The sequence below is a fragment of the Streptomyces sp. S186 genome (assembly GCF_051603415.1).
GTDB lineage: Bacteria > Actinomycetota > Actinomycetes > Streptomycetales > Streptomycetaceae > Streptomyces.
This window is the reverse complement of record NZ_CP193932.1, coordinates 3,821,138-4,274,548: the sequence shown is the minus strand read 5'-3', so window position 1 is coordinate 4,274,548 and position 453,411 is coordinate 3,821,138. Positions and strand designations below refer to the sequence as shown.

The following is a 453,411-nucleotide window of genomic DNA, read 5'->3' as shown; positions in this document are numbered from 1 at the left end:
CCGCCGTGGACCAGCAGGGTCTCGCCGGGCCGCAGGTGCGCGATCATGAAGACGTTCGACCAGACGGTGCAGGCCACTTCGGGGAGCGCGGCGGCGGTGACGAGGTCGATGCCGGGCGGCAGCGGCAGCACCTGGCCGGCCGGCACGGCGACCTTCTCGGCGTACCCGCCGCCCGACAGCAGCGCACACACCTCGTCGCCGACCGCCCAGCCGTGCACGCCCGGGCCGACCGCGGCGATCCGCCCCGCGCACTCCAGACCGGGGTACGGGGAGGCGCCGGGCGGCGGATCGTAGAAGCCCTGGCGCTGGAGCAGGTCGGCGCGGTTCACGGCGCTGGCCGCGACCTCGATCAGGACCTCGCCCTCGGCGGGCTGCGGATCGGGCACTTCGGCCCAGACGAGGGCTTCGGGGCCACCGGGCTCGGGGATGGTGATCGCTCGCATGGGCGCGAGGCTACTCGCCGACCGGCCACGGAGCGAAAGGGCGGGGCATGCCTCTACTGCCGGTCACGGCCCGCCGCGTCCGGTCGCCGGCGCCCCGCCCGACCGCCCGTCAGTCGTCCGCCGGGCGCATGGGGGAGACCGCGGTGCCGGGCAACGTCGGCCTGGCGGACGGCTTTCCGGAGGCGGCGGGCTCTTCCGCCGGGGCGGCGCGGACGATGGTGATCAGACGGTCCGCGGCCTGCAGCGGGCTCGCCTCGGGATGGTCGTAGCCCAGCAGCCGGTGGCCGCGCAGGACGGAGACGACCAGGTCGTCGGTCTCCCGGACGGACTTGCCGACCTCGGCCTTGACCACCGGCCGTTCCACCAGGTCCAGTCCGCTGCCCTGCTGGATCAGGTCCTCCATGACGGCGCCCGCGCTCGGGCTGTGCACCGAGAGGCCCAGCAGCCGGCCGGCCGCGCTGGCCGAGGTGATCACCGCGTCGGCACCGGACTGCCGCAGCAGCGGCGCGTTCTCCTCCTCCCGCACCGCGGCGACGATGTTGGCGCGCTTGTTGAGCTGACGCGCGGTCAAGGAGACGAGGACGGCGGTGTCGTCGCGCTGGGTGGCGATGACGACCTGGTGCGCGCGCTGGATCTCGGCCCGCAGCAGCACATCGCTGCGGGTCGCGTCGCCGACCACGCCGGCGAAGCCCTCGGACACCGCGGACTCGACGACCTTGGTGCTGGGATCGACGACGACGATGCGGTCCCGCGGCAGGCCGGTGGCCCGCAGGGTCTGCGCGGCGGACCGGCCCTTGGTTCCGTAGCCGACGATGACGGTGTGATCGCGCAAGGCGTTTCTCCAGCGTGTCAGTTTCCACTGCTCGCGGGTGCGCTCGGTCAGGACCTCCAGCGTGGTGCCGACCAGGATGATCAGGAACAGCACGCGCAGCGGCGTGACCAGCAGGATGTTCAGCAGCCGGGCGCCGGGGCTGTGGGGGACGATGTCGCCGTAGCCCGTGGTGGAGAGCGTGACGGTGGCGTAGTAGACGCAGTCGAGCAGGTCGAGGGGGCCACCGGCGTTGTCGTGGTAGCCGTCGCGGTCGATCCAGACGATGAGGACCGTCGCGACGAGGACCAACAGGGCCATCATCAGCCGCCGGGCGACCTGCCGTATCGGTGCCTTCGGGGTGCGGCGGGGCAGTATCACCCGGTGGGAGCGGTCCTCGGCGACCTCGCGTGCCGCGGCGTCGTGGGACGGGAGCTTCACTCAGCGCCTCCGGAGGAAGCCGCCGGGTCGTAGGAGGTGTCCGGGGGCGGCCAGCCCGCCGACCAGCCCGCCGGCCAGGGCAGTTCGAGGAGTTCGACCTCGGTGCCGCGCTCCGCGCCGCCGGGCGGGACGACGGCCATCGCGTCGGCGGCGGCGATCCCGCGCAGCATGGCGGGCCCGTGGAAGTGCAGCGGCGAGGCCACCAGCCCGTGCCGGTCATCGTCGCGGTACGCCACCGGGACGAGCCGGGTGTCCTGCGGATGCCCCACGGCCGCGGCGGCCAGCGGCACCCGGTACGGCGCGGCGGGGCGGCGGGCGGCGAGCGTGCGGAGCAGCGGTTCGGCGAGGGTGAGCAGGCCGGACACCGCGGCCAGCGGGTTGCCCGGGAGGCCGACGAGGTGCCGGCGCGGGGCGAGGCGGGCCAGCAGCATGGGGTGGCCGGGGCGCACCGCCACACCGTCCACCAGGAGCTCCGCGCCGAGCCGCCGGAGGGTGGGGTGCACGTGGTCGACCGGCCCGGAGGCGGTGCCGCCGGTGGTGACGACCAGGTCGGCGGTGGAGACGGCCAGGGCGTCGTGGAGCGCGTCGGCATCGTCGCCGAGGTGGCGCGGGGCGGCCGTCTCGGCGCCCAGGGCCCGCAGCCAGGGCACCAGCATCGGGCCGAGCGCGTCGCGGATCCGGCCGCCCTCGGGAAGTCCGCTGCGCAGTAGCTCGTCGCCGAGGACGAACACCTCGACGCGGGGCCGAGGGTGGACGGAGAGCTCGTCGTAGCCGGCCGCGGCGGCCAGGCCGAGGACCGCGGGGGTCACCGGCGTGCCGGCGGGCAGCAGGTGGTCGCCGCAGCGGCACTCCTGGCCGCGCGGGCGGATGTCCTGGCCCGGCGGCACCGGCCGTGGCGCGTACAACCGGGCCCGGCCGTCGGGGAGTTCGAGGATCTCGCCGTGTTCGCTGCGGAGCACGGCGGTGGCGCCGGCCGGGATACGGGCTCCGGTGGCGATGGGGAGCGCATGGCCGTCGGGGAGTGCCGCGGGGGTGTCGCGACCGGCGAGGATGCCGGTCTCCGGGCCGCTTCCGGCGTCGTCCGGCGCGCGGTCGATGCGCCAGGGGCCGGGGCCGGCGACCGCCCAGCCGTCCATCGCCGAGGTGTCGAACGACGGCAGGTCGGTGAGGGCCACCAGGGGAGCGGCGAGGGTGCGGCCGAGGGCGTCGGCGAGCTCGGCCGGGCCGGGGCCGGGCGGCTCGTGCAGCGCGTGTTCGGCGCGCTCGCGGGCCGTGCGCCACGAGATGGCCTGGTGGCCGGCGGAGCGACTGCCGGTGCCGGCGGGGCGGCCCGGATCGGCGCCGGCGCCCGCTTCGCCACCGGAGCGAGGCGCTCCGCCGTGGTCGGCGGAGTGGGCACCGGTCGCGGCGGCGCCCGGCGGCTGGTCGGCGGGCCCGGGTCGGCGGGGGCCGGGTGCGACGCCGTTGGCCAGGGCGAGTGCGTCGGCGAAGTCGTCGCCGAACGGGTCGCCGCGCTCCCTGTCGGTCATTCCGCGGGCCGCGCTTCGTCCGCCGGGCCACCGGAACCGGCCGCCCGCGCCGCGGCGGCCTCCTCGGCGGCGGCTTCGGCCGCCCAGCGCTCGGCCAGCGCGCCGATCTGCCGCGACAGCTCCGCCACGTCGCGGTCCTGCCGGCCCGCCGCGTAGCCGATCAGAAAGGTCGTCAGCGGCGCGGCCGGGCGGGCCACGCCGTGCGCCGCGTCCCGCGCGAGGTCGAGAAGTGCCGCCGTGTCGACATCGAGGTCGATGCCGAGTTCGGCCTTGACTGCGGTGATCCATTCGTCCAGCACGTGTCCATGCTCCCTGATCCGGGCGCGCGCCGTGCCGAGGTCCTCCCAGGTGTCGCAGTCGAAGGACGCCGTGGACGTGGGATCGGGGACGCGGACGAGCGCCAGCGCGGACAGCAGGGGGCGCAGCGGCAGGCCGGTCAGGGTGCCGTGGGCGGTCCGCAGCCGGTCCAGTGCGCGGCGCAGCGGCGCCGAGCGGTAGGCGGCCACCAGCGGCTGGTCCCGCCCTTCGGCGTCGCGCAACAGCGCCCCGTCCCGGGACGGGTCACCGCCGGCGGCCGCCGCCTCCAGGAGGGCACGCACCGTGCCGGCCGTCAGGAACGGCAGATCGGCGGAGAGGACCAGCACCGTGGGGGCGGTGGTGTGCCGCAGTCCGGCGTCGAGCGCGGCGAGCGGGCCGCCGCCGGGTGGGTCTTCGAGAGCCTGGACCACGGGGCGCACGGTCGGGCGGGCGGGGCCGACGACGACGCTGACCGCCGCGCCGGGACAGGCGGCCAGGACGCGGTCCAGCAGGGCGCGGCCGCCGACCGGAAGGGCGGGTTTGTCCGCCCCGCCGAGCCGTCGGGCCGCGCCACCGGCCAACACGATGGCGTCGTGGTCGGTGTGGTCGTTCACCCCTTGAGTATGGCCGGGGCGGCGCGCTCACACCGCCGGCGGGCGCCTTCGTTTCACGTGAAACCCGTCCGCCGTCGTTTCACGTGAAACGACGTCACAGCGAGCGCAGCAGCAGCGCGGGCCGCTCCACGCAGTCGGCCACAAACCGCAGGAAGCCGCCCGCCGTACCGCCGTCGCACACCCGGTGGTCGAAGGTGAACGAGAGCTGGACCACCTGCCGGACCGCCAACTCCCCTTCGTGCACCCAGGGTTTGGCGGCGATCCGGCCGACGCCGAGCATTGCCGCCTCGGGGTGGTTGAGGATCGGCGTGGAGCCGTCGACCCCGAAGACGCCGTAGTTGTTGAGGGTGAACGTGCCGTGCGACAGATCGGCGGGGGAGAGCCTGCCGGCCCGCGCGGCCTCGGTGAGCCGGGCCATCTCGGCGGACAGCTGCTCGGCCGTGCGGTCCTGGGCGTCCCGGACGACCGGCACCACCAGGCCGCGGTCGGTCTGCGCCGCGAAACCCAGATGGACCGCGGACAGCCGGACGATCTCCTGGGCGGCGGTGTCGACGGTGGCGTTGAGCTCGGGGAAGCGGGCGAGCGCGGCCGTGCAGATCCGGGCCAGCAGCGCCAGCAGCGACACCTTGGGGGCGCCGGGTGCGTTCATCGCCCGGCGGGCGGCGAGGAGTTCGGTGGCGTCGGCGTCCACCCAGCAGGTGGCGTCCGGGATCTCGCGGCGGCTGCGGCTGAACTTCTCGGCCGCCGCGCCGCGCAGGCCCTTGAGCGGGATCCGCTCCTCGCCGACAACGGGCGCGGTCGCCGCGGCGGCGGCAATGGGGCCGCCCGCGTCCCGGGCCCGGATCGCGGATTCGACGTCCGTGCGCAGGATGAGGCCGTCCCGCCCGGAGCCCCGTACCTCCCGCAGATCCAGGTCGTGTTCGCGGGCGATGCGGCGCACCAGCGGGGAGATGACGGCCACCGTGCGGGTGCCGTCGGCCGCCGCGGTGGCAGGGGCGGCCCCGCCGGCGGTGGCGCGGGGCGCGGGCTCGGCCGGCCGGGGCGCGGAGCCCTCCGCCGCACCCGGCAGGATCCTGCGCCGCCGGGCCGTGGCGGCGCTGGTGCCGTAGCCGACCAGGACGTTCCCCGAGCCGGCGTCCGTCGCCGCCTCTTCGGCGCCGGGAGCCGGGGGCGCCGGGGGCGGCGCCACGGCGGGGCCGGGACCGGCCGTTCCGTCTCCGGCGGGAGCGTCCGGCGCCGCGCCGACCGCGACCGTCACCAGGGGCGCCCCCACCGGGACCTCCACCCCCTCCGCACCGAAGCGGGCGGTGACCACCCCGCCGTACGGGCACGGCACCTCGACCATCGCCTTGGCGGTCTCGACCTCCACCACCGGCTGGTCGACGGCCACCACCTCGCCGACCTCGACCAGCCACCGCACGATCACCGCCTCGGTGAGGCCCTCCCCCAGGTCGGGCAGGGTGAACTCGCGCACCACGGCCATCACGCATCACGTCCTTCGGTCCAGCGCGACTCCCACTGGAGGCGGGCGACGGTGTCCAGGACCCGGTCCACACCGGGGAGGTGGTGCCGCTCCAGCATGGGCGGCGGATAGGGGATGTCGAAGCCGGCGACGCGCAGCACCGGCGCCTCCAGGTAGTGGAAGCAGCGCTCGGTGATCCGCGCGGCGATCTCGCCGCCGGGGCCGCCGAAGCCGGTGGACTCGTGGACGACGACGGCCCGGCCGGTGCGCCGCACGGACGCGCAGACCGTCTCGTCGTCGAACGGCACCAGGGTGCGCAGGTCGACGACCTCCAGATCCCAGCCCTCGGTACGGGCGGCCTCGGCGGCCTCCAGGCAGACGGGCAGCGACGGGCCGTAGGTGACGAGCGTGGCGCCGCTGCCGCGGCGGCGGATCTCGGCGCGGCCCAGGGGGGCGACGGGGGTGGGCGCGTCCGGGGACCAGTCGGACCTGGTCCAGTAGAGGCGCTTGGGTTCGAGGAAGACGACCGGGTCGTCGGAGGCGATGGCGGCGCGCAGCAGGCCGTAGGCGTCCTCGACGGTGGCGGGGGTGACGACCTGGAGGCCGGGAGTGGCGAGGTAGTACGCCTCGGAGGAGTCGCTGTGGTGCTCGACGCCGCCGATGCCCCCGCCGTAGGGGATGCGGATGGTCAGCGGCATGGGGACCGCGCCGCGGGTGCGGTTGCGCATCCGGGCGACATGGCTGACCAGCTGCTCGAACGCCGGGTAGGCGAAGGCGTCGAACTGCATCTCCACGACCGGCCGCAGCCCGTACATCGCCATCCCGACGGCGGTGCCCAGGATGCCGGCCTCGGCGAGCGGGGTGTCGCTGCAGCGGTCCTCGCCGAACTCCGCGGCCAGGCCGTCGGTGACCCGGAAGACGCCGCCCAGGGTGCCGACGTCCTCGCCCATGACATGGACGGCGGGGTCCTCGGCCATGGCGTCGCGCAGCGCACGGGTGAGCGCCTGCGCCATGGTGGCCGGTTTGCGCGCGGTGGGCGCGGTGGTGGTCGTCATGGCCTGGCCTCCTGGGCGGGGGTCGCGGTGCCCGTGGTGGTCTCGGGGTGTGCTTCGGCCTCGGCGGCCAGCTCGGCGCGCAACTGGGCGGCCTGGGCACGGAGTTGATCGGACTGCTCGGCGAAGACGTGATCGAAGAGGGCCATCGGGTCCAGCGGCGGGTCGGTGTGCATCCGCTCCCGGAGGTCGGCCGCGAGGCGTTCGGCCTCCTCCCGGGCGGCGCCGGCGAGTTCCTCGTCGAGCAGGCCGCGCGCGGTCAGCTCGCGCTCCAGGAGGGCTATCGGGTCGTGCGCCCGCCATGCCTCGACCTCGGCGTCGGTGCGGTAGCGGGTGGCGTCGTCGGCGTTGGTGTGGGCCTCGACGCGGTAGGTGACGGCCTCGACGAGGGTGGGGCCGCCGCCCTCGCGGGCCCGCCGCACGGCGTCGGTGAGGACCTCGTGCACCGCGGGGGCGTCGTTGCCGTCCACCAGGCGGCCGGGCATGCCGTAGCCGACCGCCTTGTGGGCCAGGCTCGGGGCGGCGGTCTGCTTGGCGAGCGGTACGGAGATCGCGAAGCCGTTGTTCTGCACGAGGAAGACGACCGGCGCCTGCCAGACGGCGGCGAAGTTGAGCGCCTCGTGGAAGTCGCCCTCGCTGGTGCCGCCGTCGCCGACCAGCGCCAGGGCGACCACGTCGTCGCCCTTGAGGCGGGCGGCGTGGGCCAGGCCCACGGCGTGCGGGAGCTGGGTGGCGAGCGGGGTGCACAGGGGGGCGACGCGGTGCTCGCGGGGGTCGTAGCCGGTGTGCCAGTCGCCGCGCAGGAGGGTCAGGGCCTGGACGGGGTCGAGGCCGCGGGCGACGGCGGCGAGGGTGTCGCGGTAGCTGGGGAAGAGCCAGTCCTGCTCTTCGAGGGCGAGCGCCGCGGCGACCTGGCAGGCTTCCTGGCCGGTGGACGAGGGATAGACCGCCAGGCGGCCCTGACGGGTCAGGGCGGTGGCCTGGGCGTTGTACCGACGGCCGCGCACCAGCTCGGTGTAGAGCCGCTTCAGCAGTCCGGCGTCGAGCCGGCGGGCGGCGTCCGTGCCCAGGAGGCGATACGGCTCGGCATCCGGCAGGAGGGGCGCGGGATCGACGCGCGGCCGCCAGGCGGGCGGCGGGCCGGCCGGACCACTGGTGTGCCTGCTGCTGCCGGGCTGCTCCAGGACCGTCATGACGGGCACCTCCTCGTCATCGAAGGGGTGGCGCGATGCGCCTCATGGGGTGGTGGGCGAGCTGGGTGCCGCCTCCCGGCGGTCGCCGGGAGGACGGGCGGGACGCGAACGCTCGGGGCGGGTGAGCCCTTCCCTACCGATTGTTCGGTCGCTGATGCATTTTGGCTACAGGCGGGTTCAGCCTGTGGACAAACGGTTCTCCACAGCTTGTGATGAAGGCAGGGAGTCCACAAAGGGGAGGCGGGAGCACATGCCGGAGGAACAGATGGCCAATCCGGGCGGGCAGCCGTCGGCGGCGCCCGCCCCGTCCGCTCCGGCCGCCCGGCCGCTGGACGCCGTCGACCGCGCCATCCTGCGCCTGCTGCGGACCGACGGCCGGGCCTCGATACGCTCCGTCGCCGAGCAGGTGCACGTCTCCCGCGCCAACGCCTACGCGCGGATCAACCGGCTGCTCGACGACGGCGTCATCCGCGGTTTCAGCGCCCTGATCGACCAGGAAAGGGCAGGTCAGGGCGCGTCCGCCTACATCACGCTGAAGATCGTGCAGAACTCCTGGCGGACCGTGCGCAAGCAGCTCACCGCGCTGCCCGGAACCGCCCACATCGCACTGGTCAGCGGGGACTTCGACGTGCTGCTGCTGGTGCACACCAAGGACAACCGCGAGCTGCGGGAGCTGGTACTGACCCGGATCCAGTCCATACCGGAGGTGCTGAGCACCCGCACCCTGCTGGTCTTCGAGGAGACGGACCTGGGACCTGAGGAAGAAGAGGGGTGCGGGGACTGAGGGGGCTGAGGGGGACCAAGGGACGCGGGAGGGACGAGAGGGGCGCGGGAGCGGCGCGGCGGGTTCGGGGCCGGTTCGGGCGAGCGGGAGCGGCGCCCGCGCCACCCCGGCCGGAATCCGCGTCACACGGCCGGCGCCCACGCCCCAGGCCGGTGCCGCACCCCGTTCAGGCCCTGTTCAGGCCCCTTCAGGCCCTGCGCAGCCCGTCGAACGCCGTCCGCACCACGGCCTCCGCGACCTCCTCGCGGCTCGCCGCGTCGCCGCGCCCGGGCCGGTACCACTCCACGATCGAGTTGATCATGCCGAAGAGCAGACGGGTGGCCAGCCGGACGTCCACGTCGTCCCGGAGGTCGCCCTCGGCGGCGGCCTCCTTCAGCAGATCGGCGACCCGGTGGTCGAACTCGCGGCGGCGCTCCATGGCCCACCGCTCGGTATCGGTGTTCCCGCGCACCCGCAACAGCAGCGTCACATAGGGCAGTTCGTCCATCAGGACCTCGGCCACGCGCCGGGTGACGTGTTCCAGCCGCCCGATCGCCCGCCCCTCCTGGGCGCCCCGTTCCTCCAGCACGCCGAAGAGCCCGTCCAGGGCGCGGCTTATCGCGCGGCGGAGCAGCTCTTCCTTGCTGCGCACGTGGTGGTAGATCGACGACTTCGAGATGCCGGCGGCCTTGGAGAGGTGCTCCATGGACGTGCCGTCGTAGCCGCGCTCGATGAACACCTCGACGGAGACCGCGAGCAGGGAATCGGGCGTGTAGGCGTCGCGCTTGGCCATGGTCATGATTAGAGCACTCATTCCTCGAGGTCCGCACGGCGCCGCAGCGCCCAGGACGGTACGTAGCGTCCCCCGGCATTCTGGTGGTGCAGGGAGTCCAGCAGCGTCCGGACCCAGGGAGCGCCGAGCCGGTCGGCCCATTCCATGGGGCCGCCGGGGTAGTTCACGCCGAGCCGCATGGCGGTGTCGATGTCCTCGGGGGTGGCGACGCCCCGGGCCGCGGCGTCCACGGCGAAGTCGACGATCATGGCGACCGTGCGGGCGACGATCATGCCGGGGACGTCGTCGATCACGCTGACCTGTTTGCCGAGCGCCTGGAAGAGGCCGACGGCCTCGGCGACGTCCGCCCCGGAGACTGTCGCCGAGGGGGCCAGGGCGATCCGGGTCGCGGCCCGGTAGTCGAGCGAGAGGTCGAAACGGAGGGCGGGGCCGCGGTCCCGGCGGGTGGCCGGACGGCCGTCGGTGAGGGCGAGAGCGGCGCCGCCGGGGAGCCGGACGAAGCCCTCGGACTCCCCCGGTGCGGCGTCGCGGGTGACCTTGATGCCGGCGTTCCCGATCAGCTCGGGCAGTACGGCGGCGGGGCCGGGCAGTTCGCCGTGCAGGGCGACCGAGGCCGGGGCGGGGCGGGGTGCGGCGGTCGCCGGTTCCGGTCGGGGGGCGCCCTCGGCGTAGTCGAACCAGCCGCGTCCCGTCTTGCGGCCGTGCAGGCCGGCCTCCACCAGGCGGCGCTGCGCCAGGGACGGCGTGAACTTCGGGTCCTGGAAGAAGGCCGTCCACACCGAGTGGGTGACCGCCTCGTTCACGTCCTGCCCGATGAGGTCGGTGAGTTCGAACGGGCCCATCCGGAAGCCGCTGCCCTCGCGCAGGACGGCGTCGATGGTGGCGGGGTCGGCGGCCCGCTCCTCGTGGAGGCGCAGGGCCTCGGCGTAGAAGGGGCGGGCGATGCGGTTGACGATGAAGCCGGGGGTGTCGGCGCAGCGCACGGGTGTCTTGCCCCAGGCCGCGGCGGTGTCGTGGGCGGTGGCCGCGGCGGTCCCGTCGGTCGCGAAGCCGCTGACGATCTCGACCAGGGGGAGCAGCGGCGCGGGGTTGAAGAAGTGCATGCCGACGCAGCGGCCGGGGTGCCTGAGCCCGCCCGCGACCGCGGTGACGGAGAGGGAGGAGGTGTTGGTGGCCAGGAGGCAGTCCGCCGGGACGATGTCCTCCAGGGCGCGGAACAGCTCCTGTTTGGCGGGGAGTTGCTCCATGATCGCCTCGACGACCAGTGCGGCACCGGCGAGTTCGGCGAGCGCGCCGGCGGGGGAGAGGCGGGCGCGGGCGGCGTCCCGTTCGGCGGTCGGGATCCGGCCTTTCTCGACGAGCCGGTCCAGCCGCCGGACGATGGCCTCGGCGGCCTGCGCGGCGCGGCCGGGAACGCTGTCGTAGAGCCGGACGGGGTGGCCGGCGACCAGCGCCACCTGCGCGATTCCCTGCCCCATGGTGCCGGTGCCCACCACCGCCACGGTGGTGTCGGTCCCGATTGCCGTCATCGCAGCTGATCCTCCCCGGCCGGGTTTTCCACAGGTTGGCCGGGCCCTCTTGCCCCGACCGATCGTTCGGTTACTCTAACTCTGTTGCCGCGTCACTCCCAGTCCCTATCCGCCTTCCGCTTTCCGCGCAGTCGACGAGGAGTTGGTCATCGATGGCCGCCGAAATGACCGCAGCGCAGTTGATCGAGAAGCACCGCCCGACCCTCGACAAGGCGCTGGAAGCCATCCGCACCCGGGCGTACTGGTCCCCGCACCCCGAGCACCCCAAGGCGTACGGCGAGAACGCCGCGCAGGAGGGCCTGGCCGCGTTCGAGGCGCTGCGGGGCAACCGCTTCGCGCTCGACCAGCCCGGTACCGACGACTGGACGGGTGAGGAAGTATCGCCCTACGGACCGGAGTTGGGCATCACCTATCCGCATCCGGACGTCTCGGTGCTGCTGCCGGCCATGCGGGCCGCGCTCCCCGTGTGGCGGGGCGCCGGACCGGAGGCGCGCGCCGCGGTGTGCCTGGAGATCCTGGCCCGGATCAGCGCGCGCACCCATGAGTTCGCGCAGGCCGTGATGCACACCAGCGGCCAGGCGTTCATGATGGCGTTCCAGGCGGGCGGTCCGCACGCCCAGGACCGCGGCCTGGAAGCCGTGGCGTACGCCTACGAGGAGCAGACCCGCACTCCCGAGAGGGCGGCGTGGACCAAGGCGCAGGGCAAGCGGGACCCGCTGGAGCTCACCAAGACGTTCACGGCCGTGCCGCGCGGTGTCGCCCTGGTGATCGGCTGCAACACCTTCCCGACGTGGAACGGCTATCCGGGCCTGTTCGCCTCGCTGGCGACCGGCAATCCGGTGCTGGTCAAGCCGCATCCGCGCGCCGTGCTGCCGCTGGCCCTGACGGTCAGGGTGGCCCGGGAGGTGCTCGCCGAGGCCGGATTCCCCGCCGACCTGGTGTGCCTGGCGGTGGACAGGCCGGGCGAGGGCCTGGCCAGGACGCTGGCGGTGCGGCCCGAGGTCCGGATCATCGACTACACCGGCTCGACCGCCTTCGGCGACTGGCTGGAGGCGAACGCCCGCCAGGCCCAGGTGTACACCGAGAAGGCCGGCGTCAACACCGTGCTCGTCGAGTCCACGGACGACTACAAGGGCATGCTCGCCAACCTCGCCTTCTCGCTGTCGCTCTACAGCGGCCAGATGTGCACCACGCCGCAGAATCTGCTGATCCCGCGGGACGGCATCGACACCGACGCCGGCCCGAAGTCGTACGACGAGGTCGTCAGCGATCTGGCGGGCGCGGTCAGCGGCCTGCTGGGCGATGACGCGCGGGCCAACGCCCTGCTCGGCGCGATCGTCAATCCGCAGGTCAAGGAGCGGATCGACGAGGCGACCGGGCTGGGCGAGGTGGCGCTGGCCTCCCGCGAGGTGGCGAACCCGGAGTTCCCGGGTGCCACGGTCCGCACGCCGGTGATCGTCAAGCTGGACGGCGCCAAGCCGGAGTCCGAGGCGGCGTATCTCTCGGAGTGCTTCGGCCCGGTCTCCTTCGCGGTGGCGGTCGACTCGGCGGCCGACGCGGTGGCGCTGCTGCGCCGCACGGTCCGGGAGAAGGGCGCCATGACGGTCGGCGCGTACACCACCTCGACCGAGGTGGAGCGGCTGGTGGAGGACGCCTGTCTGGAGGAGTGCGCCCAGCTGTCGCTGAATCTGACCGGTGGGGTGTATGTGAACCAGACGGCGGCGTTCTCCGACTTCCACGGCTCGGGCGGCAATCCGGCGGCCAACGCGGCGCTGTGCGACGGCGCGTTCGTGGCCAACCGGTTCCGGACGGTGGAGGTGCGGCGGGAGCCGTAAGCTCCCGGGCCCCGGCCTCGTAAGCCGGGCGGCCGGCGGGTCAGGCCCTCGGATCAGACGCCGACGTCAGGCGTCCGGGATCTGCGCGTGGCGGCTGATCCAGGCGTGCATGGCGATGGCCGCGGCGGCCCCGGCGTTGATCGAGCGGGTCGAGCCGAACTGCGCGATCGAGCAGACCGTCGAGGCGTGCGCGCGGGCCTCCTCGGTCAGCCCCGGTCCCTCCTGGCCGAAGAGCAGGACGCAGCGGCGCGGCAGCGCGGTGGTCTCCAGCGGCACGGAGCCGGGAAGGTTGTCGATCCCGATGATCGGCAGCTCTTCGGCGGCGGCCCAGGCGGTCAGTTCCGCGGTGCCCGGGTGGTGGCGGACGTGCTGGTAGCGGTCGGTGACCATCGCACCGCGGCGGTTCCAGCGGCGCTGCCCGACGATGTGGATCTCCTTCGCCAGGAAGGCGTTGGCGGTCCGGACGACCGAGCCGATGTTGAAGTCGTGGCTCCAGTTCTCCACGGCGACATGGAAGTCGTGGCGGCGGGTGTCGAGGTCGGCGACGATCGCCTCGCGCGTCCAGTAGCGGTAGCGGTCGACGACGTTGCGGCGGTCGCCGTGGGCGAGCAGCTCGGGGTCGTAGCGGCCGTCCTGCGGCCAGGGCTGCGGGTGCGGGCCGACGCCGATCGTCGGCCCGTATCCCTCGTCGTACTGGAGGGGCTCGGCGGGGGCGGTGGTTTCGCTGCTCACCCCATGAGCGTATGGCCATCGCCGCCGGAGCGGGCGGCGGCCTCCGGCGCACGGCCGCCGGGGACCGCGCGGTCGCCGGGGCCGCCGTTGCCCGGGAGCAGCCGGCGGCGCAGACGGGAGAGCCGGCCGCCGAGCCCGGTCAGGAAGGCCGTCGGCAGGAAGACGGCGTCGGCGGTGATCATCGCCAGGGAGAAGAACGGCAGCCCCAGCAGGACCGCGATCGAGAGGTGCTCGCAGATCATGGCGACCAGCAGCACGTTCTTCAGGCGCCGGTTGAAGAGGGTGAACGGGAAGGCGACCTGCACGATCACGGTCCCGTAGGTGATCAGCATGACCATCAGGCCGTTGCTGCCGAGCAGCTGGGAGAGTCCCGGCCAGGGGGAGAAGTAGTCCAGGTGCATCGGGTAGTAGACGGCGGTGCCGTCCTGCCAGCGCGAGCCCTGGATCTTGTACCAGCCGGCGGTGGCGTAGACGAGGCAGACCTCGACCATGATCACCAGCAGGACGCCGTTGTGCGCCAGCTTGGCGAGGGTGTCGAGGACGATGCGGGGCTCCCCGGGGGCGTACCGCCGCACCGCCCACCACAGGCCGTGCGCCGCCCACAGCCCCCACAGGGCCAGGCTCCAGCCGAAGTGCGGGAACGGCCCGTGCCCGAACCACGTGAGCCCGGGGGCGCCGGCCAGCTGGGCCGTGGCGAGGGCGAGGCCGAGCACCGCCCACAGGACGATGCCGGTCAGGTCGCGGGGCGCGGCCGCGGCATCTCCCCCGGAGCCGGCGGCGGCCGCCGTCCGCCGGGCGCGGCGGGCGTCCAGCGACCACACCTGACCGCACCGGGTCAGCACGAGGTACATCGACATCAGATGGATGACGTTGTCGCCGCCGTCCCCGATGAAGACGCTGCGGTTCTGCAGCGACAGCACGCCGATCATGAACAGCACCGACATGGTGCGGGTGCGCCAGCCCAGCATCAGCAGCGCGCCGGCCACGACGGCCAGGGCGTAGACGCACTCGAACCAGCCGCCGCTGTCGGACCAGACCAGGACGGAGAAGCCCTGGTTGCCCTCCAGCAGCCGGCGCGCCATGCCGAAGTCCCAGGGGCCGCCGGGGCCGTAGAGCTGCGCGCGGTGGGGCCACTCCCGCAACAGGAACAGCAGCCAGGTGCCGGCGAAGCCGATCCGGATGACGGCGGTCTGGTACGGGGCCCGGGCCCGGGCGGTGACCCAGCCGAAGCCGCGGCCCACGGCGCGTTCGAGGCGGGTCTCCTCGTAGGCGCCGGGGGTGCCCTCGGGAGCCGCCGCGGGGGCTTCGGGGGCGGGCGGGGCGGTGTGCGGCTGCTGCGGCGTCGGTGACGTCACTGGGTGGTCGCCCCCTCGGGCAGGTCGTTCGCGGTGACCTGCCACCAGGGCAGTACGCGGTAGGCGGGCTTGTCGCTGATCTTCTCGCTGCTCCACGGCGGCGGGAGCACCGGGGTGGTCCGCGAGCGGACCTGGATCTGCTCGATCTTCTCGCCGCCCCTGGTCCACTCGCCGGACATCCGGAGCATCACGATCCGGCGGATGTAGCGGGCGAAGTTCTCGCCGCGCTCGCCGGTCGGGCGGTTCTGTGCGTCGAGGGTGCTGGACAGCAGCTCCCAGCCGCGGCGCAGCTGGTTCTGCTGGGTGTGGCTGGGCAGCGGGTTGTGGAGGACGGCCCGGCCGTCGCGGGCGGTCAGGTCGGTCCAGCCGGTGGTCCGCGTGGTGCCGTCCTGGGTGCGCAGCCGCGCGCGGACCTGGACGTCGGTGTTCTGCTGGAGCGGGTTGGGGGCGAACAGCTTCCAGTTCTGCTCGTACTCGGGATAGACGTAGTCGCTGATCAGCCCGGCCTGCTGCTTGCTGAGCGTGTTCGACGGCGCGACGTGCAGGAACATCATCGCGAGATGGATCAGGACGGCGACCGCGATACCGCTGGCCGCCACGCCTATGACGATCCGCGAGGGCAGCGACAGCGCGGACAGTGGCCGCGATTCGTCCCCGTATGACTGCATTCCCGCCCCGTTCCCCGTCCTCATCCGGCTGACTCCGCTCCGGAACGGTACCTACGCGGCCCGCCCGCGCACACCTTCCCCTGGTTATCCACAGGCTTGACACCCGCGGTCCACCCACTCACCATTGAACCGAACGATCGGTCGGTCGGGAGGAGGGGGCACCACATGACGACGATCGCGCCGGAGGACACAGGCCACGAGGCCCTGTTCGACGCCACCATCGCCGCGGACGAGCGGATCGAACCACGCGACTGGATGCCGGACGGCTACCGCGCCTCGCTGGTACGCCAGATCGCCCAGCACGCCCACTCCGAGATCATCGGCATGCAGCCGGAAGCCAACTGGATCACCAGAGCACCGTCCCTGCGCCGCAAGGCGATCCTCATCGCCAAGGTGCAGGACGAAGCCGGACACGGCCTGTACCTCTACAGCGCCGCCGAAACCCTCGGCACCGGCCGCGACGAACTCCTCGACAAGCTCCACACCGGCCGCCAGAAATACTCCTCGATCTTCAACTACCCCACCCTGACCTGGGCCGACGTCGGCGCCATCGGCTGGCTCGTGGACGGCGCCGCCATCACCAACCAAGTACCGCTCTGCCGCTGCTCCTACGGCCCCTACGCCCGCGCCATGGTCCGCATCTGCAAGGAGGAGTCCTTCCACCAGCGCCAGGGATACGAGCTCCTGCTCACCCTCAGCCGCGGCACCGAGGCCCAGCACGCCATGGCCCAGGACGCCGTCGACCGCTGGTGGTGGCCCTCGCTGATGATGTTCGGCCCGCCCGACGACGAATCCCCCCACTCCGCCCAGTCCATGGCCTGGAAGATCAAGCGCCACTCCAACGACGAGCTCCGCCAGCGCTTCGTGGACATCTGCGTCCCCCAGGCCGAGGCCCTCGGCCTCACCCTCCCCGACCCCGACCTCCGGTGGAACGACGCACGGGGCCACTGGGACTTCGGCCCCATCGACTGGACCGAATTCCGCGAGGTCCTCAAGGGCAACGGCCCCTGCAACGACGAACGGATCGCCCGCCGCCGCCGCGCCCATGAAGAAGGCGCCTGGGTACGCGAAGCCGCCGCCGTACACGCCGCCAGACACCCCGCCCGCAGCCCGCACAGCGGCACCGACCAGAAGGAGGCGGCCCGATGACGGCACCACGCCCCGCGCACGTCCCGCCCCCGCCCGCCACAACGGCGCAGCCCCGGGCCGCCGCAGACCCCACGGCCACCACCGGCCCCGCCGACTGGCCCCTGTGGGAGGTCTTCGTCCGCAGCCGCCGCGGCCTGTCCCACACCCACGCCGGCAGCCTCCACGCCCCCGACGCCCAGATGGCCCTGCGCAACGCCCGCGACCTCTACACCCGCCGCTCCGAAGGCGTCTCCCTCTGGGTGGTCCCCTCCGCCGAGATCACCGCCTCCTCCCCGGACGAGAAGGACGCCTTCTTCGAGCCGGCCGGCGACAAGCCCTACCGCCACCCCACCTTCTACGAGATCCCCGAGGGGGTGCACCACCTGTGACGCCCCGCACCGCCACCCCCGCACTGCCCCTCGGCGACGACGCCCTGATCCTCTCCCACCGCCTCGGCGAATGGGCGGGCAACGCCCCCGTCCTCGAAGAGGAGGTCGCCCTCGCCAACATCGCCCTGGACCTCCTCGGCCAGGCGAGAATCCTGCTCTCCCTCGCCGGCGACGAGGACCAACTCGCCTACCTCCGCGAGGAACGCCAGTTCCGCAACGTCCAGCTCGTCGAGCAGCCCAACGGCGACTTCGCCCACACGATCGCCCGCCAGCTCTACTTCTCCACCTACCAAGAACTGCTCCACGACCACCTCGCCACCACCGACAGCGAGTTGGCGCCGCTCGCCGGAAAAGCCGTCAAGGAAACCGCCTACCACCGCGACCACGCCGAACAGTGGACCCTGCGCCTCGGCGACGGCACCGACGAGAGCCACACCCGGATGCAGCGCGCCCTGGACGCCCTCTGGCGCTACACCGGCGAACTCTTCGACCCCGTCGAGGGATTGGACGACGTCCCCTGGCAGTCCCTCCACGACACCTGGACCACCCGCATCACCGCCACCGTCGAACGCGCCACCCTCACCGTCCCCACCGGCCCCCGGCACGGCGCCTGGACCGCCGGCGGCGGCCGCCGGGGAATCCACACCGAACCCTTCGGCCGGCTGCTCGCCGAAATGCAGCACCTCCACCGCAGCCACCCGGGGGCGACATGGTGACCCCCGCCCCCACCACCCTCGAAGCGGAGCTCCGCGCGCTCGCCGGCTCCGTCCCCGACCCCGAGCTGCCCGTCCTCACCCTCGCCGAACTCGGCGTCCTGCGCGGCGTCCGGCTCACCGCCCCCGACCGCGTCGAGGTCTCCCTCACCCCCACCTACACCGGCTGCCCCGCCATCGAGGCGATGTCCGCCGACATAGAACGCGTCCTGCACGACCACGGCATACCCACGGTCGAGGTCCGCACCGTCCTCGACCCGCCGTGGACGACCGACGCGATCACCGACGAGGGCCGCCGGAAACTCGCCGCGTTCGGCATCGCCCCGCCCCGCCCCACCGCGCCGGCCCGAGGACCGGTCCCCCTCGACCTCACCATCCGCTGCCCGCACTGCGGATCGACCGACACCACCCTGCTCAGCCGGTTCTCCTCCACGGCCTGCAAGGCGCTGCGCCGCTGCGAGTCCTGCCGCGAACCCTTCGACCACTTCAAGGAGTTGTGATGTTCCACCCGCTCCAGGTGCGGGAGATCGAGCGGCTCACGGACGACGCGGTGGCCGTCACCTTCACGGTCCCGCCCGAACTCCGAGCCTCCTTCCGGCACACCCCCGGGCAGCACATCGCACTGCGCAGAACGGTCGACGGCCGGGAGATCCGCCGCACCTACTCCATCTGCACCCCCGCCACCGACGACCCCGTACTGCGGATCGGCATCCGCCTGGTGGAGGACGGCGCCTTCTCCACCTACGCCCTCAAGGAACTCGCCGTCGGCGACACCGTCGACGTCATGGCCCCGGCGGGCCGCTTCACCCTCGTCCCCCGCCCCGGCCGGTTCGCGGGCATCGTCGGCGGCAGCGGCATCACCCCGGTGCTCTCCATCGCCGGCACCCTGCTCGCCCGTCAGCCCGACGCCCACTTCTGCCTGATCCGCAGCGACCGCACCACGGCCTCCGCGATGTTCCTGGAGGAGGTCGCCGACCTCAAGGACCGCTACCCCGAACGGTTCCAGCTGGTGCATGTGCTCTCCCGCGAGGAACGGCAGACCGGCCTGCCCTCCGGCCGCCTCGACCAGGAACGCCTGCGCACCCTGCTGCCCGCGCTGCTGCGGACCGACGCCGTCGACGGCTGGTTCCTGTGCGGCCCCTACGGCCTCGTCCAGAGCGCCGAACAGGCCCTGCGCGCGCTCGGCGTACCGCGCACCCGCATCCACGAAGAGATCTTCCACCTCGACAACGGCGCCGCGGCCCCCGCACCCGCCACCACCGTTCCGGCGCACAGCACGGTCACCGCCACCCTCGACGGCCGCTCCGGCACCTGGCCCGTCCACGACGGCGAATCGCTCCTGGAAGCCGTGCTCCGCAACCGCCCCGACGCCCCCTACGCCTGCAAGGGCGGCGTCTGCGGCACCTGCCGCGCCTTCCTCGTCTCCGGCGAGATCCGGATGGACCGCAACTTCGCCCTGGAATCCGAGGAGGTCGACGCCGGATACGTGCTGGCCTGCCAGTCCCACCCCGCCACGGAGAAGGTCGAGCTGGACTTCGACCGCTGAGAGCCGCCCGCCGCCGTCCGCGCCATTCCCAATTCCTGCAACATGTTCTAACTTGACGCCTCGTCAGGTAACACTCGCCGGACCGGCGACGGCACGCGGGAGGACGGACCAGTGGACTTCACCTTCACCGAGGAACAACAGGCAGCCGCCGAAGCGGCACAGGCCGTCTTCTCGGACGTCACCCCCGACGGCGTCCCCAGCCCGGCCCTCACCCACGGTCCCGTCGCCGACGACTTCGACCGCCCCCTGTGGCGCACCCTCGCCGACGCCGACCTCCTCGGCCTCCCCGTCGCGGCCGTTCACGGCGGCGCCGGCCTCGACCCGATCGCCCTCTGCCTCGTCCTGCGTGAATCCGCCAAGGTCCTCGCCCGCGTCCCCCTCCTGGAGACCTACGCCGCCGCGCACACCCTCCAGCACCACGCGACCGACGACCTGCGCGCCGACGTCCTGCCACAGCTCGCCACCGGCCACCTCGTCCTCACCGCCGCCACCGGCGGCCGCACCGGCCACGACCCCGCCGAACTCGCGGTCACCGCACAACAAGACGGCACCACCTGGACCCTCGACGGCACCCACACCGCCGTCCCCTGGGCCCACACCGCCGACCGCATCCTGCTCCCCGCCCACACCGCCGACGGCCGCACCGTCCTCGCCCTCGTCCCCCGCGACCGCCCCGGCCTCACCCTCGGCGACCAGATATCCACCACCGGCGAGCGCCACGCCGAGATCCGCCTCGACTCCGTACGCGCCGACGCCCGGGAAATCCTCACCGACCCGGCCGCCTGGGACACCCTGCGCGACCTGCTCACCACCGGCACCTGCGCCCTCGCCCTCGGCCTCGGGGAACGCGTCCTGGCCATGACCAGCGACTACACCGCACAGCGCGAACAGTTCGGCTTCCCCCTGGCCACCTTCCAGGCCGTCGCCGTCCAGGCCGCCGACCGCTTCATCGACCTGCGCGCCATGGAAGCCACCCTCTGGCAGGCGGCCTGGCGCCTCACCACCGGGGCAGCGGGACCGCTACCGCCCGCCGGCGACATCGCGGTCGCCAAGATCTGGGCCTCCGACGGCGTCCGACGCGTCGTCCAGACCGCCCAGCACCTGCACGGCGGCTTCGGCGCCGACACCGACTACCCGCTGCACCGCTACCACGCCTGGGCCAAACAACTCGAACTCTCCCTCGGCCCGGCCGCCGCCCACGAGGAGGCACTCGGCGAACTCCTCGCCGCGCACCCTCTCAGCTGACCGCCGCGCACGCCTCAGCCGACGACGGACGTCAACGGCCGGGACGCGCGCGACGGAGAACCGCCCCGGGGCCCCACCCCGGCATCGCCAACGGGGAAGCCACCTCAGGAGCCCCGCCAGGAGCGACGTCCTAGACGATCGTCCCCACGCCGCCCTTGCCGTCCGACACCGGACGCCCGGCCGCCTCCCACGCCTGCATGCCGCCCGCGACATTCACCGCGTCGAGTCCCTGCCCGATCAGATACTGCACCACCTGGGCCGACCGACCGCCGACCCGGCACAGCACAAAGATCCTGCCGCCCTCGGGCGCCTTCTCCGTCAACTCCCCGTAACGGGCGACGAATTCGCTCATCGGGATGTGCAGCGCGCCCTCGGCGTGGCCGGCCGCCCACTCGTCGTCCTCACGGACATCCAGCAGGAAGTCCTCGGGCGTGAGGGCATCGACACCGACCGTGGGCACAGAACCAAATTGCATGCTCCCGACGCTACCCGACCAGCTGCAGGAGATACGCCTCGCGTTCCCGGACATCGGCCAGCAGCTTCTCGGCGATCTCCTCCAGCAGGGCGTCCGGATCGTCCGGCGCCATCCTGATCATCGAGCCGATCGCGCTGGCCTCCAGCTCCGCGACGGCGGAGGCCAGCAGCTCCTTGCGCTCGGCCAGCCACTCCAGCCGGGCGTAGAGCTCCTCGCTCTCGCTCAGCCGCCGCTCGGCGGGCGCCGGACCGGCCTCCCACTCCCGCACCAGCTCCCGCAGCAACGCCACGTCGCCCCGCCCGTACGCGGCGTTGACCCGCGCAATGAAACCGTCCCGCCTGGCCCGCTCCGCGTCGTCCCGCGCCAGGTCCGGATGCGCCCGCCGCACCAGATCGCGGTAGATCCTGCGGGCCTCCTCGCCCGGCCGCACCTTCGGCGGCGGCTGGACGGGCTGGTCCGTCAGCATCGCGTGCGCCTCGGGGAACAGCCCCTCCGACCCGAGCCAGCCGTGGAACAACTCCTCCACCTGCGGCATCGGCAGCACCGACGCGCGTGCCTCGCGCGCCTTGCGGATGTCCTCGGGGTCGTTGGTACGCGCCGCCACGGCCTCCGCGATCTGCGCGTCCAGCTCGTCCAACCGCGCGTACAGGGGGCCGAGCCGCTGGTGGTGCAGCCGGGAGAAGTTCTCCACCTCCACCCGGAAGGTCTCCACCGCGATCTCGAACTCGATCAGAGCCTGCTCGGCCGCCCGCACCGCCTTCGCCAACCGCCGGGTCCCCTCGTCCCGGGGATCCGCGTCGCCCCCCGCCCCCTCCGGGTCCACCCCGGCAGCGGTGGCATCCGGATCGTTCGGCTCCGCGTCCGGCACCGCACCGCGGGCATCCGCCGCCCGCGGTGCGGCCGGGTCGCCGAGTGCCCCCGGTACGTCCGGTCGGTCCTGGCCGTCCTGCGCGTTCTCCGCGTGCGAGTTCGTCACCCGGTCAGCGTACGGCCCAGGGGGAGGGGGCGCGTGGTGCCGTCCCGAGGGGGAGGAGGGATGGGGGAGAGATGAGGGTGGGGTGTGAGAGGTGGGAGGGCGGGAGGCGGTGTTGGGGCCAGGCAGCAATGCTCGCCCGCCGGGGCCCCTCCCCCCCCCCGCCCCCCCACCACCCGCACTCACCCCTCCCCTCCCTCGCCCGCTCGCAAAGCGCCCCTCCCCTCACACCCCGCTTTCCGCGGCGATGCGGCCGTTGCGTATCGCCGCGACCAGGTCCGCGTGATCCGCTTCCGTGCGCTCCGCATAGGACACCGCGAAGGCCGCTATCGCCTCGTCGAGTGACTCGCCCTTGCCGCAGTAGCCGGCCACTGTGCGCGGGTCGGCGCTGTGGGCATGGGCGCGGGCCAGGAGCGCGCCGGTCATCCGGGCGTAGTCGTCGAGCTGCTCGCCGGACAGCTGGGAGGGGTCCACGCTGCCCTTGCGGTTCCGGAACTGCCGTACCTGGAAAGGCAGTCCCGTGCCCGGCGCACCCGCTCCACCCGACCGTTCCTCCCCCGCTATGGCGGCAACACCGGATATGCCACGCATCCCGCGTATACCGTCCGCCGTGTCGTCCGCGGCGTTCGCCATGTACGCCATGTCCGTCAAACCCGCCGTATCAGCTATATCCACCGACTCCGCTGTGTTCGCAGCATCCGCCGCGTCCCCTGCATTCACCGTGTCTGCTGCATCCGCCGCGCCCTCCCCCACCGTCGTCCACCCCAGCAGTAGGTCGCTGACCACCTGCATCCGTCGCTGTCCGAGCACCACGCGCCGCCCCTCGTGCTCCGACGGGGGTGACGGGAAACCGACCTTTGTCACGTAAGGCGCCAGTACCGAGCGGCGGGCCTCCTTCACCTGGAGGACCAGGGGCTCGCCGCGGTGGTCCAGCAGCAGCACCACATACGACCGCAGTCCGACACTGCCGGTCCCGACTATGCGGAAGGCGACGTCGTGCACCGCGTACCGGGCCAGCAGCGGCAGCCGGTCCTCGGGGAGCGTCGCCAGATAGGTGGCGAGCGACGAGGCAACCGCCGCGGCCTCCGCGTCCGGCACCCGGCGCAGCACCGGCGGCGCGTCGACGAACCGCAGGCCGCCGTCCGGTCCGCGCTCGGTGGATTTCGCCGCGAACCGCGCGCTGGTGTTCTTGCGCGCCTTGGCCTCGACCCGTTCCAGCGTGCCCAGCAGGTCCCGGGCGTCGGTGTGCGAGACCAGTTCCTCGTCGGCGATGGCGTTCCACGCGTCCGTCACCGGGAGCTTGGCCAGCAGCCGCATGGTGCGGCGGTAGGCGCCGGCGGCGTCCTGGGCCGCGGCCCGGCAGCCGTCCTCGCTCACGCCGGCCTCCCGGCCGGCGAGGACTATCGACGTCGCCAGCCGTTTGACGTCCCATTCCCAGGGGCCGTGGACGGTCTCGTCGAAGTCGTTGAGGTCGATGACCAGGCCGCCGCGGGCGTCGGCGTAGACGCCGAAGTTCGCGGCGTGCGCGTCTCCGCAGATCTGGGCCCCGATGCCGGTGACGGGGCCTTCGGCCAGGTCGTGGGCCATGAGTCCGGCAGAGCCGCGGAGGAAGGCGAAGGGGCCGGCGGCCATCCGCCCGACCCTTATCGGCGTCAGCTCGGGCAGCCGGCCTGCATTGGATTCCTCGACCGACGCCACCGCGTCCGGTCGCCCGGCCGTGATCCGCAGGACGGCCTGCTCGCCGCGCGGCAGTCGCTCCCGCAGCGCCCGGCCCACCGCTTTGGCCGACGGCCCCTCCTCGTCCACCCTTGCGAACCCCGGTACGTATGGCACGCGCGTCATGGCGGCCCCTCCCCTTCACGCCCTGGTGTCGCGCGGCATCCCGCGTGTGCCCGGCACACGTGACATCCCCGCGTCCGTCCGATGCGGCGGCCGGTTCCGGCCCGCCGGTCACCGACGTTACCGATGTTCGTCCGGCGACCGGCGGGGCTGTGGATAACTCTCGGAGCCGGTCCGGAGCGGCCCGATCCCGCGCCGCTAGACGCCCACGGCCTCCTCCAACTCCTCCTCCGCCTCGGCCCGTTCCGCGGAAGGACCCGGGGCGCGTTCCGGCATCGTGGCCGCCACCGCGGCCGCGGCCACCGCTCCGGCGTTGGCCACCGCTTCGGCCTCGGCCGCGCGCCGCCGCTTCTCGGCGAGCGCCGCCACGCCGATCATCAGCAGTCCGACGAGCAGCCACCCCACGAGGGTCCAGACGTGTCCGGCGAGGCCGTGGCCGTCGAAGTAGACGTGGCCGCGGGTGCCCTCCACGAAGGCGGCGCCGTTCCAGAAGGAGTGCAGGGCGGCGAAGAAGCCGTTCTGCATCTCGGGGCGGAAGACACCGCCGGCGGAGGTGAAGTTGAGCATCACGAACAGCACCATCACGCCGAGCGTGGTCCAGCGCTTGAGGAAGGTGTGCAGGCCGGTGCCGATGAGCAGGATGCCGGCGGAGTACAGCCAGGCCATGCCCCACAGCCCCCACAGGCCGTGGTCGACGAGGTGGAAGACGGGCCCGGCGAAGAGGGTCCCGAGGATGCTGACCACGAAGGAGGTGCCGGTCGCCAGGGCGGCGCGGAACCGCATCGGGAGGACGGCGCCGGCGCCGCCGATGACGGCGACGGAGGCGTAGGAGCCGATGCTGAGAGCGACGAGCAGGAAGAAGATGCCTTGTCCGGTCGGGTCGTGCGCGGCGGGCGGTGCGACGTCGGTGACCTTCAGCGGGGCGCCCTGTTGGGCGGCCAGCGGGGTGAAGACCTTCTGGACGACGGTGGCGCTGGTGTCGGATCCGGCGGTGGCCACCAGGAGTTCGGGGCCACGCTGCGGGGCGCCGCCACCGGGGGAGACGGTGGCCCGGCCGATGGCGTTCGCACCGTGGGCCTGGTTGCCGCCCGCCAGATAGGCGCCGAAGATCTCCTGGTCCTTCAACTGGTCGACGGCGGTGGCCCGGTCGGGGACGGTGCGCGCTTCGAGTTCGCCGTGGGCCTTGTCGTTGATCGTCTGGGCGAGCACCTGGGCGTGGGTACCCGTTCCGACGACGGCGACGGGCAGGTGGTGCGGCGACGGGTCGGCGAACGCACCGAGGTAGGCGAGGCCCATACCGACGCACATCAGCAGCGGGGTGATCAGGTGGGTCACCACATGGCGCAGGTCGCCGGCCCGGACGGTGCGCCGGTCACCGCGGTGTTCACCGTGCCGGTCGGCCCGGTGATGACTGCGGGGCTCAAGCCGGTGGCCGAGCCGGTGCTCGTTCCGCTCGTCGTTCCACTCGTGGTTCGGCTGGTCGCTTCGGTGGTCGGGACGTCGTCGGTCCGCGGTCATGGGCAAGCCTTCTCGGTAGTCGTCCGGGCCGGGTGCCTGAGGGCCCGGTCGTCGTCGTGCAGCTGCGGTCAGGGGCGGGATCCGGGATCCGGGATCCGGGGTCCAGCGGCCGGAGGCGGATGGACGGACGGCCGCCCCAGGACGACCGCCCCAGCTAGTTGGTAATTGCAACTCTAACCTCACGTTGTACTGTACAACTAGTTCTCCGAAAGGCAACTCCGTGACCCCTCGTGACGACTCCGTCGAGACCATCCAGCAGGAGATGACCGCGTTCGCCCGGCGCGCCCGCGCGACCGCCGCCCGGATGCACCCCGAGCTCTCCCTGGTCTCCTACACCCTGCTCGCACACCTCGACGACCAGCAGGGATGCCGCGCCACCGACCTCGCGGCCCACTACTACCTGGACAAGTCCACGGTCAGCCGGCAGATCGCCGCACTGGAGAAGCTCGGCTTCGTCGAGCGGCGCATCGATCCGGACGACCACCGCGTCCAGGTGCTGCACCCCACCGAGGAGGGCGCCCAGGTGCTCGCCAACGTGACCGCCAGCCGCCGCCAGTCGTTCCGCGAGCGGCTCGCGGACTGGAACGAGGAGGACCTCGACCGCTTCGCCTCGTATCTGGTGCGCTACAACGCCGCCCAGGAGCGGCTCGACTGACACATCGGGAACCATGACGCGCACCCGCCCGGCGCGACGGCCAGGCGACGGCCGGACGCCGCGGCGCCCACCACCCGACGTCGTCCGACATCACCCCACGCCGCCCGGTACCGCCCGCGGCACTACTTCCGGAAGCGCTCCGGACACTGGCCCCCGTCGGCAAGGTAGGTCTCGGCCCAGCGGCCCAGCTCCTTGAGGGCGGGCTCCATGGCGAGGCCGGCCTCGGTGAGCCGGTAGGAGACGCGCAGCGGCGGTCCGGCGTCGACCTCGCGGACGACCAGGCCGGTGCCGGCCAGCTCCATCAGGCGGTCGGAGAGCATCCGCTCACTGATACCGGGGATGGCCCGCCGCAGGTCGGCGAAGTGCACGGGGCCGGGCATGAGGGTGGCCACGATCAGGCCCGTCCAGCGCTTCCCGAACAGCTCGAAGACGCGCGTCATCCGGCCGTCGACCTGTCTGCACATCGCCTCACCGTGGTCCGCCATACACCCAGGGTACCGCCCTCCCGTTGGCTACTGCAGAAAAGTAAGCTCCTGTGCTATAAATAGTGACGTACGGAATTCAACCAGCGGTCGGTCGCATCCGTCCGCCCGGCGAAGGACGCTCACCATGGCCACGCTCCTGCTCATCGACTCCTCCGTCTTCCCGGAGAACGGCTCCGCCTCCCGTGCGGTGACCGCGGCGTTCCGCAAGACCTGGGAGGAGCAGCACCCCGACGGCACCGTCATCCACCGCGACCTGGCCGCCGACCCGCTGCCGCACCTGGACGGCGTCGCCGCCTCCGCCGGTTTCGCCGACCCGGCCACCCACACCCCGGAGCAGCGGGCCGCCTTCGCCCTGCGCACCGAGCTGGCCGAGGAGCTGGAGCAGGCCGACGCCATCGTCATAGGCGCGCCCATGTACAACTGGACGATCCCGTCGACCCTGAAGGCGTGGCTCGACCAGACGATCATCATGGGCCGCACCGCCGGCGAGAACCCGTCGGCGAAGGGCAAGCCGGTCGTCGTGGTGGCCAGCCGCGGCGGCTCCTACGCGCCGGGCACGCCGCGCGAGTCCTTCGAGTACGTGCAGAACTACCTGGAGGCCGTGCTGAACGGCGCCTTCGGCCTGGAGGTGGAGTTCATCGTGCCGGAGCTGACGATGGCCCCGAGCAACCCGGCGATGGCCGAGCTGGTGCCGCTGTTCGAGGCTTCCCGCGCCAAGGCCCACGAGCAGGCGGAGGCCAGGGCCAAGGAGCTGATCGCGCGCTTCGCCGCCTGAGCGGGCGATGCACCGCTGACGGGAGGCCCGCCCGGACCGCACCGGTCCGATTCCGCGGGCCCCGCCTCCCGGCCCCTCCCGGCCCCGGGGACGGGCCGTCGCCCGCCCGCCCCGAGGCGCGCGGGCAGGGGCCCGGCACGGTGTCCCGTCCCGGGGTCCACGGGCAGGGGCCCGGCCGGTGTTCCGCGCGCCGGAGCCCGTGCCCCGTCCACCTCACCCCGCGGACGCCGCTCCCCTGGCCGGGCCCCTGCCCAGCGCCACGGCCAGCAGCGCCCCCACCGCGAGCGCCCCGCCCAGCGCGATCACGCCACCGGTCCCCCAGCCGTCCGCGGCCCGCCCGCCGGCCAGCGCGCCGGCCGCGATGGCCCCGTTGAACACCGCCACGAACAGCGCCGAGGCCGCCTCCCGGGCGTCCGGCGCGGCCGCCATCAGCCACGTCTGCGTACTGACCGACACACCCCCGTAGGCCAGGCCCCACACGGCCACCAGGGCCGCGGCGCCCAGGACACCGGCCGCGCGCCCCATCGGGGGCACCAGCAGCACCGCGGCGGCCAGCACCGCGCAGATCCCCAGCAGCGTGGCCCGCGGGGAACGCGCCGCACCGGTGCCGGAGACGAAGTTCCCCGCCAGTCCGGCGACCCCGAAGACCAGCAGCACGGTGCCGATCTGTCCGGGCCGCGCGCCGGCCACCTCCTCCAGGACCGGCCGCACATAGGTGTACGCGGCGAAGTGCCCCGTCACCAGGAGCGCGACCACCAGCAGTCCGGTGCGCACCGCGGGCCGGCGCAGCAGCCCCAGCACCCCGCCCAGCCGCACGGCGCCGGCCGCCGGCAGCGGCGGCAGCAGCACCCCCAGCGCGACGCCGACGGCCGCGCAGACTCCGGCCATCACCATGAACGACGCGCGCCAGCCGGCCAGTTCGCCCACCAGCGCGCCGGCCGGCACGCCCAGGACGGACGCCGCCGCGACCCCGCTGAATATCAGGGACGTCGCCGCCGCCACCCGCCGCTCGGGCACCAGCCGTATCGCCAGCCCCGACGCGATCGCCCACACCCCGCCCATCCCGAGCCCCACCAGCACCCGGGCGGCCAGCAGCACCAGCACGTTCGGGGCGTAGGCGGCCAGCAGGTTCGCCACGGTCAACGTGCCCATCAGGGCGGCCAGTACGGCGCGCCGGTCGCGGCGGCCGATCAGCAGCGTCAGCACCGGGGCGGCGACCGCGGCGACCAGTCCGGTGACGGTCACCGTCAGCCCGGCCGTCCCGTCCGAGACCCCCAGGTCCCGGCCGATCGGCGTCAGCAGCCCCACCGGCAGCATCTCCGACGTCACCACCGTGAACGTCCCCGCCGCCAGCGCCCCGACCGCCGGCCACCCGCCACCCCGCGAGCGCCTCAACTTCCCTTCTGCCGACTTGTATTGGGGTTCTCCTGCCCTACCCGGAGCAACCGGGTCGCCCACCGCACTCTCGCTCTTCGCCATGGCACCCACCCTTCCCGCGCCGCCGCGGGGGAACAACGGCGAACTCCTCACCCTTCTATGAGCAGGGCTCATCGATCGACCGCACCCGGGGAGGGACGCATGAGCGGTCCGCCCGCGCCCGCCGGCGCCGTCGGCGCGCCCGGACTCGAACTCCGCGAGCTGGAGTGCTTCCTGGTCCTGTCCGAGGAGCTGCACTTCGGCCGCACCGGCGAGCGGCTCCACGTCTCGCAGAGCCGGGTCAGCCAGCTGCTGCGCTCCCTGGAGTCCCGGATCGGGGCACGGCTGGTGGACCGCACCAGCCGCCGGGTCCGTCTCACGCCGCTGGGCGAGGAGTTCCGCGCGTCGCTGCGCCCGGCCTACGACGCGCTGCGCGCCACGGTGGACAGCGCCCGCACGGCCGCCCGCGGCATCGAGGGCCGGCTCACCATCGGCTTCCAGGGGACCGCGGACGACCGGATCATGCGGGCCATCGACACCTTCCACGCCCGGCATCCGCGGTGCGTCACGCGGATCGTCGAGGTCCCGCTCTGCGACCCGTTCGGCGCGCTGCGGAGCGGTGCGGTGGACGTGGCGGTGACGCTGCTCCCGGTTGCCGAGCCCGATCTCGTTCTGGGACCGGTGTTCTCGGCTCAGCAGCAGACGGTGGCGCTGTCCGTGCGGCACCCGCTGGCGTCCCGCGCCTCACTGACCGCCGAGGAGCTGGCGGGGCTGCCCCTGATCTCCCCGGACGGTCCGGCCCCGGTGTACTGGCGTACCGCCCAGGCGCCCACCGTCACCCCCGGGGGCCGCCCCATACCGGCCGGCCCCCGGGTGAGCACGCTCCAGGAGGGGCTGACGCTGACCGCGGCGGGCCGGGGCGCGATGCTGCTGTGCCGGCCGACGTCGGAGTACCACGGGCGACGTGACGTCGTCTTCGTCCTCGTCACCGGACTGCCGCACTCGGTGCTGGGGTTGGTGCACCACGCGGCCCGGGAGACCGCCCGGGTCCGTGCCTTCGCCACCACCGTACGGGATGTGACGGCAGTCACTTCGGCGCCGCCCGGAGGTGTGAACGGCCAGGAGCGGCACGGGATGTGACGCAGGACTCACGTCGCACGGGTCACGTGGCCGCCCTCACAGCGGGCGCGACGTCAGGGGTGTCCCCGGGAACGAAACGAGGCCCCTGGTCTCCGGATTTCTCCGGAGACCAGGGGCCTCATCTGTGCGCGAGGGGGGAGTTGAACCCCCACGCCCTTTCGGGCACTGGAACCTGAATCCAGCGCGTCTGCCTATTCCGCCACCCGCGCATGGGTGCTGTCGGTTTATTCTCTCACGCGATCCGGGCCGTTCGGTCCGGGTCTTGCGGGAGCGCCTTCCGACACCGAGAACATTAGCACGGTGTCCGGGGTGCCTTCACACGCCTTTCCCCCGGTCCCGGGCCTGCGGGGGCGCGGGGGCACTCCGGGGCACCGCCGCGCGTTGTCCGGAGGAGCTCCGTGGACACCGGCCGGAGTCGGCCCCGGGCCCCGGGCCGGGTCGGCGGTTGCGGGACACTGTTAACGGGGCACATCTACGATCGCAGTGCACAGCAAGCGGCGTGAGGAGAGTGGCGGGAAGGACGGCGGCCACCCGGGCAACCCTGTGGTGGGCGACACTCGTCCTCCAGGCAGGAAAGGGGAACCAGCCGATTTCCCGGCGCGTGGATACGATCAGTAAGCAGTATCAGGACGACCCTGAGGAAGACTGAGGAAGGAGGTGCCCCGTGGGAGTACTGAAGCGCTTCGAGCAGCGTCTCGAAGGTCTCGTCAACGGCACCTTCGCCAAGGTGTTCAAGTCCGAAGTGCAGCCCGTCGAGATCGCCGGCGCCCTGCAGCGCGAGTGCGACAACAACGCCAGCATCTGGAACCGCGACCGCACGGTCGTCCCCAATGACTTCATCGTCGAGCTGAGCACCCCGGACTACGACCGGCTGAGCCCGTACAGCGGCCAGCTCGGCGACGAGCTGTCGGGCATGGTCCGCGACTACGCCAAGCAGCAGCGGTACACCTTCATGGGCCCGATCAAGGTCCATCTTGAGAAGGCCGAGGATCTCGACACCGGTCTGTACCGCGTCCGCAGCCGCACCCTCGCCTCCAGCACGTCCCAGGACCGGCCCGGAGGCCAGGCCGCGGCGGCCCGCTCCACCGGGGGCCCGCCCCTGGCGGGCGGCCATGTGGCCCCGCCCATGCCGTCGTCCCCGCCGCCCGGCGCGGCGCCCGCGCCCCGTACGGGAGCGCCCGGTGCCGGGCCGCAGCCCTACGCGCAGACCCGGCGCTGGATCGAGATCAACGGCACCCGCCACCAGATCTCGCGCCCGACCCTCGTGCTGGGCCGCAGCACCGACGCCGATGTGCGGATCGACGACCCGGGAGTCTCCCGGCGGCACTGCGAGATCCGGGTCGGCACGCCTCCCACCGTCCAGGATCTCGGTTCCACCAACGGGATCGTGGTGGACGGGCAGCACACCACCCGCGCTAGTCTCCGCGACGGCTCGCGGATCGTCGTGGGCAGTACCACCATCGTTTACCGGCAAGCCGAAGGGTGAAGCGGGGGCAATGTCAGAGCTGACCCTCACGGTCATGCGGTTGGGTTTCCTCGCCGTACTGTGGCTGTTCGTCATCGTGGCCGTCCAGGTCATCCGCAGCGATCTGTTCGGCACGCGCGTCACACAGCGCGGTGCCGCCCGGCGCGGCGGCCCGGAGCCGCGCACCCAGCGGCAGGCCGCCGCCCCCCAGCAGCAGCGCCGCCAGGAGTCCGGCGGCCGCGGCGGGGGCCGGCAGCGGCGCGGGTCCCCCACCAAGCTGGTGGTCTCCGAAGGCACCCTGGCCGGCACGACCGTCGCCCTGCAGGGCCAGACGATCACGCTGGGGCGGGCGCACGACTCCACCATCGTGCTGGACGACGACTACGCGTCCAGCCGGCATGCCAGGATCTACCCGGACCGTGACGGCCAGTGGATCGTCGAGGACCTCGGTTCCACGAACGGCACGTACCTTGACCGGACCCGACTGACGACCGCGACTCCGATTCCCCTGGGAGCCCCGATCCGCATCGGCAAGACCGTCATCGAGCTGCGGAAGTAGTACGACATGAGCGAGCGGAGCGAGCGAGCCGTAACGGTCCACTCGACGGACCCGGGCGTGCTCCCGACCGGAGGGTGGGCAGTGTGGCTCGACGAGACCGGCTGTACCCCGAGCCGACGGGTGAGGTGCGCATGAGTCTGTCGCTGCGCTTCGCCGCCGGATCGCACAAGGGCATGATCCGCGAGGGCAACGAGGACTCCGGCTACGCCGGGCCGCGGCTGCTCGCCATCGCGGACGGCATGGGCGGCCAGGCCGCCGGCGAGGTCGCCTCCTCCGAGGTGATCTCCACGCTCGTCCAGCTCGACGACGACGTCCCCGGCTCGGACATCCTCACCTCGCTGGGCACCGCCGTGCAGCGCGCCAACGACCAGCTGCGGGTGATGGTCGAGGAGGACCCCCAGCTGGAGGGCATGGGGACGACCCTGACCGCGCTGCTGTGGACGGGCCAGCGGCTCGGCCTGGTGCACGTCGGCGACTCCCGGGCGTATCTGCTGCGGGACGGGGTGCTGACCCAGATCACGCAGGACCACACCTGGGTGCAGCGGCTGGTCGACGAGGGCCGGATCACCGAGGAGGAGGCCACCACCCATCCGCAGCGGTCGCTGCTGATGCGGGCGCTGGGCAGCGGCGACCACGTCGAGCCGGACCTGTCGATCCGCGAGGTGCGGGCCGGGGACCGGTATCTGATCTGCTCGGACGGGCTGTCCGGGGTGGTCAGCCACCAGACGCTGGAAGACACCCTGGCCGGCTACCAGGGGCCGCACGAGACGGTGCAGGAGCTGATCCAGCTCGCGCTGCGCGGTGGCGGCCCGGACAACATCACCTGCATCGTCGCCGACGTCCTGGACGTGGACGGCAACGAGGCGGCGGCCGGGCAGTTCGTCGACACCCCGGTCGTGGTCGGCGCGGTCGCCGAGAACCAGCACCAGCTGAACGACCCCAGCACGCTCCAGACGCCGGCCGCGCGCGCCGCCGAGCTGGGCCGCCGGGACGCCCGGCCCGCTCCGGGGGGCGCCTTCGGGCCGCCCGGGAGCGGGGGCCCGGAGGTCGGCGGGATGCCGCAGGGCTCGTTCGGGGCGTTCACCGACGAGGACTTCCTCAAGCCGCGGCGGCGCGGCAGGTGGCTGAAGGCGTCGCTGATCACGGTGCTGGCGCTGGGGGTGATCGGCGGCGGGCTGTACGCGGGCTACCAGTGGACGCAGACGCAGTACTTCGTCGGCGCCAAGGACGACCATGTCGCGCTGTACCGCGGCATCAGCCAGGACCTGGCCTGGATCAAGCTGAACTCGGTCGACGAGGACCACCCCGAGATCGAACTCAAGTACCTGCCGGTGTACCAGCGCAACCAGGTCAAGGAGACCATCGCGGTCGACAACCGCAACCAGGCCGGCGAGAAGGTCACCGAGCTCGGCAAGCAGGCGCACGCCTGCCAGGCCAAGGAGCAGCGGGAGGCCGCCGAGCGGGCGGCCGCGGCCGCCAAGGGCAAGGGCGGCCAGGCCGGCAAGCCCGGTACGCCCACCGCCGGTGCCAAGCCCGGCACGGCCGACGGCAGCGGCGTGGCCGGCGCGCTGTCCACGGCGGCCGGCCCCACCCCCACGCCCACCCCCAGCCAGACTCCGTCCGAGGAGCAGCAGAAGCTGGAGAAGAATTGCAGCACCCAGCAGTGAGGGCGTAGGGGGCCGGAGGTTTCATGAGCAGTACGACGACCACGACGACCGTGGGTACGTTCGCCGCGCCGAGCCGCCGTAACACCGAGCTGGCCCTGCTGGTCTTCGCGGTGCTGGTCCCGGTGTTCGCCTATGTCAACGTCGGTCTGGCGAAGGACGGTTCGGTGCCCGCGGGGGCGCTGGGCTACGCGCTGGGGCTGGCGTTGCTGGCGGGGGTCACGCACCTCGTGGTGCGCAAGTGGGCGCCGTACGCGGACCCGTTGATGCTGCCCATCGCGACGCTGCTGAACGGTCTGGGGCTGGTGTTCATCTGGCGGCTCGACCAGGAGCCGAAGATCAGCACCCCGCAGTTGGGCGGTGCCATGGCGCCGGGCCAGCTGATGTGGTCGACGCTGGGTGTCGCGCTCTTCCTGGGTGTGCTGGTCTTCCTCAAGGACCACCGTGTGCTGCAGCGCTACACCTACATCTCGATGGTGGTGGCGCTGGTCCTGCTGATCGCCCCGATCTTCTTCCCGGCCCGTTTCGGCGCGCGCATCTGGATCACGATCCCCGGTGTCGGTTCGCTGCAGCCCGGTGAGTTCGCGAAGATCATCATCGCGATCTTCTTCGCGGGCTATCTGATGGTGAAGCGGGACGCGCTGGCGCTGGCCAGCCGCCGCTTCATGGGGCTGTACCTCCCGCGTGGCCGGGACCTCGGCCCGATCCTGGTGATCTGGGCGCTGAGCCTGATGATCCTGGTCTTCGAGACCGACCTGGGCACCTCGCTGCTCTTCTTCGGCCTCTTCGTGATCATGCTGTACGTCGCCACCGAGCGCACCAGCTGGATCGTCTTCGGTCTGCTGCTGAGCGCCGGCGGCGCGGTCGCGGTGGCCACCTTCGAGTCCCACGTCCAGGTGCGCGTCCACAACTGGCTCAACCCGCTGGAGCTGCAGAACGGCGGTGTGACGGAGACCGCGCAGTCGATGTACTCCTTCGGCTCCGGCGGCATCATGGGCTCCGGCCTGGGGCAGGGCTACTCGCGGCTGATCGGCGGTATCGCCCCGAAGAGCGACTACATCCTCGCCACCGTCGGCGAGGAGATCGGCCTGGCCGGCCTGATGGCGATCCTGCTGCTGTACGGCCTGCTGATCGAGCGCGGTATCCGTACGGCGCTGGCCGCCCGCGACCCGTTCGGCAAGCTGCTGGCGGTCGGTCTCTCCGGCGCCTTCGCGCTGCAGGTCTTCGTCGTCGCCGGCGGCGTGACGGGCCTCATCCCGCTGACCGGTATGACGATGCCGTTCCTGGCGCAGGGTGGTTCGTCCGTGATCGCCAACTGGGCGCTGGTGGGCATCCTGCTCCGGATCAGTGACACCGCGCGCCGTCCCGCCCCTGCTCCCGCCCCGTCCACCGACGCCGAGATGACCCAGGTGGTCCGACCGTGAACAAGCCACTGCGACGGGTCGCGGTCTTCTGCGGCCTGCTCGTCCTCGCCCTGCTCGTCCGCGTGAACTGGGTGCAGTTCGTCGAGAGCGACCAGCTCAAGAACGATCCGCACAACCGCCGGGTGGCGATCGAGCGCTACAGCACGCCGCGCGGCAACATCATCGTCGCCGGCAAGGCCGTCACCGGCTCGGTGACCACCGACACCGGTGACTTCAAGTACAAGCGCACGTACAAGAACGGCAAGATGTGGGCGCCGGTGACGGGCTACGCGTCGCAGGCGTTCGACTCCAACCAGCTGGAGAAGCTGAACGACGCGATCCTGACCGGCAGCGACGACCGGCTCTTCTTCAGCCGCACGGTGGACATGTTCACCGGCGGCAAGCAGAAGGGCGGGAACGTGGTGACCACCCTGGACCCCAAGGCGCAGAAGGCGGCGTTCGACGGGCTCGGGGACAAGAAGGGCGCGGTGGTGGCGCTCAACCCGGAGACCGGGGCGATCCTGGCGCTGGCCAGCACGCCGTCGTACGACCCGTCGACGTTCGCGGGGATGACGGACAAGGACGCCCAGGCGTACAACGCGCTGCAGAAGAAGAACGACCCGGACGACCCGATGCTGAACCGGGCACTGCGGCAGACCTACCCGCCCGGCTCCACGTTCAAGGTGGTGACGGCCGCCGCGGCGCTGGAGAACGGCCTGTACACCGACCCGGACGCCAAGACCAACTCGCCGGTGCCGTACATCCTGCCGGACACCGCGCACCAGCCGCTGAACAACGAGGGCAGCATCGCCTGCGAGAACGTGTCGCTGCGGGAGGCCCTGCGGCTCTCCTGCAACACCGTCTTCGGCAAGGTCAGCGCGGATCTCGGCAACGCGAAGATGAAGGCCGAGGCGGAGAAGTTCGGCTTCAACAACGGGCGGATCGACACTCCGGTGCGGGCCGCGGAGAGCGTCTTCCCCAAGGACAACCGGCCGCAGAACGCGATGGCGGGCATTGGGCAGGCGTCGAACCGTGCCACGCCGCTGCAGATGGCGATGGTCGCGTCGGCGGTCGCCAACGGCGGCAAGCTGATGAAGCCGTACATGGTCGAGCAGCTGGTGGCGCCGAACCTCAACGTGGTGCAGCAGCACACCCCGCAGGAGATGAGCCGGCCGCTGAGCCCGCAGAACGCCCAGAAGCTCCAGAGCATGATGGAGACCGTGGTCAAGGAGGGCACGGGCACCAGCGCGCAGATCGACGGGGTCACCGTGGGTGGCAAGACCGGTACCGCGCAGCACGGCGAGAACAACAAGGACAATCCGTACGCCTGGTTCATCTCGTACGCGAAGACCGGCAAGGGCACCCCGGTCGCGGTGGCCGTCGTGATCGAGGGGTCGGACACCCTGCGCGACGACATCGCCGGCGGCAAGCTCGCCGCTCCGATCGCGAAGAACGTGATGCAGGCGGTCATCGAAGGCCAGAAGTGACGCGGGTCATGGCGATACCGGTCACATATCAGGTTGCGGCTCCGGTCCGGTGCGGTACGGCGTGCCGGGTACGGTATGCCCGGACAGCACACCGCCGGACCACACACGGGTGCGGTCGGGACTGACGGAGAGGGCTGGAGAAGCTTATGGAAGAGCCGCGTCGCCTCGGCGGCCGGTACGAGCTGGGCTCGGTGCTCGGCCGTGGTGGCATGGCGGAGGTCTACCTCGCGCATGACACCCGCCTGGGCCGCACCGTGGCGGTGAAGACGCTGCGGGCGGACCTCGCCCGCGATCCGTCCTTCCAGGCCCGGTTCCGCCGTGAGGCCCAGTCGGCCGCCTCGCTGAACCACCCGTCGATCGTCGCGGTCTACGACACCGGCGAGGACTACGTCGACGGGGTGTCGATCCCGTACATCGTCATGGAGTACGTGGACGGGTCCACGCTCCGTGAGCTGCTGCACTCCGGGCGGAAGCTGCTGCCGGAGCGGTCGCTGGAGATGACGATCGGGGTGCTCCAGGCCCTGGAGTACTCGCACCGCGCCGGGATCGTGCACCGCGACATCAAGCCGGCCAACGTGATGCTGACCCGTACCGGCCAGGTCAAGGTGATGGACTTCGGCATCGCCCGGGCCATGGGCGACGCCGGCATGACGATGACGCAGACCGCGGCGGTCATCGGCACCGCGCAGTATCTCTCCCCCGAGCAGGCCAAGGGCGAGCAGGTCGATGCCCGTTCCGACCTGTATTCGACGGGCTGCCTGCTGTATGAGCTGCTGACGGTGCGGCCGCCGTTCGTCGGGGACTCCCCGGTCGCGGTGGCCTACCAGCATGTGCGGGAGGAGCCGCAGCCGCCGAGCACCTTCGATCCGGAGATCTCCCCGGAGATGGACGCGATCGTTCTCAAGGCGCTGGTCAAGGACCCGGACTACCGCTATCAGTCGGCGGACGAGATGCGGGCCGACATCGAGGCGGCGCTGGACGGCCAGCCGGTCGCGGCGACCGCCGCGCTGGGCGCGGTCGGCTACGGCGAGCAGGACCAGCCGACGACGATGCTGCGGGCGCAGCAGGACCCGGGCGGCCCGAAGACGGCGATGCTGCCGCCGATGAACCCCGACGACGGGTCCTTCGGCTACGAGGACCGCGGCGAGCGGCGGCGGGGCGGCGGCCAGAAGAAGAGCAACCTCTCGACGATCCTGCTGGTGCTGGCGGCGATCCTGGTCCTGGTCGGTGCGATCTTCATCGGCAAGGCGATGTTCAGCGACGGCAACAAGAGCAACTCCGTCACGGTGCCCAACCTCGTCGGCAAGACGCTGGAGGAGGCGAAGTCCTACGGCGAGAACAGCTCCTTCAAGGTCGTCAGGAACGGCAGCAAGCAGTGTGACAACGCCAAGAAGGGGCAGATCACCGAGCAGGACCCGGCGGACGGCGGGAAGCTCGACAAGGGCGGCACGGTCAAGGTGACGATGTGCTCGGGTGCGGTGACGGTGGCCGTGCCGGACGTGCAGGGCATGCAGTTCGAGGCCGCGCAGAAGGAGCTCAACAACAAGGGCTTCACGAACGTCACCAAGGAGGAAAAGGAGTCCGACCGGACGCCGGGCGTCGTCATGGGGCAGGACCCCAAGGCAGAGTCCCAGGCAAGCAAGGACGCCCAGATCACGCTGACGGTGGCCAAGGCCGCGCCGAAGGCGACCGTTCCGGACGTCAAGGGCCAGGACTTCGCAGCGGCGCAGAAGCAGTTGCAGGACCAGGGCTTCAAGGTCCAGCGCGGGCCCGACCAGAACGTGACCGACCCGGCGCAGAACGGCAAGGTCGTCGGGGAGAGCCCGGATGGTAACCAGCAGGTGGCCCAGGGCTCGACGATCACGCTGACGGTCGGCAAGGCCGCGCAGGCGCAGGTGCCGATGGTGATGGGCAAGAAGGTGAAGGAGGCCAAGCAGATCCTGCAGCAGGCCGGCTTCACCAAAATCCAGTTCGCGGGCGGCAGTTCGCAGGACGACAACGCCATGGTCATGAACCAGGACCCGCAGGCGGGCACCCAGGGCGACCCCGCGTCGACCACCGTGAACCTCACCACCGTGGGTGGCGACAACGGCGACAACAGCGGCGGCATCTTCGGCGGGCCGTTCGGCTGGGGGAAGAAGCACTAGCGCGGGCGCGGCCCCGTACGACGGAGCCCCGGCGGCCCTTGGAGGGCGGCCGGGGCTCCGTCGTGTGTGCGGGCGTCAGCGGAGTTCCGCGGGCGGCGTGCGGTCCGCGTCGACCTTCTGGGTGCGGACCAGTTCGCCCCAGACGACGTAGCGGTACTCCGAGGTGAAGACCGGGGTGCAGGTGGTGAGGGTGATGTAGCGGCCGGCCTTGTGCTTGCCGGATTCGGCCGGGATCTTGTCGAGGACCTTGACGTTGTACTTCGAGGTCTGCGGCAGCGTCGCGTAGACCTTGTAGACGTACCAGGTGTCCTTGGTCTCGAAGACGATCGGGTCGCCGGTCTTGAGCTTGTCGATGTTGTGGAACTTCGCGCCGTGGCCGTCGCGGTGGGCGGCGAGGGTGAAGTTGCCCTGCGGGTCCTGCGGCAGGCCGGACTTGACGGGCTTGGTGTAGTAGCCGGCCACGCCCTCGTTGAGGATGTCGCTGTCGGTGCCCTTCTTGACGAGCACCTCGCCGTTGTTCATCGCCGGGACGTGCAGGAAGCCGATGCCGTCCTTGGTGTCCAGCTCCCCCGGCCCCTTGGGTCCCGGTGGTGTCGCCGCCCAGTGCTTGCGGATCTGGTCGCCCTGCTTGTGCGACTCGCGGTCGGCGAGGACGTTGGTCCACCACAGCGAGTAGACGACGAACAGGCCCATGATCAGGCCGGCGGTGATGAGGAGTTCACCGATGACGCTGACGACGGAGGCGAAGGTGCGCCACCCCCGGCGCGGCTCCGGTGACATCGCGGGCCGGTCGAGTTCCTCGTCGATTCCGCTGGCAGTCACCGCGTAGCTCCCCTTCAGTCGTCCGCTCAGCCGGCGAGCGCTTCCGGTTTGCCCTTGCTCCGCGGCCGCTCGTCGACCATCTTGCCCCAGACGATCAGCCGATAGGTACTGGTGAACTCGGGGGTGCAGGTGGTCAGGGTGAGGTAGCGTCCCGGGCCGGTGAATCCCGAGCCGGGCGGGACCGGGCCGATCACGCTGGTGTTGCCGGGAGAGGTCTGCGGGAGGGCGCTCTCCATCTCGTAGGTGTAGTACGCGCTCTGCGTCTCGACGACGATCTTGTCGCCCTTGGTGAGGCGGTTGATGTAGCGGAACGGCTCGCCGTGGGTGTTGCGGTGCGCGGCGACGGCGAAGTTGCCGGTCCTGTCCCAGGGCAGCGCGGTCTTGATGCCGCTGGCGGCGCCGTAGTGGCCGATCATGCCGTGGTCGAGGACGGAGTGCTTGTCGATGCCTTCGGCGATCGGGGCCTTCACATCTAGCTTGGGGATGTACATGATGCCGAAGCGCTCGCCCTCCGCGAGATTCTTCTTCTCGCCGCCGCCCTGGTCCCACTGCTGCTGGAGGTTCTTGGTGGCGCCGCCGGCCTCCTCGTCGGCCATGACGTTGGTCCACCACAGCTGGTAGGTGACGAAGAGCAGCATCAACACGCCGAGGGTGATGAACACTTCGCCCAGCGCACGGCTGGCGATCAGGCCGGGGCTGTCCTTGGCGGCGCGCTGGGCCCGGCGGGCCTCGACGCGGGTCATGGGGGCCTTGGGCGTCTCGGCCGACCCGGCGGAGGCCGGGGGCGAGGCGGCGCGGGAGCCGTGGCGGCCATGGCGGCCACCGCGTTTGGCGGCGGCCTGGGCGGCCTTGCGGCGGGCCGCCCGGCCGCCCGTCGCCGGAAGCGTCGTGGTTTCACGTGAAACGGCGGTGGCGGCGTCGGTTTCACGTGAAACGGTGCCGCTGGTTTCACGTGAAACGGTGTCCCCGCCGTGCTGTTCGGCCTGGCGCAGCGCCATGGTCTCGTTGTCCGGCCGCGACGGAGTCTCGGCCGGCACGGGCCGGGCGGGCCGAACGGACCGCGGCGGAAGCAGGGGCTGGATCGTGGGGAGGGGCGCGGTGAGAGCCTCCGAGACGCCGTGCGGGCCGGGTATGCGTGCGGCGGGCGGGGCGTAACTGCCGTGGCTGAGGCCGCCGTTCACCTGGCTGTAGGCGTCGGATTCGGGGGCGTGGGGGCGGGCGGGCCGGGGCGGGGGCACCGCGTCGCCGGGGCCGGGCTTGCGGTGCCGTGCCGGGCTCCGCGGCGGGGTGTTGTACGGCGCGGGGCGGGGGGACGCCGAGGGGGCCTGGCGGGGCCGGAACCACGGCGAGCCCTCGGCCGCGACTCCCCCGCCGGTGCGGGCGGTCGGCGTTTCCTGCGGAGGGGAGCCCGGGTGGTGCCCGGGGGCGCGGCCGGGCAGGGGGTCGTTCAGCGGGTCGTCGAGCCGCTCCACCGCCGTCTCCCACGCGTCGGACTGCCCGTACGGGGTGCCCGGCGCGTACGGCTCACGCGGGGCGTACGGCTGGTCCTCGTACGGCTCGTGGGGCCGTCCGTCGCGCTCGGGGCGCAGCGCGGTCACGCGCCGGCCTTGCCGACCACCGGGGCAAGCCCCGCCGAACGCTCCACCGCCTCCTTGTCGCCGCACTCCACCAGCCAGTTGGCCAGCATCCGGTGTCCCCATTCCGTCAGGACCGACTCGGGGTGGAACTGCACGCCCTCGACGGGGAGTTCGCGGTGCCGCAGGCCCATGATGATCCGGCCGCCGGGGGCGTCGTCAGCCTCTGTCCAGGCGGTGACGGCCAGTTCGTCGGGGACGGTGTCCGGCTCGACGGCCAGGGAGTGGTAGCGGGTGGCGGTGAACGGCGAGGGCAGTCCGGCGAAGACGCCGGCGCCTTCGTGGAGGACGGGCGAGGTCTTGCCGTGCAGCAGCTCGGGGGCCCGGTCCACCACCCCGCCGTAGGCGACCGCCATCGACTGCAGGCCCAGGCAGACGCCGAAGACCGGGACGCCGGTGGCGGCGCAGTGCCGGACCATGTCGACGCAGACACCGGCCTGCTCGGGCGTACCGGGGCCCGGGGAGAGCAGCACGCCGTCGAAATCGTCCTGCGCGTGGCGGGGGGCGACCTCGTCGTTGCGCAGCACCTCGCAGCTGGCACCGAGCTGGTAGAGGTACTGGACGAGGTTGAAGACGAAGCTGTCGTAGTTGTCGACGACGAGAATCCGTGCGGTCATCGGGTGGCTGCCATCCCTTGGTCGACAGTGACGTCATTGAAGGGGAGCAGGGGCTCCGCCCACGGAAAGACCCACTGGAAGAGCACGAAGACCACCGCCAGGACGAGCACCACGGAAATCAGCGCCTTCACCCACGTGTTGCCCGGCAGATGCCGCCAGATCCAGCCGTACATGCTGTCGCTGTCCCCTTGCCGATGCCGTTGACGATGTCGATTGCGACACCAGAGTAAGGGGAGAGGCTGTGGGCAGGTGGGTCAGCCGGGCAAAGCCGGGGGCCTTCCTTGTGTGACGGGTTGGGTGGAATCGAGGTGGGCCCAGGCGATCAGCCGGTGGCTGTGGCCCCACTCCGGTTCGCAGGTGGTCAGGGTGAGATAGCGGCCGGGGCCGGTGAAGCCGGACTCCCGGGGTACGGGGTCGATCACGCCGATGTCGGTGGGGAGCGTGGTGAAGGGCCGGTTGTCGATGCGGTAGGTGAACCACGTCGTGCCGTCGGTGAGGACCACGGCGTCCCCGGGGCGCAGGCGGGGGAAGTCCTTGAAGGGGTTGCCGTAGGTGCGGCGGTGGCCGGCCACCGCGAAGTTGCCGGTCGCGCCGAGCCGGGCGGTGCGGTCGTAATGGCCCAGGCCGCGCTGGAGGACGTCGGTGCCGGTGCCCTCCAGGACGGGCTTGGCCCAGTCCGGTCCGAGGCGGGGGATGTACATCACGGCGAAGGAGCGGCCCGGCTCGTAGCGGTGGGGCGGGGCGATGGGTGCCGGGGCGGGGGTGCCGTGGGCCTCGGTGCCGACCGCGGCGGCCGGGCCGGCGGCCCACTGGTGCTGGAGCCGGTCGATCTCGCCGTCCATTGCGCTGTCCGCCCGGACGCCGGTCCAGTAGAGAAGGTAGGCCACGAAGAGGACGATCAGGGTGCCGGCCGTGAGGCAGATCTCGCTGGCCGTCCGCACGATCCACCGCACCGTCATCGGGCCGCCCCTCCCCGCCGGCCCGCGGGTGCGGGCTACGGCTTCACAGGCTGTGCGTAGTGGAGATCCACTGTGCCGGAGTAGCCGGGAAGAGTCACCGCCTCGTGCTGGTCGACTTTCCAGCCGAGGCCGTAGGCGTTGACGTACTGGAGGTAGTTCTGGAGGGCGGGGGAGGCGGTGAGCGCGCGGTTGAGCGCGTCGCGGTCACCGACCGCGGTGATCTTGTACGGCGGGGAATAGACCTGGCCCTGGAGGATCAGGGTGTTGCCGACGCAGCGGACCGCGCTGGTGGAGATCAGCCGCTGGTCCATGACCTTGATGCCCTTGGCGCCGCCGTTCCACAGGGCGTTCACCACGGCCTGGAGGTCCTGCTGGTGGATGACGAGGTCGTTGGGCTGGGGTTCGGGGATGCCGGGGATCTTGGCGGTGGCGTTCGGCGGGGCGTCGGTGAGCGTGACCGTCAGACCGGGGCCGGACAGCGGCTTGGTGCCGGCGTTCTGCTCCAGTGCCCTGAGCCTGGCCTGCTCCGCTCCGGAGGGGCTGGTGTCGCGGCGGGCCAGGGCGTCGACCTCCGCGCGCAGGCCGGCCATCCGCTCGTCCTGGACGCCGTTCTTGTGGCTGCGTTCCTGGATGAGGTCGGACAGGCGCAGCATCGAGTCGTCGGAGCGGAGGTTGGTGCCGCGGGCGGTGTCGAAGCTCAGCCAGAACATCAGGCCGGCGAGGGCGAAGACGAGGAGGGTGAGCAGCCGGACGGGCCGCAGCCGGAGGCGGGAGGGGCGCCCGGGGGAGCCGGCGGAAGTGCTCAACGTACCCTTACTCCTTACGACGCCGCGGAAGCACTACGCTAACGGACGCCCGGGAAGGAAAACCGTTCCCCTCGTGTCCGTACCCTGGCTCCCGTCCCGTATCGCCCCGCGCGGCGGGGGAAACCGCCCGCTCGCCGTGGAGAGCGGGGGAGCAGCACATCGACAGGAGAGTTCCTCGTGCCGAAGTCACGGATCCGTAAGAAGGACGACTTCACGCCGCCGCCGGCGAAGACCACCAACCTGAAGATGACCTCGGGTCGTGGCTGGGTCGCGCCGCTGATGCTGGCGATGTTCGTGATCGGACTGGCGTGGATCGTGCTGTTCTATGTGTCCGAGGGCGATCTGCCGATCAAGGCGATGGGCAACTGGAACATCGTGTGCGGCTTCGGCTTCATCGCGGTGGGGTTCGGCGTCTCCACACAGTGGAAGTAGCGCGGGGCACGCTCCCGGGGTCGGCGCAAGCCCTGCCCAAGGCCATCCACACAGTTATCCACAGCCGGGGAAAACTTCAGAAGATCTGTGGATAACCCTCGGGAGGTTGACGCCGGTGTGACTGGCGGCACCTCCCGGCACAGGCCCTCCGCCCCGGTCTCTTCCTGCGGAAACGCCGTTCCACGAAACGCCGGGGCGGACGTCCGCACAGCATGCACAAGATCCTTCACGGACTGTGGACAACGGGCGCGCCGAGCGCCTCAGCCGGTCAGCTGAAGGGTCCGTACCCACACCGTCGCGACGATCGCCAACAGGACCAGCGCACACGTCCCGGCGTGCACCAGCGTCCGGCGGTCGCGCGGCGCGTGCACCATCCCGAACGCCACCGCGGCGCCCACGATCAGCCCGCCGACGTGCGCCTGCCAGGCGATATTCGGCCACAGGAACGTGAAGGCCAGGTTGAGGCCGAGCAGGATCAGCACCGGCTTCATGTCGTAGCGCAGCCGGCGCATCAGCACCGCCGTGGCGCCCATCAGCCCGAAGATCGCGCCGGACGCGCCGAGCGAGGGCTGGTTCTGCGCGGCGAGGAGGTAGGTCAGGGCGCTGCCGCCCAGGCCGGAGAGCAGATAGAGCGCGGTGAAGCGGAGCCGGCCGAGCGCCGCCTCCACGGGCGGGCCCAGCCACCACAGCGAGAGCAGGTTGAAGCCGATGTGCGCGATCTCCTGGTGCACGAAGACCGCGGTCAGCAGGCGGTACCACTCGCCGTGGGCGACCCCGACAAGCTCGTAGCGGGCGGGATCGACGGCCAGGCCGATCATGTCGAGCCGGTTGACCAGCTCGCTGCTGGTCGCGTAGACGGCGATGAAGACGGCGATGTTGAGGCCCAGCAGGATCTTGGTGATCAGCCGGGGGTCGGTGGCGAGGGTGCCGCCCGCTATCGTGCGCGGCGCACTCGCCTGCGGGGCCGGGACGCTGCCGCCGCCCGTGCGGACGCAGTCCGGGCACTGGAAGCCGACCGAGGCGCTGATCATGCACTCCGGGCAGATCGGCCGGTCGCAGCGGGTGCAGCGAACGCCGGTCGGGCGGTCCGGGTGGCTTGGGCAGGTGGGCAGGCCGTCATGGCCGTGCGCCTGCTGCGGCTCCTGCGGGCTGCCTGGCTGGTCCATCGGTCCCCTAAAAAGTCCTCGTACTCACCGGCCACCACCCCACGACGAAGCTTCGCGCCCCGCCCGCCCGTAGACCCGCCACGAGCTTCGCGCCCCGCCCACCCGTCACCCGACCACCACCCCTCAACGAGCTTCGCGCCCCGTCTCTATCCTCTACGACCGGACGGGGCGCGATGTTCCCCGGAGCGGGCCGGGGAACGCGGCCCGGGTCAGCGGGTCTCGATCACCACGGACTCGATGACGACGTCCTGGACCGGACGGTCGGTGCGCGGGTTGGTCTGGGTCTCCGCGATGGCGTCCACAACCTTCTTGCTGGCCTCGTTGGTGACCTCACCGAAGATGGTGTGCTTGCCGGTCAGCCAGGCCGTCGGGGCGACGGTGATGAAGAACTGCGAGCCGTTGGTGCCCGGGCCGGCGTTGGCCATGGCCAGCAGGTACGGCTTGTTGAACGCCAGGTCCGGGTGGAACTCGTCGCCGAACTGGTAGCCGGGGCCGCCGGTGCCGTTGCCCAGCGGGTCACCGCCCTGCAGCATGAAACCGCTGATCACGCGGTGGAAGATGGTGCCGTTGTAGAGGGGGGCCTGCGTCGGCTGCCCGGTCTTCGGGTCGGTCCACTCCCGCTCGCCCTTGGCGAGCTCGACGAAGTTCTTGACCGTCTTGGGGGCGTGGTTCGGCAGAAGCCGGAGTTCGATGTCGCCCTGGTTGGTCTTCAGGGTGGCGTAGAGCTGCTCAGCCACGATCTACCTTCCATAAGTCTTCACTGACGGTCCCCGATCCTCGCATGAAGCGGCCACCGGGCGTGGGCCGCCACCTCTTCTTGCGGTTCGTACTGGTTTCCCGCGCGGGACGCGGCCTCGCGTGGCATGGTCGTCACAGGACTCCGGAAAGTCCCCAATGACCCGGATGCCCGCTCGCACATGCCGTGCGGACAGGGAGCGGGCATGCTCGTCAATCGGGTGGACAGGCGACACAGCAGAGGCGGGGGAGCAGCCCCCAGACCCGGACCCCACCGAGGAGGAGGATCCCCGTGACCCGCAAGGACAGCGTGCGCGCCGCGACCCATTCCGCCAAGGACGGCGTGCGGCACGCAGCGGAGGTGGTGGCTCCCTACGCCGGTACGGCCAAGGACACCGCTGTCCACTACTCCCACGAGGCGCGTGCCCGGCTGGCCCCCAAGGTCGCCGAGGCCGCCCACCAGGCCCGCGCCCAGTACGACGCCCGTCTTCACCCGCGGATCGAGCACGCCCGCGGCGCGCTGCCGCCCAAGGTGGACGCGGTGGCGACCCGAGCCGCCCACCGCACCCGCAAGGCCGCCCGGCAGGCCGCCGACTACACCGCCCCGCGGCTGGAGCACGCGGTGGTCAGCGCCCGGGCGGCGGCCGAGCCGGTGCGCGAGGAGGCGCTGGCCCGGGGCGCCGCGGCGCTGGCGGCGCTGCGCGGGCAGGTGACGGCCGAGGAGATCGAGAAACTGCACAAGAAGCAGTGCCGCCGGGCGGCGTGCGGCAAGGCCGCCAAGCGGCTGGCGCTGCTGGGCGTCCTGGTGGCCGGCGCGGTCGCCGCCTGGAAGTGGTGGGACAAGCAGGCCAACCCGGACTGGCTGGTCGAGCCGCCGGCGCCCACCGAGGTCGGCGACCGCGGCCACCTGAGCGCCGTCGACGGCAGCCAGGGCACCCCGCTCGACCCCGAGGTCCAGGCCAAGCAGGCCGAGGCCGACTCCGACAAGCGGCGCGGCGGTGGCAACAGCGCCTGACCCCGCTGACGTACCGCCGACGGGCCGCGCACCGCATGGGGGCGCGGCCCCGACCGTACGGGGCCCAAGGGGCCGTGGGCGGCCGGGAGCACCGTGGAGGTCCCGGCGCCCGGTCAGGACACCTCGGTCCGGCTCTCCTCCCCGGCCAGCGGGTCGGCGCGCCGGGCCAGTTCGAGGAGGGCGTGCAGGGACCGTTCGGCGAGGCCGAGACGGGGGCGCCACTGGGCGACGATGCTGACCGGACGGATCGGTTCGGCGAGCCGGAGGGTGACGAGGTCACCCTGCTCCAGCTCCCGGGCGACCGCCAGCCACGGCAGCAGCGTGACGCCGTGTCCGTGCGCGGTCAGCCGGAGCAGCGCGGACAGCGAGCCGGTGACCTGCGCCGTGTGCGCACCGGCGAGCAGGTCGCGGCCCAGCTGGTCCACCAGCATCTGGGAGGTGCAGCCCCGTTCGGCGACCAGGAACACGCAGTCCAGGAGCCGCTCCGGCGTCACCCGTTCCTCTCTGGCCAGCGGGTGGCCAGGGCCCGCCACCAGGACCGTGCGGTCCCGGCCGACGACGGTGTGCGGGCCGAGCGCCCGCGACCCGTTGTCGTACTGGAACGCCACATCCAACTCGCCCGCGCCGAAGGCCCGTTGCACGAGGGCACGGTTGCCGACCGTCAGCTCGACCTCGCTGCTGGTGCCGGGCCCGGCGGCGCCGTACTCCAGGGCCGCCAACACCTCCGGCATCCAGCCGTGCGCCAGCGACTCCTGGGCGCCGATCCGCAGCCGGGGGCGGTCGCCACGGGCGGCCCGCCGCATCCGCTCCTCCAGCTCCAGGGCCTCGCGGGCGTGCGGCAGCAGCCGGCGGCCGGCGTCGGTGAGGGTGGCGCCGGTGCCGGCGCGCACCAGGACCGCCGTGTCCAGCTCCGCCTCCAGCCGCTTGAGCTGGGCGCTCACGCTGGACTGGGCATAGCCCAACTCGTGGGCGGCGGCGGAGATTCCGCCGTGGTCGGCGACGGCGACGAAGGCGCGAAGGTAGCGGGAGTCCACGCGCCAAGGATGCCACCGGGCATCGGAGTTTCCGATGGGGATATCGGAAGTGCGGCGTCGCCGACGGGGCCGCTTCCGGGCGACCGTGCCGCCATGACCACCGACACCGTCGCGCCGGCCGCCGGCGCCACCTCGCCGGCACCCGCCCGGTCCCGGCTCGCGTTCGCCGGGATCGCCGCCGGCAACCTGCTCGTCCTCCTCGACACCACCATCCTCAACGTCGCCCTGCCCGACCTGCGGCGTTCCCTGCACCCGGGCGCCGCCGCGCTGCCCTGGGCGGTCGACGCCTACACCGTCGTCTTCGCCGGACTGCTGCTCGCCGCCGGCGTGTTCGCCGACCGGTGGGGCGCCCGCCGGATGTACACCTGGTCGCTGGCCGGCTTCGCGGTGCTGTCCGTGCTCTGCGCCGCGGCGCCCGGCGCCGGCCCGCTGATCGCCGGGCGGGCGCTGCTGGGGGCGGCCGGCGCCGGCCTGGTGCCCGCCTCCCTGGCGCTGCTCATCGCCCTCTACCCCGACCCCGCGCGGCGCACCCGGGCGATCGGCGCCTGGGCCGCGCTGAGCGGGCTGGGCGCGGCGGCCGGCCCGGTGCTGGGCGGCGCTCTGGTCGAACTCGGCGGCTGGCGGCTGGTGTTCCTGGTGAACCCGCCGATCGCGCTGGCCGCGCTGCTGCTCGCCCGCCGGCTCCCGGCGCCGCCCGCGCGCGCCGCCGGCGACGCGCCGCGCGCCCTGGACCGGGCCGGGCTGCTGCTGTCCACCGGCGCGCTCGGCGCCCTCACCTTCGGCCTGGTCGAGGCGGGCATCGAGGGCTGGTCCGCGCCGTCCGCCTGGGCGCCGGTCGCGGCCGCGGTGCTCGCCCTCGGGGCGCTGGCCGCCGTGGAGCGCCGGGCCGCGGCGCCCGTACTGCCGCCGGCGCTGCTCGCCCTCCCCCGGGTCCGGGCCGCCCTGCTGGCCGCCGCGGTGTCCTGCTTCGCCTACTTCGGCGGGATGTACCTGCTCGCCCTGTGGCTGCAGCGCACCTACGCACTGGCGCCGTTCGCCGCCGGGCTGGCCTCGCTGCCGCTCACCTTCCCGGTGTGCGTGATGCCGTTCTTCACCGGGCGGCTGGTGGCCCGGCACGGCGCCCGCCCGGTGCTGCTGGCCGGGATGACGGCCACCGCGCTGGCCGGGGCGCTGCTGCTGTTCGCCGGCGGCCGGCCGGCGCTGCCCCTGCTCCTGGTGGCCGAGCTGGCGCTGGCCGCCGCGGGCACCCTGTCCATCCCCGGTGCGGCCGCCGCGATGGCCGTCGCCGCTCCGCCGGAGCTGGCCGCCACCGCACAGGGCGCCCTCAACGGGATCCGGCAGGCCGGCGCGGCACTCGGCGTCGCCGTACTGGGCACCCTGGGCGGACTGCCGCCCGCGGGCGGGGTGCTCCTCGCCGCCGGGCTCATCGCCGTCGCGCTGATCTTCCGCGCGGGCACCACGGACCGCGGGTGACGGCGGCGGCCGGCGCGGCCCCGGCCCGCGAGGCGCCGTCCCGACCCGCACGCGACAGCACCTGCAAGATTCATCTCGCCGGTGAGGGCGGACGCCGCTCTCTGGCCCTGCTGATCACTCCGGGCCAGTGGGGCGACGCCTCGCAGCTCATCCCGGTCATGGAACGCATCCGCGTCAGTCGCCTGGGCGGCGGGCATCCGCGCATCCGACCCGACCACCTCGGCGGCGATAAGGCGTACTCGTCCCGCTGCATCCGTCGTTACCTGCGACGACGCCAGATCAAGCACACCATCCCCGAACCGAAGAATCAGCGGGGCAACCGCCAACGGCGGGGCAGCAGGGGCGGCCGGCCCGCCGGCTTCGACAAGACGATCCACAAGCGCAGGAACGAAGTTGAGCGGACGATCGACGCGTTGAAGCACTTCCGGGCGGTGGCCACGAGGTTCGACAAGAGGGCCTACATCTTTCACAGCACCGTGACCGTCACAGCCATTCGGCTGTGGCTGGGCTCCTAAACCCGCCGAAGAGCCTGTGAGTACCCAGCATCACCGGACGAGTCCGATGGCCTCAATCTCGATCATCCACTCAGGATTGGCGAGTGAGGAGACCTCTACGAACGACTCCGCGAGGTGAGGCTTGTCCGGGAAGTGTTCCGCGCGCAACTTCGCGAAGAGGTCCTGCTCCGCGATGTCCGTGACGAACACGGTCGCCTTGACTACGTCGGCGAGACTGGAACCCGCGTTTGTGAGGACCGTCGACAGATTCGCGAGCGCCTGACGGGCTTGTGTCTCGAAGTCCCCGGCGCCGACCGTGGCTCCCTGGGCATCAATCGGCGCCTGCCCCGATGTGAAGACCAGGTTCCCGACCCGGACGCCGAGCGATATACCGGCCGACTCGTACCAGTCGGGTTCCGCGGAGACGCGCACGCGCTCGGCGGCAGTCTGCGTAACGGACATATTGGTGACACTCCCCCAAACCTGCACAAACGGAGCCGGGTAGCTGTGATCACCCCCGACTTGATCGACAGCCGCGAGATCCTGAGATCTATTCCCGCGGGCTTGCAAGTTCACCTCGGTACAGCTCGGGTGACAGTCGCCCACATACGCGAGCGTGCCGCGGCCCAGGCATGATCCGCCGGACAGGCCCTAGGCGGATTTGGCCGTCGCCCGGACACCGAAGTGGACGTACCGGCTGCCGTCGGCGAGGGCGTAGAACACCACAGGTATCCAGGCGTCCTTCTCGTTGCGGCGGCCGGCGAACACCGTCTTCGCCGGCGTGTGCGAGACCGGGGTCAGGTGCCAGACCAGCGGGTCGAAGGTGCCCGCCAGGCCGTCCGCGCCCTCGTAGCTCAGCCGCAGGGTTCCCGGGCCGCCGTCGCCGTCGGCGATGGTCATGAGGAAGCCCTCACGCTTGTAGCTGCCGAGAAACGGCTCCGTGCCCACGGCCAGGGGTTCGGCGGCCGGCGCGAACCCGGGCATGGTGACCCCGGCGAGTTCGGCGCACAGCTCGCGGCAGAGCGCCTCGAAAACCTTGGGCGCGGCGCCGCCGCCGTTGGTCAGCAGGACGATGGCGAGGCCCTTCTCAGGGATGGCACGCAGGTAGGCGAGTTGGCCGAAGGTGCTGCCGTCGTGGCCGAAGCCGCGCGCGCCGTCCCACTCGAACAGGCCCCAGCCCAGGCCCCAGTGGGCGCCGAGGAACCACTGGTCGGGCATCTCGACCTCGCGGGTCAGCATCGCGTCGACCACGGCGGCCGGGAGCACCCGGGTGCCGTCCGGCGCGACGCCACCGTCCACGAAGGCCCGCGCGAACCGGGCCACGTCGGCGGCGGTCGCGCTGATCCCGCCGTACGGGCCGGCCGAGCGCGGCATCATGTTCCAGAGCGGGGTGGGGACGGGGGTCTCGCCCGGCTCGCCCATGTGCCCCATGGCGGCGCGGAAGCGCAGCACCTCCTCGGGCAGGGTCATGGTGTGCTCCAGCCCGAGCGGGGCGAGGAGCAGTTCCTTGAGCGCCTCGTCCCAGGTCTGGCCGGTGACCACCTCGACGATCCGGCCCAGGACGTTGTAGGCGGTGCTGGAGTACGACATGGTGGCGCCGGGCGGGTTGGTCAGGCCGACGGTCCGCGCGCCCTCGATGTAGCGGGCCAGGCAGTCGTCGCCCCGGCCGGTGTCGTTGACGTAGTCGCCCTCGATGCCGCTGGTGTGGTTGAGCAGTTGGCGCGGCGTGATCGTCCCGGTGGCTCCGGCGTCGGCGATCGCGAAGTCCGGCAGGACGGCCGCGACCGGCGCGTCGAGGTCCAACTTCCCGGCGTCGGCGAGCAGGACCACCATGGCGGCGGTGTAGCCCTTGCTGACGGAGCCGATCTGGAACACGGAGTCCGGGGTCACCGTGACGCCGGTGCCGGTGTGCAGGATGCCGGCGGCCACCTCGTGGATCTCGCCGTCGGCGAGCACGGCGAGGGCGGCGCCGGGGATGTGGTGGGCGGCGAGGAGCTCGCCGAGCCGGGTCTGCCAGCGGGCGGTGTCGAACGCCGGGGCGCCGTCGCTCACGGCCAGCGCGCGGTTGACCGTGCGGGCCACGTCGCGGTCGGTCCGTTCCAGGATCTTGGCCACCTCCTGGTCGACGATCTTCGACACTTCCCGGCGCAGGTTTTCCGACATGCTGTCTCCCTCATGGTCACGGTGGATAGGGCGCGGGTGGGGCGGGGGCCTGCCGGCTAGCCGGCGCTGCGGGACCGTCGGCCGATGAGCCCGGTCAGCGAGGCGACCGTCGTGCGCGGCGGCTGCCGGAGGTCGCGGTCCGGGTGCAGGACGGTGCGGAATGCCGCCCAGGCGAGTGCGCCGAGGGCGAAGCCGTAGCAGGAGACCAGCCCGTGCCCGTTCTCCTGCGCGAACCACATCGCCAGCCCGAGCACCGGCACGCCGAGCGCGAGCAGCCGGTTCTTGCGGACGGCCTTGCCGTGGCTCGCGCCTTCGCCGTGGGAGCCCTGCTCGGCGCCCTGGCCGGCGGCCTTGCCGGAGTTCTCGTCGGCGCCGCGCAGCAGCAGGGCCGCGGCCAGCGTCGCGCCCAGGAAGTAGGTGGCGCCGGAGCTGCCGGCGAAGTTGCGGGGGTCGGTGCTGTGGGAGGTCTGGCCCCACAGTTTGTCGATCTGCTCCGGCAGCAGGATGCCCGCGGCGAACAGGCCGAGCGTCAGCGGCGCACCCCAGAACCAGTCGGCGAAGGCCGCGACGGCGGCGAGGGTGACGATGTTCCAGGCCGCCCCGCCGAAGCCGCCGTTCTGCAGGAAGACCGAGGTGACCACGCGCCACCAGCCGGACTTCGACGGGTCCGCGTCGAGCGCGCCCATCGCCCCCGACCAGCAGAGCTGGAGGGCCACCCCGGCGAGCGCGAGCCCGGTCAGGCCGACGGCCGCCCAGGGGATCCGCCGCCGGCCCAGTGTGCTCTGGCCGACCAGGGCCAGACCGCTGTTGAACATCAGCACCATCAGTGCCGCCGTGGTCACGTTGAACAGCAGGATGTCCATCGTCACCACCCCCCTCCAAGCCGTGTTCGATTTCGCTGATCGCGACATTAGCGTGACCCGGAGCTTTTTCAAACAGTGTTTGAAAGCTGGGCGCGGCTGGCTAGACTGCGACCGTGAAGCTGACCGCAGACCTGATCATCGACGCGGGGATGGCGGTGTTCGCCCAGACCGGCTACCACGGCTTCTCCGTGCGCCAAGTCGCGGACCGCCTCAACGTGCACGCCGGCAGCCTCTACTACCACGTGCCCAGCAAGGCCGCACTGCTCCAGCTGATGGCCGACCGGGTGGTCCGGCAGGCGTACGAGGCCGGCACCGCCGCCCTGGCCGGACTGCCCGCGCAGGCAGGCTGGCCGGCGCGGATCACGGCGCAGGCCGTCGCCCTGCGGCAGAGCATCCGGCAGCACCCCGGAGGGGCGATCATGCTCGCCGGCAGCCCGAAGATCCTCAGCCCCGGCGCGCTCTCGCTGATGGAACGGCTGCTCGCCACCCTCGCCGAGGCCGGCGTGCCCCCGGAGCACTGCGGCACCGCCGCCGACACCGTGCTCAGCCACGTCACCGGCTACGTGCTCCAGGAACAGAGCGATCCACCCGCGATGCCGGTCACCGCCGAGGACGTCGCCGCCCTCCACCGGAGCTTCCCCCGGACGGCGGCCGCCGCGACCGCGCACGGGCCGGACGAGAAGTTCACCCGCAGCCTGGACCTGCTCTGCGCCGGTATCGGGACGCTGATCCGGCCGCCGTCCGAGGGGGCGCCGTCCGAAGAACCGGACGGGAGGAGCTAGTACTCCAGCAGGATTTCGCTGTCTGAGCTGCCGGGTTCGCTGGGTGGCTGGAGCGTGGCGGGCCGGCGGGTGAGGGGTGGTCTCGCGGAGGCCGCCCCTCGAACGTGTGCCACCGCCGCTGGTGGTGGCAGCGGCGTGCACCGCATCGACGTCCTCTTCGCCGCACTCCGCGACGGGACGTTCTTCGAACCTCACCACGTCCCCCAAGCAGCTTGACCGACTACCACCGAACGAGCCCCCACCACTTGACGAAAGAGACAGGCACCCCCGGCATCACGCCACCTTCGGCGCCGCCCGCATCCCGATGTAGCAGCACTCCGTGCCGTCGCCCAGCGTCGAGAACACCACCGGCATGTAGCCCTCGCTGAACGACGGGCCCGCGCCCGTCCCCGCGAAGACGGACTCCGTCACGGCGTACAGCTCCACGTCCAGCGGCGGAGAGAAGTCCTTCATACCGTCCACGAACTCGTAGACCAGGTGGGGCGCGCCATCGCGCTCGGAGACGGTGATGACGACACCGGCGCGCTTGTACGTCCCTACGTAGCGCGAGAAGTCCACCACCGGTGCCTGCGCGGGCGGTTCGAAGGCGTCCGGCATCCGTACGCCCGCCAGGTCGCCGAGCAGCTCACGGAAGAGCGCCGCGTAGAGTTCGCGCGCGCCACCGCCGTTGGTGAGCAGTGCGACGGCCACACCCGCCTGCGGGACCACGCGGAGGTAGCCGTACTGGCCGATCGCGGCGCCGTCGTGGCCGTACCCCGCGATGCCGTCCCAGTCGTAGAGGGTCCAGCCGAGTCCCCAACCGTCCGCACTGACCGTCCACTTGTCGGGCACCTCGGTCACGCGGCGCTGCATCAGTTCGACGGTCTCGACGCCGAGCAGCCGCGTCCCGTCGGGCGCCACGCCGCCGTCGAGGTGCATCTTGGCCAGGCGCACCACGTCACCCGCCGAGACCAGGACCCTGCCGGCCGGGCCTGCCGAGCGCGGCATCAAGTCCCAGGCGGGTGCCGGGTCCGGGTACTGGCCCGGCTCCCCGAGGTGGCTCATCGCGACGCGGTACGAGAGCGCTTCCTCGGGCAGCGTCATGGAACGTTCGAGGCCGAGCGGGGTGAAGAGGCGGTCCTTCAGGGCCTCGTCCCAGGTCTGGCCCGTCAGGACCTCGATGATGCGGCCGAGGACGATGTAGCCGATGCCGCTGTAGGAGACGGCGGTGCCGGGGCGACAGTCCAGGGCGACGTCCTTGGCGGCCTCGACGTACCGGGCGAGACATTCGTCGCCGCGCCCGGCGTCGTAGTTGAAGTCACAGGTCAACCCGCTGGTGTGGGAGAGAAGTTGGCGGGTGGTGATGGTCCGCGTGGCCTCCTCGTCGACCGTCCCGAACTCGGGGACGATGTCCTTCACCGGCGCGTCCAGGTCCAGTTCGCCCGAGTCGACGAGGCGCATGATCAGCGTCGAGGTGTAGACCTTGGCTATCGAACCGGACTGGAACACCGAGTCCGTCGTCACCTCCACCCCGGTCCCCCGGTGCAGCACACCGCTCGCCAGCTCGTGGACCTCCCCGTCGACGAGCACCGCGAGCGCGGCCCCCGGCACGTGGTGGGCGGCGCGCAGCTCATCGAACCGGGTCTGCCAGTGCGCGAGGTCGAAGCCGGGGTCGAACTTCTTCTCCGACATGAGGTCTCCTTCGGTGCGGCGCGTACATCGTTCTCTCAATGCGCACACTGTACGCACGGAAGATCGACGTGCGCAAGATGCGTACGCCGTGCGCTACCTTGATGGGGGCGCCGGCCGCATGGCGCCGGACACACCAGGAGGCCCCATGCCCGCCGACGAGAAGCCGATCGCCTCGGTTTGGACCCGCCCGCGTCGCCAACGCGAGCAGCTCAGCCGTGAGCAGATCGTCACGGAAGCCGTTCAGCTCCTCGACACGGACGGCCTGGAGTCCCTCAGCATGCGCAAGCTCGGCACCCGGCTGGACGCGGGCGCCACCTCGCTCTACCGCCACGTGGCCAGCAAGGACGAGCTCATCGAGCTGGTCGTCGACGAGGTCTACGGCGAGCTTGAGGTCCCTGCCGCGGACGCCGCGGACTGGCGGACCCCTGCCGCCCGCAGCGCCTACAGCCTGCGGGCGATGATCCTCCGCCACCCCTGGGTCGCCTCCGTACTCGGCCAGGTCGGCCTCATCCATCTCGGTCCGAACGTGACGAAGATGTCGGAGCGCATGGCCGCCGTGTACAGGGCGGCCGGTTTCCCCTCGGACGAGACCGGGCACGCCATGAAAACGGTCATCTCGTACGTCATCGGAATGGCGACCAGCGAGGCCGCGTACCTGTCGCTGATCGCCCGAAGCGGCAAAAGCGAGCGGGAGTTCATCGAGAGCCTGCGGTCCGGCGGCGAGGAGGATCCGCGGGCCGAGGACCCCGAAAAGGCCCGCAACGAGACGTTCGACTACGGGCTCCGGCGCGTACTCGACGGCCTGCAGGTGCGGCTCGGCGAGATCCCCGGCGACGCCGCAGAATGATCCCCCGTGGGCCATCGGGTCGCCCGATGCTCCCCCTTCCCCGCGGCGTAACGGGCACACTCCATTACAGCCCTTTGAATGCGGGTTGCCGTCATGGTCTGGCTCGGACGAGTCCTGTTCCAGCAAGGCAGCCATCGAGTACGTCGCCGCGGTACTGCAGTCGGCGTAAGCCTGGTCGGACGGCGGTGGTCAGGTCCTCGGGATCCACGAAGGCGCGGTTGGCCAGTGTGGTGCGCCGCAGGATGGACCAGATGCCTTCGACCAGGTTGAGGTCGGGCGAGTACGGCGGCAGCTGGTAGGCGGTCAGCCAGTCCCGCTCGGCGATGAACTTCCTCATTCCGACGGTGAGATGGGTGTTGAGATTGTCCCAGGCAAGCACGGTGGGGCCACCAAGTTGCCGGCGGGCGGCCTGGATCAGGTCGCGGTAATCGGTCCGGGCAAAGCTCTTGCGGCCGTCGCGGCGGGTGTCGGCGCGGAGCCGCATGGGCGTCCTTGCGTAGCTCCACCCGGATGTCATACTCACCCCACGCGACCAGAGCTGGTCACACAGAAACGAGGCGGACTCTTTCGCCGCAGAGCTTGGCCATGTCGTCGATGTCCGAGGTCAGCATGACCACAGGCCGCTGCTGCCGAAGCGCCCTCTCGGCCACGGCGGCGTCGAGGGCGTACTTGTGGCCGCGCAGCCCTGCCCCCATCAGCAGTGCTGAGGCCGCCTTTGCCTCCTCATCCCCCACCGGGATCACGCGAAGCCCGAACAACAGCCAGCCCAGCCGCGCCTTGTCAGTGCGGGAACACCTGCCTCGCCCGCTGCCGCGCCTGCCCGGAGACCGGCCCGTTGCGGCTCTCGAAGTCGGCCAGGTACTCGTCCAGCACCTGCCCCCTCAGCTCCCGCTCGACGGCCGCGGCAATGAACGCGGAGAACTCCCGCTTACCGACCCGCGCCCGGATCGCCTCCGCGGTCCCCTCAGGCAGAGACAGGCTGACCCGAGTCGCCGGCCCCTCACCGATGCTGTACGTCGCCTCAGACATGCCCGCACTGTGTCAAACGAGTAGGAAACCAGAAAGCCCTTCGCTCCCAGGGGATCATGCGGGGGAGCGAAGGCCACCCCAAGCCCTGTAACCACAGGCCACTGCGGGCTTGCTTCGGCACGGAAAATGGGGACAAAAAGACCCCCCTGGTAGCGTTTCCGCAGGCCAGAGGGGTCATACAGGGTGGAGCCTAGGGGAGTCGAACCCCTGACATCTGCCATGCAAAGACAGCGCTCTACCAACTGAGCTAAGGCCCCTTCGCCGAACAGGGTACCCGGTGTCGGGGTGCTTTCCCGACCGGGTATCGCCGCGCACCGTCGCTCTCCGTAGGATGCTCCGCGAGATTCGCGGCAGCGAAGCGCGATCGGGGATACAGGGGAGACGGCATGGATGCAGCACAGCAGGAAGCCACCGCGCGGGCCCGGGAGCTCCAGCGCAGCTGGTACGGAGAACCTCTGGGCGCGCTGTTCCGCCGGCTCATCGACGACCTCGGGCTGAACCAGGCCCGGCTGGCCGCGGTGCTCGGTCTGTCCGCGCCGATGCTGTCCCAGCTGATGAGCGGGCAGCGCGCGAAGATAGGCAACCCGGCCGTGGTGCAGCGGGTGCAGGCCCTCCAGGAGCTGGCAGGTCAGGTCGCGGACGGCAGGGTCAGCGCCGGCGAGGCCACCGACCGGATGGAGGAGATCAAGAAGACGGCGGGCGGTTCGGTGCTGAACAACACGGCCCAGACCACGTCGTCGACGGGCGCCACCACCGTGCGCCGGGTGGTGCGGGAGATCCAGTCGCTGCTGCGGTCGGTCTCCGACGCCGGCGAGATCATCGACGCGGCGAACAGCCTCTCCGCCACCCATCCCGAACTGGCCGAGTTCCTCCGGGTCTACGGTGCCGGCCGTACCGCCGACGCGGTCGCCCACTACGAGGCACACCAGGGCTAGCTGAGTGAGTCCGTCGACCGGGCAAGCGCGGGCGGCCGCCGGGGAGTTGGCCGCGGGAGTCGGGATCCAGCAGCGGACGGGGCGCAATGGGTGAGATCTTCGCCGGCCGGTACGAGCTCGTGGACCCGATCGGCCGGGGCGGGGTGGGCGCCGTCTGGCGCGCCTGGGACCAGCGGCGCCGCCGCTATGTGGCGGCCAAGGTGCTCCAGCAGAGCGACGCGCACACCCTGTTGCGCTTCGTCCGGGAGCAGGCGCTGCGGATCGACCATCCGCACGTCCTGGCCCCGGCGAGCTGGGCCGCGGACGACGACAAGGTGCTGTTCACCATGGACCTGGTGCACGGCGGTTCGCTGGCCCATCTGATCGGCGACTACGGCCCGTTGCCGCCGCGGATGGTGTGCACGCTGATGGACCAGCTGCTGGCCGGGCTGACCGCGGTGCACGCCGAGGGCGTGGTGCACCGGGACATCAAACCGGCGAACCTCCTGCTGGAGGCCACCGGTACCGGCCGTCCGCACCTGCGGCTGTCCGACTTCGGCATCGCGATGCGCAAGGGCGAGCCGCGGCTGACCGAGGCCAACTACGTGGTGGGGACGCCGGGTTACTTCGCGCCGGAGCAGATGCTGGGCGCCGAACCCGACTTCCCGGCGGACCTGTTCGCGGCCGGGCTGGTCGCGCTCTGCCTGCTCACCGGCGCCAAGCCGGACACCGAGGCGCTGGTGCGGCGGTTCATGGACAGCGGCGGCATCCCGAACGCGCCCGAGGACGTGCCGGATCCGCTGTGGCAGGTGCTGGCGTCGCTGCTGCACCCGGATCCGGACGCCCGCTTCAGGACCGCGACGGGGGCGCGGAAGGCGTTGCTGGCGGCGGCCGAGCTGCTGCCGGAGACGACGCTCGAGGACGAGGTCATCGAGGTCTTCGACCACATCGGGCCGCTGCCGACCGGGTTCGGGCCGGACGGGCCGCTGCGCCCCGCGCCGGGCGGGGACACCACCGGCGGCACCACGGTGACCGGCCCCGGGCCCGGGAGGAGCGGTGGCGCGTCCCCGTCGGCCACCGGAAGCTTCCACCTCGCGCCGCCGGAGCCGTCCGTCCCGCCGCCGCCGAGCACCCCGCCGCCGCCTCCGGCTCCGCCGGCCGCCGCGCCGCCGCCGGCCACTCCGCCGCGCGGCACCGTCCCGGCCCCGCCGACCACCCCGCCCCGCACCCCGCCGCCGGCGCCGGCCGCCGCCCCCTCCCCCGCGCCGGTGCCGCGCTACGAGCCGACGGCGGCGGCCCGGCCGGAGGCGTCCGCGACCCGTCCGTACACCACCGGGCAGCCGCCGCTGACCGGACAGCGCCCGGCCGGCGGGGCCGGGGTACCGGCGGTGCCGCCCCCGGCCGCGGCCGTACGGAGGCCCGGCCCGCCCCCGAAGGTCGCCGTTCCGGTTCTCGTCGTGGCGCTGGTGTGCATCGCGATCGGGGTGTGGGCGCTGTTCGCCGGCTGACCCGGCGCTCCCGGGCGGCCGCCCCGCGCGCTCACCCCGCGCCGCTCCCGCCGCCCGCACGGCCCGGCCGCGGCCGCCGCCGGGGCAGGACGTACGCCATGCCCAGCCCGGCCAGCAGCAGAACGCCCACCACGCCCACGGAGACCCCGGTGACCCGGAGCCCGGACCAGTGTCCGCTGCCCGCCGCACCGGTGGCGTCGGGGCCCGAACCGCCGCCCGGCGCCTGGCCCTTGGCGACCGCGGCCCCGGCCTCCGGGCCGGCCTTCGCCCGGCCCAGGACGGCGACCCTCAGCACCACACCGATCCGCGGGCTCTGCGCGATCTGGGCGGCGCGGGCGCCGAGCGAGACCGCGAGGTAGAAGTCGCCGTTGACGTGGACGGGGATGACGTTGGGGTGGGTCTCGTAGCGGTTGGCCCAGGAGACCGGCACCGTTCCCATGCTCAGCTTGGCCGACCGCCCGGTGTAGGGCACCTGGGGGTTGAAGACGCCGGTGCCGCTGCCGACCGGTGCCCGGTACGGCGTGTAGACCTGGGTGCTGCCGAACGAGACGGGGGAGGCGCCGTGCGCGCGCGGTTCGTCGGCGAACTCCACGTCGTAGCGGAGCTGTTGGCCCCAGCCGACCGGCACCTTGTACCAGAGCGTCTGCGCGGGGAGGATCTGGTCGCGCCAGACGCCCGGGCCCAGCGGACTGGCATCGTTGAAGCCGGTGCCGCCGGTGACGGCCTTGGGCGGGGTGCTGGGAAGCGTGGCGTCCTTGCCGCCGGCGCCGTACTGCGGCGACGGCTGCGCGGGGGTGACGCCCTTCGCCAGCGGATGTTCCACGTGAAACGTCAGCTCCACCGGCCAGCGCGCGGCGTCCGAGCCGGTGTCCGCGTGGCGCTCGACGACCAGCCAGTACCGGCCCGCCTTGTCGCAGGTCCCGGTGCCGTTCCGGGTCGGGATGCGGCTGACGCCCGAGGTCAGCGGTGTGGCGCCCTCGCGCTGGCCGAACAGCGCGGTGGACGAGGCGCAGCTGCTGTCCGTGCCGTACGCGATCTGGGTGCGCAGGGTGTCGCGGTAGTCGACGGGCGTGCCGGACGGCGGCACCACGGTTGCCGAGAAGTCGCCCACCGACTCCGCGTCGAGATCGACGGCGTAGTACCGCTTCTCGTTGGGCCCGATGCTGTCGAGGTACTGCCCGGGGGTGACGACCGGGGCGCCCTGGCGGCCGTCGGTGCCGTGGACGGGTGTGCCCCGGAACCGGTAGCCGTTCGCGGAGAGTTGGCCGGCGCGCTGCAGCTGGCGGGCGAGCGACCCGGCGTCCGGGGCGTCGTAGTACTGGCCGTTGCCGGACTTGGCCACGCACTCCAGCTGGGAGCGGGCGCTGCCGGCCGCCTGGAAGCCGACGACGTCGATGTGCAGATCGGTGTCGGACGCGGCGAGTTGGGAGGCGACCTGGCAGCTCTGCGGCGTCCGGCAGGTGTCCTCGCCGTCGGAGACGAGCACGATGGTGCGCTTGCCGGCGCCGCCGGCCGCCGGCTTGGGGAGGTCCTGGGCGGCCTTGGTCAGGGAGAGCCCGATGGGGGTGTCGCCCTTGGGGCGCACGCCCGCGACGGCCCGCTTCAGGCCGTCCCGGTCCAGCGGGGCGACGGGCCGGGCGAGCCGGGTGTCGTCGCAGCCCTTGGGCTTGTCCGCGCCGTAGACCCGCAGGCCGGTGGGATAGCCCTCGGGCAGGGCGTCGACGAGGGAGCCGACGGCCCTGCGGGCGGCGGCGATCCGCGTGCCGCCGGACCCGTCGCTCCCGGCCATCGAGGCGGAGGAGTCGAGGACCGTCACCAGTCCGCTGCCCCCGGTGGCCGGTGCCGCCCGCGGCGCCGCCACGGCCGGGAGCGCCGCGGCGACCGGGAGCACCGCCGCGGCCAGGGCCGCCAACGCCCTTCCCCCTGCTCTCCACGCTCTCCACGCCGTCCGAGCGGGGCGTTTCCCCAGCGCCACCGTCCCCGTGCGTGGTGGTCGTGCCATGTCTCGTCCCCCTCGCGTCCGCGGGTCACGCCCGGGCATCGACTTCACGGCCAGCAGCTTTGCCACTGCAACCCATCAATGTGCGATAGCAAACCCAGGGGGCCGCTTTCCCGCCCCCGGTACGTACGAAACCCCGGCCGCCCTTGGGCAACCGGGGTCCATACGAACTGTGCTGTGCGTGTGGTCTCACACACCCGAACCTGCGGGCACGGAGTCGGTCGCCTCCGTCCACAGATCCTGCTCGGCGCGATCCGCCTGGATCTGGCGGTACACGAGGAGCCCGCCGATGGCGGCCAGTGCGACCAGGAGAAGCTTCTTCACCGCGCGACCTCGTCTTTCGTTGACGTAGGGGACCCTATGTCGGCCGATGATACACACCGGCCGATACCGATCGGTTATCTAGCCCGTACTCGGCAACACCCCGTCCGGAGGTGCCCGAAGGCCCCAACTCCCGCCCCTTCACAACGAATCACGACCGGCGGCGGTTCCCCGTCCTTGGAAAGTCCTCGGAGCGGCGGCAAAAACATCGGCCCGGCCGGAGAATTCTCCGGCCGGGCCGACTGTGCGGTGCGGCTACCAGGACTTGAACCTGGGGCCTCTTCCTTATCAGGGAAGCGCTCTAACCGTCTGAGCTATAGCCGCTCGTTCGCTGCACCGAAAGATTAGCGCACTTCAGAGGCGTTCCCAAAATCGGTTCCCGGAGCTCTGGGAACGCCCCTGCCGCCGCCCCTCACGGAGCGCTCACTCGTCCTCCGCGAGGGTCAGCTCCACACCGCCGACGAAGCCCGCCGACAGGTTGTAGATGAAGGAGCCGAGGGTGGCCAGCGCGGTCGCCAGCACCACGTCGATCACCGCGATGACCGAGGTGAACAGCAGCACCCGCGGCAGCGAGAGGAACGACTGCAGATCGAAGCCGCCGCCCTCGGCGGAGCCGGTCGCCTCGCTGATGGTCTTGCCGACGGTGGAGAACACGCCCATCGCGTCCATCACCATCCACAGCACCGCCACCGCCACCACCGTGCAGATGCCCAGCGCGATGGACAACAGGAAGCTCACCTTCATCACCGACCACGGATCGGTGCGCGCCACCCGCAGCCGGGCCTTGCGCGTCCGGGGGGCCGTGCTCGCGCCCGTACGCGGCTTGCGCACGGCCTGGGCGGCCGCCGGCCCCGCACCGTCCGTGCGGTACGCCCGGGGCGGCTGGTAGGGCTGCTGTGCGCCTCCCTGCGGCTGGGGCTGGGGTTGCGGCTGTCGGGTGTTGCTCACGGTTCCCCCCTCATGGGCGCCCTCGTCCCGGGTGCCGTCGGACGCGACGGAGCCACGGGCGCTGCGTTCCTTCTCGGTGACGGGTTCCGCCGGGGAGTCCTGATCGACCCCCGCGTCGCCCGTCGCAGCGCCCGTGGCTCCACTCACGACCTACTCCTCGTGCTACTCCGCCGCGGGCTGCTCACCCTCGGCTGCGGTGGCTCCGGACTCCTCGGCCGCGCCGGTCTCCTCGGGCACGTCGGGCCCGTCGACCTCCTCGGCCTCGCGGCCGGCCTCGGCGTTCCGCGCGATGCCGACGACGGCATCCCGCTTGCCCAGGTTGATCAGTTGGACGCCCATGGTGTCACGGCCGGTCTCCCGGACCTCGTTGACCCGCGTACGGATCACGCCACCGCCGAGCGTGATCGCGAGGATCTCGTCGGTCTCCTCGACGATCAGCGCGCCGACCAGCGAACCCCGGTCCTCGACGATCTTGGCGGCCTTGATGCCGAGGCCGCCGCGGCCCTGGACGCGGTACTCGTCGACCGCGGTGCGCTTGGCGTAGCCGCCGTCGGTCGCGGTGAAGACGTAGGTGTCCGCCCGGACGACGTTCAGCGAGAGGAGTTCGTCGCCCTCGCGGAAGCTCATGCCCTTCACACCGGAGGTGGCCCGGCCCATCGGGCGCAGCGCCTCGTCGGTCGCGGTGAAGCGGATCGACTGCGCCTTCCTGCTGATCAGCAGCAGGTCGTCGGTCTCCGAGACCAGCTCGGCGCCGATCAGCTCGTCGTCGGAACCGTCCTGCTGCTCGCGCAGGTTGATCGCGATCACGCCGCCGGAGCGGGGCGAGTCGTAGTCCTTGAGCGGGGTCTTCTTGACCAGGCCGGCCTTGGTGGCGAGGACCAGATACGGCGCCGCCTCGTAGTCGCGGATCGCCAGGATCTGCGCGATCTGCTCGTCCGGCTGGAAGGCCAGGAGGTTGGCCACGTGCTGGCCGCGGGCGTCGCGTCCGGCGTCGGGGAGCTCGTACGCCTTGGCGCGGTAGACCCGGCCCTTGTTGGTGAAGAACAGCAGCCAGTGGTGGGTGGTGGAGACGAAGAAGTGGTCGACGATGTCGTCTTCCTTGAGCTTGGCGCCCCGCACGCCCTTGCCGCCGCGCTTCTGGGCGCGGTAGTCGTCCGTCTTCGTGCGCTTGATGTAGCCGCCGCGGGTGACGGTGACGACGATGTCCTCCTCGGCGATCAGGTCCTCGATGGACATGTCGCCCTCGAAGGGCACCAGCTGGGTGCGGCGGTCGTCGCCGTACTTCTCGACGATCGCGGCCAGTTCCTCGCTGATGATCTGGCGCTGGCGCTCCGGGGAGGCCAGGATCGCGTTGTACTCGTCGATCTTGCGCTGGAGCTCGTCGTGCTCGGCGGTGATCTTCTGGCGCTCCAGGGCGGCCAGCCGGCGGAGCTGCATCTCCAGGATCGCGTTGGCCTGGATCTCGTCGATCCGCAGCAGGCCCATCAGGCCCTCGCGGGCCACCTCGACCGTCTCGCTGCGCCGGATCAGCGCGATGACCTCGTCGATCGCGTCCAGGGCCTTGAGCAGACCGCGCAGGATGTGGGCGCGCTCCTCGGCCTTGCGCAGCCGGAACTTCGTCCGGCGGACGATGACCTCGACCTGGTGCGTGACCCAGTTGCGGATGAAGGCGTCGAGGGAGAGGGTGCGCGGCACGCCGTCGACCAGCGCGAGCATGTTCGCGCCGAAGTTGGTCTGCAGATCGGTGTGCTTGTAGAGGTTGTTGAGGACGACCTTGGCGACCGCGTCCCGCTTGAGGACGATGACCAGCCGCTGGCCGGTGCGCGAGGAGGTCTCGTCGCGGACGTCCGCGATGCCGCCGATCTTGCCGTCCTTGACCAGGTCGGCGATCTTCTGCGCGAGGTTGTCCGGGTTGACCTGGTAGGGGAGTTCGGTGACCACCAGGCACTGGCGGTTCTGGATCTCCTCGACCTCGACGACCGCGCGCATCGTGATGGAGCCGCGGCCGGTGCGGTATGCCTCCTCGATGCCCTTGCGGCCCACCACCAGCGCGCCGGTGGGGAAGTCGGGGCCCTTGATCCGCTCGACCAGCGCGTCCAGCAGCTCCTCGCTGGACGCCTCGGGGTGCGCCAGCGCCCACTGCGCGCCCTCGGCGACCTCGCGGAGGTTGTGCGGCGGGATGTTGGTGGCCATGCCGACCGCGATGCCGGCCGAGCCGTTGATCAGCAGGTTGGGGAAGCGGGCCGGCAGGACCGTCGGCTCCTGGTTGCGGCCGTCGTAGTTGTCCTGGAAGTCGACGGTCTCCTCGTCGATGTCCCGGAGCATCTCCATCGACAGCGGCGCCATCTTGCACTCGGTGTACCGCATGGCCGCCGCCGGGTCGTTGCCCGGGGAGCCGAAGTTGCCGTTGGAGTCGACCAGCGGCATCCGCATCGACCACGGCTGGGCCAGGCGGACCAGCGCGTCGTAGATGGAGGTGTCACCGTGCGGGTGGTACGTGCCCATGACGTCGCCGACGACGCGGGCGCACTTGTAGAAGCCCTTCTCGGGGCGGTAGCCGCCGTCGTACATCGCGTAGAGCACACGGCGGTGCACCGGCTTGAGGCCGTCGCGGACGTCGGGCAGCGCACGCGAGACGATGACGGACATCGCGTAGTCGAGGTAGGAGCGCTGCATCTCCGTTTCGAGCCCGACGGGCTCGACGCGCATGCCGACGCCTTCGATGGCGGCGGGCGCGCCCTCGGCGGTCACGCCGTCCGGGGTCACAGGGGGGTTCTCGTCGGCCATGGTGGTTCAAAGTCCTTTCGAGCTGCGGCTGTTGTGCGGGCCGACAGGGCTCAGATGTCGAGGAAGCGGACGTCCTTGGCGTTGCGCTGGATGAACGAGCGGCGCGCCTCGACGTCCTCGCCCATGAGGACGGAGAACAGGTCGTCCGCGCGGGCCGCGTCGTCCAGCGAGACCTGGCCGAGCACCCGGTGGTCGGTGTCCATGGTCGTCACGCGCAGCTCCTCGGCGTTCATCTCGCCGAGACCCTTGAACCGCTGGATGGAGTCCTCGCGGATCCGCTTGCCGTTCTGCTTGCCGCGCTCGATCAGCGCGTCCCGCTCCGGGTCGGAGTAGGCGTACTCGAAGTCGTCCCGGCCCCACTTGATCTTGTACAGCGGGGGGCGGGAGAGGTAGACGTGGCCGGCCTCGACCAGCGGGCGCATGAAGCGGAAGAGGAAGGTCAGCAGCAGGGTGTTGATGTGCTGGCCGTCGACGTCGGCGTCCGCCATCAAGATGATCTTGTGGTAGCGGAGCTTCTCGATGTCGAAGTCCTCGTGCACACCGGTGCCGAAGGCCGAGATCAACGCCTGGACCTCGTTGTTCTGCAGGATCTTGTCGACCCGGGCCTTCTCGACGTTGAGGATCTTGCCGCGGATCGGGAGGATCGCCTGGTACTCCGGGTTACGGCCGGACTTGGCCGAGCCGCCGGCGGAGTCACCCTCGACGATGAAGATCTCGCACTTGGTGGGGTCGTTGGACTGGCAGTCGCTCAGCTTGCCGGGCAGCGACGCCGTCTCCAGCAGGCCCTTGCGGCGGGTCAGGTCGCGCGCCTTGCGGGCCGCGACCCGGGCGGTGGCCGCCTGGATGCCCTTGCGGACGATGTCCGCGGCCTCGTTGGGGTTGCGGTCCAGCCAGTCGTTGAGGTGCTCGTGGACGACCTTCTGGACGAAGGTCTTGACCTCGGTGTTGCCCAGCTTGGTCTTGGTCTGGCCCTCGAACTGCGGCTCGGAGAGCTTGACCGAGATGATCGCAGTCAGACCCTCGCGGATGTCCTCGCCGGTGAGGTTGTCGTCCTTCTCGCGCAGCAGCTTCTTCTCGCGGGCGTAACGGTTGATCAGGCCCGTCAGCGCGGCGCGGAAGCCCTCCTCGTGGGTGCCGCCCTCGTGGGTGTGGATGATGTTCGCGAAGCTGTAGACACCCTCGCTGTACTGGGTGTTCCACTGCATCGCGAGGTCGAGGGAGAGCAGCCGCTCCTTGTCCTCGGCCTCGACCGAGACGACCGTCGGGTGGACCAGCTCCCCCTTGCGGGAGTTGAGGTACTTCACGAAGTCGACGATGCCGCCCTCGTAGTGGTACCGCACCGAGAGCGGCTGCCCGTCCTCGTCGACGTGGTCCGGGCGCTCGTCCTTGAGCGAGATGGTCAGCCCCTTGTTGAGGAACGCCATCTCCTGGAAGCGCCGGGACAGCGTCTCGAAGCTGTAGGTGGTGGTCTCGAAGATCTCGGGGTCGGCCCAGAAGGTGACCGAGGTGCCGGACTCGTCGGTGGCCTCGTGCTTGGCCAGCGGGGCGGTCGGCACGCCCTGCTTGTACTCCTGGGTCCAGCGGTAGCCGTCCGTGCGGATCTCCACCGCGACCCGGGTCGACAGCGCGTTCACCACGGAGACACCGACGCCGTGCAGACCACCGGAGACCGCGTACCCGCCGCCGCCGAACTTGCCGCCGGCGTGCAGCACCGTCAGCACGACCTCGACGGCCGGCTTGTTCTCGGACGGGACGATGCCGACGGGGATACCGCGGCCGTTGTCCACGACCCGGACCCCGCCGTCGGCGAGGATCGTCACCTCGATGGTGTCGGCGTGCCCGGCGAGCGCCTCGTCGACGGAGTTGTCGACGACCTCCTGCACCAGGTGGTGCAGACCGCGCTCGCCCGTGGAGCCGATGTACATACCAGGGCGCTTACGGACCGCGTCCAGGCCCTCGAGGACGGTGATCGCGCTGGCGTCGTACGACTTCTCCGCCGAGGAGTCGCCCACGGCGCCGGCCGAACCCCCCTCTTCGGTAGAAGCCATGTTGTTCTCGTTGAGGTCGCCGGAGTCGGCCACGAAGCGCCCTTTCTGGCACAGCACGAGCCCTTCCGCACCTGTTGCGATCTCCCCGCGAAGGACAGGTGGGAGCGGCTCGTCGTTCGACTTGTTCCGCGAGTGGGCGGGATTGCCACCAGTCTACCGGTAGCGCCGACACTCATGGGGGTTTGCAGGCGCCTGAGTCGTCATGTGCCGCCCTGAACTGACGTCCGCCGACTCCCCATATGTGAGACGGGGCCTCAGGACGCTCAAACGGGCACTCAGCGCTTCGGGATGTCAACCGGCGGCGACCATGAGCGGAGTCTCATACGTCACACGGGTTTACAGGGTCCGTACAAGCGTGCGCTGTTTCACGTGAAACGACCCGTGACCGGCCACGACAGCGCGATGGGGGCGGTGTTTCACGTGAAACACCGCCCCCATCGGAGGAGTTGATCAGCCGCGCGCCGCGCTCAGCCGTAGGTGTCGCCGGGGCCCTTGCTGCCCGGTGCGCGCAGCTGGCCGTACCGGCGGCTCGGACCGCCCGGCCCCAGCACCTTGATCATCTTGACCGTGCCATGGCCCAGATCCGCGTTGAGGCGGGCCACCAGCTGCGGGGCCAGCAGCCGCAGCTGCGTTGCCCAGGCCGTCGAGTCGCACTGGACCGTCAGCACGCGGGCGTCCTCGTCGTACCGCTGCGGCTCGCAGTGCTGGGCCACCTCGGCTCCGACCATCTGCGGCCAGCGGCCCATCACCCCGCCGACCGCCGCCGGCGTCTCCCAGCCGCGCTCGGTGATCAGACGGTTGATCGCGGCGCCCAGCGGCAGCGGGTCCCGGCCGTCGGCCCGGGCGCCCGAGCGCAGCCCTCCGCGCCGGGCCTGCTTCTTCTGCTGCGCGGCGGCGCCCCGGGCGCGGGCCTGCTCCTTGGCGGCCACCAGCGCCTGTCGGGCCAGGTCCACGCCGGACAGCTCCGGGGGCCTGGGCCGCTCCGGCTGCGGTTCGGTCACCGCTCCACCCTCTCCACCGTGCCGCCGGAGACCGCGTACCGCGCTCCGGCCAGAACTCCCGGCACATCGTCGTCCACGGCCGCCGTCACCAGGACCTGCTCGCCCGGCGCCACCAGCTCCGCCAGCCGCTCCCGGCGCCGGCTGTCCAGCTCCGCGAAGACGTCGTCGAGGACCAGCACCGGCTCGTTGCCCTCCGCCCGCAGCAGCTCGTACGAGGCCAGCCGCAGCGCCAGCGCGTACGACCAGGACTCGCCGTGGCTGGCGTAGCCCTTCGCCGGCAGCTGACCGAGCTTCAGCAGCAGATCGTCCCGGTGCGGCCCGACCAGCGTCACCCCGCGCTCGATCTCGTTCCGGCGGGCCTCGCCCAGCGCCGCCAGCAGCACGCCGTACAGCTCCTCGCGGTTCCCGGCGGCCGGCGCCTCGCCCGCGGAGCCGCGGTACTCCAGCCCCAGCGGCCCGCCGCCGGGCGCCAGCTGCTCGTACGCCTTGTCCGCCAGCGGCCGCAGCACGGCGATCAGGTCGAGCCGCTGGGCGAGGAGTTCGGCTCCGGCGCGGGCCAGATGCTGGTCCCACACGTCCAGCGTCGACAGATCCGCCCCCACGCTCGCATCCGCTCCCGCGGGAGGTGCCCCCCTCCGCCCACCGTGCCGGCGGGCCAGCGCCGCCGTCTTCAGCAGGGTGTTGCGCTGCTTGAGGACGCGGTCGTAGTCCGAGCGGACCCCGGCCATCCGGGGCGAGCGGGCGGTGATCAGCTCGTCGAGGAAGCGCCGTCGCTCGCCGGGGTCGCCCTTGACCAGCGCCAGGTCCTCCGGCGCGAACAGCACCGTCCGCACGATCCCCAGCACGTCACGCGGTCTGACCTGCGACGATCTGTTGATCCTGGCGCGGTTCGCCTTGCCGGGATTGAGCTCCAGCTCCACCAGCTGCTGCCGCTCGCCCTGGACGACGGCGGCCCGGACGATCGCGCGGTCCGCGCCCATCCGCACCAGCGGCGCGTCCGAGGAGACCCGGTGGCTGCCGAGCGTGGCGAGATACCCCACCGCCTCGACCAGATTCGTCTTGCCCTGCCCGTTGGGCCCCACGAACGCCGTGACGCCCGGGTCGAGCGGGACCTCGACCCGGGCGTACGAGCGGAAGTCGGCAAGCGACAGGTGCGATACGTGCATGGCTACGCGCCGACCTCCCCCGGCTGCTCCAGCTGGTTGTGCTTACTTCTTGCTCTCGACCGCGTGGCCACCGAACTGGTTGCGCAGCGCGGCGATCATCTTCATCTGCGGGGAGTCGTCCTGGCGGGACGCGAAGCGGGCGAAGAGCGACGCCGTGATCGCCGGCAGCGGCACGGCGTTGTCGATCGCGGCCTCGACCGTCCAGCGGCCCTCGCCGGAGTCCTGGGCGTACCCGCGCAGCTTGTCCAGGTGCTCGTCCTCGTCGAGGGCGTTGACCGCGAGGTCCAGCAGCCAGGAACGGATGACCGTGCCCTCCTGCCAGGACCGGAAGACCTCGCGCACGTCGGTGACGGAGTCGACCTTCTCCAGCAGCTCCCAGCCCTCGGCGTACGCCTGCATCATCGCGTACTCGATGCCGTTGTGGACCATCTTCGCGAAGTGGCCCGCGCCCACCTTGCCGGCGTGCACGGAGCCGAACTCGCCCTCGGGCTTGAGGGCGTCGAAGATCGGCTGCACCTTGGCGACGTTCTCCTTGTCGCCGCCGTACATCAGCGCGTAGCCGTTCTCCAGGCCCCAGACGCCGCCGGAGACGCCGCAGTCCACGAAGCCGATGCCCTTGGCGGCCAGCTCCTCGGCGTGCTTCTCGTCCTCGGTCCAGCGGGAGTTGCCGCCGTCCACGACGAGGTCGCCGGGCGAGAGCAGCTCGGCCAGCTCGTCGATCGTCGACTGGGTGGCGGCGCCGGCCGGGACCATGACCCAGACCACCCGCGGGCCTTCGAGCCTGTCCACAAGCTCCTTGAGGCTGCCCACATCGGCCAGGTCGGGGTTGCGGTCGTATCCGATGACGGTGTGGCCGGCGCGGCGAATGCGCTCGCGCATGTTGCCGCCCATCTTGCCGAGACCGACGAGACCGAGCTCCATCAGAGACCCTCTTTGCACGTAGTCGTTGCTGTCGTACCTGAGTCCGAGCCTACGCCCGGGGGCCCGTGCACAGCTGTGGGCTCAGCCGCTCATCGGGGCCCGTCAGCCGGTCGCCGCAAGGGCCCCGGCGACGGCCGGGGCCCGGTCCGTACGACAGCCGTCCGCCGGCGTCAGCCCGACAGGCGCACGGGCATGATCAGGTACTTGTAGGCGTCGTCGGCCTCGGCGTCCTTGGCCGGGCGGCCGCTGAGCAGCGCGGGCTTCGTCGACGTCGTGAACGACAGCTGGGCAACCGGGGAGTCGATCGCCGACAGGCCCTCCAGCAGGAAGCCGGGGTTGAAGGCGATCGAGATGTCGTCGCCCTCCAGGTCGGCGTCGACCCTCTCCACAGCCTGTGCATCGTCGCTGGAGCCGGCCTCCAGGATCAGCACGCCCTGCTCGAAGCTCAGCCGCACCGGGGTGTTCCGCTCGGCGACCAGTGCCACACGCTTGACGGCCTCGACGAACGGGGCGGTCTCGATCACGGCGACGGAGTTGAACTCGGTGGGGAAGAGCGTCCGGTACTTCGGCAGGTCGCCCTCGAGCAGACGGGTCGTGGTCCGTCGGCCGGCGCCCTCGAAACCGATCAGGCCCTCGCCCTGGCCGGAGCCGGACAGCGCCAGGGTGACGGTGTCGCCGCTGCTCAGGGACTTGGCGGTGTCCAGCAGCGTCTTGGCGGGGACCAGGGCGACGGCGGAGGCGTCCGGGCTCTCCGGCTTCCACAGGAACTCGCGGACCGCGAAGCGGTAGCGGTCGGTCGAGGCCAGGGTGACGGTGTCGCCCTCGATCTCGATCCGCACACCGGTGAGCACCGGGAGCGTGTCGTCACGGCCGGCGGCGATGGCCACCTGGGCGGCGGCCGCGGCGAAGACCTCGGCGGAGACGGTACCGGTGGCGGTGGGCATCGCCGGCAGGGACGGGTACTCCTCCACAGGCAGGGTGTGGAGGGTGAAGCGGGAGGAGCCGCACACCACCGTGACGCGTACACCGTCGGTGGAAATCTCCACCGGGCGGTTGGGGAGGGCCCGGCAGATGTCGGCGAGCAGACGGCCGGAGACGAGGACGGTGCCCTCCTCCTCCACCTCCGCGTCCACCGAGACCCGCGCGGAGACCTCGTAGTCGAAGCCGGAGAGGCTCAGTGCGCCGTCGTCGGCCTTCAGCAGCAGGCCCGCGAGGACGGGCACCGGCGGACGGGCCGGGAGGCTCTTGGCCGCCCACGCCACTGCCTCCGCGAGTACATCGCGCTCCACCCGGATCTTCACCGGAAACCGCCTCCTGCTGTTGCTGGCTCTCGCCCTGCTGGCTCTTCGTCGTCGGCTGAGTTGCCGGAGACCAGTCTGACGCACGCCACCGACAGTCGGTGCGGCTCGGGGTCAAGTCGGGCCGACCGGAGCGGCGCGCTCCGGAGCCCGGTTGTGCACAGGGCCCGATTCCGAGCGAGTTCCCCGGTAGATATCCGTGGTCGTAGTAGTAGGCCCTGTGGAAACCGTGGACAACTGACTTTGCGCAGGTCAGCGCCGATTTTTTGTCCACCGCGCCTGTGGGTGGCAGCCGTGGATAAGCGGGCTCGGCTGTGGACCGGGCGAAGTTCTGCACACCCCATGCACAGGGCGGAGGCACTTCTCCCCAGTGCCGTCCCCAGGTTTACCCACGTTCCCCACAGCCCAACCCACCACCTTGGTGTGACTGCTTTCACTCGGCGCGGTGAGGGGCGGTGTCGCGTTGCCGAACAGTGGACAGCGGTGTGGAGAAGCCGGCGATCACTGGGGACAACGGCCCCCAGCCTGTGGGCGGCCGGTGGACAAGTCGTCGGCGCGCCTGTGGACGAATTCCTTGTCCACAGGCTGTGGATTGCGGTTGGCCACAATTCCACACGCGGTTGACCTCGTCCGATGACCCGTCAGCACACCGGCCTGTGGATCTCACAGGGATAACTTTCCCCTCCCCAGGTTGTGGACGGAAGATTCTTGCCCAATCTGTGGAGAGAGGCCGTGACCTCGCCGGGAATCGAACAGAGTCGACGCTCTCCACAGGTTCGGGATGACGGTGGACGGTGCTCATGACCCCCGCGACCGGCTGCCGCACCGGCTCGGAAAGACCCTCCGCTCGGCCTGCGCGAACCCCGTCGACGTGCCGCACGGCGGTTCCGGGTGCGCTCCGCGGCCGGGAACGACGAAGGGCGCCCCGGGAGCGGGTCCCGGAGCGCCCTGATGGCGTGGCGGCCGGCGGCGGGGCGCCTCAGCCGTTCTTGATGCGGTTGGTCAGCTCGGTGACCTGGTTGTAGATGGAGCGCCGCTCGGCCATCAGCGCGCGGATCTTGCGGTCGGCGTGCATCACGGTCGTGTGGTCGCGGCCGCCGAACTGCGCGCCGATCTTCGGCAGCGAGAGATCGGTGAGCTCCCGGCACAGGTACATCGCGATCTGGCGGGCCGTCACCAGCACCCGGCTGCGCGAGGAGCCGCACAGGTCGTCCACGGTCAGCCCGAAGTAGTCGGCGGTCGAGGCCATGATCGCGGTCGCGGTGATCTCCGGCGCGGTGTCCTCACCACCGGGGATCAGGTCCTTCAGCACGATCTCGGTGAGCCCGAGGTCCACCGGCTGCCGGTTGAGCGAGGCGAACGCGGTGACCCGGATCAGCGCGCCCTCCAGCTCGCGGATGTTGCGCGAGATCCGGGAAGCGATGAACTCCAGCACCTCCGGCGGCGCGTTCAGCTGCTCCTGCACCGCCTTCTTGCGGAGGATCGCGATCCGGGTCTCCAGCTCCGGCGGCTGGACGTCCGTGATCAGCCCCCACTCGAAGCGGTTGCGCAGCCGGTCCTCCAGGGTGACCAGCTGCTTGGGCGGCCGGTCACTGGAGAGCACGATCTGCTTGTTGGCGTTGTGCAGGGTGTTGAAGGTGTGGAAGAACTCCTCCTGCGTCGATTCCTTGCTCGCGAGGAACTGGATGTCGTCGACGAGCAGGATGTCCATGTCCCGATAGCGCTTGCGGAACGCGTCCGCCTTGCCGTCGCGGATCGAGTTGATGAACTCGTTGGTGAACTCCTCCGAGCTCACGTACCGCACCCGGGTGCCGGGATAGAGGCTGCGGGCGTAGTGCCCGATGGCATGCAGCAGGTGGGTCTTGCCCAGGCCCGACTCCCCGTAGATGAACAGCGGGTTGTACGCCTTGGCCGGCGCCTCGGCGACCGCCACCGCCGCGGCGTGCGCGAAGCGGTTGGAGGCACCGATGACGAAGGTGTCGAAGAGGTACTTCGGGTTCAGCCGCGCGGTCGGTTCACCGGGGCCGGTCGCCGGCGCGGGCTGCGCGGCGAGCGGGCCGGGGGCGCCGCTGGGCGGTGGCGGCGGCGCACCGTGGCCGCCCGGCCGGCCGCCGGGGCCGGGGGGCGGCAGGTCCGGGAGCTCGCGGCGCTGCTGCTCATAAGGGGAGCGCGGGCCGTCCGAGGGGCGCGGCCCGCTGCGGTCGGGCCCCTGCGCCCGGTAGTCGTTCTGGTGCTGCTGGAGATGCGGGGGCGGAGAGGAGCCGTAGGGCTCGCGCCACTGCTCCGTGGACGTCTCGCGGTCGGGGTAGCCGCCGAGCTGCTGTTGCTGCCAGCCGCCGTACTCCTCGCGCGGGCCGACCGCGTCGGTGCGGGAGTGCTGCGGCCAGGCGCCGGGCTCGTGGCGCGGTTGCGGGTAGTCGGGGTAGGCGGGGCGGACGCTGGGCAGGTCGTCGCCCTGGTGCCCGTAACCCTGGCGGGAGTCGTGCCGCCCGTCGTAGCCGTCGTACGCGTCGTGCTGCGGCTGGTGCTGGGGGGGCTGGGGGTGCTGTTGCGGGGGCGCGGGCGGCTGGGCCGCGGGCTCCTCGGAGGAGTCGTCGACGGTGATCGCGATCCGGATCGGCCGTCCGCACTCATGGCTGAGCGCCTCGCCGATCAGCGGCGCGAGCCGGCCCTCGAGCACGCCCTTGGCGAACTCGTTGGGGACGGCGAGCAGCGCGGTGTCCGCGACCAGCGCCAGGGGCTGGGTGCGCTTGAGCCAGTCCTGGTCCTTGGGCTTGAGGCCGTCGGCGTCGGCCCGCAAGAGGTGATCGAGTACACGTGGCCACACTGCGGCAAGATCGGCAGGTACATCAGCCACAGGGCACGCTCTCTCACAGTCCCACGAATGTGTGATTCTCAGGACGGGCGGGAAGGAAATGGAGTTCAGCCACGGTAGTCAGGGCGGGCCTGGGGATTCAAGTTGTTGTCCACAGGCTGTGCATAGTGTGTGTCCTGGCAAGGGCTCTCCGCACAGTTCGGGAGCTGGTTTGACCGGATGGCGTAGCCCCGCGTACCGTGACCAGGTCGAGTTGTCGATGGCTGCTGCCGCCTGCCTCCGATGGGCAAAGATCGCGCTCTCGTGGTCGTGTAGCGGTGCACTCGGGCGTGGCGAGCTACTCGTGGGCGCACGGTGACAGCCAGTCGACGCCCCACACATCTGTCTCTCCGAGACAACAAGATTTCTGGAGCCCCCGAGTGAGCAAGCGCACCTTCCAGCCGAACAACCGCCGTCGCGCGAAGACCCACGGTTTCCGTCTGCGCATGCGGACCCGTGCCGGCCGCGCGATCCTCGCGTCGCGCCGCAGCAAGGGTCGCGCCCGCCTGTCGGCCTGACCAGCCCGACTAGGTCCATGACGTGCTGCCTAGCGAAAATCGGCTGAGGCGGCGCGAGGACTTCGCGACCGCGGTACGCCGGGGACGCAGGGCCGGTCGCCCGCTCCTTGTCGTGCACTGTCGTAGCGGTGCAACGGACCCGCACGCAGCGGGGGAAAGTGTTCCCCCGGCGCGTGCGGGTTTCGTCGTGAGCAAGGCCGTTGGCGCCGCGGTCGTCCGCAACAAGGTCAAGCGGAGGCTCCGCCACCTCGTGCGCGATCGGCTGGACCGGCTGCCCGCCGGTAGCCTGGTTGTCGTACGGGCCCTGCCCGGCGCGGGCACGGCGGAGTACGACCAGCTGGCCCGCGACCTGGACGCCGCCCTGGCGCGGCTGCTGGGAGGGGCGCCGAAAGGCTGCAATCCCACCGGGGCGGTGACCGACGGCGGGTGCGCCGCCGGCCCCGGGAAACCCGGACGGGACCCGGGAGGGAGCGCACAGTGAAGTACCCGCTGCTGCTTTTGATCAAGATCTACCAGTGGACCATCAGCCCCTTGCTGGGCCCGGTCTGCAAGTACTACCCGTCGTGTTCGCACTATGGCTACACGGCCATCGACCGGCACGGCGCGGTGAAGGGGACTGCGCTTACCGCCTGGCGCATCCTGCGGTGCAATCCGTGGTCGCTCGGTGGCGTCGACCACGTCCCTCCCCGGAAGCGTCCGGTTTGGCATCAGCGGCTGAGGAGCCGCCTGGGCGGGCCCACCGTCCCTGAGCCTGTCGCCCAGCCCGAGACTCAGCCCAACGCCCAAGGAGCCTGATTCGTGGACACGATCCTCAGTCCCCTTTATTACGCAGTGTCCTGGATCATCGTCCAGTTCCACTCGTTCTTCAGCCTGATCTTCAATCCGAACAGTGGCGCGGCGTGGGGCCTGGCCATCGTCTCGCTGGTGGTGCTGATCCGCATCTGCCTGATCCCGCTCTTCGTGAAGCAGATCAAGGCGACGCGGAACATGCAGGCGCTCCAGCCGAAGATGAAGGCGATCCAGGAGCGCTACAAGAACGACAAGCAGCGCCAGTCCGAAGAGATGATGAAGCTCTACAAGGAGTCGGGCACCAACCCGCTCTCGAGCTGTCTCCCGATCCTGGCGCAGTCCCCGTTCTTCATCTCCCTGTACCAGGTCCTCAGCCACATCGCGCAGAACAAGACCGTCGGCTTCATCGACCCGACGCTGCTGGCGAGCGCGCAGAAGGCGCACATCTTCGGTGCGCCGCTCGCGGCGAAGTTCATGGACACCGCGGCGAAGATCCAGAGCCTGGGCGCTTCGGTGACCGATGTCCGTGTGGTCACGGTCATCATGATCGTCCTGATGTCGGCGTCGCAGTTCTACACCCAGCGCCAGCTGATGACGAAGAACGTCGACCTGACGGTGAAGACGCCGTTCATGCAGCAGCAGAAGATGCTGATGTACGTCTTCCCGGTCATGTTCGCCGTCTTCGGCATCAACTTCCCCGTCGGTGTCCTCGTGTACTGGCTGACCACCAACGTGTGGACCATGGGCCAGCAGATGTACGTGATCCGCCGTAACCCCACCCCGGGCAGCAAGGCGTACACCGAGCGTCAGGAGCGGCTGCGCGCCCAGGGCAAGATCGTCGAGAGCCCCGCCGAGATCGCGACGAAGAAGGCCGCCGAGGAGGCGCGCCAGAACCGCCAGCAGCCGAAGCGGCAGACAAAGGCCCAGCGTCAGGGGGCCGCCCCCGCGCCGGCCGGGACCGCGCAGAACCGCACGCGGGCGAGTTCCTCGGCCTCGAAGAGCACCGGCGAGCAGGATGCCAAGGGCAAGGGTGGTACGTCCGCCAAGGACGGCGCCGCCTCCGGATCCCGTAACACCAAGTCCGGGCAGCGCAAGGGCCAGCAGCGCCCCAAGCACCCGTCCAAGAAGTAAGAAGGAGTCCTTACGTGACGGACACGACCCCTGGCACCAAGGGCGCCGACACCCTGACCCGCCTGGAGCAGGAAGGCGAGATCGCGGCCGACTACCTCGAAGGTCTGCTGGACATCGCGGACCTCGACGGTGACATCGACATGGACGTCGAGGCGGACCGTGCCTCGGTGTCGATCATCGGTGAGTCGACCAGCCGTGATCTGCAGAAGCTGGTCGGCCGGGACGGTGAGGTGCTGGAGGCGCTCCAGGAGCTGACGCGGCTGGCGGTGCACCGCGAGACCGGTGACCGCAGCCGTCTGATGCTGGACATCGCCGGCTTCCGGGCGCAGAAGCGCGAGGAGCTCGCGAAGGTCGGCGCGAGCGCAGCGGAGGAAGCCAAGAGCACCGGTCAGCCGGTGAAGCTCGACCCGATGACCCCGTTCGAGCGCAAGGTCGTGCACGACGCGGTGGCCGCGGCCGGGCTCCGGAGCGAGTCCGAGGGCGAGGAGCCGCAGCGCCGCGTGGTGGTCCTCCCGGCCTGACGCTTCGCGCGCAGTTCTTCTTTGGCCCCGTCTGCTCGCAGGCGGGGCCAAAACTTGTCAGCCTTCTGTGTTATCCCCGGTCGTAACACCGGGTTCCCGGCAGGAAAAGCAGTCCAGAGGAAGGGCGGTTCCCGTGACGGAGGCATCAGCGGAGCTCCCTCCCGCGCCGAAAGTGGCGCAGGAGGTTTTCGGCGAGCGCTTTGCGGAGGCCGTGCGGTACGGCGAACTGCTCGCCGACGCGGGCGTGAAGCGCGGGCTGATCGGGCCGCGCGAGGTGCCGCGGCTGTGGGAGCGGCACCTGCTGAACTGCGCGGTGCTCTCCGAAGTGGTCCCGGAGGGCGTCTCGGTGTGCGACGTGGGGTCGGGCGCCGGGCTGCCCGGTATCCCGCTGGCGCTGGTGCGCCCAGATCTCAAGATCACGCTGCTGGAGCCGCTGCTGCGGCGGACGAACTTCCTCCAGGAGGTCGTCGAGCTGCTCGGGCTGGATCACGTCACGGTCGTGCGGGGGCGCGCGGAAGAGGTCATGGGCAAGCTTCCGCAGGTGCATGTGGTGACCGCGCGGGCCGTCGCGCCGCTCGACCGGTTGGCCGGCTGGGGGGTGCCGCTGCTGCGTCCCTACGGAGAGATGCTGGCGCTCAAGGGCGACACCGCGGAGGAGGAGCTCAAGGCGGCCCGTGCCGCGCTGAGCAAGCTCGGCGTGGTGGATACGTCGGTCCTGCATGTTGGCGAGGGCGTGGTGGATCCGCTGTCGACCGTGGTGCGTGTCGAGGTCGGTGAGAGCCCCGGTGGGGTGCGCTTTGCGGCAAAGCGGGCGAAGGCGGCGCGCACCAGTCGGCCGTCGAGGGGGCGCCGACGCTGAGCGCCCTGCGGGAGAAATCCGTGCTGTTTCTCCATGGCGGGCAAAACAGTCCGCTGAAGAGCGGATAGGGCGAATTCCGCAAGCGCTACAAAAAGCCATAAGACGGAGTGTCGCGGCTTAATCGGACGCGGCGCTGGCATCGTGTTTCACGTGAAACGTCGTTCTCTGCTGCAAGGGATCATCAGCCGCGGTCGTGCGGCTGCCGAGCCGCACGACAGGAAACCCACACGGGTCACGAAAGTATCCACAGAAGCGGGTTCATCCACAGGAGAACGGACCTCACTGGTTCGCGACGCCGAAAGCATGGCAGGCTCTCACCATTGTGAGCCTGATGTCGAGGAGAGTGAATCCTTGCGGTCCGACGCCAACATCGCGGGACCGATGACCGATCCGGTCCCCGGTCCCCGCAACGAGTCGTTCGGGGACGACGTTTCACGTGAAACGCCGCCCCTGATGGACAACACACCGGTAGGTCGCGCAGCGCAGCTGGCGGTAGGCGCGATGGGCCGCGCAGGCGAGGGGCTGCCCCGCCCTGAAGAGACCAGGGTCATCGTGGTCGCCAATCAGAAGGGCGGGGTCGGTAAGACCACCACCACCGTGAACCTTGCGGCTTCGCTGGCCCTGCACGGAGCCCGGGTGCTGGTGATCGACCTCGACCCGCAGGGCAATGCGTCGACGGCCCTGGGGATCGACCATCACGCCGAAGTGCCGTCGATCTATGACGTGCTGGTCGAGAGCAAGCCACTCTCCGACGTCGTGCAGCCGGTGGTCGAGGTGGAGGGGCTTTTCTGTGCCCCCGCCACCATTGACCTGGCCGGTGCCGAGATCGAGCTGGTCTCGCTGGTGGCACGCGAAAGCCGGCTGGACCGCGCCATCCAGGCGTATGAACAGCCGCTGGACTACATCCTCATCGACTGTCCGCCCTCGCTCGGTCTGCTGACTGTCAATGCGCTGGTCGCCGGCGCCGAGGTGCTGATTCCGATCCAGTGCGAGTACTACGCGCTGGAGGGCCTGGGGCAGTTGCTGCGGAACGTCGAGCTGGTGCGGGGGCATCTCAACCCCAAGCTCCATGTCTCGACGATCCTGCTCACCATGTACGACGGACGTACCCGCCTGGCCTCGCAGGTCGCCGATGAGGTGCGCAGCCACTTCGGCAAGGAAGTGCTCCGGACGAGCATCCCCCGCTCGGTACGCATCTCGGAGGCACCCAGCTATGGGCAGACGGTGCTGACTTATGACCCGGGATCCAGTGGCGCGCTCTCGTATCTCGAAGCGGCCAGAGAGATTGCGCTGCGGGGGGTTTCGCAGACCGGGGAGCAGGGCCTGAGTGTGAACTACCAAGCACAGCACAGCATCTCGGAGGGGAATCAGTGAGTGAACGACGTAGAGGGCTGGGCCGCGGGCTCGGTGCGCTGATCCCCGCGGCACCGCAGGGCACGGATCCGTCCGCGCCGGCGGTGGGAAGGGGGTCGACGTCGCCGTCGTCCGTACCGGTTCTGGCTCCGGACCGAGGAGTGGCGGCTGCCAAGGTGGCTTCGTTGCCGACGCCCGGTGTTTCACGTGAAACATCGGGCGAGGCGGAGAGCACGAGTGGTGTCCCGGCAGAGGTGGCCGGTGCGCACTTCGCCGAGGTTCCGCTGGACGCGGTCAGGCCGAATCCGCGGCAGCCGCGAGAGGTTTTCGACGAGGATGCCCTCGCCGAGCTGGTCACCTCCATCAAGGAGGTGGGCCTGCTCCAGCCGGTGGTGGTCCGCCAGACGGCGCCGGAGCGCTATGAGCTCATCATGGGTGAGCGGCGCTGGCGGGCCTGCCGTGAAGCCGGCCTGGAGAGGATCCCCGCGATTGTGCGGGCCACGGAAGACGAGCGACTGCTGCTCGACGCGCTTCTGGAGAATCTGCATCGGGCTCAGCTGAACCCGCTGGAAGAGGCCGCTGCCTACGACCAGTTGCTGCAGGACTTCAAGTGCACGCACGACGAGCTGGCCGACCGCATCGGGCGTTCGCGTCCTCAGGTCACCAACACACTGCGGCTGCTGAAGCTCTCACCGTCCGTACAGAAGCGGGTCGCGGCGGGGGTGCTCTCCGCTGGGCACGCCCGGGCGCTGCTCTCTGTGGAAGACCATGAGGAGCAGGACAATCTGGCGCGCCGGATCGTGGCGGAGGGGCTGTCGGTCCGTTCGGTCGAAGAGATCGTGACGCTCATGGGGGCCGGCCCCAAGAGTGCCGGCACGGCGAAGAAGCCCCGGGCGGGCGCTCGGGTCTCCCCCGCGCTCACCGGTCTCGCCTCCCGGCTGTCCGACCGTTTCGAAACGCGGGTGAAGGTCGATCTTGGCCAGAAGAAGGGAAAGATCGTCGTCGAGTTCGCCTCGATGGAAGACCTGGAGCGCATTCTGGGAACCCTGGCTCCGGGTGAGGGCCCCGTCCTGGGAAACACGCCCCACGTGGACGGCGACGAAGAACACTGAGCTGACGTTTTCGGCTCGTGGGCGAGGCGTGTTCCGGAACTGATACCGGAACACGCCTCGCCCTTTGCTGTCCGGCAGTACCCCCGCCCGTAACGGGTGGATACGATGCGATCGGGTATGGCACGCATCCACGTGGAGACCTCATATCGAGGAGAGGGCCATGCGATCAGTGAGCCGCACCGGACTGCTGGCAGCGGGCTTCGGGCTCGCAGCCCTCGGAGGGTTCGTTGGTGGTCTGCTCAGGGAGCAGGCGGCGCTGAGAGCGCTGCGTGGTGCGGCAGGCGAGGGAAGCGAGGACCTGGTTCCATGGGCCGTCGGCTCGTACCGCTCACGCTGGACAACCTTCCGGATCTCCCCAAGCGCTGCCGCTCCTGCGTGTTCTGGGAGCTCGACCCCGTCAGCGGCGAAGCCGCGGTAAAGGCGGGGCGTCCCGAGCTGGAGAAGGAAGCCTGGATTTCTGCGGTCCTGCTGGAGTGGGGATCCTGTGGGCGCGTCGTCTATGTCGACGATGTGCCGGCCGGCTTCGTCATGTACGCCCCGCCGGCGTATGTCCCGCGCTCGACAGCCTTTCCCACCAGCCCGGTGTCGCCGGATGCGGTGCAGTTGCTGACGGCGTGGCTGACTCCCGGTTTTCAGGGGCAGGGGCTGGGCCGGGTGATGGTCCAGACGGTGGCGAAGGATCTCATCCAGCGCGGCTTCAAGGCCATTGAGGCGTTCGGTGATGCTCGCTGGACCGAGCCGGCGTGTGTGCTGCCCGCCGAGCACCTTCTGGCGGTGGGCTTCAAGACCGTCCGCCCGCATCCACGTTTTCCGCGGCTGCGGCTGGAACTGCGGACCACGATCTCGTGGAAGGAAGATGTGGAGCTTGCGCTGGACCGTCTGCTCGGAGCCGTGCAGAAGGAGCCCGCGCTTCGGCCGTTGTGAGACGCATCGTCGCCATGTTTCACGTGAAACATGGCCGAGTGTTTCACGTGAAACTGGCCCGCCCCCACGAAGGGAGCGGGCCATGTTTCACGTGAAACGTGACGGCGTGCCTCAGGCGAGGAAGTCCGAGAGGTCCCTCTCGATGGCGGCCTTCGGCTTGGCACCGACGATGGTCTTCACGACCTCGCCGCCCTTGTAGACGTTCATGGTCGGAATCGACATGACGCCGTACTTGGCGGTGGTCGCAGGGTTTTCGTCGGTGTTCAGCTTCGCAATGACGATCTCGTCGTGCTCGGCGGCAATGGCCTCCAGGGACGGGGCAATCTGACGGCACGGGCCGCACCAGGTGGCCCAGAAGTCCACGAGGACGGGCTTGTCGCTGTTGAGGACGACCTCTTCGAAGTTGGCGTCCGTGACGGTCACCGTGGCGCCGGCCATGGCAATCTCCTTACTGGGGTGGGTCGGGGTGGGAAAGCTCGGGTGTGCGGGTCAGGCGGAAGGGGTCTTCTCCGGCTCGGCCGTGGCCTCGCCGTCCGAGAGAGCCGCGAGGAACCGCTCGGCGTCGAGGGCGGCGGAGCAGCCCGTGCCGGCGGCGGTGATCGCCTGACGGTAGGTGTGGTCGACGACGTCGCCGGCGGCGAAGACGCCCGACAGGTTCGTCCGGGTGCTGGGCGCATCGACCTTGAGGTAGCCCTCGTCGTCGAGGTTCAGCTGACCCTTGAACAACTCGGTCCGCGGGTCGTGGCCGATCGCGATGAAGAGGCCGGTGACCGGAAGCTCGGAGGTCTCGCCCGTCTTGACGTTGCGCAGCGTCAGGCCGGAGAGCTTGTTCTCGCCGTGGATCTCGGCGACCTCGCTGTCCCACACGAACTTGATCTTCGGGTCGGCGAAGGCACGCTCCTGCATCGCCTTGCTGGCGCGCAGGGTGTCGCGGCGGTGGACGACCGTGACGGACTTGGCGAAGCGCGAGAGGAAGGTGGCCTCTTCCATCGCGGTGTCGCCGCCGCCGATCACGGCGATGTCCTGGTCCTTGAAGAAGAATCCGTCACAGGTCGCGCACCACGAGACGCCACGTCCGGACAGCTCGTCCTCGCGCGGCAGGCCGAGCTTGCGGTGCTGTGAGCCGGTGGCCACGATGACCGCCTTGGCGCGGTGCACGGTGCCCGTGGTGTCGGTGACGGTCTTGATCTCCTCGCTGAGGTCGACCGAGACGATGTCGTCCGGCACCAGCTCGGCGCCGAAGCGCTCGGCCTGGGCGCGCATGTTGTCCATCAGGTCCGGACCCATGATGCCGTCGCGGAAGCCGGGGAAGTTCTCCACGTCGGTGGTGTTCATCAGCGCACCGCCGGCGGTGACGGCGCCTTCGAAGACGAGGGGCTTCAGGGACGCGCGGGCGGTGTAGAGCGCTGCGGTGTAGCCCGCGGGCCCGGAGCCGATGATGATCACGTTGCGGACGTCGCTCACGGGTGTCTTCCTTGTCTCTGCCGACGGCTGGCTGGGGTCTCGGAACTCTCACCCCACCCAACGGATCCTAAGGGGCGAGCATTCCCGGAGTGCCACAGCGCACATGCCGCCGTTCAGTCTCGCCGATACGAGTGCGTCAGCAGAACCTTCCCGGGAGCGGGCGGAGCTGCCGAGACGCACGAGGCGGTGACGACATAGGCGGAGACGCTCTTCGGATCGGACGGGTGCGGCAGCACGACCAGGAATGTGTCCTTGCCCTCATACGTGCGGCGGCTGGAAGCCAGTGGCGTCTCGGTGCGGCCGATGCCCTGACGCACGCACGACGGGACGGCGTCGGGCTCGCCCCGCATCGGTGTCTCGGTTGAGCTACGTGCGCCGATCTCCGGATGGTGCTGTGCCTTCTTCGTAGCGAGCAGCTTGTGGACGTCTGCTCCGAGCGACGCGGTCGTCAGGCTTGAGGAAGAGCTCCCGCTCGCGGAAGAGCCGCTCTCCGGCTTGTTTGCCTGGACGCCGCTGGTGCCGGCGTTCTGGAGAAGCAGACTGCCCACTCCGAGCACCGCCGCAGTGGCCGCGGTGCCCAGCAGAACCCGGGGCCACCGGCGGGACCGGGACGATCGGCCTCCCGGCGTTTGGCGCCCCGGCCCGGAAGTGCCACGGGCCCGCCCTGCCGGAGGGGCGGAGGTTGCTCGCTGAGGCGGCTGGACGCTGGTTTCACGTGAAACAGAGGCTGGCATGGGCGATGTTTCACGTGAAACCGAGCCAAGCGACGATCCGTGCGGGAGCGATGTTTCACGTGAAACGAGTGGTTCGCCGTCTGTTGTGGTGGAGTCCAGCAGGGCCTCGGCGGCAAGAGCCGCATCGATGCGCTCGGCGACATCGGCAGGCATCCGCGTCGGGCCGGGGAGCGTACCGAGGAGCCCACGGATCTCCTCCAGCGACGCATGGACGTCCTCGCACAGCACGCAGCCGGCGAGATGATCCCGTAGATCCGCGGTACGTGAGGGGGAGAGCAGCCCGTCCGTGAGATCGGAGATCTCGGAAACCTCCGGGTGCTCGCCGGCGCCGGTCGTCGACGTCACGCTCGCCCACCTCCGCCCTTCACGGCACCTGTGCCCTTCGGTCCTGCCGTCGGTGGGACGGATGTCCCCTGCGCCCGGTTCCTTCCCCCGCTCGCGGGATTGCTACCCCCGTTGCCGTCGCGCAGATGGGTGACCAACGGCAGGAGACGAGCCCGCCCGCGTGAGCACCGGCTTTTCACCGTGCCCGTCGGGACGTCGAGGATGTCTGCGGCCTCCGCGACGGAGTATCCCTGCATGTCGACGAGCACGAGGGCGGCCCGCTGCTCCTCGGGCAGGGTGCGCAGCGCACGGAGCAGCTCACGGTGGAGATCCTCGCGTTCGGCGGGGAGCGCGGCGGACTCCTCGGGCTCCAGAAGTTGCTCCAGGCGCTCGGTTTCGGCAATGGGAGAGGTACGCCGGGAGGTGGCCTTCCGCGCCCGGTCCAGACAGGCATTGACTGTGATCCGGTGCAGCCAGGTCGTCACGGCGGACTGGCCGCGGAAAGTGTGGGCCGCGCGATAGGCGGAGACGAGCGCGTCCTGCACAGCATCGGCGGCTTCTTCACGATCACCGAGGGTGCGCAAGGCTACGGCCCACAGCCGGTCACGGTGGCGTCGGACGAGTTCCCCGAACGCGTCGGGATCGCCCTTCACATGTAGGGCGAGGAGATCAGCGTCGGTTGGTGTCGAAGCCTTGTCGCTGTCGGTGGACACGGGCCCCCCGGCCGTAGCTGCCTGATCTCGGTCCCATTGAAGCCCGCCGGGTGGCGAAAGTAAATGCTGGGAAAGGCACCTTGCCAACCGGAAACGGCCTCGATGGACCGAGGGGCGAGGGTGCGGGAGCCGACCCGAAACCCGGTCGCTCTCGCACCCCCGTCCCTTCCGGACAGCGTGCCTGCTCAGCTGGTGAAGGAGACCTCGGTCACGCCCTGCTTGAAGCCGGCGCGGCTGTAGGTGTCCGCGGGCGAGTCGGGCATCGCGGTGATCCACACGACGACATAGCGTGCCTTCGCCGGTGTCTTCAGCGTGACCTTGGCGGTGTTGCCCGAGGTCTTGGTCGTACCGAGCTCGCGCATGGAGCTGAGCGGCTCGGATGGGGAGAAGGAATCGGCGGCGTAGAGCGTCAGCGTCGTGTGGCTACCGGTGTAGTGCAGCCCGATGGAAGCACTGCTTAGCTGCTGCTCGGAGCCGAGGTCGTAGATCAGCCCGACGCCTTTCTTGAAGGCCGGGTTGAGATCGGGACCCTCGCGGTAGCTCTTGCTTTGCCAGTACGTCGAGGGGTCTCCGTCGTAGGTGGCCCTCGCCTGGTTGGGGTGCTGCGGCTGGCCGTCGGGGTAGTACTCGGCGCCGTCCACGATCTTGATCGGCTTGCTGTCGGGCTTCTTGGCGCTTCCGCCGGCGGTCTGCGAGTTCTGCGACGTGTCGTGGTCGTTCTCCCACTTCAGCAGCGTGTCCGCCAGCTGCCAGCTGCCCAGGCCCAGTGCCGCGATCAGCAGCGCGGAGACGGACCACTTCAGCGCCTTTCCGGTGCGGCTCTGGAGCGGGGGCGGCGGCGCGGGAACGGGCTGCGTCGCCTTGACCGACTGGGCGTAGGAGCCCTGCTGGAAACCCGTCCGCTGATACGGCGGCGGGGTGGAGAACGCCGTCTCCGGCGGACGGATGCGCGGCATGGCGGCGACCGCCTTGGCCAGCTCCTCCGGCGTGGTGCACGGCGGCTCCTGGCGGGAGGCGGTGGCGCCGTCGTTGACCAGGGCTCGCATGGCGAGCTCGGACAGGCCGCGATGCACGCCCGCGCGGACCTGGTCGGGGGCGATCAGGCCGACGCCCTTGGGTAGGCCGGTGAGGCCGTAGGCGTCGTTCTCGTACGGCCAGCGCTGGGTGAGGGCGGCGTACAGCAGCGCGCCGATCGCCTCGGTGTCCGTGCGCTGCGGGTGATCGCAGGTGATGCCGCGGAGCGCCGCCATGACCGCGAGGCCGCGGATGCGGTACTGACCGGACTCCGTGCGCAGCACCGAGCCGGGGGTGAGCCGCAGATGGGACAGGCCCTCGCGGTGGGCGGCGGCCATGGCCTGGGAGATCTGGCTGACGAGCTGGTAGGCGTCGTGGGGCTCCAGCGGACCGTTGGCGAGGACCGTGGCCAGCTCGGTGGCGTCCGGCAGCCATTCGTGGACGACGTAGACCAGGTCGTTGTCCTCGACGGCGTCGAGGACCTGGACGAAGCGGGGATCGCCGAGGAGCGCCGAGGAGCGGGCGGCCGAGAGCACCGGGCGGGCACGGGGGTGGTCCGCGGGCAGGACATGGACGCCGACGGCCCGGCGGAGCTTTTCGTCGACCGCGCGCCAGCTGCTGAATCCGTCCAGACGGGTGACGCACTCCTCGAGTCGGTAACGTCTGGCGAGCTTGTGGCCGCTGTGGAGTTCCGGAGGCTTGGGGTCGGTTGCCTCGGCACCCTTGCCTTCGGTGCGTGCGGCGTCCTTGTCCTTGCCGGATACCTTCTCGGCCTCCGCACCGTCGTCCGTGGCCCGCCCCGCCTGGGCGGTCAGCGGCTCCTCGCCGCTCGTGTCGGCCACGTCGACGGCAGCCGTGCTCCGTTCCGCCACCGTCGTTCCTGCCTCCCCATCCGTTGCAGGCTCAATGAGCCAAGACAATTGTGCCCACAGTCCGCCACTATGCACGACACACGGTGGCAGTCGATGGTTGTGCCCGATCAGCGTCCCAGCTTGGACCTGACCATGCCGACCAGCGCGTTCAGTTCCTCGATCCGCATCTTTCGGGCGGCGAGGTAGAAGACGGCCAGAAGTGCGGCGGCGCCGCCGATGAGTGCCGCGAGCGAGCCGACGAACCCGGTGCCGAGAGCCCGCATCAGGACGTACACCAGGATGCCGGAGATGATCGTGGCCGGGATGCTGGCGCCGGCCAGGCGCGCGTAGGTCCGCACCACGTGCGCGGTGTCCAGGTCGCCGCCCATCCGCTTGCTCAGCCGGCGCCAGGCGACGCCGACGCCGATGACGTAGGCGAGGCCGTAGGACGCCGCCATGCCCACCACGGCCCACTGGGCGGGCAGGACGAGGAAGCAGAGGGCGGAGGCAGCGGCGTTGACGCCGGCGACGATCACCGTGTTGTAGAAGGGGGTGCGGGTGTCCTCGTACGCGTAGAAGGCGCGCAGGACGACGTACTGCACCGAGAACGGGATCAGGCCCACGCCGAAGGCCATCAGCATGTAGCCCATGGGGACCCCGGCACCGGACGAACCGTAGACCAGTGTGCACAGCGGGATGCCGAGGGAGAGGAACCCGAACGAGATCGGGACGATGGCCACGGCCGAGGTGCGCAGGCCCTGGGACATGTCGTCCCGGACGGCCCCGGTGTCGCCGTCGTGCGCGGAGCGGGACAGCCGCGGCAGTAGTGCGGCCATGACCGAGACGGTGATGATCGCCTGCGGCATGTTCCAGATCAGCTGGGCGCTGGCGTAGGAGATGAAGCCGGTGCCCGGGTGGCCCTGCCGGTCGGCGGTGTTTCCGGCCCAGGTGGAGAGCTGGGTGACGACCAGGACGCCCGCCTGGTTGGCGAGGACGAACAGCACCGTCCACTTGGCGAGCTTGGCGGCCTTGCCCAGGCCGTGGCCGCGCCAGTCGAACCGGAGCCGCAGCTTGAAGTCGGCGTCGCGCAGATACGGGATCATCGCCAGCGCCTGGACCACCAGGCCCAGGAGGGTGCCGATGCCGAGCAGCCGGATGCCCTCGTCGGGGATCGTGGTGACGCCGATGTGGGAGGTCTTCGCCGTGCCGTAGACCCAGATGAACAGGGCGAAGGTGGAGATCATGACGATGTTGTTGAGGACCGGGGTCCACATCATCGCGCCGAAGCGGCCACGGGCGTTGAGGATCTGGCCCATGACGACGTGCAGGCCCATGAAGAAGATCGTGGGCACGCAGTAGCGGGTGAAGGCGACCGCGACCTCGTTGGCCGCCGGATTGCGGGAGATGTCGAACGAGACCAGCTTCACCAGCAGGGGCGCGGCGAACACCGCGAGTATCGTCAGGGCGCCCAGGACGACGATGACGAGGGTGAGCAGCCGGTTGGCGTATGCCTCGCCGCCGTCGTCGTCCTCCTTCATGGCGCGGACGAGCTGCGGGACGAAGACGGAGTTCAGGCCGCCGCCGATGGTCAGGATGAAGATCATCGTCGGCAGCTGGTAGGCCACCTGCCAGGAGTCACCGAGGACGGCGCCGCCGAGCGCCGCGACGATCAGCGCCGAGCGGACGAAGCCGGTGAGCCGGGAGACCATCGTGCCGGCGGCCATCACCGCGCTGGACTTCAGCAGCCCGGAGGCGCGGCCGCCGGACTGCTTGCCTGCCGCCGCCACGGGCGCGGCCTCGGCCTCCGGCTCGGGCTCCTCGGTGAGCTGCTGTGCCACCGGCTCGGGGCCGGTCGTGGCCGCGGGCGCCGGCGCGCTCGCGGGCTCCGGCTCGGGGTGCGGCGGCTGGTAGGGCTGCTGCTGGTCCCGGTAGAGGTGGGCGAACGCGTCGCGCTCGGGGTGTTCGCCGGCGCCCTGGGCCCTCAGCGCGTCGCCGCCGGCGAACTGCACCGTCGCGTCGGGGTCGCCGTATGACAGATCGTGGGCCGGTGCCTGCGGCTCCGCCGGTGCGGACGCGGGCCACTGCTGGGTGCCGGGCGGCTGCTGGTAGAGCGGATGTGCGGGCCGCCCCGGGGACGGCGGGGGCGCGGCACGGTCGTAGCCGGTCTCGGCGGCCGGGCTCTCGGCCGTGGGGGCCGATGCCTGGTGCGGATCGTTGCGGTAGGCGTCCTGGACGTAGGGCTCCTGGTCCGTGGGCAACGGCGGCGTCGGAGGGACCGCCCCCGAGGGATCGCCATGGGCGCCCCGGCCGCGGTCACCGTCATACGGCGCATTCATCGCTGCCCCACCTCATCCGTCGCCGGGCCTCCGGCCCCGTTGTCTATCAACGGTCCACTTTCTCACCCGAGCCGGACGGCCCGGACTTTCCCGATCCGGTGTCCGGCGCGGGGTCACTCGGCTGCTCGGGGCCGTCGCCGGCCGCGCCACCGTCGTCGCCGTTCTTGTCCTCGGCGGCGGAACCGCCGTTGTCCTCGCCGTTTTCCTCGACCTCGGTGTCGTCGGCGGCCGCCCGCTTGCGCTGGAGGTAGATCCGGACGCCGGCGAGCACGAGCAGCAGGACGCCGCCGGCGATGACGAGCATCACAGTGGCGGTGATCTCGGTGACGTTCACCCGGAACGTCATCGGCTCACCGTAGGGCTTGCCGTCCGAGGTGTAGAGCTGGGCGGTCACCCAGGCGAGACCGTTGGCGTTCGCGGTGGTCTCGAACTTGAACGACTGGCTGTGGCCGCCGTCCACCTTGATCAGCTGCGGCTTGCCCGCGTCCAGGCGGTTGGGCTGCGACGAGGTCAGCTTCAGGGTCAGACCCTTGACGCCCTGCAGGAGGTTGTTCTGGACCGTCACCGGGATCGTGGCGCTGCGGCCGGAGAGCGTCGCCTCCGACTTGGGGATCAGATGGACCTTCTTGGTCAGGCCGTCGAGATAGCCGCGGACCGAGGCGCGGAACGTGGCGGCACCCTTGCTGTCGCCCCGCCACGAGGTGGACATCTCACGCATTATGGCGTTGCCGAACGGGGTGACCACGCGCTCCGGCTGGGCCAGGACCACCTGGAAGTCGGCCAGCGCGGTCTGGGTGTCCTCGATCTGCCGGAAGGCGTCGCCGGGCAGCTCCTGCCGGCGCAGCCACGACGGGTACGCGGAGCGGGCGGGGATCTGGCGGTTGGCGTCCGGGTCGGGCTTGGCCTTGGCGGCGTCGCCGAGCTTCGTCGGCTGGACCCAGCCGGCCGACTCCAGGTTCCGCAGCGCGCCGGCCATCGCCTGGGCCTGGCTCAGCGAGGGCATCCGCTGCGGCGCGACGACGATGCTGCGCTGCTGTTCCGGGTTCTCCAGGCCGATCATCTGGGCCTCGGCGAGGAACTCCTGGATCGCCAGGCTGGCGTTCCCGGATTTCGACATGTCGCCTTCGAAGGCCCGGGACAGCTGGGTGTCGGTGACGATGGCGGTGTTGCCGCCGCCGACGGGCCGGGCGGCGGTCGGGGTGTACGGCAGGCTGTTGTCCCGCAGGCTGTCGCTGCGGGTGATGACGTTGTGGGCGCCGGCCGAGGTGGCGACGTCGACGACCGAGGAGTCGAGGGCGCCGTTCACCGGCCAGGTGAAGTCGGTGCGCGGCTTCACGCCGAGGATGGTGTCCACCGTCTTCGAGGCGAGTTCGGTGGCCGGGCCGAGGTGGCTGAGTGCGCTGGGCACGCTCTTGCCGTGATGGGCGAGCGAGGCCAGGTCCGGGTCGCCGAACGGCAGGGCGACGACCTCGTGGCCCTTCACGGCGTTCACGAGATCGTTGAGCCACTGCTTGGCGACGGCTTGGTTCTTGCCCATCGGGCCGTCCGGGTCGTGCACGCGGTACGGCTTGGTCATCGCGTCGACGGTCGCGAGCAGATCGGGGTCGATGACGAAGGTCACCGGGAGGTTCTTGCCGAGTTCGACCATCTTCTGGAGCCGGCCGCCGTCCGCGATCTCCGCGGCGAGGTCGTCGTTGCGGAAGACCGGCGTCTGCTGGGCGTCGGCACCGGTCTCGGCCGTGAGGTGGGTGGTGGAGATCAGCGGCCACAGGTACGTGAGCTGGGTCTTCTTCGCCGGTGCGGCGCCCTGCCAGGGCAGGAAGGTCCGGTCGATACCGAGGACCTGGTCGTACGACGAGTTCGCGGTGTGCCCGGACAGGGTCACCCCGAGCGGGTAGACGCCGTCGTCGCTGAGGCCGAGGTCCTTGACCGGGACATTGACGGTGAAGGGCCGGCTGGCGCCCGGATCCAGCTTGTCGATCTTCTCGGTGTGGTCGTCGATCTCCTTGCCGTCGGCCCCCGGCAGATAGCCGGTGCGCTTTGTCACAGCCTCGATGGAGCTGCGGTCGTTGAGCGCGGAGCCGCGGTGCAGTCCGACGTGGGCGTTGGTGATCGTGCTCTTGCTGCCGTTGGTCAGCGTGCCGGAGACGGTGACGGTGTCGTCCTTGCCCGGGGCGGCCGGCGACATCGCGTTGATCGTGACATTGACCGGATGTGTGTCGGCCGGCGCCGCCTTGGCCGCGGGAGCGGCTACGGCCTGCAGCGTTCCTACGAGCAGGGGTACCCCGGTGAGCAGCGTCACGGTCCTGCGCAGCCACCGGCCACGCGGCCGTTCAGTCGCCTGGAACCCTGCCGCATCGGCCACGCGCTCGCCCGTCCCTCGTCGTCGTCAGTGGTCGTCGGAATGTGCGTCCACGAATGGTAACGAGGCCCGGCGCGCCGTAGTGCCGGGGACTGCGCCACATGATCACCGCGCAGGGAGGCCATGTACCCCTTGTCCCCTTTATTAACGTGACGCTGGTTGTTGCGCGGCCACGTACCCTTTTCTGTTGTGCCGAACGCCAAGAATGACTTCCCCACCACGCGGACCGAGCGGACTCCGCAGCCGACGGACGCGCTGAACGACGCGCAGCGACGTGCCGTGAGCGAGCTGCTGCGGGTGTCCCCCGTCGCGGACGATCTGGCCCGCCGCTTCCAGGAGGCCGGGTTCACGCTTGCCCTGGTCGGCGGGTCGGTCCGGGATGCACTGCTCGGTCGGCTCGGCAACGATCTGGACTTCACCACCGACGCCCGGCCGGAGGACGTGCTGAAGGTCGTCCGGCCGTGGGCGGATGCGGTCTGGGAGGTCGGTATCGCCTTCGGCACGGTCGGGTGCAAGAAGGACTCGTTCGACATCGAGATCACGACCTACCGGTCCGAGGCGTACGACCGGACCTCGCGCAAGCCCGAGGTGTCGTACGGCGACGCGATCGAGGACGATCTGATCCGCCGGGACTTCACGGTCAACGCCATGGCGGTGCTGCTTCCGCAGAAGGAGTTCGTCGACCCGCACGACGGGCTGGAGGACCTGGCGGCCCGCGTGCTGCGGACTCCGGGGACGCCGCAGGAGTCGTTCTCCGATGATCCGCTGCGGATGATGCGGGCGGCCCGCTTCGCCGCCCAGCTGGACTTCGAGGTGGCACCCGAGGTCGTCGCGGCGATGACGGAGATGGCCGAGCGCATCGAGATCGTCTCCGCGGAGCGGGTCCGTGACGAACTGAACAAGCTCCTCCTGGCGCCGAACCCGCGCAAGGGCCTGCGGCTGCTGGTCGAATCCGGGATCGCCGGCCGGGTGGTGCCGGAGCTGCCCGCGCTGCGTCTGGAAAGCGACGAACACCACCGCCACAAGGACGTCTACGAGCATTCGCTGACGGTGCTGGAACAGGCCATCGACCTTGAGGACGACGGGCCCGACCTGGTGCTGCGGCTGGCGGCGCTGCTGCACGACATCGGCAAGCCCAAGACGCGGCGCTTCGAGAAGGACGGTCGGGTCTCCTTCCATCACCACGAGGTGGTCGGGGCGAAGATGACCAAGAAGCGCATGACCGCCCTGAAGTACTCCAACGACCTGATCAAGGACGTTTCGCGTCTGGTGGAGCTGCATCTGCGCTTCCACGGATACGGCACGGGCGAGTGGACGGACTCCGCGGTCCGCCGCTACGTCCGGGACGCCGGCCCGCTGCTGGCGCGGCTGCACAAGCTGACCCGCTCGGACTGCACCACCCGCAACAAGCGCAAGGCGGCCGCCCTGTCGCGCGCCTACGACGGGCTGGAGGAGCGCATCGCGCAGCTTCAGGAGCAGGAGGAGCTGGACGCGATCCGTCCGGACCTGGACGGCAACGCGATCATGGAGATCCTGGGTATCGGTCCTGGCCCGCAGGTCGGCAAGGCGTACAAGCACATGCTGGAGCTGCGGCTGGAGCACGGCCCGATGGAGCACGAGACCGCGGTGGCCGCTCTCAAGGAATGGTGGGCCGCTCAGAGCTGAGGGCGCGGAAGCCCATACGGCGGGACCTGGTGCGTCCGTGAAACCGGCGATGTTTCACGTGAAACCGGGTTGAGCGCGACGGGGGCGGTGTTTCACGTGAAACACGGCGGCATATGACCGGCCGTTTCACGTGAAACACCGCCCCTCTCGCTATCCGAGAACCTTGCGGGTGCGCTACTTCGTGGGGGTCAGACAGAGCACCATGGCCGTGTCGGCCCGCCGGCGGCGGTGCACCGTCTTGACGTAGGCGTCCTGTCCCGCGGAGCACACCGACGGGTCGGAGGAGCCGTTGTGCACCGCGGCGACCTTGTACTGGGCCTCCGCCGTTCCGCAGTCCACCACGGCCAGACCGTCGTCCAGCGCACTGCTGGACTTCTTGACGCAGTCACCGGCCTTGGCGCTGTCCGCGTCGTCCAGGCTGCTGATCCAGGCGACCGCGATGACGATCAGGCCGATGACGACGCCCACGGCCCGCAGCACCGCCTTGGGCGACCGGCGCGGGCGGGCCGGCTGGGGAGGGGCGGGCGGTCCGCCCTGGACATAGGGCTGCTGCGGTGCCTGCGGAAAGCCGGGGTGCGGCTGCTGGCCGTACGGCGGTTGTGGTTGCTGGGGAGAGGCGTATCCGGCCTGGGGTGCCGGTCCGCCCTGTGGCTGCCCGAACGGCGGGGCTCCGTAGGGAGTTTGCGGCGGCTGTGGAGCCTGCGGATAGGGAGCCTGGCCGTACGGCTGCTGCGCGTAAGGGTTCTGGCCGTACGGGCTGTGCCCCGGCGGCGTGGTCATGGGAATCCCCCGATGGTGGTGCGTCCGGAAGTGACGTATCCGGACGTGTGAATGACGCCCGTAAGGTATCCGCTCCGGCGGGGTGGTGCCGCATGGGCGAGGGGGCGTTCACTGCGCTCCACGGCGTGCGAAGCGCGCCAGGGCCGCGGCGACCACGGCGTAGAGCGCGGCGACCGCGATGATCAGTACCGCAGATCGCCCGTCGGGCGGCAGCATCAGGGCGGCCACCGCGGCGGCGCCGACGAAGGCGACGTTGAACAGCACGTCGTAGAGGGCGAAGACGCGGCCGCGGAAGGCGTCGTCGACCGAGGACTGGACCACCGTGTCCGTGGTGATCTTGGTGCCCTGGGTGCCCAGGCCGAGGACGAACGCGGCCACCAGCACCGGCGCGGGCCGGAAGAACAGTCCGAGTGCGGGGGCCAGGACCGCGGCCGCGGCGGCGCAGCAGGCCATCCAGCCGAAGGCGCCGAGGCGCCCGACCGCCGGGGGCGTGACCACCGCGGCCGCGAAGAACCCGGCTCCCGACACGACGACGGTCACCCCGAGCAGCGCCAGGCCCTTGGACGTGCTGCTGGACCAGGCGTAGCGGCACAGCATCAGGACCATGACCGTCAGCGCGCCGTAGCAGAAGCGGACCAGCGTCATCGCGGTGAGCGCACCGGACGGCGTGGGGCGCGCGGCGAGATGACGCAGGCCCTCCAGCAGTCCCCGCACGGTGCTCAACAGCGCCTCTTTCAAGCGGGGTTGGAGTACGGAGGCGTCGGGTCCGAGCAGCTGCGGGGTCATCCGCAGGGCGGTGAGGGCGGAGCAGAGATACAGCAGCGCGGCGAGCAGCACGACGACGGCGTCCACGTCCGCGCCGGCCAGCCGGATGGCGAAGGCAAGTCCGCCGCCGGCGGTCATGGCGAGCGTTCCGGCCGTGGGGGCAAGGGAGTTGGCCATCACGAGCTGCTGTCCGCCGTCGACCACCCGCGGCAGGGCGGCCGAAAGCCCGGCCAGGACAAAGCGGTTCACCGCGGTCACGCACAGCGCGGAGACGTAGAAGAGCCAGTCCGGGACCTGCAGCGCGATCAGCACCGCGGTCAGCGCGGCGAGCAGGGTGCGCAGCAGGTTGCCGTAGAGCAGGACCTGTCGCCGGCGCCAGCGGTCCAGCAGGACGCCGGTGAACGGCCCGAGGAGGGAGTACGGCAGCAGAAGGATCGCCATCGCGGAGGCGATCGCCTCGGGCGATGCCTGTTTCTCGGGCGAGAAGATGACGAAGGTGGCGAGCGCTGCCTGGAACACCCCGTCGGCGGCCTGGGAAAGAAGCCGTGCGGCCAGGAGTGAACGAAAGTCGCGCAGCCGGAGTAACACGCGGAGATCGCGCACAGCATGCATGAGGCACAGCCTCACACAGCCCGCCGGCCTCCGGGAGGAATACCCGGAGGCTGGCGAAGTGAGGTGCGGGGAGCGGTCAGCGCTCGACCTCGCCCCGGATGAACTTCTCGACGTTCTCCCGGGCCTCGTCGTCGAAGTACTGCACCGGCGGCGACTTCATGAAGTACGAGGAGGCGGAGAGGATCGGGCCGCCGATGCCGCGGTCCTTGGCGATCTTGGCGGCGCGCAGCGCGTCGATGATGACGCCCGCGGAGTTCGGGGAGTCCCAGACCTCCAGCTTGTACTCCAGGTTCAGCGGGACGTCACCGAAGGCACGGCCCTCCAGGCGGACGTAGGCCCACTTGCGGTCGTCCAGCCAGGCGACGTAGTCGGACGGGCCGATGTGGACGTTCTTCTCGCCCAGCTCGCGGTCGGGGATCTGGGAGGTGACGGCCTGCGTCTTGGAGATCTTCTTGGACTCCAGGCGGTCGCGCTCCAGCATGTTCTTGAAGTCCATGTTGCCGCCGACGTTCAGCTGCATCGTGCGGTCCAGGATGACGCCCCGGTCCTCGAAGAGCTTGGCCATCACACGGTGCGTGATGGTGGCACCGACCTGCGACTTGATGTCGTCGCCGACGATCGGCACGCCGGCCTCGGTGAACTTGTCCGCCCACTCCTTGGTGCCGGCGATGAAGACCGGGAGGGCGTTGACGAACGCGACCTTGGCGTCGATGGCGCACTGGGCGTAGTACTTCGCCGCGTCCTCGGAGCCGACGGGGAGGTAGCAGACCAGGACGTCGACCTGCTTGTCCTTGAGGACCTGGACGACGTCGACCGGGGCCTCCGGGGACTCCTCGATCGTCTCCCGGTAGTACTTGCCGAGGCCGTCGAGGGTGTGGCCGCGCTGGACCTGGACACCGGTGTTCGGCACGTCGCAGATCTTGATGGTGTTGTTCTCGCTGGCGCCGATGGCGTCGCTGAGGTCCAGGCCGACCTTCTTGGCGTCGACGTCGAAGGCGGCCACGAACTCGACGTCGCGGACGTGGTAATCGCCGAACTGCACGTGCATGAGACCGGGCACGCGGCTGTCGGGGTCGGCGTCCCTGTAGTACTCGACGCCCTGTACCAGCGAGGCGGCGCAGTTGCCCACGCCGACAATGGCTACGCGAACCGAACCCATTCCGGTTGCTCCCTGTGTTCTCGATGAGGGCCTGTACGACAGGGCCTCATGTGGTGGTGTCATTCGGACGGATCCGGCCGGGAACCACCCCGGCGCCGGGGCAGGCCGCCCGCATCTCCTGACTGGTTGCTCTCGTCCTGTGCCGCGGAGTCCGAAGTGCGCTGCTCGCGGCCGGCGCGCTCACTCTCGATGAGCTCGTTCAGCCAACGGACCTCGCGTTCCACGGACTCCATGCCGTGCCGCTGCAGTTCGAGGGTGTAGTCGTCCAGCCGCTCGCGGGTTCTCGCCAGAGAGGTGCGCATTTTCTCCAGGCGCTCCTCCAGCCGGCTGCGGCGGCCTTCCAGCACACGCATCCGCACGTCCCGCGACGTCTGGCCGAAGAACGCGAAGCGGACACCGAAGTGTTCGTCCTCCCAGGCGTCCGGTCCGGAGTGGCTGAGCAGCTCCTCGAAGTGCTCCTTGCCCGCCGGGGTCAGCCGGTAGACGATCTTGGCGCGGCGTCCGGTCAGCGCCGTGGCGGGAACGCCCTCCGGGGCGCCGCCCGTTTCCTCCACCAGCCAGCCGTTCGCGACCAGTGCCTTCAGGCAGGGGTAGAGGGTGCCGTAGCTGAACGCGCGGAAGACCCCGAGCGAGGTGTTGAGCCGCTTGCGCAACTCGTAGCCGTGCATCGGGGATTCCCGGAGCAGGCCGAGGACGGCGAATTCGAGGATGCCGGAACGCCTGCTCATCCTCCGCCTCCTGGGCCCTGTGCGGTCTTTATCTCGTGCTGATGTATCGACTCGATACATCCAGACGATAGATCGGCACCCTGGGCGGAACAAGTGGCCGGACGGTGAACGGCGTCACATCACTTATTCGTGCGACGCAACCTGACTGTTTTGGAGTGAATTTCAACACTGGGCAGGTTTTGGCCGTGCGTAGTCTGTGCGGCATGCAGACTGCCGGGAACCGTGGGCCTATACGTGACGTCCCTGACCTCGGTGTAGTGCGGCCCGCGCGTCAGGAACGGGTCGTGCATCGGGGGGACCTGAAGACAACAGCCGCCTTCAGGCGACGAGAAAGCGCGCCTGCCCGAGGAGTATTCGTTCCATGAGCGAGCACCGTCGCAAACCACCCCAGCCGAATGGTGGCGGGCGTGCCGCTGCCAGACGCGCCGCACCGTCCTCCGGGCGCCGTGCCGTGCCGCCGCAGGGCGTTGGTGCCACACCTCCGCCGCCGCAGCAGCCGCCGCGGCCGGGGGGACGTGCCGAGGCCCGCCGGGCCGCCCAACGCGGCGGACGCCGGCGGCAGTCCGATGCCGCGGCGATGGCTTCCGGAGGCGGTGCCGGCCATGGCGGCGGACGCCGTGGCGGAGGCGGCGGCGAAGGGGGCCGGGGACGCGGCCGGGGTGGCGGAAAGCCGCCCAGGAAGCGTTTCATCGACTACCCGCGCGCCAACCGCACTGGTTGGAAGCGGTGGGTGCCGTCGTGGAAACAGGTCACCAGCATGTGCGTCGCGGTCGCGGGACTGGTCGTGGGGGTGGCCGGCGTCGGTCTCGCGCTGGTGCAGGTGCCCAACGTGAACCAGGCCGCCAAATCGCAGAACAACGTCTACCTCTGGGCCGACGGCAAGGTCATGGCCCGCGACGGTGTGACCAATCGTCAGCTGGTCGATATAAGCCAGATCCCGCTTTCCATGCAGAATGCGGTGATTTCCGCGGAGAACGCCTCCTTCCGGCAGGACCATGGCGTCGACCCGATGGGTATCCTCCGGGCCCTGCTCAACATGGCGCGGGGTGGCGACACCCAGGGCGGCTCGACCATCACTCAGCAGTACGTCAAGAACGCGATGCTGAGCCAGGAACAGACCCTGGACCGGAAGTTCAAGGAACTGTTCATCTCGATCAAGGTCGGCTGGAAGCAGACGAAGGACCAGATCCTCGCCGGCTACCTGAACACCAGCTACTTCGGCCGGGGCGCCTACGGCATCCAGGCCGCGGCCCAGGCCTACTACGGCAAGGACGCCTCCAAGCTGAACCCGAGCGAGTCGGCCTTCCTGGCCGCCACGCTCAAGGGCGCCAACCTGTACGACCCGGCGGGCGGTATCGGCGCGAACGCCACTCCGGCCATGAACACCCAGCGTGCCAAGGAGCGTTGGGCGTGGATCCTCGACCGCATGGTGGCGAACGGTCACTTGAAGTCGGCGGAGGAGGCCCAGTGGAAGGCCAAGGGCTTCCCCATGCCGCAGCAGCCCAAGGCGGGGGCCAGCAAGGGCGGTCAGATCGGCTATCTGATCGACGTCGCCAAGAAGTACGTCCTCAAGCACAGGCCGGACATCAGCCAGGCCCGCTTCGACAAGGGCGGCTACACGGTCCAGACGACCTTCGACGAGAAGAAGACCAAGGAACTCGCCGCCGCGGTGAAGAAGGTCGACGAGCGCTACATCAACCCGAAGAAGCGGCCGGACAAGGACAAGTACGTACAGTTCGGTGCTGCTTCGGTGGTGCCGGGCGATGGCAAGATCGTGGCCCTGTACGGCGGCGACGGCTATGACAAGGGGCACTTCAGCAACAACGCCGACACTTACGGAGTGCCGGTCGGCTCGACCTGGAAGCCGTTCGTCCTGGCCGCGGCGATGAAGTACGGGAAGGCCGGCAGTGGCCAGCCACTCTCGCCGGACAGCAAGTACAACGGCGACGACCACCTCAAGGTGAAGGACGCGAACGGCAATTTTGTCCTCAAGAAGGACAACTCGCCCTTCTATCAGGTCAACGAGAGCAACTACCCCTGGGGCTACATCACCTTGCGCAAGGCGATGGAGCAGTCGGTCAACACCCCGTTCGTGCAGCTCGGCATGGACGTCGGGATGGAGAAGGTGCGGGACATGGCGCAGGCCGCGGGCATCGCGCCGTCCAGCTTCGACAGGAACCTCAACCCGTCCTTCGCGCTGGGCACGTCCACGCCGAGCGCGATCCGGATGGCCGACGCCTACGCCACCTTCGCCGCCTCCGGCACGCAGGCGGAGCCGTACTCGGTGACCAAGGTGACCTCGGAGGGCAAGGAGCTGGACGGCTTCGACAAGCCGAATCCGCACTCCACGATCGACGCGAACATCGCCAACAACGTCACCGACGTACTGGAGAACGTGGTCCAGAACGGCACGGGCAAGGCGGCGAAGAAGCTCGAGATGCCGGCCGCGGGTAAGACGGGTACCACGGACGAGAACAAGTCGGCCTGGTTCGTCGGCTACACCAAGCAGTTGTCGACGGCCATCACCATGTTCCGTGAGGACGCCCAGAATCCGCGCCAGCTGTCCATGAACGGTGTCGGCGGCTTCGACTCCATTCACGGTGGCGCGCTGCCCACGGAGGTGTGGACGGAGTACATGCTGCAGGCGATGAAGGGTGTCACCCCGGTGCAGTTCCCGGAGGCCCAGTCGATCGGCCAGGTCATCAACGAGCCCGGGATGCCGTCGCCCACGCCGACGCCCAGCCCGAGCACCGCGTCGCCGACTCCGTCGGGGTCGCCCAGCAGCTCGGCCAGCCCGTCGCAGAGCGCGAGCCCGACGCCGACGCAGTCCTGTTCCCCCTGGGACATCCGCTGCAAGAACCACGGTGGGAGCAACGGCGGCACCGGCGGTGGCCCCGGCGGCCCGGGTGGTGACACCGGCGGCACGCCTCCCACATCGCCCGACCCGACCAGCGGCGGGAACACCGGAGGAGGAATCTTCGGCGGGCCCACCGGCGGCGAGAGCCCCTGAGCGTTTCACGTGAAACACGGCGGCACATGACCGGTCGTTTCACGTGAAACATGGCTCCACGAAGCCCCCGATCCGGATTCACCGGGCGGGGGCTTCGTCGCGTTCGTCCCCGTCCCGTACGGCAGGATGGGGCCATGACGAGCCTGCGACAGGACGAGCCCGTACGGCCGACGAAACGGGATGAGGTGGCCGCGGCCGGCAGTGAGCTGATCGGCGGACCGATCGGCCGGCGCGCGCTGCTCGGGGCGTCCCGGCTGACGCCGGTGCGGGTCATCGCGCTCGTCGCCATCGGCATGTTCGCGCTCGGCATGGTGCAGAAGCTGCCCTGCTACAACGGCGGCTGGTTCTTCGGCGCCACCAGCCAGTACGTCCATGCCTGCTACTCGGACATCCCCCATCTCTACGCGGGCCGGGGCTTCGCCGACGGGCTGATCCCGTACTTCGACAAGCTGCCCGGCGACATGGAGTATCTGGAGTACCCGGTGCTGACCGGGCTCTTCATGGAGGTCGCCTCCTGGCTGACGCCGCACGGCGGGGCGATCCAGGACCAGGAGCAGATCTACTGGCTGGTCAACGCCGGACTGCTGATGGTCTGTGCGGCCGTGATCGCGGTCTGCGTGACCCGTACCCACCCGCGGCGCCCCTGGGACGGGCTGCTGGTGGCGCTCGCCCCGGCCTTCGCCCTCACCGCGACCATCAACTGGGACCTGCTGGCGGTCGCGCTGACCGCCGCGGGGATGCTGATGTGGTCACGCAGCCGCCCGCTGGCGTCCGGGGTCCTGATCGGGCTGGCGACCGCGGCGAAGTTGTACCCGGTGCTGCTGCTGGGTCCGCTGCTGGTGCTGTGCTGGCGGGCGGGGGCATGGCGCGCTTACGGCCGGGCGGTTGTCGGTGCGGTGGTGTCGTGGCTGGTGGTGAATCTGCCGGTGATGATCGCCCACGACGCGTCCGGCTTCCACCTCCGCGAGGGCTGGGCGAAGTTCTACACCTTCAGCCAGGAGAGGCCCATCGACTTCGGTTCGATCTGGCTGCTGATCTCGCAGCGCACCGGCAATCCCCTGGAGAACGCCAATCTCTATGCGTCGCTGCTGATGATCCTGGGCTGCGGCGCCCTCGCGCTGCTGACCTTCTACGCACCCCGCAGGCCCCGCTTCGCGCAGCTCGCCTTCCTCGTCGTGGCGCTGTTCATCCTCACCAACAAGGTCTACTCACCGCAGTACGTCCTGTGGCTGATCCCGCTCGCGGCGCTGGCCCGTCCGCGGTGGCGGGACTTCCTGATCTGGCAGGCGTGCGAGGTGATGTACTTCCTGGGCATCTGGATGTACCTGGCCTACACCGGCAACGGCGACAAGCACCAGGGCCTGCCGCCCGAGGGCTACCAGCTGGCCATCGCGCTGCACCTCCTCGGCACGCTCTATCTGTGCGCCGTGGTCGTCCGGGACATCCTGCTGCCGGAGCGCGACGTGGTCCGCAGGGACGGGGACGACGACCCGTCGGGGGGCGTGCTGGACCGGAGTCCCGATGTGTTCGTACTGGGCCGGGCGCACCACGCGCCACGGCATGCGGTGCACTTCGAGGCGGCGTCACGGGTGCGCTGGGGCGTAGCACGGGACTGAGCGGGAGCACCGAAAAGCGCCGGGGGCCCGGTGCGGCGGACATTCCGCGGCACCGGGCCCCCGGCGTCGGTGTGTGCCGGGCCGGGCGGCTCAGCGCTCCACGAGGCGGTCGTACTGCGTGGTGGTGTGCCGGAGGTGGGCCACCAGCTCCTCGCCCACCTTGGGCTCGGGGGCGTCCGCCGGGACGAAGAGGATCGACACCTGCATGTGCGGGGGCTCGGCGAACCAGCGCTGCTTGCCGGCCCAGACGTACGGCGCGAGGTTGCGGTTGACCGTCGCCAGGCCGGCGCGGGCCACGCCCTTGGCGCGCGGCATCACGCCGTGCAGCGCCTTGGGCGACTCCAGCCCGACGCCGTGCGAGGTGCCGCCGGCCACCACGACGAGATAGCCGTCGGCGGTCGCCTTCTGCTGGCGGTAGCCGAACCGATCGCCCTTGGCGACGCGGGTGACGTCGAGGACCGAGCCACGGTACTCGGTGGCCTCGTGGTCGCCGAGCCAGAGCCGGGTGCCGATCCGCGCGCGGAAGCGGGTCTGCGGGAACTGCTGCTGGAGGCGGGTGAACTCGTCGGGCTTGAGGTGGCTGACGAACATGGTGTGCAGCGGGAGGCGGTTGGCGCGCAGCCGGTCCATCCACCCGATGACCTCGTCGACCGAGTCCGAGCCGTCGGTGCGGTCCAGGGGGAGGTGTATGGCGAAGCCCTCCAGCCGGACGTCGTCGATGCCCGCGGCCAGCTTCGGCAGGTCCTCCGGCTTGACGCCGTGCCGCTTCATGCTGCTCATGACCTCGATGACGACCCGGGCGCCGACCAGCCCGCCCACACCCTCGACCGAGGAGACCGAGCGGATCGCCCGGTCCGGCAGCGGCACCGGCTCCTCGCCGTGCCGGAACGGCGTCAGGACCAGCAGGTCACCGCTGAAGTAGTCCTTGATCTGGGCGGCTTCGTAGGTCGTGCCGACCGCGAGAATGTCGGAACCGAGCAGGGTGGCCTCCTCGGCGAGGCGTTCGTGGCCGAAGCCGTAGCCGTTGCCCTTGCAGACCGGGACGAGCCCGGGGAACTGCTGGAGAACGCTCTGCTGATGCGCCCGCCAGCGCGCGGTGTTGACGTAGAGGGTGAGCGCCATGGCCGGCCCGGAACCTTTCTCGTGGAGTGTGTCAGGAGTGCGGACGGTGCGGTGAAGCGGTCAGCGGCGCGACATGTAGAGGTCGAGCGCCTTGTGCAGGAGCTTGTTGAGTGGGAAGTCCCACTCGCCGAGGTACTCCGCAGCCTGCCCGCCGGTGCCGACCTTGAACTGGATCAGACCGAAGAGGTGGTCGTTCTCGTCCAGCGAGTCGCTGATGCCGCGGAGGTCGTAGACGGAGGCGCCGAGCGCGTAGGAGTCCTGCAGCATCTTCCACTGCATCGCGTTGGAGGGCCGGACCTCGCGGCCGATGTTGTCCGAGGCACCGTACGAGTACCAGACGTGCCCGCCGACGACGAGCATGGTCGCGGCGGAGAGGTTCACTCCGTTGTGACGGGCGAAGTAGAGCCGCATGCGGTTGGGGTCCTCGGTGTTGAGGGCGGACCACATGCGCTGGAAGTAGCTGAGCGGGCGCGGCCGGAACTGGTCGCGCTTGGCGGTGATCTCGTAGAGCCGCTGCCATTCGGCCAGGTCCTCGTAGCCGCCCTGGACGACCTCGACGCCGGCCTTCTCGGCCTTCTTGATGTTGCGGCGCCACAGCTGGTTGAAGCCCTTGTGGACCTCTTCCAGCGAGCGGTCGGCCAGCGGCACCTGGAAGACGTAGCGGGGCTGGACATCGCCGAAGCCGGCGCCGCCGTCCTCGCCTTGCTGCCAGCCCATGCGGCGCAGGCGGTCGGCGACCTCGAAGGCACGCGGCTCGATGTGGCTGGCCTCGACGTCCCGCAGCCGCTTGACGTCCGGGCTCTGGATACCGGTCTTGATCGCGGCGGAGTCCCAGCGGCGGATGATGACCGGCGGGCCCATCTTCACGGAGAAGGCGCCCTGCTGCTTGAGGTGGGCGAGCATCGGCCGCAGCCAGTCCTCAAGATTCGGCGTGAACCAGTTGATGACGGGGCCCTCGGGGAGGTAAGCGAGGTACCGCTTGATCTTGGGCAGCTGGCGGTACAGGACCAGACCGACGCCGACCAGCTCGCCGGACGCGTCGAACCAGCCCAGGTTCTCGGACCGCCACTCGGCCTTGACGTCGGCCCAGGCCGGGACCTGCATGTGGCTCGCCGCGGGCAGGCTCTGGATGTATGCCAGATGCTGCTCTCGACTGATGGTCCTCAGGGTCAGGCTCATGCGGGGCGCTCCTCGGCTGGTGTGTCCCCTTGGTTCGGGGCTCCGGCTCTCGCGCCGAAGCCTACTGTGACCGGGGAGCACCCCGTCTGGGCCGTACGGGACCGAGCTCCGTATCCGTCCGCCCCAGCCGAAGACGCGGCCCTAGCCGAAGACGCCGCCGAAGAGGCCGCCGTGCGCCAGGCCGATGTAGAAGCCGACGCCCGCCGCGCCGAGTCCGATGATCAAAAGGAAGCGTTCCGCCGTCGTCGAGGAGATGTACTGGCCCCACAGGCCCGTGCCGATGCCGATCAGACCCACCCACGAGCTGACCAGGTGCAGGCTGGGAGAGAGCGCCGTGAAGGCGGAGATCGCGCCGAGCACCAAGGTCACGACCGCGAGGGTGTTCTCGACGGGATGGGATTGTCCGTCGCTGTTGAGGATTGCGAGCAGATTCCGTTGGGTCCGTGCTGCCTGGGCCATACGGCACCTCCGACTGACAGGGCGGCGCACTGTAGCGCCGCTCACACCCGTTGTGTTCCAGATTGGGGGGTCTGGCGGGCGGATTTCAACCGGAAGCGCGGGGGCAGGTACTCTGTACGGTCTGCGCACATGTCTGCCCGGATCCTCCGGCGGACCGGGCGCGGAACGCATCACGACCCTCCTGCCACGGAACGACCGTGGCCGCTGAGTCCAAAGGAGGTGGGTTCACCATGCGTCACTACGAGGTGATGGTCATCCTCGACCCCGATCTTGAGGAGCGCGCTGTCGCCCCCCTGATCGAGAACTTCCTCTCCGTCGTCCGCGAGGGCAACGGAAAGGTCGAGAAGGTCGACACCTGGGGCCGTCGTCGTCTCTCGTACGAGATCAACAAGAAGCCCGAGGGCATCTACTCGGTCATCGACCTGCAGGCCGAGCCTGCGGTCGTCAAGGAGCTCGACCGTCAGATGAACCTGAACGAGTCGGTTCTTCGGACCAAGGTCCTTCGTCCCGAGACCCACTGAGCGCCTACGCGTTCAGCGGTAACCGGGTCCGAGTAGCAGCAACACCAGCAGCCAGCAGCACACCCGCCGAGAGGTTCCCCTAATGGCAGGCGAGACCGTCATCACGGTTGTCGGCAATCTTGTCGACGACCCCGAGCTGCGCTTCACCCCGTCCGGTGCGGCGGTCGCGAAGTTCCGCGTCGCGTCCACTCCCCGCACCTTCGACCGCCAGACCAACGAGTGGAAGGACGGCGAGAGCCTGTTCCTGACCTGCTCGGTGTGGCGTCAGGCGGCGGAGAACGTCGCCGAGTCCCTTACGCGGGGCACCCGCGTGATCGTCCAGGGCCGTCTCAAGCAGCGGTCGTACGAGGATCGCGAAGGCGTGAAGCGCACGGTCTACGAGCTCGACGTCGAGGAAGTGGGCGCGAGCCTGCGCAACGCGACGGCGAAGGTCACCAAGACCAGCGGTCGTGGCGGCCAGGGTGGCGGCTTCGGCGGCGGTCAGGGCGGCGGCCAGGGTGGCGGCGGCTGGGGCGGCGGCCCCGGCGGCGGTCAGCAGGGCGGCGGTGCTCCGGCCGACGACCCGTGGGCGACCGGCGGACCCTCTGGCGGCGGCCAGCAGGGTGGCGGCGGTGGCTGGGGCGGCGGCTCCGGCTCCGGCGGTGGCTACTCGGACGAGCCGCCCTTCTAGGCCCGGGCGATGCGTTCTCCCGCCGGTGTTTCACGTGAAACGGCGTGTTTCACGTGAAACGAAGGTCGGAGGACGGCCTGGGGCCCGAGGGCGTCAGCACACACTTCTTGAACTCACTGGAGAGAGACAATGGCGAAGCCGCCTGCTCGCAAGCCTAAGAAGAAGGTTTGCGTGTTCTGCAAGGAGAAGATCTCCTACGTCGACTACAAGGACACGAACCTGCTGCGGAAGTTCATCTCCGACCGCGGCAAGATCCGTGCCCGCCGAGTCACCGGCAACTGCACCCAGCACCAGCGTGACGTCGCCACGGCCGTGAAGAACAGCCGTGAGATGGCGCTGCTGCCCTACACGTCCACCGCGCGCTAAGGGAAGGGTGACCGACAAATGAAGATCATCCTCACCCACGAGGTCTCCGGCCTCGGCACCGCCGGCGACGTCGTTGACGTCAAGGACGGGTACGCCCGCAACTACCTGGTTCCGCGTGGTTTCGCGATCCGCTGGACCAAGGGTGGCGAGAAGGACGTCGAGCAGATCCGCCGCGGTCGCAAGATCCGCGAGATCGCCACGATCGAGCAGGCCAACGAGGTCAAGGCTCGGCTCGAGGGCGTCAACGTGAAGCTGGCCGTGCGTGCCGGCGAAGCGGGCCGTCTGTTCGGCTCCGTCACCCAGGCCGACATCGCCTCGGCGATCAAGGCCGCCGGTGGTCCGGACGTCGACAAGCGCCGCGTCGAGGTCGGTTCGCCGATCAAGACCCTGGGCGCGCACCAGGTCTCGGTGCGTCTGCACGCCGAGGTCGTCGCGAAGCTCGGCGTCGAGGTCATCGCCGCCTGAGCGCAGTCCGCACAGCGCTGAAGGGCCGCATCCCCTCGTGGGGTGCGGCCCTTCGCCGTGCGCGGACGGTCCGGCGCGGAGGTCAGTCCTCGTCCTGGGCGCGTTTGTAGAGGGCGGCGATGTCGTCGTCGAAGTACGCGGCGTAGGAGACGTCGTCCTCGTCGCCGCCGCCTTCGTGGCCGCCGAGGACGCCGATGACCGTGCCGGTGTGGCTCTTGGGGTCGTAGTCGGCCAGCCATGGGCTGCCGCTGGTGCCGCCCTCGAAGTCGGTGCACTGGATGCGCAGTTGGGTGTCGCTGAACTTCGTGGTGCGGTTCTGACAGGAGATCGGGGTGTCGCGGCTGGTGGGGTAGCCGGTGACCTTGACTTCGTTGTCGAAGCCGCGGTCGATGCCGAGGGTGTTGCCGCCGAGGACGTCCTGGATCTCCTTGCCCTGCTTGGCGTCGAGGGTGAGGAAGGCGACGTCGAGGTCCTCGTCCTGCGACTTGGCCCAGCGGTCGTCGACCATGACCTTGTTGACCTTCCACAGGCCGGTGGGCTCGTCGCCGTTGCGGTAGTCGGGGGCGAAGACCAGGTCGTCCACCGGCTTTCCGGAGTCGGCGTCGAAGGCGCAGTGGGCCGCGGTGATCAGCATGTTCCGGCCCGGGCTCTGCACCACGCTGGCGGTGCAGAAGTGGGCGCCGCGGTCGTCCTTCTCGAAGACCGCGCCGATCCGGGCGTTCTCCTCGGTGCGGCGCGGGGTGTAGGCGTTGCCGTTCGAGGGTGGGGCGGTGGCCGAGGGGTCCTGGTCCTGAGGGCCTTCGCCGGGTTCGCCGGATTTTCCGTAACCGGTGTGGTTGCCGGTGATTCTGTTCGGGTGCGACTCCTCCGCCGCGTAGCCCACCACTGCGGCTGCCCCGACGATGATCAGCGTCAGGGGCAGGATGGATTTCCTGGCAAGCGAGCGCACAAGGTCATTATCTGCACGGCGACCGGCTTGGGTAGGTGCTTCAGCGGGAGGCTCCGGTCACAATCCACCGTCCGGAGCGGGTGCGCAGCCACAATGTCAGCATCCGCACGGTCATCATCAGGGCCATGGCCCACCACAGCGCGACCAGACCGCCGCCGAGGGCCGGCACGGCCAGGGCCGCGGGGACGAACGCGGCCAGCGTCACCACCATGGCGCCGGCGAGGTAGGACCCGTCCCCCGCGCCCATGAGGACCCCGTCGAGGATGAAGACGATGCCGGCGACGGGCTGGGTGACCGCCACGACCAGGAGCGTGGTGAACAGCGGCTGCTGGACGGCGGGGTCGGTGGTGAAGAGGGGGATGAACAGCGGCCGGGCGAGCACCACCAGCGTGCCGAGGACGATGCCGGCGGCAATGCCCCACTGGGCCATCCGGCGACACGCGGCGCGGGCGCCGTCCCGGTCGCCGGCGCCGAGGTAGCGCCCGATGATGGCCTGGCCGGCGATGGCGATCGCGTCCAGTGCGAAGGACAGCAGGGACCAGAGGGAGAGCACTATCTGGTGGGCGGCGACCTCGGCGTCCCCGAGCCGGGCGGCGATCGCGGTGGCGATCATCAGCACCGCGCGCAGCGAGAGCGTCCGGATCAGCAGCGGGACGCCGGCCTGGGCGCAGGCCCGGATCCCGGCGGCGTCCGGGCGGAGCGAGGCGTCGTGCCGGCGGGCGCCGCGGACGACCACGGTGAGATAGGCGGCGGCCATGCCGCACTGGGCGAGTACGGTGCCCCAGGCGGAGCCGGCGATGCCGAGCCCGGCGAGGTAGACCAGTCCGGCGTTGAGGGCCGCGTTGGCGGTGAAGCCGCCGACGGCGACGTACAGCGGGGTTCTGGTGTCCTGGAGGCCGCGGAGCACTCCGGTGGCGGCGAGGACGATCAGCATCGCAGGAATGCCGAGTGCGCTGATGCGCAGATACGTCGTGGCGTACGGGGCGGCGGACGGCGAGGCGCCGAAGACCTCGACGAGCCAGGGGGCGGTGGGCAGGACGACGGCGACGACCGCGGCGCCGAGCAGCAGGGCGAGCCAGATGCCGTCCATGCCCTGGCGTATCGCCGCCGGGAGATCGCCGGCGCCGACCCGGCGGGCGACCGCGGCGGTGGTGGCGTAGGCGAGGAAGACGAAGACCGAGACGGCGGTTGTGAGGAGGGCGGCGGCGACGCCGAGGCCCGCCAGCTGGCGGGTGCCGAGGTGGCCGATGACGGCGCTGTCGACCATGACGAAGAGCGGTTCCGCGACGAGGGCCCCGAAGGCGGGCAGCGCCAGCGCGACGATCTCGCGGTCATGGCGGCGGAGGGCGCGCCGTGGTATCGCGGGGGCCGATGTCATGAGGGGCAATCTAATCGTCCACAGGTAAGAGATGCAACTGTGTTGTGATCCTTACTTTCCGCTCTGTGCGGGCGTCGCCCGTGTGCCGTAGGCGGCGATCATGAACAGCTTGCCGAAGTTTTTCTCCCCCACAGCCTATGGATGAGAAAAGTGCAGGTCAGAGGGGTGGGGGTGGCGTGATTGTGTGCTTGTCCACAGAAGTTTCCCCCACCCCGTGCACAGGATCCGGGGAGTTCTCCACAGCTATGGGGCGGTCATCCACACGGCCTGTGGATAACCAGATTGGCGGACGGTGCGCGCGGGCCTACCGTGGTCCGGCGCCCGCCGCCTGTTCCGGCCGAGAGTTCCCCGCGAACTCGACGCGCCGTAACCGGAGTCGGGCGTCTCGATTGTCAGGGCTGTGCCGTAAGAAGGAACCCGCACAGCAAGGTCCGCGTCGCGGACGGGAGGAGGTGCCGGGGTGAGCATTCCCGAGCCCATGGACGACCCCTGGACGGACTCCGGTCCCAGCGACCTGCTGCCGGCCGCCCGCTCCCGCCGGGGCGACGGCAAGGGCCGGGGCCGCGGCGACCGCCAGGACCGCGACGACGACGGCGGCGGTGGTTCCTGGTCCGGCGGCTTCGAGCGGGTCCCGCCGCAGGACCTCGACGCCGAGCAGTCCGTGCTCGGCGGCATGCTGCTGTCCAAGGACGCCATCGCGGACGTCGTCGAGGTCCTCAAGGGCGAGGATTTCTACCGCCCCGCCCATGAGTTGATCTTCCAGGCGATTCTCGACCTGTACGCCAAGGGCGAGCCGGCCGACCCGATCACCATCGCCGCCGAGCTGACCAAGCGCGGCGAGATCGGCCGGGTCGGCGGCGCCTCGTATCTGCACACCCTGGTCCAGTCCGTACCGACGGCCGCCAACGCCGAGTACTACGCCGAGATCGTCCACGAGCGGGCCGTGCTCCGCCGCCTCGTCGAGGCCGGCACCCGGATCACGCAGATGGGATACGCCGCCGACGGCGACGTCGACGAGATCGTCAACAAGGCCCAGGCGGAGATCTACGCCGTCACCGAGCAGCGGACCAGCGAGGACTATCTGCCGCTCAGCGAGATCATGGAGGGCGCGCTCGACGAGATCGAGGCGATCGGCTCGCGGCAGGGCCAGATGACGGGCGTGCCGACGGGATTCACCGATCTCGACGCGCTGACCAACGGTCTGCATCCGGGCCAGATGATCGTGATCGCGGCCCGTCCGGCCATGGGTAAGTCCACGCTCGCGCTGGACTTCGCGCGGGCCTGCTCGATCAAGAACAACCTCCCGAGCGTGATCTTCTCGCTGGAAATGGGGCGCAACGAAATCGCGATGCGTCTGCTGTCCGCCGAGGCCCGGGTCGCGCTGCACCACATGCGTTCCGGCAGCATGACCGACGACGACTGGACGCGGCTGGCGCGCCGGATGCCGGACGTCTCGGCGGCGCCGCTCTACATCGACGATTCGCCGAACCTCTCGATGATGGAGATCCGCGCCAAATGCCGCCGGCTGAAGCAGCGGAACGAGCTCAAACTGGTCGTCATCGACTATCTGCAGCTGATGCAGTCCGGTGGCTCCAAGCGCGCGGAAAGCCGTCAGCAGGAGGTCTCGGACATGTCCCGTAACCTCAAGCTGCTCGCCAAGGAGCTGGAACTCCCGGTCATCGCGCTCTCGCAGCTGAACCGTGGTCCCGAGCAGCGTACGGACAAGAAGCCGATGGTCTCCGACCTGCGCGAGTCCGGTTCCATCGAGCAGGACGCCGACATGGTCATCCTGCTGCACCGCGAGGACGCCTACGAAAAGGAGTCGCCGCGGGCCGGCGAGGCCGACCTGATCGTGGCCAAGCACCGTAACGGTCCCACGGCGACGATCACCGTGGCGTTCCAGGGGCATTACTCGCGCTTCGTGGACATGGCGCAGACCTGAGCGGGCCCGTCGTTCTGGACCTGCGGGTCAAGAATGGTGCTACGGTACGGGCATGGGAAGGCCCAAGCAGTTCGATCCGGATGCCGCCGTCGAGCAGGCCATGCAGGTGTTCTGGCGCAAGGGGTATGCCGCCACGACGCCGCAGGACCTCGTCGACGCGCTCGGCATCGGCAAGGGCAGTCTCTACAACGCCTTCGGCAGCAAACACGCGCTGTTCGAGCGGGCGCTGGTGCGCTACCGCGACGATCAGGCGCAGGCCCTGGTCGACATGCTGGAGCGGCCCGGCCCGGCGAAGGAGCGGCTGCGCGACGCGCTGCGTCTCCTCGTGGTGATGGACCTCGGTGACCCGGACCGCCGTGGCTGCCTCGCCGTCAATGTCGCGGCCGAGCTCACGGGGGCGGACGAGGCCGCCACCGAGCTGGTCCGGCGGATGTTCGACCGAACCGAGGGGGCGTTCCGGGCGCTGATCGAGGAGGGGCAGCGGGCGGGCGAGATCGCGCCGGACCGTGATGCCCGGGCGATCGGGAGCATGCTGCTGGCCACCGTTGTCGGCCTCCGACTGCTGGGGCGGGTCGCCGAGGGTCCGGAGCGTCTCGCCCGGGTGATCGAGGCGACGCTCGACATGCTCTGACTTGCGGGTTTCCCGCCGGTCACGATGTCGTTGGCTGCCCAAATTTTGTACCTACAGTTCAAGAATTGATGTCATGGAAGTGATGTCAAGGATCGGAGTGCCATGAAGCTCGACCTCGCCGACAAGACCGCCGTCGTCACCGGTGCCAGCCGTGGGATCGGGCTGGCCACCGTCCGGGCGCTGCGGGAGGAGGGGGTGCGGGTCGTCGGAGCGGCCCGCACCCTCACCCCGGAGCTCCGGGCGACCGGCGCGTTCGCGGTCTCCGCCGACCTGAGCACCGCGGACGGCGTGTCCGCCCTGATGGACAGCGCCCTCGCGAAGCTGGGCGGCATCGACCTGCTGGTGAACAACGTCGGCGCCGGGGACGCCGTGGAGCCCGTCGGGTTCCTGGCCACCGACGACGCGCAGTGGAGCGCCGTCTTCGACCTCAACCTGATGAGCGCGGTCCGCGCCACCCGGGCCGCGCTGCCCAGCCTGATCGAGCGCCGCGGCTCCGTCGTCAACGTCTCCTCCATCAACTCCCGGCTGCCGGGCGCCGGTCCGGTCGCCTACAGCGCGGCCAAGGCGGCGCTGGCCGCGCTCGGGAAGTCGCTGGCCGAGGAGTTCGGGCCGCAGGGCGTACGCGTCAATACCGTTTCCCCGGGCGTGGTGCGCACGGCCATCTGGGAGGACCCGGACGGCTTCGGAGGCAAGGTGGCAGCGCACGCCGGCGCGGAGCACGGCGCGTTCCTCCGGCAGCTCCCGGAGGCGTTCGGCATCACCACCGGGCGGATCACCGAGCCGCGGGAGGTGGCGGCCCTGATCGTCTTCCTGCTCTCCGACGTGGCCGGGAACATCACGGGCGCGGACCACGTCATCGACGGCGGCACGGTCAAGACGCTCTGAGGCGGGACAGGGCGGGCGGCGCCGGGCGGTTGCGGCGCCGCCGGCCGGCCGGTCGTCAGGGGCAGTCGACGACCTGGCCCGCCCAGGAGAGGCCACCGCCGAAGCTCATCAGCAGGACGGGGGCGCCGGACGGGATCTCCTGGCGTTCGACGAGCTTGGCGAGGGCGAGCGGGACGGAGGCCGCGGAGGTGTTGCCGGAGTCGACGACGTCCCGGGCGACGACCGTGCTCGCGGGGAGGTCGAGTTGGCGGATCACGGCCTCGATGATGCGCAGGTTCGCCTGGTGGGTGACGATGCCGGCGAGGTCGGCCGGGGCGAGGCCGGCCCGGCGGCAGGCTTCCCGGATGAGGTCCGGGAGTGCGGAGGTGACCCAGCGGAAGACGGTCTGGCCGTCCTGGGCGAAGTGCGGGTGCCAGTCGTCGAGCAGGCGGACCGCGCTCGCCCGGGTGGGGTCGGAGCCCCAGACCACCGGGCCGATGCCGGGGGCGTCGGCGGCGCTGAGGACCGCCGCGCCGGCGCCGTCGCCGAGCAGGACGCAGGTGCTGCGGTCGGTCCAGTCCGTGACGTCGGACATCTTCTCCGCCCCGATGACCAGGGCGTGCCGCGCGGCGCCGGCCCGTACGGAGTGGTCGGCGGAGGCGAGCGCGGTGCAGAAGCCGGCGCAGCCGTTGTTGAGGTCGTAGGCCACCGCCGAGGGGATGCCGAGGCGGCCGGCGACCTGGGCCGCGATGGAGGGGCAGCGGTCGACGGCGGAGCAGGTGGCGACGGTGATCAGGCCGATGTCGGCGGGGGCGAGGCCGGCCGCGGCGAGTGCCTTGGCCGCGGCGGCGTGGGCCAGGTCGGTCACCGATTCGGCGTCGGCGATGCGGCGGGTGGCGATGCCGGTGCGGCGGCGGATCCACTCGTCGCTGGTGTCGACCATGCCCGCCAGGTCGTCGTTGGTGAGTACGCGCGACGGCTGGTGGTGGCCCAGGGCGGCGATACGGGTTCCCGGCACGGTTCATCTCCTCGGTTCGCGATGGCGGTGCGGTGCACCCCCGCTGTGGCCCGGGAATATAGCAACCGAACGATCGGAAGCTAAAACAGGGCGGACGGCTACCATGGCGCCATGAGCCCACGGAAGTCCGTCGCCGAGACCCGCAGAACGCGGGAGCGGATCGTCGAGCGCGGTGTCGCGATCGCCTCGGTGGAGGGGCTGGAGGGGCTGACGATCGGACGGCTGGCCACCGACCTGGGGATGAGCAAGGCGGGGGTGCTCGGCCACTTCGGCACCAAGCAGGCGCTTCAACTCGCCGCCCTGGAAGAGGCGTCGGCGATCTTCTCCCGCGCGGTGTGGGAGCCGGCCGCGAACGAGGAGCCGGGAGTGGCCCGGCTGCGCGCCCTCTGCGAGGCCTGGATCACGTATCTGGAGCGCGAACGCGGCGCCTTTCCGGGCGGTTGCTTCTTCATCACCGCCTCGGTGGAGTTCGACGGGCGTGGCGGGCCGGTGCGCGACACGGTGGCCCGGTTCTACCTGCTCTGGCGGCGCCGTCTGGTCCAGGAGGTCAGGACCGCCGTCGGCCGGGGCGAACTCCCCGCGGAGACCGACCCCGACCAGGTCGGCTTCGAGCTGATCGGCCTCTATCTGGGGCTCAATCAGGCGGTCCAGCTGGCTGCCGACGCCTCGGCGGCCGACCGCACCCGGCGGGCGCTCGACCGGCTGGTGCCGCGGCCGGCACCGGGACCGGACGGTGCGCCGGGGCACGGCTGACCGTGTGCAGCGGCCGGCAGGTGGTTTGACCTTCAGGTTGGTCGAAGCCCGAGAATCGCGGCCATGGACGACGACGGGGAACTCCTGGGCATCGGCGCGTTCGCCCGGCGGGTGGGGCTGACGCCGAGCGCGCTGCGCTTCTACGACGACTGCGGGGTGCTGCGACCGGATCGGGTGGACGCCGCCACGGGGTACCGGCGCTACGGGGCCGGGCAGGTGGCGCGGGCGGTTCGGCTGCGGCAACTACGGTCTGCTGGGCTGCCGTTGGTGGATGTCGAGACGGTGCTCGACGGCTCCGAGGACGCGGCCCGGGACGTGCTCCGGGCCCACCTGGAGCGGACCCGGCGGGCGGCGGACGAGGCGCGGGCCGTGGTGGAGGGCTTTCTGGGGGAGGCGGCGGCGCGGCCGGCGGATCGCGGCGGTGCGGCGCGGGCACGGGTGGGCGGGCCGGAACTCGCCAGTGCGGTGCGGCAGGTGGGCCCCGCGGCGGCACTCGGTGCCACGGCTCAGGAATTCCCGGTGCTGGGGTGCGTACTGCTCGAACTCGCCGAGGGAGAAGTGCGGTTGGTGGCCACCGACCGCTATCGGCTGGCGGTCCGGGTGCTGCGGCCGGAGGTCGTCGAGGGCGGTCCGCGGCGCGCGCTGATCGCGGTGGACGCCGCGCGCCGGATGGCCGAGTGGGCGGTGCGCCGGCCGGTGGTCGAGGTCGAATGGGCTGCCGCGGCGGACGCCTCGGGGGCCGTGGAGGTACGGCTGCGGAGCGGGGGCGCATGCTGGGCCGCAGGGGGCGTGGCCGCGGGTGTGGCCGGGCCGGGGGAGTTCCCGGACTACCGGCTGATGCTGACAGGGCTCGGCGCCACACGGCAGCGGGTGATCGTGGACCGGGCCGCGCTGCGGGACGCGGTGACGGACCGGGGCGGGGCGGTGGCGTCCCTGGCGATCGCGGCGGAAGCGGAGGACGCGGACGCGGCGCTGGAAGTGTCGGGCGGGGAGGCCGGGCCGGTCCGCCTGCGGGCGGTCCTTACCGGGCCCGGGCTGCGGATCGCCTTCGACCCGGCGGTCCTGGTACCGGCACTGGAGGCCGGAGTGGGCCCCGATGTGCTGCTGGAGATCGTGGCGCAGGACCAGCCGGTCGTCGTGCGCTCCGCGGACCAGGGGAGTTTCACCACGGTGGTGATGCCGGTGCGGGGCTGCTGAGCGGACGGCGGTGGGGCGTCGGGCAGGGGGACGGAGACAGGGACGGTACGGGGCCTGGAAGGCGGGCCCGGCCGGGAGTCGAGGGAGGAAGCGGGCGGATGGATCCGGAGTTGCCGGTGGTGCGGCTGTGTGTGGCGGGCATGCAGGCCGAGGCGGAGGGGCGCGCCGATGCGGCGCGGGCACTCTTCCAGCAGGCGTGGGACGACGCTCGCGACGACTACGAGGCGTGTATCACCGCGCACTACCTCGCACGCCAGCAGGACTCGCCGGAGGAGACACTGCGCTGGAACCAGGAGTGCCTGGACCGCGCCGACCTCGTCGGGGATGAGCGGGTGCGGGGCTTCTATCCCTCGCTGTACGTGAACATGGGGAACGCGTATCGAGAGCTGGGCCAACTCGCCTTCGCCCACCGGTACTTCACGTTGGCGGCGGAGCGGGCGGCCGACGCCCCCGAGGGGCAGTACGGCGACTGGAACCGGTTCGCGATCGCGGAGGGGCTGCGGGACACCGCGGCCGCGGCGGACGGGGAAGCCGCCGTACGAGGGGGCGTCGACGAGGGCGTCGAGCGAGCCGTCCGGGAACTGTTCGCGCGGTGGTGCGAGCGGGGCGACCTCAAGGCGCTGGGGCTGACGCTCCCCGCGTATCTGGGCTACCTGGGGACGGACGAGGATCGGCTGCGTCTGCGCAGTGCGCTGCACATGGTGCATGCGGCGCGCTGGCTTCCCGCGGGCGAACAGGCCCTGCTGGAGCAGGCGTTAGGGGCGGTGGCCGAGCCGTGACGCCGCGGCGCGTCGGCTGTTTCACGTGAAACGGTGGAGCGGGCGGTGTGGCGGTACGGCCGGGTGCCGTGGTTTCACGTGAAACAGTCACGCTGGCGGCGGTGCCGTCGTTGCACGTTTCACGTGAAACGTGGAGGCGTCGGCGCCGGCGGTCGGGGGCAGGATGGCGGCGCGGCGGCGGTTGCTCGCCGCCGGCTCGGCCGGCCGGGCCGGTTCTGCCGGATGGGAAGTCGCGTTGAGGAGCGTCATGACGGTCGTGGAGTCCGCGCAGTCGCAGGAGCCCGAGTCGAACGTGGGCAGGGCGCACGAGGTGATCCCGCGCGGTGGGGCGGTGGCCGATTCGGCGGAGGCGTATGCGGAGTTGCTGCCGCAGACGCGCCGGGCGCTGCTGCGGCGGTTGGCAGTCGCGCAGGCCGACGGGCGGGCGCCGTCGATGATGGGCGCGGTGGTCCGTGGTGGCCGGGTGGTCTGGACGGGAGCCCGGGGCGGGGTGGACGGCGAGGTGCCGCACGGAGATGTGCAGTACCGGATCGGCTCGCTGACCAAGAACTTCGTGGCCGTGCTGGTGCTCCGGCTACGGGACGAGGGCCTCCTGCGGCTGGACGACCTCATCGGGACGTATCTGAAGGACGTCCCGGTGCCCGAGGTGACGGTCCACCAACTCCTGGCACACAGTGCCGGGTTGGCGGCGGAGTCCCGGGGGCCGTGGTGGGAGCGGACCGACGGCGCACTCCGGCCCGAACCGGTCGATCTGTTCGGTGAGCGGCCGCGACTGCATCCGGCGGGGCGGCGGCACCACTACTCCAACCCCGGCTTCGCGGTGCTCGGGGCGCTGGTCGAGCGGCTGCGCGACGGGATGCCATGGGGCGAGGTGCTTCGGCGCGAGGTGCTGGAACCGCTGGGGATGGCCCGTACGACGCTCCGGCCGGAGATGCCGCATGCGGAGGGCTGGGCGGTCCATCCCTGGGCCGATGTGGTGCTACCGGAGCCCGCGCACGACACCGGGCTGATGGGCCCGGCGGGGCAGCTGTGGTCCACGACGGAGGACCTGTGCCGGTGGGCGGCGTTCCTGCTGCGGGGCGACGAGCGGGTGCTGAGCGCGGAGAGCCTGGCCGAGATGCGGGCGCCCGCCGTGCCACCGGAGGGCGACGGCTGGGACGCGGGCTACGGCCTGGGCACGCAGCTCCTCTGGCGGAACGGGCGCCGGCTGGCCGGGCACACCGGGTCGATGCCGGGATTCCTGGCCGTGCTGTGGGCCGACCCGCAGGAGGACACCGCGGCGCTGGCGCTGGCCAACTGCACCTCGGGCGTCCCGATCGCCACGGTGGGTGCCGACCTCCTGAAGATCGTCGCCGCGCATGAACCGCGGATCCCGGAGCCCTGGCGACCGCTGTCGGGCGCGGTGGACGAAGAGCTGCTGGCCCTGACCGGCCCCTGGTACTGGGGCGCGAACCCGTTCGCGCTGCGCCTGACGGGAGCCCGGGGACTGGAGCTGGTCACCCTGTCCGGTGGCGGGCGGACCTCGCGTTTCCGGGCCGAGGCCGACGGCACCTGGACCGGGCTGGACGGCTACTACGCCGGCGAGACGCTGCGGGTGGGGCGGGCATCGGACGGCACGGTCACCCACCTCGACCTGGGGACCTTCGTCTTCACCCGGGGGCCGTACGAGCCTTCCGGGCCGGTGCCGGGAGGCGTAGATCCCGAGGGCTGGCGGGGAGTCTGACCGGGGGAGCGGCGCGGGGACGAGCGCCGGTCCCCGTCGCGGGGGCGGCCGAGGCCCGTCCGGCAGGGGTTTCCGGCGCGGACGTACAGTCGAGCGAGATGCCAGGAGCCGCCACGGTGCGCGGCTCGCTACCGCTGGAAGGCCACTGTGACTGCCGTGACTGCCAACGCCGACACCCCGGCTCTGCTGGATCTGCCGCCGCTCGACGCCGCCCGTTTCGCCAGGATCGAGGACAAGGTCGCGGCGCTGATGCGCACCCGCTGCGATGTCGTGACGATGCAGGGCGAGGCGCTGCTGCCGCTGGAGGCGTGCATCCGCTCGGCCGTGCGTCCCGGCAGCACGGCCCTCAACATCATCACCGGCCCCTACGGCGAGACGTTCGGCGGCTGGCTGCGCTCCTGTGGCGCCGAGGTGGTCACCATCAGCGCGCCCTTCACCGGCGCCGTCACCCCCGAGCAGGTGGCCGACGCCCTGCGCGAGCACCCCGAGATCGACTTCGTGAGCCTGGTGCACGCCGAGGCGGCGACCGGCAACACCAACCCCGTCGCCGAGATCGGCGCCGTGGTGCGTGAGCACGGGGCGCTGCTGATGCTCGACGCGGTTGCCTCGGTGGGCGCCGAGCCGTTGCTCACCGACGAGTGGGGCGTGGACCTGTGCGTCATCGGCGGCCAGAAGGCGCTGGCCGGTCCGGCCGGGGTCTCCGCCGTGTCGGTCAGCGCCCGCGCCTGGGCGCGGATCGCGGCCAATGAGCGGGCGCCGCGCCGCTCGTACCTCTCGTTGCTGGACTGGAAGGAGCGCTGGATAGACGCCGGGCGCACCGCCCTGCCGCACGCCCCGGCGCAGCTGGAGATGCTGGCGCTGGAGCAGGCCGTGGACCGGATCGAGGCGGAGGGGCTGGACGCGGTCATCGCGCGCCACCGGGCGGCCGCCGGGGCGGTCCGGGCGGGCGTCGCGGCGCTCGGCGGACCGGTGCCGTATGTGGTCCGGGACGAGCATGCGGCGCCGGCCGCGACCACGCTGCGCGCGCCGGCGGAGGTGGACGCCCGTGAGGTGGTGTCCGCCGCACTCGCCGCCGACGGGGCTGTCCCGGTGCAGGCCGCGGCCGGTGCTCTGGCCGCCGAGATGATCCGGGTGAACCACTACGGGCGTGCGGCGGACCGTGCGGTGGTGCTCGCCTCGCTGGCGGCGCTGGCGGCCGGTCTGCGGGCGCTGGGCGTGGAGGTCGACGAGGACGCGGCCGCCGGTGCGGCCCGTGCGGCCTGGGACGAGGCCGTCGCGGCCTGAATCAGGCGGCTCCGCTGACCCGGCGGACGCCTCCACGGCTCTTGAGCGCCCCCTCGACAGGAGGGCCAGAGGTGTGGTCTGTTTCACGTGAAACAGACCACACCTTTTTGTGGCCCCGCAATTGTGGCCCGCCTGTGTGCCCCGCTTTTGTGCACCTTTTTTGTGGCCCGTGCAGGGTGAGCCGGCCCGCCCGCCCCTCGCCCTCCCCGGCCTCCGAGCCGCACACGAACAGCCCCACCTCGTCCGTCCCTTCCGCCTCCGCGTGGCGATCCGTACGCATGTTTCAACGGCCTCGTAGAATCGGAACGCTCGACCCGGTTGTTCCCCGGGTGTGGAACGCGGAGGAGCAAGGTGGTCTCAGGAAGCGTGCGGCGGGCGGACGGCCGGTCGACGGTCGCTCGCGCGGACGCCCGACGGAATCGTGCGCTGGTGCTCCAGGCAGCTCGATTGGCCTTCGGGGAACGGGGGTTGGAGGCATCGCTCGACGAGATCGCCCGGCGCGCGGGCGTCGGCGCGGGGACCGTCTACCGCCATTTCCCCTCCAAGGAAGCCTTGTTCCGGGAAGCGGTCAGGGAGCGGTTGCGGCTGTTGGCCGACGCGGCGGTGGACTTGGCCGAGGCGGACGATCCCGGCGGGGTGTTCTTCCGCTTCCTCGCATCGGTGGTGCGGCTGGCCGCCCCGAACCGGGGGCTGTGCGAGGCGCTGGAGACGGCCGGGGAGAACGGCCGGGCACCGGCGGACGGGCAGCAGAAAGGCCCTGACCTGGAGTTTCTGGTGGCCCTTGGCGTCCTGCTGGCCAGGGCCCAACAGGCGGGCGCGGTAAGGGAAGACGTCGATCTGGACGATGTCCGCGCCCTGCTGACCGGGTGTCTGGTGATGGAGCGCAGGCGGTCGGCCGGGCGGGGCTCCGCGGCGGCGGACGCCGGTTCCGGAGCCGTACCGGTGGGCCGGATGACGACACTGATGCTCGACGGCCTCCGTGCCGACCAGGCCGTGACGAAACTTCCGGCCGTGGCGCCGGTGCGTAACGAAACCCGGTGCCGGGTGTGCGGTGCGGCGCTCGCGGCGGCGCGTACCGGGCGGCCCGCGCGGTACTGCGGCGGGGCCTGCCGGCAGAAGGCCCACCGGGCGCGCCGTACCGCTCCCCCGGACCGCCGCTGACCGTGCCGCGGCGACCGCGGCCACCGCGGGCGGCCCCTCAGAGCCGGCGCTTGAAGCCCAGGTGGGACGCCTCGAAGCCGAGGCGCTCGTAGAAGCGGTGCGCGTCGACGCGGGTGGCGTCGGAGGTGAGCTGGACGAGCCCGCAGCCGAGCCGCCGGGACTCCGCGATCGCCCACTCGATCAGCTCGGTGCCCAGGCCGGCGCCGCGCTCGTCGGCATGGACCCGTACCGCTTCGATGATCGAGCGGGTGGCGCCGCGCCGGGAGAGGCCGGGGACCACGGTGAGCTGGAGCGTGCCGACCACGCGGCCGTCCCGTGCGGCGACGGTCAGGTGCTGGTGGGGGTCGGCGTCCAGGACGGCGAACGCGGCGCGGTAGGGCGTCAGGTCGTCGGGGGACTCGCGGGTGGCGCCCAGGGGGTCGTCGGCCAGCATCGCGACGATGGCGGGAAGGTCGGCCTCGGTGGCGCGCCGTATCTCAAGATCGCTCATGGGTGGGACCCTATGCCGGGTTTCCGGGCCGGCCCAGGGGTAACGGGCGGTCCGCCCGGCCGCCCGTGGGGGATTGTGGCGGTCCGTCCCGTTATGCGGAGGCGCCCAGCGTCTCGACCGCCGTCACCAGCGGCGCCAGTTCGGGTCGCTGCGCGGCGTCCCGGAGGGCCTCGCGCAGCGCGGAGTCATGGGTGGGCCGGGCCTCTTCGAGGAGGCGCAGGCCGTCGGGCGTGACGTTGGTGTAGATGCCGCGCCGGTCGTCGGGGCACAGGTAGCGGGCGAGCAGCCCGCGCTCCTCCAGCCGGGTCACCAGACGGGTGGTGGCGCTCTGGCTGAGCACGACCGAGTCGGCGACCTGGTGCATCCGGAGGTGGCCGCCCGGCCCGTCGTGCTGCTCGCTGAGCACGTTGATGACGGAGAACTCCCGGACGCTGAGGCCGTGCCGGGCCTGGAGGGCGCGCTCGATGTGCGACTCGATGCGGCCGTGCAGCGCGGAGAGGGCGCACCAGCCCTGGGCGAGGCCGCCGGGCGCCGCTTCCCGCGTCGTGGTCGTCTCCCGCGTGCGCTGCGTCATCGCAGACCTCCTCATGCGTCGTGGAGCCAGGATAGGGCACATCCGAAATAGCCCGCGCTTGCAAGTAAAGCGCGTATGCAATTATTGTGAGCGCTGGTTAAGGATGGGTGCAAGAAAACAAGGGAAGGATCCGCCATGCCCCTCGCTCTCCTGGCGCTCGCCATCGGGGCCTTCGGAATCGGGACGACCGAGTTCGCGGTCATGGGCCTGCTGCCCGACATGGCGGCCGACTTCGGGATCTCCATTCCGCTCGCCGGCTACGCCACCACCGTCTACGCCCTCGGCGTGGTGGTCGGCGCGCCCCTGATGACCGTGCTCGGCACCCGCTTCACCCGGAAGCAGATGCTGATGCTGCTGATGGGCCTGTTCATCGTGGGCAACCTGCTCACCGGCCTGGCGCCCACCTTCGGGCTGGTGCTCGCCGGCCGGGTGGTCGCGGCCTTCACACACGGCGCGTTCTTCGGCATCGGCTCGCTGGTGGCCGCCGACCTCGTGGCCCCGGAGAAGCGGGCCGCCGCGATCTCGCTGATGTTCAGCGGTCTGACCGTGGCCAACGTCGTGGGCGTACCGGGCGGCACCCTGCTCAGCCAGCAGTTCGGCTGGCGCACCACCTTCTACGCGATCGTCGCGCTCGGCGTGCTGGGCCTGCTCGGCGTCGTCAGGCTCGTCCCGGCGCAGCGCGCCAGGGCGGCCGCCCGGATCGGCAGCGAGCTGGCGGTGTTCCGCAATCCGCAGGTCGGCCTGGCGATGCTGATGACCGTCCTCGGCTTCGGCGGGGTCTTCGCGGCCGTCACCTACCTCGCCTCGATGATGACCGAGGTCACCGGCTTCGCGCCGTCCTCCGTCATCTGGCTGACCGCGGTCTTCGGCCTCGGGATGGTCGGCGGGAACCTGATCTCCGGCCGGTTCACCGACCGCGCCATGATGCCGATGCTGTACGCGTCCCTCACCGGGCTGGCGGTGGTGCTGGCGGCGTTCACGTACACCGCGCACCACAAGATCGCCGCGGTCGTCACCATCGGGCTGATCGGCTTCTTCGGCTTCGCGACCGTGCCGCCGCTGCAGAAGCGGGTGCTCGACCATGCGGCCGCCGCGCCCACGCTGGCCTCGGCCGGCAACATCGCGGCCTTCAACTTCGGCAACGCGCTGGCCGCATGGCTCGGCGGCCTGGTGATCTCGGCCGGGATGGGCCTGACCGCGCCGAACTGGGTGGGCGCGCTGATGACGGTGGCGGCGCTGGGCGTCGCGGTGCTGGCCTCCTTCCTGGAGCGCCGGCAGCCGGGCCGTGGCCAGGTGGTGGCCGCGGGCGGTCCGGTCGTGGCGAACGAAGCGCACGTTCCGGCGGCGCGGAGCTGAGCGTTCCGGATGCGCGTCCCGATGGGCCGCACGTCGGCGGCCCACCACCGGGACCGCTCAGGGCGGGACGCTCGCCCGTTCTCGTGCCCCGGCCGGCCGGCGGCGGCCGCCGCGGCGAGTCCGGCGACACCGGGACGGAGGACGCACACGGTCAGCCCGACGGCCGCGAGCGTCAGCCAGAACTTGGTGACGACCCAGCGGTGACGGGCCGGCCCCCAGTGGGTACCGAGGGCGGGCAGGACACCGCCGGCCAGGGAGGCTGGCGCCACCGGGAGCACCAGGTAGTCCCTGAGGATCCGCATCGCCCGGTAGGCGCCCGCGGCGGCCGCCGCCGAACCGGCCGTGAAGCCGGTGATCCGGCCCACCCGTCCACCGGGCACGCCCTAGGCTCCCCCCATGAGCAAGCTGCATCTGTTCGACATGGACGGAACCCTGCTCCACGGCTCCGCGGCCGCCGTCGAGATCTCCCGGCAGCTGGGGCTGGACCGGGAAATCGCGGAGCTGGAGCGGGAGTTCGCGGCCGGGGCGCTGACCCCGGCGGGCTTCGCACAGCGGGCCTGTGCGCTGTGGGCCGCGGAGCTGACCGAGGCTCAGGTGGCGGCGGCCTTCGAGGGCGCGCCCTGGCTGGCCGGCATCCGGGATGTATGGGCCGACATCCGGGCGCGCGGCGAACGGTGTGCCGTGATTTCCCTTTCGCCGGGATTCTTCGTCGAACGGCTGCTGGCGTGGGGCGTCGACACCGCGCACGGCTCCCGCTGGCCCGCGGTGCCCCTGCGGGAGCCGCTGGAACCGGCCGGCATCCTCTCGTCGTCGGCGAAGGTGCGGATCACGGACGAACTCTGTGCGCGGTACGGGCTGACCCGGGACGACTGCGTGGCGTACGGCGACTCGATGTCGGACTCCGAACTCTTCGCGGTGGTACGGGAGTCGGTGGCGGTAAATGCGGATCACCATGTCAGCGGTCTGGCCAAATACGCGTATACGGGGCGTGATCTGCGCGAGGCATACGAACTGGTGCGTACCGGCGAGTAATTCGGTGACCAGCCGTTTTTCGCGGTGGATTCGTCCGCTGTGTACCCGGAATTTGCCGTCTGCGGGAAGGATCACGGTTATTGGCGGGGGCGTGCCGAGTGTTCCGGGATCGGGTCTTGTGGTTTCAACTACTCCCGGTAAGGTCGAGTCCTGCTTGGCGGGGAGCGGGTCTCCGCGGGCGCGTGGACGGTTGGGGCAAAGCTCGGCAGCCTAGCGGGAAGCGGCCCCGGGCGCCCGGACTTCCGGCATTTTGTCCGGTGCGGTGGAGCGGGTGCCATGCTGACGGAACGACATCTGCGGCATCTGCCATAAGGAAGTGAGATGTGTCCGCTTTAAGGGATGTTGCCGGGATCGCTTGCGTCGATTGAGAATCCCGGGCAGGGCGGGGGAATTCCGGGCAGTTCCGGCCAGCGGAACGCCAAAGGCAACGAAAGACGTTCGAGGCGAGGCAGACCATGGACGCTCCGACCACCACGTCGGCCGATAGCGGCTCTTCTGGCGGCAGCAGCGGCGAGTGGGGTTGGTTCACTCCGTCCGCGAAGAAATCCTCCGGAGATCAGCAGGAGCGGAACGACGGCCAGGACGTGCGGCGGGCGCCGCAGGGCGAACCTGACGAACCGGCCGGGCTTGCCGAAACGGACCGGATACCCAGCCGCCCCGTCAACCCGATACGCCCGGTGGGCACCGCCGCCGAACGGGAGCGCGAGCACGAGCACGAGCGCGAGCCGCGACGGGTGCCGCGGCAGGGCCCGCAGCCGGGGCAGGAGGCGCTCGGCCGGTCCGGCGCCGGCCCCACCGAGCGGCCCGCGCCCGCCGCCCCGCAGCCCACCGCCCCCCAGGCCGGCACCGAGCCGGAACCGGTCCACGAGCCGGCCGCGCGCACCCCGTTCGACGCCCTCGGCCTTCCCGTACCGCCCACCGCGCCCGTCGACTCCGCTCCGTCCGGTCCTTCTGCCCCTTCCGCTCCCTCCGGCCCCACAGCCTCCCCCGCATCGCCCGCGCCTCCGGCAGCCAAGACACCGCCCGCACCGCCCGCCCCGGCGGCCTCGCTCGCCGCGCTGACAGCATCCGGCCCGGCCGAGGCGGCGGCCTCTCCCGATGCGGTGCTCATCCGCCGCACCCTGGCCGAGATCGAGCCCGTGGCCGACCGGGTCACCTCGTACTTCTACGCGCTGCTCTTCGTCCAGCACCCCGATCTGCGGGCGCTGTTCCCCGCCTCGATGGACGTCCAGCGCGACCGGCTCTTCAAGGCGCTGCTCACCGCCGCGCAGCACGTCGACAACGCCGAGGTGCTCGGCCCGTACCTCGCCCAACTCGGCCTCGGACACCGGAAGTACGGCACCCGGTCCGACCACTACCCGGCGGTCGGCGAGTGCCTGATGAGCGCGCTGGCCCGTTATGCCACGTCCAGTTGGGGCTGGGAAACCGAGGACGCGTGGGTGCGCGCGTACACCCGGATCTCCCAGATCATGATCGACGCGGCGTCGGAGAACGCGGCCGTCGCCCCGGCCTGGTGGCAGGCCGAGGTCGTCTCGCACGAGCTGCGCACCTCCGACACCGCGGTGGTGACGGTCCGCCCCGACCACCCGTACCCGTTCCGCGCCGGCCAGTACACCAGCCTGGAGACCCCGTGGTGGCCGCGGGTCTGGCGGCACTACTCCTTCGCCTCCGCCCCCCGTTCCGACGGCCTGCTCTCCTTCCATGTGAAGGCGGTTCCGGCCGGCTGGGTCTCCAACGCGCTGGTGCACCGCGCCCGGCCCGGCGACGAGCTGCGCCTCGGCGCGCCGGCCGGGTCGATGACCGTCGACCACTCCGCCGGGAACGGTCTGCTGTGTGTCGGCGGCGGCACCGGCATCGCGCCGATCAAGGCGCTGATCGAGGACGTCGCGGACCACGGCACCCGGCGCCCGGTGGACGTCTTCTACGGGGCCCGCAGCGACCACGACCTGTACGACATCGACACCATGCTGCGGCTGGAGCAGACCCATCCCTGGCTCACCGTCCGCCCGGTCGTCGCCGTCGGTCCGGGCGACCGGGGCGGACCCGGCACGATGACCGGCCAACTCCCCGACGCGGTCCGGAAGTACGGCCCGTACCGGGAATGCGACGCGTACCTGTCGGGTCCGCCGGGGCTGATCCGCAGCGGTGTGGAGGCCCTGATGGGAGTCGGTGTCCCGGCCGAGCGGATACGGCACGACTCCATCGAAGAGCTGGTATCGACGGGAGACTGAAGTCTTGGCAGCAGAAGGCGAATACGGCCTGACGAGGGAGGGCCGGGGCCTGCACCTGCCGGCGGAGCGGCCCGGGAGCGACGGTGAGCACCTGGTGCAGCAGAGACTCGGGACGACCGGGCGCGCCGACCGCTTCTACGCGGACCAGGTCCTGGACCACCTCAATGTGCGGATGCGGGAGTTCGTCGCCCGCCAGGAGATGTTCTTCCTGGCCACGGCGGACCGGCACGGCGAGTGCGACTCCACCTTCCGCGCCGGGCCGACCGGGTTCGTACAGGTGCTGGGCGACCGGCTGCTGGCGTACCCGGAGTACCGCGGCAACGGCGTCATGGCGTCCGTCGGCAACCTCTCCGAGAACCCCCGGCTCGGCATCCTCATGATCGACTTCACCCGCGACCGGATCGGGCTGCACATCAACGGCCGGGCCCGGGTGGTGCTGGACGAGGAGATGCGGGCCTACTACCCGGGCCTGCCGGTGGACCCGGTGCCCGGGCGGCGGGCCCAGCTGTGGGTGGCGGTCGAGGTCGAGGAGGCGTACGTCCACTGCTCCAAGCACATCCCGCATCTGCAGAAGGTGCCGGCGAACGAGCGCAGCGCCCGGGCCTGGGGCAGCGACGACTTCAAGCGCAAGGGCGGCGACTTCTTCGGGGCGGCCGCCGAGGCGGCGCAGCGGCAGCCCTTCCGGCGCCCCCGGCACACCAACGAGCATCTGCGCGGCGGGCTGCACGAGGACACACCGCAGCACGGGTACGGGGCCGAACCGGCGCCGGTGCCCGGTCAGCGGCGCCGCGCGGAGGACACCGTGGCGGCGGAGCTCAACGGGGAGTTCCTCGACCGGGTCGAGCAGGTGCTGGCGCGGGCCCGGCCGCGGCGCGCCGCCGAGGACGCCGCGGAGTTCCGCGGCTGGTTCGGCCGGCGCGACGGCTGAGCCGGGGCTTTCAGCCCAGGTCGGGGGCGTGCATCGCGCGCACGCCCTCGATGTTGCCGTCCAGGTAGTGCCGCAGCGACAGCGGGACGACCTCGACCGAGGCGATCCCGACCCGGGTGAACGGCACCCGCACGATCTCGTACTCGCCGCACGGCTCCTCGACCTCGGGGCCGTGCCGGCGGGACGGATCCATCGAGTCCAGCCGGCAGACGAAGAAGTGCTGCACCTTGACGCCGTCCACCCCGCCGTCGGTGAGGTGCTCGACGGTGTCGACGAAGACCGGCACCACATCGGTGATCTTGGCGCCCAGCTCCTCGTCCAACTCGCGGTGGAGGGCCTCGATGACCGTGGCGTCCCCCGGCTCCACGCCGCCGCCCGGAGTGATCCAGTACGGGGCCCGGCCCGGCTTGGTGCGCTTGATCAGGACGAGATCCTCTCCGTCGAGCAGGATCGCGCGGGCGGTGCGTTTGACGACTGGCCGTACGGTCATAGGGGACAGATGCCGCGGTCACGGCCTGATGAAACCCCTGTCCCAGCGCTTACGTCACCAGCCTGCCGCGGTGCGCAGCAGCCACTCATGAGCCCGCGCGATGTGCGGCAGCCCCAGCGTCCCGGTCCGTACGGCCAGGAAGTAGGTGCGCAGCGGGGGCACCGGGGGGTCGAGCAGGGCGACCACCGCACCGCGCTCCAGCGCCTCGGCGCACAGGTAGCGGGGCAGCACCGCCAGTCCCGCGCCTGCCGTGACGCAGGACAGCACCGCCCGCAGGTCGCCGGTGACGACCGTGGCGGAGGCGGTGGGCTTGGCGTCGAAGACGGCGGCCCAGTAGCGGGCGATCAACGGCAGGCTCTCGTGGACCTCGACCAGCGGGACCGGGTCGAGTACCCGGACGCCGCGGTCCCGGAGGGCACCGGAGCCGCCCAGGCGGGCCAGCCAGTGGGGCGCGGCGACCAGTACGTGTTCCTCGTCGCACAGCGGGGTGGCGGTGAGCAGCCCGCCGCGCGGCCGGGTGGTGGTGACGGTCAGGTCGTGGCGGCCGGCGGCCAGGCCGTTCAGCAGCTCGTCGGCGTCACCGAAGGCGGTGCGTATGGACAGGCCCTGGGTGATCAGCGGGCTCAGCGCGGGTAAGGCGCGTTCGGCGGTGAACTCCGGGGGGCCGCCGAGATGGAGCGTGCGGATCGGGGAGTCCTGGTCCAGGCCGGCCTCGGTGATCTCGGTGAGGGCGTCGAGATGGGGCGCGACCTTGTGGGCGAGCTCGTCGCCGAAGGTGGTGGCGGTGACGCCGCGGGCGCAGCGGACGAAGAGGGGGCGGCCCAACCGGCGTTCCAGCGTGCGTATTTGGCTGGTCACCGCGGGCTGGGAGAGCCCGAGCAGGGCCGCGGCCCGGGTGAACGAGCCGGCCCGGTGGACCGTGACGAAGGTACGCAGCAGCGCCAGATCCATCGCGTACCTCCTGCGGCCCCTCGGAAGCCTGGTCGCGGGCCAACTATAAATTTGTCGATAGGGCTGTGTCGCTAGCGTGATTGGACACTGACGCTGAGTCAACTAGCCTTGTTGAAGCGGTTCGTTTCACGTGAAACATCGGTCCGTGAAACGTCCGGACCGGACTCACGGGAACCGCCGGCCGGCAGGGTGACGAGGGGGGATACCCTGCCGGCCGTTTCCGCGGCGCGGAGGTGCCGCACGCGGCCGGGGGTTACGGCTTCGCCGCGTCCAGCGCGCGCAGGACATCGGCGATCAGATCCGCCGGCTCCTCGATGCCGACGGAGAAGCGGATGAAGCCCTCCGGCACGTCGTCGCCGCCCCAGCGGGCGCGCCGTTCGGCCGTGGACCGTACGCCGCCGAAGCTGGTCGCGTCGTCCACCAGCGTCAGCGCGGCCAGGAACCGCTCCGCATACGCCTTGTCCGGGAGGACGAAGGACACCACACAGCCGAAGCGGCCGGGGCGCATCTGCCGGACGGCGAGCGCATGCGACGGGTCCGACGGCAGGCCGGGGTGGCGCAGCCCGGTCACCTCGGGGCGTTCGGCCAGCGCGGCGGCCAGCGCCAGCGCCCCCTCCGCCTGCTGGCGGACGCGCAGCGCCAGGGTGGCCAGCGAACGGTGGGCGAGCCAGCTCTCCATGGGGCCGGGGATCGCGCCGACCGTCTTGCGCCACAGGCGGACGCCGTCGGCCAGCGCCGCGTCCCGGGTGGTGACGTAGCCCAGCAGGACATCGCCGTGGCCGGTCAGCGCCTTGGTGCCGCTGGCGACCGAGAAGTCCGCGCCCAGGTCCAGCGGGCGCTGGCCGAGCGGGGTCGCGAGGGTGTTGTCCACGGCGACCAGCGCACCGCGGGCGTGTGCCGCGTCGGCCAGCCGCCGGATGTCGCAGACGTCGAGGCCAGGATTGGAGGGCGTTTCGAGCCACAGCATCCGGGCGCCGTCGAGGTGGTCGAGCTGGGCGTCACCGGCGGCATCAACAGGGGTGTGCGGAGCACTCGTTGAGGGGCGGTGGTCGGGAGACAGGCGGGCGGTGCGGACCTCGATGCCGTAGCTCTCCAGCCGGGTGCGGACGGCGGGCAGTAGCTGATAGCCGTCGTGCGGCAGCACCACCGCGTCGCCGGCGCGCAGTTGGGAGAAGAGCACGGCGGTGATGGCTGCCATCCCGGAGGCGAAGGCGACGGTGTGCGCGGGCTCGTCCGGCGACTCCAGCTCGCCGATGGCGGCTTCCAGCCGGCTCCAGGTGGGGTTGGTGTCGCGGCCGTAGGTGTACGGGCCGGTGGCCTCGCCAGGGAGGTGGTAGTGGGCGGCGAAGACCGGTCCGGGAAGGGCCGGTTCATGGGCTTCCGGTTCCGGCAGCCCGGCCCGCACCGCACGGGTGCCGTCGCCGGTCATGCGCTCTCCTTGTGGTGGGGGCGGTGCAGGCCCGGCCGAGGCTCGGCGGGGCCGGGCGCGTCGGAGGTGACCTCGGCGCGGACCGCCTCCAGGAGGCCGTCGCAGGCCGCCTCGATCATCTCCAGACACTCCTCGAAGCCGGCGAAGCCGCCGTAGTACGGGTCCGGCACATCGAGCTCGGCGGGGTCCGCGGCCGGTCCGGTGCCGCAGTTGTACGCGCGCAGCAGCCGGACCTTGGCGGCGTCCTCGGGCGTCGGGGCCAGCCGGCGGAGTTCGCGCAGATGGCCCGCGTCGAGCGCGATGACCAGGTCGCGGCGGGCGAACCAGGAGGCGCGGAACCGGCGGGCGGTGTGCGCGGTCGGGTAGCCGCCGGCGCGCAGGACGGCGACGGTGCGGGGGTCGGCTCCGTCGCCCTCGTGCCAGCCGCCGGTGCCGGCGCTGTCGATCTCGACCAGGGCGTCGAGTCCGTCCTCGGTGACCCGGGCGCGGAAGACGGACTCGGCCATCGGCGAGCGGCATATGTTGCCGGTGCAGACGAAGCAGACGCGGTAGCGGGCGGTCACGTGTCAGTCCTTGTCGGGCAGGACCATGTGCATCGCCCACGAGACGATGGAGATGATCACGCCGCCGACCACTGCCGTCCAGAAGCCGTCCACGTGGAAGGCGAGGTCGGCCTTGCCGGCGAGCCAGGAGGTCAGCAGCAGCATCAGCGCGTTCACGACCAGCGTGATCAGGCCGAGGGTGAGCAGGAACAGGGGGAAGGAGAGCACCTTGACCACGGGCTTGACCAGGAAGTTCACCAGCCCGAAGATCAGCGCGACCAGGATCAGGGTGAGCACCTTGCGGCCGGTGTTCTCACCGGTGAGCGTGATGCCGTTCAGGAGCCAGATGGACACGGCCAGGGCCGCGGCATTGGCGAGCGTCTTGACCAGGAAATGCTTCATGGTGAGATCGTCGCAGACGACTGGTGACCGGGGAGAGGTGCGAACGGGATGAAGGCTTTCCGACTGGATGAACTGGAAGCGGAACGGGTCGCGAACGAGGGCGCGTATCTGCAGTTCCTCCGGGAACGCACCATGTCGGTGGGGCTGTACGCGCTGGACGCCGGGAGCGTCGACCCGCAGCAGCCGCACCAGCAGGACGAGGTGTATCTGGTGGTGAGCGGCCGCGGGGCGATCACGGTGGGGACGGAGACGGAGTCGGTGGCCCGCGGCAGCGTGGTCTACGTGCCCGCCGGTGTGCCCCACAAGTTCCACCACATCAGCGAGGACCTCCGGGTCGTGGTGGTGTTCTCTCCGCCTGAGAGCTGAGGCCCGCCCCCGGAACCCGTAAGGGTCGGCTCAGGGGTGAGCCCGGGCTGTCGGGCCCCCGCCGCGGCCTTCGGCGCCCTAGCATCGTTGGTGTACAGGGGGACCGGAGACGCGGCGCGATGGACGCGGTACGCGGACGGTGCCACCGGAGCGGCAGAGACCGACAAGAGCGCGACAGACAGAAAGCAGGGCAGAGCAGTGGCTGGTAAGGGGATACTCGCAGGGCTTCCGTGGTGGGTCGTCTGGGTCGTGGTGCCCGTCATCCTCATCGTCGTCTTCGGCGGACTGATCGCCACCGCGGTCGGCGTCCTGATCAGCCTGCTCTTCAAGGTGCTGATCGCGGCGGCCCTGATCGCCGGTGTCATCTACCTCGTGCGGAGGTTCACCGGTTCCGGCTCCTCGTCCTCGTCGAAGAGCGACTGGTAGGCCGAGCCTCCGACCGACCGGTACTGTCCGATCCGCACCGTCCGAAGACGCCCTGCCCCCGCCCGGGAGCGGGGCGTCCGGCGTTCCGCGCCCTGCCGACACTCCCGTCGCGGGGCATCGAACGGGAATCGGAAAGCGGCCCCCGCGGGGAGTTCCCAAAGGCACCGGTGCTCTCCCGGAGTTCGACTTTCTTCGGCTTCCGTCCGGACCACCGGGGGTTACGGTGCCGGCGCAGGCGTCTTCCGGATGTTGACGTTCCGGAAACCACGGGTGATCGGGCCGGGCGTCGGGCGGGACGTTCTGGGGGCGCGCGGTCGCGGGAGCGCCCGCCAAGCAACTGGCCCGGGAGACCCGGTTGCCGCTTCCCACCACCTACCACCTGCTGCGGACGCTGACCCGCGAGGGCTATCTGCGCCGGGAGAGCGGCGTCTTCGTGATCAGCGAAGGGGCCGAGTCGGTCGGCCGGGCCGGGGCCCGGTGGCGGCAGCGCCGTCAGCCGGCCGACGTACTCGCCGTGGCGGGCCGCGAACCGGGCGCGGCCGTCTACGTCGCCGTCTACCGCGAGGGCGAGGTGGAGGTGGTCGCGACGACCGACGACCCGGCCCGGCCGCCGGTCGAGGAGTGGGCCGACTTCCGCTCCACCGCCCATGCCCACGCCATAGGTCAGTGCCTCCTGGCGCAGCTCGACGAGGCCACCCGCAAGGAACATCCCGCCCGGTATCCCGTGCAGGCGATGACGCCTTTCTCGGTGCCTTCCGAGGGAATCTGCTCCATCGGCTGGCTACGGTGCGTCGCGGACAGGTCGCCTACGACCGGCAGGAATATGCCCTTGGCACGATCTGCGCGGCGATCCCCATCCGGGTCGGGTCGGCCGTGGCCACGCTGGCGGTGTCCCTGCCTGCTGAGGAAGTGCATCGATTGCAGGCAGTTACGGCTCGACTACGGAAAATGGCGGAGGCGGTACTAACGACACTCGCCTTCTCTATCAGTATCTGAAAACTCACTCCTTGTGATCTGCCTGCCTGTGACCGACGATGGCGTCAACAGGGCTTCCGGGGATGATTCCCGGCCATCTCCGATCAAGTGCGGGGCAGTGGTTGATGAACGACACGGTTCAGGCAGAAGTGATCATGAGCTTCCTCGTCTCGGAGGAACTCGCCTTCCGGATTCCGGTGGAGCTGGATTTCGACAGCGCCGACCCCTACGCCGTCCGGCTCACCTTCGACCTTCCCGGCGATGCGCCCGTGACCTGGGTGTTCGGCCGTGAGTTGCTGCTGGACGGGCTGAGCAAGCCGGCCGGCGAGGGTGACGTCCGGGTCGAGCCGACCTCCCCCGACCACCTCAGCGATGTCCACATCAGCCTCCAGGTCGGTGCCGAGCGGGCCCTGTTCCGCGCCAGTGCGCCGCCGCTGATCGCCTTCCTGGACCGCACCGACCGGATCGTTCCGCTCGGCAAGGAGGAGGTCTGCGACACCCTGGAGGCCGCGCTGGACCGGATCCTGACGGAGGCCCCGGCCGGCTGACCCTACCGGTCACTGGCCACCCGTCACCGGCCGACGGCTGACGGCCGATCGCTGACGGCCGAGTTCCCCCCCGCCCGCCCCGCCCGCGCCGTCCGGCAGCCGCCGGGCGCCCCTGCCCTGTCGCCCCAACACCCGCTGCACACCAGCCAGTTCACCCACCCCCCGGACCACCCGCCCCACCCGGTCAGCCGTTCCCTCGTGCTGCCCGCCCGTGTGCTCAGCGCTTACGGCGGTGCCCGTGCGCCGCGCGCCGGCCCCCTCGTCCACTGGCGGCGGGCACCCGCCCCGCCTCACCCGGTACCGGGCGGTCCGCCGCGACCACCAGGGCAGCCAGCAGCGTGGTCACCGGCACCGAGGCGACCAGCCCGATGCTGCCCACGAGGGTGCGGACGATCTCCTCCGCGACCACCTCGCTGCCGGCCACCGTGGCGACGCTGCTCTGCGCGATGGAGAACAGCAGAAGCAGCGGCAGCGCGGCGCCCGCGTAGGCCATGACGAGGGTGTTCACCACGGACGCGATGTGGTCCCGCCCGATGCGCATCGCCGCGCCGTACAGCTTGCGCCAACCCGCCGTCGGATCGGCTTCCTTCAGCTCCCAGACCGCTGCCGTCTGGGTCACCGTCACATCGTCGAGCACCCCCAGTGAGCCGATGATGATCCCCGCTAGCAGCAGACCGCGGATCTCGATGTCCGGGTACAGCCCGTGCACCAGACCGGTGGTGTCGTCCGTGTTGCCGGTGAGCAGTGCCCAGTCGGTGAACACCGAGCCCAGCAGCCCGATGAGCAGCAGCGAGGCGAGGGTGCCGAGCACCGCCACGGACGTACGGGCCGTCAGCCCGTGGCACATGTAGAGCGCGATCAGCATGATCGCGCTGCCGCCGACCACCGCGACCAGTAGCGGATCGGAGCCGTGGAGGATAGCCGGGAGGATGAACAGCGTCAGCACCCCGAAGCTGGCCACCAGCGCCACCAGGGCCAGCACCCCGCGCAGCCGCCCGACGATCACCACCGCAAAGGCGAAGATCGCGGCCAGTACCCACATCGGCACGGTGCGGTCGACGTCCGTGACCGCGTACTGCAGATCCTTGGGCGCCTTGGGGGCGTAGGAGACGACCACGCTCTGCCCGGTCGTGTACTGCCGCAGGGAGTCCGGCGTCACCACCGTCCGGAAGGTGCGGCCGGTGTTCTTCCCGGTGGTGACCTCGACCGTCGCCTGCTGGCAGGGCTTGCCCCGGGCCGCTCCCCCGGCCGGCGGCCCGCCTCCGGGCCCGGTGGGCTGCGGCTGCTGCTCGGCATGCACCGCCGCGCAGTCCACCTCCTCGACCTTGACGATCCGGGCCTGCTCCGTGGGCTGGTCGAAGCCCACACCGGACGGCTTGTGCGGTGGCGCGCCACCGGGCCACAGCACGATCAGACCGACCGCCACCGCGGCCGCGAACGGGATCAGGACGGCGGCGATGACCTTGCGCAGATGCCGGGAGACGGGCGCGGCCGGCCCATGGCTGTGCGCGTGCGCGTGCGTGTGCGCATGCGAGTGCGCGGGGGCGTCGGGAGGCGGGGCGTCGGGAGGGCTCACCGCCCGATCATCGCAAGAAGCGCAGAAGCGGTGGGCCCCCTGTTCACACCTCGGCCCCGGCCGCTACCGTGGTGCCACCTTTGCAATCGCGGGAGCTCGGAGCACCGGGCTGAGAGGGCGCTGACCTCCGTCCCGGCGGTGTTTCACGTGAAACATCGCACGACGGAAGCCGCTGCGTCGACCGCCGAACCTGTTACCGGGTAATGCCGGCGTAGGGAGTTGAGTCTTTATGACTCTGCAGGATGCACGCACGCCTGAAAACGGCTCGGCCGACGGCGAAAAGCCGCAGATCGGCTGGCACAAGGGCTATGTCTCCGGATCGCGCCCGGACCTCCGGGTCCCGGTCCGGCGGGTGCACCTCACCAACGGCAAGGACGTGACGCTCTACGACACGTCCGGGCCGTACACCGACCCTCAGATCGAAACCGACGTCCGCCGCGGTCTGGCGCCGCTGCGGGAGAACTGGATCATCGCCCGGGGCGACACCGAGGAGTACGCGGGCCGCCCGATGCGTCCCGAGGACGACGGGATCAAGCACACCTCACCGCGCGGTGGCCTCCGGAACCTCGACGCCGTCTTCCCCGGCCGTCCGCGTCAGCCGCGCCGCGGCCGGGGCGGCGCCGCGGTCACCCAGCTCGCCTACGCCCAGCGCGGCGAGATCACCGCGGAGATGGAGTACGTCGCCGTCCGCGAGAACGTCTCCCCGGAGTTCGTGCGGGACGAGATCGCGGCCGGCCGCGCGGTGCTGCCGGCCAACATCAACCACCCGGAGATCGAGCCGATGATCATCGGCAAGAACTTCCTGGTGAAGGTGAACGCCAACATCGGTAATTCCGCGGTCACTTCCTCGATCGAGGAGGAGGTGGAGAAGATGACCTGGGCGACCCGCTGGGGTGCCGACACGGTCATGGACCTCTCCACCGGCCGCAACATCCACACCACCCGCGAGTGGGTGCTGCGCAACTCCCCCGTCCCGATCGGCACCGTCCCCCTCTACCAGGCGCTGGAGAAGGTCGACGGCAGGGCCGAGGAGTTGACCTGGGAGATCTACAAGGACACCGTCATCGAGCAGGCCGAACAGGGCGTCGACTACATGACGGTGCACGCCGGTGTGCTGCTCCGGTACGTCCCGCTCACCGCCAACCGCAAGACCGGCATCGTCTCCCGCGGCGGTTCGATCATGGCGGCCTGGTGCCTGGCGCACCATCAGGAGTCGTTCCTCTACACCAACTTCGAGGAGCTCTGCGAGATCCTCGCCTCCTACGACGTCACCTTCTCGCTCGGCGACGGTCTGCGTCCCGGCTCCATCGCGGACGCCAACGACGAGGCGCAGTTCGCCGAGTTGCGGACCCTGGGCGAGCTGAACACCATCGCCAAGCGGCACGGCGTGCAGACCATGATCGAGGGCCCGGGCCATGTCCCGATGCACAAGATCAAGGAGAACATCGACCTCCAGCAGGAGATCTGCGAGGAGGCCCCGTTCTACACGCTCGGCCCGCTCACCACGGATATCGCCCCCGCCTACGACCACATCACCTCCGGCATCGGCGCCGCGATGATCGCCTGGTGGGGCACCGCGATGCTCTGCTACGTCACGCCCAAGGAGCACCTGGGCCTCCCGGACCGCGACGACGTCAAGACCGGCGTCATCACGTACAAGATCGCGGCCCATGCGGCGGACCTCGCCAAGGGGCACCCGGGCGCCCAGGAATGGGACGACGCGCTCTCCGACGCCCGCTTCGAGTTCCGCTGGGAGGACCAGTTCAACCTGGCCCTCGACCCGGACACCGCCCGCGCCTTCCACGACGAGACGCTGCCCGCGGAGCCGGCCAAGACGGCCCACTTCTGCTCGATGTGCGGGCCGAAGTTCTGCTCGATGAAGATCAGTCGAAGCATCACGGAGCAGTTCGGCGGTGCGGAGGGCGCGACCCCCGAGGAGGTCCGTGCCGGCATGCTGGAGAAGTCCAAGGAGTTCGCGGCCGCGGGGAACAGGGTCTACCTGCCGCTTGCCGACTCCTGACGCCGGGCGAGGCCGAACAAGCGCCGCCCGGGGCATGCGCTTCCCGGGCGGTGCTTGTCGTGTGCGTCGTAGACGACCACCGTGACGTGGCTCAACTACGCATCACGGCGGATGACGTGAGAAGGATCTAGGGCATGACCATCGGACACGCCCTGAGACGGCACGGCTTCAGACCACCCCGAGGCGGAAGACATCGCCGACGAGGGGGAGGGGCGGGAGGCGGTCGGGGAGCTGGAGGGAGGGGACGCCGGGGGTATCCGCCCGGGCGGGGGTGGCGGGGACGATGAATCCGAGAGTGAGCAGCGCGCCGGCTGCTGCGATGGTCGCGATATGGCACAGACGCGTCACGGGTGTACCTCTCCATAGCGGAACGTGTCGCCAACTGGCGTCACTCGGTCACGGGAGCCATGAGTGGAGAGAGGTTCCCTGATCATCGGATTAACTAATCGGTCGTCGGGTGTGGTCACCCTTATGCCTCAGGGCCCTCAGCGGCCTTGCTTGTGCGGGCACCGCCGGAGCCCGGGAACGCGCGGTCGGTGCGCCTCCGGGCTCCGGGTGCCGGCCTGCCGGGCGGCGAGTCCGCCCCGCGGCTCCCCCTGCTCCGGCCGGTCTCCCCTACTCCGGTTGGTCCTCCGAGCCCCCGTAGTCCGGGCTGGAGTAGCGCGGACGGTAGGGGGAGGTGCCGGCGTCGGGGCTGGAGAACCGCGGGCGGGTGTAGCCGAGGGTGGGGGTACGGCGCTCGGGCGCCGGGACGGGGCGGGGGACGTAGCGCACCGGATCGTCCGCGGGGTCGGCCGACGGGTCGGCCAGCGCCTCCCGGAGGAAGGGCAGCAGCCCGCGGTCCAGGAGCGCCTGCCGCCAGGCTTCGCGGGCGCTGGCCAGCTCGGCGGCCCGCTCCTCGGCCGCGGTGTCCCGGGAGACGCCGTTGCGCAGCGCGGTGACGACCACGCAGCCCATCCCGACCAGCGCGCCCGCGGCGGCCAGCGCCGCGAAGACCCAGCCGACGCTGACCAGCGGCCGGGAGACGGCTGGATCCGGGTCGACGGCGCGCAGCACATAGCCGATGACGAGGAAGAGGATGGCCGCGATCCCGGCGAGCACCGGGATGAGGACGGTGGCCATCGCGGCAAGCCCGAAGCCGGCCGCGCCGGCGTCCGGGTCGCAGTCCGCGGTGGCCGGTCCGAGCCGCTCGTCAGAGGTCTGGTCCGCTGACGGACCGCCCCCGCCGGTGCCCGTCCCGGTGGGCGCCGGGGCGCGCAGGGCGGTGCGCAGCTGTATGTAGCGCTGGTATTCGGCCGTCGCGCAGGCGGCGATCGCGCTGGTCGCGCTGAGCGCCATGGTGCGCAACTGCTCGGTGCTGAGCCGGTTTTCGGTGCCGGCGGTGCGGTCGTCCGGTTCGTGGGCGGCGGTACGCAGCGCCTCATCGAGGAGGCGCGCGAAGTCCGCGCGGTCCTCGTTGAGCAGGTGCGGAGCGCTGTTCATGTGGATCCCCCGATGCTCCGTAGGGCCGTACGGGCCGGCCAGAGCCGGGCGCCGGGCGGAAACGGAGGAGAGCCTGCTACGGATAGACCGATGGTAGAGCGCCTCCGGCGCGGGGTGACAGAGAGTTTGCGGAATTTGCGAGATGCCGCGACCGGATTCCGTCCTGTCAGATCACCCGACCGGGCGGATCCCGGACGCCCGTCGAAGTGTCACCCCACCAGGGGGAGTTGGCAGACCAGCAGCTTTCCGGCCATCGTGATACCGCCGTCCATCGCGATCGCCAGGCCGTCCGCGTAGACGTGCGGACCGTCCACCGCGATCCCCTCCCCTTCGCCGTCCTCCGCGCCGACCTCGCCCAGCAGATACGGGATCGGGCTGTGGCCGTGTACGACGCGGTGGCCGCCGTAGGCGTCGAGCAGTTCGCGGACCGCCTGTGCGCCGGCGGCCTCGTCGCGGAAGGCGAACCGCTTGGTGAACTTCCGGAAGAGGTCCCAGACTTCGTCGGCGTCGCTGCGCGTCAGCACCTCGTGGACGGTGTCGTTGACCGCCTCGATGGAGTCCCCGTATTCGAGGTAGGCGGTGGTGTCGGAGTGCACGAGCAGATGCCCGTCCTCCTCCATCACGGCGTCCAGGCGGGCCATCCACTGGAGGTGGTGGTCCTGCAGCCGGTCCATGTCGGTCTTCTGTCCGCCGTTGAGGAGCCAGGCCGCCTGGAAGGAGGCGGTGCCCGCGCCGGACTGTACGGGGGTGTCGCCGAACCGCTTGGCACCCAGGAGCAGCAGCTCGTGGTTGCCCATCAGGGCCTTGCAGTAGCCGCCGGCCGCCGCGGCCTCGGCGGAGAGCTGCATGACCAGGTCGATGACGCCGATGCCGTCCGGGCCGCGGTCGGTGAAGTCGCCGAGGAACCAGAGCCGGGCGTTGCCCGCCGCCCAGGTGCCGTCGGCGTCGATCAGCCCCTCGGCCTCCAGCGCGGCGCGTAGTTCGTCGTAGTAGCCGTGGACGTCGCCGACGACGTACAGCGGGCCCAGGCCGTCGGGGGCGGGGCCCGGTTCCGGGACCGGCACCACGGACGGGTGGTCGACGAGGGTGTCCGTACGGCCGATGACCGGCAGGTCGCGGGCGGTCGGGGTGTACTCCTCCGGCAACTGCAACGGGGGTGCGGCCGGGGGCACCACCGGGGGCGCGGCCGGCGCGTCGAGCGGCTGCCCGGCCGGCGGGCCGGAGGGCGCTCCGGGCGGCGGAACGGACGCCGGAGGTTGTGTCGCCATGGTCCACACCATGGGTCCCTGACTGGCCCCCTGAGTCATCGACCCCTCCACCGTTGCGCCGCCGTGCACCTGTCGGACCCTTGCCTGGTCGACGGCGGTCCGCGGTGTCGTGCGCCCATCATAGGAACGCCGCTCTCGGGTTGTGACGCACCCGGGGGTGATCAATCACGCGAAGCTCGGCGTTCACGATGGTTTCCTCCCGGGATCGCCCTGTTTTTTCCACGGCGGAGCAGGCGCCCGGAGCGTGCCGGTACGCCCCGCCCGCCGCGCCCTAGTCGCCGGCCGGGCCACGCGGCGGGCTGACCGTCGTCCGCGGGGAGCGGCGCTGGGAGGAGGTGCGCACGATCAGGTCGGTCGGTATGACCTGCTCGACGGGGCAGCTGCCGTCGAGGCCCTCGATCGCGTCGATCAGGATCTGCACCACGGCGGTGCCGATCCGCCGGGGCTTGAGCGAGAGCGTGGTGATCGGCGGGTCGGTGGTGGCGTAGACGGTGGACTCGCTGCAGCAGACCAGCAGCAGGTCGTCCGGCACGCGCAGGCCGTAGCGCCGGGCCGCGGCGAGCAGATCGGTGCCGTTGGGGTCGAAGAGGCCGTAGACCGCGTCGGGCCGGTCCGGGCGGGCCAGCAGCCGGTCCGCGGCCACCGCGCCGGCGCGCGGGTCGTAGGCGGGATAGGACTCGTAGACCGGGGTCTGGCCCACCCGCTCGCACCAGTTGAGGTATGCGGTGGTCGACAGCCGGGTGTAGGTGTCGGTGGTGGTGCCGGTGAGCAGTCCGATGCGGCGGGCACCGGCCTCGGCGAGGTGGTCGAGCAGCCCGAGGACGGCCGCTTCGTGGTCGTTGTCGACCCAGCCGGTGACGGGCAGGGAGCCGCCGGGGCGGCCGTCGGAGACGACGGGGATGCCGTGCCGGACGAGTTCGGTGACGACGGGATCGCCGTCGGCCGGGTCGACGACGACGGTGCCGTCGAGGGCGACGTTGGACCAGACGTCGTGGCGGGAGGTCGCGGGCAGGATGACCAGCGCGTATCCGCGGGCGAGCGCGGCGGAGGTGGCGGCTCTGGCCATCTCGGCGAAGTACGCGAACTCGGTGAAGGTGAAAGGTTCATCCCCGTAGGTGGTCACGGTCAGACCGATGAGGCCCGACTTGCCGGTACGGAGTGTGCGGGCGGCGGCGGACGGGCGGTAGCCCAGCCGGTCGGCCACCTCGCGGACGTGGCTACGGGTGGCATCCGGAAGCCGGCCCTTGCCGTTGAGCGCGTCGGAGACGGTCGTGATCGATACACCGGCTGCGGCGGCCACGTCCCGGATACCCGCGCGTCCCAGTCGGCGACCGGTCGACCGGCCCACCTGGTGCTTCCCTGCTGCTGTCATGGCGAGCCGATAGTAGGGCTCGGTACGGCCATTCGCGGGGGAGCGACGACGGGCGCAAGAAGACACGTTTCTGCATGGTGACTGGCCCTCAATTACCTTGAAATGCAAGGAACTTGCTCGCTTTGTTGTTCGTCCTGCGGGAGGGATGAATGCCCCGCCTGGCGGTCCGCCCAGGTCTCGAAGAGGTCTCAAGTCACCTTGACGAGGGATGCGCGCCACGGAGCGAGCCACCGGCGCATGGTGCGTCGGACAGCGCGCCCCCGGGATGCGCGCCCGGCGCCCGCGACGGCGGATGCCGCGCACAGGCCGTCCTCTCCGGGCCTGCCGCTGGGCGGGGCAATCCTCATAAGGTGTGCAGTATTGGAGTCGAGAGGGATGGTTGAGGAGGACCTGCGGTGAGCGAGAAGACCCCGAGGCTGCGTGCTGCGCTGGACGGCATCCCCACCTACAAGCCGGGACGGCCGGCGGCGGCCGGCGGCGCGGTCGCCTACAAGCTGTCCTCCAACGAGAACCCCTACCCGCCGCTGCCGGGCGTCCTGGAGAGCGCGGTGGCGGCCGCCGGATCGTTCAACCGCTACCCCGACATGGCGTGTACGGGACTGATGGCGGAGCTTGCCGACCGGTTCTCGGTACCGGTGGAGCACCTGGCGACCGGCACCGGGTCGGTCGGGGTGGCCCAGCAGCTGGTCCAGTCGACGGCCGGCCCCGGGGACGAAGTGATCTACGCCTGGCGGTCGTTCGAGGCGTACCCGATCATCACCCAGGTATCCGGGGCGGCGTCCGTACCGGTGCCGCTCACCTCCGGTGAGGTGCACGATCTTGAGGCGATGCTGGCGGCGATCACCGACCGGACCCGGCTGATCTTCGTCTGCAACCCCAACAACCCCACCGGCACCGTGGTGCGCCGTGCGGAGCTGGAGTCCTTCCTGGACCGGGTGCCGGATGATGTGCTGGTGGTGCTGGACGAGGCGTACCGCGAGTTCATCCGCGACGCGGACGTGCCGGACGGGATCGAGCTGTACCGCGACCGTCCCAACGTGTGCGTGCTGCGCACCTTCTCCAAGGCGTACGGCCTGGCCGGGCTGCGGGTCGGCTTCGCGGTGGCGCACCCGGAGGTGGCCGCCGCGCTGCGCAAGACGGCGGTGCCGTTCGGCGTGAGCCAGCTCGCGCAGGAGGCCGCGGTGGCGTCGCTGCGCAGCGAGCCGGCGCTGCTGGAACGGGTCGACGCGCTGGTCGCCGAGCGGACGCGGGTGTACGACGCGCTGGTGGCGCAGGGCTGGACCGTTCCGGCGTCGGAGGCGAACTTCGTCTGGCTGCGGCTGGGGGACCGGACCACCGAGTTCGCCGAGGCGTGCGAGCGGGCCGGGGTGGTCGTGCGGCCGTTCGCGGGTGAGGGGGTGCGGGTGACGATCGGGGAGAAGCCTGCGATGGACCTGTTCCTGCAGGCCGCGGAGGAGTTCCGCAAGGCGCTGTAGCCGGTTTCGGTCCGCCGAGGGGTGTGGCGCCTCCGGGTGGTGGTGTTGCTCTGAGGCCGCGGGTTCCGACGGATCCGCGGCCTCGCCGTTCGCGGCCTCAGGCCGGCTGCACGCGGAGGGCGTCGCCGGCGCGGACGGTGGCCAGGGCCCGCGGGTCGCCGTCGATACGGCCCAGCACGTTGCAGGGGGACGCGAGCCGGGACTCGGCGCCGCGGGATATCAGGGTGGGGCCGTAGGGGAGGGCGAGGGCGTTGCCCTCGGTCCAGAAGGCGACCGTGCCCGGTTCGACGACCTGGCGGGCGCCGGCCTCCAGGGCGGGGGTGAGTCCGGTGTCGAAGTAGACCTCCTCGCCCCAGTTGTGGGCGGTGGCCTGGAGCGGCAGGGCGGCGAGGAGTGCGGTGGCGGTCGGGGTGTCGTCCAGTGTGGCGGTGAGGTGCCCGGCGGGCCAGGAGATGCGGATCTTCATGGCTCGCATTCAACAATATGTTGAAGTTGCCGGGAAGAGTGCGCGCATAACCTCGAAATAAAGAGTGCACGGGCCATGAATTCGAGCGTGACGGCTGTCACGTACCCCCCTTTCTCCCGGCTCGGGGCCATGGGAGATAATGCTTGTGAATGTGAACGCGTTCACAAGCTCGCGTCCCGGTATGGGCTGCTTTATGCCGCACAAAAGGGACATGTAGCCGCCGTGAACGGCGACGCAAGGACGTAAGGAGGCCGCGACGTGGAGCTGGCGTTGGCGCCGGAGACTATGGCGCGATGGCAATTCGGCATCACGACCGTCTACCACTTCCTGTTCGTTCCCCTGACGATCTCCCTGGCCGCTCTGGTGGCCGGTCTGGAGACCGCATGGGTGCGTACGGGTAAGCACAGGTATCTCAAGGCCACCAAGTTCTGGGGCAAACTGTTCCTGATCAATATCGCGATGGGTGTCGTCACCGGCATCGTCCAGGAATTCCAGTTCGGTATGAACTGGTCGGACTACTCGCGGTTCGTCGGGGACATCTTCGGTGCGCCGCTCGCCTTCGAGGCCCTGATCGCGTTCTTCTTCGAGTCGACCTTCATCGGGCTGTGGATCTTCGGCTGGGACAAGCTGCCGAAGAAGCTCCACTGCTTCTGCATGTGGATGGTCTCGATCGGCACCGTGCTCTCCACGTACTTCATCCTCGCGGCCAACTCCTGGATGCAGCACCCGGTCGGCTACAAGCTCAACCACGCCACCGGGCGGGCCGAACTCACCGACTTCTGGAAGGTGCTGACCCAGGACACCACCCTGGTCGTCGTCTTCCACACCCTGACCGCGGCCTTCCTGACCGGTGCCGCGTTCATGGTCGGCGTCTCCGCGTACCACCTGATGCGCAGGAAGCACATCAAGGTCATGCGGACGTCGCTGCGGCTCGGGCTGGTCACGCTGGTCGTCGCGGGGCTGCTCACCGCGGTCAGCGGCGACTCGCTCGGCAAGGTCATGTTCAAGCAGCAGCCGATGAAGATGGCCTCGGCCGAGGCGCTGTGGGACAAGGCCGCGCCGGCGCCGTTCTCGGTCTTCTCGTACGGCGATGTCGCCAAGGGACACAACAAGGTCGCCATCGAGATACCGGGTCTGCTCTCCTTCCTCGCGCACAACGACTTCTCCTCGCCGGTCCCCGGCATCAACGACGTCAACAAGTCCGAGCAGCAGAAGTTCGGGCCCGGCGACTACCGGCCGAACATCCCGGTCACCTACTGGGGCTTCCGCTGGATGATCGGCTTCGGGATGACGTCGTTCGTCATCGGTCTGGCCGGACTGTGGCTCACTCGCAAGAAGTTCTGGCTGGCGCCCCGGCTGCGGACCGGTGACGACGAGGCGCCGCACCTGGCGCTCACCAAGGACAGGGCGCTGGGCGAGCGGCTGAGCACGTGGTACTGGCGGCTGGCCTTCGTCACCCTCGGCTTCCCGCTGATCGCCAACTCGTGGGGCTGGATCTTCACCGAGATGGGCCGCCAGCCCTGGGTCGTCTACGGCGTGCTGCGCACCCGTGACGCGGTCTCGCCGGGGGTCTCGCAGGGCGAGGTGATCACATCGCTGGTGGTCTTCACCACGCTCTACGCGATCCTCGCCGTGATCGAGGTGCGGCTGCTGGCCAAGTACATCAAGGCCGGACCCCAGGAACTCTCCGACTCCGACCTCAATCCACCCACCAAGATCGGTGGCGACTCCACCGACGCCGACCGGCCGATGGCCTTCTCGTACTAGGAGGCGACCATGCAACTCCATGACGTCTGGTTCGTCATCATCGCCTTCCTGTGGACCGGGTACTTCTTCCTGGAAGGCTTCGACTTCGGGATCGGCGTGCTCACCAAGCTGCTCGCCCGGGACCGGAGCGAGAAGCGGGTGCTGATCAACACCATCGGGCCGGTCTGGGACGGCAACGAGGTCTGGCTGCTCAGCGCGGGCGGCGCGACCTTCGCCGCCTTCCCGGAGTGGTACGCCACCCTCTTCTCCGGCTTCTATCTGCCGCTGCTGCTGATCCTGGTCTGCCTGATCGTCCGCGGTGTCGCGTTCGAGTACCGCGTGAAGCGGCCCGAGGAGCGCTGGCAGCGCAACTGGGAGCACGCGATCTTCTGGACCTCGCTGCTGCCCGCGGTGCTGTGGGGCGTGGCCTTCGGCAACATCGTCCGCGGTGTGCGGATCGACGCGCACAAGGAGTACGTCGGCGGCCTGCTCGACCTGTTGAACCCGTACGCGATCCTCGGCGGTCTGGTCACGCTGACGCTGTTCACCTTCCATGGCGCGGTGTTCGCGTCGCTGAAGACCGTCGGCGACATCCGGGAGCGGGCGCGTCGGACGGCGGGCGTCCTCGGGCTGATCACCGCCGTGCTCGCCGTCGGGTTCCTGGGCTGGACCCAGGCCGGCAAGGGGGACGGCACCAGCCTGGTCGCCATGATCGTCGCGGTGCTGGCGCTGGTCGCCGCGCTCGGGGCCAACCAACTCGGGCGGGAGGGCTGGGCCTTCGCCTTCTCCGGGATCACCATCGTGGCGGCGGTCGCCATGCTGTTCCTGACGCTCTTCCCGAACGTCATGCCGTCCACGCTGAACGAGAGCTGGAGCCTCACGGTCAGCAACGCCTCGTCCAGCCCCTACACCCTGAAGATCATGACGTGGTGCGCCGGGATCGCCGCGCCGATCGTGATGCTCTACCAAGGGTGGACCTATTGGGTGTTCCGCAAGCGGATTGGCACCCAGCACCTCGCCGAAGCCCACTAGCCGAGACCCGTCCCGCCAGGGCGGGGCTCGGGAGAACGGAAGGTTTCACGTGAAACCCGTCGACCCGCGCCTGCTCCGATACGCCCGTGCCACCCGCGGATTCCTCGTCGCGGTGGTGGTGCTCGGGCTTGCCGGAGCGGGCCTGGTCGTCGGTCAGGCCATGCTGATCGCGGAGATCGTGGTCGGTGCCTTCCAACACGGCCGCACCCTCGCGGCGTTGGCCACCCCGGTGGCGCTGCTCGCCGCGGTCTCGGTCGGCCGGGGGCTGGTTTCCTGGCTCACCGAACTGGCCGCCCACCGTGCCGGTGCGGCGGTCAAGTCCGAACTGCGGATGCGGCTGATCGAACGGGCGGCGGCGCTGGGGCCCGGGGCGGAGATCCGCCGCGCGGAGGGCGCCGGGGACGCCGGCACCCTGGAGCTGCGGACCGGGGAGCTGACGACCCTGGCCACCCGTGGCATCGACGCGCTGGACGACTACTTCGCCCGCTATCTGCCGCAGTTGGGGCTGGCGGTCGTGGTGCCGGTCGCGGTGCTGGCGCGGATCGTCACCGGGGACTGGATCTCCGCGCTGACGATCGTCATCACCCTGCCCCTCGTCCCGCTGTTCATGGTCCTCATCGGCTGGGCCACCCAGTCGCGGATGGACCGCCAGTGGCGGCTGCTCGCCCGGCTGTCCGGGCACTTCCTCGATGTCGTCGAGGGGCTGCCGACGCTGAAGGTCTTCGGCCGGGCCAAGGCCCAGGCCGCGTCCATCCGCGCGATCACCAGCGAGTACCGCCGGGCCACCCTGCGCACCCTGCGGATCGCCTTCCTCTCCTCCTTCGCGCTCGAACTGCTCGCCACCCTCTCCGTGGCGCTGGTCGCGGTCGGCATCGGCATGCGCCTGGTGAACGGCGAACTCGACCTCTATACCGGCCTGATGGTGCTGGTGCTGGCCCCCGAGGCGTATCTGCCGCTGCGGCAGGTGGGGGCGCAATACCACGCCGCGGCCGAGGGGCTCTCGGCGGCGGAGGAGATCTTCGCCGTCCTGGAGACCCGGCCGCGGGCGTCCGGCACCGCGCCCGCGCCGGACGGCACAGGGCTGACCGTCGACGGCCTGGTCGTCCGCCACCCCGGGCGCACCGCCGACTCGCTGCCGGCCACCTCGTTCGAGGTTCGGCCCGGCGAGACCGTCGCGCTGGTCGGCCCGTCCGGCGCCGGCAAGTCCACCCTGCTGAGCGTGGTGCTCGGCTTCACCGCACCGTCCGAGGGGCGGGTCCTCGTCGACGGGCGGGACCTCGCCGACCTCTCGCCCGAGAGCTGGCGGAGCCGGATCGCCTGGGTGCCGCAGCATCCGCATCTGTTCGCCGGGTCCATCGCCGAGAACGTCCGGCTGGTGCGGCCGGACGCCGATGACGCGGCGGTCCGTGCCGCGCTGCGCGAGGCCGGGGCGCTGGACTTCGTCGACGCGCTGCCGGAGGGCGCGGCCACCCGGCTCGGGGAGTCCGGCGCCGGGCTCTCCGCCGGCCAGCGGCAACGCATCGCGCTGGCCCGCGCGTTCCTCGCCGACCGGCCGATCGTGCTGCTGGACGAGCCCACCGCCAATCTGGACGGGGAGACCGAGCAGGCCCTGGTCGAGGCCGTGGGCCGGCTCGCGGCCGGGCGCACGGTCCTGCTGGTCGTCCACCGTCCGGCGCTGCTGGCGGTGGCCGACCGGACGGTGCGGCTGGCCGGTCCTGAGGCCGGTGCCGCGGCCGGTGAACCGGCGGACGGGGCGGCCGCGGTGCCGACGGGTGCGATGGCCGGGCGGGTCTCCCCTGCCGAGCCGGGCCGGGCGGCGGACGCCGGGCCGGTGCCGGGCGGCGCGGACGTTGCGGGCCCCGGGCCGTACTCCGCGCTGGGGCGGCTGCGCGGGCTGGCCCGGGCCCGGCGGGCGCGCCTGGGGCTCGCGCTGCTGCTCGGCAGCCTCGCGCTGGGCAGCGCGGTGGGGCTGATGGCGACCTCCGGCTGGCTGATCTCGCGGGCCTCGCAGGAGCCGCCGGTGCTGTACCTGATGGTGGCGGTGACCGCGACCCGGGCGTTCGGCATCGGGCGCGCGGTGTTCCGCTACGCCGAGCGGCTGGTGGCGCACGACGCGGTCTTCCGGATGCTCGCCGACGTCCGGGTGGCCGTCTTCCGGCGGCTGGAGCGGCTGGCCCCGGCCGGGCTCAAGGAGCGCCGCCGCGGCGATCTGCTGTCGCGGCTGGTGGCGGATGTCGACGCGGTGCAGGACTACTTCCTGCGCTGGCTGCTGCCCGTCGGGGCGGCGCTGCTGATCGGCGCGGGCACCGTCGCGTTCACCGGCTGGCTGCTTCCGGAGGCCGGGGCGATCCTCGCGGTGGGGCTGCTGCTCGCCGGGGCCGGGGTGCCGGCGCTGTCGGCCGCGGCGGCGTGGCGCGCGGAGCGCCGGCTTGCGCCGGCCCGCGGGGTGCTGGCCACCCGTGTCGTCGATCTCCTCACCGGCACCGCCGAGTTGACGGTCGCCGGGGCCCTCGGTGCCCGGACCGAGGCGGTGCGCCGCGCGGACCGGGACCTGACCCGGATCGCCTCCCGTTCGGCCGCCGCGGCCGGTGCCGGGGCCGGCCTCTCGGCGCTGCTGTGCGGGCTGACCGTGGCGGCGGCCGCGGTGGTGGGCATCCAGGCGGTGCACGCCGGCCGACTGCCGGGCGTGGAGCTGGCCGTCGTCGTGCTCACCCCGCTTGCCGCGTTCGAGGCGGTGGCCGGGCTGCCACTGGCCGCGCAGTACCGGCGGCGCACCCGGCACGCCGCCGAGCGGGTCTTCGAGGTGCTGGACGCGCCGGCGCCGGTCCGCGAACCGGATGCCCCCGCGGATCCGCCGGACGGACCGTTCCCGCTGGTGGTAAGCGAGTTGACCGCGCGTCACCCGGGGCAGGACCGGCCGGCGCTGGACGGCGTCGGCTTCACCCTGGCACCGGGGCGCCGGCTCGCCGTCGTCGGACCGTCGGGGTCCGGCAAGACCACGCTCGCGCAGGTGCTGCTGCGCTTCCTGGACCGGGAGTCGGGGGCGTACACGCTGGCCGGGACGGACGCCCGGGACCTGGCCGGCGACGCGGTGCGGCGGCTGGTCGGGCTGTGCGCGCAGGACGCGCACCTCTTCGACAGCTCGCTGCGGGAGAACCTCCGGCTCGCCCGGCGGGACCGTGGCGGCCCGGGGCGCGCCGACGACCGCGACCTCTGGGACGCGCTCGGCCGGGCGCGGCTGGCGGAGTGGGTGCGCGGGCTGCCGGACGGCTTGGACACCATGATCGGCGAGCATGGCGCCCGGCTCTCCGGCGGCCAGCGGCAGCGGCTGGCCCTGGCCCGTGCGCTGCTCGCGGACTTCCCGGTGCTGGTGCTGGACGAGCCCGCCGAACACCTCGACCTGGCCACCGCGGACGCGCTGACCGCCGATCTGCTGGCTGCCACCGAGGGCCGGACCACGGTGCTGATCACCCACCGGCTCGCCGGTCTGGACGCGGTCGACGAGGTGCTGGTCCTGGATCACGGCCGGGTGGTGCAGCGCGGTGGTCACGCGGAGCTGGCCGCGGCCGACGGTCCGTTCCGGCGGATGCTGGAGCGCGAACGGGAGGTGGACGCCGCCGGCCTGCGGACGGCCCCACCCGTCGGGATCGGGAGCGCGGCGTAGAGGGCTGGGGCGTGTCCGATGGGTCAGGGCCGGGGGCTCGGCGCCGGATAACCGAACTTTTCCCGGAAATGGACCCTTATTAGGCTCGGGGCATGGCAGCCACGGCAGGACCGTACCCCGACCCCGCGGACACCGGGAGCGCCGGCGGACGCCCGGACCCCATGGACGCCGCCACCGAGGCCACCCGCAGCCTCCAGGGGCTGTCGTCCGAGCTGACCGCCCGGGTGCCGCAGCTGCTGGAGGCGATGCGTACCGTCGGCGCGGGGCTGGACCTGCACATCACGCTGGACCGGATCGTGGAGACCGCCGCCGAACTCGCCGACGCGCGCTATGCGGCGATCGGGATCATCGACGACACCCGGGAAGGGCTGTCGGACTTCGTGACCTACGGCGTGACCGGGGCGCAGCACGAGCGCATCGGCGCGCTGCCCGACGGACACAAGGGCCTGCTCGGCGCCCTGATCCACGATCCGAAGCCGGTGCGGCTGGCCGACCTCACCAAGGACCCCCGCTCGGCCGGGTTCCCGCCGGGGCATCCGCCGATGCGGTCGTTCCTGGGCGTGCCGATCCGCGTCCAGGGCGAGATCTTCGGCAACCTCTATCTGACCGAGAAGCGCGGCGGTGAGTTCAGCCAGGAGGACCTGCACATGGTGCGGGTGCTGGCCACCGAGGCCGGGATCGCGATCGGCAACGCCCGGCTGTACGCGGCGACCCGGCAGCGCGAGCGCTGGATCGACGGGTCGGTGGCGGTGACCACCGAACTCCTCGCCGGCAGCGACGTCGACGACGCGCTTGCGGTGGTCGCGGAACAGGCCAGGAAGCTCGCGGACTCGGCGGCCGGCATCGTGCTGCTGCCGGACGAGGAGGGCGGGCTGGAGATCGTCGCGGTGTCGGCCGACGACCCGACCGGAATCCTGGGGACCCAGATCCCGCCCGACAGCCCGGTCGCCGAGCAACTCCTCGCCGGCGACCCGGTGTTCGTCCACGACTCGGCTAGTGATCCGCGGATGGTCACCCATCTCGCGTCGCGTTACGGGCCGAGCATGATGCTGCCGCTCAAGAGCGGTGGCCGGGTGCTCGGCACGCTCGCCACGCCGCGGGCGCGCGGCGGCCGTCCGTTCAGCGCCGCCGAGCGGACCCTGGCCACCCAGTTCGCCGCGCAGGCCGCGCTGGCGCTGGTACTGGCCGACGCGCAGCGCGACCGGGAGCGGCTGGCGGTCTACGAGGACCGCGACCGGATCGCCCGTGACCTGCACGACCTGGTGATCCAGCGGCTGTTCGCGACGGGGATGGTGCTGGAGAGCGCACAGCGCAAGACCGTGGTGCCGGAGCTGGCCCGGCGGGTCGGCAAAGCCATCGACGAACTCGACGTCACCATCCAGGAGATCCGGACCGCGATCTTCGCGCTCCAGCAGAGCCCGGCCGAGGCGCCTTCGGGGCTCCGGACCCGGGTGCTGCGGGAGATCGGCACCGCCGCCGTGCCGCTGGGCTTCCAGCCGTCGGCGCGGTTCGTCGGTCAGGTCGACTCCCGGGTCGGGGAGCTGGCCGGCAAGAACCTGATCGCCGCGCTGCGCGAGGCGCTGTCGAACGCCTTCCGGCACGCCGAGGCGTCCCGGATCGAGATCGTGGTGGACGCGACGGTCACCTTGCCGGACGGCACCCCGGGCGTCCGGCTGACCGTCGCCGACGACGGGGTGGGCATAGCCCGGGGCGGCCGCCGCAGCGGGCTGAAGAACCTCGCCAAGCGCGCGGAGTCGCTGGGTGGCTCCAGCACCTACGGCCCGGGGCTGGGCGGCGAGGGGACGATGGTGACGTGGGAGGCGCCGCTGTGAGGGGAGTGGGCGGGCGCGTCCCTACGCCGCCGCTCCTTCGGGTTTCCGCGCCAGCACCGTGGCGATCGACCTGTGTGTCTCTTCGGCGGGCTCCTGTGCCAGGCGGGCGGTGACGACGAGGCCGGCCCGGCCCAGCAGCGCGGCGATCCGTTCCGCCGGGATCAGGTGGGACTCGTAGGACACCGGATGGCCGCCGTAGGCCCGCGCAGGACGCAGCCGCACGTTGTCGCCCACGTGGCCGGCCACCATCAGCCGGCCGCCGGGCGCGAGAGTGCGATGGAACTCGGCGAAGACGCGGGGCAGCGCCTCCGGGGGCGTGTGGTGGGTGGAGTAGTAGGCCAGGATGCCGCCGAGCACGTTGGCCCGGACGCCCGGCGCGGTCATGGAGCCGACGACGAAGTCGAGGCGCGGGTAGGTGTGTTGGGCCAGCTCGATCATTCTCGGGGAGAGGTCGAGGCCGAATGCGGGCACTCCCAGGTCGGCCAGATGCGCGGTGACCTTGCCGGGCCCGCATCCCAGATCCGCGACCGGCCCGCGGTCGGCTGCCTGCACATCGTCGGCGAAGGCCGCCAGCATCGCCCGGGACATGGGGTCCAACTCCGTGGGCCTCTTGACCCGTTCCGCATAGGAGGCCGCGACGGTGTTGTACGACTCCCGGACCGCGGAAAGGTAGGACGGCTCGCTCATCCCCGCGACCCTAGAGGAGTGTGGGGCCACATGTTTCACGTGAAACGGCGTCTCTCGTCCGGGAGTTGACGTGTTTCACGTGAAACATGCGGTCCTACCGCGGCGTCAACGCTCCTGAAGAATCCGTTCGATCACGACCGCCACACCGTCGTCGTTGTTGGATTCCGTACGGTGCCTGGTGGCCGCCAGCACGTCGGGGTGGGCATTGGCCATGGCGTATGCGGTGCCGGCCCAGCTGAGCATCTCGATGTCGTTCGGCATGTCGCCGAAGGCGACGACCTCCTCCGGGGAGATTCCGCGCTCCGCGCAGCAGCGGGCGAGGGTGCCGGCCTTGCTGACGCCCAGGCCGCTGATCTCCAGGAGGGCGGTGGGGCTGGACCGGGTGAAGGACGCGAGGTGGCCGGCGGTGGCCCGGGCCAGCGTGAGGAAGGCGTCGGGGTCGAGATCGGGGTGGTGCGCGAGCAGCTTGAGCACGGGCTGGTCGGGGGCGGGGGCGTCGCTGCCGGTGAGGGTGGCGCCCGCGGCGTCCGGGACGGCCGGGGTGAAGCCGGCCGCGTACGGGCCGTCGGTGTCGCTGTCCGCCTGCTCCGGGGCCACTTGAGGGGCGAAGTCCTCGGCGAGCAGCTTCTCGGCCGGCGCGATCACCGCGGCCGGGTCGAGGAGGAAGGGCGGATACTGCGGCTCGTAGTGGATACCGCCGGTGCGCTCGACGGCGAAGCTGGTGCCGGGGGCCGCGCCGCGCAGGGCATGGACGACGTCGAGCGCCACCGCGTGGTCGAGCGGGCTGACCTCGACGATGCGATTGCCCCGGTGCAGATCGACGACGGCCGCGCCGTTCGCGCAGATCGCCAGGCCGTGGCCGTGCACATGATCGCTGACCACGCCCATCCAGCGGGCCGGGCGGCCGGTGACGAAGAACACCTCGATGCCCGCGTCCTCCGCGGCGGCAAGCGCGGCGATCGTCCGGTCGGAGACCGTCTTGTCGTCGTGCAGCAGCGTGCCGTCGAGGTCGGTGGCGATCAGCCGGGTGGGCCGGGGTGGCGTGGCGGGGGCATCAGTCACGGGGCCATCTTCGCGTATCGGCACGTACAGGCGTGCGGTGGGTGGCACAGATGAGCTCGGCCGGGGAGATAGGCCCCGCGGGCTTTCTCCGCAGTGCCCGTACGCTCGGGGACATGCGACTGAGCACTGTGATCCTGCCCGTCCGCCGCTGGTCCGAAGGCGGTAAGGAGGTGTGGCGACGCGCCGAGGAGCTGGGCTTCCACGCCGCGTACACCTATGACCACCTCTCGTGGCGGAGCTTCCGCGACCAGGCGTGGTTCGGCGCTCTCCCGACGCTGACCGCGGCCGCCGCCGCGACCTCCCGGATACGCCTGGGCACCCTCGTCACCTCGCCGAACTTCCGGCATCCGGTCACCCTCGCCAAGGAACTGATCTCGCTCGACGACATCAGCGACGGCCGCGTCACGCTGGGCATCGGCGCCGGCGGCAACGGTTTCGACGCCACCGCGCTGGGTCAGGAGCCCTGGTCGCCGCGCGAACGGGCCGACCGCTTCGCCGAGTTCACCGCGCTGCTCGACCGGTTGCTGACCGAGGACGTCGTCTCCAGCGAAGGCACCCACTACTCCGCGGACGAGGTGCGCAACATCCCCGGCTGTGTGCAGCGGCCGCGACTGCCGTTCGCGGTGGCGGCCACCGGCCCGCGCGGGCTGAAGCTGGCCGCCCGCTACGGCCAGGCGTGGGTGACGACCGGCGACCCCAAGGTGTCGAACGCGGGCGGGACGCCGGCCGAGTCGTGGCAGGCCGTCCGCCGGCAGACCGAGGGGCTGGCGAAGGCATGCGCCGACCAGGGCCGGGACTTCGACGAGCTCCAGAAGATCATGCTGACCGGATTCACCCCGGACCGGCCGCTGGACTCGCTGGACGCCTTTGTCGACTTCGCCGGCCGCCATGCCGAGCTGGGCATCGAGGAGCTGGTCATCCACTGGCCGATCGCGGACTCGGTCTTCGCGGCTGACCCGGCGGTCTTCGAGCGGATCGCCACCGAGGGGCTGGCGCAGCTCGACGCATAGCGGTACAACCACCACGTCAGGCCGTACGCCCGGTTTGCCCTGGTATTCCGGCCGGGGCTTTACCCGGTATATAGCCGGCAAGGGGGAGAATTGGGACAGCGGCGCAGTGTGCAGGCCCGGCGCGTCGGTGGAGACCGGCGCGCGGCGGGGCCATAGCACTGCGCGAGAAGCGGTGCGTTGTGGAGGAGCCATGGCACAGACCCGATTCGCCCCCGACCGCGGGCTGACCTCGCGCATGGTCATGACGATGTTCTTCATCGGGCTGCTGTACGTCGTGGTCGTCGGTGCGCTGGTGGTGCTGCTCAAGGGCGCCTGGGTGGTGGTGCTGCTGCTCTCGGGCGCGATGTTCGTCGCACAGTTCTGGTTCAGCGACCGGATCGCGGCCTTCAGCATGGGCGCGCACGAGGTCACACCGGAGCAGGCACCCGAGCTGCACGGCGCCGTGGACCGGCTCTGCGCCCTGGCCGACATGCCCAAGCCGAGGGTCGCGATCGCCGAGTCGGATGTGCCGAACGCCTTCGCCACCGGCCGCAACCAGCAGAACTCCATGGTCTGCGCCACGACCGGGCTGCTCAGGCGGCTGGAGCCGGAGGAGCTGGAGGGCGTGCTGGCCCATGAGCTCTCGCATGTCGCCCACCGCGATGTCGCGGTGATGACCATCGCCTCGTTCCTCGGGGTCCTGGCCGGCATCATCACCCGCGCCGCCCTGTGGAGCGGCGTCGGACGCAACAACCGCGATCAGAACGCCGCCATCGCCGTCCTGATCGTCACCGCCGTCAGCGTCGTCGTCTACGCGATCAGTTTCCTGCTCACCAGGCTGCTCTCCCGCTACCGCGAGCTGTCCGCGGACCGGGCCGCCGCCCTGCTGACCGGGCGTCCCTCGGCGCTGGCCTCCGCGCTGACCAAGGTCACCGGCCAGATCGCGCGGATCCCGACCGAGGACCTCCGCAAGGCCCAGCCCTTCAACGCGTTCTACTTCGCGCCGGCGTTCAACAAGGAGAGCTTCAACCAACTGCTGTCCTCGCACCCCACGCTGGAGCAGCGGCTCGATCAGCTGGGGCGGATAGCGGCCCAGCTGGGGCGGCCCTGAAAGGCGGCCTCAGGCGGCACGGCAGTGACCGAGGCACGGCATGTTTCCCGTGAAACATGCCACCGCTTCATCGGAGCAAGGGATCAAGGAGCAAGCCGCGTATGGGACTTCTGGACGCCATCCTCGGCCGCAGCAAGCCGGTGCGGCCCGACCTGGACCAGCTCTTCGCGCTGCCGTCCGCCGCGGTCACCCTGCAGGCCGCGGCCGGCTTCACCCCCACCGGGCTGGGGTCGGTGTGCTTCGCGAGCGTCGAGGGCGGTGCGTTCGCACGGATCCAGGAGGAGGCGCGTGCGCTCCTGGACGGCTCGGTGGAGTTCACCCAGGACGCGTACGGCTATACGTGGCTGCTGGTGCGGCACACCCCCGAGGACGTGGTGGGCCTGGTCAACGACCTGCACGCGGTCAACACCTCCCTGGAGGAGGCGGGTTTCGGCCCGCAGCTGCTGTGCTCGCTGCTCGGGTTCCGCGATGAGCGAGAGCGGTCGCTGGCGCTCGTCTATCTCTACAAGCGCGGCACGTTCTACCCCTTCGCACCGCGGACCGGCGATGCCGAGAAGCGCGACAACCCGCTCGAACTCCAGGTGCGGGCGATGCTCGGGGACGATCTGACGATCGAGAAGGATCTTTCCCGGTGGTTCCCGGTCTGGGGAGCACCCGGCCTCTGACCTGCTGTTCTCTGCCCGGGCGGGATGGGGAGGGTCAGCCGGGGAAGCGGAGGAACTCCGGCGGTACCTGTGCGGTCAGCCAGACGCCGTTGGCGCTGAGGTGGAAGACATGGCCCGCCCGGTGCATCGCCCCCGCGTTCACCGTCAGCACCACCGGTTTGCCGCGGCGCGCGCCCACCCGGGTCGCGGTCTCGCGGTCCGGTGAGAGATGCACGGCATGCCGGGACATCGGCCGCAGCCCCTCCTCCCGTATGGCGGCAATGCTCCGGGCCACCGTGCCGTGGAAGAGGAAAGCGGGAGGCGCGGCCGGCACCAGCCCGAGTTCGACGCGTACGGAGTGGCCCTGGTTGGCGCGGATGCGGTCGTCTTCCAGGGTGTAGCGCTGCTTGTCGTTGTCGGCGACCACGGCCTCCAACTCCGCCCGGGAGAACGGAAATCCGTGCCGCGCGGCGGCGTCGATCAGCTCGGTCACCGGCACCCACCCCTGAGCGTCCAGGACGAGGCCGATCCGTTCCGGTGCGTGGCGCAGGTGCTTCGCCAGGTACTTCGAAATGCGCACGGAGCGCCGGTGGTTCATGCCTTCAGGATGCCGCGGCGTGGTGGCCGCGGCACCTGAAAATCCGGCGGACGCCCGGCGAGGCCGGGGCCGTGAGCCACCGCGGAGGAGGCGCGTCCGCCACCGGGTGATGCGGGGCACGGCGGAGGTCACTCGCTGTCGGGCTGCTCCGTGGCCGGCTGTTCGTCCTGCTCGGGCTCTTTCGCGCCGTGCCGTGCGCGCGCCAGTTCACTGGCTCTCCGGGCCTTGGCGCTGGTGACCTCGTCCGCGGCCCAGCGGGCCCAGTCCTCCATCGCCGCGGACAGTCGCAGACCGTATTCCAGCGCGATCCGCCCGTAGACGGAGATCATCTCCTCGTCCCACTCCGCGTGCTGGTCGATCTGTTCGTACTGGCCGTGGGCACGCGCGGCGCCCTCGGCCAGCGTGAGGAGATACGACTGCGCTTCCAGGGGCGTGAGGATGCCGAGGAAGAACACCCGCAGCAGGCCGTCGTGGCGCGGCGGGCCGGAGGGCGCGACCTCGGTGAGCCAGTGGCGCAGCTCGGCCAGGCCGTCGTCGGTGATCGCGTATTCCTTGCGGCCGCGCGGGCCGTGGGCGGAGACCTCGACCAGACCGGCCTTGGTGAGTTTGTTGAGCTCGCCGTAGACCTGGCTCTGGGTCGCCGGCCAGACGCTCGTGAGCGAGGCGTTGAACAGCTTCATCAGGTCGTAGCCGCTCGCCGGGGATTCGGAGAGCAGGCCCAGTACGGCATGTCTCAGGCTCATGACCCGCACACTACCTTCCACAACTGACATGTCAACGCTGGACTTTCCAACTTCGACATGTCATTGTTGGAATATCGCTGGGGCGGGAGCGCCGGAGACCGGGCGTCATGCCGCGGTCGTGGGCGTCGGACCAGCGCATCGGAGAGCAGTCGTCCGTCACGACCGGGCGCGAGCGAATGAGGGGGAGACATGAAGTATCTGCGGGGTTTCATTCCATGGCTGGTCTTCGCGGGGGTGTCCACGGCCGGCTGGCAGTGGGGTGCGCTCGCCGGGCTGGCGGCCTCGATGGTGCTGCTGATAACGGACCGCGCGGCAGGGCTCGCGCTGGACGTCCGACTGCTGGAGTACGGCACCATCGTCTACTTCACCGGACTGGCCGTCCTGGCCTTCGCCCGCCCCGACAGCGGCCTCCAGGAGTACTGCAGCGCCCTGTCGATGGGATGGCTGGCGCTCATCGCCTGGGTCTCGATCGCCGTGGGGCGGCCGTTCACCATGGCGATCGCCCGGCGGATGGCCCCGCCCGAGGTCTGGCACACCCAGCTGTTCCGGCGGATCAATGTCGTGATCACCGCGGCCTGGGCTCTGTCCTTCACGCTGTCCGCGATGGCGCAGGCCGTCATCAGCGCCTATGACCTCAGCTTCGGCTACTCGATCCTCGTCCAGGTCGCCGGATTCGTTCTGCCCATCCGGTTCACCGCCACATATCCGGAACGAGCCCTCGCCCGCTTCCTGCAGCAGGCCGGCGCCGGGCTCGACATCCAGGGAGGTATGGCCGCATGACCACCACCCCGACCAGCGCGGCAGCCGCGTCCTCGGCTCAGCCGCCCCACCTGGCCGGCAACTTCGCCCCGGTCACCGACGAACTGACCGCCCACGACCTGCCGGTCACCGGCACCATCCCGCCGGAGCTCTCCGGCTGGTATCTCCGCAACGGCCCCAACCCCCACGCCGCCGCCAGTGCGCACTGGTTCTTCGGCGACGGCATGGTCCACGGCGTGCGCCTTGCGGGCGGCCGGGCCGTCTCCTACCGCAATCGCTGGGTCCGCACCTCAACCTTCACCGACGGCATCCGCATCGGGGACGGGACGGGCTGCCGCGATCTGACCGCCGGCGTCGCCAACACTCATGTCGTCCGGCACGCGGGCCGCACGCTGGCGCTGGTCGAGTCGTCCTTCCCCTATGAGATCGACTGCCGGCCAGGCCATGAGCTGGAGACCCTCGGGCCCCATGACTTCGGGGGCCGGCTCACCACAGCCATGACGGCTCACCCCAAAATCTGTCCCACCACCGGAGAGCTGCACTTCTTCGGCTACGGCCACTCCGAGCCGCCCTACCTGACCTATCACCGGGCCGACGCGGCGGGGGAGTTGGTGGTCAGCCGCCCCATCGACGTCCCCGCGGCAACGATGATGCACGACTTCCATCTGACGGCCCGCCATGTCATCTTCATGGACCTTCCCATGGTCCTCGACCGCAGTCGTCCCGGCATGCCGTACCGCTGGGATCCGGAGTACGGGGCCCGGCTCGGGGTGCTGCGGCGCGACGATCCCCATGGCGAGGTCCGCTGGCTGGCCATCGACCCCTGCTATGTCTTCCACTCGCTGAACGCCCATGACGACGGCGACCAGCGGATCGTCCTCCATGTGTCGCGCTACGCGACCCTGGCCGGGCAGGCTGCGCCCTGCCTGTGGCGCTGGACCATCGACCTCGCCTCCGGCACCGTGCGGGAGGAGCAGATCGACGACCAGATGGGCGAGTTCCCGCGCATAGACGACCGGCTTGCGGGACTGCCCGCCCGCTTCGGCCATGTCACGGCCGCCGAGGCACCGGGCACCGGACCGATACCCGGCGCCCTGCTCCGCTACGACCTGCGGACCGGCGCGGTGGCCCGCTATGACTTCGGCCCCGGGCGTACCCCGGGCGAGGCGGCGTTCGCCCCCGCCGACGACCGTCCGGGCGGGCCGGGCTGGCTGATCACCTACGTCCACGACGCGGCCACCGACACCAGCGATCTCGTGATCCTCGACGCGGAGGACATCACCGCCGGCCCGGTCGCCACGGTGTCCCTGCCGCGGCGGGTGCCGTACGGGTTCCATGGCAACTGGCTCCCGGATCCGGTGGTGTGACGCAACCCGGAGGGGTGGCCGGACGGGAGGGGCGTCCGGCTCGATCTTTGACAACTGGAGAGGGAAGCAAGCGGGATGAGCCCGGGAAGGCCGGGCCACGGGGAGCCGCCTGGAGGAGGTCCGGGGTGCGGGATCAGCGTCCGGAGACATCTTCCTCGCCGGACCGGGGGCCATGGTGCGCCGCCGTCAGGGCGTCCATGGCGCGAGCTTGCACCTCGCGCTGTGCGGCGGCGGCGATGAAAGCGGCCGTGCCCTCCGGGCCCACCAGGTCGCGGACGGCCCGCACGGTCTCGACGGGCAGCGGCACGGCCTCCGAGCCGGTCGCGGGACGGGGGTCCGCGACGGGCCCGGGGACCGCTGCCCTCTCGGGGCAGCGCTCCGGTTCCGAGGCGCCCCGGCGTCGGGTGGCGGCCCCCGGCGCCGGGGCTGCCGCCGGCACGGGACCGGTCCGCGGCCCGGCTTCCGCACCGCCGTCAGGCTGCGGGTGGCCGGGCGCCAGTGCCTCGGTGAGGTGGTGACGGATGTACCGGGAGGCCAGCGTCCGCATGGCGCGGGCGAGTTCGGCGTCGATGGTCTGCTGGGCCAGCGGACGGAGACGGCGGACCAGGGCCGTGGCCTCGGCCGTCTCGGCCTCGGTGGGCGGATGATCCAGGAACGGCTGGAAGACGTGCTCGGTGGTGAAGTCCAGAAAACGGGAGGCGATGTGCTCGACCTGGCCGCGCACCTCTCGCAGATGCCCGGAGATCGCCGTCAGTGGGACACCCGCCGCGTGCAGTTCGGCGGCGACCGCGAGCTCCTGCGGACTGGGAACCAGGAACGCGTCGTCCCGGCCGGGAACGCGTTCCAGGACGCCGAGCTCGACGGCCTCGGCCACCGCCTGGTCGTCGGGGTTGCCGCCGAAGGCGGCGTCCAGGTCGGCACGGGTGATGCGCGTCGGCTTCTCGTCGGTCCACGGCCCGTCGATCTCGGCGACCAGGCCCAGGACGCCGCCCAGGTCACGCCCGGCGTCCCAGGCTTCGAGGAGTTCCTTGATGCTGGCGAGGGTGTACCCGCGGTCGAGCAGATCGGCGATCTGGCGCAGCCTGGCCAGGTGGGCCTCGCCGTACACGTTGGCGCGGCCGCGACGCTCCGGGCGGGGCAGCAGTCCGCGGTCCTGGTAGGCGCGGATGGTGCGGACCGTGGCGCCACTGAGGTGGGCCAGGTCCTCGATGCGGTACTCGGCCGTCGGTGGCTGCTCGGTCGTCACTGCGGTGCTCCTTACGGGACGGCCGCCTCGTCGCGGAGGCCGTGGTGCCGGTCAGCCATCGCGGGTGGCTGCCTACAAGGCGGTTGCCCACGGGGCCGTGGCGAGGGCGGGCGCGCCACGGACCGTGGCCGGACGCCGTTCGCCCCCCGGCATGGGCCGGGTGCTGCGGTGCCACGATACGGCTGCCTCGCGCGGCACCGGGGCGGGTGGCCGCCTCACCGGGCGGTAGGCGGGGCGGGTCTCGTGCGGGCCGGGTTCGGGCAAAGCAACCGGCTCACCACTTCGGGCCGGCGACCCGGCTCAGCGCTTTGGGCAGCAATCCGGCGCACGGCTTACGGCAGCCATCGGTCCGTTCATGGCACGGGCGGTCCGGCTCATGGGGCCTGGCAGGTGCCCTCTCATGGCGTCGGGCAGGGGCCGGCCCACGGCGTCGGGCCGAGGCCGGCCACCGGCACCGGAGGGGGCCGGTTCAAGGCGTCGGACCGAGGGCAGCCCAAGGCGTCGGAGGGGGTCGGCCACGGCGTTGACGGCCTTGGGCACGCACCGGCGCGTGGCCCTGCCCTCGCCCGTCGTCACTGGAGTGCGGCGCGTCCCACCGCCCCGGCCGCGGCCCGGGCGGCCGGGGAGGACGCGAGGTAGGTGAGGGCGGCGCGGAGTGAGCCCTCCTGGGAGGGGTGGTAGGAGCGCCGGACGTAGCGGGGGATGGCCGAGCCGAGTTCCCGCCAGGTGGGCAGCAGGCCCCTGCGGGCCGCGCGGTTGTGCGCGCGGAGCGAGTAGCGGGAGGGGGCGGCCAGTTGGGGGTCGTGGCGCAGGAGATAACCGGCACCCCAGGACCAGAGGTAGAGCAGAACGGGGGCGGTCACGGCCATGGCCAGGACCCGGCGGGCATAGCGGGCGGGCTCCTCGCCACCGGTGTGCTGGTACATGTCGAAGGCGACCGAGCGGTGTTCGACCTCCTCTGCGCCGTGCCAGCGGAGCAGATCGAGCATCACCGGGTCGGGGTCGGCGTGGTCCAGGCCCTCGGCGCCCAGGACCCAGTTGCCGAGGACGGCGGTGAACTGCTCGATGGCGGCGATCAGGGCGAGCCGGAAGCGCAGCCACTCCCGCTCGGGGACCGGGGTGCGGAAGGGCGGCCGCTCCCCCAGGAGGTGTTCGAAGAGGAAGTCCACGTGCCGGGTGTAGGGGGTGGTGTCGAGGCCCTGGTGGGCCAGATGGTCCAGGACGTAGGAGTGCTGGACGCTGTGGGTGGCTTCCTGGCCCATGAAACCCTTGACGTCCTTGAGGAGTTGCTCGTCCCGGACCAGCGGGAGGGCCTCCTTGAAGACCTTGACGAACCACCGCTCGCCGGCGGGGAGCAGCAGGTGCAGCACATTGATCACATGGGTGGCGGTGGGCTCGTCGGGTAGCCAGTGCAGCGGGGTCTCGCGCCAGTCGAAGGCGACCCGGCGGGGCGCGATGGGGTGGTGCTCCTGGGGGCGTGCGGTGCTCATCGGCGGCTCCTGACGTGCGTGGTTCTCCTGATCCGGGTGGGGTGGGCGGCCGGGCGTCGGACCCGGCCGCTCACCGGGTGCGGGTTGCGGGGCGAGGGCGCGGCCCGGTCACACGGGCGGTGTGAGGCGGGCGAGGGCCCGCAGCGTCCGAGGGGCGAGGCGGGAGAGCAGATGGGCGCCGCGCGCCTCGGGGGTGACCGGGACGACCGCCTGGTTGCGGACCACCGCGCGCAGGATGGCGTCGGCGACCTTTTCCGGCGGGTAGTTGCGCATCCCGTACATCCGCGCGGCCTTGGCCTGGCGGCGTTTCTCCTCTTCCGCGGAGACGCCGGTGAAGCGGGCGGTGCCGGTGATGCCGGTGTTGACGAGGCCGGGGCAGATGGCGGTGACGCCGATGCCCTGCCCGGCCAGCTCCGCGCGCAGACACTCGCTGAGCATGAGGACGGCCGCCTTGGAGGTGCTGTAGGCGGGCAGGATCCGGGACGGCTGGTAGGCGGCGGCCGAGGCGGTGTTGACGATGTGGCCGCCCTGGCCGCGGTCGGCCATCCGGCTGCCGAAGATCCGGCAGCCGTGGATGACACCCCACAGGTTGACGTCCAGGACCTTCTTCCAGTCCTCGGAGGTGGTGTCCATGAAGGCGCCGGACAGGCCGATGCCGGCGTTGTTGACCAGCACGTCCACGGTGCCGTACGCGGCATCGACCTTGTCGGCCAGCTTCTCCATGGCCGCCTCGTCGGAGACGTCGACGGCCTCGCCCCAGGCCGCCGGTGCGCCGATCAGCCGGGCCATGTCGGCGGTGCGGGCCGCGCCCTCCGCGTCCCGGTCGACGGCGATGATCCGCGCGCCGGCCTCCGCGAACGCGAACGCGGTCGCCCGGCCGATCCCGCTGGCCGCACCGGTCACCAGCACCAGCTGACCGCCGAAGCGGTCGGCATACGGGCCGGAGGCCACCATGTCCTTCGCCGGGTCGCCCTCCTCCTTGGCGGTGACGAACTCGCCGATCCAGGAAACGAGTTGGTCGGGGCGGGTGCGCGGCACCCAGTGCTTGGCCGGGAGCGTGCGGCGTACGAGTTGGGGCGCCCAGCGGTCGAGGTCGTCGTAGAGCCGCTGGGAGAGGAAGGCGTCACCGGTGGGGATGATGAGCTGGACCGGGCAGTGGGCGTAGGCGTCGGCGCGGGGGCGGCGCAGCCGGGCGCGGACGTTGTCGCGGTAGAGCCAGGCGCCGTGGGCCGCGTCGGTGGGCAGCGAGGCGGTGGGGTAGTCGCCGCCGGGCACCTTCTCCACGCGCCGGAGGATTCCCGGCCACCGCTTGCCGAGCGGACCCTTCCAGGCCAGTTCCGGCAGGGCGGGGGTGTGCAGCAGGTAGACGTACCAGGACTTGGCGCCCTGGCTGAGCAACTGGGCGGCGCGGCCGGGGGTGGGGCGCGCCAGCCGGTTCTTGATCCAGTGTCCGAAGTGGTCGAGGGACGGGCCGGAGAGGGAGGTGAAGGAGGCGATCCGGCCCTCCGTGCGCTGCACTGTGGCGAACTCCCATGCCTGGACGGAGCCCCAGTCGTGGCCCACGAGGTGGACCGGCCGGTCGGGGCTGACCGCGTCCGCGACGGCCAGGAAGTCGTCGGTCAGCTTCTCCAGGGTGAAGCCGCCGCGCAGCGGCCGTGGCGCGGTGGAGCGGCCGCAGCCCCGGACGTCGTAGAGCACCACGTGAAAGCGTTCGGCCAGGCCGCGGGCGACCTCGGACCAGACCTCCTTGCTGTCCGGGTAGCCGTGCACCAGCACCACCGTCGGGCGCTGCGGATCACCGAGTTCGGCGACGCACAGTTCGATCCCGCCGGTGCGCACCCAGCGCTCCCGGGCCTCCGGGAGCGAGGTCGCCGCCGGCCGCCCGGCGTCCGGTCCCTGTCGCCCGTTCCGTCCACGTCCGGTCCTCACGCGGCCTTCTCCTCCTGCCAGCGCCGCACATGCGGCAGATCGTCGTCGAGCCAAAAAGCGCTTTCCTGCGGGTCGTTGGAGTCCGTGACGACCAGGATCTCCTCGAACTTCGCCCCCGTGCCCCGGAAGCCGAGGTGGGGTTCGACCGCCCACAGCCCGGGCTGCGGCGGGTGATCGGAGAAGCGGTACGGACTCCACAGCGGGGACCAGCCCTCCCGGTGGCCGTGCAGCGCGTCCGAGGCGAGGCCCTTGAGGGACTGGGTACCGAAACCGAAGACGGTGGGGGACCAGCGGCGCTGCCGCACCCGGTCGACCTTGTGCGCGATGACGCCGAAGGGATAGGCGCGGTGGCGGTTGGCGTGTCCCTGCCGGACCATCAGCCGCTCGACGTCCTCGTAGATCTCGCGCAGCGGACGGCGCTCGCGCACCTCGCGCAGGATCAGCTCGCGGTGGGCTTCGAGGTCGGCGAGGAGCCGGTCGTGCACGGGGTTGAGGCCCAGGCAGCCGGAGTAGCCGATGTCGGCGGTGCAGCCGTTGTGGACCGGGGCCATGTCGAGGATGAACGGCATGCCTGGTTCCAGCGCGCGGTTGGTGGGAAAGAACTGCAGCGGCACGCGGAAGCCGGCGAAGGCGGTGCGGTCGCCGAACCACGCGAACGGCAGGTGGAACCAGTCCCGTACACCGCGCTCGCGCAGCCACTCGCGCTGCATCCGCGCCGCCGCTCGCTCGGTGACCCCGGGCCTGAGCTGGGCGGCCACCGCTTCCGCGCAGGCGTACGCGAGCCGCTGGACCTCCCGGAATCCCTTGAGGTGGGCGGTGAGTTCTCCCGGTGCTGCCAAGGTCGCTGAGGTGACTGAGGCCATCGCCAACCGTCCGTCCGTGAGCGGTCCATCGCGGTACGTGCCCGTAACTTGCCACTGATGAATGTGACAATGGTCGGCGGCTGCGTCAAGGGGTGTGCGAGGGACGGGGCCCACGGATGAGGCGGCCGTGCCTCCCCTGACGCTGAAGCAGGAGAACCCCTAAGGGCATGTCGTACCGGAGGGCTACACGAAGACCACCGCTGGGGTTGACGCCGGATGTGGCGGCCGCCACTACCGTCGAATACGTGACTGTGATCGTGACCGAAAGCCTGACCAAGCGGTACCCGAGGGTGACCGCCCTGGACCGGCTCTCCGTTGACATCGCCCCCGGCGTGACGGGCCTGGTGGGTGCCAACGGCGCCGGAAAGTCGACCCTGATCAAGATCCTTCTCGGCCTGGCCCCGGCCACCGAGGGGACCGCCCGCGTCCTCGGACTGGACGTGACCAAGGACGGCAGCGCCATCCGCGAGCGCGTGGGCTACATGCCCGAGCACGACTGCCTGCCGCCGGACGTCTCCGCCACCGAGTTCGTGGTGCACATGGCCCGGATGTCCGGACTGCCGCCGACCGCCGCCCGGGAGCGCACCGCCGACACCCTGCGTCACGTCGGGCTCTACGAGGAGCGGTACCGCCCCATCGGCGGCTACTCCACGGGCATGAAGCAGCGGGTGAAGCTGGCCCAGGCGCTGGTGCACGACCCGCAGCTGGTGTTCCTGGACGAGCCCACCAACGGCCTCGACCCGGTCGGCCGGGACGAGATGCTCGGCCTGATCCGGCGCGTGCACACCGACTTCGGGATCTCGGTCCTGGTCACCTCGCACCTCCTGGGCGAGCTGGAGCGCACCTGCGACCACGTCGTCGTGATCGACGGCGGCAAGCTGCTGCGCTCCTCCTCCACCACGGAGTTCACCAAGGTCACCACCTCGCTGGCGGTGGAGGTCACGGACACCGACGCCCACCCGGACGGCACCGGCGCGCTGCGCGCCGCCCTGGCCGCGGCCGGCGCCGCGGTGACCGCCGGCGCGCCCGGCGCCGAGGGGCTCGCCTCCTCCGGCCACGTCCTCTTCGTCGAGGCGTCCGGGGACGAGACATACGACCTGGTCCGCGACACCGTCGCCGGGCTGGGGCTCGGCCTGGTGCGGATGGAGCAGCGGCGCCACCAGATAGCCGAGGTCTTCCGCGACACGGACGCGCAGGCGGCGGCCGGTACACCGGCACCGCCCGGCAGCGCGTCGGCGGAGCGGGACGCGACGGCGGGACAGGACACCGGTCGCCCCACCACCGTGGGCGGAGGGAACGCGGAATGAGTACGGAAACGACGCCGGGTGGCGCCTACATCCACAACATCGGCTACCGCCACTACGACGGCCCCCGGCTGGGCCGTGCCTACGCCCGGCGGTCGCTGTTCTCGCAGAGCCTGCGCGGCGCGTACGGCCTGGGGCGGTCGGCGAAGAGCAAGGTGCTGCCGATGCTGCTCTTCGGGGTGATGTGCCTGCCCGCGGGGATCATGGTCGCGGTCACGATGTTCACCAAGGCCGGCGCTCTCCCGGTCGGTTACAGCCGCTACCCCATCTACCTCCAGGCCGTCATCGGCCTGTATCTGGCGGCCCAGGCGCCGCAGTCGGTCTCCCGCGACCTGCGGTTCAAGACCACCCCGCTGTATTTCTCCCGGCCGATCGAGCGGGCCGACTACGTCATGGCGAAGTTCGCCGCGATGGCGAGCGCGCTCTTCATCCTGACCGCCGCCCCCCTGGTGGTCCTCTACGTCGGGGCGCTGCTGGGGAAGCTGGACTTCCTCGACCAGACCAAGGGGTTCGGGCAGGGGCTGGTCTGCGCCGCGCTGCTCTCGCTGCTGTTCGCCGGGATAGGACTGCTCGTCTCGGCGCTCACCCCGCGCCGCGGCTTCGGGGTCGCCGCCGTGATCGCCGTACTGACCATTCCGTACGGCGCGGTCAGCGCCATCCAGGGCATCGCCACCCTCCAGGGCAACGGCTCCGCCGTCGGCTGGCTGGGCCTGTTCTCGCCCATCACCCTCATCGACGGGGTGCAGTCCACGTTCCTGGGCGGCACCAGTTCCTTCCCCGACGGGCTGACGCCGTCGACCGGCGCAGGAATCGTCTACCTCCTCGTCTCCCTGCTCGTCATCGCCGGCTCCTACGGCCTGCTGATGCGCCGCTACCGGAAGGCCGGACTGTGACCGCCCACCCGTCGCCCGACCGTCCCCAAGCTCTCAACTCCGTTCGAGCAGGGGAGACCCCATCCCCCTCAATGAATGAGCTGCGCCCATGAGTACTCTTCGCATCGACCATGTCTCGCGCTGGTTCGGCAATGTCGTCGCCGTCAACGACATCACCATGACCATCGCCCCCGGCGTCACCGGCCTGCTCGGACCCAACGGCGCCGGAAAGTCCACCCTCATCAACATGATGGGCGGCTTCCTCGCCCCCTCCAACGGCACCGTCACCCTCGACGGCACCACGGTCTGGCGCAACGCGGCGAGCTACCGCCACATCGGCCTCGTCCCCGAGCGCGAGGCGATGTACGACTTCCTCACCGGCCGTGAATTCGTCCTCGCCAACGCCGAGTTGCACGGCCTCGGCCGGGCCGCGGCGGCCCGGGCGCTGGCCACGGTCGAGATGGAGCACGCCCAGGACCGCAAGATCTCCACCTACAGCAAGGGCATGCGGCAGCGGGTGAAGATGGCCTCCGCGCTGGTTCACGAGCCCTCGGTGCTGCTGCTCGACGAGCCGTTCAACGGCATGGACCCACGGCAGCGGATGCAGTTGATGGAGCTGCTGCGGCGGATGGGAGACGAGGGCCGTACGGTCCTGTTCTCCTCGCACATCCTCGAAGAGGTCGAGCAACTGGCCTCGCACATCGAGGTGGTGGTGGCCGGCCGGCATGCCGCCTCCGGCGACTTCCGCAAGATCCGCCGGCTGATGACCGACCGCCCGCACCGCTACCTCGTCCGGTCCGACGACGACCGGGCACTGGCCGGGGCGCTGATAGCCGACCCCTCGACGGCCGGTATCGAGGTGGACGTCGTCGAGGGCGCCCTGCGCATCCAGGCCGTCGACTTCGGCCGGTTCACCGAACTCCTGCCGCGGGTCGCCCGCGACCACGGCATCCGCCTGCTGACGGTCTCGCCCTCCGACGAGTCGCTGGAATCCGTCTTCTCGTACCTCGTAGCGGCCTGAGGCCAGAAAGGAGCCCTGAGGCAGTATGTCCACGACCTCTCCCGCGGCCCCGCCGGCGCCCGCCGCCGCGCCCAAGGCCGCACTCTTCCACCCGACCGTCGCCCGGCTCACCTACCGGTCGCTGCTCGGCCGGCGCCGTGCCCTGATCCTCTTCGCGCTGCCCGCCCTCCTGGTGGCCATCGCGGTGATCGTCCGGGCGCTGACCGGCGCCGACGACGCCACCGCCGGCGGCATCCTCGGAGGCTTCGCGCTGGGCACGATGGTTCCGCTGATCGGCGTGATCGCGGGGACGGGCGCGATCGGCCCGGAGATCGACGACGGCTCGGTGGTCTACCTCCTGGCCAAGCCGGTCCGCCGCTCGACGATCATCGTCACCAAACTGCTGGTCGCGATCGGTGTGACCGCCGCGTTCTCGGCGATACCGGTCCTGGTGGCCGGATTCATCCTCAACGGCAACAGCCAGCAGATAGCCGTCGCCTACGCGGTGGCCGCGGCCATCGCCTCGGTCGCCTACAGCGCCCTGTTCCTGCTGTTCGGCACCCTCACCCGGCACGCCGTGGTCCTCGGTCTGGTCTACGCCCTGGTCTGGGAGGCGTTCGTGGGGAACGTCGTCCCCGGGGCGCGGACCCTGAGCGTTCAGCAGTGGGCGCTCGCGGTGGGACAGAAGGTCGGCGCCGAGGGGGCCCTGAGCTCGGCGGTCCAACTTCCGCTCGCGGTCTGTCTGTTGGTGGCCGTCACCGGCGCGGCGACCTGGTACGCCGGGCGCCGGTTGAAGGCACTGACGCTGGCCGGGGAGGAGTAGACGGCGCGACCGGTCGACGGGGCACCTCGACCGCCCCGAGGGGCGCGCCGACCGGCCGGAGGATCGCACCGACCGGCCGGTGCGGAGGGGCTATCCGCCGGTGGCGGCGGTGTCGGCGGAGCCGCCGGCGGGGTTCTTCTGCCCGTCGTTGAACTCCTTCACGTTCCGCAGGTGCTGCCGGTAGTCGGCGGTGAAGCGGGTGTCGCCCGGTTTGACGGTGACGAAGTAGAGCCAGTCCCCCGCCGGGGGCGCGGCGGCCGCCTTCAGCGCGTCGGGCCCCGGATTGTCGATCGGGGTCGGCGGCAGGCCCGTGAACTTGTAGGTGTTGTAAGGGCTCTTGGTGCGGGTGTCGGTGTGGCTGGTGCGCAGTGTGCTGCGGCCGAGCGCGTAGTTGATCGTCGAGTCCATCTGGAGCGGCATGTTCCTGGCCAGCCGGTTGTCGATGACCCGGGCGACCTTGCCCATGTCGGCCGTCCGGTCCGCCTCGGCCTGCACGATGCTGGCGATCACCACGGTGCGGTAGGAGGTGATGCGGTCGGCGGCGAGCCGCTGGTCGGCGGTCTTGACCATGTACGTCAGCAGTGATGTCGGGGTGGTGTCCTTGCGCAGCGGGTACGTCGCCGGGAAGAGGAAGCCTTCCGGGTTGCCCTTCGCCTCGGCGGGCAGGTCGAGGCGAGCGGTTCTCGCGGCCTGCGCGGTGGTGCCCGCGGGTACCTTCAGTGCCTGGTCGGCGGCCGCGTAGATCTGGGAGGCCCGCTGCCCCTCCGGGACGGTGAGCCGGCCGTACTGCCGCTCCCGCAGCAGCCGCGGCACGAGCAGCACGGCGAGCACGACGACGACACACAGAACGGCGACAAGAATCAGCCAGCCGGCCCGGGAGAACCGCGGTCCGGGCCGGCGACGGGTGTGCTGAACATCGCTCATGGGGGCACGGTAGGCCAGCAGGCCGTGATGCGGGACCGCGCCGCCGCACCGGATCGCGTGCGCCGGCGGCGCCGGGCGCACCTCCGGCCGCCCGCCACACAGGCTTCGGCCCGGCGCGGGCCGGCACATCGCCCGGCGTGTTCCGCTGGACCGTTGGGGGGTGACGGCGGGGCGGGACGAGGCGGAGGAGGTGGGACGGGGCGGGGCGAGCGCGGACGGGAAGCGGAAGCCGGTCCCCCGCCCGCCGGCTCGCGTCAACCGTCGCCGACCGTTGTCGGCCCCGCCGCCGTCAGCCCCCGGCCGTCGTCCCGATGCTGCGGTCGCGGCCGGCGCCCAGGGCCAGCAGGGCGAGGCCGGCGCAGACGACGAGCAGCAGGACGAGGGGCACGGTCCAGCCGGCGGTGACCTGGTGGACGGCGCCCAGGGCCAGCGGGCCGACGGCGGCGAGGAGGTAGCCGCCGGTCTGGGACATGCCGGAGAGCCGGGCGGCGGTGTGCGCGTCGCCGGACCGCAGCACCATCATCGTCAGGGCCAGCCCGAGGGCGCCGCCCTGGCCGACGCCGAGGACCGCCGCCCACAGCCAGGCACCCGCCACCGGCGCGACCAGCAGCCCGGTGACACCGCAGGCCATCAGGGCGGAGACCACCACGCCCAGCAGCCGCTGGCGGCGCATCCGGCCCGCCAGCGTCGGCACCACGAACGAACCGACCATCTGCACCAGCGTGCTGAAGGCGAAGACCAGCCCCGCCTCGCTCTTGCCCATGCCGTGGTCGGTGAAGACCGTCGGCATCCAGGCGATGATCACGTACGCGATCAGCGACTGCGAGCCCATGAAGAGCGTGACCTGCCAGGCGAGCGGGGAGCGGGTGAGCTTCGGGCCGTGCCCGGTGCCCGGGGCGGGCGTCGCCGCGGCCGTGCCGTGGTGGGTGCCCCGGCGGGCGATCACGGCCTGCGGGAGCCAGACCAGGGCGGCGACGGCGGCCGGCAGCGACCAGGAGACGAGGGAGCCCTGCCAGCTGCCGAGCGCGTTCTCCAGGGGGACGGCGGAGGCGGCCGAGAGGGTCGCGCCCAGGATCATCGCGGTCGAGTAGAGGGCCGTCATGCCCGCCGCCCGCTCGGGGAAGTCCCGCTTGATCAGGCCCGGCATCAACACGTTGAGCAGGGCTATCGACGCGCCCACCACCGCGCAGCCGGCGAACAGCGCGGCGACCGGCGGCGCGACCCGTAGCACGATGCCGCCGCACAGTGCGACCAGCGCACCGCACAGCGCCGCCTCGGTACCCCAACGGCGCGCCAGCCGCGGGGCGATCAGCGAACCCAGGCCCATGAAGACGAGCGGGATCGTGGTCACCAGGCTGCTGGCGGTGGCGGCCAGGTGGAAGTGGTGCGCCATCTCGTTGAGCAGCGGGGAGACCCCGGCGAGCGCCGCGCGCATGTTCACCGCGGCGAGGACGATGCCGGCGAGGAGGAGCGCGGGGTGGGCCCGCAACCGCCGCCGGGCGGCCGCCACCTGGGGCGCCGGGATCAGGTCTTCCTCGGCGTCGATGAGGTCGACCTGGGTGGTCGCGTCGGTCCCTGACATGCGTGCGTACCTGGCCAATCGTGGACTTCCTACGGAAAAACGGAAGAGAACGGAAGAAGGAGGGGTCGGGGGAAGGGAGTTGAAGGGAAGGGAGTTGAAGGGAGCGAAACGAAGTGACGTGAAACGAAGTGACGTGACGTCAAACCAAGTGCAGTGATGTGAGACGTAGCGCGGCGAAGTGCCATGCCGAGAGCTGATGTGACGGGACGTGAGAGGAAGAGAGGAGGAAGGCTGTAGGCCGGGTGGTTGTCAGTCGCCGGCGAGGAGGGCCTCTACGGCTCGTTTGGGCCTCTCCAGGAGGGCGCGGGTGGCGCGTTCGGCGGCGTCCGGATCGCCGTGGGCGATCGCGTCCAGGACGGCGCGGTGGTCGCCGTGCACGATCTTCGGCATCGCCTGGTCGTCGAGGGCGGTGACCAGTGCCTCCCGTACGGAGCTGCTGAACCAGCCGTAGGTCGCCGTCAGCGCGGTGTTGTGCGCGGCCTCGACGACGGCCCGGTGGAAGGCGATGTCGTGGTCGGCGTAGAGCTCCAGGCTTCCGGAGTGCGGCCGGCCCTCGGAGTCCTCCAGCTCGGCCTGGGCGTCCAGGGCGGCCCGCATGCGTTCCAGGTCGGCGGGGTCGTGGCGGAGTGCGGCCAGCCGGGCGGCCTCGGCCTCCAGGGCGATGCGCAGCTCCAGGACGTCCCGGATGCCGGCGCGCCGGATGCCGCGCAGGACCTCGGCCGGGTCCGCGGTGGAGACGACGAAGGTGCCCTCGCCCTGGCGCGAGCGCAGCATCCCGGCGTGTACGAGGACGCGCACGGCCTCGCGGACGGTGTTGCGGCCGACCTGGAGCTGTTCGGCGAGGGCGTGTTCGGTGGGGATGCGGGTACCGACCTGCCATTCACCGGCGGCCAGTTGGGCGCGGAGGGCCTCGACGACGGTGTCGACGAGCGATTGCCGTCCTGCTGCCTTGAGTGCCATCGCCGTGTTTCCGTGCCCGTTTCTGTTCTGTCGTTTCCGGGAGCTTATTTGCCCGGTTGTTTGCTCAGTTGCCCAGTCATCCTACAACTGATTGTTGCATATGGCAGGTAAATGGATCCTGCGGCCCAGGAGGCCATGCAGCCCGTTGGGGGTCGTGGCCCGACAGGTTCCGCGGAATCCTCAACCTGTGGACAAAATCCAGGCGAGGGGGCGGCGGGTGCACACTGCAGGGGTTGGAGGTTGCAGGAGTCGGGTTCGCCCGACGGGGCTGGGGAGGGCTGTGATGGCCGGCTTCTATCACGTGTGTTTCGTCGTGCCGGATATGGCGGCGGCGATACGGGACCTGGGCGCCGCGGCCGGGGTCGAGTTCAGTGCGCCGCGGCGGGACCGGATCGGGGAGTGGGACTTCCGGATCGCCTTCACGCGGGGCGAACCGCCGTACATAGAGCTGATCGAGCCCGCGCGGCCGGGTGGGCCGTGGGACGTGTCCGAGGGGGCGCGGTTCGATCATCTCGGCTTCTGGACGCGGTCCTTGGAGGACGGGGCCCGGCGGCTGGCGGCGGAGGGGTTCCCGGAGGAGTTCAGCGGGTGTCCGTACGGGCGGTCGTTCGCGTACCACCGGGTGGGCAGCATCGGCGCCCGGGTCGAGTTGGTGGACCTGGCCCGTCAGCCGGCCTTCCTGGCGGCCTGGAATCCGGGCGGGGAGCCGATGCCCCCGGTGGAGGCGCCGTGAGCGAACGGGAACGCTTCCACCGGGGGCGGTTTCGGGGGGCGGTAACGGGGGGTCAGGGACGACAACGGGGCTGGCGATGTGCCGGGCTGGGCGGCCGTGGAGCGGTGGCGACGGGCCGGCGCCGGGTCGGCGACGTGCTGGGCCGAGGCGGCCGTGGAACGGCCGGGGCCGGACCGATGGCGCCCGAACTCGCCGACGAGCCAAGGGCCACAGCCACCGCCCCAGCTCCCCAGGGCGTAGTCCGGCCCGGCCCCCTCAGAGCCCGATGTCCCGCTCCTGGATGTCTGCCAGGGACTCGCGGCGGACCAGGAGGCGGGCGTGGCCCGAGGTGACCGCGACGACCGGGGGGCGGCCGACGAGGTTGTAGCCGGAGGCCATGGAGAGGTGGTACGCGCCGGCCACCGGGACGGCGAGCAGGTCGCCGGGGCGGATGTCGCCGGGCAGGTGGACGTCGGAGGCGAGTATGTCGCCCGCCTCGCAGTGCCGGCCGACGACGGTGACCGGCTCGGTGGCGGCGGCCGAACGGCGTCCGACCAGCCGGGGAGCGTAACGGACCCCGTAGAGAGCGGGCCGCGGGTTGTCGCTCATCCCGCCGTCGACCGCCACGAAGGTGTGCGCGCCGGTGCGCTTGACGGCGAGCACCCGGTAGAGGACGACGCCCGACGGGCCGGCGATGGCGCGGCCCGGCTCGACGGCCAGCCGCGGCACCGGGAGGCCGGCCGCCGCGCAGCCGCCGGCCAGTTCGGCGCGGACCTTGGTGGCGAGACCGGCGATGTCGAGGGCGGGCTCGCCCGGCCGGTAGGCGACGCCGTGGCCGCCGCCCAGGTCCAGTTCGGGGAGGGTGATGCCGTGCTGCTCGTGGACGCGGGCCAGCAGGCCGACCAGCCGCCGCACGGCCGACAGATAGGGCTTGACGGCGGTGATCTGGGAGCCCAAGTGGCAGTGCAGGCCGACGAGTTCGAGGCGCGGCTGGCCCAGGACGCGGGTGATGGCGTGCTGGGCGGAGCCGTCGGCGAGGGACAGCCCGAACTTCTGGTCGTCGGTGCCGGTGCGGATCTTGGCGTGACCGCCGGCGGCGATGCCCGGGACGACCCGGATCAGCACCTTCTGCCGGCTGCCGACGGGGACCGCGGCGGCCAGCCGGGCGATCTCGGAGGTGCTGTCGATGACGATCCGGCCGACGCCGAGCCGGAGCGCGGCCCGCAAGTCGGCGGGGCTCTTGGCGTTGCCGTGCAGCACGATCCGCTCGGGCGGGAAGCCGGTGGTGACCGCGAGTTCCAGCTCGCCGGCGGAGCAGACGTCCAGGCCCAGCCCCTCCTCCGCGACCCAGTGGGCCATGGCGCGGCAGAGGAACGCCTTGGCCGCGTAGTAGACGTCGGCGTCGGGGAAGGCCCGGAGGTAGGCGCGGCAGCGGTTGCGCACCTCGTCCTCGTCCAGGATGTACGCGGGGGTGCCGAAGCGGTCGGCGAGCTCGGTCAGCGGGACGCCGCCGAGGGCGAGGTCGTCCTCGGGGAGCGGCACGGTGGACGCGGGCCAGATGGCGAGCTGGCCGGGGTCGGTGGCCGGCGCCAGGACCGGGTCCGGGGCGGGGGCCGGGGTCGGCGCGGCGGCCGGGCGGGAGTCAGTCGTCCGGGAGTCCGTCGTCCGGGGCAGGGTCGTGTGGCTCATGGTGGGGGCGCCCCTTCCTCTCAGACGGCCCGGCGGAGGTGACTGCCGCGGGACATGCGGGGCATTCCCGGGGCGAGACGTGGTTCCCGGAGGGCATCGCGGGCGATCCGCGGTTCACGGGGGGCGTCGGGGACGAGGCGCGGCTCACGGGCCACCTCGCGCGTCGTGTTCCGGGCCACGTCACGCGCCACCTCCAGGGCACTCCGCGGGTCGCGGGCGTCACGGGCGGCGTCGGGGGTGAAGCGCGGGTCGACTGTCACGGTGGCCGCACCCAGGGGTTCGGCCAGGGCGCGCAGTGCGGGCTCGGAGAGCCGCACCCAGGGCTGGCCGCCGCCGAGCACCTCGGCCAGCCGCTGCGCCGAGGTGAAACCGACGGCGGTGCGGCCGCCGAGCGGGGTGCGGAACAGGCGGGCGGTACAGCCCGCGGGTCCCGGCCGGACGGGAACGAAGAGAGGCCCGGCCGGGACACGATCAGCAGGCTCGGGGTCTTCCGCGCGGAGATGGTGGGACACGGCGTTGCTCCTCGACGGGATGGCTGCCCCGGACCGGTTGGACTGCGCGTGCGCCGGGGCTCGGCACAGACGCTATGCCCGGTGCGGGGGGTGCCCCTCTGCTCCATTACGCGTCGTTGACGGTTTCCGGACCGGACTTGACGCGATGCTGCCGCAGGTGGCCGGAGTACGCCGCTGAGCGGCCGATTCCGGTCGCTCAGCGGTCCCGGGCGGTCAACCGACCGTGACCTCCGAGGGCCACGCCCCCGTGGGAGTTGCGGTCGCGCTTGACCTTGACACGGTGGAAACGACCCCCACTGGAAGGCGTCTGGAAGGCGTCTTGATTGGGCCTCCGGCAGGTGGCGGCCATCCTGGACGAGCAGGTGGACGCGGCGGAGCTGCGCGGCATGCCGCGCCTCCGGCGTGCGGAGCCGGCAGCCGAACGGGCCGCCGCCGAGGCGCGGTTGGCTCAGATCGGGGCGAGGCTCCGGACGATCGAGAGGACATCGGCCCGGTCCTCACACCGCGCTACGAGGAGCTGGTGCGCCGGCTGGGGTGGGTGGGGGTGACGCCCACGCGGTCGGCACCCGCCGCCCGTCCGTGCCCGAACCCCCGCCCACCAAGCACCGGTTCACCGTTTCGGCGAACTCCACCGCCGCCGGGCCGAGTGCCGCCCATTGGCGTACCGCCCAGCCGGTCGTCAGCGGCGGCAGTGCCGGGATCGGCACCAGCCGGAGGCCGGGGTGGCCGGTGGTGGCCCGGTGGCCGGGGAGGCGGGGGACGACGGCGGGGCCGACGCCGAGTTCGGCGAGGAGCAGCGCGGTGTCCCAGTCGGCGACGCTGGTGGCGCTGGGCCCGGGCACCGCGGGATCGGGTGCCGGGGCGCCGTCCCGGTGGCCGAGGTGTCCGTCGAGCCGCATACGGGACGTGGAGTTCTCCGGCAGCCGGACGAGGCGGAGGCCGGCCAGCTCGTCCGGCTCGACGCGGTCGCGGTCGGCGAGCGGATCGCCGGCGCGGACCGCGAGCACCCACGGCAGACCGATGACCGGGTGTTGCTCGATGCCCCGTACGGGCGGGCCGATGGTGATCCAGGCCAGTTCGGAGTCGCCGTCCGCGACCGCCTCGAAGCAGCGGCGGCTGGAACTCTCCGTGTGGAACTCCAGGTTGACGTGCGGATGGCGGTCCCGGAAGGAGACCACCGCGTCGGACATGAAGTGCCGGACGGTGGTGGCGCCGGTGGTGACCCGGACCGTCCCGCCGTCGCCGCGCCGCATGTCGGCCAGCCGGCGCAGCGCCAGATCCAGTCCGCCCAGGCCGTCGGCGGCGGCGCGGTGCAGGAGCCGGCCGGCGGCGGTCGGTGCCACGCCGCGCGGCCGGCGCTCCAACAGGCCGATCCCCGCCTCCCGTTCGAGACGCCGGACGCGCTGGCTGACGGCGGACTGGGTGCAGCCGAGGTCGCGGGCGACGGCACTGAGGCTGCCCGCCTCGCAGACGGCCACGAAGGCTCGCAGATCGTCGAGGGTCACCCGGGCACGGTAGTCCGGGCCCGGCCAATAAACCAAGCCAAAGCTAAGGAGTTTGGAAGGAAACCCGAGGATTGACTTGGGGGTTCCGTCCCGGGACGATCGTCGCAGGGCCCAGGGCGGCAACCCGGAACCGTGGACGGCCGTACGGTTCCGGGTGCCGACCCGCCCGTACGGGGTCTTTGGTAAGGGCCCGTCCGTGACCGGGTGCCGGCACCCGCGGGAGGCCCTGCGTAATGAGTGCGTTAGCCTGCGTTGCACCATCCGCCCTCACCCGCCGCCTGGTGGCGCCGTGCGGCACGAGCCGGGGCCGGGTGCGTGGTTCGCCGACCAAGGCGAGGGGTTCAGTGCCTTTGCCCGGCTCGAAGACCGTTCGCGAGGCCACCTGACTGCCTGCCCGCATTCAGGCCATGCAGCCAACACCGTCAGTGTCGCTCATAACGGTTAGCCTCCAACGGTCAACTTCTCGGCCCGGAGGAGACCGAGCTGGTCGGCTCAGGTCCTGGGCGTTGATTGCAAGTCGTTCCCGCCGATGGCTTCGGCGGGACGCCTGCGTCCTACGTGCCTGTGGGGGCGACGCTGGGGCAGTTGACGTTGCCCCGCTGCCACACAGCATCGGCCCGTTGAGCGATGTTGCGGGAGCCGTTGAGGTCCGCGTTCATGACCACTCCGCAGGAGCGGCAGGCGAACCATGCTTGGGACACCCGGTTGGTGCGGTGGGTATGCCGGCACTCGGAGCACTGGCGGGAAGTGTTGCGCGGGTCCACATGGACCACGGGCACACCGTCCCGCTTGGCTTTGTACTCGACGAACGCGCCGAGCTGGGCGAAGGCCCACGAGTGCAGTCGTGCCCGCTGGTCTATCTGGGCCGTAACCCTCTGCCGGATGCCCTTCAAATCTTCCAGGGCGATCCCGCGCGAGGTGCGTTCAGCGGTTGTTACGAGCTTCTTGGCGATCTTGTGGTTTTCGTTGGCGGCGTGCCGGGCCTCGCGGCGCCGGATCGCCTTGAGTCGACGTTTGGCAGACTTGGTCTGTTTGGCTTGCAGCTTGCGGCGCAGGTCACGCTGGCGCTTGCGGTAGCGGTTCAGGCGACGGCCGGCGAGAACTGCGCCGTCGCTGGTCGTGGCAATGTTCACGATCCCAAGATCCACGCCGAGCCAGCCATCCGGCTCATACACCGGCGGTTCTTCCACGTCGATTGTCGCGATCAGGAAGAACGCGCCGTCTCGCATCACCAGGTCGGACTCACCTTTGCGCGAGGCCAGGAGCTTCATCGCCTCGTTTGAGCAGACGAAGGGCACGCGCTTGATGCGGCCGGCGACCGTCCAGATCGACACGGTCCGCTGGTCGAGATTCCAGGTCAGGATCCGGTCGTCGTAGGGCTGCGCCGCATCCTGACGAAACCGGATCGGCTTGGACTCGGCCTTACGCCGTGCTTTCCCCGACAGGTGACCGGCCTTGATGTTGCCCTTGAGGGTGGCGTACGCGTCGCAGACCTTCTTGATCGTGCGGACCGCGGGCTGCGCGCCAAGGTCGAAATCGGCCTTGAGTGCGTAGTAGGTCTCTTTCTGCAACGCGTCGCGTCGCACCTTGCCCGTACCGAACGCTACCTCCGAGACCCGGTTCGCGGCCCGGTTGCAGGCACGCAGGGGCGCCGCCAGGGCATCCGCGTCATATGCAGACCCCGGCAGTAACTTCACCTGCATGACAATTTTCACACGAAAAAACCTATTAACTGCCGGTCATGGAGAGCAAGTTGAGGCCATAACATGCCCGAAGGGAACTACGCCACTGCGCGGCTCCGCTCCAGGGGCCCCTGCCTCCCCGGGCTGAGCCCTGGGGCCTCTTGGAAGAATCAGGTGAAAACCGACGGAACCGCGGGCCGGCCCGCGGCCTTCGACGCACTCGACCGACGGCTGATCCACGCCCTCCAGACCGACGGCCGGGCCCCCTTCAGCCGGATCGCCGCCGTCCTCGGCGTCTCCGACCAGACCGTCGCCCGGCGCTACGCCCGGCACCGCGGCTCCGGCGGGTTCCGGGTGCTGGGGCTGGCCGAGCCGCGGGCGCTGGGCGAGGTGGAGTGGCTGGTGCGGGTGCAGTGCGCGCCGGACGCCGCGCTGACCGTCGCCGAGGCGCTGGCCCGCCGCCCGGACACCTCCTGGGTCAGCATGATGTCCGGCGGCACCGAGATCTCCGCGATCTGCCGGTCGGCGAGCAGTGAGCACAGTGACGCGCTGCTGCTCCAGAAGCTGCCGCGCACCCCGAGCGTGGTCGGGGTGGCCGCGCACTGCCTGCTGCACGAGTTCTACGGCGGACCGCAGAGCATGATCAGCAAGTCCGGTGCGCTGACCGCCGAGGAGGCCGCCCGGCTGAGCCCGCCGGCGCCCCGGCGGCCGTCCGAGCCGGTGGAGCTCTCCGACGCCGACCGGCGGCTGTTCGAGGCGCTCGGCCGGGACGGCCGGGCCCCGCTCGCCGAACTCGCCGCGGTCACCGGCTGGTCGCCCACCACCGTCCGCCGCCGCCTGGAGACGCTGCGGGCGGACGGCGTCCTCTACTACGACGTCGACTACGACATGCGGCAGTTCGGCTTCGGGGTGATGGTGGCACTGTGGCTGTCGGTGGCGCCCGCCGAACTCGCCGCCACCGGCGAGGCGTTGGCGGCCCACCCGGAGGTCGCCTTCGCCGGTGCCACCACCGGCCCGAACAACCTCTTCGCGTCGGTCCTGTGCCGGGACACCGGCGCGCTCTACACCTATCTGACGACCCGGGTCGCGGCACTGCCAGGGGTACGGACCATGGAGAGCTCGCCCCGTATCCGGCACATCAAGGGGCCGGGCCCGTATCTCACGCTCGGCCCCACCGCCACGAGGAGCCGCCGATGAAGCCGCCGCCACCCCGGGTCCTGGCGGACCGGGCGAGGACCTGGCTCTGGGACTGGGTGCGGTCCACGCCCGGGACGCACATCTGGCTGCTGATCATCGGCATCACCAGCCTGGTGATCGCCTCGGCCTCCGAGGGGCTGGAGCAGTTCCTGCTGCACCGCACCAGCAGCAACATCCACGAGCTGAACGAGCATCCGGTGCCCTCGCTGCTGATCAGCGGATTCTGGATCGAGAAGCCGGGGTCGTTCCTGCTCTATGTGGTGATGTTCGAGCTGGTGCACGCCAACGTCGAGCGGTGGATGGGCAGTTGGCGCTGGCTGCTGACGGTCGGCGCGGCGCATGTCGCGGCCACCCTGGCCAGTCAGGAGCTGGTGCTGCTGGCCATCGAGGGCCACCGGCTGCCGCGCTCGATGACCCATGTCGTGGACATCGGCGTCTCCTACGGCCTGGCCGCCGCGGCCGGGGTGCTGACCTACCGGCTGCGCCCGCCCTGGCGCTACGGCTATCTCGTCGGCCTGCTGGCGTTCTTCGGGGTGCCGCTGGCGACCGGGGCGACCTTCACGGACTTCGGCCACGCCATAGCGCTGGCGCTGGGCTTCGCGGCCTGGCCGCTGACCCCGGCGTGGCGCCTGGCACCGGACGACGAGGACGAGCGGGACGACGCTGCGACGGATGACGACGGAGCGGATGACGAGGCGGGCGGCGGCGCGCCGGATGCGGGCGGCGGCGCGGACCGGCCGGGGCCGCCGCCCGGGAGGCGTCAGGAGTAGAGCCGCTCCAGCACCACCGCGACGCCGTCGTCCTCGTTGGAGGCGGTGACCTCGTCGGCGACGGCCTTGAGTTCGTCGTGCGCGTTGGCCATCGCCACACCATGCGCGGCCCAGCCGAACATCGGCACGTCGTTGGGCATGTCGCCGAACGCCACGGTCTCCTTGGCGGTGATGCCCAGCCGGCGGGCGGCCAGCGACAGCCCGGTGGCCTTGGTCAGGCCGAGCGGCAGCAGTTCGACGATCCGCGGCCCGGCGACCATCACGCCGACGAGGTCGCCGGCGACCTGGCGGGCGGCCCGGGCCAGCTCGTCGTCGTCCAGCGCCGGGTGCTGGATGTAGACCTTGTTGAGCGGGGCGGACCACAGCTCGTCGGGGTCGTCGAGCGGCAGGCTGGGCAGCGGGCCCTCCTGAACCTGGTAGCCCGGGCCGACCAGCACCTCGCCGGCCAGGCCGTCCCGGCTCGCCGCCAGGTGGAGCGGGCCGACCTCGGCCTCGATCTTGGACAGCGCGAGGCCGGCCAGCTGCCGGTCGAGCGTCACCGACGTCAACAGCCGCCGCTCACCGGCGTGGTAGACCTGTGCGCCCTGTCCGCACACCGCCAGGCCGTGGTAGTCCAGGGCGTCGAGGATGTGCCGGGTCCAGGGCACGGCGCGGCCGGTGACGACGATGTGCGCCGCGCCCGCCGCGGTGGCCGCGGCGAGCGCCCGGCGGGTGCGCTCGGAGACGGACTCGTCGTGGCGCAGCAGCGTCCCGTCGAGGTCCGTTGCGATGAGCTTGTAGGGCAGCGGCGAACCCGCCGGGGCCGGGGAAGTCACTTGGCGACGGGCTCCAGCAGCTCACGGCCGCCCAGGTACGGGCGGAGCACCTCGGGGACGCGGACCGAGCCGTCCGGCAGCTGGTGGTTCTCCAGGAGCGCCACGATGGTCCGCGGGACGGCGCAGAGCGTGCCGTTGAGCGTCGCCAGCGGGCGGACCTTCGGCTTGCCGTCGGTGGTCTCCCGCATCCGGACCGAGAGCCGGCGGGCCTGGAACTCGTTGCAGTTGGACGCCGAGGTCAGCTCGCGGTACTTGCCCTGGGTCGGGATCCACGCCTCGCAGTCGAACTTGCGGGAGGCGGAGGCGCCCAGGTCGCCGGTGGCGACGTCGATCACCTGGAACGGCAGCTCCAGGCCCGTCAGCCACTGCTTCTCCCACTCCAGCAGCCGCTGGTGCTCGGCCTCGGCGTCCTCCGGCGCGACGTAGGAGAACATCTCCACCTTGTCGAACTGGTGGACCCGGAAGATGCCCCGGGTGTCCTTGCCGTAGGTGCCGGCCTCGCGGCGGTAGCACGGCGAGAAGCCGGCGTAGCGCAGCGGCAGCTGCTCGGCGTCGACGATCTCGTCCATGTGGTACGCGGCGAGCGGGACCTCGGAGGTGCCGACGAGGTAGTAGTCGTCGCGCTCCAGGTAGTAGACGTTCTCGGCGGCCTGGCCGAGGAAGCCGGTGCCCTCCATGGCGCGCGGGCGGACCAGGGTCGGGGTCAGCATCGGCGTGAAGCCGGCCTCGGTGGCCTGCGCGATGGCGGCGTTGACCAGCGCGAGCTCCAGCAGGGCGCCGACGCCGGTGAGGTAGTAGAAGCGCGAGCCGGAGACCTTGGCGCCGCGCTCGACGTCGATGGCGCCGAGCAGTTCGCCGATCTCCAGGTGGTCCTTGGGCGTGAAGCCCTCGGCGGCGAAGTCGCGGACGGTGCCGTGCGTCTCCAGGACGGTGAAGTCGTCCTCGCCGCCCACCGGGACGTCGGGGTGGACGATGTTGCCGAGCTTGCGCAGCAGTGCCTGGGTCTCCTCCTTGGCCTGGTCCTGCTCGGCGTCGGCGGCCTTGACGGCGGCGGCCAACTCGCCGGCCTTCTTCAGCAGCTCGGCCTTCTCGTCGGCGCCGGCCTTGGGGATGAGCTTGCCGAGCGCCTTCTGCTCGGCGCGCAGCTCGTCGAAGCGGACGCCGGACGACCTGCGCCGCTCGTCGGCGGAGAGCAGTGCGTCGACGAGCGCGACGTCCTCTCCACGGGCGCGCTGGGAGGCGCGCACACGGTCGGGGTCCTCACGGAGCAGTCGAAGGTCAATCACCCCACCAGGCTACCGGGGGCGGCGGCCGGCACTCGACGTGATATTCGCGGCTACGGCCACATGCCCGATTTGGGGTCATTTATTCCGTTGCGGGGAATCGGGTTCCGCGACTCCCGCGAGGCGGCCACCGTGACGCATCGTAAGGTCCTGCGGAATTTCCGGGGCGTGCGCGAAAGGGGCATTCGCGGCGGGCGTTTCCGGGGTTCGGTGGCCTGTCCTGGGGGCTGTCCCCCGGGTTGTCCACAGGCCGGAGAGGGCGGGGATTCTTATCCACAGGCTGTGTGTGAGATCTGTGGAAGCCGGAATTGATCATTCTGCGTCCGAAATGCTCACCTATGGATTCTCGGCCCAAACCACGTTCACGCACTCTTTCGTGTGGGATTACCTCGCCCTAAAGGATTGATCGCGGGAATTGTGCTGACGACGTCCGAGGTGATCCACACTGGGGGACTGTGGATGGGTGTGGGGTCACTAGAGGGATATGTCGACTCTGTCCGGCTCCCATGTCGACTTACCCACAGGTCGAGAAGCGGGCCTGTGGATAACTTTGTGGACAACCGGAGAGGGCAGCGGGAGAGGCGGCCGGACGGCGCTTCGGACCTACGCCGCCGGCCCAGCCGAAGGCCCAGGTCACCGCCCGTGATCTGAACGACCGGCGACCGGAGCGACCGTCGGCTGGACTCAGCCCCGGCCGTCCAGGCAGCGCGCCAGCCAGTCCGACGCCTCGGTGAACGCCGTGTCCGTCACCTGCGGGCGCACGTTCGCGGTCACCTCGTCCGCTCGCGGATACGAGCCGAGGAACCGCACCTCGCGGCAGATCCGCTTGAGGCCCATCAGGACCTCGCCCACCCGGCGATCGGTGACATGGCCCTCGCAGTCCACCGAGAAGCAGTAACGGCCGATGCCCTCGCCCGTCGGCCGGGACTCGATCCGCATCATGTTGACCCCGCGGACCGCGTACTCCTGGAGCAGCTCCAGCAGCGCGCCCGGGTGGTCGGCGGCCAGCCACAGCACCACCGAGGTCTTGTCCGCGCCGGTGGGCGCCGCAGGCCGGGCCGGGCGGCCGACCAGGACGAAGCGGGTGGTGGCGTTCTGTGCGTCGTGGATGTCGGAGACCAGCGTCTCCAGGCCGTAGGTGGCGGCCGCGAACTCGCCGGCGAACGCGCCGTCGTAGCGGCCCTCCTGGACCAGCCGCGCCCCGTCGGCGTTGGAGGCCGCCGACTCCCAGACGGCGTCCGGGAGTTGGGTCGAGAGCCACTTGCGGACCTGGGGCTGGGCGACCGGGTGGCCGGTCACCGTCTTCACGTCGGCCAGCGCCGTCCCCGGGCGCACCAGGAGCGCGAAGACGATCGGCAGCAGCACCTCGCGGTAGATCATCAGCGGTTCGCCGGCGGCCAGTTCGTCGAGGGTGGTGGTCACCCCGCCCTCGACGGAGTTCTCGATCGGCACCAGCGCGGCCGCGGCCTCGCCGGCCCGTACGGCGTCCAGGGCGGCGGGCACCGAGACCATCGGGACCAGCTCGCGGGTCGCCGCCTCGGGGAGGGTGCGCAGCGCGGCCTCCGTGAACGTGCCCGCGGGACCGAGATAGGTATAGCGACTGACCGACATCCGTGGACTCCCTCACCTGCCTGCGGGAGCGCCCCGCCGTCTTCCGCCCTGCCCTTGTCACGATACCGAGCGGTCCGGCGGCGGGCGGACGCGTTCCGCGGAGTGGTCGCCCGCCGCCGGACGTCAGCCCTCCAGCAGCGGCTGGGCCACGTAGTCACCGGACGACGGGGCCGGCGGCACCGCGTACAGGCCGCTGGCCTCGTGGCGCAGGAACGGCGAGAGCGCGTCGCCGCGGTCCAGCTTCCGCTGGATCTGGGTGAAGGCGCGCAGCGGGTCGGCCTGCCAGCAGACGAAGAGCAGCCCGGCGTCCGGGGCGCCGTCCTCGCGGAAGCCGTCGTGGAAGGAGAACGGGCGGCGCAGCATCGCCGCGCCCTGGTTGGCCTCCGGGGCGGCGATCCGGGCGTGCGCGTTGACGGGGATCACCGGGAGCCCGTCGGGGCCGGTGGCGTCCAGCTTCATCGGGGTGGTCTCGGTGCCGCCGGTCAGCGGGGCGCCGTTGTCCTTGCGCCGGCCTATGACCCGCTCCTGCTCGGTCCGGGAGCGCTTCTCCCAGTCGTCCAGCAGCATCCGGATCCGACGCACCACCGCGTAGGAACCGCCGCGCATCCACTCCTGCTGCGCGTCCGCGCCGACGAAGATCCGCCGGTCGAAGTCCGGGTCGGACGGCTTGGGGTTGTTGGTGCCGTCGACCTGGCCCATGAGGTTGCGGGCGGTCATCGGGTGCGCGGTGGCGCCCGGGGTGCGGTTGAAGCCGTTCATCTGCCAGCGCAGCCGGGCGGTGTCCGCCGCCTCCTTCTGGAGCGTGCGCAGCGCGTGGAAGGCGACCAGCGCGTCGTCGGCGCCGATCTGGACCCACAGGTCGCCGTCGGAGCGCCTGGGGTCCAGGGCGTCGGCGGAGAAGTCCGGCAGCGGGTCGAGCTGGATCGGGCGGCGGGCGGTCAGGCCGGTCCGGTCGAAGAAGCTGTGGCCCAGGCCGAAGGTGACGGTCAGCGAGGACGGGCCGGCGTCCAGCGCCACGCCGGTGTCGGCGTCCGGGGTGCGCCCGGCCATCAGCTCCTGGGCCGTCCGCGACCAGCGGCGCAGCAGGGCGGCGGCCTCCTTGCGGCCGGCGCCGGGCGCCAGGTCGAAGGCGACGAGGTGGCCGCTGGCCTGCAACGGCGTGGTGATGCCCGCCTGGTGCCTGGCGCCCGCCGTCCGGAACGCCACCTCGGTCGATCCGATCGTGCTCAGTGCCTCCGGGGCGTCGTCCTGCGCGGCCGTGGCGCCGAGGGCGCCGCCGGCCCCGCCGAGGACCAGCCCGGCGGCGCCGGCCGCGCCGACGGTCCCGAGGAGCCGGCGGCGGGAGAGTTCCGGGGTGGTGCCGTCCGCGGCGGGGAGCTCGTCCGGGGCCGCGGCCGTGGTGTCCAGCTGCTTGCTCATCAGTTGATTGTCACGTTCCTGGTCTCGGTCACCTGGTCGAAGTCTGAGGTCCGGACGAGCAGTGCGAGCTGCCACCGCCCGGGGACCGGGAGTTGGACGCCGCTCGCGGTCCAGTGGCCGGTCCCGCTGTGGCGCAGCGCCACCGGGAGCGGCCCCAGCTTCTTCGCGCCGAGCGTGAAGGAGACCTTCACCTCGGGGATGTCGCGGGCCTTGCCCGACGGGTCGGCGATCCGCAGCCGCAGCTCGTTGCCGCCGCCGCTGTGCCCCGGGTCGAGGTCGAGGCGGGCGGTGCCCTTGCCGCCCGGGCCGCCGGTGTCGAACGGGACGGTCAGCACCCGCGGCTGGTTGGCGTCGGTGGCCCGGCCGGCGGTGGTGGCCTTGACGGCCTCCTCGGTGCGGGCCGGTTCGGTGGTGGTCAGCGCGGTGGTCACCGCGAGCAGCACCACCGCGATACCGGCCTCGGCCAGAACGGACCGCCGCAGCCCCCGCCGCACCGGGTCGGCGTCCCGGACCCGCTTCTTACGGGCGGTGGCCAACGCGGCCCGCTGCCGGGCCAGTTGGGCGGCCCTGGTGGGGTCGGCGGGGGCGGAACCGGAACCGGTCCCGGACGTGGAGCCGGAGCCGGAGGCGAGGGCGGCAGCGGGTTCCGGCTGCTGCCGCTCCGTACGGGCCGCCGTCGCGTCGGTGGTCGTCAGCCGGCCCGTCCACCGGCGGGAGAGGCCCGCGACGGCCACCATGACCAGCACCAGCCCCACCTTGAGCAGCAGCAGCCGCCCGTAGGTGGTGTCGGTCAGCGCGTGCCAGGAGCCGACCTGTCGCCAGGACTGGTACGTACCGGTGGCGACCAGGACCAGGACGGAGCCGAAGGCGATCCGGGAGAAGCGGCGGACGGCGGTCCGTTCGACCGCCGGGCCCGAGTAGAGGGACACCAGCAGCGCCGCCAGCCCGCCGAGCCAGGCGGCGACCGCGAGCAGGTGCAGGACGTCGACGGGCATGGCGACGGCCGGCTGCAACCCGGTCGAGGCGTGCTCGGCGACCGCCCAGGTGGTGGCGAGCCCGGCGGCGACCACCACCCCGCCGACGGCGAGCCCGAGGGTGAGGGCGCCGCGCCGCTTGACGGCTTCGGCGGCTTCGGCGTCCGCGTCCGCCGATGCCGCGGCGTCCGGGGCGTCCGGGGCTTCCGTCGCGTCCGCGGCGTGCGCCCGGGCGTACGCCCCGAAGAGCACCGCCACGAACAGCGCCGCCGCCGCGAGCAGCAGCAGCCGGCAGAGCAGCGCCGCGCCAGGCTTGGTCAGCAGCATCTGCTGGAGCCCGCCGAGATCGAGGACGTCGGCGAGCTTCCCGGAGCCGGTGTACGGGGTGCGCAGCAGCAGCATCGCCAGCGTGGCGCCGGTCAGCAGCGCCCAGCCGCGGACCACCAGACGCTGCACCGACCGCACCCGGGCGGCGGCCGGCCGGCACGCCGGCACGAACGCCGCCCCGCCCGCCAGCAGCACGAACCCGGCGTAGGCGAGGTAGCGGGCGATCTCGTAGAGCGCGCCCACCAGGCCGCCGCCGGCCTGCTGCTGGGGGACGGCGGCGGTCGTCCTGGACGGCGCCCCGATGGAGAAGGTGAAGGCACCGGACACCGGGTGGCTGTCCGCCGAGACCGCCTGCCAGGCGACGGTGTACGTCCCGTCGGCGAGCCCCGGCGGCAGCCCCGCCGCGTACTTGACGACGGTGCCGCTGCACAGGTCGCGCAGCTTGCCGCGGTCCACCCGCTTGCCGTGCGGGTCCAGGACGCGCAGCGAGTCGTCGCCCATGGCCACGCCCTCGGAGAAGGTGAGCGCGACCTGTTCGGGCGCGTGCGCCACGACCGCGCCCGGCGCGGGATCGCTGCCGGTCAGTGCGGCGTGCGCGCTCGCCGGGGCGATGCCCGCGGCCAGCGCGCCGAACAGCACGGCCAGGACGACCAGCAGCCGTCGCGGCCGGGTGCCGGTGAGGGCCATGGTGTGCGCTCTCCTTCCGGTTGGCATCAGGTGTCCGTTTCCTCCACCGGGCCCGCCGGGGCCCGTCCCGTCACGGCGTCCGCGGGGATGCGGCGGCCGTCACTTTCCCGGCCGGTAGTCGGCCGGCTTCACGGGGATGTCGACCTTGACCGGGTCGGCGGTGGCGAAGTGCAGCTCGACGGTGACCTTCTGGCCCGCGGTGGGCTTGTGGCTCAGGCCCATGAACATCACGTGGTTGCCGCCGGCGCTGAGCTTGAGCTCGCCGTTGGCGGGCACCGGCAGGGAGTCGACCCGCTCCATCTTGTTGCCGGTGGTCTTGTGGATGGAGATGTCCTTGGACAGCTCGCTGGTGACCGAGGTCAGCTTGTCGGCGGTGCCGCCGCTGTTCTTGACCACGAAGTAGGCGCCGGCCATGCCGTCGGTGATCGGCTGCGGCATGTACGCGTCGCTGACCGAGAGCTGAGGCTTGCCGTCCGCGCCGCCGCAGCCCGCCAGGGTGAGGCCGGCGGCCAGAGCGAGCGCGGAGCCGACGGCTATGCGGCGGCTGACGGGGGCTATTCGGCCGCTGACGGGGGTGGGGGTGGCGAGCGGGGCGCGGGGGGGTGGTGCGGCGGTTCACGGGTTCTGTCCCTTGATGATCTTCGGAAGTGCGGTGGTGTAGTTGTCTGCGGTGGCCTCCTGCAGCCCCATCCAGTGGATCTTGTCGTCCTTGGGGGAGCTGAGGAGGACCTGGGCGCCGTGGGTGGAGACCACGTCGCCGTTCTTCTTCTTGACCGGCGCCTCGATGCCGATGTTCACGCCGCGGGCGGCCTGCTGGATCTTCTGGAACGGGCCGGTGAGCCCGATGAAGTCCTTGTTGATGCCGCCGAGCCACTTCTTGAGCTGGGCCGGGGTGTCGCGTTCGGGGTCGGAGGTCACGAAGACCACCCGCAGATCGCTGCGTTCGGCCGCCGGCAGCTGCTTCACGGCCACCGCGATGTTGGCCATCGTGGTCGGGCAGACGTCCGGGCAGTTGGTGTAGCCGAAGTAGATCAGGGTCGGGTGGCCCTTGGTCTTCTCCAGCAGGTCGTAGGGCTTGCCGTCCGCGTCGGTCAGCGTGAGGTCCGGCTTCTCCATCGGGTTGTCGAGGGTGACGATCGGCTTGGCCGCCGTCCCGCCGGAGACCACGGCGGCGGGCTGGTCGCCGCCGCCGCTGTCGCAGGCGGTCAGGGTGAGGCCGAGGGCGGCCGCCGCCCCCAGGCCGGACATCAGGAGTTTCCTTCGGTGCATGGGTGTGTCCCGGTCTTTCCGTGTCTTTCCGTGGCGCGTGGCCGATGGGTGTACGGGGTTCGGGGTGTGCTCGTCGGGACGCCCGTGGAGAGCGTCGGTCGGGAAGGTCGTACCGGGGGTGCCGGACCGGTGCGTGGGGTGCGCCGGTCCGGCCGGGTCCGGTGGTGGGGCGCGGTCAGGCGCCGCGGCGCCGGCCGGCCAGTACGCCGAAGGCGACGCCGGCGATGCCGACGACGATCCCGGCCACGCCCAGCACCCGCGCGGTGGTGTCGCCGGTGGCCGGCGCGGCGGCCGCGGTGTCGCCCCGGGCGCCGTTCTTGCCGTCGCCGGACGCGTCGCCGCTGCCCTGGGCGTCGGCCGCGGTCAGCTTGAGCACCGGCGCCGGGTTCTCCGGCTCCGGGCCACCCGGCTTGGTCGGCTCGATCCAGCGCACGACCTGGTTGTCGGAGTACGTCTGGAGGGCCTTGAAGACCAGCTGGTCGGTGTCGCTGGGCAGTTTGCCGACGGAGAGCGGGAACTGCTGGAACTGGCCGGGCGCGATGCCCTTGTCCTCCGCGGTCCAGGTGATCTTCGAGGGGGCCTCGTCGATCTTCTCGCCCTCCATCTCCAGGGGCTTGGCGAGCTTGGACTTGGTCACGTCCACCTTCCAGCCGGGCACCGGCTCCGGCATGACGGACGCCAGCGGACGGTCGGTCGGCAGGGAGACCTCGACCTTCACCGTCGAGGCGTTGTCGCGCTCGTTGGGCACCTTGATGTCGACGGTGGCGAAGCCGCCCTTGGGCGCGGTGCCCGGCTGCACGGTGACGTGCGCGAAGGCCGGACCGGCCAGCAGCAGCACGCTGCCGGCCGCGATCCCGCCGAGGACGGGGAGCCGGCGGACCAGCCGCCGCGCGGACGACGAGGACGACGAGGGTGCCGAGGACGCGGACGAAGGTGACGGTGTGCCGACCGAAATCTCTGACATACCGGACTTCTTGGTCATGGTGAAACGCTCCATGGGGAGACGGAGGGAGGGGTGAACGACTGCGGGGTGGGATGGCGGTACGGCCCTGGCCGGGCCCGCGCACGCTGCCGCCGCGCGCCGCCGTCCGTCCCGTTCTTCTCCGGGAGCGTGCTGCGCGTGGGGTCAGACCGCGGTGGCCAGGAGGCCGAGCCGGCCGGCGACCGGCGGGCCGCGCCGTACGACGCTGTGGTGGAGCGCCGGATCCCGGGGGCCGGGCCCGTCGCCGCATGCCGAGGGGGCGCGCCGCCCCTCCTCCTGTGCCGCGCCGAGCGCCGTGAGCAGTACCCGCACCAGCGCGAGCGACCGGCGCACCGCGCCGACCAGCGCCCGCGCCGCGAGCTCGCGCGCCGCCGGGGCGGACAGCCGCACCAGCCGCCACAGGGCCGCCTCGCCGCGCCGCAGCAGCCAGCCGAGGCCGACCGCGGCGAGCAGGTGCCCGAGCAGCATGGGCAGCGACGGCGCCAGGCAGTGCGCCATCATCGGGGCGCCGGCACCGCTCATCGGGTGCCCGCCGGCTCCGCTGACTCCTCCGGCCAGCCCGGCGCTCCCGGCCAGGTCCATCCCGCCGGGGCCGATCAGCTGCCGCGCCGTGCCGCCGTCTAGACGGACGCCGTCCAGCCCGCACGTCATGTGCCGGGCCAGCGCGACCACCGCCTGGTCCGAGAGGCCGGACGGCTGCGACGCCTGCGATGTCTGTGCGGAGAGCACCGGCATCGGGTGCTGGCCCATCGAGAAGAGCGTGTGCAGCGCCAGTTGGCCGACGGCCAGGCCGGCCGCGATACCGGGCAGCGAGCGCTCCCGGCCGGCCAGCGGGACCGCCACCGCGAACACCGCGACCGCGGCCAGCCCCAGCGTCCACAGCGGGACCGCGGCCCACGACGCGGCCATGTGCCCGGCCGCGGACAGCATGACGCAGGCCGCGGTGAACACCGCGGCCCGGAGCAGCCGCAGATCGGCGGCCGCCCGCGCTGTGGGGACGGAGGGGGCAGTCATGGCGGCCGCCATCATCCCACTGCCCCTCTTCGCCGCGTACGGCAGGGTTTCACCGGCTACGGCGCGGGCCGGGTCACGGGGCGCCCACCAGGGGCGTCCGGAGTCCCGGGGCGGGCGCGCGGAGGCGTGCACCCGGCACCTCGCCTACACCTGTGCGCTCACTCTTCGCATCCGCCGAATGAGCGGCATCACGTCCCGGAGATGCTTACCGACCTTGCGGCCCGGCAATACGTATCGGTATGTCGAGCCGTGGCCAGGAGGCAGGAGCGATGAGCATCTGGTGGACCCTCCATCTGCGGCGTGAGCCCGCGAGTGTGCCGCTCGCCCGGCGGTTGCTGCTGGGCGCGATGGAGACCGCCGGCGTCGACCCGGACATCTGTTACGACCTCTCGGTAGCCCTTTCCGAGGCGTGCGCCAACGCCGTCGAGCACGGCGGCGACGCCACCGACGACTACCGCGTCACCGCCTACATCGACGGCGACACCTGTCGTATCGAGGTCACCGACTCCGGCCCCGGTTTCCACGGCGCCCCGCCCCATACCACCGCGGACCGCGCACTGCCGCAGGTCACCGTCCCAGCCCCCGCGCAGGCCCCCGGTTACGCCGAGGACGGCCGGGGGCTCTTTCTGATCGAGGCACTCACCGACCACGTCCAGTACCGCAACCGCACGGGCCGGCGCGGCGCGGTGGTCAGCTTCGACAAGATCCTCAAGTGGCGCGAGGGCGCACCGCTGTTGATGGCGTCCTGAGCGGGCGGACCAGGAAATGGCCTATGACCTGCTGAGACCCACTGAGCTGGGTTGATTGAGCGGCGCCCGAGCGGACCGCCGCGGACTGCGCGGACGCTGCGGACGGGGCGCCTCGGCGCGAGGCTCGTGCCGACGTGCGCGAGCCGAACGCCCTACTGGTCTTGGGGTTCGCTGCCTGGAGGCTTCGGTCGTTGGGGTGGTCGGACGCCCGCGACCGGGGCGACGCTGCCGGTGCTCCCAGGAGACGCCCGGAAGGCCCACGTCCTGTCGCGGGGCCGCCGCGCCCGGACCAGACTGCTCGCGGGAATCCGCGAGCAGGAAGGACCTGGCCATGGCCGACGGGACCCGGCCCGGACCGCTGCGTGTGCTCGTCTTCGGCGCCGCCCTGCGCGCCGAGTCGAGCAACGCGCGCCTCGCCTCGCTCGCTGCCCGGATGGTCGCCGACACCGGCGCCACCGTCGATCTCGCGACGATGCGCGACTTCGACATGCCCCTGTACGACGGCGACGTCGAGACCGCCGAGGGGCTGCCCGCGGGCGCCCTCGCGCTGCACCGGCGGATGGAGGAGAGCGACGCGCTCGTGATCTCCTCCCCCGAGTACAACGCCTCCGTGCCCGGAGTGCTCAAGAACGCCATCGACTGGGTCTCCCGCATCCGGCCGCAGCCGTTCAAGACCAAGCAGGTGCTGCTGATGTCCGCGTCCCCCTCGATGGTGGGCGGCAACCGGGGGCTGTGGTCGCTGCGGATCCCGCTGGAACACCTGGGCACGCGCGTCTACCCGGACATGTTCAGCCTCGCCAGGTCCTACGAGAGCTTCACCGAGGACGGTTCGCTCGCCGACTCGGGGCTCCAGCAGCGCCTGGCGGAGACCGTGACCGCGTTCCTGAGACTCGTCGAAGCGGACACGCGGTACGTCTGCCTGCGGCGCCGCTGGTACGAGTTCCTGGGCGACCGCACCGAGGCCCCGGTGACCCAGCGGGCGGAGGACGGCTAGCCGCAGGGGGGCGCCGGACCCGTTCCTCCGTGGGCTCGGCACAAACCGGCCGCTCTTTCCAAGGGCTTCAGGGCGCTTGGGCCCTCAGGCGACGCCTGGCCGGCGCTGGGCGTCGCGGCGGCCGACGAGGAACCAGAGCAGGCACCCGAGGAAGGGGGCCACCAAGGCGAAGACGAGCCAGACCAGCTTCATCCCGCCGGTGAGGTCGGACCTGACGATGCTGAGCAGAGCGCCGAAGAAGAACGCGAGAGCGCCAAGGGCCACAGCGGCTCCTGCGCAGGCGATCATGATGGTGCCCGTAGGGGCGAGGGCTATCTGGTGTGCGAGCTGCGGGTGCATCGTTCTCTCCTCTTGCTGGTGGGGGGTGAGGGGCGCGTCGGGTGTGTGGGTGGTGGTAACCGGCAGCAGGTAAGCCCCTGTTACGCCGGGCGGCTCGCCGTACGCAGCAGATGGACGTCGACGGCGGCCGGGAACAGCGGGACGGCCAGGAGGACCGGGATGAACACTCCGAGCCCGAAGTTCAGCATGCCCCTGGGGACCACGAACTGCGCCACCACGAACAGCAGTGGCACGAGGGCGGCCGCCGTCCCGATCGCCTTGTCGCGGTTGCGCCACTGCGGCGCGGTCCACAGCCACCAGAGCGCGCCGATCAGGACGGGGAGGCCCAGCAGGACCTCGAAGACCGTCAGAGGGCCGGACACCGCCAGCAGTCCCAGCAGGGCGAGGGTGCGTCCTCGGCCGGTTTGCGGAGCCGGGGGCTCCTCGCCGAGGGCGGTGACCGCGATCGTGCGCGGGTCGCCGAGGCGTGCGAGGACGGCGCGGATCTCGTCGTCGCCGGAGGCCGACTCCTCCGCGAGGGCCACCGCTATGTGTTCCTCCAGGTCGGCCAGCAGCTCGTTGCGGCGTTCCGGGCTCAGGTCGGCCGTTTCCCGTGCCACGGCGGCCAGGTACTTCTTCACCAGCGGGTGGTCGGTGATCGTCATGGTGGTCTCCTGGCCTCCTGCTAGTCGGTGATGAAGTGGTCGACCGCGTCACGGAAGTGCGGCCAGATCGCGGCGAACTCCTTCAGTGCCGCATGCCCCGGCGGTGTCAGCTCGTAGTAGCGCCGGGGCGGCCCGCTGGGGGACTCCTGCCAGCGGGTCTCCACCAGCCCGTCACGGCGCAACCGCGACAGCAGGGGATAGATGGTCCCCTGGCTCGTGACCATGACGTTGACCGCGCCGAGGGTTTCGAGCAGCTCCACGCCGTAGCGCGGGCCCTCACGCAGGATCGCGAGCACGCAGTACTCCAGTACCCCCTTGCGGAGCTGGCTCGCCGCTTTGCCGGCGACGGGCTTACCTGCAATGTCAGGTTCCATGCATTGCACAGTACCGATTGTCTCCAGCCCTTCAAAGGTGAGAGTGGCTCTCCCCGCTGTCGCAGCGGGAGAGTGCGGGTGGCGCCGGCTGCCGTGTGGGGTGTGTGACCAGGCAGGCGCGCCGCGGACCTGCTCCGGGCGCCACGCCCGCGCGCCTCACGGTGGCTGAAAAACGGTCCTACGGTGCGAAACGGCGGGCCGGTAGGGCGAGCTGCCGGCATGACGGGAGCGCGCTCGGGGCCCGCGTCGCGTCCACACCTCGGGAGGAGTACGGCAATGACAGCGAATCTGGTCAGCCTCTTTGTCGGGTCGACGACGGCCCAGTTCTCCACCTCGACCTCGCCGACCGGCATATTGACGATCACCGACGGGAATTTCTCCCCCAACGACACCACCTCGCCGGTGCAGGTGACCGTCGCTCTTCCGCCGTTCACGCGGTGGAACGGGGTCCAGCCGGCCGGCCACGCGATCACGGCCCTCGCCACACCCAGCGACTGCGCCTGTCCGCAAATCCTGCGCTACACGGACCAGGACCACCACCACGGGGGCGAGAAGACCTCGGTGAACATCGGGCTCAACCTCTGCCTGCCGACCAACAGCCCGCTGCCCGCCCAGATGCCCAATGGCGCGGTGAACGCGGTGCCGACCGGCAACGACCTCTGTACCGACCTGTCGCGGAGCATGGGGGCGCTAGCCGCGGTGGTCCCGGCGCAGCCCTCGACGCCTCCCCCCGGGTCCAACCCGGTGGACCTCTACTTCGTGCACTCCACGGCCACGCTGCTCGGCACGCAGACCCCCAACGTGACGCAGTTCCAGCTGTTCAACAACCTCACCGGGGGCAGCCTGCCCACCACGGCAACCTCCAAGCTGTGCCTCCTCGTCGGGCCGTACTACCACGTCTCCACCCTGCCTCCCGGGGGGACGTTCATCCACCAGCACCAGGACTTCGCCGACTACGACATCGTCCAGGTCACGGTGCCGCCGGCGTTCACGAACCCGTACGTGGTGTCGCTCAGCATCCAGGCCGGCACCTACACCGGGCCGGACGGCAATACGCACTCCGGCCCGGACGGGCCGCGTAACTCGACGGCGACCTACACGCCTTCCGGCAACGACTTCGACGCGAACTCCAGCAGCGTCGCCCACCCCGTGTCCCAAATCGCCCTGGACCAGCTGTCATAGGGGCGACCGTTGGCCAACTTGACTGAGAACAGCGCCTAATGGCTTCGCAGTCCCCCGCGCCTGAGTCCCACCGCATGCCGCGGCACGGGAGTGGCCAGCCAGTCGGGACCCGCCACGCTGACCTTCGCGTAGCGGCCCGCGCCGCGACCGGGAGCCTCGCCGCACTGCGGTGGGGCTCCTCGGCGGCGCCGGGCCCGGCGCGGCGCCGGTCCGTCAGTGGTGGTGGCGGTCCGTCAGTGGTGGTGGCGGCCGAAGACGACCGCGAGGGTCACCACCACCACCGCCAGCAGCAGCACGGCGAAGGCGATCTTCACGGGGCTGTAGGGGCGGTCGCCGGTCACCTCGCCGGTCTCGGCGTTGACCATCACCTGCCACTGCTTGCCGTTGTAGACGTAGGACGCGAACCACACCGGGAGCAGCAGGAGCTTGTACGTCACCGACCCGTAGGACGTGTCGACCGAGTGCACCCGCTGCCGGTCGCCGCCGATGTCCTTCCGGACGTCCTTGTCGATGACCTTGGCCATCTTCTGCCGGGCGGTCTCGAAGCCGGCCTCCGGCTCCACCTCGTACCGCAGCGTCCGGAAGCCCGCCAGGTACGCCTCCTGGTACGCCACCGCCTGCTTCAGCGGCCAGGGCTCCAGGGCCTCCAGGCGTTCCTGCGAGACGTGTCCGACGCCGGGGACCAGGACGTCGTCGAAGAACCGGTTGACCGTGCCGCCGACGTGGTACCAGCGGACCTTGGTCTCCTTGTCGTCGCCGCTCCCGACGGTGTACTCCTCGCCGCGCTCGCCGCGGTAGGAGGACGTGGTCGCGGCGTCGTACGTCCAGTGCGGTACGTACGTCCCGTGCAGGGTCTCCGCCGTGTTCACCTTCTTGAGGCTGTTCGGCGCGAACCAGCGGGATTTGGCCCACTTGCCCAGATTGTCGTGCACGGCGCGCTTGTCGACCCGGAAGGGCACCAGGCCCTCGGGAACGATCCGGTCGGCGGCGGCCGAGGCGACCATGGGCGTGGCGCAGAACTGGCACCGGCCGGAGAGCGCGCTGGTCTCGTTGGTCGCGCCGCAGCCGGGGCACTTGAGCACCTGGCCGCCGGCCGCCGTCGGCTTGGGCGCCAGGGACGCCAGCTCCTCCCAGGCGTGCTCCCGCACCTCGCGGTTGACGGGGGCGATGGGCTGCTCGAAGCGGCAGTTCGGGCAGCGCAGGGAGTTCGTCCCCGGGGCGTACTCGGCGGTGGAACCGCAGCTCGGGCACGCGTAGGACTGCGGCTGCTCGGGCTGCTGCGGAGCCTGGCCGGACTGCTGCTGAGGCGGCTGCTGTTGATACGGCTGCTGCTGGTACGGCGGCGGGGGCGGCTGCGGGGAGGACTGCGGCGGCTGCGGCGGCTGCGGCGCCTGCTGCGGGTACGGCTGTTGGGGCACCTGCGGCGGGTACGGCTGCTGAGGCGGCTGCTGCTGGTACGGCGGCTGAGGCTGTTGTGGATAGGGCTGCTGCTGCGGATAGGGCTGAGGCTGCTGCGGATACGGCTGCTGGGGCTGGTAGGGCTGCTGCGGCTGATACGGCTGGTAGCTCACGGGGACACGGCCTCCTGGCGTGGGTCAGACCTGCGGCGGCAGCGGCGGCGGGGTGGCGCGGAAGTACGAGGCGAGCTCGGGCACGTTCTCCACCGGCTGCCACGCCGCCATTCCCTCGCGCCAGACGAGCATGCCGGACCGGATCGCACCCGACTCGATGTGCCCGGTGAACGTGGCGTGGTCGTACGGGCCCTGCTGCTGCCCGTTCACGGCCACATGCCACTGGTACTGCTGCTGGCCGGGCAGCGGCGGCGGGGCGGCCGCGCCGCCGGGCGCCGGAGCGGCGGGCTGCTGCGGCTGCCGGCCCTGCTGGGGCGCGAACGCCTGCGCCATCTGCTGCCCGGCGGCCATGCCCAGCCCCAGGCCGATGCCCTCCCCGGCGCCGCCCGGGTTGTTCGCCGCGTCCCGGATTGCGTCTGCCGCCTGGAGGCGCGCGTAGTTGTCGACGTTCCCGAGGATGCCCATGCGGCTGCGGGCGTCGATGGCCTGCTCGACCTCGGGCGGCAGCGAGATGTTCTCGATGACGAACTTCGGGATGGACAGGCCGTGCGACGGCGCCAGCTCGTCGGTCAGCGCCTTGGCCAGCCGGTCGCCCAGCTCGGCCTGGCGCGCGGCGAGGTCGAGCATCGGGATGCCCGCGCCGGCCAGCAGCGTGCCGAGCCGCCCCACGATCAGCTGCCGCAGGTACTCCTCGACCTCTTCGGTGCGGAACTGCGGGTCGGTGCCGGCGAGTTCGGTGATCAGCCGGGCCGGGTCGGTCACCCGCGTCGCGTAGCCGCCGAAGGCCCGCAGCCGCACCATGCCGAACTCCGGGTCCCGCACCGTGACCGGGTTCTGGGTGCCCCACTTCAGGTCCGTGAACTGCCGGGTGGTGACGAAGTAGACCTCCGCCTTGAACGGCGAGTGGAAGCCGTACTTCCAGCCCTGGAGCGTCGCCAGGATCGGCAGGTTGCCCGTCTGGAGCTCGTACATGCCCGGCGCGAAGACGTCCGCGATCCGGCCCTGGTTGACGAAGACGGCGGCCTGCGACTCGCGCACGATGAGCTTGGCGCCCATCTTGATCTCGTTCTCGTAGCGCGGGAAGCGCCAGACGAGAGTGTCCCGGCTGTCGTCGGTCCACTCGATGATGTCGATGAATTCGCCGCGTACGCGGTCCATGAAGCCCACGCCAGGTCCCCCCAGTTCTTTCCGGCCGCCCGGCCGGGCCGCTGCCGGCGGTGACGGGCACGGAATCCGTCCGCTCAGATGTCCACGTCATAGTAGAAGCCGGACCCGGGGCCCGGTGCGGTGGTGTGGACGACGCCCGCACCCGTGGTCCTTGTTGCGGCCCCGGCGCATCGGATACGTTCCTGTATCGGTTGTTACGGACATGGACGCGACAAGCCGTCGGCCGGGGCGGGGCGGCCGCCGCGGAACCGTGGAGGAGCTCCCATGAGTCAGCGCAGCGAGGTGGCCGGATGAGTGAGGACGCCGACGTCATCGTCGTGGGAGCGGGGCTGGCCGGGCTGGTCGCCACCTACGAACTCGCCCGGGCCGGGCGCCGGGTGCTCGTCGTCGACCAGGAGAGCGCGGCCAACCTCGGCGGCCAGGCCTTCTGGTCGCTGGGCGGGCTGTTCCTGGTGGACAGCCCCGAGCAGCGGCGGGCCGGCATCAGGGACTCGCCGGAACTCGCGCTGTCCGACTGGCTGGACTCGGCGGCCTTCGACCGGGACCGCGAGGACCACTGGCCCCGGCAGTGGGCACAGGCGTATGTGGACTTCGCCGCGGGCGAGAAGCGCCGCTATCTGTACGGCCTCGGGCTGCGGCTGACCCCCACCGTCGGCTGGGCCGAGCGCGGCGCCGGCCTGGCGACCGGCCACGGCAACTCCGTCCCCCGCTTCCACCTCACCTGGGGCACCGGCCCCGAGGTCGTCCGGGTCTTCGCCGAGCCGGTGCGGGCCGCGGCCGAGCGCGGGCTGGTGGTCTTCCGGCACCGGCACCGGGTCGACGAGCTGATCGTGGAGGACGGGGCGGTGGTCGGCGTGCGCGGTACGACGCTGGTGCCGTCGGACCGGCCGCGCGGGGTGGCCTCCTCGCGCGAGGCGTCGGGCGAGTTCGCGTTCCGGGCGCAGGCGGTGGTGGTGACCTCCGGCGGTATCGGGGGCAACCACGAACTCGTACGGAAGAACTGGCCGGTGGACCGGATCGGCCCCGCCCCCAAGTCCATGATCACCGGGGTGCCCGCCTACGTGGACGGGCGGATGCTGGAGATCACCGAAAGGGCCGGCGGCTCCCTGGTCAACCGCGACCGGATGTGGCACTACACCGAGGGCATCAAGAACTGGGACCCGGTCTGGCCCGACCACGCCATCCGGATCATCCCCGGCCCGTCGTCGCTCTGGCTGGACGCCACCGGCCGCCGGCTGCCCGCGCCGCTCTTCCCCGGCCACGACACCCTCGGCACCCTGCGCCACATCGTCCACACCGGCCACGACCACACCTGGTTCCTCCTGACCCGCTCCATCGTGGAGAAGGAGTTCGCGCTCTCCGGCTCCGAGCAGAACCCGGACATCACGGGCAAGGACCTCAGGCTCGCGCTGGCGCGGGTCAAGAAGGGCGCGCCCGGTCCGGTCCAGGCGTTCCTGGACCGCGGCGAGGACTTCGTCGTCCGGCGGACGCTGCGCGAGCTGGTCGCGGGGATGAACGCCCTGGAGCCGTCGACTCCCCTCGATTACGCGGCGGTTGAGCGGGAGGTGCTGGCCCGGGACCGGGCGGTGGCGCACCCCTACTCCAAGGACCTGCAGCTGATGGCGGTGCGCAACGCGCGGCGGTACCTGCCCGACAAGCTGACGCGGGTCGCCCGGCCGCACCGGCTGCTCGACCCGGCGCACGGCCCGCTGATCGCGGTCCGGCTGCACGTGCTGACCCGTAAGACGCTGGGCGGGCTGGAGACCACCCTGGACTCGCAGGTGGTCCGGGCGGACGGCACTCCCTTCGACGGGCTCTACGCGGCCGGCGAGGTCGCCGGCTTCGGCGGCGGCGGGGTGCACGGCTACAACGCGCTGGAGGGCACCTTCCTGGGCGGCTGCATCTTCTCCGGCCGCGCGGCCGGGCGGGCACTGGCCCGGAGCCTGGGGTGAGCGGCCCGGCACCGGACGCCGGGAGCCCGGAGGGCACCGGCGGCGGCCGCACCGGAAGCGGGCACGGCCGCACCGCGCTGGTGACCGGCGCCTCCTCCGGGATCGGCGCCGCGGTGGCCGCTGTGCTGGCCGCCCGCGGCTACCGCGTCCTGGGGACCAGCCGCGACCCCGCGGCGCTCGCCGCGCCGCCGCCCGGCGTGCGCTATCTCCCGCTCGACCTGGCGGACGACGCGTCCATCGAGGACTGCGCCGCCGCGGCGGGCCCCGTCGACGTGCTGGTCAACAACGCCGGGGAAAGCCAGAGCGGCCCCTTCGAAGAGCTTCCGATGGCCGCGGTCCGCCGCCTCTTCCAGCTCAACGTCTTCGGCGCCGTCCGCCTCACCCAGCTCCTCCTGCCCGGCATGCGGGAGCGCGGCCACGGCCGGGTGGTGATGATCGGCTCCATGCTGGCCAGCTTCCCGCTCGCCCACCGCTCGTCCTACGTCGCCTCCAAGGCCGCGCTCAAGGGCTTCGCGGACGCCGCCCGGCGGGAGGTGGCGCCCTACGGCGTGGCGCTCACCACCGTCGAACCGGGCTCCATCGCCACCGGCATCAGCGCCCGCCGCACCCACTACCTGGCCGACGGCTCGCCGTACACCGACGCGTACCGGACGATGCTGGCCGCCCTGAACGCCAACGAGGCACACGGCATCCCGCCGGAGAAGGTCGCCGCCACCGTCCTGAAGGCGATCGAGGCGGCTCGGCCGCGCCCGCACTACGCGGTCGGCAGCAACGCCCCCGCGGTCTTCCTGCTGCGGCGGCTGCTGCCCGGCACGGCGGTGGAGCGGATGGTGGCGCGCAGACACGGGCTGCGCTGAGCCGGCACCGACGATCCGGCACCGGCGATCCGGCCCGTATCACGGTCCGGCCCGTGTCAGGCGACTCGGAACATCCCGAACAGCCGGGAAAACGGCCGGAATTGGCCCTTGAAGATAATGGGCTGCGCGGTCTCGCAGGAGGAGGACCTCCCCCGCGGCGTCCCCTTTCCGGCGAGACCCGCGCGGCACCACGACTAACGCGAGGTTGCTCGCGTTAATCTGCTCCTGGACAATACTTGGCCAGAACCCGCACTGCAATCCACGCTGCCATCCGTCAACGACCCCCGTAACGGAGCCGCCGTGACAACCGCGCACCAGGCCCCGGGCGAGACCCGACCCGGGGGACGCACGGCGCGTACCCGCCGCGCCGTGCTGACCGCCGTCTCCGAGGAACTCGCCGACGGCGGCTTCGCCGCACTGACCATGGAACGGGTGGCCCAGCGCTCCGGGGTGCACCTCGCGACGCTCTACCGCCGCTGGCGCAGCGTCGACAAGCTCGTCTGCGAGCTGCTGACGGAGATGAGCAACGACATCCCGCTGCCGGACACCGGCAGCCTGCCCGGCGACCTGCGGGCGCTGGCGGACGCCATAGAGCGCTTCTACCGTTCCGCCGGGCCCCGCCGCGTGCTTGAGGCGGTGGTCGCCGCCGCGGCCCGCGACCCCCAGGCGGCCACCGCGCTGCGGACCTTCTTCGACGAGCGGCTGACGCTGGCCGGGGCGATGGTGCGCCGCGCCGTCGCACGCGGCGAACTGCCCGCGGACACCGACCCCGAGGCGGTGCTGGCGGCGCTCGGCGCGCCCTTCTACTACCGCATCCTGATCGCCCGCCGCCCCGTGCAGCCGGGCCTCGGCGCGTCCGCCGCCACCGCCGTGTGGGCCGCGGCCCGCGCCGGCGCGTACGCCCTCGGGGAACACGACGGCGCGCCGGGGCGGGAGGACTGAGCCACCCGCCCCGGCGCGCCGTTCACCTACGCGTGGCGGTTACTTGCCGAGCAGCTCCGCCATCCACGCCTCGACCTCGTCGGACCGGCGCGGCAGGGCCGCCGACAGATTGCGGTTGCCGCTCTCCGTCACCAGGATGTCGTCCTCGATGCGGACGCCGATGCCGCGGTACTCCTCGGGCACCGTCAGGTCGTCCGCCTGGAAGTACAGGCCGGGCTCGACGGTCAGCACCATGCCGGGCTCCAGCGTGCCGTTGACATAGCTCTCGGTGCGGGCCGCGGCGCAGTCGTGGACGTCCAGGCCGAGCATGTGGCCGGTGCCGTGCAGGGTCCAGCGGCGCTGCAGGCCCAGCTCCAGGACGCGCTCCACCGGGCCCTCCACCAGGCCCCACTCCACCAGCTTCGTGGCGAGCACCCGCTGGGCCGCGTCGTGGAAGTCGCGGAACGAGGCGCCCGGCTTCACCGCCGCGATACCGGCCTCCTGGGCCTCGTACACCGCGTCGTAGATCGTGCGCTGGAGGTCGGTGTAGCGGCCGTTGATCGGCAGGGTGCGGGTGACGTCCGCGGTGTAGAGGCTGGTGGTCTCCACGCCCGCGTCCAGCAGCAGCAGCTCGCCGGAGCGGACCGCGCCGTCGTTGCGGACCCAGTGCAGGGTGGTGGCGTGCGGCCCGGCGGCGCAGATGGAGCCGTAGCCGACGTCGTTGCCCTCGACGCGGGCGCGCAGGAAGAAGGTGCCCTCGATGTAGCGCTCGCTGGTCGCCTCGGCCTTGTCCAGGACCTTGACCACGTCGGCGAAGCCGCGCACCGTCGAGTCGACGGCCTTCTGCAGCTCGCCGATCTCGAAGTCGTCCTTCACCAGCCGGGCCTCGGAGAGGTACACCCGCAGCTCTTCGTCGCGCTCCGCGGTGACCTTGTCGTGCAGCGCCGCCTCGATGGCGGCGTCGTGGCCGCGGACGACCCGGACCGGGCCGGTGGCCTCCTTGAGCAGGCCGGCCAGCTCGCGGACGTCCTTGCAGGCGATGCCGAGCAGCGCCGCGGACTCGTCGAGGCTGTTGCGGCGGCCGACCCACAGCTCGCCCATGCCGTTCAGCCAGAACTCGCCGTTCTCGCGGTCGGAGCGCGGCAGGCGGTAGAGCGTCTCGTCGTGGCCCTCGGCCCCGTCGGCTCGGGGCTCCAGGACGAGCACGCTGCCGTCGGTCTGGTCGCCGGTGAGGTGGACGTACTCGGTCGCGGCCCGGAAGGGGTACTCGGTGTCGTTGGAGCGGGTCTTGAGCACGCCCGCGGGGATCACCAGGCGCTCGCCGGGGAAGCGCGCGGAGAGCGCGGCGCGGCGGCGGGCGGCGTACGGTGCCTGCTCGGTCGGCTCCAGGCCGCGCAGCTCGGTGTCGGCCCAGCCGCTCTTCATGTTCTCGGCGAGCTCGTCCGAAACGCCCGGGTACAGGCCGTTCTTGCGCTGCTTGATCGGCTGCTCTTCCTCGTCCGGAGTCTCCGGAGTGAGCTCGTCGGTCACCGTGCCTCCTTTTAAGGCTTTTCAGACTGAACCGCATTCCATCGTAAGTGCGAGCGGAAATCGGTCCAGGGTCCGGAAGCCGTGACCTGCGCGGCACCCCTTGCCCCAGGGGGTGGACGCCCCGCGCCCACCCCCTGCGACCTGCGGCGATGCCGCCCGGAGGGACCTACTCCTCGAAGTACGCGGCGAGCAGGACCACGTCCTCCTCCGAGGCGGGGTCGTCCAGCCCCTGCGGCAGCATGGCCCGCACGATGTGGTCCACCACCGCCTCCGGGTCGCTCCGGCCGGCCCGGGGGACGCCGGCGGCCGCGGAGTGCAGACGGGCGAAGGCCCGGTCCATCGGCTCACCGGTGCGGTGCAGCAGCCCGTCGCTGTAGAGGAGCACGGTCTCGCCGCGGGCCGGCTGGATCTCCACACTGGGCGCCTCCCAGCAGGCCAGCATGCCCAGTGGCGCGGAGAGCGAGGTCTCCACGAACTCCGCCCGCAGGTCGCCGAGGATCAGCGGCGGGCAGTGGCCGGCCCCGGCCAGCACCATCTTGCGCGGCGCCGGGCCGCCCATCCCGGCCGGCACCGGCGGCGCGGGCGCCCCGGCCGCGCCCGGCGCCGGCTCGGTGAAGGCGAACAGCGCGGTGGCGCTGCGGGCCGGCTCGGTCAGCCGCATCAGCAGTTCGAGGTCGGAGAGGACCGCGACCGGGTCCTCGCCCTCCATGACGGCGTAGGCGCGCAGCGAGGCCCGCAGCCGGCCCATGGCGGCCACCGCGCTCGGCCCGGACCCGGTGACCGACCCGACCGCCAGGCCCAGCGCGCCGTCCGGCAGCGGCAGCGCGTCGTACCAGTCGCCGCCGCCGCGCGGCCCGGTGGCATGCCGCACGGCGAGCCGGACGCCGGGGATCCGCGGCAGCCTGCGGGGCAGGAGTTCGTCGCGCAGGGTCCGGGCGTCGTGCCGGCTGCGGTGGAGTTCGAGGAGGCGGGCGAGGTGCTCGGCGGCGTGGGCGCGGTAGAGGCCGACGAGGTGGCGGCGGCGGTCGCCGGGCTCGGCGGGTTCGTCGTAGAGCCAGACCGCGGCGCCGAGCCGGCCGACCGGGCCGGCGGTGAGCGGTACGGCGTAACTGGCGGCGTAGCCGAGGCGGGCGGCGACCTCGCGCAGGCGGGGATCGAGGTCCTTCTCCCCGGGGATGTCCGGCTCGGCGATCTCGGTACGGGCCTCGGCGTCGTCGCCCGCGCCGGGCTCCGGCAGGCCGTCCAGTATCCGCGCGTACGACAGCGCGCGGCGCGGCACGGTCTCGATGTGGCCGATCTCGGCGCGGCCCAGGCCCAGGCCGACGGTGGTCTCCGGGCCGAGTCCGTCCTGCGGTGCCAGGACGACCAGTCCGCGGCGGGCGCCGACGAGGAAGGCGCCGGCCCGCAGGAGTTCGCGGAGGGCGTCCTCCAAGGTGCGGGTGCGGGCGAGCTGTTCGGTGAGGTCGTGCAGGGTGCTGAGATCGGAGATCCAGCCGGCCAGCCGGTCCTGGACGGCGGCGATCCGGTCCACGGGGGAGACGTCCGCGGGGTCCGGTGCGGTGGGGTCGGAGCCGTCCTCGGGAGCGTCGGCGGCGCCGGACGGGTCGTCAGTGGAGGTGCCGGAGGCGGGGTCGCCGGATGCGGGCGCCCCGCGAGGGTCGGTAGTGTGCGCGGGAGAAGGAAGAGCTGGTTCGATTCCAGCCACTTTCGGTACGTGGGGGGCGCTCATGGCCGACGACCCACGTCGCGCCCGGCAAAACCCCAGGTCAGGCCGCGATGTGGCAGGGAGTGCGGCTTTTTGTTGAGTGATGTTGTGCGGTATGGCTGTCCGCTCAATTTCCTCAATAGCATCGCAAACCCCCATGTCATGCTGCTCCGCTATCAATGCCTCCACATGTACACGCACCAGCGATGTGATGTCCAGCACTGTCCCTTTGGGGTTTGTGGTGTCAACGAGGTCCGCAGATTGGCCTGAAAAAAGCCCCCCGAGCGTCAATTTGAGGTCTCCTGGCGGCGATCAGCAGCGCGTCATATCCACCGTGGCGGGTACGTACTCGGGTAGGTGCGGGGGTAGTTGGGGCCGCACCGGAACTCTCCGGCCGGCACCGGCGTCCTATACGGCGACCACCGCGACGCACTCCCCAGTGGCGGGATGGCACCACCGGAAGCGCAAGCGCCATGCGCGCGCCACCCCCCGCCACGTTCCACGCCCGGTGTACGGCGTGATGCGCTGCCTCGTACACGCGGTGACCAGAGCGCCGCGTGGGGTGATCGAGCGCGAACGGCCTCCGGGTTGCACGACCGGGCCGGCCGGCCACAACCGCACGACCGGGCAGCAGCACCACCCCTACCGGCCCGGAGCAGCAGCACCACCGCAGGTGCGAACGACACGCACCAACAAGCTCATCGGCATGCAGTGCGAAGTACGCGAAGGACCAGCCCTCGGCGTAACGGAAAGGAACGAGCGCTCATGCGCGAGATCCTCGGAAGGCGACGCAAGCCCCTGTTCCGGCGCGGCGGGAGGTCGGCGCTGCTCGGTGCGGCGCTCCACTGCGCCACCGCGTGGCAGTGGCCGGTCCTCCCGGGCGTCGGACTGCGCCCCGCCGGCCGGCAGCAGGCCGTCGGGCGGCTCGGCCTCGGCGAGCGGGTGCCCCGCCGCTGCAACTGCCCCGACCCCGACTGCGTGGTTCCGGGCGCGCACCCCTTCGACCCCGGGCTGCTGGCGGCGACCACCGACGCCCGGATGGTGCGCTGGTGGTGGAGCAACCGCCCGGACGCCCCGGTGATCCTGGCGACCGGCGGCCGGGCGCCGTGCGCGGTGAGCCTGCCGGCCGTCGCCGGGGCCCGCGCGCTGGCCGCGCTGGACCACTTCGGCGTCCGCACCGGCCCCGTGGTGGCCACCCCCACCCGCTGGTCGCTGCTCGTATCGCCGTACGGCCTACCGGAGTTGGGGGAGCTGCTCAGCTCGCGGGACTGGGTGCCCAGCTCGCTGCGGTTCCACGGCGAGGGCGGCTACCTCGTGCTGCCGCCGTCCCCGACCGGCGCCGGCAAGGTCCGCTGGGAGCGCCCGCCGGCGTCCACCCGGGCCGTGCCCTGGCTGCCCAAGGTCGCCACGATCGTCGACGCGCTGGTGACGGCGAGCGCCGGCAGCCCCGACGGCGGCAGCCGGCTCGCGTACTGACCCGCCGCCCCGCGCAGGTCCCACGGGTGGCCGGAAAGCGCACCTCTCCGGTTCACCCGTAAGGGTGTGAGCTGCCCCGTACCTACGGGAATCGCGTGTACGGGCACCGGGTGCCGCCCCTGCCGCCCGCTAGGTTCGACATATCGCCCGCCATGCCGCGGACGGTACATCCTTCGCATCTCTCAGCTCCCCCGCATACCTCGTCACTCGCAAGTGGGTCCCATGCAGCGTGCGCGGATTCTCCGCCTGACCGGGCTCGCCGGCACCGCCGTGCTCGCCCTCGCCGTCCCCCTGGCCGCCGCGACGGCGGGCCCGGCGGACTCCCTCCTTCCGCCCGGCGCCCCGGAACCCTCCGGCTCCCCGGCCGCACCCGCGGCCGCCGGCCCGCTCACCGACCTCGGCCTCCCCCTCCTCCCCGGCCCCGCCCGCACCACCCGCTGCGGCCCCGAACTCACCGCCCGGGAACGGATCACGGCCCAGACCTGCGTACTCACCGAGGGCGGCCGCACCTGGGCGCGCACCTTCTTCCGGAATTCCTCGGGTGACCCGGTGCGCGCCGCGTTGACGCTGCTGCGTCCGGACGGCCGGAGCGTCCAGGCGGACTGCGTCGTACCGGCGGGCGGGGTGCCGGGGGTGTGCGAGACGCCGGGCGGCCCGACGGTGCTCGGCGCGCGGCTGCCGTACGGCGCGGTGGCGGAGTTCTCGGACGCGGCGGGGGAGCGGCTGCTGCTGCGCTCCAGCGGCAACTGGGCGCCGGGCGGCGGGAGTTCGGGGCGCTGAGGGCCCGGCCACGACGGGGCGGGCAGGCCGGTGCCGCGCGACGGCATCCGGACATGGAAGCGCCCGGTCGCTGGCGACGGGGGATGCACCAGCGACCGGGCTCTTAGAACCGTAACAAGAGATCGGCGGTTCGCAAATTCGATCGTGGAATTCCGGACGCGGATTCACCGTTGAGCACGGGGAGTTGCGCCGGATTCTGTGACGGGTGTCACGATCAAGATCGACTTGGTCCGGCGGTCAGCTCAGGGTCACCTGACGGTTGGTGAGACCGGCGCGGGCCCGACGCTCCTCGGCGGTCAGCGGGGTGTCCGTGGCGAGCGCCTTGGCCAGCCGCTCCTGGAAGGCGGCGGCCGGTCCTGCGACCTCGTCGGCGCCCATCGAGGACGGCAGGTCCCACACCGGCACGACGAGGCCGTGCGCCCGGAAGGAGCCCACCAGCCGGGTGCCTTCGCCCAGCGAGGAGGCGCCGGCGGCGTGCAGCCGGGCGAGCGCGTCGAGCAGCTGCTCCTCGGGATGCGCGGTGACCCAGCGCAGGTGGTTCTTCTCCGGGGCCTCGCACCAGTACGCGCCCTCCAGGCCGGGAATCCGGGCGGTCGGGATGGCCGCGGCGTTGGCCCGCTCCAGGGAGGCGGCGACCTCGCCGGTAGCGTTCTCCGCGTTCTCCACCCAGAACTCGAAGCCTGTGTGGACGGTCGGCTCAAAAGGCGCGTCCGGATCCAGCAGGTCCTGCAGGCGCGGGCCGTCGAGGGGGGCCCGGCCGGCCGCGACCGGGTGGCCGGGCTCGGTGGCCAGCGCCCGCTGGAGGGTGTCGGCGAGGTCCCGGCTGATGTCGCCGGAGGGCGTGTCGTTCTGCAGGCCGAGCAGCACCGCGCCGTTGTCCCGGCGCAGCGCGGGCCAGGCCATCGGGAGCACGGTCGCCAGCGTCACCGACGGGACGCCCTCGGGCAGGCCGCCCTTGAGCGTCAGCGGCGCGGTCGCGGCGGGTACCAGCTCGCGCAGCGCCACCCAGTCGCACTCGCCGGACAGCCCCTCGAAGGGGCGCCGTACCAGCTCGGTGACGGCGTGCGCCGCCTGCCGGCCGTGGCACGCCTTGTAGCGGCGGCCGGAGCCGCACGGGCAGGGCTCGCGGGCGCCGACCACCGGGTAGGAACCCTCGGTGGCTGCGCCACGGGCGCCGTCCTTGATCTGTACTGCTGCGGCCCGGGGCTGGGGACGGCGCTTCTTGGCCATGGCGACGGTGTCTCCTGGTGGTTCCTGGTCGTACGGACGCGTTCCGGCGCGAGCCTAGAGGAGACCGGCGCCCGGGGCGCCGCCAACATCGCCGTAAGCGCCGTGAGTACGCCGTGGTGGGCGCCCCGGGCGGGCGCGTCGCGGTGCGCCGTGCGCCATGTGCCATGCGCCTCGGCGAAGGTCAGGCCCGCCGGGGCGCGGCCGTTCCGGTGCGGGCGGACGGGGGTGCCGGTGCGGGTCTTCCGCAGGGAGAGCGGGAGCCCGGTCAGCTCGGGCGTGCGGTCGGTCGCCAACTCGGAGGTGAGGTCGGACGACAGGTCCGTCGTCAGATCGGCTCCCAGGTCGGCCGTCAGATCCACGCGCGTAGCGAAAGCGCCCTGAAGGGAGAGTGCGGCCCAGACCGTCACCTCGCCGGGGGCGCTGTCGCGGACGCCCCAGTCCTTGGAGAGCGAGCGGATGATGGCCAGCCCGCGGCCGCCGCGGGCGGTGATGGACGGCGTGGCCGGAATCGGGCGGGTCGGACCGCCGCCGTCGGTGACCGCGACGGTCAGCCGCCCCTGGCCGTCGATGCGCCAGGAGGCGCGGACGGAGCCGGCGCGGCCGTCCGACGTGCCGTCGCCGTCCGGTGTGCGGTCCTCGTGTATCGGACGCGCATGGCGACACGCGTTGCTCAGTAGTTCCGAGAGGACCAGGATCGCGTCGTCGACGACTGTGTCCTGAACTCCCCTTGCCGACAGCTCTTCTCGCATGCGCCGCCTGGCCATGCCCACACCCGCCGGACCATGGGGTACGGCCATGATCGACGACGTCGGCACCTCTTGTGCCACCACCAACGCCACCCCCGAGACCTCCTTTGCCCCACGCCAGGGGATGGATGCCCCAATGGACTGGACCGGAAACCGGCCAACCGGCACACAGTGACGCACTCGACACGGCCGCCCACGGACCGAATGCGCCGGGGCACACCCCGTAAGGGGTCAGAGGGTGCCCGACGGGTCCTGGCCGGCGCCGAGTTGGAGGCGTACCTGTTTGGGGCGGTTGGTGATGATCGCGTCGACGCCCAGTTCGCGGCACATCTCCACGTCCGCGGGGTCGTTGACCGTCCAGACGTGGACCCGGTGGCCCGCCCGGTGCGCCCTGGCGACGTACTCGGGGTGCGCGCGGAGGATCCGTACGCCGGGGCCCGCGATGCGTACTCCGGGCGGCAGCCGGCCGTCCCGGTGGCGGGGGGTGAGGAACTGCATCAGATAGACGCCGGGGATGTCCGGCGCGGCGGCCCGTACACGGTGCAGGGAGCGCGCGGAGAAGCTCATGACGCGGACCGGCGGCGTCCAGTCGCGGGTGGCCGGTTTCGTGTGGCCGAAGCGGGCGAGGAGTTCGACCAGGCGCTGCTCCACCTGCCCGGCCCAGCGCGTGGGGTGCTTGGTCTCGATGGCCAGCTCGACCCGCCGGTCCGCGTCCGCGACCAGCTCCAGCAGCCGCTCCAGGGTCAGTACGGACGTCCGCTCGGCGTTCTGCCGGTCAGGTTCCTCGCCCGCGTCCACCGGCCGGCCGCCGCCGGCCCGCGCCGCGTCCGCCAGGACGTCCTTCCAGGACCCGAAGTCCAGCGCCGCGAGGTCGGCCAGCTCCAGCGCCGAGACCGCGCCGCGCCCGTTGGACGTGCGGTTCACCCGCCGGTCGTGGACGCAGACCAGATGCCCGTCGGCGGTCATGCGGACATCGCACTCCAGGGCGTCCGCGCCGTCCTCGATCGCCTGCCGGTAGGCGGCCAGGGTGTGCTCCGGCGCGTCCTCGGACGCGCCCCGGTGGGCCACGACGGCGGGCCGGCCCGGACGGGCGTCCTCGGTGGGGCGTGGGTTGGTCACCGCGTCATCGTGTCATCCGCCGCCGGAGGCCCGCCCGCGGGAGTGTCGATGGCCCCCGGCTCCCGCTCCGGCCCCGCGCGTACCCGTTGCCATGTCGCCTGCCGCGTCGCCTTCCATGTCGCCCGATTGCCGCACACGCCGTGCGTATCGCGCATGCCGCGTATGACGTAGAGGGAGGACTGTGCAATTTGTCCCGCTACGCACCGTAGTGCGGCGAATAAGTCACAGGTTCGGCTTACGGTGCTCTGACGAGCCATGGGGGACGCTTGGGAGGCTGGGCGGAGCGGGCCGGGCCGGGCGGTGGCACTGTGGCCGACCCCCTGGGCGGGCCGCCGGATGGCCACCGGATGACCAACGGGACGGCCGGGACTCGCCCCGAGCGGCGGGATCGCGGATGCTGGAGTACCGCGGGAACCCGGATGCTGGAATGCCGGGGTCCGGTCCCACTGACCGGCACCGCCGTGAAGCACGCTGACTGAGGAGAGAGCTGTGAGCACCGAGAACGAGGGAGCCGGAGTCCCGTCGGAGGCCAAGCCGCCGACCGGACCGCAGCCGGACAGCGCCCCCGCGCCCGCCTCCGGCGAACGGCCTCAGAACGCCCCGGCCGCCCCGGCAGTGCCTCCCGCGGCGCCCCCGCCGCCGGACTACGCCCCGCAGGCCGCGGCCCCCGGCGACCCCGGCCCGGCCGCCCATGACCACACGCAGCCGCTCCCTCCGACTCCTGCTCCGGCCGCGCACCCGGAGCAGCCCGCCGCCCCCTCCTCCCCGTATGCCGCGGCCGGGCACGGTGCGGCCGGCGGCTGGGGCGCTCCCCCGCCCGGCGGTGCCGGCGACCCGTGGGCCGCGCCCGGCCACCACCCGGCCCCCCAGAAGCGCAACGGCGGCCTGATCGCCGCGGTGCTGGTCGCCGCGCTGGTCGCGGGCGGAGTCGGCGGCGGCATCGGCTACTGGGCCGCCGGCCGCAACGACAGCGCCTCCACGACGGTCTCCGCCTCCGGCGACCCCGGTGCGCTGAACCGCAAGCCGACCTCCGTCTCCGGGATAGCGCAGCGGGCGCTGCCCAGCGTCGTCACGATCGAGGCCCAGGGCGCGTCCGGCGACGGTGGCACCGGCACCGGCTTCGTCTACGACAAGCAGGGCCACATCCTCACCAACAACCACGTCGTCGCCAGCGCGGCCCAGGGTGGCCGGCTCACCGCGACGTTCTCCAACGGCAAGAAGTACGACGCCGAGGTCATCGGCCACGCCCAGGGCTACGACGTCGCCGTCATCAAGCTCAAGAACGCCGCCGGCGCCACGCTCAACCCGCTCCCGCTGGGCAAGTCCGCCGACGTCCAGGTCGGTGACGCCACGATCGCCATCGGCGCGCCCTTCGGCCTGTCCGGCACGGTCACCACCGGCATCATCAGCGCCAAGGACCGCCCGGTGGCGTCCAGCGACGGCGGCGGCAGCAGCGCCTCGTACATGAGCGCCCTGCAGACGGACGCGTCGATAAACCCGGGCAACTCCGGCGGCCCGCTGCTGGACGCCGGCGGCAACGTCATCGGCATCAACTCCGCGATCCAGTCGGCCGGCAACGGCGGCGGGCTGGGCGGCGAGTCCGGCCAGTCCGGCAGCATCGGCCTGGGCTTCGCGATCCCCATCGACCAGGCGAAGCGGGTGGCGCAGGACCTGATCAGGACGGGTCAGCCGGTCTACCCGCAGATAGGCGTCCAGGTCGGCATGCGGGAGAGCGGCGACGGCGCGACCATCGCCCAGACCGGCAACAACGGCTCCGACGCGGTCACCCCGGGCGGCCCGGCCGCCAAGGCGGGCCTGAAGCCCGGCGACACCATCACCAAGCTCGACAGCACGGTGATCGACAGCGGCCCGACCCTCATCAGCGAGATCTGGCAGCACAAGCCCGGCGACCACGTCACGCTCACCTACAAGCGCGGTGGCAAGGAGCACACCACCCAGGTCACCCTGGGGCAGCGCACGGGCGACAAGTGACGCGCTAATCTGATCCCCGCGGCACCGCACTCCGGCGCCGCGGGGAGGCTTGCCCGAGCGGCCTAAGGGAACAGTCTTGAAAACTGTCGTGGCGGCAACGCCACCGTGGGTTCAAATCCCACAGCCTCCGCAGGTAGATGGCCCCTGACCAGGGATTTCCCGGTCGGGGGCCGTTTCCGTTCCCGACCGCGGTGTATCCGTGGTTGGTCACTCTTGACCGCGTTTGCCGCCCTGTCTGGCGTGAGTCTGGCACGGGCAGAGAGCTGACTCGGTCTCTGCTGGACGTGGTGGCGCCTGGGCTGGACGGAGCGAGGCGTGGCACCACCTTCAGGTGAGAGTGACTTCTCGATTGCTTCGAAGATGGCCGCGTCGTCTTCTTCTACCCGACACGCTGACAACGGCGGCTCTGGAATCCGCTGAACCTCCCTCCAGGGGAATCAGCTCGCGACTTCCCTTGGTCGTCGCTCCAATTGTCGCCTTGAGGGAAAGGCTGCGCGTCGTGTGAGGTGGCTACGCTCGTTCGCAGGAGCGCGGCGAGCACGAGGCGAAAATGGCACGCTCGACGATGGCCTCGGGCGCGTTGTTCTTTGATGATCAGGGTTGGGTCATGATGCTGGAGTCGGCGTACAAGGACTACCGGGGGATTCCCGGGGGCTACGTGGAGGCCGGTGAGTCTCCGCGCCAGAGTTGCAGGGACAGACCCGACTTCAATTCGGGGAGATCGGCTCGTACGCGGGGGATCGCAGGCTCGGCCTGCCGATGATGCGCCGTCCAGGGACCGGTTGTGCCCCGGACGGCGCCCGGCCATCGGTCAGCCCCTGGAGTCCGTCTCAGATGTTCTTGTTCGGCGCCAGAGGGTGTGCGCTGTCAGCCAGCGCCGAAGCCGACGCACTCACTGGCGACCCAGCCATCACGACCGCCGATCCTTACGGTGCTCCAGTCGCTACCCCCGCCGCAGGTGCTGTAGTGCGAGCCGGTGACGCTGCCATCCTGGAGCGTGCCACAGGGAAGGCGGCTGCCCTTGGCCAACGTGCCTATGACGCCGAACTGCGATCCCGGGCCGCTGCGGATGTTCACCGTACCGTTCGCGGCGTTGTACACGTAGCACGACGCAGAGGCCCTTGCCACTGCGGCCTTCTCGATCGGAGCCGCCATGGCGGGCGCAGTAGCGAGCCCGAGCAGCCCGAGAACTGTCATCCCAGTAGTTGCCACAACCTTTGCAGCAGAACGCACAGCAGATACTGCCTTTCTTGCAGGTTCCTGAGTATCCGTGCAGACGATAATGGAAGTACCGGATGGACTGTCAAAAAGGGAATGTCATGAATCAGGTGGGCACCTGACTCAGAAGGGACCCCTGATGGCCACCAAGAACGGTCACCTGGTCGAGGACGCTGACGGCGTGTCGGGTGCGGTGCTGGATGCGAGCGTTGACGGTGCCGGTGTGGCATCGAAGACGACGACGGCGAGCCGCGAGGCGGCGGCCTTGCACAGGCTGAGCCCGCGGCTGATGGACGAGCTCGCGGAGCTCGCCGCGGACAAGGTCCGCGATGGCGGACTGCGGTTGATGGGCGAAGACGGGCTGCTGGTCGAGTTGACCCGGCATCTGATGCAGGCCGCCGTCGAGGCGGAGATGGACTTGCACCTGGCCGAGGAGGCCGGCCGCACCGGCGGCCGGGGCTCGCGCTCGGGCGGCAACGCCCGCAACGGTTACCAGCCAAGGAAGGTGCTGACCGAGGTCGGCGCCGTGACGGTGCAGGTCCCCCGGGACCGGCTGGGCACGTTTAGCTCGGGTCTGCTGCCGAAGTACGCGCGGCGGACCGGCGGCCTGGAGGAGATGGTCCTCCCGCTGACCGCGAAGGGCCTCACGTCCGGGAGATCGTCGCTCATCTCGCCGAGACCTACGGCATGGAGACCTCCAAGAGACCGTCTCCACCATCACGGACAAAGCCCTCCATTCGATGGCCGGCTGGCGCACGCGTCCGCTCGATCCCGTCTACCCGGTCCTGTTCGTCGACTGCGTGAACGTGAAGATCCGCGATGGTGCCGTGGTGAACCGTCCGGTCTATGTCGTGCTCGCGGTCACCTGCGACGGGCACCGCGAGATCCTCCGGTTGTGGGCCGGTGACGGCGGCGAGGGCGCGAAGTACTGGCAAAACGTCCTCGCCGAGCTGCAAAACCGCGGGGTGAGGGACGTGCTGATGCTCGTCTGCGACGGGCTCAAGGGCCTGCCGGAGGCGGTCAACACCGTCTTCCCCGCCGCGGTGGTTCAGCTCTGCATCGTTCACCTCATCCACACCACGCTGAAGTACATCTCGCGCGCCGACTGGGACAAGGCGGCCCGCGATCTGCGACCCATCTACACCGCCGCCAACGAGGACGAAGCCCTCGCCCGGCTCGCCGAGTTCAGCGAGAAATGGGAGGCCAAGTACCCGGCCGCGGTCCACGCCTGGGAACGGTTCTGGAGCGAGGTGGTGCCCTTCCTGGGCTTCCTGGCCCCCATCCGGAAGATCATCTCGACCACGAACGCGATCGAGAGCCTGAACGCCCGCTACCGGCGCTCCGTCAACGCCTGCGGACACTTCCCCAACGAGACCGCCGCCCTCAAGCGGCTCAACCTCACCACACTCGCCCTCGACCCCACTGGGAAGGGACGCAAGCGGTGGACCAGACGGTGGAAGGAGGCAATGAACGCGTTCGACATCGCCTTCGACGGCCGCCTCTCCGCCGAACGAGCGTGAGCCAATCAGATCAACGAGAAACCTCTACGCCAACCAAATGGTGAACACCACTTTCGTGATGCTCCCGTCAAAAACGGAAAAAGAATGACGCTTGTCTTGAGAAAGCTTCCGTTTACCACTCCGGGTGCTTGATCGGTCGAGCTGGGTTCCTGATCGGGTGATCGCGATGGCGTAGGCATATGAAGGCAGGGGTCTCTTGGCAGCTCAGGGTCGCGGAGTTCAAGCGCCAAGCGTGACGCTTGTCGGAGGCGCTGGGGAGCCACCAGGCGAGAGAGGCGGCGATCACGCAGTGGAAGACCCATGGCGAGCGGCAGATCTAGCACGAATCCTGGGTGAACCTGTGCCTGGTGGATGTTCAACAGCCGGGTGGCCGACACCACGCCGTCCGGCTCCGGCTCCGGCACTTGGCCGTGGCCGCCGTGGTCAACGATCGTCTTGAGATCCTGATGATGTAGCGGCACCGCTTCATCGCCGACTCGTGGGCGCGGGAGCTGCCCATGGGCCTCATAGAAGAGGACGAGACGCCTGAGCAGGCGGCGTTCCGTGAGGTGTTGGAAGAGGTCGGCTGGCGTCCCGGACCGATGAACCGCTGCTCTACGCGGAGTCTGCGAATGGGATCGCAGACTCGCAGCACCACATCTTCCAAGCCGGCGGCGCGACTTAGACGTCATCTCATTTGGCGTGTTCGGTAGCCTGCCGGCGTGGGAATCTTTGAGCGGCTGGTGCCGGACGGGTTGTGGGAGTTGTTCCAGCGAGTGGTGCCGGAAGCGACGGCCCGGCCTCAGGGAGGTGGTCGGCGCCGGCACGATGACCGCGAAGTGCTGGCTGCGATCTTGTTCGTGGCCATGTCGGGCTGCACCTGGCAGCAGCTGCCGACCGCTTCGTTCGGGCCGTCGGGAGCGACGGCTCACCGGCGCTTCGCCGAATGGACGAAGGTCAGGGTCTGGGCCAGGCTCCACCGCTTGGTCCTCGACGAGCCGGCGCCCGCGGTGAGCTTGACTGGTCCCGCTGCGCGATCGACTCGGTGAACATGCAGGCCTTGAAGAGGGGGGCCTGACAGGCCCGAATGCTATGGACCGGGGTAAGTACGGGTCGAAGGTCCACTTGATCACCGAGCGGACCGGTCTGCCCCTGCCCGTCGGAATCTCGGGGGCGAACCTGCACGACAGCCAGGTGCTGATCCCGCTGGTGAAGGGCATACCGCCGATCCGCTCCCGGCGCGGACGTCGACGACGCAGGCCGGGCAAGCTCCACGCCGACAAGGGGTACGACTACACCACCTGCGGTGATGGTTACGCGAGCGGGGCATCAAGCACTGCATCGCCCGCAAAGGCATCGAGTCCTCAATCCGCCTGTGCCGCCGCTGTCGGACCATAGAACGCACCATGTCCTGGCTCGCCGGATGCCGCCGACTGCGCCGCTGCTACGAGCGCAAAGCTGAGCACTTCCTGGCCTTCACCAGCATCGCCTGCACTCTCATCTGCTACCGCAGAATCACCAAATGAGACGACGTCTAACTAAGCCATGTCTCAAGCGAGATCCAAAATGCTTCGTCATGGGCATGGGCATGGGCACGGTGGGGTGGTACGGAGGAGCTGGTGGTTGGTCGAAGGTGGTCGGCCGGGCGTCCCTTTTCGTGTGCTGACCGGTCGGGCTATTCGCCGAGGGCCTGGTGTTCTTCCGCGGCCTCTTCCTGATCGTGGAGGTGCTTGAGGGCGGAGCGGGCGGCGGGGGCGTCGTCGCAGGTGGTCCAGAAGTCGTGGGTGACGACGCGTTCGGCGAGTTCGAGGGTGCGGGCGCGCAGCGTGGCGACCTGGGCCTGCTCCTCGTCGGTCCAGCCCGGGGAGTCGGCGCGTTCGGTCTCGTGGAAGTGACCGTTTTCCTTGTTGTGCGTCCAGCCGGGGAGGGGTTCGACCGACCACGGCAGGCGCTTGTAGAGGTCCGCGAGGGCGGACTGGACCTGGTGCAGCTCCAGCTGTGCTTCCCGCAGGTCCTGGGGGAAGTCATAGGTCTTCTGCTTGTCAGCCACAACGGAAGGATACCGCTCGCACCGTTCACTCGTTCGATTCTGGTGGGGTGGGGCGGGTGTGGTGGTGGGGGAGAAAGGGCTGGCGGGGGCGGGTGCGGGCAGTGAGGGTGGGGCCATGGAGCGTTCTTTTGAGGAATTGGTGGCGGAGGCCGAAGCGGTGTCGGTGGCGGGCTGGGACTTCTCCTGGCTCGACGGGAGGGCCACCGAGCAGCGGCCTTCGTGGGGGTATCAGCGGCTGCTGGGGGAGCGGCTGGCGCGGGCGTCGGCGGCGCTGGACATCCAGACCGGGGGCGGTGAGGTGCTCGCCGGGGCCGGGGCGCTGCCGCCGTTGACGGTGGCGACGGAGTCCTGGCCGCCGAATGTCGCCCGGGCGACCGCGCTGCTGCATCCGCTGGGTGCGGTGGTGGTGGCGGACGAGGACGAGCCGCCGCTGCCGTTCGCGAACGAGGCGTTCGACCTGGTGACGAGCCGGCATCCGGTGACGGTGTGGTGGCAGGAGATCGCCCGGGTGCTGCGGCCGGGCGGTACGTACCTCTCCCAACAGGTCGGCCCGGCCAGCGTGTTCGAGCTGGTGGAGTACTTCCTGGGGCCGCAGCCGGAGGAGGCCCGGCGGGCCCGGCATCCCGAGGATGCGCGGCGGGCGGCGGAGGCGGCCGGGCTGGAGGTCGTCGATCTGCGGTACGAGGAGCTGCGGACGGAGTTCCTCGACATCGGGGCCGTCATCTACTTCCTGCGCAAGGTGGTGTGGATGGTGCCGGGCTTCACCGTCGCGCAATATCGGGAGCAGCTGCGGGAGTTGGACTTGCGGATTCGGCGGGAGGGGGCGTTCGTGGCGCACACGACGCGGTTCCTGCTCGAGGCGCGGAAGCCGGTGGCGTAACGGCCCTCGGGGTCCGGGTCCGGAGGGGCTCAGCGGCGGGCAGCCGAGGCGACGGTGGCGCGGGCCTCGGCTTCGGGGAGGCCGGTGTGGCGGGCGGCGGCGAGCAGGCGCTCGGCGAGTTCCGGGCCGAGGCCGGATTCGTAGGCGCGGCAGGCGGCCCAGAAGAGGCGGGTGTTGCGCTGGCCCCGGGGGGAGGCGCGGACGAAGCGGAGGAGGGCGGCGGCGGGTGGCTGGGGGCGGTGGGACGGGGAGGGGTGTTCCGCGTGTGGCGGGGTGCCGAGCGGGGGGCGCAGGAGCGCGAGCAGGGCGGGCGGGGTCGGTGCGGGGCGGCGGGGGGTGTCCGGGGCCAGGGCGTACCGGCCGTGGACGGTGAGGGAGCCGGGGCCGACCAGATAGCCGCCGGTGCCGCGGACGTCGATGCCCGGGGCGAGCCGGCCGGCGGAGTTGGGGACGGGCGGTGCCGGCGGGCCGGTGAACCAGAGGTGGCGGCCGCCCGAGGGGGTCAGGACGGTGACCGTCGGGGGCAGCGCGAAGCCGTGTGCCTCGGCGATCAGGCGGAGGGCGGTGGGGCCGTCGGCGCCGTGCCGGGTGTCGAGGTCGATGCCGACGAGGTGGTGCGGGGCGCGGCCGCAGGCGATGCCGTAGCCGGTGGCCCAGGGGGCGGCGGCGAACATCCGGCGGATCGTGAACGGGTCGGTGGCGGCGTCGTGGACGCCGTGGCCGAGGCGGCCGCAGGCGCCGTGACAGGGCGGGGTGGTGGGGGAGTGGTGGGCGCCGCCGGGGGTGAGGCGCGCGTCGTTGGTGAAGGGGTGAGCGGCGTCGTGGTGTGGGGAGCGGAGGGCGGGGAGTTTGGTGCGGGTCAGGGGGATGACGGGAAAGCCGCGCTCGGCGGCGAGGAGGGCGTGGGTGAGGGCGGTGTGGTGGGCGTCGGCCGGGGCGAGGAGGGGGCCCGGAGGCGCTTCGGGCGCGGGCCAGAGGGTGGGCTGGAGGGTGGGTCGGAGGGCAGGGCGGACGGAGTCGGGGCCGAGGTTGGCGGGGCCCTCGGGCGGGAGGGGCGCCGCCGGGGGTGCGGTGAGCCGTGCGGTATGGCGATGGGGCGTGGCCATGGATTTATTTTCGTACGGATGTTCGATGAAGGGAAGGGGGTCCGGGTGGGCGTGCGGTGAAGATCGCGTATGCGCCGGGTCCGGCGGAGGCGCAAGGGGGCGCGCGCTGCCCTGGCGGGGAGCGGGTTGTGGTGGGGCGCCGGGGGATCGTGGGGCGTTTCGGGGTTGCGAGTGGAGGCGTCGGCGTTTACCCGGGCTTCCTCATGCTTGCGAGGGAATCAGGCTCGGCCACTGCGTCTCCGGTGGGCGGGTGGGCAATCCTGAGGTCGCGACGTCGAGAAAGGCACGAGAAAGACACCGCGGGGGTCGGCCAACTGCCCGGTGAGTGCGGGGAGTTAGCGGTTTTCGGCTGGCCGGAACCGGTCGTTCGGAATGGGGCCCAGGAGGTCGGGCCCCCGTCCGGGAGGCGGTCCGGCGGCTGGTCCGCTTACCGAAATCCCGCACCAGTCAGTACACCCAGCGTCAGTCAGCACGTCCGGCATCAGTCAGTACATCCGGTGCTATCCAGTACATCCAGAACCATCAGCACGTCAGAACCCAGAAGTTGCGTTCCGTAGGAGGAAGAGACATGGCAAGCACCCGTACCGCCCGTGTCATCGCGGTCGCTTTCGCACTGCCCTTCGCGGCGGCGCTCTGTACCGGCGTGGCGCAGGCCGACAACGGAGGCTTTGCGAACAACGGGTCGAGTTCGGCCGCCACGAGCCAGACCGGCACCGGCGTCGGCCACAACAACTTCGGCAACTCCACCACCGGCCAGCAGGTGGCCAACGGCCCCGGGGTGTCCAACCAGGACAACACCGCCAGCGTGAACGGCCACGGCTTCACGGTCATCGACCAGGACAACACCAACACCGACGTCGACTTCGACGAGATCTCGTGAGCCGGTCCGCCGCACCCCGGTGTGGCGGTTGACCGGAGGGTGAGTGGTACGAGGTGCCGCGGGGTGGGCCGGTGGGCGCTCTGGGGTTCATCGCGTGGACCTTGACAGCGAGCGGGTTTCTGACGGACAGTCAGAAACCCGCTCGCTCGTTCGCCCGGCCGTCACCCGAAGGAAGGCCCGGGCGGCGGCGTGCCGCGCAGATCGACACCTTCGGGGGCGAGTTCGGCGAGGTCGGCGTGGTGCGGAGGGGGACCGTGGCCACGATGCGATGGGGATGCGGAGGGGGCGGCAGCGGTGACTGGGGTCGGTGGTGAGAGGAGCGAACGGGCGGATGGTGCGCCCGGCGGCAACGCGTACGAGCGGGCGCTCAAGGCGTTCGAGGGGCGCGGGGCGGCGGTCGAGGGGGTGGGGAAGGATCCGGTCAACGCGGCGATGATCCGGCACTGGTGCGAGGCGATGGGCGATACCCACCCCGCCTACCAGGGGCCGGACGCCGTCGCCCCGCCGACCATGCTCCAGGCGTGGACGATGGGCGGGCTCTCCGGCCACCAGGGCCACAACCCCGCGCACGACGAGCTGTTCGCTCTGCTCGACGGCGCCGGCTACACCTCCGTCGTCGCCACCGACTGCGAGCAGGAGTATCTGCGTCCGCTGCGCCCCGGTGACGTGATCACCTTCGACTCGGTGATCGAGTCGGTCTCGGCGCGCAAGACCACCAAGCTGGGCACCGGCCACTTCATCACGACCCGGATGGATGTCCGGGCGAACGGGGAGGCGGCCGGGACGCACCGCTTCCGGATCCTCAAGTACGCGCCGGCGGCCCGGCCCGGTCCCCAGGGGCGGGACGCGGGCGGGCGCTCCCCGGCCTCGGGGAAACGGCCCCCGGCCTCGGAGAAGCGGCCCCGGCCGGTCGTCAACCGGGACAACGCCGGCTTCTGGGCGGGCGTGGCCGATCACAAGCTGCTCATCCAGCGCTGTGGCGGCTGCGGCAGGCTGCGTTTTCCCTGGTTGCCGGGGTGCAACGGGTGCGGTGCGGCGGACTGGGACACCGTCGAGGCGAGCGGCACCGGGACCGTGTACTCGTACGTGGTGATGCACCACCCGCCGTTCCCGGCCTTCAGCGCGACGGCTGTGGCTGGTGGTGCTTCTGGTGCCACCAGTGCCGCCGGTTCTGCTGGTGTCGACCGCGTCGCTGGTGCTGGCGGTGCCGGCCGTGCTGCCGGCGCGGGAGGGCCGTATGCGGTCGGGCTGATCGAGCTGGCGGAGGGGGTGCGGATGGTCAGCAATGTGGTCGGGGTGCCGTACGACCGGGTGCGGATCGGTATGCCGGTGCGGCTGGAATTCCTGCGGGTGGATGAGGAGTTGACGCTTCCCGTTTTCCGAGCCGACGAGGGCGCAACGGCCGGGGAAGCCGCACCGGCTGGGGAGGGCGCACCGGCCGGAGAGGGCAGTACGGCCGGCGTGGAGGCAGCGGGAGCCGCCACGAGCGGGGAGGGGAAAACCGTCCGGGCCCCCGCCCCGGACGCCGACCTGGCCCCCGCCCAAGACCCCGACCCGGCCCCCGCGCTCCGCCCCGCCCTCCGCCCCGGCCTGGAACTCCCGCCCCTCACCCTTCCCCTCACCCGCACCCTGATCGTCTCCGGGGCGATCGCCTCGCGCGACTACCAGGACGTGCACCACGACGCCGAGGCCGCCCGCGAGAAGGGCTCCCCCGACATCTTCATGAACATCCTCACCACCAACGGCCTCGTCGGCCGCTACCTCACCGGCCACTTCGGCCCCCGGTCCGTCCTGCGCAAGGTCGCCATCCGTCTGGGCGCGCCCAACTACCCAGGAGACACCATGGTGTTGAGCGGCACCGTCACGGCAGTCCTCGACGGCACCACGGCCGAGGTCCGGATCGTCGGCAGGAACGGTCTGGGCAATCACGTCACCGGCACCGTCACCGTCACGGTTACCGCCGAGCCGGCGGCGGACGCCCGATGACCCGCCACCGCCCCGACACCCTCGGCGGCCGCGCCGCCGTCGTCGGCATCGGCGCCACCGAGTTCTCCAAGGACTCCGGCCGCAGCGAACTCAAGCTCGCCGTCGAGGCCGTGCACGCCGCCCTCGCGGACGCCGGGCTGACCCCGGACGACGTGGACGGCCTGGTCACCTTCACCATGGACACCAACCCCGAGATCACCGTCGCCCAGGCCGCCGGCATCGGCGAACTGACCTTCTTCTCCCGCGTCCACTACGGCGGCGGCGCGGCCTGCGCCACCGTCCAGCAGGCCGCCCTCGCGGTCGCCACCGGCCTCGCCGACGTCGTGGTCTGCTACCGCGCCTTCAACGAGCGTTCCGGCCGCCGTTTCGGCGCCGGCGTCCAGCACCGCGAACCCTCCGCCGAGGGCACCGCGCTCGGCTGGAACCTCCCCTTCGGCCTGCTCACCCCCGCCTCCTGGGTCGCCATGGCCGCCCAACGCTACCTGCACACCCACGGCCTGACCCCGGACGCCTTCGGCCACGTCGCGGTCACCGGCCGCCGGCACGCCGCCCGCAACCCGGCCGCCTACTTCCACGGCAAGCCGATCACCCTCGCCGACCACGCGGCCTCCCGCTGGATCGTCGAACCGCTGCGGCTGCTGGACTGCTGCCAGGAGACCGACGGCGCCCAGGCACTGGTGGTCACCTCCGTCGAACGGGCCCGCGACCTCCCCCACCCACCCGCCGTGATCACCGCCGCGGCCCAGGGCGCCGGCCGCGCCCAGGAGCAGATGACCAGCTTCTACCGTGACGACCTCACCGGCCTCCCCGAGATGCGTGTGGTCGCCGACCAGTTGTGGCGCACCTCCGGCCTCGCCCCCGCCGACATCGACGTCGCCGTCCTCTACGACCACTTCACCCCCTTCGTGCTCATGCAGCTGGAGGAGTTCGGCTTCTGCGGCCGCGGCGAGGCCGCCGACTTCGTCGCCGCCGACACCCTCCCCCTGAACACCCACGGCGGCCAGCTCGGCGAGGCGTATCTGCACGGCATGAATGGCATCGCCGAGGCCGTCCGCCAACTCCGCGGCACCAGCCCCAACCAGGCCGGCGCCCCCGCCCACACCCTGGTCACCGCCGGCACGGGCGTACCGACATCGGGGCTGATACTGGGGCGGGAGGGGTAGCCGGGGACGGCGGAGCGGGCGGGTCCGGTCCCCTGCGCCCCTAGGGGAGCACCCGGGACGCTCCCCCCTGAGGAGGTGCGGAGGGCCCCACCCGTACAACTTGAGGCGGACGCGGCTTCGGCACCTTGGGCCGACGCCCGCGACCCGCCCCCGCTCCTAGCGTGGAACACATGACCACGACTGCGTGCACAACCGCCTCGACGCCCGCGACGTTCCCGTCGTTCGCGTCCTACGTACGGGCCCGGGGGCCGGTTCTGCTGCGCGCCGCGCGGTCCCTGTCCTCGAACCCGAACGACGCCGAGGACCTCCTCCAGACCGCGCTCACCAAGACGTACGTGGCCTGGGATCGCATCGAGGACCACCGCGCGCTGGACGGCTACGTCCGCCGCGCGCTGATCAACACCCGCACCTCCCAGTGGCGCAAGCGCAAGGTCGAGGAGTTCGCCTGCGACGAGCTGCCCGAGCCGGACCCGACGCCCGCGCCCGACCCGGCCGAGCTGCAGGGGCTGCGCGACGCGATGTGGCGCGCGATCATGCGGCTGCCCGCGCGGCAGCGCGCGATGGTCGTCCTCAGGTACTACGAGGACCTCAGTGAGGCCCAGACCGCCGAGGTCATGGAGGTCTCGATCGGCACGGTCAAGAGCGCCGTCTCGCGCGCCCTCGCCAAACTCAGGGACGACCCGGAACTGACGTCCCTGGGCCTGAACCGCATAGCCGCCTAACGGATCCCGTCTACCGCCGGGCGAACGCGACGAAGTCGGCCCAGGAGAACGGGGGGACGTGCAGGACACCCGCCGCCGCTGCACACGTTCACCGACGGCAGTGTGGAGCCGGCCTCCGACCCGCAGATGCTGCTGGGCATCGACGAGGGAACCGAGTTCCACGCCAGTACCTTCGCCCTCGCCCCCGGCGAGACGCTGCTGTGCGTCACCGACGGGGTCACCGAACGCCGCTGCGGGAACCGGCAGTTGGACGACAACGACGGTCTGGTCGGGGTGTTGCGGGAGGGCCTCGGGCTGGGCGCCAACGCGCTCGCCGAACACATCCGGCGGGCCGCCCACGACTTCGGCACCGGACCGGTGGAGGGCGACCTCTCGGTGCTCGTCCTCCAGGCGGTGACGCCGAAACCGGGGCCGGTGGTGCAGGCGCGGCCACCGGGGTCGGCGGTGTAGGCCCGGCCCACCGGGGCAGGTCGCCGGGGACCTCGTACGGGTGAAGCGGCCGCGGTCCGCGGTGGCCGGTTCCCGGCCGTTTCCCGCGCCGGGACGAAAAGAACACGCCATGCAGGCGTGACATACCAGGCGGTATGCGTCGACAATCGCAGCACCACTACCCGCCCGTAACAAAGCGGAGGCACTCGGTGCTCAGCACGATGCAGGACGTACCGCTCACGGTCTCGCGAATCCTCACCCATGGGTCCACGGTCCACGGAACATCGCAGGTGATCACCTGGACCGGTGAGGCCGAGCCGCACCGCCGCACCTTCGCCGAGATCGGCCGCCGGGCCGCACAGCTCGCGCACGCGCTCCGCGACACCCTCGAAGTCGCCCCCGAGGAACGGGTCGGCACCCTCATGTGGAACAACAGCGAGCACATGGAGGCGTATCTGGGCATCCCCGCCATGGGGGCGGTGCTGCACACGCTGAACCTCCGCCTCCCGGCCGAGCAGCTCGCCTGGATCGTCAACCACGCCGAGGACCGCGTCGTCCTCGTCAACGGCACCCTGATCCCGCTGCTGGCACCCCTGCTGCCGCAACTGCCCAAGGTGGCGCACGTGGTCGTCGTCGGCCCCGGCGACCGCACCCCGCTGGCCGGCGCCCACGCCGAGGTCCACGACTACGAGGAACTGCTCGCCGGACGGCCCGAGCACTACGACTGGCCCGAGACCGACGAGCGGGAGGCCGCCGCGCTCTGCTACACCTCCGGCACCACCGGCGAGCCCAAGGGCGTGCTCTACAGCCACCGTTCGCTCTATCTGCACTCCCTCCAGGTCAACACCGCCGAGGCGTTCGCCCTCTCCTCCCGGGACATCACCCTGCCGGTCGTGCCGATGTTCCACGTCAACGCCTGGGGCCTGCCGCACGCCGCGTTCATGGCCGGCGCGTCGCTGCTGATGCCGGACCGCTTCCTGCAGCCCGCGCCGCTCGCCGAGATGATCGAGACCGTCCGGCCGACGATAGGAGCCGCGGTCCCGACGATCTGGCAGGGCCTGCTGGCCGAACTCGACGCCCACAAGCGGGACGTGGCGTGTCTGCGGACCGTCGTCATCGGCGGCTCCGCCTGCCCGCCGGCCCTGATGCGCGGCTTCGAGGAACGCCACGGCATCCGCGTGGTACACGCCTGGGGGATGACCGAGACCTCCCCGCTGGGCTGCGTCTCCCACCCGCCGGCCGGCGTGAGCGGCGAGGACGAGTGGGCCTACCGCACCACCCAGGGCCGCTTCCCGGCCTCCGTCGAGGCCCGGCTGATCGGCCCGTCCGGCGAGGAACTGCCCTGGGACGGCACCGCCGCCGGCGAGTTGGAGGTGCGCGGCCCGTGGATCGCCGGCGCGTACTACGGCGGTGCGCGGGGCGGGGCGCTGCGCCCGGAGGACAAGTTCAGCCCGGACGGCTGGCTGCGCACCGGCGACGTCGGCACGATCACGCCGGACGGCTATCTGACCCTGACCGACCGCGCCAAGGACGTCATCAAGTCCGGCGGTGAGTGGATCTCCTCCGTCGAGCTGGAGAACCACCTGATGGCGCACCCGGGCGTCGCCGAGGCCGCGGTGGTCGCCGTCCCGGACGAGAAGTGGGGCGAACGGCCGCTGGCGACCGTGGTGTTGACGGACGGCACGGCGATCACCTACGAGGAGCTGCGGGCGTTCCTCGGCGAGCGGATCGCGCGCTGGCAGCTGCCGGAGCGATGGGCGGTGATCCCGTCGGTGCCCAAGACGAGCGTGGGCAAGTTCGACAAGAAGGTGCTGCGGCGGCAGTACGCGGACGGTGAGCTGGATGTGACTCTGCTGGGGTGAAGCCGGGGGCGGGCCTTCGTGGGGTGGGCCTTCGCGGGCCCGCCCCGAGGCCCTGCCTTCAGGGCCTGCCCCCGGTGTTGGCCCCTGGGTCCCGCCCCCGGGTTCCGCGCCCGGTTTCCGCCCGGTATCGGGCTAGTTGGCGCCGAGGCTAGTTGGTGCCGATCTTCGCCAGCAGGTCCACGATCCGGGTCTGCACCTCGGCACTGGTGGAGCGCTCCGCCAGGAAGAGCACCGTCTCCCCGGAGGCCAGCCCCGGCAGCTGGGCCGGATCCAGGTCGGCGGAGGTGTAGACGACCAGCGGGGTGCGGTCCAGCAGCCCGTTGGCGCGCAGCCAGTCCACGATCCCGGCCCGCCGGCGGCGCACCTGCATCAGGTCCATCACGACGAGGTTGGGCCGCAGCTGCGTCGCCAGCGCGACCGCGTCGGTGTCCGCGCCGGCCCGGCCCACCTGCATGCCGCGCCGCTCCAGCGACGCGGTCAGCGCGCCCGCGATGGCGTCGTTCTGCTCGATGAGCAGCACCCGCGCCGGGTGGCTCTCGGCGTCGCGCGGGGCGAGCGCCTTGAGCAGCACCGCCGGGTCGGCGCCGTACGCGGCCTCCCGCGTCGCCTGCCCCAGCCCCGCGGTGACCAGCACGGGCACCTCGGCGGCACCGGCGGCCTGGCGCAGCGACTGCAGCGCGGTCCGGGTGATCGGCCCCGTCAGCGGGTCCACGAAGAGCGCCGCCGGGTACGCGGCGATCTGCGCGTCCACCTCCTCGCGGGAGTTGACGATCACCGGGCGGTAGCCGCGGTCGCTGAGCGCCTGCTGGGTGGCGACGTCGGGCGCCGGCCAGACCAGCAGCCGGCGCGGGTTGTCCAGCGGCTCCGGCGGCAACTCGTCGTCCATCGGCGGCTGTTGACGTTCCGTCACCTCGACCGCGCCGTTCGGCCCGTCCAGCGGCTCGGGCCCCTCGCTGCCCTCGTCGGGCGCCGAGATGGCGAACGCACGCCCCTCGCCGGCGTCCATCAGATGCGGCTGCGGGCCCGGCTGCTTGGGCCGGGCGGACGGCTGCGGCCCGGCGGCCTGCGTCGGCAGGGACCCGGGCGGCGGGGTCTCGGCGGCGCCGCGCTCGCCCTCCGGCGGCGGCGTGGCGAGCTTGCGGCGGCGGCCGGAACCCGTGGCGGTGCCACCCGGCGGCGTGCTCGCACCGGCCTGGGGCGCGCCTGTGCGGGGCGTGCCTGCCTGGGGTGCGGAGCCCTGCGGTGCGTGGCTCTGCGGTGTGTGGCTTTGCGGCGCCTGGCTTTGCGGCGCCTGGCTTTGCGGCGTGGCGCCGGGCGGCGGCGCCGGACGCTGCGGATCGGCCAACTGCTGGGCGAACGGCACTCCTTGGCCGAGCGTGCGCACGCTGAACGCCCGCCCGGAGGGGTCCTCGGCGGGCGGCACCGGCTGCCGGGTCTGCGGCGGCACGGCGGCACCCTGCGGCGGCACCGGGCCGCCCGGTGCGGGCCCGGCGGCGGAGCCTGCCGCGGGCGCGGCCTCCTCGGCGGGGCTGGGCCGGCCCCGGCGGCGGCCGGTGGGTGCGGCCGGAGCGGGCGCGCCGGCGGCGCCGGGTACCGTCCCGGTGCCCGTACCCGTCGCCTCGGCCGGTACGTCCTCGTCCGCCGGCGCGGACGGCTGCGCGACCAGGCCCTCAGGACCCGCCACGAACGTGCCGGACGCCTCGGAGTCGGCCATCGCCGCGGCCGCGCGCTGCTCGGCGGCGGCCCGCCGCGCCCGCCGCCGACCGGTCGGCTCCGCGTCCCAATTCCCTTGCGTCTCAGGCGAGTTGGATGCGTCGGGGGCCGCGCCGGACGGCTGCTGCCCGACCGCGGCATCGGGCGCCGCCGCTGGGCCGCCGGCCACCGGACGGCGCGCCCGGCGCCGCCCCGTACCGGCCGCTTCTTGCGGCCCGGCCTCCGCCTGTACGGGAGCACCCGCCTGTACGGGAGCACCCGCGGGCATCGGCGTCCCGCCGGAAAGCTCGGGCCGCCCCGGCTGCGCGGCCGGCTGTTCCCGCGGAACCCGGTCCGCCGCGGCGGGCGGCAGCGCGAACGGGGAGCGCGGCGCGGCCGGAGCCTGCGCGGCGCCACCGGACGCGCCCGCCGGGCCCACCGCACCTGCACCCACCGCACCCGGCTCACCGGCCGCGGCGACCCGTTCGGGCGCCTCCGCCAGCGCCCGCCGGGCCCGCCGGCCACCGGCCGGCACCGCACCCTGGGCCGACACCGGCGCCGGCCCCTGCGCCACCTCCCGCGGCTGTCCCGCCTGCGGCCCCGCCGACCGTCCGGCCTGCTGACCTGCCTGCGGTCCCGCCGACCGTCCGGCCTGCGGCCCCGTCTGCTGTCCCTGGGCCTGGCCTGCCTGGCCTGCCTGGCCTGCCTGGCCCTGCGGCGGCACCGGCCCGAGCGCCGGGCCCACCGCGGGCGTCAGACCATGCGCCGGACCGTCGGCCGGGCTCCCGTCACCGGCCCCGGACGGCAGCGCGGGCAGCGCCGAGCCCTCCGCCGCCGGCTGCGCCCGGCGGCGACCGCTCGGCGGCCCCGCCTCGGCGCCCACGGCCAACCCCGCGCCCTGTGTTCCGCCCGCCGCAGCCGCGGGTGCCCCGCCCGAGTGCCGCGCGCGCCGACGCCCGGTCGGCTGCGCGCCGCCCGTACCGCCCGCACCGCCCTCCGTCTTCGTCCCCGCGGCCGTCTCCGTGGCACCGCGCCGCCCGCGGCCGTCCGTCCGCGGACCGCCCGCGTCCCCGCTGGCCCCGGCGCCGCCGTCCGGCGCCTTCTCCGCGCCCCCGGCCGCCGCCTCGTCGGACTCCGCCTCCGGCTCGTCGACCAGCACCGGCAGCTCCAGCACATACGCACTGCCGACCGGGCCGGAACCGCCCGGCACCTCGTGCGTCTGGATCAGCCCGTCGTGCATCCGCACGATCCCGCGGACGATCGGCCCGTGTACCGGGTCGCCGCCGCCGAACGGCCCGCGCACCTCGATACGGACCACCTCGCCGCGCTTGGCCGCGGCCACCACGATCGTCGAGTCACCGGGCACCGGACGCCCGCCCGGCCCGCCGGCACCGTCGGCGACCGTCCGGCCGGTGGCGTCCACCCCGGCGACGTCCGCGATCAGATGCGACAGCGCCTGGGCCAGCCGCTCCGCGTCGACCAGTGCCGCTATCGGCGGCGCGTGCACCGCGAACTGCGCCCGGCCCGGCCCGATCAGCTCGACGGCGCCCTCCACACCGGCCGCGACCACCTGGTCCAGCGACACCTTGGTGCGGTTGAGCTTCTCCCGGCCGGAGTCCAGCCGCTGGTAGCTGAGAACGTTGTCGACCAGCGTCGTCATCCGGGCGTGCCCGGCCGCGAGGTGGTGCAGGATCTGGTTCGCCTCGGGCCACAACTGGCCCGCCGGATCGGCGGCGAGGGTGCCCAGCTCGCCGCTGAGCTCCTCCAGGGGCCCGCGCAGCGACCGTCCCAGCACGGCCAGCAGCTGGGCCTGCCGGTCCGCCAGCGCGTCGTACGGCCGGCGGTCGGTGAACGTCATCACCGCGCCCACCAGCTGGTCGCCGTCCCGCACCGGCGCGGTGGTCAGATCGACGGCGACCGACCGGCCGTCCTTGGACCACAGCACCTGTCCGCGCACCCGGTGCTTGCGCCCGGACTTGAGGGTGTCGGCGAGCGGAGTGTCCTCCCACGGCAGCGCCGAGCCGTCCGCCCGCGAGTGGTGGACCAGCGGATGCAGCTCCTTGCCGCCCAACTCGCTCGCCCGGTAGCCGAGGATCTGCGCCGCGGACGGATTGACGAGGACCACCCGGCCCTCGGAGTCGACGCCGACCACGCCCTCCGCCGCGGCCCGCAGGATCATCTCCGTCTGCCGCTGCTGGCGCGCCAGCTCGGCCTCGGTGTCCAGCGTCCCGGTCAGATCCCGCACCACGAGCATCAGCAGCTCGTCGCCGGTGTAGCCGTTGCGGTGATCGGCGTAGGCCGCCTCGAAGGAGGACTCGTACGGGGTGCGGCCGTCCTCCAGATTGGCGCTGGTCACCTCGACCAGCAGCTCACCGCCGTCGGTCCGCCGCGCGACCATCCGCGTCGGCTTCGTCCGCCCCTGGACCTCTTCCTCCCGCCGCCGCATCGATCCCGGGATCCGCTTGGAGTCGAAGGTCGGCAGCAGATCGAGCAGTCCGCGCCCGACCAGGGCCGTGCCGGGGGCCTCGAACATCTCCAGGGCGATGGCATTGGCGTTGACGACGGTGCCGTTGCAGTTCACCAGCAGCAACGCGTCGGGGAGGGCGTCCAGTATGGCTGCGAGGCGAGCAGCGCCTCGGGATGGCCGGCTGCTCACGCGACGCTTCCTCCCTGTTACCGCACCTTGCCGACCCGCCGTGGCGGGTCGCTGGGATGGAGTCTACGGGCACATGCCGGGGACGCGGAGGCGGATGACGCCCCGCTATTGCCGCGCCCCGGCGCGACTCGCCGCACGCCCGACATGTGCCCCTCGTCCTGACCTGGCGCGCTACTCCGGCACGAACCGGGTCAGGAAACGGTCTTGGGGAGCATGGGTTCGAAGCGGTCCCAGCGGCCGATCTCACACCCGTCGGTGCGCTTGAAGTCGGCGTTGACGCGGCGTCCGGCCCACGTCCCGCTGACATGTGCCCGCGCCGGACCGCCGTACATCATCGTGCACTGCGCACCCTGCGGAACCGGGGCGAACATGTCCTCGCCCCACCGCGTCATCCGGTCCAGCCGGGCGCAGGCCCGCCGCGCGTCGAAGTGGGACCCGCCCCGCGGATGGCAGTACAGCTCGAACCGGCCATCCGTACGCTCCGCCCCGGAGTCGTGGACGGTGATCGTCAGGTGATCCTGGCGCCGCCGGTCGGGGAGCCGCCGGTCCGGGAGCCGCCGATCGGGGAACCGCCGGTCGGGGAACAGCCCGGGCACCTCGGCGTCGGGCGCGAAATGCCCCAGGATCGGCAGCTCGTCGTGGTGGTACGGCAGCGGGATGGGGGCGGCGGAGGCGGCCGGCGCCATGGCGAGCGCGGGCACCGCGCACACGGCGGCCGCGGCGGCGGCGATCAGCGACAGCGACCGGGACGGGATCCGGCGACGGGACATCACGGGCTCCTGAGGGCGAGTGCGGGCGCTACCCGATCCATGTGCGGGACGGCCCGTACGGGACGTGGCGGCGGTACGCGGTCCGTACGCGCCGGGGGCGCACGACACGCGTGCGGCGCCGCGGCCCCGACTCTCTAACGCCCCGCCGCCCCCGACGTTGCGCCGCAGGAACGTCTTTGCCGGGCGGCTCGCGGGCCTAGTACCGTAGAGGGCGATTGGTGACAGGCCACCGAGCTGTGTCATCATCTGGTCACGCCACATCGCGTTCACGCGCGTGAGGTGTGTGGAGGCGTCGCCTAGTCCGGTCTATGGCGCCGCACTGCTAATGCGGTTTGGGTTTTACCGCCCATCGAGGGTTCAAATCCCTCCGCCTCCGCTCTTACGTCCCATCCCAGGCCCGATCAACTGCGATCGGGCCTGGTTTTTTATTGGGGCGGAGGGGCTGGGGCCCTGTCTCTGTCCCTGGGCCTGGACCTGGGCCGGGAGTCGGGGGACTGGCTGGGGAGCCGGGCGCCGGGCACTGGGGCTCGACGGGGGTGCGGCCGCGAGCTCCCGTCGCTGGGCTCGACAGGGTGGGCCCGCGAGCTCTTGGTCCCGCGAGCCCCAGCCCAACGATCCCCCTGACCCGCGAGCCCCCGGCCTCACGAGTCACCGCAGCGGACCGACGCATCCCCGCGACATCACCGCCACAGCCATCGGCGTCGCCGTTGGCATCGGCATTGACATTGGCTTCGGCGTCGCCCTCGCGCCCATCTCTGGCACCGGGCCCCATCCTTTGGGCATGGGCAGGGGCATGCGTATCGCCCTCGCCCTCGCCCTCGGCGTCGGCTACGGCATCGTGCCGGCGGAGACCCGGCGAGGCTGTCGCTGCCACCGGGCCCGCCTCGGCTTCCCCCGCCCGGAGTTCGTCCGGATCATCGGGAGCCCCGTCCGGCCCGGCTGGTCCCCCCTTCGGCTGCAAAGTGTATTTCCGCAGGTCAGAGGGGGTGCGGCAATCGGATTTCGCCTAACGGCGCAGGTCATGTAATGTTGTTCCCGCAACGCCGACCGGCAAGAAAAACCGCCGGAAAGCCAAGCGCTCGTAGCTTAACGGATAGAGCATCTGACTACGGATCAGAAGGTTGCAGGTTCGAATCCTGCCGAGCGCACAGCAGGTCAAAGCCCCCGCCGGGTTCTCCGGACGGGGGCTTTGTCGTGCTGTAGAGCAGTGAAGTGCAGTAGCCGGGTCGGCCGGCAGCTGTCGGCAGCCGCGACATCCCTCGGCCCGGGGAGCGGAGCGGCTCGGCTGGGGCGATCCATCGGTAGAGCGCGACTGGGCGGGCGGTGGACAGCGCGGCAGGAGCCAGTCACTGGCCGGTGGTGATGCCGAACGTGATGGTTGATGTCGGCGTCAGAGCTCCGCAGAAGTCCGCGGTTCTGAGGAGGGCGCTGTCCGCTTCCGCGTTGTCGGCATCGCCGGTGTATGCGTACTCGGCTTCGGTCGCGTGTCTGGGCCAGTGCACAGGGACACCACCTGGACATCACCCGGATGTCACCGTGCGGGGTTCTGAACTGCCTCACGGGCTCGTTTGCAGTGCCGCTGACGTCGTTGTGGGTGCTGGGCTCTTCGGGCGGCTCTCCGTCGCGTTCCGCCATGCCGGGACCGTAGGGCATGCCGATGCCATATGGGGGCATGCCGGGATCACATAGGGCATAGCGGGATCTTAGGGGCGTAGCGGCGGTACGCAACGGCGTCTCTTCGGGCGGCAGTTGCTCCTGTTGAAGGTCGGAGTCGTCGGAGTCGTTGCGCCTTCCCGATGAGCGGTCGGGAGTCCGCCGCCGCCGGCCATGGGGCGATCGGTTCTGCGCTACGGCCCCATGGGGGGCTCGAACGTTGACGGTTGCTCCTCCAGGGTCGTTGCCAGGTGGTTGAGGTCGGCGAGGAGTGCCGGTAGGCGGTGGGGTGGGATGGCGTCGAGCATGCGCTGTTCGATGGCGTGGACGGCGGACTGGACTTCGGTGAGGCGCCGGTGGCCCTCCTCGGTGAGGTGGGTGGGGCGGGCGCGGCCGTAGTTGGCGGTGGCGGGGCGGGTGATCAGGCCCGCTTCCTGTAGGCCGCGCAGGACGACGTTCCCGGACTGGCGGGTGACGAAGGTCGCGCGGGCGAGGTCGGCGTTGGACATGCCGGGGTGCAGTGCCAGGAGTTCGAGGGTGGCGTATTGCGGGACGGTGAGCCCGTGCGCGCGCAGGACCTTGTCCATGGCGCTGCGGAGGGCGGCTTGGGTCCGTTTGATCAGGTAGCCCAGGCGTTGGGTGACGTCGTCTGGGGTGGAGTGGGGTTGGGGGTCGGTGGAAGCATACTTCTCCATGTCAGCATTTTGACATGAGGGTGAGGGTCTTCCAGGGTCGGCATGTCAGAGTTTTGACATGGGGATTTTGATGTCGATGCCGGTGGGGGGAGTGCCTGTGACTGTTGCTGTTGATGGGCCGGACTTTGTTGCCCTGCAAGTTCGTGATGTGGATGCGGCGGCGGCTCGGACTCGGTGTGGTGCTCTGGTTTCGGACTTCTGATGCGCATCGGCTTCACGATCAGCTCGTTGCTGCCGGGGTCAGGATCCTGATGCCGGTGGTCGGCAGCCCGTTCGGTCCGATGTTTTCGTTTGAGGGGCCGGAGGGGTACACGCTCACCGCGCACGGGGGCTGAGTGCGAGCGTGAAGGCGGTCACGGTCGCGGAAGCGGGCATGGTCGCGGTCGCGGGCGTGTATGAGATCGCGGGCGTGGATGAGATCGTGGGCGGTGATCTTTCGTCCGGCAGCACCGGGCCAACCGGGTCGCGGGCGGCAAGCTCGGCTCCGTCATCCGATGGTTCGGTATCCGTAGATCGGTGGATCGGTGGACCGGTTTGGGGCGTGGTGGAAAGTGAGCTCTTCCCGGGAAGTCCGGGAAGAGCTCATTCGGCTTGGAGTTCAGCATGGAGCGAAGACGAGGTGAAGATGAAGAAGACGCGTGAGCAGGTTGTTGCCGACAACATGTGGGGGTCGACGGCGCTTTTCTGTATGGCTGCTTTTGTGGCGTTCGTTGTTGTGCGGTCCGAGGCGGCGGTGAAGGTCGGATGGATTCTGTACGGATGCGGGTGGGTGCCGGCGATCTGTATGGCGGGGTGGTGTGCGGCGCGGCGTAAGGCCCCTGGGGTCGGTGGGGCGTTCGCGTTCGCTCTTCTCGTGGTGTACGGGGCGCTGGCCTGGTTGGCGCATGGATGAGACGACGGGCGGGGCGGCGGCGCTGCTCAGCAGCGGGCCGACCAAGGAGTTCCGGGGGGCGGGTTGTGTGCCCCCGGACGTCTCGCTGGATCTGCCAGCGGGTGTGGTGACACGGTTTTCTCGGTGCTCGGTGCTCGGTGCTCGGTGCTCGGTGCTCGGTGCTCGGTGCTCGGTGCTCGGTGCGAACGGTGCGGTCGACGAGCAGCGGGGCGGGCGGCAATTCGGATGTGATGCTGGGGCTGTTGTCGGGGGGCGGGGAAATCTTGTTCGTGGGGCGGGTGTTGGGGCCTGGGGGTGATCTGGCGCGTATTGTCGGCGCGGCTCTGGGCCGGGTTTGTGGCTCCCCCAAACACGCGGTGCGGTCGCATCTTCGGATGGTGGCTGCCGGTGTCGGCGCGGTGCCGGGCGCGGGCGGACGAGGTGCTGGAACTCCTCGGGATACGCGAGGCGGAGAAGCTGGGGCCGGGGCGGTTGTCGCTGGGGACGGCGTAGCGCATAGGGAGTGCGCAGGCGCTTCTCGGAGTTCCACGCATCTCGGAGTTCCGCGCATCTTGATTTTGGGCGAACCCGTCAATGGCCTCGATCCGCATTCCAGTAAGCCGCATTCCGTTAAATGGCTGGGGAATCCGCCTCGGGGGTGCGCCGAGGACGGACGCGCGGTGCTTGTCGCCAGTCGTCAGCCGGCCGAGATGTTCAGCCGTGATGTTTCCGCCGTGATGTTTACGGGTGTGCGGGTGGGGGTGGGGTGGTGTAGTGGGCCGAGGGGCCGGTGGGGGGTGTGGGGGTGAGGTGGGGGTGGAGGAGGAGGTTGTCGTCGTAGTCGCCGGTGTTCTGGTGGCGGAAGGGGAGGGGGTCGGTGGTGGGGAGGGTGAGCAGGCGGTCGCGTAGACGGGCGGCGGCGGTGGCGTAGGTGTCCGGGGTGGTGCGGTCCGCGCCGGGGATCAGCAGGGGCGGGACGACGGACATGCCGGTGTACCAGAGCGTGCCGTGCTGGAGGGGGAAGAGGAGGTCGTTGAGGTCGCCGTTGACCCCTTGGGGGCCGAGGGTGGCGGCGCGGGCGCCGGCGGTGACGACGACCAGGGCGCGCTTGCCGGTCAGCGGGCCGTCGCCGTAACGCTGCGGGCGGCCGGTGGCGGGGTCGGTGAGGCCGAAGGCGAAGCCCTTGACGAAGACCCGGTCGAACCAGCCCTTGAGGATGGCGGGCATGCCGTACCACCACAGGGGGAACTGCAGGACGAGGGTGTCCGCCCAGGCGAGTTTCTGCTGTTCGGCCACGATGTCGGGGCTCAACCGGCCGGCGCTGTGGGCACGTTCGGAGGCTTCGCCCACCAGGAGGCGGTCGGTCGGGTCGTGATCGTAGTCGGCGGCGTCGACCAGCGGGTTCCACTTCATGGCGTAGAGGTCGGAGACCTGGTGCTGGTGGCCGTGGGTTTCGAGGGTGCGCAGCCCTTCCGTTTTGAGCGCGCCGTTCAGGGAGCGGTGGTCGGGGTGGGCGAACAGCCAGAGGACCTTCATGGCGTCCACCCTCCGTGGCGGGCGGTCCGCGGACGAGTGGCCGGATGGCCATGGAGTGCAAGGATCGGGCCATGGGGATGAACGGTGAGTCGGGGAGCGGGCGGCCGCACCGGGTGGCGGTGCTGGTGCGGCCGGGGATGCTGCCCATCGAGGTGGGGATCGTGCACCGGATCTTCGGGGAGGCCAGGTCCGCGTCCGGGGAGCCGCTGTACGAGCTGGTGACGTGTGCGCTGGAGCCGGGAGAGGTGAGTACGGACACCGACTTCACCGTCAACGTGGCGCACGGGCCGGAGGTGTTGGCGACCGCGGACACCGTCGTTCTGCCGGCGTCCTCGGGGGACTACGACGCGGGGGCGGAGCAACGGGAGGGGCGGCTGAGTCCGTCGATGGCCGACGCGCTGGCGCGGATCCGGCCGGGGACGAGGATCGCGTCGATCTGCACGGGGGCGTTCGTGCTGGCCGCGGCGGGGCTGCTGGACGGGCGGCGGGCGACCACGCACTGGCGGTCGGTGGACGACTTCCGGCGGATGTTTCCGCAGGTCGAGGTGGATGCCGAGGTGCTCTACACGGACGAGGGGGAGGTGCTGACGGCGGCCGGGGTGGCCTCGGGCATCGATCTGTGCCTGCACATGGTGCGTGGCGATCACGGGGCGGCGGTCGCCAATGACGTGGCGCGGCGGACGGTGGTGCCGCCGCACCGGGAGGGCGGGCAGGCGCAGTACGTGCAGCGGCCGGTGCCGGAGCCGCAGGTGTCGTCGACGGGCGTGGCGCGGGCCTGGGCGCTGGAGCACCTGGACCGGCCGCTGAGCCTGCGGGAGCTGGCGGCGCGGGAGGCGATGAGCGTACGGACCTTCACCCGGCGGTTCCGGGAGGAGGTGGGGATGTCGCCGGTGCGGTGGCTGACCCGGCAACGGGTAGAGCGGGCCCGGCAGTTGCTGGAGGAGTCGGAGCTGACGGTGGACCGGATCGCGGCGGAGTCGGGCTTCGGGACGGCGGCGTCGCTGCGGCAGCACTTCCAGGCGGCGCTGGGGGTGTCGCCGCGGGCCTATCGGGCGACGTTTCGGGGGGATGGGGGAAGTGACGGGGGAGGGGGCTGATGTCGGGGCGGTGGACGGCTGTGAGGTGGGGGCGTGGTCAGCGCCCGGCCCGGTTCCGGCGGCGGTTACGTGGTGGGGGCGGAGGTGGTGGTCGGGGCGGCAGCGGTGGCCAGGTGGGTGATGGCTGTGCGGAGGTCGGTGAGGGTGGGCCCGTCGGTCACGCGCTCGGTCATGGGGTCGATCTTCGGGCCGATGGCGGGGATCTCGCGGCAGGCGTCCGCGATGACGTTGCCGGTCATCATGCGGAGGGTTTCGCGGAGTTGGGCGTTGGCGTGGTCGCCGCCGGTGGGGAACGGGGAGGCGGTGATCACGGCGACCGGCTTACCGACGCATTCGCCGCTGCTGACCAGCCAGTCGAGGGCGTTCTTGAGGACACCGGGGACGCCGTGCGCGTACTCCGGGCTGACGATCAGCAGTGCGTCGGCCTGGGCGACGGCGGTGCGCAGGGCGGCTACGGGTGCGGGCGGGGTGGCGTCCTCGCCGTCGAGGTCGGGGTTGAAGTGCGGGAGCGCGCCGATGTCCGCGGTGGCGGTCGGGCCGTCGAAGAGTTCCAGCGCGGAGCGCAGGACGGCGCCGTTGGAGGAGCGGGCGCGGAGGCTGCCGGAGAGGGCCAGGAGGCGGGTCATGGGGAGGACGTTACGGGGAGTTGGGGAGTGGTGAGGGGTGTTGGGGAGTTGAGGGCGGGGGTGTTGGGCTCGTGGGGTCCAGGGGGCCTGGCGGAGCTGTCGGTTTGGGGGAATGTGCAGGTCAGGGGGATTGTCAGTGGGGGGTGTCATGCTGAGGGAAGAGTGATCGGCGTGGGCCGCGCGGGGGGCGGTCCAGGTCGGTCGTGACGGGGTGGGGCACGTGTGTTCTGCGGGCTTGACCGAAGGGAGGGGAGATTCTCAGGAGATTCACAGAAACCGGCAAGGGAGCTTTCAGAGGGCCGGGTCAGGCTCCCTGCCATGACCGTGACTTCGTCGACGTCCTCAGCCTTGTACCGTGTGGCGACCTCGGGCTCGTCCTCCAAAGGAGCGGCCGGTACAGCAGTCGGTAAAGCAGCCGGCAAGGCGCCCGGGCAGGTCCCCGGCAAGCAGCCGGAGCTGTTGCGGGCCGACGGCAGCCCCGTACGGGTGCTCGTGGTGGACGACGAGTCCTCGCTCGCGGACCTGTTGTCGCTGGCGCTGCGTTACGAGGGCTGGGACATCAAGTCGGAGGGCGACGGCGCGGGTGCGCTGCGGTGCGCCCGGAGCTGGCGGCCGGACGCGGTGGTGCTCGATGTGATGCTGCCGGACATGGACGGGCTGACCGTCCTCGGCCGGCTGCGGAACGAACTGCCGGACGTACCGGTGCTGTTCCTGACCGCCAAGGACGCGGTCGAGGACCGGATCGCCGGACTGACGGCGGGTGGCGACGACTACGTCACCAAGCCGTTCAGCCTGGAGGAGGTGGTGGCCCGGCTGCGTGGGCTGCTGCGGCGGGCGGGCGCGGCCGCGGTGCGCAGTGAGTCGCTGCTGACCGTGGGCGATCTGGTGCTGGACGAGGACAGCCACGAGGTGTGGCGGGACGGTCAGGACATCCATCTGACCGCCACGGAGTTCGAGCTGCTGCGGTATCTGATGCGCAATCCGCGGCGGGTGCTGAGCAAGACGCAGATTCTGGACCGGGTGTGGAGCTATGACTTCGGAGGGCAGGCCAATGTCGTCGAACTGTATATCTCGTATCTGAGGCGGAAGATCGACGCCGGGCGGGAGCCGATGATCCACACCCGGCGGGGTGCGGGCTATCTGATCAAGCCGGCCGGATAGCGGGCCATGGGGCCCACCTCCGGCATCCGGCCTACCACCGGCCTCCGGCCCACCCCTGGCCCCCGGCTCACCCCCACCCCCACCCCCGGCCCCCAGCCCACCCCCGGTCTCCGGCCGGACACCGGCCGCCGGGGCGGGCGCCGGCGCTGGACGTTGCGGACGCGGCTCGTGGTGTCGGCGGTGGCGTTGATCGCCGTCGTGGCGGCGGTGATCAGTACGGTGACCGCGATCGCGCTGCATGCGTATCTGCAGGGGCAGTTGGACGCCCGGTTGCGCGAGGGCATCGGGCGGGCGGTGGGGCCGCGGCCGCACGATGCGTTGCGGGACGATCGGCTGGAGTTCGTGGCGCTGCCCGGTCAGGTGCCGGGGACGGTGGGGGCCCGGGTCGGGCCGGACGGCACGTTCGAGGGCGGCGCGCGGATGAACCGCTCGACGAGCCGGCTGCCGTCGGACCGGCTGACCCCGCTGGACGGCGAGCAGCTCGCGGCGCTGGCCGCGGTGCCCCGGGACGGCCGTCGGCACAGCACCGACCTGCCCGGCCTCGGCGCGTACCGGGCGCAGTACGCCAAGAACGGTGCGCTGGTGCTGGGGATTCCGCTCAACGAGGTGAACGACACGGTCGGGCGGCTGGTGCTCATCGAGTGCTGTGTGACGGTCGCCGGGCTGGTCGCGGCCGGAATCGCCGGCTCCGCCATGGTCGGGATCGCGCTGCGCCCGCTGCGGCGGGTCGCCGCGACCGCGACCCGGGTGTCCGAACTCCCGCTCCACCAGGGCGAGGTGGCCCTGCATGTCCGCGTCCCCGCCGCCGAAGCCGACGCCCGTACGGAGGTGGGGCAGGTCGGAGCGGCGCTCAACCGCATGCTGGGGCACGTCGGTTCGGCGCTCTCGGCGCGCCAGGAGAGCGAGACGCGGGTACGGCGGTTCGTCGCCGATGCCAGCCATGAGCTGCGGACGCCGCTGGCGTCGATACGGGGCTATGCCGAGCTGACCCGGCGGGGCGAGGAGCAGCCCGGCCCGGAGACCCGGCATGCGCTGGGGCGGATCGAGTCCGAGGCGGAGCGGATGACCGGCCTGGTGGAGGACCTGCTGCTGCTCGCCCGGCTCGACTCCGGGCGCCCGCTCTCGTACGCCACGGTGGACCTCTCGCCGCTGGTGGTGGACGCGGTGAGCGACGCGCGGGCGGCCGGGCCCGACCACCGTTGGCGGCTGGAACTCCCGGACGCGGACCACCCCGCGCTGGTGCGCGGGGACGCCGACCGGCTGCACCAGATCCTGGTCAATCTGCTGGCCAACGCGCGTACGCACACACCCGAGGGGACGACGGTGACCGCCCGGGTGCGGCCCCTGGGACGGCCGGGACGGCCCGGGGCGAGGGGGTCGGGTACCCAGCCCGCCCAGCCCGGCCGTGGTGCCGGCAACGCGATCCAGCTGGAGGTCGAGGACGACGGGCCGGGCATCCCGGCCGGGCTGCTGCCGCATGTCTTCGAACGGTTCGCGCGGGGCGACGCGTCCCGGTCGCGCGTCACGGGGAGCGGCCGGAGCGGGGGGAGTACGGGGCTGGGGCTGGCCATCGTGCAGGCGGTGGTGGCCGCGCACGGCGGGACGGTCGCGGTGGCGAGCGTGCCGGGGCGGACGGTGTTCACGGTGACGCTGCCCGGACAGAACAGGTAGCGCGCTGCTCCGGCACGGTGACGCTGCCCGGAGCACGCTGCTCCGGTAGCCCTCGACTCACAGCCGGCGCACAGGCTCACCACACTGCCGTGACAGGGCGGTTGGCGAGCGTCGTGGCATGACCACGCCTACGCCGACCCCGTCCCGGACGCTGTCGGGTTCGACGCCGTCGGGTTCGCTGCCACCGCGCGAGCATCTGCGTCCCGGCCAGATCGAGACCGTCCTCGATGTGGTGATCCCCGTCCACAACGAGGAGAAGGACCTTGAACCCTGTGTGCGCCGGCTGCACGACCACCTGACCCGCACCTTCCCCTACGGGTTCCGGATCACCATCGCGGACAACGCGAGCACCGACGACACGCCCCTGATCGCCGCCCGGCTGGACGACGGGATGGACCATGTCACCGCCGTACGGCTGGAGGACAAGGGGCGCGGGCGAGCGCTGCGCACGGTGTGGTCGCTGTCCGAGGCGCCGGTGCTGGCCTATATGGACGTCGATCTGTCCACCGACCTCAACGCGTTGCTGCCGCTGGTGGCGCCGCTGATCTCCGGGCACTCCGACCTGGCGATCGGGTCCCGGCTCAGCCGGAGCGCGCGGGTGGTCCGCGGTCCCAAGCGGGAGTTCGTCTCGCGCGCCTACAACCTCATTCTGCGGGGCTCGCTGGCCGCGCGCTTCTCCGACGCGCAGTGCGGTTTCAAGGCGATCCGCGGCGATGTCGCGGGCCGGCTGCTGCCGATGACCGAGGACACCGGGTGGTTCTTCGACACCGAGATGCTGGTGCTGGCCGAACGGGCCGGGCTGCGCATCCACGAGGTGCCGGTGGACTGGGTGGACGACCCGGACAGCACCGTGCACCTCGTGCGGACCGCGACCGACGACCTCAAGGGCGTCTGGCGGGTGGGTCGGGCGCTGGCGACCGGCGCGCTGCCGCTGGACCGGCTCGCCCGGCCGTTCGGCGACGACCCCCGGGACCGGGAACTCTCCGGAGTGCCGGGCGGGCTGGCCCGTCAGGTCGTCGGGTTCGCCGTCGTCGGGGCGCTGAGCACGCTGCTCTACCTCGGTCTCTACTCCCTCTTCCGGTTGGGGACCGGCCCCCAAGTGGCCAATGCGGTCGCCCTGTTGGTGTCGGCACTCGCCAACACGGCCGCCAACCGGCGGCTGACGTTCGGGGTGCGCGGGCGGGAGCGGGCCGTCCGCCAGCAGGCGCAGGGCCTGGTGGTCTTCGCCATCGGGCTGGCGCTGACCAGCGGGTCCCTCGCGGCCCTCGGCACGGCCACCGTCAGCCCCTCGCACGCCGGCGAACTGACCGTGCTGGTGGCCGCCAACCTCGCGGCCACGGTGCTGCGCTTCCTGCTCTTCCGCGCCTGGGTGTTCCCGGAGCGCGAGCGCGAGCGACGCGATACGGACGGCCCGCGCGACGCGGACGGCCCCCACGGCCCCCACCACGGCCCCCGCCGCCCGCACGGCCGTAACGACGTCAGCAGGAGCGCTCGATGAGCCCCCAAGCGCCAACCCCCCAAGCACCAACCCTCCAGGAGCAGACATCGGCCCCCGAGAGAGCAGCGGAGAGCACGGGGGGCCCGGAGGACCCGCGTTGGGCGCGGCCGGCGCTGTGGGCGCTGCTGGCGGTCACCGCGGTGCTCTACCTCTGGGACCTGTCGGCGTCGAAGTACGCCAACCAGTTCTACTCGGCCGCCGTCCAGGCCGGCAGCGTCAGCTGGAAGGCGTTCTTCTTCGGCTCCTCGGACGCGGCCAACGCCATCACCGTGGACAAACCGCCGGCCTCGCTCTGGCCGATGGAGCTCTCCGTGCGGCTCTTCGGGCTCAGCTCGTGGGCGATCCTGGTGCCCGAGGCGCTGATGGGCGTCGCCACGGTCGGGGTGCTCCACGCGGCGGTGCGGCGCCGGTTCGGGGCGGTGGCGGGGCTGCTGTCGGCGGGGGCGCTGGCGATCACGCCGGTCGCCGCGCTGATGTTCCGCTTCAACAACCCGGACGCGCTGCTGTGCCTGCTGATGGTCTGCGCGGTCGCCTGCGTGCTGCGCGCCCTGGAGGCCGGCCGGACGAAGTGGCTGGTGCTGGCCGGGGTCTGCTTCGGGCTGGGCTTCCTCACCAAGACTCTGCAGGCGTGGCTGATCCTGCCGGCGTTGGCCGTGGTCTACGCGTGCTGTGCGCCGGTGCGGTTGCGCCGGCGGCTGGGGCAGCTGCTGCTGGCCGGGCTGGCGCTCGTGGTCACCGGCGGCTGGTGGGTGGCGATCGTCGAACTGCTGCCGGCGTCGGCGCGCCCCTATGTGGGCGGTTCGCAGACCAACAGCTTCCTTGAGCTGACCTTCGGCTACAACGGCTTCGGGCGGATCGACGGGAACGAGCGGGGCAGCGTCGGCGGCGGGCACGGCGGGCACGGCGGCCATGGCGGGGCCGGCGGCCACGGCGGTGGCTGGGGCGAGACCGGCCTGACCCGGCTGTTCTCTCCCGACATGGGCGGTCAGATCTCCTGGCTGCTGCCCGCCGCGCTGATCCTGCTGGTGGTGGCGGTGTGCGTGCTGTGGCGGGCGCGGCGTGCGGGGGCGGCCGAACAGGCCGACCAGGCCGAACAGGCGGCCCAGCGGGCGGAGTTCCTGGTGTGGGGCGGCGCGCTGCTGATGACGTTCACGATCTTCAGCTTCATGTCCGGGATCTTCCACCAGTACTACAACATCGCGCTGTCCCCGTACCTCGCGGCCGTGGTCGGCATGGGGTCGGTGCTGGTGTGGCGGCGCGGCGGGTGGCTCGCGCGGATCGTGCCGGCCGTGGTCGTCGCGGTGACGGCCGTCTGGTCGTACGTCCTGCTGGACCGGTCGCCGCAGTGGCTGCCGTGGCTGCGGTGGACGGTGCTGGCGCTCGGTCTGCCGGCGGCGCTGGGACTTCTGCTGTCGGCGGGGGCGGCCGCGCGGGACGGCCGGGTGCCGGGACGGGGTGCGGGTTCCACGCGGCGGCGGGCCGGTGTCGTGGCCGGTGTGGCGGTGGGGCTCGGTGTGGCCACCGCGCTGGCCGGGCCGCTCGCGTACACCCTGGACACCGTCAACACGGCCAAGGGCGGCTCGATCGTCACCGCCGGCCCCGCGGTACGGGGCGGCCGCGGCTTCCCCGGCGGCGGTCATGGCCGGATGTTCCGGCGGGGCGGCAACAAGGCCGGGATGCCGCGCGGCGGCGTCGCCGGCGGCATGAGGGGCATGGGCGGCCTGCTCGACGGCGCCTCGGTGAGCGGCGCGGCCGAGCGCCTGGTGGAGCGGAACGCCGACAAGTACACCTGGGCCGCCGCGGCCGTCGGCTCCCAGAACGCCGCGAGCTACCAACTGGCCACCCAGAAGCCGGTGATGGCGATCGGCGGCTTCAACGGGAGTGATCCGTCGCCGACCCTCGCCCAGTTTCAGCGCTTTGTGGCGGATGGGAAGATCCACTACTTCGTCGCCGGCAAGCGGCCCGGAGGCGGCTTCCGCGGCGCCCCCGCCGGCTTCGGACAGCAGGGCCCCGCCGCCCGGATCAGCGCCTGGATCGAGAAGAACTTCCAGCAGGTCACCGTCGCCGGCGCCACCTTCTACGACCTGACGCAGCGCAAGGGACAGCGAAGGGAATAACGCCCCGCCCCCGGCCCCAGGCCCGCACAAAAAACAAATTTACAGCGTATAAGTGCCCCTGTACGGTGTACGTCTCTCCGCCCGCACCGTACAGGGAGCTCGTATGCCCACCGTGGCCCCCGACGCCCACGCCACCAGCCTCCGGCCACCGGGCCGGCCGGCCACCCGCTGGCTGATCCTGGCCGTCATCTGCATCGCGCAACTCACCGTCGTCCTCGACAACACCGTGCTCAACGTCGCCGTCCCGTCCCTCACCGAGGAACTGGGCGCGACCACCGCCGATGTCCAGTGGATGCTCAACGCCTATTCCCTGGTCCAGTCCGGGCTGCTGCTGATAGCCGGCAACTCCGCCGACCGCTACGGCCGCAAGAAGATGCTCGCCGTCGGTCTGGCGCTGTTCGGTGTCGCGTCGCTCGGCGCCGCCCTCGCCCAGTCGCCCGGCCAGCTGATCGGCGCCCGCGCCGGTATGGGCATCGGCGGCGCGCTGCTGGTGACCACCACCCTCGCGGTCGTGATGCAGATCTTCGACGACGAGGAGCGCCCCAAGGCCATCGGCATCTGGAGCTCGGTCAACTCCCTGGGCTTCGCCGCCGGGCCGCTGATCGGCGGCACGCTGCTCGACCACTTCTGGTGGGGCTCGCTGTTCCTGGTCAACCTCCCGGTCGCGGCGATCGGCCTGGTGGCCGTCCTCGCCCTCGTCCCCGAGTCCAAGAGCCGCGGCGGCGAGCGCCCGGACGTGCTGGGCGCCCTGCTGTCGATGGTCGGCATGGTCGGGGTGGTCTACGCGATCATCTCCGGGCCGGTGGACGGCTGGCTGTCGCGGCAGGTGCTGCTCTCGGCCGCGGTCGGTGTCGTGGGGCTGGCGCTCTTCGCCCTCTGGGAGCTGCGGATTCCGTACCCCATGCTGGACATGCACTTCTTCCGCAACCGCCGGTTCATCGGCGCGGTTTCCGGCGGCATCCTGGTCGCCTTCGGGCTGGGCGGCTCGATGTTCCTGCTCACCCAGCACATCCAACTGGTGCTCGGCTACGGCCCGTTGGACGCCGGCCTGCGGATGGCGCCGCTCGCGCTCACCGTCGTGGTGCTCAACTTCACCGGGCTGGGTGCCCGTCTGATGCCGCGCTTCGGCACCCCCGGCATGATCGTCTCCGGGATGACCCTGCTGGCCGGCGGCCTGGCGGCGATCTCGCTGCTCGGCGGCCACAGCTACGGCGGCATGCTGGTCGGCCTGATCGTCATGGGCGTCGGGGTGTCGATCGCGATGCCGACGATGGCCAACGCCATCATGTCCGCGATCCCGCCCGCCAAGGCCGGCGTCGGCGCCGGCGTCAACGGCACCCTGATGGAGTTCGGCCAGGGTCTGGGCGTCGCGGTGCTCGGTGCGGTCCTCAACTCCCGTTTCGCCGCGCTGCTCCCGATGGTTGCCGCCGGCGCCGGCTCGCTCTCCGCGGCCCTGGAGCGTACGCACACGGCCGAGCAGCGGACCGCCGTCCACGACGCCTTCGCGGCCGGTATCGGCACCAGCCAGCTGGTCGGTGCGGCGGCCGTCTTCCTCGGCGGGCTGCTCGCCGCGGTCCTGCTGCGCCGCGCGGAACGCGCCGGGAGCGAGGCCGACGGGGCGGGCGGCGCGCCCCAGGGACCGGAGCACGGACCGGACCAGGCGGCGGACGCCGGCGCTGCCACCGCGCCCGCGGGCCCCCACCCGGCCCCCGCCCCGGCCGAATAGCATCGTTGCCGGACGGGACGGTTCCGCTCGTCCCGTCCGGGCCGGCGGCCGTCCCGAGGGACCCGGCCGCGGGTTACGCACTCCCGCACCACCCAAGGAAGGGCGCCATGGCAGCAGCGACGAACGGGCGCGCCAAGCCGCAGCCGCACAGCGTCTGGCTGACCGACCGGCCCCCGCTCCGCAGGAAGGCCGAACAGCCCGCCGGGCTCGGCCTGGACAGGATCGTCGCCAGCACCGTCCGGCTGCTCGACGCCGAGGGCCTGGCCAAGTTCTCCATGCGCCGCCTCGCCGCCGAGCTCGGCGTCACCGCCATGTCCCTGTACTGGTACGTCGACACCAAGGACGACCTGCTCGAACGCGCCGTGGACGCGGTGGCCGGCGAGATGGTGCTGCCCGACGAGTCCGGCGCCGCCGCCGACTGGCGCGACCAGCTCCGCGGCCTGGCCACCACCTACCGGGACGCCCTGCTGCGCCACCCCTGGGCGCCCCGCCTGCTCGGCGAGTTCCCCAACATCGGCCCGCACTCCACGGCGTTCGCCAACGCCACGCTGCGGGTCATGGCCCACAGCGGGCTGGACCCGGAGGGCATCTCCGGCGCCCTGGCCTCGCTCTTCCACTTCGTCTACGGCTTCTCCACCATCCGCAGCCTTCACGAGGCCCGCTGCCGCGCCGCCGGCCTCAGCATCGACGACTACTTCGCCCAGGTCGTCGCCGCGCTCTCGGACCGCCCCGACTTCGCCGAGACGATGGAGCTCTCCTCGCGCGCCAGCTACGCCAAGCCCGACGCCAGCGCCCTCGACATGCTCGACCGGGACTTCTCGTTCGCCCTCGACCTGCAGATCGCGGGCATCGACGCGATGCGGGCACGGCAGGAGCGGGAGCGCCGCGCGGCCGGCTGACCCGCCCGCGGGGACGGCGGGGCCGGGGCACGGCCGGGGACGTGACCGTGGGCGCCGCCGTGGGCGCGCCTCCTCACTGCCAGCTGGAGACCGAGACCGAGCGGACCGAGCCGCCCGGTTCCAGGGAGCCGATCCGGACCTTGCAGCGCGCTGCCGCGTAGAACGTCCGGGTCTCCTCGCCGTTGTTGTAGACCGACCGGGCGGTGGGGAACGGCGCGGCCTCGCAGTCGTGTTGCGGGTACTGAAGGGCGCGCATCTCGCCGGTGAAGTCGGGCTGCGACCAGAAGCAGAGGAAGCCCACGGGGCAGTCCGCGGGGGTGCGGGCGGGAGGGGCCGGGGCGGCGCCGGCTGCGGCGGCCGCGGGGACGGTGGCGGCCAGGGCGAGGGCGGCCGCGGCGGCCAGCGGACCGAGTGCCGTGGCGAGGTGCTGGATGCGCATGAGATCTCCGGATCTCCCGTGGCGGGCGAAAGGTGACGTGGACCGGGTCGTCTGCCGGGGCGTTCGCCGGGACACGCGGCCGGCGTGGCCATCGATCTGCACCGGCCCAGGGCTCCCTGGCCGGACCGAGGCCGTCGGCACCAGTGTGTGGCAACCAGCGGGGTCGGGACCGGCCGTTCGGGTCACTGTCACGCTTGCGCGCAGCATCGTACGCATGTGCGGGGATGTGCGGAGATACACGGAGATACACGGAGATTGTTCCCACGCAGCCTCGTGGGAACGGCACTGTGGTGAGGAAAGGCCGCCTCGCCGTCGGGGCTCAGCGCGGGGTGATGGCGATGCCCTCGGGCTCGTGTCCGGTCGGCAGGGTGGCGCGCACCCGCCGGGCGTAGGGGTCGACGATCGACACGGTGTCGGACTGCTCGTTGGTCACCCACACCCGCCGGCCGTCCGGGGTCACCGCGACGCCCTGCGGCTGGGCGCCGACGTGGATGTGGCCGATGATCTGGTGGGCGCCGATGTCGATGATCAGCAGGCAGTCCCGGGCGGTGTCGGCGACGTAGAGGTACCGGCCGTCGGGGCTGACCGCGCTGCCCAGCGGCGCCCGGCCGCCGGGCAGACGGCCCACCACGGTGTCGCTTCGGGTGTCGATGACGGAGATCGTGCCGGAGCCGGTGTTGGAGACGTAGACCAGGCGGCCGGAGGGCGGCGAGCTGATTCCGCTGGGGAAGTCCCCGACCCGGATCCGCCGGATCGCGCGGGAGCTCGGGTCGAGTACGGTCACACAGCCACCGCCGTTGTCGGTCACATAGGCCCGCCCGTCCGGGATGGTGGTGATGCTGTGCGGCAGCGGCCCGACCGGGACGGTGCCGATCACATGGCAGTCGGGTGTGAGGGCCGTGACCGAGTCCGAGCCGAAGTTGGCCACCAGCACCCGGTGGCCGTTCCGGCTCGGCACCGCCGCGAAGGGCCGGCGTCCCACCCGCACGGTCGACGTGACCAGCCGGGGGCCGGTGTTGATGCAGGACACGGTGTTGGAGCGGCCGTTGGCGACGTAGACCCGTTCGCCGTCCGGGGACGCCCCCACCCCGGTCGGGCCGTAGCCGACCTGGACGGCGCCGAACTTGTGCTCCAGACGGGTGTCGTAGACCGAGACGACCTCCGAGCTGCTGTTGGCCACGTAGGCGCTGACGCGGACGGGGTAACCGGCCGCGTAGCCGGCCGCGCTCCGGCTGGGGGCGTGCGACGGCGCGCCGGCCGCGACCAGCGCGCCGCTCAGCACGAGTGCGCAGGTCGCGCCCAGGCAGAGGCGGCGGCGCCGGAAGGGCGGGGGTGCGGTCCGGTGCGGGGAGGGCCTCTTGTCGGGGGGTGCCGTGGAGGGAGTGTGGCGTTGCATGGCTCTCCTGGGGCAGTAGTGATCACTGCGTTCCACGAGAGCAGGGATCGCCGGATCCCGCAGTCCAGGTGGTCCAGCCGGACTCGTCCGTGCCTCTGGGGAGTGAACCGGAGGCGCAACCTGTTGGCATATGTCCCTCAGGTGTGCGGTCCGCTCGTGGGGCGGGTGGCGCACGGTGCCGCCGCCTGCGGCAGGCGGCGAACGGGCCCCGCGCCGAGGTGAGGACGCGGGCGCCCCGAACTCCCTTGTACCTTCCGCGACTTCACCGCCAGGATGCCCGAAACTCCCCTTCCGGACATGGCATGAGCATGGCACTATGCCTGGCGATGGGCTCCATGGCAGCGGCCGACGCGCCCGGCGCGCCGCATGGCCCCCGTTCCCGGCAGCCGCCGTGGACGAGGCGCGTGCCGGCCGCCTCCGTGCGCAGGCCGGTGCCGCCACCCCCCACGGAAGGCCATGCCATGCCCCGGAAAACCCTTCTGGCCACGGCTGCGGCGGCGACCGCCGCGGCGCTCACGGCCCTCTCCCCACTCTCCCCACCGGCCCTCGCCCATACGCAGCGCACGGCCGGCGCGTCCGACGGGCACACCGTCGTCGTCTACCGCGTCCCCACCCACGACCGCGGTGACGCACAGAAGCTGACCTCCGCCGGCTACGACGTGATCGAGCGCCGCCAGGGCAACGACCTCTTCGTCATGGGCGACCCGTCGACGGCCGCCGGACTGCGCGGGCTCGGCTTCGCCGCCACGGTCGACGAGACGCTGCACAAGCCGCTGCCGCACCAGCCCCGTACGGCCCGCAAGGCCGGCGGCGTCGACGACACCTACGACGGCGGCTACCACACCGTGGACGCGCACTACGCACACCTCGACCAGGTCGCCTCCGAGCACCCGGACCTGGCCAAGGTCGTCACCTACGGGCAGTCCTGGCTCAAGCAGAAGGGGCGCGGCGGCCACGACCTCAAGGCCATCTGCCTCACCAAGATGAAGCAGGGCGACTGCGGCCTCGACCCCAAGGCGCCCAAGCCGCGCTTCTTCCTGATGAGCCAGATCCACGCGCGGGAACTCACCACGGGCGAGGTCTCCTGGCGCTGGATCGACACCCTGACCAAGGACTACGGCAAGGACCCCAAGATCACCGCCCTGATGGATTCCACCGAGATGTGGGTCGTCCCGATCACCAACCCGGACGGTGTCGACATCGTCGCCCAGGGCGGCGACAACCCCATCCTCCAGCGCAAGAACGCCGATGACTCCCAGGGCGGCGGCTGCGGCGGGGACGGCCAGACCGGCGTGGACCTCAACCGCAACGCGGGCACCCACTGGGGCGGCGCGGGCACCTCCAAGCAGCCGTGCAGCGAGGTCTACCTCGGCCCCGCCGCCGACTCCGAACCGGAGAACACCGCGCTGGAGGGCCTGTTCCGCAAGCTGTACCCGGCGGTGCGCAAGGGCACCGGGGACAGCGACCCCGCGCCGGACACCGCCAAGGGCCTGATGATCAGCCTCCACAGCGACGCCAGCATGGTCCTGCTCCCCTGGGAGCACGACCACACCGTTCACACCGGTAACGACGCCGCGCTGCGCGCCCTCGCCGGGCGGCTCGGCAAGCTCACCGGCTACCAGTCCGGCCAGGCCGGCGAGATCCTCTACGACGCGTCCGGCGGCACCGACGACTGGACCTACGACAAGCTGGGCCTGGCCAGCCTCACCATCGAGATAGGCGACGTCGACGGCCGCAACTGCGACGGCTTCACGCCCGCCTTCTCCTGCCAGGACAGCTACTTCTGGCCCAAGATGAAGCCCGCCCTGCTGGCCGCCGCGCAACAGGCCGCGGCGCCGTACAAGTCCTCGGCCGACCACAAGCACTGACCGGCTGCCCGCACCGGTGGCGGGAGCCGACGCCTCACCGGCGCTGCCTGAACCACGCGAAGAGCGCCACGAGGCCGACAGGCAGGAACACGGCTCCCGTCACCAGCGCCCTGGCCGTCAGCCGCCCGCTCCCGTCCGCGGGCGTCCACCATCCCAGCCGCCAGGCCAGGGCCAGCAGCACCCCGACCGCCACCAGACATGCCACCGACGCCACGACAACTCCGGTCCGGCGCCCCTGCGGTCTGCCGTTCTCCACCTCGCTCATTCCACCGACTCTACGGGCCGTGCTGCGACGACTCGTTGGCAGGCGGACGGTTGGCGGGCGATCGGTTGCCGGGCGACGGGTTGTCAGGCGACGGGTTGTCAGGCGATGACGCCAACGGGCCCGGACCGTCGGGAAACGGTCCGGGCCCGCTGGTGGGTGTCGCAGGGCGGCTCCGTGGGGTGGTTGCCGGGCTGCGACGGTCGGGGCGGGCGGGTGTGCCCGTCGGGGTGGTTACTTGGTGAAGGCCGCGGTCCCGTTCGGGGTGCCGAGGCCGGTCGGGCCGTCGTAGCCCTTGCCCGCGGTGCAGAGGTACGACGGCGAGCAGGAGCCGTTGGCGCCGCTGGTGATGTCGTTCAGCGCGGAGGCGTGGGTGTACGGGTACGAGGCCGGGGTGTCGGACGAACCCGGGGCGCCCGCGAGGGCGTAGACGCCGGCGATCAGCGGGGACGAGGCGCTGGTGCCGCCGTAGACGTTCCAGCCGCTGGCCTGGTAACTGTCGTACACCGCGAGGCCGGTGGCGGGGTCGGCGACCGCGGCGACGTCCGCCACGGCGCGCTTGGCGCAGCCGGTGTCCTTCTGCCAGGACGGCTTGGCGTCGTACTGGGAGCAGCCGGAGCCGGCGCCCTCGCCGCCCGCCTTGGTGCCCCAGACCGACTCGCTCCAGCCGCGCGTGCTGCTGTCCTTCTTGAGCGAGGTGCCGCCGACCGCGGTGACGTACTGGGACGCCGCCGGGTACTCGACGCCGTAGCCGCTGTCGCCGGAGCTGACGGTGATCGCCACGCCCGGGTGCTTGAAGTACTTCGTGTCGTAGGTGGGGTCGGCCGACTCCTCGGAGCCGCCGTAGCTGTTGGAGACGAACTTGGCGCCCATGGTGACCGCGCGGTTCACCGCCGCGCCCAGGTCCTCCATGCTGGCGCTGTTCGCCTCGACCAGCAGGATGTGGCACTGCGGGCAGGCGGCGCTGACCATGTCGACGTCGAGGGATATCTCACCGGCCCAACCGGAGTCCGGCGCCGGGTACTTGGTGCCGCCGTTCTGGTCGACCTTCTTGAAGCAGCCGTTGGCGGTGGTGCACTCCGGCAGGCCGTACTGCTTGCGGTAGGTGGCCAGGTCCTTCTCGGCGTTGGGGTCGTCGTTGGCGTCGACGATCGCCACCGTCTGGCCGGCGCCGCCGGTCTTGGGCAGCTTGTAGGCGCTCTGCAGGTCCGCGGGGCCGAGGCCGGACGGCTTGATGTGGCGGCCGAGGGCCAGGTTCTGCCTGACGTCCGTACGGGCCACGGCGTTGCAGGCCATGTAGCCGGGCTTGGCCGGCTCGGCGCACAGGCGGTGGGTGGGGACGGTGGCGGAGCCGGACGCCTGTGGGGCGGCGGCCGGGGCCGGGGCGGCGGCCGGGGCCGGGGCGGCGCCCGCCGGGACGGCGGCGATCAGGCCGCCGATGACGAGGGTGGCCGCCGAGAGCAGGGCCGGGATGCCGCGGCGCGCCAACCCTCCGGTGCGGTCTGCTCTTTGGCCGTCCACGGTGCTCTTGCGCAGGGAAGACAAGGGAGTGACCTCCGTGGGGGAGAGGGGGAAGCCGGCGCCGGCGTACCGCGAGCGCCGGGTGTGGGGGGCCTGGATGTGGGGGGTGCGGTGGTGCCGGGTGGTGCCGTGGTGCTCGCTATGTCAAGAACATGACATCTCGCCGAGTAGCGGGGGATGGACTCCGCGGAACTTCGCGGGACTTCACGGAACTTCGCGGGACTCCGGTGACGCGTCGCACACGTACGCTCGATGAGTGCCACCCCGGTCAGTGGTGACTCTTTGAAAGTAGTGAACGCTCCGTCAAATGGACACCGGGTTACGGCAAAGCCTTGTTCTGGTACCCGCACAGTGGCCCCCCGGGCACCGGACCGTCCCCCCTGCCGGCCCGCTACCTTCTTGCCTCATGGAGTTGGAAGAGGACGCGGTCGGCAATCTCGTCGCGCTGGGACTCGCCCGGTACGAGGCGCGGGTCTATCTCGCCCTGATCAGACGGGAGTCGTACACGGCCGCCGAGGTCGCCCGCGAGGCGGACGTGCCGCGCCAGCGCGTCTACGACGTACTGGACGCGCTCGTACGGCGCCGGCTCGCCCACGCGCATCCCGGACGGGTGGCGACGTACTCGGCCGTCGCCCCCGAACTCGCCGTGGCCCGGCTGGTGGCGCTGCAACGGGAGTCCCTGGAACGGCTGGAGCGCGCCTCCGGCACCCTGGCCACGGCGCTCCAGCCGCTGTGGGCGGACGGGCGCCGGCACAACGACCCGCTCGACTACGTGGAGATCCTGCGCGATCCGACGGCCATAGCCGAGCGGTTCGCCGACATCCAGCGGCAGGCCCGCCGGGAGCTGCTGAGCTTCTGCAAACCGCCGTTCGTCGCCCCGGCGGAGAACGCCGAGGGCATCGAGGCCGCCCGCCGGCTGCACCGGGCCGGCGGCACCGTCCGCGCCATCTACAGCTCCGGCGCCCTGGAGGACGCCGGCATGCTCGCCAACGTCCGCAGCTTCGCGGGGGCCGGCGAGGAGGCCCGTTTCACCGCCGACCTGCCGCTCAAACTCGTCATAGCCGACGGGTCGTTGGTGCTGTGCGACATGCCCGACCCGGTGGCCGGCGCCGACTCCACCACCGCGCTGGTCATCGAGCACCCGGCCCTCGCGGCGTGTCTGCGGCTGGCCTTCCTGACGGTCTGGGACAGCGCGGCCACGGCACCGGAACCGCGCGAGGTCCTGCGGTCGTAGGGCCGCCGCTCGGACGACCGGTCAGGCCATCGGACGACCGGTCAGGCCATCGGCAGGCTGTCGCCCTGCACGGCCTGGATGTCGAGCTCGACCTTGAGCGTGGTGCCGATGGCCGCGATACCGGCCGCCACCACCTGGTTGTAGTTCATCTTGAAGTCCTCGCGGCGCAGTTCGGCGGTGGCGCGGAACGCGGCGCGCACCCCGCCCCACGGGTCCGGGCCGGTGCCGAGGTAGCTCAGGTCGAGGTCGACCGGGCGGACCACGCCGTGCAGGGAGAGGTCGCCGTGCACCGTCCAGCGGTCCGGGCCGGCCGGGGCGAGACCGGTGCTGCGGTAGGTGATCTGCGGATAGACCTCGACGTTGAGGAAGTCCTCGTTGCGCAGGTGGCCGTCGCGCATGCCGTTGCCGGTGTCGATCGACGCGGCCTTGATGACCGCCTCCACGCGGGACTTCTCGATGTCCTCGGAGATGTCGATCCGGCCGCCGAACTCCGTGAAGCGGCCGTGCACGCTGGAGATGCCCAGATGCTGGGCGACCGCCGCCACCGTGGAGTGCATGGGGTCGATGGTCCAGGGGCCGGGCGGCGGCAGCTCCACACCGCCCTGCCGGGCCAGGACGACGGTGCCGACGTCCATCCGTCCGCTGGCCGTGACGATCGCGCTGGAGGCGACCGGTGCGTAGCCGACGGCGGTCACGATGACCGTGTAGGGGCCGGCGGCCAGCGGCTCCGCGCTGCGCACCGCGCCGTCCTCGTCGGCGGACGCGCGCAGCACCTGCGCGCCCGTCATGTCGGTGACGGTCAGCACGGCGTGCTGTACCGCCCAGCCGTCCCGCGTGCGGACCTGCGCCCGAACTCCCGCAGCTGCCGCGCCCGTCGAAGTCATGTACGTGCCTCTCCCGTTTGTTGCCTGGTGGGGGTGCCCCGGCCCGGGCGAAGCCGCGTGCTCGGGGCGGTGTCGGACCCCGGCGGTGGCGTGCAGGCCGTCCCCTGCCTGTGCGCAGCGCCGCCGCCGGAGTCCGGGGCCGGGCCGGGGCGCGTCTCCGCTCAACGCGCGCCCCGGCCCGGGGTCTTCCGATCGGCTCAGTCCCCGGGGTGGGCGAGCTGGACGTCGTAGCCGTCCACGCCGGTGGCGTCGATGGCCAGGCCGGTGGCGACCGGCGGGTAGCCGCTCGCGATGACCGTGTACTCGCCGGCGTCCAGGTCGGTGAAGGCGTAGGCGCCGTCCGTACCGGTGGTGGAGGTGGCCACCACGTTGCCCGCCGCGTCGACCAGGGTGACCCGGGCGTCGGCCAGCGGGGCGCGGTCGGCCCCGGCCCGGACGACACCCTGCACCCGGGCGCCGGACAGCAGCTCGATCTCGGTACGGGTGGTGCCCTGGCCGCCGATCTCGACGGGCTGGGCGGCGGGCCGGTAGCCGGTCGCGTTGACCGCGACGGTGTAGGCGCCGGGGGCCAGTTCGGCGAAGGAGAAGGCGCCCTCCGGGCCGGTCAGGCCGGTGGCCAGCACCTCGCCGCGGACATCGGTGACGACGACCATCGCGCCGCCCACCGGCTCGCCGGTGACCGCGCCGCGGACCAGGCCGGTCAGGCCGCTGGTGCCGCTGAGCAGGATGTCGTAGCCGAGCGGCTGGTCGCCGACGACGACCGTGGACGCCTGCGGCTGGTGGCCGTCGGCCGCCGCGATCAGGACGTAGGAGCCGGCGCCGGGGGCCTGCAGCGCGTACGAGCCGTTGGCCTGGGCGACCGAGCGGCCCAACTGGCGGCCGCCGAGCGAGATCAGCGTGACGGCGGAGCGGGCCACCGGGTGGCCGTCGGCGTTGCGGACGAAGCCGTGGACCGCGGGACCGGCCGGGGTGGCGTCCCCGCCGCCGGCCGACGCGTACGCCGCCAGGGGCTGGGCCGCCGGGGCCGCCGGGGCCGCCTGTGCCCAGGAGGGGGTGTGGAGGTCGTCGTCGGATATGGAGGGGGCGGCGCCGACCAGGGCGGGTTCGCGCTCCTCGACCGGAGCGGCGGACGCCGGGGCCGGGGCGGCCGCGGGGGCCTGGGACGTGTCGCCGTCGCCGTCCGAGGCGAGGGCGCGCTCCGAACCGGACTTGCTGTGCAAGGCGACCTCCTTGATGAACAGGGTGATGATCAGGGCGAGCAGGGCGAACGGAGCCGCGTAGAGGAAGACATCACCGACACCGTGCCCGTACGCGTCCTCCATGATCGACCGGATCGGGGCCGGCAGCGCCGCCAGATCGGGAATGCCGTCGCCGCTGCCGCCGTGGCGCGCCGCCGCGGCGGCCTTCGGGCCGAGGGCCGTCAGACCGTCGGTCACGTAGTGGGTGACGCGGTTGGCGAGCGCCGCGCCGAGCGCCGAGACGCCCACCGCACCACCGAGGGTACGGAAGAAGGTCACCAGCGAGCTGGCGGATCCGATGTCCTGGGGCGCCACCTGGTTCTGGGTCGCCAGGACGAGGTTCTGCATCATCATGCCGACGCCGAGGCCCATCAGCGCCATGTAGATCGCGGCATGCCAGTACGGGGTGTCGGCGCGCAGCGTGCCCAGCAGGCCGAGGCCCGCGGTGAGCAGCACACCACCGCTGACGAGGAAGACCTTCCAGCGCCCGGTGCGCGTGATGATCTGGCCGGAGACCATCGACGACAGGAAGAGACCCATGACCATCGGAATGGTCATCACGCCGGACATCGTCGGGGACTTGCCCTCGGCCAGCTGGAAGTACTGCGAGAAGAAGACCGTCCCGCTGTACATCGAGACGCCCACGAACATCGAGGCGACGGTGGCCAGAGTGATCGTCTTGTTCCGGAACAGCCGCAGCGGGATCAGCGGCTCCTCGGCCTTGGTCTCCACGATCACGAAGACGATCGCGAGCAGCACCGCGCCGCCGACCATGGCGAAGGTCTGCCAGGAGATCCAGTCGTAGTTCTTCCCGGCCAGCGTGACCCACACCAGCAGCAGCGTCACCGCGGCGGCGATGAAGAACGAGCCGGCCCAGTCGACCTTCACGCCCTGGCGCTTGACCACCGGCAGCTTCAGGGTCTTCTGCAGCACGATCAGCGCGATGACCGCGAACGGTACACCGACGTAGAAGCACCAGCGCCAGCCGAGCCAGCTGGTGTCGGTGATGACGCCGCCGAGCAGCGGCCCGCCGACGGTCGCGACCGCGAAGGTCGCGCCCAGGTAGCCGCTGTAACGCCCGCGCTCCCGCGGGGAGACCATCGCGGCCATGACGATCTGGGCCAGCGCGGACAGCCCGCCCACGCCGATGCCCTGCACCACACGGCAGGCGATCAGCATCCCGGTGTTCTGCGACAGCCCGGCGACCACCGACCCACCGACGTAGATGACCAACGCCACCTGCACCAGCAGCTTCTTGCTGAACAGATCGGAGAGCTTGCCCCACAGCGGCGTGGTCGCGGTCATCGCCAGCAGCGCCGCGGTGACGACCCAGGTGTACGCGCTCTGGCCGCCGCCCAGGTCGTGGATGATGTGCGGCAGCGCGTTGGAGACGATCGTCGACGACAGGATGGCGACGAACATCCCGAGCAGCAGCCCGGACAGCGCCTCCATGATCTGACGGTGCGTCATCGGGCCGTCATGGGACGCGCCGTGACCGCCCCCATGCTTGGCATGCCCGCCCCGCACACCTGCTGGTGAGGTCGTAGCCATGTGGTTCCTTAACTTCCTTTGCTTCGCTTCGCTTTGCTTCTGCTTCGCCGTGCTTCTCACCCGGCCGCGTGGATGCGGGTGGTGGCGGGGGATTCGGGGGATTCGTGATGCGCTGCCCGGACACGGCAGTCGCCGAAGCTCGTACGGAGCCTGGCGAGCAGCTCGACGAGCTGCCCGACGTCGGTGTCGGTCCAGTCGTCCAAGTACCGGGCGAGCGTCTGGGTGTAGCGCTCGGCGAGCTCCGCCAGGAGCTCCCGGCCGCTCGGGGTCAGCCGGAGCAGCCGCGACCGCTTGTCCACCGGGTCGGGCTGGCGCTCGATCCAGCCGCGCTCAGCGACATGGGCGACGTGCCGGCTGGTCACCGACATGTCGATGGCGAGCAGCTCGGCCAGCTGACTCATCCGCATCTCGCCGTGGCGGTCGAGGAGCGTGAGCACCCCGGCCGACGCCGGCGGGCAGTCCTGGGGCAGGATCCGCCCCATCTCCCGCTTGACGGCCCCGATGGCGCTGAGTTGCCGGGCCAGCTCTTCGTACTGACTGCGAGCGGCCACCGGCTCCTCCACGCCTCTTCACTGCGCAACCTACGCGGTTGTTTTGTTGCTTGGGGCAACCATAAGTAAGTTGGTTGCTGAAGGCAAACGATTTGGTGACGCCCACGGCATAGAGAAGGCAAAGTCTGGGTCATGGCTAATCCAATAACCCCGCCTTGCCGCGTAAAGATGCTGGTCAATGCGGTAAATGAGCGCCCGGCGGCGGGCGCGCGACCTCTGCCCCGCCTTGCCCCACCTCATGCCCGCTCGGGGCTCCATGCCAGGCACGCGTCACGCGGCGCCCCGTAGGGACCGGTCTGCGCTCCGTGACCAGGACGTACGCGCTCGGTAGGCACGGCGGCTCACCCCCTGACCCGCGCCCGCGCACGCCCGCGGAGGATACGCGCCCCAGGGATGCCCCAAGGCCCCGGGTTCGCTAGGGTCCTCCCTCATGGCGACCAACCCGCAGCACCAGGCCGACGGCAACTACGACCCGGCGGGCAGCACGCAGATGTTCAAAGCCTTCGTCGATGAGGGCGGCACCCCGCAGGGCGGCCGCCGCGCCCCCGCGCCCCAGCAGGCGTCGGCCGGCCCGCGCGTCGGCGTGATCGTCGGCGTGATCGTCGCCCTCGTGGTGATCGCCGGCGCGGCCTGGCTGGCCCTGGGCTGACGAGACGGCGAGCGGCGGGGCCGACGCGGCCCCGCCCCGTACGAACCGGAACGCCGAACGGCGCGCGCCGGCCCGGGCCCGTCAACCCTCGCCCTCCGCGGCCGCCTTGATGGCCGCGATGTCCAGCTTCCCCATGCCCATCACGGCCTGCATCGCGCGCGCCGCGCGGGCCCGGTCGGCATCGTTGAGCATCTCGGCCATCCCCTCCGGTACGACCTGCCAGGACAGGCCGTACCTGTCCTTGAGCCACCCGCAGGGCCCTTCCGCGCCGCCCTCGGAGAGCTTGCCCCAGTAATAGTCGATCTCCTCCTGGTCGGCGCAGGTGACGGCCAACGAGATCGCCTCGTCGAAGGTGAACTGCGGCCCGCCGTTGATGGCGGTGAACTCCTGCCCGTCCAGCTCGAACTCCACGGTCAGGACGGTGCCGGCGGGACGCGGGCTGCCCTCGGTGTAGTGCGTAACGTTCTTGATCTTCGAGTTGGGGAACACCGAGCAGTAGAACTCGGCCGCCTCCATGCCCTGGGTGTCGAACCAGAGGTTGGGGGTGATCTTCGGCATGACGCGCTCCTGGTGGTGGGGCCGGGTGGCCGTACGGCTGTGGTTCGGTTGCGGCGGCCGGGGCCGCCCTCGTCACTACCTGTATCGACCGTCGCCCGGCGCCGAACTCATCGCCATTCGGGCGAAGCGAACGGCCCCCGTGATCGGGGGCCGTTGTCGTAGTTCCGGCACTGCGCGCTGCTGTGCTCGGGCCGCCCGCAGGCACTGGAAGCGGCGCTCACGCCCGCGCCGCATGCCTCTGCGATGTGGTGTGGACGCGAGTGTGTGTGACCGGTGGTCAGTGCGCGAGGCTGCGCAGCAGCTGTACGTACAGCCCCCGGTGCGCCGGGTGCGCCACTGTGCCGGTGCAGGCCAGTTCCGCGCGGTCCAGGCTGTCCTCCAGGCAGGCGTCGTGGAGCGGCCGCCAGGCGAGTGGCCAGGTGAGGCGGGCCGGGCCTCGGGTGTTCATGGCGAGGGTGTGGCGCAGCAGCGTGTGTTCCTCGTCGACGGGCAGTACGGCGTATTCGTGGAATCCGTGGAAGCCGCGTGGCCCACTGAAGGCGAAGCGCACCCATGTGGAGCGGACGTACGCGGCGACGGTGTAGCGGACCGGGCCGTGGCCGCCGGTCGCCCCGGTGGCCAAGGGGCCGTCGAACTCCATCGCCGGCCACCTGTGGTGGGGCCACAGCTTGTCTCCGCTGCTCGACAGAGTGTCGAGCAGCGCGCCCACTTCGCTCTCCTTCGCAGCGAGTAGACGCTCGTGCACGTTGTAGACGCCCATGCGCCCTCCCGTAACTCGTTCTAGAGGCACCTCTCTAATATTTTGGAGAGTACTCTCCAGTCCATGGCCAGGCCACCCCGCTTCGACACGAACCAACTTCTCGATGCCGCCGTGCGACAAGCCGCGGCATCGGGCCCGGCCGGGGTGACCATGTCCGCAGTCGCCAAAGAGGCAGGAGCCCCCAGCGGTTCGGTGTACCACCGCTTCGCCGGACGGACGGCGCTACTCGCCGAGGTGTGGCTGCGCACGGTCGAGAGCTTCCAGGAGGGCTACTTCAAGGCCCTCGAAGCGCACGCCGACGCACGGCGGGCGGGATGCGCAGGGGCGCGCCATGTCATCGCCTGGAGCCGCGCCCACCCGGAGGAAGCCGCTCTCCTCCTCTACGGCGCCCAGGACTTCGGGCGCGCCGACTGGTCCGAGGAACACATCCGCCGCGCGGACCGCGGCAACCAGCGCGTGCGCACCGCCCTCGCATCCCTCACCGAAGCCCTGGGCGCCGAGGGCCCCCAGGCCACCGAACGTGTCGCTCTCGCCCTGGTCGATCTGCCCCTCTCACTGGTCCGCCGCCACCTTCGGGCCGGCACGCCCCTCCCTGCCCATGCCGAGGACCTCGCTGAGGAGTGCACCGCCGCACTGCTCGGCTCGCTTCCATCCGGGCCGGCTTCCTCGTCAACGACCCCGGCTACCGGCTGAAGAGCCGCTCTCGCAGTCATGGAGGCGGGACACCGACCTCGCCTGACGACTGAACGCGCTCAGCCGTGCCCCGTGACGCACACTGCCTCGGATGGGCCATGCGACGGGAAGATCTCGCCTCGCCCTAGCTCGCCGGCCACGAATAATCACTGTTTTCGTGGCCAGTTGGCCTCGAAACGAGGGAACCTACAGGCCGCTCGGATGCGAAGGGGGGCTCGTCTCCCCGGCCCATATCCGGGGAAGGCGGGCAGCCGTTCTCGTGTAGCGGTAACCGCAGATACGGGTAACACGCCAGAGTGAGCGGCGAGTTGGAAGGGCGCCACTCCAACGCGCTCTTCCCTCCGGGAGTTCGTCGCCGAAGCGGCCCGAGCGCAGCGCCACGACGCTCACGCTGGACGAGACGATCGCCGGCTGTGGGACGAGGCCGAGGCCGCGTACGTCTGGTGGCGGGAGCAGGGCCGACCCGGTCTCGGCCACCTCGGCCTGACCGTTGACAGCGACGGGCCGCACGTGTGGGTGGAGAGCCAGGATCTGTCCGATCTTGACTCACTGGAGCGCCCTAGGGCCGGTTGATCACCTCTCCGCACTCCATGTGAACCGCGTATCCCGGGTGTCCAGACGCATCCCCAGCGGCACCCGCCAGGCGTCCACGCACACCCGCCAGCGGCCGGTCGTCGGCTTGTCCGGGGCGAGGGGGAGTGGGAGCCGGTAGGTGGAGTCGATCGTCGTCCAGTCGATGCCGAGGGGGCCGATCACGTGGCTGCCGAAGGTGACGGTGCCGGCGGTGACCGGGTGGTCGCCGGTGTTGAGGAAGTGGAGGGTGAGCTGCTGGCACCAGCGGACGTCGGTGTCGGCGACCGCGGGCTCACCCACCAGGAGGCCGGGCGGCGCGCCCGGGCCGGCCGGGATGGTGGGGGAGGGCGGCCGGGGGGCAGGGGAGCCGCTGGGCTGGGGGCTGGGCGAACCGCCGGGCACGGACGGGGTGTTGGGGCTGGCGGCGTCGCGCGGTGGGGTGGCCGGGACGTCGGGCGAGGGGCTGCCCGTGGCGCCCGCGGAGGGGGCTGGGTCAGCCGGGTCGCGGTGAACGGAGGGGGTGGTGGGTCCCGGGTGGCCGGAGTGACCGGTGCCGTCATCGGCGCGGTTGCCGTCCAGGGGCGCGAGCTCGACGCCGCCCGGTGGGGGTGCGGGCTTCGTCGCCGCGGTTCCGTCCGAGGGGTCTGCCGCGCCCACCGCGGCATAGCCCGAGCGGGGCGCGTCGCCGCAGCCGGTGAGGAGAACGCCCAGGAAGAGTGCGGCCGCCGAGGCGGAGACAGCGGTCGTCGTCCGTCGCATCGTGGAGCACCTCCAGCGGTAGCCGGGGGCCAGTGTGTCTGACGGAACGTCAAGTGTGAAGTGGTGGTGGTGCGTGGATGGTGCGTGGCGCGTGGTGTGTGGAGCGCGGGCCGGCCGTGGCCGGGAGACGGGAAACGGAAAAAGGAGGGCACGGCAGTGCGGTGCCGTCTCCTCTTGCTGTCCGCCGAGCGACCCGGGTCGGCTGTCGCCGGCTGTCCCTCGGCGGACCGTTCCTCAGTCCGAGATCAGCCCTTCCCGGAGTTGTGCCAGCGTGCGGGTGAGCAGTCGGGAGACGTGCATCTGGGAGATGCCGACCTCCTCGCCGATCTGGGACTGCGTCATGTTGGCGAAGAAGCGGAGCATGATGATCTGGCGTTCGCGGGGCGGGAGTTTGGCCAGAAGCGGCTTGAGGGACTCGCGGTACTCGACGCCCTCCAGGGCGCTGTCCTCGTAGCCGAGGCGGTCCGCGAGGGAGCCCTCGCCGCCGTCGTCCTCGGGGGAGGGGGAGTCCAGCGAGGAGGCGGTGTAGGCGTTGCCCACCGCCAGGCCGTCGACGACGTCCTCCTCCGACACCCCGAGGCACAGGGCGAGTTCGGGCACCGTCGGGGAGCGGTCGAGCTTCTGGGAGAGCTCGTCGCTGGCCTTGGTGAGGGCCAGCCGGAGCTCCTGGAGGCGGCGCGGTACGCGCACGGACCAGGACGTGTCGCGGAAGAAGCGCTTGATCTCGCCGACCACCGTCGGCATCGCGAACGTCGGGAATTCCACCCCGCGTTCGCAGTCGAAACGGTCGATGGCCTTGATCAGGCCGATGGTGCCGACCTGGACGATGTCCTCCATCGGCTCGTTGCGGCTGCGGAAGCGCGCGGCGGCGTACCGCACGAGCGGGAGGTTCAGTTCGATGAGTGTGTCGCGTACGTACGCGCGCTCCGTGGAGTCCTTGTCGAGCGTGGCGAGCCGCAGGAACAGGGACCGGGAGAGCGAGCGGGTGTTGATGGCGTCGATGTCGTCATGCACGTGTGGTGCCGGCGCGGGAATCGCGGGAAGCACCTTCGAGCTGCCCAGTTCTACGGACATGCCACCCCCTTGAGGTCGCGGACGGGTCGCTGCGGCGTCCCCGGCCCAGGGCGGACCGAGGAGGTATACCTCCACCTGAATACCGGAGGCAGCACCACGGCAAACGCGGTTCCTGCAGAATGTCACATGTCGGCAACGCGCTGTAGCGCCTTGTCGACATATCTGTGCAGGATGCGGGGGAACGAGTCGCCCGTGCCGGTTAGGCGTCGATCCTGTTTGCGGATCGCAGCCGGGCGAAGCTTCGCGACAGCAGCCGCGAGACGTGCATCTGCGAAACCCCGAGCTCCGCGCTGATCTGGGACTGCGTCAGATTGCTGTAGTAACGCAGCAGAAGGATGCGTTGCTCGCGCTCCGGGAGCTGGACGAGCAGGTGTCGGACGAGGTCCCGGTGCTCGACGCCGGCCAGCTCGGGGTCCTCGTATCCGAGGCGGTCCAGCAGGCCGGGCAGGCCGTCGCCCTCCTGTGCGGCCTCCAGAGAAGTGGCGTGATATGAGCGGCCGGCCTCCAGGCAGGCCAGCACCTCGTCCTCGCCGATCTTCAGCCGCTCGGCGATCTCCGCGGTGGTGGGGGAGCGGCCGTGCAGCACCGTGAGGTCCTCGGTGGCGCCGTTGACCTGTACCCACAGTTCGTGGAGGCGGCGCGGGACGTGGACGGTGCGGACGTTGTCCCGGAAGTAGCGCTTGATCTCGCCGACGACGGTGGGCATGGCGAAGGTCGGGAACTGGACGCCGCGCTCCGGGTCGAACCGGTCGATGGCGTTGATCAGGCCGATGGTGCCGACCTGGATCACGTCCTCCATCGGCTCGTTGCGGCTGCGGAAGCGGGCGGCCGCGTAGCGGACCAGGGGGAGGTTGGCCTCGATCAGTGCGGCACGGACGCGGGAGTGCTCGGGGGTTCCGGGTTCCAGGCCCGCCAGCTCGGCGAAGAGCACCTGCGTCAGGGCCCGGGTGTCCGCGCTGCGGCTCTCGCGGGCAGGTGCCTTGGGCGCAGTACGGGCCGTCACGGTCACGCCACCCTTCACAGTGCATTTGTCGCAGCATGTTTCGCGTATCGCATGTATCCGGCAAAAGCGGTCATAGCATCACAAGACATGTGCACTGTGTGCAAGCACCCCATAACGCCGTGTTGAAGAGAGAGTTGGCGGCGTACGGGGCTTGTGCGCGAGGGGGCGCGGCGGGGGGCGCGGGCGCATGGCGAAGCCCCCGCCTGCGCGACGGGGGCGGAACGGGTGCGGGGGTGCGGCCGGCGCCCGCTGTCAGACCTCGTAGTCGGCGATCACCCAGGTGGCGAATTCGCGCCACTGGGCGGCAGCCGCCTGGTGGGCAGGGTGCTCCAGGTACCGCTGGAGGGCGTCGGTGTCGGCGACGGCGGAGTTGACCGCGAAGTCGTAGGCGATCGGGCGGTCGGTGATGTTCCAGGCGCACTCCCAGGACATCAGCTCCGGGATCTCCTTCTCCAGCGCGGCGAAGGCGCGTACGCCGGCCCGCACCCGCTCCTCGTCGCGCGAGACGCCGTCGTTGAGCTTGAACAGGACCAGGTGGCGGATCACTGCGGCCTCCGTGCGGCGGGACGATGCGCGGCCGTCCCGGCGGGCCGGCGGCGCCCTAGCTGATGAGCTGGGTCATGAACTCGCCGACGCTCTGCGCGGCGGTCGAGATGCCCTCGAAGCCTATCTGGACGAGCCCGGCGGCCCGCTTGGGGGTGGCGATGATCGTCCAGAGCACGAAGACGACGATCACGTACAACGCGACTTTCTTCGCTGTCGCCATCAGTTCCGTCTCCCCCTGCGGCAGGTTCCCAGTGCGCGTGTGGCATTCCCGGGCGTGCGGGCCCGGTGGCCGCCCCGGCTCCCGGTGCGGTCGGGCGAGTGTAACCACAGGTGTTCGAGCGGGGAGGTGCGGCGGTCCGTCCGGCTCTGTCCTTCACGCGGGGCTTATGGACCAAAGGCCCGCCAAGGAGGGCCCTTCGCCTGGCTGTTGGGGCGGTCCGCGGGCGGCAGGATGGAGGCACGAGGCCCGGCGGATCTGGCAGGAATCCGCGGGGCCCCGGGACAGGGCCTCACTGCGGGGTCCGCGCCGCGTGCTCCCCTGACCGCGCGCCGTGGACATCAGGGCCCGGTTCTCATCGGGGGAGGCGGTCCGTCCCCCGGGTCCGCCTCCCTCGTCCAATTCCCCCGTTTTGCGCCGCCGCGCCCCGTGCGCCGGGCGCGCGCCACCGGTCCGCGCCGACTTCCGGCAACCTCGGGCCTCTTCTTCTCGTCCCTCTCCTCGTAAGGCATCCCCGTCCGCCGACGAGATCCGCATGTACGCGACAATCGGTCGGCATGGAGCGCGGGCCCGCGCCGCGGCGGCCGACCGCCGTGACGGAGCGGCCCGCGCGGGACGACGAGAGGAAAACAGGGCTCCAACGATGAAAATCGACTGGAACCGGCGCACCTGCGCGCGGCGCGGACACATCACCTACCTTCCGCACGAGGAGCACCTCCAGGCGAAACTGCACGCCGGTACGGCCCTCGGCCCGGCCTGGCGCTGTCTGCGCTGCGGCGACTTCGTGCTCGGCGAGCCGCACGGTTCCGGCCCGGCGGCCGACGCCCCGCTGGTCCCGCGCGGCAAGGTCCTGCGGGACCTGTTCCTCCTGCGGTTCCTGGCCGTGGAACGGGCGGTGCGCGGCGTCTTCATCGTGCTGGCGGCGCTCGCCGTGTGGCAGTTCAGCAACAGCCAGGACGCGGTCCGCCAGTTCTTCGACAAGAACCTGGACGTGGTCCGCCCGGTGGCCGCCCACTTCCACTACGACCTGGACCACTCCCCGGTCGTCGACACCATCCGCAAGACCTTCGGCTACCAGCACTCCACCCTGATGCTGGTCGCCGGGGCGCTGCTCCTCTACGCACTGGTGGAGATCGTCGAGGGCGTCGGCCTGTGGCGGGCCAAGCGCTGGGCGGAGTATCTGACGGTGGTGGCGACCGCCGCGTTCCTGCCGCTGGAGATCTACGAGCTCACCGAGAAGGTCAGCTGGCTCAAGATCGCCACCCTGGTCGTGAACATTCTCGCGGTCCTCTATATCGCGCTCGCCAAGCGGCTGTTCGGGCTGCGGGGCGGCCGCGCGGCCTTCGAGGAGGAGCGGCACAGCGCCTCCCTGATGGAGGTTGAGACGTCCGCCGGGGTTTCCGCCCCTGCCCATAATGGCTGAACACACCGTACAAGGGGAAAAGCGACCCATGCGATCCACAACCATGAACTCCGCGCACCGGCAGTCCGGTTCGCCGCAGGCAGCCGGCCGCCGGGCCGTCGCGCGCCGCCGTCCGGCCGTCGTGCTGGCGCTGCTGTTCGGCCTGTTGGCCGCCGCGGCCGGTCCGGCGGCCGCCGCCGGCCTGGCCGACGCCGCCGCGGCCCGCCCGGCCGCCGTGGCCGCCGCGCAGTCCGCGCCGGATGCGCGGACGGCCGCCGCCGACACCGCCGCCGTGCGCAGCGAGGCGGCCCCCGCCGCCGCCATGAAGCTGGGGCACCACAGCGGCAACCACCACGCCATGCACCAGGCGGCCTTCACGTCCCACGACAAGCCGAAGAAAAAGAAGATGGGCTTCTTCAAGAAGCTCGGTATCTTCCTGATCGTGATCATCGTGGTGATCATTGTCATCGTGATCCTGTTGATCTGGCTGATCGTGCACTTCATCCGGAAGGCTTTCCGCCGCCGGGGCTGACGGATCGCGCCAATTCCGTCCGCGTCGTCCGCGCCGTCTGCGCTCCGCGGGGGCGGCCGGGGCCTGCAAAGGGCTCCGGTCGCCCCCGCTTTCGTTTTCCGTTCGGAATCCCGCGGGATTTCGGGGAGGTGACTGGAAAGTGGTGGTCGGCGACCCTGGGGCCGGTTCGCGTGCTTGCGTAGGCGAGGGTTGCCGTGAGCCGTTCCGCCTGTTTCCGGAAGTCGCAGCTCAGCGGCGAAAACAGGACGCCGGGGATTCCGTCGCACTCTCGTGCTAATAAGGCATTGAGTCATTTCATAGGGTTTTTCTTGACGGGGATTGCCGCAATCCGCCGCAATGGACGCCGAGCGCTCACCCGAAGCGTTGGCGGGTGTGACTCACGGGTAACCGAAAAATCCATGGAAACGGAAAGGGGAAATCCGCATGACCGAGGAAGACGAACTGTTCGAGGAGATGGCCATTCCGGAGTCGGAGACGGCTTTCGCCGGCCACAGCTGCCTTTGTTTCGTCACCGAATACGACGACTCGGAGTCGGCGGAGTAACGACACGGCGTGCCTCCCGGCCGGGCTCGGCGAGCCGGCCGGGAGGCACTTCCGCGCCCCACCCACGGCCCACGGCTCCGAGAAGGCGGACAGCATTGGAAACCCCCCGGCCCACCACCCCGCTCACCCTCCGCCGCGACGTCCGGCTCGTCGCCCGCGGCGCGCACCTCTACGTCTGCGCCAGCACCGGCACCCTGCGGGTCCCCGTCCAGCTGCCCACCGACGACGCGGAACACGGGACGGTCGCCCTCGACGCGGTGCCCGAGCGGGTGGCCAAGGGGCTGCGCGCCCGCGGCCTGGCCCACCCCGGGGACGGGCGGCTGCCGCACCCGCTCTACGGGGACGGCGCCGGCCGGTCCGCCCGCCCGGTCGCGGTCGCCGGGACCGGCCCGCTCGCCACCGAGGTCGTCAACCTCCTCACCCGGGCCGGCCTGCGCACCGCACCGGCCGCCGACCGGGACGGCCAACCCGGCGCCGCCGTACTCCCGTTGGGCCTGCCCGAGGACGAACTCCGGCGCTGGACCGGCCTGGTCCTCGACCGCGGCACGCCCCTGGTGACGTACCTGAGCACCCCGACCCGGCTGCTGCTCGCCACCCTCACCCCGCCGCGCACCCCCTGCCCGGTCTGCCTGGTGCGGCGTATCCGGGCCAACCACACCTGGCAGCCGGTGGCCGGCCTGCCGCTGGACCTGCTGCTGGGCGCGGCGGAGAGCGAGGCATGGCCCACCACCGCCGTCGCGGCCGGAGCGGTGGCCCACGCGGTGCTCACCGCGCTCGCCGCCCCCGAGGCGCCCGCCGGGCCCCCGGAGCTGACCGAACTCGACCACGCCACCTGGGAGCGCACCCCGCACACCCTCTTCCACACCCCCGGCTGCCCCGCGTGCGGCACCGCCGCCGTACCGCCCAAACGGGACGAGACGGCCGCCGTCGACGCGCGGGAGAGCTGGCGGCTGATGCGCGGCGCGGTCGACCCGCTGACCGGACTGGTGCCCGAACTGCGGGTGGACGAGCCGGCCGGCGGCACCACGTACGCGCGGACCGCCGGAATGATCACCACCACGTGGTTCTCCCCGGTGGCCGCCGAGGCCCGCGGCGGGGCGGTGAAGAGCGACCCGGTCAACGCCCGGGTCTGCGCGGTGGGCGAGACCATGGAGCGGTACGCGGCCGGGGTGTACGACCCCGAGCGGCTCGTCCGCGCCACCCTCGCGGACCTCGGCGACGCCGCCGTCGACCCGCGCGATCTGCCGCTGGGCTCCGCCAAGGAGTACGCCGCACAGCGCCGTTACGCGCCCTTTGACCCCGACGTGGCGATCGACTGGGTGGCGGGGACGTCCCTGACCACCGGCCGCCCGCGGTACGTCCCGGCCTGCGCGGTCTATCTGCCCTACCGCTTCCCGCGCGCCCACAAGCCGTGGTTCGACCCGATCTCCACCGGGCTGGCGGCCGGCGGCTCGTACCACCACGCCGTCCTCAGCGGCCTGATGGAGAGCGTCGAACGCGACGCCACCCTGGTCTTCTGGGAGAACCGGCTCACCCTGCCCAGCCTCGACCTGTCGGGCCTCCCCGACGGGCCCGCCCGCCGTATCGTCGACCGGATCACCGCCGAGGGCGCCACCGTCACCTGCAAGGACCTCACCACCGACCTGGGCATCCCGGCCGTCGCCGTACGCTTCGCCGAGGGCACCGCCGAGCGGCCCGTCGTCGTCCACGCCGCCCGCGCCGACCTCGACCCGCACACCGCGCTGCTGGGCGCCCTGGAGGAGGCGTGCCTGTGCCGGACCGGCGCCGGCATCTGGCTCGAAGAGGGCGAAGTACCTGCCGCGGACGCCGCGTTGAGCAGCCTGAGCGAGTTCTGCCTCTACTACTGCGCGCCCGAGCGGCAGCACCACCTCGCCTTCTGGGACGACGGGCCGCGGCACCCGCTGCCCGCGGCCCGGCCGGCCGGCGGCCTCCGGGACGACGTCGACGAGGCGGTCCGCCGGCTCGCCGCCCGCGGCCACGAGGCGATCGCCGTCGACCTCACCCCCGTCGACGTGGCCGAATGCGGGGTCAGCGTGGTCCGCACGGTGGTCCCCGGCCTGTGCCCGCTCACCCTCCGCAGCGACTTCCACCGGCGCGGCGGCCCCCGGGTCTTCCAGGCCCCGGTCGCGATGGGCGTCCGCACCACCGCCCTGACGGAGGACCAACTCAACCCCTGGCCGCTGCCGTTCCTGTGACGCCCGCCGACTTTCCCCAAGCTCTCAACTCTGTTCGAGCAGGGGAGACCCCCTCCCCTCGACCGCCGACGACCACCCGGAGGGCGGGAACCACCCGATGGACGAGACCACGGTCCGCAACGCCCCGAACACCCCGCAGGCCGCCCCCGAGGACGACCTCTGCCGCTACCGCCGCAACCCCGACCTGCTGCTGGAGTGGGCCGACGGCGGCGGCCCGGTCCTCGTGGACTGCGGCAGCTGGCGGAAGTTCGCCGCCAAGCCCGCCCTCGTCGACCTCCTCAACCAGCTCGACCGCCCGCGGACCGCGGCCCAACTCCGCGAACTCTGGCGGGACTCGGCCCCCGGCGGCGACGTCCGCAGGCTGTTGACCCGGCTCACCGCGGCCGGCATCCTCCGGCGCTGCGACCCGGAAGCCCCGGATGAGAGCGCATCCACCCCCGGCTGGACCCCGTACGAGCGCGCCGTCCACGCCCGGTCGGGCCTCGGCCCGGACGCGACGGCCGGTCGGGGCACCCCGCCGCCGGCCCGCCTGCGCCACCCCGAAGCCGACGCGGTGATCGCTCTGCCCGACGGCGCCGACGCCCCCAGCCGCCCGCTGGCCGAGGTCCTGGCCGCGCGCCGCAGCGTCCGCGGCTACGCCCCCGACCCCGTTCCGCTGCCCCTGCTCGCCGCCCTGCTGGACCGTGCCGCACGGGTCCGCGGCCACCTGGCGCCGCGGGCGTACCAGCAGACCCAGCGCCCGGCACCCTCCGGCGGCGCCCGCCACAGCCTGGAGATCTACCTCCTGGCCCGGACCGTCGACGGCCTGCCCGCCGGCGCCTACCACTACGACCCGTTCACCCACGCCCTGCACCGGCTCGCCCCCTGGACCGACGAACTGGCCGCCTTCCAGCAGCGCACCGTCACCGACCCCGCGCTGCTGGACGCCGCGCCCCCGGCCAGCCTCTGCCTCGCCTCCGTGGCGGCCCGTACCACCTGGAAGTACGAGGGCATGGCCCTCAGCCTCATCTACCGCGACACCGGCTGCCTGATGCAGACCCTCTCCCTGACCGCCACCGACCTGGGCCTGGCCTCCTGCCTCACCGGCCGCATGGAAGCCCCGTTCACCGCGCCCTTCCTGCCGGCACCCCACCGCACCCCGCTCACCCACGTCGGCAACATGGCCCTCGGCCTCCCCGCAAGCCCGTTGGCCGCCCCCGAGGTCACCCCACTCGCCCCTGACGCCTGACTCCCCGTCAGCCGACGCACAACACCCCCTGATCTGCGTTTCCGTAGATCAGGGGGTGTCTCTGGCGGTAGCGGAGGGATTTGAACCCTCGGTGACTTGCGCCACACTCGCTTTCGAGGCGAGCTCCTTCGGCCGCTCGGACACGCTACCGAGAGAGAGCTTAGCCCAAAGGGCCCCGTGCGCCGAAATCGGATTGCGGGGCGGGGCCCGCGCGGGTTCAGCGGTCGCGGAAGAACGCGGTGAGCAGCGCGGCGCAGTCGGCCTCCAGGACGCCGGTGACGACCTCGGGGCGATGGTTCAGCCGGCGGTCGCGGACCACGTCCCAGAGGGAGCCGACGGCGCCGGCCTTGGCGTCGCGGGCGCCGTAGACGACCCGGTCGACGCGGGAGAGCACGATCGCGCCGGCGCACATCGTGCAGGGTTCGAGGGTGACGACGAGGGTGCAGCCGGTCAGCCGCCACTCTCCGACGGCCTCAGCCGCGGCGCGCAGGGCGAGGACCTCGGCGTGCGCGGTGGGGTCGCCGGTGGCCTCGCGTTCGTTGTGGCCGGTGCCCAGGACCGTGCCGTCGGCGGACAGCACGACGGCACCCACCGGGACGTCACCGGTCCCGGGGGCGCGGGCGGCCTCCGCCAGAGCCTGGCGCATCGGCGCGATCCAGGGGTCGCGCAGCGGGTCGGGCGCGGCGGAGGGCAGAGGGGCGGAAGGGGGGACGGTCATGACCCCAGTGTCGGGGACACGGCCGGGGCCGGGCCCAGGGGCGGAACACGGGCCCGGCGGGGGGAGGGCTCAGCGCACGGCTTCCAGGAGGTCCGTGCAGCCCAGGGCGTCGGCGATCGCGCCGAGGGCGTCGCTGTCGAGGGTGAGCAGTTCCTTCTCGGTGACGCCGAGGTCGCTCAGCAGGCCGGGGTCGCCGAGCGGGCCGCTCACCGTGGAGACCTCGTCCTCGTCGTCGGTGTCGTGGTCCGTTTCGGGTTCGCCGTCCTCGGTGCCGTCCAGGTCGAGGCTGTCGAGGTCGTCGGCAGCGCTGTCGTCGCGGCCGAGCAGTTCGTCGGTCAGCATCGCGCCGTACGAGCTCCTGGCGGCCACCGCGGCGTTGGAGACGAAGACCCGTGGATCCTCCTCGCCGTCGACCCGGATGATGCCGAACCAGGCGTCCTCCTGCTCGATGAGGACCACCACCGTGTCGTCTTCGACCGCTGCCTCTCGGGCCAGGTCGGCCAGATCGGTCAGCGCTTCCACATCGTCGAGCTCTGTATCGCTCGCTTCCCACCCGTCTTCGGTGCGCGCGAGCAGTGCGGCGAAGTACACCGTGACTCTCCCACTGGTCAGAGGCGTGCCGGGCCGGGCGGGGCGGCGCTGCACGCCGCTGCTTCCCGCCCCTTCGGAATCGTGGCAGAAACATCGCGTCAGCGCGCCGTCTTCGACGCTGCGTCGTGCCGAGGTTGTGAGAGATGTCGCTCACGTGCCGGAGCGTGGGCGGCGCACGGCGGGCTCCGGGGCCGCGCGGCTCGGTTAGTGTCGATGTCATGCGGATCCACGTCGTCGACCACCCGCTGGTGGCGCACAAACTCACCACTCTGCGCGACAAGCGCACCGACTCTCCCACCTTCCGGCGGCTCGCCGACGAGCTGGTCACCCTGCTCGCCTACGAGGCCACCCGTGATGTGCGCACCGAGCAGGTCGACATCGAGACGCCGGTGACGGCGACCACCGGCGTGCGGCTGTCGCACCCCCGGCCGATGGTCGTGCCGATCCTGCGGGCCGGACTGGGCATGCTGGACGGCATGGTCCGGCTGCTGCCCACCGCCGAGGTCGGCTTCATGGGCATGGTGCGGAACGAGGAGACGTACGAGGCGCACACCTACGCCACCCGGATGCCCGACGACCTGTCGGGGCGCCAGGTCTACGTCGTCGATCCGATGCTGGCCACCGGCGGCACGCTGGTCGCGGCGATCCGGGAACTGATCAAGCGCGGCGCGGACGACGTCACCGCGATCTGCCTGCTGGCCGCGCCCGAGGGCGTCGAGGTCATGGAGCGCGAGCTGGCCGGCACGCCGGTGACGGTGGTCACCGCCGCCGTCGACGAGCGGCTGAACGACGACCGCTACATCGTCCCGGGCCTGGGCGACGCGGGCGACCGGATGTACGGCACGGCCGGCTGAGGAAGGCATGGCACAGGGCCCCGCACCAAGTGACGGTGCGGGGCCCTTGTGGTGAAACCAGTACGTGGTGATCAGCACGTGGTGGCGGCCGGGGAGCGGCCCGGGGCCGGGCGGTTCAGCAGGGCGAGGGCCTTGGCGGCCTCCTGCGGGGTGGCGAGTGCCTGGAAGCCTTCGCCGATGACCAGGTCGAGGTCGGGGGTCTGCCGGCCGTCGGTCTTCTGCTGGGCGCCGGCGAGCTGGGTGGCCAGGACCTTCAGCGGGCCGGCGGTGGCAGAGCCGGGGCCCAGGAGTATGCCGGTGCCCTTGACCTTCTTGTCGTAGGCGGCTGGGGCGTTGCCCACCTTTCCGATCTTGAAGCCGCGCTTCTGGAGTTCGTCGGCGGTGTGCCGGGCGAGTCCGGCGCGCTCGGTGGCGTTGTAGACGTTCACGGTGAGGGACGCCGGGGCGGGCGGTTTCGCGGCCGGCGGGGCGGCCTGGGCCTGGCCGGCCGCGCCGCCGCCGGGCGGGCAATGTCTCTTGTCCTGCGCGGCCTGGGCCGTACTGCCCTTGCCGCCGAAGACGTCGATGAGCTGCAGGGTTCCCCAGCCGATCAGCCCGAGGACGCAGGCGCCGGCCACGATGCCGAGGACGATGCGGCGGCGATGACGGGGGCGGCGCATCCGCGGGTACCTGTCGCCTGTGATGCGGTACTTACCGCCCATGCCTGGAGGCGTCAGCATGCTCATGGCCGCAGCGTAGTGCGGGGCGTCTGCCGTGCCTACTAGATGATCAGTGCGTTGTGTGAGGGAAACCCGAGTGGGCCAATTCGAGTGGCGTCATTGGCCGGGATGGTCCCTGGATGTCGGGACCGCGGCGGACAGCCGTCAGTTGTCGAGTTCGAGGACGCGGGCGTGCAGCACCTGGCGCTGCTGGAGCGCCGCGCGGACCGCGCGGTGCAGGCCGTCCTCCAGATAGAGGTCGCCCTCCCACTTCACGACGTGGGCGAAGAGGTCGCCGTAGAACGTGGAGTCCTCGGCGAGCAGCGTCTCCAGGTCGAGCTGCTGCTTGGTGGTCACCAACTGGTCGAGGCGTACCGGGCGCGGGGCGACGTCCGCCCACTGGCGGGTGCTCTCCCGGCCGTGGTCCGGGTACGGCCGCCCATTTCCGATGCGCTTGAAGATCACACGGAAAGCCTACCGGGCTGAAGGCACCGGGCGCAGCCGCGAAGCGGCGGAGCAAAGGAGATCAATAGCGGCAAACGCGGATCATTGGTGGGTGATGAGCTGGCCGATACGGCACGAACGGGCTATCGCTCGTTCGTCCGGCTGCGGTGACCGGGCGGGCCCGCGGCCAAGGGCCGGGTCACCACCTCCCGGCCGCCGCCGGACTCGGCTGCCAGTAGGTGACCGCGGCGGACTCCGGGTCCACCCGGACTGGAGCGCGGCCGTCCACGCCGACCTGCGCCGGGGTGGCGCGGGCGGCCAGCGCCACCCCGAACTGGGACGTCTTTTCGGCCGTGCTGTGCGGGGCGCTCCGGCCGCCGGGGCCGCCGGGCGCCGCGGCGGTGATCACCGCGGCGTAGGCGGTGCCGCCGGGCGGCAGGGCGACCGGGGCAGGCGGCCGGCTGTACGGGAGCGGCGGCAGGGGGCGCGGGTGGCGGTCGCCGAAGTGCAGCAGGGGGTAGGGCTGGGCGGCGAAGGTGCAGCGGTGGTCGGAGATGTTGGTGACGGTGAGCAGCATGCGGCGGGGGCGGTGCGGCTCCGCGCCGGCGTGGAACCGCAGCATCTCGGGCGTACAGGAGTCGCCGGTGCCGGGGGCGGGTGAGAGGGCCGGGACGGGGACGGCCCGGCCGCCGACCTCGGCACGGTAGCCGGTGCCGTCGTGGCAGGCCGTGAGGGCGAGGGCGGCCGCGGCGGTCAGCGCGACGGCGACGGCCCGGGCGCGGCGGGTGGCGGGGGCGCACCGGGGCGGGGACGGGGACACGGGTGCAGGCCGGAATGGCATGGGCACGATTCTCGGGGAAGGGGGGACGGGGCGGGCAAGGGGCGGGTCGGTCAGCGGCCGGGCGTCGCGCTTCCGGTGGGCGGAGGCGAGGAGGCGCCGGGCGGGGTGGGGGTGGCGCTGCGTGCCGGGTTGCCGGTGGGGCGGCCGGAGGGCCGGTGGCTCGGGGCGGGCGGGACGGTCGGCGCGGCGTCGGGCGTCGGGCGGGCGCCGGGGCGGGGCGGGAAGGTGCGGACGGCGCCGTGGCCGGGCTTCGTGGACGGTACCGGGGAGGACGGGGACGGCGACGGGGTGGCGGTGCCCGGGGGCGGGGTGGCCGGGGCCGGCGTCGGCGGGGAGGCCGGCAGCGGCGGGGCCGCGGGACGCTCGGGGGCGGTGGCGAGGTGGGCGGCGAGGGCGAGGGCGGCGGCGCCCGCCGCGGCGGCCAGTGGCAGGGCGAGGCGGCGCGGCCGGAGCCGGCCGAGGAGGGCGGGGCGGGGGAGGCGGGTACGGCGCGGGTGCGGGCCCGGGGGCGCCGCCGGGCGGAGGTCGCGGATGCCGACGGCGTCGGCGCGGGCGGCGAGGGCGCGGCGCAGGCGGTCCTCGACGGGCCGTTCCGCGGCGGCCTCGCCGGGGGCGGTGTCGCGGGTGCTCAAGACCGTTCCTCCAGGATTTTCTCCAGGGCGTCCAGGGCGCGGCTGGCCAGGGACTTCACCGCGCCGCGGCTGATGCCCAGGGTCGCCGCGATCTGCGCCTCGGTCAGTTCGCCCCAGTAGCGCAGGACCAGCACCTCGCGGCGGCGCGCGGTGAGCCCGCCGAGCGCGGCGAGGACCTCGCGGTGCTCCTCGTCGAGGACCACCCGTTCCTCCGCGGACGGCGCGGCGGTCTCGTGCGGCGGGGTGTAGTCGCGGGCGGTGCGGCGGCGGCGCAGCACCGAGCGGGCGGCGTTGACCACCGCGGTCCGCAGATAGGCGAGGGCGTTGTCGACGTCGCCGAGCCGTTCGCCGTGGCGCTTGTAGAGGGCGGCGAAGGCGTCCTGGACGACGTCCTCGGCGGTGGCGCGGTCGTCGACGAGGAGGACGGCCAGCCGGACCATGTTCAGCCGGTGGGCGTGGTACAGCTCGGTGAGGGTCGGGCGGTGCGGCTCCGGCGGTGGCGCGTCGGCCCGTTCGTACGTCAACTGGCTTGCGGTGGGCGGAAGTTGGTGAACCGACGCGGCCGGGTGGGGCGGGGACTCGCGGCGGACGGCGCGCAGCAGGCGGCGCCAGGCGGCAGGCCGGGGCCCCGGCAGGGCGAACCGTGCCGGGGCCGGGTGCGGTGCGTAGGGGGCCATCGTTCCCTCGGGTCTGCCCGGGCGGGGTCAGGCGCGCTTCCGGCGCACCGCGTAGAGCGCGCCGCCGCCCGCGGCGATCAGGGCGGCCGCGCCGCCGCCCAGCGCGAGGGTGGCGCCGGAGGCCCCGGTCCTGGCGAGCTGCTTGCGGTCGCCGCCGTCCTGGGCCGGGGCGGGGTGGCTGCCGGGGTGGCTGGGGACGGGCGCGGGGGTGGCGCTGTGGCCCGGCGGCAGGGTCGGGACCGGCGACGGGGTCGCGCTGTGGCCCGGCGGGTTGGTGGGCGCCGGCGAGGGCGAGGCGCTGTGGCCGGGCGGCTGGGTGGGGGCCGAGGTCGGCGTGGCGCTGTGGCTCGGGGGGTTGGTGCTGTGACTCGGGGGGTTGGTGGGGACGTGCGTCGGGCGGGCGGCGGCCGGGCCCGAGGCGGGCGCGGCGTGGGCGATGCCGGCCGCCGAGACGGTGGTGAGTGCTATGGCGGCGAGCAGTCCGGCACCGGCCGTACGGCTCAGGCGGTGGCGGACGGTACGGGAGGTGCGCGCGGTACGGGACGGGTTCACGGTCGGCACGGTCGGCTGCTCCAGTTCGTCAACGGGTGGCGCCCGAGGGCGCCCTCACCCGAGACGACGTGCGGCGGGGGGCGGGGTTGCCGCCCGGCGCGAAAAACTTTCGGAGCCGTTCCCCTTCCCGATCTCGTCCTCGTACGAGTGCTCGTGCTCGCAGAGCTCGTCCAGGCCGTGCACCGCCCAGGCCGGGAACGGGTCGTCGGCCGCCGCGGGCACCGGCTCGCCGGGGGCGAGGAGGCAGGCGGTGAGGGCGGCGTGCAGCGGCTCGGGGCGCAGACCGGTCCCGATGAAGACCAGTTCCTGGCCGGAGGCAGGGTCGCCGTCGGTGTCGGCGTCGGTGTCCACGCCCGACGGTTCAAAGCGGGCCACCGCGCCCGCCTGGGACCACAGGCCGGTGACGCCGGGCCGGGTGGCGAGGTGGAAGAAGCCCTTGGAGCGGAGGATGTCGCCGTAGTCGCCGCCGTCCATCCCGGAGGTGACGAACTGCCAGAGGCGGCCCGGGTGGAAGGGGCGGCCGGCCCGGAAGACCGTGCTGGAGATGCCGTACTCCTCGGTCTCCGGGACGTGGTCGCCGTTGAGCTCCCGCACCCAGCCGGGCGCCTGCTGGGCGCGTTCCAGGTCGAAGCGGCCGGTGCCCAGGACCTCGGCGAGCGGCAACCGGCCGTGCCGGGCGGGGACGATCCGGGCGGCCGGGTTGAGGCGGGCGAGGGTGGCCTGAAGTCGTGCGGTGGTGGCCGGGTCGACCAGGTCGGTCTTGTTGAGGACGAGGACGTCGGCGAACTCGATCTGGTCCATGAGCAGGTCGCTGACCGTGCGCTCGTCGTCCTCGTACTGGTCCAGGCCGCGCTCGGCCAGGGCGTCGCCGCCGGCCAGTTCGGGCAGGAAGCCGGCCGCGTCGACGACCGTGACCATGGTGTCCAGGCGGGCCAGGTCGCCCAGGGGGGCGCCGTCGTCGCGCGGGAAGGCGAAGGTCGCGGCGACCGGCATCGGCTCGGAGATCCCGCTGGACTCGATCAGCAGGTAGTCGAAGCGGCCGGCCCGGGCGAGCCGGTCGACCTCCGCCAGCAGGTCGTCGCGGAGGGTGCAGCAGATGCACCCGTTGGTCATCTCGACCAGCCGCTCCTCGGTGCGGGAGAGCGCCGCGTCGCCGCTGCGGACCAGCGCGGCGTCGATGTTGACCTCGCTCATGTCGTTGACGATGACGGCGACCCGCAGGCCCTCCCGGTTGCCCAGGATGTGGTTGAGCAGGGTGGTCTTGCCCGCGCCGAGGAAGCCGGAGAGCACCGTGACGGGCAGCCGGTCGGGCAGTCGGTCGGACAGCTGGCCGGGCAGTCGGTCGGGCCGCCGGGGGTGCGTCATGGCCGGGTCAGCCCTTCGGGTCGAGCAGGCCGCGCTGGTACGCCTTCACCAGGTGCTGCGGGACGCGGTAGACGGAGCCGTCGATGGTGAGGGGCACCAGCTTGGGGGCGGTGGCCTTCCACTGGGCGCGGCGGTGGCGGGTGTTGCTGCGGGAGAGCTTGCGCTTGGGTACGGCCATGGTGGCGGGCCTCCGTGAGTCGGGGAGTCGGGTGGGTACCGGTCGCGGTACCGGCAGCGGGTACCGGTCGCGACGGAGGCTATATGGAAATGGGGATCGTTTTCAATTATGCTGTGCGTCAGTGCCAGGGGTCACGGCACGCGGAGCGCCCGGGGCGGCCGGTGGAGGCGGCCCCGGGCGCTCACTTCGCACTCTTCGCACGGGCGCGACGGATGAGACCGTCGCGCGGCTCAGGCCGTCGCGCGGCTCAGATCGTCGAGGTGTCGATCACGAAGCGGTAGCGGACATCGCTCGCCAGCACCCGCTCGTACGCCTCGTTGATCCGGTCCGCGCCGATCACCTCGATCTCCGAGGTCAGGCCGTGCTCGGCGCAGAAGTCGAGCATCTCCTGGGTCTCCGCGAGGCCGCCGATCAGCGAGCCGGCGAACGACCGGCGCCCGCCGATCAGCGCGAACGGGGCGATGGGCAGCGGGCTCTCGGGGACGCCGAGCTGGACCAGGGTGCCGTCGGTGCGCAGCAGGCCGAGGTAGGCGTTGAGGTCCAGGTTGGCCGAGACGGTGTTGACGATCAGGTCGAAGGTGCCGGCCAGCGCCTCGAAGGTGGCCGGGTCACTGGTCGCGTAGTAGTGGTCGGCGCCCAGCCGCAGCCCGTCATCCTTCTTGCGGAGCGACTGGCTCAGGACGGTGACCTCCGCGCCCATGGCGTGCGCGATCTTGACGCCCATGTGCCCCAGGCCGCCCAGGCCGACCACCGCGACCTTCTTGCCGGGGCCCGCCTTCCAGTGGGCGAGCGGGGAGTAGAGGGTGATGCCGGCGCACAGCAGCGGGGCCGCGGCGTCCAGCGGGAGCGCATCGGGGATGCGCAGCGCGTAGTTCTCGTCGACGACCAGGTGGGTGGCGTAGCCGCCGTAGGTGACCTCGCCGTGGCGGTCGGTGTCGTTGTAGGTGTTGACGGTGCCGAGCTCGCCGGTGCAGTACTGCTCCAGGCCGGCCCGGCAGTTCTCACAGGTGCGGCAGGAGTCGACGAAGCAGCCGACGCCCACCCGGTCGCCCACCTGGTAGCGGGTGACCTCGGGGCCGGTGGCGGCCACCACGCCGGCGATCTCGTGGCCGGGGACGATCGGGAAGTTCCCGCCGTCGCCCCATTCGGCACGCACGGTGTGGATGTCGGAGTGGCAGATACCGGCGAACTTGATGTCGATCAGGATGTCGTGGGCACCCAGCTCGCGGCGCGGGATCGTGGTCCGCTCCAGCGGTGCCTTCGGTGCGGGCGCGGCGTACGCGGCGACAGAGGTGTGGGTCATGCCATCGAGGGTGCGTCGTTCCCGCGGCCCCAACCAGTGCACTCTTGAACATATGAATGGCGTGCCTACCACTGACGGAACCACCTTGCGGGACGGGAAGCCCGGGAGGCCGGGGCAGCCCGGAAGGCCGGGGAAGCCCGGGAGGCCGGGGCAGCCCGGGAGGTCCGGGAAGCCGCCGGTGCCCGCGGTCGTCGACCGGCGCACCGAGCTGAGCGAGTTCCTGCGCTCCCGGCGGGCCCGGCTGCGGCCCGGGGACGTCGGGTTGCCGGAGGGCAGCGGGCTGCGTCGGGTGCCGGGGCTGCGCCGCGAGGAGCTGGCGCAGCTGACCGGGGTCAGTGTGGCGTACTACATCCGGCTGGAACAGGGCCACGTCAGCAATGTCTCGGACGCGGTGCTGGAGGCGCTGGGCACCGCGCTGCGGCTGACGCCCGCCGAGCGCGACCACCTCCGGCACCTGGTCCGCCCGCGCGCCCGGCGGGTCCGGGCCGCCCGCCCGCTCCCGGCTCGTCCGTCCGGACCGGAGGAGTCCCCGGCCGGCCCGCAGCGGGTGGGGCCCGCGTGCCGGCAGCTGCTGGACGCGATGGCGCTGGTGCCCGCCTTCGTACTGGGCCGGCGGCTGGACGTCATCGGCTGGAACGGGCTCGGCCGCGCCCTCTTCGGGGACTTCGCCGCCCTGCCCGCCGAGCACCGCAACCTGGCCTGGCAGGTCTTCCTGGACCCCGCCACCCGCGCGCTGTACGTGAACTGGGAGGGCAAGGCCGAGATGACGGTCTCGCTACTCCGGCGCGAGCTCGGGCGGTACCCGGACGATCCCGCGCTGATCGGGCTGATCACCGAACTGACCGGGCGGAGCGAGGAGTTCCGGCGGTTCTGGGCCCGGCACGACATCAGGGACAAGGGCTTCGGCGTGAAGCAGCTGAACCACCCGGTGGCGGGCCCGATGACGCTCTCCTACGAGTCCCTGCTGGTCGCCGCCGACCCGGAGCAGGTCCTGGTGACCCATCACGCCGAGGCCGGCACGCCGTCGGAGGCGGCGCTGCGGAGACTGGCGGCGGTCACGGGGGAGCAGGGACCGTTCGAAGAGTAGGGCCCGTTCGAGGGGCGCGGCGGCTGTACGCCCCTCGAACGGGCAGGGGAGGGGGAATTGGGGGGTGTGGGCGTGTGGGCGCGTGGGCCTCAGGCGAAGCTCACGGAGCGGAGCTTGAGGCGCGCCGAACCGTGGCCGCCCGCCGGCCGCAGGGTGAAGTGGTCGCCCGTGCAGTCGGGTCCGGTGAAGACCGTGGCGGTGGACGAGGTGCCGTTGTGCGGCGAGTGCGCGGGCGGCAGGTACTCCTGGATGGCCTCCGGGAGGGGGTGGCACTTCCCGCTCGGCGGGTCGACGAGGAGCCCTGTCCGCACCCCGCCGTACGGGTCCTTGTAGACGTAGGTGAAGACGCCGGTGGCGGCGTGGGCCGGGGCGGCGGGCAGGGCCAGTACGAGGGCCGAAGCCAGGGCGAGGGCCAGGGGCAGAGCGAGGGCCAGGGTCAGGGAGCCGTTGCCGGCGGTCGGCGCGCGGTGGGGGCGGCGCATGCGAAACGTCCTTTCGTGCCAAGGGAGTTGGCGTCGTGCGGGCTGTTCGCTGCCCACGTGGGCGTCCGGTGATGTGCGCCGTCACTCGAAGGGGGGCCGCCGAATCGATCCGCCGGCAGGGGCGGGTTTCGGCGGGGCGGGTACGGGGGCGCCCCGGCCCGCGGGAAGACGGGAGCCGGGGCGCCGGGTCGTGGGGGATGGCGCGTTACTCGATCTCGACGCGGCCACTGTGGCCGGCACCAGCGCCGGTACCGGTGCCGTTCGAGGCGCCGGAGTTCCCGGTGCCGTCGGACGAGGGCGGGTTGCCGAGGTTGCGACGGACCGAGTCCAGGATGGTCAGGCCCTGGCCGACCAGGCCGGCGGCGATCTCGCCGAGGCCGTCGGTGCCGTTGAGGACGTTGACGTTGGCGTTGGCGAGGCCCGCGGACGCCTCCTTGACGATCTGCGGGAGCTGGTCGATCAGCATCCGGTCCAGGGCCACCCGGTCGTGCGAGGCGGCGGCCTCGGCCTGGATCTTCATCCGCTCGGCCTCGGCCGTGGCCAGCAGCTTGATGCGCTCGGCCTCCGCCTCCGCGGGCTTGACGACCTCGGCGACGAGTTCCTGCTGGCGCAGCCGGGCGCGGCGCTCGGCCAGCTCGGTCTGGGCCGCCAGGACCTCCTGCTGGGCGTGGGCCTGGGCGAGCGGGCCGGCCTGCGCGGCGTGCGCCTGCGCGCGGTCCACCTCGGCGGAGTACTCGGCCTGGACGACCGCGGTCTGCCGGTTGTACTCGGCCTGATTACGCGCCGCCTCCTGCTGCGCCTCGACCGCGGCCTGGGTGGCCTGGGCCTGGGCGATCTGTGCCTGGCGCTGGATGGCCGCCTTGTGCGGGGCGGACATCGCCTCGATGTAGCCGGTGTCGCCGTCGTCGATCGACTGGATCTGCAACGAGTCGACGATCAGGCCGATCTTGGCCATTTCGGTCTTGGACGTCTCCAGGACCTCGGTGGCCAGCTTCTGCCGTTCGGTGACGATCTCCTCGACCGTCATCGAGCCGATGATGGAGCGCAGATGACCGGCGAAGATCCGGCCGGTCAGGATGGACATCTGCTCCTGGTCGGACAGGAAGCGCTGGCCGGCGTTGACGATGCTCTCGGTGTCGTTGCCGACCTTGAACGCGATCACGGCGCGGACCGTGAGCGCGATGCCCTGCCTGGTCACGCACTTCTCGGCGACCTCGGACTCGCACAGTGCCAGCGTCAGGAAGCGGACCTTGCGGAAGACCGGCAGCACGAACTTGCCGTGGCCGGTCACCACCCGGAATGGCGCACCGCCCTGCCCCCGCCTGCCACCGGAGATCAGCATGGCTTGATCAGGGGCCGGAACGCGGTAACCGAACATCACTCGTCTCCTCAACCAGCGTCGCCGGGATCACCGGCCGACGCGTCCAACGGATCGACCCACTCCATGACGTTGACCTGGCGATGGCCACGGGACTCGATCACGAGCACGGTCGCCCCTACGGGAAGGGGTTCGGCGGACCAGGCGAGAAACGTTTCGGAGCCGCCCCGGACCCGCACCAGAACCTCACCGGGGCCGGCAGCTCCACGCGTGCCGATCAGCAGCACTCCGGTACAGCCGATCACGGCTTCATCCCGGGCCATCGATCGCTGCCCTCCCCCGTTGCGTTCCATGGATTCCGACCATAGCGCTCCGGTGCGCGGCGGCCTATGGCGGGAGGTCGGCGAGTTGGCGCGCCGTTCAGGTGGAGCGTTGGGGAGCGTTGGGGTGGCCTTAGGCGCCCTCCCCAGTCCCGCTCCGGCCGGTCCTAGCCCCGGCGGGCTGCCGGGTCGGGGAGGAGCGGGAGCAGCAGCGAGACCAGCGCGGCGAGGGCGGCGTTCGCGGTGAGGGCCCACCGCAGCGCATCGCCGTAGGCGACGACGTCCTGATGGGCGGCGGGGCCGAGCGCGCCGTAGAAGAGGACGCCGATGACGGCGACGCCCACCGCGCCGCCGACCTGCTGCCCGGTGGACAGGACACCGGAGGCCATCCCGGTCTCCTCGGGGCGGACGCCGGCGAGGACCGCGCTCAGCAGCGGGGTGACCAGCAGGCCGTTGCCGGCGCCGACCAGGGCCAGGGTCGGGACCAGGTACCACGCGGTCAGTGCGGGGCCGGCCAGGGTGGCCACCGCGACCGTGCCGGCGAAACCGAGGAAGACGATCAGTGCGCCGGCCTGGAGGACGCGCCGTCCGAAGCGGGCCAGCCGTCCGGCGAGCAGGCTGGCCACGAAGAAGACCACCGCGAACGGCAGGTAGAACAGCCCGGCGCCGAGCGCGTTCTGCCCCAGTCCGTCCTGGAGGGTCAGCGAGAAGATCAGGAAGAAGGAGTTGATGCCCGCGTAGGTGAGGAGCACCAGGGTCATGCCGACCGCGAAGGGCCGCTCCCGGAACAGCCGCAGCCGTACCAGCGGGGCCCCGCCGGCCGCGTCCACCCGGCGCTCCACCAGGGCGAACGCCACGAACGCCAGCACACTGGCGGCCAGGCTGAACCACGCCCACCGGGGCCACCCGGCGGCCCGCCCCTCGACCAGCGGGACGATCAACAGGCCCAGCGCCAGGGTCAGTACGCCGGCTCCCGGCAGGTCGAGGCGGCGCGCTTCCGGGGCGCGGTTCTCGGGCACGTGGCGCGCGGTGAGCACCAGCGCCACCAGGCCGACCGGCACATTGACCCAGAAGATCGGGCGCCAGGAGGAGCCGAAGAGGTCGGCGGAGACCAGGACGCCGCCGAGCAGCTGGCCGACGGCGCCGGCGATGCCGATCACCGCCCCCAGCGCCCCGAATGCCCGGGCCCGCCGCCCGTCCGGCACCAGCACCTGCAGCATCGCGAAGACCTGCGGGAACATCGCGGCCGCGGAAAACCCCTGGGCGAGCCGGGCGGCGATCAGCACCCCCGCGCCGGGCGCCAGCGCACAGCCCACCGAGGAGAGCGTGAACAGCGCCATCCCCCACTGGAACAGCCGCTTGCGGCCGAAGCGGTCGCCGAGCCGGGCGCCGGTGATCAGGGCGATGGCGTAGGTGAGTTGGTAGCCGGCCAGGATCAGCTGGACATCGGCATCGGAGGCGTGCAGGTCCTCCTGTATGGCGGGCGCCGCGACCATCACGATGAAGGTGTCGAGGACGGCCACGAAGGCACCGGTGAGAATGAGCGCGAGGGCGCCCCGGGAAGCCGTCACCGGGGGCGTGGGAAGAGAGGCCGGGGCGGTGTGCGCCGCCTCGGCCGGGCGTGATGCCGGGTGTGATGCCGGCCGTGATGTCTGAGCCATGGCGCAACGCTCGCGCAGCCCCGAACGCCCGTACAGAGACCGATTATGCTGGTGTTTTCGCTACCACCGACCGTGTGCGTAACCACCCGCCGTGTGCGTACGGCCGGCCGGCGGCCCGTCGGCGGCCGGGTGTCGCCCCGTTCCCCGGGAGAGTCCATGGCCGACGAGGACCGGCGGCGCGCCCTCGCGGAGTTCCTGCGCGCGCGCCGGGAGCGGATCACCCCGCAGGACGCGGGCATCCTGGCCGGGCCCCGGCGGCGCACGCCAGGGCTGCGGCGCGAAGAGGTCGCCCAGCTGTCCGGTGTCAGTGTCACCTGGTACACCTGGTTGGAACAGGCCCGGGACATCGGCGTCAGCCGCCAGGTCCTGGCCAGTCTGGCGCGTGCCCTGATGCTCAGCTCGGTCGAGCAGCGCCACCTCTACGCGCTGGCCGGCGAACTCCCCCCGGAGCAGCCCGACGGCTCCGGCCCCGGCCCCGCCCTGCAGCGCCTGGTGGACGCCCTGGACCCGCACCCGGCATATCTGCTCGACGCCAACTGGGACCTGGTCGCCTGGAACCGCGCCGAGGCCGGGCTGATCGGCGACCCGGGCCGACTGGCCCCCGAGGAGCGCAACTTGCTCCGGTTGGTCTTCACCGACCCGGCGATGCGGACGCTCCTGGGCGACTGGGAGGAGCAGGCGCGGGACCTCGTGGCCCAGTTCCGGGCGGACGCCGGCGAGCGGTTCGGCGATCCGCGCTGCGAGCGGCTGACCCGGGAACTTTCCGCGCTGAGCCCGGAGTTCACCCAGTGGTGGCAGGCGCACCACCTCGCGGACCTCGGAAGCACGCGGCGGACCTTCCGGCATCCGCGGGTCGGCGCGCTGATCTTCGATTACGTGAAACTGGCGGCGCTGGAAGCACCCGGGGTCAAGTTGTTCGTGTGCATGCCGCACGACGAGGCGACGCGGGAGAAGCTGCCCCGGTTGCTGGCGAGTTGAGAGTTGAACGTCTTTGCTGATCACCCCCGCTCGGTCGGTCAGCCCCGGTCGGTCAGCCCGGTCGGTCAGCCCGGTCGGCCGGTCGGCCCCGATCGGTCGGCTGGACGGCCACGGCCTTGAAGAACGTGTAGTGGAAGCTGCCGCCGGGCTCCGCGGCGCGCCGTAGGTCGGCGATGCCGCGGTCCCAGTCGGCGGGCGTCGCCAGCCCCGCGCCGAGGGCCTCGTCCCGTACGGATTCGATCATGGCGATGAAGGTCCGGAGGGTGAAGCCGTGGACGAGGCCGGGCCGGCTCGCGTCCGCGTAGACGGTACGCGGCCGGACGGCGACGTCCTCGAAGCCGGCCGCGCGGAGGAGGGGATGCAACTGCCGCCCGAGCTGCGCGTTTCCGCCGGCCGCCGCCTGAACGCGGACCTGGTGGCCGATCACCCGGCGGGCGGCCGGGCTGTCGGGATGGAAGACGACCGAGCCGTGGTCACCCTCGATGGCGGTGAGGGTGCCGCCCGGGCGCAGTACGCGGCGCAGCTCGGTCAGCGCGCGTACGGGGTCGGGGAGGTGTTCCAGGACGAAGCAGAGGAAGAGGTGGTCGAAGGAGGCGTCGGGAAAGGGGAGTTGGTGCAGGTCGGCGCGGTGCCAGGTCACCTGGGCCGAGGCGTGTGGGGCGTGCGCGGCCAGGTGGGCGCGGGCCTGGTCGAGGGAGGACGCGGAGCGGTCGAGGGCGGTTATACGGGCGCCCGGGCTGTTGCCGACCAGGTGCACGGTCTGCGCGCCGACGCCGCAGCCCACCTCCAGGACGTGGCTCCCGGCCGGGTAGGCCGTGCCGGCGTGCAGTAGTTGGGCCAGGGTGTCGGCCTGGTCACCGAGGCGGCGCGCCTCCTGGTCGGAGTAGCCGTGGACGTAGGAGGGGGCGGCGGCCGGGGGTGTGGCTGGGGTGACGGCTGCGGATGTGGCTGGGGTGACGGCTGCGGATGTGGCTGGGGTGACGGCCGGGGCATGGGGCTGAGGAGCCTGGGCCTTTTGGGTTTTCTGGGCTTCCTGGGCCGCGGCTTGGGCTTGCGTGTTCATGGAGCAACGGTCGCTGGAGAATGGCCCGATGGACAGGTCCAAAGAGGGTGCGACTGAAGGGTCCATAGATGAGCGACTTCCCGGGCACACGGCCGGATCCGACTCGGGCTCTGAGTCCGCCTCCGAGTCCGCTTCCGAGTCCATCACCGAGTCCGGCTCCGGCTCCGACTTCCTTCAACTGAGGATCGCCGGGGCGCCCGTAGGGCGCCGGGCGGACTGGCTGGCAGGCGAGCTGCGGCGGGCGATCGCCGACGGCCGGCTACCGGTCGGGAGCAGGCTGCCCGCGACCCGGGTGCTCGCCGCCGACCTGCGGGTCTCGCGCGGGCTGGTCACCGAGGCGTACCAACGGCTGCGGGAAGACGGCCAGGTGGCCGGACGGGGCCGCGGCGGCACGGTGGTGGTCGCCGCCCCCTTGACGGCCGCAGCGGGGCCCACGGGCGCCATCGGCGCGTCCGCACCGGCCGGCTCGTCCGCACCGGCCGGCGCGGCACCGCCGACGCACGCGGGTGCGACAGCGGCCCCGGAGGCCACCCCCTTCGCCGCCCCACCCCGCAGCGACATCTTCGACGCCCTCCGCGCGCTCCCCGCGCGGATCGACCTCACGCCCGGCGTGCCCGACCTGGCCTCGTTCCCCCGCGCCGCCTGGCTGCGCGCCGAGCGCGCGGTGCTCACCGCGCTCCCGTCCTCGGCCTTCGGCTACGGCGACCCCCGGGGCGCCCCGGAACTCCGCCGCGCCGTCGTCCACTGGCTGGCCCGCAACCGCGGCATACGGGCCGACCCCGCCGACGTCCTGATCGTCTCCGGCACGGCGCAGGCACTCGGGCTGATCACCCAGGTCCTCCGTGCCGACGGCATCGACGCCATCGCCGTGGAGGACCCCGGTTCCCTCGGCGCCCGCCAGCACCTCCACCACTGGGGCGCGGCGACCCCGCCGGTTCCGGTGAACGAGGACGGCGTACGCGTCGATGCGTTGCGGGCGACCGGCGTGCGGGCCGCCCTGCTGACCCCGGCCCACCAGTTCCCGACCGGTGTGGTGCTCGACGGCGCCCGCCGCCGCGATCTGCTCCGCTGGGCGCGCGACACCGGTGGCCTGATCATCGAGGACGACTACGACGCCGAGCACCGTTACGACCGCCCGCCGGTCCCCGCCCTGCACTCCCTCCTCGCCGACCACGTCTGCTACGCGGGCAGCGTCTCCAAACTCCTGGCCCCCGCCCTACGGGTCGGCTGGCTCCTCGCCCCGCCCCGTTACCGGCAGGCACTGGTGGACGCCAAACGGTTCGCCGACCTCGGCAATGCCACACTGCCGCAACTGGTGCTGGCCCGCTTGATGGACTCCGACTCGGGTGAACTGGAGCGCCTGATACGGCAGTTGCGCCGCCGCCACCGGGCGCGCCGGGACGCCGTCATCGCGGCGGTCCGCGCCCACCTCCCGGAGGCGGTCGTGCACGGCGCCGCGGCCGGCCTGCACCTGACGCTGACCTTCCCGCCCACCGCCCCGCCCGACACCGAACTGGCCGCCGCCGCCCTCGCCCGCGACGTCAAGGTCCATCCACTCTCCTGGCACACCCAGCGCCCCTACGGCCGGCCCGGCCTCGTACTGGGCTACGCGGCCCGCACCCCCGGGGAGTTGACGGAGGCCGTCGCCATCCTGGGGGAGGCGCTGCACACCGCTGGCAACCGGAACGGCCAGGCCGAACGGTGAACGCATGGCGGAGGACGGACGCTCGGCTGACACCCCCTGATGCTTGAACACAAAAAGAACTGTCGGCCGGTTCATGAAGCGCCAGGGGCATGCTCGGCGGCGTTGTCAGTGCCGTGTGCGAAAGTGGATGCAGCAGATGAGTTGAGCGGAGCAGTAACGGGGGAGGGGACTCACCATGCCGTTGGCAGACGAGGTAGCGGCGTTCCACGAAGGACGGCCGAATCCGGCCGCCCTCATCGGTGAATTCCGGCGTACAGTTGTCATACTCCCGACCGTCGACGACGCCTTTCTTGCCGCCGATTTGGACGGTATCCGCTGGCTTTACGCATTCAGTGACGAGGAGTCCTTGTCCCGTTTTGCCGCCGGTCGGGGGAGCGACCCGGCGACGGAGTGGCAGTACGCCACCGTGACCGGCGCCCGGATCCTCGACGTGCTGATACCGGCCATCGAAGGCCCGGCAGGCGTGGCCCTGGACGCCGGCAGCGCTCAGGGCATGCTTTTCCCGCCGGTGTCGGGAATCGTCCCGGACCACGTCGCGGTGGACGCGGACAATGGCATATCCGCGGCCTCGTCTGCCGAGGCGCAGGGCAGCACCACGTACGTCTAGGGGGAATATCCATGGGGCTCATCGGGGGCGACGGCTACCGCACCGACCCGGAGGCTTTCGAGCAGCTCACCAAAGGCATAAATGCCGCAATGAGCGAACTCAAGGAGCTGGGTTTCGATATCGAGGCCCAACTCGGCCGCGGTTTCGACAGGTTGTCCTTGGACGCCGTGGAATGCGGCGACGACGGCCTGGCGACGGTCTTCTCCTCGTTCTGCGACCGCTGGGGCTGGGGCGTCCGCACCCTGATGCAGGACGCCAACACGTTCTCCAGGAAGCTGGGCCTCACTGCCGGGAACTACTACGAGCAGGAGCAGTACGCCTCGGACCTCCTCAAGCAGGGCGTGAACGCCGCGTTCGGCGACCCGACCAGGTCGGCGGAGGACCTGCACAAGACGTCCTGGAGCAAGCTCAAGGCCGATGTCATCGACGCCAACACGGACTTCGACTACGACCCGAACTCGAAGGCGTCCAAGGAGTCGTTCCAGCGCACGGACGACGCCCTCCGGAGGTTCGGGCACGACGCGTCCGCGTCTGCGGACCGCGCGCTGAACTTCGGCAATGACCTGGCCGACACCGCAAAGAAGATCACGGAGGCGGAACAGACACACGGGGGCAGTGACAAGTGAACTGGTTCGAGGAAGGCGTCAACAAGGTCGCCGACGGGGTGGGCGAGTTCACGGACGCCGTGGAGCGCGGCGCCGGGGAGGCCGTCGAGTTCGGTGCCGACAAGCTCGGCGACGGCCTGGAGGCGATCGGCGCGGACGGCGCCGCGGAGAAGGTCCGCGCGGGGGGCGACAAGCTTGCGGGCGCGCTGGGTGCCCATGTCGACGAACGGCAGCTGGGCGAGACCGACGACCCCAAACAGCTCATCCACGGTGACGTCGAGAAGCTCAACGAAACCGTCTCCCACCTCAAGGACTTCGCGGCGGCGTTCAACCGCGTGGCCGACGGGATGCACAAGCTGGGCTCCGGCCAGAACTGGAGCGGCCAGGCCGCCGACGCCTTCCGTGAGGCGTTCGACATGCATCCCAAGCAGTGGATGCACGCCGCCGATGCCTGCGACGACGCCTACAAGGCGCTGAAGTCGTATGCCGAGACGGTCTCCTGGGCGCAGGGCAAGGCATCCGACGCGATCGAGAAGTACCACCAGGCGGAACAGGCCCGCGAAACCGCCCTGGAATCATGGAAGTCGAAGGCCAACGCGTACGTGGCGCAGGCCGAGCGCTACAATTCCGCCGTCGAGCGAGGTGAGAACCCCGGCACACAGCCCACCCCGCCCGGCGATTTCGTGGACCCGGGCACCGAGGGCCGCGAGGCCGCCCAGGACATGCTCAAGAGCGCCCGCAGTCAGCGGGACGAGTCGGCCGAGCGGGCGCGCAACGCCATCCAGGGCGCCCTGGCGCACGCCCCCGACAAGCCACAATTCACGGACCTGGCGGGCGCGGCCGTCAAGGACGGCTTCGACGCCGTCCCCGCCGAGGGCATGCATCTGCTCGGCGGCGTCGCGAAGGCCGGCATCGAAACCGTGAACCTCGCCCGCACCGTCAACCCCTTCGACCCGTACAACCTCGCCCACCCTTTCCAGTACGCCTCGAATGTCTCCACGACCCTCCTCGGCCTGGGCCAGTCGGCCATGCACCCCGTCGGGATGGCAAAGGGAATGCTTGGCTCCGGCTGGGGCAGCGACCCGGCGGAGGCATCCGGGAAGTTCCTTGGCAACCTGATCGGTGGCAAGGGAGCGGGCGGACTGGCCAAGGGGGCGCTGAAGGCGGGCGCGAAGGACGCCCTCAAGGGTGCCGCCCGTAACGCTGCCAAGGAGGGCGGCAAGCGGACGATCCGGGACCGCCTGCGCACCGGCTGGTGCAAGACCTTCGGCAGCGACCCCATCGACATGGCCACCGGCCGCATGATCCTGCCGCAGACCGACATCAGCCTGCCCGCCGGCCTCCCCCTCGCCTTCACCCGCACCTTCGAGTCGTCCTACCGCACCGGCCGCTGGTTCGGCCGCACCTGGATGTCCACCCTCGACCAGCGCCTGGAGATCGACTCCGAGGGCGTCATCCTGATCGGCGAGGAGGGCAACTTCCTCCTCTACCCGCACCCTGCCGTAGGCGTCCCGACGCTCCCCCTCGAAGGCGACGGCGCCCCGCTCGCCCGCACCCCCGACGGCGACTACTTCCTCGTCGACCCGCTCACCGGCGTCCGCCGCTACTTCACCACCTACACCGAGAATCTCGCCCTCCTCGACGAGATCTCCGACCGCCACGGCAACCACCAGACCTTCGACTACACCGAAGACGGCACGCCCACCGCGATCACCCACAGCGCGGGCTACCGCCTCCTGCTGACGACCGAGAGGGCCGCCGCCGGGACCACCGACGGGACCACCGAGGGTGCTCGCATCACCGCCCTCCACCTCGCCGGCGCCGCCACCGACGGCAGCGACCAACTCCTGGCCACCTACGGCTACGACGCCTTCGGCCACCTCACCACCGTCACCAAGCCCTCCTCCGACCGCCCCCTCCGCTTCACCTACGACGACGCCGGCCGCATCACCTCCTGGACCGACACCAACGGCAGCAGCTACACCTACGCCTACGACGAGGCGGACCGCTGCACCTCACAGGGCGGCATCGCGGGCCACCTCCGCGCCCGCTACATCTGGGGCGACCCGGACCCGGAAACGGGCCTGCGCACCAACCGCTTCTTCAACTCCCAGGATCAGCAGACCACTTACCAGGTCAACGACCACCATCAGATCGTCGCGACCACCGACCCCACTGGCGCCACCACCCGCACCACCCGCGACACCAAGCACCGCATCCTCTCCACCACCGACCCGCTCGGCCGCACCACCCACTTCACCTACGACGACGCGGGCCGCCCGGTGGCGGTCGCTCTCCCCGATGGCGCCACCTCCACCACGACCTACGACGTCCACGGCAACCCCCGCACCGTCACCGGCCCGGACGGCGCCACCTGGACGCACACCTACGACTCCCGCGGTCTTCGCGTCGCCACCACCGACCCCATAGGCGCCACCACCACCTACACCCACGACGCCCTCGGCAACCTCGCCTCCGTCACCGACGCCCTCGGCAACACCACCCACATCACCTGCAACGCCGCCGGCCTCCCCCTCTCCGTCACCGACCCCCTCGGCCACACCACCCACTACGCCCGCGACGCCTTCGGCCGCACCACCTCGATCACGGACCCCCTCGGCGCCACCACCCACATGCTGTGGACAGTCGAGGGCAAACTCGCGGCTCGAACAGACCCCACCGGCGCGCGGGAGGAGTGGACCTACGACGGGGAGGGCAACCGCCTCACCCACACCGACGCCATCGGCCAGACCACCCACTTCTCCTACACCCACTTCGACCTCCTCGCCGCCCGCACCGACCCCGACGGCGTCCGCTACGAGTTCACCCACGACACCGAACTCCGCCTCACCCAGGTCACCAACCCCCAGGGCCTCACCTGGAACTACACCTACGACGGCGCCGGCCGCCTGATATCCGAATCCGACTTCGACGACCGCGTCCTCTCCTACGTCCACGACGCAGCGGGCCAACTGGCGTCGCGGACAAATGGGCTGGGCGAGGTGACCACCTACACCCGAGACCCCCTCGGCCGCATCACCGAGAAGAACGCCGCAGGCCTGATCACCACCTACGCGCACGACCCCGCCGGCAACCTCCACCAGGCCACCAACCCCGACGCCACCGTCACCTACACCCGGGACGCCCTGGGCCGCGTACTGACCGAAACGGTCAACGGCCGCACCATGACGTACACGTACGACATCCTGGGCCGCCGCACCTCCCGCACCACCCCCACCGGCCACCACACCACCTACACCTACGACGCCGCCGGCAACTGCACCGGCATGGACATAGCCGGCCACCCGCTCTCCTTCGAGTACGACGCCGCCGGCCAGGAACTCACCCGCACCATCGGCGACACCCTCCACCTCACCCACACCTGGGACCCCACCGGCCGCCTGACCAAACAGTCACTCGCCGGAGCCGATGCCCGGACCTTTCAGTGCCGCAGCTACGCATACCGTCCTGACGGCTCCCTTGTTGGAATAGACGACCACTTCAACGGGCCACGTACCTTCGACCTCGACGCGGCGGGCCGCGTCACGGCCGTAAACGCCCGCGGATGGACGGAAACCTACGCCTACGACCAGGCAGGCAACCAGACCGTAGCCGAGTGGCCTTCAAGCCACCCGAGTTCAGAAGCTCGCGGCAGAAGAACCTACACCGGCACCCGAATAACCAACGCTGGCCACGTCCGCTACGAACACGACTCCCAAGGCCGCATCACCCTCCGCCAGGAAACCCGAATGTCCCGCAGGCAGGGAACTTGGCGCTACAGGTGGGATGCTGAAGACCGTCTCATCGCCGTCGCTACCCCAGACGGCCAGTCATGGCGATATCTCTATGACGGGCTCGGCCGCCGAATGGCAAAGCAACGCCTTGCGGACGACGGAACGGCCATTGAACAGGTCGACTTCACTTGGGACGGCACCACTCTTGCCGAACAAGCCACAAGTTCGCCTTGCGCATCCAACCCGATCACCCTCACTTGGGACCACGACGGCCTGCGCCCCATCGCTCAGACTGAGCGAAAGTCGCTGGGCCACGCCCCCCAGCAAGAAATCGACCGGCGCTTCTTCGCCATCGTCACGGACCTCGTAGGTGCCCCTACTGAGCTCGTGGACGAAACCGGTGTCGTCGCGTGGCGTGCCCGTACAACCCTGTGGGGCACCACGTCCTGGACCCGCAGCAGCACTGCCTACACGCCCCTCCGCTTCCCAGGTCAGTACTTCGATATCGAAAGCGGCCTCAACTACAACTTCTTCCGCTACTACGATCCAGAAACTGGCCGTTACGCTACTACCGATCCTTTGGGTCTTTCTCCTGCACCCAATCCGGTTACTTACGTCCACAACCCCCATACTTGGGTCGATCCCTTCGGGCTCTCCGGGTGTCCACTCGGAGAGAAGAGCAACCCGTTCAAGGAGCGAGAAGCGGCAGAAAAAGCGGCATTCCAACACGCAGGAGTTCCCCACGGTGCGACGCCGGATGCAGAATGGGTCGTGGTCGGCGACAAGATGATGAAGCATATGCCAGGTCATGTTTATTCGCCAGACCCTACACATTGGGGAAACTTCCGGCAATTTGAAACCCCGCATGGGTCACGCGTAGTCGTGGAACATACTCACGATCCAGCTGGCCCGCATTTTCATGCCGGGGCACCTAAGGGAAGGACCCTGGAGGATCAAAGTCGAAGCGGAGTTAATTTTGGTTGGGATAACTCCAAGGAGGGGTATGGGTATATGGAGCGCTACAGGGCAATCAACAAGATGGGTGGAGATCATCACTTCTTCTATGAGGAGCGCAAGTGAATCGGGCTGAACAGATCCTTATTGAAAAACTGGAATCGGCGCACCTGGAGGTGATTGACATTTGTGGAAATACCTCGTCGCCGACCGTCGATGAAGCCTGGAGGAAGATGGCCAACGTCAATACGTTGCCTAGTGCTACGGTTCCGTGCAGCTTGAAGGAATCCCATGCAGAGGTGAACCGGATCTGGTTCGATCAGGTGGAATCGGGTGGGATTTTTGGGCCTTCAGGATCATTTCTGGTCACTGCAGTCACCACGGGGAGTGGAGATGTTGGTTGGGTTCGCGTCCAGTGCACTGAGGGAACTGATATGTCTAGACTCACGGACGATCAAGATGGAATTGAGTTCATTGCCCGTTCGGAGGATGGCTCTAGTATCTGCGGCGTCACTACCGAAGAGTATGACTACTGGATCGTAAATACCTCATTCGCTTGAGTGATAAGTATTCGACTTCGGAGTTGAAGCTCATCAGCATCAGGTCGAGCGCCGGTGAATTCAGTGCTTTCTTGGCCGATGCTGGGTAAACTCGAATTTTTTCGGGATCGAGATGCTCGATCAGTGTCCGTCAGGTAGTTAGCTGGCGGTAGCCTTTTGCGAGTTGGGGACGAGGGCTAGGGGATTACTTGTCTGCGTATGGGCCGCCGCCGAGCGGCTCTCAGCCCTATGGCCAGCCTGGCGGGCCTGGGCCCTATGGTCCGCCTCCGCCTCATCAGGGCTTGTACGGTCAGGCCGGCCAAGGGACTTACGGGGCGCCAGCTCAGGTTCCGTACGGGGCGGCTCCGTATCCTCATCATCCGGCGCCGCAGTCGTATGGGCAGGTGCAGCCTCTGCAGGGTGGTGGCGTCGCGATGCCGGGTGTGTTGCCGTCGGGGAGGCGTCCGACCAACTCCACGAGGGTGCGCATTATTGCGGTGGTGGCGATTGTCGTTCTCGGAGTTGCCTTCTGGTTGCTGAGCCGTGGACCTCATGCGCCTCACGCGAAGTTTGCTGACGAAGCGCAGGTCGGCGACTGCGTGGAGAAGTCGGGATCGGGCGACCATGTGGAGCTTAGGGTCGTCGAGTGCTCCAGCAGTAAGCGGGTTACAAGGTGGCCCTCCGATATCCCGCTGGTGGCCGGTGCCCCGACGGCTTGAGTGAGTATGAGAAGACTCGGGGGACTCTGGTGACGCTGCGGCTGTGTCTGAGCCCTGTCGAGCGGTAGATGTTGTCTGTTCTGAGTACGGCTAAGTACGGCTACTCATGCGGGTGGGTGGGGGTGGGGGTTGGCTGGTGGCATGGGAGAAATGTCGTTGCCGGTGGAGGAAGAAGAGCGGGATGCGCGAGCCTGGGTGGGGCCGCTGATCGCGAGTGTGGTCACGGTGGTTGCGGGGTTCTTTGCGCTTGTTGTGCTTGGGTTCTCGGCGATGGCTTGTGATGCGTGCAGTAGTGAGAAGGCGCATGGGTTTGATGCGAGTATTTCGACTGCCTTGGTGGTGCTGAAGGTTGGGTTCTTGGGGCCGGCGGGGTTGCTTGTGACGGCTTGGGGGTTGCCGTGGGAGCGGCGGAACGCCGGGCGGCGGGCGATGCTCGCGCTGACGGCTCCGTTGGCGGTTGTGGTGTTGTTTGTGGTCTGCATGGCGCTTGTGGAGTGGCCGTGATGTGGGAGTGGGAGAAGGATGAGCCGGCGCCGCGGGCGTTGGTGGCTCCGGCTCTTGCGACGACCCTGACGCTGCATGTGGGGTTCGTGCTCGGGTGGCTTGTGGTGCTGACGCCCGCGGTGTGTGGGTCGTGCGGGGGTGAGCGGCTCGATCGTTTTGTGGCGAGTCTGAAGTTCGCTGTTGTCGTGTGCGGCTTGGGGTTGGTGGTGCCGGTCGGGTTGTTGGTGGTCAGTTGGGCTCTGCCGCGTCGGCGGCGCTACACCGTGTGGCGGGTCACCTGCGCGATTCTGGCGCCGCTTGCTCTTGTCGGCTTGTTCGTGTTGTACGCCTCACTTATCGAGACGTAGGGAGGTTTGGGCCTTCGTCGTCAGGAGCGTTGTCGGTCGGTGCCGGCAGACGGCCGAGCCTGCTGTCGGCGATGCGGAGGGTGTTGCCGAGGGCGGTGGTGGTGCGGTTGAGCATGAGGCGGAGGAGGAGGGGACCGGCGGCGGCGTTGCGGAGGGTGGTTTCGGCGTCGGTGTACGCGACGGCGGCGTTGCGCATTTGTTGCTCCTCCATGCGGTCCGCCCGGCGGGAGAGGTAGCCGTTGCCGTCGCCCGCGGGGGCCAGGTAACAGGGCCGTCCGTCCCATGTCTCCCAGGGGAGCAGGCGGAGGGGGGAGCCCGGCTGTTGGGCGTTGTCGGGGTCGTAGGGCATGGTCGGGATCGCCTCCGTCGTGGGTCCTTTGTGCGTACAGCCACGAGTGTCAGTGACGGCAAGTAGCCTCGGAAGTACAGAGGGTGTGTCTTGAGCTTCGTCACGAGGGGTGTGCACGCATGGGCAACACGTACGGAGAGTGGCTGCGGCAGCAACGGGAGCTGGCGGGCCTGACGCAGCAGCAGTTGGCGGACGATGCGATCATGACTCGTTCGCATATCGCACACATCGAGGCGGGGAGGCGGGTCCCGTCAAAGGAGGACGCGCGGCGGCTGGACAACGCGCTGAACACGGGAAACGTGCTCAGCAGCTTTCTGCCGCAGGGTGACACGGAGGTTGTCGACTACTTCGAGGCGGCGCGGCAGCTTGAGCGGCAGGCGACGGTTATCCGGGAGTACGCGCTGTCGCATGTGCCCGGCATCTTGCAGACGGGAAGGTATGCGCGTGCAGTTCTCGGGGCGGCATACCCTCGCTGGAGTGACGAGGAGCGTGACAAACACGTCGTCACTCGCCTTGATCGCGCGAAGGTCCTGGCGGATCCGGTAACGCCCGCGGTGTGGGCGCTGCTTGACGAAGCGGTGCTGCGCCGCCCGATCGGCGGCCCGACGGTCATGGCGGACCAGATCATGCACATCGTGAGCTTGGCCGAGGCGGAGCGAGTGCGGGTGCACGTCTTGCCGTTGGGTCGGGGCGCATATCCGCTGCTGCAAGGGATGCTGTCTCTGATGTGGTTCGAGGACCAGCCCCCGGTGGCCTATTCCGAGGGCCAGTCGGTCGGCAAGGTGCACGATTCGCCAGCCCTGGTCGAGCGGCTGCAGGGCGCCTACGCTCTCACCATGGGCGAGGCCCTGCCGATGGGGGAGTCACTTGCCCTCATGAGAGCGACAGCGAAGGAATACGGGCACCATGACTGAGCACACCATCCGGAACGCTGCCTCGATGAGCGGTTGGCGTAAGTCCTCCTACAGCGGGTCCGAAAACGGCAGCTGCATCGAGGTCCTGGACGGTTACCCCCACGGCATACCCGTCCGGGACTCCAAGGCCCCGCACGGGCCGGCGGTTGTCGTCCCGGCGGGGGCCTGGAGTGCGTTCGTGGGCGCCGTTAAGGGTGGGGCGTTCGGGGGGCGTTAGGCGAGGACCCGGCCCAAGGCGCTGAGGGCCGACTTCAGTTCGCGCTCCGTGATGGTCAGGGGTGGGGCCAGGCGGATGGTGGAGCCGTGGGTGTCCTTGACCAATACGCCCTCGTACATGAGGCGTTCGCTGATGGTGCGGCCGGTGCCGAGGGTGGGGTCGATGTCGACGCCGGCCCAGAGGCCGCGGGTGCGGAAGGCGGTGACGCCCTTGCCGAGGAGGTCGCTGAGGCCGGAGTGCAGGACCTTGCCCAGGTCGGTGGCGCGGGACTGGTACTCGCCGGTGGCGAGGAGGTCGATCACCGCTGAACCGACGGCCGCGGCCAGGGGGTTGCCGCCGAAGGTGGAGCCGTGTTGGCCGGGGCCGAGGACGGACATGACCTCGCGGCGGGCGACGACGGCGGAGACGGGGATGATGCCGCCGCCCAGGGCCTTGCCGAGGAGGATGACGTCGGGGACGACCCGCTCGTGTTCGACGGCGAGAGTGGTGCCGGTGCGGCCGAGGCCGGACTGGATTTCGTCGGCGATGAGGAGGCAGTTGGCGCGGGTGGTGGCGGCGCGGACGCCGGTGAGATAGCCGTCGTCGGGGATGAGGACGCCGGCCTCGCCCTGGATGGGCTCGATGAGGACGGCGGCGGTGGTGTCGTCGATGGCGGCTTCGAGGGCGGGGAGGTCGTTGTAGGGGACGGTGCGGAAGCCGGGAGTGTAGGGGCCGAAGCCGGCGCGGGCCTCTTCGTCGTCGGAGAAGCTGATGATGGTCGTGGTGCGGCCGTGGAAGTTGCCGCCGGCGACGACGATGGTGGCCTGGTCGGCGGGGACGCCCTTGACCTCGTAGGCCCATTTGCGGGCGAGCTTGATGCCGCTTTCGACGGCCTCGGCGCCGGTGTTCATCGGGAGGACCATGTCCAGGCCGGTGAGGTCGGCGAGCGCGGCGGCGAAGTCCCCGAGGCGGTCGTGGTGGAAGGCGCGGGAGGTGAGAGTGAGGGCGTCCAACTGGCGGTGGGCGGCCTCGATGAGGGCCGGGTGCCGGTGGCCGAAATTGAGCGCGGAGTAGCCGGCCAGCATGTCGAGGTAGCGGCGGCCCTCGACGTCCTCGACCCAGACGCCCTCGGCGCGGGAGATGACGACGGGGAGGGGGTGGTAGTTGTGGGCCAGGACCGGGGCCTCGGCTTTGATGAGGGAGGCGGAGGAACGAGGCGTAGCGGTGCGGTTTTCGGTGGGCGCGGTCGTCATGGGCGGAGCTCCTGGGTGCAGCACTTGATGCCGCCGCCGGCCTTGTGGAACTCGGAGAGGTCGACGGGGACGGGGACGTAGCCACGGGCGGTGAGCTGCTCGATGAGCTGTGTGGCCTGGGGTGCGATGAAGACGTGGCGGCCGTCGGAGACCGAGTTGAGGCCGAAGGCCAGGGCGTCGTCGCGGGTGGCGAGGACGGCGTCGGGGAAGAGGTGGCGGAGCGCTTCGCGGCTGCCGGGGGTGAAGGCTTCGGGGTAGTAGGCGATGTTGGGGGGCGGCGGGGCCGTTCCGCCGTCGGAGCTGTCGCCGGTGCTGAGCCCCTCGGTGGCGCCGCTCCCCGTGGCGGTCGGGAGGCCGTCGTCGAGGACGAAGAGGGCGGTGTCCAGGTGGTAGAAGTACGGGTCGGTCAGCTGGAGGCTGATCACCGGGCGGCCGAAGAACTCCTGGACCTCGGCGTGTGCGTCGCGGGTGGTGCGGAAGCCGGTGCCGGCGAGGAGGTAGCGGCCGACGGGGGCGAGGTCGCCCTCGCCCTCGCAGGACGACTCGGGCCGGTAGAGGTCGTAGCCGGCGGCCTTGAACCAGATCTCGTACTCCCGGGACTCCGGGCGGCGCTGCGGGGCGTGGAAGAGCGAGCCGAAGGCACGGCCGCCCACGACGACGGCGGAGTTGGCGGCGAAGACCATGTCGGGGAGGCCGGCTACCGGCTGGATGGTCTCGACGGTGTGGCCGTGGTCGCGGTAGGCGCGGACCAGGTTTTCCCACTGCTGGAGGGCGCGGGCGGTGTCGACCTCGGCGTCCTCGCGCATCCAGGGGTTGATGGCGTACTCGACCGCGAAGTGCGTGGGCCGGCAGGCGAGATAGCGCCGGGCGCGGGCGGTGCGGCGCGCGTCGGTCAGGGGCGCGCCGCCGGGCTGGGTGATGGGCACAGAAAGGGCCTCCGCTTCCTGCTGTGACGGCCTGTTAGCGATCGTCACCTGGGGCATCCACGGTAGGGAGCGGCGGATTCCGGTCACAAGAAAGGAATGCTGCGAGGGTGCGCAGGAATGCTGCTTGTGTGGCCCGGCTAGCGCTGGTTTGCTGCGTGCGGTCGCGGCTGGGGGCGGTTCCGGGCGCCGTCGGAGGGGCGGCTGCCGGCGCGGTCGGAGGGGCGGCCGCGGGCGCCGGCCTCGGGGCTGTCGGGGAGGAGGTGCGAGAGCACCATGTAGCTGATCGTCTTCCGGATGAACGGTTCCGTCCGGATGCGTTCGAGGACCTCCTCGAAGTGCCCGACGTCCGTGGCGCGGACGTGCAGCAGGGCGTCGGCGCCGCCGGTGACGGTCATCGCGGCGGCGATCTCGGGGTGGTTGCGGACGACCTCGGCCAGTCGCCGGGGCGGGGCGGCGCTGTCGCAGTAGACCTCCACGTACGCCTCGGTGAGCCAGCCGAGGGCGGCGGGGCGGACGGTGGCGGAGAAACCGGTGATGACGTCGTTGTCGCGGAGGCGGTCCACCCGACGTTTGACGGCGGTGGGGGAGAGGCCGATGGCCGAGCCGATCTCGGCGAAACTGGCCCGGCCGTTCTCGATCAGCGCGGCGACGATCTTGCGGTCCAGCTCGTCGAACGGCGCGGACTTGGTGCTCATGGTGCGGCCCTTTCTTCCTCTCCCCCTGGGGCGTGTCTTCTGCCTCCCCCGGGGCGTGGGGTGCAGTCACGGTAACGGGGCCGGCCGGGAGCCAGGGGCCGGCGGAGGGTGGTTTGTTGGGCAGGGCGCCCTGCCTGTGGTGGCTCTCCAGCCAGCAGCGCGGGTCGGCCGTGAGCACGCCTGACCTCCCCGCACCCGTCACCCACCACACACAGCGGCGGCCCCCGCCCCATTAACCCCTCCGCCGAAGGCGGAACACGACATCCGGGACGCCGGCCGATGCCACGGCCGACCGTTCGATCACCGCATGCGATCCTGGTGCGTCATGTTTCCGCCGGGCGGACGGTGTGCGTACGGCGACACGGGGAGACGGGGAGACGTCCGCCAACTGTGGCGGGCGGTTGGCGATACGGGTGGACGTGCGGCGATACAAGGGTGCATCGATGAGACTCTGCTTCCTGGTGGAGGAGCAGTACCGCCACGACGGCATGCCACGGGACGTGATCGCCCAACTCCGCGCCTGGGGGCACCGGGTGGACATCCTCTGGCCGGGCCGCTCGCTGATCCGGATGTCCGAGTTGTCCGGGGCGGTGGCCGACGGCCGGCATGACGCCTGGGTGCTCAAGACCGTTTCCGGCGGGCCGGGGCTGACCCTGCTGGAGGCCGCCGCGACCACCGGACTGACCACGGTGAACGACGTACGGGCCATACGGGGCGTTCGGGACAAGGCACTTGCCGCGGTGATCGCGCGGGCCGGTGGGCTGCCGGTGCCCATGACGTACGCGGCGATGCGGGCCGAGGAGTTCGCGGAGCTGCCCGAGGCGGAGTTCCCGCTGGTGGTGAAGCCGGCCGACGGCAGTTCGGGGCGCGCGGTGCGGCTGGTGGAACGACCCGAGCAGCTGGGGTCCGGGAAGCCGGCCTCCTGGGCGGTCGAGGCGCCGCCCGGCGGCGTGGCGGTGGACGGTGGCGCGGAGTCGGGCGGCGGCACGGAGGCCGGCGGCATGCTGATCGCGCAGCCGTACGTCCCCAACTCCGGGATCGACCTGAAGGTCTACTGCGTCGCCGGCGACCTCTACGCGACCGAGCGCCGCTCCCCGCTGCACCCCGGGCAGCCCGTGACGGAACGGCAGGTTCCGCTGCCGGTCGAGGTCGCCCGGATCGCCGCCGAGGTCGGTACGGTCTTCGGCCTCGACCTGTACGGGGTCGATGTGCTGCTGGGGCCGGACGGACCGGTGGTGGTCGACATCAACGACTTCCCGAGCTTCCGGAAGGTGCCGGACGCGGTCGCCCGGGTCTCCGCGGCGGTGCTGCGGCTGGCCCGCCACGGCAGCGCTCACGCATCGGCGCCGACCGTGCCCCTCATCGGGCGTCGGGCCGAGCCGTGGGCGGCGGCCGAGGCGGTCGGGGGCGTGCGATGAGGGTCGGGGTCATCAGCGCGGATCCGGGCCATCCGCTGCTGTCGGCGACGGCGGAGGTGCTGCGCGGAGCCGGCCACCGGGTGGCGTTCGTCGGTCCGGACGGGGGGACGCTGCCCGGCTGCCCGGGCGGCCCCGACCGGCTCGACCCCGGCCCGGAGGGCGAGGACACCCCCGGGCCGCTCGCCGACGTCTATCTGCTCAAGGCGCGGACGCCCGACGCGCTTACCCTCGCCGCCCGCCTGGAGGCGCAGGGCGCGCCGGTCGTCAACTCGGCTGCGGCCACCGCCCGTTGCCAGGACCGGGTCGCGATGGCCGAGCTGGCTCGCGCCGCCGGGCTGCCGTTCGCGGAGACGCTGCGGACGGCGACGGTCGGCGCGCTGGCGGCCGCCGCGCCGGACCTCCGCTTCCCGCTCGTCCTCAAGAGCCGCCACAGCCGCCGGGACGACCTCGTGGCGCGCGTCGACAGCGCCGCCGAGCTGGCGGCACTGGCGGCAAACCGGCACTGGCGCGAAGAGCCCGTGATCGTCCAGGAGTTCACCGCCAACAGCGGCTGGGACCACAAGCTGTGGATCGTCGGCGGCCAGCCGTTCGCCGCCCGCCGCCGCTCCGAGCTGGCGCCCGGCGGCCGCGGCCCGAACCTGCCGCTGCCGCCCGCCGCCTGGATCGAGGGCGCGCTGCACGTCGGCGAGGTCTTCGGCCTGGAGGTGTACGGCGTGGACGTGCTGCACGCCGGCGCCGGAGTCCCGTTGATCGTCGACATCAACGCCTTCCCGGGCGTTCGCGGCCAAGTGGGCGCCCCGGAGGCGCTGGCGGAGCTGGCACTGCGCCGGGCCGCGAGCGGCTCCGCATAGCAGTCCAGGAGCGGTTCCGCATAGCCCAGGAGTCGCACGCCTCGCGGCCCTACCCTCCCAACTCAACCCGAAAGAGTGCCAGTTCGGCGTGGGCGTGACCGGAGGAGCCTACGGCGGCGGCCGCCGGGGTAGTGCTGCGCCCGTCAAGGGGGTGCCTCGGCGCGCCCTCCTTCCGTACACACCGTTCGTACGGAGGGGCATCGGTATCGGGAGAGGCCACCAACGGTGACGCATTCACAGTCGCAGACCACGTCATCGCAGAGCGCAGCACGGACCGCGTCGTCGCGAACCGCGGCGCAGCCCACAGCGTCCAAGAGGCAGCCGTTCACCCTGCCGCACTTCTACCTGCCGCACCCGGCCCGGCTGAACCCGCACCTGGAGGCCGCCCGGGCGCACTCCAGGCGGTGGGCGCGGGAGATGAACATGCTGGAAGGTTCCGGCATCTGGGAGCAGCGGGATCTCGACGCCCATGACTACGCCCTGCTGTGTGCCTACACCCACCCGGAGTGCTCGGCGGAGGCGCTCAACCTCGTCACCGACTGGTACGTCTGGGTCTTCTTCTTCGACGACCACTTCCTGGAGAGGTTCAAACGCACCCTGGACCGGGAGGGCGGCAAGGCGTATCTCGACCGGCTGCCGGCGTTCATGCCGATGGATCCGGACGCGCCCGTCCCGGAGCCGACCAACCAGGTCGAGGCGGGGCTGGCCGACCTGTGGGCGCGGACCGTGCCGTCGATGTCGCCGGACTGGCGCCGCCGGTTCGCCGAGAGCACCGAACACCTGCTGAACGAGTCTCTCTGGGAACTCTCCAACATCAACATCAACCGCGTCCCGAACCCCGTCGAGTACATCGAGATGCGCCGGAAGGTGGGCGGCGCCCCCTGGTCCGCGGGGCTGGTGGAGTACGCGACCGGTGCCGAGGTCCCGGCGGCGGTCGCCGGCTCCCGCCCTCTGCGCGTCCTCAAGGACACCTTCTCCGACGGCGTCCACCTGCGGAACGACCTCTTCTCGTACCAGCGCGAGACCGAGGACGAGGGGGAGCTGAGCAACGGCGTCCTGGTGCTGGAGACGTTTCTGGACTGCACCACCCAGGAGGCCGCGGACGCGGTCAATGAACTGATCACCTCGCGGTTGCAGCAGTTCGAGGACACCGTCCTGACCGAACTGCCGACGCTCTTCGCCGACCGGGGCCTGGACCCGGCCGGCTGCGCCGCCGTCCTCGCGTACGCAAAGGGCCTGCAGGACTGGCAGTCCGGGGGCCACGAGTGGCACCTGCGCTCCAGCCGCTACATGAACGGCGGTGGGGCGGGCGAGAGGAACGGCGGCGGAGCCGCTGACCTGGCGGCCGCCCTCCGCGCCGCCGCCGGTCAGCGGCTCCGCCGCACCCGCACCCCTCACCAGAAGATCTGTCCCCACCAGAACGCCGGTCCCCACCAGAAGGTCGGGCCCTCCCAACTCCCCGACTTCCCCATGCCGTTCACCACCACCCTCAGCCCCCACCTGGAGACGTCCCGGTGCAACGTCGTCACCTGGGCGCACCGGATGGGCCTGCTCCGGCCGCAGCCCGGCGTGCCGTTCTCCGGCATCTGGGACGAGGACGCGCTGAATCGTTTCGACCCGGCCCTCCGCGCGGCCGGCCGGCACCCCGACGCCACCCCCGACGCGCTCGACCTCGACACCCAGTGGCTGGCCTGGGGCACCTACGCCGACGACTACTACCCCGCGGTCTTCGGCCGGACCCGCGATGTCGCCGGCGCCATGGCCGCCACCAAGCGGCTCTCCGCCCTGATGTCCGTCGAGGAGCACCGGATGCCCGTCGAGGGGTCCGACCCGGCTCCCGCACCGGCCCCCGCACCGGCAAACGCCCTCGAACGCGGCCTCGCCGACCTCTGGTCCCGTACCGCCGGGCCGCTGACCGTCGACGCGCGGCGCGCCTTCAAGGCCACCGTCGAGACGATGACGGCCGGCTGGCTCTGGGAGCTGGACAACACGGTGCTGCACCGCATCCCGGACCCGGTCGACTACATCGAGATGCGCCGCGCCACCTCCGGCTCCGAGCTCACCATGAGCCGGTGCCGGCTCGGTCACGGCCGCCGGGTGCCACCGGAGATCTACCGCAGCGGCCCGATGCGCTCCTTGGAGAACGCCGCCGCCGACTACGCCTGCCTGCTCAACGACGTCTTCTCGTACGGGAAGGAGATCGAGTACGAGGGCGAGGTCCACAACGGCATCCTCGTCGTCCAGAACTTCTTCGCCTGCGACCACCCGTCCGCGCTGGCCATCGTGCACGACCTGATGACCTCCCGCATGCGCGAGTTCCAGTACATCGCGGCCACTCAACTCCCGGTCGTCTATGACGACTTCGGGCTCTCCGCCGAAGCCCGCGCGACGCTCGACGGCTACGTCGGGCAACTGGAGAACTGGCTCGCCGGCCTCCTCACCTGGCACCGCGAGTGCCGTCGCTACCGCGCCGAGTACTTCCGCCACCGGCCCGGCACGCCCGGCTGGTCCCTGGGCCCGAGCGGGCTGGGCACGTCGGCGGCACGGCTGGCACGGCTGGCGGGGGTGCGGGGGGCGGGAGCGGGAGTGGAAGCGGGCGGGTAGCGGGCCGGACCGGTGAGCCGAGTCCGGTGAGTCGAGTCCGACGAGTTGAGTCCGGTCAGTCGGGGCCGATGAGGACTGATCCCGAATGCCGGATTGATTCTAAAATGGAGGCAATACGGGCGCTTTCGATACCGCCGGGACGCCGCCGGGGACACCGGACACCAGACACCGGACACCGGTGGATCGTCCGCTGCGGCGCCCGCGCCCGCGCGGCGGCGGCAGCGCCCCGGAGAGACCGGAGAGACCGCAGAGACCGGAGAAAACCGGCTGCAACGGACTGGCGACGTGATGACCTCGGAGAATGACCGGCCGATGACCGCGGGGAATGACCGGCCGGAGCGGCCGGGCGGCGGGCCGGGCGAGGGACCGGGCCGGGTCTGCGACATCGCCGGCGCAGCCGCCGCCGAGTTGGACGGGCGCGGCGTGGTGATCTCCTGGACGCCGGCCGCCGAGCGGCTGCTGGGGTACCCGGCCGCGGAGGTCCTGGGACGCGCCGCCGTGGAGCTGCTGGCCGTGCCGGGGGACGCGGCGCGGGTGGCGGCGGTGGCGCGCTGGGCGGGGGACGGGTGGAGCGGGTCGGTGGCGGCCCGGCACCGGGACGGGTCCGCGATCCAGCTCGCGGTGCAGGTGGCGCCGGTGATCACCGCGGCGGGCGGCGGCACGGCCGACGCCGGGCGGTGGTCGGTCGTCGCGCTGAAGGAGTGGCGGGTCCCGGGCGGCGGGGTGAACCAGCTGATGCTGGAGCCGTTTCTGGCGCATGCCCCGGTCGGCCTGGCCGTACTGGACACCGACCTGCGCTACGTCTGGGTGAACGCCGTACTGGAGCACCTGATCCCGCTGGAGCGGCGGCTGGGCCGCACCGTGGGCGAGGTGCTGCCGCGACTGGAGGCCGAGGCGTTCGAGGAGCGGATGACGCGGGTGCTGGCGACCGGCACGCCGGTGATGGACTACGAGTTCCGCAGCCCCACCTACGCCGATCCCACCCAGGAGCGGGCCTACTCGGCGTCGTTCTTCCGGCTGGCCGGCCCGCACGGTGGCGGCGTGGGGATCTGGTACATGGTCATCGACGTCACCGAGCGCTGGCGGGCCCAGGAAGGGCTGGCGCTGCTGAACGACGCCAGCGCCCGGATCGGCAGCACCCTCGACGTGACCCGGACCGCGCAGGAACTGGCCGACGTGGCGGTGCCGCCGCTGGCCGACTTCGTGGCGGTCGATCTGCTGGACTCCGTACTGCGCGGCGAGGAGCCCGTCCCCGGGCCGGTCGACAGCACACCGACGATGCGGCGGGCCGGACAGCGGTCGGTCCACGAGGGGTGCCCGGAGGCCGCCCTGGAGGTGGGCGAGGCGGTCCGGCGGGCGCCGTGGTCGGCGGTCGCGCGCTGCCTGCTCTCCGGGGAGCCGGTGGTGGAACGGCTGCTGAGCGCCGACAGCACCTGGGTGGCCGAGGACCCGCGGCGGGCCGAGGTGGTGCGGAGGTTCGGGTACCGGTCGGTGATGGTGGCTCCGGTGCGGGCCCGCGGCATCACGCTCGGCGCGGCGACCTTCGTCCGGTCCCGGCGGCTGGGGCCCTTCGGGGCGGACGATGTGCGGCTCGCCGAGGAGCTGGTCGCCCGCGCCGCGGTGTGCCTGGACAACGCGCGGCGCTTCACCCGCGAGCGCACCGCGGCCCGGCTGATGCAGCGCAACCTGCTGCCGCACGCGCTGGCCGGCGGCGCGGCGCTGGACGTGGCGTCGTGGTACTTCCCGGCGGACGCCCCGAGTGGGGTGGGCGGCGACTGGTTCGATGTGATCCCGCTGTCCGGGGCGCGGGTGGCGCTGGTCGTCGGGGACGTCGTCGGGCACGGCATCGACGCCGCGGCCACCATGGGCCGGCTGCGCACCGCGGTCCGCACGCTGGCCAACCTGGACCTGCCGCCGGACGAACTCCTCGCCCGCCTCGACGATTTGGTGATCGGGCTGATGGAGACCCGCCGGGACGGCGGCGCGGGCGGCGAGGAGGGCGCGGCCGCCTCCTCCGCCGGGTTCATGGGCGCCACGTGTCTGTACGCGGTGTACGACCCGGTCAGCCGGGTCTGCACGATGGCCCGCGCCGGCCATCTGCCGCCCGCCGTGCTCGCCCCGGACGGCACCGTGCAGTTCCCGGACCTGCCCGCCGGGCCGCCGCTCGGCCTGGGCGCGCTGCCCTTCGAAGCGGTCGAACTGGAGCTGGCCGAGGGCAGTCTGCTGGCGCTCTACACCAACGGCCTTGTGGAGACCGCCGACCGGGACATCGGGGTGGGCATGGCCCGGCTGAGCCGCGCCCTGGCCGAGCCCGGCACGACGCTCCAGGAGATCGGCGGAAACGTCGTCTCGGCGCTGCTGACCGGCCCGCCGTCCGACGACGCCGCGCTGCTGCTGGCCCGGACGCACGCCCTGGACGCCGGCCAGGTCGCCTCCTGGGACCTGGCCACCGATCCGGCCGCGGTCGCCGGCGCCCGCAACCTCGTCGGGCGGCAGCTGTCGGCGTGGGGGCTGGAGGCGCTGCGGTTCACCACGGAGCTGGTCGTCAGCGAACTCGTCACCAACGCCATACGGCACGGCAGCGGCCCGATCACCCTGCGTCTGATCCGCCAGGACGCCGCCCTGATCTGCGAGGTCTCCGACACCGGAAGCACCGCCCCGCATCTGCGGCACGCCCGCACCACGGACGAGGGCGGCCGCGGGCTGCTGATCGTCGCCCAGCTCACCCGCCGCTGGGGCACCCGCTACACGGCCAACGGGAAGATCATCTGGGCGGAGCAGGGACAGCAGGGGGAGGGGGAGGGTCGCAACTCCCGTGAAGCGGCGGGTGTTTCACGTGAAACAGTGGTTCATTCGCCAACCTGATGTCGTCAACTCGATGGAGAAGGTGGGTGTTTCACGTGAAACACCTCGGGGGGCGGATGACGTTGCCGATGGCATCGTCGATGACATTGCCGATGCTCATGGCTGCCGATGCTCATGGCGGCTCAAGTGACCATGAGCGACCGTCATTCCACCCACGGTGACTTTCTCGTTTTGCCTGAATTTTCACACAATGCCCTTGTTGGGATGGAGGGTGAGTCGTAGGGTCGGTGGTGTCGCGGCCGGAACGTTCAGCCGGAACGGACCGCAGGGAACGCCCCGACGGGAACGCGCCGAATCGCCATACAGAGCACGGTCCGGGCAGGCCGCGGCGAAGCCCGATTCTCTGGAGGCGAAGATGACCTTCAAGGCATTCTTCCCCCGCAACCGTTCGTGCGGCGGTGGTGGCCACGGTCACGGCCACGGTGGTGACTGGGACTACGACGACGACTACGGACGCGGTTACGGACGTGGCTACGGACGCGGCGACTACGGATTCTTCGGATTCGGTGGACGCGGTGGCGGCCGTGGCTTCGGCTTCTTCATCAAGTAGTGGCCACGGTGTTGTCGCGCCGTCGGCCCTTTTCATGGGCCGTGAACGGCAGCTGACGACCATTGGCGACCACTGACGATCAACAGACATGTGATTCGGGCGCACGGGCCTGATGAGCAGCCCGAGGCGGGCTCGCGAGTGTGACGCGAGCCGGCCTCGTGGGCTGCCGTCCTCGCTCTTCAACGGCCCGCACCGCACGTGGCGACCATGGATCTGCGTAGAGAACGCCCGTATGCCGTCCCGGAATCGGCCGGGCCGGCACCAGAGCCGCACCCTGGACCGCAACCGCAACCGCAACCGCAACCGCAACCGCAACCGCAACCGCAACGGCAATCGCACCCGCAGCCGAACCGCCCCCAACTCGCCACCGACGCCCCCATCCTGACCCGCCACGTCGGGCCCGTGGAGGCGTTCCACCGCTTCTGGCCCCTGACCCGGGGCGACCGCCGCTGGATGCTGCTGGTGGGGGTGCTCGCGGTCATCGCGGCCCTCGCCGAAACGGTCACCATCCTGCTCTTCGCCCAACTCACCGACCAGGCCCTCGCCAGGGGCTCGGTCAGCGCCTTCTGGGACCCGGCCGGCACCTGGCTCGCCGTCGCGGTCACCGGCGCGGTGGTGGGCTACCTGGGCAGCTCCCTCGCGGCCTGGACCGCGGAACGCTTCCTGCTGCGCCTGCGGGCCCGCGTCTTCATCCACCTCCAGACCCTCCCGCCGCACTTCTTCCAGCGCAACCGCCGCGGCGACCTCGTGGAACGACTGACCGGCGACGTCGACGCCATCGAACGCCTCGTGGTCAGCGGCCTGGTGAGCGCCTGCACGGCCCTGTTCAGCGTGCTCTTCTACGGCGCCGCCGCGCTCTGGCTGCGCTGGGAACTGGCGCTGGCCACTTTCGTCGCCGCCCCGGTCTTCTACGCCGCGACCCGCCGTTTCACCGGCCGGCTGCGCGTGGTCTCCCGCCGGCTGCGGGCGGCTGACGGCGCCCTCACCTCCGTCGTCGAGGAGACGCTGGTCAACGTCGTCCTCACCCAGGCGTACAACCGCCAGCGCGACGAGGAGGCCCGCCTGAGCGGGGTGGCCCTCCGCTGGCTGCGCGCCTCCGTCGTCAGCGCCCGCCTCAACGCCCTCTACGTGCAGCTCGTCGAGGTGCTGGAGACCCTCTGCGTGCTGGCCATCATCGGCCTCGGCGCCTGGGAGATCTCGGCCGGCCGGATGACCCTCGGCCAGCTTCTCGCCTTCGCCGCCTTCATCGGCTACCTCTACCCGCCCATCCGCTCCCTGGGCCAGCTCGGACTGACCGCCACCGCGGCCACCGCCGCCGCCGACCGCCTGCTGGAGATCCTCGACGCCCGCCCCGCCGTCACCGACCCGCCCCCCTCCCGCACCACACCGTTCCCGCACCGCGCCCGCGGCGAACTCACCGTGCACGGCGTCACCTTCCGCTACCCCAACGCCGCCCCCGACCAGCACGCCCTGGCCGCGCTCTCCTTCACCGCGCACTCCGGCGCGTTCCTCGTCGTCACCGGCCCCAGCGGCGCCGGCAAGTCCACCCTCGCCGCCCTCCTGCTGCGCTTCTACGACCCGGACGCCGGCACCATCCGCCTCGACGGCATCCCGGTCGACCGTCTCTCCCTCGCCGACCTGCGCCGCAACATCACCCTGCTCCCGCAGCAGACCCTCGTCCTCCACGACACCATCGCCGAGAACATCGCCTGCGGCCGCGAGCATCCCGTCCCCACCCACCGCGAGGTCGTACTGGCCGCCCAGGCCGCCGACGCCCACTCCTTCATCACCGCCCTCCCGGACGGCTACGACACGGTCATCGCCCCCTCCACCGCCGCCCTCTCCGGCGGCCAGCTGCAACGGGTCGCCATCGCCCGCGCGATGCTCCGCGATGCCCCGGTCCTCATCCTCGACGAGCCCACCACCGGCCTCGACACCCTCGCCGCGCAGCGCATCCTCGGCCCCCTCCACCGCCTCGCCGCCGGCCGCACCACCCTCGTGATCACCCACGATCTCGATCTCGCCGCCACCGCCGACCACATCCTCGTCCTCGACGAGGGCCGCCTCGCCGAATCGGGCACCCACCCCGAACTCCTCGCCCGGGGCGGCTTGTACGCGGAGCTGTTCGAGGGCCGAGGAAGCTGAGGGCGCGCGGTGCCGGGACTCGTGCAACGTGCGGCGTACGGGCGTGGTGCGGCGGCTACCCCTCGCCGTCCCCGAGGCCGACACTCCGGGCGAGCCGGGTGACGGCGTGCTCGAAGAACGCCTCGCGGGCCTCGATCACCCGGTTGAACTGGCCGAAGACCTCGAAGCTCACCAGCCCGAAGAGCTCGGCCCAGGCCGCGGCGGCCTCCGCCAGGACGGGCGCGGGCAGCCGCACATCGAGCGTCTTGCGGAGCCGCTCGGCGTCGTCCAGGACCTCCTGCGGGAGCGGCGGGCCGGCCGGCGCCGATACCGGGGTGTCGCCGATTGGACGGGCGTCCTCGACCACCGCGATCAGCGCGAGTCCGACGCGGGCCGCGGCGGCGGTGGTGTCCTGGGGCGCGGCGTAGCCGGGAACGGGCGATCCGTAGATCAGCGCGTACTCGTGCGGATGCGCGAGCGCCCAGCGGCGGACCGCGTGGCAGATCGCCGTCCACCGGGCGACGGGCGCGGCGCCGGCCTTGGCGAGGGCGCGCTCGGCCGCCTCGCCCACGGCGTCGTAGGCGTCGATGATCAGCGCCGTGAGCAGGTCGTCGCGGCTGGGGAAGTACCGGTACAGCGCGGAGGAAACCATCCCGAGTTCGCGGGCGACGGCCCGTAGCGACAGCTTGGCCGCCCCCTCGGTGGCGAGCTGACGGCGGGCCTCGTCCTTGATGGCCGCGGTGACTTCCCTGCGTGCGCGTTCCCGCGCTCCCTGGATGGCGCTCATACGCTCCAGTCTGCCAGCCGCAGAAGCACTGACCAATATCGAGAGCACTGCTCTTGCTTCGGCGGTCAATCGCGTGCACACTGATCCGTATCGAGAGCACTGCTCTTGCGTTTCCTGTCCTTCTGCCCTGTCGCCACCGGAGGCTCCCCATGAACGCGGAAACCAGCAAGCATGCGGCCACCCGGACGCACGTCGTCAAGCCGGGCTGGGTGACCGTCCACGTGATGAACCGGCTCGTCGCCTGGTTCACCCGGCGCGGCATCAGCGTCTTCGGCTCCCAGGAGTTGGCGGTTCGCGGCCGCAAGAGCGGCGAGTGGCGCCGTACCCCGGTGAACCCGCTCACCGTGGACGGCCGGCAGTACCTCGTCGCGGCGCGCGGTCACGTCCAGTGGACCCACAACATGCGCGCGGCGGGCGGCGGCGAACTCCGCCTGGGGCGGACGGCGCAGGTGTTCACCGCCGTCGAGGTCCCGGACGCCGAGAAGCCCGAGTTGCTGCGCGCCTACCTCAAGCGCTGGAAGGCGGAGGTCGGCGCCTTCTTCGACGGGGTCGGCCCGGATTCCTCCGACGAGGCCCTGTTGCGCATCGCGCACAAGCACCCGGTCTTCCGCATCACCCTCACCAACTGACGCCTCCCCGGAGTCCCTTGTCTCCCCCGGCTCCCGCCGCCGCTAAACAAACAGCCCCAGGACCCTGTCCAGCGACCAGTCCTGCCAGCACATGGTGAAGAGCCCGGTCGCGGAGATCAGCGCCATCATCAGGTTCTGCCCCTGCTCGCCCCAGTCGTGGATCATCAGCACCAGGTAGATGAGGTTGAGCAGCAGGCCCGCGGCCAGGGCGACGGGTGTCAGCAGCCCGACGATCAGGCCGAGCCCGAGCGCCAGTTCCGCGTAGGCGACGACGTAGGCCATCAGCCGTGGGCGGGGCCGGACGATGCGGTCGAAGCCCTTCCGGACCGCGGGCCAGCGGTGTTCGGCCGCGATGCCCGCCGCCCAGGTGATGCCGCCGCCGGCGAACCAGCTCTTCTTGTCCTTGTGGCGCCAGCTCTCCAGCCACCACAGGCCGAGGCCGATACGGAGCACCGCGAGCCATTCGGCACCGTTGAGCCAGATCGTCCGCATGCGAACCGCCCCTCTCGTTCGGCGACAGTCAGCCCTATCTGATGGCCCGTCAGTTCAGCCGAAGGTGCCGGAGAGCGCAAGGGGTCGAGTTTCCCGATGTCCCTTGTGGTTGCGAGGGTGAACTCCTAACCTCCGAACTGACGGGGCGTCAGATCTCCGCAAGCGGCAGTGGGGGTAGACCATGACCAGCGGCAATGGCGGCAATGGCGGCAATGGCGGCAATGGCGGCAATGGCGGCAACGGTGGAACGGCGGAGCTTCCGCGGATCATCAGCGTGGACGACCACGTGATCGAGCCGGCCCACCTCTTCGAGACCTGGCTCCCGCGGAAGTACCGGGACCGCGGCCCGAAACCGCTCACCGCCGGCATCGGTGAACTGGCTTACGTCGGCGGGAAGTACCGCTTCACCACCGACCCTGAGGGCCAGATCACCGACTGGTGGGAGTACGAGGGCCGGCTCTTCCCGTACAAGCGCATCATCGCGGCCGTCGGCTTCTCCCGCGACGAGATGACGCTCGACGGCATCACCCGGGACCAGATGCGGCGCGGCTGCTGGGACCCCAAGGCCCGCCTGGCGGACATGGACGTCAACCACGTCGAGGCGTCGCTCTGCTTCCCGACCTTCCCGCGGTTCTGCGGCCAGACCTTCGCCGAGGCCGACGACAAGGAGGTCGGGCTGGCCTGCGTCCGGGCCTACAACGACTGGATGGTGGAGGAGTGGTGCGGCGACAGCGGCGGCCGGCTGATCCCGCTGTGCCTGATCCCCCTGTGGGACATCGATCTCGCCGTGGCCGAGATCAGGCGCAATGCCGCGCGCGGCGTCCGGGCGGTCACCTTCAGCGAGATCCCCACCTACCTGGGCCTGCCGTCCATCCACTCCGGCTACTGGGACCCGTTCTTCGCGGCCTGCGAGGAGACCGGGACAGTGGTGAACATGCACATCGGATCGTCGTCGCAGATGCCGGCGGCCTCCCCGGACGCCCCGCCGGCCGTCCAGGCGTCGCTGAGCTTCAACAACGCGATGGCCTCGATGATGGACTTCCTCTTCAGCGGGGTACTGGTGAAGTTCCCCCGGCTGAAACTCGCCTACAGCGAGGGCCAGATGGGCTGGATTCCGTACGCCCTGGAGCGGGCCGACGACGTCTGGGAGGAGCACCGGGCGTGGGGCGGGGTGAAGGGCCTGATTCCCGAGCCGCCGTCGACGTACTACTACCGCCAGATCTTCTGCTGCTTCTTCCGCGACAAGCACGGCATCGAGGCGATCGGGACGGTGGGCGTCGACAACGCGACCTTCGAGACGGACTACCCGCACGTCGACTCGACCTGGCCGCACACCAAGGACGTGGCCGCCGACCACGTCGGCCATCTCCCCGCCGACATTGCCTACAAACTGCTCCGCGGAAACGCCATCCGCATGCTGGACCTGCCCTTCGACCGCGAGCGGACGTCACGCGTCACCCGGTCACCCGTCACCCGTCATCCCTCCGCGGCCGGGTAACGGCCGGGTAGCTCCACCGGAAGCGGGCCAGCGCGCGGGCCCGGGCCTCGATGACCGCCATACGGGCGGCGCGCTCGGCGGCTTCGAGGTGCGACGCCTGACCGGTCAACTGGCCGGGCCACTTCCGGTAGAGGAGCCCCACCTCCGAGGAGAACCAGCCACGGCTGGTGGCGTTCAGCGCCAGCAGCAGCCCGGTGTCCTCGGAGGCCGGCAGGGCCATCCAGCCCCCCAGGGCCAGCAGCAGAGCGCGGCGGGCGAAGAGGGACGCGGGGTGGACCTGCGCAGAGAAGTCGTGCGCCGCCCAGTAGTCCAGGATGGCGCCGCACTCGATCGGTCCGTTCTCCGGTTCCCCGGCGAAACCGACGGTGGAGCCGTCCGGCAGCAGGTCGAGGACGCGTGAGGCCGCCCAGCCGATGCCGGGGTCGCCTTCGAGGGCGGCCAGGTCGCGGGCGAGCGCACCGGGCGCCAACTGGTCGTCGGCGTCCAGGACTTTGACGTACTCGTGCTCGTACTCGTCCGCCTCGCCCGCTGTCTGCGCGAGGGCGATGTTGCGGGCGACAGCCGGTCCGCCGGGCCGTCCCTGGCCGAACGTCACCCGCGGGTCGTCCTCCGGAAGGTACGGAGCGACCTCCGCGCTCCTGCCGTCCTCCTGGACGGCCCAGTGCCACTCCCACCCGTCGGGCAGCTCCTGCCGGCAGAGCGACGCGTACGCCTCCGGCAGGAATCGCGCGGAGGGGGCATGGACGGCCGTGACGACGAGGATGCGCCGGCGCACGGCTCACCACCTTTCCAGGGGAGTTGTGAACCGCAGCTCCGTGCGGTCGCCGGGCAGGACGAGATCGGCGACGTCCACGGCGCGGCCGTCGGTGTCGTAGGAGATCTTGCGCAGCACCAGCACGGACGTGCCGGGCGGCAGCTCCAGCTCCTCGGCCTCCTCATGCGTCGGCGGACGGGCGGTGACCCGCTCCTCGACCCGGTCCAGCTCGATGCCGACGGAATGGAGCTGGCTCTGCGAGCCCCCGGGCCACGGCTCCTTGGCCGCGTCCAGCAGCTCGGGATTCCCCGCGACCATCTCGCGGACGAGGTACGAGGTCACCAGGCTGAAGGGGGCGCTCTCGGCGGCGCACCGCGTGCGGTAGGCGCGTTCGAGGAGCACGGTGCCCTCGGGGACGCCGAAGATCCCGGCCAGGTCCGCGTCGGCCGCGCACTCGCGGTAACGGGCGTGGAAGACGAGTTCCCCGGACTCCAGGCCGGTGTCGTGCTCGGTCGCCCCGGCCCGCGCGCGCTGCTCCCGGGGCGCGCGGGCCCGGTCCTTCTCCCACTGGTGGCGGAGGTTGCTGCGCCGGGCGAGGGTGCGCGGGCGGCGGACGAAGGTGCCGATGCCGCGCCGCCGCTCGATCAGGCCCTCGTCCCGCAGCGCGCGGAGCGCCTCCCGGACGGTCGGCACGCTCCGGCCGAACCGCTCGGCGAGCTCCGTCTCGGCCGGCAGACGTTCACCGGGCGCCGGTCGCCCCGCGCGGATGGCCGCGCGAAGCTCGTCCGCGATCCGCTCGTACGCCGCTGCCATCACCGCTCACCGTCCACCGTTTACCGCGCACCGTTCCGCGTTCCACCGGCTCCCCGGCCAGGCTACGACCTCAAACTGAAGGAGACCGGCGACATGAGACCGGCGACGCAAAGGCCGCCGACGACCGGCGACGACACCGCACCGAGGAGGCCGCCATGCCCGAGCTGCCGGACGTCGAAGGGTTCCGGAGGGTGCTGGAATCCTGCGTCAAGGGCAGGGTGATCCGCCGTGTCGACGTACGTGACGCGGGCGTGCTGCACGGTACGAGCGTCCGGCGGCTGCGGGACGCGCTGGAGGGCCGGCGCTTCGCCGCCCCGCGGCGGCACGGCAAATGGCTCCTCGCCCGCACCGCCTCCGACGGCCCCACCCTCCTGCTGCACTTCGGCATGACCGGACAACTGGTCTGTGCCCACCCCGACGACGAGACCGGGGCCCATGACCGCGTCCTGTTCACCGTGAGCGGCGGCCGCCAGCTCCGTTTCCGCGACCAGCGCAAGCTCCAGGGCCTCTGGCTGGCCGATGACGACTCCCAGGTCGAGCGGATGCTGGACCGCCAGGGCCCCGACGCGATGACGGTGGAACGGAAGGAGTTCCAGGCCGCGCTCTCGTCGCGCCGCGGCAGGATCAAGACCGCCCTCACCGACCAGTCGGTCCTGGCCGGACTCGGCAACCTGCTCGCCGACGAGATCCTGTGGCGCGCACGGCTGCACCCCGCCACACGGGCCGGCGACCTCACCGAGGCCGACCTTCGCGACCTCCACACCCACATGCGCCGCACCCTGCGTTCCTCGGTGACCGCCGGCCGCGTCCCGCCCCGCGACTCCTGGCTCACCGGCCGCCGCGACGACCCCGACCCGCACTGCCCGCGCTGCGGCCACCCGCTGCGCCGCACCCGCATGTCCGGCCGCGGCACGGTCTGGTGCCCCCGATGCCAGCCGGACGCGGACTGAAGCCGTCGGTCCGCGGGTGCCGGGCGACGTGTCACCGGGCGAGTGGCTCGCTGGCGGTGAGGGCCGGCCGGACCTTGGTGAGCATCAGGTCGAGGAACTGGTCGGGGTGGCGGAAGGACGCGAAGTGGCCGGCGTTCCGGATGAGTGCGAAGTCCTTCACGGGGGCGGTCACGTCGTCGAAGAACCGGCGGGCCGGCTCGGGCGGGGTGAGGACGTCGCCGTCGCCCTGGAAGACGAAGAAGGGGAGTGGGAACGTGGTGCCTTCGGCCCACTCGTCGATCGTGACGGCTTGGCGCGCGAGCGGCTCGGAGAAGGTCATGGCCTTCAGATAGGCGCGCAGGCCACGCAGGGTGTGCAGCGGCGAGAACCACAGTGAGCGGATCACCACGGTCTTCATGGTGTCGTAGGACAGCGGGTCGGTGGTGAGGACGAGCTTGTTGTACCGCGACTGCTGCTCGACACTCCATGCCGACTTGTCGGCACCCATGGCGAGGACGGCGGCCAGCTCCTTCTTCTTGTCCGCCTGCCGGAGGCGTGCCACGAGTGCGTGGTAGGCGGAGTGTTCGCGCCCGCCGGCGACGATGTTCTGGTCGGTGCCGACATAGGCGGAGTACAGCTCGGGGTGGTTGCGGGCCAGGCGCAGGCCGAGGACGGTGCCGAAGGAGTTGGCGACCAGCAGGACCTTCTCGGCGCCGAGCCGGGCGCGGACGTGCTCGGTGACCTCCAGGGCGTCGCGGTGGAGCCGGTCCAGGCTCATCTCGCCCTGGCCGGCGGGGCCGGTGGCGGCGAAGGTGTTGCCGGCCCCGCGCATGTCCCAGCGCACGATCGTGAAGTGCCGCTCCCAGTCGCGGGTGCGGGGGATGAAGATCAGGTTGGACGCACCGGGGCCGCCCAGGATCTCCAGGATCACGGGGTTGCGCCGGTCCTCCCCGCGGACGGAGACCCACTGGTCGATACCGCCGATGCGGACGAACCCGGACTCGTCGATGCCGTTCGGGGTGGTGATGAGCAGCCGCTTGGCGTGCGCGGCGCGCTTGGCCTGACGGTAGCCCAGCAGGCCGGCGACGGGCGCGGCCAGGGCGGCGGCGGAGGCAGTGAGAAGGGCGGTGAGCATGGCGGTTCCCCCAACTGTTTATGGCGTCAGCAGTTTTCGATATCGTTTACGGTATATACAGTTGATGTCGGCGTCAACGGTGCCGGTGTCAACGGTCCGCCGGCCCGGCACGGCCGACCGCCGTCGAGAGGGAGGGCTGCATGGCCAAGGAGAAGGCACGTGACCTGCGCGCGAGCATCGCGCTGCTGTGGGGGGAGCAGGGGCAGCCGACCCGCGGTCCCAAGCCGAGCCTGACCCCCCGGCGGATCGCCGAGGCCGCCGTGGCCCTCGCCGACGCCGAGGGTCTGGCGGCCGTCTCCATGAGCAAGGTCGCCGCCGAGTTCGGTGTGTCGGCGATGGCGCTGTACCGCTATGTCCCGGGCAAGGCCGAACTGGTCGAGTTGATGGTCGAGTCGGTCCTCGCCGAGGCGCCCGATCTGTCGGCGGCAGGCAGTGGCTGGCGGCCACGGATCGTCGAATGGGCCCGCCGGTCCGAGCGCGTCCATCGGTCCCACCCCTGGCTGCTGGCGGCCACCGCGATGCGCCGCCAGGTCATGGGGCCGAACCAACTCGCCTGGCTGGACGCGGCGTTCGCGGCGCTGGAGCCCACCGGCCTCACGGCCGGCCGGCAGCACCGGGTCTTCGTTCTCGTCGCCGGCTTCGTGCGCACCCATGTCCAGCAGTTGCTCGACTTCGACGAGGAGCACAGCCGGGAGTGGAACCACCTCACCGGCGAACTGCTCGACCGGCATGCCGACCGCTTCCCCACGCTGACCCGCGCCATCGCCGCGGGCGCCTTCGCCCCCGACACCACCGACCCCCTGGAGTTCGGCCTCGACCGCATCCTCGATGGCGTCCAGACCCTCATCGACCAGAGTTGATCAAGGGTGTTGGGCCCGGATGCGAAATCCCGGGGACCGGAGGAGGCTGGTGGGAGGCCGTACGGTTCGCCCGTCGCGCACATGAGCTGCGCATCCGTTGAAGGTCGCCTGGCTGCCCCGGTACGCCAGGCCATCGGAGGTGAACCATGCTCTGCCAACACCGTCACCTCGGAGTCGTGACCGCCGCGGCGGTCCTCGCCCTGCCCGCGGTCGGCACGCCGCACGCCGGAACCCCGGCCGCCGCACCGCACACCTGCTCCGTCCAGGACCTCATGCTGTCCTGGGCCGGCGGCACCGCGAAGAAAGGCGGTACCGGCAATCAGGACACCGCCATTGTCCGCGTGCACAACAAGGGCAACACGTCGTGCACGCTCCGCGGCTATCCGAAGGTCACTCTCAAGGCCAAGGCGGGACACGACACCGAGAGCTTGCGGGAAACCCCCCGGACCAAGCCGGAGACGGTCACGATCGCCCCGGGCACCCACACGACGTTCACCATCGTCTTCCTCAGCGCGATCAGCAAGGACGAACTGAAATACGCCATCAAGCCCGACAAGGTAGATATCACCCTGCCCGGTAACAGGCATTCGGCCAGCCTCAATTGGGACTGGGGACCGGTCACCCGGCAACAGTCCGCGACGCATCCCGGCAACTACGTCGGCGCCCTCGGCAAGTCCCTCAAACCGTGAAACGGCCGGCTACCCGGGCGTGCGGTGCAGGAGGCCGCGTTCCAGGGCGACGACCACCGCGCGGGTGCGGTCGTCGACGTCGAGCTTGGCGAAGAGCCGCAGCAGATGGGTCTTCACGGTGGCCTCGGCGATGACGAGCCGCCTGCCGATCTCGGCGTTGGTGAGCCCGTCGGCGACCGCGTTCAGCACTTCGGCCTCCCGGGCGGTGAGCGGCACCGGTGCGGGCCGGCGCATCTTGGCGACGAGTCTCTCGGCCACCCGCGGGGCGAGCACCGTCTCACCGCGGGCCGCCGCCCGGATGGCGTCGGCCAGTTGCTCGCGGGTGGTGTCCTTGAGCAGGTATCCGATGGCACCGGCCTCGACCCCGCGCTCGATGTCGGCGTCCGTGTCGTAGGTCGTCAGGATCAGCACCCGGGTCCGCGGGTGCCGGGCGACGATCTCGGTCGTGGTCGCGACCCCGTCGAGTACCGGCATGCGCAGGTCGACCAGGGCGACGTCGGGGGTGTGGTGGTCGACGAGTTCGAGTGCCGCGCGGCCGTCGGCCGCCTCGCCGACGATCTCGATGCCCGGTTCGGCGGCGAGCAGGGCGATGACGCCGGCGCGCATCACCGTATGGTCGTCGACCACGATGACGCGAAGCGTTCGGCGGGTCGTTTCGCCGGTCATGCCGTCACCTTCCGTTCCTGGGAGTCGGCTCCGTGGGAATCATCGCGAGCACACGGGTACCGTCGCCGACCGAGCTGGTGACGGTGAGCTGCCCGCCCAGCTCGGCGAGGCGCTTGCGCATCCCGTCGAGGCCGAACCCCGGTGCCTCCCCGACCACGAACCCCCGCCCGTCATCGGTGATTTCCAGCTCGACGCCGAACGGCCGGCGCGCCAGCACCACGCTCACCGTGGAAGCCGCCGCGTGCTTACGGACATTGGCCAGCGACTCCTGCAGACAGCGCAGCAACGCGATCCTGGTCCGCTGGTCGCACTCCGGGTCGGCCAGTTCCGCGTCGACGGTGAGCCCGGTGTCCTCCCCGAACCGGTCCAGGGTCCGGCGCAGCGTGTGCGCCACCGAGCCCGCGGCCACCCGGCTCCGCTGCCCGGAGCCGACCAGCTCGCGCGCCTCGGCGAGGTTCTCGCGCGCCGTGCTCTCGATCGACCGCAGCTGCTGGGTGCTCCGGTCCGGATCGGTGGCCAGTCCCGCCCGGGCCGCCTCGGCCAGGACGATGATGGACGCGAAGCCCTGCGCGAGGGTGTCGTGGATCTCCCGCGCCATCCGCTCGCGCTCGTCGGCGGCGCCCTGGCGCTGGTGCGCCTCGGACAGCCGGGCCTGGGTCCGCTCCAACTCCTCGATCAGCCGGGCGCGTTCACCGCTCTGCTCGACGACCGAGTGGATCCACAGCCCGATCAGGATGCTGGCGGCGACCACGATGAGCGTGGAGACGAGCGTGGAACCGAGGAACTCCGCGCTCCAGCCCTTCCGCAGCCAGCTCCCGGTCAGCGTGGAGACGGTGGCGAGCCCGGTGAAGGCCAGCGAGGCCCGTACCGTCCGGCCGAACAGCCAGAAGTGCGGCAGCGTCACGATGAACAGCGCCGCATAGCCGCTCCAGAAGTACGCGCACCCGCCGAGCGCCAGGACCAGCACCGACAGATAGGTGTACGGGCGCAGGACGGGGTTGGCGGGGAAGCGGTGGAGGACCGCGTAGCTGAGCGTCACACAGCCCAGCAGAGCCACCGCCGCGTACGTCTGCCCGCCCTGGCTCCCGGTCAGGGTGAGACCGGCGAAGAGCGCGCCGAACAGGACCCAGCAGACCGCGTTCCACCGGCGCAGGGTCCGGGCCCGGAACGGGTCGGCGGGGTGGCCGGGGGCCGGGCCGCCGAGGGGGTCGGGGCGCCGGGAGTCCAGGCTGCGTTCGGCCCTCGACCAACGGATCATGGCGGTCAAGCGGATCATGGTGGTCAACCTACGTGGACCGCCGCCACCGCGGGCCGCCGCCTGCGCGGTACTCCGCGCCCGGGCCACCAACTCGCCTCGCCGAGGAGCGTCATGGCCGCCGGCAGCACCATGATCCGGATGACGAAGGCGTCCAGCAGCACCGCTGCCGCCAGCACGAAACCGATCTGCTTCATCTCGATGAGGTGCAGGAAGACGAAGCCGGCGAAGACCGTCACCATCACCACCGCGGCGCTGGTCACCACCGCGGCGGAGCCGCCGATCCCGTCGACCACGGCCCTGCGTGTCGGTACGCCGCTCAGGACGGCCTCCCTGATCCGGCTGACCACGAACACCTGATAGTCCATCGACAGCCCGAAGAGGATCACGAACAGGAACAGCGGTACCCGGGAGCCGATCGATCCGGTGGAGTGGAAGCCCAGCAGGCCCTCGGCCCAGGTGCCCTGGAAGACCAGGACCAGCAGCCCCAGCGCGCCGGCGGCGGAGAGCAGGTTGAGCACGACGCCGAGCAGCCCGAGCACCACCGAGCGGAAGGCCAGCGCCGTCATGACGAAGGTGACCAGCAGCAGCGCGCCGATGACCAGCGGCAGCCTGGCGGTCTGGTGGGCGGGGTAGTCGGTGGTCCGGGCGACGTCGCCGGTCACCCCGGTCTCGGCGCCGGGTATCCGGCCGACGGTGGCGGGCAGGTAGGCGTTCCGGAGGTGGGCGAGGGACCGCCGCGCCTGGTCGGAGTTGCCCGGATACGGGACGGACAGCTCCAGCACGCCGATGCGGTGGTCGTCCGACGTGCGCAGCCGGGGCCGGCCGGTGAACAGCGGGTCGGCCTGTGCGCGGCGGCCGAGTTCCCGGAGCGCGGCGGCCACTTCACCGGCTCGGTCCGGCCGGGCGCGCACCACGACCTGATGCAGGACCCGGTGCTCAGGGAAGGCCGCGTTCAGCCGGTCGTAGGTCCGCATCGCGGGGACGGCGCGGGAGTGGGTGTCGCGGCTCATCTCGACCAGCTTCAGCCCCGCCAGCGGGGCGGCCAGGCCCAGCAGGAGCAGCACGGAGACACCCAGGGTGAGTACCGGGTGGCTGCTCGCGGGACGGGTCAGCGCCGCCCACCCCCGGCCGGTCCCGCCCGTCCGCATCCGGCCGGTCCCGCCCGTCCGCATCCGGCCCGTCCCGCCCGTCCGCATCCGCCGCGCCCGGCGGCTCCGCGGCCGGCGCGTACCGTCCGCCCGGCGGGCCTCCCCGCGCTCCGCCCTGCGCTGCGCCCGCTGCCCGGCCTTGACCAGCAGCGCGGGCAGTACCGTCAGCGAACTGGCCACGGCGACCAGCACGACGACGATGGTGCCGGTCGCCAGCGAGGAGAAGATGACGTCGGAGGCCAGATACAGGGTGGCCGTCGAGACGACCACCGCGAGCCCGGAGACCACGACCGCGCGTCCCGAGGTCGCCGCGGCCAGCTCCACCACCGCCTCGGGGCCGAGCCGGCCGGCGGAGCGCGCCCGTTCCTCCCGTTCCCGCTTGAGGTAGAAGAGCGTGTAGTCGACGCCCACCGCGAGGCCGATCAGAATGATGACGTTGGTGCCGACCCCGGCGTCGGGCAAAAGGTGCGAGGCCACCATGGACAGACCCATGGCCGCGGCGATCGACGAAAGCGCCAGCAGCAGCGGCACGGTGGCCATCACGAGAGAGCCGAACGCCAGCAGCAGGGTGATCAGGGTGGCGGGCAGGGTGATCGCCTCGGAGAGCGCCAGGTCATCGCCGCGCTGAGCATCCACACCCTTGCTGATGGAGGGGCCTCCGGTCTCCTCCACCAGCAGAGCGGGATGGCTCCGCTGCGCCGCCGTGGTCTGCGCCCACAGCGGACCGACATGCTTACGGGCCTCCAACTCCGGCCCCCGCATGGCGACTTCGACCATGACGGCCTGACCGTCGCGGGCGATACGCGGCGCGGCCACGCTCTCGACCTCGGGCAGCCTCGCCATCCGGGCGGCGACGTCCCGCGCGGCGGCCTCGGCGGCCGGCCGGTCCAGGGCACCGGACCGGGCTGAGACCAGCACCTGCTCGGTGGGCCTGCGCTCCAGGTGCCCTTCGGAGGCCATCGCCTCGGCCCGGCCGGCCTCGCCGACCCGGTAGTCCTCGGTGGTGGCGTTGTGGGTGCCGACCGCGGCACCGAGGCCCAGGCACAGCACGACGAACACCAGCCAGCCGATGATCGCGCGCCAGGGATGCAGCGCACTCCAGCGGGCGGCGCGCACAGGTAGCTCTCTCATACGAAGACCCTCGCCGCGGAGCCCCCACGCCCAACAGCATCGGCCGGTGGTACTTCCCCTCCACCGCCCGGTGGACGACGGGGGTGGGGGTGGCCCTACCCCCCCCCGGCGTTCATCGCCACGGCTGAGGAACGTCGAAGGGCCCCACCGCGAACGGTGGGGCCCTTCGACAACGTGCCCGGTGAGAGCACTGGCGGAGGATACGAGATTCGAACTCGTGAGGGGTTGCCCCCAACACGCTTTCCAAGCGTGCGCCCTAGGCCACTAGGCGAATCCTCCGCCGCAAACAATACAAGACGTTGGGGAGTGCTCGCGAACATGATCCGGGGGAGGGGGTCGGGGCGAGGGTGGCGAGAGGGTGCGGGTCGTTTTCAGGGGGTGGGATCCGCTAATGTGGGGCGCAGCCCCTCACGTGGCGCTATCTGACTGAACTCCCCCAGGGCCGGAAGGCAGCAAGGGTAGGTCGGCTCTGGCGGGTGCGTGAGGGGCGCTTGCGTTTCCCGGCCCGAGGGGAGTCGAGGGCTCGGGGGCGGGTCGGTTGTCAGTGCGGCCCGATATCGTCGTATGCGTGTCGTCCCTTGCGCTGTACCGCCGCTACCGCCCCGAGACCTTCGCCGAGGTCATCGGGCAAGAGCACGTGACCGACCCGCTGCAGCAGGCGTTGCGGAACAACCGGGTCAACCACGCGTATCTGTTCAGCGGGCCGCGCGGCTGTGGCAAGACGACGAGCGCGCGGATCCTGGCGCGCTGTCTGAACTGTGAGGAAGGTCCCACTCCCACTCCGTGCGGGACGTGTCAGTCGTGTGTGGATCTCGCGCGGAACGGCCGGGGCTCGATCGATGTGATCGAGATCGACGCGGCGTCGCACGGTGGCGTCGACGACGCGCGTGAGCTGCGGGAGAAGGCGTTCTTCGGGCCGGCCAGCAGCCGGTACAAGATCTACATCATCGACGAGGCGCACATGGTGACCTCGGCGGGCTTCAACGCCCTGCTGAAGGTCGTCGAGGAGCCGCCGGAGCATCTGAAGTTCATCTTCGCCACGACCGAGCCGGAAAAGGTCATCGGGACGATCCGGTCGCGGACGCATCACTACCCGTTCCGGCTGGTGCCGCCGGGCACTCTGCGGGACTACCTCGCGGAGGTCTGCGGGCGGGAGGACATCCCGGTCGAGGACGGCGTGCTGCCGCTGGTGGTGCGGGCCGGGGCCGGCTCGGTGCGTGACTCGATGTCGGTGATGGACCAGCTGCTCGCCGGGGCCGGCGCGGACGGTGTGACATATGCCATGGCGACGTCGCTGCTGGGATACACCGACGGTTCGCTGCTGGACGCCGTCGTCGAGGCGTTCGCGGCGGGGGACGGAGCGGCGGCCTTCGAGGTCGTGGACCGGGTCATCGAGGGCGGGAACGATCCGCGGCGGTTCGTGGCCGATCTGCTGGAGCGGCTGCGGGACCTGGTGATCCTGGCGGCGGTGCCGGATGCGGGAGAGAAGGGGCTGATCGATGCCCCGGCCGATGTCGTGGAGCGGATGACGGCGCAGGCGTCGGTGTTCGGGGCGGCGGAGCTGAGCCGCGCCGCGGACCTGGTCAATGCGGGGCTGACGGAGATGCGCGGGGCGACCTCCCCGCGGCTCCAGCTGGAGCTGATCTGCGCCCGGGTGCTGCTGCCGGCGGCGTATGACGACGAGCGGTCGGTGCAGGCGCGGCTGGACCGCCTGGAGCGCGGCATCGGCGCGGGCGGGGCGGCGATGGCGCTGGGCGGCGGACCGGGGCCGGCCGGTGGCGTCGGTCCTGCGGGGGCCGTGATGGAGTCCGGTGGTCCCTCGGTGGCGTACGCGCCGGGGGCGGAGGCACATCCGCCGATGCCGGCCTCCGGGCCGTCCGGGCCGGCCGCGGCGCGGGCCGCGGTGCGGGGGACGACGGGCGCGGCCCCGTCGCCCGGCCCGGGTGCGGGGGCCGAGGCGGGCGCCGGTGGCTCCGCGGGGCCGGGGCCCTCTGCTCCTGCGGCTCCTGCTGCCCCCGTTGCCCCGGCGGGTTCCGGTGGTGCGGAAGCGCCGGCCGGGCCCGCGGACGCTTCGCAAGGCGGGGCGGCGCGGCCGGGTGCCTGGCCCGGTGGGACCCGTGGTCCCGGTGCGGCCGGCGCCGGGCAGGGTGCCGCCGCGCGGCAGCCCGGAAGCTGGCCGTCGGCCGTGGCACCGGGCCAGGGCGGACCGGCCGGGCAGACGGGTCAGGCAGGGCAGGCAGGGCAGGCAGCTCAGGCCGGGCAGAGTGGATCGGGCGGCCCGGGCGGCTCGGCTGGGCAGTCCGGGGCCGGGGCGCCTGCCGCGTCCGGGGCCGGTCCGGCCGGTGCGGCGGGCGGAGCGCCCGCTTCCGGTGCCGGGGGTGCCGCGGGGTCCGGGCAGGCGGGGGCCGGCGCGGCGGCGCAGGGCGCGGCGCAGGTGCGGCAGCTCTGGCCGCAGATCCTGGACGCGGTCAAGGGCCGGCGGCGCTTCACCTGGATCCTGCTGAGCCAGAACGCCCAGGTATCCGGCTTCGACGGCACCACCCTCCAGATCGGCTTCCCGAATGCCGGGGCCCGCGACAGCTTCGCCAACGGCGGCAGCGAGGACGTCCTCAAGGAGGTCCTCGCCGAGAACTTCCAGCTCCCGTGGCGGGTCGAGGCGATCGTCGATCCGTCCGGTGGCGCCAGTCCGCCGGCCGGCGGCGCCCGCGGCGGCGGGGGCGGCTTCGGTGGCGGCGCGAGCGGCGGATACGGCGGCGGGTCCGGTGCCCCGCAGCAGTCGGCGCCGCAGGCCCCGGCCCGGCAGAGCGCCCCGGCCCCGGAGCAGGGGCCGGGCGGGGGCAGCGGCCAGGGCGCCCGGATGGCGCGCGAGGCGGTGGCGTCGTCGCCGTCCACCGGCGGCGGTCAGGGCGGGCCCGCGGCCGAGCCCTCGTACACCGCGCCGGAGTCCTCGATGTCGATCGAGTACGACATGCCGGCGGAGGACGACCCGGATCTCGTCGACTCCGCGCTCAGCGGGCACGAGCTGATCGTGCGCGAGCTGGGGGCGACGGTCCTGGAGGAGTTCGACAACGAATAGTTCGACAACGCATAGCCGGTGGCGGGGCGTCACCGGGCGGACGCGCTGCGCGCGGCGCGGGGGCGGAGCGGCGGCGCCGGGCCCGTCCCAGGGGCGTACGGGGCACACCAGTGCTCCTCCCTGCGGTGTAGGGCGCCGGGCGCGGGAAACACGTAGGCTCGGGCTACCGCACAAACGTTGTCGTACGGCAGGAGTCATGTCGTGATCCCCGGTGGTCAGCCCAATATGCAGCAGCTGCTGCAGCAGGCCCAGAAGATGCAGCAGGACCTCGCGGCCGCCCAGCAGGAGCTGGCGGAGACGCCCGTGGAGGGTTCCGCGGGAGGCGGCCTGGTCAAGGCGACGGTGACGGGCTCCGGCGAGCTCCAGGGGCTGGTGATCGACCCGAAGGCGGTCGACACCGACTCCGCGGAGGAGACCGCCGAGACCCTCGCCGACCTCGTCCTCGCGGCGGTCCGCGACGCCAACGCCACCGCGCAGAAGCTCCAGCAGCAGAAGCTCGGCCCGCTCGCCCAGGCGCTGGGCGGCGGCGGTGGCGGCATCCCCGGTCTCCCCTTCTGAGGAACCTTTGGCCTCCCTTTCTGAGGAGTAGCCAACTAGCGTACGCAGCACGGCAGAAGAGAGAGAAGACGTTCCGTGTATGAAGGCGTGGTCCAGGACCTGATCGACGAGTTGGGCAGGCTGCCCGGCGTCGGTCCCAAGAGCGCGCAGCGGATCGCCTTCCACATTCTTCAGGCCGAGCCGACCGATGTCCGCCGGCTCGCGAACGCGCTGATGGAGGTGAAGGCGAAGGTCCGGTTCTGCAGCGTGTGCGGCAACGTCGCGCAGGAGGAGCAGTGCCGGGTCTGCCTTGACCCGCGGCGCGATCCGGCGGTCATCTGCGTCGTGGAGGAGCCCAAGGACGTCGTGGCGATCGAGCGGACGAGGGAGTTCCGCGGCCGCTACCACGTCCTCGGCGGCGCGATCAGTCCGATCGAGGGCGTCGGCCCCGACGACCTGCGGATACGGGAACTCCTGGCCCGGCTCGCGGACGGCACGGTCACCGAGCTGATCCTGGCCACCGACCCGAATCTGGAGGGCGAGGCCACGGCCACGTACCTTGCCCGCATGATCAAGCCGATGGGCCTCAAAGTGACGCGACTGGCCAGTGGGCTGCCGGTCGGAGGCGATCTGGAGTATGCCGACGAGGTCACGCTCGGGCGGGCCTTCGAAGGGAGGAGACTTCTCGATGTCTGACGCGACGCTCCACGACACGACACAGAACCCGGACGACTTCGCCGTTTCGATCTCCGACTCGATCGAGAGCTTCATCGTCGCGGTGACCGAGGTCGCCAAGGGCGACGAGCCGGACAGCGCGGTGCCCTTTCTGCTGCTGGAGATCTCCCAGCTGCTGCTCACGGGGGGCCGGCTGGGTGCGCACGAGGACATCGTTCCCGACGAGCGGTACGAGACGGACACCGGTCCGGAGCCGGACGTGGACGAGCTGCGCGAGCGGTTCGCGCGGCTGCTCGACCCGGTCGACGTCTACTCCGAGGTCTTCGATCCGTACGTGCCGCGCAGCGAGCCGGTGGCGTCCCGGATCTCCGACGACCTCGCCGACATCATCACCGACCTGCGGCACGGACTGGCGCACTACCGGGCGGGCCGGGTCACCGAGGCCCTGTGGTGGTGGCAGTTCTCCTACCTCTCCAACTGGGGCCCGACCGCCTCGGCGACCCTGCGGGCGCTGCAGTCGCTGGTCGCGCACGTACGCCTCGACCAGCCGCTGGACGCGCTGGACGGCCTGGACACCGACAGCGACGCCGCCGGGGACGAGGAGCGGCTCGCCGAGGAGGCGGGCAGGGTCATGGCGGCGGAGATCGCCGGGCCGCTGGGGCTGCACGGCGTGTGACCCGTCGTCGCCGCCGCGTATCCAAAACGGAATGCGGGTGTGACCTGGGTTACGTTTCCGTGTGCCCGGGGCCGGAGCGGGAAGGCGCACGCCGAGCCGGTGCGACGGAGCACCGCGCTGGACCGGCGAGGGACACGGAGTTCACGGGCCGCGTTCGGCGCGCTCATCGGGCGCCTTCCGCAAGGCCGACCCACGGTGGGCGCGTCGATCGGGACGCGCGTCCGGTGTCTCACGATGTGGTAGTAGCGGGGTGGATTCCGCCCGCTCGTTAGACTGAGCCGACCGCAGTACCCCCGTGTCCGGGGGTCCGGGAGGGACTCCCTCCCGCAGAGACAGTTGCGAGGAGCGCACGTGGGCCTTGTCGTGCAGAAGTACGGCGGCTCATCCGTTGCGGATGCCGAGGGCATCAAGCGCGTCGCCAAGCGAGTCGTCGAGGCCAAGAAGAACGGCAACCAGGTTGTCGTGGTGGTCTCGGCGATGGGCGACACGACGGACGAGCTGATCGATCTCGCGCAGGAAGTGTCCCCGATCCCGTCGGGGCGCGAGTTCGACATGCTGCTGACCGCCGGAGAGCGGATCTCCATGGCCCTGCTGGCGATGGCGATCAAAAACCTCGGCCATGAGGCGCAGTCCTTCACCGGCAGCCAGGCCGGTGTGATCACCGACTCCGTGCACAACAAGGCGCGGATCATCGACGTCACGCCGGGCCGCATCCAGACCTCCGTCGACGAGGGCAACATCGCCATCGTCGCCGGCTTCCAGGGTGTGTCCCAGGACAAGAAGGACATCACGACGCTGGGGCGCGGTGGTTCGGACACCACCGCGGTGGCGCTCGCCGCCGCCCTGAACGCCGATGTCTGCGAGATCTACACCGACGTGGACGGTGTCTTCACCGCCGACCCGCGGGTCGTGAAGAAGGCCCGGAAGATCGACTGGATCTCGTTCGAGGACATGCTGGAGCTGGCCAGTTCCGGCTCCAAGGTGCTGCTGCACCGGTGCGTCGAGTACGCACGCCGTTACAACATCCCGATCCACGTCCGCTCGTCCTTCTCGGGGCTGCGGGGCACGTGGGTCAGCAACGAACCGCAAGGGGACAGGCCGATGGAGCAGGCAATCATCTCGGGCGTCGCGCATGACACCTCCGAGGCGAAGGTCACGGTCGTCGGGGTCCCGGACAAGCCGGGCGAGGCCGCGCGGATCTTCCGTGCCATCGCCGACTCCGAGGTCAACATCGACATGGTCGTGCAGAACGTGTCGGCGGCCTCCACCGGCCTGACGGACATCTCCTTCACGCTGCCGAAGGCCGAGGGCCGCAAGGCCGTCGCGGCACTGGAGAAGACCCGCGCCGCGGTCGGCTTCGACTCGCTCCGCTACGACGACCAGATCGCCAAGATCTCGCTGGTCGGCGCCGGCATGAAGACCAACCCCGGCGTGACCGCGACGTTCTTCGAGGCGCTGTCGAACGCGGGCGTGAACATCGAGCTCATCTCGACCTCCGAGATCCGCATCTCGGTCGTCACCCGGGCCGATGACGTCAACGAGGCCGTCCAGGCGGTGCACAGCGCCTTCGGTCTCGACAGCGAGAGCGACGAGGCGATCGTCTACGGCGGCACCGGGCGATGATCCCGGCCGAGGCGGGCCGCCCGTCCCTCGCCGACACGGCCGGGACGGGGGCCCGCCCGGCCGCCAAGCCCCGTCTCGCGGTCGTCGGCGCCACCGGTGCCGTCGGCCGCGTTCTGCTCGGGATCCTCTCCGAGCGGGCGGATGTCTGGGGCGAGATCCGGTTGATCGCCGCTCCCCGGTCCGCCGGCCGCAAGCTGACGGTGCGCGGTGAGGAGGCCGAGGTCCTCGCGGCGAGCGAGGAAGCCTTCGACGGCGTCGACGTCGCGATGTTCGTCGTGCCGGACGAGGTCGCCGCGCGATGGGTGCCGGTCGCGGTCTCCAAGGGCGCGGTGGCGGTGGACAATTCGGGCACGTTCCGTTCGGACCCGGACGTGCCGCTGGTGGTGCCCGAGGTCAACGCGTGCGCGGCGCGGATCCGGCCCCGCGGCATCATCGCCAACCCGGCCTGCACCACGCTGTCGATGATCGTCGTTCTCGGCGCACTGCACGCCGAGTACGGGCTGAGCGAACTGGTCGTCTCCTCGTACCAGGCGGCGTCCGAGGCCGGGCAGGCCGGCACCGACACGCTGCGGGCGCAGCTCTCGGCGGTGTCCGGTACGGAGCTGGGCACCGCGCCGGGCGATGTCCGGCGGGCGGTCGGCGACACCCTCGGGCCGTTCCCGGCGCCGCTCGCCCTCAACGTCGTGCCGTGGGCCGGTGCGCTCCGGGCGGACGGCTGGTCCTCGGCGGAGCTGACGATCCGGGAGGAGTCCCGGAAGGTGCTGGGGCTGCCCGAGCTGCCGGTCACCGCGACCTGTGTGCGGGTGCCGGTGCTCACCGCGCACTCGATGGCCGTGCACGCGCGCTTCGAGAACGAGGTCACGGTCGCCGGGGCGCACGAGATCCTGGCGGCCGCGCCCGGGGTCGTGCTGTTCGACGATCCGGCGGAGGACGCGTATCCGACCCCGTCGGACGTGGCCGGCACGGATCCGACGTGGGTGGGCCGGGTCCGGCGGTCGCTGGACGACCCCCGGGCGCTGGAGCTCTTCGTGTGCGGTGACAACCTGCGCAAGGGCGCGGCCCTGAACATGGCCCAGATCGGGGAGTTGGTGGCGGGGGAGCTGCGGGGCGCGGAGGAGTAAGGGGAAGGGGCGTGGCGAGTATGCGGTGCGGTGGGCTGGTTCCCCAAGGGACGCGGAAGTTGGGGAGAGTGGCTGCGGAGGGGTGCCCCCCTGCGAGATGATTTGTGGGACGTGTGAAGATTTCGTGTGTGGAGTGCTGGTCCGGACCACTTGATCTGGGCTGATGTTCTGTTCGATCATTCGCTTCCCGCGGTGCTGCAACCGGCGGGCGGTAGCCGGCGTCTTTCCGGGTCACCCCCTGGGGTGGCCCGCGGCACGCGCGGACCGCTTCCGGGGCCCTGGGGTGGCGGAACGATTGCGTCAGGGCAGTCGTATCAGGGCAATTGGGGTACTTGGGAAGAGCTGGTACGCATGAGGGCATTTGACGCATCGCCACAAGCGGTGCCTTGCGCGTACAACCCTTTTGGGGGGAAGCGTGTCCAACAGGCGTGGCAGAGGTACTCGGATTCACCATCGCCCCGGCGGGAGCGGCAGGCGCGGCAGTGCGCCCGCGCCCACGGGTTTCCGGGGGCATGCCGGTGATCGCCCCCTGGTCCGCCGCGCGCCCCGCGCAGCTCTCGACGCAGCGTGGGGACACTGACGACGCGATGGCAGCCGGCACCACAGTCGACCACCTCACCGAGACCTATCGCGCGCACTACCGCTCGCTCCTCGGCCTGGCGGCGCTGCTCCTCGACGACACGGCCTCCTGCGAGGACGTCGTACAGGAAGCCTTCATCCGCGTGCACTCCGCCCGCGGCCGGGTGCGCGATCCCGAAAAGACCCTGGCCTACCTGCGACAGACGGTCGTCAACCTCTCGCGCTCCGCGCTGCGCCGCCGCATCCTCGGGCTGAAGCTGCTCTCCAAGCCCATGCCCGACATGGCGAGCGCCGAGGAGGGCGCATACGACCTGCTGGAGCGGGACCAGCTCATCAAGGCGATGCGCGGGCTGCAGCGCCGCCAGCGCGAGGTGCTGGTGCTCCGCTACTTCGCCGATATGACGGAGGCTCAGGTCGCCGAGACGCTGGGCATATCGCTGGGCTCGGTCAAGGCGTACGGCTCGCGGGGAATCGCGGCGCTGCGCGTCGCCATGGAGGCTCCGGCGTGAGTGCGGCAAGGCCCGACCGGGGAAACACCGGGCACGACGGGGGCGACTGGGGCGACCGGGGCGCGGACGAGGCCCGGGGCGACCGGGGCAGACGGAGCGGCGAGACCGGTCGGGGGGCCGGCTTCGAGGGTGCCGGTTTCGGCGAGGGCGGTTCCGACGACGCCGGTTTCGGCGGCGAGGACGAGCTGCGGCGGCTGCTGCAGACCACCGTCGCCGACCTGGAGCCCGCGCCGGACGCGCTGGAGCAGCTGCGGCGGGCGGTCCCGGCGCGGCGCCAGCGGCGGCGCCATGCCCTGGTGGGCGCGGCCGCCGCGCTGCTGCTCGGCGGTACGGCGGTCCCGGCGATGGTGCATGTCGCGAGCTTCGACGACGCCCCCGGCGACCGTCCGGCCAACGCCGCGAGCAGCCGGAGCGCCGACCAGCAGGACACCAGCGGCGCGCACGGCGAGGGCACCGAACGGTCCGGCACCCGGCCCACCGGCGCGGACGGCCGGACGCCCGGCCCCGGGCGGCCGTCGGGCAAGGAGGGCAAGGGCGCCGCGACACCGGGTGCGGAACCCGTCCCCGGCGCCGGTACGCCCGCTCCCGACACGACCATGGACGTCACCTCGCCGGTCTGCGCACGCGACCAGCTCGGCAAGGGGACCGCGACGGTCGGCCCGGCCGACTCCGCGGGCCGGGTCTACGGCGCGTTCCGGGTGGTGAACACCTCCGGCGCGGCGTGTTCCGTCGAGGGCGGCGGGACCGTGGACTTCGCCCCGCAGGGCGCCACCAAGGCCGACAAGATCCATGTCGTCGACCACACCTCCGGTGACGACGCCACCGGCCTGCCGGACCCGGCGACCACGCCCAGCCAGCTGGTGCTGAAGCCGGGGCAGGCGTACGAGGTCAAGTTCGCCTGGATTCCGGCGGCGGGCGGCGGCACGTCCGGATGCGTCAGCCCGGGGCCGTCGCCGTCGCCCGACCCGTCCAAGGCGCCGGGGGAGTCGCCGGGCGCCGCGGCGTCGGCGAGCGGCAGCGGCACCGGCACCGGCGGTCAGGCCGGTGGCACCGAAGGCTCCGCGGACGGTGGCGCGGCGGCCGGCGGCGTGGTCCTGACCCATACGCCGGAGGCGGGCCAGCCCGTCGCGGCCGACGCCAAGCTCACGGACGCCTGCTCGGGCACGGTGTACCGCACGAGCCCGCTCGCGGCTCCTTAGGGCGGGTCGTTCCCGACGGCCCCGGTGCCGGGGCCGGAGCGGTGGCGGGAGGGGGCGGTGCGGCCGTGCGGCGCGGGCCCCGTACCGTTGGTGGGGTGTACCGGTTCCTGCTGACCCCGCGGTGGTGGGGAATCAACGTCTTCGCCGTGCTGGCGATCCCCTTCTGCATCTTCATGGGCAGTTGGCAGCTGAGCCGTTTCGACGCCCGGGTCGCCTCGCACCAGCAGCAGGAGAACCGATCCGCCGACGCGAAGGCCGCCGCTCCCCGGCCGCTGGACAGTCTGCTGCCGGTCGACCAGGTCACCTCCGGTCACCAGGCCACCGCCCGCGGCCGTTACGACGCCGGGCACCAGTTTCTGGTCCCCGGCCGCACCCTCCAGGGCGACCACGGCGACCAGCAGGGCTTCTACGTCCTGACCCTGCTGCGCACGGACAGCGGCAAGGCCCTCCCGGTCGTCCGCGGCTGGCTGCCCGGCGACCCGGACGCCAAGGCCGACGCGGCCAGGGTGCCGGCGCCGCCGGCGGGCACGGTCACCGTGACCGGGGCGCTGCAGGCGTCGGAGAACCAGGGCACGGCCGGGGTCAGGGCGGGCGGCGGGCTGCCGGCGGGACAGCTCGGCATGATCAGCGCGGCGTCGCTGGTGAACCTCGTGCCGTACGGCGTCTATGACGCGTGGATCACGCTCAGCGACCCGCCGGCGCCGCTGCGCGCCGTTCCGCCGGCCGCCGCGCAGGGCAGCGGCCTGGACATGAAGGCGTTCCAGAACCTCGGTTACACGGGCGAGTGGTTCGTCTTCGCGGGCTTTGTGCTCTTCATGTGGTTCCGCCTGGTCCGCCGCGAGGCCGAGGCCGCCAAGGACGCCGCCCTGGGCATCCTCCCGGAGGGGACACCAGGGACGGCGGCCGGCGGGGGCGTGGCCGCGGAGGGTGCGGCAACCGAGGGTGCGGCGCCGGAGGGTGTGGCTCCGGAGGGTGTGGCTCCGGAGGGTGTGGCCGGGGACGGAGTCCCGGCGGGGAAGTAGGCCCCGGGGGGCTTCCCCTCTCCTCCCCCCCCGGCCCCCCGCCCCCGCCTCCCCCCCCGCACCGCTACTGCGTGGACTGCGGGGCGTGACGGGGCAAGTTGAGGTAGCGCTGGGCGAAGTCGAGTTCCAGGCGGACCTGTTTGATGCGTTCCTCGACGACGAGGGAGCCGTGGCCGGCGTCGTAGCGGTAGACCTCGTGCGGGTGGGCGCGCTGTTCCAGGCGCTGGACGTAGTTCTCGATCTGCCGGATCGGGCAGCGGGGGTCGTTGACGCCGGCGGAGATGTAGACGGGGGCCCGCACGGCGTCGACGTACGTCAGCGGGGAGGACGCCTCGAAGCGCTCGGGGACCTCCTCCGGCGTGCCGCCCAGGAGGGTGCGGTCCATGGCCTTCAGCGCCTCCATCTCGTCGTGGTACGCCGTGACGTAGTCCGCCACCGGGACCGCGGCCAGCCCGAGCGCCCAGGCGTCCGGCTGGGCGCCCAGGCCCAGCAGCGTCAGATAGCCGCCCCAGGAGCCGCCGGCGAGCACCAGCCGCTCCGGGTCCGCGAGACCGGAGGCGACGGCCCACTCCCGCACCGCGGCGATGTCCTCCAGCTCGATCAGCCCGACGCGGTGCTTGAGCGCGTCCGTCCAGGCGCGGCCGTAGCCCGTCGAGCCGCGGTAGTTGACGCGGACGACCGCGAAGCCGTGGTCCACCCAGGCGGCCGGCGACGAGGCGAAGGAGTCGCTGTCGTGCCAGGTCGGGCCGCCGTGGATGTCGAAGACGGTGGGGAAGGGCCCCGGGCCGGGGGGCTGCTGCACCAGGGCGTGGATGCGGCCGCCGGGGCCGTCCACCCAGGCGTCCGTCACCGGGACCGAGCCGGGGGCCTTCATCCCGGGCGGGTCCAGGACGACGGTGCCGTCCGTCGACCACACCTCCGGCGGCTGGGCGGCGGACGACCACAGGAACTCCACCGTCCCGTCGGGGCGGGCGGTGGCGCCCGAGACCGTGCCCACAGGAGTCTCGACCCGGCTCAGGCGGCCGGCCGGGGCGTCGGCTCCGGTGTCCGTGCCGGACGGCGGGGTGCCGAGGTCGTAGCGCCACAGCTCGCTGCGGGCCTGGTAGGCGTGCTCCACCAGTAGCGCCGAGCCGTCCGGATACCAGTCGGCGCCGACGTCGCCGGGCAGGTCGATCTCCAGGGCCGTCTCCACGCCCGTCAGCGGGTCCCAGATCATCGGCTCCCAGTGGCCCCGCCGTTGGTGCCCCACCAGCAGTCGGCTGTCGCCGTCCACCGGCGCGAAGCCCATCACCGACAGGCCCAGCTCCTCCGTGCCGCCGTTGGTGTCGTCCAGCTCGGCGACGGTCGAGCCGTCGGGGCGGACGACGCGGATGGCGGAGTGCATGGCGTCGCCGTGCTCGGTGTGCTCGATGGCGATCAGCGAGCCGTCGTGGGAGAGATCGCCGACGCCCGCCGACTCGCGGTGGCGGTAGATCTCCACCGGCTTCTCCCCGGGCCGTACGACGTGGACCGTCGAGCCGTCCTCGTCGGTGGAGCGGCCGATCACGGCCGTGCCGTCCCGGTTGAGGGCCAGGCCGCCCGGGTACGAGGCGTCGAGGCCCGGTGCGGCGGGCTCGTCCGGGCCGCCGGCGAACGGCTGGCGCATCCAGATGCCGAACTCGTCCCCGTCGGTGTCCGAGAACCACCAGATCCACTCGCCGTCCGGCGAGAGCGTGCCGTCGGTGGTGCCGTGCGGGCGGTCGGTGGCCTGGCGCCGGGTGCCGGTCGCGCGGTCCCAGGCGTAGAGCTCGAAGGTGCCGGTGGCGTTCGAGACGAACAGGGAGCGGTCCGGGGCGTATTCGGCCCACTCCGGCAGGCCGATCCGCGGGGCGCGGAAGCGCTTCTCCCAGTCCGGCATGGCGGCGTCGGCGGAACGGGGGAGGGCGGGGGGGGGGGCGGGGGGGGTGCGGCCGGGGCCTGTGGTCTCGTCAGTCATGGGGCCATTCTGCGCCCGGCGGGGAAATTTCCGTTGGCGAGGCCGGCGGGCTGTGGATAACTTCGGCCCATGCGAGAACGGACCGGTCCCGACGGCTGGCGCGAGGCGAACCGCGCGCGGTGGGACGAGCGCGTCGCCCTCCACACCGCCAGCGATTACTACGACCAGGACACCTTCCGGCGGACCCGGGACGTGATCCGCGACTTCGAGGCAGCGGAGGTCGGCGACGTCACCGGCCGGAGCCTGCTCCATCTCCAGTGCCACTTCGGCCAGGACACGCTGTCCTGGGCGCACCGCGGCGCCGCCCGGGTCGTCGGCCTCGACTTCTCCGAACGAGCCGTCGAGGCCGCCCGCGACCTGGCCGCCGAACTCGGCTACGGCCCGGACCGCGCGGCCTTCGTCGCCGCCGACGTCTACGACGCCGCCGAGGCGGTGCCCGACCCCGCGTACGACATCGTCTACACCGGCATCGGGGCGGTGAACTGGCTTCCGGACCTGGTCGGTTGGGCCGAGACCGCCGCGTCGCTGGTCGCGCCCGGCGGATTTCTCTATCTCGCCGAATTCCATCCGCTGGGCGATGTGCTGGACGAGGAGACCGGTTCGCGCGTCGTCCACGACTACTTCCGCAGCGCGGCGTGGGACGAGGAAACCCCCGGCAGTTACACGGACTTCGAGGCGCCGACGGTCCACAACAGGAGCGTGGAGTGGCAGCACTCCCTGGGGGACGTGGTCAGCGCGGTGGCGGGGGCCGGGCTGCGCGTCGAGTTCCTGCACGAGCACGACGTGACGCTGTTCCAGCGCTTCGGCGCGCTGCGGCGGGGCGAGGACGGCTACTACCGTTTCCCGGCCGACCGGCCGCGCATGCCGCTGATGTATTCCCTGAAGGCGACGAAGCCGGCCTGAGGGGGCGGCGGGCCCGCGCGGGCCCGCCGGAGGCGCGCCGCGCCCGGCCGGTTAGTGTGGCGGCCTGCCGGGCCGGATGTGCCGGCCCGTTCGACGACGGGGGGTTCCGTGCGGGGACGCGGACGGATAGCCGGCGCCGTGGGCGCGGGCGTGCTCATGCTGCTGGTCGCGGGATGCGGCGGGGCGTCCGGTGGCAGGGCGAAGCCGGGGGCGTCGCCCGCCGTGGTGCCCGCCAAGCCGCTGCCGATGGAGTCCGCGGCCCGCACCGGCACCTGGACGGGCTCCGACCACAAGGCACACCCGCTGCGGCTCAAGCCCACCCGGCTGGCCGCCGGCCACCCCTCGGACCTCTCCCACATCCGGCTGGACGACAGCCTCAAGGGGCTGGTCCCGTACTACCTCACCGTCTCCTACACCAACACCGGGAAGGGGACGGTGAGCGGGCTGTACCCGGAGCGGAACTTCTCCGTCAACGGGGTGGACGGGCAGGCCGGCGAGCAGGTCTCGCTGTTCCGGACCAACCCGCTGGCCACCGGCAACGGTCTGCCGCCCGAGTGCCAGGAGTCCGGCAAGACGACGCTGGCCGCCGGCGAGACCTCGGCGGTCTGCCAGATCTTCATGCTGCCCAAGGGGCTGAAGCCGGGGAACGTCTCCTACAAGGACGACGGCGGGGACACCCTGCTGTGGCAGATCGGCGGCGCGCAGCAGGGCGCGGCCGGGGTGCTGCCCCCGCACAAGCCCGCCGACGTGGTCACCACCGACAGCGACCGCCGCACGGCGACCGCCCTGGCCACCCCGAAGAGCGTCCGCACCGGTTCCCTGGACGACCTGAGCCGCTTCGACCTGGGCGCGGACGAGAAGCAGCTCGTCCCGTACTACGTGACGGTGGTGTACCGGAACACCGGCCGGAACGACCTCCTCCCGAGCCTCAACGACGGCCTGACGCTGACCGGTGTCAGCGGCCGGCAGGCGCGGAAGATGACCCTGCTGGACATCGGCGGCCCCGGGGTGCCGCAGTGCCCCGAGGCGGTCCCGTACAAGATGCTCAAGCCGGGTGCCACGGTGACCGAGTGCACCATCCACATGCTGCCCAAGGGCGACCCGCCGGCGTCGCTGACCTTCGAGGGCAGCGGTGACGGTGCGCGCCCGGTCAGCTGGCGGGCGACGGCGGAAGACGAGAAGTAGGAGGCCGCCCGGGACGAGGGCCGCCGGCGCTCCGCCGGCTACTCTCCGGCCACCGCCCCGCGCCGCTCCAGCAGCGGCCCGAAGTCCGGGTCGCGTCCCAGCACCGCGCGGAACGCCGCCATCGGGTCGACGCTGTTGCCCCGGCTGAGGAGTTCCCGTCGGAAGATCTCGCCGCTCTCGCGGACCGTCCGGCCGTTCTCGCGGAACCAGCGCACGGTGTCCGCGTCCAGGACTTCCGCCCAGCGGTATCCGTAGTAGCCGGCCGCGTAGCCGCCGCCGAAGACATGGGCGAAGTAGCCCGTCCGGTAACGGGGCGGGATCGCCGGGTGGGCCAGGCCGTGGCGCTCCAGGGCGGCGGTCTCGAACGCCGCCACGCCGTCCGCCGTGGGGAGTTCGCCGGCGGGCAGGGTGTGCCAGGCCCAGTCCAGCACGGCCGCGGCGAGATGCTCGACGCTGTCGAACCCCTCGCCGAACCGTTCCGCCTCCCGCAGCCTGGCCGGGAGTTCGGGCGGCATCGGCTCCCCGGTGCGGTGGTGCCGGGCATAACGGGCCAGCACCTCCGGCCACTCCGCCCACATCTCGTTCACCTGCGAGGGGAACTCCACGAAGTCGCGCGGCACTTCGGTGCCGGCCAGCGTGGGGTAGCGCACGCCGGAGAAGAGCCCGTGCAGCGCGTGCCCGAACTCGTGGAAGAGCGTGGTGACCTCGCTCCAGTTCAGGAGCACCGGCTCGCCCGCCGCCGGTTTGGCGATGTTGAGGTTGTTGACCACCACGGGCCGCTCCCCCAACAGGTGCGACTGGGTGACCAGTTCGTTCATCCAGGCGCCGCCCCGCTTGGACTCCCGGGCGTGGAAGTCGCCGACGTACAGGCCGAGGGGGCCGCCGTCGGCGTCGTGCACCTCGAAGACCCGGGCGTCCGGGTGGTACGCGACCAGATCGGGCCGCTCGGTGAAGGTGATCCCGTACACCAGGGTCGCGGCGTGGAAGACACCGTCCCGCAGCACCGCCTCCAGCTCCAGATAGGGGCGGAGCGCGGCCGCGTCGAGGTCGAACCGCTCCCGCCGCACCCGCTCGGCGTGGAACTGCCAGTCGGCCGCGCCGACCTCCGGGACGCCGGCGGCCGCCGCCAGCGCCGCGGCCTCCCGCGCGGCGTTCGCCAGCGCCGGCCCGATCAGCTTCCCGAACATCTCCTCCACGGCGCCGGTCGTCCCCGCGGTCTGGTCGGCGACCTGCCAGGACGCGTGGCTGGGGTGGCCGAGGAGGGCGGCGCGCTCGGCCCGCAGCCGGGCCACGGAGACCGCGACGGCCCCGTTGGCGGCCGAGCCCCGCCCCATGGACGCGGCCAGCAGCCGCTCGCGCAGCGCCGGGTCCTCCAGGGCGGCGAGCTGCGGCTGGTTGGTGAAGTTCAGCAGGCTCAGCGCGAACGCGCCGGGGTGCCCCAGGGACCGGGCGTTCTCGGCGGCCGCGGCGATCGCGTCGTCGGGCAGCCCGGCCAGCTCCTCGGCGCGGTCCACGACCAGCGCGGCCGCCGCCGTGTCGGCCCGCAGATTGCGCCGGAACTCGGTGCACAGGGCGGCGATCTCGGCGTTCAGCTCGCGCAGCCGCCGCTGCTGCTCCGGGGCCAGCCGCGCCCCGGCCCGCACCCGCGCGGTGTACCGGCGCTCCAGCAGCCGCAGCTGCTCCCCGTCCAGCCCGAGCCCCGCCCGCCCCTCGTAGAGCGTCTCCAGACGGGCGAACAGGGCCGGGTCCAGCAGCAGGGCGTCCTCGTGGGCCGCCAGCCGCGGCACGATCTCGGCCTCCAGTTCCTGCGTGGCCTCGTCGGTGTCCGCGTTCGCCTTGTTGAAGAACACCGCGGAGACCCGTCGCAGCACCGCGCCGCTGCGCTCCAGCGCCACCACGGTGTTCTCGAACGTCGGTGGTTCGGGGCGGTCGCCGATGGCGGCCACCTCGGCCAGCTGCTCGGCGATGCCCCGCTCGAAGGCGGGCCGGAAGTGCTCGTGCCGGATACGGGCGAAGGGCGGGAGCCCGTAGGGCAGTTCACTCGCCGAGAAGAAGGGATTCGCCGCCGCGGCCGTCGCCTCACTCGGACTCGTCTCGGAACTCTTCGCAGAAGTCACGTGGACCGACCCTACGCGCGTCGCCTGCCGGCGGTCCGGTGCTTGCCGCGGGACGGCGCACGGCCCGGGTCCGCGGCCCGTCCCCGGGGCGAACCGGGCGCCCGCGGGCACGAAAACGCCCGATCGCTGGCGACGGGGGATGCACCAGCGATCGGGCTGTGACCAAGCCTAGCAAGACTGCCCCCTCGACGGGAGTCAACTGCCGAAACTGAGGGCCGAGTTGTGACCGGTTTCACCCGGCGTCATGACGTCAGGGGCGCCACGGTCCTGTCAGTCGGTCCTGTCGGTCGGTCGTGTCGGTTGTCCTGTCAGTCGCCGCACGGCGGCTCGTAGGAGAGCTGCGGCAGGTACTCGTGCCACCTCTCCGGCGTCAGCACGCCCCGGGTGGTCGCACAGATGCGGCTGATCGCCGTGTCGGTGTCGAGGCTCCACAGCCGTACGGTGCCGGCGCCGCTGGAGACGCCGAGCATCCGGCTGTGCGGGGCGAACGCCAGGAAGCTGCCCGCCTTGGCCCGCGGGCTGGTCGACTGCCCGATGGGGGTGGCCCGGGCGGGGTTCTCGACGTTCCAGAAGCGCACCGTGTTGTCGCTGCCGCCGCTGGCCAGCGTCCGGCCGGTCCCGCTGAACGTCAGCGACACCACCGCCTCGGTGTGTCCGGTCAGGGCGGAGCCCAGCCGGGCGGGCCGGCGGGGATCGGTCAGGTTCCACAGCCGGACGGTGTCGTCGTCGCTGCCGCTGGCCAGCGTGCGGCCGTCCGGACTGAAGGCGAGCGCGTTGACCGGCCCCAGGTGGCCGGTCCGCGGCGTGCCGAGCGGGGTGCCGTGCCGCGGGTCGGCGACGTCCCACAGCCGGAGGGTGGTGTCCGCGCTGCCGCTGACGAGGGTGCGGCCGTCCGGGCTGAAGACGACGGTGTAGACGTAGCCCTGGTGGCCGGTGAGCGGCCGGCCGAGCGGGACGACACGGGAGGGGTCGGTGATGTTCCACAGCTGGATGGTGCGGTCGTCCATGGCGGTCGCCAGGGTGCGGCCGTCCGGGCTGAACGCCATGGCCTGGGCGCCCGCGTAGCGCGTCATCAGGCTGAGGGGCGGGCCGTGGCGGACGGGGTGGGCCGGGTCGGCGACGTCCCACAGGAACACCTTGCGGTGGGCCGTGTGCACCGCGAGGGTGCGGCCGTCGGGGGAGAACCGCAGGGCGCGGTCGACGCCGTCCCGCGGCATGAAGGGGGCGCTCAGCGGCACCGGTCGGTCCGGATTCGCCACGTTCCACAGCCGGATCCGGCCGTCGCGGGCGGTCGTGGCGAGCACCCGCCCGTCGGGGCGGAACGCGGCGAACCGGCCGACCATGTCCGCGGCCGGGATCGACCACAGCCGCACCTTGCCGTCGCCGCTCCCGGTGGCGAGGGTGTGCCCGTCGGGGCTGAAGCCGACCGCGTACATCTGGCCGCTGCCGCCGGCGAGGGGCTCGCCGACCTGCGACGGGTACTCCGGATCGCTGACGTTCCACAGCGTCGCCGTGCTGTCCGCGCTGCCCGCGGCGAGCATGCTGCCGTCGGGGCTGAAGGCCACCGACCACAGGGGGCCGGTGTGGCCGGTGAGCGGCGGGCCGATCGGGGCCGGGTGCCGGGGGTCGGCGGTGTTCCAGAGCCGGAGGGTGTTGTCGGCGCCGCCGCTGGCGAGGGTGCGGCCGTCGGGGCTGAAGGCCACCGAGTGCACGGTGGCCGTGTGGCCGGTCAGCACCGTGTCGACCGCCTCGGGCCGGCGGCGGTCGGCCACGTCCCACAGCCGGATCGTGGTGTCGTCGCCGCCCGCCGCCAGCGTCTTCCCGTCGGGGCTGAACGCCACGGACCGCACCGCGGCCGTGTGACCGGTCAGCGTCGACAGCGGCGCCGGGCGGCGCGGGTCGGCCATGTCCCACAGGCGCACGGTGTGGTCCTCGCCCACGGAGGCCATCGTCCGCCCGTCCGGGCTGAACGCCAGCAGGTAGACCGTGCCGGCGTGCGGGGCCAACGGGGCCCCGAGCGGACGCGGGTGGCGGGGGTCGCGCACGTCCCACAGGCGGATGGTGCCGTCGTCCGAGGCGCTGGCGAGGGTGTGCCCGTCGGGGCTGAAGACGGCGGTGCTCACCCAGCTCGTGTGGCCGGTGAGGGGCTTGCCCAGGGGGCGGGGGTGGGTGCGGTCCGCCACGTCCCACAGCCGGACGGTCCGGTCGTAGGAGGCGGTGGCCAGCAGCCGCCCGTCCGGGCTGAAGGAGGTGAGGTAGACGGCGCCGGTGTGGCCCAGGAGGGGCGTGGCCAGCGGTGCGTTCACGATCGATATCAGCCGGTTGTCGGTGCCTTTGTCACCGGGCCGCAGGCGGTGTGCCACCAGGTCGAGCTGGGCCGACAGCGACGGGTCGGTGTACTGGGCGCGGTCGGCCTCGGCGAGCACCTGCTGGAAGACGGTGTCGTCGCGCTGCTGCCACGCCACCACCGCGGAACCGACGGCCAGCATGGCCATGACGACCAGCGCCGCCACCGCACCGCGGCGGAGCCGCACGGAGCGCCTGCGCAGCCGGACCGAGGCGGCCAGGAACTCCACCGCGCTGCGGGTCAGCGAGGTGTCCCCGGCGGACCGCGCCCAGGTGCGGGCCTGCTCCAGGCGGGAGCCCCGGTAGAGCAGCGAGGCGTCGCGGCCCGAGCCCTCCCAGGCCCGGCCGTCCTCCTCCAGGCGCTGGCGCAGCAGGTTGCCGTTGCGGTCCTCGTCGATCCAGTCGCGCAGCCGTGGCCAGGCATGGAGCAGCGCCTCGTGGGTGATCTCCACGGCGTCCGCGTCGAGCGTCACCAGACGGGCGTGCACCAGCGCTTCGAGCGATTCCTCCGTTTTGTTCGGGTCCGCCGACTCCTCCGCCAGCTGACGCCGCGTCCCCCGCCTACGGGTGGCCTGGGTGTCCTCGCCCAGCCGCACCAGCCGGAGCAGCAGCAGCCGCGCGGCCGTACGCGCCGTCGGGTCCAGGCCGGACCAGGCCCGTTCCGCGGTCGCCGCCACGGCGCCCTGGATCCCGCCCGCGGCGCGGTAGCCGGCCAGCGTCAGCCGTCCCGCCTTCCGCCGCTGCCAGGTGGCGAGCAGCGCGTGCGAGAGCAGCGGCAGCACCCCCGCGTCGTGGGCCCCGCGGGGGCCGTCGGCGCTCACCTCGCGGACGATCAGCTCCGCCAGGCCCGGTTCGAGCTCCAGGCCGACGGCCCTGGCCGGGCCGGTCACCGCCTCGCGCAGCTCCGCGGTGGTCAGCGGCCCGAGCACCATGTGCCGGTGCTGCAGCGCGTCGGCCAGCTCGGGGTGGGCCAGGCACTGCTCGTAGAAGTCGGCGCGGATGCCGAGGAGGACGAGGACGGGGGCCGGGTCGTCCGGGCCGGCGGGCGTGGCCGCCGCGTGCAGCAGCTGGACGAAGGTGCGCCGGACCGCCTCGTCGGAGCAGAGGGTGAACGCCTCCTCGAACTGGTCCACGATCACGACCGGACGGGCGTCGGGGGCGCCCTCGCGCCGCGCCCAGGCCGCGAGGGCCTCCCGCACCGCGTCCGCGAAGGGCGTGCCGGGCCGCTCCGCCGCCGGCTCCGTCCCGCCCGCCAGGACGGGGGCCAGCTCCGGGATCCGGCCGGTCAGCTCCGCGAGCGGATCGCCGCCCGGCACGAGCTGGAGCACGCCCCGCTCCCCGCCGCCCAGCGCGCCGTCCCGCACCGCGGGCACCAGTCCGGCGTTCAGCAGCGACGACTTCCCCGCCCCCGAGGCGCCCACGAGCATCACCAGGCCGCCCGTCTCCTCCGCCGCGCGGAGCTGGTCGACGAGGGCGCCGGTGCTCCGCTCCCGGCCGAAGAACCACCGGGCGTCCTGCCGGCGGTACGAGGCCAGCCCCCGGTACGGGCACACCCCGGCGACCGGCGGCGCCTCGGCCGGGGGACGCGTCTCCTCGCCCGCGGCCGCCGCGGAACGGTCGCCGGCCGGACCGGCGACCGCGCGCTCCCAGAGGCGCTGCCACTGGCCGAGGTCGTACAGGCCCGGGGAGACCGGGGTGGCCCGCAGCCGCCGGGCCTGGGGTATCAGGACGTGCAGTACCGCGGCGAGGGCGGCGAACTGTGCCGGTACGTTCCTGGCCCGCCGCCAGTCGCTGATCCGCTGCACGGACACCCGGACGGGGCGCCCGCGCTCGTCGACCCGCTGGAGCCGGCCGACCGCCTCGGCCACTTTCTTGAGGGGCGGATTGCCGGCCTCCGTATACAGCAGCGCGAGGCGTTCGGCGAAGGCTGTGCGTGCCCCTGAGTCGGAACTCAAGGTTCCACCCCTTACTCCCCCCGCTCCTGGACGTCCGGACCGGAAAACTCACCTTAACCGGCTGACCTGCGGCGAAGCCGTCGCCCCCGGTACCGGAACCTCCTCGGCGGAAGCTCCGGCTGGCAGGATCACGATCCGACGGCGCGGCAACCCGGTACCACCCGGACATCCGGACAGGTCAGAGGCCCGGCGTCCGGAGCGGCACCTACGGACACTCGTTCTCGGCCCTCCGCCGCCGAAACCGCCGACCGGCCGTGCCGATCCCGGCGGACGAGCGCCGGACCCCCGTGGAGCCGGTCCTTCCGGACCGCCGCCACGTCGACCACGGGTTCGGCCCCCTGTGGATCCGCGCCGGTACGGGGGGCGCGGATCGACGCCGCCCGCGCCGTTCGGCACCGGTCCCCACGAGGGGAGGGACCGGTGCCGAACGGCGCGGCGGCCGAGCGCGCGGCAGCCGGCGGCCGGATCGCCTCCGAGGAACGGCCCATCGGAAGAGTCGGCCGGAAGGCCCCGTCCGCCTGCTCGGTCCGTCTTCTCAGCCCGAGGACCCGCCGCCCTCCGCCGGCACCAGCGTCGCCAGCCCGTCGAGCAGCCACTCCAGCACCTGCTCGAACGACTGCGGCCCCGGTGCGTTCCGCTGCGGATCGCTCGCCCACGCGACGAAGTGCGGGTGCGTGCCCGCCGCCGCGATGCGTTCCATATAGGGAGCCACTGTGGCCTCCAGGTCGCTGTCCTCGGGCAGCCCGACCCGGGTACGCATGGTCTGCTCCTCCAGCAGCGCCAGCCCCGACCCCAGCACATGACCGAGCACGGTCTTGATGAACCCCATCCGGGTCGTCGCGTCGAGCCCGAGCGGCGCCAGCTCGGCGAGCGCCGCGTCGTAGAGGCGCAGGGCGTTGGGCCCCATCGGGGGCCGGGCGAAGGCGAGTCGCGCGAACCACGGGTGGCGCCGGACCGCGTCCCATCCGGTGCGGCCGAGCCCCCGCAGCGCTGGCCGCCAGCCCTCCCCCTGCGGCACGGTGATCAGGCCGTAGACCTCGTCCGTCATCAGGTCGACCAGGCCGTCCTTGCTGCCGACGTAGCGATAGAGCGCCATCGGGCTGCGGACGCCCAGCCGGGCCGCCAGCGCCCGCATGGTGATCTCGCCGGGTACCTGGTCGTCGGCCAGTTCCACCGCGGCGGCCACGACGCGCTCGCGGCTGAGCTGCTCGGTGGCGCGCGGGGGCGCGGGCTCGTCGAACCAGACCAGCCCGCCGACGGCGGGCCGGCGCTCGGAAGAAGTCATGGTGGCCACTCTAGGCGTGGTGTACGTTGTCCACCATGAGTGGACAACGTACACCGATGCCCGAGGTGCTCGTGGTGGGCGGCGGACTGGTCGGACTCACCACCGCACTGGTGCTGCGCCACCACGGCGTCGCGGTGACCGTGGTGGAGAAGCGCTCGACGACCTCCCCGCAGCCCAAGGCCCGCCGCTTCCACATGCGCAGCATGGAGATCTTCCGGGAGCTCGGACTGGCCCGCCTGGTCCACCACGCGGCCCGGGACCTCGCCGGTCACGACCACATGGCCGCTGGGCGGACGCTCGCCGAGGCCGAGCAGCTGCCGCTGTGGCGGCCCCCGGGCCCCGGCGGAACCGTCGACATCAGCCCGGAGGCGCCCTGCCTGATCGCCCAGGACGTCCTGGAGCCGGTCCTGCGCGAGGCGGCGGCCGACGCCGGCGCCACGGTCTGCTTCGACACCGAACTCCTCGCCTTCGAGCAGGACGACGACGAGGTGGCCGCCGACCTCCTCGACCGCGGCACCGGCGCACGCACCCGGCTGCGGGCCCGTTACCTGGTCGCCGCCGACGGCGCCCGCAGCCCCGTACGCGAGGCACTGGGCATCGGCCGCTCGGGCCGCGGGACCATCGGCGAACCGAACGTGAACGTCTACTTCCACGCCGACCTCGGCGAGGTCGTACGGGGCCGGGAGTTCAACCTCTGCCAGATCGAGCACCCCGACGCACCCGGCGCGCTGGCATCCGTCGACGGCCGCCGCCGCTGGGTGTTCATGGGCGGCGGCACCACCACCGACCGGGACTGGCCCGCCCTGCTCCGCACCGTCCTCGGCGTGCCCGCCCCTGACCTCGACGTCCGCAGCGTCCTGCCGTGGCAGGCCGAGATGCTCGTCGCCGACCGCTACACCGCCGGGCGCGTCCACCTGGCCGGCGACGCCGCGCACGTCATGCCGCCGTTCGCCGCCAGCGGCGCCAACACCGGCATCGCCGACGCCCACAACCTGGGCTGGAAACTCGCCGCCGTCCTGCGCGGCCGTGCGGCACCGGCCCTCCTGGACAGCTACGACGCCGAACGCCGCCCGGCCGGCTGGTTCGCGGCCGACCAGTCGAGCCGCCGCACCCTCGACATCCGTGCCGCGGTGTCAGCCCCAGACCCCACCCTCGCCCACCCCTTCGTCCTGACCGCGGGCGGCTACCAGTACACCCACGGCGCCCTCGTCACCGACCCGCGGACGCCCGACGACCCCGAACCCACCACCGACTTCGCCCCCACCGGCCGCATAGGCACCCGCATCCCCCACCGCTGGCTCGACCGGTCCCGCACCCGCTCCACCCTCGACCTCGCCGGCCCCCACTGGACCCTCCTCACCAACACCCCCACGCCCACTGTCCCCACCCACCCCGACCTCCCCACCCACCCCCACACCCTCGACTTCCTCCCCGCCCATCACTCCCTGCTCCTCCGCCCCGACCACGTCATCGCCTGGCGCGGCCCCGACCCCACCACCGCCGTCGAGGCGTACACATCGCTCCTCAACGGCCGTTCTCCCGCAACGGAGTTCACGAGCACCTGACGCGCGGCCACCCCCGGAGACACTCGGGGGTGGCACCTCTGACTACTCCTGTGCTTCGTGCGCCGCCGCCACGATCCGTTCCAGCGCCGAGGCGTGCCGCCGGAACGCCTCCCGCCCGCGCGCGGTGAGCCGCAGGTGGGTGTGGCGCCCCGTACGGCTCTTGGTCTTGCGCACCTCCACATACTCGGCATCCGCCAACGCCGTGACCTGCTTGGACAGCGCGGAGTCGCTGGTGCCGACGGCGTCCCGCACAAAACCGAACTCCACCCACTCGGCCGGAGCCAGCAGCGCCACAATCGACAACCGCGCCGGCACATGCAGGAATTCGTCGAATTCCGGATCCATCAGCCCCGGCCCTCTCTCCTGGCGAGCCGCCTGGCGATCGGCCGCGTCGCATACGTGGCCACCAGCGTCGCCACCGCCGCGACGCCCGCGGCCGGCACGGACGGAACCGGCAGTTCCGTCAACCGGGCGGCAACCAACGCCGCGATGAAGACCGTGAGAACCGCCGCCACCACCCACGCGGTGAACACCCTCTCGGCCCTGGTCGGCCTCCTCCGCACCCGGGCCCGCCGATACTGCACGACCATGCCGCCCGCGATCAGCACCCCCGCCGCGATCCTGCCGGCAAGGCTCCACGGACTCGGCAGATCGATGGCCGACCCGATGGCGAACACGGCCAGCGCCGTGAGGAGCCCCTGCGCACCGGAGTAGTTGTGGCGCACGTACTCCTCCCGCGTCTGCTCCTGACGCTCCCGTATGGCATCCAGCGCAGCCTGCGCATCGTAAGAGGTCATGAACGTCGTCCCCGATCTTCCGCCCACCTGGCCCTGAGGCACTTTCCTCACGAGAAACTACCACCTTCTTTCCCGATAGGAAAGAAGACGGCGAGAACACTTGCCATGACGGCAAGCGTTCTGCGATGCTTTCCGTCATGGAAACCAACTCGGGCAACTCCGGTCGTCTGACGCCGGATTCGGCTCGCTTCGCCCTGGACTCCGTCGCCGCCTCCCGGGCCCGTGTGGCCACCCACGTCGCGGCCCCGTGGTGGTACCACGTGGGTATGGGTGCCGCGGTGGCGCTCGTCTTCAGTTCCATGAGCCTGCGGGAGGCATCCTGGGCCGTCCCCGCGTTCGTCCTCGTGGTGCTCGGCCTCGACCACGCGGCCCGGCGTGCGACCGGCGTCTCCTATCAGCGGTTCACCGCCACGGTCGGCGCCATGAGGATCTTCGGCGGGTACGTCCTCGCCTTCGTCCTGTTGTTCGCCGCCGGTACGTACCTGGAGTGGCGTGCCGGCGTGCAGTGGGCCATCGCAGTGGCCGGCGGCGTCATCGGCGTGCTCACCGTGGTCGCGGGGTTCCTCGTCGACGCGGTCGCCCGGCGCGACATCCGGGCCGGGCGATGACCGGCGCGGGCTTCGACGAGGTGATCCACGCGCCGAACCGCTTGCAGATCTGCAGCATGCTCGCCCCCGTTGACGCCATGGAGTTCTCCGTCGTCCGCGAGGCGCTGGGGGTCAGCGACTCGGTGCTGAGCAAGCACGTCAAGGTCCTCCAGGACGCGCAGTACGCCTCGGTCACCAAGGTCCGCCGGCGTGCCTGGCTCTCGCTCACCCCGACAGGCCGGAAGGCCCTCGCCGGACATATCGGCGCGCTTCGCCGCATCGTCGAGCAGGCGGAAACCGGCGGCTGACGACTGGCCGATTCAAGGCCGTAACGGGCCCGCTAGGGTGCGCGCGTGAGCCTTTACGTCGTCATAGGATTCGGGCCCGCCGGGGCGGCCACTGCTCGACTACTGGTCGAAAAGGGGCACTCCGTAAGGGTCGTCACCAAGTCGGGCCGAAGCCCCGAGCCCGGCATCGAGCAGGTCGCGCTGGACGCGACCGACAGCAGGCGACTGAGCGAGACCGCGCGGGACGCGACCGCGATCATCAACTGCGCCGGGCTGCCCTACCACCGCTGGACAGCGGAATGGCCGCCGCTGGCCTCGTCGCTCTGCGCGGCGGCAGAGGAGACCGGCGCCGTCCTGGTCCTGCTGAGCAACCTCTACGGCTACGGTCCGGTGGACGGCCCGATGACCGAGGAGCTGCCGCTCGCGGCGACCGGCCCCAAGGGCCGGGTCCGCGCCGCCATGTGGGAACAGGCCCGGAAACTGCACGAGCAGGGTCGCATCAAGGCGGTCGAACTGCGGCCCTCGGACTTCTTCGGGCCCGGCGTGACCGACGGCGGGCACCTGGCGGGCCGGGTCATGCCGGCACTGCTGCGCGGTAAGCCGGTCTCCGCGCTCGGCGATCCGGACGCCCCGCACAGCTGGAGCTACCTCCCCGACGTGGCCAGGGCCCTGGTCGAGATCGCGGGGGAGGAGCGGGCCTGGGGACGCGCCTGGCACGTACCGACCGAGCCCGCGCTCTCCGTCCGGGAGATGGTCGACCGCCTTGCCACCCAGGCGGGAACGGGGCCGGTCGCGGTGCGCCGGCTCTCGCCGGTCGTGCTCGGCGTCGCCGCGCTCGTCTCGCCGCTGCTCCGCGAGATGAAGGAGATCCGCTACCAGTTCGACCGTCCGTTCGTCGCCGACGCGAGCGCCTACGAAGCCGCCTTCACCGTACGGGCCACCCCCGTCGACGAGCAGATCAAGGCGACGGTGGACTGGTGGCGCGAGCGACTGGCCGGCAACGGGTCGGACCGGTGACAACCGGCGATCCACCGTCGGGCCCAGCCTTCTCCCCGTCGGGTCCGGCCTTCCCGGCCGGCCCGGCGGAGGCGCGGCCCGCGGACGTCGCGATCGTGGGGATGGCCTGCCGGTTCCCCGGGGCGCGGAACGTCAACCAGTACTGGCGGCTGCTCACCGCTCCACAGGCGCAGTTCGGCACCGTCCCGGACGCGCGCTGGCGCTCCGCCGCCTTCTTCGGCGGCTCGGCCCGGATGGTGCGGTGGCTGCGGCACACGCTGCCGGGCTTCGTCTACAGCGTCGGTCTGACGCCGGCCAACGCGGCCGGGGCCCTGGCCGCCGTCGAGCTGATCGTCGCGGAACCGCACCGGGTGCGCACGCTCCAGCGGAACGCGGAGCTCTTCCGCGGCCTGGCCACCGCGGCCGGTCTGGCCACCGGCTCCAGCGCCCACACGCCGATCGTGCCCTGTCTCCTCGGCGATTGGGCGCGGACCCTGCGGGTCGCGGACCGGCTGTTCGACCGGGGAGTGATCGCCGACCCGATCTTCCACCCCGCCGTGGAGGAGGGGCTCGCCAGGCTGTGGTTCTTCCTCACCAGCGAACACCGGGCGGACGACATCCGCCGGGCGGTGTCGATCCTGGCCGAGGAGGTGGCCGCAGCCGGCGCATGAGTGGCCGGGGGACAAGCAGCCGGGGAATGAGTAACTCACGCAACTCGCGCAACTCACGTCAGATCAGGGTGCGTTCGATCCGGCTGAGCATGGCGTTCTTCCCGGCGTCCGCGGCGGAGCCGGAGCCCCCGGCCGCGGCGGCCGTGCTGCCCACGCGCTGGGAGAGCAGGTAGGCGATGATCTCCGCCTCCTGCTCCTGGACGTCGTCGTAGGTCGCGCGCAGGAGCATGTCACGCACGAGGTCGGGGTCGAGGTTGGGGAAGAGGAGGCGGGCGCTCGCCTCGTCCAGCCAACCCGCCCCGCGATGGCAGCAGATGATGTGACCCAGCTCGTGCAAGATGATGTGCTCCTGATGCGCGCTGGTCGTGTTGGCGTCGTAGAAGATCAGGTCCTCGTCGCGTGCGGCGACCCACATGCCGCACGGGTGCGACGCCGGCATCTGCATCGGGACCAGCGTGATCGGGCGGTCGCGGATCTCGCTGAGGTGGTGGCAGAGCTCGGGCACGTCGGCGACCTCCGGCAGATCGAGTGCGGCGATCCGCTGCGCGCCGGCCTTCCGCAGCCGCTTGAGCTGACTGCGGCGGTCCTGGTCGACCGCCCGCCCCCTCCGCGTGCCCCTCACGCCCCGGCGCCCCTCACTCGCCCTCGGCGGGATCGGTGACGGGCGGCAGGCCCTGCAGCTGCCGGTACTGGTCCATGATGGCCGTGATGGCCTGGAGGTTCTCCTTCTTCATCCCGGCCGCCCGCATCGCCACCGAGCGGACCCCGGCCTGCCGCAGCGCCTCGATGGCGGCGACCTGGCTGAGCACCGACTCGGCGACCTCGTCGTCGAAGAAGTAGGCGACCGACACGCCGAAGAAGCGTGCCAGGGCGTCCAGGAGGTCCGGTGAGGGATTGGCTCTCTTGCCCGTCCGCAACTGCGACAAGTACACGCCCCCGACCCGGAGTTCGGGGTTGGCCCGCTTCAGCTCCTCTGCCACCTCGGCATTGGTCCAGTGCCTTCCCTTGGGACGAATCGTCTTGAAGAGGTTGTCCAGACGCACTGCCAGCTTGGGCCGGTCCTCAGTCTCGGACATCGCGAATCTCCCTCCCGTCACCTCCTTGGCGTGATTAGCCCTGGGCTAATTTCCAGTTTCGCAGATTAGCCGTCAGTTGACAATCGGCCGAGACTACGCCAACGTGGCTCTCACCGATAGCTGGCAGCTAACTTCGCTTACGGGGGTAGCCGTGTTGGTTGCCAGCTGCGTCGGTCCGGACCGGTCCTCGGGGGAAGGGCCGGTCCGGACCGGGCGGTGCACTCCGCCCGGTACGACGGGAAAACACGGGGGAAACAACGGGGGACCACGGGGAATGAGAGAGCCCCCGCCAGGTTTGACGGGGGACAGACCTGGTGGGAGCTCTCCTCGCGAACGCGGTTGACGAACGTGGTTGCTCTCAACCCGCGTTGCTGAGCTTATGGTAGGCGGAGGCCACCTTCGTGAGCCAGGCGACTTCCGCCGTGAAGTTGTCCGTATTCCGGTCCTCGAAGTCGGCGGCGTCCTTGTTGTCATCGGGCATGGTGCCGGCACGCTTGGCGTCCAGCGCCTGCCTGATCTGCGACGCTTCGGCGAACGCCTGCCGGGACTCCGCACTCGCCCCCCGCCCCGCACCGTCCGCACCATTGGCAGTCGTACGGTCGATATAGGGGCGCAAATCGCGCCAGCCGTCGCGGATTTCGACGACCCGCCGGTGGAGCCGGTAGTTGAGGTCGTTGAGCTCCGAGACCTTGGCCCCCGGCGGCTCCAGAACGATGTCGGGGGAAGACTCGTACAGATCCCGCCAGAGCGGGTAGAGGGCCCGGTAGGAGCGGTAACTGCGCGCCCACCCCAGCAGTTTGCCGGCCGAGGGCCCCCACGAGCTGATCGTCAGGGCCAGCGAGAGGGTGGCGATGCCCGCCGCGCTGAAGACGTTGGAGGCGAGCTGCCACACGCCGATGTCGATCCCGACCGCGGAGGTGAGGATGTTGACCGTCCTGGCCAGGCAGTAGAGGAAGAGCACCACCGCGGCGACGGAGAGCAGTTGGAGCGCGTGCCGCAGTTCGGGGTTGCCGGCCATCCGGGCGATGGGTCCGCACTGGCGGAAGATGGTGACGCACGGCACCGCCTGGGAGACGATGAAGGCCAGGAGGTAGGTGAGGACCAGCGGCTGACCACTGCCGCTGTTGAAGTCCGAAGCCGGCCGGCCCGGGCCGTCGGCGATCAGGAACAGCGCGATCAGCAGCGCGTTCAGACAGCCGCCGGTGATCAGCCAGTAGCGGGTCCTGCGCACCACGTTCTCGGCGGCGCTCGCCCAGTGCAGCAGGATGATCTGCGAGCTGACGCAGAAGGCGACCGCCGAGATGTGCATCACCAGGATGGCGAGGTTGCCGACGCCCAGGAAGCGCTCGCTCCCCATCGCGATGGCACCCATCGTGAAGGTGAGGCACTGCAGCAGCAGGGTGACCACCAGGATGCGGTAGGCGTTCTCCCGCCAACTGCGCCTCACCTGGGCCAGTCGGTAGACGAGCGCGGCATACGACGAGAGCGCCGCTATGACGAAGCAGAGGGTTCTAGTGGTGTTCACGGCCTGATTCCCCGCCGGTGCCGCGCACGCGGCGAACGGTCTGGTCGGTGTCGTCGCCCAAGGGAACCACGAGCCCGACCCCTTCGGCAGCCACCGCGATGGCACGATCGAAGAACGCCGCCTGGTCCTGGACGCTGTCGTGGGTCCGGCTGAAGACCTGGAACACCAGGAGCCCGATCAGATTGCTCCACAGCACGATGCCGCGTTCGATGAGGTCCGAGAACGGTGCCTCGGGCCGGCCACCGAAGATTTCCACGGCCGTCGGCAGGAGCACCGTGGGCCCGGGCAGCGGCCGCCGGGGCGGGGTGAGTTCACCGGCCTGAAGCGCCGCGCGGATGATGCCGCCCAGCACCTCGGGGGTGCGCGAGGCGGGCGGCACCGTCTCCTGCGGGGCGTGGTAACCCGGCACCGGCGACCCGTAGATCAGGGTGAATTCGGCGGTGTAGTCGAAGGACCACGTCCGCAGCGCACGCGCCGCCGCGAGCAGTCGCGCACCCGGCGACGCACCGGTGTCCCTGGCGGCCTGGTCAGCGCGCTCCATCGCCGCACCGGACGCGTTGTAGGCATCGATGACCAACGCGGTCAGCAGGTCGTCCCGATGCGGAAAGACGGCTTCCACCTCGCTGACGACAAGACCACTCTCGATGGCAACGGCCTCCGGGGACAGCCCTCCGGCACCCACTTTCACCAGGATCTGGCGCGCGGCCGCCTTGATGGCCTCCGCCGGCTCCGCGTTCGTCCCGCCCGCACTCGTCCCGGATTCATCCATGGCCGAACCGTACCTGTCAGCCACTACTCCCGCAGGCGGTCGCCACGGTACCCGCCATTCACTCGGCAGCGGCGGTCAGCAAGTCCGCTCCCGAGAGTTCGCCGAGTGCGCTGGTGATCTCGGTGAGTGGTTCCCGCAGGGCCGACAGGGCGTTGCGCATGTCTGAGGCGTGTTCCCAGCGGCGTTCGTGATCGATGGTGCTCGTGGCAGCCGGCCGGGCTGCTTCGTGGACTTCCAGCGCCGGGTGCCACGTGCTCAGGAAGGGCCGAAGGTGGTCGTTCACGAGAGTGGCCACGAGGTAGGGGAGCCGGGAGGCAGAGGCATTCGGGCCCAGGCGGTGAAGACAGTCGCGTGCCGTGGTGAACAGGGAGTGGAGCGAGGCCAGGGCCTCTCTGAGTGAGCCCTGTCCCTCGGCGAGGGGCTGCACTCCGACGCGTAGGGACAGCTCGACCTGCAGGTCGAAAGCTACTGCCCGCTCGATGTCATGGGGCGAGACCGGCGACGGGGAAGGCACGGGGTGCTCCTGTGCTGTGGTCGGAGTGGTGCGGCTTTCCAGGATAGGAGTCGGCCACGATTGCACCAGAGTGTGGAGGAGTGCCTGGCGGAGATCCTCCTGCCTGGTGACATCTTCGTCGTGGCGCCGGACCGCACGTGCGATCAGAGGGTGCACGCTCCAAGCGCGGGCGTCAGGAGCAGACGGGCGGACGACACCGTCACCGATGAGGACATCGATGCCCTCTGCTACGCGCTGGCCGGCTTCGGACGGCCGAAGAGCGTCGACGAGCGCCAGGGTGTGCTGCAACGGAGCGTCAGCGAGAGACGCGGGATGCACGAGAGCGAGGATCCGGAGGATGTCGTTGGCGGAACTGTGCGCCTTGATGCTGCGCGGCAGCAGAGTTGAGGATCGCGGTGTGTGATCCGACGTCCGTCCGGGCGCAGCGGCCCGTTCCCAGCGCAGCAACACATCTGTGGTGTTGCTGTGCAGGAGACGACGCAAGCCCGAAAGGTTTTCGTGGGCCATGCGCTCGGCCATGAGATCCAGCGCGAGGGGATGGCCGCCGAGGTCCCGGATGACCTCGTCGGCGGTCAGGTGTTCCGTCGCGTCCGCGGGGAGGCGACGGGAAGTGAGGAGGTCGTAGGCATCGGCGTCGGGGAGCGGACCGAGGTCGAGCGGCTCGCCGGAGGAGCCGTAGTGCTGCGACCGCGTGGTGAGCAACGTGGCAGCGAGCATGTGCGGACTGTGGAGCAGCGCGAGTTGCTCACGTGACAAACCGTCAGGGACACCGTCGAGCACCCAGAGGCAGGGCTCATCCCGCTGTCCCAAAGTGACGGCCAGATGACTGAGCAATGCATGGAGGGACTTGCCGCGCACCTCGATTCCGAGCGCGGAACTGACTGCCTCCAGTTGACGGAAGTAGCTCTCCAGGGTGCGTTGAGGCGGGCTGTCTGCGGCCGCGTGCAGGTCAAACCAGTAGATGCCGCCGGGGAACGAGGAGGCGAACTGCAGCGCGTACTCCTGGGCCAGGAGCGACTTCCCGATGCCAGGCATCCCCCGGACCACAGCGGTACGTCCGTGGCCCCTCTGCGACACGAGCGGCGCGCGGTGGCGGTGCAGTGCCGTGTGCAGATGCCACTGTTCGGCCAGCCGGCCTGTGAAGTGCCGGGACCCGGACGGTATCGGAGCCGGCAGCCAGCGCGGCCGTGTTGGTCTGGGGATCCCACCCAACGGGCCTGTCAGCCCCGCTACATACGAGCCAACCCGATCAGCGAGCCGCTCCGCAACACCCTTGTCCCTGATACCGGGCCAGTGTCGGGCATCCCGCAATTCGAGCGGCTGCACGTGGTCCGCGGACTGCTCGGGGTTGATCACCAGGATGCGCCGGCGGGGGTCCCCCTCCCGCTGGCCGGCCAGGAAGGCGTAGGTCAGCTCCCACTGGCACGCACGGCGGCGCGGATATTCGTGTGAGTAGAGGGCCAGGAGCACTTTCGACCGGGCCAACGCACGGGAGATGGTGGAGGTGATGCCGGCGAAGTCCTCGACGGCGGTGTCGTCCACGAAAACCCGCAGTCCGCGGTGGCGCAGGGCAGGGGCCAGGAGTTCCAGCAGGTCGGCATCGGATCGGCTGTAGCTGATGAAGACGTCCCAGTCCTCCTCGCCGGTAGGCCGATCCATTTCCGTCCCTTCGCCTGCGTTGCTCGAGGCAGTCTGCCCGAATGCTGATCCTGTCCAGTATCGTGGCGGCCCAGGCTGTGGGCGCGACGCGACGTGGGGGATGGCGTGCCGAGGAAAAAGGGCATGGGCAGGCGGCCGGCGGAGGTTGCCGTCAAGTTCACCGTGCCGTTCGTCGGGGAGATCAGCGGTATCTGGCGCCCGGATGACGCCGAGCGAAAAGCCGCTTGGGAACTGTACGTCGAATTGATCACCCGAGTAAGCGTGATCGAGCTCGGCCCGACTGAGGGCGTCCTGCGCGAAGCGCTGTCGTCGCACTACACGCTCTTCACCACCACACGTGACATCTTGCGTCGCTACGGCCCTGACGTGGCTCCGCGCAGCCGCCAAGGGCAGATCACCTTCGGTTCCCTGGCGGTGACGGTCCTGAACGCAGTCGTCCGCCCACTGCTGACTCGCTGGCACCCGGCCCTCGCGGAGCACGAAGCCGCGCGGCCGTCTGGTACGGCACCTCAGCGACACGAGCACGAGTGGGAATACGAGGCCGAGCTCCGCGAGGAGCTTCGAACCTCCCGGCAGGCGTTGGCCGAACTCGCCCGTGTTCTGGCGGAAGTCGCCGGTGCGGCGGACCTTTTGGACCCGCGATCACCTCGACTCCCCGATCAGGCGGGGGGGGGCTTAGGGAGCGGGGATGCCCGGTCTCCGGGCGGCGACGAAAGGTCGCCGTAGGAGTTGCGGCAGGCTGGGCCGCTACCCCACCAGCTCCGCAAGCCCCGGCCGGCGGCGTGTACGTCCACGGCTGCAGAGGTCTCCCAGTCCGGAGATTCCCACAGGCCGTGGAGGTAAGGAAGATGCCAGGACAGCCACGGAGCGACAGCCGGACGGCAGCGGTCCAGCCCGTCAACGGTGCTCCGGAGAAGGGCAGGAGCGGCTCCATCGCGGCCGGACCAACGAGTCCGCCGACGGTGGGCAATGCACCTTGACGCGGGGGAAGGCTGGGGGCGGCTCCGCCGCTGTCCCGCTGCGCACCGTGTATCTGGTCTGGCCGACGCCTCTTTTCCGGCTGCGGGATCTGCGGCCCGGACCCGGGGACGACGGCAGCTTGGGAGAGGAGAAGCGCGGGCGGGCAGAAGCCACCTTGCGCCGTGGCGCACCTCACTCGCGTGTGTGCTCGACGGCCTCTCCGTGATGCGGCAGGCGCCGCCGCGGGGGGCGGGAGCCGGTTCCCGAAGTCGGCTCCCAAATGGCTCCCGGAGGGCTCCCAAAGGGATTCGGAAACGAGTCAGGGGCCCGACCCGCTCTCGCGGGTCAGGCCCCTGACCTGGTGTTCCTTCAGTCGGGGTGGCGGGATTTGAACCCACGACCTCTTCGTCCCGAATGAGGTTCGGGCAAGATCTCTACCAGGGTGGACGGATATTTGTGCTGGTCAGAGGCTTGGTATGGGTTGGTGTGGCGCGGTCTCGGCGGGCCTCCAAGTCAAGATCATCTCCCAAATTTCTCCCAGAGTCCCACCTCGCGATGCTCCGCGCGAGGTGGGAGGGGACGCTCCCTGCATTGCAGTGGCACGTTTGCTCTCGGCCTCACCTCAACTGGAGCCGGTGACGGGAATCGAACCCGCACTCTGAGCTTGGGAATCATGGGGCCGTCCGGCGCCCAATGCCTTCCTGGCCAGGGGAGATGCCGCTGGTGGGGGAGGTGCGCTCGGGCACGTCTCCGGCCCTTGTTGACCGCTGTTTACCGCTCCGTCTGGCACGGAAGCGGCACGGTGGCTCGCCGAGGCTGTGGTGTCGCTCGATCTGGGCCGTGCGGGCTCCACGAGTCCCGAGCGCTGCGAGAAGAAGCAGCGGGAGAGCCGGCCCCGTACAGCCCCTGTGCCTCGCCGGTTGAACCGGCGGGCACAGCTATGTGCAGGTGGAGGGGAAGGCGCGAAGAGGTACTGGTCCCAGATCTCTTGGGGCCGGGCCCCGGCTGGCATGGCTTGTGCGAGCTCGGCTCCGGGTGCGGTGTCGGTCAGGGCGCGGGGAGGGAAGTCAGTGGCGAGTGCGCATCACGATGGGCGAACCTGCGCGCCGTCGGCTCTGCCGCATGGTGGTGCGGCTGTCGGCTCACTCCAGGACGGCGAGGTGGTCGGCGGCGCCCCCGCGCCACTCGATCAGGAAGAGGGTTGCGTCGTCGCTGGTGCTCCCGCCCCGCTCCTGTTTCAGGGTGTGGGAGAGCGCTCGCACCACTGCCCGCACTCCCTTCTCTGTGTACTCGATGCGGTTGACCCAGTGGATGAGTAGTTCCTCGCCGAACTGCTCTTCGCCGGCTTCGTGCTCCTCGATCAGGCCGTCGGTGAAGCACAGCACCCGGTCGCCGCGTTGGAGCATCTGCTCGCTGATCTGGGGCTCTTCACCACCGAAGCCAACGGGCAAGGTGGTCGGGCTTTCCAGCTGCCGGACCACCTTGCCGTTGCGGATCAGCAGCGGTGCGGGGTGGCCGGCGTTGACCCACTGCAGGTGGCCCGTTGCGATGTTGAGGCGCATCATCTGCGCGGTGACGAAGTGTTCGGGCCCGAATTGCTCGGCGATGGCCCGGTCCATGAACTCGTAGATCTCGGACAGACCGACTGCGGCGCGTCTGGCGTGCCGGTAGGCGCCGATGGCGACGGTCGCCATGGTGGCGGCGTCCAGGCCGTGGCCCATCGCATCGATCATAGCCACGTGCAGGATGTCGTCGTTGAGTGCGTAGTCGAAGCTGTCGCCGGCGACGTTGTAGGCGGGCTCCAGGATTCCCGCCACCGCGACCTGCGGGACGGACATCGCCAGCGGCGGTAGCAGGGACCACTGGATCTCCGCGGCCACGCTCATCGGTTCGCGGCGCCGGGTGAGGAAGAACTGGTCGGTGTAGCTGTGCTTGGTGGCCAGCAGGTCGGCGACGAGGCCGGCAAGTCTGCGCAACAAGCGCCGGTCATCGTCATCGACGGTGTCCAGGGTGAGGGCCAGCACGCCCACCTGGTCGCTGCCGTCCAGCAACGGCAGATACATCCGGACGCCGTCGTCCTGCGGTAGCTCGACAGGGGCCCCGGACAGGAAGGCTGCGCCTGCGTGCGAGTCACCGATCAGCTCGGGCCGGCCGACGACCAGCCGCCTACCCGGCAGCGGCACCAGCAGCAGCTGCGCATAGTCCTGCAGGAAGATCGAGATATCCCGGCCACCGACCCTGGCCACCTCTTTCGCGACCAGCGGGGCGATCAGCTGCGGCGGCATCTCGTGTGCCCGGTCCAGCAGCACCCCCAGCAGCCGCTCGCCGAACCCCTCCGACCGGTCCACCGTGTCCTCGCCAGGCTGCCGATCGCCCTCCGCCATAGCCTTGCCCTTTCGCCTCACCAGCCTGATTTCGCCTTCATCTGCCGAGCCGGCGGTCTCCGATGAGTGGGTCACAGGGCAGCCTGATGCCGGCTTCGGCGCATGTGCTCGGCCGACATACGCGCCAGGATCCGCTCGTTCCCTGCCGTCGCGCCGACAGTGCGCAAGGCCCCGATGTCCACACACCGGGGCCGACCCATTCGTCATGTTATGCCTTTGCCGCTTACCCGTCAGAAGACGCTTTTGGGTAATTCGATCCTTTATCGGATGGGCTTCAGTGCCCCGTCAGTCCTTCCCGCCGCCGAGCTGCCTGGCCGAGAGACTGGCCCTGCGGCTCCCGCTGAGCGAGGCCATGGTCACGCGCTTCGAGACGTTCGATCTGGACAGAGGAGACCTTGGGGTGGCCGGCCGGAGAATTGCCTCGTCGAGGGGGGCGAAGGCAAGGCGCAGGGTCGTGTGGTCAGCTGAAGAAAGACAGCCGGACTTGGCGTTCCGGGTTGTCCCGGTCGGCGTTCACCAGTACGACGGACTGTGACGCCCCCAGCTCCAGCTCACCGTCGACTACGGGCAATGTGGCGTGCGGTGGGACCAGAGCCGGGAGCATGTGGGCGCTGCCGTGGCCTGGACCGCCGTGGCGGTCTTGCCAGCGGTCGTCCGCCGGAAGAATGTCGCGGAGGGCCGCCAACAGGTCATCGTCGCTGCCCGCGCCGGTCTCGATGACGGCCAGGCCGGACGTCGCATGGGGGGTGAAGATGTTCAGCAGACCGTTTCGCCCGTGAGCGGCCTCCCGGAGGAACACGGAGCATGCGGTCGTGAGGTCGTGCAGGGTCTCCGTGGAGCCGGTGGTGATGTTGATCGTGCGGGTGGTGAAGGTGCCAGCCATGGTTCACCGGTACCCGTCGCGGAGCCCGAGCGCTAACGGCCGGATGGGTGAACAGCATTCGCTTCGCGTCAGCCCCGCTTCTCCTCTTCGGCTTCCATGAGCCGGATTCCCTGGTGCGTCAGCGTGACCATCACGGGCGTGTTCCCTTGTTCCCAGTCGACGATGACGAGCCCTTCGCCCACCAGATATGCGCAGGCGGCGGCCAGATCCTGCTCGGGGATCTGAAGATCGTCGCGCAGCTTTGCCCCGGTGACACCGAGGAAGCGATTGCCTTCCGTGGTCTCGTACAGGGCTTTCATGATTGCATCGCGGTAGTGCTTCCGCTCTTGCAGTGTTGCCATGATCGCTGTCCACTCGTGTCGGCGCCGACACGGAGCCTGTGGGACAGGCGACGCAGTACACCCCGCCCCGCCCCGCCCCGCCGCCCGTTGCCGGCTCTGGCTTCAGATTTCGTCCGTCTGTGCGCGCGCGTCCCCGGAGGATCGACTCGTCACCAGCCAGGGCTGCGCCGGCTCTGGTGCGTGGGTGGTGTCGACGGTGAGGTGGAGGCGGGTTCCGCCTGAGTCGTCGACGGGGTAGCTGCGCTGTTCGGTGGCGGCGAAGTGACGACGGAGAACGTCTGCGACCTGACGGGCGGTTTCGGGTGACGCGGCGACGATGCGCACGTCGGCGCGTCCGGCCGAGGGGAGTTCTGGTGGCTTCATGGTGGCCTCGTTCCTTTGGGGACGGCAGGATGACGTGTCGATGGGTGTGATGCCGTCGCGTCACACCCACCGCCCCCGGTCAGGGAAAGGTCGGTGTCATCTGCGGCCCCCGGTGTGGTGCTCGTGGTGGGTGGTTACGGGCGGTTCAGTGGGCTCGGTCGGCTGTCGGTTCGGGCAGCTCCGCCGTCCGGATCCTCGCAGGGCTTCGCTGTAGGGGAACGCTGCGATCCGCTGGTCATGCTGCGCGTTGAGCAGATGGATCAGAGCCATGCCCGCGACGATCATGAGGATGATCACGGCTACGGTGATGATCGTCTCCACGTCCTCACCTCCCTCGGGCGGAGGTCGGGAACCCGGCCGGTTGCCCTGTCGCCGAGGCGGCTCCGCCGTCGGTCTCCCACTCTTCTTCCTCCTGCAGCTCCTCCTGCGCGTGACGGGTGGTGTCCTCGCTCGTCATCAGCGCGCTGGCGCTGTGGAGGCCGCCGGGGGTGGCCGCGGCGGACATCAGCCGGGCGGCGGCGGCAGCGCCGGTCTCCGGCGGGATCACCAGCAGGTCCCAGCGGCCCGCGGTGTAGGAGAGGAGGATCATCTTGTTCGCGTCCTGCTCTCCGGCGAACCAGCCCACGTGCACCGTGTGCCCGTTCACCGGCACCTTTCGCGGCACCACGGGCCAGTGGGTCGGGTTCACCGTGACATGAGTGATGCGGCCCCAACGCGCGTCCAGCACGTCGGTCAGAGCGGGAAGTTCGCGGAAGAGATCGCGAGAGCGTGGCCACCAGGCGCCGTCCAGGAGACCCGGAGGTGATCCTGCCGGGGTGAAGGAGAGGCGGGCCGGTGACGAAGGTTCGCGCTCGCTGGTGATCGTACGGTCGGTGGTCGCGGTCATGGCGCGGACCTGTCTCCGGGGCTCGTCGTCGACGTCCCGGTGTTGTTGCTCGCCGGAAACGGCACCGGCGTGGGAGCCGGTGTGCGAAGTACTCCCGGTCTCTTCACTCTACTCCGGCCAGCGGTCCGTAAAGGCGCGTGTGACCGGGAACTTTCCTGGCGAACGCGGGTCCGGCTCCGCCGCCGGGCGGCGCGCCCGCGCCCCGGCACGCGGAGTACGGTGAAGTGACCAGGTCACCTCGCCGGGCGGACGCACCGCCCCGGAAGACGGGCGAACACACATGGCCGACTCCGACACTCCCCGTGCCCCGAAGCTTCTGCCGGACGCGGTCCACCAGGCCGTCAGGCCCGGGACGGCCCTCTTGCGGCTGGTGACCACGCAAACCCGCGAGCAAGTTCTCGACGGTGCGTGGTGGCCGCGTTCGCGCGACATCGGCGCCGAGCTCCCCGGTCTGATCGCCGCGCTGACCGCGCATCTCGGCCCCGTCCTGCGCGTCGGCCTGGACACCGCTGCCTGGGAAGAACTGCCGACACGTCTGGTCATCGACGGCCGGGTCGTGCACATCGACTCCTTCCCGATCGGTGACGACACCGTCCTCATCACCCGAGGCGACCAGGACCACTTCTCCCTGCTGGTGGTCCCGCCGCACGCGACGCCTGAAGCGGCCCGCGCCGCGATGGCCAGAGCCGTCGAGGCCGGCAACGTCACCCAGGCCGAGCAGATCCTCATCGACACCGGCACCCATCACGCACACCCGGTTCCCACGGAAGAGCCTCAGACGGGCCGCGAACGCGGCGAGCGGTGAGGAAGCCGTCGAGGCTTCGACGCTCCTTCGACGACAAGGGATACAGGCTGCCGACGAAGGTGCGGTCCGCCGTCGGCTACGACGTCACGTTCGATGCCAAGGGTCGTCGTGGGTGAGGCGGAACCCGCCTCACCCACGACGGAGGAACGGCCGCAGTCGGCGAAGAGCAAGTCCGGCTTGCGGGGGCCCGATTCCGGCGGAACCGCGTCCATCCGGCCCGGCGCCCGCCCCTCGTCGTACCCGCCTCGGCCATGGCAACGCCAGGGGAGCGTTCGCACATGCATCGTTGCTGACCATCGGGCACTATGTGCCTCAGGCCATACACACTGCGTCTCGCGATTCGAGATGACGGCCGATCAAATCGCCCTGCAAGGCCTTACAGGCGCCAACTCCATGCGTTAATCGGCCCCTTGCGGCACGCGAAGGGCACACGAATGGCACGCGCCCCAAAAGGGCCGGACAACAACCAAGCCCCAGGCCACTGACCTGGGGCTTCCGTATGGAGCGGGTGACGGAATCGAACCCGCGCTCTGAGCTTGGGAATCACAGGGGCTTTTGGCGCGTCGCCGCAGGTCAGCGAAGTGCTGCGCTGTCGGGTGCGGCCTTCTGGGCGTGCCGCCTGCACCCCGGTTGCCCGTGGCTGACCGTCTCTACTGGTGCGGCAGTGGTGTGAGACGGACAAATGCCGCTGTGGCTCGGTGGCTAGGAGGTTCGTTCGGATCATCGAGCGGACCTGAGGGAGATGGGTGATCTCCAGCCGTTCCCCGAGGGAACGGGCCGCCCGTTCCTTGGGGGAACACCTGTCCTGTTCCCTCACGGAACGGGCCTTCGGCATTCCGCGTGGGCTGGCCTGGGCCGGTGTCCTGACGGTCTCAGCTCTGCCAGTCAGTTGCCGAACAGGCTGTCCTGGACGTACTGGATGACATTCGCCTTCGGACGGAACAGGCCCAGCAGCATGGAGGTCTTGAGGTGGGCCGCGATGTTGCCGACGAAGAAGTGGATGGCACCGTGGGTGAAGCGTTCCTCCCGCGTGCCTGATAGGGGAGGTCACGGCTGATCCTGGTGGAGCCTTTGGAGCTGGTCGCGGGTGATACGGGGCAGGCCGGCCACCACGCGTTCCCAGGAGTGGTCGATCATGTCGGCGAGCTCGTCGGCGGGCACGGTGCCGTCCAGGACCACGGTGTTCCAGTGCGGCAGGCGCGCGTAGTAGCTGGGGCCCACCGCCGGGTACTGCTCGCGCAGGTGCAGGGCGAGGTCGGGGTCGCACTTGAGGGTCACCTGGTCGGGGCGTGAGTCGTTGGCTTCCGTCAGGATGGCGAAGATCTTGCCGCCGACCTTGAACAGGGTCATCCCGGGCCCGGGCTCGCTCTCCGTCGCCTCCGGCAGCCCCATAGCGGACTCCGCGACATCCTCCGGGGTCATGGCGATGCCTCCTTCGCATTGCGGTCCGGGCAGGCCCCGGAGCCCGGGACCCAGGGCCTGGTGTGGTGGTTAGCGGTAGTCGTTGGGGTCGGGGGCGTTGCCGGTGGTCATGAAGTCCTCGAAGTACCGTGCGGGGTCCGGGGAGGAGCCGTCGGCGTCCGTGAAGCCGTACTCCTTGGCCAGGGCGCCGGCGGACAGCGAGCGGCCGTTGAGACGGGCCACGTCCGGGTCGGTGGCGAGCGCCGCCACGGCGCGTGCAACGTAGGCGGGGGTCTCGGACATCGCGAAGGTGGGGTCGATCTTGCAGCCGTCGCGCCAGTTCTCCTCACTCACCCCGAACATCTCCAGCACCGCCTCGGTACGCATGAATCCGGGGGTCAGGCTCACGGCCGTGCAGCCGTACTCGGCGGTCTCCGCCGCCAGCGCCTTCGCCATCCTGATCGGCGCGTACTTGGCCAGGTCGTAGTAGAACGGCTCGCGGTATCGGCGGTTGAACTCCTCCGTACCGTCGGTCATCTCCACCACCAGGCCACCGGGCCGACGGATCATCAGCGGCACTGCGTAGCGGCTGGTGACGAAGTGGGTCTCGACGCCGAGCCGCAGCATCCGCAGCCCCTTGTCCATGTCGCACTCCCACATCTTCTTGCCGTGCTCGACGAGGCCGTCGCCGCCCCAGACGGCGTTGACGAGGACATCCAGCCGCCCCTGCTCCTTGTCGATGCGCTCGACCAGCGCCCGCACCCGCTTCGGCTGGAGGTGGTCGACGACGACCGCGATGCCCTCGCCACCGGCCGCCGTGACCAGCTCGGCGGTCTGCTCAATGGTCTCCGTCGGGCGCCCCGTCTCGCTCGCGCTGCTGTGCGTGGTGCGCCCGGTCACGTACACGGTGGCTCCGGTCCGGCCGAGCTCGACCGCCATGGCCCGGCCCGCACCGCGGGTCGCCCCCGGCGATCAGCGCCACCTTTCCGGCCAGCGTCTTTCCCTCGCCCATGCGCGTGCTCCTGGCTGTGATCTTGGTGTTGTCCTGAGAGGTCATAGCGGAAGCATCACCTCCGTATAGGGCAGGACGCGTCCTACACCTCCTACACGGAGCAATCGGCGACTCTGCGGATATAGGACATGAACCGACCTATATCAGGGTCAACCTCTCGGTACGACTTCTCAACGGCAACAGGAAGGCCAGCAGTCATGACCAGCAACACGGTTCACGCGGACGCCAGCGAACTCACTCACGAGTGGGTGAATGCCTACAACGATCAGGACTTCGACCGGTTCGGGGCGCTGTACACCGACGACGTCGCCTACACCGTCGGGGCCTACCAGATCGCCTTCAACGGCCGGGATGCCTTCGTGGGCCACATCCAGGAGTACGCGGCCGCCGTCCCCGACCGCAAGCTGTCCATCAAGCGGATCATCGCCGACGGGGACGTCATCGCCCTCGAAACCGACTTCGCGGGGACCAGCTCCGGGGCTGTGCCGGCCCTGCCTCCGGCCGGGGAGCGGGTCACCGCCAGCTTCTGCACGGTCCTGCAGCTGCGCGAGGGCAAGATCGCCTCGCAAGACGACTACGTCGGCGGGTAGTGACCTCCCCTCGCCGACGACACCACCCCCAGCCCCGCCCGAACCCCACGAAGCAGTGCCATCGTGTCCGTACGCCTACGAGCCGGGCGGCGAGGTGTGGATCACCACCGACCGCGCCTCCAGGAAGTACGGGCTGATCCAGGCTGCGGGCCGCTTCACCATGCTGGCCAACCAGCTCACACCACCCCGCTACGTCTCGGTCGAGGGCGAAGTGGTGTACGCGGGAAAGACCACTCAGGAGGAGCTGCGGGCGATGGCCGCCCGCTACCTTCCCGCAGAGCAGGTGGACTGGTACGTCCAGCACGCGGCCGAGGCGTTCACCACCGAACTGATGACGGTTCGGATGCGCCCACGACGCTGGCTCTCCGCCGACTTGCAAGCACCCCCGGAAGTCAACGCACCGTAAGTCCCGCTGCCCGCGGCCTTTTGGCTACGGCTGCCCTGGCCGTCCTGCCCCCTACAGCCGGGCCCCTTCCGCCAGTACCGTTGCATGCTCACGCGATGCGGATACGGGACCTCGGGGGCGTGCCCAGTGGCGGGGAGCGAACTGACACTCGGTAAGACGATCGCCAAGGCACGCCGGCGCAAGGGATGGCCGCAGCGGGATCTGGCTGCGATGATCGGTCGGTCGGAAAGCTGGGTGTCGCAGGTCGAGCGGGATGTGATCCCGGTCAACAGCCTGGATACGTTGCGTCAGATCTCCGACGTATTGGGCATGTCTCTGGCCGAACTCCTTGCTGCTGTACGGCCGCCTGGACGATCGCCGGTATCGGCTCGGCGTCGGTCGGGCTCGACTAGGGTTGTTCACAATCTTGGTCCAGAGGAGGGTGACGACCCCGTGCGACGCCGCGAACTTCTGGCCGCTGCGGCGGTGGTCTTTGCCTCCCCCCTGGCCGGGGCCACGCCGGCCGAGGCCAGCACTCTCGCCCCGCTCGAAGACCTCCTGCTCTATGGCACGGCCACTGTGCCGAAGAACAGTGAGGTATCACCGGCCGGCGTCGCTGCCGCGGTGAAGACATCCCGGCAGGACTTCCGCGCCGCCCGTTACGACACTCTGGCCCGGACCCTGCCTGGTCGGATCGCCCAAGCTCAGGCCCTGGAGCCGGTGGAGCTGTCGGCCACGGCGGTTGCCGACCTCTACAACATTGCCACCCGGCTGTGCATCAAGCTCGGCGAGGACGGCCTCATGGCGATCACCTCAGACCGCGCACTGAATTCCGCACGGGTGGGCGGGGATGCGCTGACGATTGCCGAGGCACACCGGATGGTCTCCAGTGCCTGGCGTCGCCAGGGCCACCTTGCCCGAGCCACCGACATCGCCGTCCGGGCCGCGCAGGACGTACGCGCGGACCGCCGCGCCCCAGAGGCTGCCCGACTGTCCGCGAACAGCTCGCTGCTGGCCACCGCCGCGTACACCGCGGCGAAGATGGGTGACCGGCCGACGGCGCACGCCCTGATCGGTGAGGCCGCCGAGGCCGCGAAGGCCGGCCCGACGAGCCCTGCGGCCCGAACGGACACCGGGACTCAGCAGGTGCTGCTGCACCAGTTGTCGGTCCACTACCTGCTCGGTGATGCCGGGCAGGCGATCGACCTGGCCAAGACCATCGACCCCGCGGCCCTGCCGACCGCCGAGCGGCAGGGGCGGTTCTTCACCGACGTGGCCCGCTGCTTCGACCAGTGGGGCAAGCCCGAGCAGTGCTATCGGGCGCTACTGGCGGCCGAGCGGGCTGCACCGCAGGAGATCCGGCGAGGGGCGATCAAGAACCTGGCCAGCGGCCTGCTCCGCCACGACCGAAGCCTTCCGGGAGTCCGGGCCTTCGCCGGTCGTGCGGGCGTGACCGTCGACTAAACCGGCTCCTTCCCGCAAAGGGTTTGCTGCCTCGCAACCCGGTTGCGGATCTGCTTGCTTCTCCGGCGGTTGACTCTTCTCAGCCGCCAGGGGCCGCGTACGGCCGGCCTCTCCTCGCCCCGGGCGGCGGTGCTGACCACCACCGTCTTCGAGGAGTTGCACCATGGATGCCACCCGCGCCGACCCGTCCCCTTCGCAGCCGACGGTCACGGATGCCACGGACCAGCTCCAGGCTGACGTCGCCGCCGCTTTGCGCTCCAGCATCGTCCTCCCGCCGTATGACGAAGTCCTCCGGCTGATCGAGACCCTCCAAGGGCATCTCGCCCCGCTGATCGAGCAGGCCAAAGAGCACGTCGAGCAGCATCGCCCGGGAGAGGTCGCCTGGTACCGGGAACACCGCCAGATCGACAACGCCGAGTTCCAGCTGCGGGCCGGTCCCGGCAACGGGCTGGTCTCCGCCGCTCGCCGTCTCAAGAACCTGGCCCTGACCCTCCAGCAACTGCACCGCCAGGTCCACCACGAAGAGGGGGGCTTGAGGTGACGCGGTCGGTGCACGGAGTCAGGAGTCGCCACCGCAGCGGGGAACCGCGGCTGGACGTGTGGCTGGGGCGCCTGTGGCTTCTGGGCACCACGGCCGGCCTCACCCTCCTGGCGCTGACCGTCCGGCACGACGCCGACCACACCGGGGCAGCCCCGGTCTCCGCACCCGACACAGACCCGGCGCCGCTCGCCTAGGCGCCCACAGATTTCCCGCCGGAGCCCCGGTGGGAGAACCGAAGAGAAGGGAACATGCGATGAACGACCTGATCGTCTCGAAGCGTTCTGTTAAGGCCGCCCGCAGCCAGGACCGGCTGAGCGACGGTGGCGGCACCGGCAAGGGTGACGGCAACGACTGATCGGAGCCGTAGATGACCGCCATCTCCTCGGCGGTCCGGAGCCTCGGTGGGGACTTCCCCGCCAAGGCGTTCGGCCGCACCTACCGCCTCTGGCCAGACGTCGACGACTTCTCGCACGTGTTCACGTGGGACGACCTCAACGAGATCATCGCCCGACACCGTCTCGAACCGCCGCGGCTGCGGCTTTTCAACGACGGCACCCAGGTCCCGCAACACGCCTACAGCCACTCGGTGGTGTCCAAGCGCCACACGGTCTGGCACCGGATCGAGCCGAACAACCTGCACCACCAGCTCAAAGACGGCGCCTCGCTCGTCCTGGACGCCGTGGACGCACTGCACCCCGGCGTGGAAGACCTCGCGGCAGCCCTGGAACGGCACTTCCGCACCGATGTGCAGGTCAACCTCTATGCCTCGTGGACCTCGAAGGAAGGCTTCGGCATCCACTGGGACGACCACGATGTCGTGGTCCTCCAGCTCGAAGGCGCCAAGCGGTGGAAGATCTACGGGGCCACCCGCACCGACCCGCTACGGGTAGACATCGAAGCCCCCGAACCACCAACTGGCGACCCGGTCGCGGAGATCGTGCTCCGGAGCGGCGACATGCTCTACCTGCCCCGGGGATGGTGGCACGCTGTCGCCGCCACCGAGGGCCGGTCTCTGCACTTGACCTGTGGCCTGAAGCCCACCACCGGCGCGGATCTCCTGTCGTGGCTGTCGGACCGGCTGCGGGTCTCGGACACCGTCCGTGCGAACCTGCCGTACTTCGCCTCGCCGGACGAACGGGCGGCGTATCTGGAAGCACTGCGGAAGGAGCTCACCGAAGCCCTGCACGATGGAGTGATCGAGGAGTTCGTCAACGCACGGGGGAGCATGGACCCCGGGAGGCCGATGCCGTCCCTGCCCTTCGTGGACGGCATCCCCGCGGACGAGAGCCTGTTTGTCCGCCTCACCGCTGCCGGAGCCTGGTACGAGGTGGACGGGGACGGCCACGTGGTGTTGAGCGCAGGCGGCCAGGAGTGGACGTTCGCCGCCCCGGCCCTCGACGTCATCAAGCTCCTCACCGAGGGAAGCGCCTCGACCCTGGGCCGGCTGGCGGTAAGCTCCGGTCTCCCCGCTGACCAAGTCGCAGCTCTCGTCTCCGAGTTGGTCGCGGCCGACGTTGCCGCCGTCAGCCGGAGAAGGTAGCCGATGTTCACTGCCCCTGAGCAAGCCGTCAGGGACCGCATGATCTCTGCCCGCGGCCGCGCGTGTGCCCTGCTGGGCCTCGACGACACTGCGGGCGGGGACGTGTGGGGATACGCAGGCAGGACACTGTCCGGAGCCGTCACCACGCCGGAAGGCGGCGCGTGGCTGCGGCTGGTCAGCGAACCGGAGGGCAAGGGAAGCGGGAAGCTGTGGGACGGCCCCAAGGAGGCGGAACGGTCCGTGCCCCCCGTTGTGCCTCGCCCGCGGCTGCTCGGCCTGCGCGACTGGTCCGCCGACGGCTGGGACTACCGGGCAGAGCACTACGAGATCGTCGGCACCCCGCCGGTGTCGAAGAGCCCGGTGCTGCACCACCGGGCGGACCTGCCAGACACCTGGTGGCAGGACCTCCGCCAGGCGCTGGACCACCTCGCGCTCGTCCGCACGGACCGGCAGGCGGCGCGCGAGGAGTACATCCGCCGCCGTGTCCCGGAGTTCACCGGCGTCACCCCCGGTGAGATCGCCTGGACCACAACGCACGGCGACCTTCACTGGGCGAACCTCACCGGCCCGGCGCTGACCCTTCTGGACTGGGAAGGCTGGGGCACAGCGCCCCTCGGCTACGACGCCGCAAACCTGTATCTGCACTCCCTGCCCGTGCCGGACGTCGCCGAGCGGATCCGCAAGGAATTCGCCCACGTACTGGACACTCCTGTCGGCCGGGTCGGGGAGCTGACCGCCTGCACCGAAATCCTCCAGGCGGCCGCCCGAGTGCCGTTCTACGCCGACCTGGCCGATGGCGTACGGCAGCACCTGAGCCACTTGAAGGGGCCCACTATCGGCCAGGTCTGAGGCGTTCCCGACAGTCCTGAGCCAGCCTGCGCGTACACCGCTGATTCACCGTGCCGGATACATGAACTTGGCCCAGGCCGCCCACCCCGCGTGCCGGCAGGGCTTGGACCGGCTGTGCGAGATGGGCGTCCTGATCGGGGCGTACAAGCCTCACCGGCCAAAGGCTCGCGGTTGGGGCCGGCTGATTCCGCTGGCAGGAGGCGCTGGAGCTGCTCACGCCCCAGCTGCCCAGCCGGACGTGATCAGCGCCGTCGCCCTCGTGACGGCTGCGCTGACGGAGCGGCCGCCGCCGGGTGGATCGGAGCAGCGGTGGGGCGGTGTGTGGTGCTCTGCATCTTGGCTGCCTGCGCCCAGGGACCGGGTGCGTGGCGTTGGCCGAGGCGCTGGATGCGCCAGGTCAGTGCGCGGGCGGGGTTGTGGGCGTCGTCCAGGGTGCGCTGATTGACGGCCTGGTCGAGGACGGTAGCCGCGTTGTGCCCCTTCGTCTCTGCCTCGGCGAGTACCGCAGCGAGCGCGTCCCAGGCGCGATCCTGCAGGATCCGCTCGGCGTGCTCGGGGATGGCCTGCTGGATGTGGTGGGCGTAGCGGTGCCTGGTCTGTAGCGCGGGAGCACGCTGGGCGAGGTTGTCGAGTACCGGTTCGGCGATCTGGGCGTAGGTGGTGTGCAGGTGGATGAGGGCCTGATGGGCTGCTGCCTCCTGCTGGGCGTGCTGGTGCTTGCGGTGCCAGTGCATCGCGAAGGCCACTGCGGTGAGCGCGGCGTCCAGCAGCATTGCCAGCCCAGATCCGTCGCCTACTGGGGAGCGGTTGCGCCAGATTGCCTGGACGCTGCGGCGCAGGACGCGGGTGCTGTCGCGATCGGCGGTGATGCGGGAGCGGGTGGCGCGCTCGAAGATGGCGGCGGCCCGTTCGAGTTCGGCTTTCGCTGCGGCTGGTGCGGTGAGGGGCAGCAGGTCCAGTGCTCCGCCGAGCGCTTCGAGCTGTCCTTGGGCCACGTGGTCGTCGCCGTTGAGGAGGTGGCGGGGGATGCGTTCGGTCGCCGCGGTGGCGTGGTGCCACGGATTGCCGGGCCGGGCGGTGACCGGCTCGGGGCCGGTATCGGTGAGGCGCTGGCGGATCTTGGGCAGGGAGAGGTCACCGGCGAGGGTGGAGCCGGCGTACCAGATGGGATCGCCTTGTTTGTTAACGTCACCGGGCAGGGCGACGCTGTAGCCGGTCACGTCGCCGGACGGCTCGGTCTTGGGCCGCACGGTTACGCCGGTCGCCTCCAGCAGCGCGAAGAACTCGGCTTCGCTGGACGCGACGGCCACCGCGCGGCGCACGCGCAGGCGCAGGACTTCGCGGGCCGTGGCGTCCTGGCCCAGGCGCTTGGCCTTGAAGTGCTCTTTGCTGGTGGGGCGCTTGGCGGCCGTGCCGTCGCCGGGCTTGAGCCGCCTGAGCCCGTAGTCCACTTCGATCTTGCGGGCTTCGCCCTGGACGGCACGCTTGTCGTAATCGCGTTGTGGGCGGCGGCCGTCCTGGCGGACGAGGGTGGCGGCGATGTGGATGTGGTCGTCCGCATGGCGCACCGCCACCCAGCGGCACGCTTCCTCGTCCCCCTCGGGGGCGATGCCGGCGGCGGCAACGATCCGGCGGGCGATCACCGCCCACTGCTCGTCGGTCAGGATCGGGTCCTCGGGGGCGGCCCGGACGGGACAGTGCCACACCGTGAACTCGGGTGCCTTCTCGCCCAGCATCTTCACGGGCTGGTCGAGCTGTGCGGCAAGCTGGTCCATCACGTCTGTCGGATCGCGGTGCGGGCTGCGGCCGGGGTCGGGGGCGAAGTCGTTCCAGGACGCCACCAGGTGCGGATCGGTGTGTTCGTTGGCCCGGCCCTTGCCGAAGAGGTAGCCGATCGTGCGGCGCGTGGCCTTCGGGCCCTTGCCGAGGATGATCTTCGGTATCACCAGGTCACCGCCCCGTGGTCACCCGGGCGACGGCGGCGTCCACTTCGGCGATCGATGCCTCGACGCGCTCCAGCAGCCGCAGCACGAGTTCCGGTTGCGGCCAGGCGCCGTCTTTGTTGAGGTGCCAGGTGAGCTGGTTGAGGTTGCTGCCGACTTTGCCGAGCTGACCGTTGGCGGCCATCAGCGTCTTCACCATGGCGCGGTAGTCGGCGACGGCTGCGGTGGGATCGTCGGCGCGTGCAGCCGCGAGCGAGCTCTCGGCGACGTAGCCACCTGGTGCCATGTGGCTCAGGGCAGCGGCTTTTCGGACGAGGTCGAACTCGTCGTCGTTGTATCGGGGGTGGACGCGATGCTCGCGCAGTTGCTGGTCACGCAGTCGACGACGCGGAGCGGACTTCTGCGGCACGTTCGACGACGGTGCGATGGCCCCTCCCTCGGTCGGCTCCCCAGGGCCGGCCGACTCCGGCGCCCGCTCGGCGCCGGACGCCTCCGCCTCCCCAGGGGCGGAGGCCGGGTAAGGACTCCTTACCCGACAACTTGCTGCGTTTGGGGCAGGGGTGGAGGTCTGCGTGGGGTCGTGGTGGGTGAGGCAATCGGGGGTCGGGGTGTGCATGCGGGAGGTTCTCCGTCGGGCGGGGATGGGGTCGAGGGAAGGCCAGGTCCGCTGGTGAGCGGATCAGGGAGAGGCCAGGGCTGGCGTGATGCGTTCGGGCGCGGGGTGCTCCTGGTCCCGTCAGGGACTGGGCTGTTGGTCCGCGAGGGCGGACGGGTGGGGTGACCGGATATCCGGTCAGGCGGTGTGGCCTTGGTCCGCGGGTCGGTCGGCCTCGGCCCGCAGGTGGCTCATGAGGTCGGTGAGGCGATCTTCGGCGATGGTCAGCCCGGCTTCTCGGATGGCGCCGCGGACCACCGCGCGGGAGGACTTTCCGTGCGCGTCGATCCCCTTGCGTGCGATGTCGATCAGCACGTTCATCTCGGCGCCCGGCGGCCGTCCGAAGCGGCGGCTGACCGTGTCGTCGGGCTGCGGGGCTTGCAGGGGGTCGCTGGTCCTGGTCTGCGGTTCCGGGTGAGGGCGGCTGCCTTCCGTGCAGTCACGTGGATGCGGAGCCACCACTTCCGTGCTGTCAGGAGTTGGCGTGTCCGGGGCCGGGGTGTGGCGGGCGATGAGGATGTACAGGTGGACCGCGCCGGCCAGGGCGAGTGGGGCAAGGGTGGAAAGCACCCCGACGGTGAAGTCCCCAAGGCGCAGACCCGCTTCCGGGGCTTGCTGGTTGAGGCGAACGGCGTGCAGGGCGTTGGCCCAGATGCTGGCCGTGGTGGCGGTGCCGAAGAGGGCCCAGACGTACAGCCGTGAGCGGAACGGGGCGGTGCGCAGGATGATCAGGGCGCGAACGCCGTAGGCGATGAACCCGTCGATGACGAGCGGGAAGAGGTAGGTCAGCAGGCCGCGGACGTGGATGGCGATGGCCATCTGCTGCAGGGCGTCGTAGGAGAGGGCGCATCCGGCGGCGCCGAGGGCGGTGATCGCGGCGCGATCCCAGAAGGTGGCGCGGCGCTCACCAGCGGTGCGGGTTACGGAATTTGTGGCAGGGGCGGCCAGGGCGAGGTGTGTCATACGGGTCTCCGAAGAGTCCGCCGCACCGGAGGGCGAGCGCTGGGTGCTGGCGGAGGAATGTGGGGCGAGGACGCAGGGGCCACGGGCCTGTTAGGGGCCGGTGGGCTGCCTTCTGCGGTCGGTGCCGTTGAGGATGACGCGGGTGGTCATCTCGGCGAGGCGGGAGGCGACGCGGTCACCTACGGCGTCACGCAGCTCGGCGATCGGCAGGTTGGTGGTGACCAGGATCGGGAGCATCTCGTTGTAGCGGCTGTTGATCAGCCGGTACGTCAGCTCCTCGGTCCACTCCGAGGTCTTGGCTGCGCCGAGGTCGTCGAGGATCAGCAGCGGGCAGCGGCCGAGGGACCACAGGGCGCGCTCGGGGTCGTGGCCTTGCCTGGGGCGCAGGCTGGCGTGCAGGTCGGCTGCGGTGGTGGCTTCCCAGCGCAGCCGGACGCCTGCGGCCAGCAGGGAGCGCACGGCGCCGTACGCCTGGTGGGTCTTGCCGGTGCCGGTGGGGCCGGCGATCAGCAGCGACGGGCCGTGCGCGATGCCCGGGGCCCCGCCAGGTCCCTTGCGGCCGGTGCGGGTGATCTCCTCGACCCAGGCCGTGACTTGCGGGTGGTCGGCGAGGGCGTTGCGGTAGCGGACCGGTATGCGGGCGTCGGCCAGCTCCAGCGCGGTCACTGGCTCGGCAGGTGGCTCCGCAGGGGCCGCGGTGGGGTCGATGCCTCGGTCGGTGAGGATCGCGTTGAGCCGGTCGGCCAGGGCGCCGACGCGCTGCGGCTCACGGGTGGCTGTGGCGGCTGGGGTCACAGGTCACCCCCGTAAGCGGCCTCGACATCGGTGGGGTTGGTCCAGGGCCGGTGCGCCGCACGGGCGGGCTGCGTGGCGTTCATGGCCTCGTTGACGAGGCTGGGCAGCACGCTGGGGCTCAGCCCCTTGGTGCGCAGGCGCTCCAGCCCGGCCCGGACGTGGTCGGGGGCGATGCCCTCGCCGAGGAGCTGGTTGACCTCGCGCCCGAGATGGCCGAGCACCTTCTCGGGCGGCCGGTGGGCGCACGCGGCGACGTACTCGCCGATCAGCTGCTTGGCCGACACGGTGTCCGGCGCGGGGCCGCTTGCGGCCCCCACAGGTACTGATCCTAGATCCAGGATCCTAGGTCCTAGATCCGGACCGTGACGGCTCACAGAGGGCTCGGTGAGTCCTCCCTCCGCCCTCGTGGAGGGCTCACTGAATCGGTGTTGACCTGCGGATTCGTCACCTGTCCTGGAGGGCTCGCGTATTTCGCGTGAGCCTTCGGTGAGTCCTCCGTGAGGTGTCACGGAGGACTGCGTGAGGGCTCCCTGTGATGCCGGTGGGGACTCGCTGCGCGGTGCTCCGTCGTGGTGGGGGCAGGCAGGGTGGCGTACGCCGCTGGGCCGGTTGATCTTCTGGTGGCGGCGCCAGGTGACGATGTGCAGGTACCGCTTGCCGTCGGCGCCCTCGTAGCGGCAGATGAGGTCGGCGCCGTCGAGCTGGGCCAGGTCGTCCTCGACGCCTATGGGGCCGTGCTCGGGGCGCAGGGACCACAGCAGTCCGGCGATGACGGCGGCTTGGTCGCGGAACCGGCCGTGGTCGTCGGCCTGGGTGAGCAGGCCGAAGAACGTCCGCTCGGCGGTGATGGACACCTGGGCGAGGGATTCGGAGGCGAAGGCTTCCGGCTTGATGGTGCGTATGCGCGCCATGGCTATCGCCCCGCCTTCGCGGACGGGCGACAGAACGGGGGTGCGGGGAGGGTGCGCGGGCACGTACTGTGGGGCATAGAGCTCCTCACACGGCAGGCCATCGAGGCGGCAACCTCGGCCTGACCGGTAGATCGTTCAGGGATGGGCGGTGGTGGGGACTTCGCTTCGGCCCCGGTGTTCGCACCGGGGCTTCTTGCGTTCCTGGGCCCTGGGCGGGCTCAGGTCCTGCGTTAAGTGTACCAGGCATATTGCCGATAGCAGGAGTGTCCTGCATCTCGCAGAAATCCATGCTACTGTTTTCGTACTGCAAACCGCAGTGGAGTGCTACGTAGCGAAGGAGGGCGTCCGTGGGGAGCGACGAGGAGTCGGCCGATCTCCCGGTGTTCCGGGGCGAGGAGAACGCCGCGGTCCGGATCAAGCTGGAGCGCGAAGCCCGCGGCTGGGGCACGAACGCCCTGTCGGACCGGCTGGTCGAGGCCGGCTTCGAGATGAACCCGTCCGCCGTGTGGCGCATCGAGAACCGCAAGCGGCGGGTCAACCTCGATGAGGCGATCGGTTTCGCCGAGGTCTTCGGCATCTCCCTCGAAAGCCTCATCGGCCCCCCGAAGATGGCCCAGCACGCCCGCGCCATGGAGCTCGTGGAGCAGATCCGACGGGCCTTCCGCGAGACCCAGCGGGCCAACCTGGCCTTCAGTGAAGCCAGAGACGCCCTCGACCGCTACCTCGATGAGCACCCGGACATCTACGAGGAGGTCGACAACGCCGTGAAGCAGGCCATCGCCGAGGAGATCGCCGACAACCCGGACTCCCCCTGGCACTTCATGAAGCACGGCGTACGACCACGGCCAGGCACCACGAAGGACGCCCCCGACGCCGGGTCCGAAGGCTGAAGCCTTTTCGTCCGGGCATGGCGGCCACCGCCTGCCCGGACCTCTCCCACCACCGCCCATCCCATGATCACCGGCCAGGCCGGGGTTGCCGCCCCACACCTGCCAGATGAGGACCACCCTTGCACCGACCTGCAATACCTCCTGCCTCCGCACCGACTTCGCGCCCTGACGTCGGCCTGCCGCGTCTCTACCTCCCCGAGGAAGTCGCCGAGGTCCTCGGCTGCTCCGCCTGGTGGGTCAAGGACCGCGCCCGCCGCCGACTCATCCCGTTCACACGGGTTGGCCGCGCCTATCGCTTCACCGGCGAGCACCTTGCGGAGATCATCCATATGCACGAGGCCCGCCCTGCCGCCCCGCAGCAGCGAGGAGCGACTGCTCCTGCCCCCAAGCCCCGTGCTTCTCGGCCCTCCCCGTCGCCTGTCGTGCCCACGGTCCGCCTCAAGGCCCGGCCGCCGCGCCGCATGCTCAAGTCCCAGTACGGAACGGCCGCTTAACGCACCCCACACGCGAGAAGGGAGGGAACTCTGTGGGGTACGCAGAGAAACGCGGCGGCTACTGGCGCGGCCGATACAAGATCGAGAACGGCAAGTACGGCACAGTCGCCGATTCCACGGGTGCCGTCGTCAAGTTCGCCACCAAGCGCGAGGCCAAGCAGGCCGCAGACGCGGAAGAGGTGACTGTCCGGCGTGGCCAGTGGCGCGACCCGGGCCTGGGGCAGGAGACCTTCGGCGAGTACGCCAGCCGCTGGTACGACGCCCAGGACCTGGCCGCCTCGACCATGCAGAACTATCGGCGGCACATCGAGGAGCATCTGCTCCCCGAGTTCGAGGACAAGGCGCTGGCAGGCATCCTGCGCACGGACGTGGACGCCTGGGAGAAGAAGGAGAAGGCCGCGTACGCGGCATCCAGCGTCAAGACCTGGCGCTCGACGCTCCACCTGATCTTCGAGGACGCGATCGACGAGGGCCTGATCACGTCCAACCCGGCGGCCAGGCGGCGAGGGCGGGGCAAGCGCGCCGGCCGATCCCGCGACCGCGGTCCGGAGAAGGTCGTCACCGACGCGCTCGGGATCCTGCTGACCGCCGAGCGGTCTGCCCTGCTCTCCGGCCGAGACGACGAGTTCGTCGCCGTGGTCCTCAAGGGCTACACAGGCAAGCGCTGGGGCGAGATCGTCGGTCTGGAAACGGAGTTCGTCCGACCTGGCGCGTTCCGCGTCGAGTGGCAGTTGTACGAGTTGGACACCGGCGAGCTGGTGCGTGTCCCGCCCAAGGACGACAGCTACCGCACCATCGACTCGATGGACTGGCTGTCCGCCCTGGTCTTCAACCACATCGCCCGCACGAAGCCGACGCCCTGCCCCTGTCACGGGAGGACGTACGTCTTCCATGGACAGGGCGCTGCCCGCACCGGTGGTCATCAGGGCGCGAAGCTGGTCGACGTCGCGCGGCTGGCCGGGGTCTCCACGGGGACGGTGTCCAACGTCCTCAACCACCCCGAGCGTGTCACCGAAGCCACACGGGCGAAGGTGGAGCAGGCCATCGCCGACCTCCGATTCGTACGGGGCGGCACGGTGTCGGAGCACGCAGCCCACTGGCGCAGGAATGGCTATGCGACCTGGCTGTTCACCCCGGCGGCCTCCGGCTGGTACCCGAAGAAGGCCCCGCAGGAGCCTCGGCCCGTCCCCCTGCTCGGCGATCCGTGGCCTGGCGTCCCGGCGCGAGGGCGAAACGCCAGCGAGCGGGCCGACTCCTGCTGGCTTCCGATCGCCAAGGGCCTCACACCCCACGGTCTCCGTCACACCCACCGGACGATGATGGAGGACCTGGGAACCGAGAAGGTGCTCATGGACGAGCGCATGGGCCACATCGACGGCTCGGTCTCCGCGCGCTACGCCCATGTCACCTCCGGCATGCGCCAGCGCCTCATGCTTGGCCTCACAGAGCAGTGGGAGGCAGCGCTCGACGCCCGCCGTGCGATGTCCCCGAGGTCTCCGGTAGCGGTACTCGACCGCCTGCTCCTCACGCGGGGATGAGGCAGGTGAGGAGTGATGCGGTCCCCGGCGCGTGTCGCGCCGGGGACCTGCCTTGCACGCCGACGTCACAGGGAGAAGAGTTCCTCCTGCACGCACTCGACGACGTCCCGTCGGGGATAGAAGAGCCCCAGCAGCATGAAGGTCTTGGGGTGCGCCGCGATGTTGCCGACGAAGCAGTGGACCGCACGGTCGGCGGTGAACATCTGCTCGTACCAGCGCTCCCGTAACTTTTCGTGGACCGCGTTCTCGCCGTACCTTCGCAGGAACTTGCGGTAGGACTCTCCCGCCTCCCAGTCCTTGAGCGCCATGTCATGACCGGTGCACTGCTTGTCCGCGCAGCGGAAGCGGTACCGGAACTCCAGCGGCACCCACTCAAGGCGCCGGAGGTCCTGGTCGAACAGGTCCAGCTGGTCGGTGAGGGCAGCCTTGGAGGCCGGCCAGGGCTCGGCCGGAGCCAGACGGAAGTCGGTGACCTCGGCGGGGCGGAAGATGCCCAGGGAGGTTCCACGCTCCTCCTGGTCCCGTTTGATCGCGCACAGGGAGGGCGCGACGAGCGGCTCTATGTACGTGTAGCGCTGCTTCCACCCGTTGGAGGAGGGGACCTGGCCCACGACTTCAAGGGTGTCGAGGTTGGGCCGGAGGCTCTCCGGCCGCCGGTCTCGGCTGTGCCGCCGGACGTCGACCTCGATGACCGCGTACTTCGCGAACTGGCTGCTTTCCGCGAGCAGCCTGAACGGGACAGGGAAGAGGCGTACGTGGTGCGGTCGGCTCCCGTCCAGACGGATGCCGGCTACACAGCTGGTTTCGCGGTACTTCGTGGAGAGTTCCGGATACGTCTTGACCGTGATCATGATCCGTGCCCGTTGCCATGCCTGAGCCATGGCGTCCCCCATGACAGCCCCCCTGGCCGATCGTCCTGATCAGACTCGGACTCGTCCGATTGGAGGGGAGCCGGTAGCGCCGGGCAAGGGCGCCTACTGCCTTGAGCGACGAGGTCAGGCCAGAGGCGTTACCGGCACAGAGAGCCGCTTCCGGAGGGTTTCCAGGACTACGTGACGGTGACAGCGCTCCTGGTCCTTCTCGAAGCACAGCACTGCCACCCGTGACCGGCTGGCGTGCTCGGCGAGCCGGTCGAGATCCGCCCGCGCCTCGTCGGAACGCAGCAGGCTCCGAAACCGTGCCCGGCCCTCGACGACGCGGCCGTCCCAGAAGGGCGCCCGATTGTCCTTGGGATTCCCCAGGCCACGGAGGTGATCGTAGGAGATACCGGCCTCGGCGAGCGCCAGCCCGAGGCGGGTCTTGCTGAAGCCCCGCTTACGGCTGATCGGCGTGAGCCGCACATCGGCCACGACGTCGATACGGGACTCCAGCAGCGCAGCGACGAACGAGTCGATGTCGCGCCCCTCGTACCCGGCGGACCACAGCCCGGGTACGCACTTCGACGTGGATTCGCGGAACAAGGCGTCGAGGGAGACACCCAGTGCCTCGGCCAGCGCTCCCACAGTGAAGAAACCTGGCTGGATCGCTCCCTCACTCTCCAGCCGAGCGAGCGTACTGGTCCCGATACCGGCTTCCTTGGCGAGCCGTTCACGCGACCAGCCCTGTTCCTCCCGCAGCCTGCGCACTTGCCTGGCCAGCGCGTGCGCACGAGCCTGGTCACGAGGGTTCGCGGGTGGATGACTCGACATGAGCCCTGATCCCCACTTCCTTTGAGAAGCAACTTCCAGGCCCCGTTGCCCCGAATGGAACGAGGCTCCGGCAACTCTACTGATCAGTCAACTTCCCTCACCTGAAAGGGTGTTATGGGCGCCGCTTCCCGCTGCGCTGTCCTGCTGCGCACCTGGCCCCCAGGCATCACCCTTGCGCACGTTGCAGACCCAGTGGGCGGCCTGGAGGTTCTCGGCTGTGTGCGCGCCTCCCAGCGTGACCGGCTTGATGTGATCGAGCGTTGCGGACCGCAGATCGGGCCACTCCACAACCGAATCGATGGCCTGATGGCACAACTGACAGATCCACTGGTCGCGTTCGTAGATCTCGTACGGGTCGATGCCGTCCGCCGCCGCGCTGAGCACTCCTCGCTCCCGCATCCGGGCCTGGTAGCTGTTGCGGGCACGCCTGATGCGCAGCTGCTTGGCGGAGCGAGCCGCATAGGCAGGAGTCCAGAGGATGGGCGTGGTCGTCTCGGTGAGACAGATATACGCCTCCCACGTGTACTCCCGGCCGGCGGAGTCCAGATCACGGATGGCCTCGTTCTGCCAGATCCAGCTGCGTCCGTCGATGCCTTGGAACCGCTGGCCCAAGTGCAGCCGCTCCAGCTGCTCAGCCGCTCCGACCCACCAGACCACCCCGCTGGTGTAGGCGAGGTAGGAGCCGCTCTGCTCGTGGAGTGCGATCATGGGCTCCTCGTCGCCGTCCGAGTGGTTTCGCACCAGAGCGACGATGTGGTCGGCGGCCAGGGAAGCGGCGGTGGCGTAAGCGGTGACTGACCCGTTCCGCTCGACGATGTCGCCGGGTATTGGGCCGAGCCCGCGAAACTCGTACGGGAAGTCGGTGTCCGCTTCCCGCGTACGAAACACCTGTGGCGCCCGCTCCTGGCTGAGCTGAGCGCGCTGCTCGGACTTGGCGGCGTACCGGTCAGCCAGCTCGGGTATACCAAGAAGATCGATCTCACCGCGCCGGATCCTGGTCTTCGTGCGGCGCTTGAGGGTGTCGTTGCACCGGCTGGAGCAGACATGACGGTCCCGGTGTTCCCAGTGGCCTTTGCCCGGCACTGGCTCCCCGCAGACCCGGCACGGTTCGCCGCCGATGGCTCGCTCGGCAGCTGCCAGGATGGGATTCCAGTAGGGATCTCCGGGGATCTTGCGGGTCCTGGTCGGGTCAGGGACGGGCGGCGTACCCGGCGTGAGTGTCGGCTTGGGGCGGGGCGCCTTTGGCGAGTCCCCCTTCGGCCGTTCCGTCCGCTGTTTCTTGGCGGCCACGGTGCGGCACGGGGCAGAGCAATACTTCTGGCTGCGTGGCCGCCAGTACTCCATCGCCGTGCCGCAGATCGCGCAGGGGCGGCCCTCCGGCTCCGCGGCGTTGGCAGCCTCAGCGGCTAAGTCCTGGTCCACAAGCAATCCTCAGAGGCGAGTTGGCGGCTGGGTTTGCGAACGCGCAGGTGCGGTCAGTTGCGTGAGGCGCGCGTCACACCTTCTCGGCGACCGCGTGCTGGGAGACCTCGACCAAGATCTTCTCCCAGATTTCTCCCAAACGATCTCCAGGAACGAATCAGGGGCCCGACCCGCTATGCGGATCAGGCCCCTGACCTGTTGTTTCTTCAGTCGGGGTGGCGGGATTTGAACCCACGACCTCTTCGTCCCGAACGAAGCGCGCTGCCAAGCTGCGCTACACCCCGAAGCAACGAGCTCTACTTTAGCGGACTGATCCCCGTAGGTGAAATCCGCTTTCGGTCAGTGGTCGGGACGGCTCTGAGCTGGGGGTTTGTGGGGGTGCTTCGGAGGGGGTGGGGGGTGAGCCCGTTCCGGTTCGGGGTGGCTGGAGGGGAGTGAGTGACGGAGGTCACGCCGGGTAGGGCGCTCTTGGGGGCGGTGCGGCGTCAGTGGTGGGGCGTCAGGGTCAGGAGGGTGGCTTCCGGGGGGCAGGCGAAGCGGATCGGGGTGTAGCGGTTGGTGCCGCAGCCGGCGGAGACGTGGAGGTAGGAGGTGTGGCCGTCGGTGGTGTGGGTGGAGAGGCCCTTGGCGCGCTTGGTGTCGATGTCGCAGTTGGTGACGAGGGCGCCGTAGAAGGGGACGCAGAGCTGGCCGCCGTGGGTGTGGCCGGCGAGGATCAGCGGGTAGCGGTCGGCGGTGAAGGCGTCCAGGGAGCGCAGGTACGGGGCGTGGACGACGGCCAGGGAGAGGTCGGCGTCCGGTTCGGGGCCGCCCGCGACCTGGGCGTAGCGGTCGCGCTTGATGTGCGGGTCGTCCAGGCCGGTCAGCGCGATGTCGGCGCCCTCCAGCTTGAGGTGGCCGCGAGTGTTGGAGAGGTTGAGCCAGCCGGCCGCGTCGAAGGCGTCGCGGAGGTCCTCCCACGGGTTGTGGACGGCGCCGACGACGGGGGCGTTGCCGTTCAGGCCGTGCCGGCCCTGGGCCTTCTCCAGCAGGTAGCGGGCGGGGTTCCGCAGCCGGGGGCCGTAGTAGTCGTTGGAGCCGAAGACGTAGGCGCCGGGGAACTCCATCAGGGGGCCGAGGGCGTCGAGGACCTCCGGGACGCCGTCGGGGTCGGAGAGGTTGTCGCCGGTGTTGACGACGAAGTCGGGGCGGAGTCCGGCGAGCGACTGGAGCCAGCGCTGTTTCTTCCGCTGTCCGCCGACCATGTGGATGTCGGAGACCTGGAGGACGCGCAACGGCCGCATGCCGGGGGGCAGTACGGGCACGGTGACGCGTCGCAGACGGAAGGAGCGGACTTCGTAGCCGGCGGCGTAGGCCAGGCCGGCCGCGCCGACCGCGGCAAGGGACAGGGGAACTCCGTATCGCGCGCGCATGGGTCCATGGTTGCAGAGAGGGCGGACGCCGGGGAGAGGTGATCTTGGTGGGGCGGGTGTGATTGCCGGTGTCGCGAGGGGCGGGCGCGGCGGGGCGCGCGGTGGGAAAAGGCGCGGCGGTTGTCGGTGGGTGGGGGCATACTCGACGGCATGACCACGCTCAAGGCCAAGCTCAAGGACGACCTCACCACCGCGATCAAGGCGCGTGACGAGCTGCGTTCCGCCACCCTCCGTCTGACGCTGACCGCGATCAACAAGGAGGAGGTGGCGGGCACCGAGGCGCGTGAGCTGTCCGACGGCGAGGTCGAGAAGATCATCGCGCGGGAGGCGAAGAAGCGCCGCGAGGCCGCCGAGGCGTTCGACAAGGGCGGCCGGGCCGAGCAGGCCGAGCGCGAGCGAGCCGAGGGCGAGGTGCTCGCCGGGTATCTGCCCAAGCCGCTGACGGACGAGGAGCTGGAGTCGCTGGTCGCCGCGGCCGTGGCGGAGGCCGCCGGGGCCGGGGCCGAGGGGCCGCGGGCCATGGGCGCCGTGATGAAGATCGTCAATCCGAAGGTGGCGGGCCGGGCCGACGGCGGCCGGGTCGCCGCGATGGTGAAGAAGCTGCTGGCCGGCTGAGGCCGTGGGCGGCGGCCCGGTCGGGTGGCCGGTCGCCGCGGTGAAGACGGTGGAAACGCTGAAGGGGCGCCCCTCGCCGGGAGGGCGCCCCTTCTTCGTGTTTTTCGTCGTGTTCGTAGTGTTCGTCGCGTTCTTCGTGCCGCGGCGGTGGTGGGCCGGATGGCCACCGCCGTGGGCCGGATCAGGCGTTCACCGGCCGCTCACCAGCCGCCGTTCCCGCCGCCGAGGAAGCCCGGGAAGCCGGGGATGTGCCAGCCGCCGCCGGGCTTGTTGTCGCCGCCGCCGGGCTCCGGCTCCGGCTTCGGTTTCGGGTTGGGCTTCGGCTTGCCCTGGTCGCCCTGGTCGCCCTGGTCGCCCTTGTTCCGGGGGTCGTCGATCGTGGCGGCCGGCAGGTCCGGGGCCGGACGGCCGGCCAGTGCGCCGGTCATCATGTCGCGCCAGATGGGGCCGGGGGTGTCGGCACCGTAGACCTTGTCGTGCGGGACGCCGCCGATGGTGATGTCGTACATCTGCCGCTGGTGCCGCGGGTCGCCGACCCAGACCGCACCGGCCGCGTTCGGGGTGTAGCCGACGAACCAGGCGGCGTACCGGCTGTCCGTGGTGCCGGTCTTGCCGGCGCTGTCACGGCCCTTGAGGCCGGCTTGTTTGCCGGTGCCGTCCTCCACGACGCCCTTGAGGAGGGCGTTGACGGTGTCCGCGGTCTTCTTGGACATCGCGCTGTGGCAGTTGCTCTTGGGGACGTCGAGCGCCCGGCCCCGGTCGTCGGTGATCGACTCGATGGCGACGGGGGAGCAGTAGGTGCCCTCGCCGGCGAAGGTGGCGTAGGCCGCGGCCATGGTCAGCGGGGACATCTCCTGGCTGCCGAGCGCGATCGAGGGCCCTTGCTCCAGCGGATTGCCGTCGGCCCGCTGGAGCCCCATCTTCTTGGCCATCGTCACCACGGGGCAGATGCCGATGTCGCTGATCAGCTGCACGTAGTAGGTGTTGACCGACTTCGCGGTCGCCTCCTTCATGGCGTACGGGCCGACTTCCTTGGGGTCCTCGTTGGTGAGCGCACCGCCGCCGTTCCACTCGCCGGTGCAGGTCTGGATCGGCCTGGGGTACGCCATCCGGAACGGCGAGGAGTACTGCTGGTACGGGCTGACGCCCTGCTCCAGCGCGGCCGCCGCCACGATCGGCTTGAACGTCGAGCCGGGCTGATAGCCGGCGCCGCCGCCCATCCTGCGGTTGACCGAGAGGTTGATCTGGGTCTGGTTCGGGCCGAAGCCGTAGGGCCGGGACTGGCCCATGCCGAGGATCTTGCCGGTGCCCGGCTGGACGACGGCGCCGGCGCCGGCCACCGGGTCGTCCGCGTAGACGTGCTTGCTCAGCGACGCCTGGATCGACTTCTGGGACTGCCGGTCCAGAGTGGTGCGGATGGTCAGACCGCCCTGCATCCAGCGCTTCGAACGGACCTCGCGGGTCCTGCCGAACGTCGGGTCGTTGAGCAGCACCTCGCGGACGTAGTCGCAGAAGAAGCCGGCGCCGTCGGTGGCGGTGATGCAGCCGTTCTGCGGGCGGCTGACCTTCAGCTCGATGGGCCGGGCGGCGGCCGCCTCGGCCTGGGCGCGGGTGATGTCCTTGAGGTCGGCCATCCGCCGCAGGACGGTGTTGCGCCGGGCCGTCGCCGCCTGCGGGTGGTTGACCGGGTCGTAGCGGGTCGGGGACTGGACGATGCCGGCGAGCAGCGCCGCCTCCCCGACATCCAGGTCCTTGGCGTGCTTGCTGAAGTAGCGCTGGGCGGCGGACTCGACGCCGTACGCCTGCTCCCCGAAGAACGTGATGTTGAGGTAGTTCTGGAGGATCCTGCGCTTGCCGAGCTTCTCCTCCAGCTTGATCGCGTACTTCAGCTCCTTGACCTTGCGGCCGAGGGTCTGCTGGGTGGCCTGCGCGACCTTGTCCGGGTCGTCGCCGGCCTCCTCGACGAAGACGTTCTTGACGTACTGCTGGGTCAGGGTGGACGCGCCCTGGGCGACGCCGCCGGACTGCGCGTTCTTGTTGACCGCGCGCAGGATGCCCTTCAGGTCGATGGCGCCGTGCGCGTAGAAGCGGGCGTCCTCGATGGCGACGATGGCCTGCTGGATGTACGGCGACATGTCCTTGAGGCCGACGACGGTGCGGTCGCGGGAGTAGACCGAGGCGATCTCGCCGCCGTCGGAGTCGAGGATGGTGGTGCGCTGGCTCAGCGGCGGGGTCTTGAGGTTCGCCGGGATGTCGTCGAAGGCCCCGACGGACGTCTTGGCCGCGAGCCCGAGCGCTCCGGCGGCCGGGAGCGCGATACCGGCGAGGACGGCTCCGGCAAGGACGCTGACACCGAGGAACTTGGCGGCCTGCCGGGTCCTCGACCGACCCCCGCCCGCGCGCTTCTTAGGCATGGGGGAAGCCTACGTTCTCATTCGCCGGACAGGGGCGCACCTGTTCGTTTAGCCTGGTCCCATCCGCCGCAGCGGAACGGTTCTGCCTCGGTTCGTCAACCCCTGCTCCCCGCGTGGACGCTGTCCCACTTGCCCGCTGTGCGCCATAAATCCCTTGCCTTCACAGTGAAGTGTCCCGCTTGGGAGGGAAGCGACGTATGTCGCGCGGTCACTCCGTTGGGTGATCTGCCGCGTACGCATAGTCCGTTCGGGCCATTCAAGATTGGGCCCGAAGGGGGTGTTGCGCCCTGCCTGCCTTCCGTAACGTCCTCAACTGGCAACGGTGAATATGCCGTTTGCCGCCGTGGGGGAGCCTCGATTCGGGAGAGGACGGCGCCAGCATGGGCTGGGTAACCGACTGGAGTGCACAGGCAGCCTGCCGCACTACCGATCCGGATGAACTATTCGTGCAGGGGGCGGCGCAGAACCGCGCCAAGGCGGTGTGCACCGGGTGTCCGGTGCGCACGGAGTGCCTCGCCGACGCCCTGGACAACCGGGTGGAGTTCGGCGTGTGGGGCGGGATGACGGAACGCGAGCGGAGGGCGCTGCTGCGCCGCCGCCCGACGGTCACGTCATGGCGCCGGCTGTTGGAGACCGCGCGGACGGAATACGAGCGCAGCACGGGCCTGTTGCCTGTGGACTGCTCGGACGATGCCTTCGACGACGCGTACGCGGCGGTCGGATAGGCCCGCCGCCCGGCGGGTTGATCCGTACGCCGCCGGCCGTCGTCCGTGCAACGTCGGTCCGGTGAACGTCGGTCCGGCGCAGGTCAGTTGTCGGCTTCGCCCTGGCGCAGCGCCAGGCGGTCGCCGATCGCGCGCAGGCCCGCGAGGTCGTGGACGTCGCCGGGCAGCGCGGCGACCTCCGCCACCGGCACCTCCGGGTGCAGTGCGGTGAAGCGGTCGCGGGTGCGCCGTTCGCGCGCCAGGACCTGCATGCGTTCCGCGTGCAGCCGCAGGAGTCCGGCGGCGAGTTGCGCTGCCGGGGCAGAAGGGGATGCCGCATGCGCCGCGGCGGCGGGGGAGTGGCCGCCGGGGTTACGTGAGGCAGTCTTCCCGCCGGGCAGATCCATAATGCCGTCCGGCCCAAGATTTTCCGTATTTTCCACGGAAGTCGGATCGGGAGCCGGATCGCAGGCCGGATCGGGAGCCGAACCGGCCTCGTGGGACGGGGAGTTGGGAGCGTCGTCCGGGGCGCTGTCGGGGAGCTCCTCCGTGAGCGCCTCCGCGGCGGCCAGCGCGCGCTCCGCGCTGAGCTGGGCCGCGCCGCTGCCGTGGACGCGGTTGAGCACCAGGCCGGCCAGCGGCATCTGCTCGGCGGCCAGCCGCTCGACGAAGTACGCCGCCTCGCGCAGGGCGTCCCGCTCCGGCGCGGCGACCACGAGGAAGGCCGTACCGGGGGCCTGGAGCAGGCGGTAGGTGGCGTCGGCGCGGGTGCGGAAGCCGCCGAACATGGTGTCCATCGCGGCCACGAACGTCTGCACGTCGCGGAGGAGTTGGCCGCCCATCAGCTTGCTGAGGGTGCCGGTCATCATCGACATGCCGACGTTGAGGAACTTCATGCCGGCCCGGCCGCCGACCTTCGCCGGCGCCATCAGGACCCGGATGAACTTGCCGTCCAGGAAGGAGCCCAGCCGCTTGGGCGCGTCCAGGAAGTCCAGCGCGGAGCGGCTCGGCGGGGTGTCCACGACGATCAGGTCCCACTCGTCGCCGGCGCGGAGCTGGCCCAGCTTCTCCATCGCCATGTACTCCTGCGTACCGGCGAATCCGGCCGACAGGGACTGGTAGAACGGGTTCTCCAGGATGGCGCGGGCCCGCTCGGCGTCCGCGTGCCCCTCGACGATCTCGTCGAAGGTGCGCTTCATGTCCAGCATCATCGCGTGGAGTTCGCCGCCGGCACTCTCGTCGACGCCCTTGACCTGGCGGGGGACGTTGTCCAGCTCGGAGATGCCCATCGACTGCGCCAGGCGGCGGGCCGGGTCGATCGTCAGCACCACGACCTTGCGGCCGCGCTCGGCGGCGCGCACCCCCAGCGCCGCGGCGGTGGTGGTCTTGCCCACGCCGCCCGAACCGCAGCACACCACGATGCGGGTGCGCACGTCGTCGAGCAGGGCGTCGACCTCCAGCCACGGGGCCGAGGCGTCCAGCGTCGGGTGGTCGTCGGAGGTCATATGGGCCCCTGTTTCCGCAGGTCTCTGGCCAGGCCGTAGAGCCCGGCGAGGTCCACTCCCTCGGGGAGCAGCCCCAGCTCGTAGGTGGGCAGGCCGAGGGCGGTCAGCTCGGCGTGCTGGGCGCGCTCCAGCTCGACCCGCTCGGCGTGCTCGCGCGCCTGCTCCAGCAGGGGGTCGATCAGGCGCTCCGCGCCGCCGCCGCGGCGGGCGCCGCCCAGCCCGGCCTGGGAGAGGGCCTTGGCGATGCCGGCCCGGGCGCCACGGGCCGCCACCTCCAGATCGCCGTTGTCCAGCAAGGCGGGGCGGGTCATGTTGATCACGACGCCGCCGACCGGGATGCCGGCCGCGCGCAGCTCGGCGATGCCGTCGGCGGTCTCCTGGACGGGCATCTCCTCCAGGAGCGTCACCAGGTGCACCGCCGTCTCGGGGGACTTCAGGACGCGCATCACGGCCTGCGCCTGATTGTGGATCGGGCCGATCTTGGCCAGGCCGGCGACCTCGTCGTTGACGTTCAGGAAGCGGGTGACGCGGCCGGTGGGCGGGGCGTCCATCACGACCGCGTCGTAGACGAACGCGCCGCTTCTGTCCTTGCGGCGGACGGCCTCGCACGCCTTGCCGGTCAGCAGGACGTCCCGCAGGCCGGGGGCGATGGTGGTGGCGAAGTCGATCGCGCCGAGCTTCTTCAGGGCGCGGCCGGCGGAGCCGAGTTTGTAGAACATCTGGAGGTAGTCCAGCAGGGCGCGCTCGGCGTCGATGGCCAGGGCGTGCACCTCGCCGCCCCCGGGGGCCACCGCGATCTTCCGCTCCTCGTAGGGGAGCGCTTCGGTCTCGAACAGCTGGGCAATGCCCTGCCGGCCCTCGACCTCGACCAGGAGGGTACGCCGTCCCTCGGTGGCCAGGGCGAGGGCGAGGGCAGCGGCGACCGTGGTCTTGCCGGTGCCGCCCTTGCCGCTGACGACATGGAGCCTGCTCACGGCAAGGAGCCTAACCAGTCCGCGTCCGGCTCACGCACGGGATACGCCTGGGAGCACCCGGAGATCCGCCCGGGCACCGTCAGGGGAGCCATCGGGGATGTGCCCTAGGGGTCGCGGCTCCGGAGCCTCCGGGACAGGCATTACGCTCGGCCCATGACCAAGTGGGAATACGCAACCGTGCCGCTCCTCGTGCACGCGACGAAGCAGATTCTGGACACCTGGGGCGAGGACGGCTGGGAGCTGGTCCAGGTCGTGCCGGGCCCGAACAACCCCGAGCAGCTGGTGGCCTACCTGAAGCGGGAGAAGGCGTGAGCGCCGTAGAGGACCGGATCGCGTCGCTCGGCCTGAAGCTGCCGGAGGTCGTGCCGCCGCTGGCCACCTACCAGCCCGCGGTGCGCTCCGGCTCGTACGTCTTCACCTCCGGCCAGCTGCCCATGGTGGACGGCTCACTGCCGCTCACCGGCAAGGTCGGTGCCGAGGTCAGCCCCGAGCAGGCCAAGGAGCTCGCCGCGACCTGCGCGCTCAACGCGCTGGCCGCCGTGAAGTCCGTCGTCGGCGACCTCGACAAGATCGTCCGGGTGGTGAAGGTCGTCGGCTTCGTCGCCTCCGCGCCCGACTTCACCGGCCAGCCGGGCGTCGTCAACGGGGCCAGCGAGCTGCTCGGCGAGATCCTGGGCGACAAGGGCGTGCACGCCCGCTCCGCGGTGGGTGTGGCGGTGCTGCCGATCGACGCCCCGGTCGAGGTCGAGATCCAGGTCGAGATCGCCGGCTGAACGGGCCGCGAAGGCCGGTGGACGTGCGGTGCTCGCGTCCGGATCGGGCCCTCCTCCCCGGAGGGCCCCTCGAACATCCGCACGCGAGCGCATAGCATCCGGCCATGGCGTCGACGACGAACGGCCAGTGGTTCCCGCCGGACTGGCCGGCCCGCATCCGGGCCCTGACGAACGGCGAACTGACGCCGCCCGCGCCCCGGCGGGCCGCGACGGTCCTCCTGCTGCGGGACACCGACCGCGGCGGTCCCGTCGTCCACATGCTGCGCAGACGCGCCTCCATGGCCTTCGCCGGAGGCGCGTACGCCTATCCGGGCGGTTCCGTCGATCCCCGCGACGAGCGCCCCGTGGGGTGGGCGGGCCCCTCGCGCGCCGCATGGGCGGTGCGGCTGGGCGTCGACCCGTCCACCGCGCAGGCCATCGTCTGTGCCGCGGTGCGCGAGACGTTCGAGGAATCCGGGGTGCTGCTGGCCGGCGACTCGGCCACCACGGTCGTCGCGGACACCACCGGCGAGGACTGGGCGGCCGACCGCGCCGCGCTGGTCGCCCACGAGCTGTCCTTCGCCGACTTCCTGGCCCGCCGCGGCCTGGTGCTCCGCTCCGACCTGCTGGCCGCCTGGGCCCGCTGGATCACCCCGGAGTTCGAACCGCGCCGCTACGACACGTTCTTCTTCGTCGCCGCGCTCCCGGAGGGCCAGCGCACCCTCGACGTCTCCACGGAGGCGGACCGCACGGTGTGGATCCGCCCGGAGGAGGCCGCGGCCGGCTACGACCGCGGCGAGCTGCTGATGATGCCGCCGACGATCTCCACGCTGCGCGCCCTCCAGCCGTACGTCGCCGTCGCCGAGGCGCTCGCCGCGGCCGGGGCGCGGGATCTGACGCCGGTGCTGGCCCGCGCCCGCCTCAAGGACGGCGAGATCGTGCTGAGCTGGCCGGGCCACGACGAGTTCACCAAGCACATCGCGACGACGGACGACAGCCCCGCGGGGCCCTCGGGAGGACCTTCCGCATGACCGACGCAGCCGCTCTCCCCGGACAGCCCCGCGGTGGCGTCATCTCGGGACAGGCCACCCCGCGCGCCCACTGCGTCCTGGCCCCGAACCCGTCGCCGATGACGCTGGACGGCACCAACACCTGGATCGTCGCCGAGCCGGACTCCGGACTGGCCGTCGTCATCGACCCCGGACCCCTCGACGAGAACCACCTCCGGGCCGTCGTCGACGACGCGGAACGGTCCGGCCACCGGGTCGCGCTGACGCTGCTCACCCACGGGCACCCCGACCACGCCGACGGCGCCGCCCGGTTCGCCGAGCTGACCGGCAGCCCTGTACGGGCGCTGGACCCGGCGCTGCGCCTGGGGGACGAGGGGCTCGGCGCGGGCGACGTCATCACCACCGGGGGCCTGGAGCTGAGGGTGGTGCCCACCCCGGGGCACACCGCGGACTCGCTCTGCTTCCATCTGCCCGCCGACCAGGCCGTCCTGACGGGCGACACGATCCTGGGGCGCGGCACCACCGTGGTCGCGCACCCCGACGGGCGGCTGGGCGACTACCTGGACTCCCTGCGCCGGCTGCGCTCGCTCACCGTGGACGACGGGGTCTCGACGGTCCTCCCCGGCCACGGGCCGGTGCTGAACGACGCCCAGGGGGCGGTGGAGTTCTACCTGGCGCACCGGGCGCACCGGCTCGCCCAGGTGGAGACCGCGGTGGAGGCCGGCCACCGGAGCGCCGCCGAGGTCGTGGCGCACGTGTACGCGGACGTCGACCGCTCCCTGTGGCCGGCGGCCGAACTGTCGGTACGAGCCCAGCTGGAATACCTGGGTGAGCACGGGCTGATCTAGGGCCGGCCCGGGCGAGGCGGGTTCCTGACGACTCATCAAGAACCCTGCGAGGGAGACGACTTCGCCCCGTGAACGGCGAGATATTCGTCGGCCAGCCAGGGCGCGAGGCCGGTCAGCAGGTCGTCGAGGAGTTCCGGGTACGCGGCGGGGTTGCGGGCGGCGCGGGCCGCGGCGCGTATCTGCTCGGCGAGCGCCGGGTGGTGACAGCGGCGGCCCGCTCGCGTAGGCCGGGCAGTCGGCGGTGGAGATCGCCGTTGGTCTCCCGGGCGAGGAGCGAGGTGGGCCGGTAACGGGGCAGCGCCGCGGTCACGTCCGGCCCGCTGAGCGGGGTGCACAGGCAGGCCACGAACCACGCGCCGTCGTATCGCTCCGCCTGGCTCAGCAGCCGGTCCGCACCGATCAGCAGGATGCCGGCGCCGTCGATCTGCGGGAAGGCGGCGTCCAGCTCCGCCTCGACGGCGTGGGCGGCGGCCCGGTCGGCGTCGGTGGGCCCGCCGCCCCGCAGGATGAGCAGCGCGTCGAGGTCGGAGACGCCGGGGACGGCGGTGCCACGCGGGATGCTGCCGTAGAGGTAGGCGCTGAGGACCCTGCCGGGCGGGAAGCGGCCGGTCAGCCGGTCGGTCAGCCCCGCGACGACGGGTGCGAACGGCGCGGGCACCTGCTCCAGGGAGCCTTCCCGTACGAAGCAGCCGTCCTGGTCTAGGCCCTTGCCCCCGGATTCACCGACGCTTGTCATGGCGCCCACTATGGGACGCGATAGCGGCGGGCGGCGAGCCGATTACCGGCAGGCAGCCGGCCGGCGTGCCCCGGATACCCCAAGGGCCCCGCCGGAGCAGGGCCCTTGGAATGGTCGCGGTGGTCGCGACGGACGCGTGGGTCAGCGCGAGCGCTTGGCCAGCCGTTCGACATCCAGCAGGATCACGGCGCGCGCCTCCAGGCGCAGCCAGCCACGGCCGGCGAAGTCCGCGAGGGCCTTGTTGACGGTCTCGCGGGAGGCGCCGACCAGCTGAGCCAGCTCCTCCTGGGTGAGGTCGTGCACCACGTGGATGCCTTCCTCGGACTGCACGCCGAAGCGGCGCGAGAGGTCCAGGAGGGCGCGCGCCACACGGCCCGGCACATCCGAGAAGACCAGGTCGGACATCTGGTCGTTGGTCTTGCGCAGCCGGCGGGCGACCGCGCGCAGCAGGGCGGTGGCCACCTCGGGGCGGGCGTTCAGCCAGGGCTGGAGGTCGCCGTGGCCCAGGCCGAGCAGCTTGACCTCGGTGAGCGCGGTGGCCGTGGCCGTACGCGGTCCGGGGTCGAAGAGCGACAGTTCGCCGATGAGCTCGCCGGGACCGAGGACGGCCAGCATGTTCTCGCGGCCGTCGGGGGAGGTGCGGTGGAGCTTCACCTTGCCTTCGGTGACCACGTACAGGCGGTCGCCCGGGTCCCCTTCGTGGAACAGGGCGTCGCCGCGGGCGAGCGTGACCTCTCCCATCGAGGCGCGAAGCTCGGCCGCCTGCTCGTCGTCGAGCGCCGCGAAGAGCGGGGCGCGCCGCAGAACGTCGTCCACGAGTTCTCTCCTTGTCGACATGCTCCGGAGGACTGTGGTCCCCATCATGCCGGAATGCAAAACAGTGCGATCAATCACAAGTTTGCCGGACCCGTGGCCCAAGCCATACGGCAGGGGTCCGATTGGGGTCACGAATCCTGGTGATCGGGTCGGATGTCAGTGGGTGGCCTTAGTCTGGCCGAGTGTCCAATACGCCGGTGAGAGCAGAGGACTGGGGGCTGACAGAGTGAGCGCACAGCGCGATTCCGCTGTGGGCGAACAGCTGCCCGCAGGCGCCTCGAATACCGACAAAAGTAACAAATCGTCCCCAGGGGTGACGACCGGGCGGCAGCCGACGGCGCCCACGTCCGGCGCGTCGCGCTCCGAGGCGAAGGAGGCGGCCGTGAAGGAGACCCCCGCGAAGCCGGCGGTGAAGAAGACCGTGGCCAGGAAGGCGGCCAAGGAGACGGCCGAGAAGACCGCGGGGAGGCAGGCCGCGGTGGAGAAGACCACCGTGAAGAAGGCCGTGGCCGGGAAGTCCACGGCGGCGCGGACGCCGGCGTCGAAGAAGACGGCTGCAGCGACCGCGGCCAAGAAGACGACTGCGGGAAAGAAGACGGCGGCGAAGAAGACCACCACCAAGGCCGCCGCCACCAAAGCCGCCGCCGTGAAGACCCCCGCCAAGAAGGCCGCCCCCGCCCGTAAGCCCGAGTCCCGGGCCGCGATGGTGCGCCGGGCCCGGCGGATCAACCGCGAGCTCGCCGAGCTGTATCCGTACGCTCACCCCGAGCTGGACTTCACCAACCCCTTCGAGCTGCTGGTCGCCACGGTCCTCTCCGCCCAGACCACCGACCTGCGGGTCAACCAGACGACCCCCCGCCTCTTCGCGGTCTGCCCCACGCCCGAGGACATGGCCGCCGTCCCGCCGGAGCAGCTGGAGGAGCTGATCCGCCCGACCGGCTTCTTCCGCGCCAAGGCGAAGTCCCTGATCGGCCTGTCCACGGCGCTGCGCGACCGCTTCGGTGGCGAGGTGCCGGGCCGCCTGGAAGACCTGGTCACCCTCCCTGGCGTCGGCCGCAAGACCGCCAATGTGGTGCTCGGCAACGCCTTCGGCGTCCCCGGCATCACCGTGGACACCCACTTCGGCCGGCTGGCGCGCCGCTTCGGCTGGACGACGGCACAGGACGCCGAGAAGGTCGAGGCCGACGTCGCCGAGATCTTCCCGAAGAGCGAGTGGACGATGCTCTCGCACCGCGTGGTCTTCCACGGCCGCCGCGTCTGCCACTCCCGCAAGCCCGCCTGCGGCGCCTGCCCGATCGCCCCGCTGTGCCCCTCGTACGGCGAGGGCGAGACCGACCCGGAGAAGGCGAAGAAGCTGCTCAAGTACGAGCTGGGCGGTCAGCCCGGGCAGCGCCTGAAGCCGCCGGCCGACTATCCGGGGCAGCCCGCGCCGCCGCTGGCGGCCTCATAGGGCGGCGAGGGCCCCTCCGGCCTGATCACCGGACGGGCCCGGGACGCGCAGGACTCCAGGGGGACCGACCATCGACGTAAGCCTCAAGGGGGCGCGGATGACGAGTGCACGGGAGCAGTACGGCGAGCCGACGGACACCCGCTCGGCGGCGGCCGGGCGGGAGGCCGCCGTGACGGCCGAGGGCCTGCCCGAGTGGCTGGCCCCGGTGGCCCGCGCGGCCGCCACGGTGGAGCCGCGCCAGCTCAGCCGCTTTCTGCCGCCGGAACACGGCGGCCGGCAGTCCGCCGTACTGATCCTCTTCGGGCACGGCGCCCGAGGGCCCGAGCTGCTCCTGATGGAGCGCGCCGGCACCCTGCGCTCGCACGCCGGCCAGCCCTCCTTCCCGGGCGGCTCACTCGATCCGCAGGACGGCGATCCGGAGGGGCCGGGTCCGGTCCGCGCGGCGCTGCGCGAGGCCCAGGAGGAGACCGGACTGGATCCCTCCGGCGTCCAGGTCTTCGGGGTGCTGCCGCGGCTCTACATCCCCGTCAGCGGTTTCGTCGTGACGCCCGTGCTGGGGTGGTGGCGGGTGCCGAGCCCGGTGGGCGCGGTGGACCAGGGCGAGACCGCCCGGGTCTTCACCGTTCCGGTGGCGGATCTCACGGACCCCGCGCACCGCGTCACCACGCGTCACCCCAGCGGCCACGTGGGCCCCGCCTTCCTCGTCGAGGACGCGCTGGTCTGGGGTTTCACCGCCGGAGTGATCGACCGGATCCTGCACTACGCGGGATGGGAGATCCCATGGGACCGCGAGAAGCAGGTCCCGCTCGACTGGCGCTCGTGAGACGGTGTCCGGCGTGAACGTCCTGGACATCCTGCTGCTGGTCGCGGCCGTGTGGTTCGCGATCGTCGGTTACCGGCAAGGCTTCCTCGTCGGCATCCTGTCCGTGATCGGCTTCCTCGGAGGAGGTCTGATCGCGGTCTATGTGCTGCCGGTGATCTGGAACGGGGTCACCGACGACGCCAAACCGGGCACCTTCGCGGTGATCGCGGCGGTCGCCATCGTGATCGTCTGCGCCTCGGTGGGCCAGGCACTCACCACCCACCTCGGCAACAAACTCCGCCGCCACATCACCTGGACCCCGGCGCGGGCGCTGGACGCGACCGGCGGCGCGCTCGTCAACGTCCTGGCGATGCTGGTGGTCGCCTGGCTGATCGGCGCCGCCCTGGCGCAGACGTCCCTGCCGACGTTCAGCAAGGAGGTCCGCAACTCCAAGGTGCTGCTCGGGGTCTCCGAGATCATGCCGCAGGAGGCCAACACCTGGTTCAAGGACTTCTTCGCGGTGCTGGCGCAGAACGGCTTCCCGCAGGTCTTCACGCCGTTCGCCAACGAACCGATCAAGCCGGTCCGCCCGCCGGACCCGGCGCTGGCCAACGGCCCGGTCGCCTCGGACGCCCGGCGCAGCATCGTCAAGATCGTCGGCCGGGCACCCAGCTGCGGCAAGATCCTGGAGGGCACCGGTTTCGTCTTCGCGCCGCACCGGGTGATGACCAACGCCCATGTGGTCGGCGGCGTCAGCGACCCCACCGTCCAGGTGGGCGGCGAGGGGCTCCCGGTGGACGCCAAGGTCGTGCTCTACGACTGGCAGCGCGACATCGCCGTACTGGACGTCCCGCAGCTGCGCGCCCCGGTGCTGAAGTTCGCGGCCAAGGACGCCGTCAGCGGCAAGAGCGCCATCGTCGCCGGCTTCCCGGAGAACGGCGGCTACGACGTCCGCCCGGCCCGGGTCCGCGGCCGCATCCAGGCGGACGGCGCGGACATCTACCAGCGGGGCACCGTCGGCCGCGACGTCTACTCGCTCTTCGCCACGGTCCGCGAGGGCAACTCCGGCGGCCCGCTGCTCACCCCTCAGGGCGAGGTCTACGGCGTGGTCTTCGCCAAATCGCGGGACGACGCCCACACCGGCTACGCGCTGACGGCGGACGAGGTGCGGACGGACGCCGTCCGGGGGCGGACCGCGAGCCGGCAGGTCGACACCCAGGGGTGCGCGATCTGAGGCCGGGTGCGGGGCCGCGCACCGATCCGCTGCGGACGGGACGCGGCCCGGCAGCCGCTCGCCGGGTCAGCTGCGGGAATGGCGCAGCCGGGCGCTCATCCAGCGCGCTCTGCGGCGCAGGATCCGGGGGATGCCCATCGGGTGCGCCGGGTCGGGGGAGCCGCCGGATCCGAGATCCGAGGCGCCCCGGTCCTGCGTCCCCACTGCAGCGGCACTGCTGCGGCGGTTACGTGCCACGTCACGGTGGTCGTGCGTCCAGCCCATACCCTCGACTCTGCCCGTGGCCCATGGTCCGTAACCGCTTGGGAGAGGGCCAATTGGCCTATGCGGGAGGCAAATGGCCGTTCGGTGGACGGGAGTTCGCATGGTGCGGTGGGGCGGGCCGAGCACCGTGCGGGGTGGGCGTGGGACCGGTGGCGCGGGGCCGGTGGGGCAGGGGTGTCAGCGGTCCGGTTCCGGGTCCTTGAGCCAGTTGATCAGCTCGGTGGAGAAGGCCGCGGGGTCCTCCTCGTGCGGCCAGTGGCCCAGGCCGTCGAAGAGCCGCCAGCGGTAGGGGGCTTCGACGTACTCGCCGGAGCCGGCGGCGCTGCGGGTGCGCATCACCGGGTCCAGTGAGCCGTGCAGATGCAGGGTGGGGACCCGTACGGGCTTCTTCATCCGGCGGTTGAAGAGGAGGCCGTCGGGGCGGGCCATCGAGCGCACCATCCAGCGGTACGGCTCGATCGAGCAGTGCGCCGTCGACGGGATGGCCATCGCCCGCCGGTAGATCTCGACGGTCTCGTCCTCGGGGAGCCGGGGCCCGGACCAGTCGCGGATCATGCGGCCCACCAGCTCCGCGTCGTCGGCGGTGAGCCGGCGCTCCGGCAGCCAGGGCCGCTGGAAGCTCCAGACGTGCGAGCTGCGGCGGACGTCGGCGAGCATCGCGGCCCGCCAGCGCCGCGGGTGCGGCATCGAGGAGACCGCGAGCCGGCGCACCAGCTTGGGCCGCATCGCCGCCGCCGTCCAGGCGAGATAGCCGCCCAGATCGTGCCCGACCAGCGCGGCGTCCGCCTCGCCCAGGGAGCGGATGACGCCGGTGATGTCGAGGGCGAGGTTGGCGGGGTCGTAGCCGCGCGGGGTGCGGTCGCTGCCGCCGACCCCGCGCAGGTCCATGGCGACGGCGCGGAAGCCGGCGTCGGCCAGTGCGGGCAGTTGGTGCCGCCAGGTCCACCAGAACTGCGGGAAGCCGTGCAGCAGCAGCACGAGGGGCCCGTCGCCCAGCTCGGCGATGTGGAAGCGCGCGCCGTTGGCCGCGACGTCCCGGTGCGTGACCTCTTGGCCGCCCGGGAGATCGAGCCGCACGACCGAGGCGGTGCTGTCAGGGGCTGTCATACCGACGAGCGTGTCACAGACTCCAGGACCGGGTGGTCCGCCTCGGCCGGTCGCGGGTGCGGCTTGGCCTTCTGGAGCACCGCGGCGGTCTGCTTGGCGGAGGCGATCGACTTCTCCGGCTTCTTGATCTTCTTCATCTTGGCCACCGCGATCAGGACCAGCAGCGCGGCGACGACGAGGAAGGCGCCGCCCACGATCAGGAAGGACCAGGCCAGCCCGAGGCCGAGGTTGTGGATGCCGTAGGCCGCCGCGAAACTCAGCACCGGCAGCGCGAACAGCGCCAGTGCGCCCGCCACGAGGAACGCGGCACTGCCGATGCCCGCCCGCTTGGCGTCCTGCCGGAGTTCCGCCTTGGCCAGTGCGATCTCGTCGTGCACCAGCGCGGACATCTCGGCGGTCGCCGTGGCCACCAGCTGCCCGAGGCTGCGGTCCGCACCGTCGTCGGCTGCGCTCATCGCCGTCTCCCTCTTCTCTTCGCCTGGATGCAAAGCCTCTCAGATCATGCCGGACCATCGTCGCCGGACCGGGCCCCGGCAGCCATTTCGGCCAGCCGGCGGTGTTCCGCGGCCTTCGCCTCGTGGATCGCGGCCATCCGCAGGTGGTACTCGGGCCGGTCCTGTTCGTAGACGTCGGGGATGCCGTCCATGTCCTCGTCGCGCTCCTCCTCGTCGCACAGGCGCCGGTACTTGTTGTTGCGGACCTTCAGGAGGATGCCGGCGAAGACGGCGGCGAGCAGCGAGCCGATCAGCACCGCGGCCTTGATCTCGTCGGTCAGGACCGGGTCGCCGGCGAAGGCCAGTTCGCCGATCAGCAGCGAGACGGTGAAGCCGATGCCGGCCAGGGCGGCGACGCCGAAGACGTCCGGCCACTTCAGCTCGGGGTTGAGCTCGGCCCTGGTGAAGCGGGCGGTGCACCAGGTGCCGCCGAAGATGCCCACCGCCTTGCCCACGACGAGGCCGAGGACCACGCCGAGCGTCTCCGGCCGGGTGAAGACGTCGCGGACCGCGCCGCCGGATATGGACACGCCCGCGGAGAACAGCGCGAACAGCGGCACCGCCAGCCCCGCCGACAGCGGGCGGACCAGGTGCTCGATGTGCTCGCCGGGGGACTGCCGTTCGCCGTCGCGGCGCTGGCAGCGCAGCATCAGGCCCATGGCGACGCCGGCGATGGTGGCGTGCACGCCGCTGTTCTCCATCAGGGCCCAGATCACCACGCCGAGCGGGACGTAGACGTACCAGCCGCGGACGCCGATGCGCAGCAGGACGTAGAAGAGCACCAGGCCGGCGACGGCCAGGCCGAGGGCGAGGAAGTTGAGCTTCGAGGTGAAGAAGATCGCGATGATCAGGATCGCGAAGAGGTCGTCGACGACGGCGAGGGTGAGCAGGAAGGCGCGCAGCGCGGACGGCAGGGAGGTGCCGATGACCGCGAGGACGGCGAGGGCGAAGGCGATGTCGGTGGCGGTGGGGACCGCCCAGCCGCCGAGTGAGCCGCCACCGGTGGCGTTGACGGCGAAGTAGACGAGGGCGGGGGTCGCCATGCCGCAGATCGCGGCGATCACCGGGAGGGCGGCGGCCTTGGGATCGCGGAGTTCGCCGGCGACCAGTTCGCGCTTGAGCTCGATGCCGGCGACGAAGAAGAAGACCGCGAGCAGGCCGTTGGCGGCCCAGTGCTGGAGGGAGAGGTCCAGGCCGAGCGACGCCGGGCCGAGGTGCAGGCCGCGGACCGCCTCGTAGCTGCCGCCGAGGGTGTTGGCCCAGATGAGGGCGGCGATGGCGGCGGCGAGGAGGAGCACCCCGCCGACGGTTTCGGTGCGCAGCGCGTCGGCGATGAAGTTCCGCTCCGGCAGCGGCATCCGGCCGAGGAAGATGGAACGGCGGTTGCTGGGCGCAGTCACGCGATGACCTCCGGCAGCTGAGAACGGCTTTAGCAGTTGCCGACCAGACTTCCCGGCGCACCCAGAGTTTCTTGGCGTCTTGTTGACGTCCCCTTAACCCTAACGGGTGGGTGCAAGCGGTTTATGCGTGGGCAATACTTTACGGGCATTTCGGGCGTCGGGCCGCCGGGGGAGGCGCCGGGGCGAGCCCGGGCACGGCGGAGGGGGCACCCGGCCGCTATGGCCCGGTGCCCCCTCCGTGCGCGCGGGGCGGGGCTCCGTCGCTGCGGCGACAGGCCCGCCCGGTGCGTCAGTCCTCGCTCGGCGCGCTCGGCAGCTTCGACTGGATCAGCTCCATGACGGAGGAGTCGGTGAGCGTGGTGACGTCCCCGAGACTGCGGTTCTCGGCGACGTCGCGCAGCAGGCGCCGCATGATCTTGCCGGAGCGGGTCTTGGGCAGCTCCGCGACCGGCAGGATCCGCTTGGGCTTGGCGATCGGGCCGAGCTGCTGGGCGACATGGGCGCGCAGCTCGTCGACCAGCCCCTCGTCCTCGGCGGTGGCGCCGCCGCGCAGGATGACGAAGGCGCAGATGGCCTGGGTCGTCTGCGGGTCGGTGGCGCCCACCACCGCGGCCTCGGCCACCTTCGGGTGGGAGACCAGCGCGGACTCCACCTCGGTGGTGGAGATGTTGTGGCCGGAGACCAGCATCACGTCGTCCACCCGGCCCAGCAGCCAGATGTCGCCGTCCTCGTCCTTCTTGGCGCCGTCGCCGGCGAAGTACTTGCCCTCGAAACGGGACCAGTAGGTGTCCAGGTAGCGCTGGTCGTCGCCCCAGATGGTGCGCAGCATCGCCGGCCAGGGCTCGGTCAGGACGAGATAGCCGCCACCGCCGTCGGGCACCTCGTTGGCCTCGTCGTCCACCACCGTGGCCGAGATGCCGGGCAGCGGGCGCTGCGCCGAGCCGGGCTTGGTCTCCGTCACGCCCGGCAGCGGCGTGAGCATCATCGCGCCGGTCTCGGTCTGCCACCAGGTGTCGACGATCGGCGCCCGGTCCGCCCCGATGTGCTTGCGGTACCAGATCCACGCCTCGGGGTTGATCGGCTCGCCCACCGACCCCAGCAGGCGCAGCGACGACAGGTCGAACTTCGCCGGGATGTCGTCGCCCCACTTCATGCAGGCGCGGATCGCGGTCGGCGCGGTGTACAGGATCGTCACGCCGTACTTCTGGACGATCTCCCACCAGCGGCCCTGGTGCGGGGTGTCCGGGGTGCCTTCGTAGAGCACCTCGGTGGCGCCGTTGGAGAGCGGGCCGTAGGTGATGTACGAGTGGCCCGTCACCCAGCCGACGTCGGCGGTGCACCAGAAGACGTCGGTCTCCGGCTTCAGGTCGAAGACCGCGTGGTGGGTGTACGAGACCTGGGTGAGATAGCCGCCGGTGGTGTGCAGGATGCCCTTGGGCTTACCCGTCGTCCCGGAGGTGTAGAGGATGAACAGCGGGTGCTCGGCGTCGAACGCCTCGGGGGTGTGCTCCGGGCTCTGCCGCTCGACGACGTCGTGCCACCACACGTCGCGGCCCTCGGTCCAGCCGACCTCCTGGTCGGTGCGGCGGACGACCAGCACGCTGCGGACGTTCTCCGTACCGGGCTTGGTCAGCGCCTCGTCCACCGCCGGCTTGAGAGCGGAGGGCTTGCCGCGGCGGTAACCGCCGTCGGCGGTGATGACCACGCGGGCGTCGGCGTCGTCGATCCGCGTCGCCAGCGCGTCCGCGGAGAAGCCGCCGAAGACGACGGAGTGCGGCGCGCCCAGCCGGGCGCAGGCCAGCATGGAGATCACCGCCTCCGGGATCATCGGCAGATAGATGGCGACCCGGTCGCCGGCCCGAACGCCCAGCTCGGTCAGGGCGTTGGCCGCCTTCGACACCTCGCGCTGGAGCTCGGCGTAGGTGATCGCGCGGCTGTCGCCCGGCTCGCCCTCGAAGTGGATCGCGACGCGGTCGCCGAGGCCGTTCTCCACGTGGCGGTCCACGCAGTTGTAGGCGACGTTGAGCCTGCCGTCGGCGAACCACTTCGCGAACGGCGGGTTGGACCAGTCGAGGGTCTCGGTGGGCTCGGTCTCCCAGGTCAGGCGCTTGGCCTGCTCGGCCCAGAAGCCCAGCCGGTCCGCCGCGGCCTCTTCGTACGCGGCGGCCGTGACGTTGGCGTTCGCGGCCAGCTCGGCGGGCGGCGCGAACCGCCGCTCCTCCTTCAAGAGGTTGGCCAGGCTCTCGTTGCTCACGACATCTCCCATTCCCAGGGCGTGCGATGTGTCCCGGGGCCTAGCTCATCAGCCCGCGGCCGACCCTGACAAGGGCTGTGGACAACTATTGGTGTAGACCTGTCCGAATCCCGTCTGTGAAACCGCCGTTCGGGTGCTGCCGCGCAGGTCAGACGCCGACCGCGGAGACGTCGGCGCGCACCGCGCGGAACCGTCCGCTGCGCTCGTCCAGCAGATACGCCTGGGCCTCGGCCACGTGGAAGTACATGCCGTGCAGGGTGAGCGTGCCCTCGGCCATGCGCCGGGCGACGCACGGATGCGCCCGCAGGTGGTCGAGCTGCTGCCGGACGTTGACGAGCGCCAGCCGTTCCTGGTCGTCGGCCACCGGCCGCTCGGCGAAGGCGACTTCGCCCCTGCCCAGCCGTCCGATCCGGGCCATCCGGGCCAGGCTCGGGCGGCCGTGCCGCAGCCAGCGGGCGAGCGGGGTGGCCTCGTCGGACGGCGGCGGGGAGCCGGCCGCGTCGAGCAGTGCCGCCATGGCGCCGCAGCCCGAGTGCCCGCAGACGGTGATGGACTCCACCCGCAGCACCTCGACCGCGTACTCGATCGCGGCAGCCACGGAGTCGCAGGAGGCGTCCGAGCCGGGCGGCGGCATCAGATTGCCGACATTGCGCACGGTGAACAGATCGCCCGGACCGCTCGACGTGATCATGCTTGTCACCAGCCGGGAGTCGGCGCAGGTCAGGAAGAGCTGGGTGGGGCGCTGGCCCTCCCGCGCCAGCCGGGCCAGCTCCTCGCGCACCAGCGGGGCGGTGTGCCGCTGGAACGCGCTGACGCCGCCCAGGAGTTGGCCGCCGCTCCGGTGGGCGGCCGTGCGGTCCGCGGCGGGGCGGGTGCAGTGCTGGTTGCGCCACGGCGTCCATGGCCGGCACGAGTGCGCACTGACCGGCTCGGCGAGCGGCCGGCCCGAGCGGCCCCCGAGGGCCACCGATCCTCCGGCCGCCCGATGGGTGGCCGCCCAGGACCGCAGCGCCTCGTAGGCGGCGTGGTCCATGAACGACCCGCACAGCTCCACCACGGCGTCGGCGCCCGGCGGGACCTGCGCCAGGCCCCGGGTCAGCCGCGGCACCGCCAGGAAGGTCAACTGGCCGCTGACGCGCACCCGGTGGCGGCCGGACTCCTCCGTCACCTGGATACGGGTGTGGGTCAGCCGCCGCAACGCCAGGAAGATCCCGACCGCGATGCCCGTCAGGACGCCCGGCAGCACCCCGAGGAGAACCACGGCGCCCGACGTGGCCGCGTAAACGGGGAACTCGCGGTGCCGCTGCACATGCCGGAGGTGCGCGAAACTGACCATCCGTACGCCGACGACCATCACCAGGGCGGCCAGTGCGGCCAGCGGGATCAGCTCCAGCACCCCGGCCAGCAGGCCCGCGCAGAGCAGCACCCAGACGCCGTGCAGCACGGTCGCCCGGCGGGTGGTCGCACCGGCCCGCACACTGGCCGAACCGCGGATCGCCCCGCCGGAGACCGGCAGGCCGCCCAGGAGGCCGGAGACGACGTTGGCCAGGCCCTGACCGGCCAGTTCGCGGTTGAGCCGCGACCGTCCCGGGGGAGTGCCGGTGCGCTCGGCGGCCAGCCGCTCCACGGCCACCGCGGACAGCAGCGACTCCATACTGGCGACGAGGGTGACCGTCAGCACCGCCGTGGCGAGCGCCGCCAGCGGGGCATCGGGCAGCACGGGAGGCTCCGGCAGCCGCCAGGAGGGCAGCTCGACGCGCGGCACCGCCGTCCCCGTACCGACCGCCGTCGCGGCCAGCACCGCGGCCAGCGGGGCCGGCAGCAGTCGCGCCCGGCGCCCGGCGCGACCCGGCAGCCGGGGCCAGCCGGCCAGGACGGCGACCGTGACGGCCCCGATCAGCAGCGCGCTGGTGTGCGGGTGCGCCAGCTGGCCGGGCAGTGCGGCGGCGTTGTCGACGGCCGAGCTGTCGGGACGGCCGCCGAGCACCACATGGAGCTGTCCGATGGCGATGGTGACGCCGATGCCGGCGAGCATGCCGTGCACGATGGCGGGGCTGACGGCGAGCGCCGCGCGTGCCACCCGCAGTGCCCCGAGGGCGAGTTGGGCGAGGCCGGCCAGGACCGTGATCAGGCAGGTGGCGCGCCAGCCGTAGCGCTGGACGAGGTCGGCGGTGACCACCAGGAGGCCGGTGGCGGCGCCGGTCACCTGGAGCGGCGCGCCGCCCAGCAGCCCGGCGACGATTCCGCCGACGGCCGAGGCGACCAGCCCGGACTGGAGCGGGGCGCCGGTGGCCAGGGCGATCCCCAGGGACAGCGGCACGGCCAGGAGGAAGATCACGGCCGAGGCGGAGAGGTCCCCCCGCCAGGCCGTGTCGGCGGCCTTCCTGCGGGGTGCGGCCGCGGAGGGCGGCGCCGGCTCGGGCGGCGGCCCGGTCGGCGGCTGCAACGACTTCTGGATCTGCGACATTCCCGTCTCCTCCGGGGCGGCGCGGTCGGCGTCGGAAAGCGACCGCGGGGCGGCGGTGTACTGCGGCGGGAGCGAGCCGGCCGGCGGACGTCGCGGTGGGTGACGTTCCGGTGACTCTCAAGCATCGGTAAATGAATCGTAATGGCACGTAAAGGCCGTGAGAAGGCTTTTGGGGTGTATGGCGCAGGCATTCCACCTATCGGGTGAATAAAACGACTTTCGTCGTGCCCTTTTGGTCACCCGTCAATGGATATAGGAGATTCCTCAGGTTCGTCCTGATAACCCATATGGTGCAGTGCGCACCAGGAATGAGGTAGCTGATGACCGTCATATCGAAGACGACGGTCCGCATCGCGGCGGCGGTGGCACTGGCGGCGATAGCCGGCTGCTCGGCGGCAGCCCAGGGCGGGCCGCGGCAGAGCACGGCCAAGGGGCGCGCGGAGCCCGCAGAAGCCCCCGCGGCCCGCCCACTCCGCCTCATAGGCGACGGCTCCACCGCCTACACCGGGGCGCAGCCCCACCAGCCGCGGCCCGCCCGGCTCAAGGCGGGCGGCCGGCCACCGCAGTTCGTGGTCTTCTCCTGGGACGGCGCCGGCGAGGACGGCCAGAAACTCTTCTCCCACTTCCGTGCCGTCGGCAAGAAGTACGGCGCGACGATGACGTACTTCCTCAGCGGCATCTACCTGCTCCCCAGCGAGAAGGCCGGGCTCTACGCACCGCCCCGCCACCCGGTCGGCTCCTCGGCCATAGGCTTCAACGACATCCGGGGGATCAGGGCCACCCTGGCCCAGATGCGCGGCGCCTGGGAGGACGGCAACGAGATAGGCACCCACTTCAACGGCCACTTCTGCGGCCACAACGGGGTCGGCAGATGGACTCCGGAGGAGTGGCGCAGCGAGATACGGCAGGCCCTGTGGTTCGTCCGGAACTGGAAGACCAACTCGGGCCTCAGGAACGAGCCGCCGCTCCCCTTCGACTACGCCAAGGAACTGGTCGGCGGCCGCGCCCCCTGCCTGGAGGGGCAGCACAACCTGATACCCGCGGCCAAGGAGATGGGCTTCCGCTACGACGCCAGCTCGACGGGCGGGCTCCAGGTCTGGCCGCACAAGATCGACGGAATCTGGAACTTCCCGCTCCAGGAGATACCGTTCCCCGGCCGGCACTTCGAGGCTCTCTCGATGGACTACAACTTCCTGGCCAACCAGTCCGGCGGCATCCACGGCAACCGCGCGATGTACGACACCTGGGGCCGGCAGATGCGCGACGGGATCCTGGACGCCTTCGAGCGCGCCTACGAGGGCAACCGCGCCCCCCTCTTCGTCGGCGACCACTTCGAGTCCTGGAACGGCGGCACGTACATGAAGGCCGTCGAGGAGGCGATCAAGGAGATCTGCCCTCGTGCGGGCGTGCGCTGTGTCAGCTTCAAGCAGTTGAGCGACTGGCTGGACACACAGGACCCGGAGGTGCTGGCCAGACTCCAGGACCTGCCGGTGGGCCGGGCGCCGGAGGACGGCTGGGCGGCGTACCTCTCCGGGAGGTCGCAGGCGTCCGGCCCGGCGCCGGCCGCCCGGATCACGCCGGTTGCGGGGTAGCGGCCCCCTCGAAGAGCACGAAGGCGGGGTCGACCTGGGCGGCCAGGTCGGCTCCCGTCTTGGCGTTGCCCCAGCTCTCCGCGTTCTTCAGGTGGAAGTGCACCATCTGGCGTGTGTAGCGCTCCCAGTCGCGGCGCTCATAGGAGGCGTCGGCGGTGTCGTACAGGGTCTCCAGGGCGCGGCGGTTGGCCTCTTCCAGGAGGGCGAAGGGGGCCGGGCGGCCCTTCTCCATGGCCCGCACCCAGTCGGAGTGGCCGACGCACACCAGCAGGTCCTCGCCCACCTCGGCGCGCAGGAACGCCAGGTCGTCCGGCCCCTGGACCTTGTTGCCGACGACCTTCAACGGGACGCCGAAGTCCTGTGCGTACTCCTTGTACTGGCGGTAGACCGCGACGCCCTTACGGGTCGGCTCGGCGACCAGGAAGGTCATGTCGAACCGGGTGAACATCCCGGACGCGAAGGAGTCCGATCCGGCGGTCATGTCGACGACGACGTACTCCCCGCGGCCGTCGACGAGGTGGTTCAGACACAGCTCGACCGCGCCCACCTTGGAGTGGTAACAGGCCACGCCCAGGTCGGCCTCGGTGAACGGGCCGGTGGCCATCAGCCGAACCGCCCCGTCGTCCAGGCCCAGGACCCGCGCGCAGGTCTCGTAGACCGGGTTGTCCTCGCAGATCCGCAGCAGCCGCGAGCCCTCGCCGGGCGGGGTCGTCTTGATCATCGTGTCGGCGGACGGGATACGGGGGTTGCCGCCGCGCAAGTAGTCCTTGATCAACGGGAGATGAGCGCCCATCGCGGGCAGCGCGGCGGCCTCCGCCTCGTCCATGCCGAGCGCGACGCCCAGGTGCTGATTGATATCGGCGTCCACTGCGACGACGGGGATCCGGGACGCGGCGAGATGCCGGATGAACAGCGAGGACAGCGTGGTCTTGCCGCTGCCGCCCTTGCCTACGAAAGCGATCTTCATGTTCGGCAGGCTAGATGTGGCCAACCTCTCGGCGAGTGGTTTACGTGAAGAAGACCACTCCTTCGAGGGGTCCGGCCTGGTGGTGCGTAGGGTCGTCCTCATGGCTGGAATCTCCCGGGGGACGTCCCCCGAACCTCCCCGGACGGGCAACGACCCGCTCGCGCCCCTGGCGTCGCTCCCGGGGGTCGCGGACGCGGTGGACGCGGTCCGCAAGTCCGTCGACCGGGTCTACGGGCACCGCATCATGCGGCGCCGCAGCACCGAGATCACCGCCGAGGCGGCGCTGCGCGCGGCCCGTGGCTCCGCGGCGCTCTCCGGGGCCGACTGGGCGCTCGAAGAGATCCGTCGGCGCACCGACTTCAGCGCGGGCGGCGAGCCGCGCACGGTCGGCGCGGCGCTGCGGCTCACCGCCGAGGCGGGCCAACTGCTCAGTGTCTGGCGCCAGTCGCCGCTGCGTGTGCTGGCCCGGCTGCACCTGGTCGCGGCCGGCGGCGGCGCGGCCGACGACACCGTGGGCCGCCCTCGGCAGGGCGACGAGCCGGTGGACGAGCCGCTGATCGAACTGCCGCTCCCGGATGCCGAGGAGGTCGCCGGGCGGCTGGACGGGCTGTCGCGGGTGCTGCTGGCGGGCTCCGCGGCGCCGGCTCTGGTGACGGCCGCGGTGGTGCACGGCGAACTCCTGGCGCTGCGGCCCTTCGGCTCGCACAACGGGCTGGTCGCGCGGGCGGCCGAGCGGATCGTGCTGGTGGGCAGCGGGCTGGACCCGAAGGCGATCTGCCCGGCCGAGGTCGGGCACGCGGAACAGGGACGCGAGGACTACACGGCGGCCCTCCGGGGCTACGCCTCGGGCACCGCGGAAGGCATGGCGCAGTGGATCGCCCACTGTGGGCGGGCGGTCGAGCTGGGTGCACGGGAGAGCACGGCGGTCTGCGAGGCGCTCCAGCGCGGTGCGGCGTAACGACGTGGTGCACAGGCCCTGACGCGGGCCACGCGGCCTATACGGGCCGCACACGGGTGCGGCGGTACCAACCCTTCGGTACCGCCGCTGGCACGTCCGCCGAGTTACCAGGCGTGCTCGAATTTTTGCCCATCAGGTCGGATTCGTTGTCCGCTTACCTGGTGCGGCTGGCCCGTAATCGACGGGTCGGCGTCGCGTGGGTGCTCGGCATTCATGCATCGGTCCGTGGGCCTTGATGCGTTAAAGGCGTTCCTCTCGGATGTCCTTGGTCTCGCGGGCCGTTAAGTCCTTTGTACTACTCATGGGGGACAAGCGGAACCCCAGCTCGCAGATCTTTACGATTGCCCGCAAATGCGGGCAATACGGCGAGGCGTTTCTTTCCCGTATTGCGGCGGCTGGCGTACCAGACCAGGGTCGCGGTGGCGGCGGCCGCGCCGATCGCGGCGACGGCGGTGATCACCGGGCGGGAGGGCATCGTCAGCGTGGGCAGTCGCTTCTTGAGCGGGACCGGGCGGCTGAAGGTGACCACCGGCCAGCCGCGGGCGTTCGCCTCGCGGCGCAGCGCCCGGTCCGGATTGACCGCACAGGGGTTGCCGACCGTTTCCAGCATCGGCACATCGGTGATCGAGTCGCTGTACGCGTAGCAGCGCTCCAGGTCGTATCCCTCGGACGCGGCCAGCTCCCGGACGGCCTCCGCTTTGGTGGGGCCGTAGGCGTAATACTCCACCTCTCCCGTGAAGCGGCCGTCGTCGCCGACCACCATTCTGGTGGCCACCACCCGGTCCGCGCCCAGGAGTTCGCCGATCGGCTCGACCACCTCGGCGCCGGAGGTGGAGACGATCACGACGTCCCGTCCGGCCGCGTGGTGCTCCTCGATGAGCGAGGCGGCCTCGTCGTAAATGATCGGGTCGATCAGATCGTGCAGTGTTTCGGCGACGATCTCCCGGACCTGCGCCACGTCCCAGCCGCGGCACAGCGACGAGAGATATTCGCGCATCCGCTCCATCTGGTCGTGATCGGCGCCGCCCGCGAGGAACACGAACTGGGCGTACGCGGTGCGCAGTACGGCCCGCCGATTGATCAGGCCGCCTTGGTAGAAGGACTTGCTGAAGGTCAGCGTGCTCGACTTTGCAATGACGGTCTTGTCCAAGTCGAAGAACGCGGCAGTACGGGGCGTCGAGTGAGGCACGGAGTGGTTTTCCACGGGGGCGAGCATAGGCGCCCACCATTCGGCGTAAGGTGTGGCGCGTGGGTTTGCCTGAGAAGGCACTCGGGTACACCATGGAAGTCACGGATCGTTCGCGACCGTGCTAACCCGGTCCGGCTCCTCCCCCCCCGAGCCGGCCGTGGAGACGACCCCCGCTCTCCCCCCCGGCGGGGGTCGTCGCATGTCCGGACGCCTTTTCCGTCGTGAGCCCTTGATCCGGCCGTTCTCCGCGCGTTGACGGGCTGCGTTTCTGTCATGCATATGCCATCACCCAGGGTAGTCGTGAGGCTGCTCTGCGGAGGCTTCTCATGTGCCTCAGGAGTTGCCCTGCGTCGCTGGAATAGGTGACGGGGATATTCACAACCGCGGAGTTATCCACAGTTTTGCTTCAAGATCCACAAAGATTTCCCGATCGCTGCACCGTAAAAGTCCGCGAAGTTCGCGGAAGCGCGAGTTGCGTAGCGATAGGGGGACAGAACGTGTCCGGATCATCTACTTCCGACCAGCTGGTGCGAAGCGGTGAAGAGCGGGACGGGCCGCTGCTGATCACCGAGGACGAAGAGCTCCTCGACGACCTTCTGCGGCTGTGTGCGGCGGCCGGTGCGCTGCCCGAAGTGGCGCACCGCCCTCCGCTCGGGAAAGAGCAGTGGGAAGCGCCGCCGTTGGTGATCGTCGGCGCGGACGCGGCCGGCCGACTGTCCGTCGTGAGCCGCCGCACCGGCGTGATCATCGCCGGCCGGGACGCGGACGACGTCGCCGTCCTGCACCAAGCGGTGGAGGCCGGGGCGGAGCGGGTGCTGGCCCTCCCCGACGGCGAGCGGTGGCTGGTCGACCGGATCGCCGATGCCGTCGAGGGGGCCGGGCCGCCGGCCCTGACGGTCGGGGTCATCGGCGGCCGCGGCGGCGCCGGGGCGAGCACCCTCGCGGCGGCGCTGGCGCTCACCGCCGCCCGCGCGGGGGAGCGGACCCTGCTCGTGGACGGCGACCCGTTGGGCGGTGGGCTCGACGTCCTGCTGGGCGGCGAGCAGGAGAAGGGGCTGCGGTGGCCCGCCTTCGCCGAATCGCGCGGCCGGGTGGCGGGCGGCGCGCTCGCCGAGTCGCTGCCCCGGCTGCACTCCTTACGGGTCCTGAGCTGGGACCGGGGTGCGGAGGTGGCTATTCCGCCGCCGGCGATGCGGGCGGTCCTGGCAGCGGCCAGGCGGCGCGGCGGTGTGGTGGTCGTCGATCTGCCGCGGCGGGTGGACGGGACGGCGGCCGAGGCGCTGGCACAGGTGGACATCGGGCTGCTGCTCGTCCCGGCGGAGCTGCGCGCGGTGGCGGCGGCGCGCCGGGTGGCCGACGGGGTGCGGGCGGTGCTCGGCGACGTCCGGGTGGTGACCTGCGGGCACCCCGGCCCGGGGGCCGGCGGCGGGCCGACGGCCGAGGAGGTCGCGCGCCTGGTGGGGCTGCCGTTGGCGGGCGAACTGCCCTGGGAGGCGGGGCTGTCGGAGGACCTGGCGCGGGGGCGGGCCCCCGGCGCGCGGGAGCGGGGGCCGCTGGCGCGGTTCTGCGCGGCGTTCTGGGAGCGGACCCGGGGTGCCGGAGGGGCCGGTGCGGTGGGTGTGGTCCGCGGAGCGGAGACGGAGCCGGGGGGTGTGTCGGAATGAGGCGAGGGAAGACGGGAGCGCTCGGGCACCGTGGCCGGGCGGCACCGGAACGGCGCGGTCCGCGGTTCGGGGACTGGTGGCGGGACGGGCTGCTGTGCGGGGCCGGGTGGTGGTCCCGTAGGAGCCGGGGTGCCGTCGGACCCTTCTGGGGTGGGTGGGCCGTGGCGTCCGCCTGGGGCGGTGGTGCGGGATGAGCCGGGACTTGCTCGACGTGGTGCGCCGGCGGCTCGCGGAGGCCGGGGCGGAGCCGACACCGGCCCGGGTCGCGGTGGCGCTGCGCGAGGAGGGGCGTCTCCTCGGGGACGCCGAAGTGCTGGGCGTGGTGGGCACGTTGTGCTCGGAAATGGTGGGCAGCGGGCCGCTGGAGCCGCTGCTGGCCGAGCCCGCGGTGACGGACGTACTGGTCACCGGGCCGGACGCGGTGTGGGTGGACCGGGGCGGCGGGCTGGAGCGCACCGGCGTCCGCTTCCGGGATGCCGCCGAGGTGCGCAGGCTTGCCCAGCGGCTGGCGGCGGTCGCCGGGCGGCGGCTGGACGACGCCCGGCCGTGGGTGGACGCCCGGCTGCCGGACGGCACGCGGCTGCACGCCGTGCTGCCCCCGGTGGCGGTCGCCGGGACGTGCCTGTCCTTACGGGTACTGCGGCCCCGGGCCTTCGCACTGGCGGAGCTGGTGGGGGCCGGGGCGGTTCCGCCGGGCGGTGACCGGCTGCTCCGGGCGCTGCTGGCCGCACGGCTGTCGTTCCTGGTCAGCGGCGGTACGGGCTCCGGCAAGACCACGTTGCTGAGCACGCTGCTCGGGCTGGTCGGCCCGGCGGAGCGGATCGTACTGGCCGAGGACTCGGCGGAGTTGCGGCCGGACCACCCCCATGTGGTGCGGCTGGAGACCCGGCCCGCCAACCAGGAGGGCGCCGGCCGGGTGACCCTGCGGGACCTCGTACGGCAGGCGCTGCGGATGCGGCCGGACCGGCTGGTCGTCGGCGAGGTGCGCGGACCGGAGGTCACCGACCTGCTGTCGGCGCTCAATACGGGCCATGAGGGGGGCTGTTGCACGGTCCATGCCAATGCCGCGTGCGATGTGCCGGCCCGTCTGGAGGCGCTCGGGTGCACCGCCGGGCTGGATCGGGCCGCCCTGCACAGCCAGTTGGCGGCCGCGGTGTCGGTCGTGCTGCACCTCGTACGCGACCGGTCCGGGCGGCGGCGGATCGCCGAGATCCACGTCCTGGAGCGGGATCGCGACGGCTTCGTGGTGACCGTTCCGGCGGCGGTGTGGAGCCCGGAGGGGTTCCAGGAGGCGCGCGGCTGGGGGCGGTTGGCGCGGCTGTGCGAGAGGGGTGGCGAGCGGTGTTGAGGGATGGGGCGGGGTCGGTGGCGGTGCCGGCCGGGGTCTTGGCCGCGGTGGGGTGCGCTGTGGTGCTGGTGCTGGTGCTGGTGCTGGTGCTGGTGCGACGGCTGTGGCGCGGGTTTGCCCTGCGACGGCGGATGGCGACGGCCCTGGGGGACACCGCGACGGGGCGGCCGTACCGGGGGCGCGGTGCGCTGCTGCGGGAGTGGTGCGCCGGGCGGCTGGTCGGCGACGCGGGATGCCGGCGATGGCGGCTCGGGCGCTGGGGCGAGGTCGGTGCGGAGGTCTGGTGCCTGCCGGCCGGGATCGCGCTGGGGCTGCTGGGGCGGTCGGTGCTGCCGGTGCCGGCCTCGGTGGTGGCCCTGGTCGTCGTACGGCGGTGGCTGGCCGGGCAGGCGCGGCGGCGAGCGGCGGAGCGGCGCTCGGTCGAGGTGATCCGGTTCTGTCGGGCGGTGGCGGCGGAACTGCGCGCCGGCCGGCAGCCGGATCGGGCCCTGGTCGCGGCCGGGGCGCCCGGGCTGGGGGAGGCGGGCCCCGCGGTGCTGGCAGCCGCGCGGTACGGCGGGGACGTCCCCGGGGCGCTGCGGGCGGCGGCGCGGCAGCCGGGCGCGGAGGGGCTGACCGGGGCGGCGGCCTGCTGGCAGGCGGCGGTGGAGGGCGGCGCGGGGCTGGCCCGCGGGCTGGAGCGGATCGCCGCCGGGCTGGCCGCACAGCGGGACCAACGGGAGGAGCTGCGAGCCCAGTTGGCCGGGCCGCGGGCCACTGCCCTGATGCTCGCGCTGCTGCCGGTGGGCGGGCTCCTGATGGGCGGCGCGCTCGGCGCCGATCCCCTGGGGGTGCTGCTGCACACCCCCGCCGGCTGGGGCTGCCTGGCTGTCGGGGGGCTTCTGGAGTGGGGCGGGGTGGCCTGGACGGCCCGGATCGTCGCCGACGCGTCGACGGTGCGGAAGTGAGCGGAAGTGAGGGGAGAAGGAGGTGGGTGTGGTGAGTCCGGATGTTGTCCACAGGTTGGGGATGGTGGTGCCGGCCGCCGTGGCCGTGTGGTGCGCGGTGGCGCTGGGGCGGCAGGTGCGCCGGGAGCGTGCCGTACGGCGGCGGGTGCCGGTTGTCCTGGAAGGGGCCGCAGGCGGTCTGTACGGCGGTGAGGAGAGCTTGTGTGCACGGGTGCGGTGGGTCGTCCGCGCCCGGCTCAGGGGGCGGGGAGCGGCCCAAGGGGACGCCCGTGGGGACGGCTGGCTGAAGGACTGGGGAGGCCCCCTGGTGGCGGCCGGATGCGTGGCCGTCCTCCTGGGCGGCGTCACCGGGGTGCTGGCCGGGCCGGCCGTCGGCTGGGGCGCGTACCGCTGGCTGCGGTGGCAGCGGGCCTCGGCGGCCGACCGGGCCTCGGCGGCACGGGTCGCCGCCGAACTCGCCCCGGCCGGGGACCTGCTGGCGGCTTGCCTGGCAGCCGGCGCCGGGCCCCGGGAGGCGGCCGAGGCGGTGGGCCGCTCCCTGGACGGGGCGGTCGCCGAGCGCCTGCGCCATATCGCGGCGGAGCTGCGCCTGGGCGGTGAACCGGCCGCTGTGTGGCCACGGTTGGCGGAACTCCCCGGTGCCGAGGCACTGGCGCGCTGCATGGAGCGCGCGGGCATATCGGGAGCCCCGGCCGTCGAGCCGGCCTCCCGGGTCGCGGCCGAACTGCGTGCCGAATGGGGCCGGACCGCGGCCGCGCGGGCCAGGAGGGCAGGGGTGCTCGTCACCCTCCCGTTGTCGGGGTGCTTCCTGCCGGCCTTCCTGGTGCTCGGGGTGGCCCCGGTCCTGATCGGGCTGGCGAGCGGACTGCTGGGGGGTGACGGGATGGGCTGAGCCGGCGGCGCGGTGATGCGGAGACGGGCCTGTGGGGGCTTGGCGACGCGGGAGCGGTGAGGCGGGGCCCTGCTGGGTCCGGACCCCCGATCACGCAATGGGCTCCTCGGGGGCGTCACAGTCCCGGCTCCCGAGACCGCGGACGCAATCGACAGGACAGGCGCGGGACGAACGGGCGCCGGAGGGACGGGCGCGACACGAACAGGCACGGAATCCACGGGAACGGAGGCACGGAGGCACAGGCAATCAAACACGTGCAGTTGACCGGGCACACGCAGACGACAGGCAATCGGACACAACCCCAACAGCCAGACACACAACAACAGTCAGGCACACACCAACAACCAGGCACACACGGACATGCAGGCGCGCAAGAGCTGGGACGCACGCGCGCACGCAGACAGACACATGCAAACGCACGACTTCACACACAACTTGAGGGACTTCCAAGGAGGCACGAGATGTTCGGTCGATGGTGGGCGCGGGTGCGCGCGGCCGGAGCGGACCGCGGGATGAGCACCGCGGAGTACGCGGTGGGGACGTTGGCGGCATGCGCGTTCGCGGCGGTGCTCTACAAGGTGGTGACGAGCGGGCCGGTGGTCGCGGCGCTGCGGTCCCTGGTCCAGAGGGCGCTCGATGTGCACTTCTGAGGGACGAGGACGGGCCCGTGCCGCGCGTACCGGTGCGGGCCCACCGGGCGGCTGCGCAGCCCGGGACGGCGGGTTCGTTACGGCGGAGGCGGCGGTGGTGCTGCCCGTGCTGGTGGCCGTCGCGGCGGCGCTGATCTGGGGGCTGCTGGCCGCCTGTGCCCGGATCGCCTGTGTGGACGCCGCCCGGGCCGGTGCCCGTGCGGCGGCCCGCCAGGAGCCGCCGGCGCAGGCGCTCGCCGCGGCCCGTGGGGCGGCGCCCCGGGGCGCGCGGATCACGGTGGCGCGCGAGGGCGACCTGGTGCGCGTACGGGTCGAGGCCGCACTGCCCGGAGCGGGTCGGCTTCCGGTGCGGGTCGGGGGAGAGGCGGTGGCCCTTGCGGAGGAAACGGTGCGGTGACGCGGGGTCCGCCACGGTGTGGACGGTTTTCGCGGCGGCGGCCCTGTGCGCGGTCTTCGCGGCGCTGATGGCCGTCGGGCAGGCGGTCGCCGCCCGGCACCGGGCGGGCGCTGCCGCGGATCTGGCGGCGCTGGCGGCCGCGGACGAGGCGCTGCGGGGCCCGGCGGCGGCGTGCGCCACGGCGCGCCGGGTGGCCGCCGGGCAGCGCACCCGCCTGGTGCGCTGTTCGGTGGCCGGGCTGATCGCCGATGTCACGGCCGAGGCCGGCGGCGGGCCGTTCGCGGCGCGGGTGCGGTCCCGGGCGGGCCCGGCCTTGAAGTCCGCCGAGGGCACGTCGGACGCCGGGAGGGAGGCGGTTCCCGGGCCGGCCCCGGAAGCCGCCCTGGAGGCCGGCCCTGGCGCGAGCGCCGGCGGGCGGCCCCTGACGGCCGCGTGGATCGGCCCGCCGCCCCGAGCCCCGATACGGCCCGGACGGCCTGTGCTGCCCGGGTGGCCTGGGCAGCCCGGCGCCGAACGGTTCGGGACCCCACGGCCCGGGTCCGTGCGAGCGCCGGCCCGCCGGGGCTCAGTTGCCCTGCGCTCCACTGCCCGGCGCCCCGCGCAGCAGCTCGCCCAACAGCCGGATGGCGCCCCGTTTGTGGAGCGGGTCGTTGCCGTTGCCGCACTTGGGGGACTGGATGCAGGACGGGCAGCCGGCCTCGCACTCGCAGGCCGCGATGGCGCTGCGGGTGGCGGCGAGCCAGTCGGCGGCCGTGTGGAAGGCGCGTTCGGCGAAGCCCGCGCCGCCCGGGTGGCCGTCGTAGACGAAGACCGTCGGCAGCAGGGTGTCCGGGTGCAGGGGGATGGAGACACCGCCGATGTCCCAGCGGTCACAGGTGGCGAAGAGCGGCAGCATCCCGATGGAGGCGTGCTCGGCGGCGTGCAGGGCACCGCCCAGCTGCTGGGGGTTGACCCGGGCGGCGTCGAGCTGGTCCTCGGTGACCGTCCACCACACCGCGCGGGTGCGCAGCGTACGGGGCGGCAGGTCGAGCTTGGTCTCGCCCAGGACCTCTCCGGTGATCAGTTTGCGACGCAGGAAGGAGACGACCTGATTGGTGACCTCCACGGAGCCGAAGCAGAGCCGGGCATCGCCCCAGGGGACCTCGGTGTCGGTCTCCAGGATGGAGATCGCGGTGGTGTCGCGGGCGGTCGTGGAATACGGGGGGTTGGCCTCTTCCACGAGGGCGACGTCGTCCTCCAGGTCCAGGTGCCGGACGAGATAGCTGCGGCCCTGGTGGAGGTGGACGGCTCCGTCGTGGACGGTGGTGTGTGCCGCCGCGGCGTCGACGGTGCCCAGCAGCCGCCCGGTGCCGGCCTCCACGATCTGGACGGGCGAGCCGCCCTGGCCGCGGATGTCGGTGAGGTCGGCGGCCCGCTCGCGGCGCGTCCAGTACCAGGCGGTGGCACGCCGGCGCAGCAGAGCGGCGGCCTCCAGCTGAGGCAGCAGCGCCTCCGTCTCCGGGCCGAAGAGCGCGAAGTCGGCCTCGGTGAGCGGAAGTTCGGAGGCGGCCGCGCACAGGTGCGGGGCGAGCACGTACGGGTTGTCCGGGTCGAGCACGGTCGACTCGACGGGCTGGTCGAACAGCGCCTCGGGGTGGTGGACGAGATACGTGTCCAGCGGGTCGTCGCGGGCCACCAGGACGGCCAGCGCCCCCTGCCCGGCGCGGCCCGCCCGGCCGGCCTGTTGCCACAGGGACGCGCGGGTGCCCGGATAGCCCGCGATGATCACGGCGTCCAGACCGGAGACGTCCACGCCCAGTTCCAGCGCGGTGGTGGCGGCCAGGCCCAGGAGTTCGCCGCTGTGCAGGGCGCGTTCGAGGGCCCGGCGTTCCTCGGGCAGATAGCCGCCCCGGTACGCGGCGATCCGCCCGGGCAGCGAGCGGTCCACCTCCGCGAGCCGCTCCTGGGCGATCAGGGCGATCAGCTCGGCGCCGCGCCGGGAGCGGACGAAGGCGACCGTGCGCACGCCCTGGACGGCGAGGTCGGTGAGCAGATCGGCGGTCTCGGCGGTCGCGGTGCGGCGCACGGGGGCGCCCTGCTCGCCGTGGAGTTCGGTCAGCGGCGGCTCCCACAGCGCGAAGACCAACTCGCCGCGCGGCGAGGTGTCCTCCGTGATCTCGGCCACCGGCAGCCCGGTGAGCCGGGAGGCGGCCTGCGCCGGCTCCGCGGCGGTGGCCGAGGCCAGCAGGAAGACCGGCTCGGAGCCGTACCGGGCGCAGACCCGGCGCAGCCGGCGGATGACCTGGGCGACATGGGAGCCGAAGACGCCGCGGTAGCTGTGGCATTCGTCGATGACGACGTAGCGCAGTGCGCGCAGGAAGGAGGACCACCGGGCGTGGGCCGGGAGGATGCCGCGGTGCAGCATGTCCGGGTTGGTCAGCACGTAGTTGGCGTATTGGCGGACCCACTCGCGTTCCTCGACCGGGGTGTCCCCGTCGTAGACGGCGGGCCGGACGGCCGTGCCGAGCGGTGCGGCCAGTTCGCGCACGGCCCGCCGCTGGTCGGCCGCCAGGGCCTTGGTGGGCGCCAGGTACAGAGCCGTGACCCCCCTTCCGCCCGCCCGTCGCCCGCCACCACCCCGTGGAAGCGCTTCGCGCTGCAGTTTTTGACTCTGCGCCTCGGAACCGTCCAGGAGCGTGGAGAGCACGGGTGCCATGTAGGCCAGCGACTTGCCCGAGGCGGTGCCGGTGGCGACCACGACGGACTCGCCGCGCAGTGCGTGTTCGGACGTCCGTGCCTGGTGGGCCCAGGGGCGCTCGATTCCGGCTGAACGGATGGCGTCGATCACTTCCGGCCGGATCTGTGCCGGCCAGTCGGCATGGGTGCCGATCCGCGGGGGCAAGTGCTCCGTATGAGTGATGCGCGCAGCGCGGGTCGCGCCCCGGGCCAGACGGTCGAGAATCATGCCTGGGGAAGTGCGCGCACCGGGATCCGGCGGGAGTCGATTGGAGGCCATCGGCACCGAGTGTGTCACCGGTGTGACGGACAATGCTCACAAGGCGTCGTGCACGCCTGCTGGTAAGTGATTGAATGCCATGGCGGCTGCCGATCCGCCCCCACCGCGGTGGGGAGGCCCCAGGGGGGCGACCGCTCGATAGCAAGGTGCTGGAGGATCCGTGGACCTGTCCCTGTCGACCCGGACCGTTGGCGACCGTACGGTCGTCGAGGTCGGTGGCGAGATTGATGTATACACCGCGCCCAAGCTGCGGGAGCAGTTGGTCGAGCTTGTGAACGACGGAAGCTACCACCTCGTGGTGGACATGGAACGTGTCGACTTCCTGGACTCCACAGGGCTCGGCGTCCTGGTCGGCGGGCTCAAGCGGGTGCGCGCCCACGAGGGCTCGTTGCGCCTGGTCTGCAATCAGGAGCGCATTCTCAAGATCTTCCGTATCACCGGTCTGACCAAGGTGTTCCCGATCCACACCTCGGTCGACGAAGCCGTCGCAGCCACTGACTGACGGTTTGCCGGTCCCTCGCGCTCCGGGCGCGGGGATGGAAGGAGTGGGGGGTACCGGACGCACCCGTCCGGCCCCCCGCGTTGCACGCCCGCATCACGAGGGGGATGGCATGGCCACCGTCGAACTTCGCTTCAGCGCCCTTCCCGAGCACGTCCGGACCGCGCGTCTGGTCGCGGCTGCCGTGGCACGGCGCGCGGGGGTGGACGAGGCCGTCCTGGACGAGGTGCGGCTCGCCGTCGGCGAGGCGTGCAGCCGGGCCGTGGGGCTGCACGAGAGCCACGGCATCGCGGCCCCGGTGCGGGTGGTGCTGATCGAGGACGAGAAGAAGTTCTCGATCGAGGTCGGCGACGAGGTGCCGGGCGCAGGCGGGGCCGCCGCGGGCGGTGCCGAGGCCGAGGGCGCCGGGGAGACCGACGCCGAGGGCGAGGACGAGATGGGCCTCGCGGTCATCAGCGGGCTCGTCGACGACGTCGAGGTGACCTCCGGCGAGAACGGCGGGCGCATCCGGATGAGCTGGCCCGCGCACCCGGCTCCGGTCGTCCTGCCGTAGGGCGGCCGTCGAGCGAAGGCGGGACGGCGGACGGCCCCGTACGCCCGCACCCGCAAGCACACCCGCAGACGCACCGCGCTCGAACCCGTCTCCACGCGCGGCTCGCGCTGCGTGGTCTGCGGCCGGTGAGCCGTACCCCTGGGCCGTACCCCTGAGCCGTTCCCCTGAGCCGTTCCCCGGAGTCGTACCCCTCAGCCCATCTCTCCCGACGGCGATGCCCCGGTCTCCCGGGGTGCTCTTCCTGGCCTTTCCGCCCCTTGCGGGCGATGCGATCCGGTCGTGATCTGACGGCACGTCATCGTTGTGCGGGAGGCCGGCGGCAGGCTGCCGGGGGGTGTCCCGGGCGCCGGGAGAAGGGCGTGGAGTGCCTCAATTCCCTCCCGTTTCACGGCGGTCACAGGTGGAGCGGGGCGTGGTGCGAGGTCTTTGAGCAGCGGGATCAGTGGGCCGATCCGTAGTATCGGGAGATCATCCGGCCGGGGTCAGCGAATTACCTGGTTTCCTTCGTCCGGACGAATTCGGCGCACCACCGGCCTTTTGATCTTCGCCGGGAACGGGCGAATTCCCTTTGAGGCGCCCTGTTTTGATCAACCGTCGCTCCCTACAATCCGTCCACATCTTGCTCAGGACGCCTGAGCGTGCTTCCGCGCGCCCATGTGCCATAACGTCAAGGAGGACGAATGGCGGGGCCTTACACCCCTCAGTTGATGGACACCCCCACTGTTCTGGCCGCACCCTCGCTCACCGAGGGGAACCGCGGCATCGTGCTGGTGATCGCCGTCGTCGCCCTCGCCGCCCTGGCGGTCGCGGCGGTGCTGGTACGCCAGGTGCTCGCGGCCGGTGAGGGAACCGACAGTATGAAGAAGATCGCGGCGGCGGTGCAGGAAGGCGCGAATGCCTACCTGGCACGGCAGTTGCGGACCCTCGGCGTATTCGCCGTCGTCGTGTTCTTCCTGCTCATGTTGCTGCCCGCGGACAATTGGACGCAGCGGGCCGGACGCAGTGCCTTCTTCTTGATCGGCGCGGCATTCTCGGCGGCCACCGGCTATATCGGCATGTGGCTCGCGGTGCGCAGCAATGTGCGTGTGGCGGCTGCGGCCAGGGAAGCCACTCCGGGAGAAGGCGCGGCAGAGCAGAAGGATCTTACGGCGGTCGCCCACAAAGCGATGAAGATCGCTTTCCGTACCGGTGGCGTCGTCGGAATGTTCACCGTGGGCCTCGGCCTGCTCGGTGCGTCCTGTGTGGTGCTCGTCTACGCGGTCGACGCACCGAAGGTGCTGGAGGGCTTCGGCCTCGGTGCCGCGCTGATCGCGATGTTCATGAGGGTCGGCGGTGGCATCTTCACCAAGGCCGCGGACGTCGGCGCCGACCTCGTGGGCAAGGTCGAGAAGGGCATCCCGGAGGACGACCCGCGCAACGCCGCCACCATCGCGGACAACGTCGGCGACAACGTGGGCGACTGCGCCGGCATGGCGGCCGACCTCTTCGAGTCGTACGCGGTGACGCTGGTCGCCGCGCTCATCCTGGGCACCGCGGCCTTCGGCGACGCCGGGCTGGCCTTCCCGCTGCTGGTGCCGGCCATCGGCGTGCTCACCGCGATGATCGGCATCTTCGTCGTGGCGCCCCGGCGCCGGGACCGCAGCGGGATGACCGCCATCAACCGCGGCTTCTTCATCTCCGCGGGCATCTCGCTGATCCTGGTGGCCGCCGCGGTCTTCACCTACCTGCCGTCCAGCTACCAGGACCTGAGCGGGGTCAGCGACCCGGAGATCCTGGGCCGCAGCGGCGACCCGCGGATCCTGGCGCTGGTCGCGGTCGCCGTCGGCATCGTGCTGGCCGCCCTGATCCAGCAGCTGACCGGCTACTTCACCGAGACCAACCGGCGGCCCGTCCGGGACATCGGCAAGACCTCGCTGACCGGGCCGGCCACCGTCGTGCTCTCCGGCATCTCGGTCGGCCTGGAGTCGGCGGTCTACTCGGCGGTGCTGATCGGGCTGGCGGTCTACGGGGCGTTCCTGCTGGGCGGGGCCTCGATCACGCTGGCGCTGTTCGCGGTGGCGCTGGCCGGGACCGGCCTGCTGACCACCGTCGGCGTGATCGTGGCGATGGACACCTTCGGCCCGGTCTCCGACAACGCGCAGGGCATCGCCGAGATGTCCGGCGACGTCACCGGCGACGGCGCGCAGGTGCTGACCGACCTGGACGCGGTGGGCAACACCACCAAGGCCATCACCAAGGGGATCGCCATCGCGACCGCGGTGCTCGCGGCCTCCGCGCTCTTCGGCTCGTACCGGGACGCGATCGCCAACGCCGTCCGGGAGGTCGGCCACGCGGCCGGCGGGCTGAGCCTGAGCCTGGACATCTCGCAGCCGAACAACCTGGTGGGCCTGGTCCTCGGGGCCTCGGTCGTCTTCCTGTTCTCCGGGCTGGCGATCAACGCGGTCTCGCGGTCGGCCGGGGCGGTGGTCTTCGAGGTGCGCCGGCAGTTCCGCGAGAAGCCGGGGATCATGGACTACACCGAGAAGCCCGAGTACGGGCGGGTGGTCGACATCTGCACCAAGGACGCGCTGCGCGAACTGGCCACGCCGGGGCTGCTGGCGGTGCTCACGCCCATCGCGGTCGGGTTCTCGCTGGGCGTCGGCGCGCTGGGGTCGTTCCTGGCCGGCGCGATCGGCACCGGCACGCTGATGGCGGTCTTCCTCGCCAACTCCGGTGGCGCGTGGGACAACGCCAAGAAGCTGGTCGAGGACGGCCACCACGGCGGCAAGGGCAGCGAGGCGCACGCGGCGACGGTCATCGGTGACACGGTCGGCGACCCGTTCAAGGACACCGCGGGCCCGGCGATCAACCCGCTGCTGAAGGTCATGAACCTCGTCGCGCTGCTGATCGCGCCGGCCGTGGTGAAGTTCTCGTACGGCCACGACAAGAGCCTCGGTGTGCGCGTCGCGGCCGCCGTGCTGGCGCTCGCCGTCATCGTCGGCGCGGTCTACGTTTCCAAGCGGCGCGGAATCGCCGTGGGTGACGAAGGCAACAGCTCCGAGGATCCCGAAAGCGTCGCCAAGTCGACCGAGACGGCCGTGGCGTCCTGACGGGAGGGGCCGCCCCGACGGCCCGCGGACCGCTCAACGGGCGGGTGTACGGCGCGTTTTGTGCGCGCCGGACACCCGCCCGCGGCGTGCCCGGCGGGCTTCGCGGCCCTTGGTGCAAATGGCTGCAATGCGGGCCGGGGCGGATGCCCGACCCGTGGGCGAAGCCGTTCGGACGTGTATGTTCCGGGGCCGAGAGCCATGGAAGGGACCAATCCGGTGAACAAGAAGCTTGTGGCTGCCCTGTCCGGCGGTGCCGCACTCCTGCTCGCGCTGACCGGTTGCAGCGAGGACAACACCAAGAAGCTCGACAACTGGGCGAAGTCGTTCTGCGACCCGGCCCAGGCTCCGTTCAAGCAGATCCAGGACGCCAACGCCGCGATGCAGACGGCCGACAGCGGCAACACGGACTCCAAGAAGGTCCAGCAGACCGATTCGGCGGCCTTCCAGAAGATCTCCGACGCCTACGGGCAGCTGGCCAAGTCCCTGGACAAGGCGGGGGCGCCGCCGAGCGAGGGCGGCCAGGACGCCCAGAAGAACGCGGTCAAGGAGCTCAACTCGCTCTCCGCGGGCTACAAGGACCTCAAGAAGCAGGTGGACGGCCTCGACACCGGGGACAAGCTGAAGTTCGCCGACGGACTGCGCAACCTCTCCACCGGCATCAACAAGCTCAACGCCAAGAGCGAGCAGGCCTTCAAGAAGCTGGAGGCCGGCGACGTGGGCAAGGCGATGGCGCGGCAGAAGGGCTGCCAGAACCAGGGCGGCTCGGCCGGCCCGTCCACCGCGCCGTCCAAGAGCGCGTAGGACCTCCCACCCGGCGGGCGGCGGCCCGGCGACGCGCCCGAAGCCGGGCGGGGCGCCGGGCCGTCGACGATTGTCGGTGGCAGGCCCGACAATGGAGGGGTGACGATGCACCTCCCCACCGCAGATGCCCAGGACCCCGAGAGCAGTGCCCGCACCAGCCGGCTGCGCGAGGCGCTGCTGGCCGCCGCCTTCACCGCCGACGGTCTGCTGGACCTGCTCGGCGCGCCCGCGTACGCCGCGCTGGCCCGCAGCGAGACCGTCCCCGCGCTGCGCGCGACCCGGGGCGGCGGGCCGCTGGAGACCCTGGTGCGGCTGTTCCTGCTGCAGCGTCCGGTGCCGGAGGCGCGGGCGGCCGCGGTGCTGCCGGTGGCCGACTGCCTCGCCGACGGCTGGCTGGTGCGGGACGGCGCCGAGCTGCGCGCCACGGTGGACGTGCGGCCGTACGGCGGCCCCGAGGGGCAGGACTGGTGGATCGTCTCCGACCTCGGCTGCGCGGTCGGCGGGGCCGGCGGCATCCGGGGCACCACGGAGGCGGACCGCGCCCAGCTGGTGCTCGGCGTCGGCGGCGCGTCCACGACCCTCGCCGGGATCACCGCCCGCCGCCCGGTCGCCAAGGCGCTCGACCTCGGCACGGGCTCCGGCATCCAGGCGCTGCACGCCGCGCAGCACGCCACCCGGGTCACCGCCACCGACCTCAACCCCCGGGCGCTGCGGATCGCCGCGCTGACGCTGGCGCTCTCCGGGGCCGCGCCGGCGGATCTGCGCGAGGGCTCGCTCTTCGAGCCGGTCGGCGAGGAGACCTACGACCTGATCGTCTCCAACCCGCCGTTCGTGATCTCGCCGGGCGCGCGGCTCACCTACCGCGACGGCGGGATGGGCGGCGACGACCTGTGCCGCACCCTCGTCCAGCAGGCCGCCGCCCACCTCAGCGACGGCGGGTACTGCCAGCTGCTGGCCAACTGGCAGCACGTGGCGGGCGAGGAGTGGCAGGACCGGGTGCGCTCGTGGGTGCCGCGCGGCTGCGACGCCTGGATCGTGCAGCGCGAGGTGCAGGACGTCGCCCAGTATGCCGAGCTGTGGCTGCGCGACGGCGGCGACCACCGCGCCGGGCAGGAGGAGTACGCGGCGCGGTACGACGCCTGGCTCGACGAGTTCGAGGCGCGCAAGACCAAGGCCGTCGGCTTCGGCTGGATCACGCTGCGCAAGTCCGGCGCCGCGGACCCGGCCGTCACGGTCGAGGAATGGCCGCATCCGGTCGAACAGCCCCTGGGCGAGGCCGTGCTGAGCCACTTCGACCGGCAGGACTACCTGCGGGCCACCGACGACGCGGCGCTGCTGGCCGGGCGCTTCCGGCTGGTCGACGAGGTGGTGCAGGAGCAGGTGGGGCTGCCCGGCGCGGAGGATCCGGAGCATGTGGTGCTCCGTCAGAACCGCGGAATGCGGCGGGCCACGAAGGTGGACACGGTCGGCGCCGGCTTCGCGGGCGTCTGCGACGGGACGCTGCCCGCCGGGCGGATCCTGGACGCCATCGCCCAGCTCGTCGGGGAGGACCCGGTGCTGCTGCGGGACCGTACGCCGGCCTCGATCCGGATGCTGGTCGAGCAGGGCTTCCTGGACCCGGTCGGCTGAGCGGAGGAGGCCGCCGCGGCGGCGGGCCCGGACGGCTGCCGGCGGCGCTCCGGGGCAACTGCCGTTACGGAGGCGGGCGTTCGGTTTCGGCCAGTTCCGGTGAATTCGGCAGAAAGTGCGGTGGAGTGGGAACCTCCGTGGACTGATGTCCGTATTCCAGAGCGAAGGTCATCAACCGCCCATTGACCCATCAGTGAGGAATCCCAGATGAACCGTGCACTTCGTTACGCCGCCGTCGGGATGGTCACCGCCGCTCTGCTCGCCGGGGGTTCGGCCGCCGCCTTCGCCGCGCCGCAGCAGGTCCACACGCCCGCCGCGGCCGTGGCCGCCGCGCCCGCGAAGGCGACGCTGACCGCCAAGGCCAGCGTGACGACGGTCAAGGCATGGCAGGAGTTCCGGATCACCGGCGCCACCAAGGGCCTCAAGCCGGGCGCCAAGGTCACGGTCCAGCAGAAGCAGGGCAAGAAGTGGGTATCGCTGCCGGCCCAGGCGCCGGTCAACGCCAAGGGCAGCTACGCGATACGCGTCAAGCTCGGCATCAAGGGCGTCAACGAGCTGCGGATCGCGTCCGGCGGCGCCGTCTCCCCGGTGGTGAAGGTCACCGTCCGCTGACGCCGCGGGGCCCGGCCGTCAGCCGGCGAGGCCGATGACGTTCCGGGCGATCATCCACACCGCGGCGATGCCGAGGACCACGGCATTGCCGCGGGCCGTCAGCTTCAGCGGGCGGCGCCGCCCGCGCAGCCCGGCGGCCAGCCAGCGCACCAGCACATATGCCAGCGCCGGGACGCCGAGGACGAGCAGGACGGCGTTGTCGCCGAAGGCCGTGGCGACGTCGCCGTGCAGCAGGTCGTACGCCATCCGCGTGCCGCCGCAGAACGGGCAGAGCAGGCCGGTCAGCAGCCGGAAGGGGCAGGGGATCAGCAGCTGACCGGGCTGGTGCGGGTCGGTGTGCCAGAGATAGACGGCGCCGAGCACGCCGGTGCCGAGCGCGAGGGACGCCTGGCGCAGGGTGCGCCGGCGCACCGCCGCGGGGCCGCCCGGTGGCACGGATCCGCCGGGTGGCGTCGGGGCGGTGGCGCCCTGGGGCTCGTCGGGGCTCACACGCTCAGCGACCTGGCGAAGTTGACCTGGTTCAGGACGAACATGACCTGCTCGCGCGACTGCACGGGGATCATCGTGGAGTGGTGCCGGCCGCCGCTGTTCACCGTGACCTGCACGAAGCCGGTCGTGGTGCGCTCCTTCATGAGGAGAAAGAGCAGCCCGAGCAGGCAGAAGAAGAAAAAGATGATGGCGAGGACGACGGCGTGCGCGGGCATCCGCTCCTCCGTACGCGACAGGTCGGTGGCCGTCCAGACCGCGCCCCTGAGCGGCATCGCACCGGCCGGCGTCATGATCGTGTCGCCGCTGACCGCGATGTCGCCGAGCGACAGTGTCGTACCGGCGGCCTGCGGCTGCGGGGCCGGGAAGCCGCCGGACGGAGGCGGCGGGGCGCCGGGCGTGAAGGCGGGCGGCGGCGGGGCGGCCTGCGGATAGCCGTAGCCGGGGTCCCCGGGGCGGCCGCCCTGCGGGTAGCCGTAGCCGGCGTCGGCGGGCCGGCTGCCCTCCGGGGTGGCGTACGGGTTCTGGCCGGGCCGGCCGGGCGGCTGCTCCGGTGGCGGTCCGGGATAGTGGTTCGCCATGGGTGTCGTTCCCCCCGAGAGTGCGTGACGTCGACGGCTGCCGGCCCACCCGGTGGGCCGTGCCGCGTCCATCCTGCCAGTCCGCTCACCGGCCGTATCAAGGTGATGACGGCAATCGGAGCCGGTCTGTGACGGTTGCCGCACACGCCGTGCCCGGCCGTCGCCGGGGCGGCCAAGTGACGGGCGGTTACTCTGCGAGACCGGTGCCAGGCCGGGGCGGTTGCCGGGCGGTGCCGGGCGGTGGGGCGGAGCGGGAGCGCCGTGATCCACGCGGGCCCCGCGGCGGGCCGCCGGGAAGCGGCCGGAGCGGCCGGGGCGGCGCGAAGGCATGTAGTCGGGTTACCGTTCGAGTGGCGTTGCGGGGTTTTTCCGTTTGACACGGGGGCGGGAGGTACCGTCACACTCCGCAGCGTCAAGCGTCACCGCAGTGCACCCCGGGCGTCCGGCCCGGGAGCGTTTCCAGCGTCGACCGGAGAGAAGAGCGAAGTTGTCCCCGACCAGCGAGACCGCAGAGGGCGGCGGCCGCCGACTCGTCATCGTCGAGTCGCCTGCCAAGGCGAAGACGATCAAGGGCTACCTCGGCCCCGGCTACGTGGTCGAGGCCAGCGTCGGGCACATCCGTGACCTCCCGAACGGCGCGGCCGAGGTCCCGGCGAAGTACAAGGGCGAGTCCTGGGCCCGCCTCGGCGTGAACGTCGACGCCGACTTCCAGCCGATCTATGTGGTCAACACCGACAAAAAGGACCAGGTCAAGAAGCTCAAGGCGCTGCTGGCCGAGTCCGACGAACTCTTCCTCGCCACCGATGAGGACCGCGAGGGCGAGGCCATCGCGTGGCACCTCCAGGAGATCCTCAAGCCGAAGGTCCCGGTCCACCGGATGGTCTTCCACGAGATCACCAAGGACGCCATCCGCGAGGCCGTCGCCAACCCCCGCGACCTCAACCAGAAGCTGGTCGACGCCCAGGAGACCCGCCGGATCCTCGACCGCCTCTACGGCTACGAGGTCTCCCCGGTGCTGTGGAAGAAGGTCATGCCCCGGCTGTCCGCCGGCCGGGTGCAGTCGGTGGCGACCCGGCTCGTGGTCGAGCGGGAGCGCGAGCGGATCGCCTTCCGCTCCGCCGAGTACTGGGACCTGACCGGCACCTTCTCCACCGGCCGCCCCGGTGACGCCAGCGACCCGTCGACGCTGACCGCCCGCCTGAACACCGTCGACGGCCGCCGCGTCGCCCAGGGCCGCGACTTCGGCCCCAACGGGCAGCTGAAGAACGCCGACGTTCTCCACCTGGACGAGGCGAACGCCCGCGCGCTGGCCGCCGCCCTGGAGAACACCGACTTCTCGGTCCGCTCGGTCGAGTCCAAGCCGTACCGCCGCTCGCCGTACGCGCCGTTCCGGACGACCACCCTCCAGCAGGAGGCCAGCCGCAAGCTCGGCTTCGGCGCCAAGGCCACCATGCAGATCGCGCAGAAGCTGTACGAGAACGGCTTCATCACCTATATGCGTACGGACTCCACCACGCTCTCGGACACCGCGGTCGCCGCGGCCCGGGCGCAGGTGACGCACCTGTACGGCGCGAACTACCTGCCGGACAAGCCGCGTACGTACGCCGGCAAGGTCAAGAACGCGCAGGAGGCGCACGAGGCGATCCGCCCCTCCGGCGACCGCTTCCGCACGCCCGCCGAGACCGGGCTGACCGGCGACCAGTTCCGCCTCTACGAGCTGATCTGGAAGCGGACCGTCGCCTCCCAGATGAAGGACGCGACCGGTAACTCCGTCACCGTCAGGATCGGCGGGCAGGCCGCGGACGGCCGGGACACCGAGTTCAGCGCGTCCGGCAAGACCATCACCTTCCACGGCTTCCTCAAGGCGTACGTCGAGGGTGCCGACGACCCGAACGCCGAGCTGGACGACCGCGAGCGGCGGCTGCCGCAGGTCGCCGAGGGCGACGCGCTGGCCGCGCAGGAGATCACCGCCGACGGCCACGCCACCAAGCCGCCCGCCCGCTACACCGAGGCCACGCTGGTCAAGGAGCTGGAGGAGCGGGAGATCGGCCGCCCGTCGACGTACGCGTCGATCATCGGCACGATCCTGGACCGCGGCTATGTCTTCAAGAAGGGCACCGCGCTCGTCCCGTCGTTCCTCTCCTTCGCCGTGGTCAACCTCCTGGAGAAGCACTTCGGCCGGCTCGTCGACTACGACTTCACCGCCAAGATGGAGGACGACCTCGACCGCATCGCCCGCGGCGAGGCACAGGCCGTGCCGTGGCTGCGGCGCTTCTACTTCGGCGAAGGCGCGGGCGAGGGCGGCGCGGCGGACGCCGGGAACGGCGACGGCGACCACCTCGGCGGCCTGAAGGAGCTGGTCACGGACCTGGGCGCGATCGACGCCCGGGAGATCTCGTCGTTCCCGGTGGGCAGCGGCATCACGCTGCGGGTCGGCCGCTACGGCCCGTACGTCGAGCGCGGTGAGAAGGACGAGGAGGGCCACCAGCGGGCCGACGTCCCCGACGACCTGGCGCCCGACGAGCTGACCGTGGCGTACGCCGAGGAGCTGCTGGCCAAGCCGAGCGGCGACTACGAGCTGGGCATGGACCCGGAAAGCGGGCACCAGATCGTGGCGAAGGACGGCCGCTACGGCCCGTACGTCACCGAGGTGCTGCCCGAGGGCACCCCGAAGACCGGCAAGAACGCAGTCAAGCCGCGCACCGCCTCGCTCTTCAAGTCGATGTCCCTGGACACCGTGACCCTGGCGGACGCGCTGAAGCTGATGTCGCTGCCGCGGGTCGTGGGCACCGACGCCGAGGGCGTGGAGATCACCGCGCAGAACGGCCGCTACGGCCCGTACCTGAAGAAGGGCACCGACTCGCGTTCCCTGGAGCACGAGGAGCAGCTCTTCACGATCACCCTCGACGAGGCGCTGGCGATCTACGCGCAGCCCAAGCAGCGCGGCCGGGCCGCCGCCAAGCCGCCGCTGAAGGAGCTGGGCACGGACCCGGTGAGCGGCAAGCCGGTGGTGGTCAAGGACGGCCGGTTCGGCGCGTACGTCACCGACGGCGAGACCAACGCGACGCTGCGGCGGGACGACGACGTCGAGACGATCACGCCCGAGCGCGGTTACGAGCTGCTGGCGGAGAAGCGCGCCAAGGGGCCGGCGAAGAAGACCGCCAAGAAGGCGGCCAAGAAGGCGCCGGCCAAGAAGACGGCCGCGAAGAAGACCACCGCCAAGAAGACCGCGGCGAAGAAGACCACGGCGACGAAGACGGCGGCGAAGAAGACCACCGCCAAGAAGACCGCGGCGACGGCGGCGAAGAAGACCGCGGCCCCGGCCGAGGACTGAGCCGCCCGGACCGCGCCTGCCCGGCGCGGTCGGGCGCGGCACAAGGGCGGGCCGGCGGACACCCTCCGCCGGCCCGCCCTTTCGCGCTCCGTGTGGCCGCCCGTTTGTTCGGGCAGGCGCCCGGTGGAGTGTTCCCTCCCGATAGGCTGGCGAGATGACGCGTGCCGAGCAGCCAACGGTCGTGACCCCCACATCAGACGCCCTCGCAGCCGATTCCCGCGAGCGCGCCGTACGTGCCCTGCTCCGCTTCCCCCCACTGAAGCGGTTGTGGAGCGCCCAGTTCGTCGGGGGTATCGGCGATGCCCTGTCCTTGCTTGTCCTGGTGGTCCTCGCCCTACAGGCGGCGCTCTACGTACCGCTGGGCGGCCAGGCCGTGTTCGGCGGCGGCTATCGGGGCGCCGCCCTCGCGGTGACCGCCGTCTTCGGCGTGCGGATGCTGGCGACCCTGCTCTTCGGCGCCGTCCTGCTCGGCCCGCTGTCCGCGCTCACGGCGCCGGGCGGACCGCTGGACCGCCGCTGGACGATGATCGCCGCGGACGGCCTGCGGCTCGCGCTGCTGGTCGTCGCCCCCCTTTGGATCGACTGGACGCCGATCAGCGCGCTGGCCTGGCTGCTGGTGACGGTCTTCGTCAGCGGCGTCGCCGAGCGGTTCTGGACGGTGGCCCGGGAGAGCGCCGCGCCGGCCCTGCTGCCCGCGCCTCCCCCGGAGGGCGGCGCCATCAGGCCGCTGCCCGACAACATGGACGCGCTGCGCCGGCTGTCGCTGCGCACCGGCTTCGTCGCGCTGCCGGTCGCGGCCGCCGCCCTGCTGGTGTGCGCCCTGATCGGGCGGCTGCTGGGGACCGGCGTGGAGTGGTTCCACCTGCACCAGGTGGCCCTGGGCTCGTACGTCGCGGCCGGACTGTTCGCCGCGTCGGTCTCGATCCTCTACTTCATCGAGCTGCCCGACGGGGCCACGCCGCGGCCGCGCTCCCCCCTGGAGGGCCTGCGCCGGCCGAAGTCCGCCCCGGCGACGGCCACGACGGGCGGCGCGCCCGAGCGGGGCCGCACCGGCGCGATCCCGCTGCTGGTGGCGGCCTGCGCGGCGGTGGCCGCCGCGATCGCCGCGGCCGCCGCGGTCTCCGTCCTGCACGCCGCCGACCTGGGCGCCGGGCCGGCCGGCTACGCGCTGCTGGTGCTCGCGCTGACCGGCGGCACGGCCGTCGGCATCCGCGGCGCCCGCAGGGTGCTGCCCGGTTTCTCCCGGCGCCGGCTGCTCGCCCTGGCGGTCGCCACCACCGGTCTGCTGCTGCTGGCCATGGGGCTGGTGCCGGACACCACCTCGGTGCTGGTGCTCGCGCTGCTGGCCGGGATCAGCGCCGGTATCGCCGCCAATACGGGCCATGTGCTGCTGGACCAGGAGACCGAGCCGGCCCGCATCGCGCGGACGACCGAGCACCTCCAGGCCGTCGTCCGGCTCGCCATCGGGCTGGCCGCCATCGTCGCGCCCCTGCTGGCCGCGGTCATCGGCCGGCACCAGATCGGCGGCGGCGCCTTCGTCTTCGCGCACGGCGGCGCCGCGTTCACCCTGATGCTGGCCGGCGCGCTGCTGCTGCCGGTCGCCGCCTGGGTGCTGGGCCGGACCGACGACCGGCAGGGCGTCCCGTTCCGGCACGACCTGCGGGAGGCGGTGCGCGGCGGCGACCCGGCGCAGGCCACCGCGGCCACCGGCTTCTTCATCGCCCTGGAGGGCGGCGACGGGGCCGGGAAGTCCACCCAGGTCGAGGCGCTCGCCGAGTGGATCCGCGGCAAGGGCCACGAGGTCGTGGTGACCCGGGAGCCGGGCGCCACCGCCATCGGCAAGCGGCTGCGCTCGATCATCCTGGACGTGTCCACGTCCGGTCTCTCCGACCGCGCCGAGGCGCTGATGTTCGCCGCCGACCGCGCCGAGCACGTCGACAGCGTCGTCCGGCCGGCGCTGGCCCGCGGCGCGGTGGTGATCACCGACCGCTACATCGACTCGTCGGTGGCCTACCAGGGCGCGGGCCGGAACCTCGCGCCCACCGAGATCGCCCGGATCAACCGCTGGGCGACCGGTGGCCTGGTGCCGCACCTGACCGTCCTGCTGGACATCGCCCCGGACGCCGCCCGCGAGCGCTTCACCGAGGCACCGGACCGTATGGAGTCCGAGCCGGCCGAGTTCCACGAGCGGGTGCGCAGCGGCTTCCTCACCCTGGCCGCCGCCGACCCCGCGCGCTATCTGGTCGTCGACGCGGCCCAGGACCCGGAGGCCATCACGACCGTCCTCCGCCACCGGCTCGACCAGGTCCTCCCGCTCTCCGAGGCCGAGATCAAGGCCCGGGACGAGGCCCGCAAGGCGGCCGAGGAGGAGGCCCGCCGCAAGGCCGAGGAGGAGGCCGCGCGCAAGGCGGAGGAGGAGCGCCGGGAGCGGGAGCGCCAGGAGCAGCTCGCCAAGCTGCGCGCCGAGGAAGAGGAGCGCAAGCGGCAGGAGGCCGAGGAGGCCAGGGCCCGGGAGGCCGCCCGCCAGGCCGAGGAGGCCCGTAAGCGCGCCGAGGAGGCCCGCCAGGCTGCCGAGGAGGAGCGCAAGCGGCGCGGGGCGGAGGAGAAGGCCCGCAGGGCTGAGCAGGAGCGGCTGCGCAAGGAGCACGAGGAGCAGGCGCGGCTGCGCCGGGAGGCCGAGGAGCGCCGCCTGGAGAAGCAGCGCAAGGCCGAGGAGGCGCTGCTGCGCGCCGAGCAGGCCCGGATCGCGGCGGCCGAGGCGGCGGCCGCGGCCGAGGCGAGGGCCGAGGCGGAGGCCGCCGAGTCGGCCGAGGCGCCGACCGCCGAGACGGATGTGACGCAGCTGCGGAAGCGGATGGCGGCGGAGGGCGACTCGGGGGCGGGGGGTGATGGTGGCTCCGGGGGCGGTGGCGGTACCGGATCCAGTGCCTCCGGTTCCGCTGGTTTCTCCGGTGGGTCCGGCTCCTCCGGTGGCTCCGGTTCTTCCGGTTCCGGTTCCGACGCGGACAGCGAGCGGACGGCGGCGCTGCCGCGGCCCGAGTCGCGGGACGCGCACGGCCCCGCGGACGAGACGGCGGTCCTGCCTGTACGGGACGGTTCCCGGGACGCCCACCGGGGAGGCGGCGCGGACTCCGAGGAGACCGCCGTGCTGCCGCCCGTCCGGGAGGACGACCCGGCGGACCGGGTGCCGCCGTGGATGTTCGCCCAGGAGAACGGCGCGGCCGGGACCGCCGGGGACGCCGGCGCGGCCGAGGGCGGCACCGAGCGGACCCGCGAACTCCCACAGATCGACCCGGAGACCGGCCGCCCGGCGGAGCCCCCGCGGCGCGGCCGCCCCCGCCCCGAGTGGGCGGAGGAGACCCCGCTGGACGACCTGCCGTCCCTCGCCGACGAGCTCCTCGGCCCGCACGCGGACGACGACGCCGACCACGGCACGGGCGGGAACGGCCGCCGCCGGGGCCGGCGCGGCTGACGGGGCCGGGACCGGAGCGAACGGCCGTGGCCGCAGCAACTCGCGCTGCGGCCACGGCCGTTCGCGCGCCCGTCCCCGGCGCGGGACGGATTGTCGGTGGGTTGCACCACAATGGGTGGGGCACGGGGCGTTACGGACGGGCGCGGCGGATGGGTGTTTACCGATGGGCGCGGCGGACGGGCGTAACGGACGCGTCCGGGCCGACCGTCCGGGCGACCGAGCAGCAGCAGTAGTTGGCAGCAGCAATACACGCGCGGGGCGCGCCCCAGGGCGCCCGCCGCGCACAGCACGCGGAACGGACAGGACAGGACGGCAGCAGCGATGGCGGTATGGGACGACGTGGTCGGCCAGGAGCGGGTGACGGCGCAGCTCGCCGCGGCCGCACGCGACGCGGACGCCATCGTGGCCGCCGAGGGCGCGGCCCGGGAGGCGTCGGCCGGCGAGCCGGGCGCGGCCGCGGCGGAGCGGAACGGCTCCCAGATGACGCACGCCTGGCTGTTCACGGGCCCGCCCGGTTCCGGCCGGGCCGCCGCCGCCCGCGCCTTCGCCGCCGCCCTCCAGTGTGTGAGCCCGGACCGCGCCCTGGGCGGCGCCCCCGGTTGCGGCTTCTGCGACGGCTGCCACACCACCCTCGTCGGCACCCATGCCGACGTCGAGATCGTCCGCACGGACCTGCTCTCCATCGGCGTCAAGGAGACCCGCGACCTGGTCCGCCGGGCCTCGCTCTCCCCGGCCGGCGGCCGCTGGCAGGTGATCGTCCTGGAGGACGCCGACCGCCTCACCGAGGGCGCGGGCAACGTCCTCCTCAAGGCCGTCGAGGAGCCCGCCCCCCGCACGGTCTGGCTCCTGTGCGCCCCCTCCATCGAGGACGTCCTCCCCACCATCCGCTCCCGCTGCCGCCACCTCTCGCTGCGCACGCCCCCGGTCGGCGCGGTCGCCGACGTCCTCGTCCGCCGCGACGGCATCGATCCGGAGGCCGCCGCCCGCGCCGCCCGTGCCACCCAGGGGCACATCGACCGGGCCCGCCGCCTGGCCACCGACGAGCGCGCCCGCGCCCGCCGCGCCGCCGTCCTGAAGCTCCCCCTCCGCGTCGACGACATCGGCGGCTGCCTGAAAGCCGCACAGGAGCTGATCGACGCCGCCGGGGAGGACGCCAAGCAGGTCGCCGAGGAGGTCGACGCCAAGGAGACCGAGGAGCTGCGCGCCGCCCTCGGGGCCGCGGCCGGCACCGGCGGGCGGCTGCCCCGCGGCACCGCGGGCGCCATGAAGGAGCTCCAGGACAAGCAGAAGCGCCGCGCCACCCGCACCCAGCGCGACAGCCTCGACCTCGCCCTGGTCGACCTCACCGCCTTCTACCGCGACGTCCTCGCCCTCCAGATGGGCGCCACCGTCCCGCTCGCCAACGACGAGGTCGGTGACGGCCTCCGGCGCATCGCCGGCAATTCCACCCCCGAGCGCACCCTGCGCCGCATAGAAGCGGTGATCGCCTGCCGGGAGGCCCTGGAGCGCAATGTCGCCCCGCTGCTCGCCGTCGAGGCCATGACGGTGGCGCTCCGGGCGGGCTGAGCGCCCCACGGCCGCCCCACCGTCGGCCCACCGCCCGCGCGATCGCCGCGCACAGACCGTTGGTCTATGGATACGCTCCGTAGGTGACCGGAAGATCCGCACCCGGAAAATCCGCAGGTGCCCCGGAAGGAGCCGGAAAACCGGGAGCCGGGGGCCGGAAGCCGGACGCGCACCACCGAGGAGCACACCACACCGAGGAGTCCGAGGAGAGCACCCCACCAAGGAGTCCGAGGAGTCCGAGGAGAACACACCGCACCGAGGAGCCACCGCCGCCAGGAACGCCACGCAGGCCACCACCGGGAACACTCCCACCCGGGGACCGACACCAAGGGACCGCCATGCCGCCCAGCCGCCTGTTCCGCTCCACCACGACCGCTGCCGCCGCTGCCGCCGCGGCCCTCGCCCTGCTGATCTCCGGCTGTTCGTCGGGGACGTCGTCCTCCCCCGGTGGCGCCGGTTCGTCGGGCCACTCCACGGAGGCCGGCGCCGACCGCCCGGCGTCCTCCGTCACCCCCCTGGCGCCGCTCCCGACGGCCATCCCGGCCGCACTCCGCCCGTATTACGACCAGAAGCTGAGCTGGCACGACTGCGGCGTGGCGGGCTTCGAGTGCGCCACGATGAAGGCACCCCTGGACTACACCAAGCCCGACCCGGCCACTGACCTGAAGCTGGCGGTCGCCCGCAAGCAGGCCACCAGCCCCGGCACCCGGCTCGGCTCCCTGATGGTCAACCCGGGCGGCCCCGGCGGCTCGGCGATCGACTACCTCCAGCAGTACGCGCCCCAGCCGGCCGCGGTCCGGGCGCGGTACGACATGGTCGCCATGGACCCGCGCGGGGTGGCCCGCAGCGAGCCGGTCGAATGCCTCACCGACCGCCAGATGGACCGCTACACCCAGACCGACACCACCCCCGACAGCCCCGCCGAGGTCGACCAGCTCGTCACCGCCGACCGCGACTTCGACGAGGGCTGCGAGGCCCGCTCCGGCAAGCTGCTGCCGCACGTCTCCACCATCGAGGCGGCCCGCGACATGGACGTCCTGCGCGCCGTCCTCGGTGACAAGCGGCTGACCTACGTCGGCGCCTCCTACGGCACCTTCCTCGGCGCGACCTACGCCGGCCTCTTCCCGTCCCGCTCCGGCCGCCTGGTCCTCGACGGCGCGATGGACCCGTCGCTGGACTCCCGCGCCATCAACCTCCAGCAGGCCGCCGGCTTCAACACCGCCTTCACCGCGTTCGCCGCCGACTGCGTGAAGAAGAAGGACTGCCCGCTCGGCACCCAGAGTGCCGAGGACGCCGGCCGACAGCTCTCCGCGCTCTTCAAGAAGCTGGACGCCCACCCGATCGACACCGGCCAGGACCGCAAGCTCACCGAGTCCCTCGCCACCACCGGTGTCATCGCCGCGATGTACGACCAGGGCGCCTGGCCCCTGCTGCGCCAGTCCATCGCCCAGGCCCGGGCCGGCAACGGCCGCGGACTGCTCGCCCTCTCCGACAGCTACTACGAGCGCGACGCCTCGGGCCACTACGCCAACCAGATGTACGCCAACCCGGCCGTCAACTGCCTCGACCTCCCGGCCCCCTTCACCGGCCCCGACCAGGTCCGCGCCGCGCTGCCCGCCTTCCGCAAGGCGTCCCCGGTCTTCGGCGACAACTTCGCCTGGTCCGCCCTTAGCTGCGCCTACTGGCCGGTCAAGGCCACCGGCACGGTCCACCGCATCGAGGCCAAGGGCGCCGACCCGATCGTCGTCGTCGGCACCACCCGCGACCCGGCCACCCCGTACACCTGGGCCAAGGGCCTGGCCACCCAGCTCTCCAGCGGCACCCTCCTGACCTACGTCGGCGACGGCCACACCGCCTACGGCCGCGGCAGCGACTGCATCGACACCGCCATCAACACCTACCTCCTCGAAGGCACCCCACCCGCCAAGAACAAGCACTGCACGTGACCCGCCCCACACCCGCCCCCACCCCCACCGAGCCCCTCCGGAACCGAGTACAGAGCACCCCCCGCTCCTGTGTAGACTGGGCCGCGCACCACGCCGCCTTAGCTCAGTTGGCCAGAGCAACGCACTCGTAATGCGTAGGTCTCGGGTTCGAATCCCGAAGGCGGCTCGGAGGTGAAACCCCAGGTCAGGTATCCGACCTGGGGTTTTATCGTTTCGTGGATCATGGAATGTTAGCCGGCGCGCCCTGATGGCCTGCGTATTCGGATACGTGGGCCTGAGGTTTCACACTCCGGGGCGCTCTCGCCTCCGTGGGTGAGGAAACGGGCCCTGAGCTGCGGCTCCTGCGAGGCTTCCCATGTGAGGCTCAAGGCATCATGCAGATCAGGGGAGCGAGAGGGGGGAGTGCATCGGTGCAGCGACTGCGCAGAAGCCGTGGTCAGCGGGGTCGCCGCGACGCCAACTAGGGCCCTCTGCGACCGCTTTGGTCTTGTGGGAGTCCGACAAGGTGCATGAGCGCGACTGCCGTCCAGCAGGAGGAAGTACCGGGACGAGCCGGCGACTCTGCGCTCGTTGAAACCGCGGGTCCATGTTCATGGGGCAAGCCGCCTGAGTCGAACGGGATGAGTGCTCGATCCGCACCGTGACCACATTCTGAAGACGGCTGGCAGTGCGCGACGACTTCGTTGCCGGATCGCCAGGCATTGACCCGGGGTGCCGTGCGGCCCGCAGGCCGCGGGCAAGGCCGGTGAGCATCGAGCGCACCTCAACCGTGCCGGTTGTCGGCGTCGATCTGTGCGAGCCGTGGCGCTCGTCGGAGGTCACACAGACAGAGGCGCTTCCGCCCCGGCGGAAGCGCCTCTGCATCGCATCGGACCCGAGACCTACGGGTTCAGACCGTCAGCTTCTCATGATTCACCCAGACGACCTTGTACGGGTATTTCTGCTGCCACTTGTCGCGGAACTCGCCGAGCTTGGCGTACTCGGTGAGCTTCTGCAGGGTGGGAAGGTCCTTGCAGCTGATTTCCGCGATCGCGCTGGAGACGAAGACGGGAGCGTAGTCGTCGTCCGGCAGTCGCAGGTGCGGCTTGTGGTCGATCTTCTCGGCCAGGCCGGAACCGAGGATGACCTCGTCCATTTCGGAGAAGAACTGGTTCCGCTCCGCCTCGGGCATCGAGTCGGAGAAGGAGAAGACCAAAGTATGGATGATCATTTTCGCCTCTGGACCTATGGGGTGAGATCAGTGCGTGCTGACCCGCCGGCGCCTCTCGCCCGGCGGCCGCGCGCCTTGCACCGTGAAGCTTTCCGCGGTGCACTCAAGGAGCACTCAAGAGGGCGGAGAGGGAGCGCTCAGCTCGCTGACGGGATCGACGCCTCGATCGCGTGCAGGTGCGAGTTGATGGGGCCCACGCCTTCCAGCCGCAGTCCGGCCCGCTCGACGAGCGCGGTCACGCCCTTCTTCGTGTGCCGCTTGCCGTCCGTGTTGAGCAGGAACAGCAGGTCGATGCCGGTGGCGTACTTGATCTCCGGGCTGTCGTCCACGAGGTTCGTGATCACCACGATCCGGCTGCCGGGCCGCCCGGCGCGCGCGGCATTGCGCAGCGCGGTCACGGTCTTGTCGTCGCCCCATTCGAGGATGCTCTTGAAGAGGTAGACGTCGGCCTCGACCGGGATCTCCTTGAGGCAGTCGCCCGCCACGACCTGCGCGCGCGACGCCAGCGACCCCCCGGGGCGCAGCCGTGGATCGGGCTCGGCCACGGCGGCGGGCAGGTCGACGAGAGTGCCCTTCAGGTCCGGATTCTTCTCCAGGAGCGTGGCCAGGGTGTAGCCGCGGCCGCCGCCGATGTCCGCCAGGGTGCGCACCCCCCGCAGGTCGAGCCGCTCGGCGACCGCGCCCGAGGCAAGGCGGCTCAGCTCCGTCTGGGACTTGTTGAACACCTCCGTCGACTCGGGCCACTCGCGGTGCAGACACGTGAAGAAGTCCGTCCCGTACCGCTCCTCGAAGTGCCCCTTACCGGTGCGCACCGCCTCCTCCAGGTGCGGCCACAGTTCCCAGGTCCATGGCTCGGTCACCCACAGCACCCAGAACTTCAGGCTCTCCGGGTGGTCCTCACGCAGCAGCCGTGACGCAGGGGTGTGCGAGTGCCCCTCCGCGGTCTCGGTGAAGATGCCGTAGTACTTCAGCGTGCGTAGCAGCCGTTCCAGGACTTCCGGATCGACCTTGAGGGATGCGGCCAACTCACCAGTAGGAACGGGAGTTTCGCCCAGTACGTCCGCGATGCCGATGCGGGCGGCCACGCGCAGCGCGGCCGCCCCGGCGGAGCTGAGGGAGAGCTCGCGCAGTACGGTCATGGGCACCGGGCCGGCCCTGTCGGCCCCGTTCGTCGATGTGGTCGGCTCGGTCCTGATGATCTTCATCCACCCCTCCGCGGTCGGAACGACACGGACGGCCCCGTGGCCGCCGATCGCCTCGACACTCGGTCCGCGTGCTCAGATGACGCTCAAGGCCGGCTAATCCATGTGCGCTTGACACGTCCTTGAGGGGCGCTTCCTACGGTGTGGCCCATGCAGCGAAGTGATCTCTCGGGTGTGTGGAGCCTGACCGCGTTCGACGATGTGGGCCCCGGAGGCGAGCGGCTCGAGGGCCCCCTGGGGCCGGACCCGCGCGGTCTCCTGATCTACTGCGACGACGGCCACATGTCCGTGAGCCTCATGCGGACCGCCGACTCCACGCGCCGCCCGACGACCCCCACCCGCCTCGACTTCATGGGGTACGCGGGGACGTGGCGGCTCGACGGGGACCGGGTGATCCACAGGGTGACCATCACGCACACGCCACACCTGAAGGACCACGACCAGATCCGCGAACTCCGTGTGGACAACGAGCTGATGAGCCTCTACGGCACGGTGTCGTTCCAGGGCCGGGACGTGCGGCGCGTCCTGGAGTGGCACCGGGCCGGGGAGCGCCGATGACCGTGACTGCCGCCGCCCCGCAGACGACGCCGGGCGATCTGGCGGCCGCCGCGCACCGCATGACCGACACCCTGGCCGAACACGCGGCCACCGCCGACCGGGAGCGGCGGCTCGCACCGGACGTGGTCGCGAAGCTCCTGTCCGCCGGTTTCGCCCGGCACTTCGTCCCGGCCTGCCACGGCGGCACCGAGGGCACGTTCACGGACCTCGCCCAGGCGCTGCGGATCGCCGGCGGCGGCTGTGTATCCGCCGCGTGGGTGGGCCTGATCTACGCCTCGTCGGGCCGCATGGCGGCGTTCCTGCCGCGCGCCGGGCAGGACGAGGTGTGGGCCGACGGCCCCGACGCGGCCCTGTCGAGCGCGCTGCGCCCCTCCGGGAGCGCGACCCGTTCCGGCGACGACTGGCTGGTCACCGGGCGGTGGGACTTCCTCAGCGGCGTGCGGCACGCCGACTGGTCGCTGTTGTGCGTCGCGGTCGAACAACCCCAGGGCGTACGGTACTTCGCCGTGCCGCGCGGCCAGTACACCATCGAGGCGAACTGGTGCCCCACGGGTATGCGGGCCACGGCGAGCGACTCGGTGCACGTCGACCACGTCCGCGTACCCGACGCGCGCACCTTCCCGCACTCCAGCCTGCTCGACGGCAGCGACGACCCTACGGCGGCCGCCTGCTACCGCGCGCCCCTGCCGGGCAGCGGCCCGCCGCTGTTCGCCGCGCCCGCCCTGGGAGCGGCCACGGCGGCCCTGACCCGCTGGGCCGAGCGGCGCACCAAGCGCGACGCCACCGCCCGCCTGGCCCTGACCCACGGAACCGCCGAACTCGACATCGCCCAGCTGCTCCTGGACCGCGCGGTGGCGGCCGCCGACGCGGCGCCCATGACCCGCGAGACCGTGGCGCGCACCATGCGGGACGCATCGACGGCTGCCCGCCTCGTCCGCGATGCCGTCGACCGGGTGGTCGAGCTCTCCGGCTCCGCGATGCTGTCCGAGGCCGACCCGCTGCAGCGCGCCTGGCGGGACGTGCGCACCGCGGTCTCGCACGGCGCCCTCGATCTCGAACGGAGCAGCGCACAGTACGTGCGTGACGTTTGGGGATGGACGACGGACTGACCCTGAGCGATGGAGCCTCGACATGACCGAACACAGCGACGTCGTGGTGATCGGCGCCGGCCATAACGCCCTGATCGCCGCCGCCTACCTGGCCCGTGCGGGCCTCTCCGTGACGGTGCTCGAAGAGCAGGCCGAGCCGGGCGGCGGGACCTCCACCGGCGAGCTGACGCTTCCCGGCTTCGCCGACGACCTGGCGTCCACGTTCCACATGTACGCACAGCTCAACCCGGCGGTGGGCGAGGATGAGCTGGGCCTGGTCGCCGAGCACGGCCTGCGCTACGTCGCCCCGTCCCCGGCCCTGGTGTCCTGCCACGACGGCACCGAGCCGGTCGCCATCGAGCGCAGCGCCGAGGCCACGGCCGACGCCATCGGCCGCTACTCGGATGCGGACGCGCATGCGTTCCTGGAACTGCTCGCCGAGTACGAGCCACTGCTCCCGGAGCGCGTTCGGCGCTCCTCGGCGCCGCCCGGCACGGGTGAGCCGGTGGACGAGGAGGTGGCCCGGCGCTTGGACGCGCTCGCCGCCCGCGACGGCTACAGCCTGGTCCGCGAGCGCTTCGAGGACGACCGCACCCGGGTCCTGCTGCTCGGCTTCGCGGCGGCGATCGGCAACCTGAGCCGGCCGGGGACCGGCTTCGTACCGGCGGAGTTCGCGCTGTTGCTCACCCGCATTTCGGGCGCTGTCCCGGTCGGCGGCTCCGCCGCGCTGCCCCGCGCCCTCGCGGCCTGCGTCCGGGCGCACGGCGGCCGGGTTCTGTGCGGGCGGCGGGCCCAGCGGATCGTCGTGGAGCACGGGCGCGCCACCGGGGTGATCACCGCCGGGGGAGAGCGCTTCACGGCCGGCCGTGCCGTGCTGTCCGCGGCCCATGTGACCCAGTTGCCCGATCTGCTGGGCCCGGACGTCCAGCTGCCGCCCGAGTTCGGCGCGCTGCGCCGCTGGCGCAACGGCGCCTCGGTGCTCCAGGTCCACCTTGCCCTGCGCGATGCCCCACAACTCTCCTACTCCGGCGGCACGTTGCGCCCCGTGACCGCCACCTTCGGCACTCTGAGCGGGCTCGCCGCCCAGTGGGCGGACATCGCCGAGGGCGCCCTGTCCGGCGATGACCGGATAGTGGTGGCGCTCGCTCCGTCGGTCGTCGACCGGACCCGTACGCCCGAAGGTCTCGCGTCGGTACGCCTGTTCACTTACGCGCCCTACCGCCTGTACGGGGACCCGGCGCACTGGGAGGGTGAGAAGGACCGGTACGCGCAGCGACTCGTCGACACATACGCGCGCCACGTCACCGGCTACGAGCCGGGGGACGAGCTGGTTCGTTCCGTCCACTCGCCCGTCGACCTTGCCGCGGCCAACCGGCACTTCGTCGAGGGCGGCTACATGGGCGGCGAGATGATCCCCGGCCAGCTCGGTACCAACCGGCCTGTCCCGGGCTGGAGTTCGTACCGTATGCCGGTGCCGGGCCTCTACCAGACCGGGGCCTGCACGCACCCCGGGGGCGGGGTCAGCGGCTGGCCCGGACGCAACGCCGCCCGGGTGCTCCTGGACGACCTGGGCATCGACCCCGGCAACGTGATGCGAGACCAACGGGACGTGCGCCTTCCCGACATCCCCTCCGTGCAGGCGCGGTCCTGAGCCCCCCGTACGCGGGCTTGATGTGGACCATGCGGCCCACATCAAGCCCCGCGGTCAACTCATGGCGTGGCCCACGGTATTGCGCAGCCGGCCGAGCCCCTCGATCTCGATGACGATCTCGTCGCCGGGCTCCAGCCACTCGCCGCGCGCCAGCCCGACCCCGGCCGGGGAGCCGGTCAGGACGACGTCGCCCGGCAGCAGCGTCATGTCCTGGGCCGCGGCGGAGAGCAGCTCCGCCACCGGCCTGATCATGTCATCGGTCCGCGCGTCCTGCTTCACGTCGCCGTTGACCCACAGCCGGATGCCCAGGTTCTGAGGGTCGTCGACGAAGCGGCTCGGCACGATGCCGGGGCCCAGGGGGCAGAAGCCGTCGAGGGACTTGGTGCGCAGCCAGTCATACGCGAACGGCGGACCCACCGGATCCTCGCGACGCAGCGCGTCGCGGGCCGAGACGTCGTTGGCGATGGTGTACCCGGCGATGTACTCGAAGGCTTCGGCGGGGGAGAAGCCCTTGCCCTCCTTGCCGATGACGACGGCCAGTTCGGCCTCCCAGTCGAGCCGCCGTCCGGGCCCGCCCGGGAAGGTGATCGCCTCGTCGGGGCCGATCACAGTGGTCCGCGGGGTCTTGGGGAAGAAGTACGCCTCGGCGGGCGGCTGCCGCTCCTCGACGCCCATCTCCTTGAGGTGACTGTAGTAGTTGGCGCCCGAGCACAGGATCTTGGAGGGGTACGTCAGCGGCGCGAGCAGCGTCGCGTCGGACACGGCGGTGGCGGGGTCCGGCTGCCACGAACGCAACGTCTCGTCCACCCGCGCCCACTGCCGGAAGAGGTCGAGCAGCGGCGTGTCCGCCATGGCGCCTGGGGCGGCGTAGACGGTTCCGTCGGGGGTCCGGATGCCGGTGCGCGGGCCGGGGCGGGCGCCGGACGCATAGCTGACGAGGGACCAGGGATCGCGAGGCACTGCCGGTGTCTCCTTCACGGTGTCACGGGGATCACGGAGGTTCACAAGTGTCACGGAGCGGGTTCGAGGTTCTCGGTGAACTCGGCCGGGCGCAGCGGGCACCAGACCGCAGTGGGGACGTCCTGCCAGTCGCGCGGCGCCCAGTCCGCCGTGATCTGGTCCATGTCGAGGAAGTACTCGGCCCAACTTCCCCAAGGGTCCCGGATGTAGTGAAAGAGGTTGGAGCCGAAGGTGTGCCGGCCGAGGCCCCAGCTCAGCTCGCTGCCGCGTTCGGCGAGGTTGCGCGCACCGAGCACCATCTCGTCGACGCTGCCGACCTCCCAGCTGGAGTGATGCAGGCCGGGGTGCGTGCTCTGAACGAGGCCGAAGACGTGGTGGTCTCCGGGGCCGCAGTTCATGAAGGTGACCACGCCCGGCACCCGGTCCGAGACGCCGAGTCCCAGGACACGCCCGTAGAACCGCTCCGACCTGGCCACGTCCGAGGAGAAGATCAGCACATGGCCGAGGCGGCGCGGGCGGGCGGGGACGTCGGCGGTCAGCCACCGCGCCTCGCCGAGGCGCCGGTAGTCGCCGGGCACGTTCATGGGCGGCGCCGCGGCAGGACACGGAAGCGACGGGCTCTCCTCCCGTATGGTGATCCGGTTGCCGTCCGGGTCGCGTAGCCACAGGCCGCCCTCCACTTCGTCCGACGGCGCGTCCTCGAGGCGGACACCGAGGCCCTCCAGGCGCCGCTGCATCTCGGGCAGGGCGCCGGGGGCGACGCCGAACGCCACGTGATGCAGCCTCTTGTCCGGTCCTTCGAGGAGCAGCGTCCGGTCGAGGTCCTGGCCGTCGCAGCGCACGGCCAGCCCCTTTCCGCGCTCGGTCACAGACAGGCCGAAGTCCTCATAGAACCGGCCGCCCCGGCTCACGTCGGGTACTTGCAGGCCGTAGTGGAGGAGACTGGAAACCCGCACCGCACACTCCTTTCTCGCGTCTCTCTGTCGATTTCCCCATGGGTTTCTCCATGGATTTCCCGGTACAGCAACTGAAGTTCCCCCGAGGGCTCAAGTCCCGTCTTCTCGGCCATGGCCCGGCGCAGCCGACGGAATACTGAAAGAGCTTCCGTGCGGAATCCACTGCGCTGGAGCGCGAGCATGTAGTAACGGTGCAGCAGTTCATCAAAAGGGAACTGGACTGCAAGGTCCGCCAGTTCGGGCAGCACGCACTGATGACGCCCCATGCCGATTTCGGCCTCGATGCGCAACGTACGCGCCGTCAGACGGGACTGCTCGACGCGCGCTGTCGCCGCCCGCAGCGGAGACCCGCGGTCGACGCCGGCGAGCAGCGCCCCGCGCCACATGCCGTCTGCCTGCCGAAGGAGCCGTATGCCCCGGTCCAGGTCGCCCGCGCGCAGCGCCTCCCGTCCGGAGCTCTCCAGGGCCTGGTAGCGGGGCAGGTCGAAGGAGCAGTCCTCGGTGTGGAAGGCATACCCCTTGTTCCTGGTCTGCAGCAGGTCGGCCCGTACGTCGGCGCCGCGTAGACCGAGCGCGACCGCCAGGTTGCGGCGGATGCTGAGGACATAGGCGTGGATTGCCGTTACGGCGGTCCTGGGCGGCCGGTCGGACCAGAGTTCTTCGGTGATGGTACTGATCGGAACGGTGCGCCCGGAATTCATGAGAAGAAGTGCGAGGAGCTTCCTTTCCTTGGGTGCGGTCGGTGTGGGCAGCGCATTTCCGGAACGCAACTGGAGCGGACCGAGCACCCGGATGTCGAGCATCGAACCCCCTGTAACCGACACTCCTTCGTGGAATGCCCCCACACCGTAAGCAGCGCCGCTCAAGCCGCACTCAAGCAGTGGTCCGTGAGCCGGTCTTGAGGAGCGCTTGAGGTCTGCTTTCCAGACTCGATCCCACGTGGGCTCCCGTCCTCACCGGGGGCCGGCGAATCCCCAATCCGTCCGTCAGCTGCCCGCACCGGGAAGGCGCTCATGATTCTGCATACCCTGATCTACCGGTTCGACGACGAGGTCACCGAGTCCCAGCGGCGTCAGTTCTTCGACGGCCTGCAGGAACTGGTGCTCGGCTCGGAGCACATCGAGGGCTTCGGCTACGAGGCCCATCAGTGGCTGCCCGTGGACGAGAACTCGCGTGGCATGACGGGCCAGGTGATCGCGCAGTACGCGGCCAAGGACCTGGACGCGCTGCGGAAGTTCTCCGAACAGCCGGACGTGCACGAGTTCCTGACCACCTGGCGGTCGAAGATCTCGTACGAATCCGCCTACGCCAACCACCCTGAGATCACCTTCGCCGGGCGGCGGACCCTGCGGCACACCGAACACACTGTGACCGTCGACGCTCCCGTCGACGTGGTCTGGGACGTCCTCGTCGATGTTGAGGGGTATGCCCGGATCTTCCCGCCCACGCGGGAAGCGAAGATCATCGAGGGCTCCGAGACGCACCAGATCGTGCGCCTCGTCGTCGACGTCAACGGCCAGGTGCAGTCGTGGGTCTCGCGCCGCGACATCGACCACGAGCGCCATGTGATCGCCTACCGCCAGCTCGAACTCGCGCCGCTCATCGGGCACATGGGCGGTGAGTGGCGCGCCTACCCGCTGACCGCGACCCGTACCCAGCTCGTCCTCACGCACGACTTCAAGCCCAAGGACCCCGTGGACGGCAAGGTGGCGGGCAAGTTCACCTATGAGGAGGCCGACGAGCTGCTCCAGGGCGGCGTCGAGCGGAACAGCGTTGACGATCTCGGCGCGGTCAAGTCCGAGGCCGAGCGCCGGGTGAGTGGGGCGGCATGACGCGGTTCATCGACCTGAGTGTGGCCACGCGGTCCACACCGAGCGAGGCCACACCGGTCACCGTCGAGCTGCTCGACCACCGGACCGGGGCCACGGTGCTCGGTTTGGCGCCCGAGGACTTCCCGGACGGCATGGCCATCTCCAACGAGACGGTCACGCTGACCACGCACACCGGCACCCATATGGACGCCCCGCTGCACTACGGCCCGGTCAGCGGCGGCGCACCGGCTCAGAGCATCGATCAGGTGCCGCTGGAGTGGTGCCACGGCCCGGGCGTCCGCCTGGATGTGCGCCATGTACCGCCGGGCGAAGGCATCACCACCGACCACGTGGAGGCTGCGCTGAAGGAGGCCGGCCACGAACTTTCCCCCGGCGACATCGCGTTGCTGTGGACGGGGGCCGACCGACTGTGGGGCTCCGCCGACTATCTTCGCGTGTACCCGGGGCTGACCGGCGCCGCAACGGCCTACCTGGTCGAACGCGGGGTGCGGGTGATCGGCATCGATGCCTGGGGCCTGGACCGCCCCATGCACCGCATGATCGAGGATTACCGGCGGACCGGCGACAACGGGTACCTGTGGCCCGCGCACATCTACGGCCGCACCGCCCCCTATCTGCAGCTGGAGAAGCTCGCCCGCCTCGACGCCCTGCCCGCGGCCACGGGGTTCACCGTGTCGTGCTTCCCGGTGGCCGTGGCGGGCGCGGGTGCCGGCTGGACCCGGGTCGTCGCCCTCGTCGCAGAGCCCTGACCGCACCGAGGAGGAACATGACCGCCACGGCAGCCTTTCGTCGATTGGCGCTCGACCCCGCGGCACAGGACCTGCTGTTCCGTGAGGCACGCACCGCCACGGCCTTCGACTCCGAAGCCGTCGACGACGACCAGGTGCGGGCCATCTACGAGCTGGTGAAGTACGCGCCGACGTCGATGAACCAGCAGCCCATGCGCATCGTCCTGCTGCGCTCCGAGGAGACCCGCCGGGAGCTGATGTCCCACCTCGACCGGGGCAACCGGCCGAAGACGGCGTCGGCGCCGCTGGTCGCGCTTCTCGCGGCCGATCTCGGCTTCCACGAGAGGCTGCCCGAGGTCTTTCCCCATCTCCCCTACGCGAAGGACCTGTTCGCCGATGCCGCGGTACGCCGCGAGTCGGCGCTGTTCAACACCGCGCTCCAGGTCGCGTACTTCATCGTCGGCGTACGGGCCGCGGGTCTGGCCGCGGGGCCGATCGTGGGCTACGACGCCGACGGGATCAACAAGACGTTCTTCGGCGACGGCACCCGGGAGATCGTCACCGTCGTCAACATCGGCCGCCCCGCCCGGGAGCCGGATCACCCCCGGCTGCCCCGGCTTCCTTTTCACGACGTCGTCACCACCGCCTGACCCCAAGAAGGTCACCATGAGACAAGCAGGAGAGCCCCGACCCCAGCCGGCCGGTGACTGGGCCGTGTGCCCGCGGTGCCGAGAGATGATCTACGGTCCGCGGCTCGCACGGAATCTGCGGGTGTGCCCCGGCTGCGGGCACCACCACCGGCTCACCGCCCCCGAGCGCATCGCCCAGCTCTTCGACGAGGGCAGTACGGAGCTGCTGGCCCTGCCCGTGTGGAGCGGTGACCCCCTCCGATTCACCGACACCAAGCCGTACGCGGAGCGCCTGGAGGCGGCGCGCACCGCCACCGGGCTCGACGAGGCCGTGGTCCTGGCGCGCGGCACCCTCGGAGCGCACCCGGTGCTCGCGGCGGTGATGGACTTCCGGTTCCTCGGCGGCAGCCTGGGCACGGCGGTGGGCGAACTGATCACACTCGCCGCCGAACGGGCCCTGAGCGAGCGCGTCCCGCTCCTGATCGTCACCGCGTCGGGCGGCGCCCGCATGCAGGAGGGCGCCCTGTCCCTGATGCAGATGGCGAAGACCGCGCAGGCCCTCGGCGACCTCGACCGGGCCGGGATTCTCACGGTTTCGCTGATCACCGACCCGACGTACGGCGGGGTCGCCGCCTCCTTCGCCACGCTCTGCGATGTCATCGTCGCCGAACCGGGCGCCCGGATGGGCTTCGCGGGTCCCCGGGTCATCGCGCAGACCATCCGGCAGGAGCTCCCCGAGGGTTTCCAGACCGCCGAACACCTCTTGGAGCACGGCCTGGTGGACACCATCCGGCCCCGGGCCGAACTGCGCGAGACCCTGACCCGACTGCTTGCCGCCGGGTCACGGCGGATCCGGCCGGACGGCAGCCCACCGCCCGCGGAGTACTCGCTGATCCGGGACCCCGGCCGGCTTCCCGACGCGGACGTCCGGGACACCGTGCGGCGCGCCCGGCACCTCGGCAGGCCCACCACACTCGACTACATCGGGCGCCTCTGCACCGGCTTCGAGGAGCTGCACGGCGACCGCATCGGCGGCGAGTGCCCCTCGATTGTCGGGGGGCCCGCGTGCCTGGACGGGGTGCCGGTGATGGTCATCGGCACGCAGAAGGGCCATACCGTCAAGGAGCTGCGCGAGCGCAACTTCGGCATGGCGACCCCGGCGGGATACCGCAAGTCCGCCCGGCTGCTGCGGATGGCGGGCAAGCTCGGCCTGCCGGTGATCACCTTCGTCGACACCCCGGGCGCGTACCCGGGCGTGGAGGCCGAGGAGCAGGGCCAGGCGGTCGTCATCGCCGAGAACATCCGCCTGATGGCCACGCTTCCGGTGCCCGTGATCACCCTGGTCAGCGGCGAGGGGGGAAGCGGCGGCGCCCTGGCCCTGGCCGTCGCCGACCGCGTCCTCGTCTGTTCCCACTCCATATATTCCGTCATCAGCCCCGAGGGCTGCGCGGCGATCCTCTGGAACGACCCCGCGATGGCCCCGGAAGCGGCGGAGGCCCTGCGCATCGACGCGGGCGCGCTGCTGCGCCTCGGCATCGCCGATGCCGTCGTGACCGAGCCCGCACAGGGCGCCCACAGCGATCCGGACCTCGCCGCCGACCACGTGCACGCGGCGCTGACCTCGGTTCTCGCCGAGTTGCGCGCGCTGTCTGCGGCGGAGCTCGTCGCCGAACGGCACGCGCGCTTCCGGGCCTTCGGCGCCGTGGAGTCCTTCATCAGCGCCACCGAGGAGGCGATGCAATCGTGACCACGAGCACGGAGGGCACCGAAGGGGCCCTCGACGAGCTGCGCCGCCACGCGGTGCGGCTCGTCCGGGAGTTCCCGCGGCCACCGAAGTCCCTGCGGCTGCGGGCGGGCGAGCTGACCCTCGAAGCCGAGTGGGACGAACAGCCGGCGCGCGGTGCCCCGGCCCCCGAGGACGACCGGGCGCCCGAGTCGCACGCGGCGCAGCTCTGCGCGGACATGGTCGGCGTCTTCTACCGGGCGCCGTCCCCCGAAGCGCAGCCGTTCGTCGGCGAGGGCGACATCGTCGAGCCGGGCCAGCAGGTCGGAATCATCGAGGCGATGAAGCTGATGATCCCGGTCGAGGCGGACCGCCCCGGCCGGATCGTCGAAGTCCTGAAGCAGAACGGCGATCCCGTCGAGTACGGCGAGCCGCTCTTCGCCCTCGCGCCGACGGGCTGACGGCGGGGCATGATGTTCGAGAAGGTACTGATCGCCAACCGCGGCGAGATAGCGCTGCGCATCGCACGGGCCGCTCGTGAACTGGGCATCCGGACCGTCGCCGTGTACTCGTCGGAGGACGCCGACTCCGCCGTGGTGCGCTGCGCCGACGAGACCGTGCACATCGGCCCGCCCGCCGCGAGCCGTAGCTACCTTTACATCCCGGCCCTCGTGGAGGCCGCCCTGCGCACCGGTGCGGACGCCGTGCACCCGGGATACGGGTTCCTGTCCGAGGACGCCGACTTCGCCGAGGTGTGCCGCGCCAACGGCATTGCCTTCATCGGCCCGCCGGCCGACGTCATCCGGCGCCTCGGCGACAAGACGGCGGCCCGCGCGGCCATGGCCTCCGTGGGACTTCCGCTCCTGCCGGGCAGCCTGCGCCCGCTGGGGACGGCTACCGCCGCGCAGGCCGTGGCCGACGACATCGGATACCCGGTCATCGTCAAGGCGGCCGCGGGCGGCGGCGGGCGCGGCATGACCATCATCCACGACCCCGCCGACTTCGCCGCCGCCTACCGCGACACCGTCGCCCGGGCCCGCGCCCTCTTCGGGGACCCCGCCGTCTTCGTCGAGCGCTATCTGCCCACCGCTCGCCACGTGGAGGTGCAGGTCCTCGCGGACCGGTACGGCAACGCCGTGTACGTCGGCGACCGCGACTGCTCCGTGCAGCGCAGGCATCAGAAGCTCATCGAGGAGGCACCCGCGCCGCACCTGCCCGCAGCCCTGCGCGCACGCATGGGCGAGGCCGCGGTCCGTGGCGCCCAAGCGGTCGGATACGTGGGCGCGGGCACCTTCGAGTTCCTGGTGGACGACGCCGGTGACTTCTCCTTCATGGAAGTCAACTGCCGCATCCAGGTGGAGCATCCGGTCACCGAGATACTGTCCGGAATCGACCTGGTGCAGGAGCAGTTCCACATCGCCGCCGGGCGGCGGCTCACCCTGCGGCAGGAGGACGTGGAGCTGCGCGGGGCGGCGATCGAGTGCCGGATCAACGCGGAGGACCCGGAGCGGGACTTCGCGCCCGCGCCCGGGCCGCTCACCGAGTTCGTGCCCGCGGGCGGCCCGTTCGTCCGTGTGGACACGCACGCCTACCAGGGCTACCGGGTGCCTGTCTCGTACGACTCGCTGCTTGCCAAGGTCGTGGCCTGGGCGCCGACGCGCGACGAGGCGCTGCGGCGCATGGACCGGGCGCTCGCCGAGTTCCGCGTCGCGGGTCCCGGGGTGCACACCACCCTCGGGTTCCTGCGGAGCGTCATGGACGAACCCGCTTTCCGCAGCGGGAAGTACAGCACGTCAATCGTCTCTCAGGTGTTAGGGATGAGGACCGACCGATGACACAACCGACACGCCGCGTGGCCATCACGGGGATCGGGGTACGAGCGCCCGGAGGAGCGGGGACGAAGCAGTTCTGGGATCTGCTGACCTCCGGCCGTACGGCGACCCGCCGGATCTCCTTCTTCGACCCGAGTCCGTACCGGTCGCAGGTCGCCGGCGAGTGCGACTTCGATCCCGTTCAGGAGGGATTGACGCCACGTCAGATCCGAAGGATGGACCGCTCGGCGCAGTTCGCGGTGGCCTGTGCGCACGAGGCGATGGACGACAGCGGCGCCGAGTTCGCCGAGCTCGACCCGCACCGCACCGGCGTCACTCTGGGCAGCGCCGTCGCGGCCGCGACCAGCCTGGAGCGCGAGTACCTCGTGCTCTCCGACGGCGGCCGACAGTGGGAGGTGGACCCGGCGTATCTGTCCCCGCACATGTTCGACTACCTCACGCCGGGCGCCGCGGTCGCCGAGGTGGCGTGGGCGGTCGGGGCCGAGGGCCCGGCGGCGATGGTCTCCGACGGCTGCACCTCGGGTCTCGACGCGCTCGGCCACGCCTGCCGCCTGATCCAGGAGGGCAGCGCGGATGTGATGGTCGCCGGGGCGGCGGACACCCCGGTCACGCCGATCGTCGTGGCCTGTTTCGACGCGATCAAGGCGACGACCCCGCGCAACGACGAGCCCGAGCGGGCCTCGCGGCCCTTCGACCGCACGCGCAACGGATTCGTCCTCGCGGAGGGCGCGGCCATGTTCGTCCTGGAGGAGTACGCGCACGCCCGGCGGCGCGGCGCGCACATCTATGCCGAGATCACCGGTTACGCGACCCGGCTCAACGCGTACCACATGACCGGGCTCAAGCCCGACGGGCGCGAGATGGCCGAGGCGATCAGGGCGGCCCTGGCCGAGTCGCGGATCGCCCCGGACGCGGTGGACTACGTCAATGCGCACGGATCGGGCACCAAACAGAACGACCGGCACGAGACCGCCGCATTCAAGCGCAGCCTCGGCGACCATGCGTACCGGGTCCCGGTCAGCTCCATCAAGTCGATGGTGGGCCACTCGCTCGGCGCCATCGGCTCCCTCGAGATCGCGGCCTGCGCCCTCGCCATCGACCAGGGCGTGGTGCCGCCGACCGCCAATCTGCACGAGCCCGACCCGGAATGCGACCTGGACTACGTGCCGCTCACGGCACGCGACATGGAGGTGGACACGGTGCTGAGCGTGGGCAGCGGCTTCGGCGGCTTCCAGAGCGCCATGGTGCTGCGCCGTACCGGTGGGGAGCGCGCGTGACGGACAAGGTCGTGGTGACCGGTATCGGCGTCCTCGCGCCCAACGGGCGGAGCACGGAGGACTTCTGGGCGGCGACCCTCGCGGGCACGAGCGGCATCGGCGAGATCGAGCGGTTCGACACCGCGCGGTACGCGTCCCGGCTGGCCGGTCTCATACGGGACTTCGACGCCGAGGAGCACATACCGAAGCGGC

399 protein-coding genes, 10 tRNA genes, 1 other RNA gene and 13 pseudogenes (2 of these 423 only partly in view) are annotated in these 453,411 nt (G+C 71.6%); 209 read left to right on the top strand and 214 right to left on the bottom strand.

Going from position 1 to position 453,411, the window contains the following annotated elements:
- The 7 genes from ACRAS8_RS18345 to pdhA all read right to left on the bottom strand — a co-directional run.
- A protein-coding gene (locus ACRAS8_RS18345) for an NAD(P)H-quinone oxidoreductase (RefSeq protein WP_438487120.1) crosses the window boundary here: on the bottom strand, positions 1-443 show its 5' end (the start). The gene continues 535 nt to the left of window position 1, outside the view; 443 of the gene's 978 nt are visible here — the first part of the coding sequence; its start codon is at positions 441-443; its stop codon lies off the left edge, out of view.
- 109 nt (positions 444-552) lie between these two features.
- Positions 553-1,692, bottom strand: coding sequence for a potassium channel family protein (locus ACRAS8_RS18340; protein ID WP_438487119.1), 1,140 nt, complete (start codon positions 1,690-1,692; stop codon positions 553-555).
- On the bottom strand, positions 1,689-3,221 hold the full coding sequence (locus ACRAS8_RS18335; RefSeq protein WP_438487118.1) for a molybdopterin molybdotransferase MoeA: 1,533 nt from the start codon (positions 3,219-3,221) through the stop codon (positions 1,689-1,691). The genes ACRAS8_RS18340 and ACRAS8_RS18335 overlap by 4 nt, the downstream gene beginning before the upstream one ends.
- Positions 3,218-4,132, bottom strand: a complete 915-nt coding sequence (locus tag ACRAS8_RS18330; protein WP_438487117.1) for an NTP transferase domain-containing protein — start codon at positions 4,130-4,132, stop codon at positions 3,218-3,220. The genes ACRAS8_RS18335 and ACRAS8_RS18330 overlap by 4 nt, the downstream gene beginning before the upstream one ends.
- A 94-nt stretch (positions 4,133-4,226) precedes the next feature.
- The gene (locus ACRAS8_RS18325) at positions 4,227-5,615 is read right to left on the bottom strand and encodes a dihydrolipoamide acetyltransferase family protein (RefSeq protein ID WP_438487116.1); all 1,389 of its coding nucleotides are present in this window, start codon (positions 5,613-5,615) and stop codon (positions 4,227-4,229) included.
- Positions 5,615-6,649 carry an alpha-ketoacid dehydrogenase subunit beta gene (locus ACRAS8_RS18320; protein ID WP_438487115.1) on the bottom strand — a complete coding sequence of 345 codons (1,035 nt, stop codon included), beginning with the start codon at positions 6,647-6,649 and terminating at the stop codon, positions 5,615-5,617. The genes ACRAS8_RS18325 and ACRAS8_RS18320 overlap by 1 nt, the downstream gene beginning before the upstream one ends.
- Entirely contained in the window at positions 6,646-7,839 is a 1,194-nt protein-coding gene (gene pdhA, locus ACRAS8_RS18315) for a pyruvate dehydrogenase (acetyl-transferring) E1 component subunit alpha (RefSeq protein WP_438487114.1), read from the bottom strand. Before pdhA ends, ACRAS8_RS18320 begins: the two co-directional genes overlap by 4 nt.
- Positions 7,840-8,089: 250 nt before the next feature.
- Between pdhA and ACRAS8_RS18310 the strand changes: the two genes are divergently transcribed.
- Positions 8,090-8,623 (top strand): Lrp/AsnC family transcriptional regulator, encoded by a 534-nt coding sequence (locus tag ACRAS8_RS18310; protein WP_438487113.1) that lies wholly within the window; start codon positions 8,090-8,092, stop codon positions 8,621-8,623.
- 187 nt (positions 8,624-8,810) lie between these two features.
- Here the strand turns inward: ACRAS8_RS18310 and ACRAS8_RS18305 are convergent, their stop codons facing one another.
- Positions 8,811-9,401 carry a TetR/AcrR family transcriptional regulator gene (locus ACRAS8_RS18305; protein WP_438487112.1) on the bottom strand — a complete coding sequence of 197 codons (591 nt, stop codon included), beginning with the start codon at positions 9,399-9,401 and terminating at the stop codon, positions 8,811-8,813.
- A gap of 11 nt (positions 9,402-9,412) precedes the next feature.
- Positions 9,413-10,924 carry a 3-hydroxyacyl-CoA dehydrogenase gene (locus ACRAS8_RS18300; RefSeq protein WP_438487111.1) on the bottom strand — a complete coding sequence of 504 codons (1,512 nt, stop codon included), beginning with the start codon at positions 10,922-10,924 and terminating at the stop codon, positions 9,413-9,415.
- A gap of 152 nt (positions 10,925-11,076) precedes the next feature.
- Here ACRAS8_RS18300 and paaN point away from each other — a divergent pair, with 152 nt between their 5' ends.
- Positions 11,077-12,759, top strand: a complete 1,683-nt coding sequence (gene paaN, locus ACRAS8_RS18295) for a phenylacetic acid degradation protein PaaN (RefSeq protein WP_438487110.1) — start codon at positions 11,077-11,079, stop codon at positions 12,757-12,759.
- Positions 12,760-12,825: 66 nt separating this feature from the next.
- Here the strand turns inward: paaN and ACRAS8_RS18290 are convergent, their stop codons facing one another.
- Genes ACRAS8_RS18290 through ACRAS8_RS18280 form a run of 3 tightly spaced genes read right to left on the bottom strand, consistent with a single transcriptional unit; the run spans position 12,826 to position 15,514 of the window.
- The gene (locus ACRAS8_RS18290) at positions 12,826-13,491 is read right to left on the bottom strand and encodes a TrmH family RNA methyltransferase (RefSeq protein WP_438487108.1); all 666 of its coding nucleotides are present in this window, start codon (positions 13,489-13,491) and stop codon (positions 12,826-12,828) included.
- Positions 13,488-14,846 carry an HTTM domain-containing protein gene (locus ACRAS8_RS18285; RefSeq protein WP_438487107.1) on the bottom strand — a complete coding sequence of 453 codons (1,359 nt, stop codon included), beginning with the start codon at positions 14,844-14,846 and terminating at the stop codon, positions 13,488-13,490. The genes ACRAS8_RS18290 and ACRAS8_RS18285 overlap by 4 nt, the downstream gene beginning before the upstream one ends.
- Positions 14,843-15,514 (bottom strand): DUF5819 family protein, encoded by a 672-nt coding sequence (locus ACRAS8_RS18280; protein WP_438487106.1) that lies wholly within the window; start codon positions 15,512-15,514, stop codon positions 14,843-14,845. The genes ACRAS8_RS18285 and ACRAS8_RS18280 overlap by 4 nt, the downstream gene beginning before the upstream one ends.
- Positions 15,515-15,679: 165 nt before the next feature.
- Between ACRAS8_RS18280 and paaA the strand changes: the two genes are divergently transcribed.
- The 6 genes from paaA (at position 15,680) to ACRAS8_RS18250 (ending at position 20,535) form a co-directional block, all read left to right on the top strand.
- Complete coding sequence (paaA, locus tag ACRAS8_RS18275) at positions 15,680-16,663, top strand: 1,2-phenylacetyl-CoA epoxidase subunit PaaA (protein WP_438487104.1); 984 nt, start codon at positions 15,680-15,682, stop codon at positions 16,661-16,663.
- Positions 16,664-16,764: 101 nt separating this feature from the next.
- A complete protein-coding gene (paaB, locus tag ACRAS8_RS18270) occupies positions 16,765-17,031 on the top strand; it encodes a 1,2-phenylacetyl-CoA epoxidase subunit PaaB (RefSeq protein ID WP_438490522.1) in 267 nt (88 codons plus the stop codon).
- Positions 17,028-17,747 carry a 1,2-phenylacetyl-CoA epoxidase subunit PaaC gene (gene paaC, locus ACRAS8_RS18265; RefSeq protein WP_438487103.1) on the top strand — a complete coding sequence of 240 codons (720 nt, stop codon included), beginning with the start codon at positions 17,028-17,030 and terminating at the stop codon, positions 17,745-17,747. Before paaB ends, paaC begins: the two co-directional genes overlap by 4 nt.
- Positions 17,741-18,244, top strand: coding sequence for a 1,2-phenylacetyl-CoA epoxidase subunit PaaD (gene paaD / locus ACRAS8_RS18260; RefSeq protein ID WP_438487102.1), 504 nt, complete (start codon positions 17,741-17,743; stop codon positions 18,242-18,244). Before paaC ends, paaD begins: the two co-directional genes overlap by 7 nt.
- Positions 18,244-19,290 (top strand): 1,2-phenylacetyl-CoA epoxidase subunit PaaE, encoded by a 1,047-nt coding sequence (paaE, locus tag ACRAS8_RS18255; protein ID WP_438487101.1) that lies wholly within the window; start codon positions 18,244-18,246, stop codon positions 19,288-19,290. Before paaD ends, paaE begins: the two co-directional genes overlap by 1 nt.
- Positions 19,291-19,401: 111 nt before the next feature.
- Positions 19,402-20,535, top strand: a complete 1,134-nt coding sequence (locus ACRAS8_RS18250) for an acyl-CoA dehydrogenase family protein (protein WP_438487100.1) — start codon at positions 19,402-19,404, stop codon at positions 20,533-20,535.
- Positions 20,536-20,665: 130 nt separating this feature from the next.
- Here ACRAS8_RS18250 and ACRAS8_RS18245 read toward each other — a convergent pair whose 3' ends face one another.
- The 4 genes from ACRAS8_RS18245 to ACRAS8_RS18230 form a co-directional block, all read right to left on the bottom strand.
- Positions 20,666-21,010 carry a rhodanese-like domain-containing protein gene (locus ACRAS8_RS18245; RefSeq protein ID WP_438487098.1) on the bottom strand — a complete coding sequence of 115 codons (345 nt, stop codon included), beginning with the start codon at positions 21,008-21,010 and terminating at the stop codon, positions 20,666-20,668.
- A gap of 10 nt (positions 21,011-21,020) precedes the next feature.
- Entirely contained in the window at positions 21,021-21,986 is a 966-nt protein-coding gene (locus ACRAS8_RS18240) for a hypothetical protein (protein WP_438487097.1), read from the bottom strand.
- A gap of 222 nt (positions 21,987-22,208) precedes the next feature.
- Entirely contained in the window at positions 22,209-23,825 is a 1,617-nt protein-coding gene (locus ACRAS8_RS18235) for a DUF2252 domain-containing protein (protein ID WP_438487096.1), read from the bottom strand.
- A 195-nt stretch (positions 23,826-24,020) separates the two neighbouring features.
- Positions 24,021-25,340, bottom strand: a complete 1,320-nt coding sequence (locus tag ACRAS8_RS18230) for an ABC transporter permease (RefSeq protein WP_438487095.1) — start codon at positions 25,338-25,340, stop codon at positions 24,021-24,023.
- Between the two features lie 220 nt (positions 25,341-25,560).
- Between ACRAS8_RS18230 and ACRAS8_RS18225 the strand changes: the two genes are divergently transcribed.
- Positions 25,561-25,995 (top strand): MarR family winged helix-turn-helix transcriptional regulator, encoded by a 435-nt coding sequence (locus ACRAS8_RS18225; RefSeq protein ID WP_438487093.1) that lies wholly within the window; start codon positions 25,561-25,563, stop codon positions 25,993-25,995.
- Between the two features lie 122 nt (positions 25,996-26,117).
- On the opposite strand, the gene ACRAS8_RS18220 is transcribed toward ACRAS8_RS18225, so the two are convergent.
- A complete protein-coding gene (locus ACRAS8_RS18220) occupies positions 26,118-26,480 on the bottom strand; it encodes a winged helix-turn-helix transcriptional regulator (RefSeq protein ID WP_438487092.1) in 363 nt (120 codons plus the stop codon).
- A 124-nt stretch (positions 26,481-26,604) separates the two neighbouring features.
- Here ACRAS8_RS18220 and ACRAS8_RS18215 point away from each other — a divergent pair, with 124 nt between their 5' ends.
- Positions 26,605-27,255, top strand: coding sequence for an FMN-dependent NADH-azoreductase (locus ACRAS8_RS18215; RefSeq protein ID WP_438487091.1), 651 nt, complete (start codon positions 26,605-26,607; stop codon positions 27,253-27,255).
- A 213-nt stretch (positions 27,256-27,468) separates the two neighbouring features.
- Here ACRAS8_RS18215 and ACRAS8_RS18210 read toward each other — a convergent pair whose 3' ends face one another.
- Complete coding sequence (locus ACRAS8_RS18210; RefSeq protein WP_438487090.1) at positions 27,469-28,734, bottom strand: MFS transporter; 1,266 nt, start codon at positions 28,732-28,734, stop codon at positions 27,469-27,471.
- 99 nt (positions 28,735-28,833) lie between these two features.
- On the opposite strand from ACRAS8_RS18210, the gene ACRAS8_RS18205 reads away from it, so the two are divergent.
- Complete coding sequence (locus ACRAS8_RS18205) at positions 28,834-29,811, top strand: LysR family transcriptional regulator (RefSeq protein ID WP_438487089.1); 978 nt, start codon at positions 28,834-28,836, stop codon at positions 29,809-29,811.
- A gap of 125 nt (positions 29,812-29,936) precedes the next feature.
- Here the strand turns inward: ACRAS8_RS18205 and ACRAS8_RS18200 are convergent.
- A tRNA-Leu gene (locus ACRAS8_RS18200) sits at positions 29,937-30,020 on the bottom strand.
- Between the two features lie 455 nt (positions 30,021-30,475).
- Here ACRAS8_RS18200 and ACRAS8_RS18195 point away from each other — a divergent pair.
- The 6 genes from ACRAS8_RS18195 (at position 30,476) to pknB (ending at position 38,536) form a co-directional block, all read left to right on the top strand.
- Positions 30,476-31,297: an FhaA domain-containing protein gene (locus tag ACRAS8_RS18195; protein ID WP_438487088.1), complete on the top strand. Its 822-nt coding sequence runs from the start codon at positions 30,476-30,478 to the stop codon at positions 31,295-31,297.
- Between the two features lie 10 nt (positions 31,298-31,307).
- Complete coding sequence (locus tag ACRAS8_RS18190) at positions 31,308-31,835, top strand: FHA domain-containing protein FhaB/FipA (RefSeq protein ID WP_438487087.1); 528 nt, start codon at positions 31,308-31,310, stop codon at positions 31,833-31,835.
- A 131-nt stretch (positions 31,836-31,966) separates the two neighbouring features.
- Positions 31,967-33,502, top strand: a complete 1,536-nt coding sequence (locus ACRAS8_RS18185) for a PP2C family protein-serine/threonine phosphatase (RefSeq protein ID WP_438490521.1) — start codon at positions 31,967-31,969, stop codon at positions 33,500-33,502.
- A gap of 23 nt (positions 33,503-33,525) precedes the next feature.
- Complete coding sequence (locus tag ACRAS8_RS18180; protein WP_438487086.1) at positions 33,526-34,923, top strand: FtsW/RodA/SpoVE family cell cycle protein; 1,398 nt, start codon at positions 33,526-33,528, stop codon at positions 34,921-34,923.
- Positions 34,920-36,389: a peptidoglycan D,D-transpeptidase FtsI family protein gene (locus ACRAS8_RS18175; protein ID WP_438487085.1), complete on the top strand. Its 1,470-nt coding sequence runs from the start codon at positions 34,920-34,922 to the stop codon at positions 36,387-36,389. Before ACRAS8_RS18180 ends, ACRAS8_RS18175 begins: the two co-directional genes overlap by 4 nt.
- Before the next feature lie 146 nt (positions 36,390-36,535).
- Positions 36,536-38,536, top strand: coding sequence for a Stk1 family PASTA domain-containing Ser/Thr kinase (gene pknB / locus ACRAS8_RS18170; RefSeq protein WP_438487084.1), 2,001 nt, complete (start codon positions 36,536-36,538; stop codon positions 38,534-38,536).
- Positions 38,537-38,611: 75 nt separating this feature from the next.
- On the opposite strand, the gene ACRAS8_RS18165 is transcribed toward pknB, so the two are convergent.
- From ACRAS8_RS18165 to ACRAS8_RS18140, 6 genes are all read right to left on the bottom strand, one after another.
- Positions 38,612-39,358 (bottom strand): class E sortase, encoded by a 747-nt coding sequence (locus ACRAS8_RS18165; protein ID WP_438487083.1) that lies wholly within the window; start codon positions 39,356-39,358, stop codon positions 38,612-38,614.
- A 26-nt stretch (positions 39,359-39,384) separates the two neighbouring features.
- Positions 39,385-40,956, bottom strand: coding sequence for a class E sortase (locus ACRAS8_RS18160; protein WP_438487082.1), 1,572 nt, complete (start codon positions 40,954-40,956; stop codon positions 39,385-39,387).
- On the bottom strand, positions 40,953-41,609 hold the full coding sequence (locus tag ACRAS8_RS18155; protein ID WP_438487081.1) for an aminodeoxychorismate/anthranilate synthase component II: 657 nt from the start codon (positions 41,607-41,609) through the stop codon (positions 40,953-40,955). The genes ACRAS8_RS18160 and ACRAS8_RS18155 overlap by 4 nt, the downstream gene beginning before the upstream one ends.
- Positions 41,606-41,782 (bottom strand): hypothetical protein, encoded by a 177-nt coding sequence (locus ACRAS8_RS18150; RefSeq protein WP_039634769.1) that lies wholly within the window; start codon positions 41,780-41,782, stop codon positions 41,606-41,608. Before ACRAS8_RS18150 ends, ACRAS8_RS18155 begins: the two co-directional genes overlap by 4 nt.
- An 81-nt stretch (positions 41,783-41,863) precedes the next feature.
- Positions 41,864-42,568, bottom strand: a complete 705-nt coding sequence (locus ACRAS8_RS18145; protein WP_438487080.1) for a class E sortase — start codon at positions 42,566-42,568, stop codon at positions 41,864-41,866.
- 35 nt (positions 42,569-42,603) lie between these two features.
- On the bottom strand, positions 42,604-43,374 hold the full coding sequence (locus tag ACRAS8_RS18140; protein ID WP_438487079.1) for a DUF881 domain-containing protein: 771 nt from the start codon (positions 43,372-43,374) through the stop codon (positions 42,604-42,606).
- Between the two features lie 177 nt (positions 43,375-43,551).
- Here ACRAS8_RS18140 and crgA point away from each other — a divergent pair, with 177 nt between their 5' ends.
- Complete coding sequence (crgA, locus tag ACRAS8_RS18135; RefSeq protein ID WP_438487078.1) at positions 43,552-43,806, top strand: cell division protein CrgA; 255 nt, start codon at positions 43,552-43,554, stop codon at positions 43,804-43,806.
- Between the two features lie 260 nt (positions 43,807-44,066).
- Here the strand turns inward: crgA and ACRAS8_RS18130 are convergent, their stop codons facing one another.
- Positions 44,067-44,972 carry a rhomboid family intramembrane serine protease gene (locus ACRAS8_RS18130; protein WP_438487077.1) on the bottom strand — a complete coding sequence of 302 codons (906 nt, stop codon included), beginning with the start codon at positions 44,970-44,972 and terminating at the stop codon, positions 44,067-44,069.
- Positions 44,973-45,181: 209 nt separating this feature from the next.
- Positions 45,182-45,709, bottom strand: coding sequence for a peptidylprolyl isomerase (locus ACRAS8_RS18125; protein ID WP_438487076.1), 528 nt, complete (start codon positions 45,707-45,709; stop codon positions 45,182-45,184).
- Between the two features lie 290 nt (positions 45,710-45,999).
- Between ACRAS8_RS18125 and ACRAS8_RS18120 the strand changes: the two genes are divergently transcribed.
- Positions 46,000-46,722 carry a DUF5324 family protein gene (locus tag ACRAS8_RS18120; protein WP_438487075.1) on the top strand — a complete coding sequence of 241 codons (723 nt, stop codon included), beginning with the start codon at positions 46,000-46,002 and terminating at the stop codon, positions 46,720-46,722.
- 113 nt (positions 46,723-46,835) lie between these two features.
- On the opposite strand, the gene ACRAS8_RS18115 is transcribed toward ACRAS8_RS18120, so the two are convergent.
- The gene (locus tag ACRAS8_RS18115; RefSeq protein WP_438487074.1) at positions 46,836-47,756 is read right to left on the bottom strand and encodes a LysR family transcriptional regulator; all 921 of its coding nucleotides are present in this window, start codon (positions 47,754-47,756) and stop codon (positions 46,836-46,838) included.
- A gap of 93 nt (positions 47,757-47,849) precedes the next feature.
- Here ACRAS8_RS18115 and ACRAS8_RS18110 point away from each other — a divergent pair, with 93 nt between their 5' ends.
- Both ACRAS8_RS18110 and ACRAS8_RS18105 read left to right on the top strand, forming a co-directional pair.
- Positions 47,850-49,229 (top strand): MFS transporter, encoded by a 1,380-nt coding sequence (locus ACRAS8_RS18110; RefSeq protein WP_438487073.1) that lies wholly within the window; start codon positions 47,850-47,852, stop codon positions 49,227-49,229.
- Positions 49,148-49,744: pseudogene (locus tag ACRAS8_RS18105) on the top strand (IS5 family transposase); the annotation flags it as partial. The gene ACRAS8_RS18110 and the pseudogene ACRAS8_RS18105, both read left to right, overlap by 82 nt.
- Before the next feature lie 30 nt (positions 49,745-49,774).
- Here ACRAS8_RS18105 and ACRAS8_RS18100 read toward each other — a convergent pair.
- From ACRAS8_RS18100 to ACRAS8_RS18090, 3 genes are all read right to left on the bottom strand, one after another.
- Positions 49,775-50,185 carry a RidA family protein gene (locus ACRAS8_RS18100; RefSeq protein WP_438487072.1) on the bottom strand — a complete coding sequence of 137 codons (411 nt, stop codon included), beginning with the start codon at positions 50,183-50,185 and terminating at the stop codon, positions 49,775-49,777.
- A gap of 189 nt (positions 50,186-50,374) precedes the next feature.
- Positions 50,375-51,886: a serine hydrolase domain-containing protein gene (locus tag ACRAS8_RS18095; protein WP_438487071.1), complete on the bottom strand. Its 1,512-nt coding sequence runs from the start codon at positions 51,884-51,886 to the stop codon at positions 50,375-50,377.
- Between the two features lie 56 nt (positions 51,887-51,942).
- Positions 51,943-52,749 carry a hypothetical protein gene (locus ACRAS8_RS18090; RefSeq protein WP_438490520.1) on the bottom strand — a complete coding sequence of 269 codons (807 nt, stop codon included), beginning with the start codon at positions 52,747-52,749 and terminating at the stop codon, positions 51,943-51,945.
- Positions 52,750-52,862: 113 nt separating this feature from the next.
- On the opposite strand from ACRAS8_RS18090, the gene ACRAS8_RS18085 reads away from it, so the two are divergent.
- Entirely contained in the window at positions 52,863-53,531 is a 669-nt protein-coding gene (locus tag ACRAS8_RS18085; RefSeq protein WP_438487070.1) for a TetR/AcrR family transcriptional regulator, read from the top strand.
- A gap of 273 nt (positions 53,532-53,804) precedes the next feature.
- Here ACRAS8_RS18085 and ACRAS8_RS18080 read toward each other — a convergent pair whose 3' ends face one another.
- On the bottom strand, positions 53,805-55,202 hold the full coding sequence (locus ACRAS8_RS18080) for a serine hydrolase domain-containing protein (RefSeq protein WP_438487069.1): 1,398 nt from the start codon (positions 55,200-55,202) through the stop codon (positions 53,805-53,807).
- 145 nt (positions 55,203-55,347) lie between these two features.
- Between ACRAS8_RS18080 and ACRAS8_RS18075 the strand changes: the two genes are divergently transcribed.
- Positions 55,348-56,049 (top strand): TetR/AcrR family transcriptional regulator, encoded by a 702-nt coding sequence (locus ACRAS8_RS18075; RefSeq protein WP_438487068.1) that lies wholly within the window; start codon positions 55,348-55,350, stop codon positions 56,047-56,049.
- Between the two features lie 91 nt (positions 56,050-56,140).
- Here ACRAS8_RS18075 and ACRAS8_RS18070 read toward each other — a convergent pair.
- The 4 genes and pseudogenes from ACRAS8_RS18070 to ACRAS8_RS18055 form a co-directional block, all read right to left on the bottom strand.
- Positions 56,141-56,518 (bottom strand): annotated as a pseudogene (locus ACRAS8_RS18070) (transposase); the annotation flags it as partial.
- Positions 56,519-56,591: 73 nt separating this feature from the next.
- Positions 56,592-56,840, bottom strand: a pseudogene (locus tag ACRAS8_RS18065) (DNA-binding protein); the annotation flags it as partial.
- Positions 56,830-57,078, bottom strand: coding sequence for a hypothetical protein (locus tag ACRAS8_RS18060; RefSeq protein WP_438487067.1), 249 nt, complete (start codon positions 57,076-57,078; stop codon positions 56,830-56,832). The pseudogene ACRAS8_RS18065 and the gene ACRAS8_RS18060, both read right to left, overlap by 11 nt.
- A gap of 184 nt (positions 57,079-57,262) precedes the next feature.
- A tRNA-Ala gene (locus ACRAS8_RS18055) sits at positions 57,263-57,335 on the bottom strand.
- A 129-nt stretch (positions 57,336-57,464) separates the two neighbouring features.
- Between ACRAS8_RS18055 and ACRAS8_RS18050 the strand changes: the two genes are divergently transcribed.
- Positions 57,465-58,013 carry a helix-turn-helix domain-containing protein gene (locus ACRAS8_RS18050; protein WP_438487066.1) on the top strand — a complete coding sequence of 183 codons (549 nt, stop codon included), beginning with the start codon at positions 57,465-57,467 and terminating at the stop codon, positions 58,011-58,013.
- Positions 58,014-58,099: 86 nt separating this feature from the next.
- Positions 58,100-59,500, top strand: a complete 1,401-nt coding sequence (locus tag ACRAS8_RS18045) for a serine/threonine-protein kinase (protein ID WP_438487065.1) — start codon at positions 58,100-58,102, stop codon at positions 59,498-59,500.
- A 31-nt stretch (positions 59,501-59,531) separates the two neighbouring features.
- Here ACRAS8_RS18045 and ACRAS8_RS18040 read toward each other — a convergent pair whose 3' ends face one another.
- The 11 genes from ACRAS8_RS18040 to dnaA form a co-directional block, all read right to left on the bottom strand.
- The gene (locus tag ACRAS8_RS18040; RefSeq protein WP_438487064.1) at positions 59,532-61,412 is read right to left on the bottom strand and encodes a vWA domain-containing protein; all 1,881 of its coding nucleotides are present in this window, start codon (positions 61,410-61,412) and stop codon (positions 59,532-59,534) included.
- A gap of 276 nt (positions 61,413-61,688) precedes the next feature.
- Complete coding sequence (locus ACRAS8_RS18035) at positions 61,689-61,823, bottom strand: DLW-39 family protein (RefSeq protein ID WP_003958712.1); 135 nt, start codon at positions 61,821-61,823, stop codon at positions 61,689-61,691.
- A gap of 247 nt (positions 61,824-62,070) precedes the next feature.
- A tRNA-Ile gene (locus ACRAS8_RS18030) sits at positions 62,071-62,144 on the bottom strand.
- Between the two features lie 99 nt (positions 62,145-62,243).
- Entirely contained in the window at positions 62,244-62,915 is a 672-nt protein-coding gene (locus tag ACRAS8_RS18025) for a DUF3566 domain-containing protein (protein WP_438487063.1), read from the bottom strand.
- 15 nt (positions 62,916-62,930) lie between these two features.
- Entirely contained in the window at positions 62,931-65,555 is a 2,625-nt protein-coding gene (gene gyrA, locus ACRAS8_RS18020) for a DNA gyrase subunit A (RefSeq protein ID WP_438487062.1), read from the bottom strand.
- 50 nt (positions 65,556-65,605) lie between these two features.
- Positions 65,606-67,660 (bottom strand): DNA topoisomerase (ATP-hydrolyzing) subunit B, encoded by a 2,055-nt coding sequence (gene gyrB, locus ACRAS8_RS18015; RefSeq protein WP_438487061.1) that lies wholly within the window; start codon positions 67,658-67,660, stop codon positions 65,606-65,608.
- 410 nt (positions 67,661-68,070) lie between these two features.
- A complete protein-coding gene (locus tag ACRAS8_RS18010; RefSeq protein WP_438487060.1) occupies positions 68,071-68,604 on the bottom strand; it encodes a DUF721 domain-containing protein in 534 nt (177 codons plus the stop codon).
- Positions 68,601-69,770, bottom strand: coding sequence for a DNA replication/repair protein RecF (gene recF, locus ACRAS8_RS18005; protein WP_438487059.1), 1,170 nt, complete (start codon positions 69,768-69,770; stop codon positions 68,601-68,603). Before recF ends, ACRAS8_RS18010 begins: the two co-directional genes overlap by 4 nt.
- 42 nt (positions 69,771-69,812) lie before the next feature.
- Positions 69,813-70,691 carry a phosphogluconate dehydrogenase (NAD(+)-dependent, decarboxylating) gene (gene gnd, locus ACRAS8_RS18000; protein WP_438487058.1) on the bottom strand — a complete coding sequence of 293 codons (879 nt, stop codon included), beginning with the start codon at positions 70,689-70,691 and terminating at the stop codon, positions 69,813-69,815.
- A 170-nt stretch (positions 70,692-70,861) separates the two neighbouring features.
- Complete coding sequence (gene dnaN, locus ACRAS8_RS17995) at positions 70,862-71,992, bottom strand: DNA polymerase III subunit beta (protein WP_438487057.1); 1,131 nt, start codon at positions 71,990-71,992, stop codon at positions 70,862-70,864.
- A gap of 976 nt (positions 71,993-72,968) precedes the next feature.
- Positions 72,969-74,846, bottom strand: coding sequence for a chromosomal replication initiator protein DnaA (gene dnaA, locus ACRAS8_RS17990; RefSeq protein WP_438487056.1), 1,878 nt, complete (start codon positions 74,844-74,846; stop codon positions 72,969-72,971).
- A 377-nt stretch (positions 74,847-75,223) separates the two neighbouring features.
- Here dnaA and rpmH point away from each other — a divergent pair, with 377 nt between their 5' ends.
- The 9 genes and pseudogenes from rpmH to ACRAS8_RS17945 all read left to right on the top strand — a co-directional run bounded on the left by rpmH (position 75,224) and on the right by ACRAS8_RS17945 (position 82,050).
- Positions 75,224-75,361 (top strand): 50S ribosomal protein L34, encoded by a 138-nt coding sequence (gene rpmH / locus ACRAS8_RS17985; RefSeq protein WP_003956500.1) that lies wholly within the window; start codon positions 75,224-75,226, stop codon positions 75,359-75,361.
- Positions 75,362-75,383: 22 nt separating this feature from the next.
- A pseudogene (gene rnpA, locus ACRAS8_RS17980) lies at positions 75,384-75,752 on the top strand (ribonuclease P protein component); the annotation flags it as partial.
- Positions 75,753-75,838: 86 nt separating this feature from the next.
- Positions 75,839-76,156 carry a membrane protein insertion efficiency factor YidD gene (gene yidD, locus ACRAS8_RS17975; protein ID WP_006604423.1) on the top strand — a complete coding sequence of 106 codons (318 nt, stop codon included), beginning with the start codon at positions 75,839-75,841 and terminating at the stop codon, positions 76,154-76,156.
- Between the two features lie 3 nt (positions 76,157-76,159).
- On the top strand, positions 76,160-77,281 hold the full coding sequence (yidC, locus tag ACRAS8_RS17970) for a membrane protein insertase YidC (protein ID WP_438487053.1): 1,122 nt from the start codon (positions 76,160-76,162) through the stop codon (positions 77,279-77,281).
- Between the two features lie 14 nt (positions 77,282-77,295).
- Positions 77,296-77,802 (top strand): protein jag, encoded by a 507-nt coding sequence (locus tag ACRAS8_RS17965; RefSeq protein ID WP_438487052.1) that lies wholly within the window; start codon positions 77,296-77,298, stop codon positions 77,800-77,802.
- A 133-nt stretch (positions 77,803-77,935) separates the two neighbouring features.
- Positions 77,936-78,661 carry a 16S rRNA (guanine(527)-N(7))-methyltransferase RsmG gene (gene rsmG / locus ACRAS8_RS17960; protein WP_438487051.1) on the top strand — a complete coding sequence of 242 codons (726 nt, stop codon included), beginning with the start codon at positions 77,936-77,938 and terminating at the stop codon, positions 78,659-78,661.
- 303 nt (positions 78,662-78,964) lie between these two features.
- Entirely contained in the window at positions 78,965-80,035 is a 1,071-nt protein-coding gene (locus tag ACRAS8_RS17955) for an AAA family ATPase (protein WP_438490519.1), read from the top strand.
- Positions 80,032-81,126, top strand: a complete 1,095-nt coding sequence (locus ACRAS8_RS17950) for a ParB/RepB/Spo0J family partition protein (RefSeq protein WP_438487050.1) — start codon at positions 80,032-80,034, stop codon at positions 81,124-81,126. Before ACRAS8_RS17955 ends, ACRAS8_RS17950 begins: the two co-directional genes overlap by 4 nt.
- 306 nt (positions 81,127-81,432) lie before the next feature.
- Entirely contained in the window at positions 81,433-82,050 is a 618-nt protein-coding gene (locus ACRAS8_RS17945) for a GNAT family N-acetyltransferase (protein WP_438487049.1), read from the top strand.
- A 111-nt stretch (positions 82,051-82,161) separates the two neighbouring features.
- Here the strand turns inward: ACRAS8_RS17945 and trxA are convergent, their stop codons facing one another.
- The 7 genes from trxA to ACRAS8_RS17910 all read right to left on the bottom strand — a co-directional run bounded on the left by trxA (position 82,162) and on the right by ACRAS8_RS17910 (position 91,788).
- Positions 82,162-82,488, bottom strand: coding sequence for a thioredoxin (gene trxA / locus ACRAS8_RS17940; protein ID WP_438487048.1), 327 nt, complete (start codon positions 82,486-82,488; stop codon positions 82,162-82,164).
- Between the two features lie 51 nt (positions 82,489-82,539).
- Positions 82,540-83,514, bottom strand: a complete 975-nt coding sequence (gene trxB, locus ACRAS8_RS17935; RefSeq protein WP_438487047.1) for a thioredoxin-disulfide reductase — start codon at positions 83,512-83,514, stop codon at positions 82,540-82,542.
- A gap of 113 nt (positions 83,515-83,627) precedes the next feature.
- Positions 83,628-84,593 (bottom strand): anti-sigma factor family protein, encoded by a 966-nt coding sequence (locus tag ACRAS8_RS17930; RefSeq protein WP_438487046.1) that lies wholly within the window; start codon positions 84,591-84,593, stop codon positions 83,628-83,630.
- On the bottom strand, positions 84,590-85,285 hold the full coding sequence (gene sigM, locus ACRAS8_RS17925; protein WP_438487045.1) for an RNA polymerase sigma factor SigM: 696 nt from the start codon (positions 85,283-85,285) through the stop codon (positions 84,590-84,592). The genes ACRAS8_RS17930 and sigM overlap by 4 nt, the downstream gene beginning before the upstream one ends.
- Before the next feature lie 185 nt (positions 85,286-85,470).
- The gene (locus ACRAS8_RS17920; protein WP_438487044.1) at positions 85,471-87,171 is read right to left on the bottom strand and encodes a protein kinase family protein; all 1,701 of its coding nucleotides are present in this window, start codon (positions 87,169-87,171) and stop codon (positions 85,471-85,473) included.
- A 107-nt stretch (positions 87,172-87,278) separates the two neighbouring features.
- Positions 87,279-89,486: a murein biosynthesis integral membrane protein MurJ gene (gene murJ / locus ACRAS8_RS17915; RefSeq protein ID WP_438487043.1), complete on the bottom strand. Its 2,208-nt coding sequence runs from the start codon at positions 89,484-89,486 to the stop codon at positions 87,279-87,281.
- Positions 89,487-89,532: 46 nt separating this feature from the next.
- Entirely contained in the window at positions 89,533-91,788 is a 2,256-nt protein-coding gene (locus ACRAS8_RS17910; protein ID WP_438487042.1) for a DUF6049 family protein, read from the bottom strand.
- A 249-nt stretch (positions 91,789-92,037) separates the two neighbouring features.
- Here ACRAS8_RS17910 and ACRAS8_RS17905 point away from each other — a divergent pair, with 249 nt between their 5' ends.
- On the top strand, positions 92,038-93,513 hold the full coding sequence (locus ACRAS8_RS17905) for a CCA tRNA nucleotidyltransferase (protein ID WP_438487041.1): 1,476 nt from the start codon (positions 92,038-92,040) through the stop codon (positions 93,511-93,513).
- A gap of 174 nt (positions 93,514-93,687) precedes the next feature.
- Here the strand turns inward: ACRAS8_RS17905 and ACRAS8_RS17900 are convergent, their stop codons facing one another.
- The 4 genes from ACRAS8_RS17900 to ACRAS8_RS17885 form a co-directional block, all read right to left on the bottom strand.
- On the bottom strand, positions 93,688-94,293 hold the full coding sequence (locus ACRAS8_RS17900; RefSeq protein ID WP_438487040.1) for an LppU/SCO3897 family protein: 606 nt from the start codon (positions 94,291-94,293) through the stop codon (positions 93,688-93,690).
- A 108-nt stretch (positions 94,294-94,401) separates the two neighbouring features.
- Positions 94,402-95,670: an MFS transporter gene (locus ACRAS8_RS17895; RefSeq protein WP_438487039.1), complete on the bottom strand. Its 1,269-nt coding sequence runs from the start codon at positions 95,668-95,670 to the stop codon at positions 94,402-94,404.
- A 76-nt stretch (positions 95,671-95,746) separates the two neighbouring features.
- Positions 95,747-96,829 carry an inositol-3-phosphate synthase gene (locus ACRAS8_RS17890; protein WP_438487038.1) on the bottom strand — a complete coding sequence of 361 codons (1,083 nt, stop codon included), beginning with the start codon at positions 96,827-96,829 and terminating at the stop codon, positions 95,747-95,749.
- A gap of 59 nt (positions 96,830-96,888) precedes the next feature.
- Positions 96,889-97,557, bottom strand: coding sequence for a PadR family transcriptional regulator (locus ACRAS8_RS17885; RefSeq protein ID WP_438487037.1), 669 nt, complete (start codon positions 97,555-97,557; stop codon positions 96,889-96,891).
- Between the two features lie 361 nt (positions 97,558-97,918).
- Here ACRAS8_RS17885 and ACRAS8_RS17880 point away from each other — a divergent pair, with 361 nt between their 5' ends.
- On the top strand, positions 97,919-100,567 hold the full coding sequence (locus tag ACRAS8_RS17880) for a transglycosylase domain-containing protein (RefSeq protein WP_438487036.1): 2,649 nt from the start codon (positions 97,919-97,921) through the stop codon (positions 100,565-100,567).
- Between the two features lie 134 nt (positions 100,568-100,701).
- Positions 100,702-102,183, top strand: a complete 1,482-nt coding sequence (locus ACRAS8_RS17875) for a glycosyltransferase family 87 protein (RefSeq protein ID WP_438487035.1) — start codon at positions 100,702-100,704, stop codon at positions 102,181-102,183.
- 90 nt (positions 102,184-102,273) lie between these two features.
- Here ACRAS8_RS17875 and ACRAS8_RS17870 read toward each other — a convergent pair whose 3' ends face one another.
- From ACRAS8_RS17870 to ACRAS8_RS17860, 3 genes are all read right to left on the bottom strand, one after another.
- Positions 102,274-103,305, bottom strand: coding sequence for an alanine racemase (locus ACRAS8_RS17870; RefSeq protein ID WP_438487034.1), 1,032 nt, complete (start codon positions 103,303-103,305; stop codon positions 102,274-102,276).
- A 60-nt stretch (positions 103,306-103,365) separates the two neighbouring features.
- A complete protein-coding gene (locus ACRAS8_RS17865; protein WP_438487033.1) occupies positions 103,366-104,484 on the bottom strand; it encodes a lipid II:glycine glycyltransferase FemX in 1,119 nt (372 codons plus the stop codon).
- 141 nt (positions 104,485-104,625) lie between these two features.
- Positions 104,626-104,943 (bottom strand): hypothetical protein, encoded by a 318-nt coding sequence (locus tag ACRAS8_RS17860; protein ID WP_438487032.1) that lies wholly within the window; start codon positions 104,941-104,943, stop codon positions 104,626-104,628.
- A gap of 230 nt (positions 104,944-105,173) precedes the next feature.
- Here ACRAS8_RS17860 and rpsF point away from each other — a divergent pair, with 230 nt between their 5' ends.
- The 4 genes from rpsF to rplI all read left to right on the top strand — a co-directional run bounded on the left by rpsF (position 105,174) and on the right by rplI (position 106,965).
- Complete coding sequence (gene rpsF / locus ACRAS8_RS17855; RefSeq protein WP_018542659.1) at positions 105,174-105,464, top strand: 30S ribosomal protein S6; 291 nt, start codon at positions 105,174-105,176, stop codon at positions 105,462-105,464.
- Positions 105,465-105,546: 82 nt separating this feature from the next.
- Entirely contained in the window at positions 105,547-106,134 is a 588-nt protein-coding gene (locus ACRAS8_RS17850) for a single-stranded DNA-binding protein (protein ID WP_438487031.1), read from the top strand.
- Between the two features lie 129 nt (positions 106,135-106,263).
- The gene (rpsR, locus tag ACRAS8_RS17845) at positions 106,264-106,500 is read left to right on the top strand and encodes a 30S ribosomal protein S18 (protein ID WP_003978893.1); all 237 of its coding nucleotides are present in this window, start codon (positions 106,264-106,266) and stop codon (positions 106,498-106,500) included.
- Between the two features lie 18 nt (positions 106,501-106,518).
- Positions 106,519-106,965, top strand: a complete 447-nt coding sequence (gene rplI, locus ACRAS8_RS17840) for a 50S ribosomal protein L9 (protein WP_438487030.1) — start codon at positions 106,519-106,521, stop codon at positions 106,963-106,965.
- An 82-nt stretch (positions 106,966-107,047) separates the two neighbouring features.
- On the opposite strand, the gene ACRAS8_RS17835 is transcribed toward rplI, so the two are convergent.
- Complete coding sequence (locus ACRAS8_RS17835; protein ID WP_438487029.1) at positions 107,048-107,914, bottom strand: trypsin-like serine peptidase; 867 nt, start codon at positions 107,912-107,914, stop codon at positions 107,048-107,050.
- Positions 107,915-107,954: 40 nt separating this feature from the next.
- Positions 107,955-109,292, bottom strand: coding sequence for an MATE family efflux transporter (locus ACRAS8_RS17830; protein ID WP_438487028.1), 1,338 nt, complete (start codon positions 109,290-109,292; stop codon positions 107,955-107,957).
- A gap of 460 nt (positions 109,293-109,752) precedes the next feature.
- Here ACRAS8_RS17830 and dnaB point away from each other — a divergent pair, with 460 nt between their 5' ends.
- The 3 genes from dnaB to ACRAS8_RS17815 all read left to right on the top strand — a co-directional run bounded on the left by dnaB (position 109,753) and on the right by ACRAS8_RS17815 (position 112,750).
- A complete protein-coding gene (gene dnaB, locus ACRAS8_RS17825; protein WP_438487027.1) occupies positions 109,753-111,234 on the top strand; it encodes a replicative DNA helicase in 1,482 nt (493 codons plus the stop codon).
- A 52-nt stretch (positions 111,235-111,286) separates the two neighbouring features.
- Positions 111,287-111,865, top strand: coding sequence for a TetR/AcrR family transcriptional regulator (locus tag ACRAS8_RS17820; protein ID WP_438487026.1), 579 nt, complete (start codon positions 111,287-111,289; stop codon positions 111,863-111,865).
- A gap of 102 nt (positions 111,866-111,967) precedes the next feature.
- A complete protein-coding gene (locus ACRAS8_RS17815; protein ID WP_438487025.1) occupies positions 111,968-112,750 on the top strand; it encodes an oxidoreductase in 783 nt (260 codons plus the stop codon).
- Between the two features lie 55 nt (positions 112,751-112,805).
- Here the strand turns inward: ACRAS8_RS17815 and ACRAS8_RS17810 are convergent, their stop codons facing one another.
- The gene (locus ACRAS8_RS17810) at positions 112,806-113,747 is read right to left on the bottom strand and encodes a beta-ketoacyl-ACP synthase III (RefSeq protein ID WP_438487024.1); all 942 of its coding nucleotides are present in this window, start codon (positions 113,745-113,747) and stop codon (positions 112,806-112,808) included.
- A gap of 111 nt (positions 113,748-113,858) precedes the next feature.
- Between ACRAS8_RS17810 and ACRAS8_RS17805 the strand changes: the two genes are divergently transcribed.
- From ACRAS8_RS17805 to ACRAS8_RS17780, 6 genes are all read left to right on the top strand, one after another.
- Positions 113,859-114,500: a TetR/AcrR family transcriptional regulator gene (locus ACRAS8_RS17805; RefSeq protein WP_438487023.1), complete on the top strand. Its 642-nt coding sequence runs from the start codon at positions 113,859-113,861 to the stop codon at positions 114,498-114,500.
- A gap of 63 nt (positions 114,501-114,563) precedes the next feature.
- Positions 114,564-115,697: a MerR family transcriptional regulator gene (locus ACRAS8_RS17800; protein WP_438487022.1), complete on the top strand. Its 1,134-nt coding sequence runs from the start codon at positions 114,564-114,566 to the stop codon at positions 115,695-115,697.
- Positions 115,698-115,795: 98 nt separating this feature from the next.
- On the top strand, positions 115,796-116,476 hold the full coding sequence (locus ACRAS8_RS17795; RefSeq protein WP_438487021.1) for a hypothetical protein: 681 nt from the start codon (positions 115,796-115,798) through the stop codon (positions 116,474-116,476).
- Positions 116,477-116,723: 247 nt separating this feature from the next.
- Complete coding sequence (locus ACRAS8_RS17790; RefSeq protein WP_438487020.1) at positions 116,724-118,199, top strand: serine hydrolase domain-containing protein; 1,476 nt, start codon at positions 116,724-116,726, stop codon at positions 118,197-118,199.
- A 147-nt stretch (positions 118,200-118,346) separates the two neighbouring features.
- The gene (locus ACRAS8_RS17785; protein ID WP_438487019.1) at positions 118,347-119,483 is read left to right on the top strand and encodes a pyridoxal-phosphate-dependent aminotransferase family protein; all 1,137 of its coding nucleotides are present in this window, start codon (positions 118,347-118,349) and stop codon (positions 119,481-119,483) included.
- A gap of 351 nt (positions 119,484-119,834) precedes the next feature.
- The gene (locus tag ACRAS8_RS17780; protein ID WP_438487018.1) at positions 119,835-120,644 is read left to right on the top strand and encodes a TetR/AcrR family transcriptional regulator; all 810 of its coding nucleotides are present in this window, start codon (positions 119,835-119,837) and stop codon (positions 120,642-120,644) included.
- 37 nt (positions 120,645-120,681) lie between these two features.
- On the opposite strand, the gene ACRAS8_RS17775 is transcribed toward ACRAS8_RS17780, so the two are convergent.
- Both ACRAS8_RS17775 and ACRAS8_RS17770 read right to left on the bottom strand, forming a co-directional pair.
- Positions 120,682-121,134, bottom strand: a complete 453-nt coding sequence (locus ACRAS8_RS17775; RefSeq protein WP_438487017.1) for a GNAT family N-acetyltransferase — start codon at positions 121,132-121,134, stop codon at positions 120,682-120,684.
- Positions 121,135-121,225: 91 nt separating this feature from the next.
- Positions 121,226-121,708: a MarR family winged helix-turn-helix transcriptional regulator gene (locus tag ACRAS8_RS17770; protein ID WP_438487016.1), complete on the bottom strand. Its 483-nt coding sequence runs from the start codon at positions 121,706-121,708 to the stop codon at positions 121,226-121,228.
- 135 nt (positions 121,709-121,843) lie between these two features.
- Between ACRAS8_RS17770 and ACRAS8_RS17765 the strand changes: the two genes are divergently transcribed.
- From ACRAS8_RS17765 to ACRAS8_RS17750, 4 genes are all read left to right on the top strand, one after another.
- On the top strand, positions 121,844-123,064 hold the full coding sequence (locus tag ACRAS8_RS17765) for an MFS transporter (protein WP_438487015.1): 1,221 nt from the start codon (positions 121,844-121,846) through the stop codon (positions 123,062-123,064).
- Positions 123,065-123,460: 396 nt separating this feature from the next.
- Entirely contained in the window at positions 123,461-124,096 is a 636-nt protein-coding gene (locus ACRAS8_RS17760) for an HAD family hydrolase (RefSeq protein ID WP_438487014.1), read from the top strand.
- A 455-nt stretch (positions 124,097-124,551) separates the two neighbouring features.
- On the top strand, positions 124,552-126,327 hold the full coding sequence (locus ACRAS8_RS17755) for a globin domain-containing protein (protein WP_438487013.1): 1,776 nt from the start codon (positions 124,552-124,554) through the stop codon (positions 126,325-126,327).
- Positions 126,328-126,421: 94 nt separating this feature from the next.
- Positions 126,422-127,255 carry a pyridoxamine 5'-phosphate oxidase family protein gene (locus ACRAS8_RS17750; protein ID WP_438490518.1) on the top strand — a complete coding sequence of 278 codons (834 nt, stop codon included), beginning with the start codon at positions 126,422-126,424 and terminating at the stop codon, positions 127,253-127,255.
- Positions 127,256-127,265: 10 nt separating this feature from the next.
- On the opposite strand, the gene ACRAS8_RS17745 is transcribed toward ACRAS8_RS17750, so the two are convergent.
- The 5 genes from ACRAS8_RS17745 to ACRAS8_RS17725 all read right to left on the bottom strand — a co-directional run bounded on the left by ACRAS8_RS17745 (position 127,266) and on the right by ACRAS8_RS17725 (position 131,069).
- Positions 127,266-127,745, bottom strand: a complete 480-nt coding sequence (locus tag ACRAS8_RS17745) for an NUDIX domain-containing protein (protein WP_438487012.1) — start codon at positions 127,743-127,745, stop codon at positions 127,266-127,268.
- A 54-nt stretch (positions 127,746-127,799) separates the two neighbouring features.
- A complete protein-coding gene (locus tag ACRAS8_RS17740) occupies positions 127,800-128,696 on the bottom strand; it encodes a LysR family transcriptional regulator (RefSeq protein ID WP_438487011.1) in 897 nt (298 codons plus the stop codon).
- A gap of 253 nt (positions 128,697-128,949) precedes the next feature.
- Positions 128,950-130,125, bottom strand: a complete 1,176-nt coding sequence (locus ACRAS8_RS17735; RefSeq protein ID WP_438487010.1) for a cystathionine gamma-lyase — start codon at positions 130,123-130,125, stop codon at positions 128,950-128,952.
- Positions 130,122-130,688 carry a low molecular weight protein-tyrosine-phosphatase gene (locus tag ACRAS8_RS17730; protein WP_438487009.1) on the bottom strand — a complete coding sequence of 189 codons (567 nt, stop codon included), beginning with the start codon at positions 130,686-130,688 and terminating at the stop codon, positions 130,122-130,124. The genes ACRAS8_RS17735 and ACRAS8_RS17730 overlap by 4 nt, the downstream gene beginning before the upstream one ends.
- A 3-nt stretch (positions 130,689-130,691) precedes the next feature.
- Positions 130,692-131,069: a phage holin family protein gene (locus ACRAS8_RS17725; protein WP_438487008.1), complete on the bottom strand. Its 378-nt coding sequence runs from the start codon at positions 131,067-131,069 to the stop codon at positions 130,692-130,694.
- 48 nt (positions 131,070-131,117) lie between these two features.
- Here ACRAS8_RS17725 and ACRAS8_RS17720 point away from each other — a divergent pair, with 48 nt between their 5' ends.
- The 4 genes and pseudogenes from ACRAS8_RS17720 to ACRAS8_RS17705 all read left to right on the top strand — a co-directional run bounded on the left by ACRAS8_RS17720 (position 131,118) and on the right by ACRAS8_RS17705 (position 133,384).
- Positions 131,118-131,435, top strand: a complete 318-nt coding sequence (locus ACRAS8_RS17720; protein WP_438487007.1) for a cupin domain-containing protein — start codon at positions 131,118-131,120, stop codon at positions 131,433-131,435.
- Positions 131,436-131,633: 198 nt separating this feature from the next.
- Positions 131,634-131,861, top strand: coding sequence for a DUF5326 family protein (locus tag ACRAS8_RS17715; protein ID WP_438487006.1), 228 nt, complete (start codon positions 131,634-131,636; stop codon positions 131,859-131,861).
- Between the two features lie 337 nt (positions 131,862-132,198).
- Positions 132,199-132,857: pseudogene (locus ACRAS8_RS17710) on the top strand (IclR family transcriptional regulator).
- Positions 132,858-132,961: 104 nt separating this feature from the next.
- On the top strand, positions 132,962-133,384 hold the full coding sequence (locus tag ACRAS8_RS17705; RefSeq protein WP_438487005.1) for an SsgA family sporulation/cell division regulator: 423 nt from the start codon (positions 132,962-132,964) through the stop codon (positions 133,382-133,384).
- Positions 133,385-133,601: 217 nt separating this feature from the next.
- Here the strand turns inward: ACRAS8_RS17705 and ACRAS8_RS17700 are convergent, their stop codons facing one another.
- Positions 133,602-134,960, bottom strand: coding sequence for a YibE/F family protein (locus tag ACRAS8_RS17700; protein WP_438487004.1), 1,359 nt, complete (start codon positions 134,958-134,960; stop codon positions 133,602-133,604).
- 229 nt (positions 134,961-135,189) lie between these two features.
- Between ACRAS8_RS17700 and thiC the strand changes: the two genes are divergently transcribed.
- Positions 135,190-136,980, top strand: a complete 1,791-nt coding sequence (thiC, locus tag ACRAS8_RS17695) for a phosphomethylpyrimidine synthase ThiC (protein ID WP_438487003.1) — start codon at positions 135,190-135,192, stop codon at positions 136,978-136,980.
- 168 nt (positions 136,981-137,148) lie between these two features.
- Here thiC and ACRAS8_RS17690 read toward each other — a convergent pair whose 3' ends face one another.
- From ACRAS8_RS17690 to ACRAS8_RS17675, 4 genes are all read right to left on the bottom strand, one after another.
- Positions 137,149-137,328, bottom strand: a complete 180-nt coding sequence (locus ACRAS8_RS17690) for a hypothetical protein (RefSeq protein ID WP_438487002.1) — start codon at positions 137,326-137,328, stop codon at positions 137,149-137,151.
- Positions 137,329-137,595: 267 nt separating this feature from the next.
- Positions 137,596-138,462: a hypothetical protein gene (locus ACRAS8_RS17685; protein WP_438487001.1), complete on the bottom strand. Its 867-nt coding sequence runs from the start codon at positions 138,460-138,462 to the stop codon at positions 137,596-137,598.
- Positions 138,463-138,671: 209 nt separating this feature from the next.
- Positions 138,672-139,742 (bottom strand): metallophosphoesterase, encoded by a 1,071-nt coding sequence (locus ACRAS8_RS17680; protein WP_438487000.1) that lies wholly within the window; start codon positions 139,740-139,742, stop codon positions 138,672-138,674.
- A 259-nt stretch (positions 139,743-140,001) separates the two neighbouring features.
- On the bottom strand, positions 140,002-141,102 hold the full coding sequence (locus ACRAS8_RS17675) for a LacI family DNA-binding transcriptional regulator (RefSeq protein WP_438486999.1): 1,101 nt from the start codon (positions 141,100-141,102) through the stop codon (positions 140,002-140,004).
- Positions 141,103-141,497: 395 nt separating this feature from the next.
- Between ACRAS8_RS17675 and hisC the strand changes: the two genes are divergently transcribed.
- A complete protein-coding gene (gene hisC / locus ACRAS8_RS17670) occupies positions 141,498-142,577 on the top strand; it encodes a histidinol-phosphate transaminase (RefSeq protein ID WP_438486998.1) in 1,080 nt (359 codons plus the stop codon).
- Positions 142,578-142,674: 97 nt separating this feature from the next.
- On the opposite strand, the gene ACRAS8_RS17665 is transcribed toward hisC, so the two are convergent.
- Positions 142,675-143,043: a cyclophilin-like fold protein gene (locus ACRAS8_RS17665; RefSeq protein ID WP_438486997.1), complete on the bottom strand. Its 369-nt coding sequence runs from the start codon at positions 143,041-143,043 to the stop codon at positions 142,675-142,677.
- A 258-nt stretch (positions 143,044-143,301) separates the two neighbouring features.
- On the opposite strand from ACRAS8_RS17665, the gene ACRAS8_RS17660 reads away from it, so the two are divergent.
- The 4 genes from ACRAS8_RS17660 to ACRAS8_RS17645 all read left to right on the top strand — a co-directional run bounded on the left by ACRAS8_RS17660 (position 143,302) and on the right by ACRAS8_RS17645 (position 151,317).
- Positions 143,302-144,810: a cytochrome ubiquinol oxidase subunit I gene (locus ACRAS8_RS17660; protein ID WP_438486996.1), complete on the top strand. Its 1,509-nt coding sequence runs from the start codon at positions 143,302-143,304 to the stop codon at positions 144,808-144,810.
- 9 nt (positions 144,811-144,819) lie between these two features.
- The gene (cydB, locus tag ACRAS8_RS17655; protein ID WP_438486995.1) at positions 144,820-145,821 is read left to right on the top strand and encodes a cytochrome d ubiquinol oxidase subunit II; all 1,002 of its coding nucleotides are present in this window, start codon (positions 144,820-144,822) and stop codon (positions 145,819-145,821) included.
- Positions 145,822-145,870: 49 nt separating this feature from the next.
- The gene (cydD, locus tag ACRAS8_RS17650; protein ID WP_438486994.1) at positions 145,871-149,485 is read left to right on the top strand and encodes a thiol reductant ABC exporter subunit CydD; all 3,615 of its coding nucleotides are present in this window, start codon (positions 145,871-145,873) and stop codon (positions 149,483-149,485) included.
- 161 nt (positions 149,486-149,646) lie between these two features.
- Positions 149,647-151,317 (top strand): sensor histidine kinase, encoded by a 1,671-nt coding sequence (locus tag ACRAS8_RS17645; protein WP_438490517.1) that lies wholly within the window; start codon positions 149,647-149,649, stop codon positions 151,315-151,317.
- A 21-nt stretch (positions 151,318-151,338) separates the two neighbouring features.
- Here the strand turns inward: ACRAS8_RS17645 and ACRAS8_RS17640 are convergent, their stop codons facing one another.
- A complete protein-coding gene (locus tag ACRAS8_RS17640; RefSeq protein WP_438486993.1) occupies positions 151,339-152,004 on the bottom strand; it encodes a class I SAM-dependent methyltransferase in 666 nt (221 codons plus the stop codon).
- A 105-nt stretch (positions 152,005-152,109) separates the two neighbouring features.
- Positions 152,110-153,066 carry an HAD hydrolase family protein gene (locus ACRAS8_RS17635; protein ID WP_438486992.1) on the bottom strand — a complete coding sequence of 319 codons (957 nt, stop codon included), beginning with the start codon at positions 153,064-153,066 and terminating at the stop codon, positions 152,110-152,112.
- A 113-nt stretch (positions 153,067-153,179) separates the two neighbouring features.
- On the opposite strand from ACRAS8_RS17635, the gene ACRAS8_RS17630 reads away from it, so the two are divergent.
- From ACRAS8_RS17630 to pspAB, 3 genes are all read left to right on the top strand, one after another.
- Positions 153,180-154,076, top strand: a complete 897-nt coding sequence (locus ACRAS8_RS17630) for an LLM class flavin-dependent oxidoreductase (protein ID WP_438486991.1) — start codon at positions 153,180-153,182, stop codon at positions 154,074-154,076.
- Between the two features lie 190 nt (positions 154,077-154,266).
- The gene (gene htpX / locus ACRAS8_RS17625; protein WP_438486990.1) at positions 154,267-155,166 is read left to right on the top strand and encodes a zinc metalloprotease HtpX; all 900 of its coding nucleotides are present in this window, start codon (positions 154,267-154,269) and stop codon (positions 155,164-155,166) included.
- 101 nt (positions 155,167-155,267) lie between these two features.
- Positions 155,268-155,831: a PspA-associated protein PspAB gene (gene pspAB, locus ACRAS8_RS17620; protein ID WP_438486989.1), complete on the top strand. Its 564-nt coding sequence runs from the start codon at positions 155,268-155,270 to the stop codon at positions 155,829-155,831.
- Between the two features lie 34 nt (positions 155,832-155,865).
- Here pspAB and ACRAS8_RS17615 read toward each other — a convergent pair whose 3' ends face one another.
- Together ACRAS8_RS17615 and ACRAS8_RS17610 are read right to left on the bottom strand one after the other, a co-directional pair.
- A complete protein-coding gene (locus ACRAS8_RS17615) occupies positions 155,866-156,408 on the bottom strand; it encodes an RNA 2'-phosphotransferase (protein WP_438486988.1) in 543 nt (180 codons plus the stop codon).
- 128 nt (positions 156,409-156,536) lie between these two features.
- A complete protein-coding gene (locus ACRAS8_RS17610) occupies positions 156,537-157,151 on the bottom strand; it encodes a PadR family transcriptional regulator (protein ID WP_438486987.1) in 615 nt (204 codons plus the stop codon).
- Between the two features lie 189 nt (positions 157,152-157,340).
- Between ACRAS8_RS17610 and ACRAS8_RS17605 the strand changes: the two genes are divergently transcribed.
- Positions 157,341-157,931: a hypothetical protein gene (locus tag ACRAS8_RS17605; RefSeq protein WP_438486986.1), complete on the top strand. Its 591-nt coding sequence runs from the start codon at positions 157,341-157,343 to the stop codon at positions 157,929-157,931.
- Positions 157,928-159,277, top strand: coding sequence for a carotenoid oxygenase family protein (locus ACRAS8_RS17600; RefSeq protein ID WP_438486985.1), 1,350 nt, complete (start codon positions 157,928-157,930; stop codon positions 159,275-159,277). Before ACRAS8_RS17605 ends, ACRAS8_RS17600 begins: the two co-directional genes overlap by 4 nt.
- Positions 159,278-159,410: 133 nt before the next feature.
- Here the strand turns inward: ACRAS8_RS17600 and ACRAS8_RS17595 are convergent, their stop codons facing one another.
- From ACRAS8_RS17595 to ACRAS8_RS17580, 4 genes are all read right to left on the bottom strand, one after another.
- A complete protein-coding gene (locus tag ACRAS8_RS17595; protein ID WP_438486984.1) occupies positions 159,411-160,523 on the bottom strand; it encodes a MerR family transcriptional regulator in 1,113 nt (370 codons plus the stop codon).
- 572 nt (positions 160,524-161,095) lie between these two features.
- Positions 161,096-162,013 (bottom strand): metal-dependent hydrolase, encoded by a 918-nt coding sequence (locus ACRAS8_RS17590; RefSeq protein WP_438486983.1) that lies wholly within the window; start codon positions 162,011-162,013, stop codon positions 161,096-161,098.
- 108 nt (positions 162,014-162,121) lie between these two features.
- On the bottom strand, positions 162,122-163,942 hold the full coding sequence (locus ACRAS8_RS17585; protein ID WP_438486982.1) for an SDR family oxidoreductase: 1,821 nt from the start codon (positions 163,940-163,942) through the stop codon (positions 162,122-162,124).
- The gene (locus tag ACRAS8_RS17580; protein WP_438486981.1) at positions 163,939-164,805 is read right to left on the bottom strand and encodes a M24 family metallopeptidase; all 867 of its coding nucleotides are present in this window, start codon (positions 164,803-164,805) and stop codon (positions 163,939-163,941) included. The genes ACRAS8_RS17585 and ACRAS8_RS17580 overlap by 4 nt, the downstream gene beginning before the upstream one ends.
- A 218-nt stretch (positions 164,806-165,023) precedes the next feature.
- Between ACRAS8_RS17580 and ACRAS8_RS17575 the strand changes: the two genes are divergently transcribed.
- The 4 genes from ACRAS8_RS17575 to ACRAS8_RS17560 all read left to right on the top strand — a co-directional run bounded on the left by ACRAS8_RS17575 (position 165,024) and on the right by ACRAS8_RS17560 (position 168,804).
- Positions 165,024-166,112 carry an ABC transporter ATP-binding protein gene (locus tag ACRAS8_RS17575; protein WP_438486980.1) on the top strand — a complete coding sequence of 363 codons (1,089 nt, stop codon included), beginning with the start codon at positions 165,024-165,026 and terminating at the stop codon, positions 166,110-166,112.
- On the top strand, positions 166,109-167,002 hold the full coding sequence (locus ACRAS8_RS17570) for an ABC transporter permease (protein WP_438486979.1): 894 nt from the start codon (positions 166,109-166,111) through the stop codon (positions 167,000-167,002). Before ACRAS8_RS17575 ends, ACRAS8_RS17570 begins: the two co-directional genes overlap by 4 nt.
- 88 nt (positions 167,003-167,090) lie before the next feature.
- Positions 167,091-168,002, top strand: a complete 912-nt coding sequence (locus ACRAS8_RS17565) for an ABC transporter ATP-binding protein (RefSeq protein ID WP_438486978.1) — start codon at positions 167,091-167,093, stop codon at positions 168,000-168,002.
- Positions 168,003-168,027: 25 nt separating this feature from the next.
- A complete protein-coding gene (locus ACRAS8_RS17560) occupies positions 168,028-168,804 on the top strand; it encodes an ABC transporter permease (protein WP_438486977.1) in 777 nt (258 codons plus the stop codon).
- 90 nt (positions 168,805-168,894) lie between these two features.
- On the opposite strand, the gene mltG is transcribed toward ACRAS8_RS17560, so the two are convergent.
- The 3 genes from mltG to ACRAS8_RS17545 form a co-directional block, all read right to left on the bottom strand.
- Positions 168,895-169,728, bottom strand: a complete 834-nt coding sequence (gene mltG, locus ACRAS8_RS17555; RefSeq protein ID WP_438486976.1) for an endolytic transglycosylase MltG — start codon at positions 169,726-169,728, stop codon at positions 168,895-168,897.
- A gap of 289 nt (positions 169,729-170,017) precedes the next feature.
- On the bottom strand, positions 170,018-171,310 hold the full coding sequence (locus ACRAS8_RS17550; RefSeq protein WP_438486975.1) for a CynX/NimT family MFS transporter: 1,293 nt from the start codon (positions 171,308-171,310) through the stop codon (positions 170,018-170,020).
- A gap of 249 nt (positions 171,311-171,559) precedes the next feature.
- Complete coding sequence (locus tag ACRAS8_RS17545; protein ID WP_438486974.1) at positions 171,560-172,270, bottom strand: FadR/GntR family transcriptional regulator; 711 nt, start codon at positions 172,268-172,270, stop codon at positions 171,560-171,562.
- Positions 172,271-172,553: 283 nt separating this feature from the next.
- On the opposite strand from ACRAS8_RS17545, the gene ACRAS8_RS17540 reads away from it, so the two are divergent.
- Complete coding sequence (locus ACRAS8_RS17540) at positions 172,554-173,003, top strand: VOC family protein (protein WP_438486973.1); 450 nt, start codon at positions 172,554-172,556, stop codon at positions 173,001-173,003.
- Between the two features lie 255 nt (positions 173,004-173,258).
- Here ACRAS8_RS17540 and lysA read toward each other — a convergent pair whose 3' ends face one another.
- From lysA to ACRAS8_RS17520, 4 genes are all read right to left on the bottom strand, one after another.
- Positions 173,259-174,671, bottom strand: coding sequence for a diaminopimelate decarboxylase (gene lysA, locus ACRAS8_RS17535; protein ID WP_438486972.1), 1,413 nt, complete (start codon positions 174,669-174,671; stop codon positions 173,259-173,261).
- Positions 174,672-174,691: 20 nt separating this feature from the next.
- Complete coding sequence (locus ACRAS8_RS17530; RefSeq protein ID WP_438486971.1) at positions 174,692-175,183, bottom strand: SAV_915 family protein; 492 nt, start codon at positions 175,181-175,183, stop codon at positions 174,692-174,694.
- A 497-nt stretch (positions 175,184-175,680) separates the two neighbouring features.
- A complete protein-coding gene (locus ACRAS8_RS17525) occupies positions 175,681-176,688 on the bottom strand; it encodes a LysR family transcriptional regulator (RefSeq protein WP_438486970.1) in 1,008 nt (335 codons plus the stop codon).
- 554 nt (positions 176,689-177,242) lie between these two features.
- A complete protein-coding gene (locus tag ACRAS8_RS17520; protein WP_438486969.1) occupies positions 177,243-178,403 on the bottom strand; it encodes an RNA-guided endonuclease InsQ/TnpB family protein in 1,161 nt (386 codons plus the stop codon).
- Between the two features lie 141 nt (positions 178,404-178,544).
- Between ACRAS8_RS17520 and ACRAS8_RS17515 the strand changes: the two genes are divergently transcribed.
- Together ACRAS8_RS17515 and ACRAS8_RS17510 are read left to right on the top strand one after the other, a co-directional pair.
- Positions 178,545-179,567 carry an Lrp/AsnC family transcriptional regulator gene (locus ACRAS8_RS17515; RefSeq protein WP_438486968.1) on the top strand — a complete coding sequence of 341 codons (1,023 nt, stop codon included), beginning with the start codon at positions 178,545-178,547 and terminating at the stop codon, positions 179,565-179,567.
- Complete coding sequence (locus ACRAS8_RS17510) at positions 179,564-180,337, top strand: rhomboid-like protein (protein WP_438486967.1); 774 nt, start codon at positions 179,564-179,566, stop codon at positions 180,335-180,337. Before ACRAS8_RS17515 ends, ACRAS8_RS17510 begins: the two co-directional genes overlap by 4 nt.
- Here ACRAS8_RS17510 and ACRAS8_RS17505 read toward each other — a convergent pair.
- The 9 genes from ACRAS8_RS17505 to ACRAS8_RS17465 form a co-directional block, all read right to left on the bottom strand.
- Positions 180,328-181,152, bottom strand: a complete 825-nt coding sequence (locus tag ACRAS8_RS17505) for an HAD family hydrolase (RefSeq protein WP_438486966.1) — start codon at positions 181,150-181,152, stop codon at positions 180,328-180,330. The two genes, ACRAS8_RS17510 and ACRAS8_RS17505, sit on opposite strands and share 10 nt — an antisense overlap.
- Entirely contained in the window at positions 181,149-182,438 is a 1,290-nt protein-coding gene (gene serS / locus ACRAS8_RS17500; RefSeq protein ID WP_438486965.1) for a serine--tRNA ligase, read from the bottom strand. Before serS ends, ACRAS8_RS17505 begins: the two co-directional genes overlap by 4 nt.
- A gap of 681 nt (positions 182,439-183,119) precedes the next feature.
- On the bottom strand, positions 183,120-184,046 hold the full coding sequence (gene pheA / locus ACRAS8_RS17495) for a prephenate dehydratase (protein WP_438486964.1): 927 nt from the start codon (positions 184,044-184,046) through the stop codon (positions 183,120-183,122).
- A gap of 123 nt (positions 184,047-184,169) precedes the next feature.
- The gene (gene efeB / locus ACRAS8_RS17490; RefSeq protein ID WP_438486963.1) at positions 184,170-185,465 is read right to left on the bottom strand and encodes an iron uptake transporter deferrochelatase/peroxidase subunit; all 1,296 of its coding nucleotides are present in this window, start codon (positions 185,463-185,465) and stop codon (positions 184,170-184,172) included.
- On the bottom strand, positions 185,465-187,453 hold the full coding sequence (locus ACRAS8_RS17485) for a copper resistance CopC/CopD family protein (protein WP_438486962.1): 1,989 nt from the start codon (positions 187,451-187,453) through the stop codon (positions 185,465-185,467). The genes efeB and ACRAS8_RS17485 overlap by 1 nt, the downstream gene beginning before the upstream one ends.
- A gap of 99 nt (positions 187,454-187,552) precedes the next feature.
- Entirely contained in the window at positions 187,553-188,011 is a 459-nt protein-coding gene (locus ACRAS8_RS17480) for a copper chaperone PCu(A)C (RefSeq protein WP_438490516.1), read from the bottom strand.
- Positions 188,012-188,068: 57 nt separating this feature from the next.
- Entirely contained in the window at positions 188,069-188,722 is a 654-nt protein-coding gene (locus ACRAS8_RS17475) for an SCO family protein (protein ID WP_438486961.1), read from the bottom strand.
- Between the two features lie 175 nt (positions 188,723-188,897).
- Positions 188,898-189,704, bottom strand: a complete 807-nt coding sequence (locus ACRAS8_RS17470; RefSeq protein ID WP_438486960.1) for a YcnI family copper-binding membrane protein — start codon at positions 189,702-189,704, stop codon at positions 188,898-188,900.
- Positions 189,705-189,848: 144 nt separating this feature from the next.
- The gene (locus ACRAS8_RS17465) at positions 189,849-190,718 is read right to left on the bottom strand and encodes a hypothetical protein (protein ID WP_438486959.1); all 870 of its coding nucleotides are present in this window, start codon (positions 190,716-190,718) and stop codon (positions 189,849-189,851) included.
- Between the two features lie 269 nt (positions 190,719-190,987).
- Here ACRAS8_RS17465 and ACRAS8_RS17460 point away from each other — a divergent pair, with 269 nt between their 5' ends.
- Both ACRAS8_RS17460 and ACRAS8_RS17455 read left to right on the top strand, forming a co-directional pair.
- Entirely contained in the window at positions 190,988-191,467 is a 480-nt protein-coding gene (locus ACRAS8_RS17460; protein WP_438486958.1) for an ATP-binding protein, read from the top strand.
- A 331-nt stretch (positions 191,468-191,798) separates the two neighbouring features.
- The gene (locus tag ACRAS8_RS17455) at positions 191,799-192,461 is read left to right on the top strand and encodes an NADPH-dependent FMN reductase (protein WP_438486957.1); all 663 of its coding nucleotides are present in this window, start codon (positions 191,799-191,801) and stop codon (positions 192,459-192,461) included.
- Positions 192,462-192,545: 84 nt separating this feature from the next.
- Here ACRAS8_RS17455 and ACRAS8_RS17450 read toward each other — a convergent pair whose 3' ends face one another.
- The 3 genes from ACRAS8_RS17450 to ACRAS8_RS17440 form a co-directional block, all read right to left on the bottom strand.
- Entirely contained in the window at positions 192,546-192,800 is a 255-nt protein-coding gene (locus ACRAS8_RS17450; RefSeq protein ID WP_438486956.1) for a PLD nuclease N-terminal domain-containing protein, read from the bottom strand.
- Positions 192,801-192,880: 80 nt separating this feature from the next.
- Positions 192,881-193,444, bottom strand: a complete 564-nt coding sequence (locus tag ACRAS8_RS17445) for an HAAS signaling domain-containing protein (RefSeq protein WP_438486955.1) — start codon at positions 193,442-193,444, stop codon at positions 192,881-192,883.
- A 20-nt stretch (positions 193,445-193,464) separates the two neighbouring features.
- The gene (locus ACRAS8_RS17440; protein WP_438486954.1) at positions 193,465-193,818 is read right to left on the bottom strand and encodes a PadR family transcriptional regulator; all 354 of its coding nucleotides are present in this window, start codon (positions 193,816-193,818) and stop codon (positions 193,465-193,467) included.
- A gap of 276 nt (positions 193,819-194,094) precedes the next feature.
- Between ACRAS8_RS17440 and ACRAS8_RS17435 the strand changes: the two genes are divergently transcribed.
- Positions 194,095-195,000, top strand: coding sequence for a hypothetical protein (locus ACRAS8_RS17435; RefSeq protein WP_438486953.1), 906 nt, complete (start codon positions 194,095-194,097; stop codon positions 194,998-195,000).
- Positions 195,001-195,233: 233 nt separating this feature from the next.
- Here ACRAS8_RS17435 and ACRAS8_RS17430 read toward each other — a convergent pair whose 3' ends face one another.
- A complete protein-coding gene (locus ACRAS8_RS17430; protein ID WP_438486952.1) occupies positions 195,234-196,571 on the bottom strand; it encodes a hypothetical protein in 1,338 nt (445 codons plus the stop codon).
- 24 nt (positions 196,572-196,595) lie between these two features.
- Positions 196,596-197,729 carry an SPFH domain-containing protein gene (locus tag ACRAS8_RS17425; RefSeq protein ID WP_438486951.1) on the bottom strand — a complete coding sequence of 378 codons (1,134 nt, stop codon included), beginning with the start codon at positions 197,727-197,729 and terminating at the stop codon, positions 196,596-196,598.
- 299 nt (positions 197,730-198,028) lie between these two features.
- Between ACRAS8_RS17425 and ACRAS8_RS17420 the strand changes: the two genes are divergently transcribed.
- From ACRAS8_RS17420 to ACRAS8_RS17410, 3 genes are all read left to right on the top strand, one after another.
- A complete protein-coding gene (locus tag ACRAS8_RS17420; RefSeq protein WP_438486950.1) occupies positions 198,029-199,690 on the top strand; it encodes an FAD-binding dehydrogenase in 1,662 nt (553 codons plus the stop codon).
- A gap of 77 nt (positions 199,691-199,767) precedes the next feature.
- A complete protein-coding gene (locus ACRAS8_RS17415) occupies positions 199,768-200,547 on the top strand; it encodes an SDR family oxidoreductase (protein WP_438490515.1) in 780 nt (259 codons plus the stop codon).
- Between the two features lie 300 nt (positions 200,548-200,847).
- On the top strand, positions 200,848-201,489 hold the full coding sequence (locus ACRAS8_RS17410) for a TetR/AcrR family transcriptional regulator (protein ID WP_438486949.1): 642 nt from the start codon (positions 200,848-200,850) through the stop codon (positions 201,487-201,489).
- Between the two features lie 39 nt (positions 201,490-201,528).
- Here the strand turns inward: ACRAS8_RS17410 and ACRAS8_RS17405 are convergent, their stop codons facing one another.
- Together ACRAS8_RS17405 and ACRAS8_RS17400 are read right to left on the bottom strand one after the other, a co-directional pair.
- Entirely contained in the window at positions 201,529-202,998 is a 1,470-nt protein-coding gene (locus ACRAS8_RS17405) for an aminopeptidase P family protein (protein ID WP_438486948.1), read from the bottom strand.
- A 166-nt stretch (positions 202,999-203,164) separates the two neighbouring features.
- Positions 203,165-204,703 (bottom strand): PP2C family protein-serine/threonine phosphatase, encoded by a 1,539-nt coding sequence (locus ACRAS8_RS17400; RefSeq protein WP_438486947.1) that lies wholly within the window; start codon positions 204,701-204,703, stop codon positions 203,165-203,167.
- A gap of 765 nt (positions 204,704-205,468) precedes the next feature.
- Here ACRAS8_RS17400 and ACRAS8_RS17395 point away from each other — a divergent pair.
- Together ACRAS8_RS17395 and ACRAS8_RS17390 are read left to right on the top strand one after the other, a co-directional pair.
- Positions 205,469-206,179 (top strand): bifunctional DNA primase/polymerase, encoded by a 711-nt coding sequence (locus tag ACRAS8_RS17395; RefSeq protein ID WP_438486946.1) that lies wholly within the window; start codon positions 205,469-205,471, stop codon positions 206,177-206,179.
- Between the two features lie 222 nt (positions 206,180-206,401).
- Positions 206,402-206,959: a hypothetical protein gene (locus ACRAS8_RS17390; protein ID WP_438486945.1), complete on the top strand. Its 558-nt coding sequence runs from the start codon at positions 206,402-206,404 to the stop codon at positions 206,957-206,959.
- Positions 206,960-207,196: 237 nt separating this feature from the next.
- Here the strand turns inward: ACRAS8_RS17390 and ACRAS8_RS17385 are convergent, their stop codons facing one another.
- From ACRAS8_RS17385 to ACRAS8_RS17375, 3 genes and pseudogenes are all read right to left on the bottom strand, one after another.
- Entirely contained in the window at positions 207,197-208,189 is a 993-nt protein-coding gene (locus tag ACRAS8_RS17385; RefSeq protein WP_438486944.1) for a DUF5926 family protein, read from the bottom strand.
- A 386-nt stretch (positions 208,190-208,575) separates the two neighbouring features.
- Positions 208,576-209,115 (bottom strand): annotated as a pseudogene (locus ACRAS8_RS17380) (ATP-binding protein); the annotation flags it as partial.
- A gap of 51 nt (positions 209,116-209,166) precedes the next feature.
- A complete protein-coding gene (locus tag ACRAS8_RS17375) occupies positions 209,167-210,054 on the bottom strand; it encodes a glycerophosphodiester phosphodiesterase family protein (RefSeq protein WP_438486943.1) in 888 nt (295 codons plus the stop codon).
- A 489-nt stretch (positions 210,055-210,543) separates the two neighbouring features.
- On the opposite strand from ACRAS8_RS17375, the gene ACRAS8_RS17370 reads away from it, so the two are divergent.
- Positions 210,544-212,046: a S1C family serine protease gene (locus tag ACRAS8_RS17370; RefSeq protein ID WP_438486942.1), complete on the top strand. Its 1,503-nt coding sequence runs from the start codon at positions 210,544-210,546 to the stop codon at positions 212,044-212,046.
- 43 nt (positions 212,047-212,089) lie between these two features.
- Positions 212,090-212,176, top strand: a tRNA-Ser gene (locus ACRAS8_RS17365).
- A 737-nt stretch (positions 212,177-212,913) separates the two neighbouring features.
- Here ACRAS8_RS17365 and ACRAS8_RS17360 read toward each other — a convergent pair.
- Positions 212,914-213,201 (bottom strand): SH3 domain-containing protein, encoded by a 288-nt coding sequence (locus ACRAS8_RS17360; protein WP_438486941.1) that lies wholly within the window; start codon positions 213,199-213,201, stop codon positions 212,914-212,916.
- A 202-nt stretch (positions 213,202-213,403) separates the two neighbouring features.
- Between ACRAS8_RS17360 and ACRAS8_RS17355 the strand changes: the two are divergent.
- The 3 pseudogenes from ACRAS8_RS17355 (at position 213,404) to ACRAS8_RS17345 (ending at position 216,289) form a co-directional block, all read left to right on the top strand.
- Positions 213,404-214,784: pseudogene (locus tag ACRAS8_RS17355) on the top strand (IS256 family transposase).
- Between the two features lie 332 nt (positions 214,785-215,116).
- Positions 215,117-215,445 (top strand): annotated as a pseudogene (locus ACRAS8_RS17350) (NUDIX hydrolase); the annotation flags it as partial.
- 40 nt (positions 215,446-215,485) lie between these two features.
- Positions 215,486-216,289, top strand: a pseudogene (locus ACRAS8_RS17345) (IS5 family transposase).
- A gap of 149 nt (positions 216,290-216,438) precedes the next feature.
- Here the strand turns inward: ACRAS8_RS17345 and ACRAS8_RS17340 are convergent.
- On the bottom strand, positions 216,439-216,813 hold the full coding sequence (locus tag ACRAS8_RS17340) for a hypothetical protein (RefSeq protein ID WP_438486940.1): 375 nt from the start codon (positions 216,811-216,813) through the stop codon (positions 216,439-216,441).
- A 115-nt stretch (positions 216,814-216,928) separates the two neighbouring features.
- Here ACRAS8_RS17340 and ACRAS8_RS17335 point away from each other — a divergent pair, with 115 nt between their 5' ends.
- Positions 216,929-217,693, top strand: coding sequence for a class I SAM-dependent methyltransferase (locus ACRAS8_RS17335; RefSeq protein ID WP_438486939.1), 765 nt, complete (start codon positions 216,929-216,931; stop codon positions 217,691-217,693).
- Positions 217,694-217,722: 29 nt separating this feature from the next.
- Here the strand turns inward: ACRAS8_RS17335 and ACRAS8_RS17330 are convergent, their stop codons facing one another.
- Positions 217,723-218,799, bottom strand: coding sequence for a bifunctional DNA primase/polymerase (locus ACRAS8_RS17330; RefSeq protein ID WP_438486938.1), 1,077 nt, complete (start codon positions 218,797-218,799; stop codon positions 217,723-217,725).
- A 568-nt stretch (positions 218,800-219,367) separates the two neighbouring features.
- On the opposite strand from ACRAS8_RS17330, the gene ACRAS8_RS17325 reads away from it, so the two are divergent.
- The 6 genes and pseudogenes from ACRAS8_RS17325 to ACRAS8_RS17300 all read left to right on the top strand — a co-directional run bounded on the left by ACRAS8_RS17325 (position 219,368) and on the right by ACRAS8_RS17300 (position 225,841).
- A complete protein-coding gene (locus tag ACRAS8_RS17325; RefSeq protein ID WP_438486937.1) occupies positions 219,368-219,679 on the top strand; it encodes a hypothetical protein in 312 nt (103 codons plus the stop codon).
- A 294-nt stretch (positions 219,680-219,973) separates the two neighbouring features.
- A complete protein-coding gene (locus ACRAS8_RS17320; protein WP_438486936.1) occupies positions 219,974-221,665 on the top strand; it encodes an OB-fold domain-containing protein in 1,692 nt (563 codons plus the stop codon).
- On the top strand, positions 221,662-222,828 hold the full coding sequence (locus ACRAS8_RS17315; RefSeq protein WP_438486935.1) for a lipid-transfer protein: 1,167 nt from the start codon (positions 221,662-221,664) through the stop codon (positions 222,826-222,828). Before ACRAS8_RS17320 ends, ACRAS8_RS17315 begins: the two co-directional genes overlap by 4 nt.
- Before the next feature lie 170 nt (positions 222,829-222,998).
- A complete protein-coding gene (locus tag ACRAS8_RS17310) occupies positions 222,999-223,550 on the top strand; it encodes a SigE family RNA polymerase sigma factor (RefSeq protein ID WP_438486934.1) in 552 nt (183 codons plus the stop codon).
- A gap of 48 nt (positions 223,551-223,598) precedes the next feature.
- Positions 223,599-224,000 (top strand): annotated as a pseudogene (locus tag ACRAS8_RS17305) (PP2C family protein-serine/threonine phosphatase); the annotation flags it as partial.
- Between the two features lie 188 nt (positions 224,001-224,188).
- A complete protein-coding gene (locus ACRAS8_RS17300; RefSeq protein WP_438486933.1) occupies positions 224,189-225,841 on the top strand; it encodes a long-chain fatty acid--CoA ligase in 1,653 nt (550 codons plus the stop codon).
- A 148-nt stretch (positions 225,842-225,989) separates the two neighbouring features.
- Here the strand turns inward: ACRAS8_RS17300 and ACRAS8_RS17295 are convergent, their stop codons facing one another.
- Positions 225,990-230,189 (bottom strand): PAS domain-containing protein, encoded by a 4,200-nt coding sequence (locus ACRAS8_RS17295; RefSeq protein WP_438486932.1) that lies wholly within the window; start codon positions 230,187-230,189, stop codon positions 225,990-225,992.
- Positions 230,190-230,380: 191 nt separating this feature from the next.
- Positions 230,381-230,959, bottom strand: coding sequence for an SSI family serine proteinase inhibitor (locus ACRAS8_RS17290; protein WP_438486931.1), 579 nt, complete (start codon positions 230,957-230,959; stop codon positions 230,381-230,383).
- Positions 230,960-231,244: 285 nt separating this feature from the next.
- Here ACRAS8_RS17290 and ACRAS8_RS17285 point away from each other — a divergent pair.
- Together ACRAS8_RS17285 and ACRAS8_RS17280 are read left to right on the top strand one after the other, a co-directional pair.
- Positions 231,245-231,335: transfer RNA gene (locus tag ACRAS8_RS17285), tRNA-Ser, on the top strand.
- Positions 231,336-232,034: 699 nt separating this feature from the next.
- Positions 232,035-232,107, top strand: a tRNA-Arg gene (locus tag ACRAS8_RS17280).
- Positions 232,108-232,305: 198 nt separating this feature from the next.
- Here the strand turns inward: ACRAS8_RS17280 and ACRAS8_RS17275 are convergent.
- Complete coding sequence (locus ACRAS8_RS17275; protein WP_438486930.1) at positions 232,306-232,461, bottom strand: hypothetical protein; 156 nt, start codon at positions 232,459-232,461, stop codon at positions 232,306-232,308.
- A 345-nt stretch (positions 232,462-232,806) separates the two neighbouring features.
- A complete protein-coding gene (locus ACRAS8_RS17270; RefSeq protein WP_438486929.1) occupies positions 232,807-233,307 on the bottom strand; it encodes a MarR family winged helix-turn-helix transcriptional regulator in 501 nt (166 codons plus the stop codon).
- 97 nt (positions 233,308-233,404) lie between these two features.
- Between ACRAS8_RS17270 and ACRAS8_RS17265 the strand changes: the two are divergent.
- Positions 233,405-233,642: pseudogene (locus ACRAS8_RS17265) on the top strand (VOC family protein).
- Positions 233,643-233,650: 8 nt separating this feature from the next.
- Positions 233,651-234,199 (top strand): hypothetical protein, encoded by a 549-nt coding sequence (locus ACRAS8_RS17260; protein ID WP_438486928.1) that lies wholly within the window; start codon positions 233,651-233,653, stop codon positions 234,197-234,199.
- 720 nt (positions 234,200-234,919) lie between these two features.
- On the opposite strand, the gene ACRAS8_RS17255 is transcribed toward ACRAS8_RS17260, so the two are convergent.
- Positions 234,920-235,714, bottom strand: a complete 795-nt coding sequence (locus ACRAS8_RS17255; protein WP_438486927.1) for an NAD(P)H-dependent oxidoreductase — start codon at positions 235,712-235,714, stop codon at positions 234,920-234,922.
- A gap of 44 nt (positions 235,715-235,758) precedes the next feature.
- Here ACRAS8_RS17255 and ACRAS8_RS17250 point away from each other — a divergent pair, with 44 nt between their 5' ends.
- Positions 235,759-236,811: a GlxA family transcriptional regulator gene (locus ACRAS8_RS17250; protein WP_438486926.1), complete on the top strand. Its 1,053-nt coding sequence runs from the start codon at positions 235,759-235,761 to the stop codon at positions 236,809-236,811.
- A gap of 65 nt (positions 236,812-236,876) precedes the next feature.
- On the opposite strand, the gene ACRAS8_RS17245 is transcribed toward ACRAS8_RS17250, so the two are convergent.
- Entirely contained in the window at positions 236,877-237,437 is a 561-nt protein-coding gene (locus tag ACRAS8_RS17245; RefSeq protein WP_438486925.1) for an NADPH-dependent FMN reductase, read from the bottom strand.
- 459 nt (positions 237,438-237,896) lie between these two features.
- On the opposite strand from ACRAS8_RS17245, the gene ACRAS8_RS17240 reads away from it, so the two are divergent.
- The 6 genes from ACRAS8_RS17240 (at position 237,897) to ACRAS8_RS17215 (ending at position 246,509) form a co-directional block, all read left to right on the top strand.
- On the top strand, positions 237,897-238,598 hold the full coding sequence (locus ACRAS8_RS17240) for a response regulator transcription factor (protein WP_438490514.1): 702 nt from the start codon (positions 237,897-237,899) through the stop codon (positions 238,596-238,598).
- Between the two features lie 6 nt (positions 238,599-238,604).
- Positions 238,605-240,269 carry a sensor histidine kinase gene (locus ACRAS8_RS17235; protein ID WP_438486924.1) on the top strand — a complete coding sequence of 555 codons (1,665 nt, stop codon included), beginning with the start codon at positions 238,605-238,607 and terminating at the stop codon, positions 240,267-240,269.
- Between the two features lie 118 nt (positions 240,270-240,387).
- Entirely contained in the window at positions 240,388-241,767 is a 1,380-nt protein-coding gene (locus ACRAS8_RS17230; protein ID WP_438486923.1) for a glycosyltransferase, read from the top strand.
- Positions 241,764-243,884, top strand: a complete 2,121-nt coding sequence (locus ACRAS8_RS17225) for an ArnT family glycosyltransferase (RefSeq protein ID WP_438486922.1) — start codon at positions 241,764-241,766, stop codon at positions 243,882-243,884. Before ACRAS8_RS17230 ends, ACRAS8_RS17225 begins: the two co-directional genes overlap by 4 nt.
- Positions 243,885-243,987: 103 nt before the next feature.
- A complete protein-coding gene (locus ACRAS8_RS17220; protein ID WP_438486921.1) occupies positions 243,988-245,610 on the top strand; it encodes an MFS transporter in 1,623 nt (540 codons plus the stop codon).
- Between the two features lie 107 nt (positions 245,611-245,717).
- Complete coding sequence (locus tag ACRAS8_RS17215) at positions 245,718-246,509, top strand: TetR/AcrR family transcriptional regulator (protein ID WP_438486920.1); 792 nt, start codon at positions 245,718-245,720, stop codon at positions 246,507-246,509.
- Between the two features lie 73 nt (positions 246,510-246,582).
- Here ACRAS8_RS17215 and ACRAS8_RS17210 read toward each other — a convergent pair whose 3' ends face one another.
- The gene (locus ACRAS8_RS17210) at positions 246,583-246,948 is read right to left on the bottom strand and encodes a peptidase inhibitor family I36 protein (RefSeq protein WP_438486919.1); all 366 of its coding nucleotides are present in this window, start codon (positions 246,946-246,948) and stop codon (positions 246,583-246,585) included.
- A 319-nt stretch (positions 246,949-247,267) separates the two neighbouring features.
- Positions 247,268-248,344 (bottom strand): YncE family protein, encoded by a 1,077-nt coding sequence (locus tag ACRAS8_RS17205; RefSeq protein WP_438486918.1) that lies wholly within the window; start codon positions 248,342-248,344, stop codon positions 247,268-247,270.
- A 461-nt stretch (positions 248,345-248,805) separates the two neighbouring features.
- On the opposite strand from ACRAS8_RS17205, the gene ACRAS8_RS17200 reads away from it, so the two are divergent.
- Complete coding sequence (locus ACRAS8_RS17200) at positions 248,806-250,212, top strand: M14 family zinc carboxypeptidase (protein ID WP_438486917.1); 1,407 nt, start codon at positions 248,806-248,808, stop codon at positions 250,210-250,212.
- 34 nt (positions 250,213-250,246) lie between these two features.
- Here ACRAS8_RS17200 and ACRAS8_RS17195 read toward each other — a convergent pair whose 3' ends face one another.
- Together ACRAS8_RS17195 and ACRAS8_RS17190 are read right to left on the bottom strand one after the other, a co-directional pair.
- Positions 250,247-250,477: a hypothetical protein gene (locus ACRAS8_RS17195; RefSeq protein ID WP_438486916.1), complete on the bottom strand. Its 231-nt coding sequence runs from the start codon at positions 250,475-250,477 to the stop codon at positions 250,247-250,249.
- Between the two features lie 231 nt (positions 250,478-250,708).
- Positions 250,709-251,962 (bottom strand): S53 family peptidase, encoded by a 1,254-nt coding sequence (locus tag ACRAS8_RS17190; protein ID WP_438490513.1) that lies wholly within the window; start codon positions 251,960-251,962, stop codon positions 250,709-250,711.
- A gap of 439 nt (positions 251,963-252,401) precedes the next feature.
- Between ACRAS8_RS17190 and ACRAS8_RS17185 the strand changes: the two genes are divergently transcribed.
- On the top strand, positions 252,402-253,229 hold the full coding sequence (locus tag ACRAS8_RS17185) for a TrmB family transcriptional regulator (protein ID WP_438486915.1): 828 nt from the start codon (positions 252,402-252,404) through the stop codon (positions 253,227-253,229).
- 41 nt (positions 253,230-253,270) lie between these two features.
- Here the strand turns inward: ACRAS8_RS17185 and ACRAS8_RS17180 are convergent, their stop codons facing one another.
- From ACRAS8_RS17180 to ACRAS8_RS17170, 3 genes are all read right to left on the bottom strand, one after another.
- Positions 253,271-254,113 carry a YceI family protein gene (locus ACRAS8_RS17180; protein ID WP_438486914.1) on the bottom strand — a complete coding sequence of 281 codons (843 nt, stop codon included), beginning with the start codon at positions 254,111-254,113 and terminating at the stop codon, positions 253,271-253,273.
- Positions 254,114-254,310: 197 nt separating this feature from the next.
- Positions 254,311-256,902: an MFS transporter gene (locus ACRAS8_RS17175; RefSeq protein ID WP_438486913.1), complete on the bottom strand. Its 2,592-nt coding sequence runs from the start codon at positions 256,900-256,902 to the stop codon at positions 254,311-254,313.
- 56 nt (positions 256,903-256,958) lie between these two features.
- Positions 256,959-257,453, bottom strand: a complete 495-nt coding sequence (locus tag ACRAS8_RS17170; protein WP_438486912.1) for a MarR family winged helix-turn-helix transcriptional regulator — start codon at positions 257,451-257,453, stop codon at positions 256,959-256,961.
- 430 nt (positions 257,454-257,883) lie between these two features.
- On the opposite strand from ACRAS8_RS17170, the gene ACRAS8_RS17165 reads away from it, so the two are divergent.
- Complete coding sequence (locus ACRAS8_RS17165; protein WP_438486911.1) at positions 257,884-258,102, top strand: hypothetical protein; 219 nt, start codon at positions 257,884-257,886, stop codon at positions 258,100-258,102.
- Between the two features lie 81 nt (positions 258,103-258,183).
- On the opposite strand, the gene ACRAS8_RS17160 is transcribed toward ACRAS8_RS17165, so the two are convergent.
- Entirely contained in the window at positions 258,184-258,660 is a 477-nt protein-coding gene (locus ACRAS8_RS17160; RefSeq protein ID WP_438486910.1) for a VOC family protein, read from the bottom strand.
- A 277-nt stretch (positions 258,661-258,937) separates the two neighbouring features.
- Positions 258,938-259,420, bottom strand: coding sequence for an SRPBCC family protein (locus ACRAS8_RS17155; RefSeq protein ID WP_438486909.1), 483 nt, complete (start codon positions 259,418-259,420; stop codon positions 258,938-258,940).
- A gap of 63 nt (positions 259,421-259,483) precedes the next feature.
- On the opposite strand from ACRAS8_RS17155, the gene ACRAS8_RS17150 reads away from it, so the two are divergent.
- Entirely contained in the window at positions 259,484-260,113 is a 630-nt protein-coding gene (locus ACRAS8_RS17150) for a TetR/AcrR family transcriptional regulator (RefSeq protein ID WP_438486908.1), read from the top strand.
- Positions 260,114-260,686: 573 nt separating this feature from the next.
- Here the strand turns inward: ACRAS8_RS17150 and ACRAS8_RS17145 are convergent.
- The 5 genes from ACRAS8_RS17145 to ACRAS8_RS17125 all read right to left on the bottom strand — a co-directional run bounded on the left by ACRAS8_RS17145 (position 260,687) and on the right by ACRAS8_RS17125 (position 264,288).
- A complete protein-coding gene (locus tag ACRAS8_RS17145; protein ID WP_438486907.1) occupies positions 260,687-261,445 on the bottom strand; it encodes a hypothetical protein in 759 nt (252 codons plus the stop codon).
- Between the two features lie 234 nt (positions 261,446-261,679).
- Positions 261,680-262,519 (bottom strand): RNA polymerase sigma factor SigF, encoded by an 840-nt coding sequence (locus ACRAS8_RS17140; protein WP_438486906.1) that lies wholly within the window; start codon positions 262,517-262,519, stop codon positions 261,680-261,682.
- A 199-nt stretch (positions 262,520-262,718) separates the two neighbouring features.
- Positions 262,719-263,528: an RNA polymerase sigma factor SigF gene (locus ACRAS8_RS17135; RefSeq protein ID WP_067348793.1), complete on the bottom strand. Its 810-nt coding sequence runs from the start codon at positions 263,526-263,528 to the stop codon at positions 262,719-262,721.
- A 246-nt stretch (positions 263,529-263,774) separates the two neighbouring features.
- Positions 263,775-264,068, bottom strand: coding sequence for a Dabb family protein (locus ACRAS8_RS17130; protein ID WP_438486905.1), 294 nt, complete (start codon positions 264,066-264,068; stop codon positions 263,775-263,777).
- Between the two features lie 55 nt (positions 264,069-264,123).
- On the bottom strand, positions 264,124-264,288 hold the full coding sequence (locus tag ACRAS8_RS17125) for a hypothetical protein (protein WP_438486904.1): 165 nt from the start codon (positions 264,286-264,288) through the stop codon (positions 264,124-264,126).
- Positions 264,289-264,928: 640 nt separating this feature from the next.
- Here ACRAS8_RS17125 and ACRAS8_RS17120 point away from each other — a divergent pair.
- The 5 genes from ACRAS8_RS17120 to ACRAS8_RS17100 all read left to right on the top strand — a co-directional run bounded on the left by ACRAS8_RS17120 (position 264,929) and on the right by ACRAS8_RS17100 (position 270,206).
- A complete protein-coding gene (locus tag ACRAS8_RS17120; protein WP_438486903.1) occupies positions 264,929-265,708 on the top strand; it encodes a DUF2127 domain-containing protein in 780 nt (259 codons plus the stop codon).
- Positions 265,709-265,736: 28 nt separating this feature from the next.
- The gene (locus ACRAS8_RS17115; protein WP_438486902.1) at positions 265,737-266,219 is read left to right on the top strand and encodes a hypothetical protein; all 483 of its coding nucleotides are present in this window, start codon (positions 265,737-265,739) and stop codon (positions 266,217-266,219) included.
- A 423-nt stretch (positions 266,220-266,642) separates the two neighbouring features.
- Positions 266,643-266,762, top strand: coding sequence for an azolemycin family RiPP peptide (locus ACRAS8_RS17110; protein ID WP_430371581.1), 120 nt, complete (start codon positions 266,643-266,645; stop codon positions 266,760-266,762).
- Between the two features lie 95 nt (positions 266,763-266,857).
- Positions 266,858-268,978 (top strand): YcaO-like family protein, encoded by a 2,121-nt coding sequence (locus ACRAS8_RS17105; protein WP_438486901.1) that lies wholly within the window; start codon positions 266,858-266,860, stop codon positions 268,976-268,978.
- A 97-nt stretch (positions 268,979-269,075) separates the two neighbouring features.
- Positions 269,076-270,206, top strand: coding sequence for a SagB/ThcOx family dehydrogenase (locus tag ACRAS8_RS17100; protein WP_438486900.1), 1,131 nt, complete (start codon positions 269,076-269,078; stop codon positions 270,204-270,206).
- 62 nt (positions 270,207-270,268) lie between these two features.
- Here the strand turns inward: ACRAS8_RS17100 and ACRAS8_RS17095 are convergent.
- The 3 genes from ACRAS8_RS17095 to ACRAS8_RS17085 all read right to left on the bottom strand — a co-directional run bounded on the left by ACRAS8_RS17095 (position 270,269) and on the right by ACRAS8_RS17085 (position 271,515).
- Positions 270,269-270,356: transfer RNA gene (locus ACRAS8_RS17095), tRNA-Ser, on the bottom strand.
- Positions 270,357-270,423: 67 nt separating this feature from the next.
- Positions 270,424-270,924 carry a tRNA adenosine(34) deaminase TadA gene (gene tadA, locus ACRAS8_RS17090; protein WP_438486899.1) on the bottom strand — a complete coding sequence of 167 codons (501 nt, stop codon included), beginning with the start codon at positions 270,922-270,924 and terminating at the stop codon, positions 270,424-270,426.
- A gap of 69 nt (positions 270,925-270,993) precedes the next feature.
- Entirely contained in the window at positions 270,994-271,515 is a 522-nt protein-coding gene (locus ACRAS8_RS17085) for a tRNA adenosine deaminase-associated protein (RefSeq protein WP_438486898.1), read from the bottom strand.
- A gap of 218 nt (positions 271,516-271,733) precedes the next feature.
- Between ACRAS8_RS17085 and upp the strand changes: the two genes are divergently transcribed.
- Positions 271,734-272,369 (top strand): uracil phosphoribosyltransferase, encoded by a 636-nt coding sequence (upp, locus tag ACRAS8_RS17080; RefSeq protein ID WP_438486897.1) that lies wholly within the window; start codon positions 271,734-271,736, stop codon positions 272,367-272,369.
- Between the two features lie 71 nt (positions 272,370-272,440).
- On the opposite strand, the gene ACRAS8_RS17075 is transcribed toward upp, so the two are convergent.
- The 9 genes from ACRAS8_RS17075 to ACRAS8_RS17035 form a co-directional block, all read right to left on the bottom strand.
- Positions 272,441-273,094, bottom strand: a complete 654-nt coding sequence (locus tag ACRAS8_RS17075) for a LytR C-terminal domain-containing protein (RefSeq protein ID WP_438486896.1) — start codon at positions 273,092-273,094, stop codon at positions 272,441-272,443.
- Between the two features lie 138 nt (positions 273,095-273,232).
- On the bottom strand, positions 273,233-273,532 hold the full coding sequence (locus tag ACRAS8_RS17070) for a type II toxin-antitoxin system VapB family antitoxin (RefSeq protein ID WP_016572550.1): 300 nt from the start codon (positions 273,530-273,532) through the stop codon (positions 273,233-273,235).
- A 178-nt stretch (positions 273,533-273,710) separates the two neighbouring features.
- The gene (locus tag ACRAS8_RS17065) at positions 273,711-274,352 is read right to left on the bottom strand and encodes a DUF4232 domain-containing protein (protein WP_438486895.1); all 642 of its coding nucleotides are present in this window, start codon (positions 274,350-274,352) and stop codon (positions 273,711-273,713) included.
- Between the two features lie 50 nt (positions 274,353-274,402).
- Positions 274,403-274,984, bottom strand: coding sequence for a hypothetical protein (locus ACRAS8_RS17060; RefSeq protein WP_438486894.1), 582 nt, complete (start codon positions 274,982-274,984; stop codon positions 274,403-274,405).
- Complete coding sequence (locus ACRAS8_RS17055) at positions 274,981-275,661, bottom strand: RNA polymerase sigma factor (protein WP_438486893.1); 681 nt, start codon at positions 275,659-275,661, stop codon at positions 274,981-274,983. The genes ACRAS8_RS17060 and ACRAS8_RS17055 overlap by 4 nt, the downstream gene beginning before the upstream one ends.
- Positions 275,662-275,688: 27 nt before the next feature.
- Positions 275,689-276,222 carry an LAETG motif-containing sortase-dependent surface protein gene (locus ACRAS8_RS17050; RefSeq protein ID WP_438486892.1) on the bottom strand — a complete coding sequence of 178 codons (534 nt, stop codon included), beginning with the start codon at positions 276,220-276,222 and terminating at the stop codon, positions 275,689-275,691.
- 45 nt (positions 276,223-276,267) lie between these two features.
- On the bottom strand, positions 276,268-277,578 hold the full coding sequence (locus tag ACRAS8_RS17045) for a GTP-binding protein (RefSeq protein ID WP_438486891.1): 1,311 nt from the start codon (positions 277,576-277,578) through the stop codon (positions 276,268-276,270).
- A gap of 7 nt (positions 277,579-277,585) precedes the next feature.
- On the bottom strand, positions 277,586-277,756 hold the full coding sequence (gene rpmF / locus ACRAS8_RS17040; protein ID WP_438486890.1) for a 50S ribosomal protein L32: 171 nt from the start codon (positions 277,754-277,756) through the stop codon (positions 277,586-277,588).
- A gap of 247 nt (positions 277,757-278,003) precedes the next feature.
- Positions 278,004-279,059: an NAD(P)-dependent alcohol dehydrogenase gene (locus tag ACRAS8_RS17035; RefSeq protein ID WP_438486889.1), complete on the bottom strand. Its 1,056-nt coding sequence runs from the start codon at positions 279,057-279,059 to the stop codon at positions 278,004-278,006.
- A 178-nt stretch (positions 279,060-279,237) separates the two neighbouring features.
- Here ACRAS8_RS17035 and ACRAS8_RS17030 point away from each other — a divergent pair, with 178 nt between their 5' ends.
- Positions 279,238-280,146, top strand: coding sequence for a helix-turn-helix domain-containing protein (locus ACRAS8_RS17030; RefSeq protein ID WP_438486888.1), 909 nt, complete (start codon positions 279,238-279,240; stop codon positions 280,144-280,146).
- Positions 280,147-280,235: 89 nt separating this feature from the next.
- Here ACRAS8_RS17030 and ACRAS8_RS17025 read toward each other — a convergent pair whose 3' ends face one another.
- The 4 genes from ACRAS8_RS17025 to ACRAS8_RS17010 form a co-directional block, all read right to left on the bottom strand.
- A complete protein-coding gene (locus tag ACRAS8_RS17025; protein ID WP_438486887.1) occupies positions 280,236-280,628 on the bottom strand; it encodes a hypothetical protein in 393 nt (130 codons plus the stop codon).
- Positions 280,629-280,833: 205 nt separating this feature from the next.
- Positions 280,834-282,006, bottom strand: a complete 1,173-nt coding sequence (locus tag ACRAS8_RS17020) for a flotillin family protein (RefSeq protein WP_438486886.1) — start codon at positions 282,004-282,006, stop codon at positions 280,834-280,836.
- Between the two features lie 11 nt (positions 282,007-282,017).
- Complete coding sequence (locus ACRAS8_RS17015; protein ID WP_438490512.1) at positions 282,018-282,269, bottom strand: hypothetical protein; 252 nt, start codon at positions 282,267-282,269, stop codon at positions 282,018-282,020.
- Between the two features lie 164 nt (positions 282,270-282,433).
- Positions 282,434-283,837: an MFS transporter gene (locus ACRAS8_RS17010; RefSeq protein WP_438486885.1), complete on the bottom strand. Its 1,404-nt coding sequence runs from the start codon at positions 283,835-283,837 to the stop codon at positions 282,434-282,436.
- Between the two features lie 246 nt (positions 283,838-284,083).
- Here ACRAS8_RS17010 and ACRAS8_RS17005 point away from each other — a divergent pair, with 246 nt between their 5' ends.
- Complete coding sequence (locus ACRAS8_RS17005; protein ID WP_438486884.1) at positions 284,084-284,905, top strand: helix-turn-helix transcriptional regulator; 822 nt, start codon at positions 284,084-284,086, stop codon at positions 284,903-284,905.
- A gap of 52 nt (positions 284,906-284,957) precedes the next feature.
- Here ACRAS8_RS17005 and ACRAS8_RS17000 read toward each other — a convergent pair whose 3' ends face one another.
- Complete coding sequence (locus ACRAS8_RS17000; RefSeq protein WP_438486883.1) at positions 284,958-285,968, bottom strand: methyltransferase domain-containing protein; 1,011 nt, start codon at positions 285,966-285,968, stop codon at positions 284,958-284,960.
- A 28-nt stretch (positions 285,969-285,996) separates the two neighbouring features.
- On the opposite strand from ACRAS8_RS17000, the gene ACRAS8_RS16995 reads away from it, so the two are divergent.
- The 7 genes from ACRAS8_RS16995 to ACRAS8_RS16965 all read left to right on the top strand — a co-directional run bounded on the left by ACRAS8_RS16995 (position 285,997) and on the right by ACRAS8_RS16965 (position 295,682).
- Entirely contained in the window at positions 285,997-287,673 is a 1,677-nt protein-coding gene (locus tag ACRAS8_RS16995) for a PLP-dependent aminotransferase family protein (protein WP_438486882.1), read from the top strand.
- Between the two features lie 175 nt (positions 287,674-287,848).
- The gene (locus ACRAS8_RS16990; protein ID WP_438486881.1) at positions 287,849-288,280 is read left to right on the top strand and encodes an SseB family protein; all 432 of its coding nucleotides are present in this window, start codon (positions 287,849-287,851) and stop codon (positions 288,278-288,280) included.
- Positions 288,281-288,291: 11 nt separating this feature from the next.
- A complete protein-coding gene (locus ACRAS8_RS16985; protein ID WP_438486880.1) occupies positions 288,292-288,906 on the top strand; it encodes a hypothetical protein in 615 nt (204 codons plus the stop codon).
- Positions 288,903-293,699, top strand: coding sequence for a putative T7SS-secreted protein (locus ACRAS8_RS16980; RefSeq protein WP_438486879.1), 4,797 nt, complete (start codon positions 288,903-288,905; stop codon positions 293,697-293,699). The genes ACRAS8_RS16985 and ACRAS8_RS16980 overlap by 4 nt, the downstream gene beginning before the upstream one ends.
- The gene (locus ACRAS8_RS16975) at positions 293,696-294,133 is read left to right on the top strand and encodes a hypothetical protein (RefSeq protein ID WP_438486878.1); all 438 of its coding nucleotides are present in this window, start codon (positions 293,696-293,698) and stop codon (positions 294,131-294,133) included. Before ACRAS8_RS16980 ends, ACRAS8_RS16975 begins: the two co-directional genes overlap by 4 nt.
- A gap of 839 nt (positions 294,134-294,972) precedes the next feature.
- Complete coding sequence (locus tag ACRAS8_RS16970; RefSeq protein WP_438486877.1) at positions 294,973-295,335, top strand: hypothetical protein; 363 nt, start codon at positions 294,973-294,975, stop codon at positions 295,333-295,335.
- Positions 295,335-295,682 carry a hypothetical protein gene (locus ACRAS8_RS16965; RefSeq protein ID WP_438486876.1) on the top strand — a complete coding sequence of 116 codons (348 nt, stop codon included), beginning with the start codon at positions 295,335-295,337 and terminating at the stop codon, positions 295,680-295,682. Before ACRAS8_RS16970 ends, ACRAS8_RS16965 begins: the two co-directional genes overlap by 1 nt.
- On the opposite strand, the gene ACRAS8_RS16960 is transcribed toward ACRAS8_RS16965, so the two are convergent.
- Positions 295,669-296,031 (bottom strand): hypothetical protein, encoded by a 363-nt coding sequence (locus ACRAS8_RS16960; protein ID WP_438486875.1) that lies wholly within the window; start codon positions 296,029-296,031, stop codon positions 295,669-295,671. The two genes, ACRAS8_RS16965 and ACRAS8_RS16960, sit on opposite strands and share 14 nt — an antisense overlap.
- A gap of 119 nt (positions 296,032-296,150) precedes the next feature.
- Between ACRAS8_RS16960 and ACRAS8_RS16955 the strand changes: the two genes are divergently transcribed.
- Both ACRAS8_RS16955 and ACRAS8_RS16950 read left to right on the top strand, forming a co-directional pair.
- Complete coding sequence (locus ACRAS8_RS16955; RefSeq protein WP_438486874.1) at positions 296,151-296,945, top strand: helix-turn-helix domain-containing protein; 795 nt, start codon at positions 296,151-296,153, stop codon at positions 296,943-296,945.
- Complete coding sequence (locus ACRAS8_RS16950) at positions 296,938-297,162, top strand: DUF397 domain-containing protein (RefSeq protein ID WP_438486873.1); 225 nt, start codon at positions 296,938-296,940, stop codon at positions 297,160-297,162. Before ACRAS8_RS16955 ends, ACRAS8_RS16950 begins: the two co-directional genes overlap by 8 nt.
- Here the strand turns inward: ACRAS8_RS16950 and rocD are convergent.
- The 3 genes from rocD to ACRAS8_RS16935 form a co-directional block, all read right to left on the bottom strand.
- Positions 297,159-298,394 carry an ornithine--oxo-acid transaminase gene (rocD, locus tag ACRAS8_RS16945; RefSeq protein ID WP_438486872.1) on the bottom strand — a complete coding sequence of 412 codons (1,236 nt, stop codon included), beginning with the start codon at positions 298,392-298,394 and terminating at the stop codon, positions 297,159-297,161. The genes ACRAS8_RS16950 and rocD overlap by 4 nt on opposite strands.
- Positions 298,391-299,320 (bottom strand): dimethylargininase, encoded by a 930-nt coding sequence (gene ddaH, locus ACRAS8_RS16940; RefSeq protein WP_438486871.1) that lies wholly within the window; start codon positions 299,318-299,320, stop codon positions 298,391-298,393. Before ddaH ends, rocD begins: the two co-directional genes overlap by 4 nt.
- A 137-nt stretch (positions 299,321-299,457) precedes the next feature.
- On the bottom strand, positions 299,458-300,015 hold the full coding sequence (locus ACRAS8_RS16935) for an Lrp/AsnC family transcriptional regulator (RefSeq protein WP_438486870.1): 558 nt from the start codon (positions 300,013-300,015) through the stop codon (positions 299,458-299,460).
- A 443-nt stretch (positions 300,016-300,458) separates the two neighbouring features.
- On the opposite strand from ACRAS8_RS16935, the gene ACRAS8_RS16930 reads away from it, so the two are divergent.
- From ACRAS8_RS16930 to ACRAS8_RS16900, 7 genes are all read left to right on the top strand, one after another.
- On the top strand, positions 300,459-301,433 hold the full coding sequence (locus ACRAS8_RS16930; RefSeq protein ID WP_438486869.1) for an ATP-grasp domain-containing protein: 975 nt from the start codon (positions 300,459-300,461) through the stop codon (positions 301,431-301,433).
- Positions 301,430-302,284 (top strand): ATP-grasp domain-containing protein, encoded by an 855-nt coding sequence (locus ACRAS8_RS16925; protein WP_438486868.1) that lies wholly within the window; start codon positions 301,430-301,432, stop codon positions 302,282-302,284. Before ACRAS8_RS16930 ends, ACRAS8_RS16925 begins: the two co-directional genes overlap by 4 nt.
- 330 nt (positions 302,285-302,614) lie before the next feature.
- Positions 302,615-304,888: a terpene synthase family protein gene (locus tag ACRAS8_RS16920; protein ID WP_438490511.1), complete on the top strand. Its 2,274-nt coding sequence runs from the start codon at positions 302,615-302,617 to the stop codon at positions 304,886-304,888.
- 312 nt (positions 304,889-305,200) lie between these two features.
- Positions 305,201-307,753, top strand: a complete 2,553-nt coding sequence (locus tag ACRAS8_RS16915; RefSeq protein ID WP_438486867.1) for a SpoIIE family protein phosphatase — start codon at positions 305,201-305,203, stop codon at positions 307,751-307,753.
- 355 nt (positions 307,754-308,108) lie between these two features.
- Positions 308,109-308,303 (top strand): hypothetical protein, encoded by a 195-nt coding sequence (locus tag ACRAS8_RS16910; RefSeq protein ID WP_438486866.1) that lies wholly within the window; start codon positions 308,109-308,111, stop codon positions 308,301-308,303.
- Positions 308,304-308,535: 232 nt separating this feature from the next.
- Positions 308,536-308,688 (top strand): hypothetical protein, encoded by a 153-nt coding sequence (locus ACRAS8_RS16905; RefSeq protein ID WP_438486865.1) that lies wholly within the window; start codon positions 308,536-308,538, stop codon positions 308,686-308,688.
- 17 nt (positions 308,689-308,705) lie between these two features.
- Positions 308,706-310,448 (top strand): ABC transporter ATP-binding protein, encoded by a 1,743-nt coding sequence (locus ACRAS8_RS16900; RefSeq protein ID WP_438486864.1) that lies wholly within the window; start codon positions 308,706-308,708, stop codon positions 310,446-310,448.
- Positions 310,449-310,503: 55 nt separating this feature from the next.
- Here ACRAS8_RS16900 and ACRAS8_RS16895 read toward each other — a convergent pair whose 3' ends face one another.
- Entirely contained in the window at positions 310,504-311,214 is a 711-nt protein-coding gene (locus ACRAS8_RS16895; RefSeq protein ID WP_438486863.1) for a TetR/AcrR family transcriptional regulator, read from the bottom strand.
- A 149-nt stretch (positions 311,215-311,363) separates the two neighbouring features.
- Between ACRAS8_RS16895 and ACRAS8_RS16890 the strand changes: the two genes are divergently transcribed.
- A complete protein-coding gene (locus ACRAS8_RS16890; RefSeq protein WP_438486862.1) occupies positions 311,364-311,843 on the top strand; it encodes a nitroreductase family deazaflavin-dependent oxidoreductase in 480 nt (159 codons plus the stop codon).
- A 42-nt stretch (positions 311,844-311,885) separates the two neighbouring features.
- Here the strand turns inward: ACRAS8_RS16890 and ACRAS8_RS16885 are convergent, their stop codons facing one another.
- Positions 311,886-312,335, bottom strand: a complete 450-nt coding sequence (locus tag ACRAS8_RS16885; RefSeq protein WP_438486861.1) for a DoxX family membrane protein — start codon at positions 312,333-312,335, stop codon at positions 311,886-311,888.
- Positions 312,336-312,516: 181 nt separating this feature from the next.
- Between ACRAS8_RS16885 and ACRAS8_RS16880 the strand changes: the two genes are divergently transcribed.
- Entirely contained in the window at positions 312,517-313,833 is a 1,317-nt protein-coding gene (locus ACRAS8_RS16880) for an amidohydrolase family protein (RefSeq protein ID WP_438486860.1), read from the top strand.
- Here ACRAS8_RS16880 and ACRAS8_RS16875 read toward each other — a convergent pair.
- Both ACRAS8_RS16875 and ACRAS8_RS16870 read right to left on the bottom strand, forming a co-directional pair.
- The gene (locus ACRAS8_RS16875; RefSeq protein WP_438486859.1) at positions 313,805-314,608 is read right to left on the bottom strand and encodes a glycosyltransferase family 2 protein; all 804 of its coding nucleotides are present in this window, start codon (positions 314,606-314,608) and stop codon (positions 313,805-313,807) included. The two genes, ACRAS8_RS16880 and ACRAS8_RS16875, sit on opposite strands and share 29 nt — an antisense overlap.
- Positions 314,609-314,611: 3 nt before the next feature.
- Positions 314,612-315,400, bottom strand: a complete 789-nt coding sequence (locus ACRAS8_RS16870) for a GntR family transcriptional regulator (RefSeq protein ID WP_438486858.1) — start codon at positions 315,398-315,400, stop codon at positions 314,612-314,614.
- Between the two features lie 155 nt (positions 315,401-315,555).
- Between ACRAS8_RS16870 and ACRAS8_RS16865 the strand changes: the two genes are divergently transcribed.
- The gene (locus ACRAS8_RS16865) at positions 315,556-316,350 is read left to right on the top strand and encodes an Fpg/Nei family DNA glycosylase (protein WP_438486857.1); all 795 of its coding nucleotides are present in this window, start codon (positions 315,556-315,558) and stop codon (positions 316,348-316,350) included.
- Positions 316,351-316,381: 31 nt separating this feature from the next.
- Here the strand turns inward: ACRAS8_RS16865 and ACRAS8_RS16860 are convergent, their stop codons facing one another.
- The gene (locus tag ACRAS8_RS16860; protein WP_438486856.1) at positions 316,382-317,464 is read right to left on the bottom strand and encodes an alpha/beta fold hydrolase; all 1,083 of its coding nucleotides are present in this window, start codon (positions 317,462-317,464) and stop codon (positions 316,382-316,384) included.
- A gap of 140 nt (positions 317,465-317,604) precedes the next feature.
- On the opposite strand from ACRAS8_RS16860, the gene ACRAS8_RS16855 reads away from it, so the two are divergent.
- Complete coding sequence (locus tag ACRAS8_RS16855) at positions 317,605-318,324, top strand: TetR/AcrR family transcriptional regulator (RefSeq protein ID WP_438486855.1); 720 nt, start codon at positions 317,605-317,607, stop codon at positions 318,322-318,324.
- A 176-nt stretch (positions 318,325-318,500) separates the two neighbouring features.
- The gene (locus tag ACRAS8_RS16850) at positions 318,501-319,013 is read left to right on the top strand and encodes a DUF4232 domain-containing protein (RefSeq protein WP_438486854.1); all 513 of its coding nucleotides are present in this window, start codon (positions 318,501-318,503) and stop codon (positions 319,011-319,013) included.
- 9 nt (positions 319,014-319,022) lie between these two features.
- Here ACRAS8_RS16850 and ACRAS8_RS16845 read toward each other — a convergent pair whose 3' ends face one another.
- From ACRAS8_RS16845 to ACRAS8_RS16830, 4 genes are all read right to left on the bottom strand, one after another.
- Positions 319,023-319,679 carry a response regulator gene (locus ACRAS8_RS16845; protein ID WP_438486853.1) on the bottom strand — a complete coding sequence of 219 codons (657 nt, stop codon included), beginning with the start codon at positions 319,677-319,679 and terminating at the stop codon, positions 319,023-319,025.
- Between the two features lie 4 nt (positions 319,680-319,683).
- The gene (locus tag ACRAS8_RS16840) at positions 319,684-320,937 is read right to left on the bottom strand and encodes a sensor histidine kinase (RefSeq protein ID WP_438490510.1); all 1,254 of its coding nucleotides are present in this window, start codon (positions 320,935-320,937) and stop codon (positions 319,684-319,686) included.
- 23 nt (positions 320,938-320,960) lie between these two features.
- Positions 320,961-323,216, bottom strand: a complete 2,256-nt coding sequence (locus tag ACRAS8_RS16835) for an MMPL family transporter (protein ID WP_438486852.1) — start codon at positions 323,214-323,216, stop codon at positions 320,961-320,963.
- Between the two features lie 191 nt (positions 323,217-323,407).
- A tRNA-Ser gene (locus ACRAS8_RS16830) sits at positions 323,408-323,495 on the bottom strand.
- A gap of 120 nt (positions 323,496-323,615) precedes the next feature.
- Between ACRAS8_RS16830 and ffs the strand changes: the two genes are divergently transcribed.
- From ffs to ACRAS8_RS16780, 10 genes are all read left to right on the top strand, one after another.
- An RNA gene (gene ffs / locus ACRAS8_RS16825) (signal recognition particle sRNA small type) lies at positions 323,616-323,714 on the top strand.
- 70 nt (positions 323,715-323,784) lie between these two features.
- Positions 323,785-326,292, top strand: coding sequence for a DNA polymerase III subunit gamma and tau (locus tag ACRAS8_RS16820; protein WP_438486851.1), 2,508 nt, complete (start codon positions 323,785-323,787; stop codon positions 326,290-326,292).
- A gap of 201 nt (positions 326,293-326,493) precedes the next feature.
- On the top strand, positions 326,494-326,850 hold the full coding sequence (locus ACRAS8_RS16815) for a YbaB/EbfC family nucleoid-associated protein (RefSeq protein ID WP_078507861.1): 357 nt from the start codon (positions 326,494-326,496) through the stop codon (positions 326,848-326,850).
- Between the two features lie 75 nt (positions 326,851-326,925).
- On the top strand, positions 326,926-327,525 hold the full coding sequence (recR, locus tag ACRAS8_RS16810; RefSeq protein ID WP_067348681.1) for a recombination mediator RecR: 600 nt from the start codon (positions 326,926-326,928) through the stop codon (positions 327,523-327,525).
- The gene (locus ACRAS8_RS16805; RefSeq protein ID WP_438486850.1) at positions 327,518-328,180 is read left to right on the top strand and encodes a DUF5063 domain-containing protein; all 663 of its coding nucleotides are present in this window, start codon (positions 327,518-327,520) and stop codon (positions 328,178-328,180) included. Before recR ends, ACRAS8_RS16805 begins: the two co-directional genes overlap by 8 nt.
- 351 nt (positions 328,181-328,531) lie before the next feature.
- Positions 328,532-329,803: an aspartate kinase gene (locus ACRAS8_RS16800; RefSeq protein ID WP_438486849.1), complete on the top strand. Its 1,272-nt coding sequence runs from the start codon at positions 328,532-328,534 to the stop codon at positions 329,801-329,803.
- The gene (locus ACRAS8_RS16795; protein WP_438486848.1) at positions 329,800-330,924 is read left to right on the top strand and encodes an aspartate-semialdehyde dehydrogenase; all 1,125 of its coding nucleotides are present in this window, start codon (positions 329,800-329,802) and stop codon (positions 330,922-330,924) included. Before ACRAS8_RS16800 ends, ACRAS8_RS16795 begins: the two co-directional genes overlap by 4 nt.
- A 512-nt stretch (positions 330,925-331,436) precedes the next feature.
- On the top strand, positions 331,437-332,012 hold the full coding sequence (locus ACRAS8_RS16790; protein WP_018536550.1) for a SigE family RNA polymerase sigma factor: 576 nt from the start codon (positions 331,437-331,439) through the stop codon (positions 332,010-332,012).
- A complete protein-coding gene (locus tag ACRAS8_RS16785; RefSeq protein WP_438486847.1) occupies positions 332,009-333,211 on the top strand; it encodes a hypothetical protein in 1,203 nt (400 codons plus the stop codon). Before ACRAS8_RS16790 ends, ACRAS8_RS16785 begins: the two co-directional genes overlap by 4 nt.
- 95 nt (positions 333,212-333,306) lie before the next feature.
- Complete coding sequence (locus ACRAS8_RS16780) at positions 333,307-334,233, top strand: SURF1 family protein (RefSeq protein ID WP_438486846.1); 927 nt, start codon at positions 333,307-333,309, stop codon at positions 334,231-334,233.
- Positions 334,234-334,297: 64 nt separating this feature from the next.
- Here the strand turns inward: ACRAS8_RS16780 and ACRAS8_RS16775 are convergent, their stop codons facing one another.
- Positions 334,298-336,130: a S9 family peptidase gene (locus ACRAS8_RS16775; protein WP_438490509.1), complete on the bottom strand. Its 1,833-nt coding sequence runs from the start codon at positions 336,128-336,130 to the stop codon at positions 334,298-334,300.
- A 147-nt stretch (positions 336,131-336,277) separates the two neighbouring features.
- On the opposite strand from ACRAS8_RS16775, the gene ACRAS8_RS16770 reads away from it, so the two are divergent.
- Together ACRAS8_RS16770 and ACRAS8_RS16765 are read left to right on the top strand one after the other, a co-directional pair.
- Positions 336,278-337,111 carry a class I SAM-dependent methyltransferase gene (locus ACRAS8_RS16770; protein WP_438486845.1) on the top strand — a complete coding sequence of 278 codons (834 nt, stop codon included), beginning with the start codon at positions 336,278-336,280 and terminating at the stop codon, positions 337,109-337,111.
- A 108-nt stretch (positions 337,112-337,219) separates the two neighbouring features.
- Entirely contained in the window at positions 337,220-338,296 is a 1,077-nt protein-coding gene (locus tag ACRAS8_RS16765) for a hypothetical protein (protein WP_438486844.1), read from the top strand.
- 38 nt (positions 338,297-338,334) lie between these two features.
- Here ACRAS8_RS16765 and ACRAS8_RS16760 read toward each other — a convergent pair whose 3' ends face one another.
- The 3 genes from ACRAS8_RS16760 to ACRAS8_RS16750 form a co-directional block, all read right to left on the bottom strand.
- Entirely contained in the window at positions 338,335-340,413 is a 2,079-nt protein-coding gene (locus tag ACRAS8_RS16760; protein WP_438486843.1) for a M3 family metallopeptidase, read from the bottom strand.
- A gap of 308 nt (positions 340,414-340,721) precedes the next feature.
- A complete protein-coding gene (locus ACRAS8_RS16755; protein ID WP_438486842.1) occupies positions 340,722-344,714 on the bottom strand; it encodes an nSTAND1 domain-containing NTPase in 3,993 nt (1,330 codons plus the stop codon).
- Between the two features lie 535 nt (positions 344,715-345,249).
- Positions 345,250-345,999 carry a TetR/AcrR family transcriptional regulator gene (locus ACRAS8_RS16750; RefSeq protein WP_438486841.1) on the bottom strand — a complete coding sequence of 250 codons (750 nt, stop codon included), beginning with the start codon at positions 345,997-345,999 and terminating at the stop codon, positions 345,250-345,252.
- Between the two features lie 35 nt (positions 346,000-346,034).
- Here ACRAS8_RS16750 and ACRAS8_RS16745 point away from each other — a divergent pair, with 35 nt between their 5' ends.
- Entirely contained in the window at positions 346,035-347,564 is a 1,530-nt protein-coding gene (locus ACRAS8_RS16745) for an FAD-dependent monooxygenase (RefSeq protein WP_438486840.1), read from the top strand.
- 42 nt (positions 347,565-347,606) lie between these two features.
- Here ACRAS8_RS16745 and ACRAS8_RS16740 read toward each other — a convergent pair whose 3' ends face one another.
- A complete protein-coding gene (locus ACRAS8_RS16740) occupies positions 347,607-347,909 on the bottom strand; it encodes a transcriptional regulator (RefSeq protein ID WP_438486839.1) in 303 nt (100 codons plus the stop codon).
- Positions 347,909-348,361 carry a hypothetical protein gene (locus ACRAS8_RS16735; protein ID WP_438486838.1) on the bottom strand — a complete coding sequence of 151 codons (453 nt, stop codon included), beginning with the start codon at positions 348,359-348,361 and terminating at the stop codon, positions 347,909-347,911. The genes ACRAS8_RS16740 and ACRAS8_RS16735 overlap by 1 nt, the downstream gene beginning before the upstream one ends.
- 137 nt (positions 348,362-348,498) lie before the next feature.
- Between ACRAS8_RS16735 and ACRAS8_RS16730 the strand changes: the two genes are divergently transcribed.
- Genes ACRAS8_RS16730 through ACRAS8_RS16715 form a run of 4 tightly spaced genes read left to right on the top strand, consistent with a single transcriptional unit; the run spans position 348,499 to position 350,902 of the window.
- Entirely contained in the window at positions 348,499-348,969 is a 471-nt protein-coding gene (locus ACRAS8_RS16730) for a hypothetical protein (protein ID WP_438486837.1), read from the top strand.
- Positions 348,966-349,256 (top strand): transcriptional regulator, encoded by a 291-nt coding sequence (locus ACRAS8_RS16725; protein WP_438486836.1) that lies wholly within the window; start codon positions 348,966-348,968, stop codon positions 349,254-349,256. The genes ACRAS8_RS16730 and ACRAS8_RS16725 overlap by 4 nt, the downstream gene beginning before the upstream one ends.
- Before the next feature lie 45 nt (positions 349,257-349,301).
- A complete protein-coding gene (locus ACRAS8_RS16720) occupies positions 349,302-350,252 on the top strand; it encodes an NAD-dependent epimerase/dehydratase family protein (RefSeq protein ID WP_438486835.1) in 951 nt (316 codons plus the stop codon).
- On the top strand, positions 350,213-350,902 hold the full coding sequence (locus ACRAS8_RS16715) for an aminotransferase class I/II-fold pyridoxal phosphate-dependent enzyme (RefSeq protein WP_438486834.1): 690 nt from the start codon (positions 350,213-350,215) through the stop codon (positions 350,900-350,902). Before ACRAS8_RS16720 ends, ACRAS8_RS16715 begins: the two co-directional genes overlap by 40 nt.
- A gap of 58 nt (positions 350,903-350,960) precedes the next feature.
- On the opposite strand, the gene ACRAS8_RS16710 is transcribed toward ACRAS8_RS16715, so the two are convergent.
- From ACRAS8_RS16710 to ACRAS8_RS16690, 5 genes are all read right to left on the bottom strand, one after another.
- The gene (locus tag ACRAS8_RS16710) at positions 350,961-351,524 is read right to left on the bottom strand and encodes a toxin (protein ID WP_438486833.1); all 564 of its coding nucleotides are present in this window, start codon (positions 351,522-351,524) and stop codon (positions 350,961-350,963) included.
- A 13-nt stretch (positions 351,525-351,537) separates the two neighbouring features.
- Complete coding sequence (locus ACRAS8_RS16705) at positions 351,538-351,978, bottom strand: helix-turn-helix domain-containing protein (RefSeq protein WP_438486832.1); 441 nt, start codon at positions 351,976-351,978, stop codon at positions 351,538-351,540.
- A 358-nt stretch (positions 351,979-352,336) separates the two neighbouring features.
- Positions 352,337-353,503: an MAB_1171c family putative transporter gene (locus ACRAS8_RS16700; RefSeq protein ID WP_438486831.1), complete on the bottom strand. Its 1,167-nt coding sequence runs from the start codon at positions 353,501-353,503 to the stop codon at positions 352,337-352,339.
- Entirely contained in the window at positions 353,490-354,272 is a 783-nt protein-coding gene (locus tag ACRAS8_RS16695) for a TetR-like C-terminal domain-containing protein (RefSeq protein ID WP_438486830.1), read from the bottom strand. The genes ACRAS8_RS16700 and ACRAS8_RS16695 overlap by 14 nt, the downstream gene beginning before the upstream one ends.
- Positions 354,273-354,330: 58 nt before the next feature.
- Positions 354,331-356,445, bottom strand: coding sequence for a TIR domain-containing protein (locus tag ACRAS8_RS16690; RefSeq protein WP_438486829.1), 2,115 nt, complete (start codon positions 356,443-356,445; stop codon positions 354,331-354,333).
- Between the two features lie 123 nt (positions 356,446-356,568).
- Between ACRAS8_RS16690 and ACRAS8_RS16685 the strand changes: the two genes are divergently transcribed.
- The gene (locus ACRAS8_RS16685; protein WP_438486828.1) at positions 356,569-357,171 is read left to right on the top strand and encodes a hypothetical protein; all 603 of its coding nucleotides are present in this window, start codon (positions 356,569-356,571) and stop codon (positions 357,169-357,171) included.
- A 1,376-nt stretch (positions 357,172-358,547) separates the two neighbouring features.
- On the opposite strand, the gene ACRAS8_RS16680 is transcribed toward ACRAS8_RS16685, so the two are convergent.
- The 6 genes from ACRAS8_RS16680 to ACRAS8_RS16655 form a co-directional block, all read right to left on the bottom strand.
- Positions 358,548-359,789 (bottom strand): PP2C family protein-serine/threonine phosphatase, encoded by a 1,242-nt coding sequence (locus tag ACRAS8_RS16680; protein WP_221905880.1) that lies wholly within the window; start codon positions 359,787-359,789, stop codon positions 358,548-358,550.
- 460 nt (positions 359,790-360,249) lie between these two features.
- On the bottom strand, positions 360,250-360,672 hold the full coding sequence (locus tag ACRAS8_RS16675; RefSeq protein WP_438486827.1) for a YjbQ family protein: 423 nt from the start codon (positions 360,670-360,672) through the stop codon (positions 360,250-360,252).
- Between the two features lie 68 nt (positions 360,673-360,740).
- Positions 360,741-361,013: a hypothetical protein gene (locus tag ACRAS8_RS16670; RefSeq protein ID WP_438486826.1), complete on the bottom strand. Its 273-nt coding sequence runs from the start codon at positions 361,011-361,013 to the stop codon at positions 360,741-360,743.
- 102 nt (positions 361,014-361,115) lie between these two features.
- Positions 361,116-361,376 (bottom strand): hypothetical protein, encoded by a 261-nt coding sequence (locus ACRAS8_RS16665; protein ID WP_351533466.1) that lies wholly within the window; start codon positions 361,374-361,376, stop codon positions 361,116-361,118.
- Between the two features lie 96 nt (positions 361,377-361,472).
- A complete protein-coding gene (locus ACRAS8_RS16660) occupies positions 361,473-361,697 on the bottom strand; it encodes a hypothetical protein (RefSeq protein ID WP_351533468.1) in 225 nt (74 codons plus the stop codon).
- A gap of 4 nt (positions 361,698-361,701) precedes the next feature.
- Positions 361,702-362,262 carry a DUF5994 family protein gene (locus ACRAS8_RS16655; RefSeq protein ID WP_351533470.1) on the bottom strand — a complete coding sequence of 187 codons (561 nt, stop codon included), beginning with the start codon at positions 362,260-362,262 and terminating at the stop codon, positions 361,702-361,704.
- 280 nt (positions 362,263-362,542) lie between these two features.
- Here ACRAS8_RS16655 and ACRAS8_RS16650 point away from each other — a divergent pair, with 280 nt between their 5' ends.
- The gene (locus ACRAS8_RS16650; RefSeq protein ID WP_351533472.1) at positions 362,543-363,067 is read left to right on the top strand and encodes a DUF5994 family protein; all 525 of its coding nucleotides are present in this window, start codon (positions 362,543-362,545) and stop codon (positions 363,065-363,067) included.
- 1,047 nt (positions 363,068-364,114) lie between these two features.
- Here ACRAS8_RS16650 and ACRAS8_RS16645 read toward each other — a convergent pair.
- Together ACRAS8_RS16645 and ACRAS8_RS16640 are read right to left on the bottom strand one after the other, a co-directional pair.
- On the bottom strand, positions 364,115-364,489 hold the full coding sequence (locus ACRAS8_RS16645) for an MmcQ/YjbR family DNA-binding protein (protein ID WP_221905886.1): 375 nt from the start codon (positions 364,487-364,489) through the stop codon (positions 364,115-364,117).
- A 69-nt stretch (positions 364,490-364,558) separates the two neighbouring features.
- Positions 364,559-365,480, bottom strand: a pseudogene (locus ACRAS8_RS16640) (SDR family oxidoreductase).
- 197 nt (positions 365,481-365,677) lie between these two features.
- Between ACRAS8_RS16640 and ACRAS8_RS16635 the strand changes: the two are divergent.
- The 7 genes from ACRAS8_RS16635 (at position 365,678) to ACRAS8_RS16605 (ending at position 370,849) form a co-directional block, all read left to right on the top strand.
- Positions 365,678-366,070 (top strand): nuclear transport factor 2 family protein, encoded by a 393-nt coding sequence (locus tag ACRAS8_RS16635; protein WP_351533475.1) that lies wholly within the window; start codon positions 365,678-365,680, stop codon positions 366,068-366,070.
- A 55-nt stretch (positions 366,071-366,125) separates the two neighbouring features.
- Positions 366,126-366,476 (top strand): pyridoxamine 5-phosphate oxidase, encoded by a 351-nt coding sequence (locus ACRAS8_RS16630; protein WP_351533477.1) that lies wholly within the window; start codon positions 366,126-366,128, stop codon positions 366,474-366,476.
- Positions 366,477-366,602: 126 nt separating this feature from the next.
- Entirely contained in the window at positions 366,603-367,919 is a 1,317-nt protein-coding gene (locus tag ACRAS8_RS16625; RefSeq protein ID WP_438486825.1) for a helix-turn-helix domain-containing protein, read from the top strand.
- Between the two features lie 163 nt (positions 367,920-368,082).
- Positions 368,083-368,460, top strand: a complete 378-nt coding sequence (locus ACRAS8_RS16620) for a DUF6415 family natural product biosynthesis protein (RefSeq protein WP_351533481.1) — start codon at positions 368,083-368,085, stop codon at positions 368,458-368,460.
- A gap of 8 nt (positions 368,461-368,468) precedes the next feature.
- Entirely contained in the window at positions 368,469-368,654 is a 186-nt protein-coding gene (locus ACRAS8_RS16615; protein ID WP_438486824.1) for a hypothetical protein, read from the top strand.
- A gap of 173 nt (positions 368,655-368,827) precedes the next feature.
- Positions 368,828-370,000, top strand: coding sequence for a cupin domain-containing protein (locus ACRAS8_RS16610; RefSeq protein WP_438486823.1), 1,173 nt, complete (start codon positions 368,828-368,830; stop codon positions 369,998-370,000).
- A gap of 39 nt (positions 370,001-370,039) precedes the next feature.
- Positions 370,040-370,849, top strand: a complete 810-nt coding sequence (locus ACRAS8_RS16605; RefSeq protein WP_438486822.1) for a hypothetical protein — start codon at positions 370,040-370,042, stop codon at positions 370,847-370,849.
- Between the two features lie 242 nt (positions 370,850-371,091).
- On the opposite strand, the gene ACRAS8_RS16600 is transcribed toward ACRAS8_RS16605, so the two are convergent.
- The 5 genes from ACRAS8_RS16600 to ACRAS8_RS16580 form a co-directional block, all read right to left on the bottom strand.
- Positions 371,092-372,795 carry a mobilization protein gene (locus ACRAS8_RS16600; protein WP_351533488.1) on the bottom strand — a complete coding sequence of 568 codons (1,704 nt, stop codon included), beginning with the start codon at positions 372,793-372,795 and terminating at the stop codon, positions 371,092-371,094.
- A 4-nt stretch (positions 372,796-372,799) separates the two neighbouring features.
- A complete protein-coding gene (locus ACRAS8_RS16595) occupies positions 372,800-373,201 on the bottom strand; it encodes a plasmid mobilization protein (protein ID WP_351533490.1) in 402 nt (133 codons plus the stop codon).
- 384 nt (positions 373,202-373,585) lie between these two features.
- Complete coding sequence (locus ACRAS8_RS16590) at positions 373,586-374,410, bottom strand: DUF2637 domain-containing protein (RefSeq protein WP_351533492.1); 825 nt, start codon at positions 374,408-374,410, stop codon at positions 373,586-373,588.
- A 90-nt stretch (positions 374,411-374,500) separates the two neighbouring features.
- Positions 374,501-375,205, bottom strand: a complete 705-nt coding sequence (locus ACRAS8_RS16585; RefSeq protein WP_351533494.1) for an ATP-binding protein — start codon at positions 375,203-375,205, stop codon at positions 374,501-374,503.
- Entirely contained in the window at positions 375,202-376,116 is a 915-nt protein-coding gene (locus ACRAS8_RS16580; protein ID WP_351533496.1) for a hypothetical protein, read from the bottom strand. The genes ACRAS8_RS16585 and ACRAS8_RS16580 overlap by 4 nt, the downstream gene beginning before the upstream one ends.
- 347 nt (positions 376,117-376,463) lie before the next feature.
- Between ACRAS8_RS16580 and ACRAS8_RS16575 the strand changes: the two genes are divergently transcribed.
- The 3 genes from ACRAS8_RS16575 (at position 376,464) to ACRAS8_RS16565 (ending at position 379,038) form a co-directional block, all read left to right on the top strand.
- Positions 376,464-377,006 carry a helix-turn-helix transcriptional regulator gene (locus tag ACRAS8_RS16575; RefSeq protein ID WP_260692386.1) on the top strand — a complete coding sequence of 181 codons (543 nt, stop codon included), beginning with the start codon at positions 376,464-376,466 and terminating at the stop codon, positions 377,004-377,006.
- A 119-nt stretch (positions 377,007-377,125) separates the two neighbouring features.
- Positions 377,126-377,500 carry a helix-turn-helix domain-containing protein gene (locus tag ACRAS8_RS16570; RefSeq protein WP_438486821.1) on the top strand — a complete coding sequence of 125 codons (375 nt, stop codon included), beginning with the start codon at positions 377,126-377,128 and terminating at the stop codon, positions 377,498-377,500.
- A 32-nt stretch (positions 377,501-377,532) separates the two neighbouring features.
- Positions 377,533-379,038, top strand: a complete 1,506-nt coding sequence (locus tag ACRAS8_RS16565; RefSeq protein WP_351533498.1) for a LacI family DNA-binding transcriptional regulator — start codon at positions 377,533-377,535, stop codon at positions 379,036-379,038.
- Between the two features lie 65 nt (positions 379,039-379,103).
- Here ACRAS8_RS16565 and ACRAS8_RS16560 read toward each other — a convergent pair whose 3' ends face one another.
- The 5 genes from ACRAS8_RS16560 to ACRAS8_RS16540 form a co-directional block, all read right to left on the bottom strand.
- Positions 379,104-379,931, bottom strand: a complete 828-nt coding sequence (locus ACRAS8_RS16560) for a hypothetical protein (RefSeq protein ID WP_438486820.1) — start codon at positions 379,929-379,931, stop codon at positions 379,104-379,106.
- Between the two features lie 102 nt (positions 379,932-380,033).
- Positions 380,034-380,726: a DUF488 family protein, N3 subclade gene (locus ACRAS8_RS16555; protein WP_221905902.1), complete on the bottom strand. Its 693-nt coding sequence runs from the start codon at positions 380,724-380,726 to the stop codon at positions 380,034-380,036.
- 87 nt (positions 380,727-380,813) lie between these two features.
- Entirely contained in the window at positions 380,814-382,148 is a 1,335-nt protein-coding gene (locus tag ACRAS8_RS16550) for an HNH endonuclease (protein ID WP_351533502.1), read from the bottom strand.
- A gap of 210 nt (positions 382,149-382,358) precedes the next feature.
- Positions 382,359-382,432 (bottom strand) — tRNA-Pro (locus tag ACRAS8_RS16545).
- 201 nt (positions 382,433-382,633) lie between these two features.
- Entirely contained in the window at positions 382,634-383,560 is a 927-nt protein-coding gene (locus tag ACRAS8_RS16540) for a metallophosphoesterase (protein WP_438486819.1), read from the bottom strand.
- Positions 383,561-383,710: 150 nt separating this feature from the next.
- Here ACRAS8_RS16540 and ACRAS8_RS16535 point away from each other — a divergent pair, with 150 nt between their 5' ends.
- On the top strand, positions 383,711-384,175 hold the full coding sequence (locus tag ACRAS8_RS16535) for a GatB/YqeY domain-containing protein (RefSeq protein ID WP_438486818.1): 465 nt from the start codon (positions 383,711-383,713) through the stop codon (positions 384,173-384,175).
- 200 nt (positions 384,176-384,375) lie between these two features.
- On the opposite strand, the gene ACRAS8_RS16530 is transcribed toward ACRAS8_RS16535, so the two are convergent.
- On the bottom strand, positions 384,376-386,589 hold the full coding sequence (locus ACRAS8_RS16530; RefSeq protein WP_438486817.1) for a transglycosylase domain-containing protein: 2,214 nt from the start codon (positions 386,587-386,589) through the stop codon (positions 384,376-384,378).
- Between the two features lie 380 nt (positions 386,590-386,969).
- Here ACRAS8_RS16530 and ACRAS8_RS16525 point away from each other — a divergent pair, with 380 nt between their 5' ends.
- A complete protein-coding gene (locus ACRAS8_RS16525) occupies positions 386,970-387,314 on the top strand; it encodes a WhiB family transcriptional regulator (protein ID WP_026246983.1) in 345 nt (114 codons plus the stop codon).
- 83 nt (positions 387,315-387,397) lie between these two features.
- Here the strand turns inward: ACRAS8_RS16525 and ACRAS8_RS16520 are convergent, their stop codons facing one another.
- Together ACRAS8_RS16520 and ACRAS8_RS16515 are read right to left on the bottom strand one after the other, a co-directional pair.
- Positions 387,398-388,798, bottom strand: coding sequence for an ArsA family ATPase (locus tag ACRAS8_RS16520; protein WP_438486816.1), 1,401 nt, complete (start codon positions 388,796-388,798; stop codon positions 387,398-387,400).
- On the bottom strand, positions 388,795-389,772 hold the full coding sequence (locus tag ACRAS8_RS16515; RefSeq protein ID WP_438486815.1) for an ArsA family ATPase: 978 nt from the start codon (positions 389,770-389,772) through the stop codon (positions 388,795-388,797). The genes ACRAS8_RS16520 and ACRAS8_RS16515 overlap by 4 nt, the downstream gene beginning before the upstream one ends.
- 153 nt (positions 389,773-389,925) lie before the next feature.
- On the opposite strand from ACRAS8_RS16515, the gene ACRAS8_RS16510 reads away from it, so the two are divergent.
- From ACRAS8_RS16510 to ACRAS8_RS16495, 4 genes are all read left to right on the top strand, one after another.
- Positions 389,926-390,084: a DUF4177 domain-containing protein gene (locus tag ACRAS8_RS16510; RefSeq protein WP_003967454.1), complete on the top strand. Its 159-nt coding sequence runs from the start codon at positions 389,926-389,928 to the stop codon at positions 390,082-390,084.
- Complete coding sequence (locus tag ACRAS8_RS16505; protein WP_438486814.1) at positions 390,081-390,545, top strand: RidA family protein; 465 nt, start codon at positions 390,081-390,083, stop codon at positions 390,543-390,545. The genes ACRAS8_RS16510 and ACRAS8_RS16505 overlap by 4 nt, the downstream gene beginning before the upstream one ends.
- Positions 390,546-390,649: 104 nt before the next feature.
- A complete protein-coding gene (locus ACRAS8_RS16500) occupies positions 390,650-391,555 on the top strand; it encodes an NUDIX hydrolase (protein WP_438486813.1) in 906 nt (301 codons plus the stop codon).
- Positions 391,552-392,382 carry an MBL fold metallo-hydrolase gene (locus ACRAS8_RS16495; RefSeq protein ID WP_438486812.1) on the top strand — a complete coding sequence of 277 codons (831 nt, stop codon included), beginning with the start codon at positions 391,552-391,554 and terminating at the stop codon, positions 392,380-392,382. The genes ACRAS8_RS16500 and ACRAS8_RS16495 overlap by 4 nt, the downstream gene beginning before the upstream one ends.
- 112 nt (positions 392,383-392,494) lie before the next feature.
- Here ACRAS8_RS16495 and ACRAS8_RS16490 read toward each other — a convergent pair whose 3' ends face one another.
- Both ACRAS8_RS16490 and ACRAS8_RS16485 read right to left on the bottom strand, forming a co-directional pair.
- On the bottom strand, positions 392,495-393,118 hold the full coding sequence (locus ACRAS8_RS16490; protein WP_438486811.1) for a nucleotidyltransferase domain-containing protein: 624 nt from the start codon (positions 393,116-393,118) through the stop codon (positions 392,495-392,497).
- A gap of 141 nt (positions 393,119-393,259) precedes the next feature.
- Positions 393,260-393,934 (bottom strand): Crp/Fnr family transcriptional regulator, encoded by a 675-nt coding sequence (locus tag ACRAS8_RS16485; RefSeq protein WP_003981529.1) that lies wholly within the window; start codon positions 393,932-393,934, stop codon positions 393,260-393,262.
- A 382-nt stretch (positions 393,935-394,316) separates the two neighbouring features.
- On the opposite strand from ACRAS8_RS16485, the gene nth reads away from it, so the two are divergent.
- The 3 genes from nth (at position 394,317) to ACRAS8_RS16470 (ending at position 397,420) form a co-directional block, all read left to right on the top strand.
- A complete protein-coding gene (nth, locus tag ACRAS8_RS16480) occupies positions 394,317-395,384 on the top strand; it encodes an endonuclease III (RefSeq protein ID WP_438486810.1) in 1,068 nt (355 codons plus the stop codon).
- A gap of 97 nt (positions 395,385-395,481) precedes the next feature.
- Positions 395,482-396,207 carry an NUDIX hydrolase gene (locus ACRAS8_RS16475; protein WP_438486809.1) on the top strand — a complete coding sequence of 242 codons (726 nt, stop codon included), beginning with the start codon at positions 395,482-395,484 and terminating at the stop codon, positions 396,205-396,207.
- A 13-nt stretch (positions 396,208-396,220) separates the two neighbouring features.
- Complete coding sequence (locus ACRAS8_RS16470; RefSeq protein ID WP_438486808.1) at positions 396,221-397,420, top strand: MarP family serine protease; 1,200 nt, start codon at positions 396,221-396,223, stop codon at positions 397,418-397,420.
- A gap of 66 nt (positions 397,421-397,486) precedes the next feature.
- Here ACRAS8_RS16470 and ACRAS8_RS16465 read toward each other — a convergent pair whose 3' ends face one another.
- From ACRAS8_RS16465 to ACRAS8_RS16440, 6 genes are all read right to left on the bottom strand, one after another.
- The gene (locus tag ACRAS8_RS16465; protein WP_438486807.1) at positions 397,487-397,684 is read right to left on the bottom strand and encodes a hypothetical protein; all 198 of its coding nucleotides are present in this window, start codon (positions 397,682-397,684) and stop codon (positions 397,487-397,489) included.
- Between the two features lie 177 nt (positions 397,685-397,861).
- The gene (locus tag ACRAS8_RS16460) at positions 397,862-398,791 is read right to left on the bottom strand and encodes an alpha/beta fold hydrolase (protein WP_438486806.1); all 930 of its coding nucleotides are present in this window, start codon (positions 398,789-398,791) and stop codon (positions 397,862-397,864) included.
- Positions 398,788-399,246: a phage holin family protein gene (locus ACRAS8_RS16455; RefSeq protein ID WP_438486805.1), complete on the bottom strand. Its 459-nt coding sequence runs from the start codon at positions 399,244-399,246 to the stop codon at positions 398,788-398,790. Before ACRAS8_RS16455 ends, ACRAS8_RS16460 begins: the two co-directional genes overlap by 4 nt.
- Positions 399,247-399,290: 44 nt before the next feature.
- Entirely contained in the window at positions 399,291-400,643 is a 1,353-nt protein-coding gene (nhaA, locus tag ACRAS8_RS16450) for a Na+/H+ antiporter NhaA (protein WP_438490508.1), read from the bottom strand.
- Between the two features lie 331 nt (positions 400,644-400,974).
- Positions 400,975-402,939 carry an acetate--CoA ligase gene (acs, locus tag ACRAS8_RS16445; RefSeq protein ID WP_438486804.1) on the bottom strand — a complete coding sequence of 655 codons (1,965 nt, stop codon included), beginning with the start codon at positions 402,937-402,939 and terminating at the stop codon, positions 400,975-400,977.
- 148 nt (positions 402,940-403,087) lie between these two features.
- Positions 403,088-405,406 (bottom strand): SulP family inorganic anion transporter, encoded by a 2,319-nt coding sequence (locus tag ACRAS8_RS16440; protein ID WP_438486803.1) that lies wholly within the window; start codon positions 405,404-405,406, stop codon positions 403,088-403,090.
- Positions 405,407-405,726: 320 nt separating this feature from the next.
- Between ACRAS8_RS16440 and ACRAS8_RS16435 the strand changes: the two genes are divergently transcribed.
- Positions 405,727-406,998: a hypothetical protein gene (locus ACRAS8_RS16435; protein WP_438486802.1), complete on the top strand. Its 1,272-nt coding sequence runs from the start codon at positions 405,727-405,729 to the stop codon at positions 406,996-406,998.
- Here ACRAS8_RS16435 and ACRAS8_RS16430 read toward each other — a convergent pair.
- The gene (locus tag ACRAS8_RS16430; protein WP_438486801.1) at positions 406,979-407,965 is read right to left on the bottom strand and encodes an ATP-binding protein; all 987 of its coding nucleotides are present in this window, start codon (positions 407,963-407,965) and stop codon (positions 406,979-406,981) included. The two genes, ACRAS8_RS16435 and ACRAS8_RS16430, sit on opposite strands and share 20 nt — an antisense overlap.
- Positions 407,966-408,065: 100 nt before the next feature.
- Between ACRAS8_RS16430 and ACRAS8_RS16425 the strand changes: the two genes are divergently transcribed.
- Entirely contained in the window at positions 408,066-408,923 is an 858-nt protein-coding gene (locus ACRAS8_RS16425; RefSeq protein WP_438486800.1) for an oxidoreductase, read from the top strand.
- Between the two features lie 295 nt (positions 408,924-409,218).
- Here ACRAS8_RS16425 and ACRAS8_RS16420 read toward each other — a convergent pair whose 3' ends face one another.
- Complete coding sequence (locus ACRAS8_RS16420; RefSeq protein WP_438486799.1) at positions 409,219-410,139, bottom strand: HAD family hydrolase; 921 nt, start codon at positions 410,137-410,139, stop codon at positions 409,219-409,221.
- A gap of 470 nt (positions 410,140-410,609) precedes the next feature.
- Between ACRAS8_RS16420 and ssd the strand changes: the two genes are divergently transcribed.
- From ssd to ACRAS8_RS16385, 7 genes and pseudogenes are all read left to right on the top strand, one after another.
- Positions 410,610-411,776: a septum site-determining protein Ssd gene (ssd, locus tag ACRAS8_RS16415; protein WP_438486798.1), complete on the top strand. Its 1,167-nt coding sequence runs from the start codon at positions 410,610-410,612 to the stop codon at positions 411,774-411,776.
- A 190-nt stretch (positions 411,777-411,966) separates the two neighbouring features.
- Entirely contained in the window at positions 411,967-413,124 is a 1,158-nt protein-coding gene (locus tag ACRAS8_RS16410; protein WP_438486797.1) for a TadA family conjugal transfer-associated ATPase, read from the top strand.
- Positions 413,121-414,071 (top strand): type II secretion system F family protein, encoded by a 951-nt coding sequence (locus ACRAS8_RS16405; protein ID WP_438490507.1) that lies wholly within the window; start codon positions 413,121-413,123, stop codon positions 414,069-414,071. The genes ACRAS8_RS16410 and ACRAS8_RS16405 overlap by 4 nt, the downstream gene beginning before the upstream one ends.
- A gap of 31 nt (positions 414,072-414,102) precedes the next feature.
- Entirely contained in the window at positions 414,103-414,963 is an 861-nt protein-coding gene (locus tag ACRAS8_RS16400) for a type II secretion system F family protein (protein ID WP_438486796.1), read from the top strand.
- A gap of 461 nt (positions 414,964-415,424) precedes the next feature.
- Entirely contained in the window at positions 415,425-415,613 is a 189-nt protein-coding gene (locus tag ACRAS8_RS16395; protein WP_438486795.1) for a DUF4244 domain-containing protein, read from the top strand.
- Positions 415,600-416,010: a TadE family type IV pilus minor pilin gene (locus ACRAS8_RS16390; RefSeq protein WP_438486794.1), complete on the top strand. Its 411-nt coding sequence runs from the start codon at positions 415,600-415,602 to the stop codon at positions 416,008-416,010. Before ACRAS8_RS16395 ends, ACRAS8_RS16390 begins: the two co-directional genes overlap by 14 nt.
- A gap of 16 nt (positions 416,011-416,026) precedes the next feature.
- Positions 416,027-416,260, top strand: a pseudogene (locus ACRAS8_RS16385) (Rv3654c family TadE-like protein); the annotation flags it as partial.
- A gap of 315 nt (positions 416,261-416,575) precedes the next feature.
- On the opposite strand, the gene ACRAS8_RS16380 reads toward ACRAS8_RS16385, so the two are convergent.
- On the bottom strand, positions 416,576-419,005 hold the full coding sequence (locus ACRAS8_RS16380; RefSeq protein WP_438486793.1) for a DEAD/DEAH box helicase: 2,430 nt from the start codon (positions 419,003-419,005) through the stop codon (positions 416,576-416,578).
- Between the two features lie 160 nt (positions 419,006-419,165).
- Here ACRAS8_RS16380 and bldG point away from each other — a divergent pair, with 160 nt between their 5' ends.
- From bldG to ACRAS8_RS16350, 6 genes are all read left to right on the top strand, one after another.
- A complete protein-coding gene (gene bldG, locus ACRAS8_RS16375) occupies positions 419,166-419,507 on the top strand; it encodes an anti-sigma factor antagonist BldG (RefSeq protein WP_004571875.1) in 342 nt (113 codons plus the stop codon).
- Between the two features lie 109 nt (positions 419,508-419,616).
- Entirely contained in the window at positions 419,617-420,057 is a 441-nt protein-coding gene (locus ACRAS8_RS16370) for an ATP-binding protein (protein WP_438486792.1), read from the top strand.
- Positions 420,058-420,737: 680 nt separating this feature from the next.
- Positions 420,738-423,146 carry a sodium-translocating pyrophosphatase gene (locus ACRAS8_RS16365; RefSeq protein WP_438486791.1) on the top strand — a complete coding sequence of 803 codons (2,409 nt, stop codon included), beginning with the start codon at positions 420,738-420,740 and terminating at the stop codon, positions 423,144-423,146.
- Positions 423,147-423,362: 216 nt separating this feature from the next.
- Positions 423,363-423,947: a small secreted protein gene (locus ACRAS8_RS16360; protein ID WP_438486790.1), complete on the top strand. Its 585-nt coding sequence runs from the start codon at positions 423,363-423,365 to the stop codon at positions 423,945-423,947.
- Between the two features lie 105 nt (positions 423,948-424,052).
- Positions 424,053-425,576 (top strand): DUF7059 domain-containing protein, encoded by a 1,524-nt coding sequence (locus tag ACRAS8_RS16355; protein ID WP_438490506.1) that lies wholly within the window; start codon positions 424,053-424,055, stop codon positions 425,574-425,576.
- 207 nt (positions 425,577-425,783) lie between these two features.
- Complete coding sequence (locus tag ACRAS8_RS16350; protein WP_438486789.1) at positions 425,784-426,188, top strand: hypothetical protein; 405 nt, start codon at positions 425,784-425,786, stop codon at positions 426,186-426,188.
- Positions 426,189-426,206: 18 nt separating this feature from the next.
- Here ACRAS8_RS16350 and ACRAS8_RS16345 read toward each other — a convergent pair whose 3' ends face one another.
- Positions 426,207-426,677, bottom strand: a complete 471-nt coding sequence (locus tag ACRAS8_RS16345) for a DUF2752 domain-containing protein (RefSeq protein WP_438486788.1) — start codon at positions 426,675-426,677, stop codon at positions 426,207-426,209.
- Entirely contained in the window at positions 426,674-427,255 is a 582-nt protein-coding gene (locus tag ACRAS8_RS16340) for a hypothetical protein (protein ID WP_438486787.1), read from the bottom strand. Before ACRAS8_RS16340 ends, ACRAS8_RS16345 begins: the two co-directional genes overlap by 4 nt.
- Positions 427,256-427,742: 487 nt before the next feature.
- Here ACRAS8_RS16340 and topA point away from each other — a divergent pair, with 487 nt between their 5' ends.
- The 5 genes from topA to ACRAS8_RS16315 all read left to right on the top strand — a co-directional run bounded on the left by topA (position 427,743) and on the right by ACRAS8_RS16315 (position 437,739).
- Positions 427,743-430,589 carry a type I DNA topoisomerase gene (gene topA / locus ACRAS8_RS16335; RefSeq protein WP_438486786.1) on the top strand — a complete coding sequence of 949 codons (2,847 nt, stop codon included), beginning with the start codon at positions 427,743-427,745 and terminating at the stop codon, positions 430,587-430,589.
- Between the two features lie 154 nt (positions 430,590-430,743).
- A complete protein-coding gene (gene tmk / locus ACRAS8_RS16330; RefSeq protein ID WP_438486785.1) occupies positions 430,744-434,061 on the top strand; it encodes a dTMP kinase in 3,318 nt (1,105 codons plus the stop codon).
- Positions 434,062-434,382: 321 nt separating this feature from the next.
- The gene (locus ACRAS8_RS16325) at positions 434,383-435,627 is read left to right on the top strand and encodes a DNA polymerase III subunit delta' (protein ID WP_438486784.1); all 1,245 of its coding nucleotides are present in this window, start codon (positions 434,383-434,385) and stop codon (positions 435,625-435,627) included.
- A gap of 338 nt (positions 435,628-435,965) precedes the next feature.
- Positions 435,966-437,573 (top strand): alpha/beta hydrolase, encoded by a 1,608-nt coding sequence (locus tag ACRAS8_RS16320; RefSeq protein WP_438486783.1) that lies wholly within the window; start codon positions 435,966-435,968, stop codon positions 437,571-437,573.
- Between the two features lie 92 nt (positions 437,574-437,665).
- Positions 437,666-437,739 (top strand) — tRNA-Thr (locus ACRAS8_RS16315).
- 723 nt (positions 437,740-438,462) lie between these two features.
- Here the strand turns inward: ACRAS8_RS16315 and ACRAS8_RS16310 are convergent.
- Both ACRAS8_RS16310 and ACRAS8_RS16305 read right to left on the bottom strand, forming a co-directional pair.
- Positions 438,463-438,783 (bottom strand): hypothetical protein, encoded by a 321-nt coding sequence (locus ACRAS8_RS16310; protein WP_438486782.1) that lies wholly within the window; start codon positions 438,781-438,783, stop codon positions 438,463-438,465.
- Between the two features lie 137 nt (positions 438,784-438,920).
- On the bottom strand, positions 438,921-439,988 hold the full coding sequence (locus ACRAS8_RS16305; RefSeq protein WP_438486781.1) for a methyltransferase: 1,068 nt from the start codon (positions 439,986-439,988) through the stop codon (positions 438,921-438,923).
- Between the two features lie 147 nt (positions 439,989-440,135).
- Here ACRAS8_RS16305 and ACRAS8_RS16300 point away from each other — a divergent pair, with 147 nt between their 5' ends.
- The 3 genes from ACRAS8_RS16300 to ACRAS8_RS16290 are packed head-to-tail and all read left to right on the top strand — an operon-like array spanning position 440,136 to position 443,282.
- Positions 440,136-440,543 (top strand): lipocalin-like domain-containing protein, encoded by a 408-nt coding sequence (locus ACRAS8_RS16300; protein WP_438486780.1) that lies wholly within the window; start codon positions 440,136-440,138, stop codon positions 440,541-440,543.
- Entirely contained in the window at positions 440,540-441,652 is a 1,113-nt protein-coding gene (locus ACRAS8_RS16295; protein ID WP_438486779.1) for an acyl-CoA dehydrogenase family protein, read from the top strand. Before ACRAS8_RS16300 ends, ACRAS8_RS16295 begins: the two co-directional genes overlap by 4 nt.
- Before the next feature lie 22 nt (positions 441,653-441,674).
- Positions 441,675-443,282 carry a phytoene desaturase family protein gene (locus ACRAS8_RS16290; RefSeq protein WP_438486778.1) on the top strand — a complete coding sequence of 536 codons (1,608 nt, stop codon included), beginning with the start codon at positions 441,675-441,677 and terminating at the stop codon, positions 443,280-443,282.
- Positions 443,283-443,336: 54 nt separating this feature from the next.
- On the opposite strand, the gene ACRAS8_RS16285 is transcribed toward ACRAS8_RS16290, so the two are convergent.
- From ACRAS8_RS16285 to ACRAS8_RS16275, 3 genes are read right to left on the bottom strand one after another with little or no spacing between them, the layout of a single operon-like run.
- Positions 443,337-444,242, bottom strand: coding sequence for a fumarylacetoacetate hydrolase family protein (locus tag ACRAS8_RS16285; RefSeq protein WP_438486777.1), 906 nt, complete (start codon positions 444,240-444,242; stop codon positions 443,337-443,339).
- 50 nt (positions 444,243-444,292) lie between these two features.
- Positions 444,293-445,198, bottom strand: a complete 906-nt coding sequence (locus tag ACRAS8_RS16280; RefSeq protein ID WP_438486776.1) for a VOC family protein — start codon at positions 445,196-445,198, stop codon at positions 444,293-444,295.
- Entirely contained in the window at positions 445,150-446,001 is an 852-nt protein-coding gene (locus ACRAS8_RS16275; RefSeq protein ID WP_438486775.1) for an AfsR/SARP family transcriptional regulator, read from the bottom strand. The genes ACRAS8_RS16280 and ACRAS8_RS16275 overlap by 49 nt, the downstream gene beginning before the upstream one ends.
- Before the next feature lie 210 nt (positions 446,002-446,211).
- On the opposite strand from ACRAS8_RS16275, the gene ACRAS8_RS16270 reads away from it, so the two are divergent.
- The 8 genes in view from ACRAS8_RS16270 to ACRAS8_RS16235 are tightly spaced (at most 17 nt apart) and all read left to right on the top strand, a layout consistent with a single transcriptional unit that may run on beyond the window.
- The gene (locus ACRAS8_RS16270; RefSeq protein WP_438486774.1) at positions 446,212-447,030 is read left to right on the top strand and encodes an aromatase/cyclase; all 819 of its coding nucleotides are present in this window, start codon (positions 446,212-446,214) and stop codon (positions 447,028-447,030) included.
- Entirely contained in the window at positions 447,027-447,779 is a 753-nt protein-coding gene (locus tag ACRAS8_RS16265; RefSeq protein WP_438486773.1) for a cyclase family protein, read from the top strand. Before ACRAS8_RS16270 ends, ACRAS8_RS16265 begins: the two co-directional genes overlap by 4 nt.
- A 17-nt stretch (positions 447,780-447,796) precedes the next feature.
- Complete coding sequence (locus ACRAS8_RS16260) at positions 447,797-448,408, top strand: malonic semialdehyde reductase (protein WP_438486772.1); 612 nt, start codon at positions 447,797-447,799, stop codon at positions 448,406-448,408.
- A gap of 16 nt (positions 448,409-448,424) precedes the next feature.
- Entirely contained in the window at positions 448,425-450,134 is a 1,710-nt protein-coding gene (gene accD, locus ACRAS8_RS16255) for an acetyl-CoA carboxylase, carboxyltransferase subunit beta (protein WP_438486771.1), read from the top strand.
- Entirely contained in the window at positions 450,131-450,571 is a 441-nt protein-coding gene (locus tag ACRAS8_RS16250; protein WP_438486770.1) for an acetyl-CoA carboxylase biotin carboxyl carrier protein, read from the top strand. The genes accD and ACRAS8_RS16250 overlap by 4 nt, the downstream gene beginning before the upstream one ends.
- A gap of 12 nt (positions 450,572-450,583) precedes the next feature.
- A complete protein-coding gene (locus ACRAS8_RS16245; RefSeq protein ID WP_438490505.1) occupies positions 450,584-451,945 on the top strand; it encodes an acetyl-CoA carboxylase biotin carboxylase subunit in 1,362 nt (453 codons plus the stop codon).
- Positions 451,942-453,219, top strand: coding sequence for a beta-ketoacyl-[acyl-carrier-protein] synthase family protein (locus tag ACRAS8_RS16240; protein WP_438486769.1), 1,278 nt, complete (start codon positions 451,942-451,944; stop codon positions 453,217-453,219). The genes ACRAS8_RS16245 and ACRAS8_RS16240 overlap by 4 nt, the downstream gene beginning before the upstream one ends.
- Positions 453,216-453,411: the beginning of a ketosynthase chain-length factor gene (locus tag ACRAS8_RS16235; RefSeq protein WP_438486768.1), read on the top strand. Its footprint extends 1,040 nt past the window's final position; only the first 196 of its 1,236 coding nucleotides appear in the window; its start codon is at positions 453,216-453,218; its stop codon lies off the right edge, out of view. Before ACRAS8_RS16240 ends, ACRAS8_RS16235 begins: the two co-directional genes overlap by 4 nt.

Excerpts from the sequence above, each read along its gene's own strand:
- ACRAS8_RS18075 (WP_438487068.1), top strand. The coding sequence starts at position 55,348 with ATGCCCGCCGACGAGAAGCCGATCGCCTCGGTTTGGACCCGCCCGCGT.
- cydB (WP_438486995.1), top strand. The coding sequence starts at position 144,820 with ATGCAACTCCATGACGTCTGGTTCGTCATCATCGCCTTCCTGTGGACC.
- ACRAS8_RS17475 (WP_438486961.1), bottom strand. The coding sequence starts at position 188,722 with ATGCACCGAAGGAAACTCCTGATGTCCGGCCTGGGGGCGGCGGCCGCC.
- ACRAS8_RS16390 (WP_438486794.1), top strand. The coding sequence starts at position 415,600 with ATGTGCACTTCTGAGGGACGAGGACGGGCCCGTGCCGCGCGTACCGGT.
- ACRAS8_RS17550 (WP_438486975.1), bottom strand. The coding sequence starts at position 171,310 with ATGTCAGGGACCGACGCGACCACCCAGGTCGACCTCATCGACGCCGAG.
- ACRAS8_RS18280 (WP_438487106.1), bottom strand. The coding sequence starts at position 15,514 with ATGCAGTCATACGGGGACGAATCGCGGCCACTGTCCGCGCTGTCGCTG.
- ACRAS8_RS16540 (WP_438486819.1), bottom strand. The coding sequence starts at position 383,560 with ATGCGCGCGCGATACGGAGTTCCCCTGTCCCTTGCCGCGGTCGGCGCG.
- ACRAS8_RS17000 (WP_438486883.1), bottom strand. The coding sequence starts at position 285,968 with ATGAACACGCAAGCCCAAGCCGCGGCCCAGGAAGCCCAGAAAACCCAA.
- ACRAS8_RS18100 (WP_438487072.1), bottom strand. The coding sequence starts at position 50,185 with ATGTCCGTTACGCAGACTGCCGCCGAGCGCGTGCGCGTCTCCGCGGAA.
- ACRAS8_RS16955 (WP_438486874.1), top strand. The coding sequence starts at position 296,151 with ATGGGCAACACGTACGGAGAGTGGCTGCGGCAGCAACGGGAGCTGGCG.
- gnd (WP_438487058.1), bottom strand. The coding sequence starts at position 70,691 with ATGGAGCTCGGTCTCGTCGGTCTCGGCAAGATGGGCGGCAACATGCGC.
- ACRAS8_RS16905 (WP_438486865.1), top strand. The coding sequence starts at position 308,536 with ATGCCGTCCCGGAATCGGCCGGGCCGGCACCAGAGCCGCACCCTGGAC.
- ACRAS8_RS16455 (WP_438486805.1), bottom strand. The coding sequence starts at position 399,246 with ATGAGCGCAGCCGACGACGGTGCGGACCGCAGCCTCGGGCAGCTGGTG.
- ACRAS8_RS16930 (WP_438486869.1), top strand. The coding sequence starts at position 300,459 with ATGAGACTCTGCTTCCTGGTGGAGGAGCAGTACCGCCACGACGGCATG.
- ACRAS8_RS17125 (WP_438486904.1), bottom strand. The coding sequence starts at position 264,288 with ATGGCGACAGCGAAGAAAGTCGCGTTGTACGTGATCGTCGTCTTCGTG.
- pdhA (WP_438487114.1), bottom strand. The coding sequence starts at position 7,839 with ATGACGGTCCTGGAGCAGCCCGGCAGCAGCAGGCACACCAGTGGTCCG.
- ACRAS8_RS17205 (WP_438486918.1), bottom strand. The coding sequence starts at position 248,344 with ATGCAACGCCACACTCCCTCCACGGCACCCCCCGACAAGAGGCCCTCC.
- ACRAS8_RS18050 (WP_438487066.1), top strand. The coding sequence starts at position 57,465 with ATGGATGCAGCACAGCAGGAAGCCACCGCGCGGGCCCGGGAGCTCCAG.
- ACRAS8_RS17455 (WP_438486957.1), top strand. The coding sequence starts at position 191,799 with ATGGCCGACGGGACCCGGCCCGGACCGCTGCGTGTGCTCGTCTTCGGC.
- ACRAS8_RS16695 (WP_438486830.1), bottom strand. The coding sequence starts at position 354,272 with ATGGATGAATCCGGGACGAGTGCGGGCGGGACGAACGCGGAGCCGGCG.
- ACRAS8_RS17675 (WP_438486999.1), bottom strand. The coding sequence starts at position 141,102 with ATGACAGCAGCAGGGAAGCACCAGGTGGGCCGGTCGACCGGTCGCCGA.
- tmk (WP_438486785.1), top strand. The coding sequence starts at position 430,744 with ATGACGCGTGCCGAGCAGCCAACGGTCGTGACCCCCACATCAGACGCC.
- ACRAS8_RS16725 (WP_438486836.1), top strand. The coding sequence starts at position 348,966 with ATGACCGGCGCGGGCTTCGACGAGGTGATCCACGCGCCGAACCGCTTG.
- murJ (WP_438487043.1), bottom strand. The coding sequence starts at position 89,486 with ATGAATGCGCCGTATGACGGTGACCGCGGCCGGGGCGCCCATGGCGAT.
- ACRAS8_RS17665 (WP_438486997.1), bottom strand. The coding sequence starts at position 143,043 with ATGAAGATCCGCATCTCCTGGCCCGCCGGGCACCTCACCGCCACACTG.
- ACRAS8_RS16730 (WP_438486837.1), top strand. The coding sequence starts at position 348,499 with ATGGAAACCAACTCGGGCAACTCCGGTCGTCTGACGCCGGATTCGGCT.
- paaD (WP_438487102.1), top strand. The coding sequence starts at position 17,741 with ATGGTGACCCCCGCCCCCACCACCCTCGAAGCGGAGCTCCGCGCGCTC.
- ACRAS8_RS17075 (WP_438486896.1), bottom strand. The coding sequence starts at position 273,094 with ATGAGCATGCTGACGCCTCCAGGCATGGGCGGTAAGTACCGCATCACA.
- ACRAS8_RS16305 (WP_438486781.1), bottom strand. The coding sequence starts at position 439,988 with ATGAAGATCATCAGGACCGAGCCGACCACATCGACGAACGGGGCCGAC.
- ACRAS8_RS17335 (WP_438486939.1), top strand. The coding sequence starts at position 216,929 with ATGGAGCGTTCTTTTGAGGAATTGGTGGCGGAGGCCGAAGCGGTGTCG.
- ACRAS8_RS17680 (WP_438487000.1), bottom strand. The coding sequence starts at position 139,742 with ATGGTGTGGACCATGGCGACACAACCTCCGGCGTCCGTTCCGCCGCCC.
- ACRAS8_RS16650 (WP_351533472.1), top strand. The coding sequence starts at position 362,543 with ATGGCCGACTCCGACACTCCCCGTGCCCCGAAGCTTCTGCCGGACGCG.
- ACRAS8_RS18320 (WP_438487115.1), bottom strand. The coding sequence starts at position 6,649 with ATGACGACCACCACCGCGCCCACCGCGCGCAAACCGGCCACCATGGCG.
- ACRAS8_RS18180 (WP_438487086.1), top strand. The coding sequence starts at position 33,526 with ATGAGCAGTACGACGACCACGACGACCGTGGGTACGTTCGCCGCGCCG.
- ACRAS8_RS18095 (WP_438487071.1), bottom strand. The coding sequence starts at position 51,886 with ATGTCGGAAAACCTGCGCCGGGAAGTGTCGAAGATCGTCGACCAGGAG.
- ACRAS8_RS17615 (WP_438486988.1), bottom strand. The coding sequence starts at position 156,408 with ATGAACCACCGGCGCTCCGTGCGCATTTCGAAGTACCTGGCGAAGCAC.
- ACRAS8_RS16675 (WP_438486827.1), bottom strand. The coding sequence starts at position 360,672 with ATGGCTGGCACCTTCACCACCCGCACGATCAACATCACCACCGGCTCC.
- ACRAS8_RS17045 (WP_438486891.1), bottom strand. The coding sequence starts at position 277,578 with ATGACGCACCCCCGGCGGCCCGACCGACTGCCCGGCCAGCTGTCCGAC.
- ACRAS8_RS16645 (WP_221905886.1), bottom strand. The coding sequence starts at position 364,489 with ATGACCCCGGAGGATGTCGCGGAGTCCGCTATGGGGCTGCCGGAGGCG.
- ACRAS8_RS17720 (WP_438487007.1), top strand. The coding sequence starts at position 131,118 with ATGAAGGCTTTCCGACTGGATGAACTGGAAGCGGAACGGGTCGCGAAC.
- ACRAS8_RS17185 (WP_438486915.1), top strand. The coding sequence starts at position 252,402 with ATGGAGTTGGAAGAGGACGCGGTCGGCAATCTCGTCGCGCTGGGACTC.
- ACRAS8_RS16985 (WP_438486880.1), top strand. The coding sequence starts at position 288,292 with ATGGGGCTCATCGGGGGCGACGGCTACCGCACCGACCCGGAGGCTTTC.
- ACRAS8_RS18110 (WP_438487073.1), top strand. The coding sequence starts at position 47,850 with ATGACCACCGACACCGTCGCGCCGGCCGCCGGCGCCACCTCGCCGGCA.
- upp (WP_438486897.1), top strand. The coding sequence starts at position 271,734 with ATGCGGATCCACGTCGTCGACCACCCGCTGGTGGCGCACAAACTCACC.
- ACRAS8_RS16950 (WP_438486873.1), top strand. The coding sequence starts at position 296,938 with ATGACTGAGCACACCATCCGGAACGCTGCCTCGATGAGCGGTTGGCGT.
- ACRAS8_RS16845 (WP_438486853.1), bottom strand. The coding sequence starts at position 319,679 with ATGACCGGCGAAACGACCCGCCGAACGCTTCGCGTCATCGTGGTCGAC.
- ACRAS8_RS16490 (WP_438486811.1), bottom strand. The coding sequence starts at position 393,118 with ATGACAAGCGTCGGTGAATCCGGGGGCAAGGGCCTAGACCAGGACGGC.
- ACRAS8_RS16410 (WP_438486797.1), top strand. The coding sequence starts at position 411,967 with ATGAGCCGGGACTTGCTCGACGTGGTGCGCCGGCGGCTCGCGGAGGCC.
- ACRAS8_RS17890 (WP_438487038.1), bottom strand. The coding sequence starts at position 96,829 with ATGGGTTCGGTTCGCGTAGCCATTGTCGGCGTGGGCAACTGCGCCGCC.
- ACRAS8_RS18150 (WP_039634769.1), bottom strand. The coding sequence starts at position 41,782 with ATGTACGGCTGGATCTGGCGGCATCTGCCGGGCAACACGTGGGTGAAG.
- ACRAS8_RS16705 (WP_438486832.1), bottom strand. The coding sequence starts at position 351,978 with ATGTCCGAGACTGAGGACCGGCCCAAGCTGGCAGTGCGTCTGGACAAC.
- ACRAS8_RS17225 (WP_438486922.1), top strand. The coding sequence starts at position 241,764 with ATGAGCCCCCAAGCGCCAACCCCCCAAGCACCAACCCTCCAGGAGCAG.
- ACRAS8_RS16295 (WP_438486779.1), top strand. The coding sequence starts at position 440,540 with ATGACCGTGACTGCCGCCGCCCCGCAGACGACGCCGGGCGATCTGGCG.
- ACRAS8_RS17570 (WP_438486979.1), top strand. The coding sequence starts at position 166,109 with ATGAGTACGGAAACGACGCCGGGTGGCGCCTACATCCACAACATCGGC.
- paaA (WP_438487104.1), top strand. The coding sequence starts at position 15,680 with ATGACGACGATCGCGCCGGAGGACACAGGCCACGAGGCCCTGTTCGAC.
- ACRAS8_RS17420 (WP_438486950.1), top strand. The coding sequence starts at position 198,029 with ATGAGTGAGGACGCCGACGTCATCGTCGTGGGAGCGGGGCTGGCCGGG.
- ACRAS8_RS17745 (WP_438487012.1), bottom strand. The coding sequence starts at position 127,745 with ATGACCGTACGGCCAGTCGTCAAACGCACCGCCCGCGCGATCCTGCTC.
- ACRAS8_RS17210 (WP_438486919.1), bottom strand. The coding sequence starts at position 246,948 with ATGCGCATCCAGCACCTCGCCACGGCACTCGGTCCGCTGGCCGCCGCG.
- ACRAS8_RS17200 (WP_438486917.1), top strand. The coding sequence starts at position 248,806 with ATGCCCCGGAAAACCCTTCTGGCCACGGCTGCGGCGGCGACCGCCGCG.
- ACRAS8_RS17860 (WP_438487032.1), bottom strand. The coding sequence starts at position 104,943 with ATGGCCCAGGCAGCACGGACCCAACGGAATCTGCTCGCAATCCTCAAC.
- ACRAS8_RS16885 (WP_438486861.1), bottom strand. The coding sequence starts at position 312,335 with ATGCGGACGATCTGGCTCAACGGTGCCGAATGGCTCGCGGTGCTCCGT.
- ACRAS8_RS16935 (WP_438486870.1), bottom strand. The coding sequence starts at position 300,015 with ATGAGCACCAAGTCCGCGCCGTTCGACGAGCTGGACCGCAAGATCGTC.
- ACRAS8_RS17955 (WP_438490519.1), top strand. The coding sequence starts at position 78,965 with ATGGCAGGCTCTCACCATTGTGAGCCTGATGTCGAGGAGAGTGAATCC.
- ACRAS8_RS17325 (WP_438486937.1), top strand. The coding sequence starts at position 219,368 with ATGGCAAGCACCCGTACCGCCCGTGTCATCGCGGTCGCTTTCGCACTG.
- ACRAS8_RS16290 (WP_438486778.1), top strand. The coding sequence starts at position 441,675 with ATGACCGAACACAGCGACGTCGTGGTGATCGGCGCCGGCCATAACGCC.
- ACRAS8_RS16240 (WP_438486769.1), top strand. The coding sequence starts at position 451,942 with ATGACACAACCGACACGCCGCGTGGCCATCACGGGGATCGGGGTACGA.
- ACRAS8_RS16665 (WP_351533466.1), bottom strand. The coding sequence starts at position 361,376 with ATGAAGCCACCAGAACTCCCCTCGGCCGGACGCGCCGACGTGCGCATC.
- nhaA (WP_438490508.1), bottom strand. The coding sequence starts at position 400,643 with ATGCCGCTGCCGGAGCGGAACTTCATCGCCGACGCGCTGCGCACCGAA.
- ACRAS8_RS17435 (WP_438486953.1), top strand. The coding sequence starts at position 194,095 with ATGACAGCGAATCTGGTCAGCCTCTTTGTCGGGTCGACGACGGCCCAG.
- ACRAS8_RS18325 (WP_438487116.1), bottom strand. The coding sequence starts at position 5,615 with ATGGCCGTGGTGCGCGAGTTCACCCTGCCCGACCTGGGGGAGGGCCTC.
- ACRAS8_RS17440 (WP_438486954.1), bottom strand. The coding sequence starts at position 193,818 with ATGGAACCTGACATTGCAGGTAAGCCCGTCGCCGGCAAAGCGGCGAGC.
- ACRAS8_RS16395 (WP_438486795.1), top strand. The coding sequence starts at position 415,425 with ATGTTCGGTCGATGGTGGGCGCGGGTGCGCGCGGCCGGAGCGGACCGC.
- htpX (WP_438486990.1), top strand. The coding sequence starts at position 154,267 with ATGGCACAGACCCGATTCGCCCCCGACCGCGGGCTGACCTCGCGCATG.
- ACRAS8_RS17450 (WP_438486956.1), bottom strand. The coding sequence starts at position 192,800 with ATGCACCCGCAGCTCGCACACCAGATAGCCCTCGCCCCTACGGGCACC.
- ACRAS8_RS16895 (WP_438486863.1), bottom strand. The coding sequence starts at position 311,214 with ATGAGCGCCATCCAGGGAGCGCGGGAACGCGCACGCAGGGAAGTCACC.
- pheA (WP_438486964.1), bottom strand. The coding sequence starts at position 184,046 with ATGTCGGTCAGTCGCTATACCTATCTCGGTCCCGCGGGCACGTTCACG.
- ACRAS8_RS17220 (WP_438486921.1), top strand. The coding sequence starts at position 243,988 with ATGCCCACCGTGGCCCCCGACGCCCACGCCACCAGCCTCCGGCCACCG.
- ACRAS8_RS18190 (WP_438487087.1), top strand. The coding sequence starts at position 31,308 with ATGTCAGAGCTGACCCTCACGGTCATGCGGTTGGGTTTCCTCGCCGTA.
- ACRAS8_RS17175 (WP_438486913.1), bottom strand. The coding sequence starts at position 256,902 with ATGGCTACGACCTCACCAGCAGGTGTGCGGGGCGGGCATGCCAAGCAT.
- ACRAS8_RS16680 (WP_221905880.1), bottom strand. The coding sequence starts at position 359,789 with ATGGCGGAGGGCGATCGGCAGCCTGGCGAGGACACGGTGGACCGGTCG.
- ACRAS8_RS17395 (WP_438486946.1), top strand. The coding sequence starts at position 205,469 with ATGCGCGAGATCCTCGGAAGGCGACGCAAGCCCCTGTTCCGGCGCGGC.
- ACRAS8_RS18210 (WP_438487090.1), bottom strand. The coding sequence starts at position 28,734 with ATGGCGAAGAGCGAGAGTGCGGTGGGCGACCCGGTTGCTCCGGGTAGG.
- ACRAS8_RS17580 (WP_438486981.1), bottom strand. The coding sequence starts at position 164,805 with ATGGCCTCAGTCACCTCAGCGACCTTGGCAGCACCGGGAGAACTCACC.
- ACRAS8_RS17560 (WP_438486977.1), top strand. The coding sequence starts at position 168,028 with ATGTCCACGACCTCTCCCGCGGCCCCGCCGGCGCCCGCCGCCGCGCCC.
- ACRAS8_RS16420 (WP_438486799.1), bottom strand. The coding sequence starts at position 410,139 with ATGCTCGCCCCCGTGGAAAACCACTCCGTGCCTCACTCGACGCCCCGT.
- ACRAS8_RS17165 (WP_438486911.1), top strand. The coding sequence starts at position 257,884 with ATGGCGACCAACCCGCAGCACCAGGCCGACGGCAACTACGACCCGGCG.
- mltG (WP_438486976.1), bottom strand. The coding sequence starts at position 169,728 with ATGAGCGATGTTCAGCACACCCGTCGCCGGCCCGGACCGCGGTTCTCC.
- ACRAS8_RS17540 (WP_438486973.1), top strand. The coding sequence starts at position 172,554 with ATGGCCGGCTTCTATCACGTGTGTTTCGTCGTGCCGGATATGGCGGCG.
- ACRAS8_RS18310 (WP_438487113.1), top strand. The coding sequence starts at position 8,090 with ATGCCGGAGGAACAGATGGCCAATCCGGGCGGGCAGCCGTCGGCGGCG.
- ACRAS8_RS17115 (WP_438486902.1), top strand. The coding sequence starts at position 265,737 with ATGCGATCCACAACCATGAACTCCGCGCACCGGCAGTCCGGTTCGCCG.
- ACRAS8_RS17270 (WP_438486929.1), bottom strand. The coding sequence starts at position 233,307 with ATGGAGAAGTATGCTTCCACCGACCCCCAACCCCACTCCACCCCAGAC.
- ACRAS8_RS17605 (WP_438486986.1), top strand. The coding sequence starts at position 157,341 with ATGAAGTATCTGCGGGGTTTCATTCCATGGCTGGTCTTCGCGGGGGTG.
- ACRAS8_RS16270 (WP_438486774.1), top strand. The coding sequence starts at position 446,212 with ATGATTCTGCATACCCTGATCTACCGGTTCGACGACGAGGTCACCGAG.
- ACRAS8_RS17685 (WP_438487001.1), bottom strand. The coding sequence starts at position 138,462 with ATGAACAGCGCTCCGCACCTGCTCAACGAGGACCGCGCGGACTTCGCG.
- ACRAS8_RS16870 (WP_438486858.1), bottom strand. The coding sequence starts at position 315,400 with ATGGCAGCGGCGTACGAGCGGATCGCGGACGAGCTTCGCGCGGCCATC.
- ACRAS8_RS16610 (WP_438486823.1), top strand. The coding sequence starts at position 368,828 with ATGACCGCCATCTCCTCGGCGGTCCGGAGCCTCGGTGGGGACTTCCCC.
- ACRAS8_RS17360 (WP_438486941.1), bottom strand. The coding sequence starts at position 213,201 with ATGGCGGCTCCGATCGAGAAGGCCGCAGTGGCAAGGGCCTCTGCGTCG.
- ACRAS8_RS16520 (WP_438486816.1), bottom strand. The coding sequence starts at position 388,798 with ATGACCTCCGACGACCACCCGACGCTGGACGCCTCGGCCCCGTGGCTG.
- ACRAS8_RS18185 (WP_438490521.1), top strand. The coding sequence starts at position 31,967 with ATGAGTCTGTCGCTGCGCTTCGCCGCCGGATCGCACAAGGGCATGATC.
- ACRAS8_RS17460 (WP_438486958.1), top strand. The coding sequence starts at position 190,988 with ATGAGCATCTGGTGGACCCTCCATCTGCGGCGTGAGCCCGCGAGTGTG.
- ACRAS8_RS17255 (WP_438486927.1), bottom strand. The coding sequence starts at position 235,714 with ATGAAGGTCCTCTGGCTGTTCGCCCACCCCGACCACCGCTCCCTGAAC.
- ACRAS8_RS18155 (WP_438487081.1), bottom strand. The coding sequence starts at position 41,609 with ATGACCGCACGGATTCTCGTCGTCGACAACTACGACAGCTTCGTCTTC.
- ACRAS8_RS17830 (WP_438487028.1), bottom strand. The coding sequence starts at position 109,292 with ATGACATCGGCCCCCGCGATACCACGGCGCGCCCTCCGCCGCCATGAC.
- ACRAS8_RS17820 (WP_438487026.1), top strand. The coding sequence starts at position 111,287 with ATGGGAAGGCCCAAGCAGTTCGATCCGGATGCCGCCGTCGAGCAGGCC.
- ACRAS8_RS17545 (WP_438486974.1), bottom strand. The coding sequence starts at position 172,270 with ATGGCACTCAAGGCAGCAGGACGGCAATCGCTCGTCGACACCGTCGTC.
- ACRAS8_RS18130 (WP_438487077.1), bottom strand. The coding sequence starts at position 44,972 with ATGGACCAGCCAGGCAGCCCGCAGGAGCCGCAGCAGGCGCACGGCCAT.
- ACRAS8_RS16840 (WP_438490510.1), bottom strand. The coding sequence starts at position 320,937 with ATGATCCGTTGGTCGAGGGCCGAACGCAGCCTGGACTCCCGGCGCCCC.
- ACRAS8_RS18220 (WP_438487092.1), bottom strand. The coding sequence starts at position 26,480 with ATGGCGGACCACGGTGAGGCGATGTGCAGACAGGTCGACGGCCGGATG.
- ACRAS8_RS17640 (WP_438486993.1), bottom strand. The coding sequence starts at position 152,004 with ATGAGCGAGCCGTCCTACCTTTCCGCGGTCCGGGAGTCGTACAACACC.
- ACRAS8_RS18045 (WP_438487065.1), top strand. The coding sequence starts at position 58,100 with ATGGGTGAGATCTTCGCCGGCCGGTACGAGCTCGTGGACCCGATCGGC.
- ACRAS8_RS17110 (WP_430371581.1), top strand. The coding sequence starts at position 266,643 with ATGACCGAGGAAGACGAACTGTTCGAGGAGATGGCCATTCCGGAGTCG.
- ACRAS8_RS16495 (WP_438486812.1), top strand. The coding sequence starts at position 391,552 with ATGACCGACGCAGCCGCTCTCCCCGGACAGCCCCGCGGTGGCGTCATC.
- ACRAS8_RS16465 (WP_438486807.1), bottom strand. The coding sequence starts at position 397,684 with ATGGGCTGGACGCACGACCACCGTGACGTGGCACGTAACCGCCGCAGC.
- ACRAS8_RS16275 (WP_438486775.1), bottom strand. The coding sequence starts at position 446,001 with ATGCTCGACATCCGGGTGCTCGGTCCGCTCCAGTTGCGTTCCGGAAAT.
- ACRAS8_RS16355 (WP_438490506.1), top strand. The coding sequence starts at position 424,053 with ATGCACCTCCCCACCGCAGATGCCCAGGACCCCGAGAGCAGTGCCCGC.
- ACRAS8_RS16890 (WP_438486862.1), top strand. The coding sequence starts at position 311,364 with ATGAACGCGGAAACCAGCAAGCATGCGGCCACCCGGACGCACGTCGTC.
- ACRAS8_RS17815 (WP_438487025.1), top strand. The coding sequence starts at position 111,968 with ATGAAGCTCGACCTCGCCGACAAGACCGCCGTCGTCACCGGTGCCAGC.
- ACRAS8_RS17445 (WP_438486955.1), bottom strand. The coding sequence starts at position 193,444 with ATGACGATCACCGACCACCCGCTGGTGAAGAAGTACCTGGCCGCCGTG.
- recF (WP_438487059.1), bottom strand. The coding sequence starts at position 69,770 with ATGCACGTATCGCACCTGTCGCTTGCCGACTTCCGCTCGTACGCCCGG.
- ACRAS8_RS17610 (WP_438486987.1), bottom strand. The coding sequence starts at position 157,151 with ATGAGCCTGAGACATGCCGTACTGGGCCTGCTCTCCGAATCCCCGGCG.
- ACRAS8_RS17145 (WP_438486907.1), bottom strand. The coding sequence starts at position 261,445 with ATGCGACGGACGACGACCGCTGTCTCCGCCTCGGCGGCCGCACTCTTC.
- efeB (WP_438486963.1), bottom strand. The coding sequence starts at position 185,465 with ATGAGCAAGCAGCTGGACACCACGGCCGCGGCCCCGGACGAGCTCCCC.
- ACRAS8_RS16430 (WP_438486801.1), bottom strand. The coding sequence starts at position 407,965 with ATGAAGATCGCTTTCGTAGGCAAGGGCGGCAGCGGCAAGACCACGCTG.
- ACRAS8_RS17945 (WP_438487049.1), top strand. The coding sequence starts at position 81,433 with ATGGGCCGTCGGCTCGTACCGCTCACGCTGGACAACCTTCCGGATCTC.
- rocD (WP_438486872.1), bottom strand. The coding sequence starts at position 298,394 with ATGACGACCGCGCCCACCGAAAACCGCACCGCTACGCCTCGTTCCTCC.
- ACRAS8_RS17160 (WP_438486910.1), bottom strand. The coding sequence starts at position 258,660 with ATGCCGAAGATCACCCCCAACCTCTGGTTCGACACCCAGGGCATGGAG.
- ACRAS8_RS16735 (WP_438486838.1), bottom strand. The coding sequence starts at position 348,361 with ATGACCTCTTACGATGCGCAGGCTGCGCTGGATGCCATACGGGAGCGT.
- ACRAS8_RS17150 (WP_438486908.1), top strand. The coding sequence starts at position 259,484 with ATGGCCAGGCCACCCCGCTTCGACACGAACCAACTTCTCGATGCCGCC.
- ACRAS8_RS16635 (WP_351533475.1), top strand. The coding sequence starts at position 365,678 with ATGACCAGCAACACGGTTCACGCGGACGCCAGCGAACTCACTCACGAG.
- ACRAS8_RS17465 (WP_438486959.1), bottom strand. The coding sequence starts at position 190,718 with ATGACTGCCCCCTCCGTCCCCACAGCGCGGGCGGCCGCCGATCTGCGG.
- trxA (WP_438487048.1), bottom strand. The coding sequence starts at position 82,488 with ATGGCCGGCGCCACGGTGACCGTCACGGACGCCAACTTCGAAGAGGTC.
- ACRAS8_RS18335 (WP_438487118.1), bottom strand. The coding sequence starts at position 3,221 with ATGACCGACAGGGAGCGCGGCGACCCGTTCGGCGACGACTTCGCCGAC.
- rpmF (WP_438486890.1), bottom strand. The coding sequence starts at position 277,756 with ATGGCCGTACCCAAGCGCAAGCTCTCCCGCAGCAACACCCGCCACCGC.
- ACRAS8_RS16605 (WP_438486822.1), top strand. The coding sequence starts at position 370,040 with ATGATCTCTGCCCGCGGCCGCGCGTGTGCCCTGCTGGGCCTCGACGAC.
- ACRAS8_RS17900 (WP_438487040.1), bottom strand. The coding sequence starts at position 94,293 with ATGACCACGCCGCCGGGGCACAGCCCGTACGGCCAGAACCCTTACGCG.
- ACRAS8_RS16535 (WP_438486818.1), top strand. The coding sequence starts at position 383,711 with ATGACCACGCTCAAGGCCAAGCTCAAGGACGACCTCACCACCGCGATC.
- ACRAS8_RS17390 (WP_438486945.1), top strand. The coding sequence starts at position 206,402 with ATGCAGCGTGCGCGGATTCTCCGCCTGACCGGGCTCGCCGGCACCGCC.
- ACRAS8_RS17770 (WP_438487016.1), bottom strand. The coding sequence starts at position 121,708 with ATGACGCAGCGCACGCGGGAGACGACCACGACGCGGGAAGCGGCGCCC.
- ACRAS8_RS18300 (WP_438487111.1), bottom strand. The coding sequence starts at position 10,924 with ATGACGGCAATCGGGACCGACACCACCGTGGCGGTGGTGGGCACCGGC.
- ACRAS8_RS17755 (WP_438487013.1), top strand. The coding sequence starts at position 124,552 with ATGGACGCTCCGACCACCACGTCGGCCGATAGCGGCTCTTCTGGCGGC.
- ACRAS8_RS17805 (WP_438487023.1), top strand. The coding sequence starts at position 113,859 with ATGAGCCCACGGAAGTCCGTCGCCGAGACCCGCAGAACGCGGGAGCGG.
- ACRAS8_RS17485 (WP_438486962.1), bottom strand. The coding sequence starts at position 187,453 with ATGGCCCTCACCGGCACCCGGCCGCGACGGCTGCTGGTCGTCCTGGCC.
- ACRAS8_RS16510 (WP_003967454.1), top strand. The coding sequence starts at position 389,926 with ATGACCAAGTGGGAATACGCAACCGTGCCGCTCCTCGTGCACGCGACG.
- ACRAS8_RS16835 (WP_438486852.1), bottom strand. The coding sequence starts at position 323,216 with ATGAGAGAGCTACCTGTGCGCGCCGCCCGCTGGAGTGCGCTGCATCCC.
- ACRAS8_RS17885 (WP_438487037.1), bottom strand. The coding sequence starts at position 97,557 with ATGAGCAGGCGTTCCGGCATCCTCGAATTCGCCGTCCTCGGCCTGCTC.
- ACRAS8_RS17100 (WP_438486900.1), top strand. The coding sequence starts at position 269,076 with ATGGACGAGACCACGGTCCGCAACGCCCCGAACACCCCGCAGGCCGCC.
- ACRAS8_RS16775 (WP_438490509.1), bottom strand. The coding sequence starts at position 336,130 with ATGCCGGACTGGGAGAAGCGCTTCCGCGCCCCGCGGATCGGCCTGCCG.
- ACRAS8_RS16750 (WP_438486841.1), bottom strand. The coding sequence starts at position 345,999 with ATGACTTCTTCCGAGCGCCGGCCCGCCGTCGGCGGGCTGGTCTGGTTC.
- ACRAS8_RS16860 (WP_438486856.1), bottom strand. The coding sequence starts at position 317,464 with ATGCTCACCGCCCTTCTCACTGCCTCCGCCGCCGCCCTGGCCGCGCCC.
- ACRAS8_RS17800 (WP_438487022.1), top strand. The coding sequence starts at position 114,564 with ATGGACGACGACGGGGAACTCCTGGGCATCGGCGCGTTCGCCCGGCGG.
- ACRAS8_RS17245 (WP_438486925.1), bottom strand. The coding sequence starts at position 237,437 with ATGACCCGCCTCCTGGCCCTCTCCGGCAGCCTCCGCGCCCGCTCCTCC.
- ACRAS8_RS17055 (WP_438486893.1), bottom strand. The coding sequence starts at position 275,661 with ATGGCCCCCTACGCACCGCACCCGGCCCCGGCACGGTTCGCCCTGCCG.
- accD (WP_438486771.1), top strand. The coding sequence starts at position 448,425 with ATGAGACAAGCAGGAGAGCCCCGACCCCAGCCGGCCGGTGACTGGGCC.
- ACRAS8_RS16690 (WP_438486829.1), bottom strand. The coding sequence starts at position 356,445 with ATGGATCGGCCTACCGGCGAGGAGGACTGGGACGTCTTCATCAGCTAC.
- ACRAS8_RS17315 (WP_438486935.1), top strand. The coding sequence starts at position 221,662 with ATGACCCGCCACCGCCCCGACACCCTCGGCGGCCGCGCCGCCGTCGTC.
- ACRAS8_RS16300 (WP_438486780.1), top strand. The coding sequence starts at position 440,136 with ATGCAGCGAAGTGATCTCTCGGGTGTGTGGAGCCTGACCGCGTTCGAC.
- ACRAS8_RS16460 (WP_438486806.1), bottom strand. The coding sequence starts at position 398,791 with ATGACAGCCCCTGACAGCACCGCCTCGGTCGTGCGGCTCGATCTCCCG.
- ACRAS8_RS17880 (WP_438487036.1), top strand. The coding sequence starts at position 97,919 with ATGAGCGAGCACCGTCGCAAACCACCCCAGCCGAATGGTGGCGGGCGT.
- gyrA (WP_438487062.1), bottom strand. The coding sequence starts at position 65,555 with ATGGCCGACGAGAACCCCCCTGTGACCCCGGACGGCGTGACCGCCGAG.
- ACRAS8_RS17250 (WP_438486926.1), top strand. The coding sequence starts at position 235,759 with ATGGCCATGGAGTGCAAGGATCGGGCCATGGGGATGAACGGTGAGTCG.
- ACRAS8_RS18235 (WP_438487096.1), bottom strand. The coding sequence starts at position 23,825 with ATGACGCGCGTGCCATACGTACCGGGGTTCGCAAGGGTGGACGAGGAG.
- ACRAS8_RS16245 (WP_438490505.1), top strand. The coding sequence starts at position 450,584 with ATGTTCGAGAAGGTACTGATCGCCAACCGCGGCGAGATAGCGCTGCGC.
- ACRAS8_RS17600 (WP_438486985.1), top strand. The coding sequence starts at position 157,928 with ATGACCACCACCCCGACCAGCGCGGCAGCCGCGTCCTCGGCTCAGCCG.
- ACRAS8_RS16620 (WP_351533481.1), top strand. The coding sequence starts at position 368,083 with ATGGATGCCACCCGCGCCGACCCGTCCCCTTCGCAGCCGACGGTCACG.
- ACRAS8_RS18080 (WP_438487069.1), bottom strand. The coding sequence starts at position 55,202 with ATGTCGGAGAAGAAGTTCGACCCCGGCTTCGACCTCGCGCACTGGCAG.
- pknB (WP_438487084.1), top strand. The coding sequence starts at position 36,536 with ATGGAAGAGCCGCGTCGCCTCGGCGGCCGGTACGAGCTGGGCTCGGTG.
- ACRAS8_RS16320 (WP_438486783.1), top strand. The coding sequence starts at position 435,966 with ATGCCGCCCAGCCGCCTGTTCCGCTCCACCACGACCGCTGCCGCCGCT.
- ACRAS8_RS17760 (WP_438487014.1), top strand. The coding sequence starts at position 123,461 with ATGAGCAAGCTGCATCTGTTCGACATGGACGGAACCCTGCTCCACGGC.
- ACRAS8_RS17120 (WP_438486903.1), top strand. The coding sequence starts at position 264,929 with ATGAAAATCGACTGGAACCGGCGCACCTGCGCGCGGCGCGGACACATC.
- ACRAS8_RS16960 (WP_438486875.1), bottom strand. The coding sequence starts at position 296,031 with ATGCCCTACGACCCCGACAACGCCCAACAGCCGGGCTCCCCCCTCCGC.
- ACRAS8_RS16530 (WP_438486817.1), bottom strand. The coding sequence starts at position 386,589 with ATGCCTAAGAAGCGCGCGGGCGGGGGTCGGTCGAGGACCCGGCAGGCC.
- ACRAS8_RS16855 (WP_438486855.1), top strand. The coding sequence starts at position 317,605 with ATGGCCAAGGAGAAGGCACGTGACCTGCGCGCGAGCATCGCGCTGCTG.
- ACRAS8_RS16475 (WP_438486809.1), top strand. The coding sequence starts at position 395,482 with ATGACGAGTGCACGGGAGCAGTACGGCGAGCCGACGGACACCCGCTCG.
- ACRAS8_RS17865 (WP_438487033.1), bottom strand. The coding sequence starts at position 104,484 with ATGAGCCTGACCCTGAGGACCATCAGTCGAGAGCAGCATCTGGCATAC.
- ACRAS8_RS16260 (WP_438486772.1), top strand. The coding sequence starts at position 447,797 with ATGACCGCCACGGCAGCCTTTCGTCGATTGGCGCTCGACCCCGCGGCA.
- ACRAS8_RS16340 (WP_438486787.1), bottom strand. The coding sequence starts at position 427,255 with ATGGCGAACCACTATCCCGGACCGCCACCGGAGCAGCCGCCCGGCCGG.
- ACRAS8_RS17235 (WP_438486924.1), top strand. The coding sequence starts at position 238,605 with ATGGGGCCCACCTCCGGCATCCGGCCTACCACCGGCCTCCGGCCCACC.
- ACRAS8_RS17510 (WP_438486967.1), top strand. The coding sequence starts at position 179,564 with ATGAAGCCGCCGCCACCCCGGGTCCTGGCGGACCGGGCGAGGACCTGG.
- ACRAS8_RS17385 (WP_438486944.1), bottom strand. The coding sequence starts at position 208,189 with ATGGCCAAGAAGCGCCGTCCCCAGCCCCGGGCCGCAGCAGTACAGATC.
- ACRAS8_RS16770 (WP_438486845.1), top strand. The coding sequence starts at position 336,278 with ATGCGAGAACGGACCGGTCCCGACGGCTGGCGCGAGGCGAACCGCGCG.
- ACRAS8_RS17470 (WP_438486960.1), bottom strand. The coding sequence starts at position 189,704 with ATGACCAAGAAGTCCGGTATGTCAGAGATTTCGGTCGGCACACCGTCA.
- ACRAS8_RS17790 (WP_438487020.1), top strand. The coding sequence starts at position 116,724 with ATGACGGTCGTGGAGTCCGCGCAGTCGCAGGAGCCCGAGTCGAACGTG.
- paaE (WP_438487101.1), top strand. The coding sequence starts at position 18,244 with ATGTTCCACCCGCTCCAGGTGCGGGAGATCGAGCGGCTCACGGACGAC.
- paaN (WP_438487110.1), top strand. The coding sequence starts at position 11,077 with ATGGCCGCCGAAATGACCGCAGCGCAGTTGATCGAGAAGCACCGCCCG.
- ACRAS8_RS17735 (WP_438487010.1), bottom strand. The coding sequence starts at position 130,125 with ATGACCGGCGACGGCACCCGTGCGGTGCGGGCCGGGCTGCCGGAACCG.
- ACRAS8_RS17155 (WP_438486909.1), bottom strand. The coding sequence starts at position 259,420 with ATGGGCGTCTACAACGTGCACGAGCGTCTACTCGCTGCGAAGGAGAGC.
- thiC (WP_438487003.1), top strand. The coding sequence starts at position 135,190 with ATGACTCTGCAGGATGCACGCACGCCTGAAAACGGCTCGGCCGACGGC.
- ACRAS8_RS17565 (WP_438486978.1), top strand. The coding sequence starts at position 167,091 with ATGAGTACTCTTCGCATCGACCATGTCTCGCGCTGGTTCGGCAATGTC.
- ACRAS8_RS17140 (WP_438486906.1), bottom strand. The coding sequence starts at position 262,519 with ATGTCCGTAGAACTGGGCAGCTCGAAGGTGCTTCCCGCGATTCCCGCG.
- ACRAS8_RS17795 (WP_438487021.1), top strand. The coding sequence starts at position 115,796 with ATGGATCCGGAGTTGCCGGTGGTGCGGCTGTGTGTGGCGGGCATGCAG.
- ACRAS8_RS16865 (WP_438486857.1), top strand. The coding sequence starts at position 315,556 with ATGCCCGAGCTGCCGGACGTCGAAGGGTTCCGGAGGGTGCTGGAATCC.
- ACRAS8_RS16380 (WP_438486793.1), bottom strand. The coding sequence starts at position 419,005 with ATGGCCTCCAATCGACTCCCGCCGGATCCCGGTGCGCGCACTTCCCCA.
- ACRAS8_RS16925 (WP_438486868.1), top strand. The coding sequence starts at position 301,430 with ATGAGGGTCGGGGTCATCAGCGCGGATCCGGGCCATCCGCTGCTGTCG.
- ACRAS8_RS16580 (WP_351533496.1), bottom strand. The coding sequence starts at position 376,116 with ATGGCGCGCATACGCACCATCAAGCCGGAAGCCTTCGCCTCCGAATCC.
- ACRAS8_RS17765 (WP_438487015.1), top strand. The coding sequence starts at position 121,844 with ATGCCCCTCGCTCTCCTGGCGCTCGCCATCGGGGCCTTCGGAATCGGG.
- ACRAS8_RS16555 (WP_221905902.1), bottom strand. The coding sequence starts at position 380,726 with ATGTCGAGTCATCCACCCGCGAACCCTCGTGACCAGGCTCGTGCGCAC.
- ACRAS8_RS17025 (WP_438486887.1), bottom strand. The coding sequence starts at position 280,628 with ATGCGCCGCCCCCACCGCGCGCCGACCGCCGGCAACGGCTCCCTGACC.
- ACRAS8_RS17015 (WP_438490512.1), bottom strand. The coding sequence starts at position 282,269 with ATGGCCCGGGATGAAGCCGTGATCGGCTGTACCGGAGTGCTGCTGATC.
- ACRAS8_RS16500 (WP_438486813.1), top strand. The coding sequence starts at position 390,650 with ATGGCGTCGACGACGAACGGCCAGTGGTTCCCGCCGGACTGGCCGGCC.
- ACRAS8_RS16740 (WP_438486839.1), bottom strand. The coding sequence starts at position 347,909 with ATGGATCCGGAATTCGACGAATTCCTGCATGTGCCGGCGCGGTTGTCG.
- ACRAS8_RS18215 (WP_438487091.1), top strand. The coding sequence starts at position 26,605 with ATGGCCACGCTCCTGCTCATCGACTCCTCCGTCTTCCCGGAGAACGGC.
- ACRAS8_RS17740 (WP_438487011.1), bottom strand. The coding sequence starts at position 128,696 with ATGGATCTGGCGCTGCTGCGTACCTTCGTCACGGTCCACCGGGCCGGC.
- ACRAS8_RS17425 (WP_438486951.1), bottom strand. The coding sequence starts at position 197,729 with ATGGACCGCGTACGCGGCGAATTCATCGACATCATCGAGTGGACCGAC.
- ACRAS8_RS16795 (WP_438486848.1), top strand. The coding sequence starts at position 329,800 with ATGATCCCGGCCGAGGCGGGCCGCCCGTCCCTCGCCGACACGGCCGGG.
- ACRAS8_RS16670 (WP_438486826.1), bottom strand. The coding sequence starts at position 361,013 with ATGGCAACACTGCAAGAGCGGAAGCACTACCGCGATGCAATCATGAAA.
- ACRAS8_RS16370 (WP_438486792.1), top strand. The coding sequence starts at position 419,617 with ATGGCCACCGTCGAACTTCGCTTCAGCGCCCTTCCCGAGCACGTCCGG.
- ACRAS8_RS17180 (WP_438486914.1), bottom strand. The coding sequence starts at position 254,113 with ATGACTTCGACGGGCGCGGCAGCTGCGGGAGTTCGGGCGCAGGTCCGC.
- ACRAS8_RS16265 (WP_438486773.1), top strand. The coding sequence starts at position 447,027 with ATGACGCGGTTCATCGACCTGAGTGTGGCCACGCGGTCCACACCGAGC.
- ACRAS8_RS16685 (WP_438486828.1), top strand. The coding sequence starts at position 356,569 with ATGGGCAGGCGGCCGGCGGAGGTTGCCGTCAAGTTCACCGTGCCGTTC.
- ACRAS8_RS16560 (WP_438486820.1), bottom strand. The coding sequence starts at position 379,931 with ATGGGGGACGCCATGGCTCAGGCATGGCAACGGGCACGGATCATGATC.
- ACRAS8_RS16790 (WP_018536550.1), top strand. The coding sequence starts at position 331,437 with ATGCCGGTGATCGCCCCCTGGTCCGCCGCGCGCCCCGCGCAGCTCTCG.
- ACRAS8_RS16910 (WP_438486866.1), top strand. The coding sequence starts at position 308,109 with ATGACCTTCAAGGCATTCTTCCCCCGCAACCGTTCGTGCGGCGGTGGT.
- ACRAS8_RS16970 (WP_438486877.1), top strand. The coding sequence starts at position 294,973 with ATGGGAGAAATGTCGTTGCCGGTGGAGGAAGAAGAGCGGGATGCGCGA.
- ACRAS8_RS16805 (WP_438486850.1), top strand. The coding sequence starts at position 327,518 with ATGTCTGACGCGACGCTCCACGACACGACACAGAACCCGGACGACTTC.
- ACRAS8_RS17005 (WP_438486884.1), top strand. The coding sequence starts at position 284,084 with ATGGCCGACGAGGACCGGCGGCGCGCCCTCGCGGAGTTCCTGCGCGCG.
- ACRAS8_RS16350 (WP_438486789.1), top strand. The coding sequence starts at position 425,784 with ATGAACCGTGCACTTCGTTACGCCGCCGTCGGGATGGTCACCGCCGCT.
- ACRAS8_RS16325 (WP_438486784.1), top strand. The coding sequence starts at position 434,383 with ATGGCGGTATGGGACGACGTGGTCGGCCAGGAGCGGGTGACGGCGCAG.
- ACRAS8_RS16880 (WP_438486860.1), top strand. The coding sequence starts at position 312,517 with ATGACCAGCGGCAATGGCGGCAATGGCGGCAATGGCGGCAATGGCGGC.
- ACRAS8_RS17630 (WP_438486991.1), top strand. The coding sequence starts at position 153,180 with ATGCGACTGAGCACTGTGATCCTGCCCGTCCGCCGCTGGTCCGAAGGC.
- ACRAS8_RS17020 (WP_438486886.1), bottom strand. The coding sequence starts at position 282,006 with ATGTTCGGTTACCGCGTTCCGGCCCCTGATCAAGCCATGCTGATCTCC.
- ACRAS8_RS16990 (WP_438486881.1), top strand. The coding sequence starts at position 287,849 with ATGCCGTTGGCAGACGAGGTAGCGGCGTTCCACGAAGGACGGCCGAAT.
- ACRAS8_RS17645 (WP_438490517.1), top strand. The coding sequence starts at position 149,647 with ATGGACGCCGCCACCGAGGCCACCCGCAGCCTCCAGGGGCTGTCGTCC.
- ACRAS8_RS16655 (WP_351533470.1), bottom strand. The coding sequence starts at position 362,262 with ATGACCGCGACCACCGACCGTACGATCACCAGCGAGCGCGAACCTTCG.
- rplI (WP_438487030.1), top strand. The coding sequence starts at position 106,519 with ATGAAGATCATCCTCACCCACGAGGTCTCCGGCCTCGGCACCGCCGGC.
- ACRAS8_RS16995 (WP_438486882.1), top strand. The coding sequence starts at position 285,997 with ATGGACAGGTCCAAAGAGGGTGCGACTGAAGGGTCCATAGATGAGCGA.
- pspAB (WP_438486989.1), top strand. The coding sequence starts at position 155,268 with ATGGGACTTCTGGACGCCATCCTCGGCCGCAGCAAGCCGGTGCGGCCC.
- rpsF (WP_018542659.1), top strand. The coding sequence starts at position 105,174 with ATGCGTCACTACGAGGTGATGGTCATCCTCGACCCCGATCTTGAGGAG.
- ACRAS8_RS16425 (WP_438486800.1), top strand. The coding sequence starts at position 408,066 with ATGGCTGGAATCTCCCGGGGGACGTCCCCCGAACCTCCCCGGACGGGC.
- ACRAS8_RS16310 (WP_438486782.1), bottom strand. The coding sequence starts at position 438,783 with ATGATCATCCATACTTTGGTCTTCTCCTTCTCCGACTCGATGCCCGAG.
- ACRAS8_RS17230 (WP_438486923.1), top strand. The coding sequence starts at position 240,388 with ATGACCACGCCTACGCCGACCCCGTCCCGGACGCTGTCGGGTTCGACG.
- ACRAS8_RS17290 (WP_438486931.1), bottom strand. The coding sequence starts at position 230,959 with ATGTCCCGTCGCCGGATCCCGTCCCGGTCGCTGTCGCTGATCGCCGCC.
- ACRAS8_RS17330 (WP_438486938.1), bottom strand. The coding sequence starts at position 218,799 with ATGGCCACGCCCCATCGCCATACCGCACGGCTCACCGCACCCCCGGCG.
- ACRAS8_RS17870 (WP_438487034.1), bottom strand. The coding sequence starts at position 103,305 with ATGGCGCTCACCCTCTACGTCAACACCGCGCGCTGGCGGGCGCATCAG.
- ACRAS8_RS17895 (WP_438487039.1), bottom strand. The coding sequence starts at position 95,670 with ATGCATGCTGTGCGCGATCTCCGCGTGTTACTCCGGCTGCGCGACTTT.
- ACRAS8_RS18090 (WP_438490520.1), bottom strand. The coding sequence starts at position 52,749 with ATGGACATCCTGCTGTTCAACGTGACCACGGCGGCACTGATGGTGCTG.
- ACRAS8_RS18305 (WP_438487112.1), bottom strand. The coding sequence starts at position 9,401 with ATGACCATGGCCAAGCGCGACGCCTACACGCCCGATTCCCTGCTCGCG.
- ACRAS8_RS16365 (WP_438486791.1), top strand. The coding sequence starts at position 420,738 with ATGGCGGGGCCTTACACCCCTCAGTTGATGGACACCCCCACTGTTCTG.
- ACRAS8_RS17705 (WP_438487005.1), top strand. The coding sequence starts at position 132,962 with ATGAACGACACGGTTCAGGCAGAAGTGATCATGAGCTTCCTCGTCTCG.
- ACRAS8_RS17850 (WP_438487031.1), top strand. The coding sequence starts at position 105,547 with ATGGCAGGCGAGACCGTCATCACGGTTGTCGGCAATCTTGTCGACGAC.
- ACRAS8_RS17590 (WP_438486983.1), bottom strand. The coding sequence starts at position 162,013 with ATGAGCACCGCACGCCCCCAGGAGCACCACCCCATCGCGCCCCGCCGG.
- ACRAS8_RS16590 (WP_351533492.1), bottom strand. The coding sequence starts at position 374,410 with ATGACACACCTCGCCCTGGCCGCCCCTGCCACAAATTCCGTAACCCGC.
- ACRAS8_RS16745 (WP_438486840.1), top strand. The coding sequence starts at position 346,035 with ATGAGTGGACAACGTACACCGATGCCCGAGGTGCTCGTGGTGGGCGGC.
- ACRAS8_RS16965 (WP_438486876.1), top strand. The coding sequence starts at position 295,335 with ATGTGGGAGTGGGAGAAGGATGAGCCGGCGCCGCGGGCGTTGGTGGCT.
- ACRAS8_RS18145 (WP_438487080.1), bottom strand. The coding sequence starts at position 42,568 with ATGACGGTGCGGTGGATCGTGCGGACGGCCAGCGAGATCTGCCTCACG.
- ACRAS8_RS18205 (WP_438487089.1), top strand. The coding sequence starts at position 28,834 with ATGAGCGGTCCGCCCGCGCCCGCCGGCGCCGTCGGCGCGCCCGGACTC.
- ACRAS8_RS18245 (WP_438487098.1), bottom strand. The coding sequence starts at position 21,010 with ATGCAATTTGGTTCTGTGCCCACGGTCGGTGTCGATGCCCTCACGCCC.
- ACRAS8_RS17065 (WP_438486895.1), bottom strand. The coding sequence starts at position 274,352 with ATGCCATTCCGGCCTGCACCCGTGTCCCCGTCCCCGCCCCGGTGCGCC.
- ACRAS8_RS17875 (WP_438487035.1), top strand. The coding sequence starts at position 100,702 with ATGACGAGCCTGCGACAGGACGAGCCCGTACGGCCGACGAAACGGGAT.
- ACRAS8_RS17725 (WP_438487008.1), bottom strand. The coding sequence starts at position 131,069 with ATGAAGCATTTCCTGGTCAAGACGCTCGCCAATGCCGCGGCCCTGGCC.
- ACRAS8_RS17195 (WP_438486916.1), bottom strand. The coding sequence starts at position 250,477 with ATGAGCGAGGTGGAGAACGGCAGACCGCAGGGGCGCCGGACCGGAGTT.
- lysA (WP_438486972.1), bottom strand. The coding sequence starts at position 174,671 with ATGAGCCACACGACCCTGCCCCGGACGACGGACTCCCGGACGACTGAC.
- ACRAS8_RS16440 (WP_438486803.1), bottom strand. The coding sequence starts at position 405,406 with ATGTCGCAGATCCAGAAGTCGTTGCAGCCGCCGACCGGGCCGCCGCCC.
- ACRAS8_RS16915 (WP_438486867.1), top strand. The coding sequence starts at position 305,201 with ATGACCGCGGGGAATGACCGGCCGGAGCGGCCGGGCGGCGGGCCGGGC.
- ACRAS8_RS18230 (WP_438487095.1), bottom strand. The coding sequence starts at position 25,340 with ATGACCGCGGACCGACGACGTCCCGACCACCGAAGCGACCAGCCGAAC.
- ACRAS8_RS17035 (WP_438486889.1), bottom strand. The coding sequence starts at position 279,059 with ATGACCCACACCTCTGTCGCCGCGTACGCCGCGCCCGCACCGAAGGCA.
- ACRAS8_RS17775 (WP_438487017.1), bottom strand. The coding sequence starts at position 121,134 with ATGAGCGATCTTGAGATACGGCGCGCCACCGAGGCCGACCTTCCCGCC.
- ACRAS8_RS18060 (WP_438487067.1), bottom strand. The coding sequence starts at position 57,078 with ATGTCTGAGGCGACGTACAGCATCGGTGAGGGGCCGGCGACTCGGGTC.
- ACRAS8_RS17215 (WP_438486920.1), top strand. The coding sequence starts at position 245,718 with ATGGCAGCAGCGACGAACGGGCGCGCCAAGCCGCAGCCGCACAGCGTC.
- rpsR (WP_003978893.1), top strand. The coding sequence starts at position 106,264 with ATGGCGAAGCCGCCTGCTCGCAAGCCTAAGAAGAAGGTTTGCGTGTTC.
- ACRAS8_RS17310 (WP_438486934.1), top strand. The coding sequence starts at position 222,999 with ATGACCACGACTGCGTGCACAACCGCCTCGACGCCCGCGACGTTCCCG.
- ACRAS8_RS16435 (WP_438486802.1), top strand. The coding sequence starts at position 405,727 with ATGACCGTCATATCGAAGACGACGGTCCGCATCGCGGCGGCGGTGGCA.
- ACRAS8_RS16525 (WP_026246983.1), top strand. The coding sequence starts at position 386,970 with ATGGGCTGGGTAACCGACTGGAGTGCACAGGCAGCCTGCCGCACTACC.
- tadA (WP_438486899.1), bottom strand. The coding sequence starts at position 270,924 with ATGACCGTCCCCCCTTCCGCCCCTCTGCCCTCCGCCGCGCCCGACCCG.